Annotated in this window: 389 protein-coding genes, 1 tRNA gene and 1 riboswitch (2 of these 391 running past the window's edge); of the genes, 165 read left to right on the top strand and 225 right to left on the bottom strand. The window is 43.4% G+C overall.

The window, feature by feature from the left end; genetic code table 11:
• The 8 genes from J7I42_RS09870 to J7I42_RS09835 form a co-directional block, all read right to left on the bottom strand.
• Positions 1–1,673 carry the 5' portion of a SusD/RagB family nutrient-binding outer membrane lipoprotein gene (locus tag J7I42_RS09870; RefSeq protein ID WP_209138607.1) on the bottom strand. It extends 1 nt beyond the left edge of the window, so 1,673 of the gene's 1,674 nt are visible here — the first part of the coding sequence; the start codon lies at positions 1,671–1,673; the stop codon is cut by the window's left edge — 2 of its three bases fall inside, at positions 1–2.
• Between the two features lie 21 nt (positions 1,674–1,694).
• Entirely contained in the window at positions 1,695–4,928 is a 3,234-nt protein-coding gene (locus J7I42_RS09865; protein ID WP_209138606.1) for a SusC/RagA family TonB-linked outer membrane protein, read from the bottom strand.
• An 882-nt stretch (positions 4,929–5,810) separates the two neighbouring features.
• The gene (locus tag J7I42_RS09860; RefSeq protein WP_209138605.1) at positions 5,811–6,209 is read right to left on the bottom strand and encodes a hypothetical protein; all 399 of its coding nucleotides are present in this window, start codon (positions 6,207–6,209) and stop codon (positions 5,811–5,813) included.
• 75 nt (positions 6,210–6,284) lie between these two features.
• Positions 6,285–6,686: a hypothetical protein gene (locus J7I42_RS09855; RefSeq protein ID WP_209138604.1), complete on the bottom strand. Its 402-nt coding sequence runs from the start codon at positions 6,684–6,686 to the stop codon at positions 6,285–6,287.
• Positions 6,687–7,012: 326 nt separating this feature from the next.
• Positions 7,013–7,564 carry a type II toxin-antitoxin system death-on-curing family toxin gene (locus tag J7I42_RS09850; RefSeq protein ID WP_209138603.1) on the bottom strand — a complete coding sequence of 184 codons (552 nt, stop codon included), beginning with the start codon at positions 7,562–7,564 and terminating at the stop codon, positions 7,013–7,015.
• Positions 7,565–7,888: 324 nt separating this feature from the next.
• Positions 7,889–8,617: a RhuM family protein gene (gene rhuM, locus J7I42_RS35550; protein ID WP_378571176.1), complete on the bottom strand. Its 729-nt coding sequence runs from the start codon at positions 8,615–8,617 to the stop codon at positions 7,889–7,891.
• Between the two features lie 202 nt (positions 8,618–8,819).
• Positions 8,820–9,518: an alpha/beta fold hydrolase gene (locus J7I42_RS09840; protein WP_209138602.1), complete on the bottom strand. Its 699-nt coding sequence runs from the start codon at positions 9,516–9,518 to the stop codon at positions 8,820–8,822.
• 47 nt (positions 9,519–9,565) lie between these two features.
• Positions 9,566–10,162: a Crp/Fnr family transcriptional regulator gene (locus J7I42_RS09835; protein WP_209138601.1), complete on the bottom strand. Its 597-nt coding sequence runs from the start codon at positions 10,160–10,162 to the stop codon at positions 9,566–9,568.
• A gap of 102 nt (positions 10,163–10,264) precedes the next feature.
• Between J7I42_RS09835 and J7I42_RS09830 the strand changes: the two genes are divergently transcribed.
• Positions 10,265–10,582: a hypothetical protein gene (locus tag J7I42_RS09830; protein ID WP_209138600.1), complete on the top strand. Its 318-nt coding sequence runs from the start codon at positions 10,265–10,267 to the stop codon at positions 10,580–10,582.
• A gap of 28 nt (positions 10,583–10,610) precedes the next feature.
• On the opposite strand, the gene J7I42_RS09825 is transcribed toward J7I42_RS09830, so the two are convergent.
• On the bottom strand, positions 10,611–11,237 hold the full coding sequence (locus J7I42_RS09825; protein ID WP_209138599.1) for an HAD family hydrolase: 627 nt from the start codon (positions 11,235–11,237) through the stop codon (positions 10,611–10,613).
• Positions 11,238–11,353: 116 nt separating this feature from the next.
• Between J7I42_RS09825 and J7I42_RS09820 the strand changes: the two genes are divergently transcribed.
• A complete protein-coding gene (locus tag J7I42_RS09820) occupies positions 11,354–12,013 on the top strand; it encodes a hypothetical protein (protein ID WP_209138598.1) in 660 nt (219 codons plus the stop codon).
• Between the two features lie 23 nt (positions 12,014–12,036).
• On the opposite strand, the gene J7I42_RS09815 is transcribed toward J7I42_RS09820, so the two are convergent.
• Complete coding sequence (locus J7I42_RS09815) at positions 12,037–13,116, bottom strand: mechanosensitive ion channel family protein (RefSeq protein WP_209138597.1); 1,080 nt, start codon at positions 13,114–13,116, stop codon at positions 12,037–12,039.
• 145 nt (positions 13,117–13,261) lie between these two features.
• On the opposite strand from J7I42_RS09815, the gene J7I42_RS09810 reads away from it, so the two are divergent.
• On the top strand, positions 13,262–14,929 hold the full coding sequence (locus J7I42_RS09810; protein ID WP_209138596.1) for a coiled-coil domain-containing protein: 1,668 nt from the start codon (positions 13,262–13,264) through the stop codon (positions 14,927–14,929).
• A gap of 74 nt (positions 14,930–15,003) precedes the next feature.
• Here J7I42_RS09810 and J7I42_RS09805 read toward each other — a convergent pair whose 3' ends face one another.
• From J7I42_RS09805 to J7I42_RS09790, 4 genes are all read right to left on the bottom strand, one after another.
• On the bottom strand, positions 15,004–16,437 hold the full coding sequence (locus J7I42_RS09805) for a TolC family protein (RefSeq protein WP_209138595.1): 1,434 nt from the start codon (positions 16,435–16,437) through the stop codon (positions 15,004–15,006).
• A complete protein-coding gene (locus tag J7I42_RS09800) occupies positions 16,424–19,597 on the bottom strand; it encodes an efflux RND transporter permease subunit (RefSeq protein WP_209138594.1) in 3,174 nt (1,057 codons plus the stop codon). The genes J7I42_RS09805 and J7I42_RS09800 overlap by 14 nt, the downstream gene beginning before the upstream one ends.
• A gap of 25 nt (positions 19,598–19,622) precedes the next feature.
• Complete coding sequence (locus J7I42_RS09795) at positions 19,623–20,705, bottom strand: efflux RND transporter periplasmic adaptor subunit (RefSeq protein ID WP_209138593.1); 1,083 nt, start codon at positions 20,703–20,705, stop codon at positions 19,623–19,625.
• Between the two features lie 167 nt (positions 20,706–20,872).
• On the bottom strand, positions 20,873–21,271 hold the full coding sequence (locus J7I42_RS09790; protein WP_209138592.1) for a hypothetical protein: 399 nt from the start codon (positions 21,269–21,271) through the stop codon (positions 20,873–20,875).
• A gap of 242 nt (positions 21,272–21,513) precedes the next feature.
• On the opposite strand from J7I42_RS09790, the gene J7I42_RS09785 reads away from it, so the two are divergent.
• A complete protein-coding gene (locus J7I42_RS09785) occupies positions 21,514–21,975 on the top strand; it encodes a lipocalin-like domain-containing protein (RefSeq protein WP_209138591.1) in 462 nt (153 codons plus the stop codon).
• A 77-nt stretch (positions 21,976–22,052) separates the two neighbouring features.
• Here the strand turns inward: J7I42_RS09785 and J7I42_RS09780 are convergent, their stop codons facing one another.
• On the bottom strand, positions 22,053–24,527 hold the full coding sequence (locus J7I42_RS09780) for a glycoside hydrolase family 95 protein (protein WP_209138590.1): 2,475 nt from the start codon (positions 24,525–24,527) through the stop codon (positions 22,053–22,055).
• Between the two features lie 5 nt (positions 24,528–24,532).
• Positions 24,533–25,237, bottom strand: coding sequence for a rhamnogalacturonan acetylesterase (locus tag J7I42_RS09775; RefSeq protein WP_209138589.1), 705 nt, complete (start codon positions 25,235–25,237; stop codon positions 24,533–24,535).
• 229 nt (positions 25,238–25,466) lie between these two features.
• Here J7I42_RS09775 and J7I42_RS09770 point away from each other — a divergent pair, with 229 nt between their 5' ends.
• Positions 25,467–26,918, top strand: a complete 1,452-nt coding sequence (locus J7I42_RS09770) for a DUF1254 domain-containing protein (RefSeq protein WP_209138588.1) — start codon at positions 25,467–25,469, stop codon at positions 26,916–26,918.
• A 47-nt stretch (positions 26,919–26,965) separates the two neighbouring features.
• Here the strand turns inward: J7I42_RS09770 and J7I42_RS09765 are convergent, their stop codons facing one another.
• The 17 genes from J7I42_RS09765 to J7I42_RS09685 form a co-directional block, all read right to left on the bottom strand.
• Positions 26,966–28,399 carry a TolC family protein gene (locus J7I42_RS09765; protein ID WP_209138587.1) on the bottom strand — a complete coding sequence of 478 codons (1,434 nt, stop codon included), beginning with the start codon at positions 28,397–28,399 and terminating at the stop codon, positions 26,966–26,968.
• A gap of 174 nt (positions 28,400–28,573) precedes the next feature.
• Positions 28,574–31,747 (bottom strand): efflux RND transporter permease subunit, encoded by a 3,174-nt coding sequence (locus J7I42_RS09760; RefSeq protein WP_209138586.1) that lies wholly within the window; start codon positions 31,745–31,747, stop codon positions 28,574–28,576.
• A 60-nt stretch (positions 31,748–31,807) separates the two neighbouring features.
• On the bottom strand, positions 31,808–32,923 hold the full coding sequence (locus J7I42_RS09755; RefSeq protein WP_209138585.1) for an efflux RND transporter periplasmic adaptor subunit: 1,116 nt from the start codon (positions 32,921–32,923) through the stop codon (positions 31,808–31,810).
• 128 nt (positions 32,924–33,051) lie between these two features.
• Entirely contained in the window at positions 33,052–33,429 is a 378-nt protein-coding gene (locus J7I42_RS09750) for a hypothetical protein (RefSeq protein WP_209138584.1), read from the bottom strand.
• 411 nt (positions 33,430–33,840) lie between these two features.
• Positions 33,841–35,121 (bottom strand): alginate lyase family protein, encoded by a 1,281-nt coding sequence (locus J7I42_RS09745; protein WP_209138583.1) that lies wholly within the window; start codon positions 35,119–35,121, stop codon positions 33,841–33,843.
• 32 nt (positions 35,122–35,153) lie between these two features.
• The gene (locus tag J7I42_RS09740; RefSeq protein ID WP_209138582.1) at positions 35,154–36,488 is read right to left on the bottom strand and encodes a LamG-like jellyroll fold domain-containing protein; all 1,335 of its coding nucleotides are present in this window, start codon (positions 36,486–36,488) and stop codon (positions 35,154–35,156) included.
• A gap of 141 nt (positions 36,489–36,629) precedes the next feature.
• The gene (locus J7I42_RS09735) at positions 36,630–38,459 is read right to left on the bottom strand and encodes a RagB/SusD family nutrient uptake outer membrane protein (protein ID WP_209138581.1); all 1,830 of its coding nucleotides are present in this window, start codon (positions 38,457–38,459) and stop codon (positions 36,630–36,632) included.
• A 32-nt stretch (positions 38,460–38,491) separates the two neighbouring features.
• Positions 38,492–41,968, bottom strand: a complete 3,477-nt coding sequence (locus J7I42_RS09730) for a TonB-dependent receptor (protein WP_209138580.1) — start codon at positions 41,966–41,968, stop codon at positions 38,492–38,494.
• Between the two features lie 245 nt (positions 41,969–42,213).
• Entirely contained in the window at positions 42,214–42,405 is a 192-nt protein-coding gene (locus tag J7I42_RS09725) for a hypothetical protein (protein WP_209138579.1), read from the bottom strand.
• Between the two features lie 8 nt (positions 42,406–42,413).
• Positions 42,414–43,592 carry a FecR family protein gene (locus J7I42_RS09720; RefSeq protein WP_209138578.1) on the bottom strand — a complete coding sequence of 393 codons (1,179 nt, stop codon included), beginning with the start codon at positions 43,590–43,592 and terminating at the stop codon, positions 42,414–42,416.
• Positions 43,593–43,804: 212 nt separating this feature from the next.
• Positions 43,805–44,398: an RNA polymerase sigma factor gene (locus J7I42_RS09715; RefSeq protein ID WP_209138577.1), complete on the bottom strand. Its 594-nt coding sequence runs from the start codon at positions 44,396–44,398 to the stop codon at positions 43,805–43,807.
• A 211-nt stretch (positions 44,399–44,609) separates the two neighbouring features.
• Entirely contained in the window at positions 44,610–49,823 is a 5,214-nt protein-coding gene (locus J7I42_RS09710) for a T9SS type A sorting domain-containing protein (RefSeq protein WP_209138576.1), read from the bottom strand.
• Between the two features lie 405 nt (positions 49,824–50,228).
• Positions 50,229–52,490, bottom strand: coding sequence for a carbohydrate-binding protein (locus tag J7I42_RS09705; RefSeq protein ID WP_209138575.1), 2,262 nt, complete (start codon positions 52,488–52,490; stop codon positions 50,229–50,231).
• 185 nt (positions 52,491–52,675) lie between these two features.
• The gene (locus tag J7I42_RS09700) at positions 52,676–53,899 is read right to left on the bottom strand and encodes a FecR family protein (RefSeq protein ID WP_209138574.1); all 1,224 of its coding nucleotides are present in this window, start codon (positions 53,897–53,899) and stop codon (positions 52,676–52,678) included.
• 143 nt (positions 53,900–54,042) lie between these two features.
• Entirely contained in the window at positions 54,043–54,636 is a 594-nt protein-coding gene (locus J7I42_RS09695) for an RNA polymerase sigma factor (protein WP_209138573.1), read from the bottom strand.
• Positions 54,637–54,771: 135 nt separating this feature from the next.
• Positions 54,772–56,046 carry a hemolysin family protein gene (locus J7I42_RS09690; RefSeq protein WP_209138572.1) on the bottom strand — a complete coding sequence of 425 codons (1,275 nt, stop codon included), beginning with the start codon at positions 56,044–56,046 and terminating at the stop codon, positions 54,772–54,774.
• 107 nt (positions 56,047–56,153) lie between these two features.
• Positions 56,154–57,104 carry a DUF1259 domain-containing protein gene (locus tag J7I42_RS09685; protein WP_209138571.1) on the bottom strand — a complete coding sequence of 317 codons (951 nt, stop codon included), beginning with the start codon at positions 57,102–57,104 and terminating at the stop codon, positions 56,154–56,156.
• Between the two features lie 118 nt (positions 57,105–57,222).
• On the opposite strand from J7I42_RS09685, the gene J7I42_RS09680 reads away from it, so the two are divergent.
• Together J7I42_RS09680 and J7I42_RS09675 are read left to right on the top strand one after the other, a co-directional pair.
• A complete protein-coding gene (locus J7I42_RS09680) occupies positions 57,223–58,251 on the top strand; it encodes an AAA family ATPase (RefSeq protein WP_209138570.1) in 1,029 nt (342 codons plus the stop codon).
• Between the two features lie 5 nt (positions 58,252–58,256).
• Positions 58,257–60,638 carry a hypothetical protein gene (locus tag J7I42_RS09675; RefSeq protein ID WP_209138569.1) on the top strand — a complete coding sequence of 794 codons (2,382 nt, stop codon included), beginning with the start codon at positions 58,257–58,259 and terminating at the stop codon, positions 60,636–60,638.
• 392 nt (positions 60,639–61,030) lie between these two features.
• On the opposite strand, the gene dctA is transcribed toward J7I42_RS09675, so the two are convergent.
• The 3 genes from dctA to J7I42_RS09660 form a co-directional block, all read right to left on the bottom strand.
• Positions 61,031–62,338, bottom strand: coding sequence for a C4-dicarboxylate transporter DctA (gene dctA / locus J7I42_RS09670; RefSeq protein ID WP_236065410.1), 1,308 nt, complete (start codon positions 62,336–62,338; stop codon positions 61,031–61,033).
• 84 nt (positions 62,339–62,422) lie between these two features.
• Entirely contained in the window at positions 62,423–63,937 is a 1,515-nt protein-coding gene (locus J7I42_RS09665; protein WP_209138568.1) for a GDSL-type esterase/lipase family protein, read from the bottom strand.
• Between the two features lie 180 nt (positions 63,938–64,117).
• Complete coding sequence (locus J7I42_RS09660) at positions 64,118–64,792, bottom strand: hypothetical protein (protein WP_209138567.1); 675 nt, start codon at positions 64,790–64,792, stop codon at positions 64,118–64,120.
• Between the two features lie 255 nt (positions 64,793–65,047).
• On the opposite strand from J7I42_RS09660, the gene J7I42_RS09655 reads away from it, so the two are divergent.
• The gene (locus tag J7I42_RS09655; RefSeq protein ID WP_209138566.1) at positions 65,048–66,247 is read left to right on the top strand and encodes a hypothetical protein; all 1,200 of its coding nucleotides are present in this window, start codon (positions 65,048–65,050) and stop codon (positions 66,245–66,247) included.
• Between the two features lie 224 nt (positions 66,248–66,471).
• On the opposite strand, the gene J7I42_RS09650 is transcribed toward J7I42_RS09655, so the two are convergent.
• On the bottom strand, positions 66,472–66,624 hold the full coding sequence (locus tag J7I42_RS09650) for a beta propeller repeat protein (protein ID WP_209138565.1): 153 nt from the start codon (positions 66,622–66,624) through the stop codon (positions 66,472–66,474).
• Between the two features lie 139 nt (positions 66,625–66,763).
• Between J7I42_RS09650 and J7I42_RS09645 the strand changes: the two genes are divergently transcribed.
• The gene (locus tag J7I42_RS09645) at positions 66,764–67,924 is read left to right on the top strand and encodes a sensor histidine kinase (protein ID WP_209138564.1); all 1,161 of its coding nucleotides are present in this window, start codon (positions 66,764–66,766) and stop codon (positions 67,922–67,924) included.
• A 55-nt stretch (positions 67,925–67,979) separates the two neighbouring features.
• On the opposite strand, the gene J7I42_RS09640 is transcribed toward J7I42_RS09645, so the two are convergent.
• Positions 67,980–68,744, bottom strand: a complete 765-nt coding sequence (locus tag J7I42_RS09640; protein ID WP_209138563.1) for an alpha/beta fold hydrolase — start codon at positions 68,742–68,744, stop codon at positions 67,980–67,982.
• 166 nt (positions 68,745–68,910) lie between these two features.
• Here J7I42_RS09640 and J7I42_RS09635 point away from each other — a divergent pair, with 166 nt between their 5' ends.
• Positions 68,911–70,104 carry a DUF2268 domain-containing putative Zn-dependent protease gene (locus tag J7I42_RS09635; RefSeq protein ID WP_209138562.1) on the top strand — a complete coding sequence of 398 codons (1,194 nt, stop codon included), beginning with the start codon at positions 68,911–68,913 and terminating at the stop codon, positions 70,102–70,104.
• A 4-nt stretch (positions 70,105–70,108) separates the two neighbouring features.
• Here J7I42_RS09635 and J7I42_RS09630 read toward each other — a convergent pair whose 3' ends face one another.
• A complete protein-coding gene (locus J7I42_RS09630; RefSeq protein ID WP_209138561.1) occupies positions 70,109–71,881 on the bottom strand; it encodes an ABC transporter ATP-binding protein in 1,773 nt (590 codons plus the stop codon).
• A 1,013-nt stretch (positions 71,882–72,894) separates the two neighbouring features.
• On the opposite strand from J7I42_RS09630, the gene J7I42_RS09625 reads away from it, so the two are divergent.
• From J7I42_RS09625 to J7I42_RS09550, 16 genes are all read left to right on the top strand, one after another.
• On the top strand, positions 72,895–73,404 hold the full coding sequence (locus J7I42_RS09625) for a UpxY family transcription antiterminator (protein ID WP_209138560.1): 510 nt from the start codon (positions 72,895–72,897) through the stop codon (positions 73,402–73,404).
• Between the two features lie 151 nt (positions 73,405–73,555).
• Positions 73,556–74,287: a polysaccharide biosynthesis/export family protein gene (locus J7I42_RS09620; RefSeq protein ID WP_209138559.1), complete on the top strand. Its 732-nt coding sequence runs from the start codon at positions 73,556–73,558 to the stop codon at positions 74,285–74,287.
• A gap of 2 nt (positions 74,288–74,289) precedes the next feature.
• Positions 74,290–76,725, top strand: coding sequence for a GumC family protein (locus J7I42_RS09615; protein WP_209138558.1), 2,436 nt, complete (start codon positions 74,290–74,292; stop codon positions 76,723–76,725).
• Positions 76,722–77,798, top strand: a complete 1,077-nt coding sequence (locus J7I42_RS09610) for an NAD-dependent epimerase (RefSeq protein WP_209138557.1) — start codon at positions 76,722–76,724, stop codon at positions 77,796–77,798. Before J7I42_RS09615 ends, J7I42_RS09610 begins: the two co-directional genes overlap by 4 nt.
• A gap of 28 nt (positions 77,799–77,826) precedes the next feature.
• Positions 77,827–79,428 carry a lipopolysaccharide biosynthesis protein gene (locus tag J7I42_RS09605; protein WP_209138556.1) on the top strand — a complete coding sequence of 534 codons (1,602 nt, stop codon included), beginning with the start codon at positions 77,827–77,829 and terminating at the stop codon, positions 79,426–79,428.
• 19 nt (positions 79,429–79,447) lie between these two features.
• Positions 79,448–80,581 (top strand): glycosyltransferase family 4 protein, encoded by a 1,134-nt coding sequence (locus J7I42_RS09600; protein WP_209138555.1) that lies wholly within the window; start codon positions 79,448–79,450, stop codon positions 80,579–80,581.
• 13 nt (positions 80,582–80,594) lie between these two features.
• A complete protein-coding gene (locus tag J7I42_RS09595) occupies positions 80,595–81,857 on the top strand; it encodes a hypothetical protein (RefSeq protein WP_209138554.1) in 1,263 nt (420 codons plus the stop codon).
• 30 nt (positions 81,858–81,887) lie between these two features.
• On the top strand, positions 81,888–83,042 hold the full coding sequence (locus J7I42_RS09590) for a glycosyltransferase family 4 protein (RefSeq protein WP_209138553.1): 1,155 nt from the start codon (positions 81,888–81,890) through the stop codon (positions 83,040–83,042).
• Positions 83,043–83,071: 29 nt separating this feature from the next.
• The gene (locus J7I42_RS09585) at positions 83,072–84,235 is read left to right on the top strand and encodes a glycosyltransferase family 4 protein (protein ID WP_209138552.1); all 1,164 of its coding nucleotides are present in this window, start codon (positions 83,072–83,074) and stop codon (positions 84,233–84,235) included.
• 10 nt (positions 84,236–84,245) lie between these two features.
• A complete protein-coding gene (locus J7I42_RS09580; RefSeq protein ID WP_209138551.1) occupies positions 84,246–85,292 on the top strand; it encodes a glycosyltransferase family 4 protein in 1,047 nt (348 codons plus the stop codon).
• 25 nt (positions 85,293–85,317) lie between these two features.
• Positions 85,318–86,301, top strand: coding sequence for a polysaccharide deacetylase family protein (locus J7I42_RS09575; RefSeq protein ID WP_209138550.1), 984 nt, complete (start codon positions 85,318–85,320; stop codon positions 86,299–86,301).
• Between the two features lie 5 nt (positions 86,302–86,306).
• Entirely contained in the window at positions 86,307–87,326 is a 1,020-nt protein-coding gene (locus J7I42_RS09570) for a DUF354 domain-containing protein (RefSeq protein ID WP_209138549.1), read from the top strand.
• A 5-nt stretch (positions 87,327–87,331) separates the two neighbouring features.
• The gene (locus J7I42_RS09565; RefSeq protein WP_209138548.1) at positions 87,332–88,639 is read left to right on the top strand and encodes a nucleotide sugar dehydrogenase; all 1,308 of its coding nucleotides are present in this window, start codon (positions 87,332–87,334) and stop codon (positions 88,637–88,639) included.
• A gap of 36 nt (positions 88,640–88,675) precedes the next feature.
• Positions 88,676–90,052 (top strand): exopolysaccharide biosynthesis polyprenyl glycosylphosphotransferase, encoded by a 1,377-nt coding sequence (locus J7I42_RS09560; RefSeq protein ID WP_209138547.1) that lies wholly within the window; start codon positions 88,676–88,678, stop codon positions 90,050–90,052.
• Positions 90,053–90,089: 37 nt separating this feature from the next.
• Complete coding sequence (locus J7I42_RS09555; RefSeq protein WP_209138546.1) at positions 90,090–91,157, top strand: NAD-dependent epimerase/dehydratase family protein; 1,068 nt, start codon at positions 90,090–90,092, stop codon at positions 91,155–91,157.
• Positions 91,158–91,237: 80 nt separating this feature from the next.
• Positions 91,238–94,633 (top strand): GNAT family N-acetyltransferase, encoded by a 3,396-nt coding sequence (locus J7I42_RS09550; protein WP_209138545.1) that lies wholly within the window; start codon positions 91,238–91,240, stop codon positions 94,631–94,633.
• Here the strand turns inward: J7I42_RS09550 and J7I42_RS09545 are convergent.
• The 16 genes from J7I42_RS09545 to J7I42_RS09470 all read right to left on the bottom strand — a co-directional run bounded on the left by J7I42_RS09545 (position 94,626) and on the right by J7I42_RS09470 (position 110,947).
• Positions 94,626–95,441 carry a polysaccharide lyase gene (locus J7I42_RS09545; RefSeq protein WP_209138544.1) on the bottom strand — a complete coding sequence of 272 codons (816 nt, stop codon included), beginning with the start codon at positions 95,439–95,441 and terminating at the stop codon, positions 94,626–94,628. The two genes, J7I42_RS09550 and J7I42_RS09545, sit on opposite strands and share 8 nt — an antisense overlap.
• A gap of 103 nt (positions 95,442–95,544) precedes the next feature.
• Positions 95,545–96,783, bottom strand: a complete 1,239-nt coding sequence (locus J7I42_RS09540; protein ID WP_209138543.1) for a polysaccharide lyase — start codon at positions 96,781–96,783, stop codon at positions 95,545–95,547.
• 1,064 nt (positions 96,784–97,847) lie between these two features.
• On the bottom strand, positions 97,848–98,354 hold the full coding sequence (locus tag J7I42_RS09535; protein WP_209138542.1) for a sensor histidine kinase: 507 nt from the start codon (positions 98,352–98,354) through the stop codon (positions 97,848–97,850).
• Positions 98,320–98,535 carry a response regulator transcription factor gene (locus J7I42_RS09530; protein WP_209138541.1) on the bottom strand — a complete coding sequence of 72 codons (216 nt, stop codon included), beginning with the start codon at positions 98,533–98,535 and terminating at the stop codon, positions 98,320–98,322. Before J7I42_RS09530 ends, J7I42_RS09535 begins: the two co-directional genes overlap by 35 nt.
• Positions 98,536–98,593: 58 nt before the next feature.
• On the bottom strand, positions 98,594–98,911 hold the full coding sequence (locus tag J7I42_RS09525) for a carboxypeptidase-like regulatory domain-containing protein (RefSeq protein WP_209138540.1): 318 nt from the start codon (positions 98,909–98,911) through the stop codon (positions 98,594–98,596).
• 594 nt (positions 98,912–99,505) lie between these two features.
• Positions 99,506–100,288, bottom strand: coding sequence for an MBL fold metallo-hydrolase (locus J7I42_RS09520; protein ID WP_209138539.1), 783 nt, complete (start codon positions 100,286–100,288; stop codon positions 99,506–99,508).
• Positions 100,289–100,335: 47 nt separating this feature from the next.
• Positions 100,336–100,917: a TetR/AcrR family transcriptional regulator gene (locus tag J7I42_RS09515; protein WP_209138538.1), complete on the bottom strand. Its 582-nt coding sequence runs from the start codon at positions 100,915–100,917 to the stop codon at positions 100,336–100,338.
• 532 nt (positions 100,918–101,449) lie between these two features.
• Positions 101,450–101,686, bottom strand: coding sequence for a hypothetical protein (locus J7I42_RS09510; protein ID WP_209138537.1), 237 nt, complete (start codon positions 101,684–101,686; stop codon positions 101,450–101,452).
• A 285-nt stretch (positions 101,687–101,971) separates the two neighbouring features.
• A complete protein-coding gene (locus tag J7I42_RS09505; protein ID WP_209138536.1) occupies positions 101,972–102,685 on the bottom strand; it encodes an SDR family oxidoreductase in 714 nt (237 codons plus the stop codon).
• A 32-nt stretch (positions 102,686–102,717) separates the two neighbouring features.
• Entirely contained in the window at positions 102,718–103,458 is a 741-nt protein-coding gene (locus tag J7I42_RS09500) for a hypothetical protein (protein WP_209138535.1), read from the bottom strand.
• Positions 103,459–103,607: 149 nt separating this feature from the next.
• Complete coding sequence (locus J7I42_RS09495; protein WP_209138534.1) at positions 103,608–104,108, bottom strand: hypothetical protein; 501 nt, start codon at positions 104,106–104,108, stop codon at positions 103,608–103,610.
• A gap of 102 nt (positions 104,109–104,210) precedes the next feature.
• The gene (locus tag J7I42_RS09490; protein WP_209138533.1) at positions 104,211–104,531 is read right to left on the bottom strand and encodes a VOC family protein; all 321 of its coding nucleotides are present in this window, start codon (positions 104,529–104,531) and stop codon (positions 104,211–104,213) included.
• 599 nt (positions 104,532–105,130) lie between these two features.
• Positions 105,131–107,527 (bottom strand): ABC transporter permease, encoded by a 2,397-nt coding sequence (locus J7I42_RS09485; protein WP_209138532.1) that lies wholly within the window; start codon positions 107,525–107,527, stop codon positions 105,131–105,133.
• 557 nt (positions 107,528–108,084) lie between these two features.
• Entirely contained in the window at positions 108,085–108,936 is an 852-nt protein-coding gene (locus J7I42_RS09480) for a VOC family protein (RefSeq protein ID WP_209138531.1), read from the bottom strand.
• 62 nt (positions 108,937–108,998) lie between these two features.
• Complete coding sequence (locus J7I42_RS09475) at positions 108,999–109,757, bottom strand: AraC family transcriptional regulator (RefSeq protein WP_209138530.1); 759 nt, start codon at positions 109,755–109,757, stop codon at positions 108,999–109,001.
• Positions 109,758–109,900: 143 nt separating this feature from the next.
• Entirely contained in the window at positions 109,901–110,947 is a 1,047-nt protein-coding gene (locus J7I42_RS09470) for a sigma-54 interaction domain-containing protein (RefSeq protein ID WP_209138529.1), read from the bottom strand.
• 732 nt (positions 110,948–111,679) lie between these two features.
• On the opposite strand from J7I42_RS09470, the gene J7I42_RS09465 reads away from it, so the two are divergent.
• The 4 genes from J7I42_RS09465 to J7I42_RS09450 are packed head-to-tail and all read left to right on the top strand — an operon-like array spanning position 111,680 to position 115,093.
• A complete protein-coding gene (locus J7I42_RS09465; protein ID WP_209138528.1) occupies positions 111,680–112,954 on the top strand; it encodes an epoxide hydrolase family protein in 1,275 nt (424 codons plus the stop codon).
• A 38-nt stretch (positions 112,955–112,992) separates the two neighbouring features.
• Entirely contained in the window at positions 112,993–113,664 is a 672-nt protein-coding gene (locus J7I42_RS09460) for an isochorismatase family cysteine hydrolase (RefSeq protein ID WP_209138527.1), read from the top strand.
• Between the two features lie 11 nt (positions 113,665–113,675).
• A complete protein-coding gene (locus tag J7I42_RS09455; protein ID WP_209138526.1) occupies positions 113,676–114,503 on the top strand; it encodes an enoyl-CoA hydratase/isomerase family protein in 828 nt (275 codons plus the stop codon).
• Between the two features lie 29 nt (positions 114,504–114,532).
• The gene (locus J7I42_RS09450) at positions 114,533–115,093 is read left to right on the top strand and encodes a hypothetical protein (protein WP_209138525.1); all 561 of its coding nucleotides are present in this window, start codon (positions 114,533–114,535) and stop codon (positions 115,091–115,093) included.
• Between the two features lie 134 nt (positions 115,094–115,227).
• Here the strand turns inward: J7I42_RS09450 and J7I42_RS09445 are convergent, their stop codons facing one another.
• Positions 115,228–116,241 (bottom strand): sigma-54 interaction domain-containing protein, encoded by a 1,014-nt coding sequence (locus J7I42_RS09445; protein ID WP_209138524.1) that lies wholly within the window; start codon positions 116,239–116,241, stop codon positions 115,228–115,230.
• Between the two features lie 540 nt (positions 116,242–116,781).
• On the opposite strand from J7I42_RS09445, the gene J7I42_RS09440 reads away from it, so the two are divergent.
• The 6 genes from J7I42_RS09440 to J7I42_RS09415 all read left to right on the top strand — a co-directional run bounded on the left by J7I42_RS09440 (position 116,782) and on the right by J7I42_RS09415 (position 124,038).
• A complete protein-coding gene (locus J7I42_RS09440; protein ID WP_209138523.1) occupies positions 116,782–119,121 on the top strand; it encodes a tetratricopeptide repeat-containing sensor histidine kinase in 2,340 nt (779 codons plus the stop codon).
• Between the two features lie 9 nt (positions 119,122–119,130).
• A complete protein-coding gene (locus tag J7I42_RS09435; RefSeq protein WP_209138522.1) occupies positions 119,131–120,513 on the top strand; it encodes a sigma-54-dependent transcriptional regulator in 1,383 nt (460 codons plus the stop codon).
• A 200-nt stretch (positions 120,514–120,713) separates the two neighbouring features.
• Positions 120,714–121,196, top strand: a complete 483-nt coding sequence (locus tag J7I42_RS09430; protein ID WP_236065408.1) for an organic hydroperoxide resistance protein — start codon at positions 120,714–120,716, stop codon at positions 121,194–121,196.
• 38 nt (positions 121,197–121,234) lie between these two features.
• Positions 121,235–122,101: an oxidoreductase gene (locus tag J7I42_RS09425; protein WP_209138521.1), complete on the top strand. Its 867-nt coding sequence runs from the start codon at positions 121,235–121,237 to the stop codon at positions 122,099–122,101.
• A gap of 4 nt (positions 122,102–122,105) precedes the next feature.
• Positions 122,106–123,149, top strand: coding sequence for an alpha/beta fold hydrolase (locus J7I42_RS09420; protein ID WP_209138520.1), 1,044 nt, complete (start codon positions 122,106–122,108; stop codon positions 123,147–123,149).
• On the top strand, positions 123,139–124,038 hold the full coding sequence (locus tag J7I42_RS09415; protein WP_236065407.1) for an alpha/beta fold hydrolase: 900 nt from the start codon (positions 123,139–123,141) through the stop codon (positions 124,036–124,038). The genes J7I42_RS09420 and J7I42_RS09415 overlap by 11 nt, the downstream gene beginning before the upstream one ends.
• Positions 124,039–124,171: 133 nt before the next feature.
• On the opposite strand, the gene mnmE is transcribed toward J7I42_RS09415, so the two are convergent.
• From mnmE to J7I42_RS09375, 8 genes are all read right to left on the bottom strand, one after another.
• Positions 124,172–125,557 carry a tRNA uridine-5-carboxymethylaminomethyl(34) synthesis GTPase MnmE gene (gene mnmE / locus J7I42_RS09410; RefSeq protein WP_209138519.1) on the bottom strand — a complete coding sequence of 462 codons (1,386 nt, stop codon included), beginning with the start codon at positions 125,555–125,557 and terminating at the stop codon, positions 124,172–124,174.
• 98 nt (positions 125,558–125,655) lie between these two features.
• Positions 125,656–126,489 carry an energy transducer TonB gene (locus J7I42_RS09405; RefSeq protein ID WP_209138518.1) on the bottom strand — a complete coding sequence of 278 codons (834 nt, stop codon included), beginning with the start codon at positions 126,487–126,489 and terminating at the stop codon, positions 125,656–125,658.
• A gap of 127 nt (positions 126,490–126,616) precedes the next feature.
• On the bottom strand, positions 126,617–127,444 hold the full coding sequence (locus J7I42_RS09400) for an energy transducer TonB (RefSeq protein WP_209138517.1): 828 nt from the start codon (positions 127,442–127,444) through the stop codon (positions 126,617–126,619).
• 197 nt (positions 127,445–127,641) lie between these two features.
• On the bottom strand, positions 127,642–128,271 hold the full coding sequence (locus J7I42_RS09395) for an energy transducer TonB (protein WP_209138516.1): 630 nt from the start codon (positions 128,269–128,271) through the stop codon (positions 127,642–127,644).
• A 99-nt stretch (positions 128,272–128,370) separates the two neighbouring features.
• Entirely contained in the window at positions 128,371–129,207 is an 837-nt protein-coding gene (locus tag J7I42_RS09390) for an energy transducer TonB (protein WP_209138515.1), read from the bottom strand.
• A 56-nt stretch (positions 129,208–129,263) separates the two neighbouring features.
• Entirely contained in the window at positions 129,264–129,797 is a 534-nt protein-coding gene (locus J7I42_RS09385) for an ExbD/TolR family protein (protein WP_209138514.1), read from the bottom strand.
• Positions 129,798–129,834: 37 nt separating this feature from the next.
• Positions 129,835–130,494 carry an ExbD/TolR family protein gene (locus tag J7I42_RS09380; RefSeq protein WP_209138513.1) on the bottom strand — a complete coding sequence of 220 codons (660 nt, stop codon included), beginning with the start codon at positions 130,492–130,494 and terminating at the stop codon, positions 129,835–129,837.
• Positions 130,495–130,602: 108 nt separating this feature from the next.
• Entirely contained in the window at positions 130,603–131,469 is an 867-nt protein-coding gene (locus J7I42_RS09375; protein WP_209138512.1) for a MotA/TolQ/ExbB proton channel family protein, read from the bottom strand.
• Between the two features lie 473 nt (positions 131,470–131,942).
• Here J7I42_RS09375 and J7I42_RS09370 point away from each other — a divergent pair, with 473 nt between their 5' ends.
• The gene (locus tag J7I42_RS09370) at positions 131,943–134,480 is read left to right on the top strand and encodes a zinc-dependent metalloprotease (RefSeq protein ID WP_209138511.1); all 2,538 of its coding nucleotides are present in this window, start codon (positions 131,943–131,945) and stop codon (positions 134,478–134,480) included.
• Positions 134,481–134,730: 250 nt separating this feature from the next.
• Here the strand turns inward: J7I42_RS09370 and J7I42_RS09365 are convergent, their stop codons facing one another.
• The 18 genes from J7I42_RS09365 to J7I42_RS09280 form a co-directional block, all read right to left on the bottom strand.
• On the bottom strand, positions 134,731–136,005 hold the full coding sequence (locus tag J7I42_RS09365) for an ABC transporter permease (protein ID WP_209138510.1): 1,275 nt from the start codon (positions 136,003–136,005) through the stop codon (positions 134,731–134,733).
• 72 nt (positions 136,006–136,077) lie between these two features.
• Positions 136,078–137,463: an NADH-quinone oxidoreductase subunit N gene (locus J7I42_RS09360; protein ID WP_209138509.1), complete on the bottom strand. Its 1,386-nt coding sequence runs from the start codon at positions 137,461–137,463 to the stop codon at positions 136,078–136,080.
• Positions 137,464–137,484: 21 nt separating this feature from the next.
• Positions 137,485–138,951 (bottom strand): complex I subunit 4 family protein, encoded by a 1,467-nt coding sequence (locus J7I42_RS09355; RefSeq protein ID WP_209138508.1) that lies wholly within the window; start codon positions 138,949–138,951, stop codon positions 137,485–137,487.
• Between the two features lie 51 nt (positions 138,952–139,002).
• A complete protein-coding gene (gene nuoL / locus J7I42_RS09350; protein ID WP_236065406.1) occupies positions 139,003–140,919 on the bottom strand; it encodes an NADH-quinone oxidoreductase subunit L in 1,917 nt (638 codons plus the stop codon).
• A 45-nt stretch (positions 140,920–140,964) separates the two neighbouring features.
• Entirely contained in the window at positions 140,965–141,294 is a 330-nt protein-coding gene (gene nuoK / locus J7I42_RS09345) for an NADH-quinone oxidoreductase subunit NuoK (protein WP_014223204.1), read from the bottom strand.
• 17 nt (positions 141,295–141,311) lie between these two features.
• Positions 141,312–141,809 (bottom strand): NADH-quinone oxidoreductase subunit J family protein, encoded by a 498-nt coding sequence (locus J7I42_RS09340; protein WP_209138506.1) that lies wholly within the window; start codon positions 141,807–141,809, stop codon positions 141,312–141,314.
• A gap of 29 nt (positions 141,810–141,838) precedes the next feature.
• The gene (nuoI, locus tag J7I42_RS09335) at positions 141,839–142,381 is read right to left on the bottom strand and encodes an NADH-quinone oxidoreductase subunit NuoI (RefSeq protein WP_209138505.1); all 543 of its coding nucleotides are present in this window, start codon (positions 142,379–142,381) and stop codon (positions 141,839–141,841) included.
• Between the two features lie 93 nt (positions 142,382–142,474).
• Positions 142,475–143,542: an NADH-quinone oxidoreductase subunit NuoH gene (gene nuoH / locus J7I42_RS09330; protein WP_209138504.1), complete on the bottom strand. Its 1,068-nt coding sequence runs from the start codon at positions 143,540–143,542 to the stop codon at positions 142,475–142,477.
• A 116-nt stretch (positions 143,543–143,658) separates the two neighbouring features.
• A complete protein-coding gene (locus tag J7I42_RS09325; protein ID WP_209138503.1) occupies positions 143,659–144,762 on the bottom strand; it encodes a 2Fe-2S iron-sulfur cluster-binding protein in 1,104 nt (367 codons plus the stop codon).
• Between the two features lie 49 nt (positions 144,763–144,811).
• Positions 144,812–146,176 carry an NADH-quinone oxidoreductase subunit NuoF gene (nuoF, locus tag J7I42_RS09320; protein WP_209138502.1) on the bottom strand — a complete coding sequence of 455 codons (1,365 nt, stop codon included), beginning with the start codon at positions 146,174–146,176 and terminating at the stop codon, positions 144,812–144,814.
• A 36-nt stretch (positions 146,177–146,212) separates the two neighbouring features.
• The gene (locus J7I42_RS09315) at positions 146,213–146,713 is read right to left on the bottom strand and encodes an NADH-quinone oxidoreductase subunit NuoE family protein (protein WP_209138501.1); all 501 of its coding nucleotides are present in this window, start codon (positions 146,711–146,713) and stop codon (positions 146,213–146,215) included.
• A 32-nt stretch (positions 146,714–146,745) separates the two neighbouring features.
• Entirely contained in the window at positions 146,746–147,969 is a 1,224-nt protein-coding gene (locus J7I42_RS09310) for an NADH-quinone oxidoreductase subunit D (protein WP_209138500.1), read from the bottom strand.
• A 16-nt stretch (positions 147,970–147,985) separates the two neighbouring features.
• Positions 147,986–148,489: an NADH-quinone oxidoreductase subunit C gene (locus J7I42_RS09305; protein WP_209138499.1), complete on the bottom strand. Its 504-nt coding sequence runs from the start codon at positions 148,487–148,489 to the stop codon at positions 147,986–147,988.
• 74 nt (positions 148,490–148,563) lie between these two features.
• Positions 148,564–149,142, bottom strand: coding sequence for an NADH-quinone oxidoreductase subunit B (locus J7I42_RS09300; protein ID WP_209138498.1), 579 nt, complete (start codon positions 149,140–149,142; stop codon positions 148,564–148,566).
• Between the two features lie 143 nt (positions 149,143–149,285).
• The gene (locus J7I42_RS09295; protein WP_209138497.1) at positions 149,286–149,699 is read right to left on the bottom strand and encodes an NADH-quinone oxidoreductase subunit A; all 414 of its coding nucleotides are present in this window, start codon (positions 149,697–149,699) and stop codon (positions 149,286–149,288) included.
• Between the two features lie 145 nt (positions 149,700–149,844).
• Complete coding sequence (locus J7I42_RS09290) at positions 149,845–151,536, bottom strand: tetratricopeptide repeat protein (RefSeq protein ID WP_209138496.1); 1,692 nt, start codon at positions 151,534–151,536, stop codon at positions 149,845–149,847.
• A 56-nt stretch (positions 151,537–151,592) separates the two neighbouring features.
• Positions 151,593–152,525 (bottom strand): PstS family phosphate ABC transporter substrate-binding protein, encoded by a 933-nt coding sequence (locus tag J7I42_RS09285; RefSeq protein ID WP_209138495.1) that lies wholly within the window; start codon positions 152,523–152,525, stop codon positions 151,593–151,595.
• Between the two features lie 149 nt (positions 152,526–152,674).
• Positions 152,675–152,908: a hypothetical protein gene (locus J7I42_RS09280; RefSeq protein ID WP_209138494.1), complete on the bottom strand. Its 234-nt coding sequence runs from the start codon at positions 152,906–152,908 to the stop codon at positions 152,675–152,677.
• A gap of 197 nt (positions 152,909–153,105) precedes the next feature.
• Between J7I42_RS09280 and J7I42_RS09275 the strand changes: the two genes are divergently transcribed.
• The 5 genes from J7I42_RS09275 to J7I42_RS09255 all read left to right on the top strand — a co-directional run bounded on the left by J7I42_RS09275 (position 153,106) and on the right by J7I42_RS09255 (position 158,613).
• A complete protein-coding gene (locus J7I42_RS09275) occupies positions 153,106–153,567 on the top strand; it encodes a low molecular weight protein-tyrosine-phosphatase (protein ID WP_209138493.1) in 462 nt (153 codons plus the stop codon).
• 24 nt (positions 153,568–153,591) lie between these two features.
• Positions 153,592–154,971 carry a histidine--tRNA ligase gene (gene hisS / locus J7I42_RS09270; RefSeq protein WP_209138492.1) on the top strand — a complete coding sequence of 460 codons (1,380 nt, stop codon included), beginning with the start codon at positions 153,592–153,594 and terminating at the stop codon, positions 154,969–154,971.
• Positions 154,972–154,997: 26 nt separating this feature from the next.
• Entirely contained in the window at positions 154,998–156,677 is a 1,680-nt protein-coding gene (locus J7I42_RS09265; protein ID WP_209138491.1) for a DUF4836 family protein, read from the top strand.
• Positions 156,678–156,765: 88 nt separating this feature from the next.
• On the top strand, positions 156,766–157,407 hold the full coding sequence (locus J7I42_RS09260; RefSeq protein ID WP_209138490.1) for an ATP-binding cassette domain-containing protein: 642 nt from the start codon (positions 156,766–156,768) through the stop codon (positions 157,405–157,407).
• 9 nt (positions 157,408–157,416) lie between these two features.
• The gene (locus J7I42_RS09255; protein ID WP_209138489.1) at positions 157,417–158,613 is read left to right on the top strand and encodes an FtsX-like permease family protein; all 1,197 of its coding nucleotides are present in this window, start codon (positions 157,417–157,419) and stop codon (positions 158,611–158,613) included.
• A 69-nt stretch (positions 158,614–158,682) separates the two neighbouring features.
• On the opposite strand, the gene J7I42_RS09250 is transcribed toward J7I42_RS09255, so the two are convergent.
• Complete coding sequence (locus tag J7I42_RS09250; protein ID WP_209138488.1) at positions 158,683–159,129, bottom strand: DinB family protein; 447 nt, start codon at positions 159,127–159,129, stop codon at positions 158,683–158,685.
• A 316-nt stretch (positions 159,130–159,445) separates the two neighbouring features.
• A complete protein-coding gene (locus J7I42_RS09245) occupies positions 159,446–160,642 on the bottom strand; it encodes a thiolase family protein (RefSeq protein ID WP_209138487.1) in 1,197 nt (398 codons plus the stop codon).
• 224 nt (positions 160,643–160,866) lie between these two features.
• Here J7I42_RS09245 and J7I42_RS09240 point away from each other — a divergent pair, with 224 nt between their 5' ends.
• The 5 genes from J7I42_RS09240 to J7I42_RS09220 all read left to right on the top strand — a co-directional run bounded on the left by J7I42_RS09240 (position 160,867) and on the right by J7I42_RS09220 (position 166,098).
• The gene (locus J7I42_RS09240; RefSeq protein WP_209138486.1) at positions 160,867–161,706 is read left to right on the top strand and encodes a DUF6438 domain-containing protein; all 840 of its coding nucleotides are present in this window, start codon (positions 160,867–160,869) and stop codon (positions 161,704–161,706) included.
• A gap of 114 nt (positions 161,707–161,820) precedes the next feature.
• Complete coding sequence (gene rlmN / locus J7I42_RS09235) at positions 161,821–162,873, top strand: 23S rRNA (adenine(2503)-C(2))-methyltransferase RlmN (RefSeq protein WP_209138485.1); 1,053 nt, start codon at positions 161,821–161,823, stop codon at positions 162,871–162,873.
• Between the two features lie 442 nt (positions 162,874–163,315).
• Positions 163,316–163,945 (top strand): Spy/CpxP family protein refolding chaperone, encoded by a 630-nt coding sequence (locus tag J7I42_RS09230; RefSeq protein ID WP_209138484.1) that lies wholly within the window; start codon positions 163,316–163,318, stop codon positions 163,943–163,945.
• Between the two features lie 103 nt (positions 163,946–164,048).
• Positions 164,049–165,386: a pseudouridine synthase gene (locus J7I42_RS09225; protein ID WP_209138483.1), complete on the top strand. Its 1,338-nt coding sequence runs from the start codon at positions 164,049–164,051 to the stop codon at positions 165,384–165,386.
• Positions 165,379–166,098 (top strand): RluA family pseudouridine synthase, encoded by a 720-nt coding sequence (locus tag J7I42_RS09220; RefSeq protein WP_209138482.1) that lies wholly within the window; start codon positions 165,379–165,381, stop codon positions 166,096–166,098. The genes J7I42_RS09225 and J7I42_RS09220 overlap by 8 nt, the downstream gene beginning before the upstream one ends.
• Before the next feature lie 158 nt (positions 166,099–166,256).
• Here J7I42_RS09220 and J7I42_RS09215 read toward each other — a convergent pair whose 3' ends face one another.
• Entirely contained in the window at positions 166,257–167,528 is a 1,272-nt protein-coding gene (locus J7I42_RS09215) for a metal-dependent hydrolase family protein (RefSeq protein ID WP_209138481.1), read from the bottom strand.
• Between the two features lie 131 nt (positions 167,529–167,659).
• Here J7I42_RS09215 and J7I42_RS09210 point away from each other — a divergent pair, with 131 nt between their 5' ends.
• Positions 167,660–168,445, top strand: coding sequence for a hypothetical protein (locus J7I42_RS09210; RefSeq protein WP_209138480.1), 786 nt, complete (start codon positions 167,660–167,662; stop codon positions 168,443–168,445).
• A gap of 124 nt (positions 168,446–168,569) precedes the next feature.
• Here the strand turns inward: J7I42_RS09210 and J7I42_RS09205 are convergent, their stop codons facing one another.
• Positions 168,570–169,205, bottom strand: coding sequence for a peroxiredoxin (locus J7I42_RS09205; RefSeq protein ID WP_209138479.1), 636 nt, complete (start codon positions 169,203–169,205; stop codon positions 168,570–168,572).
• 178 nt (positions 169,206–169,383) lie between these two features.
• On the bottom strand, positions 169,384–170,529 hold the full coding sequence (gene dinB / locus J7I42_RS09200) for a DNA polymerase IV (protein ID WP_209138478.1): 1,146 nt from the start codon (positions 170,527–170,529) through the stop codon (positions 169,384–169,386).
• A gap of 312 nt (positions 170,530–170,841) precedes the next feature.
• On the opposite strand from dinB, the gene J7I42_RS09195 reads away from it, so the two are divergent.
• Both J7I42_RS09195 and J7I42_RS09190 read left to right on the top strand, forming a co-directional pair.
• Entirely contained in the window at positions 170,842–171,426 is a 585-nt protein-coding gene (locus tag J7I42_RS09195) for a Crp/Fnr family transcriptional regulator (RefSeq protein WP_209138477.1), read from the top strand.
• A gap of 292 nt (positions 171,427–171,718) precedes the next feature.
• A complete protein-coding gene (locus J7I42_RS09190; RefSeq protein ID WP_209138476.1) occupies positions 171,719–172,291 on the top strand; it encodes a DinB family protein in 573 nt (190 codons plus the stop codon).
• Between the two features lie 47 nt (positions 172,292–172,338).
• Here J7I42_RS09190 and rimM read toward each other — a convergent pair whose 3' ends face one another.
• The 4 genes from rimM to J7I42_RS09170 all read right to left on the bottom strand — a co-directional run bounded on the left by rimM (position 172,339) and on the right by J7I42_RS09170 (position 176,652).
• The gene (gene rimM, locus J7I42_RS09185; RefSeq protein ID WP_209138475.1) at positions 172,339–172,857 is read right to left on the bottom strand and encodes a ribosome maturation factor RimM; all 519 of its coding nucleotides are present in this window, start codon (positions 172,855–172,857) and stop codon (positions 172,339–172,341) included.
• Between the two features lie 780 nt (positions 172,858–173,637).
• A complete protein-coding gene (gene rpsP / locus J7I42_RS35545; RefSeq protein ID WP_014223167.1) occupies positions 173,638–174,069 on the bottom strand; it encodes a 30S ribosomal protein S16 in 432 nt (143 codons plus the stop codon).
• Positions 174,070–174,285: 216 nt separating this feature from the next.
• Complete coding sequence (gene ffh / locus J7I42_RS09175; RefSeq protein ID WP_209138474.1) at positions 174,286–175,602, bottom strand: signal recognition particle protein; 1,317 nt, start codon at positions 175,600–175,602, stop codon at positions 174,286–174,288.
• Positions 175,603–175,776: 174 nt separating this feature from the next.
• Positions 175,777–176,652 carry a sigma-70 family RNA polymerase sigma factor gene (locus tag J7I42_RS09170; RefSeq protein WP_209138473.1) on the bottom strand — a complete coding sequence of 292 codons (876 nt, stop codon included), beginning with the start codon at positions 176,650–176,652 and terminating at the stop codon, positions 175,777–175,779.
• A gap of 313 nt (positions 176,653–176,965) precedes the next feature.
• Between J7I42_RS09170 and J7I42_RS09165 the strand changes: the two genes are divergently transcribed.
• The gene (locus tag J7I42_RS09165) at positions 176,966–177,346 is read left to right on the top strand and encodes an START-like domain-containing protein (protein WP_209138472.1); all 381 of its coding nucleotides are present in this window, start codon (positions 176,966–176,968) and stop codon (positions 177,344–177,346) included.
• Here the strand turns inward: J7I42_RS09165 and J7I42_RS09160 are convergent.
• Entirely contained in the window at positions 177,343–177,954 is a 612-nt protein-coding gene (locus tag J7I42_RS09160; protein WP_209138471.1) for a hypothetical protein, read from the bottom strand. The genes J7I42_RS09165 and J7I42_RS09160 overlap by 4 nt on opposite strands.
• 45 nt (positions 177,955–177,999) lie before the next feature.
• Between J7I42_RS09160 and J7I42_RS09155 the strand changes: the two genes are divergently transcribed.
• The 5 genes from J7I42_RS09155 (at position 178,000) to trmD (ending at position 183,544) form a co-directional block, all read left to right on the top strand.
• The gene (locus J7I42_RS09155) at positions 178,000–179,466 is read left to right on the top strand and encodes an LptF/LptG family permease (RefSeq protein WP_209138470.1); all 1,467 of its coding nucleotides are present in this window, start codon (positions 178,000–178,002) and stop codon (positions 179,464–179,466) included.
• Positions 179,467–179,652: 186 nt separating this feature from the next.
• Positions 179,653–180,636: a cation diffusion facilitator family transporter gene (locus tag J7I42_RS09150; RefSeq protein ID WP_209138469.1), complete on the top strand. Its 984-nt coding sequence runs from the start codon at positions 179,653–179,655 to the stop codon at positions 180,634–180,636.
• 102 nt (positions 180,637–180,738) lie between these two features.
• Positions 180,739–182,100, top strand: a complete 1,362-nt coding sequence (locus J7I42_RS09145; RefSeq protein ID WP_209138468.1) for a dipeptidase — start codon at positions 180,739–180,741, stop codon at positions 182,098–182,100.
• Between the two features lie 111 nt (positions 182,101–182,211).
• Entirely contained in the window at positions 182,212–182,607 is a 396-nt protein-coding gene (locus J7I42_RS09140; protein ID WP_209138467.1) for an RNA-binding S4 domain-containing protein, read from the top strand.
• Positions 182,608–182,863: 256 nt separating this feature from the next.
• Positions 182,864–183,544 carry a tRNA (guanosine(37)-N1)-methyltransferase TrmD gene (gene trmD / locus J7I42_RS09135; RefSeq protein ID WP_209138466.1) on the top strand — a complete coding sequence of 227 codons (681 nt, stop codon included), beginning with the start codon at positions 182,864–182,866 and terminating at the stop codon, positions 183,542–183,544.
• Positions 183,545–184,247: 703 nt separating this feature from the next.
• Here the strand turns inward: trmD and J7I42_RS09130 are convergent.
• Together J7I42_RS09130 and J7I42_RS09125 are read right to left on the bottom strand one after the other, a co-directional pair.
• Positions 184,248–186,665, bottom strand: a complete 2,418-nt coding sequence (locus J7I42_RS09130) for a TIM-barrel domain-containing protein (protein ID WP_209138465.1) — start codon at positions 186,663–186,665, stop codon at positions 184,248–184,250.
• 132 nt (positions 186,666–186,797) lie between these two features.
• Entirely contained in the window at positions 186,798–187,526 is a 729-nt protein-coding gene (locus J7I42_RS09125) for a LolA-like protein (protein ID WP_209138464.1), read from the bottom strand.
• 191 nt (positions 187,527–187,717) lie between these two features.
• Here J7I42_RS09125 and ade point away from each other — a divergent pair, with 191 nt between their 5' ends.
• From ade to J7I42_RS09090, 7 genes are all read left to right on the top strand, one after another.
• A complete protein-coding gene (gene ade, locus J7I42_RS09120; RefSeq protein ID WP_209138463.1) occupies positions 187,718–189,364 on the top strand; it encodes an adenine deaminase in 1,647 nt (548 codons plus the stop codon).
• 157 nt (positions 189,365–189,521) lie between these two features.
• Positions 189,522–190,217 (top strand): Crp/Fnr family transcriptional regulator, encoded by a 696-nt coding sequence (locus tag J7I42_RS09115; protein ID WP_209138462.1) that lies wholly within the window; start codon positions 189,522–189,524, stop codon positions 190,215–190,217.
• 518 nt (positions 190,218–190,735) lie between these two features.
• Positions 190,736–191,695 (top strand): LiaF transmembrane domain-containing protein, encoded by a 960-nt coding sequence (locus J7I42_RS09110; RefSeq protein ID WP_209138461.1) that lies wholly within the window; start codon positions 190,736–190,738, stop codon positions 191,693–191,695.
• A 37-nt stretch (positions 191,696–191,732) separates the two neighbouring features.
• Positions 191,733–192,092: a DUF4288 domain-containing protein gene (locus J7I42_RS09105; RefSeq protein WP_209138460.1), complete on the top strand. Its 360-nt coding sequence runs from the start codon at positions 191,733–191,735 to the stop codon at positions 192,090–192,092.
• Positions 192,093–192,122: 30 nt separating this feature from the next.
• Entirely contained in the window at positions 192,123–193,160 is a 1,038-nt protein-coding gene (locus tag J7I42_RS35540; RefSeq protein WP_209138459.1) for a sensor histidine kinase, read from the top strand.
• A gap of 50 nt (positions 193,161–193,210) precedes the next feature.
• Positions 193,211–193,951 carry a LytR/AlgR family response regulator transcription factor gene (locus tag J7I42_RS09095; RefSeq protein WP_209138458.1) on the top strand — a complete coding sequence of 247 codons (741 nt, stop codon included), beginning with the start codon at positions 193,211–193,213 and terminating at the stop codon, positions 193,949–193,951.
• A 420-nt stretch (positions 193,952–194,371) separates the two neighbouring features.
• Entirely contained in the window at positions 194,372–194,770 is a 399-nt protein-coding gene (locus J7I42_RS09090; protein WP_209138457.1) for a hypothetical protein, read from the top strand.
• Positions 194,771–194,854: 84 nt separating this feature from the next.
• On the opposite strand, the gene J7I42_RS09085 is transcribed toward J7I42_RS09090, so the two are convergent.
• The 3 genes from J7I42_RS09085 to J7I42_RS09075 all read right to left on the bottom strand — a co-directional run bounded on the left by J7I42_RS09085 (position 194,855) and on the right by J7I42_RS09075 (position 199,300).
• Positions 194,855–195,958 (bottom strand): RCC1 domain-containing protein, encoded by a 1,104-nt coding sequence (locus J7I42_RS09085; RefSeq protein WP_209138456.1) that lies wholly within the window; start codon positions 195,956–195,958, stop codon positions 194,855–194,857.
• Positions 195,959–196,002: 44 nt separating this feature from the next.
• Positions 196,003–197,721, bottom strand: coding sequence for a M28 family peptidase (locus J7I42_RS09080; protein ID WP_209138455.1), 1,719 nt, complete (start codon positions 197,719–197,721; stop codon positions 196,003–196,005).
• 475 nt (positions 197,722–198,196) lie between these two features.
• The gene (locus J7I42_RS09075; RefSeq protein WP_209138454.1) at positions 198,197–199,300 is read right to left on the bottom strand and encodes an anhydro-N-acetylmuramic acid kinase; all 1,104 of its coding nucleotides are present in this window, start codon (positions 199,298–199,300) and stop codon (positions 198,197–198,199) included.
• A 98-nt stretch (positions 199,301–199,398) separates the two neighbouring features.
• Between J7I42_RS09075 and upp the strand changes: the two genes are divergently transcribed.
• The 3 genes from upp to J7I42_RS09060 all read left to right on the top strand — a co-directional run bounded on the left by upp (position 199,399) and on the right by J7I42_RS09060 (position 202,492).
• Positions 199,399–200,049, top strand: coding sequence for a uracil phosphoribosyltransferase (gene upp, locus J7I42_RS09070; protein ID WP_209138453.1), 651 nt, complete (start codon positions 199,399–199,401; stop codon positions 200,047–200,049).
• Between the two features lie 197 nt (positions 200,050–200,246).
• Complete coding sequence (locus J7I42_RS09065) at positions 200,247–201,269, top strand: PorP/SprF family type IX secretion system membrane protein (RefSeq protein WP_209138452.1); 1,023 nt, start codon at positions 200,247–200,249, stop codon at positions 201,267–201,269.
• A 125-nt stretch (positions 201,270–201,394) separates the two neighbouring features.
• Entirely contained in the window at positions 201,395–202,492 is a 1,098-nt protein-coding gene (locus J7I42_RS09060) for an SGNH/GDSL hydrolase family protein (protein WP_209138451.1), read from the top strand.
• A 258-nt stretch (positions 202,493–202,750) separates the two neighbouring features.
• Here J7I42_RS09060 and J7I42_RS09055 read toward each other — a convergent pair whose 3' ends face one another.
• The gene (locus tag J7I42_RS09055) at positions 202,751–203,368 is read right to left on the bottom strand and encodes a DNA-3-methyladenine glycosylase (RefSeq protein WP_209138450.1); all 618 of its coding nucleotides are present in this window, start codon (positions 203,366–203,368) and stop codon (positions 202,751–202,753) included.
• Positions 203,369–203,517: 149 nt separating this feature from the next.
• On the opposite strand from J7I42_RS09055, the gene J7I42_RS09050 reads away from it, so the two are divergent.
• Positions 203,518–204,288, top strand: a complete 771-nt coding sequence (locus tag J7I42_RS09050) for an EI24 domain-containing protein (RefSeq protein WP_209138449.1) — start codon at positions 203,518–203,520, stop codon at positions 204,286–204,288.
• Between the two features lie 78 nt (positions 204,289–204,366).
• Complete coding sequence (locus J7I42_RS09045) at positions 204,367–205,077, top strand: SAM-dependent methyltransferase (protein ID WP_209138448.1); 711 nt, start codon at positions 204,367–204,369, stop codon at positions 205,075–205,077.
• A gap of 118 nt (positions 205,078–205,195) precedes the next feature.
• Here J7I42_RS09045 and J7I42_RS09040 read toward each other — a convergent pair whose 3' ends face one another.
• Both J7I42_RS09040 and J7I42_RS09035 read right to left on the bottom strand, forming a co-directional pair.
• Complete coding sequence (locus J7I42_RS09040; protein ID WP_209138447.1) at positions 205,196–205,570, bottom strand: hypothetical protein; 375 nt, start codon at positions 205,568–205,570, stop codon at positions 205,196–205,198.
• Positions 205,571–205,663: 93 nt separating this feature from the next.
• On the bottom strand, positions 205,664–207,031 hold the full coding sequence (locus J7I42_RS09035; protein WP_209138446.1) for a M20/M25/M40 family metallo-hydrolase: 1,368 nt from the start codon (positions 207,029–207,031) through the stop codon (positions 205,664–205,666).
• A 95-nt stretch (positions 207,032–207,126) separates the two neighbouring features.
• Between J7I42_RS09035 and bshA the strand changes: the two genes are divergently transcribed.
• Positions 207,127–208,266 carry an N-acetyl-alpha-D-glucosaminyl L-malate synthase BshA gene (bshA, locus tag J7I42_RS09030; RefSeq protein WP_236065405.1) on the top strand — a complete coding sequence of 380 codons (1,140 nt, stop codon included), beginning with the start codon at positions 207,127–207,129 and terminating at the stop codon, positions 208,264–208,266.
• Between the two features lie 53 nt (positions 208,267–208,319).
• Here bshA and J7I42_RS09025 read toward each other — a convergent pair whose 3' ends face one another.
• The 7 genes from J7I42_RS09025 to porU form a co-directional block, all read right to left on the bottom strand.
• The gene (locus J7I42_RS09025; RefSeq protein WP_209138445.1) at positions 208,320–208,961 is read right to left on the bottom strand and encodes a murein hydrolase activator EnvC family protein; all 642 of its coding nucleotides are present in this window, start codon (positions 208,959–208,961) and stop codon (positions 208,320–208,322) included.
• Between the two features lie 92 nt (positions 208,962–209,053).
• Positions 209,054–210,460, bottom strand: a complete 1,407-nt coding sequence (locus tag J7I42_RS09020; protein WP_209138444.1) for a murein hydrolase activator EnvC family protein — start codon at positions 210,458–210,460, stop codon at positions 209,054–209,056.
• 88 nt (positions 210,461–210,548) lie between these two features.
• Positions 210,549–211,367, bottom strand: a complete 819-nt coding sequence (locus J7I42_RS09015) for a DUF4292 domain-containing protein (RefSeq protein WP_209138443.1) — start codon at positions 211,365–211,367, stop codon at positions 210,549–210,551.
• Between the two features lie 3 nt (positions 211,368–211,370).
• The gene (gene dut / locus J7I42_RS09010) at positions 211,371–211,814 is read right to left on the bottom strand and encodes a dUTP diphosphatase (protein WP_209138442.1); all 444 of its coding nucleotides are present in this window, start codon (positions 211,812–211,814) and stop codon (positions 211,371–211,373) included.
• Between the two features lie 64 nt (positions 211,815–211,878).
• Positions 211,879–212,355, bottom strand: coding sequence for a 2-C-methyl-D-erythritol 2,4-cyclodiphosphate synthase (ispF, locus tag J7I42_RS09005; protein WP_209138441.1), 477 nt, complete (start codon positions 212,353–212,355; stop codon positions 211,879–211,881).
• Between the two features lie 105 nt (positions 212,356–212,460).
• Positions 212,461–213,630: a type IX secretion system outer membrane channel protein PorV gene (porV, locus tag J7I42_RS09000; RefSeq protein WP_209138440.1), complete on the bottom strand. Its 1,170-nt coding sequence runs from the start codon at positions 213,628–213,630 to the stop codon at positions 212,461–212,463.
• A 179-nt stretch (positions 213,631–213,809) separates the two neighbouring features.
• Positions 213,810–217,181: a type IX secretion system sortase PorU gene (gene porU / locus J7I42_RS08995; RefSeq protein ID WP_209138439.1), complete on the bottom strand. Its 3,372-nt coding sequence runs from the start codon at positions 217,179–217,181 to the stop codon at positions 213,810–213,812.
• A 355-nt stretch (positions 217,182–217,536) separates the two neighbouring features.
• Here porU and J7I42_RS08990 point away from each other — a divergent pair, with 355 nt between their 5' ends.
• Entirely contained in the window at positions 217,537–219,120 is a 1,584-nt protein-coding gene (locus J7I42_RS08990) for an SUMF1/EgtB/PvdO family nonheme iron enzyme (RefSeq protein WP_209138438.1), read from the top strand.
• Positions 219,121–219,242: 122 nt separating this feature from the next.
• The gene (locus tag J7I42_RS08985; RefSeq protein ID WP_209138437.1) at positions 219,243–220,526 is read left to right on the top strand and encodes a UDP-N-acetylmuramoyl-tripeptide--D-alanyl-D-alanine ligase; all 1,284 of its coding nucleotides are present in this window, start codon (positions 219,243–219,245) and stop codon (positions 220,524–220,526) included.
• Positions 220,527–220,535: 9 nt separating this feature from the next.
• Here J7I42_RS08985 and J7I42_RS08980 read toward each other — a convergent pair whose 3' ends face one another.
• From J7I42_RS08980 to J7I42_RS08970, 3 genes are all read right to left on the bottom strand, one after another.
• Entirely contained in the window at positions 220,536–221,408 is an 873-nt protein-coding gene (locus J7I42_RS08980; protein WP_209138436.1) for a CHAD domain-containing protein, read from the bottom strand.
• A 191-nt stretch (positions 221,409–221,599) separates the two neighbouring features.
• Entirely contained in the window at positions 221,600–222,763 is a 1,164-nt protein-coding gene (locus J7I42_RS08975) for an O-succinylhomoserine sulfhydrylase (protein ID WP_209138435.1), read from the bottom strand.
• 230 nt (positions 222,764–222,993) lie between these two features.
• On the bottom strand, positions 222,994–223,428 hold the full coding sequence (locus tag J7I42_RS08970; RefSeq protein WP_209138434.1) for an OsmC family protein: 435 nt from the start codon (positions 223,426–223,428) through the stop codon (positions 222,994–222,996).
• Positions 223,429–223,497: 69 nt separating this feature from the next.
• Between J7I42_RS08970 and metX the strand changes: the two genes are divergently transcribed.
• A complete protein-coding gene (metX, locus tag J7I42_RS08965) occupies positions 223,498–224,508 on the top strand; it encodes a homoserine O-acetyltransferase MetX (RefSeq protein WP_209138433.1) in 1,011 nt (336 codons plus the stop codon).
• Between the two features lie 490 nt (positions 224,509–224,998).
• On the opposite strand, the gene J7I42_RS08960 is transcribed toward metX, so the two are convergent.
• From J7I42_RS08960 to J7I42_RS08910, 11 genes are all read right to left on the bottom strand, one after another.
• Positions 224,999–226,198 carry an MFS transporter gene (locus J7I42_RS08960; RefSeq protein WP_209138432.1) on the bottom strand — a complete coding sequence of 400 codons (1,200 nt, stop codon included), beginning with the start codon at positions 226,196–226,198 and terminating at the stop codon, positions 224,999–225,001.
• Between the two features lie 148 nt (positions 226,199–226,346).
• A complete protein-coding gene (locus J7I42_RS08955; RefSeq protein ID WP_209138431.1) occupies positions 226,347–229,394 on the bottom strand; it encodes a TonB-dependent receptor in 3,048 nt (1,015 codons plus the stop codon).
• Positions 229,395–229,648: 254 nt separating this feature from the next.
• Entirely contained in the window at positions 229,649–231,166 is a 1,518-nt protein-coding gene (locus J7I42_RS08950; protein WP_209138430.1) for a TSUP family transporter, read from the bottom strand.
• A gap of 14 nt (positions 231,167–231,180) precedes the next feature.
• Positions 231,181–232,869, bottom strand: coding sequence for an NADPH-dependent assimilatory sulfite reductase hemoprotein subunit (locus J7I42_RS08945; protein ID WP_209138429.1), 1,689 nt, complete (start codon positions 232,867–232,869; stop codon positions 231,181–231,183).
• 45 nt (positions 232,870–232,914) lie between these two features.
• A complete protein-coding gene (locus tag J7I42_RS08940) occupies positions 232,915–234,678 on the bottom strand; it encodes a diflavin oxidoreductase (RefSeq protein ID WP_209138428.1) in 1,764 nt (587 codons plus the stop codon).
• On the bottom strand, positions 234,662–235,525 hold the full coding sequence (gene cobA / locus J7I42_RS08935) for a uroporphyrinogen-III C-methyltransferase (protein ID WP_209138427.1): 864 nt from the start codon (positions 235,523–235,525) through the stop codon (positions 234,662–234,664). The genes J7I42_RS08940 and cobA overlap by 17 nt, the downstream gene beginning before the upstream one ends.
• A 6-nt stretch (positions 235,526–235,531) precedes the next feature.
• The gene (gene cysK / locus J7I42_RS08930; RefSeq protein WP_236065404.1) at positions 235,532–236,512 is read right to left on the bottom strand and encodes a cysteine synthase A; all 981 of its coding nucleotides are present in this window, start codon (positions 236,510–236,512) and stop codon (positions 235,532–235,534) included.
• Between the two features lie 15 nt (positions 236,513–236,527).
• On the bottom strand, positions 236,528–237,355 hold the full coding sequence (epsC, locus tag J7I42_RS08925; protein ID WP_209138426.1) for a serine O-acetyltransferase EpsC: 828 nt from the start codon (positions 237,353–237,355) through the stop codon (positions 236,528–236,530).
• Between the two features lie 44 nt (positions 237,356–237,399).
• Complete coding sequence (locus J7I42_RS08920) at positions 237,400–238,638, bottom strand: sulfate adenylyltransferase subunit 1 (RefSeq protein ID WP_209138425.1); 1,239 nt, start codon at positions 238,636–238,638, stop codon at positions 237,400–237,402.
• A gap of 32 nt (positions 238,639–238,670) precedes the next feature.
• The gene (cysD, locus tag J7I42_RS08915; RefSeq protein ID WP_209138424.1) at positions 238,671–239,579 is read right to left on the bottom strand and encodes a sulfate adenylyltransferase subunit CysD; all 909 of its coding nucleotides are present in this window, start codon (positions 239,577–239,579) and stop codon (positions 238,671–238,673) included.
• Between the two features lie 29 nt (positions 239,580–239,608).
• Entirely contained in the window at positions 239,609–240,325 is a 717-nt protein-coding gene (locus tag J7I42_RS08910; protein WP_209138423.1) for a phosphoadenylyl-sulfate reductase, read from the bottom strand.
• Between the two features lie 608 nt (positions 240,326–240,933).
• On the opposite strand from J7I42_RS08910, the gene J7I42_RS08905 reads away from it, so the two are divergent.
• From J7I42_RS08905 to J7I42_RS08890, 4 genes are all read left to right on the top strand, one after another.
• Complete coding sequence (locus J7I42_RS08905; protein ID WP_209138422.1) at positions 240,934–241,629, top strand: ClpP family protease; 696 nt, start codon at positions 240,934–240,936, stop codon at positions 241,627–241,629.
• 153 nt (positions 241,630–241,782) lie between these two features.
• Positions 241,783–242,427: a ClpP family protease gene (locus tag J7I42_RS08900; RefSeq protein ID WP_209138421.1), complete on the top strand. Its 645-nt coding sequence runs from the start codon at positions 241,783–241,785 to the stop codon at positions 242,425–242,427.
• A gap of 123 nt (positions 242,428–242,550) precedes the next feature.
• The gene (clpX, locus tag J7I42_RS08895) at positions 242,551–243,789 is read left to right on the top strand and encodes an ATP-dependent Clp protease ATP-binding subunit ClpX (RefSeq protein ID WP_209138420.1); all 1,239 of its coding nucleotides are present in this window, start codon (positions 242,551–242,553) and stop codon (positions 243,787–243,789) included.
• 103 nt (positions 243,790–243,892) lie between these two features.
• Entirely contained in the window at positions 243,893–244,069 is a 177-nt protein-coding gene (locus tag J7I42_RS08890; RefSeq protein ID WP_209138419.1) for a hypothetical protein, read from the top strand.
• 13 nt (positions 244,070–244,082) lie between these two features.
• On the opposite strand, the gene J7I42_RS08885 is transcribed toward J7I42_RS08890, so the two are convergent.
• The 3 genes from J7I42_RS08885 to J7I42_RS08875 all read right to left on the bottom strand — a co-directional run bounded on the left by J7I42_RS08885 (position 244,083) and on the right by J7I42_RS08875 (position 246,890).
• Complete coding sequence (locus J7I42_RS08885; RefSeq protein WP_209138418.1) at positions 244,083–244,532, bottom strand: c-type cytochrome; 450 nt, start codon at positions 244,530–244,532, stop codon at positions 244,083–244,085.
• Between the two features lie 163 nt (positions 244,533–244,695).
• A complete protein-coding gene (locus J7I42_RS08880; RefSeq protein ID WP_209138417.1) occupies positions 244,696–245,838 on the bottom strand; it encodes an acyl-CoA dehydrogenase in 1,143 nt (380 codons plus the stop codon).
• 119 nt (positions 245,839–245,957) lie between these two features.
• The gene (locus J7I42_RS08875; RefSeq protein ID WP_209138416.1) at positions 245,958–246,890 is read right to left on the bottom strand and encodes a helix-hairpin-helix domain-containing protein; all 933 of its coding nucleotides are present in this window, start codon (positions 246,888–246,890) and stop codon (positions 245,958–245,960) included.
• Between the two features lie 125 nt (positions 246,891–247,015).
• Between J7I42_RS08875 and J7I42_RS08870 the strand changes: the two genes are divergently transcribed.
• Both J7I42_RS08870 and J7I42_RS08865 read left to right on the top strand, forming a co-directional pair.
• Positions 247,016–247,648, top strand: coding sequence for an FIST N-terminal domain-containing protein (locus tag J7I42_RS08870; RefSeq protein WP_209138415.1), 633 nt, complete (start codon positions 247,016–247,018; stop codon positions 247,646–247,648).
• A gap of 20 nt (positions 247,649–247,668) precedes the next feature.
• A complete protein-coding gene (locus J7I42_RS08865) occupies positions 247,669–248,310 on the top strand; it encodes a response regulator (protein WP_209138414.1) in 642 nt (213 codons plus the stop codon).
• 237 nt (positions 248,311–248,547) lie between these two features.
• On the opposite strand, the gene J7I42_RS08860 is transcribed toward J7I42_RS08865, so the two are convergent.
• The 3 genes from J7I42_RS08860 to porX all read right to left on the bottom strand — a co-directional run bounded on the left by J7I42_RS08860 (position 248,548) and on the right by porX (position 251,487).
• Positions 248,548–249,372: an MBL fold metallo-hydrolase gene (locus J7I42_RS08860; protein WP_209138413.1), complete on the bottom strand. Its 825-nt coding sequence runs from the start codon at positions 249,370–249,372 to the stop codon at positions 248,548–248,550.
• 4 nt (positions 249,373–249,376) lie between these two features.
• Positions 249,377–249,700 carry a hypothetical protein gene (locus tag J7I42_RS08855; RefSeq protein WP_209138412.1) on the bottom strand — a complete coding sequence of 108 codons (324 nt, stop codon included), beginning with the start codon at positions 249,698–249,700 and terminating at the stop codon, positions 249,377–249,379.
• Positions 249,701–249,930: 230 nt separating this feature from the next.
• The gene (gene porX, locus J7I42_RS08850) at positions 249,931–251,487 is read right to left on the bottom strand and encodes a T9SS response regulator signal transducer PorX (protein WP_209138411.1); all 1,557 of its coding nucleotides are present in this window, start codon (positions 251,485–251,487) and stop codon (positions 249,931–249,933) included.
• A gap of 183 nt (positions 251,488–251,670) precedes the next feature.
• Between porX and J7I42_RS08845 the strand changes: the two genes are divergently transcribed.
• The gene (locus tag J7I42_RS08845) at positions 251,671–252,891 is read left to right on the top strand and encodes an HD domain-containing protein (protein ID WP_209138410.1); all 1,221 of its coding nucleotides are present in this window, start codon (positions 251,671–251,673) and stop codon (positions 252,889–252,891) included.
• Positions 252,892–253,041: 150 nt separating this feature from the next.
• Positions 253,042–254,091 (top strand): UDP-3-O-(3-hydroxymyristoyl)glucosamine N-acyltransferase, encoded by a 1,050-nt coding sequence (gene lpxD / locus J7I42_RS08840; protein WP_209138409.1) that lies wholly within the window; start codon positions 253,042–253,044, stop codon positions 254,089–254,091.
• A 127-nt stretch (positions 254,092–254,218) separates the two neighbouring features.
• On the opposite strand, the gene J7I42_RS08835 is transcribed toward lpxD, so the two are convergent.
• Entirely contained in the window at positions 254,219–255,160 is a 942-nt protein-coding gene (locus J7I42_RS08835; RefSeq protein ID WP_209138408.1) for a c-type cytochrome, read from the bottom strand.
• Between the two features lie 176 nt (positions 255,161–255,336).
• Here J7I42_RS08835 and J7I42_RS08830 point away from each other — a divergent pair, with 176 nt between their 5' ends.
• The 3 genes from J7I42_RS08830 (at position 255,337) to J7I42_RS08820 (ending at position 258,454) form a co-directional block, all read left to right on the top strand.
• Positions 255,337–256,740, top strand: coding sequence for a bifunctional UDP-3-O-[3-hydroxymyristoyl] N-acetylglucosamine deacetylase/3-hydroxyacyl-ACP dehydratase (locus J7I42_RS08830; protein ID WP_209138407.1), 1,404 nt, complete (start codon positions 255,337–255,339; stop codon positions 256,738–256,740).
• A 171-nt stretch (positions 256,741–256,911) separates the two neighbouring features.
• A complete protein-coding gene (lpxA, locus tag J7I42_RS08825) occupies positions 256,912–257,775 on the top strand; it encodes an acyl-ACP--UDP-N-acetylglucosamine O-acyltransferase (RefSeq protein WP_209138406.1) in 864 nt (287 codons plus the stop codon).
• Entirely contained in the window at positions 257,756–258,454 is a 699-nt protein-coding gene (locus tag J7I42_RS08820) for an ABC transporter ATP-binding protein (protein WP_209138405.1), read from the top strand. Before lpxA ends, J7I42_RS08820 begins: the two co-directional genes overlap by 20 nt.
• Before the next feature lie 213 nt (positions 258,455–258,667).
• Here J7I42_RS08820 and J7I42_RS08815 read toward each other — a convergent pair whose 3' ends face one another.
• The 4 genes from J7I42_RS08815 to tsaE form a co-directional block, all read right to left on the bottom strand.
• Positions 258,668–259,933 carry a hypothetical protein gene (locus J7I42_RS08815; RefSeq protein ID WP_209138404.1) on the bottom strand — a complete coding sequence of 422 codons (1,266 nt, stop codon included), beginning with the start codon at positions 259,931–259,933 and terminating at the stop codon, positions 258,668–258,670.
• A 767-nt stretch (positions 259,934–260,700) separates the two neighbouring features.
• Positions 260,701–261,939 carry a hypothetical protein gene (locus J7I42_RS08810; protein ID WP_209138403.1) on the bottom strand — a complete coding sequence of 413 codons (1,239 nt, stop codon included), beginning with the start codon at positions 261,937–261,939 and terminating at the stop codon, positions 260,701–260,703.
• 296 nt (positions 261,940–262,235) lie between these two features.
• Entirely contained in the window at positions 262,236–263,450 is a 1,215-nt protein-coding gene (locus J7I42_RS08805) for an alanine dehydrogenase (protein WP_209138402.1), read from the bottom strand.
• Between the two features lie 96 nt (positions 263,451–263,546).
• Positions 263,547–263,960 carry a tRNA (adenosine(37)-N6)-threonylcarbamoyltransferase complex ATPase subunit type 1 TsaE gene (gene tsaE / locus J7I42_RS08800; protein ID WP_209138401.1) on the bottom strand — a complete coding sequence of 138 codons (414 nt, stop codon included), beginning with the start codon at positions 263,958–263,960 and terminating at the stop codon, positions 263,547–263,549.
• A gap of 143 nt (positions 263,961–264,103) precedes the next feature.
• On the opposite strand from tsaE, the gene J7I42_RS08795 reads away from it, so the two are divergent.
• From J7I42_RS08795 to J7I42_RS08785, 3 genes are all read left to right on the top strand, one after another.
• Positions 264,104–266,224: a heavy metal translocating P-type ATPase gene (locus J7I42_RS08795; protein ID WP_209138400.1), complete on the top strand. Its 2,121-nt coding sequence runs from the start codon at positions 264,104–264,106 to the stop codon at positions 266,222–266,224.
• Between the two features lie 313 nt (positions 266,225–266,537).
• A complete protein-coding gene (locus J7I42_RS08790; RefSeq protein WP_209138399.1) occupies positions 266,538–266,912 on the top strand; it encodes a four helix bundle protein in 375 nt (124 codons plus the stop codon).
• 79 nt (positions 266,913–266,991) lie between these two features.
• A complete protein-coding gene (locus tag J7I42_RS08785; RefSeq protein ID WP_209138398.1) occupies positions 266,992–268,893 on the top strand; it encodes a RecQ family ATP-dependent DNA helicase in 1,902 nt (633 codons plus the stop codon).
• Positions 268,894–269,081: 188 nt separating this feature from the next.
• Here J7I42_RS08785 and J7I42_RS08780 read toward each other — a convergent pair whose 3' ends face one another.
• From J7I42_RS08780 to J7I42_RS08770, 3 genes are all read right to left on the bottom strand, one after another.
• Positions 269,082–269,639 carry an ester cyclase gene (locus J7I42_RS08780; RefSeq protein WP_209138397.1) on the bottom strand — a complete coding sequence of 186 codons (558 nt, stop codon included), beginning with the start codon at positions 269,637–269,639 and terminating at the stop codon, positions 269,082–269,084.
• A 110-nt stretch (positions 269,640–269,749) separates the two neighbouring features.
• Positions 269,750–271,309, bottom strand: a complete 1,560-nt coding sequence (locus tag J7I42_RS08775; protein WP_209138396.1) for a helicase HerA-like domain-containing protein — start codon at positions 271,307–271,309, stop codon at positions 269,750–269,752.
• A gap of 205 nt (positions 271,310–271,514) precedes the next feature.
• A complete protein-coding gene (locus J7I42_RS08770) occupies positions 271,515–271,886 on the bottom strand; it encodes a co-chaperone GroES (RefSeq protein WP_209138395.1) in 372 nt (123 codons plus the stop codon).
• Positions 271,887–272,081: 195 nt separating this feature from the next.
• On the opposite strand from J7I42_RS08770, the gene J7I42_RS08765 reads away from it, so the two are divergent.
• Positions 272,082–272,783 (top strand): response regulator transcription factor, encoded by a 702-nt coding sequence (locus tag J7I42_RS08765; RefSeq protein WP_081199586.1) that lies wholly within the window; start codon positions 272,082–272,084, stop codon positions 272,781–272,783.
• Positions 272,784–273,131: 348 nt separating this feature from the next.
• Here J7I42_RS08765 and ruvB read toward each other — a convergent pair whose 3' ends face one another.
• On the bottom strand, positions 273,132–274,166 hold the full coding sequence (gene ruvB / locus J7I42_RS08760; protein ID WP_209138394.1) for a Holliday junction branch migration DNA helicase RuvB: 1,035 nt from the start codon (positions 274,164–274,166) through the stop codon (positions 273,132–273,134).
• A 128-nt stretch (positions 274,167–274,294) separates the two neighbouring features.
• On the opposite strand from ruvB, the gene J7I42_RS08755 reads away from it, so the two are divergent.
• Both J7I42_RS08755 and J7I42_RS08750 read left to right on the top strand, forming a co-directional pair.
• Positions 274,295–274,942 (top strand): NADPH-dependent F420 reductase, encoded by a 648-nt coding sequence (locus J7I42_RS08755; RefSeq protein WP_209138393.1) that lies wholly within the window; start codon positions 274,295–274,297, stop codon positions 274,940–274,942.
• Between the two features lie 103 nt (positions 274,943–275,045).
• Entirely contained in the window at positions 275,046–275,330 is a 285-nt protein-coding gene (locus J7I42_RS08750; protein WP_209138392.1) for a hypothetical protein, read from the top strand.
• Between the two features lie 3 nt (positions 275,331–275,333).
• Here the strand turns inward: J7I42_RS08750 and J7I42_RS08745 are convergent, their stop codons facing one another.
• Both J7I42_RS08745 and J7I42_RS08740 read right to left on the bottom strand, forming a co-directional pair.
• Entirely contained in the window at positions 275,334–275,819 is a 486-nt protein-coding gene (locus J7I42_RS08745; protein WP_209138391.1) for a DUF1203 domain-containing protein, read from the bottom strand.
• Positions 275,820–275,895: 76 nt separating this feature from the next.
• On the bottom strand, positions 275,896–276,606 hold the full coding sequence (locus tag J7I42_RS08740) for a peptidoglycan DD-metalloendopeptidase family protein (RefSeq protein ID WP_209138390.1): 711 nt from the start codon (positions 276,604–276,606) through the stop codon (positions 275,896–275,898).
• Between the two features lie 214 nt (positions 276,607–276,820).
• On the opposite strand from J7I42_RS08740, the gene J7I42_RS35315 reads away from it, so the two are divergent.
• On the top strand, positions 276,821–276,955 hold the full coding sequence (locus J7I42_RS35315) for a hypothetical protein (protein ID WP_262898104.1): 135 nt from the start codon (positions 276,821–276,823) through the stop codon (positions 276,953–276,955).
• Positions 276,956–276,960: 5 nt separating this feature from the next.
• Here the strand turns inward: J7I42_RS35315 and J7I42_RS08735 are convergent, their stop codons facing one another.
• Positions 276,961–277,449, bottom strand: a complete 489-nt coding sequence (locus J7I42_RS08735; protein WP_209138389.1) for a hypothetical protein — start codon at positions 277,447–277,449, stop codon at positions 276,961–276,963.
• Positions 277,450–277,644: 195 nt separating this feature from the next.
• Between J7I42_RS08735 and J7I42_RS08730 the strand changes: the two genes are divergently transcribed.
• On the top strand, positions 277,645–278,688 hold the full coding sequence (locus J7I42_RS08730; protein WP_209138388.1) for a hypothetical protein: 1,044 nt from the start codon (positions 277,645–277,647) through the stop codon (positions 278,686–278,688).
• Positions 278,689–278,729: 41 nt separating this feature from the next.
• Here J7I42_RS08730 and leuS read toward each other — a convergent pair whose 3' ends face one another.
• On the bottom strand, positions 278,730–281,501 hold the full coding sequence (gene leuS, locus J7I42_RS08725) for a leucine--tRNA ligase (protein WP_209138387.1): 2,772 nt from the start codon (positions 281,499–281,501) through the stop codon (positions 278,730–278,732).
• 242 nt (positions 281,502–281,743) lie between these two features.
• Between leuS and J7I42_RS08720 the strand changes: the two genes are divergently transcribed.
• From J7I42_RS08720 to J7I42_RS08700, 5 genes are all read left to right on the top strand, one after another.
• Positions 281,744–282,619: a cell division protein FtsX gene (locus tag J7I42_RS08720; RefSeq protein WP_209138386.1), complete on the top strand. Its 876-nt coding sequence runs from the start codon at positions 281,744–281,746 to the stop codon at positions 282,617–282,619.
• 81 nt (positions 282,620–282,700) lie between these two features.
• Positions 282,701–282,955 carry a DUF3098 domain-containing protein gene (locus J7I42_RS08715; RefSeq protein ID WP_209138385.1) on the top strand — a complete coding sequence of 85 codons (255 nt, stop codon included), beginning with the start codon at positions 282,701–282,703 and terminating at the stop codon, positions 282,953–282,955.
• A 111-nt stretch (positions 282,956–283,066) separates the two neighbouring features.
• Complete coding sequence (locus J7I42_RS08710; protein WP_209138384.1) at positions 283,067–283,867, top strand: undecaprenyl-diphosphate phosphatase; 801 nt, start codon at positions 283,067–283,069, stop codon at positions 283,865–283,867.
• Between the two features lie 121 nt (positions 283,868–283,988).
• The gene (locus tag J7I42_RS08705; protein WP_209138383.1) at positions 283,989–285,365 is read left to right on the top strand and encodes an MFS transporter; all 1,377 of its coding nucleotides are present in this window, start codon (positions 283,989–283,991) and stop codon (positions 285,363–285,365) included.
• Positions 285,366–285,439: 74 nt separating this feature from the next.
• Complete coding sequence (locus tag J7I42_RS08700) at positions 285,440–286,279, top strand: MBL fold metallo-hydrolase (protein WP_209138382.1); 840 nt, start codon at positions 285,440–285,442, stop codon at positions 286,277–286,279.
• Between the two features lie 641 nt (positions 286,280–286,920).
• Here J7I42_RS08700 and J7I42_RS08695 read toward each other — a convergent pair.
• Complete coding sequence (locus tag J7I42_RS08695) at positions 286,921–287,715, bottom strand: DUF3108 domain-containing protein (RefSeq protein WP_209138381.1); 795 nt, start codon at positions 287,713–287,715, stop codon at positions 286,921–286,923.
• Positions 287,716–287,768: 53 nt separating this feature from the next.
• On the bottom strand, positions 287,769–288,758 hold the full coding sequence (locus J7I42_RS08690; protein ID WP_209138380.1) for a lysylphosphatidylglycerol synthase domain-containing protein: 990 nt from the start codon (positions 288,756–288,758) through the stop codon (positions 287,769–287,771).
• Positions 288,759–288,802: 44 nt separating this feature from the next.
• On the opposite strand from J7I42_RS08690, the gene ruvC reads away from it, so the two are divergent.
• Positions 288,803–289,375, top strand: coding sequence for a crossover junction endodeoxyribonuclease RuvC (ruvC, locus tag J7I42_RS08685; protein ID WP_209138379.1), 573 nt, complete (start codon positions 288,803–288,805; stop codon positions 289,373–289,375).
• 117 nt (positions 289,376–289,492) lie between these two features.
• Here ruvC and J7I42_RS08680 read toward each other — a convergent pair whose 3' ends face one another.
• From J7I42_RS08680 to J7I42_RS08660, 5 genes are all read right to left on the bottom strand, one after another.
• Complete coding sequence (locus J7I42_RS08680; RefSeq protein WP_209138378.1) at positions 289,493–289,882, bottom strand: HIT family protein; 390 nt, start codon at positions 289,880–289,882, stop codon at positions 289,493–289,495.
• A gap of 17 nt (positions 289,883–289,899) precedes the next feature.
• Positions 289,900–290,373 (bottom strand): transcription elongation factor GreA, encoded by a 474-nt coding sequence (gene greA, locus J7I42_RS08675; protein WP_209138377.1) that lies wholly within the window; start codon positions 290,371–290,373, stop codon positions 289,900–289,902.
• A gap of 195 nt (positions 290,374–290,568) precedes the next feature.
• On the bottom strand, positions 290,569–291,492 hold the full coding sequence (locus J7I42_RS08670; RefSeq protein WP_209138376.1) for an NAD(P)-dependent oxidoreductase: 924 nt from the start codon (positions 291,490–291,492) through the stop codon (positions 290,569–290,571).
• A 20-nt stretch (positions 291,493–291,512) separates the two neighbouring features.
• Positions 291,513–292,385 (bottom strand): 16S rRNA (adenine(1518)-N(6)/adenine(1519)-N(6))-dimethyltransferase RsmA, encoded by an 873-nt coding sequence (gene rsmA, locus J7I42_RS08665; RefSeq protein ID WP_209138375.1) that lies wholly within the window; start codon positions 292,383–292,385, stop codon positions 291,513–291,515.
• Positions 292,386–292,489: 104 nt separating this feature from the next.
• The gene (locus tag J7I42_RS08660; protein WP_209138374.1) at positions 292,490–292,924 is read right to left on the bottom strand and encodes a hypothetical protein; all 435 of its coding nucleotides are present in this window, start codon (positions 292,922–292,924) and stop codon (positions 292,490–292,492) included.
• A 457-nt stretch (positions 292,925–293,381) separates the two neighbouring features.
• Between J7I42_RS08660 and pdxA the strand changes: the two genes are divergently transcribed.
• On the top strand, positions 293,382–294,482 hold the full coding sequence (gene pdxA / locus J7I42_RS08655) for a 4-hydroxythreonine-4-phosphate dehydrogenase PdxA (protein ID WP_209138373.1): 1,101 nt from the start codon (positions 293,382–293,384) through the stop codon (positions 294,480–294,482).
• Positions 294,483–295,158: 676 nt separating this feature from the next.
• On the opposite strand, the gene J7I42_RS08650 is transcribed toward pdxA, so the two are convergent.
• Positions 295,159–295,857, bottom strand: a complete 699-nt coding sequence (locus J7I42_RS08650) for a hypothetical protein (protein ID WP_209138372.1) — start codon at positions 295,855–295,857, stop codon at positions 295,159–295,161.
• A gap of 75 nt (positions 295,858–295,932) precedes the next feature.
• A complete protein-coding gene (locus tag J7I42_RS08645; protein ID WP_209138371.1) occupies positions 295,933–296,853 on the bottom strand; it encodes a hydroxypyruvate isomerase family protein in 921 nt (306 codons plus the stop codon).
• Between the two features lie 375 nt (positions 296,854–297,228).
• Between J7I42_RS08645 and J7I42_RS08640 the strand changes: the two genes are divergently transcribed.
• The 3 genes from J7I42_RS08640 to J7I42_RS08630 all read left to right on the top strand — a co-directional run bounded on the left by J7I42_RS08640 (position 297,229) and on the right by J7I42_RS08630 (position 301,442).
• On the top strand, positions 297,229–298,191 hold the full coding sequence (locus J7I42_RS08640; RefSeq protein WP_317196231.1) for a formylglycine-generating enzyme family protein: 963 nt from the start codon (positions 297,229–297,231) through the stop codon (positions 298,189–298,191).
• A gap of 63 nt (positions 298,192–298,254) precedes the next feature.
• A complete protein-coding gene (locus J7I42_RS08635) occupies positions 298,255–299,604 on the top strand; it encodes a Gfo/Idh/MocA family protein (RefSeq protein ID WP_209138370.1) in 1,350 nt (449 codons plus the stop codon).
• A gap of 212 nt (positions 299,605–299,816) precedes the next feature.
• Positions 299,817–301,442 carry a sensor histidine kinase gene (locus tag J7I42_RS08630; protein ID WP_209138369.1) on the top strand — a complete coding sequence of 542 codons (1,626 nt, stop codon included), beginning with the start codon at positions 299,817–299,819 and terminating at the stop codon, positions 301,440–301,442.
• Between the two features lie 4 nt (positions 301,443–301,446).
• Here J7I42_RS08630 and J7I42_RS08625 read toward each other — a convergent pair whose 3' ends face one another.
• Together J7I42_RS08625 and J7I42_RS08620 are read right to left on the bottom strand one after the other, a co-directional pair.
• The gene (locus tag J7I42_RS08625; protein ID WP_209138368.1) at positions 301,447–302,319 is read right to left on the bottom strand and encodes an ABC transporter permease; all 873 of its coding nucleotides are present in this window, start codon (positions 302,317–302,319) and stop codon (positions 301,447–301,449) included.
• Positions 302,297–303,232 (bottom strand): ABC transporter ATP-binding protein, encoded by a 936-nt coding sequence (locus J7I42_RS08620; RefSeq protein WP_209138367.1) that lies wholly within the window; start codon positions 303,230–303,232, stop codon positions 302,297–302,299. Before J7I42_RS08620 ends, J7I42_RS08625 begins: the two co-directional genes overlap by 23 nt.
• A 471-nt stretch (positions 303,233–303,703) precedes the next feature.
• Here J7I42_RS08620 and J7I42_RS08615 point away from each other — a divergent pair, with 471 nt between their 5' ends.
• Positions 303,704–305,116, top strand: coding sequence for an Ig-like domain-containing protein (locus J7I42_RS08615; protein WP_209138366.1), 1,413 nt, complete (start codon positions 303,704–303,706; stop codon positions 305,114–305,116).
• A 49-nt stretch (positions 305,117–305,165) separates the two neighbouring features.
• On the opposite strand, the gene J7I42_RS08610 is transcribed toward J7I42_RS08615, so the two are convergent.
• The 5 genes from J7I42_RS08610 to J7I42_RS08590 all read right to left on the bottom strand — a co-directional run bounded on the left by J7I42_RS08610 (position 305,166) and on the right by J7I42_RS08590 (position 309,457).
• Complete coding sequence (locus J7I42_RS08610) at positions 305,166–305,459, bottom strand: winged helix-turn-helix domain-containing protein (RefSeq protein ID WP_209138365.1); 294 nt, start codon at positions 305,457–305,459, stop codon at positions 305,166–305,168.
• Between the two features lie 19 nt (positions 305,460–305,478).
• Positions 305,479–306,075 (bottom strand): hypothetical protein, encoded by a 597-nt coding sequence (locus J7I42_RS08605; RefSeq protein WP_209138364.1) that lies wholly within the window; start codon positions 306,073–306,075, stop codon positions 305,479–305,481.
• 110 nt (positions 306,076–306,185) lie between these two features.
• The gene (locus J7I42_RS08600) at positions 306,186–306,824 is read right to left on the bottom strand and encodes a hypothetical protein (RefSeq protein ID WP_209138363.1); all 639 of its coding nucleotides are present in this window, start codon (positions 306,822–306,824) and stop codon (positions 306,186–306,188) included.
• A 35-nt stretch (positions 306,825–306,859) separates the two neighbouring features.
• The gene (locus tag J7I42_RS08595) at positions 306,860–307,141 is read right to left on the bottom strand and encodes a 2TM domain-containing protein (RefSeq protein ID WP_209138362.1); all 282 of its coding nucleotides are present in this window, start codon (positions 307,139–307,141) and stop codon (positions 306,860–306,862) included.
• A 45-nt stretch (positions 307,142–307,186) separates the two neighbouring features.
• Positions 307,187–309,457: a TonB-dependent receptor gene (locus tag J7I42_RS08590; protein WP_209138361.1), complete on the bottom strand. Its 2,271-nt coding sequence runs from the start codon at positions 309,455–309,457 to the stop codon at positions 307,187–307,189.
• A 336-nt stretch (positions 309,458–309,793) separates the two neighbouring features.
• Between J7I42_RS08590 and J7I42_RS08585 the strand changes: the two genes are divergently transcribed.
• Entirely contained in the window at positions 309,794–310,045 is a 252-nt protein-coding gene (locus J7I42_RS08585; RefSeq protein ID WP_209138360.1) for a hypothetical protein, read from the top strand.
• A 215-nt stretch (positions 310,046–310,260) separates the two neighbouring features.
• A complete protein-coding gene (locus J7I42_RS08580) occupies positions 310,261–312,642 on the top strand; it encodes a T9SS type A sorting domain-containing protein (RefSeq protein ID WP_209138359.1) in 2,382 nt (793 codons plus the stop codon).
• Between the two features lie 105 nt (positions 312,643–312,747).
• On the opposite strand, the gene J7I42_RS08575 is transcribed toward J7I42_RS08580, so the two are convergent.
• From J7I42_RS08575 to J7I42_RS08540, 8 genes are all read right to left on the bottom strand, one after another.
• Positions 312,748–314,061, bottom strand: coding sequence for a T9SS type A sorting domain-containing protein (locus tag J7I42_RS08575; RefSeq protein ID WP_209138358.1), 1,314 nt, complete (start codon positions 314,059–314,061; stop codon positions 312,748–312,750).
• Between the two features lie 1,491 nt (positions 314,062–315,552).
• Complete coding sequence (gene atpA, locus J7I42_RS08570) at positions 315,553–317,133, bottom strand: F0F1 ATP synthase subunit alpha (RefSeq protein WP_209138357.1); 1,581 nt, start codon at positions 317,131–317,133, stop codon at positions 315,553–315,555.
• A gap of 33 nt (positions 317,134–317,166) precedes the next feature.
• Positions 317,167–317,730 carry an ATP synthase F1 subunit delta gene (gene atpH / locus J7I42_RS08565; RefSeq protein WP_209138356.1) on the bottom strand — a complete coding sequence of 188 codons (564 nt, stop codon included), beginning with the start codon at positions 317,728–317,730 and terminating at the stop codon, positions 317,167–317,169.
• Between the two features lie 86 nt (positions 317,731–317,816).
• On the bottom strand, positions 317,817–318,311 hold the full coding sequence (atpF, locus tag J7I42_RS08560) for a F0F1 ATP synthase subunit B (RefSeq protein WP_262898103.1): 495 nt from the start codon (positions 318,309–318,311) through the stop codon (positions 317,817–317,819).
• Positions 318,312–318,418: 107 nt separating this feature from the next.
• Positions 318,419–318,658 carry an ATP synthase F0 subunit C gene (atpE, locus tag J7I42_RS08555; RefSeq protein WP_014223036.1) on the bottom strand — a complete coding sequence of 80 codons (240 nt, stop codon included), beginning with the start codon at positions 318,656–318,658 and terminating at the stop codon, positions 318,419–318,421.
• Positions 318,659–318,692: 34 nt separating this feature from the next.
• Positions 318,693–319,862 (bottom strand): F0F1 ATP synthase subunit A, encoded by a 1,170-nt coding sequence (atpB, locus tag J7I42_RS08550; RefSeq protein ID WP_209138354.1) that lies wholly within the window; start codon positions 319,860–319,862, stop codon positions 318,693–318,695.
• A gap of 220 nt (positions 319,863–320,082) precedes the next feature.
• Complete coding sequence (locus J7I42_RS08545) at positions 320,083–321,903, bottom strand: ABC transporter ATP-binding protein (RefSeq protein WP_209138353.1); 1,821 nt, start codon at positions 321,901–321,903, stop codon at positions 320,083–320,085.
• Between the two features lie 95 nt (positions 321,904–321,998).
• Positions 321,999–324,116 (bottom strand): hypothetical protein, encoded by a 2,118-nt coding sequence (locus J7I42_RS08540; RefSeq protein WP_209138352.1) that lies wholly within the window; start codon positions 324,114–324,116, stop codon positions 321,999–322,001.
• A gap of 470 nt (positions 324,117–324,586) precedes the next feature.
• On the opposite strand from J7I42_RS08540, the gene J7I42_RS08535 reads away from it, so the two are divergent.
• Positions 324,587–325,264: a response regulator gene (locus J7I42_RS08535; protein ID WP_136575902.1), complete on the top strand. Its 678-nt coding sequence runs from the start codon at positions 324,587–324,589 to the stop codon at positions 325,262–325,264.
• Positions 325,265–325,481: 217 nt separating this feature from the next.
• Positions 325,482–326,531 carry a sensor histidine kinase gene (locus tag J7I42_RS08530; RefSeq protein ID WP_209138351.1) on the top strand — a complete coding sequence of 350 codons (1,050 nt, stop codon included), beginning with the start codon at positions 325,482–325,484 and terminating at the stop codon, positions 326,529–326,531.
• A gap of 179 nt (positions 326,532–326,710) precedes the next feature.
• Here J7I42_RS08530 and J7I42_RS08525 read toward each other — a convergent pair whose 3' ends face one another.
• Complete coding sequence (locus J7I42_RS08525; RefSeq protein WP_209138350.1) at positions 326,711–328,012, bottom strand: DUF5690 family protein; 1,302 nt, start codon at positions 328,010–328,012, stop codon at positions 326,711–326,713.
• A 382-nt stretch (positions 328,013–328,394) separates the two neighbouring features.
• Here J7I42_RS08525 and J7I42_RS08520 point away from each other — a divergent pair, with 382 nt between their 5' ends.
• The 3 genes from J7I42_RS08520 (at position 328,395) to J7I42_RS08510 (ending at position 332,906) form a co-directional block, all read left to right on the top strand.
• On the top strand, positions 328,395–329,225 hold the full coding sequence (locus tag J7I42_RS08520; RefSeq protein WP_209138349.1) for a UDP-2,3-diacylglucosamine diphosphatase: 831 nt from the start codon (positions 328,395–328,397) through the stop codon (positions 329,223–329,225).
• Between the two features lie 27 nt (positions 329,226–329,252).
• Positions 329,253–330,287: a glycosyltransferase family protein gene (locus J7I42_RS08515; RefSeq protein ID WP_209138348.1), complete on the top strand. Its 1,035-nt coding sequence runs from the start codon at positions 329,253–329,255 to the stop codon at positions 330,285–330,287.
• A gap of 1,452 nt (positions 330,288–331,739) precedes the next feature.
• On the top strand, positions 331,740–332,906 hold the full coding sequence (locus J7I42_RS08510) for a hypothetical protein (protein WP_209138347.1): 1,167 nt from the start codon (positions 331,740–331,742) through the stop codon (positions 332,904–332,906).
• A 117-nt stretch (positions 332,907–333,023) separates the two neighbouring features.
• On the opposite strand, the gene J7I42_RS08505 is transcribed toward J7I42_RS08510, so the two are convergent.
• From J7I42_RS08505 to J7I42_RS08495, 3 genes are all read right to left on the bottom strand, one after another.
• The gene (locus J7I42_RS08505; RefSeq protein WP_209138346.1) at positions 333,024–334,370 is read right to left on the bottom strand and encodes a hypothetical protein; all 1,347 of its coding nucleotides are present in this window, start codon (positions 334,368–334,370) and stop codon (positions 333,024–333,026) included.
• 75 nt (positions 334,371–334,445) lie between these two features.
• Positions 334,446–337,253 carry a TonB-dependent receptor gene (locus tag J7I42_RS08500; protein ID WP_209138345.1) on the bottom strand — a complete coding sequence of 936 codons (2,808 nt, stop codon included), beginning with the start codon at positions 337,251–337,253 and terminating at the stop codon, positions 334,446–334,448.
• Between the two features lie 239 nt (positions 337,254–337,492).
• Positions 337,493–338,821: a hypothetical protein gene (locus J7I42_RS08495; protein WP_209138344.1), complete on the bottom strand. Its 1,329-nt coding sequence runs from the start codon at positions 338,819–338,821 to the stop codon at positions 337,493–337,495.
• 337 nt (positions 338,822–339,158) lie between these two features.
• Between J7I42_RS08495 and J7I42_RS08490 the strand changes: the two genes are divergently transcribed.
• The 5 genes from J7I42_RS08490 to J7I42_RS08470 all read left to right on the top strand — a co-directional run bounded on the left by J7I42_RS08490 (position 339,159) and on the right by J7I42_RS08470 (position 344,142).
• Positions 339,159–339,788, top strand: a complete 630-nt coding sequence (locus tag J7I42_RS08490; protein ID WP_014223020.1) for a DUF47 domain-containing protein — start codon at positions 339,159–339,161, stop codon at positions 339,786–339,788.
• A 36-nt stretch (positions 339,789–339,824) separates the two neighbouring features.
• The gene (locus tag J7I42_RS08485) at positions 339,825–340,895 is read left to right on the top strand and encodes an inorganic phosphate transporter (protein WP_209138343.1); all 1,071 of its coding nucleotides are present in this window, start codon (positions 339,825–339,827) and stop codon (positions 340,893–340,895) included.
• Between the two features lie 243 nt (positions 340,896–341,138).
• Complete coding sequence (gene rfbA, locus J7I42_RS08480; RefSeq protein ID WP_209138342.1) at positions 341,139–342,005, top strand: glucose-1-phosphate thymidylyltransferase RfbA; 867 nt, start codon at positions 341,139–341,141, stop codon at positions 342,003–342,005.
• Between the two features lie 19 nt (positions 342,006–342,024).
• Positions 342,025–343,083, top strand: a complete 1,059-nt coding sequence (galE, locus tag J7I42_RS08475) for a UDP-glucose 4-epimerase GalE (RefSeq protein ID WP_209138341.1) — start codon at positions 342,025–342,027, stop codon at positions 343,081–343,083.
• 99 nt (positions 343,084–343,182) lie between these two features.
• Positions 343,183–344,142, top strand: coding sequence for a transketolase family protein (locus J7I42_RS08470; protein WP_209138340.1), 960 nt, complete (start codon positions 343,183–343,185; stop codon positions 344,140–344,142).
• 82 nt (positions 344,143–344,224) lie between these two features.
• Here the strand turns inward: J7I42_RS08470 and J7I42_RS08465 are convergent, their stop codons facing one another.
• Entirely contained in the window at positions 344,225–344,800 is a 576-nt protein-coding gene (locus J7I42_RS08465; protein WP_209138339.1) for a hypothetical protein, read from the bottom strand.
• A 500-nt stretch (positions 344,801–345,300) separates the two neighbouring features.
• Here J7I42_RS08465 and J7I42_RS08460 point away from each other — a divergent pair, with 500 nt between their 5' ends.
• From J7I42_RS08460 to J7I42_RS08450, 3 genes are read left to right on the top strand one after another with little or no spacing between them, the layout of a single operon-like run.
• A complete protein-coding gene (locus J7I42_RS08460) occupies positions 345,301–345,852 on the top strand; it encodes an RNA polymerase sigma factor (protein ID WP_209138338.1) in 552 nt (183 codons plus the stop codon).
• A 34-nt stretch (positions 345,853–345,886) separates the two neighbouring features.
• Positions 345,887–347,089 (top strand): hypothetical protein, encoded by a 1,203-nt coding sequence (locus J7I42_RS08455; protein ID WP_209138337.1) that lies wholly within the window; start codon positions 345,887–345,889, stop codon positions 347,087–347,089.
• A gap of 4 nt (positions 347,090–347,093) precedes the next feature.
• Entirely contained in the window at positions 347,094–347,522 is a 429-nt protein-coding gene (locus J7I42_RS08450; protein WP_209138336.1) for a hypothetical protein, read from the top strand.
• Between the two features lie 150 nt (positions 347,523–347,672).
• Here J7I42_RS08450 and J7I42_RS08445 read toward each other — a convergent pair whose 3' ends face one another.
• From J7I42_RS08445 to purD, 8 genes are all read right to left on the bottom strand, one after another.
• A complete protein-coding gene (locus J7I42_RS08445; protein WP_209138335.1) occupies positions 347,673–348,410 on the bottom strand; it encodes an MBL fold metallo-hydrolase in 738 nt (245 codons plus the stop codon).
• 61 nt (positions 348,411–348,471) lie between these two features.
• Positions 348,472–349,815, bottom strand: a complete 1,344-nt coding sequence (rodA, locus tag J7I42_RS08440) for a rod shape-determining protein RodA (RefSeq protein WP_209138334.1) — start codon at positions 349,813–349,815, stop codon at positions 348,472–348,474.
• Positions 349,812–351,911, bottom strand: coding sequence for a penicillin-binding protein 2 (gene mrdA, locus J7I42_RS08435; RefSeq protein ID WP_209138333.1), 2,100 nt, complete (start codon positions 351,909–351,911; stop codon positions 349,812–349,814). The genes rodA and mrdA overlap by 4 nt, the downstream gene beginning before the upstream one ends.
• Positions 351,912–352,013: 102 nt before the next feature.
• Positions 352,014–352,547 carry a hypothetical protein gene (locus tag J7I42_RS08430; protein ID WP_209138332.1) on the bottom strand — a complete coding sequence of 178 codons (534 nt, stop codon included), beginning with the start codon at positions 352,545–352,547 and terminating at the stop codon, positions 352,014–352,016.
• A complete protein-coding gene (mreC, locus tag J7I42_RS08425; RefSeq protein WP_209138331.1) occupies positions 352,544–353,398 on the bottom strand; it encodes a rod shape-determining protein MreC in 855 nt (284 codons plus the stop codon). The genes J7I42_RS08430 and mreC overlap by 4 nt, the downstream gene beginning before the upstream one ends.
• A gap of 80 nt (positions 353,399–353,478) precedes the next feature.
• Positions 353,479–354,504 (bottom strand): rod shape-determining protein, encoded by a 1,026-nt coding sequence (locus J7I42_RS08420; protein WP_014223005.1) that lies wholly within the window; start codon positions 354,502–354,504, stop codon positions 353,479–353,481.
• A 526-nt stretch (positions 354,505–355,030) separates the two neighbouring features.
• Positions 355,031–356,092 carry a tryptophan 2,3-dioxygenase gene (locus J7I42_RS08415; protein ID WP_209138330.1) on the bottom strand — a complete coding sequence of 354 codons (1,062 nt, stop codon included), beginning with the start codon at positions 356,090–356,092 and terminating at the stop codon, positions 355,031–355,033.
• A gap of 25 nt (positions 356,093–356,117) precedes the next feature.
• Positions 356,118–357,398 carry a phosphoribosylamine--glycine ligase gene (gene purD / locus J7I42_RS08410; RefSeq protein WP_209138329.1) on the bottom strand — a complete coding sequence of 427 codons (1,281 nt, stop codon included), beginning with the start codon at positions 357,396–357,398 and terminating at the stop codon, positions 356,118–356,120.
• A 382-nt stretch (positions 357,399–357,780) separates the two neighbouring features.
• On the opposite strand from purD, the gene J7I42_RS08405 reads away from it, so the two are divergent.
• Positions 357,781–359,331, top strand: a complete 1,551-nt coding sequence (locus J7I42_RS08405) for a peptide MFS transporter (protein ID WP_209138328.1) — start codon at positions 357,781–357,783, stop codon at positions 359,329–359,331.
• Between the two features lie 200 nt (positions 359,332–359,531).
• Here J7I42_RS08405 and apaG read toward each other — a convergent pair whose 3' ends face one another.
• Positions 359,532–359,918: a Co2+/Mg2+ efflux protein ApaG gene (gene apaG, locus J7I42_RS08400; protein WP_209138327.1), complete on the bottom strand. Its 387-nt coding sequence runs from the start codon at positions 359,916–359,918 to the stop codon at positions 359,532–359,534.
• A 246-nt stretch (positions 359,919–360,164) separates the two neighbouring features.
• Between apaG and J7I42_RS08395 the strand changes: the two genes are divergently transcribed.
• Positions 360,165–361,616: an NADP-dependent isocitrate dehydrogenase gene (locus J7I42_RS08395; protein ID WP_209138326.1), complete on the top strand. Its 1,452-nt coding sequence runs from the start codon at positions 360,165–360,167 to the stop codon at positions 361,614–361,616.
• A 78-nt stretch (positions 361,617–361,694) separates the two neighbouring features.
• Here the strand turns inward: J7I42_RS08395 and J7I42_RS08390 are convergent, their stop codons facing one another.
• From J7I42_RS08390 to J7I42_RS08375, 4 genes are all read right to left on the bottom strand, one after another.
• On the bottom strand, positions 361,695–361,922 hold the full coding sequence (locus J7I42_RS08390; RefSeq protein WP_209138325.1) for a hypothetical protein: 228 nt from the start codon (positions 361,920–361,922) through the stop codon (positions 361,695–361,697).
• A 749-nt stretch (positions 361,923–362,671) separates the two neighbouring features.
• Positions 362,672–363,019, bottom strand: coding sequence for a translation initiation factor (locus J7I42_RS08385; RefSeq protein ID WP_209138324.1), 348 nt, complete (start codon positions 363,017–363,019; stop codon positions 362,672–362,674).
• 10 nt (positions 363,020–363,029) lie between these two features.
• Complete coding sequence (gene nadC, locus J7I42_RS08380) at positions 363,030–363,884, bottom strand: carboxylating nicotinate-nucleotide diphosphorylase (protein ID WP_209138323.1); 855 nt, start codon at positions 363,882–363,884, stop codon at positions 363,030–363,032.
• 274 nt (positions 363,885–364,158) lie between these two features.
• Positions 364,159–364,548, bottom strand: coding sequence for a DUF4783 domain-containing protein (locus J7I42_RS08375; RefSeq protein ID WP_209138322.1), 390 nt, complete (start codon positions 364,546–364,548; stop codon positions 364,159–364,161).
• Positions 364,549–364,688: 140 nt separating this feature from the next.
• Here J7I42_RS08375 and gpmI point away from each other — a divergent pair, with 140 nt between their 5' ends.
• Complete coding sequence (gene gpmI / locus J7I42_RS08370) at positions 364,689–366,212, top strand: 2,3-bisphosphoglycerate-independent phosphoglycerate mutase (RefSeq protein WP_209138321.1); 1,524 nt, start codon at positions 364,689–364,691, stop codon at positions 366,210–366,212.
• Positions 366,213–366,336: 124 nt separating this feature from the next.
• Here gpmI and J7I42_RS08365 read toward each other — a convergent pair whose 3' ends face one another.
• Positions 366,337–368,187, bottom strand: coding sequence for a cytochrome c oxidase subunit I (locus J7I42_RS08365; RefSeq protein WP_209138320.1), 1,851 nt, complete (start codon positions 368,185–368,187; stop codon positions 366,337–366,339).
• A 346-nt stretch (positions 368,188–368,533) separates the two neighbouring features.
• Here J7I42_RS08365 and J7I42_RS08360 point away from each other — a divergent pair, with 346 nt between their 5' ends.
• From J7I42_RS08360 to uvrC, 4 genes are all read left to right on the top strand, one after another.
• Positions 368,534–369,148 carry an RNA polymerase sigma factor gene (locus J7I42_RS08360; RefSeq protein ID WP_209138319.1) on the top strand — a complete coding sequence of 205 codons (615 nt, stop codon included), beginning with the start codon at positions 368,534–368,536 and terminating at the stop codon, positions 369,146–369,148.
• Between the two features lie 77 nt (positions 369,149–369,225).
• Positions 369,226–370,692, top strand: coding sequence for an outer membrane beta-barrel protein (locus J7I42_RS08355; RefSeq protein ID WP_209138318.1), 1,467 nt, complete (start codon positions 369,226–369,228; stop codon positions 370,690–370,692).
• Positions 370,693–371,303: 611 nt separating this feature from the next.
• Positions 371,304–371,912, top strand: a complete 609-nt coding sequence (locus J7I42_RS08350) for a hypothetical protein (protein WP_209138317.1) — start codon at positions 371,304–371,306, stop codon at positions 371,910–371,912.
• Positions 371,913–371,926: 14 nt separating this feature from the next.
• The gene (gene uvrC / locus J7I42_RS08345; protein WP_209138316.1) at positions 371,927–373,747 is read left to right on the top strand and encodes an excinuclease ABC subunit UvrC; all 1,821 of its coding nucleotides are present in this window, start codon (positions 371,927–371,929) and stop codon (positions 373,745–373,747) included.
• Positions 373,748–374,145: 398 nt separating this feature from the next.
• On the opposite strand, the gene porN is transcribed toward uvrC, so the two are convergent.
• From porN to J7I42_RS08305, 8 genes are all read right to left on the bottom strand, one after another.
• Complete coding sequence (gene porN, locus J7I42_RS08340) at positions 374,146–375,171, bottom strand: type IX secretion system ring subunit PorN/GldN (RefSeq protein ID WP_209138315.1); 1,026 nt, start codon at positions 375,169–375,171, stop codon at positions 374,146–374,148.
• Positions 375,172–375,196: 25 nt separating this feature from the next.
• On the bottom strand, positions 375,197–376,744 hold the full coding sequence (porM, locus tag J7I42_RS08335) for a type IX secretion system motor protein PorM/GldM (RefSeq protein ID WP_209138314.1): 1,548 nt from the start codon (positions 376,742–376,744) through the stop codon (positions 375,197–375,199).
• 85 nt (positions 376,745–376,829) lie between these two features.
• Positions 376,830–377,600, bottom strand: a complete 771-nt coding sequence (gene porL, locus J7I42_RS08330; protein ID WP_209138313.1) for a type IX secretion system motor protein PorL/GldL — start codon at positions 377,598–377,600, stop codon at positions 376,830–376,832.
• 130 nt (positions 377,601–377,730) lie between these two features.
• The gene (gene porK, locus J7I42_RS08325) at positions 377,731–379,005 is read right to left on the bottom strand and encodes a T9SS ring complex lipoprotein PorK/GldK (protein WP_209138312.1); all 1,275 of its coding nucleotides are present in this window, start codon (positions 379,003–379,005) and stop codon (positions 377,731–377,733) included.
• Between the two features lie 154 nt (positions 379,006–379,159).
• Positions 379,160–381,241 (bottom strand): thioredoxin domain-containing protein, encoded by a 2,082-nt coding sequence (locus J7I42_RS08320; RefSeq protein ID WP_209138311.1) that lies wholly within the window; start codon positions 381,239–381,241, stop codon positions 379,160–379,162.
• 529 nt (positions 381,242–381,770) lie between these two features.
• The gene (locus tag J7I42_RS08315; protein WP_209138310.1) at positions 381,771–382,568 is read right to left on the bottom strand and encodes a uroporphyrinogen-III synthase; all 798 of its coding nucleotides are present in this window, start codon (positions 382,566–382,568) and stop codon (positions 381,771–381,773) included.
• A 25-nt stretch (positions 382,569–382,593) separates the two neighbouring features.
• Positions 382,594–383,733, bottom strand: a complete 1,140-nt coding sequence (locus J7I42_RS08310; protein ID WP_209138309.1) for a DUF4271 domain-containing protein — start codon at positions 383,731–383,733, stop codon at positions 382,594–382,596.
• Complete coding sequence (locus J7I42_RS08305) at positions 383,711–385,519, bottom strand: BamA/TamA family outer membrane protein (RefSeq protein ID WP_209138308.1); 1,809 nt, start codon at positions 385,517–385,519, stop codon at positions 383,711–383,713. Before J7I42_RS08305 ends, J7I42_RS08310 begins: the two co-directional genes overlap by 23 nt.
• A gap of 46 nt (positions 385,520–385,565) precedes the next feature.
• Here J7I42_RS08305 and hemW point away from each other — a divergent pair, with 46 nt between their 5' ends.
• Positions 385,566–386,699 (top strand): radical SAM family heme chaperone HemW, encoded by a 1,134-nt coding sequence (hemW, locus tag J7I42_RS08300; RefSeq protein ID WP_209138307.1) that lies wholly within the window; start codon positions 385,566–385,568, stop codon positions 386,697–386,699.
• Positions 386,700–387,303: 604 nt separating this feature from the next.
• On the opposite strand, the gene J7I42_RS08295 is transcribed toward hemW, so the two are convergent.
• The 5 genes from J7I42_RS08295 to J7I42_RS08275 all read right to left on the bottom strand — a co-directional run bounded on the left by J7I42_RS08295 (position 387,304) and on the right by J7I42_RS08275 (position 394,115).
• Positions 387,304–388,341, bottom strand: a complete 1,038-nt coding sequence (locus J7I42_RS08295; protein WP_209138306.1) for an NAD(P)H-dependent glycerol-3-phosphate dehydrogenase — start codon at positions 388,339–388,341, stop codon at positions 387,304–387,306.
• Positions 388,342–388,532: 191 nt separating this feature from the next.
• The gene (locus J7I42_RS08290) at positions 388,533–389,912 is read right to left on the bottom strand and encodes an efflux RND transporter periplasmic adaptor subunit (protein ID WP_209138305.1); all 1,380 of its coding nucleotides are present in this window, start codon (positions 389,910–389,912) and stop codon (positions 388,533–388,535) included.
• Between the two features lie 39 nt (positions 389,913–389,951).
• Entirely contained in the window at positions 389,952–391,406 is a 1,455-nt protein-coding gene (locus J7I42_RS08285; RefSeq protein WP_209138304.1) for a TolC family protein, read from the bottom strand.
• 189 nt (positions 391,407–391,595) lie between these two features.
• Complete coding sequence (locus tag J7I42_RS08280) at positions 391,596–392,762, bottom strand: trans-sulfuration enzyme family protein (RefSeq protein WP_209138303.1); 1,167 nt, start codon at positions 392,760–392,762, stop codon at positions 391,596–391,598.
• 6 nt (positions 392,763–392,768) lie between these two features.
• Positions 392,769–394,115, bottom strand: a complete 1,347-nt coding sequence (locus J7I42_RS08275; RefSeq protein ID WP_209138302.1) for an APC family permease — start codon at positions 394,113–394,115, stop codon at positions 392,769–392,771.
• Positions 394,116–394,202: 87 nt separating this feature from the next.
• Between J7I42_RS08275 and J7I42_RS08270 the strand changes: the two genes are divergently transcribed.
• The 9 genes from J7I42_RS08270 to cobC all read left to right on the top strand — a co-directional run bounded on the left by J7I42_RS08270 (position 394,203) and on the right by cobC (position 402,536).
• Positions 394,203–396,272 carry a TonB-dependent receptor gene (locus J7I42_RS08270; RefSeq protein WP_209138301.1) on the top strand — a complete coding sequence of 690 codons (2,070 nt, stop codon included), beginning with the start codon at positions 394,203–394,205 and terminating at the stop codon, positions 396,270–396,272.
• A 96-nt stretch (positions 396,273–396,368) separates the two neighbouring features.
• Positions 396,369–396,645: riboswitch (cobalamin riboswitch) on the top strand.
• A 130-nt stretch (positions 396,646–396,775) separates the two neighbouring features.
• Entirely contained in the window at positions 396,776–397,345 is a 570-nt protein-coding gene (locus J7I42_RS08265; protein ID WP_209138300.1) for a DUF6580 family putative transport protein, read from the top strand.
• Between the two features lie 156 nt (positions 397,346–397,501).
• Entirely contained in the window at positions 397,502–398,440 is a 939-nt protein-coding gene (locus tag J7I42_RS08260) for an ABC transporter substrate-binding protein (RefSeq protein WP_209138299.1), read from the top strand.
• Positions 398,433–398,660: a cysteine-rich CWC family protein gene (locus tag J7I42_RS08255; protein ID WP_209138298.1), complete on the top strand. Its 228-nt coding sequence runs from the start codon at positions 398,433–398,435 to the stop codon at positions 398,658–398,660. The genes J7I42_RS08260 and J7I42_RS08255 overlap by 8 nt, the downstream gene beginning before the upstream one ends.
• Complete coding sequence (locus tag J7I42_RS08250) at positions 398,644–399,168, top strand: bifunctional adenosylcobinamide kinase/adenosylcobinamide-phosphate guanylyltransferase (RefSeq protein ID WP_209138297.1); 525 nt, start codon at positions 398,644–398,646, stop codon at positions 399,166–399,168. Before J7I42_RS08255 ends, J7I42_RS08250 begins: the two co-directional genes overlap by 17 nt.
• Before the next feature lie 60 nt (positions 399,169–399,228).
• Positions 399,229–399,960 (top strand): Dph6-related ATP pyrophosphatase, encoded by a 732-nt coding sequence (locus J7I42_RS08245; RefSeq protein ID WP_209138296.1) that lies wholly within the window; start codon positions 399,229–399,231, stop codon positions 399,958–399,960.
• 32 nt (positions 399,961–399,992) lie between these two features.
• Entirely contained in the window at positions 399,993–401,072 is a 1,080-nt protein-coding gene (gene cobT / locus J7I42_RS08240; protein WP_209138295.1) for a nicotinate-nucleotide--dimethylbenzimidazole phosphoribosyltransferase, read from the top strand.
• A gap of 37 nt (positions 401,073–401,109) precedes the next feature.
• Positions 401,110–401,922: an adenosylcobinamide-GDP ribazoletransferase gene (locus J7I42_RS08235; protein WP_209138294.1), complete on the top strand. Its 813-nt coding sequence runs from the start codon at positions 401,110–401,112 to the stop codon at positions 401,920–401,922.
• The gene (gene cobC / locus J7I42_RS08230) at positions 401,919–402,536 is read left to right on the top strand and encodes an alpha-ribazole phosphatase family protein (protein ID WP_209138293.1); all 618 of its coding nucleotides are present in this window, start codon (positions 401,919–401,921) and stop codon (positions 402,534–402,536) included. The genes J7I42_RS08235 and cobC overlap by 4 nt, the downstream gene beginning before the upstream one ends.
• Before the next feature lie 5 nt (positions 402,537–402,541).
• On the opposite strand, the gene J7I42_RS08225 is transcribed toward cobC, so the two are convergent.
• Positions 402,542–403,570 carry a sensor histidine kinase gene (locus J7I42_RS08225; protein WP_209138292.1) on the bottom strand — a complete coding sequence of 343 codons (1,029 nt, stop codon included), beginning with the start codon at positions 403,568–403,570 and terminating at the stop codon, positions 402,542–402,544.
• A 190-nt stretch (positions 403,571–403,760) separates the two neighbouring features.
• Here J7I42_RS08225 and J7I42_RS08220 point away from each other — a divergent pair.
• Positions 403,761–403,832 (top strand) — tRNA-Arg (locus tag J7I42_RS08220).
• Positions 403,833–404,105: 273 nt separating this feature from the next.
• The gene (locus J7I42_RS08215) at positions 404,106–405,347 is read left to right on the top strand and encodes a site-specific integrase (protein WP_209138291.1); all 1,242 of its coding nucleotides are present in this window, start codon (positions 404,106–404,108) and stop codon (positions 405,345–405,347) included.
• Positions 405,348–405,423: 76 nt separating this feature from the next.
• On the opposite strand, the gene J7I42_RS08210 is transcribed toward J7I42_RS08215, so the two are convergent.
• Genes J7I42_RS08210 through J7I42_RS08200 form a run of 3 tightly spaced genes read right to left on the bottom strand, consistent with a single transcriptional unit; the run spans position 405,424 to position 410,075 of the window.
• Positions 405,424–407,184, bottom strand: a complete 1,761-nt coding sequence (locus J7I42_RS08210; RefSeq protein WP_209138290.1) for an ATP-dependent nuclease — start codon at positions 407,182–407,184, stop codon at positions 405,424–405,426.
• 3 nt (positions 407,185–407,187) lie between these two features.
• Positions 407,188–409,827, bottom strand: a complete 2,640-nt coding sequence (locus J7I42_RS08205) for an N-6 DNA methylase (RefSeq protein ID WP_209138289.1) — start codon at positions 409,825–409,827, stop codon at positions 407,188–407,190.
• Positions 409,827–410,075, bottom strand: coding sequence for a helix-turn-helix transcriptional regulator (locus J7I42_RS08200; protein WP_236065403.1), 249 nt, complete (start codon positions 410,073–410,075; stop codon positions 409,827–409,829). Before J7I42_RS08200 ends, J7I42_RS08205 begins: the two co-directional genes overlap by 1 nt.
• Before the next feature lie 306 nt (positions 410,076–410,381).
• Here J7I42_RS08200 and J7I42_RS08195 point away from each other — a divergent pair, with 306 nt between their 5' ends.
• From J7I42_RS08195 to J7I42_RS08175, 5 genes are all read left to right on the top strand, one after another.
• On the top strand, positions 410,382–410,702 hold the full coding sequence (locus tag J7I42_RS08195; protein ID WP_209138288.1) for a helix-turn-helix domain-containing protein: 321 nt from the start codon (positions 410,382–410,384) through the stop codon (positions 410,700–410,702).
• A 29-nt stretch (positions 410,703–410,731) separates the two neighbouring features.
• On the top strand, positions 410,732–410,926 hold the full coding sequence (locus tag J7I42_RS08190; RefSeq protein ID WP_209138287.1) for a hypothetical protein: 195 nt from the start codon (positions 410,732–410,734) through the stop codon (positions 410,924–410,926).
• A gap of 852 nt (positions 410,927–411,778) precedes the next feature.
• On the top strand, positions 411,779–412,159 hold the full coding sequence (locus J7I42_RS08185; protein ID WP_378570598.1) for a plasmid mobilization protein: 381 nt from the start codon (positions 411,779–411,781) through the stop codon (positions 412,157–412,159).
• On the top strand, positions 412,156–413,178 hold the full coding sequence (locus J7I42_RS08180; protein ID WP_209138285.1) for a relaxase/mobilization nuclease domain-containing protein: 1,023 nt from the start codon (positions 412,156–412,158) through the stop codon (positions 413,176–413,178). The genes J7I42_RS08185 and J7I42_RS08180 overlap by 4 nt, the downstream gene beginning before the upstream one ends.
• Positions 413,179–413,208: 30 nt before the next feature.
• Entirely contained in the window at positions 413,209–413,571 is a 363-nt protein-coding gene (locus tag J7I42_RS08175) for a hypothetical protein (protein ID WP_209138284.1), read from the top strand.
• Between the two features lie 124 nt (positions 413,572–413,695).
• Here the strand turns inward: J7I42_RS08175 and J7I42_RS08170 are convergent, their stop codons facing one another.
• Genes J7I42_RS08170 through J7I42_RS08160 form a run of 3 tightly spaced genes read right to left on the bottom strand, consistent with a single transcriptional unit; the run spans position 413,696 to position 415,017 of the window.
• Complete coding sequence (locus J7I42_RS08170; RefSeq protein ID WP_209138283.1) at positions 413,696–413,911, bottom strand: hypothetical protein; 216 nt, start codon at positions 413,909–413,911, stop codon at positions 413,696–413,698.
• 17 nt (positions 413,912–413,928) lie between these two features.
• Positions 413,929–414,585, bottom strand: coding sequence for a helix-turn-helix transcriptional regulator (locus J7I42_RS08165; RefSeq protein ID WP_209138282.1), 657 nt, complete (start codon positions 414,583–414,585; stop codon positions 413,929–413,931).
• A 39-nt stretch (positions 414,586–414,624) separates the two neighbouring features.
• Complete coding sequence (locus J7I42_RS08160; protein ID WP_209138281.1) at positions 414,625–415,017, bottom strand: hypothetical protein; 393 nt, start codon at positions 415,015–415,017, stop codon at positions 414,625–414,627.
• A gap of 338 nt (positions 415,018–415,355) precedes the next feature.
• Here J7I42_RS08160 and J7I42_RS08155 point away from each other — a divergent pair, with 338 nt between their 5' ends.
• Positions 415,356–415,580: a helix-turn-helix domain-containing protein gene (locus tag J7I42_RS08155; RefSeq protein WP_209138280.1), complete on the top strand. Its 225-nt coding sequence runs from the start codon at positions 415,356–415,358 to the stop codon at positions 415,578–415,580.
• Here the strand turns inward: J7I42_RS08155 and J7I42_RS08150 are convergent.
• On the bottom strand, positions 415,573–416,493 hold the full coding sequence (locus J7I42_RS08150; RefSeq protein WP_209138279.1) for a hypothetical protein: 921 nt from the start codon (positions 416,491–416,493) through the stop codon (positions 415,573–415,575). The genes J7I42_RS08155 and J7I42_RS08150 overlap by 8 nt on opposite strands.
• Positions 416,494–416,708: 215 nt before the next feature.
• Here J7I42_RS08150 and J7I42_RS08145 point away from each other — a divergent pair, with 215 nt between their 5' ends.
• From J7I42_RS08145 to J7I42_RS08135, 3 genes are all read left to right on the top strand, one after another.
• Complete coding sequence (locus J7I42_RS08145) at positions 416,709–417,077, top strand: hypothetical protein (RefSeq protein ID WP_209138278.1); 369 nt, start codon at positions 416,709–416,711, stop codon at positions 417,075–417,077.
• Positions 417,078–417,167: 90 nt separating this feature from the next.
• On the top strand, positions 417,168–417,716 hold the full coding sequence (locus J7I42_RS08140) for a hypothetical protein (RefSeq protein WP_209138277.1): 549 nt from the start codon (positions 417,168–417,170) through the stop codon (positions 417,714–417,716).
• A 346-nt stretch (positions 417,717–418,062) separates the two neighbouring features.
• Positions 418,063–418,818 carry a hypothetical protein gene (locus J7I42_RS08135; protein WP_209138276.1) on the top strand — a complete coding sequence of 252 codons (756 nt, stop codon included), beginning with the start codon at positions 418,063–418,065 and terminating at the stop codon, positions 418,816–418,818.
• A gap of 394 nt (positions 418,819–419,212) precedes the next feature.
• Here the strand turns inward: J7I42_RS08135 and J7I42_RS08130 are convergent, their stop codons facing one another.
• Complete coding sequence (locus J7I42_RS08130) at positions 419,213–419,710, bottom strand: hypothetical protein (protein WP_209138275.1); 498 nt, start codon at positions 419,708–419,710, stop codon at positions 419,213–419,215.
• A 184-nt stretch (positions 419,711–419,894) separates the two neighbouring features.
• On the opposite strand from J7I42_RS08130, the gene J7I42_RS08125 reads away from it, so the two are divergent.
• The 4 genes from J7I42_RS08125 to J7I42_RS08110 all read left to right on the top strand — a co-directional run bounded on the left by J7I42_RS08125 (position 419,895) and on the right by J7I42_RS08110 (position 421,733).
• Positions 419,895–420,248: a hypothetical protein gene (locus tag J7I42_RS08125; protein ID WP_209138274.1), complete on the top strand. Its 354-nt coding sequence runs from the start codon at positions 419,895–419,897 to the stop codon at positions 420,246–420,248.
• Positions 420,249–420,281: 33 nt separating this feature from the next.
• Positions 420,282–420,731, top strand: coding sequence for a hypothetical protein (locus J7I42_RS08120; protein WP_209138273.1), 450 nt, complete (start codon positions 420,282–420,284; stop codon positions 420,729–420,731).
• A 62-nt stretch (positions 420,732–420,793) separates the two neighbouring features.
• Entirely contained in the window at positions 420,794–421,372 is a 579-nt protein-coding gene (locus tag J7I42_RS08115) for a hypothetical protein (protein ID WP_209138272.1), read from the top strand.
• A gap of 70 nt (positions 421,373–421,442) precedes the next feature.
• Positions 421,443–421,733, top strand: coding sequence for a hypothetical protein (locus tag J7I42_RS08110; protein WP_209138271.1), 291 nt, complete (start codon positions 421,443–421,445; stop codon positions 421,731–421,733).
• A gap of 319 nt (positions 421,734–422,052) precedes the next feature.
• Here the strand turns inward: J7I42_RS08110 and J7I42_RS08105 are convergent, their stop codons facing one another.
• Positions 422,053–422,985 (bottom strand): hypothetical protein, encoded by a 933-nt coding sequence (locus tag J7I42_RS08105; protein WP_209138270.1) that lies wholly within the window; start codon positions 422,983–422,985, stop codon positions 422,053–422,055.
• Positions 422,986–423,391: 406 nt separating this feature from the next.
• Between J7I42_RS08105 and J7I42_RS08100 the strand changes: the two genes are divergently transcribed.
• Positions 423,392–423,913, top strand: a complete 522-nt coding sequence (locus J7I42_RS08100; protein WP_209138269.1) for a hypothetical protein — start codon at positions 423,392–423,394, stop codon at positions 423,911–423,913.
• 50 nt (positions 423,914–423,963) lie between these two features.
• Complete coding sequence (locus J7I42_RS08095; RefSeq protein WP_209138268.1) at positions 423,964–424,659, top strand: hypothetical protein; 696 nt, start codon at positions 423,964–423,966, stop codon at positions 424,657–424,659.
• Here the strand turns inward: J7I42_RS08095 and J7I42_RS08090 are convergent.
• Positions 424,649–425,221, bottom strand: a complete 573-nt coding sequence (locus tag J7I42_RS08090; RefSeq protein ID WP_209138267.1) for a GNAT family N-acetyltransferase — start codon at positions 425,219–425,221, stop codon at positions 424,649–424,651. The genes J7I42_RS08095 and J7I42_RS08090 overlap by 11 nt on opposite strands.
• A 186-nt stretch (positions 425,222–425,407) precedes the next feature.
• Here J7I42_RS08090 and J7I42_RS08085 point away from each other — a divergent pair, with 186 nt between their 5' ends.
• The 4 genes from J7I42_RS08085 (at position 425,408) to J7I42_RS08070 (ending at position 428,664) form a co-directional block, all read left to right on the top strand.
• Positions 425,408–426,154 (top strand): nucleotidyltransferase, encoded by a 747-nt coding sequence (locus tag J7I42_RS08085; RefSeq protein ID WP_209138266.1) that lies wholly within the window; start codon positions 425,408–425,410, stop codon positions 426,152–426,154.
• Between the two features lie 2 nt (positions 426,155–426,156).
• Positions 426,157–426,897: a metallophosphoesterase family protein gene (locus tag J7I42_RS08080; protein WP_209138265.1), complete on the top strand. Its 741-nt coding sequence runs from the start codon at positions 426,157–426,159 to the stop codon at positions 426,895–426,897.
• A 66-nt stretch (positions 426,898–426,963) separates the two neighbouring features.
• The gene (locus J7I42_RS08075; protein ID WP_209138264.1) at positions 426,964–427,668 is read left to right on the top strand and encodes a DUF481 domain-containing protein; all 705 of its coding nucleotides are present in this window, start codon (positions 426,964–426,966) and stop codon (positions 427,666–427,668) included.
• A 138-nt stretch (positions 427,669–427,806) separates the two neighbouring features.
• Positions 427,807–428,664 carry a glycosyl hydrolase gene (locus J7I42_RS08070; RefSeq protein WP_209138263.1) on the top strand — a complete coding sequence of 286 codons (858 nt, stop codon included), beginning with the start codon at positions 427,807–427,809 and terminating at the stop codon, positions 428,662–428,664.
• A 73-nt stretch (positions 428,665–428,737) separates the two neighbouring features.
• Here the strand turns inward: J7I42_RS08070 and J7I42_RS08065 are convergent, their stop codons facing one another.
• The 9 genes from J7I42_RS08065 to J7I42_RS08025 form a co-directional block, all read right to left on the bottom strand.
• On the bottom strand, positions 428,738–429,268 hold the full coding sequence (locus J7I42_RS08065) for a hypothetical protein (protein WP_209138262.1): 531 nt from the start codon (positions 429,266–429,268) through the stop codon (positions 428,738–428,740).
• Between the two features lie 81 nt (positions 429,269–429,349).
• On the bottom strand, positions 429,350–429,586 hold the full coding sequence (locus J7I42_RS08060) for a hypothetical protein (protein WP_209138261.1): 237 nt from the start codon (positions 429,584–429,586) through the stop codon (positions 429,350–429,352).
• A 427-nt stretch (positions 429,587–430,013) separates the two neighbouring features.
• The gene (locus tag J7I42_RS08055) at positions 430,014–430,850 is read right to left on the bottom strand and encodes an SDR family NAD(P)-dependent oxidoreductase (protein WP_209138260.1); all 837 of its coding nucleotides are present in this window, start codon (positions 430,848–430,850) and stop codon (positions 430,014–430,016) included.
• Positions 430,851–430,860: 10 nt separating this feature from the next.
• Positions 430,861–431,949: an NAD(P)H-dependent flavin oxidoreductase gene (locus J7I42_RS08050; protein WP_209138259.1), complete on the bottom strand. Its 1,089-nt coding sequence runs from the start codon at positions 431,947–431,949 to the stop codon at positions 430,861–430,863.
• Between the two features lie 9 nt (positions 431,950–431,958).
• Positions 431,959–432,339 (bottom strand): nuclear transport factor 2 family protein, encoded by a 381-nt coding sequence (locus tag J7I42_RS08045; RefSeq protein ID WP_209138258.1) that lies wholly within the window; start codon positions 432,337–432,339, stop codon positions 431,959–431,961.
• A 73-nt stretch (positions 432,340–432,412) separates the two neighbouring features.
• Positions 432,413–433,147 carry an SDR family NAD(P)-dependent oxidoreductase gene (locus J7I42_RS08040; protein ID WP_209138257.1) on the bottom strand — a complete coding sequence of 245 codons (735 nt, stop codon included), beginning with the start codon at positions 433,145–433,147 and terminating at the stop codon, positions 432,413–432,415.
• Positions 433,148–433,152: 5 nt separating this feature from the next.
• Entirely contained in the window at positions 433,153–433,371 is a 219-nt protein-coding gene (locus J7I42_RS08035; RefSeq protein WP_209138256.1) for a tautomerase family protein, read from the bottom strand.
• A 28-nt stretch (positions 433,372–433,399) separates the two neighbouring features.
• Positions 433,400–433,918, bottom strand: coding sequence for a YceI family protein (locus tag J7I42_RS08030; protein WP_209138255.1), 519 nt, complete (start codon positions 433,916–433,918; stop codon positions 433,400–433,402).
• Positions 433,919–434,033: 115 nt separating this feature from the next.
• The gene (locus J7I42_RS08025; protein WP_209138254.1) at positions 434,034–434,603 is read right to left on the bottom strand and encodes a Crp/Fnr family transcriptional regulator; all 570 of its coding nucleotides are present in this window, start codon (positions 434,601–434,603) and stop codon (positions 434,034–434,036) included.
• A 189-nt stretch (positions 434,604–434,792) separates the two neighbouring features.
• Here J7I42_RS08025 and J7I42_RS08020 point away from each other — a divergent pair, with 189 nt between their 5' ends.
• Entirely contained in the window at positions 434,793–435,545 is a 753-nt protein-coding gene (locus tag J7I42_RS08020; protein WP_209138253.1) for an SDR family oxidoreductase, read from the top strand.
• Between the two features lie 168 nt (positions 435,546–435,713).
• Here J7I42_RS08020 and J7I42_RS08015 read toward each other — a convergent pair whose 3' ends face one another.
• A complete protein-coding gene (locus J7I42_RS08015; protein ID WP_209138252.1) occupies positions 435,714–438,335 on the bottom strand; it encodes a glycoside hydrolase family 3 C-terminal domain-containing protein in 2,622 nt (873 codons plus the stop codon).
• Positions 438,336–438,498: 163 nt separating this feature from the next.
• On the opposite strand from J7I42_RS08015, the gene J7I42_RS08010 reads away from it, so the two are divergent.
• The 3 genes from J7I42_RS08010 to J7I42_RS08000 all read left to right on the top strand — a co-directional run bounded on the left by J7I42_RS08010 (position 438,499) and on the right by J7I42_RS08000 (position 440,823).
• The gene (locus J7I42_RS08010) at positions 438,499–439,104 is read left to right on the top strand and encodes a DUF4291 domain-containing protein (protein WP_209138251.1); all 606 of its coding nucleotides are present in this window, start codon (positions 438,499–438,501) and stop codon (positions 439,102–439,104) included.
• A 160-nt stretch (positions 439,105–439,264) separates the two neighbouring features.
• Positions 439,265–439,630: a BlaI/MecI/CopY family transcriptional regulator gene (locus tag J7I42_RS08005; RefSeq protein ID WP_209138250.1), complete on the top strand. Its 366-nt coding sequence runs from the start codon at positions 439,265–439,267 to the stop codon at positions 439,628–439,630.
• A complete protein-coding gene (locus J7I42_RS08000) occupies positions 439,627–440,823 on the top strand; it encodes a M56 family metallopeptidase (protein ID WP_209138249.1) in 1,197 nt (398 codons plus the stop codon). Before J7I42_RS08005 ends, J7I42_RS08000 begins: the two co-directional genes overlap by 4 nt.
• Positions 440,824–440,911: 88 nt before the next feature.
• Here J7I42_RS08000 and J7I42_RS07995 read toward each other — a convergent pair whose 3' ends face one another.
• The 3 genes from J7I42_RS07995 to J7I42_RS07985 all read right to left on the bottom strand — a co-directional run bounded on the left by J7I42_RS07995 (position 440,912) and on the right by J7I42_RS07985 (position 446,983).
• Positions 440,912–441,781, bottom strand: coding sequence for a polysaccharide lyase (locus J7I42_RS07995; RefSeq protein ID WP_209138248.1), 870 nt, complete (start codon positions 441,779–441,781; stop codon positions 440,912–440,914).
• Between the two features lie 67 nt (positions 441,782–441,848).
• Positions 441,849–443,597 carry a cellulase family glycosylhydrolase gene (locus J7I42_RS07990; RefSeq protein WP_209138247.1) on the bottom strand — a complete coding sequence of 583 codons (1,749 nt, stop codon included), beginning with the start codon at positions 443,595–443,597 and terminating at the stop codon, positions 441,849–441,851.
• A 488-nt stretch (positions 443,598–444,085) separates the two neighbouring features.
• The gene (locus J7I42_RS07985; protein WP_209138246.1) at positions 444,086–446,983 is read right to left on the bottom strand and encodes a triple tyrosine motif-containing protein; all 2,898 of its coding nucleotides are present in this window, start codon (positions 446,981–446,983) and stop codon (positions 444,086–444,088) included.
• Positions 446,984–447,132: 149 nt separating this feature from the next.
• Here J7I42_RS07985 and J7I42_RS07980 point away from each other — a divergent pair, with 149 nt between their 5' ends.
• The 4 genes from J7I42_RS07980 to J7I42_RS07965 all read left to right on the top strand — a co-directional run bounded on the left by J7I42_RS07980 (position 447,133) and on the right by J7I42_RS07965 (position 451,491).
• Positions 447,133–448,515 (top strand): serine hydrolase domain-containing protein, encoded by a 1,383-nt coding sequence (locus tag J7I42_RS07980; RefSeq protein WP_209138245.1) that lies wholly within the window; start codon positions 447,133–447,135, stop codon positions 448,513–448,515.
• A 29-nt stretch (positions 448,516–448,544) separates the two neighbouring features.
• Entirely contained in the window at positions 448,545–449,141 is a 597-nt protein-coding gene (locus tag J7I42_RS07975; protein WP_209138244.1) for a hypothetical protein, read from the top strand.
• Between the two features lie 133 nt (positions 449,142–449,274).
• Positions 449,275–450,174, top strand: coding sequence for a helix-turn-helix domain-containing protein (locus J7I42_RS07970; RefSeq protein WP_209138243.1), 900 nt, complete (start codon positions 449,275–449,277; stop codon positions 450,172–450,174).
• A gap of 477 nt (positions 450,175–450,651) precedes the next feature.
• Entirely contained in the window at positions 450,652–451,491 is an 840-nt protein-coding gene (locus J7I42_RS07965; protein ID WP_209138242.1) for an oxidoreductase, read from the top strand.
• A 70-nt stretch (positions 451,492–451,561) separates the two neighbouring features.
• On the opposite strand, the gene J7I42_RS07960 is transcribed toward J7I42_RS07965, so the two are convergent.
• Both J7I42_RS07960 and J7I42_RS07955 read right to left on the bottom strand, forming a co-directional pair.
• Positions 451,562–453,544 (bottom strand): T9SS type A sorting domain-containing protein, encoded by a 1,983-nt coding sequence (locus J7I42_RS07960; RefSeq protein ID WP_209138241.1) that lies wholly within the window; start codon positions 453,542–453,544, stop codon positions 451,562–451,564.
• 268 nt (positions 453,545–453,812) lie between these two features.
• Positions 453,813–454,310, bottom strand: a complete 498-nt coding sequence (locus J7I42_RS07955) for an Lrp/AsnC family transcriptional regulator (protein ID WP_209138240.1) — start codon at positions 454,308–454,310, stop codon at positions 453,813–453,815.
• A gap of 121 nt (positions 454,311–454,431) precedes the next feature.
• Here J7I42_RS07955 and J7I42_RS07950 point away from each other — a divergent pair, with 121 nt between their 5' ends.
• On the top strand, positions 454,432–455,793 hold the full coding sequence (locus J7I42_RS07950) for an MFS transporter (protein ID WP_209138239.1): 1,362 nt from the start codon (positions 454,432–454,434) through the stop codon (positions 455,791–455,793).
• 329 nt (positions 455,794–456,122) lie between these two features.
• Here the strand turns inward: J7I42_RS07950 and J7I42_RS07945 are convergent, their stop codons facing one another.
• Positions 456,123–459,356, bottom strand: a complete 3,234-nt coding sequence (locus J7I42_RS07945; protein WP_209138238.1) for a TonB-dependent receptor — start codon at positions 459,354–459,356, stop codon at positions 456,123–456,125.
• Positions 459,357–459,709: 353 nt separating this feature from the next.
• Between J7I42_RS07945 and J7I42_RS07940 the strand changes: the two genes are divergently transcribed.
• The gene (locus J7I42_RS07940; protein WP_209138237.1) at positions 459,710–460,195 is read left to right on the top strand and encodes a hypothetical protein; all 486 of its coding nucleotides are present in this window, start codon (positions 459,710–459,712) and stop codon (positions 460,193–460,195) included.
• Positions 460,196–460,271: 76 nt separating this feature from the next.
• Here J7I42_RS07940 and J7I42_RS35535 read toward each other — a convergent pair whose 3' ends face one another.
• Complete coding sequence (locus J7I42_RS35535; RefSeq protein ID WP_209138236.1) at positions 460,272–460,988, bottom strand: LytR/AlgR family response regulator transcription factor; 717 nt, start codon at positions 460,986–460,988, stop codon at positions 460,272–460,274.
• 1 nt (position 460,989) lies between these two features.
• A protein-coding gene (locus tag J7I42_RS07930) for a sensor histidine kinase (RefSeq protein ID WP_209138235.1) crosses the window boundary here: on the bottom strand, positions 460,990–461,373 show its 3' portion. 651 nt of this gene lie beyond the right edge of the window; only the last 384 of its 1,035 coding nucleotides appear in the window; its start codon lies beyond the right edge, outside the window; its stop codon occupies positions 460,990–460,992.

Genomic DNA, 461,373 nt, shown 5'->3' with positions numbered 1-461,373 from the left:
TATGGTTGCCAGAATACCTTATACAATTCTGCTACCTTTTGTGGCGGAGCGTTTTTGTTCAATCCAATTTCACCCGTACTAAATGGTAAACTCCAGGGATACTTTCTGTCGTTTGATACGGGTGTTACTTTCCCATCCGGACCGGTCACGTTGGTAACTAATCCCTCAGGCGCGGGAGCAAACAACACCGGATATTTTGTTCGCCGGTAATCAGTATAATTATCTATTGGGTTCTCTATCCGGTTGATCCATTTCTCGGTCATAATATACTCCATCTTCTTTGCATCGCTTCCGGCATCATATGCTGCAAGCACTCCATCTTTATATGCTTTAGTAGCCGCTAATGTCGCAATTGCGGGAACAGTTTGCGCTGCCCCTGCTGATCCTGGTTTTACATAATTAGCCACCACATTATCTACATGTGTAAACGTGGCATCCAGTGCTTTGCTGAATACATCTCTTGCATTGCCGGAAACAACTCCAGCCTGCATCAACTCCGCTTCCAGGTATAAGCGATCTGTATAAGTTATAAACTCATGTGGTCTTGCACCTGTTCCTGCATTTTGGTTACCAAGTGAGTTTACGCTTTTGGCGGCACTGTCATTGAAACGTCCGCCTGCAGGATAAATGCCCAGGAGTGAGTAAGTCTGGCTATTTGATCCATCCCGACAGGGGCCGTTGGAACCAAACAGAATGGAAATAAAACCACCATCCCGGAACTCAGTACAGTTTTCCGGTGTAGGGTTCGAGCCGCCGGGCGCTGATTTCTGGTTATAGATATAATACGGTAATCTTGGGTCAGCCAACCCCGTTAAGATATCCGGGTTTCTTCCCTTCATCATCTCGTACAACCAGGGACTAAATAGCTGTCCGCCCCGTTGCGTGGCTGTATAATCGCCATATGCCGGATGCCGGTCATCAGTAGTGACGATTGGCCCATAGGGCATCATAAAGCTTTCACTCTCGTTATTGATAAGTGAAGCAGGCTTTGACAGCAAATCAGCTACCTGCGATTTAACATCCTGCACCAGCCTTACCTGTGTATATAATTTCAGCTTTATGGTATTGGCAGCTTTTATCCAGTTGGCTGTATTTCCTTTATAAATATAATCGTCAGCACCGGGTTTGGAAGTGTTAGTTGCGGGGTTATTGATATCGCCAATTGCTTCATCCAACAAAGCGATCAATTGCGGATAGATCTCAGACCCCTTATCGAATTTGGGTTGTAAAATACCTTCATCAAACCGATCGTATTCTGAATAGGGAACATCACCCCAAATATCAACCAGTAAGCTCACGGTATGTGCTTTCAGTATTTTCGCGATACCTGCGTACACAAACCGGCTTTCGGCAGGCGCCCGTTTAATGATCACATTCAGGTTGGAAATAGCAGCATATAGCTCATTCCAGTTTGATGCAGCGGCATTATATCTGTCTGCTGCTATACGCCCAGTGATCTGGTGTGTATACAATGCCAGGTTATTACCCAGGGTTGAACCGAGGGCCACGTTGTTTGAAATATTACGCTCAGCAGCACTCAATACCAGCGATAGATTTACTGATGCCGGCGTAGGGCTGTTTACGTTCTTATTTACATCCAGAAATTTCTTACAGCCAGTTCCGATCACAATCAGTAAGGCTATAAATGCGTATATAAAATATTTTCTTCTCATAATTGACATATTGCGGTATGATTAGAAAGTGACGTTCAGGTTAACTCCAAATCTTTTAGTGCTGGGGGCCCCACCCGTTTCAACACCTTGCGTGCTGGCTCCTATCACGGAGTTGATATCCGGGTCGAAATGCGTATACTTAGGGATATTAGGCGCCAGGTACCAAAGATTACGACCGTTAACAGATAAAGTAATACCAGTTAATTTGAGCGGACTTACCCATTTGGCAGGCAAACTGTAACCTAAACTTATTTCCCGTATCCGATACACCGTACCATCGAAGACCGCATATTCAAAAGCGCCATTGGTGGCAAAGCTGGCACCCGTGCCTGCGGTAAAGAACAAATCGTTGGTAGTAACCCTTGTTTGATTGGGAACTGTTTTACCATTCACCAATAAGGGCACATAGTGATTCAATCCATCTGCGCCTACTACCGGGGTAGGATCACCGTAAACACCGGTGATCACCGCATTTTTCTCTCTTTTTTCTGTATCCCTTGTAACACCTCTTCCCAACATACTGCTGATAGTTTCAGAGTAAAAATCCCCCCCTTGGGTCATATCGAAAAGCACATTAAACGTAAACCCTTTATAAGAAAGCGTGTTGGTAATACCCATTTTAAATTTGGCATTTGGATCGCCCACCATGCCATCGTTGGGATCGAGGTAAGGCATCCCGGAATTGGTGTTGATCAGCAACTGACCATCTTCTGAACGGGCTGAGTGTGAACCGCGCAGATAACCATAAGGCATTCCTGCTTCTATCCAGTTATACCCGCCCAGTTGACTGCGAGTAAGTCCCTCTATTAACTTTTCAACGGTATTCTTATTCTGGGTATAAACACCGTGTATATCCCAGCGGAAATTGCTGGTCGAGACCGGACTTACATCGAGCCCTATTTCCCAACCAGTATTACGGATCTCACCCAGGTTTGTATAATAATTACTATACCCTGTTGTTTGAGGAAGACTGATCGCATAGATCAGACCAGTAGATCTTTTATCATACCAGGTTACTTCCAGGCCTACGCGTTGATTGAAGAACCTAAGCTGAGAACCCACTTCAAATTCCTTGGCAAACTCAGGCGTCAGATTAGGATCATAGCTGTTACTTCCTCTTGTTGCAAATGGCTGACCAAGGAAGCCAGCAGCATTCAGATTGAATATAGGTTCCATATGAGGGTCTGCGTCGTTACCCACACGGGCATAGCCTGCCCGGATCTTCCCATAATCGAACCAGCTCGATTTAAGGTTGAGTGCTTCTGACCAAACGACAGAACCGGAAATACCGGGATAAAAATAGGTGGCGTTTTTATAAGGCAGCGTAGATGTAAGATCAGTTCTGCCTGTAACATTAAGGAATGCAAAGCTCTTATAGCCCAATGTGGCATCAGCAAAGACACCAACCAATCTTCTTTTTGTTCTGGCATCACCACCTGTGCTAAAACTCTGGCGGCGGGTATTATTCAAATTATACAGACCGGGGATCACAAAATCAACACCATATACCTGTTGATGCCGGGTGTTCCTTTCATTTATCTCGTTACCCAGGTTAATATCCAGGCTCCAGTTTTTAGACAACTTCGGACTTATGATTGCCAGGAGCTTTGTTTGCAACTCCTGTTGTCTGCTCACCACTTCAGTGATGGTGCCCAATGAATTATCGGCACTGCCATACGATGACTTGTCGATTATTTGATCTCTGTAAAGGGCATAGTTATTTATGCCGGCATTAAAATCAACTCGTATCCAATTATTGAATTTATAAGAAGCGCGAACGGTGCCCACTATCCGATCTTCAGTAGAAGTGATCACATTGTGATAGGCGCCCCATACGGGATTGGTATACTGTCCATCATTAAAACCGATCTGTTGACCAGTTTTGCTTTCGGAAGGCCAGCCGGTGATATCCCAGTTGCGGGCCATTGTATAGGTACGGCCCCATTGCGATATAAAGTTTTGCGCAGCCCCAATAAAACCACCTACCTGTTTCGACCGGGCGTACGATGCGTTGGCACCAATGGTCAGTTTACCAACAGCTGTTTGTCCGCCCACGCTCACATTACTTTTCCGGTAACTTGAATTGGAGATATAGCCATTTTGATTCACCTGCGATAATGTAACATTGAAAAGCGAATTCCCTTCGCCGCCATTCATTCCAATGGAATGTTCCATGAGGTTGCCGGTATTGAAAAGTGAAGACACGTTATTGGGAACAGCTCTATAAGCAATCATGCCATTGGGAAAGAGTTCGGGGTATGCAGTTGACATAGTAGCCCAGGTGGAGGCAGGAATGGAATCGATACCAGATGACGACGGACGAATTACATTTCCACTTGCATCATAAATAACTCCTTTGCCGAATTTCGCGCCCCATGAACCGTTGGAAGCCTGCGTTCTGAAGTTGGCGCCAGCACCATAAAGGTTCTGAAATTCAGGGATGTCAGCCACCTTCTCAATACTGTATCCGCCGCGATAGCTTACGTTCAATGATTTGGCACCTTTTTTCGGTGCGCCAGATTTAGTGGTGATGAGCAAAACGCCATTGACACCACGAGCACCATACAACGAAGCCGCTGCAGCACCTTTTAATACACTGATAGATTCAATATCATTAGGGTCGAGGTTATTTAAACCGGAACCGTAGGTACCACCACCCTGAAACGGGTTGGAAGTATTGATGAGTGGATTACTGTATGGAACACCATCTACAATGATCAACGGATCACTACCGCTAAAGGAAGATACTCCGCGTATTTGAATACGCGAAGCGGCACCCGGAGCGCCCTGACCTGCGCGTATATCCACCCCCGGTACTTTTCCGGCCAATGTGTTCAGGATATTGGGTTCAGATTTTTGGACCAGGTTACTGGGATCAACTTTCGATACGGCATAACCTATTGCCTTTTCGTTACGTTTGATACCCATGGCGGTCACCACTACTTCAGAAAGATCAACTTTAGCAGCAGGCAGCCTGATCTCTAATGGCCCTCCTCCTGCCCCGACTGTTATTTCCCTGGAAGCATAATTGACAGCGGACACTATCAACACATTTCCTTTTGAAGCAGCGATGCTGAATTTCCCATCGGGGTCTGATGTAGTACCTAATTTTGTTTTTCCTTTGATGACAACGGAAGCGTATGGAATAGGGGCTCCGTTTTCGTCAAGCACCCTGCCGGAGAGGTTCAGGGTCTGTGACTTACTGACCAGTGTGCATAGCATGGCCAGTAAAAAAACGTGAAGTTTTTTTCTCATGTGACTTTTAGTTTTTGGTATAATTACTATTTGATCCTTACTGAATATACCGAAAAACATCAAGACAAGTTGCCTTATTATTGCATATAAAGAGGCATTTTCACATAAAACAGAATAACTAACTTCAACGCAGTACTTAACAGGTAATAGAAAATTTGACTGGGTAATTTCAACAAAGAAAATGACAATATTCGTAAAAGGGCCATTTTACATACATTAAGGATTGCATATGAGCCTACAATAAAAAAGCGGCTACACTGAAGGTGTAACCGCCTGATTTATACTTATAATCGTTGCTTCTAAATTTAATCTAAGGCCACTTTGTATTCCGGGTCTTCCATTACATTGACATCTATAACCGATTCGGCGTTCTTTATCAATACGCGGTAATCGGGACTTAAATAGAAGGTGTGATGTCTTTCCTCCTTTTTGATAACGCTCGGTGAGTTTGTTCAATGCTTCAATGGCATTCATATCTGTGATCCTGCTTTCTTTAAAATCAATGATCACCTCTGCTGGGTCGTCGGGTACATCAAATTTAGGTTGTTACAGAACGTTGCCACATGAAAAAAAATGCCCCGCGTGTATTTAACAGCGGGGCTTGCACTAGTAAGCAACACAACATCCAACGTACCGGAGGTTAACATAGGGAGATTGATTCCACTTAATCCTTCATAAAACCTATTTTATGACCGTTTCAACAAAATCAGATCCAATCTTCGTAAGTCTCTGTTCATCCAGATTGGCAGGGAGATAATTTGAACATTGAATAAGACAGACAAATTAACACCGACTAGTTTTTGATTCATACTATTGTTGTTTAAAATGTTAGTGTATTGGTTAGTATCATCAATAAATCAGGCTGTTATTTTCAGGCCTTCCTCAATAGATAACCTCAATGGGAACAGAGGCAACCCTGTTTATCTGCCAACTGTGATAATTAACCGGATGTATTGCCCAATATTGAATGGTATATTTCACTCCCCTTTTCATTTCGTATACTTCATTCAAAACAATACTGGACTCAATCGTTTCACCAGGATACAAAGGCAGATAATTTCTCTCTGATACATATAAATCAACAGGACCTCTATATTTAACGATACCATTACGATCATCAACAATCTTAAATAAATTGCGCCTAATTCTGTTCATGTAACAGATGAAGAACTTGTTCACCCAAAGTTTCTTTGGGGTATTATTCGAAAACACCAAATGCGCTAGTAACTTGTTCCCTGTTATTGTAAAAGTTAAATCAACATCAACATGTTTTTTCTTCATACGACTATAAATTTAAAACTGCCGCGGCATATTATGCTTATTGCCTGTTCATGCTGCCGATCAGGACAAGAGCAATTAATAATTAAACTCTACAGTATTTGATTCAAGTCTCATAAACTCCGACATCTCTTTATAAGATGGGTTATATGCGTAATATTGAATAGTATATTTATTCCCCTTATTCACTTTATACACCTGATCCAGTATAATATACTCTTCAATCCTCCCTCCTGCTTCCACTTCAACAAAATCCTCCCTTGTAACGTCCCGCTTTATCATTACTCCTGTATAATCAACCCGCTTGCGTTGCTTGTCCAGGACTTTAAATAAGTTATGCTCAATATTACTATGATGGCAGATCGTTAGTTTATCAAGAAATATTCTCTTATCAGTGTTGTTTGAGAATATAAGGCGGGCAATTATTTCCCGTCCGACAATACTAACCGACAAATTGATATCTACTACTTTCTCTAACATAATATAGGTTTAATGATCAATTGCAATTTGGCAATAGATGACCTGGTAATAGTCTTTTAAACGATTACAAGATTAGCTGCAAGGCATAGCCTCACGCAGACATGAACTTAAAATTTTAATGAAGGGGTTGGGGGCCTGGATTATTGGAGTCGTAAGATGCTGCAACTATTAGTGACACTTAATTGTTGCATAAAATTGCTGTATCAAATATATGTAATATTCGAATATATGACGCAGTTATTATATATATTTTTTTCAAGTACAGGAGTGTACTCAGTGCGGTGTTTATTTGTTCTTCGGATCGGGTAGGCTTTGTATATATATACCTAGTTCGCAGAATTAATTAAACTAACCACCACCATTATGATCATTTCTTTTTCCTCGGGCTTGCTTTCGGCAATCATTAGGGTGATTGCTACAAGCGCGTTATCTGCTATCCTTTTAGTCGCATCTTTCCGGTACAAAATACTATTCTTCTCCATAAACCATACAAACAAAAACGCGGCTATGCGTTTATTGCCATCGGAAAAGGAATGATTCTTCACTACAAAATATAACAGATTGGCAGCTTTCTCTTCTATACTGGGGTAAACATATTGCCCATCGAAGGTTTGATATATAGCAGCTAATGATCCCTGGAAGGATTCGTCTTTTTCATTACCAAATAAGGCACTACCTCCAAACTTTTCACGCAGTCCGTTTATGGCCCACATGGCCTCTTTATAATTTATTTTATATAGCTCTTCCTCGGTTGTATTGCTAATTGAAAGCACCTGGTGATCATACTGGTCCAGTATATCTAATGCATAGGTATAATCTGTAACTACTTTCAGGAGGGTGGCTACATCTTCAGGGGTGGCGTGGAAATTATGGCTCATATTATAAATTGCTGTCGAAAGATAGCCTTTTTCTTAAACCTGTAATCAAATATCCCCTTGAACTTGTGCAGAAGTTGCACAAGTTCAAGGGGATATTGTAATGTGCAATATTTGCACATTACATTTCCTGCTGGAGTCTTTTTGAACCTTCAAGGATTCCTTGATAGTTTCCCATTGCAATATGCACAATCTGCATAATGCTTTTTCGACACTTTCAGTTGTTGCATAAAATGCAACAACTGAAACAATGTCAGCAAATTCGGAAATTCCGAATTTGCTTTTTGGTGCATCAAATTTGAACTGTGCGGAAATTCCGAACAGTTGCTAATTCTTCAAATTGATCAAATTCACCACCACCTTAGTCATCATTTCTTTCTCTTCAGGTTTGCTTTCAGCAATCATTAAGGTGATTGCGACGAGCGCGTTATCTGCTATTCTTTTAGAGCCATCTACCCTATACAAAATATTATTCTTCTCCATGAACCATACAAATAGGAAGGCTGCTATGCGTTTATTTCCATCCGAAAAAGAATGATTCTTTATTACAAAGTATAGCAGATTAGCTGCTTTTTCTTCTATACTAGGATAAACATAATGCCCATCGAATGTTTGATAGATAGCAGCTAAGGACCCTTGAAAAGATTCATCTTTCTCATTACCAAACAACGAGCTGCCGCCAAACTTGTCCCGCAATCCCTTTATGGCCAACATGGCCTCGTCATAGGTAATTATATATAACTCTGCTGATGTTGTTGCATGAATTTCAAGTACCTGGTGGTCATATTGGTCCAGCACATCCAGGGCATAGGTATAATCAGTGACCACTTTTAACAGACCAGTAGCCTCTTCAGAGCTCAGTTCATGATTACCGACCACATTTCCCAATAACTTAACCGTTTGCTTTAGCTCTTCCAGCTGTTTAGCTTGATCGCGGAGACGTTGTTCATTTACTGTATAGCCTTTAACCAGATAATCTTTTAATACTTTGTTGGCCCAAATTCGGAATTGGGTGCCGCGAGGCGACTTTACCCGGTACCCTACCGATATAATCACATCCAAATTATAATACTTCACCGGTTTGTCTGAAATTGCAATGTGAATGGTTTCAAAATGATTAATTTCAATCGATACTGATCGTTTGCTGATAACCGATGAAATAACCCTTATATATAAACAGTCAGAATTGTGTTATAGACCAAACCGTTGGGTAAGTTTTTTAACAGAGTACAATAGTAATTTTTGAGAGTACAAATTTTTACTCCCCTAACCACGCCTCTACCACTTCATTAAAATCAGCCGGCCTTTCCATCATTGGCGCATGACCGCATTGTTTAAGCATCACCAAAGAAGCATTGGGCAAATAGTGCCCGAACTCGCGTGCTACATGTGGCGGGGTTATCTTATCATCTTCTCCCCATATTAATAGAGCAGGTGTTTTAATAGTGGGCAAGAGGTCGGCTACATAATGGCGTTGAGCCGATTTAGCGGTGCGTACAATACTCATACACTTACGGGCATCGCTGGTAATGGTGAAGACCTCATCAACCAGTGACTTAGTGGCAACAGCAGGATCATAAAAGGTATACGCTACCCGCTCCTGGATGTATTCATAACTGCTCCGGCGGGGATAACCACCCATACTGGTGTTTTCATACAAGCCAGAACTGCCAGTCAGGATCAACCGGCTTACATTTTCAGGATGACGATGGGTATATAAAATGGCCACGTGCCCGCCAAGTGAATTGCCTACTAGCACTACATTGGTCAAGCTATTCTTATTTATATAAAACTCCAGGTAATCGGTAAGGTAGGCCAACGGGTCGCCGCTGTGCTTATCGAAAATGGGCAGCTCGGGGATATGCAGTTCATAATCCGCCTGAAAATGCGCTATTACTCCATGCCAGTTACTCAACCCGCCAAATAAGCCATGTAACAATACCAAACTTTGCTTCATACTTTTTTCAGCAAATCTATCGGCATCGAAAACGGGGGGCCGTGATCTCAATCACAAAATTTGCGGCCCGAGAGTAAGATCCTGGCCCGGCTCAATGCTTCGCGGCTTATATATAGGTACCGCGCAATATTGGTAAGCGAGATCTTCTCAATGATCGCCGGCCGGTGCTCCAGCAAGAACCGGTAGCGCTGGATAGGACTTTTTAATGAAAGAATATACTGGTGTTCGGCCTGTTGCTCCATGAGCTCCTGGTACAATTGTAAATTCACATGCAACAGATTACGGTGTTGATCGTACAACGGCTGCAGCTTTTTTGTATTAATGCGCAGGATCACTGAATCTTCCAGCGCGGTGATACAAACATTCGAAGGCGCTTTTTTATGAAAGCTTTCACAATTTGCCAGAAAATCATCGGTAAAACTAAACTTCACGATCTTCTCAGCCCCTTCATCATTCAGCAGACTGAATTTAAACTGTCCGCTCAATACAAACGCCGAATACCTGGCGATCTTTCCATAGCGCAAAAAGTCCTCGCCCTTTCGGATATACCGCACGGTAGCTATGATATCCAGCATCTCCCATTCTTCGGCTGTTACCAGGGGATACTTCTTACTTAACCGTTGATAGTATGGGGGTAATTGCATTCTTTAATAATAATCGCACTAAAATATAAAATTAATTACAAACTTTAATCTGGCCGTTAGTTAACTTTGGCCCCTATTAACGAACTGCATAACCCCGGTCCCATGTCAAATACAACCAGTGATTCTTCCGAATTCCATGCGGTAAGCTCATTTGGAATTCCTGAAAGGTTATATTTTGCTTTATTGGGCAATATTGTATCAGGCAATATTGCCGATGGCATGTATGCCCATATCACCCTAAACAGTAGTTTAGCGATCTCAGTGAAAATAAATGAAGTAACAGCTATTGAAATCCCTAATGATACATCTGCCGATACTTTACTTATTTCTTATTGCGCTGATAAGGAATGGTATGATTTTCTGTTATCAATGAATGTAAGTAATGAAAATGTATCTGTCGACTTTAATGGGGCTGATTAACTTTGAACTTTCGCCAAAACGTGCAATTTTAGAAACGCAGCATGTCAACCAACTGCTGGTAGTTAGCTATCTTTATTAAGTGAGGCTTGGGTTCATATCGTTCATACTTGTCATACCACACCGCATCTATGCCCAATTCCTGCGCTGCTTTTATTTCAGAATTTAAGTCGTCGCCAATTACCAATACAACTTCTTTTGCATACTGATGCCGTAGTATAATATCTTCAAACACATCTTTCTTGGTTTTGTTGGAGGTGGAAGGATCAACAATATGTATTTCTTTGAAGTCATTCTGCAATCCCATTCTATCTACCTTGCTTTGTTGCATGTTCAGGAAACCGGTGGTCACCAGAAATTTATCAATAGTTAATTGCTTCACCAGGGCATAATCTTCAAACGGCTCTATAGGCGCATTGTATACCAGCTGTTTCAATAACTTAATGCTTTTAGTTGCCAACTCCTCATCAAACTGATAGTCATTTGCAATTTGCTGAAAAGGCCTGCGCATCACTTCATCCCTGATGTTGTTCATGTGCTGCTGTTGCGTACCGTCCTGTTCAATCAATTCAAACAAGGGTGCAAACAGGGCATTGCCAATGCTGTATACAGAAAAAATGGTGTTGTCCAGGTCGAAAATGATGGCTTTCTTCTTCATGGCAGCAATATTTATAATTCCTTTACAACTTTTTACAATAATTTGATGATTTCTTCCTCGCAGCAGTCTTCCTCTTCCTGCAAATTTATGTAACTTGTGGCCATACCCAGGTTCCTATGCTACAATATGCTACTTATTCAAGGTTCTATTCGCCTGATGACGCACAGTTCCTGATTTCGCTGTTACAAAAGCACCATATTCCTTATGCGCTTGAGCATGAGGTAAACCAGCTCGACAAAGTATATCTGGGCGCAGTGGTTGATGCCATGTTTACCTTGCAAATCCCTAAAGAAAAATTCAATCACGTAAATCATCTGCTCGCCGATCAGGCTAAACAGGATTTGGCGCAACCAGGATTTGAACACCTGATGCAATCATATTCTGTCAGCGAATTGCAGGAGATCATTCATCACCCCGATGGCTGGAACGCTTACGACCTGCAAGTGGCTACTGAGATATTATCTGAAAGATTACAGGCCCCTGTAACCCTTCCTTCTATTCATTCGGATAATTTTAAACCCGTGCGGCTGGAATTGATCTGGATCCTGCTGGGTTATATTGTCAGCCTGTTGGGAGCATCTTATTTCTTTTACCTGGCTATTGCCGGTTTTCTTAGCGGGCTTGTTGTTAACCAGGCAAAAAAAACCTTAAAGGATGGCAGTACCGTAAAAATGTACGACCAATGGAGCCGCATGCATGGCCGCATTATCATGATACTGGCTTCGGTTTGCATGGCCATTAACTTAATTCTGTTACTACATTTAATTTCCAGATAGGGGAATTGTTTCTACAGCTATATTTAACTGGTTTTCACCTCAGCATTTGCGGCAAACGGCCCGCTGTTAAACAACAACGTTTGGGTGGGTAGGGCGAAATGAATGTTCTCTTTTTTAAATGCACTCAGGATGGCCAGGTAAATAGCCTGCTGCCTGTCCATATACAAATTATACTCGGCGCTTAAAATATAATACACCACTTCAAAGGTTAAACTGAATTGCCCGAACGCTGAAAAATGAGCGCGATCGAACCGGGTGGTCTCCTGCGCCTGAATTATTTCTTTTATCATCCCAGGGATCTTAGCCACTTTTTCTGGCGACGTATTATATACGATATTAAAATTGAACACCACTCGCCGCGTTTCCATTCTTTTGTAATTATGTATGCGGGCATTCACCAGGTTGGTATTGGAACAAATCAATTGCTCCCCGCTTAACGTTCTGATGCGTGTGCTCTTCACCCCTATATATTCTACAGCACCCATTTTATCATCTACAATAATGAAGTCGCCTACTTCAAAGGGCTTGTCGAAAAAGATCACAAAATAGTTGAACAGATCGCCCAGGATAGCTTGCGAGGCCAGGGCAATGGCTACGCCACCAATACCCAGCCCGGTTACTACAGAAGTAATATTATAACCGAGGTTGTTTACAAGGAATACCAACGCAAGGATCCATAATACAATATTTATGATAAGAATAATTCCCCGCGCCTGCCGCTTTTTTTCAACGTCTCCGGCATCATTGCCCAGTGCATGGTTGATCAAATAGTTGAGGGCCGAAGTGATGGTCTTAATGATAATAAACGTTACCACTACCATTACGGCAATGTGCAACAGTCTGTTCACTTTCGCACTTACTGTAAGGTAAGAAATGCCTGCATACAAGGTGCCCAGGTATAACGCGGGTACCAATGCGCCTTCGGTGAGGTGCACAATAAAATCATCTAGCGTAGTACGCGTTCTGGCAGAAAAAGTTTTAAACCGTTTTAACAGTACAACCCGACCTATGCGGATCACGGCCCAGGAAACCACAATAACCCCAATGGCAATAAACCAGTTTAAAAGTGTGTTGCCCAATATGATCCTATCCCACCACGGCATATTATTATTTTGGCTCAACAACAAAAATTCCATGCCAATCGCGTACCTGCAACATTACCTTACTGTAAAATGGGTTTTTTCACGGTTGTATGGCAGGGGACACATATAGTAGTTTTGGCCCATTCAAATACCCCAAAACAACTGTATGAAAAATCTTCTATTATTATTTATTATTTCACACCTGTTTTCCAATTTGAAAGCGCAACAGGTAGCCAAAGACTCCTCAAAGATTGATTCTACAATTCAGGCAATTCAGGCAAAAACGCAGGAATTGGAAGTTAAGAACAAATTGCTCCTTGAGGCTAATCGACAATTAGATGCCGCAACAAATGAAGTCAAAGAGATAAATGACAAGATCCAGCAGTTAAAAGACAAAAGTAATAAAACTGAAGTCGAAAATGCCGCGCTGGAGAACGAGTATAAAAGGAAACGAATGGCAATTGACAAACAAAAAGTAAAAGAAATAAATCTTGTTACTGCCATTAAAGCAAAAGACAGTACTGCAAACAGCCTGGATAGTATTATACTAAATAAGAATGCGGAAATTTTAGCAAAGGACGCTAATATCAATGCTCAAAATAAAACAATTGATTCTTTAAAGACCGTTAAGAATAATGAAAATGATCTGATCATGGAAAGACAGGCACTTATTTCAAAACAGCTCGATTCATTAGAGGTTGTTGCGACTATGTCAATGCGTAGTATGGCAAAAATCTACAATAAAGGACAACTTAAAGACAGCGCCAGGATCAGGGAAGTTAATATGACCGTTAAAGAAGGGGTTATTCTGGAAATAATTGTAAAAACAGAGAAAGGCACTTTCCGAAATAAGAACAATATTATTGACCTGGTACATATCGGTGATGAGTTTGTAGACGAGAACAAAGACGAAAATAGAAGAGGCATCCTACACCAGGAAAATCAAAAATATGATCCGCAAGCCAACCTCAAATATATCTTTCTGGACGATGTAATAGATTACAACGTTATCAGATCATATAATGATGTTGTATATGGTGATTTTGACATAACCCTACTCCCAACTAAAACAGATAGCGTTTATTTGTTAAGAGAATCCACCTCATTAAATACTTATTTCAATGTGGCTGTTTTCACTGATATTAAAGGATTGAGCGGCGATGCCAACGGTCTGGCGCAATTTACCGCAGATGCCAAATTCATAACACGTACAAAAAGTGTGAGAGGCACGGCACTTGTTCCATTTCATTATATATCCTTTCAGGGTGGATTATCAAAATTTGATAATGACTTTAAAGGCACCGCTTTATATAACAATGATAGTGTAAGCAGGAAGGAATTGTTACAACGGGCTACCTACTCCCTGGGCTTAAAAGTTAATTTGATACGGGGATTTTCTTCACCTAAACCCAACCATCTCTTCAGCAGTATACAATTAAATGCCGGATATAATTTTATGGGTTCAAAAGTATATGACACGGTGCAAAAGGGGGTCCAGGTAATTGATACCGTTTTAAGGAATGTATCGCAAAATCAAATTTATATTGAACCGCTTGTCACCATCGAACGTCACCGCAACTTTGCCATCACCCTTTCTTTGCCTGTATCATTTGTATCAGTAAAACACAGTTCTTTCATCAGCAATCGCGAATGGGAACCCTGGATACGGCCAAGTATTAATTTAATGTATTTTGGCAAAAGACAACCAAATAATAAGATCTTCTTCCGCTATAACCACCATATTAATTTAAAACATCCTACAGAAGCTTTTACCCAAATGCAATTGGGTATTTCTTCCAACCTCACCGAAGTTTGGGACAGGAATAAAAAATAACAATAGCCAAAACAAAGGCCCCGATGTTGCTGTCGGGGCCTTTTTGTATTTCTATTTCTGTAACTATTCTTTCATTAATTCCAACCACCACCTAGCGCCTGATAAATATTCACCATGGCCTTCATTTGCTGCATCCTGGTTTCTACCAGTTCAAACTTCGATTCAAGGGCATCTCGTTGTGTCATCAACACTTCCATGTAATCGGCCCGCGCATTTCTGAACAGGTCATTCGAGATATCGATCGACTGGGTAAGGGCAGCTACCTGTTGTGTTTTAAGGTCATAACTTTTTGCCAGGTTACCGATCTTTGCTACCTGGTTGGCCACTTCAGCAAACGCGTTTACGATTGTACGTTCATAATTGTAAACGGCCTGTATCTGCCGGGCATTTGCATTTATGTATTCTGCTTTTATCGCATTCCGGTTTACCAATGGTGCCACCAGTTCACCGGCCAGTGAATACAACAATGACTCAGGCGTCCTGAACAAATAGGTAGGGCTAAATGCATTCCAACCTATTCCCGCTGAGATCCCAACCGATGGATAGAACTTTGCTTTGGCCACCTGGATGTCCAGTTTGGCGGCAGACAATTCCAGCTCGGCCTGTTTTATATCGGGCCGGTTGCTCAACAGCTGTGAAGGGATACCGGTTTGTATAGTAACAGGTAACGCTGCATTTAAAGAATTATCATCCCTGGTAATGGGCTGTGGGAAACGGCCCAGCAGGAAGTTGATGCGGTTCTCGGTTTCAGTGATCTGCTGTTGTATGCTGTATTGAAGGCTTTTGGTGTTGAACACTTCTGCCTCAAATTTACGCACCGCCAGCTCTGTAACCCGGGCCGCTTCCTTTTGTTGTTTTACTACGTCCAGCGCGTTGGATTGTATGGTAATGTTACTGTCTACGATCTTCAACTGATTATCCAGCGCCAGCAATTCATAATAAGAATTGGCTACCTCTGCGATCAGCGAGGTGATCACAAAGTTCCGGCCTTCTATGGATGACAGGTACCTTGCAACGGCTGCTTTTTTTGCATTGTGCAGTTTGTGCCAGATGTCTGCTTCCCAGGTAGCATAAGCGCCTATTAAAAAGTCGGGGAGCGGATCAGGCATTTCCTTACCAGGTTTTATTTCGGTAGTAGCATCTCCAGCGCCCTGGCTGGTATACCGGCCTACCTTTTCAACACCCGCACCTGCACGAACACCCACAAAGGGGAGGTACTCCCCTTTTCTGGCGGTTATTTCGTTTTTAGTGATGGCTATTTCCTGTAAGGTAATATTCAATTCCTGGTTGTTCTTCAACGCAGTGTCGATGAGCGCTGCCAGGTTAGGATCGGTGAAATAACTTTTCCATTTCACCGTGCCTGTATTAACGGTGTCAGTTGAGTTGTTAAAACTCGCAGGCACTGATTTGTTTTCTGTTTTAGTTGTAACAGCGGGCATTTTACAGGCGGTATACGCCAGGCAAATACACCCCAGTCCAACTAATTTATAGAGGTTACTTTTCAACATGATGATCGATTTCTTCTGTTAATGGATTTTCGTCTTCCCCTTTAATGAGCTTGCGACCGGCGGCCATTTTGGCAAACAGATAATACAACCCGGGTATCACTATTACACCCCCGATCGTACCGATCAACATACCACCCAATGCAGATGAACCGATGGTACGGTTACCGATGGCGCCCGGACCGGTAGCAATTACCAGCGGTATCAACCCGGCAATAAAGGCGAGCGAGGTCATTACGATAGGACGAAAACGCGTTCTGGCCCCTTCCATCGCTGCACGGAATATGGTCATGCCTGCCCGGTGTTTCTGCGCAGCAAACTCTACGATCAACACTGCATTCTTACCCAACAAACCTACCAGCATGATCAAACCTACCTGGGCGTAAATGTCGTTGGCCAATCCAGCAAACTTGATCAGCAGGAATGAACCAAACACCCCCGCAGGCAGCGACAGGATCACCGACAGCGGCAGCAAAAAGCTTTCATACTGGGCTGCCAGGATCAAATACACGAACAATAATACAATGCCGAAAATGATCACCGCTTCATTACCACGGGCAGATTCGTCTTTTGACAAACCTTCCCAGTCGATACCATAACCACGGGGCAAAGTTTTATCAGCCACTTCCTGAATGATCTTGATGGCCTCACCACTACTAATACCTGCTGCAGGTTCCCCGCGTATAGCTGAGGAGTTGTACATGTTGTACCGGGTGATCTCATTCAAGCCATGCGATTTTTTGATGGACATGAATGCTGAATAAGGCACCATTTCATCGCGATTGTTCTTTACATATAATTTCAACAGATCGTCGGGCAATGCGCGATACTCAGGTGATGCCTGTACATACACTTTCAGGAAGTTCCCGAACCGGATGAAACCTAACTCATAGGTACTACCGATCAGGATCGACAGGTTGTCCATGGCTTTTCCGATGGAAACGCCTTTTTGCATAGCAGCCTTGTTATCGATCTGCAATTCATATTGCGGATAGTTGGCACTGAAGAAGGTGAATAAACCGGTGAGCTCTTTGCGTTTTCCGAGCGCAGCCATAAAATCATCGTTCACCTTTTCCATGTCAGTATAGTTGTCACTATTGGTTTTATCGAGCAAACGCAAGGCAAAACCGCCCGCAGCACCATAACCGGGTACGGCTGGTGGCCCGAAGAACTCGATGGTAGCACCAGGTATTTCGTGACATTTTTCTTCCAGCTCTTTAATGATCTGCGTTACATTATGTTTACGTTCGGCCCAGTCTTTCAAACTGACGATACAGGTACCGGCATTGGAACCACGTCCTTCTGTCAATACTTCATAACCCGCTAGCGCTGATACAGATTGAACGCCTTCTACATGTTCAGCAATTTCCTGTACGCGTTTTGCCAGGTCGTTCGTTCTTTCAAGAGTTGAACCGGGCGGCGTTTGAATGATGGCATAGATCATACCCTGGTCTTCACTGGGAATGAAACCGGTAGGCAGCGTTCTACCTATACCGAAAATGCCAAAACAAAGCGCCCCCAATAACACAAAAGTTACCAATCGCCGGCTCACGATCCTTTCCATAAAATTGCTGTAGCGGCCGGTCAGTTTTTCAAACCCACGGTTGAAAACGCCAATGAACCAATTGATTGGGGTTTTTCTTTTTGGTTTACCATGCGTATTCTTTAACAACATGGCGCACAATACGGGGGTTAATGTTAACGCTACCACACCCGAGAGCACGATGGCCGTTGCCATGGTAATGGCAAACTGCCGGTAGAAGATCCCTACGGGACCCGACATAAAGGCCACCGGAATGAACACCGCCGCCATTACAAACGTGATGGCGATGATGGCCCCGCTGATCTCATGCAACACCTGTTTGGTAGCATTGTAAGGCGACATATGCGTCTCTTCCATTTTGGCGTGCACTGCTTCAATTACCACAATGGCGTTGTCCACCACAATACCAATTGCCAATACCAGCGCGAACAAGGTGATCAGGTTGATGTTCAACCCAAACAACTGCATAAAGAAGAATGAACCGATCAACGATACGGGTACCGCCAAGGTGGGGATCAACGTAGAACGCCAGTCGCCCAGGAAGATGAACACCACAATGGCCACCAGCACGAAGGCTTCGCCGAGGGTATGCAACACTTTTTCAATAGAAGCGTCGAGGAAGTTCGATACGTCATAATCGATCTCATAATCCATTCCCGGCGGGAAGGATTCTTTCTTCAGTTCTGTCAGCTTTTCTTTTATCGCCTTGATCACATCCTGGGCATTACTACCATATGTTTGTTTCAAAACCACGGCCGCAGAGGGGTGGCCATTGAGGTTTGAATAGATATCATAGAACTCACTTCCCAATTCCACATCGGCGATATCCTTCAGATAAAGGATCTCACCGTCTGGGTTGGCGCGAATGATCACATTCTTATACTGATCGGGCTGGTTATACCGTCCCTGATAGGTCAACACATATTCCAATGCTTCGGAACGTTTACCATCACTTCGGCCCAACCTACCGGGCGAACCGATGATACTTTGTTCACCCAGCGCTTCCATCACTTCATCGGTTGACACGTTATACGCGCGCATACGATCGGGTTTCAACCAGATACGCATAGCGTACTGACGACTACCAAGGATCTGCGCACTACCGATACCTTTTACCCGGCTTAGCTCACGCAGGATATTTACGTTGGTAAAGTTGTAAAGGAAGTTTTCATCAGCGTGTTTGTCGGTACTGAATACGTTCACATACATCAACATGTTTGGTTGCAGAATGTTAACGATAATACCTTCCCGTTGTACCAGTACAGGTAAACGGTTTGTTACCTGTTCAATGCGGTTTTTTACGTTTACTACCGCCGCATTGGGGTCGGTCCCCAGATCAAACACCACCTGTACGTTGGCCTCACCGGCACTGGTGGCATCTGATGTCATGTACTTCATACCTGGCACCCCGTTGATGGCTTTTTCCATGGGGATGAGTACTGATTTTACCAACACATCGGCACTGGCGCCCGGATACGCCACACTTACAATTACCCGTGGTGGCGCAATGGAAGGGAACTGCGAGGTTGGAAGGGTATTGATGGCCAGTATCCCCATAAAGACGATAACCAGGGATAGCACGATCGCAAAGACCGGCCGCTTCAAGAATATATTAAACATGTTCTTTCTTTTTTGGGTACTTACATTATTCCGATTCCAACTTTAACTGCGACATTACCTTGGCTGGCTCCTCAAAGTCAAAGGTTATCTTATTACCATCCTGTACTTTACGGATACCTTCCAGCAAGATCTTGTCGCCTTCAGTTACCCCATCCTGGATAATATATAAGTCAGGAATTTCGGCAGCAATGGTGATGGGAGTTAATTTCACCACATTGTCTTTATTCACGATGTACACATATTTTTTATCCATGATCTCCAGTGTGGCTTTCTGCGGAATAATGATGGCATTTTTCACTTGTTCTTTCATGAGAATGCTGCCCGTTTCACCATGGCGCAACAGACCTTCCTGGTTAGGGAAAGTGGCCCTGAAAGCGATGTTACCGGTTTCGTTGTTGAACTCGGCTTCAATGGTTTCTACCACACCGGAGTGTTTGAACACCTCTTTATTAGCCATTTGCAGGCTCACTTTCATTTTTTCATTTCCCCTAACTGAAGTCTTATAGTTCAGGTACTCGGGTTCTGACACGTTGAAGTAAACCCACATCTGATTATTGTCTGACAGGCTGGTCAGCAACTCGCCTTCTTCTACCAGGCTTCCCTGTTTTAAATGCAACTGGTCAATGATGCCATCGAAGGGCGCCCTGATCTCGGTAAACTGAAGGTGCACTTTGGCCAGCGCCAATTCTGCTTTTGCCTTTTTAGCTTTTGCATTGGCGAGTGCCAGTTCATTTGGGGATACGATCTTCCTGTCGGCCAGCGACTGGGTGTTCGCTACTTCGATATCTGCCGCCTGTGCTTCCGCATCGGCTTTCTCCAGCTCGGCCTGGTAAATGTTTGGCATGATCTTGAACAACAGCTGGCCTGCTTTTACATGCTGGCCTTCGTCAACAAAAATGCGCTCCAGGTAACCTTTTTCCTGAGCTTTCAGCTCAATGTTACGTATGGACTTGATCTGGCATACGTACTCTTTGGTCACTGTAGTGTCCATTTTAATTGGACTGGTCACCAATAATTTGGTGGGTTCTTCTTTGGTTTCTTCCTTTTGTTTGCAGCTTGTATAGCACACAATGGCACACAAGCCCAGCAGCGTGAGCGTTCTTTTCATAATTTATATGGGGGGTCTTATTCAGAATTGCCTGAAATTCGTTTGTTAGAACGGCGCATAACACACCTGATCTCTATAGCCGAATGCTATACAGGCAAGCAATACAATAAAATGTTCGAACGATTGGAAAGGGAATGGGCAGTCTTATGACTGCAGGGAAAGTAAAATCAAATCCTGATCACCCGATGGATGATAAACATGAAGGAAGAGGTAAGCGAAAAATGATCGCAAAAAGGCAGACTACTTTTATGAAGCATGTGTAGGTAGTCCGATGCCTCGGAATATAAAAAAGAAATGCAAATGGTAGCTAAATTCTTTTTGGAAGCTTTTAGATCATCATCGTCGTCATCAACCTCTGTAGCCTTTAATTTTTCGTGGGAACCTTTTCTGTTTATAGGCGCATTGCTGCTTAGTAACCGGTCATTGTGTTCTGTGGAGTAATTACCCGGTTGGGAGAGCTCAAAAGTATTTCCTGGAAAGAAACCTATACGAGGGTGAGTCGTATGTGCATTTCCTGCCAGCAAGAGAATACATAATAACAGAATAAATTTGAGCAACCCTTTCATGATCTTGGCTACAAATAATAATTAGATGGTCAGTTTGATGGCAAGGCTCGTAAAATTAACGGTAAAATGATAACCAGCAAACAAATCATTGCAAGTTTTAATCACTTACGCGCTGCAATAACATTTCATTAATGGCAAGACAAACAGAAGACTTCTAAGATAAGAAAAATAATTCCTGGTTTTAATAGTTTTCTAATGTTATTTTAATAACTCATGCTATTTTTAATAAAATAACCATCTCCATGAAATCGATTGCCGTAATTAGTACAATTATTATTTTGCTGTTTTCTGCATCCTGCACAACGAAACAAGACCCCTTAGCTATTACCGGCACCTGGCGTTTATTAACCGGAACTTTAATTGAGAAGGGCGATACCACAGTTACTGATTACACCACCAACAAACAATTTATCAAGATCATCAATGACTCTCACTTTGCCTTTATGAGCCATGATCTAAATAAAGGTAAAGACTCTGCAACGGCGTCATTCTCCGCAGGCGGCGGTAAATACTCTTTAAAGGATAGTACTTATACCGAACACCTGGAATACTGCAACGCCCGGGATTGGGAGAATAATGACTTTTCATTTACCGTTAGCATTCACAATGATACCCTGATTCAACAGGGGGTAGAAAAAATAGAAGGCACAAACATTAACCGCCTTAACATTGAAAAATATGTCCGCCTACGCCAGGGCAAATAAAAAAGCCCTGTATTATTGTACAGGGCCTGGTTAACGATTTGTTAAGCAGCGTTTCGACTCCACTCAACATCTTTTAATTATTTCACCAACTCATAGGTAGTGCCGGCGGTTGTATTCAAATCATACAATTGACCGGCATTTACTTTTATACCTTTTAAACTTGCTTTTTCTGAGATAAGAGGCTTTTTTGTTTCTGCAAGCGTATAAAATGGATTGGTATTGTCACCATTGGCGGGCTTTAAAACACCGCTGCCCTTAAGTTGTAAAGGACTGGCCAGTCTTAGCCGGCAGTTACCGCCCAGTTTTGACTGTATTTTCAACCAGGTGATGGTCCCATTTTTCCAGCTCATGTCAATAACAAAACCACCCCGGGCGATCAGCCCTTTTACTGTTCCCTGCTGCCATTGGTCAGGAATGGCAGGTAATAAATAAATACTGCCATCGTGCGATTGTACCAGCATTTCAGCGATACCCGATGTGCAACCGAAATTACCATCTATCTGAAACGGCGGGTGTGCATCAAAGAGGTTGGGATAAGTACCTCCATTCTGTCCCGATGTTTCCATAGGCGCGGGGGTAAGCTGGTCGGCAATTAATTTATATGCCCGATTGCCATCGAGCAGACGCGCCCATAAATTCACTTTCCAGCCCATTGACCAACCGGTTGATTTATCGCCACGGTAGACCAGCGAATTGCGGGCTGCTTCAAATATTTCGGGTGTATTAAAGGGAGAGATCTGGTTACTGGGGAACAATCCATATAAGTGCGACACATGGCGGTGCCGGTCATTTTGCTTATCCATGTCCTGCAACCACTCCTGCAACTGGCTGTACTGACCAACCTGCATGGGTGGTAGCCGTTTGATCATCATTTGCAGGGTATCATTGAATGCTTTATCCAAACCCAGGATGGTGGCTGTACGGCTGGCATTCAACAATACATCATACACCAGCTGGTTATCCATGGTTGTACCGGCGCTTATGCCTACCCCGCTCATATAAGTATTTTCAGGCGACATGGATGGCGCTACCACCAGCCAGTTATGCGAGGGTTCTGTTTGCAGCACATCCACATAAAACAAAGCGGCGCCTTTTAATACCGGGTACATTTCTTTTAAAAAGGTTTTGTCGCCAGTGAACAGGTAATGCTGCCATAAATGTTGGCTTAACCAGGCGCCGCCCATAGGCCACATGCCATAAAAACCGCCATCAACGGGACCAGTTATCCTCCACAGATCGGTATTATGATGCACATTCCAACCCCGGGCATGATACATTTTGGTGGCACTCTCCTGCCCCGTTACCGATAACTCCTTCAACATATTAAAAAGCGCCTGGTGCATTTCCGGCAACGCCGTTGGTTCTGCCGGCCAGTAATTCATTTCGGTATTGATGTTGATAGTGTATTTGCTATCCCAGGGCGGACTGAGTTTATCATTCCATTTTCCCTGCAGGTTAGCAGGTTGACTACCGGGCCAGGAGCTGGTGATCAACAGGTACCTGCCAAATTGAAAATACAGGGGCACCAGCGCAGGATCGTTCCCATTACCAAATTCTGCAATGCGCACATTGGTTGGCTTTTTTATAGCATCGGTAGTTCCCAGGTCAAGGCTCACCCGGTCGAAATACTTTTTGTAAGCGGTCATGTGTGCCGCTTTAATGGCATCATAACTTTTACCAGCCACTGCTTTTAATGCCTGCGTGGCTTTGGCTGATTCATTACCGCTTATATCTTTATAGTTAATGAAATTAGTGCCAATGGCAATAAAGAGGGTAAGGGTATTAGCCTTATTGATAACAACACCTGTATCAGTAAACGAAACCTGCCCACCTTCCGCATTGGGGACTACCTGTACCTGGTAACGCAGTCTGCCGGTTTTATTATCCACAGTAGAGGTAACGCCAGAGAACATCAATTTCCCTTCCTTTGTTTGAGTAGTAACCTCTTTAAAAGGGCTTTGCATACCCAGGCTGCAGTTTATGCTGGCCGGTTTGCTGGCGGTAAAGCGTACCATAATTACATTATCAGTAACTGCGGCTATAAATTCGCGTTTGTAGGTAACGCCATTGGCCTGGTAGGTAACACTGGCGACCGCTTTACTGATGTCCAGGTCGCGCTGGTAATTGGTTACAGTCTGCTGGTCATTAAACCGGACCATTAAACTACCAGCGGTCTGGTATTTCATTCCATAATTGCCATCGGCCGGCGCATTGCGGGGAAAAGTTTTGTTCGACAGGTCCTGTGCTTCCTTGCTCCTGCCTTCAAACAACAGTTTTCTTATTTGCTGTATGGAGTCGTACACATTCGGGATAATATTATTACCGGGCTCACCCGACCAAATAGTTTCTTCGTTTAGCTGTATTTGTTCGGCACCCGGCTCGCCAAATACCATAGCCGCCAAATGGCCATTGCCAATGGGCAGGGCCTCATTCCAGTTGGTAGCAGGTTTATCGTACCATAATCTTAACGGGTTGTTGGCTGGTTGTTGGGCGAAAAGTGAAAAACAGCAGATCTGTAGTAATAATAAAAGGGCCGTTCTGTTGGCATGCATCGTTCTTATTTTTTATTCGTTGAGTTATTCAATTGTGTCATGGCTTCATATACCAAACCGGCCACTGCAGTAGCACCTTCCGGTTGAAAATGGGTATTGTCCTTTGTCCTTCCGGATAGGAACAACGCATGCTTTTCATCAGCCACTGTTTTAACCGCCTCAGGATATTCGCCATGTACATTGCTCAGTTTTCCGTCTTTCCAGGGATAGTTGCGGGCCACAGGCGTTAATAAAACAGGGATGGCGCCTTTCTCTCTTGTTTGATCAACAAACAAACGTAAGTATTCCTTGTAACCGGGAATATTTACATACCGTTCCGGTTTATCAACGGCGCCATCGTTGTGGCCGAACTGCATCCTCACTAGGTCGTCTTTCTGCAGCGATTGGTATACGGCTGCCCAGCGCCCCTCTTCAAAAAAAGTACGGGTGCTTCTGCCGCCTTTAGCCCGGTCATCGACCAGCGCGCTGTCGCCCTTAATGATGAAATTAAGTTTTTTAAGGTTGCCTGCTTTTAAAAAGGGTTGAAATACCTGTCCCCAACCTGTAACCGGATATCTTTTTGTTTCGAAATCTTTTTCAAGGCTATAATCCGCTACGGTGGAGTCGCCGATGAGGTATACCTTAACTATTCTCTTTTTGTAAGCAAAAGACAACAGTAACACCACGCTGCTCAATGCCATTAATAGCAATAATGCCCTTTTATCTTTCATATGTAAGCTGTTATTTACAATTGTAATGCAGGGTCAACCCTATTTGGAAGTGGCAAAAAACGGGTTCAAATATTGATACAAATAGTTCGATTTTTGCCATCCCTGCTCAAACTATATTGATTATCAAACAGTATTAATTTTTTTCGAAAAAACAGACTCCTCCTTGGCGATTCCTTTTATCAATAGTGTCCTCTTATATAATGTACCGCACAAAACAAATTATTCATATATGGGACAAACTACTCGCCGTTCTACCAGCAAAAAGCTTATTAAGGAAGAGGATACCTCAACGCTTGTTCTGGATTATGCCAACTATCAGTTTAAAGGAGGCTATCCAACCGAAGCCACCATTCAACGTGCCTACGATGAATCAGACCTGTACAGGGCAGTACAAGCCTATAAATTCTTTTATCCTACCGTTTCCGGCGCAGCCATTTTTATTGGTAATAAAAAGATAGGTATTGAGCTTAATAAAACATTTGGCATATTGGACAGCAAACCTAAACACGTTGGGTTTACTTTAAATTCTGATACCCCCTATGGACCGATTGAAATTAACCTTACAAACGGCCCAATGGTTATTGATATTCCCGCAGGGCCATTGATCGTAGTGGCCCTCGATATTAACCAGCGGTGGGTAGCCGATATGGGTATTCCCGGACCAGATGGCGATAAGGGCGGTAAATTCCTGTTGCTGCCACCCGGGTATGCAGAAGAAATTCCCGCAGGGTATCATATTATTCGTAATACCACCAACCAAATATTGGTCGGAGTGCGTTCAGTTCCCGTTGGAGGAGATGTGCCAGCCGCCATGGAACGTATTAAAACAGTAAAGGTTTATCCCCTGCACAAAACCTCCAACTGGGAAGAACCCACTTTCCCGGACCTTACTCCACAACCACAGGACACCACACCCCTTGCCTGGGAAAACAATATTGAATTTTGGAAGGTGTTGCATGACGTGATCGATAAAGAACCGGTAGTAGAAAGTTACCGCAATTATTACGGTGATCTGGCTGTGCTGGGTATTGCCAAAGGCAGGCCGTTTGAACCTGACGAACATATGAAAGCCATCCTTGTAAAAGCCGCGAAGATCGCCAATGCGCAAATGCGGGTACAAGCATTTGCCGACCGCCGCCCTGACCGCATCGTATGGCCCGATCGAAAATGGGAATGGGTTGGATTGCGATTTGAGGATGGCGACTTTAATACCACCAATTATGTTGACCTGGATGCCCGGGAAAAATGGTTCTATCAGGCCATCGGCGCCTCCCCTGCCATGTTCCATCGCGGCGCTGGTTCCGGTTCGTTATACTGGTTAGGTGTACGCGATAACAAGGGCAATTGGCTCATGGGTGATAACACCTACAAACTTACTGTGCCCACACCAGTGCCAGGTAAACTCTTTTGGTCGGTAACCGTATACGACAACCAAACCCGCAGCCAGGTCATTACAGATCAGGGTAAAGCCGCCTTACGTTCCCTGTTTGAGCTGAAAGGAAAAGATACCGGAAATTCCCTAGATCTCTATTTCGGCCCCACTGCGCCTACTGGCAAAGAAGGAGAATGGATCCAAACAATTCCCGGTAAAGGCTGGTTTGCCTATATCAGAGTATATGGTCCTGAAAAAGATGTATTCGATGGTAGCTGGAAACCCGGTGATTTTGAAATGATAAAATAGTCTTTCTCCATCATTTTATACCTGGAAGAAAAAGGGGTTGGCAGTGATCACTGCCAACCGCCCCCCAGGGAACGATATAATTGCACCAGGGAGATATAAATGTTCTTTTTTTGTTCACTCAACTGCAGTTCTGCTTCCAGTACATTCTTTTGCGCCATTATCACTTCCAGGTAATTGGCATAACCAGAGATATACAGTTCCCGGGCGCTCACCACCGCCTGGTGTAACTCCTGCACTTCTTCCGTTTTGAGCGCATAGGCGCTTTTGGAATTTTCCACTGCATTCAACTGGGTCACCACCTCACCATAGGCATTCAACAATTTTTGCTGGTAGTTATATACAGCTTCTTTGTTGGCTGCATTGGCCATCACGAACTGCGCCCGTAACCGACGTTGCTGAAATAACGGGGCTGTAAGGCCGCCCCCAACACCGTAAGCAACACTTCCCGCATTAAATAATAAAGCAGGGGTAAATGCATTGAGGGCTATATACGGACTAAGTGTTAATGAGGGCAGAAAGGCAGCCCGGGCAGCCAGTACATTTTCGCTGGTTGTTTGCATGTCGTATTCGGCCTGCTGTACATCGGGTCGGGCCGACAATAAACTGGCAGGTAAACCGGCTTCGATGGTAACCGCTACCGATTCAGGCAACACCGTATCGCGGATGATAGGGCCGGGGTATCGGCCGGCAACAGCATTCAATTCATTTTCTATCTGGATACGTTCCTGCACAATACGGTATTCAATGCCGCGGGTATTTAATAACTGTGCTTTGAATTGTTGAACAGCCAGTTCATTGGCGCGTCCGCCTGTTTTTTGTGCCTGCACTGTTTCCAGGGCCTGCCGTTGTAATTCAATATTCTTTCTTACAATTTTCAGTTCTGTATCCAGCCCCAATAAATTATAATAGCCTTGCGCCAGTGTAGCCACCAGCGAGGTAATGATCAGCTGCCTGCCTTTTTCTGTTGCCAGCCATTCGGCCTGAGCGGCCTTTTTTTGATGACGCAGTTTCCCCCACAGGTCAATTTCCCAGGTACTACTTAAACCCAACCATAGATCGGTTGTAGGGCTCACGGGTATTTGTTGATCTTTGCTGATGTTGGGCGACAGGTTGGTATCAAAGTTCCCCACCCCATTCATAGTGTAATCGCCATAGCGATCGGCAGCCGCGCTTACCACACCATTTACTGTTGGTAAAAAAGCGCCTTTTCTTTCCGCCAAACGTGCATGAGCCATGGCTATCCGCTGCAGCGCAATGTTGAGATCGGTATTGTCTTTTAATGCCCCTTCAATAAAATTATACAGATGGGTATCGGTGAAAATATTTTTGAATACCAGTTGTAAAGAATCGGTTTTTCCTGGTTTTTCACCATACTGCGCAGGTAATGGTTTAACCGGCGGTTTCGCCGCCGGCTCCATTACCTTACAACCCGTGACTAAAGCAACTAAAACAAGAAGTATATAAGAATGTATTTGTTTCATTGGTTATTACAAGTTTAAAGTGCTCCGGTAGACCTGTAAGGTCTGCCTTTTGAGTCTGCCGGAGCAGCGTGTACGACAGACCTGACAGGTCTTGTTCCTCTCTATTTCAACCAGACCTGTCAGGTCCGCATCATTCATCTGATTGTTCAAAACCCGATGGCGGACCTTACAGGTCTACTCATCATTCACCATATGTTCAGTAAGTGGTTCATCATCGGGTTGCAGTTCATTCTTCTTCCTTCTTTTCTTACGGCGAAGCATAAACAACCCGAATAAACCCGGGATCAAAAACACGCCAAACAAGGTACCAGCGAGCATACCACCGGCAGCGGCATTTCCTATAGAACGATTCCCCATCGCTCCTGCCCCACTGGCTATACACAAGGGGATCAACCCGGCAATAAAGGCAAAGGAGGTCATTAATATGGGGCGTAACCTTGATACCGCGCCCTCTTTGGCCGCAGCCACCACAGATGCACCTGCCCTTCGCCGTTGTACGGCCACTTCAACAATAAGGATGGCATTTTTCGCCAGCAAACCTATTAACATGATCAGGGCTACCTGTGCGTAGATATTATTTTCCAATCCCATAGCCAGCAATAAGGCAAAGGCTCCCGCCACACCTGCCGGCAACGACAGGATCACCGCCAGGGGCAGTAAAAAGCTTTCATACTGCGCTGCCAGCAGCAGGTACACAAATACCAGACAAACTATAAAAATATAAATGGCCTGGTTACCCGAAATGATCTGTTCACGCGTCATTCCGCTCCATTCATAGCTATACCCCTTTGGCAATACACTATCCGCCACTTTCTGAATGGCATTGATGGCCTCACCGCTGGAGAAACCGATGGCCGCATCACCATTGATCATAGCGGCGGTATACATATTATAGCGGGTGATCTGTTCGGGACCAAACACCTTTTCCATTCGAATGAAATTCGAATACGGTACCATTTCGCCTTTATCGTTCTTGACATATAACTTCAATACATCTTCGGGATTGGCGCGGTACCGGGGCAATGCCTGCAACATTACCTTGTACATTTGTTCAAACCGAATGAAGTTGGTAGCATAATAACTACCCAACAGGGTTTGCAACGTATTCATGGCATTTTCCACACTCACCCCCTGTTTGGCCGCCATCTCCTGGTCAACGTGGATCAGGTATTGCGGAAAATTGGGATCGAAGCTGGTATTAGCGCCTGAAATGGCATCCTGTTGTTTTAAAGTGGTAAGAAACTTATCAGACACGTCCGCCATTTCCTGCAGGCTGGAATTTCGGTTCCGGTTCAACAACCTGAATTCAAAACCACCGGCATTACCAAAACCCGGAACCGTGGGCGGTTCAAAAAATTCTATTACAGCATCAGAAATATGGCTGGTCCTGCTTTTTAATTCCTGAATGGTCTCCTGTACAGTTTCTTTTCTTTCATCCCAGCCTTTCAGGTTTATCATGGCCATACCATAGGAAGCGCCGGTAACGTCGCTCATCAAACTATAACCTGCCAGGGTACTTATATTATCTATACTTTTTTCCTTACCTATTGCCTTCTGCACCAGGTCTAACACTTCTTCGGTGCGTTCTACGGTTGAACCGGGCGGCGTGGTTACATTCACATATACCATACTCTGGTCTTCGGCGGGTATAAACCCGGATGGCAGCCATTGTGCGATGCCCCAGGTGGCTACACAAAATGCAACCAGCATCCCTACGGTGACCAACTTCCTTTTCACCATCTTTTGCACCATTTTACCATAGGTATGTTCGGTTTTATTATAAACCCGGTTGAATGAATTAAAGAACCGTTGCAACAGACCTTTTTTACGTTTATGCGCAGGGGTATGTTTAAGCATTAAGGCACACAATGCCGGTGTAAGCGTAAGCGCATTGATACCGGAGATAACGATGGACATGGCCAGCGTTAAAGAGAACTGCCGGTAGAAAACACCCACGGGCCCTGATAAAAATGCCACTGGCACAAACACGGCCGACATAACCGCTGTGATGGCCACAATAGCGCCGCCGATCTCTTTCATGGCGGCAATGGTTGCCTCTGTAGGGGGTAAATGTTCCTGATGCATTTTTACATGCACCGCTTCCACCACCACAATCGCGTTGTCAACTACGATCCCAATGGCCAGCACCAGGGCAAACAGGGTGAGCATGTTGATGGAAAAACCCAGCAATTGCATAAATGCCAACGTACCGATCAGGGCTACGGGCACCGCCAATGCAGGGATCAGGGTAGAACGGAAATCCTGTAAAAAGATGAACACCACGATGAATACCAGCACAAACGCCTCCAACAGGGTGCGCAATACTTCATGTATACTGGCATCCAAAAAACGAGATACATCATAGGCATAGTTATACGTCATGCCCGGTGGGAACGTAGTGTTTTTCAATTCCTCCATTTTAGCCTTGAGGTTTTGTATCACCTCCCGTGCATTGGAACCCGGCCTTTGTTTGATCATGATGGAAGCTGAAGGACGGCCATCGGTCTTTGACACCATATCATAGCTCACCGTGCCAAACTCCACATCGGAAATATCTTTTAACCGCAACAATGAACCATCTTCATTTGCGCGTAGGATCACATTCCTGTATTCTTCAGGGGTATTGAATTTACCGGTGTATTTCAGAATGTATTGTTTGGCCTGTTTGTCCCTACCGGAGTTGTCGCCCGTTGAACCAGGCGCCGCCTCAATGTTCTGCCGGCGCAAAGCGGTGATGATCTCGTCTGTTGAAATATTATAGGCGAGTAATTTATCAGGCTTTAGCCACACGCGCATGGAGTAATCGCGTGTTCCCATAATATCGACAAGGCCAACGCCATTGATCCTTTTTAATTCATGCAATATATTGATGTCGGTAAAATTATAAATGAACTCTTCATCAGCGGTAGAATCGTTGCTCATAACGTTCAAATACAGGAGCATGGAGTTCACTTCTTTTTCGGCAGTAACACCGGCCTTTACGACTTCTTCCGGCAACTCATCGAGTACGGTGGTTACGCGGTTCTGCACATTCACAGCGGCCTGATCGGGATCGGTTCCTACTTCAAAAAATACCTGTATGAGAGTTACGCCGTTGTTGCTACTTACTGAGCTCATATAGGTCATGCCAGGCACGCCATTGATGGCCCTTTCCAACGGGACCGATACTGCTTTTGTACAAACATCGGCATTGGCGCCATTATAAGTTGCGGTGACCACCACGGAAGGCGGTACAATATCCGGGAACTGGGTAACTGGCAAAGAGAACAAGGCAAGTACGCCCAATAGTACTATAACAATTGAAATAACCAGCGACAACACAGGCCGCCGGATAAAAGTCTCAAACATGATGCTCGTTTTCTGCTTTGGAAATGTTGTTGAATCAGAATGTGGTGATCATGGCTACAATTATTGTATAGCCAGTATGCTGTCGGCAGCGATCATCCTGGGCTTTACAGTACTTCCTTCTTTGATGTTCTGTACGCCTTCATAAATAATACGATCACCAGCAGCCAATCCTGTTTTCACTAATACGAAATCATCGATACGCGATTCCGGTACAAAACTTTTCATTCGCACCTTATAATCGGCGCCCAATACAAAAACAAAATTCCTATCCTGTATTTCCAGCACAGATCTTTGTGGCACCATCAACGCGTTGGAGATATTCGAAGTAAGCAGGATATTTCCACTGGCGCCATGTTTGAGCAGCTTTGAAGGATTGGGAAAAACTGCGCGAAAGGCAATGGAGCCGGTCTCTGTATCAAACTCGCCTTCCATGGTCTCAATTTTTCCCGGATACTTATAAATGGAGCCATCTGCCAGCTCCAATATAGCAGGGGAATGATGAGCTCTTTCTTTTTTACCCTTTACATAATTCAGGTATTCTTTTTCAGATACTTTAAAGTACACATGCATGGCATGAATATCCGATACACTGGTCAGCAGGCTGCCTTCAGTTATAAGGCTTCCCCGTTTTTGCAGAATGCGATCGATGATACCATCGAAGGGTGCTCTTACAGTTGTATAGGAAAGATTGATCCTGGCTTTTTCCTGCTTAGCCAGTGCTTCATCTACTTTTGCTTTTGCAGCAGCCAGTTTGGCATTGGCCAATTCCAGGTCGCTGGGCGTAACTATTTTTTTATCAACCAGTGATTTTACCCGGCCTACTTCCACTTCGGCTCCGTTTACTTCGGCCTGCGCACTGGTGAGCGACGCTTTTGCTTCAGACACCTGTACTTTGAACTCTGCATCGTTGAGGGTGAACATCAGTTGTCCTTTATGTACAAACTGACCTTCATCTACCATTATATTCTCGAGGAACCCCGATGCTTTGGCCCGCAATTCCACATGCTGAAAGGCATTGATACTTGCCACATATGACCGATGCAGGATGGTATCCCTGCTTTGTAATTCAAAAACGGGTAGTTCAATATCTTTTACTTTCTTTTCGGTATTACCTTTTACACCACAACCTGTTAACCAGATGATGCACAAAATATTTATAGCTGCAAAAGCTTTCATGCTTACACATTAATTTAAATAAAGTATATGAAGGGACTGGGCACACAGTGCCAGGGCTGGTTCAATAGGAAGGAGTCAGTTCCATGAAGCCAGATAATTCAAACAGAAGAAATGGATGTGGTTACTGTTCAGAATGGTGTAAGCCGGAAAAGAAAGATATAATAGAATGGGCGTAGATGGGCCGTGTTTATTCCATAGGTCATTTTAATTGACCGGTAAGAACAGATTGAACTAACGAGTTGGTTGGTTTCGTTAGGGCTAAGCTGTATAAAAGATACGGCCCTAAACCTTGATTTGATCTTCGATTGCCTTTTTGCTGGCAGGTTACAGCGAATCACCGCCTGTTCGGTAGGTTCTGCTGTAAGGTCGTCCGCTATTGCCCCGGTATCATATATTATATAATCGCCGGAAAGCAAATGCAAGTGCACCTGCTTTCCGGGGTTGCCCATTGAGAGGAACCCCAGCAGTATAAAAGCAATAAAGGAAACCCAATACTTGTAATTCACAATCAGGATTTTTACCAGATAAACTGCCTGCTAAAATCTATATAGCTTAAAAACAGCTTAAAACAAATAGTTCCACCTTAAGGATTGAAAATGGACTGTATCGGTTGCAACCGGTTTAAAATATTATTTGATGGGGGTATATTTTTAGTTGTGACAATTACAATTCTAATGTGTTCCTAATGATCCGCCTTCGCCAAAGGCTTCGGCGGATAAAACAAAAAGCCCCCGAGGTTGCACTTCGGGGGCTTTTATTGTTGCTGTCCGTGTCTCCTGACTTACAACGGGCAGCTTTAGAATGTACCGGATCGGAACCAGGATATTGGATTTCGGATACTGGATCTCGGATATTGGATTCCGGATACTGGATTTTAGATATTGGATTTTCGCCTTTTCCTTTCTGAAATATCTTAACTAAGGTCTTGTATATAGTAAGGTGCCGAATCCCAGCTGATCAAAGCCACCGCTATTGGGGCCGTAATCACCACCACCGCCTTCGGGATAACATGAATTAACTCCTCTCTCGGTGTAAGGGGCTCGCAATCCTTTACGTTTTACATAATGGTTGTAGATCATAGCATAGAATGGGCGAACCGTACCTCTTTCATCATCACTAATTACAGATTGGACAATAGTTGTATCACAATCAGGGTAGTTGTATGTCTTAAAAGGTACTTCTTCATTAGCCACATTATACTTAGCTGTATATTCTGCAGCTTTGAGCACCGCATTGTCATTAAATCCATAAAAGTCATCGCCCTGGTTCCAGGCCATTTCACATATAGTTCCTAACATAGCCATTACCAGTGTAGCGTGTCCCTGATCACGGCCGCTTTCCTGTAATTGCGCCAGTCCTTCGTCTTTATGGACATAATAAATGGCTTTGCGAAGATTTCCGTTTCCTGCGCCACGTTGCAAATAATTCACGGCTTCATTATACATTGAGCGGTTATCGGTCAATATTCCAATTGCCATTACAGAGGCGATATTACCCAGGTCCCAGTTAGCCCAGTAGTGATCGATACAGGCATCGTTGTGGTTGGTGAGGAATGAATGGTTCTTTTGATAAAAAACCGTCAACATCCATTGTTTATAGGCCTGGAAATCTTCCGGCTTCCAGCCATTATAATCGCGCATTAATTCACCAGCCAAAGCAAACTGGTAACCGTAGAAACCGGCTGCCAGAAACACGTTGGGGTCGCCGCTTAATTGCTTACAGGTAGCCGCCCAGGCATTCAGGATCTGAATGGCTTTATTAGCATAACCTGTTTTACCGTCAATTTTCCAGCGTATCGCTAACTGATAGGCAGCGGCTGCATCATTGAATGCCTTTGAATAATTATCTGGTTTTGGTTCTTCCCGGCTATTACCACCCCTGATCAATGTGTCAACCGGACCGTTGAGGCCGTAGGTTGAATCAGCATGCTTGTTGGCGATCAGTTTATTGTATCCGGCTAAAATGGTTACATCCTTTGCTGCAATAGCCAACTTTATACGGTCAAAATCTCCGGTCACATTTAATCCGCCGTGAAATAACGGGCTACCCGGAGGTAAGGTATCAATGTATTTAACAGCACCAGCTATATTAGTGGTGTCGTATAGTTCGTCGTACTCTTCACCGCCTTTTTTTGAGCAATTCACTATCGATACACTCAGCAACAGGGCGATAACAGCTAAAAAAGCGAGTCTTTTCATAGTATAATTGAGCTTTTGAAAATTAATATTACTTACGGCTTGTTCTTATAGAAATCCGCAAATACCTGATCCGGGGATAATGCCTGGTTGAAAATTTCGAATTCGTCAATTAATCCCCCATATGCTGGTTCATTGGCAACGCCATTGGTGGGTGCGCCGATATACACTTTGTTATGATTGAACAGTGTTGGGTCTGCCGCATTGGCCAGCACCACCCTGCCAATCTCTGATCCGTCTAAATAAACTATTAAAAGATGGTTAGCGGTTGAGATGGTCATGGCTACATGGTGCCATTCAAATCTCTTGAGCGCTGTATTACATGTTGCATCGAAAGGGGTATTACTTGGGAATGAGTCTATTTTCTCAAAGATCAGGCGGCCAACCATGTTAGGTCCTTTGTTTGCCTGCATTCTGGTCATTAATGCCATGCGAAGACCTCTGGCTTGTCCAAAGTCAAAAACAGGCTCTTGATACCAGGCGGAATCAGGATAATCCAGCGAGCCCCAGTTTACCCATGCAGTAACAGAAACCTCTTTGTACTTACTTACCTGTGGTTGACAGGCGATGAATTGATTATTGCTTGCTTTTCTATTACCCGTTCCAGACAAGCTAACCGCCAGTCCATTTTTACCGGCAACATAACGAATAGGTTTAGCTGTGCCATCTCCTGTTACATAGGTATAGGTTGCAGCAGCTCCGCCCATTTTGTCGGTCAGGTTGTTTTCAAATGAAAGCCAGTAAACAGGGTTTGGCAAAGTAGCAACAGCTCTGAAGAGCGGTCCTGTTACGGGGTAATCATTTACATATACAACAATACTACCTGAGCTAAAGCCTTGTGGCAGGGTTACGTTCAGCAACGTATCTGTAATATCTGTAACGGTAGCGGGAGTACCGTTAAATGCTACTTTTACTTTTGTCAGATCTGAACCAAAACCGGTTCCTGTGATTTCCACTGTTTCACCTGGCAAACCGATATCCTTGTTAGCCGCTTTTACAATGGGAAACGGAACTACTCTAAAATCGCCTACAGAGTCAATGGTGTTTGTCCAAACCTGCAAACTTACTTTACCGGAAATGGCATCGTCAGGTACACGTACTACAATCTTGCCATCTTCACAGGATAAAACAGTATCAGCCTGAATACCATTAAAAAATACCTTGACAGCATTTTTATAGTCACCAAATTGCTCGCCGTTGATAACTACTTCGGCAAAACCAGCATAACCACTATCTGGAAATAATCCTTTTGGTTCTGCGGTGGGGTAAGTATACGTTTTAATATTGGGGCCTTTCTGGCAACCAGCATACACAGCTGCCAAAACGAGTATGGCCGATAGGAATTGAATATTTTTTAATGCGAACTTCATATAGTATGGATTTAAACAGATTCTCAATTGGTAAGTATAATTGACAATAGACAATCGACAGTCAATTTGCTATCTCCCGATTGGATAGGAGCCTACAAATTTTATTTGCTCCTCCCCTGCCAATTGCCTATTGTCTATTACCTAGTAGTCATTATTTTGTACCAGATTAGCATTTAACTGGACCTGCCTCATTGGCAATGGATACAGATAATGCTTTCTTTTAAAGTTGCGATTAGCCGCCGCATCCAACAATATTACTTTCAGATCGCCCTTTCCGGTTGCAGCAATCGTTTCACCATCGCCGCTTCCTAATACCTTCTCGTAATTCGGAGCTATATACTTGCTTGTTGCACTATCTACGCCTGGATCTTTTTTCGATGCAACTTTAAATTCCGTTTCATAAGAAGCGCCTCCTAACACCATACCACAAACATCCTGGTTCAATTCATGCTCGGCAATACCCCAGCGTTTCAGGTCATCGTAGCGGGTGCATTCTCCATAAAGTTCAACAGTGCGTTCCCTTCTGATCTCATCCAGCATATTCAGGCCATTGTTCGTAACCAGTGCATTCGTGAGCGGTGCAACACCTGCTCTGGCCCGTAACAAGTTGATCGAATTATTCAACTCAGCGTCACTAATAGCGCCGTTATTTTCATACAACGCTTCTGCATAGATCAGGTAAATCTCGGCCAGCCGGATCTGTGGGTAATCCTGTGATTCCTGGCTGCTGGTGCGGTAAGTAGGATATTTATAGGCTGAGAATTTATAACCGGTATAGCCCAAATCCCCATCTAACGTAATTGATCCTTTGGCGGGTATGGAGGCGGTTGCTCCCAGCACATAACTCTGCATGCGATAATCCCTGTTTGCATATTCCATGTCTACAGTTTGGTAGCCACCAAATTTAGAAGACTTATTAACCGGCAATCCGTCAGTACACAGGAACATATCCATCAATTTACGGTTGGGCAGCATACGGGTTTGCACCGTATGAGATAAAAGTATTCCGCCCGGACGCAGGTTAATGTCGTACATGCTTTTTAGGATAAACTCATTGTTGGTGGTTTTATCCAGCCCTGCAGGGTTGCTGCCTGAACCATCTATGCAAAACAGGTAGTAATTGCTGCGATTACCCATTGCGGAGTTGCTATTATAATTCCAAAGCTTATAACCACCGCTCACTATTACATCTTTAGCCAGTGCTACAGCCTCCGTTAAAAAGGATTTCACCTGATCAGTAGCCGGGCCGGCTGAGCCTTTAAAATCGGTAGAGGTACCGGTGTACTTGCGCCAGGTTGCTTCATAGAGCAATACCCGTGCTTTAAATGCTTCGGCAGCCCATTTGCTAACGTGACCTTTCTCACTGGAAGGAATAGCCTGTTCAGTTGGAAGGCCTGCAATGGCGTCATTTAAATCGGCCAGAATTTGATCAACTACTTCATACCGGCTGTTTCGCGGAGCATTTAATTCCTCTCCTTCCACATCAGGTATTGTTGTTACGAGGGGAACGCCTCCAAAGCGTTTCAACAGGAAAAAGTACTGCCACGCCCGGAAAAATTTAGCAGCAGCTATATATTGCTTTATGTCGTCTTTCTTGCCCTTATAAGCATCCGCCTTTTTAAGCACGATATTGATCGCACGGATATATGCATAGGGGTTACTATAGTAGATATCATCAAGGGGCACCGTAATTGAACCGTGACCATACTTACCCTGAAAATCCTGACCAACATATCCCGAAATGTCTGAACCCATGTCCATAAAATCGAAAATGTTGCTGCCGTTGATCTGCTCCCAGCTGATCATTTTTTCATAGAAATCATTGGTAGCATATTTAAACTGATCGGGGGTGGTAAAATAGGACGTTTCGTTTATTGTATCTAAGGGCTTAAGATCAAGGAAATTTTTTGTGCATGCACCAGCGCCAACAAGCAGCGCACAGATAGCAGCCGGAATAATAAATTTTTTCATTTATACAGTTTTTACGCTGATCAGATATTAGATTATAAACCAAGGTTAAGACCAAAAGACCAGGTCCGCATAAACGGAAAGCCGTTCAATTGAGAGTCTGTACCCTGCTCCGGATCAAATCCGTCTTTAAGAGAAGTCCATTCAAACAGGTCGTTACCTGAGAAATAAACCCTTACTCTTTCCAATTTTGCTCTTGAGATCAATGATTGCGGCAGCGTATATCCTACAATCAGGGATTTTAAACGAACATACCGGTTGTTCTGCAGCATAAAGTCGTTGTGCAGGTAATTCCATTGTGCACGTGCTTTACTTGCAGTGAGTCTTGGAAATTTAGCGCCGGTGTTATCTGGCGTCCAGGTATTGCCAAGGAAAGAAGCGTTTTGATTCGTGTATTGATCCCAGAATGGATAAGCCAGTGGTCCGGAACGCTCAACATATTGTTCGCCCACTCCTTGCAGGAAGGCTGAAAAATCGATGCCTTTCCAACCCATGCCCATCGTAAGCCCAAAAGTGTAATGGGGTGCGTTATCGCCCATTTCTTTCACATCCAGCTGGTTAATAATTCCGTCACCATTAACATCACGTTTTCTGGTATCGCCGGGGCGAAGTACTATGCCTTTATCAATGCCAGGTATTTCGCCATCTGCTTTTGCAGTATATCTATTGTAATAGAGATCAACCATTTCCTGATCTTTCAAAAATCCTCTGGTTTGATACATAAACCAGGAATTCAACGGATGTCCTTCCACTGCAGCAACCAGTCCTGGATTAATGGCAGCAGCTCCATCCAGTGCCACCAGTTTATTGCGGCTGTCTGATAAATTCACAGATACGTTATAGGTGAAATCTTTTCCAATTTTATCACGCCAGCCCAACATAGCTTCCCATCCATGAACATCAAGCGTACCATTGTTCGTTTGAGGGGCTGCTCCACCCAATACAGCAGGGTAGATAATATTGATCAACATGCCATCATTTCTTTTCTTATAATAGTCGAACCGGCCAGTTAATCTGTTCTTATACATGACCAGGTCAAAACCCACGTTCATCATATTTACGCGTTCCCAGGTACGGTCGGAGCTTGTGAGACCATTATTGCTTAACCGAGCCACTGTTTGATTGGAAGCAAGGCTTCCAAAAATGGTGGTACCCATGATAATGTCAGAGATATAATCGTAGCTGCCGATCTGTACGTTGTTACCCATTACACCGTAACCTCCGCGAATTTTAAGGTGATTGAGGTCAGGTAAATACAGGTCTCTTATAAAGTTTTCATTGGTCAACACCCAACCGGCAGATACATCATAAAAATTCGACCATTTATTGCCAGGTGCAAAACGGGAAGAACCATCACGACGTCCTAACAGCTCTACCAGGTATTTACCTCTGAATGAATAGTTCAACCTGCTGATATAAGAATACATGCCCCATTGGCTGCGTCCACCTCTGCCTTCAACATAGTCAGTAGGAGCCACATTCAGATCATACACACCATTATTACCGATATTGGTACGGTATGCATATAAGCTTTTAAAGTCGTTTTTCTCTGCGTTCAAACCGGCCATTGCAGTAATACGATGACCACCAAATGATTTGGTATATCGTAATAAGGCCGAGTAATTTTGATACAGGGTATTGTCAGACTGGGCCCTGATATCAGACTCAGTATTTATACTTTTATCCGCCAGTGAACCATCCCAACGATAGGTGGGAACTGTAAGGCGGTAGTTATCCATCCGTAACTGATTTACCTGTATAGAAGCGGTACCTTCCAGTTCAAGCCCCTTTAACAACTCGGCGGTAGCCTTAATATCGGCCCTTACCAGGTCATTGGCCTTGGAATCTCTCCCCCCGTCTATTGTGGCGGCTGTAGAGTTCCTATCACCCACTCCATAGTTGGCATACCACTGTCCAAATGGGTTTTTGGCAGGGAACAGAGGCGCGTCCCATGCAATCAGTTCAAAACGCATATTAGAGGAAGGACTGGACGTCACATCTTTCTGGTAAGTAACACCTGTTTGCAGTTTTACTTTTTCAGCCAGTTTATAATCGTAGTTCAACCGTAAGTTATATTGCTTGCGGCCATCATATGCAGTTGCCAAAGGCGTCCTGTTATCGGCATAAGCAGCAGATAAACGATAGGAAGTTTTGTCGGAAGATCCCGAAACACTCAGGTTATGCTGTTGTGAAACACGGGTAGCAAACAATTCATCGTAGCGGTTGGCATTACCAATGAAAATATCGCCCCACTTAGAAGTTGAATAGATGCCCTCAATGCCCTGTTGCATTTTCAACAGATTATCCATCGACTTCCATCCCCAGTAATCCTTCTTGGGATCAGCATCAACAGCCTCTATCCACATACTGGCATACTGCTCCATATTGGTGGTAGGGGTTTTAATACCCAGCGTATTGATGCGCGCATTGTAACCGTAATCAATTTTTATAGCCCCTTTACCACGTTTGGTAGTGATAAGAACAACCCCATTGGCGGCGCGGCTACCGAAGATGGCAGCCATACCGTCTTTTAATACGTTCACCGATTCAATGTCATCGGGGTTCATGGTAAAGAATACATTCTGGCTGGCAACGGGCACTCCATCGATAACGATCAGGGGTGAGCCGCCATTCACAGAAGTAACGCCACGGATCTGCATGGACAGGTCTTCATTTCCCGGGCGGGAAGAAGTTCTGGTGATCACCAAACCTGGCGTAGTACCTTGTAATGCCAGGGCCGGGTTGGTTACCGCTCTGCTATCGAATGTTTTATTGGTAACTGGCTCCAGGGCGCCGGTAACAGTTGCTTTTTTAGAAACACCATAACCTACTACCACCTGCTCTTCCATGGGCGACTGGGTAGTGGTTAATTTAATGGTGATGTCGGTTTGATCGCCAACGGGTACCAGTTTATCATCGAAACCTACGTACGACACAACCAGTACCGACTGGGGACCTTCCACCATAATGGTAAAAGAACCGTCAGCTTTTGTAATAGCGGCATTCACTTTTCCTTTTTCACTCACGTTGGCATTTTGCAAAGGCATGCCATTTTCAGCCAGAATTCTACCGGTAATTTTTATTGGCGATGGTGTTTTTCCTATCACCTGCTTTACCTCTTCAACAACTGGCGGCGGTGCTGCTACCACTGCTTCTTTTACAACAACTATATTGTTGTTGATGATGCTGTAGGAGAGCGGCTGATTCCTGAAACAGATATCAAGTACCTGTTGAATAGAAGCATTTCTGACATTTATGTTAACCTTCTCTGCTTTTTGCAGTAAAACTTCCCTGTAAACAAACGTAAAGCCTGTTTGCTTTTTAATTTCCTTACAAACAGATTTCAGGGAAATGTTCTCGCCAGACAGGGTAACCTTTTGGGAATACACGCCGGCAGAGAGGTGTAAACAGGTGGCTAATAGAAAAATGGCTAGGTAATTCATTACGATCAGTTCTTTACGCCCCACCTTTATTTTCCTCAAATAGCGGTGGAGGCAATGAATTAAATACATAAATTTGGATTTGGCACCCCTGATGTTGCAATCAGGGCTGTTAGGGTTAAACAATAAGGATATCAGTGTCTTCTATTGCATTACCCTGAATTAATGACCGCACCGATTGCACTCGGGGCGGTTTTTTGTTTCGGGTAATCAGGAAATCGTTGATCACACTATTTTTTTGACATAGCAAGGTACCTGCGCATTCAGTGACGGGCATGCCGCTCCTGAACCGCCTTACACAGTCGTTATTGTAATCGTCAATACTTTATATAAGAATCGTTCTTCAGCTGCAATAGGCAAGAATTAGATGCAGCCTGGTATGGGTAAAGTTTTTTGTTGTAGACGCCCAATGGCATGGCGCCGGCTTCCATACCGCGATGGAGCTTGTTTACATAGGTTATGAATTCCCTGATCCTTACAGGGATGGCCTTAATTAGGATATGCATCATATTAGGGGTTATTTAACAACGATCTTTTTTCCCTGAATGCTGAATTTTGCACTTCCCGACTCCTGCAATACTTTCAACACATCTGACAACCGGGTGTTCCTTGAAATTTCAACAAACAAGGGATCATTTTTAACAGCTACGCCCTCATACACCACCTCTACATCATACCATCTGGCCAACTGGCGCATTACCGTTTTTATATCTGCATTTTCAAAATGAAATAAACCATTTTTCCATGCCATTACATCATCAACATCCGCTTTTCGAACCTGTATCTGGGTGCTTTTTGGAATAACTGCCTGCTCCCCGGGTGTTAAAATGGCTGTTTGTTGTACCGTAGCCGTTTTTTCAATCACCTTCACTTTTCCTTCCAGCAAAGTAGTTTTAATGGCACTTTCATCGCTATAGGCATTTACATTAAAATGGGTGCCTAATACTTCCACCTGCAGATCGTCTTTTTCTACAATGAAAGGCATGCTGCTATCATGCGCCACTTCAAAATAGGCTTCGCCGGTGATTTGTACCCTTCTTTCCTTACCCCTGAAACCTGTGGGAAAGTGGATAGAAGAGGCTGCATTCAACCAAACTTTTGTTCCATCAGGCAATCGCAACTGATATTGTCCGCTGCGGGGGGTGGCCAGGGTGTTATATGATAATGGTTCCTCGTTTTGGTTGTTTTCAGACGAATACACCAGTTTTCCATCATCGGGTTTTACCACTTTTGCACTCCCCTCTTTCGCAACTACCCCGTTTGCAGCATCATCAAGTAAGATGGTACTGCCATTCGCCAGGGTAAGAACTGCTTTATTACCGCCCGGCTCTACATCGTTCTTTAATGTTGATCCGGCTTTTGCTATTGATAGTGCCGCTTTCTTATTCAGTAAATAAACTACGGTCCCCGATAAACATACCAGGATGGCAGCCGCAGCCCACCAGGTCCTATTATGCGTTCTGCGAACCGGAGTGTAAGGAACATACGGAGTATAATTCCTATCCTCTGTTGCAATATTTTGCAGTATCCCTGCTTCAATGGCTTCCTGAATTGATTCTTTTTCTCCTTCCTCATATTCCAGCTCACCAGAGTTTACCAATTCTTTGTACCATTCTTCAACAAGCTGCTGCTCTTCTTCCGTACAATTTCCGCTACTGAATCTTTTTAAAAGATCAGTTGCCTGTGTTTCATTCATAATCGGGCTTATAAAAATTCGGGCAACGTATATACTGTCCGGTAAAAAGACCCAAGGGGGTAAAAAAAGTAAAAATATTTTTTTCCCCAGGCTCACCCAAACTGGGTATACCTTACCCTGATCAGTTAATAAACAATCGTATCAATCGTTCGCATATGTAAAATGTATCATATGAAAGCAACACAACTAAAAGAACAGGTTGGAAAATTTTCCTACTTCATCCATTGCATCAATAAAACGGCAAAGGTGGTTGCGTTTAAACTGATGGCGGTTTTAATAATTGCCAAAGCATGTTGTATATGCTTCTTTACTGTTTCATCGGAAATGTCGAGGCGTTCGGCAATTTCCTTATGGCTCAAATGATGTTTGCGGCTAAGCTGGTAAACTTCACGCATCTTGTTCGGCATTTGTTCAACAGCCGACTGAATGGTGTGTTGCAGTTCTTTTATTTGTAGTTGTGATTCTACATCGGGAGGTTGAAAATTGACAAGCACATCGGTTAACAAAACAAGATAATCGCGACGGGTAATATTTTTTTCAATATACTTTATGACCTTGTACTTGACACTCGTTTGCAGGTAAGCGGCCAGTGAACCGGTGATCCGCAGGTCGTGCCGACGGTTCCAGATGGAAAGAAAAATATCCTGCACCAGGTCGGCCGCATCGGTTTTAGAACGAAGCGCTCTGGCAGCAGTTGTAAATAATGGTTCCCAGTAACGACGATACAGCATGGTAAATGCTTCTTTGTTACCATCGGCTACCAAAGAGAGTAGTGATTCATCGGTATGGATTAAAACTGCTTCCAAATAAGGATTAATACTTACTTAGCGGTAAAAGTAATACAAAAACTAATTAGTGGTATATGGAGAGGCACTTTGTGAGGTATTATATTTTTATTTCAAATATCGGCAACGTATAGAAGCATCGCTTTATTACCAGCGAACGATTAATTCTTTATAAAAATAAAAGGCCCTCCCGATAAACCGAGAGGGCCTCTTTTTTTTGCCTTACTTATTATTATAGTATGAGCAACTTGGTTACAGCAATGTTATTTACTCTCAGTACATAAATTCCCAACTTAACATTTCTGTCGAGCTGAACATCGATAGTACCATTTGTATTCATTACCGTTTTTTGATAAACTACTTTACCAAGTAAGTCTGCCAGGGTGATCGTAATTTGTTTATTGATCAGGTAATCTGGTGTTTTTACTATGAAGTGGTTACCAATTACCGGGTTGGGATAGGCGGTTACATCATTGATCGCATCCGCATCACCGCAATAACCCAGTTTGTCGCCGTGTTTCAGGTGTGTTGCTACAGCTGACTCGGCAACGCAATCGCTTTTTCCATTGTGACAGATCATCACTTTTTCATCAAAGGCGCCACACGCTACATTTATCGATTCAATACGAATGGAAGCGGAAGTCTGGCAACCTTTGGCATCCATAATAGTTACACTGAATGTACCGGCAGTTGTAACAGTTATTGACGGAGTAGTTTTACTATTGCTCCATTTATAGCTATAAGGAGCAGTACCGCCCGCAGGTTTAGCCGCTAAAAGCAGGGCGGAAGAGCCATAGCCAACATAGATGGTATTTTTCTGAGTAGCATCAGCGTCTGCTACATACACATCAGGAATAGTTACAGTTAAAGAAACAGGGTTGGTGTCGTCGCAATCAGTGCTGTTTGCTACACCACAGGCAACAGGAGCACCGGCGCCTAATCCGTCCCCATCGTTATCGGCATACAATAGTCTTGTATCATCACAATCCAGGCTGTTGGTTACATAACCAGCAGGAGGCGTTGATGAACAGAAATAACCAACGGTTTTAGAACCAAAGCCATCATGATCGGCATCTACATAATACAACAGCGGTTTTTGAACGGCAGCGTCATTGTCATTACAGTCTGTGCTTTCGGCTGAGTACCCATCCGGAGCATCATTCTGTGCAAATAATACGGCTGCGCCTGCACCAACACCATCTTTATCGCCATCAACAAAGAACGCTTTGTTAACAGTCAGTAAGTTGTAAACACTGTCGGCCCCCAGGTAGTACACATCACCAAGTTGCGAGGCAGTGATGGTTACTTTACCTGCTGATACGATATGAACTTTACCATCTACAATAGTTGCCACTGAGTTATCAGAGGAAGTATATTGTATAGGTAAAGGCGAGGTACTTGTAGCACCTGCATCAAAATCGGCATCACTTACCATTACAGGTTGCAACGGACCGAATGAAATGGTTTGAATTCCGGTATTCAATAAATTAAATACAGGGAAGCTGTTAACTCCTGTGAAGCTCACCTGATAGTTGGTTGCGGTGGCTGTTACAGGTGTAACGGGTGCGGCCTGAACGTTCAACTGAGCTGCGTTGCCTGTTACCAAGCGCATGACAGCGGCTCCATCACATAGCGCATTGGCATCGGCAGTATTGTATCCAAAAGTAAGGTCTGTAGCAGAAGGAGTAGCTGGTTGGATGTTCCAGCTCCTGTTGATAGCACTGCTTTCATAAGGCAGTCCTACTACCAGATCTCCTTGTTTTACATTCGCTGTGATAACCGTACCAACGGCAGGGTTTACCGTTACGGGGTTGTAGCTGTCGCCGGCTCCTATCCATAAAGGTGTAACCACACCGGCATTTGTAAGGCGGGTCAGGGTTCCCGACTGATTATCACCCTTCATGGCAAACCATTGTGTTGGCTCGCCCCCGCCCACAAATTGTAAACCGGTTGGTTTTATCGTATAATTACCAGTTGAAATTACAGTGATGCCGGTTACTACTCCATCTGTAAGGTTGGCAATGGCGTAAGTAGGCGACTGGGCATTTGATAGGGTACCACCAGTGAAGATCACCGAAGGTGGGGTTACATATCCAGCACCACCATTACCCATAAAACCGTATGTTCCCACAACAGGATTGGTCCCACTGAACGTAACACCACCCAAACCAGTTGCTACAGCAGCTGTTCCGGTGAAGTTACTCGTGTTAATACTTTGTCCGCTGGTAGCGGTATTCAAATTCAAAGCAGAAGCAGAACCATCAACTACACCGGTATCGCCGATGTTGATGCTGATCTTCTGGGTAGACATAAAACGAAATAATCGCACCGTGGGTCCAAGTTTCAGTTTTCCGTTTACATTCACCGTAAGTTCGTTATTCCCCGACTGCTGATTTGTTAGCAGATTAAACTGGGCATTGGAACAATCGAGCGTACCATTAATATTATAGGTCATACTTCCACCCGTATTATTATAGGCACTAAAACCATAGCCGGTACCATATTGACCATGGAATGCACCCAGACCATTGTTTCCGTTCAGCGTAACCGTTTTCCCTTCATTTATGGTAAGTGTTTTAGCGCCTGCTCCATTATTTCCATTCTGCAAAGTAAGACTGGCAACTGTAGAACCTGCATAGTTACGCAGTTCCATATCCATGTCAATGACTATGTTCTGCGCAGAGCTTTGAGCAGAATTGGGAGAAAAGCGGGCGATGTTCGCCACTCCACTTCCGGTAAAGGTGGTGTTTCCTGTGCCACTTACGAAGACCCTGATACCCGACCCGACAGCTGTTACTGTTGAACCGGCGGGGGCACCCAAACGACCATTTATAGCAATGGTCGTAGCCTTATTGGTGATCAGACTTTGCACACTACCTGCAGGTGCGGTCAATGAGGCTACTACCCCTGACTCTGTAATACTGAAATCGTTTACTGTAAGGGTATTTGACATAGTTTCTGTACCGCTGATAACAGTTAAGCCAGACACAGTGAGCGCCACCTGTTGCAACAAGGTAGCCCCAGTATATACTGTAAGATTTTTGGCAACCCCGGCCGTGGTGGCCAGAGTTACGGTATGTCCGGGCATTATATGCACATTGGTATTGGTGGTGGGCGCCGTAGTGGTTGTTGCGCTGATTCCGCCATTTCCATCGGAGATGTTCCAGGTACCGCCGTTCCAGGCCATATTGCCTGTTGACAAATAATCACCGGCTGCAATGCCTGTAATGGTTAACGTTTGTGCTACATTGGCTGCGGCTGCATAGTTATCATCACCGGACTGTGTAGCGGTGATGGTTACCACACCAGAACCAACGATATGTATTTTGTTATCAACAATTGTAGCAACGCTGGGGTTTGAGCTGGTGTAAGCAACAGGTAACCCTGAAGTAGCAGTAGCACCCGGATCGAAATCAAGATCGCCTAATTTCTTCACCGGGATATTATTGAAGTTGATGGTTTGGGCCTGCAGGCTTCCCACATAAACCAGGGTAAAATTATTTATGTTGAACGCATTGCTGGCTCCGCCGACAAATACGCGCATGCTTTGCACACCAGCTTGAAGGGTGAAGGCAGCACCCACCGTGATCTCCTGCCAGTCATCGGCACCATTTGAGAAAACATTGCCAAAAGGCACACCAAACGTACCGGTTCTGTCAATATTATCAAACTCCACTTTCAGGGCGCCATTGGCTGCAACAGCTGAATAACGCATTTTCAATTTGTACGTACCTGCCTGGGGAACTGCGATGGTATAATTGACCCACTCGCCACTTTCCAAACCGGTTAAAGCGTAGCCTCCTTCTGAACAGGTAGTAATATCTACGGCTTCACCAGTTCTGTATTGACCACCGGTATTGGCGGAAGTTTTATCATTGTATACTTTGCCCTGGCCATCGAGTGTGAAGTGATCAAAATTCTCGGCTTCAATTTTACCAGGCGCTATATTCATTTTGTAAACGGGTTGACCATTTACAAATTCAACCGGATCACCAGGACAGTTAGCGGGCCTGCGGAAAGTCAATCCGCCCCAACCCGGGAAGTCAACCTGGAACCCCTGTCCTTCTACACCCGACTCTCTTGTGGAGATGTCGAATACCCGTTGTAACCATTTGTAGTTGTCAGGATTTACACCTACACGATCACGGTAGTGTGCCAAAGCCATCTCATGGAAAGGGTATTCGCTGAATTTGAAGTTTGTTCCTCTTGTCAGTTTGGTAAATTCCTTTTCAGAATAAGGATTTATTTTTTTAGAGAACCAGCGACCACTGCGGTCCCGACGTTGAATGAATTGACCATTCTCAACCGTAGGCTCCCAGGGAGAAGTTTGATCGGGGAAGGAATAGTTGAGCGACGCATTGTAATGCATTCCAAATTCAATACCCAATAAAGGACGATAGTTAAGGAAGCTATACATATCATTACCCTGGTTCCAGGCCATTTCACACATGGTGTTTATGATAGCCACACCGGTAACTGTATGTGACTGGTCTCTCGAAGCTTCCTGGCACTGGCCGTTTTCCCAGATGTAATTACTTATAAGTTCATTATACCCATAATCGGGGGTCGTTCCAACAGTAGTACCAACCGTATATTCATCATAATAATCGTAGGTGGCTGTAGGGCTGGCTGACGCTGAACGTGGACCTGATGGATAAGGTAAGTCATCTGCACGGTGAGGCAATCCTGTCAGATAGCGGAATGCGCGGTCATACATCAACTCATTATCCATGAAGATACCCATAGCCATAATACCACGCATGGCAAAAAGACCCTGGTTACCATGACGACCTGCATCGCCATTATACATATACCAGTAGAAGGTAGCATCTTCAGACGAAATATTCGATGTGGGTTCCTGTGTATTTGAATAACCAGGGTACACCAGCATGTCCTTGAATGCTGCAATGTCGCCTGATGTCCAGCCAGTATAGGTGCTTCTAATGATCTCGGCGCCTTCCAGCATTTTCCAGATCACCCGGCCTGCATCAAGCGCCTGCGTTCCACCCGAATTGATATGCTTGAGGTTTACCCATGCATTAAAGATCTGTACTGCCTTCTGCGCATTTCTTTCATCACCGGTAACATACCACATGATGGCGTTGTAATAGGCCGCCAATGCATCGTACTTGAACTTTTCGTAATTGTAGCCAGCATCGGTTGAGTTTACTACCAGGCTGGTAACACTTGCAGAACCCTGTACGGCGTAATTATAACTGGCGTACTGGTTTTGTGATAAATTCCTGAAAGAAGTTTTCCAGGGTTCCTTTCCCGCCTGCACCATATATTTCATCCGCTCAAGGTCAGAACGTTTGTGGCTGATACCTGGATGCGCAAATACGCGTTGGGCTGAGGCTGTTTGGGAGAACTGGATGATCAAAAACAATACTGCGAGCAGCATTTTAAGCATGATAATCCTGGTCTTTATCAATGTAAAGATTCTCATGGGACATTCCAATGTTTTAATTAGGGTAAGTTTTTTTCAGATCACGTTTTAGTTCATAAGGGTAAACACATCGGGATTATTAATGTAATAGGCTTTATCTACAAACTTCACTTTTCCTTCGAGCAGCGTTGTTTTAACTGCCGTTTTTTTCCTCAGGTGTTGCCTGAAGCCATAAACTACAGTTGGGTGTTTAGACCGGTCCTACACTTGGGTCTTAAACAAAGAGAGAGTGCTGCACAAACATGTTTGGGTGAGTGCGGGTGAAATTTTTTTTTAAAAAGTAAAAGGCCCTCCCGATAAATCGGTAGGGCCTTTTACTTTCTTTTCTTACTTATTATAGTATGATCAGCCTGGTTACAGCAATGTTATTTGTTTTCAGTACTAACATCCCTACTTGTCGATCAGCTAATCTGGTGTTTTTACTACAAGGTGATTGTCACTGGCCGTAATAGTTAATGTTTGTACTACGTTGGCTGCCGCCGCATAATTATCATTACCCGATTGCGCAGCAGTGATGGTTACCATACCTGAACCAACTATCCGTATTTTGTTATCTATAATTGTAGCAACGCCTGGGTTTGAGCTGGTATAGGCAATTGGTAACCCAGAAGTGGCTGTTGCACCCGGATCGAACTCCCTATCGCCTAATTTCTTAACAGGGATATTGTTGAAGTTGATCGCTTGGTCCTGCAGGCTTCCTATATAAATCAGTGTGAAATTGTTTATGTTGAATGCATTACTGGCGCCGCCGATAAATACGCGCATGCTTTGTACACCAGCCTGCAGGGTGAAGACAGAACCCACTGTGATCTCGCGCCAGTCATCGGCGCCATTTGAGAACACGCTACCAAAAGGCACACCAAACGTACCAGTTCTGTCGGCCCCATCGAATTCCACTTTTAGAGCTCCATTGGCAGCCACTGCAGAATAACGCATTTTCAATTTGTACGTACCTGCCCGGGGAACTGCGAGGGTGTAATTAACCCACTCACCATTTTCCAGACCGGTTAAAGCATAGCCCCCCTCTGAACAGCTGTTAATATCTACAGCCTCTGCGGTTCTATATTGACCACCGGTATTGGCGGCTGATTTATCATTGTATACTTTTCCCTGGCCATTGGTAGTGAAGTGGTCGAAGTTTTCGGCTTCAATTTTACCGGGCGCTATATTTATTTTATAAACGGGTTGGCCATTTACAAATTCAACCGGATCACCAGGGCATTTGGAAGGTCTACGGAAACTCAATCCGCCCCAACCAGGGAAGTCAACCTGAAAACCCTGTCCTTCTAAACCAGATTCTCTTGTGGAAATATCGAAAACGCGTTGCAGCCATTTGTATTTGTCGGGATTAACACCAACACGGTCACGGTAGTGCGCCAACACCATTTCATGGAAAGGATACTCGCTGAACTTAAAATTTGTTCCTCTTGTCAGTTTGTTAAATTCCTTTTCTCTGTAGGGATTTATTTTTTTAGAGAACCAGCGACCGCTGCGGTCCCGGCGTTGAATAAATTGGCCGTTCTCAACAGTAGGCTCCCAGGGCGATGTTTGATCGGGAAAAGTATAGTTGAGCGAAACGTTGTAACGCATGCTATACTCAATACCCAGTAATGGCCGGTAATCGAGAAAACTGTACATATCATTACCCTGATTCCAGGCCATTTCGCACATGGTGTTGATAATGGAAATGCCTGTAACGGTATGCGACTGGTCCCGAGAAGCTTCCTGGCACTGGCCGTTTTCCCAGATATAATTATTTATAAGTTCATTATAACCATAATCGGGCGTTGTTCCAACGGTAGCACCAGGGGCATATTCAGTATAATAATCGTAGGTGGCAGTAGCGCTGGCTGATTCAGGCCGTGGGCCAGATGGATATGGTAAATCGTCCGCACGGTGAGGCAATCCTGTCAGATAGCGGAACGCCCGATCGTACATCAACTCATTATCCATAAAGATCCCCATAGCCATAATACCTCGCATGGCAAAAAGCCCGTGGTTACCATGACGACGCGGATCGCCATTATACATATACCAGTAGAAAGTAGCAGATTTAGATGAGATAGCAGCTGTCGGCTCCAGTGTATTGGAATAACCGGGGTACACCAACATGGCCTTGAATTTGGCAATGTCGCCTGGGGTCCAACCAGTATAGGTGTTTTTGATGATCTCGGCGCCTTCCAGCATTTTCCAGATCACCCGGCCGGCATCCAGTGCCTTCGTTCCATTTGAATTTATATGTTTGAGGTTTACCCATGCATTAAAGATCTGTACTGCTTTCTTCGCATTTCTTTCGTCACCGGTAACATACCACATGATGGCGTTGTAATAAGCAGCCAATGCATCGTACTTGAACTTGTCGTAGTTGTAGCCAGCATCGGTTGAATTTACCACCAGTCTGGTAACACCTGAGTTACCTTGTACTGCATAATTATAACTGGCATATTGGTTTTGTGATAAATTCTTAAAAGAGGTTTTCCAGGGTTCCTTTCCCGCCTGCACCATATATTTCATCCGGTCAAGGTCAGAACGTTTGTGGCTGATGCCTGGATGCGCGAACACGCGTTGGGCCGAAGCCGTTTGAGTGAATTGGATGATCAAAAACAATACTGCGAGCAGCATTTGGGGCATGACAATCCTGGTCTTTATCAATGTAAAGATTTTCATGGGACATTTCAGTGTTTTAGTTAGGATAATCGGACTACGAATGGGCTCCGCTGTAATTTTATCTCAATAATGTGTTACAGCCAGATTAGGGGTTTTAATTTTTCAGGGTTACCGGTTCTTCATATACATCGTTTTGGTTTTTTAGATCAGTGTTTTGTTGAATTGGAATAAACACATCAGAGCTATTATTGGACAATGACCTTTTTATCCTGGATGGTGTACCTGGCGCCTCCGGCCAGGTTCAACACGCGTAACACATCAGACAAATTGGTGTTGCGCGTCACTTCAAAGAATAAAGGATCATCATTATCAAGGCTTCTTTTATAAACTACTTCTACATCGTACCAGCGCGACACCTGCCGCATCACTGTTTTTATATCAGCATTTTCAAAATGAAACAACCCATTCTTCCATGCCATTACCTGGCTTACATCAGGTGTTTCGTTAATGCTCAGTTTTTTTGATGCTACCGCCTGTTGTCCTGGCGCTAACAATATGGAATCGGCTTTACCTACAAACTTTACTTTTCCTTCGAGCAGCGTGGTTTTCACTGCCGTTTCATCATCATAGGCGTTGATGTTAAAGTGTGTACCTAACACCTGCACCTGTCCCAGATCACGACCGTTTTCCTTGTTCTTTATATCTACTACAAATGGTACCCGTTTACCATCTTTCACGGTCACTAACTTTGCCACCTCAAAGTAGGCTTCACCGGTAACCTGCACCTTTCTTTCCGTTGCATCGAATGCGGTAGGATAGGTGATGGAAGAGGCCGCGTTCAACCACACTTTACTTCCATCTGGCAACTCAATATTATATTGCCCCCCTTTGGGTGTTGACAGCGTGTTATAAGCAATAGGTGCATTTACGTCGGCAGCTTGTTCATCAGACTTTGCATACATCAGCTGGCCGTTCTTTAGCTTAACTACTTTTGCATTGCCTTCCTGTGCTACTACTCCATTCTTTTCATTGTCCAAAACAATGGTAGAACCATCTGCCAATGTGAGCACCGCTTTATTGCCACCAGGCGCCACATCATTTTTGATCTTAGCTTCTGCCACCTGTGTTTGGGAATTATTGTTCATCCATACCAAACCACCAGCAGTTACCATCAGCAACACCACTGCGGCAGCAGCTATGCGCCAATAGGGCATCCTGCGTTTCGGGGCAGTATCGATATTCACTACCGGTGTTTCCTCCGCTTCAAAGATCGCCTGTAATACGGCCTGGGCTGTCTTTTCAGGCATCTCATGCGTTACCGGTCGTTCAGCGATCATCTTGTCCAACACTTGTTGTACGGTCTTTTCATTACTGCTTTCCTGCAGCAACCGCATCAAGGCTGACTTTTCCTCAGGTGTTGCCGTTTTATCAGCGTATCTGTTTAATAAATATTCCAGTAATGAAGCCATAAACTACAGTTGGGTGTTTAGACCAGTCCTACACTTGGGTCTTATACAAATAGAGAGTGCTGCACAAACCTGTTTGGGTGAGGGCGGGTGAAAGTTTTTTTAAAAAATTTTCAGGATAGGGAATTACAGTGAGTATCAACTCTTTAATAATGACGTATCAAAACGATCAACGCGATGGTAACGTCGAGACGGGTAAGGCAGTAGGTCCTTATGCTGCGCATCGCCTGTGCCAAATGTGTCTTTACAGTTTCGGGCGACAGGTGTAGTGCGGCAGCGGCCTCTTCTCTTTTCAGGCCTTCTTTTTTTATGAGGTTATACACCTGCCGTTGCTGTTCGGGCAGGCGATCGATAGCAGCCTGTAAAATGCGGGTGTATTCATTGTTAAGTACCTGGTTCTCGGTATCGGTGTGATACAGTGGTACTCCTTCCATGGCACTGACTTCCAGATCTTCCCGCCGGGCAATTCTTTTTAATGCGGCAAAAACATAATTGCGGGTTATCGTAAACAGGTAGGCCCTGAAATGTTCTACTTCGTTAAGCGTTTCCCTTTTTACCCAGATCTTTAAAAATACATCCTGTACAATTTCTTCCGCCACGCCAGTTGATTCGGTCAGCTCATAAGCGATGGAGTAAATTTTATTGCGGTAGTTATTATATATCTGTGTAAACGCATTCCTGTCACCTTCAGCCACCAGCTTCAGTAAATCAATCTCAGTGTATTCAGGTTGAAATGCCAAGGTTTTTCAGCGTTTTATTTAACTGGACAAATGGATTTTAGTTCCGCAAACAACGGGACTAATCTACGGCGTTTAATGTATAATCAAAATATTTTTTTTTAATATCCTATAAAAATATATTGTCAGTATTACGCTTTATTTCTTTCTAATCAGGAGCTTATCAATCTTGGGGCCATCCAGGTCCATCACTTCAAATTCAAACTCATTCCATTTTACCACTTCACCTATTTTGGGTATATAACCAGCCACATACAACACCAATCCGGCCAGGGTATTATAATCACCCTCCTCAAATTCCCGGTTCTGTAAATTGAAATAATTTAAAAACTCGAAATAGGGATAACCACCATCTGCCAGCCAGCTGTTGTCCTCTCTTTTTATGATCTGGAATTCCTGTTGGTTATACTCTGTAACATCACCGATCAGCGCATCGAGGATATCGTCCATGCTCACCATGCCGATCACCGTTCCGTATTCATCAAGCACAAAAGCATAGTGCATTTTGCTTTCCTTGAATTTTTCCAATACCTTATAAGCAGGCGCTGATTCGGGCACCATTACCGGCAGCCGTAAAAAATCGGCCATGTTAAATGCGGTTGTGCTGAAATCTTTTGGGAAGATATCTTTTACAGAAACAACACCGACCAGATTTGATGAGGTCTGTTTATAAACAGGATATACGGAGTGCGCTTCGTTTTGCGCTTTTTCTTTAATAACAGTCAGGTTATCGGTAATATTAAAACACAACAGGTCGCCGCGATGGGTCATTAATTCGCTTACTTTTCTATCGCCCAGGGCAAATACCCTTTCCACTATATTTTGTTCAATTTGCTGAATTTCGCCGCTTTCCGCGCTTTCCTGTACAATCGCTTTTATTTCTTCCTCACTTACAAATGCATCTTTCTGTTCTTTCAACCCAAATATGCCCAGGAATACATCATTTGTAATTGTCAGCAACCAGATAAATGGTTTGGTAATTATAGAAATGAGGGTCATGGGGGTGGCCACAAAAGAAGCAATTGTTTCAGGGAACATCAATCCAATCCGTTTGGGGATCAATTCACCAAAAACTATGGAGAAAAAGGTGATCACCACAACGATCACGGCCACCGAAACGCTTTGGGAATAGTCTTTCAGCCAGTCTATTTTTTCAATGGCAATACGCAGGTTGTCCTGTATTTTCTCACCACTATAAATACCCGTCAGAATGCCAATTAATGTAATGCCAATCTGAACGGTCGATAAAAATGTATTGGGGTTGTTAGCCAGTTCCAGCGCTTTACGGGCATTGGAATTGCCCTTTCGGGCTGCATTCTCCAGTTTGAATTTCCGCGAGGAAACCAGGGCGATCTCACTCATGGAAAAAACACCATTTAGCAGGATCAACAGGAGGATAATTAGGATTTCCATATATAAGTTGAAAAGACATGGCTTTGTTTACCATGTCTTTTCTGTTGCAAATATCCGAAATTCAATTAACCTTTCTATAGAAATGTAAATTAACCCTTTGTATACGCTTAGTGGGCCTTTCCGCCTTTTCCGGTCTCATCCAGCGCAGACCTTAATCCTTTTGCCATTTGTTCGGCATTGCCTACTCCCCAATAATGGAGAAAAAAGGTTTTGGGTTCTTCATGGACCATATGATTATGAACGGCCACTACTTCCAGTCCATTCACCACCAACTGTTTTACTACCGGCGCTACTTCGTTTTCAAGCATTACAAAATCACCGCATACAGCCGCTCTGTCTGGCGTGCCCTGCCAGGCAGCCCAGGTATTGAACCCCATAAAGCTGCTAACCGGAATGCCATGTTCCTGCAATTGAACATCGGGCCGGCCGATGGTATATTTGTACACACCTTTGTTCATTTCACCTTTCTGCCCAATAATGGCATCCAGCTGGGCTATATTCAGGGTATTTTCCACACTGTCGGCCTTTTCGGCTGCCGGATCTACCCCTCTTATTTCCTTTATTTTATTGAGAATGGCTTTTACCCCATTGGCCAGGGTAGTAATATCGGCCTTACGGTCAATGTGCATATACATGACGGTTGGCCGGTTGCGTATAAAATGGTTATGGATGGCCGTAATGGAAAATCCCTGGCTGATAACCTCCTGCTCCAACCACTTTAGATCAATTTCTGTTAATATCAGATCGCCCATTACCATGGCGCTGTCACCACAGGGTGTAAACGCGACCCAGCTGCTTAACCCCATTGGTGGAATTATTTTAAACCCATCCACTATCATTTTAAGGTCATTTTGCGGTACCGTGATCTTGTATTCACCGTTCTTTTCAACACCCTTCATTCCAGTGATCTGTTCAATGGTAGCAACATCCAGCTTACTACCGGGCGGGCAGGCAATAAGGTTGTTTTTCATGCCAGCCGCTTTATCTTCTGTATTAGCAGACTGACCACAAGCCATAAAAAAGACCGGGAGACTCAGGAAAATAATAAGTTGTTTCATGCTAGTGATTTTTAAAAGCATCGCTAAACTACCAATTAAATTTGTAGAAATGCTGGCGGCCGGAAGGTTGCAAAACCAACCTATTCTCATTATCTTTTGGCCTTATTATAAATGGCTTATGGCATTAGAAAATTTTCAAATTGGCTTTGGCAATTATGATAAAAGCCCCGAATACTATTATTTAAGCGAAACCAATCCTTTAAAGGCTACCATTTTTCTGGCATTGAAACTGGGAAAACCTTTGTTGATCACCGGTGAACCGGGAACCGGGAAAACCCAGTTGGCCCACTGGGCGGCCTGGTATTTAAGCACGAAAGTTGATGAAAATATAACACCCTTCGTTCCTACTCCTTTTATTTTTAATACAAAGAGTACCTCTACCGGGAAAGACCTGTTTTATAATTACGATGCCATTTCTCACTTTCAGGATAAAGAAGGCAGAAAAAATGTAACGGAATTTATAAGCCTTGCCGCTATGGGCCAGGCAATTGGTCAAACCCAGGGACGGCTGGCGGTAGCAGAAAAGTTTGGCCTGGCAGGTGTAAGAAATTTACATACACTTCAACCTCAACCGCATAGCTCGGTGTTGCTGATAGATGAAATTGACAAAGCACCCCGGGAATTATCGAATGACCTGTTAAGTGAAATGGAAAACAATCGCTTTTATATACCCGAATGTGAAAAAGAGGTATTTAAAAGTGAGCACCGGAAAACCAGGGTCCTGACAATACTCACCAGCAACAGCGAAAGGAACCTGCCGGATGCCTTTTTGCGCAGGTGTTTGTTCTATCACATCCCTTTCCCTTCTGATGAAGAGCTTTTAAAGATCATTTTACAACGCATTAGTCCATTCCTTTCGGAGATAGACAAGCATTCCGGGATGGATTTTACGGTACATTACCGGCGTGCGTTACAACTCTTCCACCTTATCAGGAGCAAAACCCATGTAAAGCCACCCTCTACCAGCGAAATGCTGGACTGGTTAAAGGTGCTGCATATGGAAAAGCTCATAACGGAAGATATTAATACAAACACCATAGCATACTTACCACCCGAGCGAAAGAAAGCCCTGCAGCTAAGTTTATATACACTGCTTAAGACAAAGGAAGATATTGATGAAATAGAGCAATTATTAAAACTCAGATAGATAAATTGAAGCAAAAAAGCAGTTATAGGATCCCTTTAGAAGAATTGCTGGCTTTAATAAAAGCCAGCGGTTATGAACTGAATGTACAGCAGGTCCTTGAAATTCAATCGGCCCTGCTCACTGCTTCTCTTTCCCGCATGGGGCTTGCCGGATTGAAATTTTTGATCACCCCGGTAATAGCTAAAAATGCTGAGGACCAGCGCCACCTTCACCAGATCATAGACACCTATATTGCAGAGAAGAAAATTATAGCGGCGCCAGCTACCCGCCCTTTGGCGCAATGGCTGCATACGCACCCAAAACAGGTTTTTGTAGTAAAGATCGCAGCATTTTTATTGATCGTCCTGGCGGGTGTTTTATTTTACATTTTTACCAATAATAAAACCGAAACCATTGTAGCTGCCAGACCAACAACCGCTCCCAAAGCCGATAGTGTGATTGCAGAAACCGCTCCGCCCCCCGCTTCACCCGCCCAAAAGCAAGTGGTCACCACGGCTACACCGCCAAAAATCAACCAAACACTTTCTGTTACAGTGGCAGGGTCCGCACGGTATATCAGACCTGTGCCTATAGACATCAATCTGCAGCTATCATTAACGTTCGGCACCATTGCAGGCATCATCATGGCCTGGATAGTGGTGTATGAACGAAGAAAAAAAATTGACCTCAAAGAAAAGCAACGCGCAGAAGATGCCGTTTTTGTTACCCGTGGAGGAAGGAAAAAGTTCGTTGGCTCGGGATATGAATCGGAGGGAGATTTCGCACAACCAACTGTACAATTTCCCGACCGGGATTATTTGATCCACCTGCCGCGATCACTACAAAAAATAAAAAGCCATTTAAAAAAGCAGGCTTCTATACCTAATCCTGGTATCAATATTCAAAAGAGCATTCACAAAAGCGTTCGCAATGCTGGCTTTACCTCACTGGTAAATGCTACTGAATGGAAAGACAGGAAGTATCTTTTTTTAATTGACAATACGCAATCCGGATCACACCTTACTGCCTATTTTAACCATGTAGTGAATATCCTGGGCGCCGCGGTAACCACCGTAGCCAGGTATAGTTTCCAGGGCGTCCCCAACCTGGTACAGGACGAACATGGCAATACGATCTTTTTGGAAAACCTTGTCGATCAATATGCCAGCTATCACCTGATCCTGATCAGTGACGGTCACTTTTTTTCCGAGACAGATCAGCTAACCTTTAAAAAAAGGTTGACCGCTATTTTTCAAAGATGGAATTCCCGATCAATCATTACAGCCGTGCCCCTGCCTGACTGGTCGACGCATGAAACGCTTTTGCAAAAAAATGATTTCTTATTAGTGCCGGCAGAAACTGCAGCAATAGCCTTACTGGCCCAGGCCATTGCAGAAGATGGCGTTATCACCCAACAGGAGTTACTTAAAAGGCTGACCGGTGTGTACAGCGTGAAAAGCCATTCTTTTCAAAGCGCACATGGGTTAAAACAATACCTGAACGATAAAAAGCTGTTTCAACTGGTTTGTTCGCTTGCTATATACCCGCGTTTACAATGGTCACTCACGCTGGCATTGTTTGATGCACTTTTGAAAAACACCTTCGAGGAACCGGCCATTGAATTGACCCATGACGTTTTATTAAAAATAGCCCGTATTCCCTGGTTGCAAGCAGAGAAGCTACCTGATAACATCCGGCTGCAGTTATTAGATTCTCTTACCGCCGAAACAGAGGTAACTGCCAGAGAAACCATTCTTGCCTTACTGGATCAGGCAAGGGGTATAACCCCTACCAATTCACCGGCCTTTACTGAGATTGACACCCAGTATACCATAAATGCCTTTTTCCTGTTTTCCCATGATCAGTATAAATACAGAAGTTATTCAGGAACAAAAGCAGTGATCAGCGATTACTGGAGTGACCTTTCCGAATGGTCATTGAAAGAACATGTTGACAAAGGGGGGAATGCTTTAATGCCAAAGTATAAGTCAAATCATGCAACGATACAGGAGTTTCTTATTACCGACAAGCAGCTTGAAAGCTGGAATGTAAACTTCACAAAAATCGTGTTGGTTACCCTGCCAGCCATCCTATTGTATATCGCTTTTTCCATTTTTAAACCGGCATTTGTGTATCCGCCCGAGGCGTTTAAAAATGTGTCATTATCCCCTATCCTCCATAAGGAAGGCAACTGTACTCAACAATTATTGTATGCCATCAATACCACCAATGGGGCATCTGATACAATTTATCTAAGCCCCATGAACCCCGTGGATACGTTGCCGATCCGTGATGTAAAGTATAACGAAATGGTGACCATGGAACTCTGGACAAAGGATACTTTGATGCGTCCGCTTTCTTTCCCGGCCAGAGATTCGTTTGTCTCAGTACAAGCAATATGTGAGTAAATAATAACCCTAAGTCAAAGAACTATCGTATACGATTACAAAGGTACCCCCTAATTTCATGCGATAACTCCATCATGGGACGGGCTTCGGAAACCGCTGTGACGGCTCGAGAAGAACGGTGTGACGAATGGTAATTTCTCCTCGGAAACTTCATTTTTGGTGTGACGAATGGAGGAAAAGGGTGTGACGAATGGTCGAAATCCTGTGATGGTTGTTATTTTCTTCTCTTTGCCTCCTCGGAACTACCTCGATTCCTCCCCGAAAGACCTCGAATTCCGAGGATGCAATGAGGAGGCAAAGAGGTAGCATTGAGGTAGCATTGAGATACCAAAAAGAAGGAATTTCGGCCAATTGCTTTTCCCCATACCCGGGGGAGTGCCAAAGTGGGCCCGTTACACGGCTTTGGCCATTGGCGTTCCGGGAGTTACCGGCACCTTCTTCTTTTCAACAACAGTTTGATAGGTAGTAATATCCAGTGCTTTTTCGCTTTTGGCAATGAGCACGGTTGCAATGGTGTTGCCAATGAAATTGATTATGGCCCGGCCTTCACTCATAAAACGGTCTACCCCAATTAATAAAGCCATGCCTTCAATTGGTATCACTTTTAAAGCAGTAAGGGTGGATGCCAGTACAATAAAACCACTACCGGTTACGCCGGCGGCGCCTTTACTGGTAAGCAACAGAATGCCTATTACCGTTAGTTGCTGGCTCAATGACAGATCAATGTTAAATGCCTGCGCCAGAAAAATAACGCCCATGCTTAGGTAAATGGTGGTGCCATCCAGGTTAAAACTATACCCGGTTGGAATTACCAACCCCACCACTTCTTTTTCACAACCGGCTGCAGTTAATTTTTGCATAACGGAAGGCAATACCGCTTCGCTGCTGCTGGCGCCCAGTACAATTAAGATCTCTTCTTTTATATAACCCAGTAGCTTCCATAAACTGATGCCATAATAGCGGCAAACAAGGTTCAACACTACAAAAACGAAAACAATGCAGGTGAGATAAAAGGTCAGCATGAGTTTTCCCAATACGATGAGCGTACTGAAACCATATTTCCCAATGGTGAAAGCCATCCCGCCAAAAGCCCCTATTGGGCTCAGCCGCATTACCATCTTCAGCACATTGAACAATACCTTGTTGATGTTCTCGAAAGTAGTAAGCAACCCACTGCCGGAATTGCCCAGCATTTTTAAACCGATAGCAAACAGCACACTAAAGAACAGTACCTGTAAGATATCACCTTTGGCAAAAGCCTCGATAATATTAGAGGGTACAATATGCGAAAAGAATTCGCCCCAGTTCATGTGTTTGGCCTGTTCCGAGAACTCTGTTACCTGCTGCGTGGCAGTATGACTGGCTTTTATGCCTTTACCCGGTTTTACCAGGTTGGCGGTAACCAACCCGATCACCAAAGCAAGGGTGGTCACTATCTCAAAATAGATCAGGGATTTTAATCCTACCCGCCCTACTTTTTTCATATCACCAGCGCCCGAGATGCCCAACACAATGGTGAGAAAGATCACCGGTGTGATCACCATCCTGATCATGTTGATGAAGGTTTCGCTGATCAGTTTGGCCGTTGGCCAGAACTGGGGAAACCGATAGCCAATCCAAACTCCGGCTATAATACCCAGGATCACCTGCACATACAATATCTTCAGGTTCTTCACATACAATATCTTCAAGAATTTCATATCGTTTTATTATGCGTTTCGCTATTTCGCGTTTTGACTACGCTCAACGCTTTTTAGCAAGTCCCTTTGACTCTGCTCAGGGTTTTATTTAATAAGATACGGTGTAATTATTCTTTTCCAAATGGCATAGCCTTCCGGTGTCATATGCAACCTGTCCTGCACATACAACTCCGCCCGCATTTGTTTTTTGGCATCGAGCATGGGATCGTAAACATCAATAAACTGAGCTTTAGGCTGGGTTTTTATCCAGGCCTGAATCTGCTTATTGGCTTCTTTTACTTTTGGTTGGATCTGCGCCCGGACCGGACTGGGTTTTATGGAAACAAAACTGATCACGGTATTGGGCAGGTTCTGCCGGATGATGCCAAACAAAGTTTTAAAACGCTGCACTACCTGAGCGGCTGTAATACTGTCGCCGGATGCCAGATCGTTCTCCCCACAATATACCAATACCTGTTTGGGTTTATAAGGAAGTATGATGTCATATGCATACCGGATAACATCCGTTAAAACGGAACCGCCAAAACCGCGATTGATAATAGGATAACCGGGAAAATAATCATTTACATCTTTCCAACGGGTAAAAGAGGAGCTGCCTATCAACAGAATCCCATTAGGCGCGGGCGGTTGCTCTGAATCCAGTTTTTTAAAGGCAAGTATATCGTTGTAAAACGGCGGAGCCTGCGCTGGTTTGGGTTGAGGGGTCACCGATTTATAAAACCCGTTCAGGTGTAACCACTTCATGGCTTGCGGCATCCAGGATTCTCCCATTGCCTTGTTGAACATAGCAAAACCATGTCCGCCTTTGGGATAGATCATCAATTCTCCGGTGATCTTTTTTGCGGTTAATGCTTTGTAATAGGCAATGCTGTTGCCTACCCAGGAGGTGCTGTCGTCCTGCGCATGTACTAAAAATGCGGGTGGCGTAGAGGCGCTTACCTGCAGTTCAGGCGAGTAAAACACTTTATCGGTTTCGGTAAAATTCTTTCCCAAGAGAGAAGAACGCGATCTTAACGTGGGCGATACCAGCGAATCGGTAAAGCTGATCACCGGGTAAGCCAGGATCGTAAACGCTGTTCTCTTTCCTGTTTTGGAAGTAGCGCCCATTGCAGCGAGGTGGCCACCGGCTGAAAATCCCAACAGACCGATCTTCGTGGTATCTATGTTCCATTCAGCGGCCCGGTTATAAACCAGTTCCAGTGCCTGTTCCAGGTCATTGAGTGGCAGGTTTCGATAATTGGTAAAGGTGCTGTCCTGCCAGGTACGGTACTTCAGCACAAAGGCTGTAACGCCCGAGTCGGCCAGTGATTTAGCGACTTCATATCCCCCATCCTCAATGGTCAATCGAACATAGCCACCACCCGGACAAATAATAACCGCCGGCTTTGCAGCATTGGGCGTTTTGGGAAGAAAAGCGATCAGTTCAGGATGTTGACTTACATTGATCACTGAAGGCCTTCCTTTTTCGGGGGTCAACGATTTTTCATTATCTATATCGGATAAGTTGCCGGGAATTTCGCCACTGTATAATGGGATCTCTTGTTGCGCCTGGGCACAGGTTATTATAAAAAAGGCTATGACTGCAAGTACTTTTTTCATCCAATCGTTTTTTGCTACTGATTTACCGGTGTTGCGGTAAACAGTGAAGGTATGGGATTTGGGGTAGATGTATTCAGGTCAACTTCCACTTGTGGATACAAAAAGCGCTTCGGTATTTGAGCACCGGTATTAGGCTGCACAGGTACGCGGATATCCGTTTCATTGAAGGTCCTGCGCAGGTCATTGTACCCTTCTATTTGCCCAATAAAGGTTGAATTGCATTTCGGAATATTCCTGGCGGTTGTAGATGCCCAAGTTGCCGTTGGTGCTGAAGTAAGGGAAATAGTTCAACTGGCGGTCGGTAAAATAATCTACGCCTGCACGGGTGGTGAGGGTAAACCAGTCAACCAGTTTTATGTTGATCTCGGCTGAATTAATAAAGCGGTTCACCTGGCTGGTGTTTTCCAGTTTGTACAGGTCCCACAACGGGTTGTTGAAACCGGGGTTGGCGTTGGCGCCTATATAGTTCCGATAGCTGCGTTGACGACCTTCGATCAGGGCGCCGCCAGGCGTTCCGGAATAACTTCCTATATAACCTGAGTTGTCGAAATCGGGTGGGGTGCGCAATAACCCGATCAGGAATCCGGCATTGTTCACACCAGTTTGTTGCCGGTCTGAATTGATAAGCGTATAACTGGTTTTATTGGAGATGGATAACCATTTATAAATCTCCCTGGTAACATTGATCCTTGCGCCTGTTCTGTGATAACCGCTCCCCTTCTTGAAAATGCCTTTCTGGTTCAGGTCGTTCAGGCTGAAGAAGTAGCTGGACTTGCTATCGCCACCGCTCAAGGATAAAGAATTATCGAGATAATGACCGGTACCCACCACATCGTTCCACAAATAAGCAAACATTGCAGAAGGATCTTGTTTCGCATAGCAGCAATCGATTAGTTATTGGGTAAAAATGTTGTACACAACCGTTTTTATAAAATCCGGAAAAAAATCAGATTTTTGACCGGTGAGGCATCGCATCATCTAATTTAGAAAAGCGGCGAAGGGTTTCCATCAGAAAGACCAACATAACGGTTTCCAAGAATAATGAACCCGTTTCTGGAAGGGAGTTTAAATTTCTGGAATTTCTCAACTTACTATATATCAAATCTTTAAATGCAACTAAAAACAGGAAAAGAGGAAATCGTATGCCTGTTGACAAAAGTGCTTGCGCAGTTTGAATCTCATACAGGGCAGTCTATAACGCGTAATTCGAACCGGAAAAATTATGAGGAAGTAGCCAAAGTTCTCAGCGAGATCAGCAACAACCTGCCTAACACTGCCGGTACGTTGCATCATGAAGCATACTCCCCGGATTACAATCCCAAGAACCTTGAATACCCTTTTCGTAAATATGATATTACGGGTAACCAGATCAAGGATGCCTACTTCAATCGCATTGTGGCCAACCCCCGTTCCTTTTTGGTGGATGCCTGCTATATATATTTATATGGGGTGGGCCGAAAGGGATTTGAAGCCAATCCGGTTGATGCCGACCTGTTGGTAAAAGACGATACGGCTGAACCGGGAAATTTTCCACCGGTAATCACCGGCCCGGTTTTGCCTGCACCAGCCACTGGCATTTCTAAAAAGATATTCTGGCCGGTTTTGCTTGTATTGTTGGGAGCGCTTGTGTTTGTGGGTTATAAATGGGACCAGGCCAAACAACAATTCACCACTATCCGGAAAGACATGCAGCTATTGCCCTACCAGCCTACTCAGGCAGAAATTGATAGCCTGGAAGGGATCTGGTTGTGTTATACGGGTTCGCCCCAGGCGCGTACCTCCGATAATAACCGGTACCATGTGGTGGTGTCGAACATTCTGGATGTAAAATATAAGGACGGGTACTTTATATTTGACCGTTATGGCGCCAGCTTCGATCATGTGGGGTATATGCAGTTTGAAGCACCCTGGCTGGTAAGTATTCGGTCTTCGGTAAAAAATAATAAGGACAGTATTGAATCGCCGCGACATTCTTTGATGCGCTTAAATGCGTCGGGCCCATTTCTTCCCGTAATCTCTGCATCGTGGAGTTTTGATATTGGACAACGTAACCAGATCATCGGCATAAGGGAAGTATATGAGAAACAAGGCCGGGGTGGCAAGGTAGAAGAGGTGATCAATACACTGGAGAATGCCAGTTGCCGCTGCAAGATCATCAACTGGTACAAGGGAACTACTAAAGTAAAAAGTTTTTACCTGCGCAATGGGTTGCTCGATAGTGTACCCAGTGAAACGCTAAAAAAGCTGTTGGATGAAAACAGTATTCTGTTGCGCGAACCGAAAGAAGGGATCATTTTGCAAAGGCAATAGGAAATGGGCAGTGGGCAGAAGGCAGAGACCTGGCACACCGACTCCGTTCAGGGTTCGTATTAAATGAAAACAGGCTACTTCAAAAGAAGCAGCCTGTTTTTATTTCATTTATGCAATATGCGTAGGGGTTACATTTCATCAAAAACACTACTGACTGGCGCTGATGCCAGCCGCCCATACTGTTCCATTCCCTGCATAAATGGCAGATATGACCTCCGAATCATTCAGGTGGCGCCGCCATCTGTAGTTTTAAGGATCTTGTTGTTATAAGCAATGTAACCAGTGGTGGCATTGATAAAGCATACCACATCGGCTTTCTGGGTTAATTTAGTCCAGGTATTCGCAGCATATTTAACCAGTGTATGGATATCTACCACAAATGCCGTGTAGCATCAACCATCTTCACTAGTATCTTAGAGATACTACCTTTTGAGGTATCAAAGAATTTTTATCAAAATAATTTAAACGCTTAAATTACTTACGTATATTAATAAAGCATTAAATAACCTTCTAACCATGGTCAGCAAAATAAACCAGTATGAAATAAACCTCGCCGACAAACTGAATGATGCGAGTATAGACAGGCTGATGGCCATCAATAATGAATGGGAGATAATAAACTGGAACAAAACGTCTGAAATTATTTCAGGAATTAAAAAGGAGGAAGCGCTTGGGAAACGTCTTGTAGAATTATTTCCTCAACTGCAGGAAGATACCGAAATGATGCACGCCTATACACTGGCTTTCCAGGGAAAGAAATCTTTTCTGCCGGCCAGACCGGAAATGTTCAATAGAAATTATTACGAGAATCATTTTATCCCTTTGTTCGATGATGATAATAACATAATAGGGGTAATGAACATCATGCACGATGTATCGCATAGAATTAAGGCGGAAAGAAAACTGGAGCAATTACACCATGCCTTAAAAGAAAGGTATCAATTACTCGAAAAGGCGAATGCTGAAATGGCCACTTTTACCGCCATTACCGGTAATGACCTGAAAGAGCCCATCAAAAGGGTATATACCACATTGGAAATGATCATGATCCAGGATGGCGCCCGATTATCGAACAGTAGCAAGGCCGGTCTGCGGCGGATCCAGGCATCATTGAACCGGATAAAGCTTTTGCTCGATGATATTCTATCGCTTTCCAGTATAAGCAGCTTCAACACCACCCATACCCAGGTGAACGTACAGGAATTGATGAAACAGGTAGTGGGAGCCCTGGATAAAAAGATCCAGGAAAAAAGCGCTGTCATTCGTTTTGGTAACCTGCCCACTGTTACCGGGTCGCAGGAAATGTTGTACAGTTTATTCTATAACCTGGTAGACAATGCCCTGAAGTTTCAACCGGCTGGTAATATTCCGGTGATAGAAATAGTGAACACGATTGTTACCGAAAGAAAGAAGGATGTTAACGGCCATTTTGAAGAACAATATTATTGTATCAGCATCGCTGACAATGGCATAGGATTTAACCAGGAAGATGCTGAAAAGATGTTTAACATTTTTGTGCGCCTGCACTCCCGCGAAGAATTCCGAGGTTCGGGCACAGGGCTTACGCTCTGTCAGAAAATAGCCAACGCTCACGGTGGTTACATCACTGCCGAAGGCACGCCCGACAAAGGTTCTACCTTCAGGTGTTATTTGCCGCTGGAGCAGCATGGGGAGTAATAGTTGTTTTAAATGGTGTTCGGAGGCTTTTCTTTTGTTTTCAGGTAAATCGCATTTACTGCATAGTTGACTTTATAATTAATTTCGCCACTTCTTCAGGATGTGACATAAACACCGAATGACTGGCCCCTTCAATTTCCACCGTAGTACTTTTTGCCCGTTTGGCGTACATACGTTCCAGATCGGGATTGATAATGCGATCGGCTTTTGCTACCATATACCAGCTGGGTTTGTTTTTCCAGGCCGGATCATGAATGATGGCATGAAATCCTGCATCCGCCGTAGGCACCTGCGCATTGGCCATAAACCCGGCTGTTGCCTTTGGCACATCTGCCGCAAAATCAGCCGCAAACTGACTGGGTGCTATGTAATCAAAACCATCCCCACCCTTCACCAGGGATTTGTAGGCAGGTGGATAACGCTTACCATTATCTGCTTCTGACTCTCCTTCATCAGGCGCATGAGCAGCGATGTATACAAGACCCGCCACCTGTGCATCGTTACCGGCAGCAGTGATCACGGCCCCTCCATAGCTATGCCCTGCCAGTATACAGGGGCCCATTTGCTGTTGCAATACCCGTTTTACCGCTGCAACATCTGCCTCAAAAGACGTCAGCGGCTCCTGTACCACAGTAACATGATACCCCTTGCCTGTTAACAGCGCATACACCGGTTGCCACCCTGAGCCATCTACAAATGCGCCGTGCACCAGTACTACATTTCTTATTTTTCCCGGCGTTTGTGCGTTGGAGCTTATCTGTAGGACCAAAAGCATGCCTACTGCCAGCAGGCAACGTGTATATTTCTTAATTGGGTTCATTTGTAAATATTTTATTCAGTAAAACTATCACCTTAGGGTTGGGAAAAGAGACGCCGCTCGCCCAACAGGCATTTCAAATAGGCGAACGGGCAATTACTATAATTGCAAAAGTTAAAACCCTTTATCATTTAATCGTGTAAATTCGCATCCTACCCATTGACAGATCATGAAAAAAATCACCTTTTTTATCGCATCACTCATGTCATTTCTTGGTGGCATAGGTCAATCTTCCAATTTCAGTTACGATGACTATTTCTATTATAAGAATAACCTCTTTCTGAAAACGCCCTATGTATTGATCACAGCGGCCATGGAGAAATCGAAAGCGGGCGATACAACCACCGCCATAAAGTTATTGAATGAGGCGGCCACAAAAGGCGTGTATGATACCACGTTGTTTACCTTTTACCCCGAAACGCGTTTTATTACCAAAACCGCGCATTGGCAATCCATTTCCCAAAAGATCGCTCACAACAGGGCCATCTATGGCGATCCGCACAATATGCAGATCATTACCAGTGATCTCAATAACTTCTGGGTAGTTTTTGACAAAAAAGACCAGCCGGGAATAGAGCAGCTGATATTTAAAGATTACCTGATGAAGGGAACACCGGGCCTGCGCACTTTTTTTGATATGCGCATGAATAGCAGTGTTACCAAAATTATCGCATTTATGCATTCGCATAAAAAGTACCTGCAAAGTATTCGCCCGGTTACCCAAAACCTGGACCGTTTTAAACCGCTTATTATTACCGCTGCCAATAAACTGGAAGCCCTCTATCCGCCGGCCATCTTTCCGCCTACCACTTTTTCCATTGGCATATTCAGTGCGTTTGGCACTACCGATGGAGGAGCAGGTTCACTCATTGGCGCTGAATTTCTGTGCGACACCAATACCGTAGTAAAGGATGAATTGAACGGATGGCAAGCCAGCGCCAAAAGCGACACCTCCCAATTATTGGGCATTATTGTGCATGAACTCATACACATTGAACAGCAGACCAAATCACCCGAAAACCTGCTGGGGAAGTGCATTATTGAAGGATCAGCTGATTTTATTTCGCAACTGGTGCTTGGTTTTAACATCAACGGCACCCATGCCCATATCTATGGCAATTCCCATGAAAAAGAGTTGTGGGAAAATTTCAAGAAACAAATGAACGGCACTAAATATAACGACTGGTTGTATAACGGTCAAAGTGCGCCGCCAGGCGTACCTGCCGACCTTGGCTATTATATGGGTTTCAAGATCTGTGAAGCCTATTATAATAAGGCCACAGATAAAAAACAGGCGGTAAAGGAGATGCTCACCATCCAGGACTTTCAAAAATTCCTGGACCAAAGCGGGTACGGGCAATAATCAATTAAGCGCCCATACCTGTTTCCTGCTGGTGCCGCCACAGCTCCTGAAAGGCCGGACTGCTGGTTCGCAGGTGCTCAAAATTACCCTCGGCAATTATTTTGCCCTGGTGCAGTACGTAAATGTAATCGAACTGTGGCAGCAAATGCAGGCGGTGCATGGAAGACACAATGGCTTTATCGGCAAATGCTTTGAACAGCTTGTCGTAGATCATCGCTTCTGTTTTGGGGTCAACGCTGCTGGTAGGTTCATCCAGCAATATCACTTCGCTTTCCCGGGCGGCCAGTATTCCCCGGGCCAGCGCCAGGCGTTGTTTTTGGCCGCCAGACAAATTCACCCCTTTCTCCCTGATGTCAGATGCCAGCCGTTCCGGTAATTGCATCACCACATCGGTAAAATGGGCGCTTTCACAAACTTTAAGAATGTCCTCATCCGAAAAAGGCAATCCAAGGGTGATATTGTACGCAATAGTATTCTCGAATATTTCCGGTTCCTGGGGAAAAAGGGTGACCGATTCATTCAGGGAGTCGATCTCAAAGACCTTACCGTCTATCAACACTTCCGCGCCTGGCTCCGCCATGTACAACCCACGTAACAGCGATAGCAGGGTGCTTTTACCACTGCCGCTCTCTCCTATCAGGGCAATCTTTTGTCCCCGTCCAATTCGCAGGTTCAATTGGTGCAGGCTATGCGGTCTGTAGGTTTCAATATAGGTTTCCCGATGCGAAAAGCTCAGTTGCCTGATAAGTATCTCTCTCCAGGCCACCGGCAGCTCCGTCGGCCCTTCGGGCCGGTGTTGTTGTGTATAGGCCTCACTAATATTACTGGCCGTTTGTATATAGGTATTGAACTGGATCACTTCCGTATATTGCCAGGCAACATTCTGAAATACACCGGTAAACTGGGTTACGTAACCCAATAAGGTAACAAGGCCGGCTATATAAAAGGTTTGGCCCGGATGCCAGTTCTGGTAAATAAAACCTGCCACCACCACACAGTAAATAAGCGCCAGCAGCATATCTGCTACAAACCATTTCCATTCGTTGATAAGCGCATTTTTTCGAAAAGGGGCCCGTATCTGTTGCACCTTGTTCAATAACCCCGATTCCATGCTCTTTTCCAGCCGAAGGGTAATTACCGTCATGATATTGGACAGGGTATCGAATAACGTAGAGGATACCACATGTTCCTTTTCATTTACCTGGTCCAGGGTCTTAATAAAGGGTTTGTCGAACTTACGGATCACCCAAATGTCAAGTATACCCAGCAATACGGCAATGCCACCAAACAGCGGCGAGAAGTACAACATGGCTACTACCGAAAAGAAGAACTTGGTAAGTGTATACAGGTACATAAAGCCTTTATCGAAAAACTCCCGAAGCGCTTCATAGGCTTTCCGAATGCGGTTGATGGTAGCTCCGCTGTGATGGTCCTGATGCCATTTGGCAGGCAGGTGCAGTACCTGGTGATATTTTTCCTGTAAGAAATTACGACTGAGATTAAAGGCCAGGTTACGCTCCATGATACGTGCAGGCCCATGCAGGCTCCACTCGAAAAATCGTATACAGAAATACCCGGCTACATATAATATGGTATAATGCCATACCCTTTGCGTTTCGTTTTGGATCTTTCCCACAAACCAACCGAGCCAGATGGGCCCAAGCGCGGCAATAAAGTTTGCCAGCACAAACATGGCATAGATCAAAACATATTTCTTTCTTTCCTGCCGGGCATACTTCCAGGCTGTTCGCAACAATGACAGGTATGGATTGCTCATTTTCTACACGATTAAAAAACAAAATTAGTTTTTTAATTCATAGACTTGACTTACGTCAATAACCTGTAGCAATTTTTCCTGACAATATAACGTCACGGCATTGCGAAAACTGAGGAAACCTGGTCTACCGGACAACTTCCTGGGATAGGTGTAAGCCTGTTATTCGCAGGATCATGCCGTTTAACCTGCACCTATTTTCTATATAATTTTTAAAATTATCGAGCGCCGGGCAATTTTTGTGGGGCTTTTTTGGTTTGACATTTATCAAATATGCTGAACCAATTGATTCAGTGCAGCCAATAAATAGTTTGATGTTAGTGCGACGATAATGTATATTTAATTCAAAAATATTTGTCGGATTAACTTGATTTTTTTTGGTGAAGTATTGAATAAATACCTTTAAATTTACTTTGAATTTAAGAATGGTTCTAACCAGTAGCACTAAATACACGCTCTCTGTTTTTTAAATGAGTTGAATGGAATGTGAAATAAAAAACGCCTCTTAACGAATCCCTGATAATAAAAAGTGGTCCTGATTTATAGCATCTGACTTCCTGCGTATTGTTTTCTTCTATCCATTATCCACATTTCGTGCTAAATTTTCCATTACCCGTAATTGATCCATTTATCCATTTCAAACACATACATAGTTTATCTTTTATTCAAATTCCAGGCAATGGGAATATGATTGGCGGAGCCATTTGTTGAACCAGCAGTTTGAAGTTTTAATAAGATCGTACATCAATGTACTTCCAATACACCTAGCTTAGAATACATATATCCTGCGTCTGCGTACCTGTTCCTTTTCGTCCATTATCCACAATCCCGTAAAATTTTTCTTTACCCAGTAGTAGCCTTAAAGGTTTAACCATCCCTATAAAAGGATATAAGCATTACTATGTCTAAACCCCCGATAACGGGGTTATGATAGGCGGAGCCTTATGTTCTTCCCATAAAGATGCAGCAAAAGCGATACAAGTTTTTATAGTACAACCTTCACAAAATTATTACTTATGGAACCTGCAAAATACTGGTATGCTGTGTACACGCATGCCAAGTGGGAGAAGAAAGTTGCGGACCTTTTAACACGAAAAAAAATTGAAAATTATTGCCCCCTAAATAGAGTCGTTCGCCAATGGAGCGACCGTAAAAAAATTATAGAGGAACCGTTATTCACCTGTTATGTATTTGTAAGATTAAGTGATAAAGAGCGAATACCTGTATTACAAACTGAGGGTGTTCTCAATTATGTGAGCTGGATGGGTAAGCCCGCTGTGATACGTGATTCAGAAATTGAGTTGATCAAAAACTTCCTAATTGACCACATTAATGTGCGATTGGAGAAATTAGAAGTTGGCATCAACGATACCATACGTGTTAAGTATGGTATTTTTATTGAGCAGGAAGGAAAAGTGATTGAAGTGCTTGATAAGACGGTAAGGGTTTTATTACCTTCTTTAGGATATGTGATGATAGCCGAAATACCAAAAACACATGTTGAAGTAGTTAAAAGCAAACGCTGAAAAATAACCAATCTGTTCTTCATCCACTGACATACATTTTCTCACTTCAATTTTAATTACCGTGAACGCTGAGTACAAACAAAAAAAAAACAGGGTTATCCAACCAAACTGTTTTTACAGGACTGCCCTGGCAGTATTGTTTTGCAGTCTCTTGATCTCATCCTGTGCCAGTACTAAAAATGTTGTTTATCTGAAAGATGCCAAAGATTCGGAAGTTAGCATTTTAGACAAGCTGGAACCCGTTATTCAAAGAAATGACCTGCTTAGTATAACGGTCACCAGTCCCAATGCCACCGCAAGCCAACTCTTTAATACCACCGCTTCCGTATCAACGCAGGTGGTTGGCTATACCAGTACCCAGGCCTCTGGATACCTGGTTGATCAGGATGGGTATATAGATATTCCCATGCTTGGCCGGGTAAAAGCAGCCGGGTTTACAAAAAAGGAATTGAAAGAAAAAATAACCAACGTTCTCATCGACAATAAACTCCTCATGCAACCGGTGGTTAGCGTACGGTACCTGAATTTTAAAGTAACAGTGCTGGGTGAAGTGGCCCGCCCCATGGTGATCAATGTGCCCGATGAAAAAATAAATATTCTGGAAGCATTGGGCTTTGCCGGCGATATGACGGTGTATGCAAAAAGAGATAATGTAGTTCTGATAAGGGAAGACGGTGGAAAAAGAATTACCAAACGGCTTGATCTGAATTCCAATGGGGTGCTGCAATCGCCCTATTATTACCTCAAAACAAACGATATCATTTACGTAGAGCCAAATAAAGCTAAAGTAAATGCAAGCGGTAACGCGAAAACCTGGCTGCCCGCTATTTTAAGCGCCCTTTCTCTGACTGTTGTTATGGTTGACCACATTACAAGAAATTAATTATGCAAGCTAATTTAAACTCGAAGAGCGAAAAGAACATCGCTTCACTGATAATTAACTGGTATTTGCCTTATTGGCCTTTATTCTTAATACTTATTGTTGTTGGCATTGGGACCGCATGGGTTTACCTGCATTTATGGGCAGTGCCGGTGTATGAAAGCAATGCCACCGTAATGGTTAAAGATGAAAAAAAGGGCGTAGATGAATCAGGCTCTATGGAAGCACTGCAAATTTATCCCACTAAAAATATTGCTGAAAATGAAATAGAGGTCCTTCATTCAAGAAAACTGATAGAGCAAGTAATTGAGCAGTTGCTGTTATATGCGCCAATACACGAAGGCGCCGATTTCAGCCAGTGGAAGTTTAATGAGACCTCCGCCTACGTCAGTTCTCCGGTCTCTATTGTGGTGAAGAACCCAGACGAGTTGACAGAGACCGGGGATACTGATATTGCTTTGTCTGTAAATTATTACACCCCTAAAGAGCGGCAGCTTGTCAATAACGGGTACAATGACAAAGTAAAGGAAGTGGTAATTGAGAATAAGAAATACCCACTCAGAGTATGGTGCAACACGCGCTGGGGTGAACTGAAGTTCATTCCAAACGAAAAGCAAACAACAGCCCCGGTGGGCCCCCTGCTCTTCTCCTTGAACAGGCCTAAAGATATATCCCCAGGTATTCTTCTAAACCTGGTTGTAAGCTCACCCAATAAATTGTCAACCACTATTGACCTTACGTTACGGGATGAGATACCACAACGGGGTGAGGATATTCTGAATAAACTGCTGATCGCTTATAACCGGCAATCCATACTGGAAAAACAGGGAATGGCAGCAAACACGCTTGAATTTATTGAAGTACGCCTGGAAAAAGTAGAAAAAGAGCTGGACTCTATAGAAAGTGTGGTGCAAACGTTCAGAACCGATAAAGGCGTGGTTGACCTGGGAGAACAGGGTAAGATGTATCTGCAAAACGTGGGCGATAATGACCGGAAAATAGCCGACCTGAGCATGCAGATGGCAGCCCTTGATGAAATGGAAGAATACGTCAACTCAAGATCCAACAAAGGAGACCTGGTACCTGCTACATTGGGGATCGCCGATGCGGTACTGATTGACCTGATGCAAAAACTAACCACCAAAAAGGTGGAATATGAAACTTTGTTGAAAACCACGGCTGAAAATAACCCGTATGCTATTGGCGTACAAAAAGAGATCGAACAACTGCGACCATTAGTACTGGAAAAATTAAAAAACTATCGCCTCAGCATGGATGCAGGCAGACGCAACCTGACATCTATAAGCAATGGCTATAACTCGGAGCTGCGCACCATTCCACAAAAGGAACGGGAGCTGATGACCATCAGCCGCGAGCAGGCGATAAAGAAAGGAATTTATAGTTACCTGCTCGAAAAGCGTGAACAAACCGCATTGGCCAGTTCAAGCGCCAATTCAGACAGCAAGATCGTTGATATGGCCGGCACCTCCGCAGTACCCGTGAGCCCCAAAAAAATGATGGTTTATTGTGGCGCTCTGGCTGTTTTTGGCGGATTGGGCATCGGTATTGTATCTCTTAAAGAAATGATGAACAAAAAGATTTTGTTCAGGTCTGAAATTGAATCGCTCACTAACGTGCCGGTGATTGCAGAGATCTCGGTAAACAGGGACAAAGAATCTTTGCTTAAAAGCAGCTCCAAGGTTTCCATTGTTGCCGAGCAGTTCCGGCACCTCCGTGCCTCGATTGGTTTATTTGGCCGCAAAAAAGAGATCAACATAAAAAGAATACTGTGTACTTCCAGTATTCCCGGCGAAGGCAAAACCTATGTAAGCACTAACCTGGCTACCAGCCTTGCACTGGCAGGTAATAAAGTAGTACTGGTTGATCTCGATATTAGAAAACCCAGAACATCTGCTATAATGGGTATTGACCAACATGCAGGGGTGGCAGAATTCCTGGATGGGTCAAAAACACCCGAGGAAATTATTATGACCACAGAACTCAAAAGTTTGTCAGTAGTGAGTGCCGGTCGGGGTGAAGAAAATTCCCGGGAATTGATCCTGAGTGGCAGGCTCGACATCCTGATCGCTTATCTCAGCGACAACTTCGATTACGTGGTGTTGGATGCCTCCCCCATTGACCCGGTTTCAGACTCTTATACATTCTCAGAGTTCTGCGATATTACCCTGTTTGTGATCAGGCATAACCGCACCCCAAAAACCATGGTGCAAATACTCGACAACAACAATAAATTCAAGGCATTAAAGAATCCACGCATTGTATTTAATGGAATCAGATCGAGAGGCATTTTGAAAGGCATGTATGGCTATAGTTACGGATATGGATACGAAAACGTTTATCGCGACCGCGAAAACAAAAGATCCAAACTCCAGAAGATATTTCACTTTTCATCAAAAAAAGATAAAAAAATAAGGGTATGAACATACTGATAACAGGTAGCGCGGGATTCATCGGATATTTTCTTACCAGGAAATTGCTGGAACGCGGAGAAAATGTAGTAGGCCTTGATAACATCAATGAATATTATGATCCAAACTTAAAATATGCACGACTGGCAGAGAATGGCATTTACAGGCATAGCATTGAACGGAATGTAATAGTAAGAAGTAACAAGTACCCCAATTACCGTTTCATTAAACTGAACCTGGAAGATAAACCTGACATCCTGCACCTGTTCAGTAAAGAGAAATTCGATATGGTAGTTCACCTTGCAGCCCAGGCAGGGGTACGATATTCCATCAACCACCCCGAGGTATGTGTTCAATCAAACGTTGTAGGATTTCTCAATATTCTGGAAGCCTGCAGGCAATACCCCGTTCAACACCTGGTGTACGCAAGCTCATCCAGTGTATATGGATTAAATGAACAAATGCCTTTCTCCGTTGATCAAAGTATAGCCCATCCTATATCACTGTATGCGGCAACCAAAAAATCGAATGAACTGATGGCGCATGTGTATAGCTATTTATTCAATATACCCACTACCGGTTTACGATTTTTTACGGTGTATGGGCCCTGGGGCCGGCCAGACATGGCCTATTTCCTCTTTGCAAACGCCATTATGAAAGAACAACCCATTACGGTTTACAACGGAGGACAAATGAACCGGGATTTCACTTATGTAGATGATATTGTTGAGGGCATTGTGCGCGTACTGGACAAACCTGCCACTCCTGATCCTCAATGGAATGCAGTACAGGCCAATCCTTCCAGTTCCATGGCGCCCTACCGGATCTATAATATCGGCAACGATAACCCTGTAGCACTAATGGACCTGGTAATGGAAATAGAAAGGAATTGCGAAAAGAAGGCCATCATTGAAATGAAGACCGGAGAAAAATGCGAAGTTCAAACTACCTGGGCAGATATAAGCTCGCTTGCTACCAACTTTAACTATAAACCCACCACCTCTATACAGGCTGGCATTGAAACCTTCATAAAATGGCATAAGGAATTCTATGCTATGGAACATCTGGAATTCGCTCATGCATAACTAACGCCTGTTAAATATCCATCTTACAATGATCACGGAACCATTGATAAATAAGTCAACGGAAGGAATTGCCATCAGTCAGAAAAGTGAAGGCAAAAAGGAAAATCTGAAACAGCGTGCTTATCTGAATACGCTCTCCAGTCTATTGGATTATATAGCCAACCGGCTTACCGGGTTGTTTGTAAATCCATTTATTGTTGGTGGGTTAGGCCCCTCCTTATTCGGTATCTGGCAAATGCTGGGCCAGTTAACAGGATATATCAATATTGCCGATACCCGGGCATCGCAGGTTTTAAAATGGACAGTTGCACAAAAAAAGGATGTGGCTACTACTGATGAGTTAAGAAGCGATACAGGCGCCGCGTTCATAGTATTATTGCTACTAATGCCTGTGATATTAATTGGCGGCGCCGTTATTTCCTGGTATGCTCCCATAATTACACACGCCGGCCCGGCACATTATACATTGATCAGGACCACTTGCGCCCTGCTGGTTTTCTCGCTGATCATTTTCAAATTCTTTGAATTATTTGAAGCGATCCTTCGAGGCATGAACCTTTCTTTTAAAAGGATGGGGTTACGGGCAGGCATCGTGATCATTGGCGGTGGATTAAAAGTACTGGTCATTAAAATAGGATTGGGTTTGGCCGGACTGGCAGCTGTTCAGTTGTTTGACACCCTCCTTGTAGGCATCTCCTTTTATATAGTTGTAAAAAAGAATATTGGCTGGTTTGGTATCAAAAGGCCAACCCGTGCGAATATTTTACGGTTCGGGAAATTAAGCGCCTGGTACCTGGCAGATGCAGGCGCCAATGTAGTGAACAACAACAGCGACAAACTATTATTAGGGATCATTACCAATCCGGTAACTGTTACCTACTACACCCTTACCAAGTTTATTCCAATGGCTTTACAGGGGATCATCAACAGGTTGATACTGGGAATAATGCCAGGAGTGGGAAAGCTGCTGGGCTTAAAAGAATATGACAAAATAAACAGTGTTCGAAAAAAAATACACAGTGTTACCTTGTTGCTGACAACCGCATTCGGTGTAACCGTTATAATATTCAACCACTCGTTTTTAAAAGTATGGGTAGGTAAAGAACATTTTGCAGGTCAATTGGCCAACGTGATGATCATGATCACCATCATGCAGGACACCTACGTAAAAAACGATGCCTGCATAATTAACGCCACCCTGGATATAAAGAAAAAAGTTTTCCTTACGCTTATCTCAGGCGTTCTTTTTGCAAGTTTCGGCATTCTGTTGGCAAGCAAATGGGGCATTACCGGCCTTTGCCTCGCCCTAATCATCAGCCGGTTGTTTTTATTTATCGGACAACGAAAAATACTGGCCGGTATCATGCAATTGGGCGCACGGACTATGTTCAATATCAATTTCAGGCCCATTATAACTTCCTTTATTTTATTGGGCACGGCAGTATGGCTAGCCAGCCTAACGGGGGTTGTTACATTCTATCAGCTGGTCCTGCTGGCCCCCACGGCTTTTATTACTTCTTTGAGCGTGTTTTATTTCTGTGGGTTGAGCAAAACAGAAAGACAGGAGTTATGGCAGATCGTAACCTCCATAAAATTCCTAAAATCTGATAAAGCCTTCAGCAAAAACTAGCAACCTAAACAACACCCACATGAAAATACTTTTTGTGGCTCCCCGGTTTCATACCAACCAGGTTCAGATCATAAAAATATTGCTGGAAAAAAAACACGAAGTATTTTTTCATGTAGCCTGCATTGGCGCCACCGAAGATCATAGCCTGGTAAAACCGATTTGTTACAAACAAAGCTGGTTAAGCCGGTTAATTGAAAAGAAATTCGACAAAGGCCAGTCAAACAAGAGGTTCTATTTCCCAGATATCTCAGCCTACTGGAAGGCCATGAAGCAACTACGGCCACAAATAGTTGTGATCCGTGATCCTTATAAATTATTTTCTCAACTGGCAGCTTTTTTTGCATTGCTCATAAAAGCAAGGATTATTTTTTATACCCAGGAAGACCTGTTAAGATCCAGATCACGGAAAGCGCTTTTAAAACAAAAACTTACCATAAACTTTTTTAGGGCAGCCTGGATAACTCCCATAAAAAGCAGTAATTCACGGGAAGAAAAAGGCTGGCACAGGTATATATATCACGTTCCCTTGCCGGTTAACATTTGTCCAGAAGATGCCTGCAGAAAAGACATTCCAAATGAAGGGCCTAAAATTCTTATGATTGGTAAATATCATCAGGAAAGAAAGAAGCATATGCTTTTTCTGCAGGCACTGGATAACCTGAAGAACCGGTACCTCTTCAGCGCTACTATTGCCGGTGAATGCGCCAATGAGGAACAACTGACCCGTTTTATGAAAATTAAAGCAGCGGCACAAGACTTTGAACTAGACGACCGGGTTGAATTAAAACAAAATGTTCCTTTTAACCAGATGTCAACATTGTATGCATCTCATAACATTTTTGTGTTACCGGCCGTCAATGAACCATATTCCATCTCAGTGAATGAGGCTATGGGTTACGGCCTTCCGGTGATCTGTACCGATACCTGTGGCACCAAGATCAATATTTACAATGGCGATAACGGCTTCGTTATAAAATCAGACAGCCTGGAAGAACTGACTACATCCCTGGAATCACTATTATCCAATTACAGAAAACTGAATCAAATGCGGATAAAAACGCTGCAATATGCCAGGGAATATCTTTCAGGAGATGCATTCTATCTAAAATTTGCCCGTGTTACCCGGGAACGTTTTTCAATTATTATCAACTGACAAGAAGAAAACTATGGATTCGTTTTTCCTGGTCGCTAAAGTCCTATTCATATATGCTTTTGCGGCGTACCTACTAGTCAAAAAGAGTGAGTTCAGTATTCTGTATATACCTGTGATCTTTTTTGCCGGACAAGTTGTCAGCGATGTATCACCCGCCTTTCTCTATTACGGAATAGTAACGCTCATCATTTTATTACAAATGATAAGGAACAGTAGCTTCTTTCGGGAGAATATCTGGGCTGTTCTGTTAATAATTTATTTTCTGATGCTGTTGAGCAGATCGAATGACCTGGTACTCATACGGCCCTATGTTTTCTCGGTGATCTGGTTTTTCTCCTCAGTCCCGATAATAGCAGCGGTTTACAAAAAATATCCGGCCGAAGTAATATACCGGGAATTATCACAGGCAGCGCTCCTGATCCTTATACTTTTTATAATGAATTCAATGGCGGCCACCGTGTATAAGTTTGCGCCAGCAGAAATGTATGGGATAAAGTCGGGTATTTTATATGGCTACCTGTATGCTGCGGCCTTTAACACCTTACCATTCGCCATTTTTATTGTGCTTAACAGAGGCATTAACGAAAGAAAAGGCCTCTACCTGGGAGTTGCCATTGTTGCCTTCTTCCTCGTCATGCTCTCATTGCGACGCACCGTTATGAGTTTAAGCGCGCTGGCCATTATCATTAACCTGATGACCATGTTAACCAGGGAAAAAGCAAAGGTGCTTCTGGCAGGTCTGGCCCTTTTAGGAGCTATTGGTTATTTCGTTTATAGCCAAACTGATTTCATGAGCGAGTTTAAACAACGCGTAGAACTCAGAAAACTGGACGACCGGGACCTCGCAGAGGAAAAACGCTTCCTTGAATATGAGATTCTTTATAATGACATGTTTGTTTATCACGCTTATAGCCCCTGGACCGGCTATGACCTGTTTAACAGCTCCGGCAACTATGGGTATGGCATCCTGGGCGACCGAAGCCTGCATGGCGATCTAACCAGCATCACCCATTCGAGCGGACTGATCGGCTTAACCCTTTACCTGCTTATGATGGGTACTGCATTCCTGAAATCTTTCATGGCATCAAAGACATACCAGGAGCGATTGATCATTTTGTTTTGTTGCGCAACATTTCTGGCGTATACCGGTAGCGGCCGGTATACCGAAAGCGCCGCATCTGTATTGCAAATGTTGGTACTTATGTTACCTGTGTCGAAACAGGAAGAGGTAACAGAAGAGCAAGTCTATATTTTCAAACAACCCGAAATCGTCTAAACACAATTCCTCATTCTCAATAGCAAAGCAATGGCAAGGTTCTTATTTATCGATGAGAAGATCATTAACCTGATGCAGGTGAATGAAAAACCAACAGGTGGTTCGTCCGTTCAAACTTATGGCTGGATCCTGGGTCTATTGGCAGAAGGACAGGAAGTACTGGTTATGACGAAGATCGACAAGACCACAGTATTGAAAGAAGAATGCCGGAACATTAAGATTGTCCCAATGTACAACTTCAATAAAGGTATTCGTTGGTTCCGGTGGCTCTATTACCGGCTGCCCTACACTTATAAAAAGATCAAAGAGACAAAACCTGATTATATCTATTCGGGCATCGCAGGCTGGATAACCTTATTTCTTGCATTGACTTGCCGGATGTTAGACGTTAAATATATTCAACGCATTTCGAGCGACGCACATTTAGACAAACGCTTCCGCGACACTTATTCCGCCATGCATCACTTCATCCTGTATTGGGGACTCAAAATGACACATCATATTTTGTGTCAAAACAATTATCAGTTATTAAAGATCAAAAAGAAATATCCTCGTAAATCGGCCATAAAAATCCTAAATCCGTTTTATTTGATAAATCAGGAACTCCCTTCGGATGATCACTCCCAAGGTTATATAGCCTGGCTTGGCCTCTATAGATATCCTAAAAACCTCAAGTTGTTATATGAAATTGCCAACCTTTTAAAACATGAACAGTTTTTGGTTGCGGGAAAGGCCGGTTCAAACAGTGATGAAGAAACTACTAAGTATCTTAAAAAACTTCAACAGTTACCGAATGTTAAGTTCCCTGGTTTTTTAGAAAGAGCGCAGGTGCTCCCTTTTCTGGCTAAGGCAAAATTTTTATTGAACACTTCCCGCTTTGAGGGATTCAGTAATACCTTTTTGGAAGCATGGGCGGTTGGAACACCCGTATTATCAACCGTAAATGTTAATCCAGATTCCATTATCTCGAATCATAAACTTGGCGTTGTTTACAACGACGTATTTGATCTGTGCCGGCAACATGCTACCATGTCAAAGGAACAGTATGAGCTAATGTCGGAAAATGCCCGGCAATACGTAGCACACTATCATAGTTACAGAATAGTAACCCAGCAACTTCTAAGCTATCTTTCAAAGACAGACAAGCCCATCACCAGTAGTACTTTTCTCAATGCCCCTGCATAGCAAACATTGTAAAGTAAAAATTCTCTGACATGACACTTAATCAAAAAACCCGGATTCTCTTTTTTATTGGGAGTTTAAAAGGCGGGGGGAAAGAAAGGCGGCTTATAGAGCTGCTTACCTATCTGCAAAGTAAAGAACAATATGATTTAATGGTTGTAGTGACCGATCCTATGATTGAATATCCTTCCTTTTATAAGCTAAATGTTAATTACCAGGTTATTCGAAAATCCTGGAAAAAACACGATCTCAGCGTTTTTTATAAATTCTATAAAAAATGCAAACAGTTCAACCCGGATATTATTCACACGTGGGGCCGTATGCAATCATTTTTTGCACTCCCCGCCGCTATAGGCCAGGGAATACCACTTGTTAATAGTCAAATTACCGGTGCCCCAACCGACGTAACAAGGTGGTCGATCAATGGGGTAATTGATCTGATCAACTTTAGTGTTTCAAATACCATTATTTCAAACTCGCAGGCAGGTTTGAATGCGTTCAAACCACCAGCAAAAAAAACCAAGGTAATTTATAATGGCATAAATCTTAATCGTTTTCAAAATCTGTGCTCGCCTGAATCAATAAAATTAAAATATGGTATCAAAACTCCCTATGCAGTGATAATGGTCGCGTCCTTTTCAAACAAAAAAGACTATCCATTATTTTTCAGACTTGCCGAACAGATCATTCAAACCAGGGATGATATCACCTTTGTTGCAGTGGGTGACGGCAATAACCTGTCAGACGTTGAGCGAGCGGGTGGACTGGCAATCAGAAGCCCCAGAATAATACTAACCGGTAGAATTAGTGATGTAGAGGCATTGGTGAATAGTTGTACAGTTGGGGTGCTTTTTTCCAACAAAATAAGCGGAGAAGGAATTTCAAATTCCATCATTGAATACATGAGCCTTTCCAAACCTGTTATTGCAAATGAAGTTGGCGGCACAAAAGAACTGGTACACCATGGGAAGAACGGGTACCTGGTGGGCCAACAAACAGAAAAAGAGATCATCGAATTGATCACCGGTCTGATAGATGATCCGGAAAAATGCTCCGCTTTTGGAAAGGCGGGCAGAAGGATCATTGAAACCTCGTTCGCGCTCGAAAGAATGGGAAAAGCATTTGCGCAAACTTACCAGGATGTTTTATCAGAAGAAGAACTAAAAAAAGGCAAACCAAGTATTTTATTACCATGATATTATGACTATGAAAGTGTTATTTGTTTGCAGCGGCAATAATAAAGATTTCGACATCATTCCCTTTATTAAAGATCAGGGCGAGTCGTTGAAAAGTGAGGGTGTACACGTTGATTATTTCCCGGTTGTCGGGAAAGGATTATTAGGCTATGTAAAAGCCGGGCTCAGGCTTCGAAAATTGCTGGCTAAGAAACATTATAACCTCATTCATGCGCACTTCACTTATTGTGGTTGGACTGCGCTGATTGGCGCGGGAAGAAAAACGCCCGTTGTCTTGTCTTTAATGGGCACCGACGCCAATGGCGAATACAAGGGAAATAACAAAGTGGTTTTCAAAAGCAGGATCTCTTCGTTTCTCACCTGGTTGATACAGCCATTTGTTAGCGCCATCATTTCCAAATCATCCAATATCTCCGAGTCAGTATATAGGAAGCAGAAGTCATTCATTATCCCCAATGGAGTAGATCTTCAAAAATTCAAACCGCAGCAAAATGAGAATAACGGCCACTTAATTGCCAATGGGAAAAAGAAAGTGCTGTTTCTTGGTAGCAGGACCAAAGTTGGCAAGAACTTTTCCCTGGCGCAGGCAGCTGTTCAACAACCGGGCATGGAGTATGTAGAACTGATCTCCCCATACCCCGTATCGCATGACGATATACCCTGGTATTTGAATGAAGCGGATGTATTGGTATTCCCGTCATTTATGGAAGGTTCGCCCAACGTAATTAAAGAAGCGATGGCGTGTAACTGTCCCATCGTAGCAACTGATGTTGGCGATGTAAGATGGGTTTTAGGCGACACCAGCGGATGCTTCCTGGCCTCATTTGATCCAAAGGATTTTGCCGAAAAGATCAGCATGGCATTAAATATCGCCCATATCAAAGGCAGAACCAATGGCCGGCAACGCATCATTGATCTCGGACTCGACATGCATACAGTTGCCAGGCGCCTTGTTGACGTATATAAAAGATCAATTTCAGAAACCTATGAATTCTCCAGTATTCCTAACAGCCATGTTAAACCGGTTACCACGGAACCAATGGCAATTAAAAATTGATTTATGACCCCTTATTCATTTAGTTATGAACAAAAATTTCAGAAACCTGCTGGGATATTTTGCAGCCAATACGTTGATCCTGACAGGCCGTGTAAAGCAAGCAACCAGAAAGGCACTGGACACTGAATGTATTCTCTCCCTTTATTATCACAAACCGGCAAAAGATGAATTTGAATTTTCGATCAGGTGGCTAAAGAATAAGGGATTTAAATTCATAAGCCCCCACGACATTGAGAAAATAATAAATGGGCAAATCCCATTTCCAAAAGGAGCCGTATTGCTCACGGTTGATGATGGCTGGCAAACCAATGTGACCAATGTAGTGGAAGTGGCGAACAGGAACAAAGTGCCTGTAACCATTTTTGTTTCCACCACTCCCGCCGAAGAGGGTGCCTATTGGTGGTCATATGTAACCCAGGCAAGGCGGCAGGGCCTGACCAGCTTTTCAAAACATGCCTTGAAAAAAATGCCGGAAGAAGAACGGATCAAAATACTGAAGGAAATTAAACAGATGGTTTATCCCGGCCGGGATGCCATGACCGTAGATCAGGTTAAAATGGTGGCAAGCTCACCTTATGTTACAATTGGCTCCCACACGCAAACACACCCGATATTGATCAACTGTCCCGAAACACAGGTTTATGAAGAGTTAAAGGGATCACGCCAGAAGCTGGAATCCTGGATAGGAAAAGAGGTTGCCTATTTTGCTTATCCAAATGGTGATTTTAGCCGGCGGGAAATAAAAATATTAAAGACATTGAATTACCGGTTGGCATTCTCTTCCCAACCAAAATATCTGACCCCGGCATTGCTTCGCGAAAGCTTTACCATTCCCCGGTTTGGCTTTTTAGAAGGCGCCTCCAGTGCAGAAAATATCTGCCGGTTAACGGGTGTTTGGCATTCTACCATGCAAAGATTGCATCACCGGGGCAATCAATCGAAAAAAGATCGCGCCTGGTACAAAGACCTGTTCTTTGGTGAAGACCGCATACAGAAACTTGACATTTAGTACATATGAAGATCCTCTTTGACATCAAACACCCTGCCCAGCTGAATTTATTTAAAGGACTTACCAATGAGTTGCGGCAGGAAAACTGGGAAGTAACCATCTGCTATTTGCAAAGAGGAAAACTTCCTAACATTATCAAATCTGAGTATCCCAATTTCCAATTAATACCGGTGGGAAGCAGCCACGGTACCCGGTGGTCGATACTTTGGAATGGTAATATAAAACGCACCCTATTCTTTTTAGATCTGATAAAAAAAGGCAAGTACAATATATGTGTGGCGGCAAGCAGCATACCGTTGGCCCTGGCTTGTAAAATAGCTGGTATTCCGATAATACAATTCTATGATGATCCTGAAAGAAAGCAGGTAAACCAGATCAATGCCAGCCTGTCGTCACAATTGTTCTTCCCCCCTATTGTTAAAAAGAACCATAAGATATCAGTTTTTAATTGTTTGAAAGAGTGGAGTTACCTAAGCCCAAACCGGTTTCATCCGGCCGAAAAAATTCCAGACAAATATGGGCTTACTCCCCATGATTATATTTTCGTTCGGGAAGTGAGTAATAAATCCTTCAACTATTATAACCAGCAGGATGGTATCATTGGTGGTTTTGCCGGAAAAATAAATCCAAACAAAAAAGTCGTTTTATCACTGGAAGATAAAAGTTACAAAAGCAGGTACCCGAAACACTGGATCATTTTGCAGGAGCCCGTGGAAGATATCCACTCCCTTATTTACTATTCGAGAATGGTTATTTCATCGGGCGATAGTATGGCAAGGGAAGGAGCCATGCTTGGTGTGCCAAGCGTATACTGCGGTATAAGGAAAATGAAGGCGAATGATATGCTAAAACAGTTAGGTATGCTGGAACATTTACCAGCAGAAAGTGCATTGCCTTTTATAAACAAAGCCCTCGAAAAAAAATTCAATGCTGAAAAACAAACAAGGATCAGAAACAAATTGCTCAATCAATGGGATGATATGACCGCATTCATGAAAGAGCAGATCAATCGCTATAAATTATAAGTACTATGCAAATTTCAATTTTTGGATTAGGATATGTCGGCTGCGTAAGTCTTGGTTGCCTCGCAAAAAACGGACATGAAGTGATTGGTGTAGACATAAGTAGTTTTAAAGTTGATCTCATCAATCAGGGCAAACCTACTATCATTGAAAAAGACATTAACAACATCATCCTTGAAGGCTTTGAGAATGGCCGCATTTCAGCTACAGAATGCCCCGAAGAGGCAGTGCATAATACAGAAATAAGTATCATTTGCGTGGGCACCCCTCCCTCCACGAACGGGCACCTGGATCTTTCATACATTTTTAAAACTGCGGAACAAATAGGCAAAGCTCTAAAAACGAAAGACAGTTTTCATACCGTGGTTATCCGAAGCACAGTAGTACCAGGAACCAATTACCGCTATGGTAAGATCGTTGAAGAATTCTCCGGAAAGAAAAGAGGCGAAAGTTTTTCAGTAGTATCAAATCCCGAATTTTTACGGGAGGGTACCGCCGTGCATGATTATTACCACCCCGCAGTTACCGTAATTGGTGGCGATAATACCTACGCTATGGAGCAAGTGACTGCTATATATAGCAGCCTGCAAGCGCCCATTGAAATAACAGATGTTAAAGTTGCCGAGATCATCAAATATGTGAATAACTCATTTCATGCATTAAAGATCGCGTTCACCAATGAAATAGCCACCATTTGCAAAGCACTGACCATTGATCCATTTAAAGTGATGGAACTGTTTTGCAAAGACACCAGACTGAACATTTCACCAGCTTACATGAAACCAGGTTTTGTTTATGGTGGCTCGTGCCTGCCAAAAGACCTGAAAGGCCTGGTGACTATGGGACACGATAATTACCTGGACACCCCCGTGCTGGCCATGATCAATTCCAGCAATGAACAGCATAAGAAAAAAGCTTTTGAATTAATAAGCAGTACGGGCAAGAAAAAAGTGTGTCTGGTAGGATTGAGTTTTAAAGAGGGCACAGATGACCTGAGATTCAGTCCTTATGTTGAACTGGCAGAAACCCTGATAGGGAAAGGGTACCATGTTACTATATATGATGAATATGTACGATTATCAAAACTTATCGGCGCCAACAAGGCATACATTAATGAACGGCTGCCCCATTTATCTGAACATCTTACCTACAATCTGGAAACTGCTATTTCGGAAAACGATGTAGTAATTATAAGCCATAAAAATTTCGACGCGCAAACCTATCGCCATTTGCTGAAAGAGAAAACTGCGATAATAGATCTGGCGAGAATTCATGAATTGGAAACCTTATCCAATTATGAAGGTATTTGTTGGTAAACAATCGCTCTTATTAACCATTAAAAGCTTGCGGCCATGCCTGGTCAAAAAATAAAGCAAGATATCCCCTATCTGGCGATAGACTTGCTCCCTCTCATTTTTATTTTGCCACTAGCCCACTATTTTTTCAGGGATTTTAAATATTCCAGGGGCGAGTGGATAACATTGTCAGTTGTTGCTTTTCTATGGTGTCTGATTGAATACCAGAGTAAAAACCGGTTCTCTGGCTCTTATCAGAAATTCCAGGAACGAATTTCCAGTCATTTTAAAATGTATCTTACCCTTGTCATTCTCGAATGCATTGTACTTTGCCTCTTTCCGGTCCCCTCCATTTCCTACAAACAGGCCATCGCCATTACGCTCGGGGTTTTCGGACTCGACCTGATGATCAACTTCCTGATCATTGAGATCATAAGCGTTAATGCCGCAAACCAGAAATATGTTATTGTTGCCGGCACCGGTAATAAAGCAAAGATCATTGAAGACCAGGTTTCCGCCAGTCATAACAATGGCTATCACCTGAAAGGTTTTATTAGTTGCGACCAATTGGAAGAATGCGTGATCGAAAGAAAAAAAGTACTGACCGACCTGGATAATATCAATCAATTCCTGCAAGTCAACGACATTGACGAGATCGTTATTGCTCTGCCGGATGACCAGAAAAAGAATATTTTACAAGTCCTGACCGTTGCCGATTACTATGGTATCCGGGTACGATATGTGTTAGACTATCATGAGCTTTTTGGCAATCATTATAAGATCACACGGTTGGGGCAGATTGATACGGTGAACATAAGGGAGTTGCCCGTTGATGGAAAAGTGGCTGGCTTCTTTAAAAATTGCTTCGATAAAATATTTGCGGCCATAGCGCTTATTTGCCTGCTACCTTTATTCCTGGTCGTTGCACTGTTAATTAAATTAGAATCCCCCGGTCCGGTTTTTTATTGTCCCATTCGCATCGGAAAAGGAGGCAAGCCTTTCAAAGTATACAAGTTCAGAAGTATGCGGGAAAACGATGATTGTGCCGGCGGAACCCGCTCAACCCAATGCAACGATCCTCGAATTACCCGCCTGGGGAAGGTGTTGAGAAAATACAGCATCGATGAGCTTCCGCAGTTTATTAATGTATTTCGGGGAAGTATGAGCGTAGTAGGCCCCCGGCCGCATAGAAGATTTTTGAATCGCCAGTTGCAGGAAAATGTTTACCACTATATGCTCAGGCAATATGTAAAACCAGGTTTAACCGGTTGGGCACAGGTGAATGGCTGGCGTGGCCCTACCGATACCGAAGAACAAAAACGGCAACGTACCCTGCACGACCTCTGGTATATTGAGAACTGGTCGTTCAAACTCGATATGAAAATTATTTTCCTTACCATCTTCAGTCCCAAAGCACACAAAGCTGCTTTTTAATAAGACTTATCTTTTCCCAACCTTTAAACATGTAGTTATGAAACTGACAGCCGCCCAATACGAGAAAATAGCGGCCTCTACTTTTCTGGTAACAGGGGGAGCAGGTTTTATAGGATCGCATATTGCAGAATATTTATTGAATGCCGGTGCACGCAAAGTGCGTGTACTCGATAATATGGCTTCTGGCCATTTCCGCAATATGGCGCCCTTTGCCAACCATCCCCATTTTGAATTTGTAGAAGGCGATATTCGTAACGTGGATGCCTGCAGGATTGCCTGCAAAGGAATAAATTATGTTGTTCAGGAGGCGCCGTTAGGGGCAATTACCATTTCTGTTAAAGACCCCATTCTTTCAGGAAGCGAGGATGCAAGCGGTTTTTTAAACCTACTGGTAGCAGCATATGAAGCAAAAGTAAATCGATTCGTGTATGCATCCAGTTCCTGCCTATACGGAAATAATGATGAAGCGTCTAAAACAGGAAAGAAAACAGTAGAACCTTTATCGTCCATTTCTGCACCACAATACATTGAAGAGCAGTATGCTGCTCTATTTACCCGCCTCTATGGTATGGAAACCATCGGGCTGCGTTATTTTAATGTGTTTGGCCAGAGACACGACCCGCAGAGTGAGTATGCTGCCGATATTCCAAAGTTTGTAATGCAGTTTATGCGGCATGAATCCCCGATCATCAATGAAACCAATGAATATGTAAGCAATTATACCTATGTAGAAAACGTAGTGGAGGCTAATGTTCTGGCTCTCCTTACAACTGATCCTAATGCAGTAAACCAGGTTTACAATATAGGTGTTGAAGAAAGAACACCTTTAGATCAGCTGGCCATGCACCTCAGAGAATTTTTAAGTGCATTTGACATAAGTATCAACACTGTGCAATTAACGCAAAAACATACACTGAATGATAGTACGCACCCGATAGCTTTTATAGACAAAGCCAGAACACTCCTGGGTTATAACCCCAGTTATTCCCTGCGAAATGGGCTGTTAAAATCTATAAGCTGGTATTGGGCCTATCTGCCCCTATATAACAAAGAGATTCAAGAAAAAACTCATCAAAGGCAGTTTGCCAACGCGCTTTCAATATAATATTATTTTCTTCCATGCACATGCCCCAACGTTTTACCCTGTAGGATGTAGGGTATTTTTAGATTGAAAACTAAAAGCATATGTCATTCACAGCTTCAGTAACTAAATCAAAAACAGTAGTTTCACTTTTTCCAAAAGAATTTGAAGGAACAGAGATGTTAACAGGAGAAAAAGTATTTCATCTACTTGAAGATACCCGGTTCCTGGGTGAATGGAACCAACTATGGAAAGCCTGCCCCTGGGCTACGGTTTTTCAGAGCCCTTCCTTTGTAGCTACGTGGTACCGCATTTACAGAAAGGATTTCGTTCCTGTTATGATCAGGACTGTACAGAATGGACAGGTTACAGGATTGCTAACGCTGGCTGCAGACAAGAATGGCCTGATAACCGGAGCCGGGGCAAACCAGGCGGAATATCAGGTATGGTTAACGGCAGATGCCAATGATGAACAATTTATTAAAAACGCATTGATTGAATTACGCAAAGTATTCCCCCGAAAAAAGATCCAGCTAAAATACATTCCCGCTGAAGTTCCATTGGGCTGGATAAAAAAAGATCCCAGGTGGGATAAAAGCTGTTTTGTAAAAACATCGTCGCACCCTCTAATGGGAATTAACGGCACTCATATTACCAGCGAACTCAGAAAGAAAAACAGAAAAGAGAAAATCAACAGACTAAGCAGGCAGGGGCAATTAACTTTTGAACGCATCAACGATTATGAGGAGTTCGCTTCCATTTTTGACGAACTGGCTCTTCAATCTGATTTCAGAAAAGGAGCTATGTATAATAAAATAGCTTTTAAAACCGATCCTTTAAGAAAAGATTTTCTGCTGGCGCTATTTGAACAAAACAACCTGCATGCAACCGTTTTAAAGATCAACGATAAGATAATTTCATCTAATGTCAGCATGCAAAGTCCTAACCAGGTACATCTGCAGGGGATTAATTCCTTTGATGCCGCCTACGCCCGCCATTCACCGGGGATTATCCATTTTTTGATGCTTGGCAAATTACTGGCCGATGAAGGAGTGAAAGTATTTGATCTTACACCTGGAGCAGACCCATATAAAGATACGCTGGCCACCCAACATACCACAGCCTCTACTCTTACAATAGGTAATAATTTGCATGGCCTTACTGGAAAGTGGAAACACAACATTAACCATTACTTTAAAAACAAAGCACTTGGATTCGGCATCAAAGCCCAAACCTTAAAAAAGGTTCAACGGGATATCACTATCTATAAAACAAAACTCGGGAACATTACCCCAGCTGGATTAGTTACCATGGGCACCCGCTTTATGGAGAAATTAATGCGACGCAGTAAAGTATCAAAATGCTGGATAATACAATATGCTACATTACCAATTAAAAACCTGTTACCCATTCAAAAAGACAACCTAAAGGACCTGCTTGAATTTGATAAACGCGAAACCTGGTATACGCAACAGGAATTTCTGTCCGATGCGATGCGAAGAATGGAAATTGGGGAACATTGTTATACCTGGATTGAAAACGGAACATTACTGGGATGTGCCTGGTTAACAAACGGGAAGCATGCAACGGCAGAAACTGATACAGGTAAAACTGACGGGTGGTTTATTTCACTAACAGGATTATACTATCACCAGAAAGGCGGCAAAAGACTGTCCATTTTTCTACAATCGGTTGCAGCCGAGCTGGCAGCCGATACTATATACGATACTTTTTATATAGTTAATAATTGCGACGATCAGCGTATTTTCGAAAAAGCAGGCTTCAATGCTGTTGAAAAGCCTGATCTATACTTCGAAGATCTTCAAAACTCAGATCAGGCTGGTACTAAAACGGAGGAAACAAATACAGGTGCAATATCTGGAGCTGGCAACCCGGAAGTAGACTATGGAATAGAAGTAGTATCGGGCCTGGCAGTTATTGATCTGTTAAAGGAACCTTCCTTTCAAAAATGTTGGGAGCAGCTTTTTGAATCCTGTACCTGGGCCACTGCGTTTCAAACCCACCAGTTTGTAGCTGCCTGGTACAACGCTTACCGGGAAGAACATATGCCCCTTTTAATAAAGGGTGTTGTAAACGGGAAATTGAAAGGACTGCTGCCTATGACTTTATTAAACGCGGGCAGGAATAACAAATATGTTATTAAAAACGGGGGCAAAATAACCGGGGCAGGACATTATGAAGCAGAATACCAGGTTTGGCTGACTGCACCCTCAGACGGAAACAATTTTATACAATTGGCATTGGACGAATTGAAGACTCAGTTCCCGGGTCACCCGGTATCACTGCGGTTTATACCACAGGGCACACCGCTGAATTGGGTACAATCGAATGAAAAGTGGCGCAAACACAGCATAATACAAAGCTATGCCCTTCCATTGATCCATTACAAGAGCCCGGGTGATGTAAAAGTGGGCAAACATTTCAATAACAAATTGAATCGCTTTAAAAAAACAGGAGAGGTTATTTTTGAACGTATAAAAGACCGGGAAACATTCGAACGCAGCCTGGAAGAAATGGCCACCATGCTCGACTTCAGGCAGGGTGCCTTATTCAATAAAAACCCATTCAGTGAAGACCCGCACAAAAAAGACTTCTTCTTAGCCTTGTTTGACCAGGGTTTGCTTCACACCACAGTATTTAAGGTCAATAACAAAATAATTGCCGCAGTAATTGCCGTAATTAGAAATAATTGGGTTTATCTCTCCGGACTTGTTTGTCATTCGCCTTTAAATGCCCGCAGTAATTCACCTGGCCTGATGCATTTTCTATTATTAACAAAACAACTGGCAGAGGAAGGCATTCAATATCTTGACTTGTCGCCTGGGTACGATAGCTATAAGGATGAATTGGCCACTCAGCAGGACCAGGTGCAGGAGTTGATCATTAGTCATGAGCCCGGTTTTAGAATAAAAAGATCATTGAGAAAGTGGATCCATGCCCGGTTGGTTGCGCGGGGAATACGACCAATGACAGCAGAGTTAAATCTAAAAAAATACCGCTATAATTTAAAACACTGGCGGCCTGAGCCCGCAATAAATAAGTTCTACAAAAAATTACAGAAACAGGAAACGCAGCAACGATACTCAATTTGCACAAGCGCGGTTGAAACAGCAGAAACAATACCCTGGCAGAAAAATAGCCTGCCCCATTTACTGGAATTCAATTCTGATGATAAAGCCGGCATTTCAAGATGGAAGTTCTTGTCAGACGCCATGTATCGTCTTGAAAAAGGGCAACATTGTTTCACCTGGCTTGGCGACTCCCGGTTGTTGTGCTGTATCTGGCTAAGTTATGGGGAGGATGCTGTGATAATTGAAAACAGCTATTGTCATGGCTCAGCACGGGAATGGTTACCGGCCTTTTTGAAAAACATGATCATTACACTGGCTGAAAATAAAGAAGGGAAGACGATTCAATTGCAAGCTACTGGCAAACAAGTTTGTAAGGCAATGAAAGTGGCTGGGTTTCAACCTATTTAACCATCATATCAGCAAGCGAAGCCTGTTCATTACCTAATTTTATCTCATCAAAATATACAACCCTTACTTTGGTATTGGTAGTGGCACCGCCATTCCAGTTTGATTTGTAAATTCCAATTTTCCAGCCGGGGGCATGAAAAACGCCCTTGTTAAGATCATACATATTGGCGCCATTGTATTGGCCTACCGACTTTCCATCGCGCCATATTTCAATCAGGCCATCTAATGCAGATGAATGTTTTATATGGAACACATAATAATGCCAAACCTCTTTTTCAACGTCGCCTAACTCAATTTTATCTTTACTCTTTTCATCGGGCTTTATGCGTAAATACAGCTGCCCATTCTTTGTTCTGAGACTTATTGAAGGACTGGTTTTACCCCCCTGATGCCATTGACTAATTACATCATCAGTGTTGTCTGCATCACAATCATCGCGGGGAAAGTACAGTGCAAATGCATACCAGCGCTCCAGATTATCTTTGTCGTCTGGTTTGGGAAATGAGATTTCGGTCCTTGTGCCACTATTATTTTCCGGATCATTGCATCTTAATTCAAAACGGGCCGCTTTTTTACCCCGGTATACAGGGCTTCCTACGATTTGCAACCCATAAGAGGTACCGACCTGTTTCGTTAAAAATGAGGGAATGGCATCATTATCTTCAAAACCCATCTGACAAATAATATGGTTGTCAGGTTGAGGCAATTGGGCGTCTTCTTTATCGCTATGAAAAACTTTTATATAGCCGTAAAGCATTGTTGCTGATAATAGAACGAGCGACAATATGACAAGCTTTCTTAGTTTCATCTATCATTTTCTTACTATAAATTTAATCTCTTTTCCCTTCAAATGAACAAAAAGGCGGCCCTATTCAGGAGCCGCCTTTTTTACCCATATTAATTACTCAAAGTTATCTCGAGAACGTAAAGGTGATGGTCTTACCTGTACCAGCTATACCTTGTGAATCATAAGGAGTTGCTTTCAACGTATAAGTGCCGAGAGCAGGCGGGTCCCAGTTACCATACCAGTAATTACCACCTCCACTATCACCATGCAATGCGTAGGGAGCCCGTTCATCTGTGTAGGTCTTACTTTGTGTTCCGCTTAATTCAAACTTTACTTTAGCGATAGTGCCCGTTGTAACTGCACGAATATTTGCTTTTGCTAATTTCAATGCGCTCAGACTGATTGTTGAGCCATTTGAAATTGTCAGCACTTCCTTTTCCGTATCTGCATTTACCAGGTTTAAAGACGTTACGCTTACGAGGGCTGCTGGCTGTTCAGTTGTTGTTGAAGCACCACCAGTGGGCAACATATCAGCATAGGAAGCTAATGCGCTGCCGTATTTAATATCATCGAAATACAGCACTCTCAGGTTGGTACCAGTAGTTTTTGTACCATTCCAGTCTGATTTATAGATCCCCACTTTCCAATTGGGAAGATGGAAATCACCGGTAAGCGCATACATGTTTGCCCCATTACGGGTTACGATCTTTTGACCATCTTTCCAAACTTCGATCAATCCTGAAGAACCTGATGAGTGTATGATATGATATACATAAGTATGCCATTTGTCTTTTTCAACCAGACCAAGGTCAGTTTTGACGCCGTCAAGTGTTCGCATGTAAATACGACCTGATTGTACACGCAACGCAATTGCCGGAGTAATGCCACCGCCACCATGCCATTGGGTGATAACTTCATCATATCTCTCATCTTTATACTGAGCGCTGGGCATATACAACGCATAGGAATACCAGAAATTATTGGTAATAGGCGTTGGGAAAGATATTTCGGTCCTTGTACCACTCTTGGTTTCCGGATCGGTATCTCGTAATTCAAAACGCGCTGATCTTGTTCCATTGAAAGCCTGATTTGTTGAAGCAGTCATACCATAACTTGTTGATGTTTGCTTACTGATCATGGTATTTAAAAAACTGCTTCCATCTGCATTTTCCAGCCAGAGTATATTCCCGATACTGATTATTGATTTTGTTGATACCAGTTCGGTACTTGCAGAACCATCATCAACCAGGGGTTCGGTGACATCTTTTTGACAGGCACCCAAGGTAGTCAGTAAAAGGAGAACGGACAGCACACGCTGATTGCTTCGCAACAAATTGCCTCTTTTGTGGTTTGATGTTTTCATTTTAGGTTATTTTTCTAGATTTTAAAAAGGTTTTTCAATTACTGGCACACCTTGTTAAGGAATAGCATTCCCCTTCACATTACAGATGCTTTTTAAAAATCTGTAATGTGTTACATTGGCTGTTACATCGCATAATGACGCCTGTAACAGTTTGATCCTCGCTTAACAACTAGGAGGACAGGACAGATACTATTGCTTTGTTCTATCTATCTCCTTTCCAGTGACCCGGAAAGCCAAGGTTTACATTTCATAGAGTGCAAATCAATGAATGAGAAATACAGCCAGGTTTTACAGATAAGGCGTTTACATAAGGTGGTAGATAACGGACAAGAACCTCTCAAAATCCGAAACAGTTGATTAATTCCGTGCTTGTGTACATCACATAAAATTTTGTCTTCAAAAATGCCATCATTATCACATAAGTGCACCTACAGAGTGCTGACCTGGCTTATTCAAACCTGTATCTTATGGGAATCACTGTTTAGCACATCCCATTTGATCAGAGTAATACTTATTTACAAATCTTCATATTAAAATGAATTGTAAATAATCACTTAGCCATTCCGTTGATTTAATGTGAGTCATGAAAAACAGTTATTGAAACCATGTCGCTATTTCTGGCGATGGCGGTTCTTCTTCCAAACTGTGTGGTTGAGATTGTTACTGGCTGCGCAAAACTGCACTTCAGCGCGCCTTTTGGAGCGATATTACAGACTATTAGTTTTCTTGTGTCAGGTACGGATGAAAAGATGCAGGCAACATCTTTGATGAATCTCCTAACAGTCTTCATCATAAGGATAGTTTGGTTTTCAAAAAGTATTCGAGCGTTTCAAGCACAAACATGGTGCCTGAATCTTTTTTATCGTTAACTTTTTAAAGAAATAGACATTTGTCAATCAGCTTTCATTCAATCGTGATCAAAATGATGCTGATGTAGTCGATTTATTTTAAGCCATGGTAAGTGTTATTGCTTAAAAATAGGTGCTTCTAAAAATTTCTTGTTTGCCTAACAACTGCAAGCAATCTGTATGCGATCATCCAGCATCTGTAAAAGGCAAAATCATTTACCTGGTGGGAAGCTGTGCTGGCTCAGTTTTTCGAAAAGCGGCGGGTAATATCACCAGAAACGTAGTACCTGTCTTTAGATCTGACGTTACCTGTATACTGCCTTTATGCAGATTGATTATCCTTTTTACCAAAGGAAGCCCCAGGCCAAAACCTGGTAATGTGCCAACAGCACCACTGCGATAGAATGGTTGAAAGATAAGTTCAAGTTCTTCAGGCAGCATGCCAGGTCCATTGTCAATTATTTCAATACGGATCTCGTTATTCTTTGTGCTTGCTTTTACAAGGGCCCGGTGCCCGATGGTATACTTGCAGGCATTAACAACAATATTCCTGATCGCAGTGAATAACAAATCTTCGTTGCCAAATACAAACAATCGGTCTTCATCTTCCGGCAGATCATCGAAGCCCAGCAACACAACATATTCTTTATTTGTTCTTGCCAGTTCTGCAGGCAACCTCAGTAACACCTCATCTATCCGAACCGGCTGAATTTCCAGATCCACTCACGTCCCCCAAGTTAACATCCAGTAATACCAGATCAAAGTGTTCCTGCTGGAAAAGCTCAAAACCACTTTCACCATAATATGCCGATATAGCATCGTATCCGGATTCTTTTAGCCCGTCGTGGAGCGCATCTGCGATGCTTCTTTCGTCTTCGACGATCAGAATTCTGCCTTGTTTCATAATTAAAAAATCAGGGCAAGAACACTGCCCTGATCATCTACATAGAAAACCAACAATTTTATTGGTTTAAGGTTATTTTTCCGAGATCGAGTGTTTCGCCATCTTTTACTACCACACCTTCTTTTTCATAATTTTTGTAAGGTGCTTTCCCCTCTACAACAATTTTGTATGTGTCTGCTTTCAAATCACTGATCTGGAATACCCCCTGGAGTGATGTAACTTTGGTTGAATCATTACCCATGATTGCCCAAACATCGCCTGCATTTGCAGCGGGATCGATGACACCTTTTATACCACCTGCAAAATTAATAGTGAAAGAAAATAATGCAATAACAGGGACCATTAACAGCGGGAGAAGATTGAATTTCATTTTCATTTTTATACAGTTTTTGGGTAGAGAATATGTTGCTCCCATTTTCAACTACTATGCCATGCTGTTATTTCCGTCCACTTCTAATAATTTATTAATAAATGATTTTAATTGGGTTATAATAACATCGCTATGTAGTTACAACAAAAAAACAGGTGCTACGCAGTCCAGTTACATTAAACATTCAATACAATAACTGGTTGCCCTCCCCTTCACCGGATTTTTATTTAACGGAGCTATAGTGCTGTTAGCCCATTTGACATGGGAAAGACGTTCTTCCATTGCGCTGCGGAATGAATTAACTGAAATGCAATTAAATCAAAAATCCATACAGATTGACTATGGCTGGTTCAAAAAATCAATGCGGAAAAATTAGCCAGAAGAGGCATCAGGTATACCCCTGTTAAAAGCAAACTGATTAAGCAAACTGTTTATAAAACCCTCACCAGTGTGGTGCAAGGGTATCCAAACATGGTTATATATCGTGAAGGCAAATAATAATAAATGTATTAGCCGCCATTTTTCACATCGCCGGGTTACAGACTGCTTTGCTTGGTTAACAACCAAAAAGCCCCGGCAACTCGGGGCTTTTTCAATATGTTATATTTCAATAACTGAAGGTGAACCTGGTTTTAACCAAACCAATTTCTCTTTAATGTCTGAATGTGTTACCTGATCATACAGATATTCAGGTTGTTCATTAAAATGCTTCCATCCTTCAATGTGTGTAGGAATAAATTTCACTACATTCATAAGCCTTACCGTTTGAATAGCCATTTCAGTGGTGAAAGTCACAGGCATATAATTGATCTGTGGGAAACCTGCCTTTCCCACGTGTAGCACTGCGGTATGTACTTTGAATCTTTTTGCGATCTCTTCAATGCCTTCAAAATATACGGTGTCACCAGATACATACAGCGCACCATTTTGCTGGCCTTGCCACTCGATCATAAATCCAATAACATGTCCTGAGATCTTTGTTTGCTCATGGGTAGGCGCGTGCTGGCAGGGCGTGGCAGTAATGCGAAGGCCAGGTACCTTATCGGTGATTATATTTACACTTTCCCACTCATGGAGACCAGTTACATTGCTTTGTGCCAAACGTTCCACAGCCCCTGGTGTAGAGATGACCTGCTTTACCGATTTAATAAACTCGCGGCCGGCGTTATCAAGATTGTCTTTATGCTGGTCATGGCTGAGCAGCACCAGATCTACGGGACCAATATCCTGCGGTTGAAGCTTTGGCGAACCCGTTTTATACAACGTGCGGGGGCCTTCGTATACAGTGCCACCTTCGTCAAATGCAGGATCAGTGACAATAACAAACCCATTGATATTAATTACCATGCAGGCGGTGTCGACTTGCGTGAAGGAGACTTTCATATGCTCTTAATTTTGTACCGATTAGTACATATTTAGTTAAAAAAATATCATTTTAATACAGACAGTTGCATTTCAACCAGAGGTAGCAGTCGTTCGGGGTCAGGGTACATGCGCCGGGTAATATTGAGGCCGTTCCACATCGTTACCAGGTAACGGGCAATTACAACCGGATCTTCATTTGATTTTAGCAAGCCGCTCTGTTGTGCTTTTATTATAAGATCCTGAAAAAGTTGTTCCATTTTCTTTAGCCGTTTGATGGCCATGCTTTCAAGCGGTTTATCAATGTTCGATAACTCGACCACAATATTACCCATAAAACATCCTTTCTGATGCATGTTCTGCGGGGAGTTGGCCAACTTTCTGAAGAAATTTTTAATTGCCTGAACCGGGTCTGTGCCAGCTTCTGTGTCTTTCAGCAATCCCGCTACAGATTGATTAACGAAATTCTCTATAACCTTTTCAAACAGTTCTCTTTTGCCTTTAAAAGTGTTATAGAAACTGCTTTTACCGATACTCATGGCAGCAAGCAAGTCATCGGTGGAGGTGGCTTCGTAACCCTTGCTCCAGAAAAGCTGGGTAGCTTTTCCTAACGCTTCTTCTTCTGAAAATATCTGAGGTCTGCCTGCCATAACTGTCGTTTGCGAGATAAAGGTATATATTGTACCAAATAGTACAAAATTAATTTTCCATACATTGACAAGGTTAACACTTTTTTACAAATAAGGATTCTCCAGGGATCAGGAGAAGCATATGTATCCCGTATCTCTTTCTCCTAAATCCCTTCTCTATTCCACCTCAATTCCTTCTCGGCAGCGGAAAAGCAAAAGAGCACTCATTGTGGCTCCAAAGTGGGGTAGATTACACAAGAACTGATTTATTAAAAGAAGTGTACCATAGTAGGTGTATAGTAGAATTATAGTGGGAGTATAGGTGAAAGGAATGCAAAGAGGAGTCAAAGAGAAGGCATATCGCTGTAATTATGGCCAAAAGATTATTTTTTTAGGCTGGCTGAAATCTATACTGCAATAACCAATCCCCAACATGTTGACTTGATCCTTCTCCAGTACCAGATCAAAAGAGATAGGGAGAAAAAATACATTGCCTGTACTTAATCTCCCTATCATAAATTTATCCTGACCTTAACTGCCAGCTTTCATTTACTCACCACTTAAATGGCAGGTACCAGTTGTCTTTATTCATTAACCTGGCCCTTACATCAGCAGCTGCAGGGTTATGTTCTGCCGCCAATTTATTGTAAATTTTATCAGCCAGGAAAGCGGGATCGTTTCTTCTCAGGGCAATACGCAACAGATCGGGCCAGCGTCTGCCTTCATAAGCCAGTTCAAGACCTGCTTCGCTTATTACCTGATCTTCTATAAACAAGGTGCTATAAGGCACAAAGCTTGGGCAATGACTGATCGGTCATTCTTTTTTGCCCAAAAATATACATTCTTTTAAGTACCGTGAAAGTATGGGGAGAAAACAATAAGAAAGACATTCCTTCTCGATGCAAAAAACATATTTTGTTCGTTCTGAATCAATTACAATAAAAATGTACAAATAACGTCCATGCCTACATCATGTTATTTGACCGGGTAGACGGCATATTCATTTGAATTCAATTGAAGTACATAATACCTGACGATTGGTAAATTTATCAAGCCATTCTTCGTTCAGTCCTAATTATATGACATGGTCTTTGGGCAGAATCATCAATTTAGGAATATTTACATTTTGTGGTTGATTAATTATAAATTCAATTGTTTTAACAATATCATCCGTTGTTAAAGGTTCTCTTATGTTCATACTTTCCCGTGGATGAACCTCCCAGTTATTGTGAAGTTCAGTCATGACTAATCCGGGCTCAATACAGGATATCTTAATGTTAGTACCTGCTAACTCCATCCGCAAAGCTTCCGATAATGCCTCAAGGGCATGTTTTGTTGCAGCATATGCACCGGCAGTTGGTCTGACTTTTGTTCCCAGAACGCTGGATATGTTTATGACATGACCAAAGCCTTGTTGTTTAAATCTTTTTAACACACTATATGTTAATCGAAAACTTGCTTCTATATTTAAGCGGATCATTGAAACCATTTTTTCAATGTTAAGATCTTCAATGGTGCCAACTTCCAATGTACCGGCGCAATTGAATAAATAATCACATTTACCATACTTATCCCATATGTAACCTTCTAAAGAATGTTGAAAGTCGGGTGAGGTAAGGTCCCCTGGCAGTACATCAACGTTCGGTGATTTTAACTCAGTCAAACGCTCTTCACGACGCGCTGTAATAATCAGTTGATAATTTTCAGAGGTCATAAATGATTTTGCAATTGCCAATCCAATTCCACTACTGGCGCCTGTTATCAAACATACCTTCCTGTTATTCTTCATATTTCTAAATATTAAGCTATAGATCTGTTGCTTTATATCTTTTTGCCAAAGAACGATCGTTTCAAAAAGGAATAACCCCACCAGTCACAATCACCATCTGTAGTTTCCAGGTTCCAATATTTACTTTTAATTTCATACCTTTCTTCCGTGGTGCAACCCATCTTCCAGACTATACTTACTTCATTTTCAAACCTCTGAAAATCCTGGATGTTTTGAGTGGTTAAAACCATAGTTTTTATAAGCCCCCACCCTTTTATTATCATTTTCCTTTTTGTTCTATACAACACGGTATCCTCGTAGAGCCGGGCAACAAAATTGTCACCTTCTTTACGTATTAAAATTTTCGAATTGAATGAACTCTCACATCCCTGGCTTTCCAAGTATATTGAAATTGTGTCCTGGTCCTGAAGTTTCGCTAATGTATTCTTAGAATAGTTCAACACAGAATCCGCGCAAAGTCTAATTGAATTAGTTTTCTGATCTGTCAACCTGATCTGTTTAACAACCAACTGGCGGAATACATTTCTATAAGCAATTCTGTAATCAGCAACTGGGGTATTAGTAAGCTTTATGGGAAACCGTTTTGCCCGAACACTCACCCTGAATGCAAGCGTATCTTCCGGTAGTCTGTAAAAACTTACCGAATCGGTATCAATCCCGTAAAATCCATGCCCCCCCTCCCTACAATCACCTATAGATAGTAAAATAGTGGTCGTTTGTTGTGCCTGTCCAAAAGAGCATACAAATAAAAACTGAAGAATGAGAACTGTCAAAATGAAATGTCGCTCGAAAACGAGTGTCAATTTACTATATGCTTCTTTACAAATTTTCCTCATTGCATTTCAGGGGGTTAGGTTAGAGTACAAAACCAGATAAAAGTTAAACGGTGCGCATTAAACTTATCATTTGCTGTTTTCCAATTTTACTCTTTGCTTTCATAAGTTGTATCTATCCGCCATGGTAGTTGATCGTTTTCTTCAAATTCCATAAAAGTCTCCTCAGATTTTCTCAAAGTTGCATTTTGTATTCCAATGCCTGTCAAATAAGACCGGAACTCCTCTTCAATCAAAAACATTTCTTCTGTTTTGTGTTTAGGAATTAATACAACCCAAAGATTAGGATAATAATTCCCGGCATAAAAACATTTAGAGTTACATTTTATAACAATCACAGAATCTATCACATTAATGCTATCAGCATTTGCTGCATTTGGTTCATGCACCTCATGATAATTAAAAGTTACCTTCCAGTTATCTAAATTATCATAACTTATGGCACGATAAGGTTTTATCAAAGGCAGAATCCTTTTTTCGGCCCCGCGTTTGGTACTGTAAAAATCTTTTTTTTTCTCTTTTATCCCACAACTTATTAAAACAAACAAACAGCAAACTACCAGCGCATTTTTACTCGGCAAGGTGATCATAATTTTTTGCCAAATTGGTTAAAAGTTAAAGATAGGCCTTTGAAAGCAAGCAAAAGGTGCAAATAACAGACACGTTGTTTTACCTTTCTCATGTTATGAATTTTAATAAGCCTGCTGGGAAAGGCCGGGCACGATCTTTTCGATGTCAAACTTTCGCATTTGCATAAACGCCTGGGCTGCTTTACCGGCCTTGTTGGGATCGGTCATGAATTTTCCGAGAATAGTAGGTAGTACCTGCCAGGAAACCACAAATTTATCTTTTAACCAGCCGCACCTGCTTTCTGTCGGAACAGCCTTTCCGTACAGCGACAGTTGATTCCCCTTGTTCGTGGTGGTACACAATAAGGCCGGCATGCCGTTGGTAAATATAGGTAGGTCTTCAGGCGTAGGGGGATCAGCACTACCCGCGACAACTATCTTCAAAAGAAGCTTCGAAAGATACAACCGCAACTTTATAATTATACCCATGCTTGCTGTTGCCTATCTGATAATTCAAAACAAACCTTATACTTTCCCTCATTTACTTCAATTAATATTGATTTTGCTGTCAGCTATAACGCTCGGGGCTATTTATGTTAGTTTCCTGAACGACGCCACGAATGTTGCAACGGCACAAATGCAAGTTGAAAAAATCTGAAATTAAAATTATGAATAAAAAAATTGCTTATTATACCTATGAACTATACCTCTATAAGTTATTCAAATTCCAACTTACAGCAGCGAATAACACCATGTTAAAAAAGCGTTGTGTTCAAACCCCGTTTTCTTTGGAAATATCCTCCTGAAGTTCACCATTCGCAACACAAAAAAAATCCTCAGAAAGATAATAAACAGATAGCAAAAGAAAAGCCTGGTACTCTTATATCAAGTATTTCCCGTGAAAGATCCCTCCCACCTGGTGAACCCAATATGAATTTGAATAGCAATACGATCGATCAAGGGAAAACCCGGCCCAAAGGGGATACAATTTGGAGACATTAACTTACTGGCAGGCATCGCTAACGGAAATCACTATAGTTCGTTTATTCGCTCCTTAAGCTTTTTACAGGGTTGGCAATGGCAGCTTTTATCGCCTGCATGCTCACTGTGATAAGAGCAATAAAGAGTGAAGCAATGCCCGCAATTACAAATACCCACCCAGAGATGTTTATCCTATAGGCATAATCCTGTAACCAGCGATCCAATACAAGCCAGGCAATGGGCCATGCAATAAGGTTGGCAATCAGTACAAGCCTCATAAACTGTTTTGATAACAATAAAACAACACCCTGAACAGATGCTCCTAAAACCTTGCGTATCCCTATTTCCTTAAATCTTCTTTCTGCAGAATAAGAGGCAAGACCGAAAAGACCAAGGCAGGAAACAATGATAGCCAGTATTGCGAGTGTGCCTACAATAGTACTTACCTGTGAATCTGCCTTGTATAATTCTTTGAAATGTTCATCTAAAAACCGGTATTCGAAAGGCACATCCGGGCAATTTTTTCTCCAAACTGATTGAATAAACGAGATCGCTTCCTTCGGCCGGCCGCCATTTATTTTAACTGACATATTAGCAAAGCCCCAATCATTTTGATTAAATATAAACAGGGTCTCAATTTTGTGATGGAGTGAATTGAAATTGAAATCTTTTACAATCCCCACAATTGTTCCTGAGGAATCAAATCCAAACTTCTTTCCCAATAAAGATGAAAATTCAGCATGCGCATTATCTTTTAATAATTCCTTTGCCAGCAATTCGTTGATGATGTATTCCCTACCAACAGCGGATTTTTCCGGTGAAAAGTTTTTACCAGCAACCAATTGCATTTTATAAGTGGTAAGGTAATCATGGTCTACAATTAACCTGGTAGCTCCCAATTGTCTTGTTGGACCATCTCCTTTGAATTGAACACCTGATTGATCGAGATGACTGCCTAAAATATCCTGTGAAGCTGTAACAGATGTGACCAATGAATTTTGAAGCAGGTCTTTTTTCAAAGCGTCAAATTTCCTGTATCCGCCGCGGTCGAATGGTATGGTAACGATCTGTTCCTTATCAAAACCTGTTGGCCTGTTCTTCATAAAGTTTAATTGCATCAGCACAAAAACAGTTGCGATAATTAAAAAAATAGCACAGGAAAATTGACCAACAACCAGCATGTTTCTCAGCAAGCCTTTGTTTTTTCCAACCTGCACAGAACCCTTCAGCACTTTTACCGGAAGGAAAGATGAAAGATAGGCTGCAGGATAAAGTCCAGAAATTATTCCAACAACGATGGTGCCAGATAAAATTGAAAGCAGCAGCTTATAGTTTGTAAGTAATGGAAAATGAAGATCCCGTTGACTGAGTGTTTTCACTGCCGGTAAAAAAATAAAGACAAGAACGACAGCTGCTATTAATGCCAGAATGGAAATCAGTACCGATTCCGAAATAAATTGAAATGATACTTGCCAACGCGCCGCTCCAAGGGATTTGCGTACACCCACTTCTCTTGCTCTTTCAGCAGAACGTGCTGTGGAAAGGTTTATGAAGTTGACACAGGCAATAAGCAGTACAATAAGCGCAATTATGAAAAAAATATTGGTGTAACGCCTATCAAATTGATGGTAATTAAAATTATCGAGACCAATATCTGTTGCACCTGCATGTATTTCTTTTAAAGGAAGAAGGAATAGCTGATAACTATTTACATTATCTGCAGATAAATGTTTTTTTAGGTAGTCCGGAAATTTTTTTTCCAATGCAGCTACATTGCTGTTTGGAGCAAGCTCCAGGTAGGTATTCAACCAGTTGCCACCCCAGTTATCCATCCAATTTGGGCGGGCAATGGTGCTGAATGGAACAAGTGCATCAAACTGTATTTGGGAATTTGCAGGAACATTATTCATCACTCCGGTTACGGTAAGGAGGGTGGTATCATGATCATAGCTGACAAGCGTTTTCCCGAGTGGGTCTTCTTTTCCAAAGATCTTTTCAGCTGTAGCCTGGGTAAGCACAATACTGTTTTTCTTGTCAAGCATCTGATGACGGTCGCCTTTTGCTACCTTAAAATCAAACAGGGTAAGAAAAGTGGAATCAACAAAGCAAGTATTATCAATATAAATCCTTTTCTCGCCATAATTCAACGGTATCTTCTCTGCCCGGTTAATGCGGGTGTAGTTCTTTATTTCAGGAAATTCTTCCTTCAGGGTTGGCCCCATTGGAAACATAGACAGGGCAACTTTTTGTGAGGAAACCATCCCCTCAAACTTCTGTACCTCATTAAGTCGGTAAATGTTTTTTATATGAAAATTGTCGAAGCTTCTCTCATAAGCAACAAAAAGAAGGATCAGGATACATACGGCAATACCGATTGCAAGTCCGGTTATGTTGAGAAAAGAATACACCCGGTTTGCCCATAAATTGCGCCATGCCGTTTTGAAATAATTTCTGAACATATGTTTAGTTGAATCAGGTTTTGAATTGTCTTGGGATCCTCGATACACCTTTTCGTGTTTTCTCTGAAAAACATGCCAAATAACAAAAGTTTGATTCTCTATAATTTATGAATAATGATAATAACAGAATGTACGTTTTTGATACAACCAATGACTGTTTTTGATATAATCCCTTCAGGTAATAATTAACGGCAGGAGGTTTACCATTGCTTTACTTACGCCAGTTGGGTTTGACAAATATGAAATCATTTACACGTTTATATCAGCCATATATAATGTCTTCCCTGGCGGGCAAGCACAAGTATTTTTTGAAGCAAAAAATAATGGAATGATCTCTAATTGTGGATATATCAATGATGGCTGTGCGCGGTTATTTCCCGATACAGAAAGTGTGGGCCATTGACTATTATTAATTCTTAAATCTAAGAAAGGTACAGAATGGCCCTTTAATTGCCTATACAGATAACGTAGCAATCAAAGACGCCATCCCGTTTGATGCGAGGCACCCAGGCCAATTGTATGAAAACTCTTACTTCCCAATACACCTTTTCCAAAATTTATACAAGCGTTGCCTGCACAATCTTTTCAATGTCAAACTTTCGCATTTGCATGAACGCCTGGGCTGCTTTACCGGCCTTATTAGGATCTGTCATTAATTTGCCGAGAATAGTAGGTATTACCTGCCAGGAAACCCCAAATTTATCTTTTAACCAGCCGCACCTGCTTTCCTCACCGCTTTCCGTTAATTTTTCCCAGTAGTAATCTATTTCTTCCTGCGTGTTGCAATGAATTGTTAGAGAAACGCCTTCGTTAAAAGCAAATTTGTGCGCATGAGCGCTTTCCATCAGCATAAACTTCTGACCATTGAGGGTTATTACGGCATGCTTTACCTTTTCCTCTTTATCGGGTTTTTCATTTTGGGAATAGCGGAGTATCCCATCTGTACCTGAATTTTTAAATATGGAGGTATAGTGCTGGATGGCCTCTTCCGCATGGCCATATTGATCTCCAACGAACATCAAAAAAGGCGTGATCTTTTGCCCCACAGCAGCTACTGTTCCCAGGGTAACCTGCCAGGAAATGCCAAACCGGTCGCTCACCCAGCCGTATTTTTCACTCCAGGGATATTTATCCAAAGGCATCAGTATAAAGCCTCCGTTGGATAATCCTTCCCAGATATTTTTTAATTCTTCTTCCGTTTCGCAGATGTAATACAATGAAATGGATGGGTTGGGTCTGTACATCGGACCGCCATCGAGTAAAGTAAAATGCTGTCCGGCTATCTCTATTTCGGTTACGATAGGTGACTGCAACATTATTTTTGCACCGGGAATTAATTTGCAATACAAAGCGGCGGCTTCTTTTGCCTGGTTATCAAACCATAAGCAAGGCGTGATCAATTCTTTCATACATTATAAATTTCGTGTAAAGATGGATCAGCCACAAAACATGGCCTTGTACAAAACCGACATTATTTTTTCTTCAGTCCAAATTGCAGGTAATCATTGGGTGTGGTTTCTGTAAATTCCTTAAAAGAACGGACATAGTGGCTTTGATCAAAATAACCGTTTGCATAGGCCACATCGGTCAATTTATCAAACTGGCCGGACTTTAACTGGTAAAATGCTAACTGGAACTGACAGATCCGCCGGTATTCGCTGGCCGTTATGCCTACATATTTTTTAAAGATCCGTTGAAATGTTCTTTCTGTGAGGTTGAGTTCCTGCAACATTTGACCCAATACATCAGCTTCTGGATTTTCCAGTATTTTGTCGGTAGCATACCGGATGATCGCACATTCCCGTTGGTTGGCTGTCACCTGAGAAAGAATAAACTGGTGCAGCACCTCCATTTTTTCGGCTGTTGATTGAGCATAGGTCAATTGGATGGTCAATGCCATTGCCTTTTGTGGATTCCAACGATTCAACCCGATGACTTCATTTTTGAGTTGCTGAGCAGATAGCTTAAATACAGGACCAATGGCAAATGGTTTGAAGAAAAAAGCGATCAGGGTGGCATTACCCCATTCAGCCCATCTTTCTGTAGGAACGGCCTTTCCAAACAGCGACAGATGGTCTTCCTGGTCCAGGGACGTACATAATAAGGCCGGCATGCCATTAGTAAATATAGGCAGGTCTTCGGGGGCTGGAGGATCGTTACTATCCAGGACCAGGATACTCTGAATAACGTCTTTCAAAACCGGGTCTATGTTGTTATACCACCGTTGCATACAGAAAATTCCTTTCCACTAATTTACCGAAAGTACAGACACCATGCCTATTTGCCAATACAGAATTTACACATTACTAATTTTCAAACGTTTGTCTATCAAAAGATACAAATAACGGCTATGAGTAGTTCTTTAGAAATTAACTATGAATTAGTATTATCAAACACATTTGGATCCTTAATCTCATAGTGAATTTTTCGGATTCCGAACCGTTTCAATTTTGAGTTTAAAGTACTAGGAGGGACTCCCAGCACCTTAGCTGCTCCGTCAAATCCTGCTACCTTTCCTTTACAGTATTTAAGTATCCTAAGGATATGCTCCCGCTCATTTTCCTCTATCGTCTTAGGCTGAAAATCATTATCAGAAATCCGTTTCACGCTGCTTTGCCGACGCGTACATAAATACACTTGCCGCAGAACATCATCTTCTGCCAATAAGATGCTTCGTTCGATTACATGCTCCAATTCCCGGATGTTACCCGGCCAGTCGTAATTAAACATCTCTTCGAGCGCCGAGTCGCTTATCGCGGAAATATTCCTGCCGATCTTTTTCGACAGCTTTTGAACAAAAAAATTCGCCAGTAGCGGGATATCCTCCCGCCGGTCTCTCAGCGCTGGCAACCTGATCGGAAATATATTCAGTCTGTAAAATAGATCTGCCCGGAATCTTCCTTCTTCCACTTCTTTTTCAAGATCCCGGTTCGTGGCAGCAACGATCCTGACATTCACCTTCATCGTAGTCCTGCTGCCTATCCGTTCTATTTCCTTTTCCTGCAAAGCCCGAAGCAACTTCACCTGTAGTTCCAAAGGCATCTCCCCTATTTCGTCAAGAAAAAGTGTTCCTTGATGTGCCAGTTCGAATTTTCCGATCCGACGCTCCATAGCCCCGGTAAAACTGCCCCTTTCATGACCAAACAATTCCGATTCTACCAGGTTCGCGGGCAAAGCTGCACAGTTCAACTGGATCATCGTTTTTTTCCCACGTGACGAACCTTCGTGGATCGCGCGGGCCACAAGCTCCTTCCCTGTACCAGTTTCTCCCAGCAGTAACACAGTACTATCACTGGGTGCTACAATGGAAATAAGTCGTAAGATCTCTTTCAGCTCCGGACTCTGGCCGATAATTTCCTGAGCAGGTAGACGGTTCTCATTTCCTTCCTTGTGTGTGAGTTGTTCTTCCTGAAACCGCATAGTCGCAAAATTTAGAGGCCCAATCCGGGTTTTGAATACACTATTATCATTAAAGAATGTCGGATAAAACAGGTAGGGCCAATCTTGTAAAGCTTTTACTAATTGAATTAAACAGTTGGCTAAAAAGGTACTCTTCTCAGTGGGACCAGGTGCTAACTAAAGTGTATTGAAGTGGTTCTTACAGGCCCCAGATTATCTAAAAATAAACCTGCGTCTGCCAGAGCAGAATGTTGAATGAGGCTTCGCTTTCTCATGTGACAATAATTAAGCTGTAAAAATACGAGTTTAGCAAATACTTTTTTCTCTCAAGAACTACCATTCATTAAACTGTAACAGCAATCCCCATCTGTGTTTTCTGATGTATTCCAGAATGATTTATTCTTAAGTGCTATTCTAATGATCCACTTGTGTTTTATTTTGAAAAGCTGAAATCGGAACTGGCTTGTTACAAAACAGCATTGCGGAATGAATACCATAAAACATATCGAACAAAGAGTCATCCATTTAAGGGCTACATAATTTGGTCAGCATTGTCACGCGTGAGAAAAAGTATGGTAAACCTTTTAGAACGTAAAATTTATCGAAGAACATCGAGAAATGATTCATCGTGTTTGGTCTCGCCATTTTACGAAGAGTCGCGAGGCATTTTCTCTCGTTTTTCATTGAAGCTTTTGATTGTAAGCATGTTAACAAATGGCACGAAATTGCTTTTCAATTAGCAAACACTATACAATGAGAAAAGCTAAGAATCTACTGGCCGCTGGCGCCATCGCCATGCAAAGTGCCTCAGGCATCGCCCAGCCTCACCAACCTGTATCACCAAAATCCGACGAATCTCTTCGTCCATTCACGGTACATATCTCCAATACGAAGCTAACGGATCTACGCAAACGCATCCTCGCCACCAACTGGCCCGACCGGGAGACTGTCAATGATCTATCCCAAGGCCTCCAACTCGAGACGATGAAGACCCTCGCTAACTATTGGGCCACAGGCTACGATTGGCGTAAGGTAGAAGCCAGGCTTAACGCCGTTCCTCAATTCATTACCAACATCGACGGCGTCGACATCCACTACATCCACGTTCGGTCAAAACACAAGAACGCCATGCCTATCATCATCACGCACGGCTGGCCCGGATCAATTATCGAACAAATGAAGATCATTGCTCCACTCACTGACCCCACAACCTATGGCGGAAAGCCAGAGGACGCCTTCGATGTGGTGATCCCATCGCTGCCCGGTCACGGCTTCTCTGGCAAACCCACCGAGCTCGGCTGGGATCCCGTCCGCATAGCCAAAGCCTGGATCGTCCTCATGAAACGACTCGGCTATACGAAATACGTGGCCCAGGGTGGTGACTGGGGCGACGCAGTAACCGAACAAATGGCAGTCATCGCCCCTCCGGAATTGCTCGCTATCCATACCAACATGGCGGCAACACTTCCTGTTGAGGTCTCAAAAGCGCTTGCCACCGGCGGCCCGGCCCCCGATGGCCTGTCCACCCCCGATGAAAAACACGCCTGGGAACAACTCGACAACTTTTGGAAACACGGTCTCGGCTATGCGTCTGAAATGGCAAACCGTCCACAGACTCTTTATGGACTCCATGATTCACCCATAGGTCTCGCTGCATGGATGATGGATCACGACATCCGCAGCACGGAACTCATCACCCGCGTCTTCGCTGGCCACAGCGAGGGGCTCTCCAAAGACGATATTCTCGATAATATCACACTTTACTGGCTGACGGGCACCGCCGTCTCTTCGGCCCGCCTCTACTGGGAGAACAAACTGGCTTTCTTCGATATCAAGCACATCACCATCCCGGTTGCGGTGAGCGCCTTCCCGGACGAGATCTATCAGGTCCCTAAAACATGGGCCGAGAAAGCCTTCCCACATCTCATTCATTACAATAAACTGGAAAAAGGTGGCCACTTCGCCGCATGGGAACAACCGATGGTTTATACCGCCGAGATCCGTGAATCCTTCCGGTCACTCCGATAACATATCTCGTTAAAACAATAAAACATAAATATTATACAATGAACACATTCAACACGCAGTCGCTTAAAAGATACGGCGGCTATCTGCCACATCGCACCGGCATTCTCCTCGTAGATCCCTACAATGACTTCCTCCACCCCGAAGGCAAAGCCTACGGCCGGTCCAAAGAGGTCATCGAAGGTGTTCATCTCCTGGACAATATGGAACGCGTGATCCAGAAGGCCCGTGAGCTCCGCATGCAAGTATTCTTCGTTCCACATCATCGCGCGGAACCCACCGATTTCAAGAACTGGAAATACCCCAATGCCTTACAGTTGCGCTCACATGCGAATCAGGTCTTTGCCAAAGGCACCTGGGGAGGCGAGTTCCACGAACGTTTTCAACCGACAGCCGACGATGTCATTATAAAAGAACACTGGGGTTCCAGCGGCTTCGCCAATACCGACCTGGACGAACAACTCAAGCAGCACGATATCGATCGGGTCATCCTCATTGGAATGATCGCCAACACCTGCATTGAGGCCACCGGCCGCTTTGCCATGGAGTTGGGTTATAACGTTACCCTGGTAACGGACGCCACTGCGGCCAACTCGTTCGACAACATGCGTGCAGCCCATGAGATCAATGCACCTAACTATGCCCACTTCATACTCACTACTGAAGAGGTGATTGAGTTGCTCAGTCAGAAAGAGGTTACCGTTAATAAATAAACCTTCACCACATGAAAACAGAAAAACTAGCGGAGACCCCGCTGACCCTTACACAGCACAATGAAGGATATTGGCAGGTCACCATCGACGATCCCCCGTTGAACCTTTTCGGTCCGGATTTACTCACGGGCCTGGAAGAGATCGTGCGGCGGATGCAAGCCTCGTCCGATCTTCGGGTGATCGTATTCGACAGCGCGGTGCCCGGATTCTTCATGGCACATTTTGATATCGCCCGCGGATTAGAGGTACTTAGTCGTAAAACACCTTCAGGCCTGCCTCCATGGTTCGATGTCGCTCAGGCGCTTCACGAATCACCGGTGCTCACCATTGTGTCGATCCGGGGTCGCGCCCGTGGCGTTGGCATCGAATTCTCCGCAGCGTGTGACATCCGTTTCGCCAGCGAAACGGCTGTTTTCGGACAGTTCGAGGTAGCGTCTGGTACGATCCCCGGCGGTGGTAGCATGGAGTTTCTGCCTTTGCTGGTAGGACGAGCGAGGGCCCTGGAACTCATCATCGGTGGCGAAGACATTGATGCAACCACCGCTGAACGGTATGGGCTCATCAACCGGCTGATACCGGATGGCGAACTGGACACTTTCGTGCACCAGTTGGCCCTTCGCATCAGTCGCTTCGATCCTGTAATCACCCGTCAGGCAAAAACAATGATAAGCCAACGGGCCCCGACTCCATCGATGGATCGCATGATCGAATCCCGCATCGCCTTCATTAACGCAAACATGCGTCCCGAGCGGAAACCCATTTCTGAAAAAATGCGGGCCTGGGGAATCCAACAGGACGGTGACTTTGAAAAGAACCTTGGCGCCTATTTCAATGAATAAGAATTCTATCAAAATCAAAAAATAAAACAATGAAAATCGCAGATCAAATAGTCGATTCCAGCTTTACTGCAATCATAAAGGCACCCATCGAAAAAATTAACATCCCCGAATGGTGCTTCAATTTGTCCGAAGCCGAATATCAAAGTTGCTCCCCGGCTCACGTCTCCGCCGCCTCCACCATTGGTCCAGACGGCCGCCGTATGTCCATAAACGTGGAGATCATCGGAGGCAGTCCGATGGTCCAACATTACCAGGAGGCCCTTTCCGAGCCGCATCATCTCATCCTCACCTCCTGGTCAGACGTGTTTAGTGCTACAGGCCGCCTCGTGCTGCACGTTCACTGGGAGCTCAGCGTTCGCGCCATAGACGGCGCCACCTGTGAGTTTACCAACAGGGTCATTTCCCATGCTACTGAGGATATGATGACAGCCCTCGACCGCCAGGGCATCAGCTTTGAGGCCTTCCGCGCCCAGCGTCAGCCGCACTCCATTAACCATAACCGTTCCGAAACTCCCCTGTTCGCGGCCAGCCTTGAGCGCGCTGCTTTGGGAGCATCCCTTTCAAAAGTAAAAACTGCTAAGCTCAGCTAAGCATTTTTCTCAACCCTCTAAATTTAAAGAGGCCACCTCAAAGTAATATGGGGTGGCCTCTTTCATTTTAAGTTTTAAGGTCGCGCATCAATTCGAGTAGTAAGGTGAGTCTTGGAGAAGGTGCATATAATTGGTTATACTACAAAATGATTTTTACCAATACCAAGGCGTTTAAGCTTAGAGCTTAACGTACTGGGAGGTACACCTAGGAATTCGGCTGCTCCATGGCTCCCTGATATTCTCCCTTTACAATAATTAAGGGTATTGAGTATGTGATCGCGCTCGTTCTCTTCAATAGTTTTTAATGTAAAATCCATTAGCGTCGTCTTTCTTTGACCATGTTCTTTATTCGAGGGAAGCTGGATTTCATGAATCAATTTATCCTCAGCTAACAACATACTGCGCTCGATTACATGTTCGAGTTCACGGATATTGCCGGGCCAACTGTAATTCATTAGTTGCTTCAACGCATATTTACTGATGGTGGTAATTTCTTTGCCCGTCCTTGTAGTTAATTTACAGATGAAGTGATGCACCAGCGAAGGAATGTCATCGCGTCGGTTTCTTAATGATGGAAGGTTGATCGGGAAGATATTCAAACGATAGTAAAGATCGGCTCTGAACCGCCCTTCCGCTACTTCTTTTTCCAGGTCACGGTTCGTCGCCGCTATGATACGTGTATCAACCGTAGTTGAGCCTTTGCCGCCTATACGTTCTATTTCTTTTTCCTGCAATGCACGAAGTAATTTTACCTGCAATTCTAAAGGCAACTCACCTATCTCGTCAAGAAATAGGGTTCCATTATGGGCCAGTTCGAATTTACCGATCCGGCGTTCAAACGCCCCGGTAAAACTACCTCGCTCGTGCCCAAACAATTCAGACTCAATCAGATTAGCGGGTAGTGCTGCGCAATTTACTTTAACCATTGTTTTACTTCGGCGCGGCGAGTTATCATGTATTGCTTTGGCAATAAGTTCTTTGCCCGTACCTGTCTCTCCTAATATTAGGGTTGTGCAGGCTGTTGGCGCCACTTTTGCAACCAGATGAAGAGTTTGCCGAATTTCCCGACTATTGCCGATAATGTCGGGAAAATGAAGAATTGCCGGGAATTCATCACTTAAACATGTTGATTCTTTGGCATAGCGCATAGTTGTAAGTGTTAATTTTTACCGGAGAGATTATCAAACCTTACAACCAGATTCCAATATCCGGGCCATTCAAATTATGCTTTGACAGTCAGCCTTTTAGTTCAAATCCTCTGTACTGAAAATCATGAAATATCGTGATTTTCAAAGTGAGCCCATGATATTCCATGATTTCAAAAATACCCGCAACCTGCTGTTAAACAAATCTGCGTATTGAATTCTTTTTAGTTAAATCTTATAGCGGAAATGTCTAATTTTACAGTCCCATAAATATCCGCCAGCTGAAATCTACCGATCGATTTTGCTCTGTAACTTTTCTTGTTTAGGCAGCTTTCTGACCTGCTTTGAAAGGCTATCTTACGCATGATATTTAACAAAAAACCTGTTCCATTGAGTGATTGATGTGAAATAATCTAAGAGACGCAAAAAGATTTAAGTCACATATAGAACTTGCTTAACAGAAATGATATCTAGTGTTTAACCAGAAAAAGGGTGGTGTATATGTATAGACCTGTGTTGTTAGGAATATTGTCATTATTCTTAATGACAAGGGCTTTGACTCAGTACGCCCAGTCAGAAACACAACAGGAATTACTTGTAAAATTAATTAAGAGCAAACCTGATACCAATCGGATAAGCATAGAGCTAAAATTAGGCGCCTATTATCTGTACAAGCCATTTTCTGAAATGCGTAACTTGACGGATTATAAACACAATCCGGATAGCGCTATTGACCATTTCAACAAGGCTTTACAACTAAGTGTTAAATTAAATGAGAGCGACTGGCAACACGACGCCCTTGAGTGGATTGCTTATTACTATCAACGTGTGAATGATCCGGTACGCACTATGCAGTTATTTAATCAGGTAATAACATACTTTCGGGAAAAAGGAAAGCATAGCAAAGAAGCGCATGCCTGGAAGAGTCTGGCTAATGCTTACTTTATAAATGATAAATTTAATAAATCTGCAACTGAAAGGATAAATCATTACCAGCATGCCCGTTCGTTGTATTTGCAAAGCCGTCAGCCGATAGATGCAGCCCATATTTTAACAGATATAGCAGCCAACCGGATAACCATCAAACAGTTTGAACTTGCCGAAAAAGAGCTGCAACAAAGTTTAGCTGAATATAAAGCGGCTAAATATGAAAAATTGCAGTATACTTATATGACACTCGTTGACCTGGAATATTCAAAAGGCAATTATTACCGGGCCTTAGCTTATTGCTTGGAAGGCATTAAAAACTCAGTCCCAGGGGAAGACAGTCATTATATATCCTATTTTTATTGGAATGCAGCCAGATGTAATTTTGGAGTAAAAAAATACCAAAAGGCCGAGGAATGGCTCTTGAAAGCCATTAGTATTAATGACTACCCTGATTACAAATATCTATTAGTCGAAACGCTGCTAAAATTAAACAGGAATGAAGAAGCGCTAAAGACAATAAATGCCATTACAAAAGCAAATTTCCCCCATACTTCCTGGGACACGGCAAATATATATAGGTGCATGGCCCTGTATCATGCTAAGTCAAATAGCAACGAGCTTTCCATTCGATATTATCTTAAGAGTTTGAAGATGACTGAAAAACTCTTTGGTGAACGAAGTTATTCATGGCACATTATATGTTATAACGGCATTGCCGAAGCTTTTCTAAACGCCAATCAGCCAGCAAAAGCAAAAAAGTATATTACTAATGCTGCATTAATCTTTAAAAAAGCGGAAACTATTTCTGACAATAGTTTTTTAGTTGATTTCTACAATAATTCCTATAAATATGATATAACCATAGGCAAATACAGGGCTGCATTTAAAAATGCCAAGACACCTTTAGGGGGTGGACTTTTAATGAGCTTTTATACTAATTCATATAATTATTATGTTGCCATTGGAAATTACCAGGATGCCTCATATAATTTAGCCCGCCTCGTCAAATTGCAGGATTCACTTTCTACTGTTGATAAGAATAATGAAATTTCAGAACTGGAAATTCAGTATCAAACTGTTAAGCAAGAACAATCAATAAAAAGTCTCAATGATCAGAATTTGATTCAAAAGATGAGACTGGAAGACGCTAACCTGCAAAGAAATGTCACTTTTTTAGGTATTGTAATAATGTTATTGGTAGCAGGCGTATTATACCGGCAAAACCTGGTACGAAAAAAGAATAACCAAACCATCACCTTGCAAAACGATCTTATTATCCATAAAAATGAACAGATGCAAAAATTGCTGGCGGAAAAGGAATGGCTGTTGAAAGAAGTGCATCATCGGGTAAAAAACAATCTTCATTCGGTGATAAGCTTGTTGGAGGCGCAGGCGGCCTATCTTGAAAATGATGCATTACGCGCAATTGAAAATAGTCAGCACCGCATTTATGCGATGTCGCTCATTCATCAAAAACTGTATCAATCAAATGATATAAAAACTATCGATTTGAAAAGTTACATACCGGAGTTAGTACAATACTTGCGGAGTAGCTTTGAAACCGGGCATATCAGGTTCAATCTGGAGGTTGACCCTTTACAGCTCAATGCATCCCAGGCTATACCATTGGGGCTTATTATAAATGAAGCATTAACCAATTCAATCAAATATGCCTTTCCGGACGGCCGTCATGGCGAAATCCTGATCTCTCTGACTCACGTTGATGGAAAATATAAATTGGAATTAGCTGACAATGGGATCGGCATGCAAAAAAACACGTCAGAAGTTAAAAAGAGCTCCCTTGGATTGGAGCTAATACGGGGACTAACAAAAGAAATAGGAGGATATATTACCTTTGAAAATCATAAGGGCGTGTTGATCACGATCGTATTTGAACGGGATATCCTGCATTCAATGAATGAGGGGCGGGATGATTATCTGACATCGCTATAGAATAATTTAATGAAAACCAAAATACTGATAGTTGAGGACCATTTCGTAGAAGCGGTCAACCTGCGGATCATTCTCGATAAAGCGGGTTACGAAGTTTGCTCCATAGCCTCATCTTACCATGAAGCGTTGGCTATTGCCAAAAATGAACACCCGGATATGGTATTCCTGGATATTTATTTAAAGGGAAAACAGACAGGTATCGACCTGGCAAAAGTTTTTAAACAACAGAATATAGGCTTTGTATTCCTTTCTGCTAATTCGGATAGACAAACACTGGAGGCTGCTAAAATGACCGATCCCTACGGCTTTCTGGTAAAGCCGTTTCGCGAAAAAGATGTACTGGTAACTCTTGATGTAGCCTGGTACCGCCACCGGCAAAATAAGCAGTTAGAAAACAGGTATAAACAGGCAGAATCGGAACCATTAAACGAAGGGGCAAAGTTGATGATTGTCACGGGCCACAGTATGAAAGAAGTAGTCAACAACATTAAAGTGGTTGCTTCCTCAGATATATCGGTGTTAATATTGGGCGAAAGCGGTACGGGAAAAGAATTGGCCGCTAACTATATTCACAACAATTCTTCGCGGAATGTAAAACCATTTGTTGTGATAAATTGTGCTGCATTGGCGCCGAACCTGGTCGAGTCAGAATTGTTCGGACATGAGAAGGGTTCATTTACAGGGGCTACAGATAAGCGAGTAGGCAAGTTTGAACAGGCTGACGGCGGGACAATTTTTTTAGACGAAATAGGCGAGTTACCCTTAGATATGCAGGTGAAACTTTTACGGAGCTTGCAGGAAAAAGAGGTTGAGCCTATTGGCGGAAAGAAAAAAAAAGTGGATGTGCGCATTATTGCTGCCACTAATCGTATCCTGGAAGACGAAATTGCTGCAGGCCGGTTCAGGATGGACTTGTATTACCGTCTCAATGTATTTCCAATACAATTACCACCTTTACGCGAGCGAAGAGAGGACATACTTCCCATAGCAAAGCATTTTATGCAATACTATGCCAGGAAAGAAAATAAAGACATTACCGGGATGACAGACAATGTTACCCGGGCGTTGATGGATTACCATTGGCCTGGAAATATACGCGAATTGGAAAATGTAATGGCACGAACGATTCTATTATCCTCCGGGCCTATTATACATTCGGTGTCTCTCCCTGTTGCCCAAAGCAAAAATATAGGTACAACAAATGTCAACACCAACAAAAAGATCTATGAAAATGAACGCGATTACATTATCGCCATGCTAAAAAAAAGCGGTGGAAAAATTTACGGTGAAGGCGGGGCCGCTGAATTAATGGATATTAATGCCTCTACGCTCGTATCCCGAATGAAGAAATTAGGTATCGAAAAGAATAGTATAAACTCCAACAATAGCTGACAGGAAATTTAATTCCTGCTTTAATTTTCCTTTCCCTTCGCTGCTAACGGTGTATCGCGACTGGTTTTCGATTTTATACGTCAATACGCGATTTGATATACCGGCAATACTCATCAACTCATTGATAACTATTTCATTGTGAAACGGCATGATATTTATTATTTCATGTACGTTCGAATAACCCGCTGCAACAAAAGGTAATGGATGATAACATCTTAGCCTGGAATAAAAAAATCAATCAAAATATAATCTCATTATCAATGGAAACAACAAAGAAAGTATTGTATACAGCTAAAGTTCATACAACAGGCGGCCGCGCCAATGGTGTCGCCAAAAGCGATGACGGGCACTTGAATATTAAGCTCTCAACTCCCGGTACCGGGCGTGCCGGCACAAACCCCGAGCAATTGTTCGCAGGGGGCTGGTCAGCGTGCTTTGAAGGCGCAATGGATATTGTTGCAAATAAATTAAGGATCACTCTTCCAGTAGATACGGCAATTGATGCAGAAGTGGATCTGTGTTTGACCGGTATGGATTTTTCCCTGCAGGCACGTCTTAATATAAGCTTGCCGGGCATGAGTATGGAAGTCGCTCAGAGACTTGTTGATCTATCACACCAAACATGCCCATATTCTAAAGCGATTAAGGGCAATGTTGATGTCAAGACTACCATAACGGTTTAATCACCTACGCATTCACAACCACTTTAAGCTAATTGAAAATGAAAGAACCTAATTCTAAGGTTTGGTTTATTACCGGTGCCTCAAGAGGCTTTGGCTTAGAAATAGCTAAGGCGGCGCTCAGAGCAGGTGATTATGTTGTGAGGGGGATAAGAAGTAAAACAGATCAATTGTCTGCTATTCTTAGCGATCCAAATGGGCTTATGGTAGTAAAGTTAGATGTAACAAATGAGAAGGATGTTCATACATCAGTTGAGCAGGCAATTGCACATTTTGGCAAAATTGATGTCCTGGTCAATAATGCAGGTTACGGCATACTTGCTGCTATCGAGGAAGCCTCAGATCAGGAAACAAAAAAAATATTTGACACTAATGTTTTTGGGCTCCTGAATGTCACCCGCGCCATTCTTCCCTATATGCGTCGGCAAAGATCTGGTCATATAATTAACATATCCTCCTTGTTTGGATACGACTCTTTTCCAGGCTGGGGTTTGTATGGCTCATCTAAATTTGCAGTTGAAGGCATTTCCAAAGGACTTGCTTTAGAGCTTGCCCCTTTTGGTATCCATATCACCGTTGCTGCCCCCGGCCATTTTAGCACTAGTTTTTTGAGTGGCGATTCTTGTTCCCGGTCCGAAAACATCATCTCTGACTATGAAAATACCGCAGTCGGTCAAATGAGGAAAAACATTGATCAGCTGCATGGGAACCAACCGGGTGACCCTAAAAAGTTAGCGGAACTAATCGTAAAACTGGCTCATACAGAAAGTCCGCCGCTTCATTTGCCAATTGGTAAGGATGCAATTGCGATGTGCAAGAATAACATTGAAAAAATGAGTAAAGAAATAAACGAATGGGAGCCCCTGTCATCAGATACCGATCACGAACAAACTAATTTAATAAACTAATAATATGGTGAATCGCCGCCGCTTTATCAGCAATGCTGCACTGGGATATACCTTTGCTCGACTCGGTATGTTTAATACTGCGAAAGCTAGCCCTCCTGACGGTTCCTTAACTAATCTTAATGCCATGAATTATTCAGACAGCAAGTCATTTGACAATATAAAACAAATAAATGCTGGCGTGCTTAATGTGGGTTACGCTGAAGCCGGAAGCGTCAATGGCCAGGTTGTGATCTTATTGCATGGCTGGCCGTATGACATTCATAGTTATGCAGAAGTGGCGGCAATTTTGGCCTCCAAAGGTTACAAAGTAATCGTTCCATATGTACGCGGTTATGGGACCACACGCTTTCTGTCGGACAGCGAGATCCGCAATGGCCAGCAGTCGGTCTTTGCTAGGGATATTATTGACTTGATGGATGCTTTGAAAATAAAGAATGCCATCATAGGCGGTTTTGACTGGGGCGCACGTACCGCCAACATTATTGCTGCGCTTTGGCCCGACCGCTGCAGCGCTTTAGTATCAGTTAGCGGTTATCTGATCGGTAGTCAACAAGCTAATAAAGCACCACTACCGCCAAAAGCAGAGCAAGCTTGGTGGTACCAATATTATTTTGCTACAGAACGTGGCGAAATGGGGTACAAACAAAACACATACGAGTTTAATAAACTTATCTGGCAGACAGCTTCACCTCAATGGCATTTTGACGAGGCCACTTACAAACTATCAGCACAATCATTTAACAATTCGGACCATGTAGCCATAGTGATAAATAATTACCGTTGGCGTTTGGGCCTGATCAAAGGGGAAACAAAGTACGACGACTTTGAAAAGGAGCTGGCAATGGCTCCAATTATCAGTGTACCTACTATAACGCTTGAAGGTGATGCTAACGGTGCGCCTCATCCGGATCCAACAGCATACGCAGGAAAGTTTAAAGGCAGATATCTACATCGTACAGTCAGCGGCGGTATCGGGCATAATTTGCCACAGGAAGCGCCATTGGAATTTGCTCATGCAATAATTGAAGCAGCTGGTTATGCTGAATAAACTCAGGAAACCATCGTACAAAAAGTTAACTGTAGCAGAAAATACAATTAAATTATTAACAACACTTACAATGAAAATTACAGTAAAAGACGGCACCCAGATTTACTACAAAGACTGGGGCAGCGGACAACCGTTGGTTTTTCATCATGGTTGGCCTTTATCGAGTGATGATTGGGATGCACAAATGATGTTTTTCCTGGAAAAGGGATTTAGGGTGATCGCTCACGATCGCCGGGGTCATGGAAGGTCAACTCAAGGATCCGTTGGTCATAACATGGATACTTATGCTTCCGATGTAGCGGAACTTACAACAGCTCTTGATTTGAAAAATGCGATACACATTGGGCATTCTACGGGTGGCGGTGAGGTTATTCGATATGCCGCACAATATGGTAAGGGCCGTATTGCCAAGGCGGTGCTGGTAAGCGCGGTAACGCCAATTATGGTGCAAAGCGAAATCAATCCGGATGGCGTTCCATTATCTGCCTTGAACGAAATACGCCTGAATACTGCCACAAACCGGCCTCAGTTTTTCCAAGATTTCACCATCCCATTTTATGGTTACAATCGTGCAGGTGCAAAAATATCTCAGGGCATCAGGGACAACTGGTGGCGTCAGGGTATGATGGGTGGTGTTAAAGCACACTACGATGGGATCAAAGCCTTTTCAGAAACGGATTTTACCGCGGATCTGCAAAGTGTAGATATTCCCGTGCTGGTGCTTCATGGCGAAGATGATCAGGTCGTGCCTTTCCCGATATCGGGCGCAAAAGCTGTCAAGCTGTTGAAACACGGAAAGTTGATTTCCTATCCGGGTTTCCCACATGGTATGCCGACGACTGAAGCTGCCGTTATCAATGCCGACATATTAGCTTTTATCAATTCTTAAAACATTCTGCCCGTTTAAACTTGAAGAGCGCCAATGGTGCCTTTTTTTTAAGAATACCGGTACCGAAAGCAAATATTTAGAAAGTCGCCACGTGGCGACTTTTTTAGTGTTGCTGGTAATTGTCAATAAAATCCTACTTCCCTATACAGAATTTGCTAAAGATATAATCCAGCTGATCTTCTGTTGTTATTTCACCGGTTATCTCACCCAAATAGTGTAAACATCTACGAATGTCGAGTGAAACCAGGTCGCTGGGAATATTACTATCCAACCCATTTCGGGTATCTATCAGCGATTGCAATACTTCCTGCAAGGCGTGAAAGTGCCGCGCATTGGTAATTATGGTGTCATCGGTAGTAACCTTGCCCTGCAACACCAGATCAACCAATTTTTCCTTTAAGACCTCGGTATGCAGATTTTCTTTGGCAGAAATGAATATAATGCCGGGAATGCTGTTGAATTTATTGCGACGGTCTGCTTCGGAAGAAGCATCGGCTTTATTACCAACTAAGACGTATTTCAGTTTTTTGTTGTTGAATTCATTTACAGTTGACTGTAATTCATCCTTGGAGACCTCATTTACATCAAACAGGTATATCACTACATCGGCCTGCTGCATTTTGGCCAGGGCTTTTTCCATGCCTATACTTTCTATTACATCGTGGGTATGTTCACGAATACCGGCTGTGTCAATGAGGCGGAACAGGATGCCATCGATATTCAATACTTCTTCAATTGTATCGCGGGTAGTACCAGCAATATCGCTTACAATGGCCCTGTTTTCATTTAGCAGGGCATTCAACAAGGTCGATTTACCGGCATTGGGTTTTCCGATAATGGCCACACTTACCCCATTTTTGATCACATTTCCCAATTGAAAGGAGGCAGCCAGCTGTTGGGTAGTTTGCTGCACTTCGGTAAGAAGTTCATACAATTGGGTCCTATCAGCAAACTCTACATCTTCCTGCGAAAAGTCGAGCTCCAGTTCTATAAGTGCGGAAAATTTGATCAACCGCTCCCGAAGGTCTTTTAACCGTTCTGAAAAACCACCGCGAATGTTATGCAGGGCTGTTTTCCTGGAAGCCTCTGTATTACTGGCAATCAGGTCGGCCACGGCTTCTGCCTGTGCCAGATCTAACTTGCCATTTAAAAAAGCCCGTTGGGTATATTCTCCCGGTTTGGCCAGCCGGGCGCCCTGGTTAACGCAGGACTGTATGATCTCCTGCAAAACGTAGGGGGAACCATGACCCGAGATTTCTATCACATCTTCACCGGTGTACGATTTGGGACCTTTAAACAGTGAGATCACTACTTCGTCCAGCACCTTCCCATTCTCTTTTAAATAGCCTACATGCAGGGTATGTGAGGGTTGTTGAGTGAGGTCTTTTGATGGGAACAACCGGTTCACGATGTCAATGGCCTGCCGCCCGCTTAAACGTATAACGCCAATAGCCCCAATTCCCTGGGCGGTTGCCAGTGCTACAATAGTATCATCCCAGCCAATCGATTTTCCGTGCATATAGTGCTTATTAAACGGGGGCAAAAATACCAATTAAAAAGGAAAGGGCGATCCCCCACCTGAGGACCGCCCTGTAGAGCAAGCGACTAACAGACTACCTATTCGGCAGCGATTTTAAACCCTATCGGCTGTCTTTTGTACGATTTCACCTTGTGACCATTTTGAACGGCGGGGGTCCATTTACCACTTTTTTTAATCACCCGTACTGCCTCAGAACGTAATTCCTCGGGGCCACTCAAGGCTTGTACCTCGCTTACATTGCCCTCTTTGTCAACAATGAATTGTACCACTACAGTCCCTTGAATTTCCATATCTATAGCTTCCTGTGGGTAACGCAGGCTCCTGTTCAGGAAACGCATCCAGGCAGATAAACCACCGGGATATTCCGATTCAATTTCCACTTTCATAACTATTCCATCTCCCTCTTCGTCCTCTTTTGTAGGTTTTTCAATGATCCCCTTTACAACACCATCCCCAACAGGGCCTGTCACCAACCCATTCTCCAACTCTCCGTCCGGGTTATTCACATTGCCAATTTTTACATTTTCCATATCCTCGTTTGTTGGCGGCACTTCCTCTGGCTTAACCTCCTCTGTTGGTACAATTTTGGGCGTGACAAAGGCTATTGTTTTTAACCGTACTGGCGCGGCCGGTGGTTTTACCGGTGGCGGAGGGGGTTCTACTGGCTTCTCAGGTTGAGTTATTGACTCCAGCACTATGTCCTTAGTGAACAGGTCCGGGTCTATTTTTGTTTTTTTACCAGCAAAGGCAAATCCGATAAACAACATGCAGATGAGCGATAACATAACAGTAATGGACACTGTCAAACGCCGGCTATAGGTGCGTCTCAGGTCATAAGCACCATAATCCTTGTTGCGGCCTTCGAATAAAATATCGAGCACATCTGCGGTTAGAATGGTAGAGCTTTCCATAACTATTATTTATTACTAAGATGCATAGCCTAACTATTTCCATACTATAATAATCAAAACAACCATTGCCTAAAATAAAAAAATCCTCCCCGTAATGGAGAGGATGCAAATAAACCCATTTTGAATCTTACCCTTCCGTCTCAAGACGGAATACGATTGGTTGTTTTTTGAACGATTTAACCGAGCGGCCGTTTTGAATAGCCGGTGTCCATTTACCACTCTTCTTAATTACCCGTACTGCTTCTGCGCGGTATTCCTGAGGCCCGCTGAGCGCTTCTACATCACTTACGTTTCCATCTTTGTCAACAATGAACTGCACTACAACCGTACCCTGTACTTCATTATCCAATCCTTCCTGTGAAAATTGAAGGTTCTTTTTCAGAAAACGTTGCCAGGCCGGCATACCACCGGGATATTCTGACTCCATTTCCACCTTGGTAAAAACTTTGTTCCAGTCTTCTTCATCTTTCTTTGGTTGTTCAATAACGCCAGTAGTGCCGGGCTCAATAGGTGGCGCTATGATGTCGGTTTCTTTCACCCCTTCCTGGTTGTAAGTAGCGATACGGGTGTCTTCGAGTTTTTCCACCTCTGGTGGTTTCTCCTCCTCTTTAACATCTTCATCGTTTACAATTTTGGGTGGCGTGAACTTGGCCATTTCCACTTTTACTTCCGGCTGTTTGGGCGGCGGTGGTGGTGGCAGCGGCTCAACAGGTCTGTCTGGTATTTTATCCAACACCACGTCTGGAGGAATGATCACCTCTGTTAGCTTTTGCTTTTTTTCACCTGCAAAGGCATACCCGATGCCCAGCAAAAGAATTACCGATAACATAACAGTAATGGACACCGTCAAACGTCGGCCGTAGGTACGTCGCAGGTCATAGGCGCCATACTCTTTGTTGCGCCCCTCGAAAATAATATCGAGGATGTCTGCGGTTAGAATGGTTGAACTTTCCATGGCTATGCTTTATTACTTAGATGCACACGCTAATTTATTCCATACAATTACTAAGTAACTTTTGCGCATCCGTGATACTTCGGGAAACCAGAAAACAACTATGTGATTAAGAAAATGTGTCCAATAGAAAATAAAAACCGCCACGTTAAACCGCGGCGGCATAAATATCGTCAACCGAATTTTATAAGCGCATTGTTTTATTCTTCTGCTTTAATACAAATTATGAACGGCTGCTTTTTAAGTGATTTTACATAACGGCCATTTTGTATTGCCGGCGTCCATCTACCACTTTTCTTAATTACACGCACCACTTCTGTACACATTGCTTCCGCACCGCTTAGGGCTTCTACATCACTAACATTTCCTTCTTTATCTACAACAAACTGTACCACAACACTACCATACGATTCGTTATCAATAACATCCTGGGGTATGTGCAGATTCCTGTTCCAAAAGCGCAGCCAGGCCGCTGCTCCGCCCGGATATTCGGCCTCAATTTCTACCTTACTCCATATTATACTATCCCTGTAGTCTTCCTCCTGAATTGGTAGAGGTTCACTGTATGGGGTTCTATTTTTTTCACCTTTAATTGTACCAGTGAATGGCTTTACACGCTTTATTTTGACTGTCTTTTCTGAAGTAGTTTCTTTGTGATCTGGTTGCGGTAAAGGCGTTATTTTCATTTCATTCCCCGAAACTTCCGGCAATAACAGTTTCCCCTCCTGTGTAGTGATTTCAGTTTTTTTCTTAGTATCAAATGAACAACCAATAAATAACATTTCCCCTAGTATCAACATAACAGCTATAAGTAAGGCAGTTGGTTTCATTACTACACTTTAAACTAGGATGTGATCTTTTATACTTTCCATAAAACAAAAAATCCTCCCCAGTAACTGGAGAGGATTTAATCTTATTATCCTACGGTATTATCCTTCTGATTCGAGACGGAATACGATCGGTTGCTTCTTGTACGATTTAACCTGGCGACCGTTTTGTACAGCTGGTGTCCATTTACCACTCTTTTTGATAACCCGAACAGCTTCTGCACGCAATTCCTGCGGTCCGCTGATGGCTTCAACATCACTCACATTACCTTCTTTGTCCACAATGAACTGTACAACTACAGCACCTTGTACTTCGTTATCGATAGCTTCCTGGGGATATCGGAGGTTCCTGTTCAGGTAGCGCTGCCAGGCGGCGGCTCCACCGGGGTACTCCGACTCAATTTCCACCTTGGTAAAGGTTTTATCCCAGTCTTCATCGTCTTTTTTAGGTGCTTCCACAACTCCTTTTCCACCATCTTCAACGGGAGGAGCAACAATACCTTCGTCTTTCTGACCTTCCTGGTTCATTGTACCAATCTTGGTCTCTTCCAGTTTTTCAACTTCTGGTGGTTTCTCCTCTTCTTTTACCTCTTCATCTTTTACGATCTTAGGAGGTGTGAATTTTGCCATTTCCACTTTCGGTGGATCTGGTGGTTTTGGGGGAGGTGGCGGCGGCGGCTCCTCTTTTTTCTCCTCCTGTTTTATCTCTTCGAGCTTCACGTCCTGCACATCCACCTTCGCGACCTTGGTGTTGTCCTCCAGTAAAGCGGATACCAGGTACCCGATAAACAGCAGAAGACAAATAGCACCAACTATAAGAAGCGATGTTACTAACCGCTTATTATAAGTTTTGCGCAGATCATAAGCACCGTATTCCTTATTCCGGCCCTCGAAGATGATGTCAAGAACATCAGCGCTTAATATTTTATTGACTTCCATGATTAAAGATTCTTTGTAATTAGATGCATTGAATGCAAATTTCCATAAAGCAACTTTTATTTACTTCCTTCGGTAGCTTTCATCAACTGAATTTCAGTATCAAAGATGTCAACCATCGCATACCGTTTAACATCATTGATGGTCATTTCATCAAGAATGTCTACAGTGTTTTTGTAGGTAGCCTCGGGGCCAGGTTTAATTACCACTACAAAATCCTGAGGATTAGTTGATTTCTTTTTATCGATGATCTCCTTACGGATATCTTTAAAGTTGCTTGCTTTGAAGTTGGAACCATCTGGTAATAATTCCCCTTCATAATAATACACTCCATCACCTTTACCCAGCATAATGGTCAAAGCGCCAGACGCTTTGATCTTATTCTGTTCTTCGGGCTTCTCCGTGTCTTTTGGCAGGAAAAGCTTCATTGCAGTGGGTTGGCTCATGGTAGTGGTGAATATGAAGAAGGTAATCAGCAGGAATCCCAAATCCACCATTGGCGTAAGGTCAACGCGTGTAGAAAGTTTTTTCCCTTTCTTTACGCCTGGTCCTTTTTTATGTTTCCCCCCACCGGAGGTATCCATTTCTGCCATGTCGCACTTTTTTTAAGTTATAAATTTAATTCGCTTATTATTCCTCTTTGGCGCCAGTAGCTCTTTTAGCAGCCAGAGCGGTACCATCCGGAACACCCTCTGGGTCTGTCACCATCGAGAACTTAAATATCTCATTTCTTTTAAATGCATCGATCACCCCTTTGAATGTAGGATATTTCGCATTGTTATCCCCTTTTACCAACAAGGACATTGTATTACCTGTGAAGGCACGGGTGGCAGCGTTCATCCATACAGTCAATTGATTGTCAGCCGAATCGAGCGGAATACCGGGTGCTTTAAAGTTTTTAACCTGATCAGCACTCAAATCCAGGAACGACTTCAACTGGGAGAAAGGAACCCCTACAATTGAGCCACTTCTTGCAAATGCAGCTTTTTCCTGGGCAGTTAACCCAAGGTTTTTTCCCTGGTCTATCATATCAATGATATCCTGTTTTTCAGCTACGTTATTGTCGCCCACTGAAAAATAGGCCTTTCCGTCTTTGTCCATAGTTATCATCACTACGTTCTTGTCTGCTGCCGCTTTGGTTGAAACCGATTTGGGGGTTACAACCGCCACAGTATCATCAGATTTGAACTTGGTGGTGAGGATGAAGAAAGAAAGTAACAGGAATGCCACATCACACATCGCTGTCATGTCAACAGAGGTACTCTTGCGCGGCACTTTTACTTTTGGCATAATTTAAAAATTTCTGATTCTGGTATAAGATTCACTTTCCTTCCATTTCCATATACATCTACTGTATTTCTCAAAATAAAAGTAAATTCCCCAGTTTGGGGATTACGCTTATTTGTACAGAGATGCAAAGCTTTGGGTCAGTGTGAAACCAGACTCATCAATACCATATGTAATTTGGTCGATCTTTGTAGTAAAGATGTTGTACATGATGATTGAGATAGCAGATGTACCGATACCTAATGCGGTATTGTACAACGCTTCAGAGATACCTTTTGACAGCTCTGCTGCAGCACCGCCACCACCTTCAGAACCCATGGCAGCAAATGAAGTGATCATACCCAATACCGTTCCTAACAGACCCAACAGGGTTGCTACTGAAGCGATAGTTGACAAGAACACCAGGTTTTTCTCCAGCATAGGCAGCTCCAGAGCGGTAGCTTCTTCAACCTCTTTTTGAATTGCTAATACTTTTTGCTCAGTATCCTGCTCAGTATTAGAGATCATTTCTTTGTACTTACGCAGACCGGCTTTCATTACATTACCAACACTTCCGCGTTGACGATCGCACTCAGAAATTGCCTGATCAACATTTTTATTAGCCAGGTGATACTGTACTTTACGGATGAATTCAGCGATGTTACCGGTACCGGTAGCTTTTGTGATAGTCATTAAACGCTCGATAACGAAGGTAATCACTGTTAAAAAGGTAGCAAGCAGAAGAGGCACAATAATACCACCATCATACATTCTCACCAAACCACCTTTAGGTCCTTTATGTTTAGGCCAAAAACCGCCAGCAGGATCGGGATTAGTAAAATTGCTAGGATCTCCGAGGAGAAAACGCCAGATAATATAACCGGCAAGAATACAAACTACGGGGGCTAACCATGAAATGGCATTGGATTTCTTCTTAGGTTGAACAGATGTACTACTCTTCGCTGCGGTTGCAGTCGCAACGGGTCTTGTTTCAGCCATGATTGTGTTTTTTAGTGTTTTATAAATTTTAAGCTATCAGTAGATTCTAAATGGGCTCACAATTCTAAGGAAAAAGTCATTTCACTTGATCAAATTGATCAAGAAAAATTTTGATAAGGTTCACAAGTTAAGAAATTTCTTAACTGATCGCCTCAAAAACAGGCGATTTGATTGCATAGAACGGCAACAATATATGTCATAATTAGAAACAAAACAAGCCTGTTAATCAATGACCTCCAAGTTATACCCGATATATTCATTCACTAGCCCGTTACAACCATTGTCTATAAGAACACCATATTACATTTTTTTGATCAGCGGTAAGCAGCCTTCATCTTCTCACATCTTGTTTTCCCTACCTTCATCCATTAGAATTTTTTTAAATGATCTAATCATTCAGAAGAATAGGATAATACAGTTTACCCAACATTGTACCCTGTTCAGCTGGCTCCCCAAAAAAACAATTACTATTAATGATGAAAAAGTGTTTTTCCTTGCTGGTGTTACTGGCCTGTTGCAGTGCACTGACCTTTGCACAAAAAAAATCCAGGACCCCGGCAGCTCCGGCAGATACTGCTAAACGCCCGGCTGCTTTAGCCCCCCGACCGCCACAATCAGGTCCTAAACCTTATAGTGATGTTATTACCGACAAAGCAATAACCCGCAAAGGCCTCTTTACTGTACATAAAGTAGAAGACAAATGGTTTTTTGAAATGGGCGATACCTTATTAGGAAGGGATGTATTAGTGGTGAACCGCATTTCCAAAGCTCCCATCAATACCCGTGCTGGATTCTTTGGTTATGCCGGTGACGAGATCAATGAAAATGTGATCCGTTTTGAAAAAGGACCTAACAACCGGATCTTCATGCGCAACATTTCCTATTCGGTGTATGCCAAAGACTCTACCAAACCCATGTATAAATCGGTAATGAACAGCAATATTCAACCTATTGCCGCTTCATTCGATATCAAAGCGCTTTCAAAAGACAGTACCGGTATCGTGATTGATATTACCGATTTTCTTAATAGCGATAATGATATCCTGTTCTTTGCCTCTTTCTTTAAATCGGCCCTGCGTATCGGCGGTCCCCAACCAGATAAATCGTATATCGCCGATATCAAGACCTTCCCTATCAATACCGAAATAAAAACGGTAAAGACCTATAGCCGGATGCCCGCCCCCGGCCCCTTCCCCGGCGCTTCCGCTGGCCCCACCGGCAATGCCACTTTTGAGCTCAACAGCTCGCTGGTATTATTGCCCAAAGCTCCTATGCGGCCCCGCTTTTACGACGACCGCGTAGCTTATTTCACTACCGAATACACCGATTTTGATGCCGATCCACAAGGTGTTAAAGACATCAGCCTTATTACCCGCTGGCGCCTGGAACCCAAAGAGGAAGACATGGAGAAATACAAACGGGGTGAACTGGTTGAGCCGAAAAAGCCGATCATCTTTTACATCGATCCCAATACGCCCGAAAAATGGGTGCCCTACCTGATCGCCGGTGTTAACGACTGGCAAAAAGCATTTGAAAAGGCCGGCTTTAAAAACGCCATCATGGCCCGCAGGGCCCCTACCCGTGAAGAAGACAGCACCTGGAGCCTCGAAGACGCCCGCTATTCTGCCGTTGTATATAAACCTTCTGATATTCCCAATGCCATGGGCCCGCACGTGCACGACCCACGCAGTGGCGAAATTCTGGAATCGCATATCAACTGGTACCATAATGTAATGTCATTGCTGCGCAATTGGTATTTGATCCAGGCCTCTCCCAGCGACCCGCGTGCCCGCAAAGCGCATTTCGACGATTCTCTCATGGGTGATCTCATTCGTTTTGTATCATCGCACGAGGTAGGCCATACCCTCGGGTTGCCCCATAACATGGGCGCCTCCTCTGCTACGCCAGTTGAAAAACTGCGCGATAAGGCCTGGGTTGAAGAACATGGCCATACTTCCTCCATCATGGATTACGCCCGCTTTAATTACGTGGCGCAACCTGAAGACAAGATCGGTATCGCCGGAATGTATCCCCGTATTGGCGACTACGACATGTGGTCTATTGAATGGGGGTATAAATTACTGCCTGGCAAAACTGATGATGAAGAAAAAGATATCCTGAACGACTGGGTAAAAAGCCATTACAACAATCCCCGGTTACGCTTTATACATGCCGATGGTGTTGACCCACGGGCCCAAACCGAAAGCCTGGGCGATAACACCATGAAGGCAGATGAATACGGTATCAAAAACCTGAAATGGATATTGCCGCAATTGCCTAAATGGCTAAATGAAAAAGGAGAGGATTACAAGAACCTCGACCAGGTGTATGATGAAGTGTATTCTACGCTTAGCCGCTATATGGGTCATGCCGTTACCTATATCGGCGGTTCTTATACCGATCTAAAAACCACCGATCAGGATGGCGCTGTTTATACAGTAGTACCCAAAATGTTGCAAAAAGAAGCGCTGACCTTCCTGCAAAAGAACCTGTTTACAACGCCTACCTGGTTGTTGAACAAAGCCATTATGGATAAGGTGACTTCTCCCGTTGAAGACAAACTCAGCGGCCTGCAGGACGTATGGCTCGGCGCCCTGTTAAACAGCAGCCGTTTGCAACGCCTCATCACTGAAACCAACCGCGATGCTAATGCTTACCGCATCGATGAGTTTATAGATGACCTGAAGAAAGGCATTTTTAGTGAATTGACTACCCATGCGCCCATTGATAATTTCCGTCGCAACCTGCAAAAATCTTTTGTAGAAAGAATGAGCGTACTGGCTTCTATAGCGCCCGCTGCTCCTGCCGGCGGTGGTGGCGGTATCACCATTTCATTTGGCGGCCCTACGGTTGATGTTAAGAAAACAGATATCAGCTCTGTTGCCCGTGGCGAACTACGTGCCTTGAAAGCCCAGATCGCCGCAGCCGCCGCTACTTATGGCGATAAACTGAGCAAGTATCATTTACAGGACCTGAATGAACGCATCGACCGGACACTAAACCCTAGATAACACATTCAGATTTTCATAAATAAAATCCCGAAAGCATTACCGCTTTCGGGATTTTTATTTGTTATAAAGTTATTTAGTTCTTTAATTACCGGCATCGAGTGCAGTGAGATGCGTTGTATTTCTGCATATGTTTTCCCTTTCACGTTTGGCATTTCACGACAAAGAGAGTTCTCGAAAATCGCGACCCATTGCCGACTGCCGACTCGTCCACCGAAGCCTTGGCGAAGGTGGATTGCCGTTTCCCGACTCCCTACTCATACCGCAACGCCTCAATGGGATTCAACTTACCGGCTTTTATTGCGGGATACAACCCCGCCAGCAAACCCACCAGCGAACAAATGATCACGCCGGTAAACACCCAGTCCCAGGGTACCACAAAACTGGTGCTCAGTAAAATGCCGACAACATTCCCTAAAATAATGCCCAGTATAATACCGAAAGCAGCGCCCAGCAAACTGATAATGATAGACTCATACAGGAACTGGTAACGGATATTCTTTCTTTTGCCGCCTATGGCCTTTACCAGTCCTATTTCCTTGGTCCGTTCTGTTACCGCCACCAGCATAATATTCATTAATCCAATAGCCGCACCTACCAGGGTGATCACTCCTATCAGCAATGCCGCCATGGTTATAAAACTCAGGTTTCTGATCAGCATTTCAGCAAAACTGTCGCTTTTATCGATCATGAAATTATCGGTCTCCGTAACCGTTAGCTGGCGAATGGGACGGAAAGCACTGGTAGCTTCCCCAATGGCACCGTCCATTAACTTTATATCGGATACCTTCACCTGAATATTGAAAGAAGCATTGGGATTACTATTGAAATAACGGCGAACGTTGGTATATGAGATAATAACGAGGTTATCCAGGCTGCGGCCAAAGGTAGAGCCCTTTGGTTTTAAGATCCCGATGATGCGAAATGGAATATTATTGACGCGGATGATCTTGTCGAGCGGTCGTTCCACATTTTCCCCAAAGAAACGCGTGGCTATATCTTTTCCAATCACACACACATTACGACCGGTTTCTATATCCAGGGGGTTCAGATCGCGGCCGTATAAAACAGCAAACCCATTTAAGCTGGTATAATTTTCGTCACCACCTACCAGCCATACATTAGGGTTGCTTTTCTGGTTTTGGTAAGAAACGATCGCACCGCGGTCGCCTACGATGTTGGTACTTACCAGCGCCGGGAATTGATAGGCTGCTTTAAAAGTTTCAACCTGGTGTTGGGTAATGGGTTTACCCATATTGGATTTCTTCTCTTTCCTGGCCCCTCTCTTCTCTTTTTTCACTTCCTCATTCCGAAAGGAATGGCGCGGCTCCTGGTACCGGATGGTAAACCCTGTAGCCCCCATGGAGGAAAAACTTTCAAGAAATTTCTGTTTAATGGCAACAATAGCGGTATTGATGCCAATAAGTGCGGTAATACCCAGGGCAATAATAGCCACTGTAATACCAGTACGCAATCTGTTACTGCGTACCGTACGAAAGGACAACGTTAGCGTATCGCGAAGTGTCATACTAAATTAGTGTGCCTAATATAGTAAATATTACGGGGCAGTAACCCAGAACTGTGATGAAAGGTAATTCAACTACAAATAAAAGAAGTTATGCAACTGATCAAGGAGCCAGTGCGGGAAAATACCCAGTATCACCACTATCACTGCTATAGCGATCAGCAGGCCTTTGAAACCAGTTGTGGTCTCAATTTCCTGGGTATCACCTTCTTTAAAATACATGGCCTGTATAACGCGGAAATAATAATATACGCTGATAGCGGCGCACAACACCCCTACAATTACCAGCCACATAACATTACCATTACTGATGGCGGCCGACAACATATAGAATTTGGCCCAGAAACCAGCCGTAGCAGGTATACCAGCCAGTGATAACAGGAAGATGGTATTGGTAGCAGCCAGAACCGGTTGGCGCTTGGCCAGTCCGTTAAAGCCTTCGAATGTATAATCTTTCATTTTCAGCAGCACTGCGAAGATCCCAATGGTAGCCAGGCTATAAGCGGCAGCATAAAAGATCATCCCTTCTTTAGCCATATCATTCAGCGCAACCAGGGCAAACAGCATAAAGCCGGCTTGTGCAATACTGGAATACGACAGCATTCTTTTTACACTCTGTTGGAATACCGCGGTGATGTTGCCGATAAACAAGGTAGCCGCAGCTATAATAGCCACCAGCAATTGCCATTGTTTTTGCACATCGCCAAAACAGCCTTCGAACAAACGGATGAAGGCGATAAAACCAGCCACTTTTACAATGGTCGCCATGAAAGAGGTGAACACAGTAGGAGAACCATCATATGCATCGGGCGTCCAGAAGTGGAAAGGCGCAGCAGAAACCTTGAACGACATGGCAAATAACAACAGTAACAGACCAGCTGCCAGCATAGGCGTTAAACTGGTAGTGCCCATACGGATCACATCAATATTGAAACTGCCTTTTACCCCATACAGCAAAGTGATGCCCATGAGCATGATACCGGTTGAGAATGAACCCATCAGGAAGTACTTCAGCGCAGCTTCATTACTTTTCAGATTGCGTTTATCGCTACCGGTCAAAATGTATAAAGGAATAGAAATGATCTCGATACCCAGGAACAGCATCAGTAAAGAGCTGAATGATGATACAATGGCGATACCGCACAACACGAAAAATATCAATGCAAAGTATTCTGCCAGGTTTACGCCCACGCGTTCCATGTCTCTGCCACTCAACAGAAAATACACCCAGGTGCTGCCAAAAGCAATGGTATTGAACAGCAGGCCAAATATGTCGAAGGACAACATGCCCTTCACATTCACATTAAAAAAATGGTAACCGCCCATGTCGAGCACATTTACTATTACCAACGCCAGCAGGCCAATAATAGCTACGGTGCGTACAGCGGGTTTACTATTCGTGAACACGCCACAGAACATCATTATTACACCAAGAACAGCAGAAATTACAATTGCATTCATAAATCAATTCTATACGTTCGCTTATGGTAATTTGACAAACATTTTTGAGTAAATGGCATCTACCGCATGCCTTGTTGCTTCAATCATTGGCTTGGGATAAACACCCATTACTACAATGCCGATCAGCAAAACAGCCAGCACAAATTTCTCATTGACCTTAATATCACGAGCATTTGCTGTTAAAGAGCTGGTGTTGCCAAACAATACTTTCTGTAACATATTTAAAGTATATACGGCCGACAGAATGATACTGATACCACCAACTACCATAAATATGTAATGATAGTTAGAAGCTTTGGAACCGAATACCCCATTGAACATCATGAACTCACCAATAAAGGCATTGGTAAGCGGCAGGGACACATTCGCCAGCGATAACACTACCAGCATAATGGCCAGAGAAGGCGCTTTTTGCGCCAAACCACCCAGTTCAGACATTTTACGGGTATGGAACTGGCGTTCGATCAGTTCCACCACAATCCACAATCCGATGATATTGATACCGTGGGCGAACATTTGCACCATTACCCCCTGGATACCTATTGATGAAGTAACGAATATGGCCAGTCCCATCAAACCCATGTGGGCAATGGAGGAATAAGCCACAAAACGTTTCAGATCGTCCTGTTGCATCGCCACAATAGAACCATAGATCATCCCGATCACGCACATGGTAGCGGCCGGATCACCATAGCCCCACAAACCTACAGGCACTACTGGTGCCAACCAGCGCAGAATGCCAAACACACCCATTTTAACCATGATGCCGCTCAATACCATGGTAACCGCTGTAGGCGATTGCTCATACGTATCAGGCTGCCAGGTATGGAAGGGGAACAAAGGCATTTTAATGGCAAAAGCCAGGAAGAATAACCAGAACAACCAGCCCTGGGTATTACCAGCCAGGTTTACCTTATAAAATGAGCTCATGGCAAATGAGTGATCGGGGGTATGGAAGTATACCCAGATAATGGCGATCAACATCAGTAATGAGCCTACAAAAGTGTAAATGAAGAATTTAAAAGTAACAGCCACTCTTCTTTCGCCGCCCCAGATTGAACACAGGAAGTAAGCAGGTATAAGAGCCAGTTCCCAGAAGAAGTAGAACAATAAAGCATCAGATGCCACAAACACACCCATTAAACCGGTTTGCATCAACAACATCAGGGCATAGAACTGATGAGCATTTTTATAAGTAGAGTTCCAGGTAGCGATAAATATACCAGGGTAAGCAATACCTGTTAACAAACACAACATCTTGCTCATACCATCCATGGAAAGTGAGAACCGGCTGCCCAGATCGGGTAACCACGCTACATCGGTTTGCAGGTATTCAGGATTATGTAACACAGCTATGCCCAGTATGGAAACAACCATAGTAATTATGGATGTTAATAATGACCATACTTTGGCGCTCTTTTCCTGTTTTATCAGGAATCCAAGCAAACCACTCACCAACGGAATAACTATCAGCAATACAGGTACCATTATAATTTCTTGATTTCTGATTTATGGATTTTATCTCTACTTGCTAACTTCTTATTTCTTAATAAAGAATTTCACAATGAACAAAGCCAGCATACTCAGCACCATCAGCAATACATAGTTGCCTACCAAACCGCTTTGTAATAAGCGAACCTGGCGGCTGGTATAATTCACCAAACGGCCAACGCCATTTACCATACCATCAACCACTTTCTTCTCAAAAAAGCTGTTCATGAATCTAGCCAGTCCATTCAATGGTTTTACAACAACGAAATTGTACAACTCATCAATGTACCATTTGTCGGCCAGTACTTTTCCAAAACCTGCTGGCTCATTGAGTTCAGGCTTTTTGCTATATCTAAACCAGGCAAAAATGATCATCCCCAACGCCAGCGCCACAGATATTACCATCAGGTTGATCTCAGTATGATGCTCAGGCAGTGCTGCCATTTGGATCTCATTCGATTTCGCGAAGATCGGCTCCAGGAAATGCTCCAGTTTGTGCGCATCCGGCATGATGGATTCGGGAATACCAATAAAACCACCTACTGCAGCCAGTATGGCCAGTACCACCAAAGGAATGGTCATGGCAGCAGGGCTTTCATGCAGGTGATGTTTTTGCTCTTCTGTACCACGGAAGGTACCGCGGAAGGTAGTAGCATATAAACGGAACATATAAAAAGCAGTCATGGCAGCACCGGCAACACCCAGATAATAATACAGGGGGTCTTTGGCGTATGCGAATGCTAATATTTCGTCTTTTGAAAAGAAACCACTGAAAGGCGGGATACCGGCAATAGCAATACAACCGATCAGGAAAGTGGCATGGGTAATAGGGAGTTTCTTTGACAACCCACCCATTTTACGGATGTCCTGCTCATGATGCATGGCATGGATCACAGAACCTGCACCCAGGAACAGCAGGGCTTTAAAGAAGGCGTGCGTCATTACATGGAACACCGCGCCGGTGTAAGCGCCCACACCCAAACCCAGGAACATATAACCTAACTGGCTCACGGTACTGTAGGCCAGTACTTTTTTAATATCGTTTTGTTTAATGGCAATGGTCGCCGCAAATAAAGCGGTTGCCAAACCAACAGCCGCTACCACACTTTGGGTATAAGGGGCCATGGTGTATAAGACGTTGCTGCGGGCAATCATATAAATACCGGCTGTTACCATCGTAGCCGCGTGGATCAGCGCTGAAACCGGGGTTGGACCCGCCATCGCATCAGGCAGCCAGGTATATAAAGGGATCTGTGCACTTTTACCGGTAGCCCCTACAAACAACAACAGGGTAATACCGATAAGATCAGTTCTTGTTAATTTTTGGAACAGATCAAACACTCCCGTACCCTCAGGTGTACTATATGTTACAGTGCCCAGTTTAGCGATGAGCCAGAAGATGGCGATCAAAAAACCAAGGTCACCGATGCGGTTCATGATAAAGGCCTTTTTGGCCGCATTACCGTATTCAACGTTCTTGAACCAGTAACCAATAAGCAAATAAGAACACAGACCAACGCCTTCCCAACCAATGAACATGATCACATAGTTGGCGCCCAGTACGAGCAGCAACATGGAGAACACGAACAGGTTCAGGTAACTGAAGAAGCGGCCAAAATGCTCATTTCGTTCTTCATGCATATAAGCAGACGAATACAAATGTATCAGAAAGCCGATACCGGTAATGATCAGCAGGAAGAGCGACGAAAGCTGGTCTATTTGAAATGCGAAGGGAATTGATAAAGTGCCGAAGCTGATAAAATCAAACAGGTTCGCTACATAGGTGTTCCCGTTCTTTACCTCGGTAAAAAGCAGCACACTCACAATAAACGAGGCCAATACCATACCGCTGCCAATAATACTGATCAACGGTTTGGAAAGTTGTTTTCTGAGCAAACCAGTGATCAGAAACCCAACCAAAGGAAAAAAGGGAACCAACCAAACTAAGTGTAACACGTTGTTCATACAGTTTAAGCTGAACGCTACACGCGGCGTTGCGCGTTAAGCGTTTTAGTGTTTTAACCTGTTTAAAAAATTAACATCTACCGAATGCGTATTGCGGTACATCATCACAATAATGGCCAGGCCTACGCTAACTTCAGCTGCCGCCACTACCATGATAAAGAACACGAATAACTGACCGTCGATACCGGCTGTAGCGTTTTTAGCCACACCAGCTGCGTAATGCATTTTCGAAAACGCAACCAACAACAGGTTCACAGCATTCAACATAAGCTCAATGCACATGAAAATGATGATGGCATTCCGGCGGGCAAGTACCCCTACAATGCCGATACAGAAAAGGGCAATAGCCAGGTAGATATATCTTTCAATTAACATAAATCTCTTTTATTAAATTACTTCTTACCAATAACCACAGCTCCTACCATCGCGCTTAAAAACAGGACGCTGCTGATCTCAAAAGGTACAACATAATCAGTGAACAGGGCGGTACCCAGATTCTTGATCAAACCAATATCACCGGTCCCAAGCATCGCAACCTGACCTTTTACTTCAGCCTGTTTTAAAGCGGCTACCAGTACCAGCAGCAAACATCCGCCTGCTACCACACCTGCCAGCTTCAGCCATTTGTTCTTTTGTGGCTCAGTTTCGGCATTCAGGTTCATTAACATGATCACGAACAGGAAAAGTACCATAATGGCGCCTGCATACACGATCAAATTCACAATACCCAGGAACTGGGCATTCATTAAAATATAATGGCCTGAAATGGCAAAGAAGGTAATGATGAGCCACAATACGCTGTGTACCGGGTTACGACTGATCACCACCATAATGGCGCTACCGAGTGCCATCGCGCTTAAAGCATAAAATAATACTTGTGATATATCCATTGCAGCTATGTTCTGTTATTTGGCTGTTCTTAGTTTGCTTTCCGGTTACCAATTGCTTTCTGGTATTCGCCGGGATTTTCCTTAGGGCTGGGGATCAACAGATCCTGCTTTCCATATATAAACCCTTTACGCTGATAGTTCGAAGGCGCAAAGGTCTCACTTAAATATACAGCGTCTTTTGGACAGGCTTCTTCACACAAACCGCAGAAAATACACCGCAGCATATTGATCTCGTATTTGGCGGCATATTTTTCTTCCCGATACAGGTTCTCTTCTCCTGGTAAGCGTTCTGCAGCTTCCATGGTAATGGCTTCAGCCGGACAGGCCAATGCACACAAACCACAGGCGGTGCAACGCTCGCGACCTTCTTCATCGCGGTTCAGGATGTGCAATCCACGAAATACCGGGCTAAACGGACGTTTCTCCTCGGGATAACTGATGGTTGCTTTCTTTTTAAAGAAGTGGCCCAAAGTGATGATCATCCCCTTGCCAATGTTCCATACATAGAGCTTCTCTATGAGCGACAAGGGCTTACGATCAACTGCTTTGGCTCTGTTTGTTAATGCTTGCATTATAATTAGTTAACTTAAATCTTCGAATGCGTTCTCACTACTAAAACCGCAAATGTATTTTTCTCCCTTCAATACGCCAATTAAATCCGGCCCTTAAAACTTATAGCCGTTGCTTTTCCATAATACAAAGGCTGCGGTAACCACCATATTGAAAAGACTTAATGGGATCAATGTTTTCCAGCCCAAATTCATTAACTGGTCATAACGGAAGCGCGGGATGGTCCAGCGCACCCACATGAACAGGAATATAAAGAAACACACTTTTATAAGTAATACTGCTCCCTGTAAAGCCACGAGCCAGTTACCCCAGTCGGCATGGGCGGCATCATTAAAGAACGGAACATCATAACCACCAAAGAAAAGGGTTGCCATTACCACGCTGCTGATAAACATATTAATGTATTCAGCAAACAGGTAAAAACCCAGTTTCATGGATGAGTACTCCTGGTGGTATCCAAAGTTCAATTCATTTTCAGCTTCAGGTAAATCGAATGGAGTACGGTTACATTCAGCAAACGCACATACCAGGAATATAAAGAAGCCCAGTGGTTGGTAACATATATTCCATACACTATCCATTTGTTGGCCAACGATCTCACTCATTTTTAAGGACCCGGTCACCATCAGCAACGCGATCAGTGACAGCCCCATTGGCAGTTCATAGCTGATCACCTGAGAGGCGCCACGCAAAGCGGCCATCAGCGAGAACTTGTTGTTGGAAGCCCAGCCCCCGATCATAATACCATATACACCCATGCTCACTACTCCAAACACATATAAGATACCAATATTAATGTCTGCGATCTGCAGGGATACTTCCCGGCCAAATACATTCAGTTTACCACCCCAGGGAATTACAGCCGACGTCATCATGGCGGCCATCATTGCCAAACAGGGACCCAAAATGAACAGTAAGCGGTTTGACGTGTTAGGAATGATCTCCTCCTTCATAAAGAGCTTTAACCCGTCGGCCAGTGGTTGTAAAATACCAAACGGACCGGCACGGTTAGGACCTATACGGTCCTGGATAAAAGCAGCTACTTTACGTTCGGCATATGTTTCATACATGGCTATTACCAATGAAATGGAAACAATGCCTATGATGAGTACCAGTTTCTCAATCACTAAAAACAAGTCAATAGCTAATAAAGCAGAATGCATCTTATTTATTTATGTAGTCAACTTTTATTCTTGAATCGGCCCTCTCTGTCCGCCTGGCGGATTCAGCGGGTAAAGTAACAGGCATTTCTCCTGCCTCTTACCTCCTACTTCTTACTTCAGCCTTCCGATTTTGTGTTTCCTTTCTTAAAGTCGGTTGAGTGCGCCGGTCCGGGGATCTTTGACAGATCGATATTCGGCTTATTCACTTCACTCACATCATGAATATCCATTAACAACCGTGGGTTACGGCCACCCATTACCTCAGGTAAGGTTTCGTGTGGTTTAACGGTATCAACATAATGGTTAGCGCTGATCACAGAGTGATGGCTTATTTTAGTTGGACCATCAATTACCCAATCGCTTGTTTTCTTTTTCTCAAAACGGCACTCATTACAGATCCAGTCGTGCAGTTCGCCCCACTGGTCTTTACGGCCGGTAACACGGAACACTTCATCGCCGCGGTACCATAGGGTTACTTTACCTGAACATTTAGGGCAATCGCGATGTGCATCTTCCGGTTTCAGGAACCATACGCGGTTCTTGAAGCGGAAGGTTTTATCGGTCAATGCGCCCACCGGACAAACGTCAATAACGTTGCCGATGAAATCATTATCGAGCGCCTTCTCAATGTAGGTAGCAATTTCAGCGTGGTCGCCACGGTCTAAAACCCCGTGCACGCGTTTATTTGTGAGCTGGTCGGCGGTAAATACACAACGGTAACACAGGATGCAACGCGTCATGTGTAGTTGTATATAGGGCCCCAGGTCATGTTTCTCGAAAGTACGGCGTGGAAATTCGTAACGGGTGCCTTCTGCGCCATGCTCATAGCTCAGGTCTTGCAGGTGGCACTCACCAGCCTGGTCGCAGATAGGACAATCAAGCGGGTGGTTGATCAACAACAACTCCACTACCCCTTTTCTGGCATCCTGCACGCGTTCGCTGGTAATATTCTTTACCACCATGCCATCCATAACATTGGTACGGCAGCTGGCTACCAGCTTTGGCATCGGGCGTGGATCAGCCGTTGAGCCTGCGGATACTTCTACCAAACAGGTACGGCATTTACCGCCACTACCTTTCAGTTTGCTATAGTAACACATGGCAGGCGGCGCTATTTCACCACCGATCATGCGGGCTGCATTCAGGATACTGGTTCCCGGCTCCACCTCAACGGTGATGTTATCGATGGTTACCTTAAATAACTTTTTTTCTTCAGCCATATCTAAACCCCCAAGGAGGATTTTATTTTTTTAATTTATTTCCCTGGCCTTACGCTTTAGGAGCCGTTGCTATAGGCAACGGATCAGCATAATGCGCCAAACCATAGTTCCTGTTCTGTGCCGCATTTGGATATTGCACGTGCCATTCAAACTCATCTCTGAAGTGACGAATAGCAGCGGCTACCGGCCAGGCAGCAGCATCACCTAACGGACAAATCGTGTTTCCTTCTATTTTGCGTTGAATATCCCACAACAGATCGATGTCGCTCTTCTTGCCTTTTCCGTATTCAATATTCTTCAGGATCTTTTCCATCCATCCGGTCCCTTCCCGGCAGGGCGAACACTGTCCGCAGCTTTCATGACGGTAAAAACGCGCCAGCGTCAATGTGTGGCGAACCACGCACTGATCTTCATCCAGCACAATAAAACCACCAGACCCCATCATGGTACCGGTTGCAAAACCACCATCTGATAAACTTTCATAGTTCATCATCCGGTTTTCGCCTTTGGCGGTTTTTAATAACAGGTTGGCAGGGAGAATGGGAACTGATGATCCACCAGGGATACAGGCCTTTAGGCGTTTGCCATGGGCAATACCACCACAGTATTCATCGCTGTATATAAACTCTTCCACCGAAATGGTCATGTCTATTTCGTATACACCAGGCTTGTTGATATTACCACAAGCAGAGATCAGCTTGGTACCGGTTGATTTACCTACACCTATCTTGGCGTATTCTTCACCGGTGATGTTGATGATGGGAACTACCGCGGCAATTGTTTCCACGTTGTTCACCACTGTTGGGCAATCCCACACCCCTTTTACCGCCGGGAACGGAGGCTTGATACGAGGGTTACCCCGCTTACCTTCCAGTGATTCGATCAACGCTGTTTCTTCGCCACAAATGTAAGCGCCGGCGCCGCGTTGCACATATATTTCACAATCGAAGCCAGTGCCCAGGATGTTCTTACCCAGGAAGCCATTGGTTTTGGCTTCGGCAATGGCCTGCTCCAGTATATCAACGATCCACGCGTATTCCCCGCGGATATAAATAAATGTTTTGTTAGAACCTAACGCATAAGATGCCACGATCAACCCTTCTACCAGCAGATGGGGAATAAATTCCATCAGGTAACGGTCCTTGAAAGTACCAGGTTCAGATTCGTCGGCATTGCATACCAGATAACGGGGAACGCCTTCTGGTTTGGCCAGAAAGCTCCATTTCATACCCGCAGGGAAACCCGCGCCACCGCGGCCCCGCAAACCACTCTTCTTTACTTCTTCGGTTACCTGGTCGGGACTCATGGTCTTGAGCGCTTTTTCAACACTGCGGTAGCCGCCTTCACGACGGTAAACATCGTAATTACGGATACCCGGAACATGCGCTTTTTCTAATAATAGTTTTCTTCCCATTCTATATGTCTTTCAGCAATTATGCTGTCAGGTTTATTAATTATTCGTCACAGCGTTTCTTTCACACTCATTAATGATCGCGTCGATCTTCTCCTTGGTCAGGTGCTCGCGGTAATGTTTGCCCAATTGCATCATAGGAGCATAACCACAGGCGCCCAGGCATTCTACAGTTTTCAAAGTGAACAACCCATCAGCGGTTGTTTCGCCCACCTTAATGCCCAGTTTATCCTTTATATATTCAATAATGTCGTCGCTGCCATTCAACATACAGGGACCGGTTTGGCAAACTTCAAACACATATTTACCTACCGGCTTCAGGTTGTACATGGAGTAAAACGTAGCTACTTCATACACCTCAATTGGTTCTATGTTGAGTAAGGAAGCCACGTAATCCATGGTCTCTGAACTCAACCAGCCACCAAATTCTTCCTGTGCAAGATGCAATACGGGGATCAAGGCACTTTTTTGCTTTCCCGCAGGATAGCGTGCAATGATCTCGTTTACTTTATTTAATTTCTCCGCAGAAAATTGAGCCACTTTCTTTGATAAAATTTATGTTTATAATTGGCTTACGCATCCATTTCACCTGCAATCAGGTTCAGGCTACTCATCACAATGATCGCATCACTCAGCATGGAACCTTTTGTCAGTTCTTCATATGCCTGGTAATATATAAAGCACGGACGACGGAAGTGTAACCGGTAAGGGGTACGTCCACCATCTGTGATCAGGTAATATCCTAATTCGCCATTGGCACCTTCTACCGATTGGTATACTTCACCCGCAGGCATATCAATTTCTCCCATGATGATCTTGAAGTGCCAGATCAGCGCTTCCATCTTGGTATATACATCCTTTTTCTCGGGTAAATAATATTCCGGAATATCGGCGTGAAACACTTCGGCATCTTTTCCTTTGAACTCACCCAATTTGCGCATAGCCTGCTCAATGATGCGCAGTGATTGCCACATCTCCTGGTTACGGACCAGGTAACGATCGTAACAATCGCCGGTGCTGCCAACAGGTATTTCAAAATCAAATTCTTCGTAGCTGCTGTAAGGAGTATGTACCCGTACATCGTAGTCAACACCTGCCGCACGCAGGTTTGGCCCGGTGAAACCATAGTTCAGCGCTCTTTCAGCACTGATAGGTCCGCAGCCGATGGTACGTTCCATGAAGATACGGTTGCGGGTAAACAGATTCTCAAACTCCTGTAATACTTTGGGGTACTCTTTCAGGAATTTTTCGATCTTCTCAAAGGCAGTATTGTTGAAGTTCCTTTCAAAACCGCCTATCCGACCAATATTGGTAGTAAGACGGGAACCACATATTTCCTCGTATATTTCGTAAATAAGTTCGCGGTATTGCATCACATACAAAAAGCCCGTATAAGCACCGGTATCAACCCCTACAATTGAGTTACAAATGAGGTGATCGGCTATACGCGCCAGTTCCATAATAATGATGCGGAGGTAATCGACCCGTTTTGGCGTTTTTACACCCAGTAATTTTTCGCAGGTAATATGCCAGCCCATATTGTTGATGGGAGCTGAGCAATAGTTTAACCGGTCGGTAAGCGGGGTGATCTGATAAAGCGGTCTACGCTCTGCTATCTTTTCAAACGCACGGTGAATATAACCTACGGTTTGTTCGGCAGAGATGATGCGTTCGCCATCCAGTTCAAGGATATTTTGGAATACACCATGGGTAGCCGGGTGTGTAGGCCCCAGATTCAGGGTTGTGGTCTGCTTCTCAATGGAGCCTTCGGGTAATTTTATATGATGATCGCTCATAAATTAAATTCGAATATTAACGTCCAAACATATCGTCGTCCTTATCAACACGGGTTTGTTCTTCCAGCGGAAATTCTTTGCGCATGGGGAAATAATCCATTTCATCCACGTTCAAGATGCGCTTCAGATTAGGATGGCCTACAAAGTTCACTCCGTAAAAATCATAGGTCTCTCTTTCCATCCAGTTAGCCCCTGAAAATAAAGCAGTGGCGCTGAAAACATCCGGTGTTTGAATATCGGTAAACACTTTAAAGCGGATGCGCACATTTTCGGTAAGACTGTGCAGGTGATATACTACAGCCAGCTCACGTCCTTTATTATCGGGATAGTGAACAGCCTGCAGATCGGTCATAAACCGGAAAGCCAGCGCATCTTCATCGAATAGGTACTGAAGTACTTTCAGGTTAAGTTCTTTAGGCGCTTCAAAAGTGAGCATGCCATAAGGCTCCTGGAAGTTTTGAACCTGATCGCCAAACTTTTCAGTTAACCGCTGTTTGATATATTCGTTCGTTAAAGCCATGTCAGTTTGAAATTAGCAAACTCGGAATGTGCCTTCAATTTGCACATTGTTCATCTGCATATTTGCACATTATGTTATTGAATGCCGTAGCTCTCCATTAATTGTTTATACTTATCGCTATTCCTTCTGCGTAAGCTTTCTTTCCCTATCAGGTCCTGAATTTTTATAATACCATCAATAACAGCTTCAGGCCGTGGAGGACAACCAGGTATATATACATCCACCGGAATGATCTGGTCAATACCCTGTAATACGCTGTAGGTATCGAAGATGCCGCCACTGCTGGCGCAGGCACCCATGGCCAGTACCCAACGGGGCTCTGCCATCTGCAAATATACCTGTTTTACTACGGGGGCCATTTTTTTAGCAATGGTACCCATCACCATCAACAGATCACACTGGCGGGGTGAAAAACCCACGCGCTCTGAACCAAAGCGGGCCAGATCGTAGTGCGAACCCATAGTTGCCATAAATTCAATTCCACAACAGGAAGTAGCAAAAGGTAAAGGCCAGATAGAGTTCTTACGGGCCAGGCCAACCACTTTATCGAGGCTGGTGCCAAAGAACCCCTCTCCCATATATCCTTCCGGACCTTCCTTAACCAGTTTCACATCGGTTTGACCGTAAATATTATATTGAACAGGACGTGCCATAATTAAAATTTGAAAATTAGCTAATTAGCAAATGTGTACAAACGAACTCTTCTATAATAACAACTAACGCTCGTTTAGGTTGTTTTTTACCGAAATGAATAAGGTCTCTTAACATCTGCTAATTTCCACATTATCACCAGGTTTTAATCCTCCCACTTTAACGCTCCTTTCTTAATAATGTATATAAAGCCACACAGAAAAAATGCAACGAACATTAATACAGCGCCAAAGCCACTCCAACCTAATGCCTTAAAATTTACTGCATAAGGGTAGAAAAAGATCACTTCCACATCGAACAATACAAATAAGATCGCAACCAGGAAGTATTTAATGGCCATAGGCTGACGAGCGTCGCCATGGCTTTTAATACCACTCGCAAAGGTTTCCAGCTTATCGGAGGTATTACGCTTGGGCCCCAGCCAGTGGGTAACGCCCATCATACCAGCAACAAAGATGACTGCGAAAATTAATTGAATAGCAATAGGAAGATACCAGAAGGAACTGTCGGGATCGTGGGTAACGGCGGTATTGGAGACTTGTAACAGGTACATATTCATAACCCGTTTTGGTTTAGGCGCAAATTTAAGACAGCGTTTTATATTTTCAACTTCTTAATGGATTAAAATAAAAATCCCCCGTCAGTTTTTGCTGACAGGGGACTGAATATGATGCGATTACTCGTTTGTTTATCGTTTGTTAACCCTATTTTTTAGCAGATGTGCCAGATTTGCTGGTTGTGCTGCCGCTTCCTGACTTTTTAGGAGCAGGGGAACCTGCTGGTTTGGTCAGGGCTTTTTGCAAAATAGGCTTCACAGTGTTGGCAAATTGGTTTTGAGGATCAACCGCCAGGATCTTGTCAAGATAAGACAATGCTGTTTTGGGGTCCTTTTTAACGTCATTATAATAAGAAGTCAAAGCAGACCAGGCATTAATAGCTTGTGATTTATACTTAACAGAATCGAGCTTCATGGCCATTTCTGCCAGCTTTTCCTGCGCAGGTGCAAATTTATCGTTCATCATGGTTGTGTCCTCGGCCTGAATAGCTCTGGCGCACCACAGGTAACCATAGATCTGATCGGGATATTTTCCCTGGTAAACGTTACAGAAAAGGCTGTCTGCAGTTGCATAATTACCAGCCTGGTAGTGTGACATACCCCAGTTATACAAGTCGGTTTGGGTTGGATTGGCTTTCAGATTATATGCCCTTCCTAACCAATCAGCTTCCTGTTTACGATCGCCCAGTTTTTTAGCCAGGGCAGCCGCTTTGCTGATGTATTTTACTTTGTTGTCCACAACAGTGTCTTTATCAACCGCTTTTTGCAGGTTTACAAAGGCCTGGGGTTCCTGACCAGCAGTTTGCAGGTTCAGATTGGCCTGCTCTTCGTAGTCAGCAGATACCACATCATCAGGATTTTGTTTAGCAAAGTAGTCGGCCATGTACTGGTTAGCGCAAGCGAGGTCCTTCAGGGTATCGCAGGCATAAGCCACTTGTTTGTACATACGGGGCGCTACTTTATCGCCGTACTGGGTGATCAGGCTTTTTGCTTTATCTCTTGCTTCAGCAAATTTGCCAGAAGCAAACAGAAAGTCGGTTTTTGTATACTCCAGGTCTGGTCCCTGATCGGTATTGGCTGCAAAGCTTTCCAGGTAGGGAGCTGCTTTATTTACATCCTTGAAATACCAGTAGTAGAACAGTTCATAGTAAGTAGGCGCATAAGCCGCATCGAGCTTTAAAGCTTCATCAAAGTTCTGCAGGAAAAGCTCGGTGTTCTTTTGCGTCAGGTATATTTTACCGATCTTATGCTTGGCGGCAGCCAGCTTGGGATCGAGCGCGAGTGCTTTGTTGTAAGATTGGATGGCATTTCCACCATCAATTAATTTACGGTAAGCATCGCCCATAATTATATAGGTCTCGGCATCTTTAAAGCCTTTTATCAGGGTGGCCTGGTTCAGCTTTTCGATGGCGTAGGTGGCATCGCCGGCTTTTGTATCAACGTTTGCACGGCCAATGGCGTTAAAAACCTCCACATCTTTACCTTTTGATAAAGAGATGGCTGCTTCAAAACGTTGGCGGGCATCGCTGGTTTTGCCTTCACGCAGTTCCAATTCCCCCATACCTGCAAGGATAAGAGGCGCATTACCATTTTGTTGAAGCGCTTTTTGATACAAATTTTTAGCTGCTACGGTGTCTTTTTGCTCAAGCATGGTCTGTCCCAGCCAGTATGTTGCATCAATATTATTCGGATTCGCAGCCAGTAATTTTTCAAAATCTTCCCTGGCACTTTTATACCGCTCGTAATATAAGAACTTGCGTCCCTGCTCTACACTCTGGGCAAATAGCACATTGCTACCCAGTACAACCATGGTTACAAAACTGATGAATCGCTTGCTCATTGTAAGTCGCTATTTTTTTAGTGTTTTATAATGTATTAGGAATCCGTGACTTAATTTTAATTGCTGATCTGTATATTTCTCCTATCCAGATGCATTCTCGCAGGCAATAAATATGCCCGATTAAATATTTTCTGTCCTTTTTCGTAGATAAGAAAGTTTGCAAATCCGTTGCCAACCCCATCATAATTTTCTTTTAAAATATAATAAAGCGGTCTTATCATGGGGTATATGTCGTACGCAATATTATATTGAACCGGACTAACATAGGAACCATCCCTGGCCTCGATCTTTGCAATTTTAACTTTTTTCAGGAAACTAAGCTGGGTAGTATCATCTTTATTACCGATCCAGCTCACCCCCAATAAACCTATAGCATCCTGATTTTTAGAAATATAGTCAATCACTCCCTGGGTATTCGGTGCAGCCACTATATTCTCGCTCAGCGGTTGTCCTTTAAGCAGAGAATCTACTACATACCGCACCGTACTGGTGGCCGATTTCCCATCCAGCAACATTTTGTATTTATAATTGCTGGTTCCTTTAGCAATGGAGCGAATGTCCTCCATGCTGAACATGGTATCCTTTACTTGGTTGTTTACGATCACTGCTATCCCATCAAAAGCAAGAGGGCCGTATGTGGGCTTCATCTGCGTCCTTTTGGTAAGCGTATTTTCTTCAGCTTCACTCAAACCTCTTGTTACAATAACCATGCGAATACTGTCTATATTCAGGTCGCGCAGGCATTCCGCCTCTGGCTTGTATTGTACCAAAATATGGGCATCGGGATGCTGCGATTCAAATACTTCGATCTGAGAGTCGATCACCGGTTTAAAACTTTCATCCACACTAATGTGAATGGTTCCACTGGTGGTGGTTTCCTGGGCTTTTGTGGGTCCTGAACCTGACTGACAGGCAGTTATTAATAAATTGATTCCAACGAACCCTACAAAACCCTGAAACACCTTTCGAGCTTGCCCTATCCATTTCATCTTTTTACCTTCTTAGTTTATCAAAGCCTGGTAAAACTGCATTAAACCCATTTTGTTTAATAAGTATTTAATACGGTATCCACCAGTTTAGTTTGCCATTTGCGATTGCTGTGCCGCTGTCGTTTACAGCAGGCGTTAGTGAAAAAAGCCTACCGGTAATAGTTTCTTCTTATGCCCCGGTAGATCCTGAACCCGCCGTACAACAAACATAGTCCACCAAAAATGTAGTTAAATGGGGGAGAAAAAACTGCATCCAGTCCCACTTTGCTTGCAAAGACCATCAACACACCCATACCGGTGTAAATGATCCCCATACCAAGGTCCATAATTGATCGCCTATTGATATAAGCCTTTTGTTTTTTGTCCTCAATATCATCTGCCATTTGTACATATTTAGGGTCCGGGCAAGATAAGAAATAATCATGTTACGAAAATCCCGGTTTTCATGACTTTATTCAAAAAATGAGATGCAAACTGAAGACATTTCCATAAAATGGCCCAAACTCCCTAATTATCTTGCAACTTATTCAGCCTCTGCGAACTGCCAACAACCAGAAACTATGAATTATCTTTGCCGACTATGAAAATTCTAATGGTTTGCCTTGGTAATATTTGCAGAAGCCCGCTGGCCGAAGGCATTCTGCAACACAAAGTGCAACAGGAGGGATTGGCCTGGACCATCGACAGCGCAGGTACCAACGGTTATCATATTGGTGAAGAGCCGCATCGGCTTTCGCAAAAAGTGGCCTTATTGAATGGCATTGATATCAGCCACCAACGGTCACGCCGGTTCACCGCAGCCGATTTTAAACAGTTCGATAAGATCTACGCCATGGCCGAAGATGTGCTGGAAGAAATGCAGCGTATTGCCAAAAAAGATTTTGATGCTTCCAAAGTAGAACTGCTGATGAATGAGCTATACCCCGGTAAAAACATGGATGTACCTGACCCCTGGTTTGGTACCGAACCCGGTTACCACGAAGTGTACGCCATGATTGATGAAGCATGCAACAGGATCATTGAGAAATATCGAACAAAATAAAAATTAACACACCAATACAGCATAATGTCTAACAAACCATCAATACCTCAGGGGACAAGAGATTTCGGGCCCGAGGAAGTTCGCAAACGTCAATATATCTTCAATACCATCCGTAGTGTATTTGAACTGTACGGCTTTCAACCCTTGGAAACCCCGGCCATGGAAAACATGGAAACCCTGATGGGCAAATATGGAGAAGAAGGCGATAAACTCATCTTCAAAATATTAAATAACGGTCTGAACGATCCCAAAAATCAGGACAAGTCCCGCTCGGGTTTTGAAAAAGTGATGGAAGGAAAGAATTCAAAAGACCTTACCGAACGGGCGCTTAAATACGATCTCACGATCCCGTTTGCGCGCTATGTGGCCATGAACCATGGCCAGCTCACCTTCCCGTTTAAACGCTACCAAATTCAACCGGTTTGGCGGGCCGACAGACCCCAACGCGGCCGCTACCGCGAATTTTATCAATGCGATGCAGATGTGGTAGGCAGTAAGTCATTGCTGAACGAAGTGGAACTGGTTAATATTTATAATGAAGTATTCACACAATTGGGCTTAACTGGTTACGAACTACGCATCAATAGCCGTAAAATTCTCGCAGCCCTGGCTGAATTCTGCGGGGGCGCTGATAAAATGATCGATATTACCACAGCCATCGATAAACTCGACAAAATTGGCCTAGATAAAGTAAAGGAAGAACTGGCCCAACGGGGGTTGAACGAAGAACAGATCAACACCATAGAAAAATACCTCCTGATCGATGGTTCCAATGAAGAAAAACTGAACCAGATCGAACTATTACTGGGGCACCTGGAAATAGGGAAACAAGGGATCGAAGAGTTGGAGATCGTGAATCGTGAATCCGGTCCCGGCTTAGCCGGGAGCAATTTAATTATTGATTTCACCCTTGCCAGAGGCTTAAATTATTATACCGGCATTATTTTCGAAGCCAAAGCACCGGCCACGGTAAAAATGGGCAGTATTGGCGGCGGTGGTCGCTATGATGACCTTACCGGTCTGTTTGGTGTGCCCAACATTCCTGGTGTGGGTATCAGCTTTGGGGTCGATCGCATTTATGATGTACTGAAAGATCTGGATCTTTTCCCCGAAGGCGTTTACACCGGCACCCAGGTGCTGTTTTTTAATATGGGAGTTGCAGAAAGCAGCAAAGCGTTCAGTACTATGCAATTATTACGTAAACAGGGCGTACGGTGCGAGTTATACCACGAACAGGCAAAAATGGACAAGCAGTTTAAATATGCAGAAAAGAAAAATATCGGATTTATTGTAATTATTGGAAGTACGGAAGTACAAAATAATACAGGTGTTGTTAAAAATTTAAAAACCGGCACCCAGCAAACTGTACCACTTGCAGACCTAAGCAATAAATTGTTTATTTGAGTTCGTATTTTAAACAAACCGATGATATGCAACGTCACCTATTTTCCCTTTTACTGCTGGCAGTAGCCATTACCAGCATCGTATCCTGTAGTAGCGATAAATCTGGTATTCACATACCAAAAGATGCATCCTTTGCTTTACATGTTAATGTTAAGTCACTTACCTCAAAAGTAAGCTGGCAGGAAATACAACAAAACGAGTGGTTCAAAGAGGCCTATGCCAATCAAACCGACTCGTTTGCCAGAAAAATATTACAAGACCCTGCCAATTCAGGCATTGACGTACAGGGCGATGTGGCCGTTTTTGTAAAAAAACAAAACCAGGGTGGCTACGCAGCCGTTGAAGGCAACGTAAAAAATGCCACCGCATTCGAAGCTTTTGCAACCAACGTTAACAAAGGTGGTAAAGTGGTTAAAACAGGTGATGTCAGCGTATTGAACACTGGCCGCACAAGCCTGGTGGCCTGGACGAACAACCGCTTTGTTTTCATTTCCGATGTTCCCATGGGTTCACTCAACAGCCGTTTCAACAGCTCTTCCGAATCAGGCGAGCCATTCGCTTTTTCAACTGATAGCTTACAGAAATTCGCCGTGGAGTTGTTCGATCTGCCTTCAAAAAACAACCTGATGAGCGATGATCGCTTTGCTGCAGTAATGAAAGAACCCGGCGACATCCATTACTGGATAAATGCTGAGCAATATTATAACAGCCTCGGCGGCATGTTATCATTGCTTAAAATGAACGTTATGTTCGAAGGTAATGTTTATGGCGCCGCACTGAATTTTGACAATGGCAAGATCACCTTTAAAACAAAAGCCTTTGTTAATAAGGAATTAAAAGCCCTGATGGAAAAATATGCAGGCGGCAAGGTAAGTGCAGACATGATCAACCGCATTCCTTCAAAAAATGTAGCTGCCGTATTTGCTTTCAAATACGAGCCACAAGGCTTTATTGACCTGCTGAAACTAATGGGTGTTGATGGCATGATCAATGGCTTCCTGAGCAGCGAAGGCTACAGCACGGCTGAATTTGTAAAAGCCACTAAAGGCGACGTACTGTTGGCGGTAAGCGACTTTGAGATCAAACACGAAACAACCATCCCCAACCCTGATGGTGGCGCCCCTATGGTCATTAAGAATGATATGCCGCACGCCAATATCCTGTTTGCTACTTCTGTGAACGAAAAGCCTTCCTTCGATAAGTTGTTTAATATACTGCAGAAAAAATCGCAGGAAGTTCCAGCCATCACCAGCAACGTACATTTCCAATTGAACAACGAGTGGTTTGCAGCCAGCAATTCGCCTGAGCAGGTGAATGCCTTTTTAAGCGGTGGCAACAACAACCTGCCATTTACCAGCCGTATCAGCGGTAAATCGTTTGGCGGTTATATCGACATGCAGCGGATAATGAAAGCCGGCGCCCCTGCTGTTAGCGATAGCAGCGCAAAAGCAGCATTGGATGTATCCCTCGGCATGTGGCAGGACCTGATCATAACCAGCGGTGGTCAAAAAGACAATGCCTTTGTTGGCGAGGTGGAAATAAACCTGGTTGACAAAAACGCCAATAGTTTGAAACAACTCAACAAATACCTGGATTCAATGGCTAAAATACTGCACACGAAACGCAGCCCTTACGATGCACAGGTAAAAATTACCGATCCGGCTGGAGCCAGCCTGGCGGCGCTTGAACCAGTATTACATCCATAAAACATACTATATTTAAATAATAAACAAGCCTGCTCACCGGAACAACACCTTAGGGCAGGCTTGTTTCATGATCCAGTAATTATTAGGCATGCAACTCCAATTACAGCAAGTCTTACCTGTTTATTTCGATGAAAACCATCGCACCCAGTCTGAAGTGTGGCGTAAGGACCTCACTTTCACAAAAGGTGAATATATAAAGATCGTGGCGCCTTCAGGCAGTGGCAAAACCTCGCTCATGCATTTTTTGTATGGCATGCGCAATGAGTATAATGGCAACATCGTATACAATTCCGCCAACCTCAGGAATTATACGCCCGAAGATTTCGCCGGTTATCGCAAAGACCATGTGAGCATTGTATTCCAGGACCTGCGCCTGTTCCCTGAACAAACCGTACAGGAGAATATCGAACTCAAACGGCAACTGAACCCTTTTCATCCTGCTGAAAAGATCAAAGAAATGGCAGAACGCCTGGGTATCGGCAACAAGCTGGCCTCCCGGAGCCGCATTTGTTCCTATGGCGAACAACAACGGGTGGCCATCATCCGCTCGCTGATGCAGCCGTTCGATTTTCTGTTGCTCGATGAACCCTTCAGTCACCTGGATGATAAGAACTCGCAGAACGCCATGCAATTGATGCTTGAAGAAGCCAAATTGCGCAATGCGGCTATCATCTTTGCCGACCTCGAACGCATCGACTGGTTCCCGTACACCCGAATTTTTCATTTGTAATCATTACCCGTGGCAGTATCATTCAAACCCATTCGCTCGTTAATGCAAACAGGGACCAATACCGGTTCCCGCTGGTTCTCCTATATTGGCTTAGGCATTGGCGTATTGTTGTTGTTATGCTCCATTCAAATGTACATCAACATTCAACAGTTGTTAGGCAGCGAAAGCCAACGCAAAGATGGTTCTGATTTCATTTCCATCTCCAAAACCATCACCAACGAGACCATGGGACAGCTGGAGAAGAACCTGTTCAATGCCAATGATATTAGTGAGATCGCTGCCAAACCTTTTATAGAAGGGGTATCACCTCTTACGGCCAACCGCTTTCGCGTACAGTTAAGCGCTGGTGACATTATCCCTTTCAGCACCGATATGTTCCTGGAGTCGCTTGACAATAACTTTATCGATACCGTACCTCCCAACTTCACCTGGCAGGAAGGACAGAACTATATTCCCATCGTTTTCTCTTCCGACTTCCTGGAAATATACAATGTATTTGCACCCGGTTATGGCTTGCCGCAATTATCGGCAGAGACCGCTTCGCAGGTAGTAGTGTTTATTACCTGTTATGGGCCAAATGGGGAGAAACAAACTTTCCGGGGCTCCATTGTGGCATTGAGTGACCGCGTTAACTCCATCATTGTTCCCAAGAATTTCCTCGACTGGGCCAATAACAAATTTGGCAATACCACCGACGTAAAGGCTTCCCGCCTCTATATAAAAACCAAAGACGCCAACAATCCTGACTTTCTTACCTATTTGCAACAAAAGAATTATAAAGTAAATAAAGACAAAACAAAGTTTGGCCGGGTAAAGCAGGTCTTGCAGGGCATCTTTAGCGGACTGGGCATTTTTGGTTTACTGGTAGTGATCCTGGCGTTGATGTTGTTCTCCTTCTACCTCCAATTGATGATCGCCCGCAGTAAAGACAATCTGCAATTATTGTTGATGATGGGCTATTCCCCCAATTGGCTTAGCAAAAATGTATCGAAACAATTTATTCCTGTATATATCCTGGTGGTGCTGGTTGCACTGGCATTCACCGAAGGCATGCAATGGGCCTTTCATCATTTCGCCATGTTCGACCGGCCGGAGCTGTCATCCATGTTACACTGGACAGTATTATCAACCGCCATCTTCTTAATTGGCTTATCACTATTAACCAATTATCGCATGGTAAAGAAGTTGTTGTATAAACTGGTGTAGAAAATATATACTTCCTTATAACTTAATAGCCGTATTTAAAACTAAATACGGCTATTTCTTTTATATCCATTAACCTATCTGTTTCAAATGATGCTCCAGGTGTTCTACATAATCGATGGCGATCCATTCAAGTGTTTTTGATTCACCGGAAGGAATGATAACAGTATAGGGCAGCTTATCAGCAGGAATGGCACTGATTATATTGGCTATTTGCTTATTCAATACACTCCATAATTGCAGCAAATGATCGAGCGGCAATTGCTGGTAACGGTTAATGATCACCAGCTCATCCTGGTTATATCGAATAATTGTATACGGTTGAGGGAAGTATTGCGTATCAGTAAAACGCTTCAGGTTATTGATGGCCGAATCAATTAAATGACCCAGTATTTCCTTTTTCGACCATTTGTCCGGGGCGGGTTTGCTCAATAAAACCTCGGGGGCGAATTGATTAAAGTGTTGGGGAACTTCCTGAATATGTTTTTCCAGTTGGGTTAAAGCAGTTTGCAGGTTCATGGTGTATAAGATTGAATCTGCAAACTAAATAATACTTACCATTCTGATCAATACTTTCTTTTTGGTCGGTTTTTCAGCCGGGCGATTGGAAGTTGAAGACAGTTTTCTTTGAAATACCCGCGTACACCAATGGAAGCACCCAGATACACAGGGCCGTCCATATGATGTACAGGGGTATTATATCGGAAAGAAGCAGGCAAAACAGCAACCTACATATTATATACAACAGCACCCAAAAGCGCGCATACGGATTATATTTATAAATATGCGTGCTGAGCGTTTCCTGCATAAAAGTTCAAAATAATAATTCTTCTACCTAAACACCTTCATATACCACGGCAGCGCCCTGTCCTACCCCTACGCACATGGTAGCCAGTCCATATTTGCTGCCCCTTCTTTTCATTTCATGCAATAAGGTAGCGGAAATGCGTACCCCGCTGCAACCCAGCGGATGGCCAATGGCAATAGAGCCGCCATTCACATTTACTTTTGTGGGGTCTAGTTTCAGGTCCTGCATACAGGCCAGGGATTGCGCGGCAAAGGCCTCATTCAATTCAATCAGATCAAGGTCATTGACCGTAAGACCGGCACGCTGTAATGCCTTTTGGGTAGCAGGCACAGGTCCAATACCCATAATGGCCGGGTCAACACCCGCTACTGACATCGACACTATACGGGCCAGCGGCTTGAGGTTGTATTTTTCAACCGCCTCTTCACTGGCCAGCAACATGGCGGCGGCGCCATCGTTAATGCCCGATGAATTACCAGCAGTAACCGTTCCATCTTTTATAAATGCAGCACGCAAACCGGCCAGTTTTTCCATAGAAGTAACACGCGGGAATTCATCTTTTTCGAAGAAGATCTTCTCGTCCTTCCCGCCAAAGATCTCTACACCGCTTATCTCATCCTTCCACTTGCCTTTTTCCAGGGCGGCAAAGTATTTTTCCTGGCTTTGCAGGGCAAATTCATCCTGCGCCTGCCGGCCTATGTTCCATTGTTTGGCCACATTTTCAGCCGTTTCACCCATGGAATAAGGATAGTATTTATCAGTAAGCTTTTTATTGGGAAAGCGCCAGCCAATGGTTGAATCCACCACCTCAGGCGTACGGTTCCAGGCACCGGAAGATTTCAGCATTACAAAAGGCGCGCGGGTCATGCTTTCCACGCCACCAGCGATCAGCAGTTCGCCATCGCCACACATAATGGCGCGGGCTGCATCCTGAATGGCCTGTAAACCAGAGGCGCATAACCGGTTAACGGTGTTACCAGGAACTGTAACGGGCAAACCGGCCAGCAGGGCCGCCATACGGGCCACATTCCGGTTACTCTCCCCGGCCTGGTTGGCATCGCCGGCAATCACATCCTCAATAGCATTCACATCTACGGAAGCATTGCGTTGTAATATTGATCTTATCACATGGGCCAGCAGATCATCGGGCCGGATGGTACTTAATGTACCGCCATATTTCCCAATGGGTGTTCTAACCGCATCTATGACATATACTTTCTTCATATAGTTTTTTATTTGAGCAGGTGTTTAGCGCCCGCAAAGTAATGTTTAATAACCTATAATTCTGCCAATTGTTACGAATTAGCCCCTTTGCGTGTCATCTACAATCCTATTGTTAAGCAAAAGTTTACCTTCCTATAACAATGCTGGAACATAAATAACCATAATTTCGCCCCCATTTTATGAAAAATCCTAAAACTGAGCATCTTACATCAAATCTTCCCGTTATGAAACAGACTATGTATTTACTCGTTGCGGCCTTTTTGTTTTCGTGCCAGCAACAAAAGCAGATTACCACCGAAACTCCTTCCATCAAGGGCGACTGGCAGGGAGAAATTAAAAATGATTTTCACAAACGCAGCCGGTTCATCAGCTTCCAGGACTCTGTTTGCACCAATAGCCAGCCCTGGGGCAATGACTTAAAGTATACTATCAACCACGATACTATCTTTATTCAAAGCGCACCCCAGGACAAATACCAGCAAAAATACCAGTACACGATCCTGAAACTGACAGCCGATTCACTGGTATTGTTTGCAGATTCAACGGATGGTATTCCCGCAGAAACGATCGCTTTTACAAAGATCACTAAGAAAAATACCGTTAAGCCCACTGCCATCTACTTTGCCAGTGGCGCCTGTTTTGGTACCTGCCCTTCCATGTATTTTCAAATAGATTCAGCGCGGAACCTCACTTTCTTTGGCGAGCGGTTTGCCGATCCTAAAGGCGGATCACGTGGTAAAATAAGCGAGGCCGAATATGAATCCATCCTCAACCAGATCAATCAACTGCCGGTTGATTCCCTGAAGGAATTCTACCGCGCTGGTTATACCGATGCCCAAACCCGTGGTGTAGCTATTGAAGCTGGCGGCAAGCTGATCAAAAGCACCGTATATGGATCTGAGCAGGAGCCGGTAGAATTGTCGATGCTGATGAACAAACTGATGCATGTTTATGAGCATGTTACTTTAACACCCGATAGTACGGTAACCCTCGATTATTTTTCAAAGCATCCAGCAGCAAAACCCACCACCACCCTGACCACCTTCCCCGAACCTAAAAACTAAGGTTTTGCTAAAAACAGGTCATCTCAGCGTGTAAAACACGTTGACATACATATTACTACCTATCAACGACCGGGCCGGTTAGCTAATCCGCCCCGGTCGTTGTATCTTTGCGGCATGTTAAAAACGGCGAATAAGAATATCAGGCAGTTGAGCCTCAGTGAGCTGGAACAATATTTTGAAACCCTGGGCGAAAAGAAATTCCGCGCCAAACAGGTGTATGAATGGCTCTGGCTGAAACAGGCGCATTCTTTTGAGGCTATGACCAACCTCAGCAAGGAACTGCGCATTAAACTCGCTGAAAACTTCTCTTTACCTGCTATTAAAGTTGATGCCACTCAATATTCTGCCGATGGCACTATTAAATCGCGTTTCCGCACTACAGACGGTCACCTGGTTGAAGGTGTGTTAATTCCCACAGACGAGCGTAAAACGGCTTGTGTGTCGTCACAGATAGGTTGCTCACTCAGTTGCAAGTTCTGCGCTACCGGCTATATGGACCGCAAACGCAACCTGGAGTTTGATGAGATCTATGACGAAGTAGTGCTCATTAACCAGCAAAGCGAACGCGTGTATAATAAAAAGCTGAGCAATATCGTGTTCATGGGTATGGGCGAACCCCTGCTCAATTATAAGAATGTAATGCATGCCATCGAACGCATTACTTCACCCGAAGGACTGGGAATGAGCCCCCGCCGCATCACCGTTTCTACTGCAGGGGTGGCTAAAATGATCAAACAACTGGGTGATGACAAAGTACGGTTCAAACTGGCGCTTTCCCTCCACGCCGCCAATGATGCCAAACGCAACGAGATCATGCCCATCAACGAGACCAATAACCTCAAGGCATTGATCGAGGCGCTGAATTATTTCTACCAGAAAACAGAGAACGAGATCACCTTTGAATACATCCTCTTCAAGGACTTTAACGACAGTATAAAGGATGCCGATGAACTGATTAAGATCTACCGGCAGGTGCCTGCAGACCTGGTGAACATCATTGAATACAATCCCATTGATGCCGCCCGTTTCGAAAAACCCGAGGAAGACACCGTAAATCAATTCATGAACTATCTCGAACGCCACCGGGTAAACGCCCGTTTGCGTCGCAGCCGTGGTAAAGATATCGATGCCGCCTGCGGACAACTAGCGAATAAAGATCAATTATAATCGTAAATCATAAATGTGTTTTGAAGCCCTGACGTACTGTCGGGGCTTTTGGTTTTTAGCCAAGATTGTCCGTAGAACAAAAAGAATCCCTTGCATCTATAAGGGATCAGGAAATTTTCATTAATGCCGTTATGAATCCAGGAAAACCAAATAAGAAACTCAAAGAAGCCGTTACCCAATATAAAAAGCTAACAGCAGGAAAGTGACTTATTGACAACTCTCCCGCCCTACAAACCAAATAACCTACGAACTTCTCAACCTGTTAAACACCTTAACTTATCCCGCCACTCATCCCAAAAAACCTCCATCTACGAAGATATTCTTACTCCCGTTAAACCTGCGGCGCCGGTAGCTGTCTATTTTACTGTTTAAGAGATTATTTAACAAACCCTGCCAGAGGATCAACTCCTCAACCGGCATCTAAACAGTAAAATCAGAAAATATGAAAAGAGTATTTATAGGAATGGCGCTGGCCGCTTTGGTAGCTACAACCGCCTGTGCGCAGGACCAGTCATTAAGCAACGATCGCCCTAAAATGCATCACCACCGTGATGATGCCATGGCCCAGCTTAACCTCACTGAAAGTCAAAAGAATGAGCTAAAAGCCATCAACGATGACTTTAAACAGCAAATGGGCGAACTTAAAAAGAGTGAAGACAAGATAACCGTTACCGAGTGGAAGAACAAGATGGCCACCATCCGTAAGGACCACCACGAAAAAATGGAGAAAGTATTGACCGATGAACAAAAGGCCAGCTTGAAAACCATGCATAAAGAGCATGGCAAAAGGTTCCGTCAGGATAATCACAACCGTTTGGAAAGAATGAAGAAAGAGTTAAACCTGACCGATGAACAATCTGCCGCCGTGGAAAAGAATTTAATTGAAAGCTTAAAGAAAACCAAAGCAGTGAATGAAGATAAATCACTCACTGATGATCAGAAAAAAGCACAGTTCAAAACCTTGCACGAACAGGAACAGGAAGGACTGAAATCCATCCTTACACCCGACCAATGGAAAAAATACCAGGAACAAAAGAAAAATCACAGGTACGGAAAGCCTGTTCAATCATAAAAGTTCCAGACTTATAGAGGGCTCTCCCGGCCAATAACCGGGAGAGTTTTTTATTTTGTACCTTTGCCGCTCATTACTGTTGAAAAACAGCAAACTACTACACATGGCACAAGGTTTTAAAAAATTTATGGGTAATGGCGACAGCGGCGCCAAGAAGAAAGAACGCATCCGTCAGGAAAAGAAAAAGGTCCGCCAGGAAACCAAAGAATACTTCGAAAAGAAAAAGCAGGAAGCCCGGGAAGCAAGAGCCCAGGGACAAGCTGGTGGTTTTCAGTCAGAAAGAGGTAGAAAGGATTTTAAGAACAAAACGCAAGACACAAGGCAGCAGGGACAGGTTTCTAGCTTTAAGCCAAAAGAAGAAGGCAGAAAGCCCAAAACCGAAAGCTTTAAGCCACATGGAAAAGCTACAAGCTTCAAGCCGCAAGCTGCAAGCAATACAGGAAGAAAAGCATCTACCTCCTCCTCTAATGAAGGGGGTCGGGGGGAGGCTAAAAACTTCAAGCCGAAAGCCGAAGGCAGAACGCCTGAAGCTTTAGGGTTCAAACCCAAGGCCACAGGGAAAGCTTCAGGCTTCAAGCCGCAAGCCGCAAGCAATACAGGGAAAGCTGCTGGCAGTAAGCCCGTTTTCATAAAAGGCAAAGCTCAAAAAGAAGAGACCCAACCGGAAACTGATAACCAACAAGCGCCAAAGGGTTCCATGCCCCTCAACAAATTCATCGCCCATTCCGGTATTTGCTCACGCCGCGATGCAGCCGATCTGGTAAAATCAGGTAAAGTAATAGTGAATGGCGCAAAAGTGGTGGAACCTGGTCATAAAGTAAGCGATAAAGACGACATAAAAGTGAATGGCAAAAAGCTGTTCATCCGCAGAAACCTCGTTTACATTCTGCTCAATAAACCCAAAGATTTTCTCACCACTACCGAAGATCCGCAAGGCAGAAAAACGGTAATGGACATTTTACGCAATGCTACCGAAGAACGGGTATACCCCATTGGTCGGTTAGACAGAAACACCACTGGTGTGCTGTTACTCACCAACGATGGCGAGCTGGCGCAAAAACTATCGCACCCCAGCTATGAAATAAAAAAGATCTACGAAGTAAAACTCGATAAGCCCCTCATAAAAAAAGACTTTGACACCATCCTGAGTGGTATCACATTGGAAGATGGCTTTGTTTCACCCGATTCACTGGCATATGCCGATTCAAAGGATAAAAGCGTGATCGGGATAGAGATCCACAGCGGTCGCAACCGCATCGTTCGCCGCATCTTTGAACACCTGGGCTACGATGTGCGCAACCTCGACCGCGTAATGTATGCTAACCTTACCAAGAAAAATGTAGACAGAGGCAAATGGCGTTTCTTAACAGAAAAAGAAGTGCGCCTGCTGAAATACCTGAACGCCTCTTATACAAAAAACAAAAACGCTACACGTGGTTAAAGCATCATTGGAGATCATTGCAGAGAACGATCATTTTATAGTTATTAATAAACCCCCGGGCTTATTAAGTATTCCCGATCGTGAAGGAAAAGAAATTTCCCTGAAAGAAATATTGCAACAGAAATACGGACAAATATTCACTGTTCACCGCCTCGACCGCGAAACCAGTGGCATCATTGTATTTGCCAAAGACCCTGAAACACATAAATACCTGTCACAGGCATTTGAAGAAAGAACGGTAGAGAAATATTATTTCGGTATCGTTACGGGCACCTTACCCGAAAAACAAAAAACCATCGACGCTCCCATTGCAGAGAACATGGTGAAAAGAGGGGTCATGCTCATTCACCAAAGAGGGAAAGCAGCCGTTACCGATTATGAAGTGCTGGAAGATTTTGGCAAGTACTCGCTGTTACAATTCCGCATTCATACCGGCCGTACCCACCAGATCAGGGTGCACATGCAATATGTTGGTCATCCTTTGGTGTGCGATGAATTATACGGTGATGGCATTCCGGTAAAGATCTCTTCTTTTAAACGCAACTATAAACTGAGTAAAAACGAGGAAGAAGAAAAACCCATTTTATCAAGAACAGGGTTACACGCCCAACGGTTACGTTTCACTGATATGGAGGGGAATGAGTATGACCTGACAGCAGAACTGCCGAAGGATATGAGAGCATTATTACAACAGTTAAGAAAGAATAGTTAATTAAAGAATGACCTGTAAGGTCCGCCATCGGGTCTTGAACAATCAGATGGTTTATGCGGTCCTGACAGGTCATTCTCATTTTGATTTACATGACCTGTCAGGTGCAAGTCAACACACTACGAAGGCAGGCTCAAATGATGCACCTTACAGGTCGTATATTATTTATAAACAACTCCATCCTTCATAACAAAAGCAACCTTTCCCATCGCCTGAATATCTTTAACAGGGTCCCCGTCCACCGCAATAATATCCGCCAGTTTTCCTTTTTCAATACTGCCTATTTTATCATTTACGCCAATCAGGTCAGCGGCTGAGACCGTGGCCGACTGAATGGCTTCCATAGCCGGCATCCCCCCTTCCGTCATATATACAAACTCCAGCCAGTTCTTTCCATGCGCATATACGCCGGCATCGGTACCAAAAGCTATCTTTACTCCTGCTTTATAGGCTTTAGAAAAGGTACTTTGTATTTTAGGCCCAATGGCCAACGCCTTGGGGGTTACCAGTGCAGGATAATAACCCGGTTTTTTTGCTGAATCAGCCACCGATCTTCCGGCAGTGATTGTAGGAACATAATAAGTACCATGCTGTTTCATTAAGGCCATCACTTCTTCGTCCATCAAGGTGCCGTGCTCAATGCTGTTCACACCGGCCTTTACCGCTCTTTTCATGGCTTCGGCGCCATGGCAGTGAGCCGCTACTTTAAAGCCATAATCATGCGCTGTTTCTACAATGGCCTTTATCTCTTCTTCTGTAAACTGTGGGTTCTCACCGCTTTTAGCAACGCTTAGAACACCACCGCTTGCCGTGATCTTTATTACATCACTCCCCTCTTTATAACGCTGCCGTACTGCCTTCCGGCATTCATCAGCGCCATTGGCCACCCCAGCTGCCGGACCAGGATCATCCATCAGGTCTTTTCTATAGCCATTGGTAGGGTCGGCATGGCCACCGGTAGTGGCAATAGCTTTACCAGCGGTGAATACACGCGGGCCCTTAACCAGTTTTTTATTGATCGCATTCCTTAATGAAATATTTACACCAGAGCCACCCAGGTCGCGCACTGAAGTAAAACCCGCCATCAATGTTTTTTCTGCAAACCCCACCGATAGAAAAGCATAATCAGCCGGGTTATTAGTAAATTCTTCCAGGTATCTGGTAGGACTGGTCTCATGTTCCAAATGCACATGGCAATCGATCAGACCGGGAAGAACGGTTTTGCTTTTAAGATCTATCACTTTATCTGTACCCGCAGGTTTGGTATAACCTGCTTGTACATCAGTGATGGTATTGCCCTCTATAATAATGGAATATTCCGTAAGCACCTGCCCTTTGGTAACATCAATGAGTTTACCACAATGCAGAATGGTACGTTGCGCCAGTAGCAAAACTGGATGGCAGACCAGGAGCAAAAGCAGCAGTTTTTTCATGGTAAGTAATTTCAGGGAAGTTAAGTTATTTAAATAGTTTACGGTTCATGGTTAGATTATAATGATGCTGGCCGTATTTGCATAGGCAAAATGATATATGTAACTTTAAGCATATAAATTTGCCAGGCACTATGTTCGGTCTATTTTCAAAAAAGCAGCGGGAGTGCCCCATCGATACCAACACACGGCTTTGGATGGAACAGGCCTTTGTTTGGCTGGTGCAGGAATTTGGTGAAAATAATCTGCGAACAAAGCCCATGCTTTTTCCCACTACCGAGTATTTTCCTTTTCCCTATGATGGCACAAAAGGATCATTCATCCAAACCGCTCATATTATAGCCCGTCAAATGGAGATCGATCTGCAAATGATCAACCTCGATCTTTACAATGAAAGCGTACAGGAAATACAAAGTGATTATGGCTTCAGAATGTTTACACAGCCTGATGAGAACAGCGACTCGCCATTAACAGCCGGTTTATACTTTGGTAAGAATGAAACCGGCCAATTCGATGTGTTTATAGAAAAGAATAATTTAAAAGACCCTGAAAAACTGGTGGCTATTATTGCACACGAGTTCGCCCATATAAAATTATTAGGCGAAAAACGGGTCTCTTTTAACGATGAGTCATTGACCGATCTAACCACCGTGCTTTTTGGCATTGGGGTATTTAATGCCAATTGCGCTTTCAGAGAGATCAAAAATTTCGATACCCGCGGACACAGCACCCTTGGTTATCTAAAACAACGGGAATGGGGATATGCCCTGGCTTTATATGCATATTTCCGGCAGGAAAACAACCCTGGCTGGGTCCACCATCTTACCCCCAACATAAGATCAGATTTCAAAAAAAGCTCCGCCTACATTTATGGCAACACCGATAAAATATTCAGGGAAAAATACAACCCCGGCCATTAAAAAGATGGGGCGCCCTTAACAGAGATTTCAACACTGGCGACGTAACAGGGCGGCTATTTTTATAAAAAAACGGGGCTGACCCAAAAAGGTCAGCCCCGTATATCTCGAACTATTTTTACCAACCTTATTTGTTCGGCTGAGGGGTATAACGCAGGTAAGGTTTAACAACCTTAACGCCTTTAGGGAACTTCTTGATGGCATCATCAGTAGATACAGCAGGAACCACAATTACATCTTCACCTTCTTTCCAGTCCGCTGGTGTAGCTACACTATAGTTAGCAGTCAGTTGCAGTGAATCAACCACGCGTAATACTTCATAAAAGTTTCTTCCTGTAGAAGCGGGATAGGTGATCATCAGTTTTACCTTTTTATCGGGTCCTATCACGAACAGTGAACGTACAGTAAAAGTTTCAGAAGCATTTGGGTGGATCATATCGTACAAAGTAGCCACGTTTCTGTCCTCATCAGCGATGATAGGGAAACCAACGTTGCAATTTTGTGTTTCATTGATGTCTTTTACCCAACCCAAGTGTTTATCAAGCGGATCAACACTAACAGCCAGCACTTTTACATTGCGTTTAGCAAATTCTTCCTGCAACAATGCAGTTTTGCCTAATTCGGTAGTACAAACTGGTGTATAATCAGCAGGGTGAGAAAACAGGATACCCCAACCATTACCAAGGAATTCATAAAAATCAATATCACCGGCTGTGGTCTTTGCCTGAAAGTTAGGAGCAATGTCGCCTAATCTTAAACTCATATACTAAGTATTTTAAGGTTGATAAAATGAATGCTAATGATTGTTAACACTTTAAAGGAGTACGAAGATACAAATCCCTACTCATAAAGTAGACTTATAACCCATTTTTTGTTTTACAGGTAAAAAATACCATCCAATGGGTAGTCACACTGATAAAATATTGGATATTACCCAATTATTATTTCCCCGCAGCCTTGGTAAGTGATTTAGTGCCGAACCGGTTTTTTACGTCATCGATAGCCTTATAAAGCTCGGTCTTTTTTTCAACATCACTGAACAAATTTGTCTGTACAGCTTCATCAACCAACTCACTCAGCCGTACGCCCAGCAGCCTAACGGGTTGCCCTTTTCGGTACAGCTTGTGAAACAGGTCTTTAGCCTTGGGAATCAGTTCATCGTCGTAGGAGGTGTAATCAATGCTGGTTTGCCGGGAGGTGGTTTCAAAATCAGGATAGCGAATTTTCACCGCAACACATCCGGCCATTTTGTTATCCTGCCGAAGCTCGTACGCCACCCTTTCTGTCATACGCACCAGCTCATTCATCAGGCGCTCTGTATCAAGGACATTTTCTTCGAAAGTACTTTCAGTAGAGATGGATTTTGCTTCATGGAAGGGTACCACTTCGCTGTGATGGATACCATGTGCCTTATGCCACAGATCAGCGCCATACTTCCCAAACCGGTTTTCCAGCAGCTCGATCGGTAGTAAAGCTACATCGGCGATGGTCTCAACACCCAGATCGCGCAGGGTATGAAAAGTGCTTTCGCCCACGCCCGGTATTTTATTTACTTTTAATGGTGCCAGGAATTCTTTTTCGCGCCCAAAGGCAATATGCAGGTACCCATTGGGCTTGGCTTCATCGGTAGCAATTTTGGCAACCATTTTATTAGCTGCAAGTCCAAACGAAATGGGCAATCCGGTTTTATCGATGATCTCCTGACGCAAGTCGATCGTCCATTGATAGGGATTGAAGTATTTATCCATTCCCGTTAGGTCAAGATAGAATTCGTCGATAGAAGCTTTTTCAAACAGGGGTGCTTTATTGGCAATGATGTCGGTAACCCAGCGCGAATAGCGGCTGTACTCACCACGGGTACCCTTTACTACAGTAGCATGCGGACATAACCGCAGGGCTGTTTTCATGGGCATGGCAGAATGAATACCAAACTTGCGGGCTTCATAACTACAGGCGGCCACCACTCCCCGCTCCCGTCCGCCCACGATCAGCGGTAATCCTTTTAGTGATGGATTGTTCAGGCATTCAACAGAAACGAAGAATGCGTCCAGATCAAAGTGTGCTATGATACGTTGGGGAATGCTCATTAACTAATGCAATTTACGATATAAAATTCGGCAAACGGCAGACGGCAAACGTGAAACGTCCTTATTGCGGAACTCTGATTTGTATCGACAGTCGGTCTCGGCTCAGCCGAGAGCAATCGGCAATGGAATACAGCAATACGCTCCACGCTGCGCGTGTCGCCCGACAAGTCGGGACAGGTTGTGACAAGGAAAATCCGCGACGCGGAATCTCCTAATTTTCAGGACTAATAAAAAAATAGCGAGCCCACTCACCACTCACAACTCACTTGCAAACTTCCCAACATCCTCCCTACCTTTAAAGAAAAAAGCAGTTTGGAAAAAGGCCTGGAACAATTAAAGAAACATTTTACCAGCATACATCCCCTCAATGCGGAAGAATGGCGCGATCTATCGGGCATTTGGCAACTGCATCAGTATAAAAGGAAGACCACGCTTACTGTAGCCGGCGAAACCGAACGCCATCTCTATTTTGTCCTGGAAGGCATTCAACGGGCTTTTTACATCGATGCACACCATGAGGCCACACTGGTATTTACGTATCCCTATAATTTTTCGGGTATTGCCGATTCCTTTCTTACCCAATTGCCCTCACGGTATTTTCTGGAAACGTTAACAAGCAGTACCCTGTTGCGGACTACATATACTCAGTTACAACAGCTTATGGATAAGCATCGGAATATAGAGAAACTGATTGCCCGCTCTGCTTCCTTTGCCCTGATGGGGGTGTTGGAACGTCACGTGGAATTACTCACGTTCAGTGCCGAGGAAAAGTTCAGGACCTTATTCAAACGCAGTCCGCACGTGTTGCAACTGATACCGCATAAATACCTGGCCTCCTATTTGGGTATGGATGCCACCACTTTTAGTAAGTTGATGGCTACTGTTCGTATTGAATGATTGGCAGACGGCAAACCCGCGACGCGGCAATGGGCAATGGGCAATTTCCGACTAATTGCGAGGCTCGCTTCAGGCAAACGGCAGACGGCAGACGGCAGACGGCAGACCCGCGACGCGGCAATGGGCAATGGGCAATTTCCGACTAATTGCGAGGCCCGACTTTCGGAAAACAATTGCCGATTGCCGATTGCCGATTGCCGACTGCCGATTGCCGATTGCCGATTGCCGATTGCCGACTAAAATGTTGGCGGGCGCCAAGATTTTTTAAAAAAAGGGCCAATAGCTTTGTCAAATGAAAAAAATACAGGCAACAACCTATCTCGAGACGCTGCAAACTGATACCCGTCAGCTAATGTCACGACTGGCCCAGTTGAAACAATTACCAGCTGACATACAGGTTCAGCAACCTGCCCCTGGCCGATGGAGCGTAGCCCAGGTAATAGAGCACCTGAATACCTATGGCCGTTTTTACCTGCCCGAACTGGAAAGATCAATAAACGCCCATAATGATACGGCTACGGAATGGTTTGTATCCGGCTGGCTGGGTGGTTATTTCACCAACAGTATGCGCCCCAAAGCCGATGGGACCATCACGCACAAAATGAAAACAGTAAAAAATCACAATCCGGAGCCAGTTCTCAATGGACTGAAAGTGTTAGGTGAATTTGAACAGCAGGAGATCTTACTGTTGCAGCTGCTCGATAAAGCCCAGCAGGTGGATATAAGTCGAATTCGCATCCCCCTCTCTATTACACCCCTGTTCAAATTAAAAATGGGCGATGTGTTTGGGTTTATTGTTGCGCACCACCAAAGGCATTTTGTGCAGATTGAGAATACGTTAAAGGCAATAGGCAATGGGGAATAGGCAATGGGCAATGTATCAACCTTATCAACTCCATCAACCCTATCAACTCAACTATATATATCCAACAGCCCCTCAGGCAGCTCTACATGCACCTGTTTCTTCTTCTGATCTATCTTAAGCAGGAAATCCTCATGTACGGGGATCAGGGCTTCCTTGCCCTTTAAATCGATCCTGCAAAGGAGCTGATGCGGTTGCTCAATGATCTCCAGTATTTCACCCAGATCGGTCCCTTCATTGATAATATGATACCCCAGCAGCATAATGGGGGCCGATTTGGAAACATATTTCTCAAACTCTTCCTGTGGCAGCCATACCCGCTTTTGCATCAGTTTGTGTGCCGCTTCTTTAGTATCGATGCCCTCAAACTTCAAAAATATTTCCTCATCATTCTTTATACGGGCGGCGCCTTCCAGGAAATAAGGCAGCATTTCATCTTTCTTTTCCTCAATAAAAATGGTCTCCAGGCCTTTCAAAGTGGTCTTCTTCCCTAATTGATGGTGCAACACTACTTCGCCCTTTACTCCAAAAGTGGCCACTATTTTTCCAATGCTGTGATAGTTGATCATAAGGCCGCAAAGGTAACTTTTCAACCGCCAACAGGCAATGCCGGGCCAGGGATTTTTGATGAACCGGTTCTGGATGCCTAATGACCTAACAAGGACCTCACAGGGACCTCACAAGGACCTAACAAGGACCTCACAGGGACTTTATCCCTGTGAGGTCCGGGTGATATTCCTGTTTGGTGTCACCTTTAAATGCGGCATCCCTGGTTGTTTCTTTGACCTGAAATGGTATTCGGTTGGTAGCGTAATAGTAGTTTAATGGTCTGGGGATTCTCACAGGGTGCTCTGGATATGCTCTGGGGACTCTAGTCCGTATGACCACTTCCTGACCACTATCAGACAACTATCTGACCACTATCAGACAACTACCCGACCACTTCCAGACAACTGGCCTACAATAAGCCATCGAGTTTAGTACAAGTGCTGGTATTCGAAGGGTAGTGAAATGGTAGTGGAATGGTAGTGGAATGGTAGTGGAATGGCCGGCCAATGGGCCAGGTATTGCCTTGGGACACTCAGGGGACTGCCCACAGAACCCCTGGTCATATAGGCGATCCGCAGGCCATTCCCAGGCAATACTCAGGCAATACCCAGGCAACTCTCCTGAAGCCTACCCCCCATTGCAATAAAACTCCCCTACCAGTTTATCAGTTAAAAAGCAATGGGCTGCTACCCGCCGGTTTGGCGAATAACAGCCCAATGCTTTCAGCTTATAAAAGAAAAAAATCCTCCCGACCAGGTCGGGAGGATTTAACAAGTTGACAGTTAGCTATACTGCGTAGCTTATTCTCCTCTGCGCGGTCTTACCGGGGGAGCACCAGCACCGCCTCTGCGCGGCCTTCTTTCCCTAGCATTTGTCTCCTGACGCTTTTTAACCTGGACCTCGTGCTCAGCATGCCACTTCTGGAATTTCTCCATAGCGGTAGCTTCGTCGAATAGACCCAGTTTTACACCACGCAACAAATGTTTCAGGTACAATACACCCTTGTACGACAGAATTCTGCGCACAGTATCAGTAGGTTGAGCGCCTTTATGAAGCCAATCGAGGGCTTTCTGGCGATCCAGCTGAATTGTTGCAGGAACTGTAAGAGGGTTGTAAGTACCTAACTTTTGGATAAACTTACCATCACGCGGAGAGCGTGCATCGGCCACTACGATGAAATAAAATGGTCTTTTTTTAGACCCATGGCGTTGCAGTCTGATTTTAACTGGCATCTTAAATAGAAATTTAAATGCTTAACAAATAGGGTTACTTTCCATTATAACGATTGCAAAAATAACAATCGAGATGATTTTTCCAAATTTAATAATTCAGTTGAAATTTTTGCCTTTTATCATGCCATCATTCTTAATACGATACGCAGCAAATTGTTGATAAGTTACCTGGTAAACAAGCTGATATAGCAACAATTCACCACTGAAAAAAATATTCTATCGCTTCATTCCCATGCGCCCCATTGGCATCTTATTCATCATTTTCATCATTTGCTTCATTTGCTCAAACTGCTTCAAAAAGGCATTTACTTCGTCAAGGCCCTTTCCTGAACCTTTGGCAATACGTTGCTTGCGGCTCATATTTATCAGATCGGGGTCTTCGCGTTCCTTTATGGTCATAGAATTGATCATCGCCTCAATGCCTTTGAAAGCATCGTCACTGATGTCAATATCTTTGATGGCTTTACCAACACCTGGGATCATCCCTAACAGGTCTTTGATATTACCCATCTTTTTTATTTGTTCCAGTTGTTGTTTAAAGTCTTCGAAGTTGAACTGGTTCTTGCGGATCTTCTTTTCGAGTTTGCGGGCCTGTTCTTCGTCGAACTGTTGTTGTGCCTTTTCAACCAGGGTGGTAATATCACCCATACCCAAAATACGCTGGGCCATACGTTCGGGGTAGAACACATCGAGCGTATCGAGCTTTTCGCCACTGCTTACAAACTTGATGGGTTTTTGGACCGTGTATTTGATAGAAAGGGCGGCACCACCGCGGGTATCACCATCGAGTTTGGTAAGCACCACACCCGTGAAGTCAAGGCGATCGTTAAACGCTTTTGCGGTGTTCACTGCATCCTGACCGGTCATGGAATCCACTACGAACAGGATCTCGTTGGGGTTAACGGCCGATTTTACATTGGCCACTTCAGTCATCATAGCCTCATCGATGGCCAAACGGCCGGCGGTATCGATAATAACTACATTTTTATTTTTACTGCGGGCTTCCTTGATGGCATTGCTGGCTATCTGTACCGCATTTTTATTCTCGGGTTCGCTGTATACGTCGACCTGAATTTGTTCACCCAGTACTTTTAACTGGTCAATGGCTGCCGGGCGATAAATATCGGCTGCCACCAGCATGGGGGAAAGCCGGCCTCTTGTTTTAAGGAAATTTGCCAGTTTGGCACTGAAGGTGGTTTTACCGGAACCCTGCAGACCGGCGATCAGAATGACTGCGGGATTGCCTTTGGAGTTAAATTCGCTTTCGCTGCCGCCCATGAGGTCAACCAGTTCGTCTTTTACGATCTTCACCATCAACTGGCCGGGGCTTACGGCGGTTAATACTTTCTCGCCCAGGGCTTTATCTTTTACCCGATCGGTAAAATCCTTGGCAATTTTATAGTTTACATCGGCATCCACCAGGGCGCGGCGGATGTCTTTTACGGTAGCAGCAATATTCAGTTCGGTGATCCGGCCTTCGCCTTTTATCTGTTTTAAGGCCGATTCCAACCGGTCGGTAAGATTTTCAAACATAACTTCCTGTTTTTCGCATTCATTTGGTTTGACACCGCTCCGACCACAGCCGGAGGGCCAAAAAGCAAAAAAGTGAATATACCCTCAAGTTATATTCACTTTATGGACTGCAAATTTACAGGAAGTAAATTTTGTTGTGTAAAGTTTCTTTTGCTAGGCTATAAGTTTTTAAGGTTAAACGCCCAAATATCCCCGAAGGGCCTTTGAACGCGAATTGGTGCGCAGTTTGGTAATTGCCTTGTCCTTGATCTGGCGAACCCGTTCCCGGGTAAGATTAAATTTTTCCCCGATGTCTTCCAGACTCATGGGGTGATCGACGCCAATTCCAAAGAAATAGCAGATTACCTCTTTTTGCCGTTCGGTAAGCATTTTCATGGAGCGCTCAATTTCCTGTTTAAGGGACTCTTTGTGCTCGATGTTGGTATTTGCGTATTCGGCATTAGGATTTACCAACACGTCTACCAGGGTATTGTCTTCCCCTTCAGACAGTGGCGTGTCCATGCTAACGTGCCGGGCAGCAATACCCAGGGTGGCAGAAACTTCCTCCGTTTCGAGTTCCAGCAATTCAGCCAGTTCTTCGGGCGAAGGTTCACGTTCGTACTCCTGTTCCAGTTGTGAAAATGCTTTCTGGATCTTGTTAGTTAACCCTACTTTGTTCAATGGAAGCCTTACAATGCGCGATTGTTCAGCTAATGCCTGGAGAATGCTTTGGCGAATCCACCATACGGCGTAAGAAATGAATTTAAAACCACGGGTTTCATCAAAACGCTGCGCTGCTTTAATGAGACCCAAATTACCCTCATTGATGAGGTCTGGTAGTGATAGGCCTTGGTTCTGATACTGCTTGGCTACGGATACAACGAATCTTAAGTTCGCCTTCGTTAGTTTGTCAAGGGCTGCCTGGTTTCCTTGCTTGATCAATCCCGCTAATTTTACTTCTTCTTCGGGGCTGATCAATTCAACTTTTCCGATTTCCTGCAAGTATTTTTCAAGGCTCTGAGATTCACGATTCGTAATTGATTTCGTGATCTTGAGTTGCCGCATACTCATAGGTAGGACATTTTAAAGGGTTTTTTAGGTTTTGAACGGTCAATGGCTTAAAAAAAACGAAATACCTGTCGAATTTGTTATATGAACAAGCATTTTGTTGTTAAAAAACTATCCACCTAATATACCCATTCTGCCCATTTTCATCAAATATATTCGTAATCAACTGGTTGTCAGATATATGAGTTTTTTTTGCTTATTTATTCATTTTTAAGCACTTTTTACCCCGATTATTCAAAAAAAAATTTTGAGGGTAGCATTATTTTTCTATAATTGCACCATTGCAACTTGCAAAAAAGATCAATACAAGGGTTAGATGAGTAAGAAACACATATTTACGTTAGAGTATCCGGTAAGATGTTCTCCTTCCATTTTATACGAATTCCTAAGTACGCCTGCTGGTTTGCAGGAGTGGTTTGCGGATAAAGTTGATGAACGGGATAATGTTTTCAGTTTTTCCTGGAACGGAACTACTGATAAAGCAGAAGTGATGGAAAGTGAAGAAGAGAAATTTATCAGGTTTCATTGGTTGCACGCACCCAAAGAAGAATATTTCGAATTTAGAATCGAGAAATCAGAAGTAACGAACCAGACCATCCTTGTGATCAAAGACTTTGCAGACAAAGGGGATGTGAAAGACCAAAGTCAATTATGGGGCTACCAGGTGAAAGATTTGTTTCACCGGCTCGGTAATTAATGACCAATAGAGGTAACAATTGTTTCGTATAGATCAATTATTAAATCTTTTGACCGATTCCATTGAGGAAGTGAAATTTTGGCGGAAAGCTTGCAAAAATCATTAGCCAGCAGAATTTCTTCTACTGCAGACGAATTCAACTGGGTGAGCAGCCTGTAATTGTCTTCTTCGAACTCATGACGCCATTCGTCCTCACTTACGCATAAGTAAAATTGCCTGCCTGCCAGTACTGGCAGGTTCGTGAGCAGGTTTTGCTGGAATTGCTTTTTATACGCCCCTTTCAGGTGCAGGGTCACACTAAAAAAATGCCCCCACCAGAAAAGGGTCCTAATGGCAAATGTATCCTGGCGGTTAAATAACCGCGGATAATCCAGCATAACCCAGGGCAATCCTCCATAATTCTCTCCTTTTGAAATTTTAGGTGAAGGAATCAGCACTTCCGGCAATAAAATTCCCGGGTTTGCATTAAAATTGTCGCGTGCCTGGTGAGCTATATCCCCAAACAAATGGTATACTTTTTCAATAATTGTATTCTTTGTTAAAAGCCAGCCGGCGTTTTGCACCAGCGATAATTCGTCTGCTGAAAGCTGTATTTTTGCGGCGTCCATTTTATAAAGATAATACCCGTGATAAAAAAACTCGACATATTGGTTTTGCGATCTTTCCTCGGTCCTTTTATCGCAACCTTTTTCCTCACCCTGTTCGTGTTGATCCTGCAATTCTTCTGGCTATGGATAGATGATTTTGTAGGAAAGGGTATTGATACTTTTACCATGCTTCGCCTGGTTCTTTACCTGAGCGCTACGCTGGTTCCCCTGGCTTTGCCCCTGGCTATTCTATTATCTTCTATCATGACCTTCGGTAACCTGGGTGAGACCTTTGAGCTGGTAGCCATAAAATCGGCCGGTATTGGCCTGTTGCGTTTCATGTTACCCTTAACGGTAGTGGCCGCTATGCTTTCCGGCATGGCATTCCTTTTCAACAACTATGTTATTCCGGTGGCCAACCTGCGCATGAAAACCCTGCACTACGATCTTGTAAATAAAAAACCAGCCTTCGATCTGAAAGAAGGGGTGTTCTATACCACTATTCCTGATTATGCCATCAAGGTGTCGAAAAAAGAACATGACTCCATTTTACATAATGTGGTCATTTATGAGAACAGCACCGGCCCACAGGATAATATCGTAGCAGCGGAAAAAGGCATTATGCGCATTTCAAACGACAAGCGTTTTCTGGAATTTACCTTGTATAATGGCTGGCGATATGAAGAACGCGGTAACCGCTACGGTAACAACACCGATTATATCCGCCTGGGTTTTAAAGAATATAAAAAAGTACTGGACCTTAGTTCGCTGGCCCTGAACCGTACTGACGACAGTACCTATAAGGACCGCTATGAAATGTTAAGCACCCGGCAATTGAGCAAGAATGTAGACTCCCTGCAAAAAAGCCTGAACGCATTCAAAGAACGGGACCAGCGTGAGCTTGCCGGATACCTGAATTTCTCCAAATACGTGGATACCGGTTGGGTAGATGTAAAAGCTCAACCTGTTAAAAAGGGCGCCAAAATGTTTCTTGACCTGTTACCCGATAGTTTAAAGGTACATGCAACCGACCCTACCCCTACAGGCGTAAAACAAACGGTGCTGGAACAAGCCAATGCCTATTCCGGATATGTAAAAAATTCCATTGAAGGGCCTTCCTGGGATTATGAAAACAAAAGAAAAGAGTTGCGCATGACATCGATGACCTACCATGAAAAGATCACTATGTCAATAGCCGTATTGGTATTGTTCCTGATAGGTGCGCCCCTTGGTTCTATTGTACGCAAAGGAGGAATAGGAACGCCGGTGGTTTTTGCGGTGATCTTCTTTGTGATCTTTTTCCTGTTGAACAACTTTGGGAAAAAGTTTGTGAAGGAAGATGTGTTGCAACCCGCAGCGGGAATGTGGCTGGCCACAGCCGTGTTGTTGCCCATTGGCATGTTCCTTATTTATAAAGCACTTCACGATTCACAATTATTTAATAAAGAGTTTTATTATCGTGCGTTCAGAGCCATACGCAAAATGATAGCCAAGAAAAATGCTTCCGCAAAACAAGCGGCGCCCGCGAGTTAAGATCGGCAATGATGAATCGGCAGTCGACAGTCGGCAATCCTGAATCGCAATCGGCAATGGATTTCGAATTTTGAGCGTTCCAATTAATTCATGACTCTCGAGATTCGAATTATTCACCAATTAAGGTTCATCATTCACCATTGACCATTGGCGCCAACTTGCTACCTTCGCGCAAACTACATGTAATTGAACGCTGGCAGGGAGAATCTTCGAATACAGAAATGGGTGGTAACAGTGGCCGTACTGCTGTTCATCATCAAAATAGCGGCATTTTGGCTAACCCGCTCAGTAGCCATTTTAACAGATGCACTGGAAAGCACCGTCAATGTGATTGCCGGTTTTATTGGCTTGTACAGTTTATACGTGGCCGCAAAACCGCGTGATGAAAACCATCCATACGGACATGGCAAGGCTGAATTTTTATCGGCCGCTGTTGAAGGAACACTCATTATTGTGGCCGGTTTGGTGATCATTTACGAATCGGTGCTTCATTTTATATATCCCACCGAACTTAAACAACTCGACCGTGGTATTGTACTGGTGGCCTTCACTGCCCTGATCAATTTTATAGTGGGTCTTATCAGCATTCGCATTGGTAAAAAAAACAATTCCCTGGCACTGGTGGCCAGTGGTAAACACCTGCAGTCAGACACCTACTCTACCCTGGGCATCATCCTGGGTTTACTATTAATACGATTAACCAACCTCAACTGGCTGGATAGTGTAACCGCCATTGTATTTGCATTTATAATTATAGTTACCGGTTACAAGATACTGCGGCACTCCCTGGCAGGCATCATGGATGAAGCCGATAAAGAACTGTTGCAGGAAATGCTGGCAGTGCTCAATGCCAACCGCCGCGTCAACTGGATCGATCTGCATAACCTGCGCGTTATAAAATACGGCGGCCAGCTTCACATCGATTGTCACCTTACTGTGCCCTGGTACCTGAACGTAGTGGAAGCGCATAAAGAAGTGGAAGAACTGGGCAGTCTTATAAAAAAGGAATTCGGGATCGTATTTGAATTGTTTGTACATACTGACCCCTGTCTTGATTTTTCGTGCAGCATTTGCACCAAAGCTGACTGCTCCGTTCGCAAACGCCCCTTTGAAAAACAGATTGAATGGACATTGGAGAATGTACTTAAGGATAAGAAGCATAGTTTGTAGGGAAGTTGATCAGTTGACCGGTTGACAAGGGGAAGGCCCCGTAAAAAACCATATATTCGCTTTCCGTTCTACAAATACATTTACTCAAATAAACTCATGATTATGCAAGGCTGGAAAGATTACCAGGAGAAGAACAAAGATCGCTTCCTGGATGAACTACTGGAATTGTTACGCATTCCTTCTATAAGCGCCAACAGCGCCAACAAGGAGGATATGAGAAAATGTGCTGAAAAAGTACAACAACGGTTACTGGAAGCCGGCGCTGCTTCGGCCAAAGTTTACGAAACGGCAGGCCACCCGGTTGTATATGCCGAAAAGATCGTTGATCCTTCCAAACCTACCGTACTGGTATATGGTCACTATGATGTGCAACCACCAGACCCATTAGATCTTTGGCACAGCGGTCCGTTTGAACCCGTGATCAAAGATGGCCGGATCTACGCCCGTGGATCTGCCGATGATAAAGGGCAGTTTTACATGCATGTGAAAGCCCTGGAAATATTATCAAAAACCAACTCGCTTCAAAATAATATCAAGTTCCTGATAGAAGGGGAAGAAGAAGTGGGATCACCCAACCTCGCTGATTTTGTAGCAGCTCATAAAGAACTGCTGAAATGCGATGTGATCCTTATCAGCGACAGTTCCATGATCAGCATGGAAAATCCTTCCATCGACATTGGCGTGCGCGGCCTGGCTTATATTCAGGTAGAAGTAACCGGTGCCAACCGCGACCTGCACAGTGGTGTGTACGGTGGCGCAGTAGGCAATCCTATCACCATGCTGGCAAAAATGATCGCCAGTTGCCACGATGAAAATAATCACATTACCATTCCGGGTTTTTATGATGATGTGGTAGCCTCAACGCCCGAAGAAAGAAAACTAATGGCCGAAGCCCCATATAATGAGAATGAATATAAAAATGACCTGGGAGTAAAAGAACTGTGGGGCGAAAAAGGATATACAACCAATGAGCGTACCGGTATTCGTCCAACGCTTGAATTAAATGGCATTTGGGGCGGTTACACCGGTGAAGGTGCTAAAACCGTACTGCCTTCAAAAGCCTTTGCAAAAATTTCAGCTCGTCTGGTGCCTAACCAGTCCTCTGAAAAAATAACAGACATGCTATTACAATACTTCCGCAAAATAGCACCGGTTGGTGTTACTGTGGAAGCGTATAACCTGCATGGTGGGGAACCTTATATGACACCTATAAATTCAAAAGCATACCAGGCGGCGGCACAAGCCATTGAAACAACCTTTGGCAAAAAGCCAATTCCGGTACGTGGCGGTGGCAGTATTCCCATTTGTTCTATCCTGGAAAAAGAACTGGGGGTAAAAATTGTGTTCATGGGTTTTGGGCTGGATAGCGATAACCTGCATTCTCCCAATGAAAAATTCGACCTGGTGAACTTTTATAAGGGAATAGAGACGATCCCTTATTTCCATAAATATTTTGCTTCTTAGAACGGCAGACGGTCTCGGCTCAGCCGTGAGCAGAAGGCAGACAGCAGAGAAGATCCGCTTTCTGCCTTTTTGCTTTTTCGTATCTTTGAGACAGTTGAAAAAGAGGAAATCATGAGCAGCAATACAGATAAAAACGAAAAACTTAGAATAGATAAATACCTGTGGTCCATTCGCCTGTTTAAAACACGCTCCCAGGCTGCAGCAGCGTGCGATAGTGGTAAGGTAAAATGCAATGGCGACCAGGTAAAAGCATCCCGGCAGGTGCATGTGGGTGATGAATACGAAGTAAAAACGGAAGCCCGCCGCTGGCGTGTTAAAGTAGCCGCTTTATTGCACAATCGCGTACAATACGCCGAAGCCATCAAATATTACATCGATATTACCCCGGCTGAGGAACTGGAACGGTTGCAATTCCAGGCCTCCAGCTTTCATACTGGTAAACGCCTCAGTAAAATTGGCAGGCCTACCAAAAAAGACAGAAGAGATCTGGATGATTATATGGAATAGAATAGTGAGTGGTGAGTGGACTCGCTATTTTTCATAAGTCCTGGAAATTCGGGAATTCGCACCTGGATGATCCCCGTCAGAATGAATTCTTTTAGGGTTGGCGTTCGGACGGGCACAGACAACTCAATTGCCGATTTCCGCGTCGATGTCTGCCGTTTGCTCTCGGCTGAGCCGAGACCGTCTGCCTTCTGCCTTCTGCCGTCTGCCTTCTGCCGTTTGCCTTTCACGATTGCCATCTCCATAGTATCTTTGCACCATGCGTATTGAAATTATTACCGTTTTACCCGAATTACTCGAAAGCCCATTTTCGCATTCCATCATGAAAAGAGCCCGTGACAAAGGACTGTTGGAAGTGCAGGTGCATCATTTACGCCAATGGGCCGTTAATGAGTACGGGCAGGTGGATGACTACCAATATGGTGGCGGCGCCGGTATGGTAATGATGTGTGAACCACTGGCCAATGCCATCGAGACCCTCTCGAAAGACCGGCAATACGATGAAATTATCTTTATGACCCCCGATGGGGAACGGTTCAACCAGTCGATCGCCAATCAACTGTCGCTTAAAGGCAACCTCATCATCATCTGCGGACACTACAAAGGCATAGATGAGCGTATACGCGAACACTTTGTTACGCGCGAAATATCAATTGGCGATTACGTGCTTAGCGGCGGCGAACTGGCTGCAGCCATTGTAGTGGACGCCATTGGCCGTTTATTGCCCGGCGTGCTAAACGATGAAACCTCGGCCCTTATGGACTCTTTCCAGGACAATTTATTAGCCCCACCCGTATATACCCGCCCGGCCGATTTCAGAGGCTGGAAAGTACCTGACATCCTGTTAAGCGGTGATCCTAAAAAAGTAGATGACTGGCGTTACGAACAATCCCTGCAACGCACCAAAGACCGCCGGCCTGATCTGTTAGACAAGCATTAAAATCCACCTTCTCCGCCTACAGCGGATTCGGAGGGTAAAGCAAGGCTACGGCGGATAAAAATAAAAAGCGGTCTGGCCCAAAGACCAAACCGCTTTATAACAGGATAGTAAATTATGCTATCAAAAAAATAAGCAGGTAAATTACTAACTGCATAATAAGTGTAAAGACGATCGTCTTTTTCATAAGGGATGGATTTACGCCCTTACAAAAGCATGCCGCGTGCCAAAATGATTTTATTTGTATAGGATATCTACGTAACGTAATTAACTCAATCGCTTCTCTTATTGAATATCAACTCTTTTAGTGAGATTAATTTTTTACACAGTTTCTTAATGGGCAGTAGGCAGTAGGCAGTAGGCTCGCGAAATTCGGGACTCGCTTTTTAAATGTGAAACGGCAAACGGCAGACAGCAGACAGCAGACGGCAGACGGCAAACGGCAGACGGTCTCGGCTCAGCCGAGAGCAAACGGCAGACGGTCTCGGCTCAGCCGAGAGCAAACGGCAGAAGGTCTCGGCTCAGCCGAGAGCAAACGGCAGAAGGTCTCGGCTCAGCCGAGAGCAAACGGCAGAAGGCAATGGTAAAGGCAATGAGCGCTCCATGCTGCGCGTGTCGCGAACAGATGCCCTTCGCTATAAAAAAAAGGCATCCCGACTTATCGAGATGCCTTTAATTATTTGTATTAACTGGCTAACTGATCAACTCACTTCAACGTAATCTCCACCTTAACCGGCTTCCCATTGAATTCCACTGTTAGAAATTCATTAGAAAGTTGTTGAAACGGATCGAGCTGCTTGCCAAAACTCTCCGCACCTACAGGTTTACCATTAACTGTTGCCTGACCAGCCAGAGCTACCGGTAATTCAAATTTGAATGTGCGTTTGAATTTCTTCCCATACTGATTTGGGTTATTGGTAGTGATATCGATCGTTACTTTATTACCTGCAGTTACTCCTTTAAAGGTCACCAGTTCGTAATCGGCTTTCTCTAATGTTCTGGCGCTGCTGCCATCGTCATCGTACCAAACGTAGGTTGAAGCATAGGTAGAAGGATAATAGCGAACTGTAATGTCTTTTGAGTTAAATGTTTCTGTAGACTTTATAGTATCCTTTGAAAACCACAAAGGAACAAAACTACCTTCCCGTACAAACACAGGTAATTGTTTTATATCAGCGGGCTGGTTGATAAATTTACCACCATCTGTAACCGAATTGTTAGTCAGGCTGTACCATTTGCCTGCCGGTAAATACAACATGCGGGCAGTGGCTCCCTGGCTGGTAATGGGTGCTACCAGCAAATTATCGCCCCATAAATATTCTTCATCAGCTTTTAAAGCAACACTATCGGCAAAACTGTAATAGTACAAAGGACGCATCAACGGTTTTCCCCATGCGGCCTGATCGTAGCTTAATGAATAGTTGTATGGTAACAACTGGTAACGCAGTTTTATATAATTCCGAACAATGCTTTTATAGGGTTCTTCCAACGATGTTCCAGCTGGACGGAACACTGGTGTAAAGGCTGCAAACTGTAACCAGCGGGTATACAATTCGGGATCGGCCCCTTCCGCAGCAAAACCACCGGCATCAGAATGGATATAAGGCAATCCACTCAGGCTCATTCCCAATAATACATTGGGTTGTGATTTTAAACCGGCCCAGCTGCGCGCCACCTCACCTGACCAGGGTAACACCCCATACCGTTGGCTGCCGGCAAACCCGGAGCGACTTAACAGGAAAAGACGCTGGTCACTTACATCAGCGGAATATTTTTCAAAGAACATTTTGCTGTAGTAATGTGCATATACGTTATGCACTTCATCGGCGGTCATAGAATGGACAACACCATAATCTTTCAGGTTGTGCATCATACCGGCAGGATGTTTTTCCGGTTCTGTCAGATCTAGCCACCAGCCGCTTACGCCATTTGTGATCTGTTTTTTGTACGACCTCCAAATAAAGTCCTGCGCCGGTTTGCGGAAAATATCCAACAGTCCGCCCGTGCCATAAGAAAGATCATTCACCATCATAGGACTACCATCGGGGCCGGTTGCCAAAAAGGGCGTAGCCTCGGCATAGGTTTTCGTGTTCTGTAAAATATAGGGCTCGGTGATCAATATCGATTTCAAATTATCCTTTGTTCTGAGATCAGTGAGCATTTGCTTGGGGTTGGGCCATTTCTGTGGGTTCACCCAATCAATATTACCCAGCGTTCCTTTGGTATTATCACCAAACCAGAACTGGTCGAACAGCAGTCCATCCATTGGGAAGTTATCCTGCCTCATCTTACCAACGGCCTGTTTTACCTGTTCTTCACTGCGATATCCGGAACGGGCAACAAAATTGCCAAACGCCCAACGGGGTGGTAAAGGCTTGCGGCCGGTAATGGAGCAGTAATTGGCCATTATCTCATCAAGGTTCTTTCCAAATACCACATAGTAGGTCAATTCACCGCTGGAGAAACCGGCTTCCAGGGTATTTTTATCAGTTAACCCGATATCAATATAGCCTTTGGATGGATTATCAAAAAACAGGGCATACCCGGCAGAAGAAATAAAGAAGGGCACTGAGAAGTTCAGGTTTTCTGCCCCCAATCCATAGTCAGCAGAAGCACTGTTGTATAAATTAAAGCGATGCCCCCGGCGGTTCATTGCAACCGCCCGTTCGCCCCCACCAAAGATCTGTTCGTTATCAAATAGCTGAAAACGGAACCCACGGGTATCGCCCTGGGTAAAATAGGATGCTGATTTTACTTTTACTTCCTTTCCAGTTTTATAATAAAACTTCTCCCGTTGTACTACTACACTGGTGAGGTTATCCCACTCCACCGTTTGCGAAACAGCCACGGTTACCTTAGTACCAACAGCCGGCGGTTTGGCAATAACGGCATCTGATATTTGTTCTGTCTTGTTATAATCGCCAGGTTTGTACGTTGTCTTAATAACGGCATTGTTAAACCCCTGGAACGTCCAGGTACCTTCCTTGGCCTTATAGACCACCTCTGTGGTTTTTCCAACAAACGGGTCTTTACCCACCGTATTTACGATCACCTGCTGGGCATGAACCGTTCCCGCAACTACCAATAAAATGGCCAGACTAATTCTTCTTTTACTAATTTCCATAAAACCTGATTAAGGCATCAAATTAAAGAAACAACCGTTATAAACAAACTTAGGCTGCTATAAAAAAAATTGCCCCGATCTCGGCTGAGCCGAGATCGGGGCAATAATATGTGTGCTAACAAAAAGTTAATGCTATTGCTTTGGCATCTCGAACAGGCTTGCTTCTATTTCTTTATTCACCTCGACCTTTGTATTTGTTATAACCATGTGCAGCCCCGTAGAGATATTAAACTCCATATTTAAAGGCATCACATAACCGTTCTCCGTTTTTTTGTAGTCTGAAGGCTTCATGGTGGTTTCCACATCCATCCCGTTAATGCTGGATTTTATGACTTCCTTTACAAGATATCCGGTTGTAGCATCAATCCAGGAGGTATATTCCCGGCCACCCTCTTTGATCTTTACGCTGAGTTTGAAAGCCTCTTTACCATCCACAGTTTCCTTTCCTAACAGCTCAATCGTATTGCCTTTGGCAGCATAATTGTAAAATGGACCTGTGAGATCAAATTGCGATTGACCTGCTTTTACTTCATCGGCACTCATAGCCGTAGGCGTGGTTTGGCCCATAAAGGGGTTAATTGCCCAGGCACTGTTGGGAGCAAAACATTGAACGATCTTTTGCCCGCCAAAATTTATTTCATTTCTGCAGGCTTTTCCATTTACCACCCAGGTAGCGCCAGAAGCATCATGTCCATTCATATTCAAATTGTATTCGGTATAGACGCTTTTTAAAGAACCCAGCTTTTCCTTGCCACCCATCGCATCCAGGTGTTTATTTACTATTTCATCTACGGTTTGCGCCTTTACGGATGCAACAGCAAGCATGCCGGCTGCTAACAATGCAATTTTAAAAGATCTCATTTTAGTTAACATTTGGTTGGTGAATGTATATTGAAATTAGTAGTGTGAATAGTTAAAATATCACAACACCCCCTATATTTTTTAATTTAATATTGCATCCTGGGAAGACAGAAGTAAAAAATAGGACCATTTCTTACTTCAAACATCTTACTTCCCTTCTTTATATTTAAATTCATCCTACTATAACAATTATGCAATTCACCATAAAAGGCCAATTAGTAGATCCCTGGCAAAAAAGGATATATACCGCTGCTATAACCGTAGTTAACGGTAAAATAGAAAGTATAACGCCGGTTGGCGATGAAGTCAGCGCACAGCACTACATATTGCCCGGTTTTATTGACAGTCATGTACATATTGAAAGTTCCATGTTGGTGCCGCGTCAGTTTGCGCGACTGGCTGTTGTACATGGTACGGTAGCCACGATCAGTGATCCGCATGAAATTGCCAATGTGTGTGGGATGAAGGGTGTTGAATACATGATCGACAATGGCAAAACGGTACCCTTTAAATTTTTCTTTGGCGCACCCAGTTGTGTACCGGCCACCACTTTTGAAACAGCCGGCGCTACCCTCGATACTGCCGAAGTTGCCGCACTGTTACAAAAAGAAGAAATACACTACCTAAGTGAAATGATGAATTTTCCCGGGGTGCTATACAACGACCCGGTGGTAATGGATAAAATATGGGCCGCCCGCCGTGCAGGAAAACCCATCGATGGGCACGCCCCTGGTTTGCGTGGCGACCAGGCCCGCCTGTATATTGAAGCCGGTGAACCAGGCAACGTGATCATCAGCACCGATCACGAATGTTTTACCCGCGAAGAGGCCCTGGACAAATTAACCTATGGCATGCGCATCATCATTCGTGAAGGCAGCGCCGCCCGCAACTTTGAAGCCCTGATCGATCTGCTTAACGATTACCCACTGGACATTATGTTCGGCAGCGATGACAAACACCCCGACAGCCTGGTAGCGGGGCACATTAACCAATTGTGCGCCCGCGCAGTTGCTAAAGGCATCGATCTGTTCAAAGTATTACAGGCTGCCTGTGTAAATCCTGTTTTACATTATAATCTCCCTGTTGGGTTACTGCGCGTAGGGGATGCTGCTGATTTTATTGTTACCAGCGATCTGCAGGCATTTAATGTGCTGCAAACCTTTATCAATGGGGAACTGGTAGCAGAAAACGGTGTGTCGAACATTGCCTCGCAAACGTCTACCAATATCAATAACTTCAATTGCAGCCCCAAGAAAGCGGCCGATTTCCAAATGCCCTGGAAGGGCGAAACCAATATCCCGGTCATTGAAGCGCTGGATGGACAACTGATCACCAACAGGCTCCTGCTACCATCCAAAACACTTAACGGCCAACTGGTGAGCGATACGGAAAGGGATATCCTAAAAATTGCGGTGGTGAACCGGTATAAGGATGCTGTAGTAGCCCGGGCATTTATAAAAAATACAGGGTTAAAGACAGGAGCTATAGCCTCTTCCGTAGCCCACGACAGCCACAATATAGTAGCGATAGGCGTTGATGATGAGAGTCTGTGCCAGGCAGTAAATGCCGTCATAGCGCAACAAGGCGGCATAAGTTGTGTGAGCCAGGAGGGTGTACAGGTATTGCCTTTGCCAGTTGCGGGGCTTATGAGCGCTGCAGATGGGTATGAAGTGGCCCGCGCCTATACCACTATTGACGCCATGGCCAAAACGCTGGGATCTACCCTTTCCGCACCCTTTATGACGCTCTCATTTATGGCATTGCTGGTAATACCTCATTTGAAATTAAGCGACCTGGGACTGTTTGACGGCGATGCGTTCACGCTGATAGAGCCCTGACAATGGGTGCATTATGCGACTTCACATATAATTGGCATTTTACTAAAATATTCTTTATATCTTAGTACTACTGACCATTTACTATTACCTGCGCCCTTCCTCTGAAGCTAAAAAGGTTTAAGCCGTGCTTGAAATTATGGAACCTAAAACCTTAGTGATGCAGACAACAACAGTAAACTCGCAAGGGGTGGAACAATGGTTATCTAAAAACGGAATTCCCGAGTCCCCTTTCACACTATACGTAAAGAACATACATCCGGTTAGTACCGAAGCCCAGGCATTTATCAATCAAAAAGCCTTTGCCAGCCAATTGAATAAAGGTGAAATGCTGGTTTCTGCTGGTAATGTATGCAAAAATGTATACCTCATCCGCAAAGGCGTTTTGCGCAGTTTTATAAAAGAAGACAAAAAAGAGATCACCACCTGGATCTCGGGCGAACAGGAGCTGGCCACCTGCATTACCAGTTTTGGCTTACAGCAACCCGCACGCGAAAATATTCAGGCACTGGAAGATTGCGAATTATCGACCCTCAGCTTTGATGATCTACAATATTTATATGATAATTTTCCCGAGGCTAATATTGTGGGCAGAAAAATTCTGGAGAAATATTATCGTGATGCAGAAGAAAGAGCCTTTATTGCCCGCCTGATGGAAGCCACTTCCAAATACAAACATTTTATAGCTACTAAAAGCGACCTGCTGAACCGGGTCCCCCTGAAATTCATTGCTTCCTACCTGGGTATGACCCTGGAAACGCTTAGCCGGATCAGAAGCAAGCTGTCTAGAAGTATTAATGAGCTTAATAAGGCAATTGGCGGTCGTGAGACGGGAAACGGGAAACGGGAAACGTGAAATCCAGCCATTCGCTGCGCTCAGGGCCGTGAATCGGCAAACGGCAGTGGTAAATACAGCTATATCGCCTGCGGCTCAACAGGAAGTCGGCAATGACCGCCCGGATGAATCCGTTCGGACGGTGGGGGTGCGAGTTTCGAATCGTGAAACGGGAAACGTGAAATAGAACCCGTACATCTCACTGCGTTCGATGTAATAGCGCCTTCGCTGCGCCCAGGGCCATGAATCGGCAATCCGCAATCCGCAATTCTCAATACTCAACCCTCTTGCCTCCTGCCTTTCACCCATTGCCCATTGCCTTCTGCCTTCCCTTATCAACCCTATCAACTTATTCCTCCCCGACACGTCGGGGCAGGCTGTCAACTGGTCAACTCTCCCATTGCCTACTGCCCATTGCCCATCACCTTTCCTTTTTTACCGGTAATTTCTCCGGTTTTACCGACTTATGCATTCCGCCTGGCGGCTTGCGCTTGCCGGGGGAGGCTTTGCGAGCTAGTTTTGAGTAAAATTATTAATCGATGCGCGATAAATCACTCAGAGACCAGCGGAAAGCCTTTAGAAGAGAAAACAGAAAGGCATTCCTTAGAAAACGCAAAAGAAGCGGAAGTGTGCTGGCTGGCCTGCTGTTAATGTGTGTGGGTTCTTTATTACTGGCAAGAGCTTTTGGGGTGCCATTTCCTGAATGGATGTTTACCTGGCCTATGCTGATCATTGGATTTGGTTTACTGGCCGGTGCCGGTAATGCCTTCCGCGATCCGGGTTGGGTAGTAATTTCAGGTGTAGGTACCGTATTCCTGCTGCAAAAGATCTGGCCCAACATGAGCATTTATATGTTTGTTTGGCCCGTTTTGATCATAGTATTAGGCTTTATTATCATTCTGGCCCCCCGCCGCCACCGCATGTGGCACGATCGCTGGGAAAAATTCAAAGAAATGAAGGAAAAAGAAGGTTGGGGCAATGACGAATGGCGGAATTGGGCGGAAAAAAAGGATTGGCGCAGGACTGAATGGAAAAACTGGGCCCATAACCAGGGCTGGCAAAATACCCCACAAGCAGAAAATTTTCAAAACAACCCAATAACTGAAAACCCAAACCCCGAAAATACCACCACCCCCAATAACTCCGGCTCCCAGGGCGGCATTGACAACTGGGTGGAAGCAGTGACCGTTTTTGGAAATATAAAAAAGCGGGTGTATTCTAAAAATTTCAAGGGAGGCGATGTGGTGTCCATCTTTGGCGGTGTAGAAATAAATTTATCTCAGGCCGATTTCAATGGAGCCATCACGATTGAGATGACCCAAATATTCAGCGGCGCCAAACTTATAATACCACCCCACTGGCAAATACGTTCTGAAATGATAGCCATTTTTGGCGGCATTGAAGATAAACGCCCACCCCAGCCCAGCTATGACGAGAATAAAATAGTGATCCTGAACGGCACTACTTTCTTCGGCGGACTTGAAATCAAAAGCTATTAATACAACTTATTCCTACCAACCATTAAAAATCTATGATATGAACTGGTTTCTGGCAAAAATAGTATACCAAATCGTGTGTGGAGAAGGTGATCACACCGCCCAATTTGACGAGCAGTTACGACTGGTACAGGCTGCTGACGAAAACGAGGCATTTGAAAAAGCAAAAGCCATTGGCGAACAGGAACAGGAAATGTTCCTGAACCAACAACAAAAGCTGGTAACCTGGCAGTTTGTGAATGTATGTGAGCTGTATAAAATATCGGCCCTTATAGATGGTGCTGAATTGTATTCACGCATACAGGAAACCGATAATGCCGGGTCTTATATAGACCTGGTCAATAAAAAGGCCGCTCATATTAAAGCCGCCAATACGCACAAGTATTTACAGTTATTCTAGTATCTTAACAACAAACCAACTTTAATCTACGTGGCTCTATCACCACTTGGTACATTTAAGAACAAGATCATCTTTGCTGCTGCCTGGGTTACCTGGTCGCTGATGCAGGCTAAGATTTTGCAGGATTGGGGATTATCCTGGCGCATAGCTGCTATGGACAGTCTGGTGAGCAATTTATTATTATCGGCAGCCACGATCCTTATCATAAATAACCTCCGGTATTACCGGCCAAAGAAGGGAAAGTATATTTATTTCATCATCGTTTGTGCCTTTAAAGCGTGGTTATGGAGTGTGATGGTTAAATATGTGATGGGGAACATTTATCCCGATGAAAAAGCATACCTGGAATTCCTTGACAGGTTTATGCCTATACGTTTTGACATTGCCCTGCTTATTACTTTATGCATGGCCCTGATCAGTGAGTTGTTCTACACCCTGGAAGAACAAAAAGACAGTGAGCATCGCAAAACAGATGCGGAGAAACTGGCCCGTGAGGCGGAGTTGTATAAACTGCGTCAACAGTTACAACCTCATTTTTTATTCAACAGCCTGAATTCAATCAGCGCCCTGATAACCATACAACCGGCCCAGGCGCGTAAAATGATACAACAGTTGTCAGACTTTTTGCGGGGCACCCTGAAGAAAGAAGATAACCAGTGGATAAGCCTTGAAGATGAACTACAACATTTGCAATTGTACCTGGATATTGAAAAAGTACGTTTTGGTCACCGGTTGAACACTACCGTTCACAGCGAAACCTGCGACAAACTGCAATTGCCCAGCATGGTATTACAACCCCTGGTTGAAAATGCCATCAAGTTCGGGTTATACGATACTACTGAAACGGTAACCATAAGTATAGCAGCTACCCAGGAAAATAATTACCTGGTAGTTACCATAGATAACCCCTTTGACCCTGAAACGTCATCACCCAAACAGGGAACAGGTTTTGGATTAAGCTCTGTGCAACGCCGGTTATATTTATTATTTGCCCGGAACGATCTGCTGAGCACCCGGCATAAGAATAACCAGTTTACCACTGTTATAAAAATTCCACAGCCATCGTAGCTGATCACGAACTTTGTAATAATTATTAGAAAAACAGAATAGACCTACACATGAAAAAAGCCATTATTGTAGATGATGAACCGCTGGCCCGTATGGTTGTAAAAGAATACCTGTTACAGCATCCTTCCATTACGGTGATGCAGGAATGCAGCGATGGCTTTGAAGGCATCAAGGCAATTATGCAGCACCAACCGGATGTGATCTTCCTGGATATTCAAATGCCCAAGATCAATGGGTTTGAAATGCTTGAACTGGTTGAACAACCACCGGCTGTGATCTTTGCCACCGCCTTTGATGAATATGCGATAAAAGCCTTTGAAAGCCATGCAGTAGATTACCTGTTAAAACCCTTTAGCCAGGAACGTTTTGATAAAGCCATAGAACGGTTAACAGAACGTGATTCCGCTGTGACCGCTAACAATACCCGCGACCTGCTGGAAACAGCTGCGCAAGGCCCACAGCAAAACCAGCGTATTGTGGTTAAGACCGGCAATAAAATAAAGATCATTCCTATTGATGAAGTGCATTACCTGGAAGCGGCTGATGATTATGTAAAGATCCATACAAAGGAAGGTTCCTTTTTGAAAAATAAAACCATGGGGCATTTTGAAAAGGTACTGAACCCGCAACAGTTTGTACGCACTCACCGGTCGTTTATGGTTAATGTGCAATTGGTTACCCGCATTGACCCTTATGAAAAAGAAAGTTACCTGGCCCAATTAAAAACCGGCGCCCAGGTACCGGTTAGTAAAACAGGCTATACAAGGCTGAAAACGGTGTTGGGCATTTAAAATATTTATATTCAACATTGATGTAGCTCATTTACAGGCAGGTATGTGGGTCATTGCTGCCCGAAACCGGAAAATTAGGACCCGGAAGAAAAAAGGAAAAAATCACGTGAATTACGGTTGGGCATCATGGCCTTCGCATATTGAAACCCGCTACCACAGCGGGTTTCACTCTTTAGCAGCGGGCTTACCCATGCTATGAACAGCCTTATGTTGATTTTCAGGGCCACCCGATCGGTTGTATGTTTGCATTACGAAACGCAACAAACCACACCAAAGGGTGTAACTCTGGTAAAAACACGTTGCAAACTCCGCCAAGTCTACGCATTGTCTGCCTCCCGCGATTGTAAATACCATATTACGCGATTGTAGCTTCATCACAACGTAGTAAACGAATCAATAACATATTTAAACTTTACAATTATGAAAAAGGCAATGAGGAATTTGGGTATCGCATTAATCGCTTTAACCTTAGGATTTTCAACTGTAGCACTCGCAAACGACGGAGGCAAAAACAAACATATAACTGAACTGAAGTTCATCGGAAACCTGGAGAATCAGCCTGTATTTCAGTTAGACCTGACCAATACAGAAGAAGATGAGATCACTGTGACTTTCCGTGACGAAGCAGGAAACGTACTGTATACTAACCAGTTCAAAGGCGCTAACATCAGCAAGAAATTCATGTTGAAAACTGAAGAATTTGGTGATACTGCGCTGAATGTAAGCATCAGATCAAAAAAATACAACTCAACTGAAGTGTACACCATCAACAGAAACCACACTTACGTTGAAGAAACAGTTGTAAACAAACTGAAGTAATCAAAGTCGTCCAGCATTTAACTTTTAATAAGTGTTTTTAGAAAGCATCCCGGGAAACCGGGATGCTTTTTATTTAAGTGACTTTTATTTTAAATAAACCCGTTGCGGAACGTGTCTGTCCGTTGTCATGCTATCTCCTAACTGTCCACACTCATTATTACCCCAGGCCCAGATGGTGCCATCCTTTTTCACCGCCAGACTGAAGCTGTATAAGCCGGCTTTCACCTGAACCCAGTCATTACCGTTGCCAATGCGTACCAGTTTATTTCGACTGTTTGTAGTACCATCTCCCAGTTCGCCGTGCGCATTTTTCCCCATAGCCCAAAGCGATCCGTCTTCCTGCACTGCCAGGGTATGATACCGGGCGGTGCTGGCGCTGATCCATTTTGCATTGCCACCGATTTTCGTAGGCGCCAGTACAGGCTTCGGTTCCCAAAGACTGTAAGCACTGTCGCCCCAAAACCATAATGAGCCATCTTTACTAATAGCAACAGAATTGGAATTTTCAATGTCAACCATCTTCCAGGTAATGCCAGTTGCTACTGGTTGCAAAGGATAACAATCAATAATACGATCGGTCCTTTTCATTATACCAATGCCCAACTGGCCAGTTGAATTACGTCCCCAGGTCCATAATACCTGTTTATCATTCAGGGCGCCGCCATGAACATTCCCTAATCCAACATCGATCCAGGTTTGTCCCTTCCCCAGCTGTATTAGTTTTAAGGAATTATCGCTAGCCAAAAGGCATTTGTCTTCGCCCGCTAACCAAAGTGTACCATCCTTCTTAATGCCGGCAAAATAATTATATGCAAAATCGATCCTGGCCCATCGAATGCTATCAAAGAGTTGAGTTGGAGATTGGTAATCTTCTTTCGAATCCATGGGCTTCAAGTGAGAGATTGCATACCCCCATCCCCATATTACACCATTTTCATCCAGCGCTATTAAATCATCAAGGCAGCAGGAAACAGATTTAATCTTTTTTTCGGGAACTAGTTTGGTAGGGCGGGAAAGATTACTGAAACCTGTAAGTCCCCAATACCACAATTGTCCGTTAACCAACGCACATGCGAAAGTAGGTCCGGCATCCAGTTGAATAGCATTGACCGGATGCCTGGATTGTTTTTTTTGAGCCAATACACAGCATGGAAGTAGTACGAATAAAAGCGCCACTATTGCTTTCATAGGAGGATTTAGAGGCATTTCATTAATTTAAGTCATAAACATAATCACAACCGCTCAATATAAAAAGCCGTTTGCTGCTTAATCTGTTGTTGCCCCTTTTCGATGGCCTGTTTAACTGATGTGCCAGTATCCTCAGCCGTTATGTCAATCGCAGTAGCCAACGCTTTTACATACCAGTCGCTCCACACTTCCAGGATATGCTGTTCCTTTTCTTTTTCATTACCGGTCTGAATGGCTTTCTTGCTTAATTCATATTCGGTTTGTAACCGTTGCAACCCATTACGGGTAATTTCACTGATAAGCGCCGCGGCTGTTTTATCATTGGCTGTAGTGAGCAGAAAAGCAGTGGCCAATGCACTTTTGCCTACATGTTTCATTTCTGCAGGTGACACCATATCGAGCCTGTCGGCATCGGTATGATAAAAAGCATCGGTAAAATGCCACATCAGCAACCCGGGGATCCGGGCATTCAGAAAAGGAGTATGATCGCTGCCACCTTCAAATGGGTTGGTGCGTACCACCCAGCCTGTATTGGCTGCTTCATTCAGACACCGGTTCAGCAGCAGGTCGTTGAAGTAATGTGGGAACATAGCTGATTCAGTTAACTGGCCACCACCCCACTCCGTATGTTTTTCGTTCCCACGTGTCCATATAGCCGATGGGTCGGGCATTTTTTCGATCAGGAAGGTGCCACCGGTCTTTTGAATGTCTTCTCCAACCATATCGAGGCTCAATCCCCATTTAATGCCCCTGGCCCTTATTGAATCATCCTGGATATAACGACGGGTTGAAACAATTTCATCGCCCCAAATAAACGTAATGGTGCGGCGCGGGGTTACTTTTCCTTTCTGCACCAGTACAGCCGTGGTACGCGCCATTTCAGCCAGCGTACCTACCCCGGATGCATTGTCATTGGCGCCAGGCTCCTGTACATGGGCACTGAATACAAACCGCTCATCGGGTCTTGTTCTGCCCCGTACATTGGCCACTATCGTCAACTCTTCCGACGCATAGATCTTTGTGTTAACAACCACTTTTACCGAAGTGGGTCCTTTTGCCAGCGCCGCTTTCAATTTTTCCTTTGCCGCATAGGATAACAGCAGCCCCCACTTCTGGTGCAGGGAATCTGTATACCCGATGCCCTCGAACTGAATGGAGTTGGTATATTTTGCTGGTTGGTTATATGAAGGCATGGAATAAGCCAGCGCCCCGATGGCCCCGTTCTTTAGGGCATTGCTGTACACGCCGCCAATATCGCCGTCGGCCATTACAATTTTTCCTCTCAGGTCTTTCCCATCCAGTTCCTGGGGGCTGCCTTTACCAATGTACACCAGTTCGGCCGTTTCACCTGCTGTCGGTGTTGATGCCGAATACATGGCAATCATATTTCGGTTAGTCCTGAACTGCAGGATCGGTTCTTTTTCGCCAACAATAAATAAACTGGCATCAACGGGCTCCCAGGTTACGTGTTTCATGGGGCGCTTTTCAATGCGGTAGGTAAGCGTTGCCGTTGCTTCCCCACTGGTCTCTTTTGTATAACCGGCTTGTTGCAGTATTTTTTCTACCTCGTAAATGCTTTCATTGAAACCGCTGTTGCCGGCCAGGCGCCAGCGTTGTTCAACAAACCATACGGTTTTGTATGCCTGTTGCTCGTTGAAGGTTTGCTGTAATAGTTTAAAGTATTTTTTTTCGCGGGAAGCCGTTTGAGCCGTTGCCGCCGTCAGTAACAGAAGATGTAAGGATATAATAAGAAGCTGTTTCATGATAAGGTTCTTTATACTGTTACAAGTTACAGTTTTCAGGGTACATATCGTGAAACGTCAAACGTCAAACGTGAAACATGAAAAAGTTCACGGTATTCGGGCCTCACTTCGGCAGACGGCAGACGGCAGACGGCAGACGGCAGACGGCAGACGGCAGACGGCAGACGGCAGACGGCAGACGGCAGACGGCAGACGGCAGACGGCAGACGGCAGACGGCAGACGGCAGACGGTCCTTCGCTGCGCTCAGGTCCGCCGAATGTATCCAGCGCCTCTCACTGCGTTCGATCCGGAGATCCGGAACTCGCGAACTCATTGCCGATTCACGATTGCCGATTACCAGCCCTGAGCGGAGCGAAGGGACTGTACATCGAACGCAGTGAGATGCCTGGTCTTATTTGACGTTTGACGTTTGACGATTAAGTGAGGCTCAAAATTCGCGAACTCATTGCCGATTGCCGACTGCCGATTCACGACTTACGCTTCCTGGCCAATCCAAACAGCTCCGCCGATGCTACTGCGGGATGCACCGGTAACTGAGGCCAGCACATTGTTCTCTTCGCGCCAGCGCAGCACGCCTATCAGGGCCATAATGAGCGCCTCTTTAAAATCGATCAAATTCTTATCTGTAGTCACTATTTCCACACCCAGGGGTTGTAATGCCGTTTGCAAACGTTCGAGCAGGAAAGTATTATGAGCACCCCCACCTGTAGCCAGGAGTTGGTAGCTGGTGGTTTCCAGTTTGTGGTTGCTCAACAGTGTTTGAATGGTTGCCGCTGTTTGTTCCGCAATATGTTCCACCATGGTACGCAATGCATCAGCCGTGGGAATACCACTGCTTTTCAACAATGGGTAAACCACATCAGTGCCAAAATCATTGGCCAGTGATTTGGGATAGGGCAAGCGGTAATAATCCAGTTCATTCAGTAATTTCAGCAGGTTGGGATGCAAGTTTCCCGAGGCAGCCAGCTGACCGCCATCATCATAGGTTTTTCCTTCATCGTGCGCCAGCATATTCAGCACCCGGTTGGCCGGACAAACATCAAAAGCAAGGTATTGATCGGGATGGTTGTAGGAAATATTGGCAATTCCGCCCAGGTTCAGGAAAAACGTGTAATTGCCCAGGAGCAATTTTTCCCCTATCGGCACTATAGGTGCACCCTGTCCGCCTAAGGCAATATCCATGGCGCGAAGGTCACTCACCACGTTAATACCGGTAACGGCGGCTATGGCCGCGCCATCCCCCAGCTGACCGGTCATTTTTTTGGCAGGCGCATGAAAGGTAGTATGACCGTGAGAGGCGATCAGTTGTACCTGGTACTGCAGGTTATGACGCTCGATGAACGCATTTACCTGCTCCCCGATATAATGCCCGTATTCGGTATGCAACAACTGATAATCCAATGCGTTAAGCTGAATGGCTCCCCGCAGCTTCTGAACCCATTCTTCCCCGTAAGGATAGCAATCAGCCGCTTTTATTTCATACTCCCACACTCCCTTACTTTCGTGGAATTCAATAAAAGCGATGTCCAGTCCGTCGAGTGAACTTCCACTCATTAAGCCAATTGCCCGATATATCATAGCGTTTGGTAGATTTCTGGTATTAAAAAAGAATATTTTAGAATAGATTTGCCCGTCAAATTTCATATATCGTCACTCAAAATCCAAAACTCTTCTAAATGGTTATTAACCTCAGCAATGAATGTTCCCTGGTTTGCGACTGGATCAGCGAGATCCGGGATGTTCAAATCCAGACGGATCGCATGCGGTTCCGGCGTAATCTGGAACGTATTGGTGAAATAGCCGCTTATGAAATAAGCCGCCACCTGGCATATGAAGAAAAGGAAGTACAAACGCCACTGGGTATTGCGCCCACCAAGGTGCTGAAAGAACAACCAGTACTCGCGACCATTTTACGGGCCGGGTTACCCCTGCACCAGGGTTTGCTGAATTATTTCGACAAGGCTGATAACGCGTTTATTTCCGCCTACCGCAAACACAATCTGGATGGCAGTTTCGAGATCAGCCTGGATTATATTTCCTGTCCTGAGCTTGAAAACCGCGTGGTGATCATTTCAGATCCCATGTTGGCCACGGGTTCTTCCCTGGTAAAAACTATTCAATATTTACGGGAAGAAGGACACCCACGCGAAATACACGTGGTGGCCGCTATTGCCTGTACAGTAGGCATTGAATATGTGCAACGCAGTGAACCGAATGTGAAGATCTGGTGCGCAGCAATTGATGAGGAACTGACCGCTAAAGGATACATTGTTCCGGGACTTGGAGATGCAGGCGATCTGGCATTTGGCACAAAGGTGCAGATGTAAAAATACGATCCGTAACACCAGTGTAAAACGGCTATCTTTTCTTGTACCAACCCTTTCTCCAAAAATACAGTATACATTAGAAATTTCGATTTTTGTGCAGGTATTCCTGTGCGAAAATTTAATACCTGATTGTACGGTAAAATTTAGACATGTCGTTCTTTTTTCGTATTTTGTTATTAGACACGAAACCTATGCGGATGAGGAAATTTTATATTGCGATACTGTTTTGCACCCTGCTGAAGACGGCCTCAGCACAAGACCCCAATTTTTCGCAGTTTTTTGTTTCACCCCTTACATTAAACCCTGCTTTAACCGGTAAATTCAATGGTGATTTTCGCATAGCAGGTAATTACCGGGACCAATGGCCGGCAATCAGTAAGGCGTTTGTTACATCTACTGTTTCCTTCGATGCCCCCATTTTGCGCAGCAAGATCTCGGAATTGGATACCTGGGGAGTTGGGGTACTGGCAATGACAGATAAAACAGCTAACGGTATCCTATCCACTAATTTGCTTTCTGTTTCTACTTCGTACCATAAGGGTATCGATGAAGATGGACTGAATACAATTGGTATAGGCTTTCAGGGTACTTACAATACTAAACGGCTCGATGGGACCAAACTGAATTTTGAGGATGAACTGGACCAGTTTGGCGGCTGGACCAACCCAAGTGGTGAAACGGTCAATGATCGTCAAATTAACCTGAGTTATTTCGATCTGTCGGTAGGCGCCCTGTTCAATGGTTCTACTGATGGTTATAACAATTATTACTTAGGTGTATCTGGTTACCATCTTAACAAACCAAAGGAATCGTTCACCGGCGATGTGTTTTACACCCTCAACCCCCGGTTAACGGTGAATGCTGGTGGTTCTATTCCTCTTGCCAACAATACCCGCAACCTTTATTTTAGTTCGCTGTTCAGCCGGCAGGCTGGTGCTACCAACGTGGTAGCCGGTGGTGCAGTTGGGTTCAACATGAACGACGATGAAGAAAGCCCCACCAGTTTTTATGCTGGTGTATGGACGCGCTTCAATAACGTGAACGATGCCCTGATCCCCTATCTGGGACTGGAGTTTGGCGGGTTCAGGCTGGGCGCCTCGTATGACGTTAACATCTCGAGCCTGAAAACGGCTTCGCAAAGCCGCGGCGGTATTGAGATCTCACTCATCTTTATTAAACGTCCGCCGGGTTATAAAGGAATCCCCTGTCCGCGTTTCTAAACCATCCTTCGATCCTTCGATTTCACTCCTTTGGTGGGTGATGCGCTGAGGATTGCATGGAAATAGATAAAAAAGTATTACGCAAATGCCGTCAAATAAAATAGATTTGACGGCATTTGTATTTTATGCCAATAAACATCCGATCGCTTGCCGCCATAGCCCTGTATATTATTTTCACCGGTTGTTTTGCCACCCAACCGGTTGATGAGTTAAGAGCTGTTCAAATGCAGCCCTTTGGCCGCAGTAGTGTAAATGAACAACAAGACCTGGAATTGATCAGTTCCGCCAGTCAGGTAGGATTTAGTTTTGAAGGAACTACCTGCAACCTGCAGGTATCACTGCCCGCCTGGCTACATCATAATTACCTGCAATACGAGCTGGACGGCGTTTATCAAAAACGCATCCGCATTGATTCTGCCTCCAACAAACCGGTAATAATAACTGCCCCTAAAGCAGGTAAGCATACCGTTTGGATATACAAAGCCACAGAAGCGCATACCGGGGCCATCATCCTCCATTCAGCCAGGGCAAAGCATATACAGGCGCTGCAACGGCCAGCGGCCCCCCTGATTGAATTTATTGGCAACAGCATTACTTGTGGAGCTGCAGCCGATGCATCGGAAGTACCTTGTGGCGCGGGGGTATACCACGACCAGCACAATGCTTATATGGCCTATGGGCCACGTGTTGCCCGCGCATTAGGCGTGAACTACATTATGAGCAGTGTAAGTGGTATTGGTATTTATCGTAACTGGAACAGCGACGGGCCTACCATGCCCCAGGTATATGAAAAAGCAGATTTTAATTTACAATCAAAGCAAACCTGGAATTTTTCAACCTATACCCCGCAAATAGTTAGTATTGCATTAGGTACTAATGACTTCAGTAATGGCGATGGGGTTCATCCCAGAAGACCTTTCGACAGCGTTGCCTTTGTGCAACCATACATACAGTTTGTACAGCTGGTGAAAACCAAATATCCGCAGGCTCAAATAGCCTTGCTCAGCAGCGCCATGCTGCACGATCAAAAACGAGCGCTATTGCAAAACTGTCTTATGGCAGTAAAACAACAGGTAGATGCCTTGTTCCCTTCGGCCAAACCGGTGGCTTTGTATTTCTTTGAGCCCATGCAGGCCAGGGGATGTACCGGCCATCCCAGTGTGGAGGACCATGAGATATTGGCTAATGAGTTATTACCGTTCTTTAAGAAGTTGTTGAAGTAAAGTGGTTTTATGTTTTTTTGCTGTTGCCTGTCGGGAAACGGCAGACGGCAATGGGCAATGGGCAATGGGCAATGGGCAATGGGCAATGGGCAATTTCTGACTAATAGCCAGTCTCGCTTTAAGCAAACGTGAAATGTGAGATAGAACCAGGGCATCTCACTGCGTTCGATTCAATAGAGCAATCGGCAATCCGTCTCGGCTCAGCCGAGAGCCCCTATCACCCTTATCAACTCCGTCAACCCTATCAACTCCCCCTTGTCAACTGGTCAACTTTCCTTTCTTCCCACTCACATAGGGATTATCCTTTAAATTAAACCGGTAGGGTAATTTCGCATCTTCGCCGGCATAGTCAACGCCAATGCGCGGGGTGGCAATAATATCTTTTTTAGCGGTCACAAAATCGTCGTCAGCAATGTATATTTCACCCCCCAGCAAACTCATACCGGTATGACTGGTACGAATGCCCAGGGCCTTGGAAACATTGCCTGGACCCTTGGTAAGTGTATAGTCGGCCCTATGTTTGCCAGTCCGCTCCAGCATAGCGTTTATGCCATGGATGGGGTCCAGGGCCCGCACCAGAACGGCATGCGGAACATCCTGTTTGTTTGTGACAACATTAAACAAATGATGAATACCGTAAATAAGGTATACATAGGCAACGCCGCCCGGCTTGTACATCACTTCTGTTCTATTGGTGCGTCTGTCACCAAACGCATGTGAAGCCCGGTCAATAACACCGGCATAGGCTTCAGTTTCTACAATACGTCCCGACGTTATAACTTCCCCAAATTGGGTCACCAGCACCTTGCCGATCAATTCTTTCGCTATTTTCACTACATCGGCACGATTATAGAATGCGGTATCCAGCTTTTTCATTGGCGTTAATGGCATTAATATAATAACCTATACACATGTATTGTAATCAAAATTTGCTGATTGCGGATTCATTCCGTGTCCTAATTGAAATATTTACTAAGTTTGAGCCCGCCCAACAATAGAAAACGGAAAAATCAAATTTATAAAACTTGCTCAAAGAAATCGTTACCGCCATTCAGTCATATGCCAGGGCACATCGTTTTATACGGGAGCACAAGCTTTGGAAGTGGATCATAGTGCCGGGGATCTTTTACACCCTGATGTTCATAGCGGGCTTTTATTTTTTCTGGGTCTCCAGCAGCCAGGTTGTTTCCGCTTTTAATCACTGGCTGGGCATTGATCGCTGGGTGCACCAGCAACGCAGCCAGATCCTGAGTTTTATTTTCCTGATGGGTGAAATAATGGTGCGGCTAATCATGATGCTGTTCTATTTCTCCCTGTTCAAATACCTGTTCCTGATCATTGGTTCACCGGTTTTCGCTTACCTGAGCGAAAAAACCGAATCCATCATGGAAGGAAAGGATTTTCCATTCAGCTTCAAACAACTGTTTGCCGATATCGTTCGGGGCATTAAACTGGCCCTCCGGAATACCCTGTGGCAATCGGTGTATACGGTTTCGTTACTGATACTTTCTTTTATTCCCGTTGTAGGCTGGGTAGTACCGGTAACTACCGTGCTGGTAGAGTGCTATTATTATGGCTTTTCGATGCTGGATTATAGTTGCGAACGTCACCGCCTGTCGCCCAGTGAAAGCATTGCTTTTATTGGCAAACACAAAGGACTCGCCATTGGTAATGGCATGGTATTCTACCTCATGCACCTGCTGCCTTTTATAGGCTGGGTGCTGGCGCCGGCCTACGCAGTAGTAGCGGCTACCATCAGTTTATACCATCGCGATGATAAAGTAGGTATGGAATAATAAAGGAAAGTTATAGGGTTCGTGCCTTCCAGGTTAACTCACGAACCTAAAAACATAATAACTAAATAACTGAATCAATTGAATTCCCAGAGCATCATATATTTAATTCCTTCTGTTTTAGCTGAATCCGCTACAGAAACCATTCCCGCATATGTTAAGGACGCTGTAAGCCAGTGTCAGGTATTTTTTGTGGAGAATGAACGTACCGCCCGCCGGTATTTTAAAAGCATCTGGAAGGAAATGGTCATTGACAACTACACCTGGGTGCTTATGGACAAGACCAATAACGTAGCCACCCTTACGGCCTTTAACAAACATCTTAAAGAAAATAAAACCATCGGTATCGTCAGTGAAGCTGGTTGCCCTGGAATTGCTGATCCTGGTCAGTTATTGACTGAAGCGGCCCATGCAGCAGGCGCCATCATAAAACCGTTGGTGGGGCCCAGCAGCATTTTACTGGCGTTAATGGCCAGCGGCATGAATGGACAACAATTTCAGTTTGTAGGTTATTTGCCCATTGATACCACACAACGCAGGGAGGCAATTAAAGAACTGGAAGCAGAATCGGCGAAGAAGAATTGTACCCAGGTATTTATTGAAACGCCTTACCGGAATAACCAACTGCTTGAAACATTGATAAAAACAGGTAAGCCTACCACCAAACTGTGCGTAGCCGCAGATATTACGGCCCCCACTGAATACATTCACACCAAAACACTGGCCGAATGGAAGAAACAGGTACCCGAGTTACATAAACGGCCTGCTATTTTCTGTATGCTGGCGGGTTAATAAACACATTAATACCTGTTCCAAGCAGGCCCATTATGATGGTTATGCAAGGGGATTATTACTGAATCCTTATCGAATAAATTTAATTTGAAGTAAATAGTATCGGAATGGGTCGGGTTTATCTGTCTTCGCGCATGGAAAGAATGCTGTCAACCACATACGTAGTATTGCCCCGCCAGGCCACTACATTATGGTATTCGCGGTAATGCAGATCGAACCATTTACCACTGTTGGCCATCAGCTTTTCAGCGATCCCTTTATTTACTATGGAAAACTCAAATTCATACGATTGGATGCTGCCGGCTGTTCGTGACCGGATGCCTTCCTGGATCAGCTTGCCTTCATAGGTTTTGAATACATCACCTTTCCGCACCACATAATTCAAATGGCCCGATTTCACCCCTTCACCAAACACGTAAAAGTATTTAAAGTAAATAATGCCGGATGCCACTAGGAAAAGAAGAAGCACAACGATTAAAAGGATCTTTTTCATTATTGTAAGGGTTAGTTCAATTGGCAATAGGCAATCGCGTTTCGACTACGCGCTGGGTTCTTTACAAATTGCCTATTGCCAATTGTCTATTGATTAAAGTCCGTATTTATCCACAAGATAGATCAATGCTGCAATAGAAACAGCACCCAGTTCCAACTCCCGTTTATTCACCGATTCAAATACATCACTACGGGCATGGTGAATATCGAAATACCGTTGTGAATCGGGTTGCAACCCGGCCAATGGCGTTCCCAGCTCGCGATTCAGGGGACCAATATCTGATCCGCCGCCGCCATTATTGATCTCACTAATACCATAGGGTGTCAACAAAGGCAACCAGCTGCGTAATTTATTCAGCAGTTCGGCCGACATGGTAACTCCAAAACCACGGGGCGTAAATCCACCCTCATCACTTTCCAGCGCAAAAATATGTTTCTCCTTTTTATTCCGTGCTTCTTCGGCATACTTGAGGCCGCCGCGGGTACCATTCTCTTCATTGGCAAATAGTACAGCCCTGATGGTTCGTTTGGGTTTGTACCCAATGGCTTTTAACACGCGCAATACTTCAATAGATTGCACGCATCCACTACCATCATCATGCGCACCTTCGGCGGGGTCCCAGCTATCGAGGTGCCCACCAAAAGTAATGATCTGGTCAGGAAATTCGCTGCCGGTGATCTCACCAATGATATTATGCGCAACGGTATCGGGCAGCATTTTTCCGCTTGTTTTCAGGAACACGCTGAGCGATTCTTTCTCCAGCATGGCAGCCAGCCGGTCAGCATCCTGTACGCCCATAGCAGCGGCAGGTATTTTGGGGAAAGAATCGTTATAACGAGTAGAACCGGTATGGGGGTTGTTGTCAGCGGCATGGCTCATAGAACGGATCAATACGCCCACGGCCCCATATTTTGCGGCCTGGCTGGGTCCTGCACCCCGGTAGCCTACCGCATCGCGATACGCTTCAAAGGTTTTAACATAGGTATCATTGAACTTGTAGTTATAGAAAACGATCTTACCTTTTACAGCTTCCTTTTTCTGTTCCAGTTCTTCGAATGAATTCACCAATATTACAGGGGCCTGAATGCCTTTGGGTCCGGAACCCATTGAATTACCCAACGCCAGGATATCGAGCGGTTGATTTTTTTTACCGGGCGTAACAATCCAGGCTTCGTCTTTTCCGCCCCGTACCCAATGGGGCACCAGACAGGGTTGTTCAATTACCCGGTCGGCGCCTGACTGTTGCAGGGCTTTTTGGCCCCAGGCTTCCGCCTTGTAAGTTTGCGGGGAGCCGCTTAACCGGGCTCCTACCTGTTTGGTCAGTACCCGTAAATTTTCATAAGCTTTACTATGTTGGAGTATTTCATCGGCAATGGCCCTTATTTTTAGCGAGTCTTCGTTTTGGGCACGGGCATTAAAACCCATAATTGTTAACACTAGCGTAAACAATTTCAATCTCATGTGCGTTATTTTACGCTAAAATAGTCAAAATGATCCCCTCGAACCATTATTGACCGTTTTAAATTACCTTCACCATCTTAATTATAAACCGCTGTATGCGCATTGGAATTGTATGCTACCCTACGTTTGGAGGAAGTGGTGTTCTGGCGACTGAATTGGGAAAGGCACTGGCCGATAAAGGCCACCAGGTTCATTTTATCACGTACCAGCAACCCGTGAGGTTGAGTGAATTTAATGCCAACATTTTTTATCACGAGGTACGGGTGCCTGCCTATCCGTTGTTCGATTACCCCCCTTACGAAACTGCTTTGTCAAGCACCATGGTAGACGTTATTGTAAATAATAATATCGACCTGTTGCATGTGCATTATGCCATACCCCATGCGTCGGCGGCGTATATGGCCAAGAAAATCCTGGAAAAGCAGGGCAAGATCCTTCCGGTGATCACTACCCTGCACGGTACCGATATTACGCTTGTTGGAAGGGATAAGACGTTTGCGCCGGTGGTTACCTTTTCCATCAATGAAAGCGATGCCATTACGGCCGTATCACAAAATCTGCGCGATGAGACCTACAACAATTTCAAAATAGAAAAAGAGATCAAGGTCATTCAGAACTTCGTTGATGTTAAGCGTTTTCGTAAAAAGCCCATCGATGCATTCCGCCGCGTAATTGCGCCGCATAATGAAAAAGTGGTGTTGCATGCGTCGAACTTCCGTAAACTGAAAAGGGTGACCGATGTAGTGAAAGTGTTTGCCGAGCTCAATAAAAAAGTGCCCAGCAAATTGTTGTTTGTGGGTGACGGTCCTGAACGCCCCGCGGCTGAAAGCCTGGCCAGGGAACTGGGCATTTACGATGAAACCCGCTTTGTAGGCCGGCAGGAGCAAATTGAGGAAGTACTGGCCATCAGCGATCTGTTCATACTACCTTCCGATTATGAGAGTTTTGGTTTGGCAGCGCTGGAAGCCATGGCGGCTGGCGTACCGGTGATCAGCAGTAATGCCGGTGGTTTGCCTGAAGTGAACATAGAGGGGGAAACCGGTTACCTGGCTGATGTGGGTGATGTGGAAACCATGAGCCTGCGGGCCATTGAATTGCTGTCTGATGAAAAGAAATTAGACCGGTTTAAAGCAAAAGCCGCTGCCCATGCCCGTTTGTACGATATTGAAACGATAGTTCCCCGGTATGAAGCGTTGTACAATCGCTTTTTGCAGAATATACAGAACCGGGTTTAAATTTTTAAAAGAAAACGCCCCGACAATATGCCGGGGCGTTTTCTTTTAGTAGCTTATTTTTTCCTGATCCATTTTGCCGGATCGATGTTTGTTCTTTCTCTCATTAATATGAACTCAATTTCGCCATGGCCATCGCTGCTGTTATCGGCCGTGCCCACCAGCTGTTCAGCAGTTACTTTTTGCCCTTTGGTCACATTCACGGAAGCCAGGTTTGCATACACGGTAAAATATCTACCATGACGTACCATTACTGAGCGATTACCTTCCACATTGAAGACACTTAATACTTCGCCTTCAAATACGGCTTTCACTTCTGCGTTTGGCTCAGTGGCTAATGTTAAACCTGGATTATTGCCAATCACGTCTACCTCTGGTATCTTATAGGGTCCGAAATGTATTTTCACCAGGGCTTTATCTACCGGCCAGGGTAATTTGCCTTTGCAATGTTCGAAGTTGCCACTAAGGCGTGTTATTTCCGGCGCTTCTACCGGTTCCTTCTTTTTAGTTTCCTTTTTAACTTTAACAGTGGATTTTTTGGAGGATGATTTCTTTCTTCCGCCGCCGGTCCCTGTATAAAAATCTTTTGAATTGACCTTTTGAATGGCCAGGTAACCGAATTTCTTGCTCGATTTTTGAGCAGGCAGGGAGATCGCAATAGTTAAGGCTGCCAGGGTGGTGGCCATCCATTTCAGCATAGGGCTTTCATTGAATAGGGTCAGTGAATAAAAACCCCGACAACTCCCGTCGGGGCAACTTATAAATTCTTTATATCCTAGTAACGCAAAAATTACCTTCTGCGTATCCAGCTTTCAGGATCAAGGTTCCTGTTTTCCTGCATCAGCAGAAATTCAATTTCCCCATTGCCATCGTCATTAGCAGCAGCGCGGCCTAACATTTGGCCACTGGTCACTTTCTGGTCTTTTGATACGCTTACGGAAGACAGATTACTATAAACTGTAAAGTATTTACCATGGCGAATCAGCACACTCCAGTTTCCATCGATATCGAATATGCGCGATACCTCTCCTTCAAACACCGCTTTCACTACGGCGCCGGGTTCAGTTGCCAGGGTAATACCAGGGTTATTACCACGCAATTTGGTGCCTTCAATAGAATAGGTACCAAAGTGAATCTTTACATTTCCTTTTTCAACAGGCCAGGGCAACCGGCCTCTGTTACTTTCAAAACTGCCACTTATACGACTGCCTTCGGGGGTAGCCTCCAACACACTTTCCGTCTTTTTCACCGGCTCTTTTTTGGGCTCTACCTTTGGCTCGGCTTTGGCTACCGGCGCAGATGCAGCCGGCGTTGTTTTGGGCTCGGCTGCTTTTTTAGCGGCAGCCTCTTCTTTCTCCCTTGCTTTTCTCGCCGCGTCAGCCGCTGCCAATTTTTTAGAATTTTCTGCGGCCTCCGCTTCTTCTCTTGCTCTGGCTTCAGCTATAGCTTTGTCGCGGGCGATCTTTATTTCCCGGGCAATGGCAGAATTAATGGCTGATTTTAATTTCAGGTCGGCCTTTTGTTTTGAGGTCAGCTCTTTTGAGATTTCCTTTTCCCGGGCTTTAAGTTTGCTCAGGATATCATTCTTCTCCTTTTTCTCATCTTCCAGTTCCTCTTTTTGTTTTTCCTGCTTTTGCAGAACCACATCTTTTTCCTTCCGGGAGGTCTCAAGCCCTGTTATCTTGTCGTGTAACAATACCTGGGTGTTCTTTATGGTACTTGCCTGCTCTTCGCGGTACAGGCGGTAAGCCCGCAGGTACTGCACCCGTCGCAAGGCATCGTTAAAGCTGGAGGCGGAGAATATGAAGTTCAGGAAATCGTAGTTGCTGCGGTTCTTGTATGCATACACTATGCTTTTAGCGTACTGCTGTTTCAGGGTATCGAGCTCCCCTTTCAACCGCTCAATTTCATTCTTCGATTTACCAATGGTGCCTTCGATGTAGTTTATCTGCTGATTGATGTTGCCAATGGCCTGCTCGCGCAGGCGCAGCTTTTTCTGCACCATCGTCAATTGTAACAACCCTGCCTTGGTATTCTTCTTGGTATCTTTCAGCGTACTTCTGAGGTCATCTATTTCGTGCTGAATTTCAGCCTGCTTCCTTTTCAACTCATCACTGCTTACCCCAGGTTGCTGTTGGGCAAACATGGTAACCGAAACCGTAACGGTCAAAAAACAGGTAAACATCATTTTCAGCATACTGAAAGCTTTTTAAGTGTTAACAGTTCGGAGCAGGGTCATACCAAATGGTTATTAACAGGATTGGATGGAAGTTAGGATATAACGCTTAATTGCGTTTATAATTTTTTGGAATACTAAATAGAATATTTAAATCCGAGTTAAAGTCAAATTGTTTATACTCCATTGTTAGGTCCAGCTTTTGTTTTTCAGACACGGTAATTTTACGGTAGGCCGAAAACCAAACCCCATTTTTATTCTGGTAATCGCCATAGGTGATGTCGGCGGTACGGGCCCTCACCGGGTCTACATCGTCGAGTTTGCTATGCTGTAAGGTATAATCATCCTTGTTCACCGTTAACAGGTGCTTGAACACGGTACCCAGGCTCATGAGCGAAATGTATTTATCATCCTTTTTATAGGAATTGATATTACTGTCTAAAAATATAGGATTGCCCACCAGCAGGTTTTGCAGATCATTAAAGGTCAATGGGATCTGTATCACTTCCTGCAAAGATTGAACAGACCGCAATTGATAGGTCTTTTTGTTCTTGTCGATAATGATGAGACTGTCGGGAGTGATCTTCGCCCTAAACACTTCAATTACGTCCAGCGCTCTTATCGAGAGCCATAACAGGCTGTCTTTTTTCATTTTCACATAAGCCGTAAAATCATAATTTTTGCCATCACTTTGTTCAAAATGCACCTTGATCTTTGCGCTGAAGGTTTTATAATCTATGGTGTTCTTGCGTATAGTATCCCAAACGTTTTTAATATATAACATGGAGTCAGCGCGGCGGTCGACAACAGGGACCACTATCGCGGTATCCTTTTTGGCAATGGCTGTCTGGATCGTTTTTGTTGATCTGCAACTGGTAGCCGCTGCCATAATAAGGGCAATAATTACGAGGCCGGTGCTATATTTCATTCTTTAGGATTTACCGGTATGACCGAAGCCGCCATCGTGGCGTTTGGTTACCGAAATTTCTTTTACGGGTTTCCATTTCACACGTTCTACATCGTGTACTACCATTTGGGCAATTCTGTCGCCTGGGTGTATGGTTTGTGGTTCCTGCGACAGGTTTATGAGAATGATCTTTACTTCGCCACGATAATCAGCATCAATGGTACCGGGGCTGTTTAAACAGGTAAGACCCTGTTTTATGGCCAGTCCACTGCGGGGTCGGATCTGTGCTTCGTAACCTTTGGGCAATTCTATAAACAAACCAGTAGGCACCAAGTACCGTTCAAGTGGGTTTAATACAATAGGCGCTTCCAGAAATGCGCGTATATCCATGCCGGCGGCTTCGTCCGTAGCATATTCGGGCAACGGGTTATTCGACTGATTGATGATCCTGACTTTTACTTTTGACATGGGAGCAAAAATAATGTGCTAATGTGATAATCTGTTAATATGCTATTACTAATGTGCCTGCTTCTTAGCCAATCGGCGCCAACAGTATGGTAGCATAGGCTACCAGCCCTTCTTCCCGACCTACGAATCCCATTTTTTCGGTTGTGGTGGCTTTTACAGAAACATCATCGACAGTAATTTCCAGGATACCGGCTATCACACTGCGCATTTGATCGGAATATTTTTTGATCTTGGGCGCTTCGAGGCAAATTGACGAATCTACATTTATTACCCGGTAATTGCGGGCTTTTATCAATTCATAACTTTTCTGTAACAGAATCTTGCTGTCGATATCTTTATAGGTATTATCTGTATTGGGAAAATGCACGCCGATATCGCCCAGGGCCAATGCCCCCAACAGGGCATCGCAAATAGCGTGTAGCAATACATCGGCATCGCTATGCCCCAATGCCCCTTTATGATGGGGAATTCTTACACCACCTATCCATAGATCCCTGCCTTCTACTAATTGATGAAAATCTATACCAAAACCTATTCTCATTTTACGAATGTTGAATATGTGCTAATAGTTGCCCCCGGTCACTGCCGGTAAAAAAAAAGCGTCCCGATAAATCGGGACGCTTCAAATATATTCAGATTAAGCTAATTATTCGGCATTTATATCATCGAGGTCGAAGATGAGACCAAAACGCAGGGTATTCGACAATGGGTTACGGTTCACGCCTGAGCCAGAAGGCACAAGGTATGAGAAGTTCAAACCAAACACATTGTATTTAACGCCCAAACCAACGGTGAAATATTTACGGTTGCCCTTGGTTTTATCTTCATAAAAATAACCGGTGCGGAAAAAGAACTGATCGTTGTAATTATACTCTGCACCCAATGATATCTGAAACTCTTTTAATTCTTCTTTAAAACCACCGGGGGCGTCGTTGAAAGAGCTGAACCAGCTGCTTACACTGGTTTTGTTTCTGTAATCAGCTACCCGGGGATTGTCAATAGCGCTATCGCCAGTGAACGTGGGTGGAGTGGGTACCAGTAATTTATGTACATCTATACCAAAAGTTATTTTATTGGCTTCGTCGAACGCTTTGGTATACGTTGTTCCGAAGCTTAAGTTAGCAGGGATATAATCCTTCTGGGTTGCATCGTTCGTATAACCGATCTTTCCGCCCAGGTTGGTAAGGGTGGCGCCGAAGTTAAAGCCCTGACCAGCTTCGTCTGTTCCATTATAAAAGAACGACAGGTCACCAGCTACTGTGCTACCTGGTTTATACGTGGTACCGCTTTGAGCCAGGTTACCAGCCAGGTTTGAGTGAATGTAACGCAAGGCTACACCCAAACCGATCTTATCAGATAATTTACGCGTATAACCGAAGTCAACACCAAATTCGCGAGGACGGCCAGAGCCGAAATCGTTACCACTGGCATCTGTGAACTGGATATTACCAAGGCTGAAATAACGCACAGAACCCGCCAGGGCCGCATCTTCATCGAGTTTGTAATATCCGGCGAGCGCCAGCAGATACACATCATTTAAGCCCAGGTCTTTTAACCAGGGCGTATATGTTAAACCTACACTGAAGTTCTTTTGAGCGAAAGGTACTTTAGCCAGGTTCCAGAACGGCGCATTGGCATCCGGACTGGTAGCCAGCCCCAAATCCCCCATACCGCCAGCACGGGCATCAGGTGATATCCGTAAAAAAGGGACAGCAGTTGTCACCACATTTATAGGCTGAGTTGTTTGGGCATTGGCAGAAATTACACCCAACGACAGGAACATACCTACAGTTAGTTTCAAGAATTTTCGTTTCATTTTTGAATTGTCTTTAAGGTATCAGACCGCTTTCAACGTTATCCTCAATAGCAGGTTTGGTAGAATAAAGTTTACCCTTGCTTTTGTATTAAAGCTTGTTGATGCGGAACAATAAATAATTTAGGGTAAATTTTCCTGTCGATAGATTGGCTAAAATAAGTTATTTGTAAAATTAGGCACTATAAGATAAACAATTTTTCCAGCTTTTCCGCTGCTTTGCCGTCACCAGTTTGTACCCGTAAACGGTAAATATACACACCTCTTCCGATTTTATCACCATAATCATCGGTCCCATTCCATTCACAGTCACTCGAACGGGTTCCAGTCGAAAATATTGTCCGCCGAATGGTTTTTACCAATTTTCCGGTAATTGTATACACTTGTATTTGTATAAGTAGTTCTTCCCCAGGGCGGTTATGCTCAAACCAGAACGCAGTGTGTGTCGTGAACGGATTAGGATAATTTAATACATGGTCCAACGCGAAATTTTGCTGGTTAACCACCCTGAAATCGAGGGTGGCTTCCCCTGAATTATTCGCTGCATCCCAGGCTTTTATAGTGAGGGTATGCGCACCCGCCGTCAACAGCGGTAACTGAAACCGCACCATTCCCTGGCGGAAATTATTAAGGTCGGCCTCATAAAACTCATTCAGCACATATTCATTTTTTTGATCATTATCAAGAATTGCCACCAGGTCGTGTCCGATACCCGTTCCAAGGATATTTATACCTGATGAATCGGCAAGTTTCAGTATCAGTATTGGCCGGTCGTTGGTAATGCTGCCATTTACAAACTTCTCATCATTTAAATAAGCCTTTATGGTTGGACCAAGGGGGTCCACCACCCCATTTCCTGAACCACCTATTATAATATTGTTTAAAACGCCATTGCCATCTTTGGTACCATTTTCCCCGTAGTAACTGATCTTTCCGTTACCGTACTGATAACTAATGTCTTTAGGAACTATAAAACTGAAGGAAAATCGGCCATTATTTACACTGGCTTTCCCTTTAAAAAGAATATTCTTTTGCACTTGCACGGGCACGGGCAGACTGCCAGCATCGTTGCCCAGGGTATTTACAGTTTGCGCCTTATCGAAAATAGTGGGGTAAATGGTGCCATTAAAATCATTGAGGGTATTGCCCACATTGTCCTGAACGGTGCCGCTGATGGTGTACTCGGATAAAGCTTTTAATGTATCAGGCGTGCTGGTAACCGCATTTCCGTTTATGGCGGTGGTCTTTACCTGATAAACCGGGAAGGCCAGGGTAAGGGCCGGATCGCCCAGCAAGGTGAATTTGCGGTTATTCACCACATCACTGGAAAAGGTATAGGTAATATTTTTAGCAGCACGTACTGCTTCGCCCAAACTGCGGTAACTGCTATCGGCTTTTCGTTGAAAGGCCGTTTTCAGATAATTTTCATTCATAACCCGGTTACTGAAGGCAAACACCACCCGGGTGGTGGCCATTAGGGCAATTGCCCCTGTTTTTTCACGCAACAACAGGTTTTCGCCAATAGAGCTTATTAACGGATTATCGTAAGGAGCCACATCGCAGGTAGCAGTTACGAACAGCGGTAGTTTGTTAGGGTTGTTGAAAGAATTGATAATATCCTGGTCGAGCACCACTTCTTCTGCCAGCCGGCGGTAACTGCCATGGCCTGAATAATTCCATACCAGGGTGCCGCTGTATATTTTATTATTGATGGCCTGGTTCACTGCGGGGTACCGGCTTCCGGCAGAGTTGCTTTCCTGTGGAAAAGCGTCGAGATAAATTTTATCGATGTTCTCCTGGGGCGAGGCGGCGCTTACGGCCCGCGTCATGGTTTCGGCATCATTCAGGTGCAGGTTATTGTCTTCATCGTCTGCTATAAAAGTGCATTCATTGCGCCAGGGACCCAGGCTCTTTGCTTCATGGTAAGCGAGGATCTTGTCGACCATGGACTGGGCTTCCCGCTCATTTTTAGCAGGTATTCTGCCAATGCCTATGTCGAGCAGGTTGGTACCTGTTCCATTAATATCTTCATTATCGCCCAGGAAGCCGAAAAAGTCGTCGGAGGTACATGTTGCCAACGGATCGAGGGCGATCGGGCTTTCCCAGCAAGGCACCAGGTTGGTGTTGTTACTGATGCGGGAACGGAAGTCGAAAGAGGCATCGCCCAATAGCAGCAGATATTGGGGGGATTTGGATGAATCGCCTCCAGCCCGGTCATAGTACATTTTTACAAAATCGCGCAAGGCTGTGGGGTCGGGTGAACCTGATGAAAATTCATTATAGATCTGATCCACCGTTACCACCTGGGTGGAAAAGTTATCGTGCTGCTGGTGATATTGCGCCAATCGCTGGGCCTGCCCTAACAGGCTGGGGTGGGTGATAATAATATATTGGGGAATGCTGCTGCCGTGTAAGTTTTGATTGGGTACGCGGCCTGCCGCGCCGGGTGTTAAAAAACCATTGGTAGTGAAGGCGATGTATTCGTGTAATCGGCTGCTTTCGTTCACAAACCGCCATTCGCTTCCATTGAGCCCCCCCTGCATTTTTACCGGTTCCAACCAATTGGTTATATCCCATACCTGTATGCCGGCAGTAGCATTTTTTATACTGAAGCTGCTCACTTTACCCGGTCCTACGCTGCTCCAGTCGCGGAACTGCAACTGGTTGATGCCATTCATCGACAGATCTACCCGGGCTATGATCTCGAACCAATCGAGCCAACCCTGACTCCCCTGGCTCCCAGGTGTATAATCGAACCGAACAGTAAGCGGTGTTTGGGTGGTGCTGAAGGTGGCCGATGACTGGGCAGCCGTGGCAAAGGCATCATATAAGCCAGTGCCGGTAGCTGCCAGGTTTACCTGCATAGCAGATTGATTATTAATGCTTACAGAAAAGCGGCTGTCGGTCCCAAAAGAGCGGGCCACACAGGCAGCCCTGATGGTCGCGGCATCGGGCAGCATATTGGGCATATTCACTGTATAGCTGTGGTTCAATACTTTACCACCGTTGTTCGAATATTCTTCGCCATACCATTGCCGACCGCTGCTGAGGAAGTTCACCGTATCGAGCTCATAAAACCAGGTTCGGGTACCTTGTGTTACCGTGGTGTTTGGGGCGGCAGAATAATTATTGGTAGCAATTCTCTTACCGTTTTGTCCAACGGACAGGTAATACCAGCTTGTATCGCTATATATATTTCTTTGATGGTAAAACGTTTTGTTGATGGAATCCTTTGTCCAGGCATGTGGGCCAGGAGCGTAGAAAAGAATATAGTCCGACCCGTTCAACTGGCCATCACCGCCGTCTTCCACCCAAATAGCATTTTCCACCAGGTCGTCGGGCACGGTGTTCAATGGTTTTTCGGGCAATAGTTGGCCGCCATTACCATACAGCTTTATACCCGAAGTGGTAAGACCGGACGTATTTAAGCCAAGGGAAGTAAGAAATGGGAGGTCGATCTTGTAAATGCCGGGAGAAATTGTAGAAATTTTATACCAATTACCCATCGCCAATACAGAATTGGCCGTATATGAACGTTGAGACAGGGCTTGCATACAAGTAAATACACCTATGCCAGCCATCATAAGGTGGATAAAAGGTCTACCGCGCATTTGGTCAAAAATAGTTTATTTTATACCATGAATCCGGTAGGAATGAGGTACCGGGGAAAAAATAATCCTGCACCCTGAGCCACCCGGCTCAATTATTGAATAGTGGAAAACACGGAAAAAAACACATAGCGATTTTGGCAATTTAACGAGTCTAAAACGCCTGTATAACAGGTTGTTTTACTAAAAACAGGTATATTCGCCATCCCTATAGTTTTGTGGAAAAGCAATCAAAAAGAGATACAATATTTGATCTGTAATAGCGTTTAACCAAATTGAACTAAAGGCAAAAGTCATCAAAATGAATTTGAAAAACCTATTTATCGTATTATCCTGCGCAGCTGCGGTAACTGCCTGTAAGTCCAACAAGAAAGAGAAATCTGACGTTACTGGTTGGAATTACAATGATAAAAACATGGGCGGATATCAGGTATCCCGCGAGAAAGAGCAACGTACTGGTCCCGGACTGGTATTTGTTCAGGGCGGTACCTTTACCATGGGCGCCACTGAAGAAGATGTTATGGGCGACTGGAATAACATTCCCACCCGTAAAACTGTAAACTCTTTTTACATCGACCGTACCGAGGTTGCAAACATTCACTACCGTGAATATTTGTACTGGGTAAACACGGTTTTTGATGGTGATGAATATAAAGATGTACGCACAGGTGCATTGCCCGATACGTTGGTATGGCGCAGTGAGCTGGCCTACAACGAGCCTTTGGTTGAATATTATTTCCGCCACCCTTCTTACAACTACTATCCAGTAGTAGGTGTAACCTGGAAACAGGCTCATGACTTTTGTTTATGGCGCAGTGACCGCGTAAACGAAAAAGCTTTATACGACAAAGGCTTTATCAATAAAACAGCTCTGAAAAATCTGCAGGGTCAAGGTCAGGAGAATTTCAATACCAAAGCTTATTTGCTTGGTTTAACTACTCCTACTCCCGGCAACCAGGTTCGTTCTAAAAAGAACCCTTTAAAGAACCCGAACGGTACTCCCAGAACTCAGGTAACTTTCGAAGACGGTATCCTGTTACCGAACTATCGTCTCCCAACAGAAGCTGAGTGGGAATATGCTGCAATGGGTCTGGTAGGTCAGAACCCTAACCCCAGCAAAAAAGAAGGAAAACGCGGTGAGGAGTTGATCACAAACAAACAAGTATTTGCCTGGACACAAAATGTAAACGGTTTGCGCGATAGCCGCCGTGGTCAATGGCAAGGTACCTTCCTCGCTAACTTCAAACGTGGTAATGGTGATAACATGGGTGTGGCCGGTGGCTTGAACGACCGTGCTGTATACACTGCACCTGTTACTTCGTTCTTCCCCAACTCATTTGGTATCTATAACATGTCAGGTAACGTGAGTGAGTGGACTGGTGATGTTTACCGTCCGCTGTCACCCACCGATAATGATGATGTATCTCCTTATCGTGGTAACCGTTATCAGAATGTATACAAGAATAAAGACGGTGAGTTTGAAAAAGATAGCTTAGGCCACGTTAAGACTACTTATGTAACTGACGAGGAAAGCAAAAACCGCCGTAACTATCAAAAAGGTAACGTAATCAACTACCTGGATGGCGACTCAATGATCACTGGTGTAGCTTATGGTACTATGGATGTTCAGGAAAACCTGAAAACAGGCCGTGGTTATGGTGTAAGCACCCTGATCAGCGATAAATCACGTGTAATTAAAGGTGGTAGCTGGAACGACCGTCCTTACTGGTTAAGCCCCGGTACACGTCGCTTCCTTGAAGAAGATCAAGGTAGCTCTACTGTAGGTTTCCGTTGCGCAATGGATCGCTTGGGTAGCCCTGAAGGTAATGGCCGTAAAACCGGTATCAATTACCCCACAAGACGACAAAATACCAGAAAACGATAATAGGTTTTTCAAATTCTTACAAAGAGCCTCTCGAGAAATCGGGGGGCTTTTTGTTTTTTGGAGAAGAAGGTGATTTGCAAGGTGCCCGTTAACTTGTCAGCCCATTAACCTAAATTTGTATCATGACCATTGATCAACTCTACAACATATACCGGCAATATCCTTCGGTACAAACCGATACCCGGAAATTGAAAACAGGCGATATCTTTTTTGCATTAAAAGGACCTAACTTTAACGGCAATGAATTTGCTTCAGCTGCCCTGGACGCCGGTTCGGCTTATGCTGTGGTAGATGATCCCAACCTGGCGGGTACTAATACCCGCATTATTGTTGTAGACGACGTGCTAACAACTCTGCAACAACTGGCCAAACACCATCGCCAGCAGTTTAATATCCCTTTTATTGCCATTACCGGCAGTAACGGTAAAACAACCACCAAGGAACTGGTGCACGCCGTGTTAACGAGCGGTTACAGGACCTACACTACACAAGGCAATCTAAATAACCATATAGGTATTCCACTCACAATTTTATCGGTAAAAGCCGATGCAGAGATGGCGGTAATTGAAATGGGCGCCAACCACCTCCACGAAATAGCCAGCTATTGTGAATATACGTTGCCCACACATGGCATTATTACCAATTGTGGTAAAGCTCACCTGGAAGGATTTGGAAGCATTGAAGGCGTTCGAAAAGGAAAAGGCGAGCTGTACGATCATCTACGCGCCAATAACGGCACCGCCTTTGTAATGTGGGATTATGACTACCTGCATACCATGAGCAAGGGTATTCCCGCTATTATCAAATATGGTACAACAGATACAGCCGATATACAGGGTGTGGTTAAACAAAGCGAACCCTTTCTTAGTCTGGCCATGATAAAAGGAGCCCACATACCCTTTATAAACAGCCAGCTGGTAGGAGCCTATAATTTACCTAATATTCTGGCAGCTATAGCAGTGGGCACTTACTTTCAACTGTCAGCTGCGAAAATAAAGACGGCCATAGAAGCATATGCACCCTCCAATAGCCGGTCGCAGTTAATTGAAAAGGATGGCAATAAATTTATTCTGGACGCTTACAATGCCAACCCTACCAGCATGCGGGCAGCCATAGAGAACTTTGCCGCCATACAGGCGAACAACAAAGTATTGATGCTGGGTGGCATGGCCGAACTGGGTGCAGAAAGCCTGCAGGAACATGAAGGCATAATAAATCTCATAAAACAACATCCCTGGAAAGCTGTAATACTGGTAGGCGGTGACTTCTTACAAATCGATCACCCCTTTATAAAAATGGCTAATTCAACAGAAGCGGCTGCCTGGTTTAAGGGACAACAATTTTCTGATACCTATTTCCTGATCAAAGGATCGCGCAGTATGCAGATGGAGAGGGTTTTGGGTTGAGTTGACCTTTTAAAAAGCATGCTCCACATGTAACTCCTGTACTTCATACAGTAATTGTCGTTGCCGGGCTTCTTTTTGATGCAGCCAGTTTATTTGCAGATTGCGTAAAATGTGTTGCTCCTTATAATCACACTTACAAATATAACTAGGTTGTAGCAACGAAATGGCCAGACACTGATCGTTAAAATCGCCCAGGGAGGAAGCCATCTCGTTTAATTCCTTTTCACTCTTCCAACCCCGGAAAGGAAACGGGATGCCCCAATCGCTCTTGAATATGCGGATACAATAAATGATATCTTTTATCTGTTTGCGAATGGAATGAAGGTCTTTTTCGTTTTCGGCAGCGAGGAGTAGAATATGGATAGCTGCTATTTTCTGATGCATGAACTGTTTAACAGTATCTTCCTGCAACTGCCGCGGTAATTCTTTTATAATACCATGCAGTAACTTTTTGAAGTGCGTGGTCTCAATGGCATGAACAGTTTGTTCCTTATAGGTAAACACCTGACGATGCCAGCGATGCATACAATCCGGCAACTGATCAACAATACCAACGTCATGCAGTTCTTCGAGGAATAACTGCCAATCCCTTACTGTACCACAATGGTGATACAACGATTTCAGTTTATCAGAAATGTGCAGATCACCCGCATCTTTTTCCAATTGCAGCAAGCGTAAAAAAGCCCGTACTTTTTTATAATTGACACGCAGGTCGTGAATATCTTCCTTATCAAAAGTTCCCGGCAGCTTTTTGCTGTGTTTTTCAATATTGCTGATGTGTTTATCAATCACTTGTTCCAACGCCTCCCTTTTCATCTGATATTTTTTATTTTTCGGGGCCTGATGCCCGCCCGATGACCGGTCGGACAGGGAATTTGCCATGCCCAATTTTCTATAAGTTACGATTTTCTGAGGGGTCCATAAAAAAACAAACGGGTTGGAGAACCAACCCGTTACCAGCTCAATTTTTAAAACTTTTTATTATGAAAAAGAATCAGTCCTAAAGTTAATCTACAATTTAGGTTTATACTATGATAGCAGGCATTCAAATCAATGATTATCGTCACTGCTAATTAACAATTTTCAAGCGCTTGCCGGATATCGCTTATAATATCATCGACATGTTCGAGTCCCACGGAGATCCTGATCAGACCTGGAGTAATGTTAACGGCCTGTCTTTCATCTTCGGTCAGCTTGGCGTGAGTGGTACTGGCGGGGTGCGATGCTATGCTTTTTGTATCGCCCAGGTTGGCCGTTAACGATAACATTTTCAGGCTATCAAGAAATTTTCGACCACTTTGCAAACCGCCAGCCAGTTCAAAACAAACTATTCCGCCGCCATTCTTCATTTGTTTAAGGGCAATGCGGTGCTGGGGATGACTGGGCAGGAAGGGATATTTTACATACTTGATCTTGGGGTGTCCTTCAAGGGCCTTGGCCAGTTGCAGGGCATTGTTACCATGGCGCTCCATACGCACATCGAGCGTTTCGAGGCTTTTGCTCAAAACCCAGGCATTGAATGGAGATAATGCCGGTCCGGTACTGCGGCAGAACAAATAAATATCTTTTATGAGTGCTTTTTTCCCCACAATAACACCACCGAGTACCCGGCCCTGGCCATCGATCCATTTAGTAGCTGAATGTACTACCAGGTCAGCGCCAAAATCAATAGGTCGCTGATTTACCGGAGTGGCAAAACAATTATCTACGTTCAGTAAAAGGTTATGCCTTTTAGCGATGGTTGAAGCGGCCTCCAGGTCAACCAGCTCAAGTCCAGGATTGGTGGGCGTTTCAATATAGATCATTTTGGTATTGGGCTTGATCGCCTTTTCCCATTCTTCAGGTTTATCGGCCGGTACATAGGTATATTCAATCCCAAACTTCGGAAGGTATTTGGTGATAACGGTATGGGTGCTACCGAAAATGGCGTTGCAGCTCAGCAGGTGGTCGCCGCTTTTCAACAAGGCCATAAATGAGCCAAAGATGGCGCTCATGCCCGATGAGGTAGCAAAACCAGCCTCAGCGCCTTCGAGGGCTACCATTCTATCGATAAACTCCTGTACCGAAGGGTTACTGAAACGACTGTAGATGTTATCGTCGGTCTCATCGGCAAAAGCAGCCCGCATATCTTCGGCATTATCGAAGCAGAAGCTGCTGGTTAAGAACATGGGGGAAGAATGTTCCATTTCATTGGTACGGTCGGTTTGAATGCGTATTGCTTTGCTTATTGGATGCATGTTCTTATTGAGTTGGATAGTTATAGTTACAAGATACAGGGGCGTCTGTAGCAGTTCAGGTTTTCAGGTTCAGAGTCCCTGGTTCCGGGGGCTCGGGTCCCTCCTTCTCCGTAATGCTCCGAACGCACATACCCAACGCTTCGGTCGGGATGCCGACATGTATCGTCGGCATGCGACGCAACGTCAGCCGATAGTAGCACCGCTGCTGGCCCCAAAATTATTTATACCTGCTAAGCCTTCTGACTCTGATTTACCCGTACTTCCCATTTCAGATCGCCACCGGCGCGACGTAAGGTTTCGGCAACGGAGCAATATTTGTCCATCGACAGCTCGCAAGCGCGTTTAGCCTTGTCGGGGTCAATATTTCCGGTAAGTTCAAATACGATGGTAATGTCTTTCCAGATGGAAGGCTCTTTGCCGGCTTCGCGCTCCCCTTCTATTTTCATGCTGAACCCTTCAATGGTTTGGCGTTGCTTTTTCAAAATACTCACGATATCGATACCGCTGCAGCCTCCCAGCCCCATCAGCAGCATCTGCATGGGCCGAACACCAAAATTTGTTCCGCCACCCTCTACGCTGGTATCCAGGCGAACGGTATGTCCATTAGCGTCTTTCGCCTCAAATCCATAATCCCCATCGACCCTTTCCAATTCAATTTTTATCATGGTAAAGATTTTTGCAAATGTAATTCATGCAGGCATTTACTTTGCACCCTTAATTATAGCCAGGGGCCAATGAAGCAATTTGAATATAACAGACCTTTTAAACTCGAAAATGGGCAGGAACTGCCTTCATTAACCATTGCATATCACACATATGGGACGTTAAATGCCGAGAAAAACAACGTAATATGGATATGCCATGCACTTACTGCCAACTCCGATGCGGCCGACTGGTGGCAGGGAGTGGTTGGATCTGGCTGTGTAATTAACCCCGAAACGCACTTTATTGTTTGCGCCAATATTCTGGGTTCCTGCTATGGGACAACAGGCCCATTGAATATCAACAAGTTAACCGGGAAGCCATGGTTACACCAATTTCCGTTGATCACCATTCGTGATATGGTAAATGCCCACATTTTGTTGCGGAAACACCTGGGGATCGATAACATTCACCTGTTAATGGGTGGTAGTATGGGCGGGTACCAGGCCATGGAATGGAGCATTATGGAAAAAGAAGTGATCAAAAATCTGTTTTTGCTGGCCACTTCCCCCGCCGAAAGCGCCTGGGGAATTGCCATACATGCTACCCAGCGTCTGGCTATTGAGGCCGACTGCACCTGGCAACAGGATACTCCCGAAGCCGGACAAAAAGGGTTAAAAGCTGCCCGTGCAGTTGGAATGCTCACCTACCGTAATTATGGCATTATGGTGCAAAAACAAACTGATGCCGACACCGAAAAGTTAAATGACTATAAAGCCGCCTCATATATCAATTACCAGGGCGAGAAACTGGTAAAACGCTTCAACGCCTATAGCTACTGGATGCTTACCAAGGCCCTGGATACCCATCAAATTGCCCGCGGCCGCGGTGGTGATGTGGAAGCCGTGCTGCAAAGCATTGACCAACGAACACTGCTGATCGGTATTTCCAGCGACATATTATGCCCCCTGGAAGAACAACGCCACATGCAGCAACACCTGCCCAATTGTACCCTGGTTGAAATTGATTCCGCATATGGGCATGATGGGTTTATGGTGGAAGTTCAGAAGATCAGTGCGGTACTGAAGGGCTGGTTGGAATAAAATCTATTTATAGCACGATAATAACCGAAGCGATTACGACGCAAGTTGTAATCGCTTTTTTAATTGATCTAACGCTTTTATACCCTGGTAGAAATTATTATTTTGGCCGAACTATGAAACTCCGTATCCTCTTTTGTGTGGCCCTCTTGTTAACCGTAAAATTTTCTGTGGGGCAAAAAAGCCTGCAGCCTGCGCCGCACCCCGCCCTTCATCGTTTGTTCAAAAGAAGCAGTGTTTAAAATTGACCTTCATACTCAGACTTATGGCGGTGTTCCGGGCGAAGGACTCGTTAAAATGATAAATCTGCTATTGATGAAAAAGCAGGTTAAGGTGCGGTTAATACGAATAAAGTATGACGAAGAATATGGATTGTTTGAACCGGAATATATATCTATTCCTGAATAAATATGGCGTTTATTGCCATCAACTGGAGAATGTGGCAAATTTGTTGGATTGCACACCAAAGCAATAGCGCTGCTCGGGTGGATGTTTACTTTTTAACATCTGTCCCCTTTCCATAAACTACAAAGACCAACGTACCCACTACCCCAAAAGCAGCCGCTGTAAACAAATTGAAAGCAGGGTTTAGCTTCCAGATAAAGCCTCCGAGAAATGCAGCAAAAGAAACTATAAAGTCACGTACAAAATAATATAACCCATACCCGCGGGCTTTTGCCTCTTTTGGGCACAGATCCAGTATGATGGCCTTCCTGGTTGGCTCGCCAAACTCTTTTAGTCCACGAATTATAAAGGCGATAATAAGTGCAGGAAAGCTTTTACTAAAGAATAGGATCACCGGAAAAACAGTAAAGAAAATAAACGTGATCACCACAAAGGGCTTTCGCTCGGTCCGGTCTGAAAAGCTGGCCACAGGAATATAAATTAAAGCGGCAGTTATCATTTCAATGGCGGTAAGCAATCCAAACCGTTCGGGTGAAACCTTTATAACATCCAAACACCAGATCACCACAAATACATATGGGATCTGTTCACAAAAGCGAATGAGTATATCTGAAACCAACAGATTCTTTAGCCTCACATCCATTTGACGCCACAAGGCCAAGGGATGAATTGGCTGATAAACAGTCGCAGAGGTATCTTTACTAAATAACTGCAGCAGCATACCCAGCACACAGAAGATAAGCGATATAATAAAAGCTGCTTTTATTCCTGTGATCAGTCCATACGAAGTGATCAAAACCCCGCCTGCTATTGGCCCAATGGCCATTGGAATACGTCTGACAATGGCATGCATGGAGATGCCCATGGCAGTCTTTGAACTATCTAGCGACTTAGCAATAAGCGACATACTCGCAGGTAAGGAGATGGCACTCCATGCTGAAAAGAAGATCATTCCAATAAAGACCGCTATCCAGTTTGTAAAAAAAATGGCAATCAGGTAACCGGCAATAGCCATGAGGTTGAAAAGCAGAAAAGACCGGCGGTGTCCTAACTTATCGGCCATGTAACCACCCGGCAATGACCAGAATGCACTCAGAATATTTTGTAAAAAGCCAAGCGCACCAATGATGAGGGTGGTTGCCCCAATACCTTCCAGGTATTTTGGAAGGAACCGGTCCCACAACTTTTCACCGGTAAGCATTAATAAAGTGAGACAGAAGAGATAAACAACGCTTCTCTTTAAACCAAGGAATTCTGTCACCCGACGAATAGCAGCACTGTAAGCCATATTATAAAGCTACGGAGAGATTTTGGAGGGAATTGGTTTAACGGCGTATCCAGTTGGGGGTGCACAAATACCGGTATATGCACAAAAAATACCCCCATCCCGGTTATCCCAGGACAGGGGCTGACTTTTATTTTTAACCGTACTTATTCTACTTCAACAAACCATCGATCGTAAACGCTACATAATACAAACCACCGATGGTTGGTCCGCCCGCATATTGAATATAGCGGTGGTTCAACAGGTTGGCGCCGCCGGCTTTGATACTCGCATTTACTTTTGGTACGCGATAGGTAACCTGTGCATCTACCGTTTGGTAAGCGGAAATGCGGCCTGTTACCAGCGGGCTCTCCCACAAGAAAGAATCCTGCCAACGCCATACCACATTAAACCCTACATTCTTGAACACTTCGCGGTTGCCAAATGACAGGTTAGTGGACCATTTTGGGGTATTGAACCCTGTTACAAAGATGTCATCGGTTTTATTTGATTTCATTTGATTGAAATTCAAATTACCGGCTACTGTATATTTCTTAAAAAAGTTCCAGGTTACACCCAAGGCCGATCCATAATTATTATAAGTGTTCTTGGCATTGGTGTACACACGATACCGTTCCTGGCCTTTACTGGCTGAATTACCGGTAGTGGCATCAGCTTTAGAAACATCGCGGTTGCGATCGAGCATAGCAATCACGGCTGCATCTGATCCTACTGTTTCACCAATTGGTACAAATACCTGAACCTGCCCCAGGAAGCCAACATATTTGTTGGTATAAGCATCCACATCAATGATGAGGGTATTATCCAACAACACGCTTTTATAACCAATTTCAAAAGAAGTGATCTGTTCGGGGCGCGCTTTGGGCAGGTTGGCCCATTGCAACAGATCACGGTTGGCCAATGCGGCTGCATCGCTATTACCTTGTGATGCTACGGCGGCGTTAAAGCTAACTACCGACTGCTGGGTATAACTGTTTTCCAGGTAGCCCAATCCTTCATTGATATAAGATAAGCTGCCCACGCGTTTTACGCGGCCATTGTTTACGTATGACAATGCTTCAAACAAGGCCGGGAAGCGGTATCCTTGCTGATAAGTGAAGCGAAAATTATGACGTTGATTGACGGTGTATACTGCCGCCAAGCGGGGGGTGAATTTGGGATCAAATTCGGGATTGTAATCATACCGTAATGATCCAAACAATTTCAATTTATCGTTGAAAAGGGTTTTGGTAACCTGTGCAAAGCCGCCGAATTTTTTATAATATACGTTACTGCCAAAATCGCTGCTGTCGGGCACTTTACCATCTACCACTACCGGTTTGTTGCGGTCTGCAATAGGGCGACTGAAATCAACGAAATTATTTCCATCAGGGATCACTTCGTAAATACGGGCATCGCCACCAACCAGCAGGTCAAATACTTTGGTGTATTTTGACAGGTCCCACTGTGCTTCGGTGTGGTACATGCGGCTTTTTTGTACCAGAGCTGCACCACCGGTTGAAGGTGCATCGGGAATGGTGCCTGATTTTATATCCCAGTTATTGATCTTGGTAATGGTGTTCTTCAATGCATCAAACTCGGGCGTACCCGGCTCAACGCGACCGGCATCTGCTTTTCCCCGGGCATACACATTGGCTGCTGCCAGGTTAGCGGATGTTAAATTGCCGCCATTGTTCGCAGCATATTCTAGCAGCGCATTTTTATATTTGGTAGCCCAGGCGGTTTGCGAACCACCGCTCGCCAGATCAAGGTTATCTGCCAGTGGTTTTACGTTATAAGAGTCACCCGTATTTTCGATTGACATATAACTGCGGATTACATAATTGCTACCTTTCAACTCCAGGTGATGGTTTTGCACTTTTACATTGTCGAGCCGTATTTTGTTACCGCGTTGAAATACGCCGTCCATTTGGCCAAAGCGGTATGAATAAGATAACTCCGCGTTTTCAGTTATGCGGTAATGTGCCGCCAGATCAACTTTCAGGTTGCTTACTTTGGGGCTTACCAGGTCGGTTTCCCAATAACCGCTGCGTACTACACGCAAAGTTTGGTTGGGTTTATTATCAATGGTCAACCCGCTGATAGCAGACGTATTACTACCTGCCAACGCATCGTCACCATATTTATTCCAACCGTCGAAGGCGGCGTTGTTCTCGCCATTCAAGGATGGGAAGTTAGGGTTCGCGCTTTTTAGGTTGTTCGGGTTTTGATCGAGGCGGGTATTGGAACGCCAGTCGATCCCCTGCATGTAACCCACGTTTACCTTGAAGGCAAATTTATTATGGAACAGCGCTTTTGCATACCTGATGGCCGATTCGGTCAATAATGCAGGCGAATGATCGATGCCATCAACATGGTTAACACCAGTTTTGTGGTAAAGGCTCAACCCCTGGCTATTAAAAGGATTCTTCGTTAGCAGGTTAGCCATCCCGTTTATCGCATTCATCCCATATAAGGCTGAAGCGGCACCGGGTGTAATTTCCACGCTTTGAATATCCAACTCGGTGGGGCCAATGGCATTTCCGAGAGGAACACCCAATGTTGCAGCCTGCATATCCACCCCATCAACCAACTGCATAAAGCGGAAGTTGTTGGGGATATTAAACCCACGGGTATTGGGTACTTTAAAGGTTAAGCTTGACGTGGTCATTTGTACGCCCTTTACATTTTCCAGGGCGTCGTAAAAGTTAGGCGCCGGGGTTTCTTTGATCGCGCGGATGTCCAGCTTCTGAATAGCTACCGGCGATTTCAAAATGCTTTCCGGTACCCGCGAAGCAGTTACTACTACTTCATTTCCCAGTACGGTTTGGGTTACCATAGCCACCTGTAGCTTGGAACCGAGGCTTTTTACTTCCAGTTCCTGTGGTTTAAAACCTACTGAAGTAAAAACCAGGGTAAAGGGCAATTTCTGCTTGGTACGCAGAATAAAGCTGCCGGTATTGTCAGTAATAGTCCCCGTTACCGATCCTTTTATTTGTACACTTACATCGGATAAGGGTAGCTTTTTTTCATCATTGATCACCGTTCCGGAGATCTCGATCAATGCTACGGTTTGGGAAATAGCTGAAGAACACACCAACAGGGCTACAGACGCTAACACACCATACTTCAATTTGTTAATGCGGTTCATTTTGGGGAAGAGGCCGTTGTACAAAGTTTTGGTCACAAGCAGCCAACCTGTTGGAATTGCTGTTTTCATTGTTGTTGGTTTATTCATTCATACTAGCCTATTACTTTAATAGACTTTAAGGTTATAATAAATCCCCGGCTTTGTACGGGGAATTGCTTTGTTTTCAGAGTAGTATGTCCACTAATTTACTAGACTATTAGAGTCTTAAAAAACCCGGCTAAACTGGTAACCGGGATCGTTATTCGGTACAAATATAGTCGATTATTATACTAGACTAATAATTTATTTTTAATCCCGGTAAGAATATTTACCGGGATTAATTATTAAAATATCTTTACTATAATCTTCAGGCTCCAGAATATTACCAATATCCCTAATAAGATCAGGGAAGTTTTGCGTGGTAATTTACCGGCCAGTTTTGCAGCCAGGGGGGCAGCTAGTAACCCGCCTACTATCAGGGCCACAATTACCTGCCAGTGCGTTACCCCCAGCAAGGTAAAAAATGTAAAGGCACTGGCCAGGGTAACAAAGAATTCGGTAAGGCTTACTGACCCTATCACAAAACGGGGACTACGTCCTTTGGTAATTAAGGTTGTGGTTACAATGGGTCCCCAGCCTCCGCCTCCAAACGAATCGAGGAAGCCCCCAAAACCGGCCAGCCAACCGTAATGTTTAAATTTCTTTTTCTTCTTTTCTTTTTTGAAAGCATTCCAAAGAATCCGTACGCCCAATATCATGGTATAGCAGGCAATGATGGGTTTCAGGTAGATCGTTTGCGTGTCACCATATTTTGATAATAAGACGGCCCCTAAAACGGCTCCTATAACCCCGGGTATCACCAATGCTTTGAACAACTTTTTGTTTACGTTGCCAAATTTATAGTGGCTGTATCCTGAGGCGCCACTTGCAAACATTTCGGCGGTGTGTATACTGCCGCTCATAGCCGCCGGGCTAACTCCGGCCGTTAATAATATGGTGGCACTGGTAACCCCATACCCCATACCCAATGCGCCATCAACCAATTGCGCCAGGAAACCGGCCAGTACCATCCAGTGAAAGTTCGGGTCCATCTGGTGATACCATTTTACTGTATCATCAGCAATACGCTGAAACGGTAAGTAAGAGAAAACAAAGTGACCTACCAGCATCAGGGCAAATGCAATGAGGGAATAGGTAACGATCTTTCGAACGCGTCGTTCCCTTTCCACATTATCTTTTTCTACCAGTATGCGGGTAAGCTCATTCAGCCGTTTTACTTTATATTCAAAATTGCCATTGAGCTTGTTTCTTACGGCATGCAGGTTATTGATCATGTCGTTCAACTCAGCAGGCAAGGCATGGTTCAATACTTCTTTTATTCGCTTGGCCGCGGTGGGTGATTTACCATTGGTTGAAATGGCAATTTTCAAATTACCTTTTTGTACAATGGAACTCAGGTAAAAATCGCATTGCTCAGGAGTGTCGGCCACGTTCACCAGGATCTTCTTATCCTTGGCGGCAGCCCTGATGGCCAGGCTTGTCTCTTTTTCATTCACCGCAATGATAACCAGGTCCTTGTTTTCGAGATCGGCATGAATAAATCCTCGTTCCTGTAGCGTTACATTGGGATGGCTTTTTGCCAGCTTACGTACTTCATCGGAAATACTGAGAGCTACAACAGTAACCGGGGCAGCCGGCGAATTACTAAGCAGCGCAGACAGCTTTTCTGCACCTACCTTGCCCCCTCCTACCAGCAATACCTTTAGATCTTCCAGCTTTAAAAAAACAGGAAATAAAAGATTGCCCGGATCGGTTGTTGCGCCAGATGTTTGTTTTACCGGTATTATTTGTTCTGTTGTCATGCTTGTCAGCATTTTTAAATCGTTACCAACTTTTCGCGAACTGCAAAATCGCCAAATGTTTCACCGGAATTCCTGTTCTTGCTATATTTCTCGAAAAGTTCATCCAGCTCCTTCAAAATTGCAGGCTCGTCGATATTTTCCTTGTACTTTTTATTTAAACGGAAACCTTCGCGGTCGCCCCCCAAATGTAAATTATAACGGCCATAGGCAGTGCCTATAAAACCGATCTCTGCAGCATACGGCCTGCCACAACCATTGGGACATCCGGTCATCCGCATAGAAATTTCTTCGTTCTCCAAACCATACTTGGCCAGTATAGGTTCAATTTTCGTGATGAGCGATGGCAGGTAGCGTTGTGCTTCAGCCAGCGCCAGTGAACAGGTATTAAACGCTACGCAGGCGATGGCATTTTTACGAACAGCACCTGCATTGTCTGTATGTGCAATAATCCCGAAATCGGTTAATATCTGTTCTACAGCTTTTTTATCCTTTTGTGCAATGTCACTGAGGATCAGCCCCTGGTTACTGGTGAACCTGAAATTGGCTTTACCTGTTTTTGCTACTTCCAGTAAGGCTGTTTTTAGGGCCACCTTTTCATCAGCAATACGACCACTTTCAATAAATACCGTATAAAACCATTTGCCTTCGTGGTTCTTGTGCCAGCCGTAATCATCTTTTCTACTGGTAAAGCTATATGGCTTCGGCTCTTCGAGCTTGAACCCACACCGTTTTTCCAGTTCTTCCTTAAATGCTTCGACCCCCATTTTGTCGATGGTATATTTCAGGCGGCTCAGCTTACGATCGCTGCGATTACCATGGTCGCGCTGAATGGTAATTACCTCCAGCACGGCCTTCAGCGTATTTTCTTCACCACGTACAAACCCCAGCATTGATGCCAGGCGTGGATAAGTAGCCGCGTTGCCATGAGTGGCACCCAAACCTCCACCAGCAGCGATGTTAAAACCTATCAGCTTGTCATTTTCAATAATAGCGATAAGCCCCAGGTCATTAGTAAACACATCCACATCGTTGTTGGGCGGGATAGCTATACCCACTTTGAATTTACGGGGCAGATAACGATCCTGGTATAATGGATCTTTTTCTACTTCTTCTTTTTCCTTTTTATCGAGTAATGGCTTTTCATCGAGCCATATTTCATAATATCCTCTTGATTTAGGCAAACCCATTTTGCTTATTTTCCCTGCATAAGAAAAAATTTCCTCGTGTATAGGTGAAAATTTGGGGTGAGCCGCGCAAACTACATTTCGGTTCACATCGCCACAAGCAGAAATAGAATCGAGCAATATGGTGTTGAAAGCCTGAATGGTTGGCTTTACATGTGATTTTAAAATACCATGCAGCTGTATGGTCTGGCGGGTGGTAATTTTAATAACTCCGGTAGAATGGTCGCCGGCAATGTTATGTAATCCTATGTATTGCTCAGCGGTCATAAAGCCACCGGGCAATCGCAAACGCAGCATATAAGAATACAACCATTCCAGTTTTTTGGCACTGCGCTCTTCGCGACGATCACGGTCATCCTGCTGATACATGCCATGGAACTTTACCAACGCTGTATCATCTTCACGGATCGCACCGGTTATCTCATCGCGCAAGCTTTCTTTTAATGTGCCACGTAAACCATCGCTGGTCATTTTTATTTTCTCGGTAGAAGATAGATTCTTATTATCGTTTGTACTCATTGTAAATGCTGTTTCAAGTTTCAAATAAAGTTCACCCGCATCATTCTAATATACATCTTTCAGAAAGCGACCCTCTTCTTTCAACTGGTTCAGATACTCAATTGCCTGGGCGCTAGTTTTACTTCCAAATCGTTCAATGATCTGTAGAACGGTATTTTCCACATCTACACTCATTGGTTCTTTGGCGCCGCAGATGTATACATAGGCTCCATTTTGCAACCACTCATAAAATGCCTTGGCATTCTCCAGCATTTTATGCTGTACATATATCTTTGATTTCTGGTCTCTTGAAAAGGCCACATTAACTTTCGTCAATACGCCTGTTTGGATCCAGTTTTGAATTTCTGTTTGATACAGGAAGTCCGAAGTAAAATGCTGATCGCCGAAGAACAGCCAGTTACGACCGCTGGCGCCGGCAGCATCGCGCTCAGCTACAAACGATCTAAATGGCGCAATTCCTGTTCCGGGCCCTATCATAATCACATCTTTATCCTCAGCCGGTAACCGGAACTGGTTATTCTTATGTACATAAAATTCAAGCGGACTATCAGTTGGCAAATCAGCCAGGAAGTTTGAGCACAAACCATGTTTTACTTCGCCATTCACTTTAAAGTTATCGCGGGCTACAGTAACATGTACTTCACCACTGTGTGCATTGGGTGAAGAGGAAATAGAATACAATCTTGGGGTGATAGGCTCCAGAATACCGATCACTTCTTCAAATTGCGATGCATTACTTACCGGGTAGATCTTTAACAGATCGAGTAGGCTGATCTTTGTTTCCGGAATATCCTGTTTTACAATAGCGGCATATTGCTTCACTACACGCTCTGGTAAATAAGCAATATTCACTTTCTTTTTCAACAACTCGATCACCGTATGCGTTTCGTTACGGAACGCAACTGATTTCTTGCCATCGATACGTGTCAATGCGATAATTGAATCTACAACTGCGGGCGCGTTCTCTGGAACGATCCCAATTGAATCACCTGGTTGGTAATCCAGTTCATCGGCCACTATTTCAATATGATGCGTTGCTTTGTTTGAACCTCTGTCGTTCAGGTTTACATTGGTTATGATGTTACCAGTGTATACTTTTTTGCCGGCAGGCTTTTTAGCCACTACCGCACCTACACTGGCCGTACCATTGCTGCTGGTGGTGTTGGTCAACGAATGCAATACCTGCGAGAACCATCCATCCGCATCACCCTGATAATCGGTATCGCATTTTATTAAGTTAACCAGTCTTTGTCCACCCAGTCTTTGCAATTGCTGGTCTACATCTTCGCCGGCTTTGCAGAACAAGGGATATGAAGTGTCGCCCAGGGCGAGCACACCGAATTTTATTTGGGGCAATTTGAACCCGTTCTGATGTATATGGTCGTAAAATTTCTTTGCAGTAGCAGGTGGCTCGCCTTCACCCTGAGTGCTGATGATGGTAAAGAAGTATTCTTCTTTAGCCAGGTCATTCAGGCGATATTGATCAAGGCTTACCACTTTGGCCTGGATGCCGCTTTTCTTTGCTTTGGCAGCCAGATCGGTGGCCAGCTTTTTTGAGTTACCGGTTTCAGTACCGTATGCTATAGTAATTTTAGATACGGCAGGTTTGCTTTCAACAGCTGCAGCGCCGGGAGCCGGTACTGTTGCAGGAGCAGAAGCAACTGCTGCTGATGAGGTAGGCGCCAGTGCCGATTGGTCATGGCAATTCATAAGCACGCCGGCCAGGAATCCATTCATCCAAACCAGTTCTTCTTTGGTAGAAGACCTTACTAAATCCTGTAACAATTTCAATTTATGCTCTGCTAACATGTTTATTTACTTTTTCCGCATTTTCAGAATCGGGTGTTGTTGTAATCAGTTTTGCCAGTGGTTTAAAATAATGGTCTGCGCTATTGCTGTTCTCGATCCATTTAAACTGCTCGTGCAAAGCCACCACTTTACCAATGATGACCAGCGACGGGGAAACAAATGTTTTTCCCCGAAGCTGTTCATCGTAAGAATAGAGATTGGTTACGTGCACGTTTTGCAAAGGCGTGGTAGCCTGCTCAATTACCGCCAGCAACTTATCGCTTCCTATATTATGTTTAACCAGGTTGCTTACTACATGATCCAGGGTTTCTGACGACATATAAAACACCAGGGTGTCGTTTGTTTCGGCCAGTTCTTTCCAGTATGTGTCTGTAACAACATCCAGTTTATAACTGGTCAAAAAACGCACTGATGTAGTATAACCTCTGGCTGTTAATGGAATGCCTGCATAGGCTGCAGCACCCAACGCTGCCGTTACACCGGGTACTATTTCATAAGGTATGTTATGTTGTACCAGGGTCTGCAATTCATCAAGTATGTTCGAGAACATTGATGCATCGCCCCCTTTTAACCGGACTACCAGTTTGCCTTGTGTGGCATAGTGCACCATCAATTCGTTGATGGTGTACTGTGGTGTTGATGATCCACGGCTGCATTGCTTACCCACATACAGCACCTCTGCCTGGCTGTTTACATACTGTTGCAGTATCTCCTCGCTTACGAGGCGATCAGCCAACACTACTTCAGCCTGTTGCAGGTAGCGTACTGTTTTTACCGTTACCAGTTCCGGATCGCCGGGACCAGCAGCAGCCAGTATCACTTTGCCATATGTTGGGTTTGTTTGCATGAACCGTTACTTTTTATATAAACCATCTATTGATAAATACCGCTCGCCGGTATCATAGTTAAATGTCAGTACTCTGGCCCCTTGGGGGATCTCAGCTAATTTTTTTGCAACTGCTGCCAGGGCAGCTCCGGTTGAAATACCAGCCAGTATACCCTCTTCTTTAGCCAGGCGTTGCGCATAGCTAAATGATTCATCCTTCCCTACACTCACTGTTCCATCGAGGAGAGAGGTATTCAGAATAGTTGGAATAAAGCCTGCGCCTAAGCCCTGTAAAGGATGTGGCCCAGGAGCGCCACCAGCGATAACAGCTGATAACTCAGGTTCTACAGCGTATACTTTCAGGTTCGGGAACTTGGCTTTCAACACTTCGGCTACACCGGTGATATGTCCACCTGTACCAACTCCGGTGATCAAATAATCGATACCATCAGGGAAGCTTTCCAGGATCTCTTTAGCAGTTGTTTCACGATGTACTTTTACGTTCGCTTCATTATCGAACTGTTGGGGCATCCAGGAATTAGGCGTTGCAGCTACCAGTTCTTTTGCTTTTTCAATAGCGCCTTTCATGCCTTTTTCACGGGGAGTCAATTCAAAAGAGGCTCCGTATAACTCCATTAATTGTCTTCTTTCCACGCTCATCGATTCAGGCATCACCAGGATCAATTTGTAACCTTTTACCGCTGCTACCATGGCTAAACCGATACCAGTATTACCGGAAGTAGGTTCAATGATCACGCTGTCCTTGTTCAGAATGCCTTTCTTTTCTGCATCTTCGATCATAGACAATGCAATACGATCTTTGATGCTGTTACCTGGATTGTTGCGTTCCAGTTTGATCCAAACTTCATGGCCATCACCAAACAGTCTGTTTATTCTAACATGGGGTGTTTGGCCAATTGTTTCTAAAATGTTACCGGCTCTCATACGCTGGTTGTTTTGGTTATCAGTTTTACTGGTTGTCTTTGTTTGATTTTCTTCGGTGATCATAACTACCCGTTTTTTTTAGATGACGAAATTTAATGGCTCAGGAAATGGATTTTTGTCGCGAACTTTTACCTCGCTTTTGTGGTACACTACTGAAAAAGAGGGTACACTGTAGGTAAGCCAAACGTTCCCGCCGATGATACTATCCTTTCCTATTACCGTTTCGCCGCCTAAAATGGTAGCTCCTGCATAAATGGTCACATTATCTTCAATGGTAGGATGCCGTTTTGTAATAGCCTCTTTTGAAACATGCAGGGCGCCTAATGTTACACCCTGGTATATTTTCACATTATTTCCTATTACAGTTGTTTCGCCAATCACAATGCCGGTGCCATGGTCAATGCAAAAGCCTTCGCCAATATGAGCACCGGGATGAATATCCACACCAGTTCTACTATGCGCATATTCGGTGAATAATCTTGGCAGAATTTCTACGCCCTGCTCCCATAACTGGTGCGATAAGCGATATACTGCAGTAGCATAAAAACCGGGATAGGCCACCAACACTTCTTCTACCGACCGCGCTGCCGGATCAAACTGCAACAATGCCTGGGCATCCTTGATCAGTGTTTCATACAGTGCAGGAATAGCTGCAAAGAATGTTTCTGTATGTTTCTCAGCCTTTTCTTCTTTATGCGTTACATCATATACCAGGCTTGACAAATGGCCTCTTAATATATTGAGCTCTTTTTCAAGATCACTGTATAAATGATGTTTCTTATTGGGTAAAAACAAGAAATTAAAAACCTGATCAATGAACTGCTCTGCCAATTCCTTATCAGGAAATGTGGTATCTACTTTTTTAAGTTGCGCATATAAATGCTGTATAAATTCTTGTGTGCTCATTTTATTCAATATTCAAAAGTTCAACACAGGGGTTTACTACTCAGCTATTGAATCATACAGGCTCCTACCGTAACATGACTTGTTTCATCTATTAATATGGCACCACCATTTTCCCGCAGATCGCTATAAGAATCGTACGGAATGGGTGAAGCCGTTTTTATTTTAACTTTTATTACATCGTTTAAGGCAGCCGAGGTAGCTTCTGTTTTTTGCAGGGTATTTACATCCAGCTTGTACTCGATTTCTTTTATCACGCTCTTTACTACCTTGCTATTTATCTGCAATAAATACTTGTTGCCTGTTACCAGCGGTTTGTTGTCCATCCAGCACAGCACTACTTCCAGCTCCTGTGTTAATTTGGGCAGGTTATCGTTTTTCACGATGATATCGCCGCGGCTGATGTCGATGTCATCTTCGAGGTGAAGAATGGCGCTTTGGGGCGCAAATACTTCTTCCACTTCTTTACCATTGTGTTCAATGGCTGAAATAGTGCTGGTGCGACCTGAAGGTAATACGGTGATGGAGTCGCCTTTTTTATAAATACCGCTGATTACTTTTCCGGCATAACCCCGGTAATCGTGCAGGTCTTCTGTTTGAGGACGGATCACATATTGCACGGGGAAGCGTGGATCGGCAAGGTTAATATCTTTATCCACTTCCACTGATTCCAGGAATTGTAATAAAGGAGCACCTTCGTACCAGGCCAGTTTAGGGGATCTCTCTACGATGTTATCGCCAAAGGCGGCGCTGAGAGGAATGTAGGTCACATCTTTCAGTCCCAGTGATTTTGCCACTTCGGCATAGTCAATCACGATATTGTTGTAAACATCCTGTGAGTAGTCGACCAGGTCCATTTTGTTAATGGCCACTACCACGTGTGGAATGTTCAATAATGAAGTTATGATAGAATGGCGGCGGGTTTGCTCAACTACCCCGTTACGGGCATCGATCAAAATAATAGCCAGGTCGGCTGTAGAGGCGCCGGTAACCATGTTACGGGTATATTGTATATGACCCGGTGCATCGGCAATAATGAATTTACGCTTGGGAGTGGAGAAATATTTATAAGCCACATCGATCGTAATGCCCTGCTCTCTTTCTGCACGCAACCCATCTGTCAACAAAGCCAGATCGATCTCTCCCTGATCTTTATTCTTACTTTGTTTTTCGATAGCAGCCAGTTGATCGATCATAATGCTTTTGCTATCATATAATAAACGGCCAATCAAGGTACTCTTGCCATCATCAACACTGCCTGCTGTTATAAACCGTAATAAATCCATTTATATAAATATTTTGAAGTTTGGAGATGGGGTTAGAAATAACCGTTTTTCTTTCTGTCTTCCATTGCTGCTTCAGACACTTTATCATCGATCCGGGTTTCGCCGCGTTCGCTTGTTTTGGTAGCGGTGATCTCGCTGATAATGTCGTCGATGTTGTCAGCACGTGATTCAACAGCTGCGGTACAGGTCATATCCCCTACTGTACGGTAGCGAACATTTTTACGCAGTACTTTATCGGTTTCATCCAATTTAATAAACTCGCTTACAGCTACCAGTTGTCCTTCATGATCTATCACATCGCGCTCGTGTGAGAAATAGATAGAAGGCAGCTCGATCTTTTCGCGACGGATATAATTCCAAACATCCAATTCTGTCCAGTTACTGATGGGGAATACACGCACATTCTCGCCTTTGCTGATTTTTCCATTGTAGGTATTCCACAATTCAGGGCGTTGTAATTTGGGGTCCCATTGACCGAATTCGTCCCGAACAGAAAATATGCGTTCTTTGGCTCTTGCCTTTTCTTCGTCGCGGCGGGCACCACCAATGCAGGCATCAAACTTGAACTCTTCTATTGTATCGAGCAGGGTGAAGGTTTGTAAAGCGTTGCGGCTTGCAAACTTACCTTTTGGCTCGGTGAGGTTTTTTGTTTTGATCGTGTCACCAACATTGCGAACGATCAACTTTTCTCCTAATCTTTTGGCCAGTTCATCCCGGTATTGAAGGGCTTCAGGGAAATTATGTCCGGTATCGATGTGCACGAGGGGGAAAGGGAATTTACCGGGGCGAAATGCTTTCAGCGCCAGTTGTACCAGCGTAATGGAATCTTTTCCGCCGGAAAATAATAAAGCTGGTCTTTCAAATTGTCCTGCTACTTCGCGGAAGATATGAATAGCTTCCGATTCCAGATGATCCAAATAATCTAAACTATACTTACTCATATACCTGTTTTCAGAATTCAGTTAATAAATTATTTATGAATATGCAGACCACATTCTTTTTTAGCTGCGTCTTCCCACCACCAGCGGCCGGCCCTGAAATCTTCACCAGGCCTTATTGCGCGTGTACAAGGGGCGCATCCTATGCTTACAAACCCGCGGTCGTGCAGCGGATTGTAAGGCACGTTATTATCGTCGATGTATTTTTTTACCTGTTCGGTTGTCCAGTGCAGAATGGGATTGTACTTGATGATCTGGTTGGTTTCGTCCCACTCAATTATACTGAGATCATTTCGATCGGGTGAGTGTTCGGCCCGTAAACCGGTGATCCAGATCGCATTTCCGGCCAATGCTCTTTTCAGCGGTTCTACCTTACGTATAAAGCAGCACTGTTTGCGATTTTCAACCGATTCGTAAAATGCATTGGGACCTTTTTCAGTAACAAAGGTTTCCAGTAATTTATAATCGGGGTAATAAGCTGTAATGTGGGCCTGGTATTTTTCGTTCGTATTGTTCCAAACAGAGTAGGTTTCAGCGAATAACCTTCCGGTGTCTAAAGTAAAAATACTTACCGGCAGTTGATTGCTCAGTATTTCATGGGCAATTACCTGGTCTTCATAACTGAAACTGCTGCTGAATGTTACCTGACCGGGAAACTGTTCAGTAAGAAATTTTATAAATTCTGGAACAGATAGTCTATCTGATTGGTGGGTTAATTCTGTCAAGCGCGACTGAAATGTTGAGCTCATATTCTTTTTTCATTCATTCATTCGATAATCTGGAACCTGAAACCTAAGGGTGCAATTGCACAAGTGAGTGGAAAGCTGAGTATTAATTGCAACAACAGTATTTATTGCAACAGGAGATGTACATTAAATGTATGGTGTGGGAACGAAACATAATAAGTCTACTCAGTTTGTAGATCAAAGATAACATATCGCAACGGATATCAAAAATTTTTTCTACCAAACGAGTGGACTAAATGGTGCTTTTAACAAACCGGCCACAAACAATTGTTTGTATGTGATACAACCTATGGGGCATTTAACTGTTAAATCCGCAATTATCAGCCTTGGAAAAATAAAGCTAATGACCGTTTGGCAAACCGCTATATGCGGTTGACTACCAAATAGCCCGGCAGGCGACGTTCAACCTGTCAGTCTTTTTTACATACCAATGCCTGTTATACTTATCTACACCCCAAAAAGGGTGTTTTATGCCAGGCAGACTGCCTCAATTGCAGGTCCAAAATCCTTGCTTTTGAGGTTATTAGGCCAAAATGACCGTTTTTTTATGTAGCACGGTATTTGGTTTCCTAAAAAACTTAAATTGCCAATTCAAATAATAGAAAAGTACTATGAATCTTGGAAAAGAATTTGAAAAATACGCGGTACACCACAGAGGTATTTCAAGCAATACCCTGCACAGTTACCAAAAGCATTCAGTTACGAATCTCACTCCCAATATTATTGAAGAACGTCCCATGAATATTGCTGTCATGGACGTTTACAGCCGGTTGATGATGGACCGCATCATCTTCCTGGGCTATCCCATTAATGACGAAGTGGCAAACATCGTAACTGCTCAGATGTTGTTCCTGGAAAGCACTGATCGCACACGCGACATCCAGATGTACATTAACTCCCCCGGAGGAAACGTGTATTCTGGTTTGGGCATGTATGACACTATGAACTACATCACGCCTGATGTAAGTACCATTTGCATAGGCATGGCTGCCTCTATGGCTGCAGTATTGCTGTGCGCAGGTACACAAGGAAAACGCACTGCCTTAAAGCATAGCCGCGTTATGCTGCACCAACCCAGTGGCGCCATTGGCGGTCAGGGCAGTGATATCGAGATCACCGTTCAGGAGATCAAAAAGATCAAAAAGAACCTGTATGATGCTATCTCTTTCCACACTGGCAAAACAGTGAAACAGGTTGAAAAGGATTGCGATCGCGACTACTGGTTAACTTCTGAAGAAGCCAAGGAATATGGCATTGTTGATGAAGTATTGCTGATCAATCCACGCAAAGACAAGAAAGATAATTAAGCATACCATACCATCCTTCGGCTTTCCGCCAAAGGCGGTCACTCGCTCAGGATGTTCAGGGTGTGGAACAAGATCGTTTGATCCTTTGACTTTGCTGATGATGGTCAGGATCATTGTAGAATTCAAATACTCGAATTTCAAATAAAAAGTATCATGCAGATATATTCAAATCATTTATTTCAGCCATTTCGCATGGACGATGAAGACGAACCAAAAGAAAACGGCAAAGAAGAGAAAAATGCGGATTTTGGAATGCTGGCCAAGAAAATGGAAAAGTTCTTTTTTGAAAAAAGAGCTGTATACCTGTGGGGTGTTGTAGAAGATAAATCAGCAAAAGAAATTGTAACCAAGTTGTTGTTGCTCGATGCAGACAAACCTGGCGAAGAAATTAAATTCTTCATCAACAGCCCCGGTGGCGTGGTTACCAGCGGCATGGTTATTTACGATACCATGCGGATGTTAAAAAGCCCGGTTAGCACTATCTGTATGGGCCTGGCCGCCTCTATGGGTTCTATCCTGTTGAGCGCCGGTGCAAAAGGTAAACGTTTCATTTACCCCCATGGCGAAGTAATGATCCACCAACCCAGCCTGGGAGGTTATATGCAAGGCGTAAGCGCTGACCTGGAAATTCAGGCTAAACAAATTAAAAGGACAAAGGAAATAGGCGCGCGGATCCTCGCCGAAAACTGTGGTAAAAAATTTGAACAGGTGATGAAGGATTTTGATCGCGACTACTGGATGGATGCCAAAGAAGCTATAGAATATGGCATTGTAGATCAGCAAGTTGAGAAGTTATAAGTACATATAAACCTGTAAAAGTCCCAAATTCCGTATACTAAGATTCTATAAAAGGAGTTTGGGATTTTTTATTGGGATTTGGCATTGCATTTAGATACCTTTGTAAGCGATTTTATACTAAACATGGCTAAAACAACATTACACTGTTCTTTTTGCGGACGCAGCCGCGATGAAGTAAAGATTCTTATTGCCGGGCAGGAAGGACATATTTGTGAAAATTGCGTTGAGCATGCACGCGAGATCATTGAACAGGAACTGATGATCCGCCATGAAAGTACGCCGCCCTCCACATCCTTCAAACTGAACGTTAAGAAACCCATTGAAGTTAAACGCTTTCTGGATGAATATGTGATCGGTCAGGACGAAGCTAAAAAAGTATTAGCAGTTGCTGTTTATAATCACTATAAACGCCTTCAACAAAAACCTGCTGACAACGAAGTAGATATCGAAAAAAGTAACATCGTCATGGTGGGTGAAACCGGTACAGGTAAAACCCTGCTGGCTAAAACCATTGCCCGCCTGCTGAATGTGCCTTTCGCTATCGTTGATGCTACCGTATTCACAGAAGCCGGTTATGTGGGTGAAGATGTTGAAAGCATATTAACCCGCCTGTTGCAGGTTTGTAATTACGATGTGGCCGCTGCCGAAAGAGGCATCGTTTACATAGACGAGATTGACAAAATTGCCCGTAAAGGCGACAATCCGTCCATTACCCGTGATGTAAGTGGTGAAGGGGTACAACAGGGATTGCTGAAACTGCTGGAAGGTACCGATGTACTGGTTCCTCCACAAGGCGGTCGTAAACACCCTGAGCAAAAACTGATCAAGATCAACACGCAGAATATCCTGTTTATTTGTGGCGGAGCTTTTGACGGTATTGACAAAGTGATTGCCCGCCGGGTAAACACCAACGCTATAGGGTTTAATGTAAACAAAGAGCTGCAGGAACATATGAAAAAGAACCTGCTGCAATACATTAATGCTACCGACCTGAAGTCGTTTGGATTGATCCCTGAGCTTTTAGGTCGTTTACCTGTAGTAACACACCTCAATCCGCTCGACAAATCAACGCTCCGTTCTATCTTAACAGAACCAAAGAATGCCCTGATCAAACAATACAAGCGATTGTTTGAACTGGAAAACATTCAACTGACCATCGATAATGACGTGTTGGATTTTATGGTTGACAAAGCGGTTGAATACAAACTGGGCGCCCGTGGCTTACGCAGCATTTGTGAAAGCATTTTAACTGATGCAATGTTTGAATTGCCTTCAAGCAAACAAACGGTTTTCCATTTGAATCTGGAATATGCACAAAAGAATTTCGACAAGAGCAAGATGAGCCTGTTGAAAGTTGCATAACCGCCGTTCTAAATAATAAAATGTATCTTAAAAAACGTCAGCCTCCAAACTGACGTTTTTTATTCCCGTAAACTCATTCAATTATCTTCTTAAAATAGTTGTTATGCAGGAATTAGTAAACAAGTTAATGGCTGAAGGTTTAACAGAGGAACAAGCCTATAAAGCCATTGAGATCATCAAGAATTTTGCAAAAGACAAATTCCCCATTTTTGGCGGCGCTATCGATAAGCTGTTCGACAAATATGGTCCTAAAGATGAAGAAGATGATATTATGCCTTAATACTCAGATGACTTTAATGTGATTCTACATAGTCAAGTATCGCATCAATTTCATCATTCGATAAATTATCAAATGCGGTCATCTGAACATCACCAAACCGCTTTTTAAGCGTGTTAAAATAAACATTCCCCGATTTTAAAACTGCGGCGGGATTTCGCACCCATTTATACACCATCTTTCTATCTGGTAATCTTTGTGAAACTCCTCCCAAAGCAGGTCCTGTTAAATCTTTAAATACAGAATGACAGGATGAACAGTTTTCCTGGAACAAGACTTTACCCTTACTGTAAGTTGCCGGATTTTTTGGGGAAATAGCAGCATTTCCACAGATGCCAACAACGGGTTCTTTAGGTTCTTCGGGTGGCGGTGGTATTGACATTAAAAAGCCGCCGACTTTTATGGCTCCTATGACCACCAGCGTTAGTAAGGAGCCCTGCAGCACGTGATTGACTTCCTTATTCATACTATAAATTTACTTCAGGAACGCTGTACCACATAATAATTCAATCATTAGCCTTTTCTGTATTATTTAATTGATTGCACCTTACACGATGCTAAATAAAAATCCCCCCGGTTTACCAGGGGGACTGTGTCATGACAAGCAACCTTTGAGCAGTATTCATCAATTAAGTTCGTAACACTTCACGGGCTATAACAATCTTTTGAATTTCAGACGTGCCTTCGCCTATGGTGCATAATTTACTATCGCGATAATATTTTTCAACGGGGAAATCTTTCGTATACCCATAACCTCCAAAGATCTGCACAGCATCTGTAGCTACTTTCACGGCCACTTCACTGGCGTAATATTTTGCCATGGCCGCTTCTTTGCTCATGGTTTGGCCACGCATTTTTAGATCACACGCTTGCAGGGTCAGCAACTCGGCCGCAGCTATTTCAGTTGCCATATCGGCCAGTTTAAATGAAATGCCCTGGAAGTTGGCAATGGCCTGATCAAACTGGTGACGTTCTTTGGAATATTGTATAGATGCTTCGTAAGCTCCTTTGGCAATACCAAGTGCCAGAGCGGCAATTGAAATACGGCCACCATCCAGCACTTTCAACGATTGTTTAAACCCATCGCCAAAATTGCCCAGGCGATTACTATCAGGGATGCGGCAATTATCAAAGATCATTTCAGCAGTTTCGCTGGCACGCATCCCGAGTTTATTTTCTTTTTTACCACCTCTAAAACCGGCTGTGGATCGTTCCACAATGAAGGCGGTGGCATTGTCTTTTGTTTTGGGTTCACCCGTACGGGCAATTACAATGGCCACATCGGCACTCTTGCCATGGGTGATCCAGCATTTGGTGCCGTTCAATACCCAATGGTCGCCATCTTTAATGGCCACTGTTTTCATATTGGCCGCGTCACTGCCTGTATTAGGCTCCGTTAATCCCCAGGCACCCAGCCATTCACCGGTGGCCAGCTTGGGTAGATACTTCTGCTTTTGTTCTTCGTTACCAAAACTTAACATATGGCCAGTACAAAGCGAGTTGTGTGCAGCCAGGCTTAATCCTATACTGCCACATACTTTGGCAACTTCCTGTATAATGGCTACATATTCAAAATAGGTTAAGCCGGCGCCACCATATTTTTCAGGTACCAGTACACCCATTAAACCTAGTTTGCCCATTTCCTTAAATACATGCAAGGGGAATTCCTGGGTTTCATCCCACTCCATTACATAAGGCTTAATATGCTGTTGAGCAAAATCACGGGTTGACTGAGCAACCTGATCCGTAAGCTCAGAGGTTTGAAAATTCATACTTAAATTTACCTGAATTAACTCGTATTCAATCGTTAAAGGCTCCTGCAAGATAGGAGGATTTTTTCACAAACTAACAAATGTTAGTGTCCTTTTTTAAAACTTAACATCGCCCCCTTCTACTCCACAGTTATATAGGGGCCTATCTTCTGATATAAATCAGGGGTTATCAGCACAATCTGCAGCAGCGCTTCGGTCGACTGGAATAATCCATGCTGCTGCCGATATTGCACAATAGCATTAGCTATATTCCATCTTATGTAAGGATGTTGTTTTAACGCATTTACATCGGCTGTATTAATGTTGATCTTTTGCAAAATTGGGGGCTGGCATTGTAACCGGGGTTGTATTAATTGAAAGGTTGAATCGGGTAACCCAAACGTCTCTCCTATTTGTTGTACGGAATAAAACCCACCCAACTTTTCCCTGAAATTCACAATACGATTGGCCAGTTTGCTGCCAATACCGGGCAAAGAAATAAAAGCCGCTGTATCGGCCTGGTTAATATCAATGATCGTTGCTGGTGCTTTTGCATATTTGGCCAGTGGCTTATCGGGTGAATAGTTTGGAGCGGGCTGCGTTTCAATTCGTATATAAGGCATCAACCGGTCAAAATCCTCCTTCTTTAAACTGTACATTTTTTTCAGATCGCCGGCATTTCTGAATTGTCCGCCTTTAGCTAAATAATGTTGTATGGTGCGAGCTGTACGGTCGTTTATTCCCAACCTTTTCCAACCCGCAGCACCCAGTGTATTCGGATCAAAGGGAAAAAGGGTGGCCCCCTTTACCGGCTCTTCCTTCCGCTCATAATGTACATCGTCGTAGGCTGTTCGATTATAGTCATAGTAAGGCCGCCGGTTTACCAGTTTACCAGTCGGTTCGTGCGGCGCCTTTTGTATTTGCATGGCTTCAACGCGTACCTCCTCACTAAAAGTGGCGGTTTTAAAAAAGTGCGGTATGGTTATACAAATGGCAATCAATGCAAGCAATACATATATGCCAGTGCGTTCTTTCTTTGTGAAAGTGAAATATTCTTTCCAGCTGCGTACCATAAATCAAGATTGAGCTATGTCAATTCTTTGAAAAAAAACACTTACTTTTTTCTCCATAAATATAAGTATTTGAAATAATATACGTTACACATATAACCTTATCAGCACCCCTAAATCATTCCCGAATGAAAATTCAACAGCTCCAGTATGCCGATAAGGTCTGGAAAATATATGTGCACGCGGAGGAGTTTGACCGTATGCAATGCCAGTTAGTGTTGGCATTTGGCGCCCCCTCCCTTATTACCGATACGGCCGTTTTTAATTACCTGGAAAGAAGCTACCCCGAAGCGCATATTATTTTAAGCTCGGCGGCTGGTGAAATCATCCGTCCTGAACTTTATCTCAATAGCGTAGTGGTTACCGCCTTTCAATTCGACAAAACCATTGTTCATTGTGCCGAAACAAACATCAATAAACACGCTAACAGTTTTGATGCCGGGCACTATCTGATGCAACAATTACAACAAAACGACCTGTATGCCGCTTACCTCATTGCCTGTAGTTCGGTGGTTGAAGGCAGCGAACTGCTGACAGGGTTTAATAAATTGAATAAGCAGGCAATACCGGCAGCAGGTGGTTTAGCCGGCAACAGATGTCAGTTTTCAAAAGCATTTGTAGGTTTAAACCAGGCGCCGGCCGATGGCCGTATTGTGGCTATTGGTTTTTATGGCAGCCAACTACAATTAAATAACGGTTCATTTGGTGGGTGGAATGAATTTGGTCCGGTTCAAACCATTACCGCATTTAAAGAAATTTAAGCTACTATACCCTATTCCCCATGCAGCAATCCTATCATCATTTATTGGAGAAACAAATTCAAAACACCTTATCCGGCGCTCAGAAATATGACCCGGCTGTTCAAAAGCTGTTACACCTGATTGATCAGGCATACAGGAATTATGAAAAAGAACAACAACAAATTGAACAGGCTTTCAGCGAATGCGAAAAACAATATCAGCACATCTTAGAAAATCAACAACGACAGAATAAAGAAATAGAAGCCGCGCTCATCAGGGCTAAAGAACAAAAGGAAGCAAGCGCCCGCGATCTGTCGGGCATAAAAGTATTGTTGGTTGAAGATGTTGAGTTCAACATTATGGTGGCCAAAAAGATGATCACTAACTGGAATGGAGCTGTGGACATTGCTGAAAATGGCGTGGTTGCCATTGATAAAGTGCAACGGTCGGAATATGACATTGTGCTTATGGACCTGCAAATGCCGGTAATGGATGGGTACAATGCTACCCAGCATATCCGGAGCTTCAATGACGCTATCCCTATTATTGCGTTAACCGCCACAGCGTCCGCTGATATTTTACAACGCACCAGGGAGCTCGGCCTGACGGATTATCTGGCCAAGCCATTTAAGCCCGGAGAACTGTATGAGATGATCGCGAAATACAGTAAGATCGGGGGATAGTTGACCAGTTGAGCAGTTGATATGGTTGATAGGTTGATATGGGATGGTAGAAGGAAGCAGATCGCCTACGCCAAGGTTTCGGGGATTAAAAGAAGTAGGAAGTAATTCTGACGGCGCAGGATAATTTTAATCTTAACAGTCGCGAACTCCCTGTGCCTCGCAAAGGTGCCAAGACATCGAACGAAGTGAGATGCCCTGGTTATTATTTCACGTTTCACGTCTGCCGTCTGCCGTTTGTCACACTTTGATGACTAACCCATCATAAGCGAAGTGGATGCCATCTGGCAACTCAGCTTCCACCTCTGCATGTTTACCCATTTGATGGCTCATATGGGTAAGGTAACACTGTGGTACCTGTAATTTTTTAGCTATTTCAATACTTTCATCCAATGAAAAATGGGAGATGTGTTTTTCTTTTCGCAGCGCGTTCAATACCAGGACCTCGCTTCCCCTTATCTTTTCCATTTCAGCGTCCTCAATCCGGCTGGCATCGGTAATATAAGTAAAGGCGCCAAAGCGGAACCCCAATACGGGCATTTTTAAATGCCATACCAGGATGGGCGTTACCTCAATATCACCTACCATAAATGATTCCATCCCGATCGTGTTCAATTTGATGTCAGGTAAGCCCGGGTATTTTGATTCATAAAATGCATAAGGAAATTCACGAATGATCACTTCCTGGGTGGCGTCGCTGGCATACACCTGCATGGGCAGTTGTGAAAAGAAGTTAAATGCCCTGACATCATCAAGGCCAGCTACATGATCTTTATGGGAATGGGTAAAAATAATAGCATCTAAATGCTTTACACCAGCTCGCAACATCTGGTAACGAAAATCGGGGCCAGAATCAACAACAAGCGTTGTTTTTTCTGATTGTATCATTATGCTGGAACGAAGCCGTTTGTCTTTTTTATCGGGCGATGTGCAAACCGGACAATCACAGGCGATCATGGGTACACCGGCACTGGTACCGGTCCCTAAAAACGTAATGGTTAATGAAGAATAGCTCACGCGGTAAATGTACGAAGTATGATGAGAAGAAGGCAACTCATTTGTCACCTGGTCAATCGGTTAACTTCAACTGATCACCCTCACCTTCCTGCTTTTGATTCTCGGCCTGCATCAGGGCATGTTTTTCCAGCACCTCATTATATGTTCTGCGTACCTCAGGTGAAAACTCATCAGGGTTAACCTGAAGCTGGGGAACAAGATCTATCAGTGTGCTAATGCGGCCCTCGAGCTGCAGGAATTTATTTAAAACAACTACTTTCTTTTGTTCTAAAATGCAATATCCGCTCTGAAAATTACCCCGTTCGTAACGTAGCACATATTCAGCCTCATCGAGAATCGCTTCTATCTTATCTAATGTCGCTTGCGTAAATTTCATAGTCTGGATGTAGGTGACTTAATGAATGATTGACAAAATTAATATTCACAATTTTAGTGCTGGAAATAGATAACCTGAACTTTTCCACACAAAACGTTGAGAACGACTGTCTGGTGGCTAAAAAAGCGATAAAACTGCCTTTTTTAGCTAAAAAGCCTCATTTTATTCAATTCCGGCCATTGTGTCAAAGCTTACGCATCCGCTAAAGCTTCGGGCAAACCCGCTGTGTCCTATTTATTGGTCATCTTGATCACCGGCACAATCATCTCTTCTAAACTAACACCGCCATGCTGGAAAGTGTTGCGATAATAGTTCACATAATAATTGTAATTGTTGGGATAACACAGGTACATATCTTCCCGTGCAAAAATGTAGGAGGAGTTTACTGTGGGCACCGGCAAACCTGCTTCTTTGGGATCTCTGAAGGCCAGTACATCTTTGGGTTCATAGTTGAGGTTGCGGCCATGCTTATATCGTAAATTGGTAGTAGTTTGTTTATCACCGATCACTTTGGCTGGGGTTTTTACCCGTACGCTGCCATGGTCGGTAGCCAGTATGAGGTTTATCTTTTTGTCGGCGACCTTCTTTAACGCCTGGTGCAGCGGTGAATGTTCGAACCAGCTTCTGGTAACACTTCTGTAGCTTGTTTCATCGCCAGCCAGTTCTTTCAGCACTTCCATTTCAGTACGGGCATGGCTGAGCATGTCAACAAAGTTGTAAACAATAATATTCAGGTCGTTGCCCAACAGGTTATGCATGTTGTTCACAAGGTCCTGCCCCGCCTGGTTATTAAGGATCTTTGTGTAAGAGAATTTTATATCATCGCGGCGCTGGCGTTTTAAGAATGCCCGGATGAACTCTTCTTCATGTAAATTCTTTCCACCTTCTTCATCGTCATTCTTCCATTGCTGGGGAAAATGTTTTTCAATTTCAATAGGCAGCAATCCACTAAAAATGGCATTGCGCGCGTATTGGGTGGCAGTAGGCAGAATGCTGTAAAAACTGTCTTCTTCCAATATTCGAAAACTTTCTGCAAAAATGGGTGAAATGGCCCGCCATTGGTCGAATCTAAGGTTATCGAGCAGTATAAAGAAAGTAGGCGTTCCTTTTTCGATATGGGGAAGAACTTTAAATTTTATCAGGTTATGCGACATCACCGGTCCTTCATCACTTTTGGGATTTACCCAGCGGGCATAATTCTTTGAAACGAACTTGAAAAATTCAGTGTTGGCCTCGTTCTTTTGGGTTTGAAATACTTCCTGCATTTCAGGACTATCACTTTTATCCATTTCCAGTTCCCAATACACCAATTTTTTATAAATGTCCATCCACTCGTTGTAATCGGGATTGCTGTTGAGCGCCATGAACAAATTGCGGAACTGTTGCTGATATGCGGTAGTGGTTTTTTCAGCTACCAACCGTTTGTTATCAATTATCTTTTTAAGGCTCAATAGTACCTGGTTGGGATTCACCGGTTTAATAAGATAATCGGTGATCTGGCTGCCGATGGCATCATCCATCAGGTTTTCCGTTTCATTTTTGGTGATCATCACCACCGGGATCTGCGAATTGATCTCTTTTATTTTGGAAAGGGTCTCCAGGCCTGTAATACCGGGCATGGTTTCATCCAATAGTACAACATCGAGTGGGTTTTCCCGCACAAAGTCCACGGCATCAAAGCCATTGGTAAGCGCAGTTACCTCGTATCCTTTATTTTGTAAAAAAAGTATTTGTGATTGTAAACTTTCTATTTCATCATCAACCCAAAGTATTTTTCCTAATGGCATGTATAGTTCTAAGTTTAAGTTCTGTGTTTTAGTTCCAGGATCCTGTTTTACTCCCGATTCCAAATTGGACGCCTCAACTCCAAACTTTTGGCAACAAGCTAACCAAATTTAATTTATCCGACGAGGCTTTGTACTTTTGCCCGCTGCTTTTGGCAGCAATTTTAACAAAAAAGCAAGCAGCGAATGACAAACCGCATCAGAAAGATCATCAATGACCCTGTATATGGGTTTATTACTATAGATGATCCGCTTGTTTTTCAGGTCATCTCGCATCCCTGGTACCAGCGGTTACGGCGCGTTCATCAAATGGCATTTGCGCACCTGGTTTACCCGGGCGCGGTACATACCCGCCTGCATCACTCACTGGGCGCCTATCACCTTATGTGCAATGCGTTAACCGAGCTGAAGAATAAAGGGGTGGACATAACTCCGGAAGAAGAAACAGCTGCTAAAATTGCGATCCTGTTACACGATATTGGGCACGGGCCATTTTCACATGCTCTTGAAAATGTGCTGATCAATGATACACATCACGAAACGATCAGTATCCTGATCATGCGGGTGCTCAATGAACAAATGAATGGTCAGCTGCATAAAGCCATCGACATTTTTACCAATAATTATACCAAGCCCTTTTTACACCAGCTCATTAGCGGCCAGCTCGATGTTGACCGCATGGACTACCTCACCCGAGATAGTTTTTATACGGGTGTTTCGGAAGGGGTCATTGGGTACGACCGTATTTTAAAAATGCTGGCGGTGAAAGATGGTGACCTGATGGTGGAAGAAAAAGGAATTTACAGCATTGAGAAATTTTTGGTCGCCCGCCGGCTCATGTACTGGCAGGTATATTTGCATAAAACCGTACTGGGCGCAGAAAAGACCCTTATTAAAATTATACAAAGGGCCAAAGAATTGATTCAACAAGGCCAAACAGTACACGCAGCATCTGTTACCTTTGACTTCTTTTTAAACAGCGCCACCAACACCGCTTTTATTGAGCAGCAACTTGAAAGATTCTGCTTGCTCGATGACTACGATGTGCTGACAACCATTAAAAACTGGATGTTTCATCCAGATATTGTTTTAAGCACCCTGTGCCGTGGCTTAATAGAACGTCGTTTACTAAAAGTTAAATTACAGGCTGAACCGTTTGATCAGGATTGGATTAAAACACAACGGAATAACATTTGCCACCAGTTGAAGATAAAAGAAGCCGATTGCGACTATTTCATTTTTACCGGTGTGGCAGAAAACACCACCTACGACCCTAATGAAGAACGTATTAATATTTTATTTAAGAACGGTACGGTGACTGATATATCAAAAGTTGACAATGCATTGATACATCAGGCATTAGCAAGCCCTGTGAAAAAATATTACATTTGTTACTACAATTGTTAAACAGTAATGTAAGTCGATCTGTTAAGACCTTTTATCGCATCGATCAAACATATTATTCATTTTCAATATGTAGTAATTTTTTACGTTTTATTATTTTTGGTTTATATAAAGGTTTTAAATATTCGACTTATCTGACATAACGACCATTCTATGCAATTTACCGCAGCGCAAATAGCTATGATCATCAATGGCAAAGTGGAAGGAAATCCCGAAACTTTGGTGCATTCATTTGGAAAAATTGAAGAAGCTCAAGCTGGCCAGCTTTCTTTTTTGGCCAACCCCAAATACGAAGAATACCTGTATCGTACTAAAGCTTCCCTGGTTATCATTAACGATTCGCAGGAGTTGAAAGAACCTGTGAACGCTACTTTGATCAGAGTGGCCGATGCTTATTCAGCATTTGCTACCCTGCTTACCAAATACCAGGAAATGGCTACTCAAAAGTTATCCGGTGTACAGGAGCCTGCTTATATTAGCAAGTCGGCTAAATACGGACAACAGGTATATATAGGCGCTTTTTCTTACCTGGGTGAGAATGTAGTACTGGGGAACAATGTAAAAATATTTCCCAACGTATTCCTGGGCGATAATGTAAAGATCAACGACAATACCATAGTTCATCCCGGGGTAAAAATTTACCACGATTGTGTTATTGGCAAAAATGTAACCATTCACGCCGGTACGGTTGTGGGTAGTGATGGTTTTGGTTTTGCACCACAGGCAGACGGCAGCTTTAAAAAAGTGCCTCAAATTGGCAATGTGGTAGTCGAAGATTTTGTAGAGATTGGCGCTAATGCCACCATCGACCGTGCTACTATCGGATCTACTGTAATAAAAACAGGCGCCAAACTTGATAACCTGATCCAGGTAGCCCACAATGTGGAAGTTGGTAACAATACGGTTATCGCTGCACAGGCTGGCGTAAGCGGCAGTACTAAAATTGGCAACAATGTAATGATCGGCGGACAGGCTGGTATTGTTGGCCATATCCAAATTGCCGATGGCACCAAGATCAACGCACAAAGTGGTGTGAGCAAATCAATAAAAACACCTAACGCTGCCGTTACCGGTAGTCCGGCTTTTGAATATACCAGTGCCCTGCGTAGCCAGGCTGTAAGCCGCAAGTTGCCTGACCTGGAGAAGAGAATTGCAGAATTGGAGCAATTGGTGAAACAGTTACTTACAGAGAAAGTAAGTTAATCAGTTGATACATTGAAATAATAAAAAGGTGGGCCCCCTCAGAAGGGGCTCATCTTTTTATATAAGGGTGAGCCATATGCCAGCTGGCGTACGCCCCACCCTTTTTGTTTAACCGCCTCAAGCTAACTTATTTTGTACCGGCTTTTGCTGTTGAGCCAGGCAAAGATTTTAAGTAATTGAAGATCGCTTTCAGATCACCATCACTCATTCGCTTAAACGAATTCCAGGGCATATGGCTGTAAGGAATTAATTTTCCCATACGGAACCGGTTAATAAAATCAATTTGCGACCAGCCATAAATTCGTCCTGGGGTATTAGGGTTTATATTGGGTGAAACAAGCGTTGGTATACCCGGTTCTTCAAACTTTAATCCGCCGGCAAACGGTTCTCCAATAAAAGCGCCTGTCATCATATCGCGATTGGTATGGCACCCCACACAATTGGCCACGCTATTGGCCAGGTATCTTCCATATACAGCCGTTGAATCTCTGTGAATTGTTTTGGGCACTTGTTCGCTGGGCCCAACGGGTTTTAACATAAACGCCTTCACTATCCTGCCCATCATGGTTACGGAATGATCAGGTACCTGATTGCGTACCGGTTTGGTACTACGCAAAAAAGAGATCACCGCTGTGAGGTCCTCATCGCTCATATTGTGAAAGGGCATGAAATCAATAACTGCTGTTCCATTCGGTCTAACGCCATAGCGTAACACCCGGGCTATTTCGCCATCAGTATATCTTCCAATTCCGGTTACAGGATCGGAAGTAATGTTTCTCACATAAAAATTACCCACCGGTGTTTCGAAGATCCGGCCACCATTTAAGGCCGGCTCTTGTCCGAGTTTAAACACCGAATCTGCATTGCCGGCATAATGGCAATCAGCGCAATGCGCAGGGCCATAGGCAATCTCCTTACCATGTGCAACTATTGCGCTATCTGCAGTAGATTTTATATCAGGATAAGGTGCTTCGAATTTGAGATTTTGGCGGCTGGCAACCACAATTGCGATTAACAACACTAATGACAGAATGACTATACCTGTCCATTTTAAGAGTTTGCGTATCATGTTGAATATTTTTCTGGGATCATCAAAACTAAATGGTCAGTATGGGTGTTAAAACCATCGCCGTAATGAATTGAGAAAACACTTATATGAATTGAGAAAAATTAAGTAGGTCAGCTTCTGTACCTTTTCGTCTGAGTGGAATCCCTATCTTTGCGCATTCTTTATAAAACCAAAGGATGAACAATAACTTTAATCCAGATAAGCAACATACCCTGCAATCTGCTGTGAGTATTTCCGGAACCGGTTTACATACAGGTGTTAATGTGGATATGACCCTGAAACCAGCCAACCCAGGCTTTGGTTTTCAGTTTCAACGCATTGATCTGCCCGGACAACCCGTAATAAAGGCTGATTGTGACCTGGTTACCGATACTTCCCGAGGAACAACCTTGCAGGAAGGCGATACCAAGGTTTGTACGGTTGAGCATATTTTGGCAGCCTTGGTGGGCATGGGCGTTGATAACTGTCTTATTGAACTGAATGGCCCTGAAATTCCCATCGCCGATGGAAGTTCTGCACCTTTCGTAGAAATTATTGAAGAAGCTGGCGTGTTGGAGCAGGATGCAGCCAAAGTTTGGTACAGCATCGATACCAACATTACTCATTATGATGAGTTGAAAAGGGTTGAAATGACAGCCATGCCAGCTACTGACTATAAAATAACCACCCTAATTGATTTTAATAGCCCTGTATTGGGCACCCAGCATGCTGGTTTAAAAACCATGCGGGACTTTAAAGAAGAGATTGCGCCTTGCCGGACCTTCTGCTTCCTGCACGAGTTGGAAATGTTGTTGCAACACAATCTTATCAAGGGTGGTGATGTAAACAACGCCATTGTGATTGTTGACAAACCGGTAACTCCTGAGGTAATGGAACGACTGGCAAAAGTGTTCAACAAGAAAAACATTGAGGTAAAAAATGAAGGATACCTTAATAACCTGGAGTTGCGTTTTCCCAATGAGCCTGCCCGCCACAAAACACTGGATGTGGTAGGCGACCTGGCCCTGATCGGTTATCCTATCAAGGCGCATATCATTGCCAACCGCCCCGGTCACAGCACCAACGTTGATTTCGCCCGTAAGATCAAGCAGTATATAAAAAAAAATAAACATGTAAAGGATGTACCGGTGTATGATCCCAATCTGCCACCAGTATACAGCACGCAACAGATCGAAAAAACGCTGCCGCATCGCTATCCTTTTCTGCTGGTTGACAAGATCATAGAATTGAGCGACAAACACATAGTAGGCATTAAGAATGTGACTTTCAACGAGCCTTTTTTTGCAGGTCATTTTCCTGGAAATCCCGTGATGCCTGGTGTATTACAAGTAGAAGCGCTGGCTCAAACCGGTGGCATCCTTTGTATAAACGCTATGCCTCCCGGTGAATATGATACCTACTTTTTGAAGATCGATAATTGTAAATTCAAGCAAAAAGTTGTTCCCGGAGATACTATGATCCTCAAAATGGAGTTAATGGCTCCTATACGGCGCGGTATTTGCGAAATGCGGGGTACGGTATACGTAGGCAACAAAATTGCCACTGAAGCCGACCTTATGGCACAACTCGTAAAACGGTAAATAATTGGTTATTACACCCGAAAAAGGTTAGTGAACAATAAAATATATCAGTCCGTAGGGGTTTAATGATTTAGATTTGTCTATTTTAGCAGATTAATTAATATCAAACGTCAATCCATCCATAAACAGAATTTAGGTGACAATCACCAGCAAAATCCCACCGGGGAGGGGATGTCTGTTACGCCTATGAGTGAATATCCTGGTACAACCCTTAAGAATGTAAACAAAATGATTCATCCGCACACATATATACACCCTAACGCAAAGTTAGCCACCAATGTGAAGATTGATCCTTTTACGGTTATTCACCAAAACGTGGAAATTGGCGAAGGCACTTGGATAGGAAGTAATGTAACGATCATGGAAGGCGCCCGCATCGGCAAAAACTGCCGGATTTTCCCCGGAGCCGTAATTTCAGCCATGCCGCAGGACCTCAAATTTGAAGGTGAGGAAACGCTCACAGAGATTGGTGATAACACCACTATTCGTGAGTTTGTTACTATTCACCGGGGTACCAAAGACAGGTGGAAAACAAAGGTTGGCAAAAATTGCATGATCATGGCTTACAGCCACGTTGCCCACGATTGTATCATCGGCAACAACGTTATCCTGAGTAATAACTCTCAGGTGGCAGGTCACGTAATACTGGGCGACTGGGCTATTTTAGGTGGAATGTGCGCAGTTCACCAATTTACCAAGGTTGGTCAACACGCCTTTGTAAGCGGTGGTTCACTGGTAGGTAAAGATATTCCTCCTTATATTAAAGCTGGTCGTCAGCCATTAAGCTATGCCGGGGTAAACTCGGTTGGTTTAAAAAGACGTGGTTTCACTATCGATAAGATCAATCATATCCTCGATATCTATCGCGTTATTTACAACAAAGGCTTTAATACCAGCCAGGCACTTGAATACCTGGAAGAAGAGTTTTCCGCATCTGATGAGCGCGATGAAATTGTAACCTTTATTCGCGAAAGCGGCCGGGGTATCATTAAACGCTATTCAAAAAATAGTGTGGATGAAGATATCGCTGATTAATGCCGGCAAGCGATTTAACCGCGACTGGATCTTCCGAAAAATAAATCAGGAATTTATTTCAGGCTTCGCCTACGCAATTACCGGTCCCAATGGGTCCGGTAAATCTACTTTATTACAGGCGATCGGCGGGGCCATCATGATGAGTGAGGGGAAAGCGCTGTATGCAATCGGCAGTCCCCAACAAGTAAGGGCAGGCTCGCAATCCCTGTCATCGAGTCAGACTGGCAACAAGCCAACCCAGGAAATTGAGGTTGATAATGCATTTAAATACATCTCCATTGCGGCGCCTTATCTTGAACTGATTGAAGAAATGACCCTTATGGAAATGCTGGAGTTCCATTGTCAATTCAAACCCTTTCTCTCCCATGTCAGCATTCCCGACATTATCACCATCCTTGGATTAAAAGCAGCCGTTAACAAACAGATCCGGTTCTATTCAAGTGGAATGAAACAACGGGTGAAACTGGCGCAGGCTATTTTCAGTGATGTGCCATGTATTTTGCTCGATGAGCCCTGCACCAACCTTGACGCGGCAGGAATTGAACTATATCACCAATTGATACGCGATTACGGTAATAACCGGTTGATCATTGTTAGCTCTAACGATCCGCAGGAATATTCTTTCTGTACTGAGATAATAAGCATCATGGATCATAAACCGATAATAGTGAATCGGTGAGTTGTGAGTTGTGAGTGGACTCGCGAAATTCGAGACTCACTTAATCGGCAGACGGCAGATGGACCCCGACTGTTTAGATTAATAATTATCTTGCGCAGCCCAATCCTACTTCTTTTAATCGCCGAAGCCTTGGCGTAGGCGATCTACTTCCTACAACCATCCCTTATCAACCCTATCACCCTTAACAACCAAATTAACCTCTCCCCTCTACTTCTACCTCTTCTGTATATATACATGACTGCCTATTCCCAAATGAGCTTTATCCTTTGGGTAGAAATAAAACGCGCGACGCATGGCAGTACCATTGTTAAAGCGCAATTCAATAGAATAGCCATTCAATACATAGGAACCAGCTTCGTCCTTTTTTGAATAGGCGGAAGTGGGAATACTATAATCAGTATAATTTGTACCTACCGATACCCCAGTCAAAGCAAACCGGCCCAGGTTGTTAAACAGGATGTTTTTGGAAGAAACCGTAATTACATTTCCACCCATAGGTGAATTACCTGCACCTGACATATTGCTGAAGGCCCCCTCAATTTTTTCATTGCCTGCTGCAGGCCTTGCCCAAAACCAGTTCTTCTCCCATCGCTCCGTTTTATTTCTTCCCGGCCAGTTAACCACAATAGCGCCACCGCTTATACGCCAGGTGCCCCATTTTTTGGGTTCCCGTTGCTTCGACAGGGCAACATCAAATTCATACGGACTAACCACGGGATTGCTGTACAAGCTGCCATCATTCAATAAAAGATAAGGCGTGTACTCGCTCATAACAGCTCCCCCTACCCCATAACTGTACTCCAGGTTTAATATTATCCCTTTTATCTCAGTGGCCTTTAATCCTTTCGTAATACGATTGGTATTATCGGCATTGGCAATAACATTTCTGGGAATGGGTGCTTTCTCAATAGCGGGTGGAGCTACCGGCTGAGGCAATGCATTGGTTTTTGCTACATCCACCTGGCCCGAAGTTTCAAATGCCCCTTCCTGTTTGGCAAGTTTACCAAAGTGCATGGCGGCCGTTTTCATACAATTGGTATAATAGGTAATATCGGGTGAACTAAACAGCTTTGCCATGCGGTACTGCTGATTGCTGGTACGGTAAGCCATATACGCCACATACCATACTTTGCCGTTCCTGTCTGTGATCTTACCCGAATACGAAGAGAGCGTGCTGTAGCTGATATTCTTTTTGTCCTTATTCTTGCTTTTTGGCACGGTAAAGCCCGAAAACAACATATTCTTATCAATGGAACCGGTAAACCACTCATCAAAGCTTTTTCCGTCAGCCTTTTCAAGCGGCATTATTTCATAGGTGAATTCTTTATTTTCATCGCTGAAAACCGCGGTAGGACTAAAAAGATAACGTCCTTTATTTTCTTCCATCCTCCAACCTAACATAGGTTGAACGGTTTGAGCATGCATTGAAGGAATGCCCCAACCCATCATCAGGACGATAACCAGGAGCGCATTTTTCATAAGTAGGCTATTTACAGCCTTTGAAAGTCAATTTTCGGGCCACAGAAAAAAAAGACGGTTTGTATAGGCTAAAACTTTCTCACATGTTCAAAACTTTTCCATACCAACCTTTTAACCATGTATATGCGCTTGTAAATAATCTGATCAGATTACCTTGTTGGGGTGAGCTGCCCCGTCATAGAGGAGAGGTCGGGACAGTGCTGGTGAATCCGGAATGGGTGTGAACCTGTGTGAGAATGCTCAGGAAATGGTCAGGAAGTTGTCTACATATTGTCTGGTAGTTGTCTTGGAACCGGTTCCAAGAGCATATCTGGAGTATCCGTAGAGCACCCTTAGACAATATGCAGGCCAATAAGCTACTATCCCAATACAATTCTGATACAGTTACGCTACGGTTGTGCCACTACCCGGCACCGCTTCTGGCGGGTTGCTCCACTATTTATGCACCATTATGCTCCAGCCAGCTGCTTCAAAGTTGCCTTTCAGGTCACCACTGGGGATGTTCGGGATATATGCAGGATGTATCAAAAGTAAACGGGCTGAGAATAGCTTCGGCCGGGCCCCAAGGGGGCCTGGCAGGGAGCTTACCCGGACCTAACAGGGACTTTATCCCTGTTAGGTCCCTGTTAGGTCCTTGTTAGGTCCTTGTTAGGTCCTTGTGAGGTCATCAAAAGGCTGGGTGCAATTGGGGTGTAAATGAAAAGAGGGTGTCCCAAAATTACTTTTGAGACACCCTCTTTTTACTCCTTTGCATGGAATATCGTTTATTAATTACCGGTTAAGCCTTCAACTGCAGCCTGTTTGGGAGCATACACTGAATTGCCTATCCCAAAATGGGTGCTACCCTGGAGGTAGAAATAGAACATGCGACGAATAACGGTACCGTTATTAAAATGCAGCTCCATTGAATAGTCATTGAGGGTATAAGTTCCGGCTTCGTTGTATTTTTTGTATTCAGAAGCAGCCACATTGGTGCCATCACCACCTGTTAAAGTGAACTGGCCATCTTTATTGAAGTAAATATACTTAGAAGTATAAGCTTTTTCACTGCTCTTTACATTGCTATTCTCAGCACCATTTACTGTCATGAATGAACCGTCCAGTTTTTCATCTTTTTGAGATGGAGTAGCCCAGAACCAGTTCTTGAACCATTTTTCTGTTTCACTGGTAGCCGTCCATTCAACCAGGAATGAACCATTTTTCAATTTCCAGGTTCCCCATTTCTTAGGTTCCTTTTGTTTTGATGCGGCCACATCCAGGCTATATGGACTAATAACAGGTTCATTATAGATTGAACCATCATTCAACACCAGGTAGGGTTTGTATATCCGTACCATTTTACCATCAGCATTGGTGTTATATTCAAGATGGATGAGGATACCATTTATTTCCTGTGTTTTCAAACCCTTTTCAGGAATGACTTCACTTTGTGCAGGACTGATAGGTGTTCTGTTTTCCTGTTTGGTATGTGCGTTGTTTCTGGCATACCTACCATTGGCAGAAGCCGTAGCATCCAACCTGTTCAGGTTACCAAAATGTTCAGCAACAGGACGCATATTGTTTGCATAATATTTCACATCGGGTGAACTCATTATACGCGCCATGCGATTATCACCTTCACCTACCTGATAACCAACATAGGTTACATACCAGGCTTTGCCTTTTTTGTCGGTTAACTCTGTAGAAAGTGAAATAATAGTTTGATTGGTGGTGATGTTCTTTTTGCTGGTGGCAGGAAGAGTAAAACCAGACGCTGTTGCATCTTTATCAATGGCGCTACTAAACCATTGTTCAATTGGTTGCCCTTCACTTTTTGCAATGGGCATGATCTCGTACAAAAATTCCTTGCCTTCAAGACTGGCTGCTTTGCCAGGTTTCAAAGTGTAGCTACCGCTTTTCTCATCCAGGTCCCATCCGGAAATGGGAGGAACAACTACTTGGGAAAAGGAGGTAGTTTTACTAACCAAAATACTTAGTACTATCAACAAATAGGGCCTTGCTTTCATAACAGGTATTTGAATCCAATTAGCAACTTTTGGGCCATAGAAAACGCGTAAAACGTCCTTTTATTACGAACTAGCAACGTTTTCTTGTTAAACTGGCCTGCAATTGTTAATTGGGGAATGCGCAAAATTAATCTGAAACTCGGTAAAGTCAAATGCCTTGCGCATTATTAAAAGAAATAAATATAATTTAATGCTATGCCCGGCATTTTATATGCTGGTTTACATTATCGCATATATGCTCAAAAATATTGTTGCATCAGAATAAAATATATTTTTCATTCCCATGCAACCTTTTACTAGCGCTGGCTTGCGATTAGCAAATTAAGGTCGGTATATTTTAAGTCGAAGCGTTGGCTCAGGTGGAAATTAGTGAGCGCTCCTTTGAAAAGATAAATACCACTTCGCAGATGAACTTTATGCCATACGAGGTTCTCAAATCCCCCCTCTTCGCCCGCTTCCAGCAACAATGGCATCAATACATTACTGATGGCTTGTGAGGCGGTGCGTGCAAAGCCCGATGGAATATTGGGCACACAATAGTGAATAACGCCGTACTTCATGAAGATCGGTTGTTCATGACCGGTTATCTCAGATGTTTCAAAACAACCGCCCCGGTCAATACTAACATCAATGATCACACTACCAGGTCGCATATTGCTTACCATTTCTTCGCTAACCACCACCGGCGTGCGGCCGCTTTGCGAACCCAGTGCGCCTACAGCAACTTCACAGGTCTTTAATTGCTTGGCCAGAATGCGGGGCTCAATTACCGAGGTCCACATACGCTGGCCTATGTTATTTTGTAACCGTTTTAACCGGTATACACTATTGTCGAATACTTTTACCGATGCACCCAGGGCCAAAGCGGCACGGGCGGCAAACTCACCTACAATACCAGCCCCCAGAATAATGACCTTGGTTGGCGGAATACCTGAAATACCACCCAGCAACACCCCTTTGCCATGGTTGGCCGAACTGAGGTATTGGGCTGCAATAAGCATGACCGCACTTCCCGCGATCTCGCTCATGCTGCGAACAATGGGTAAACTATCGCTATCGTCTTTCAGGTTTTCGAATGAGATGGCAGTAATGCGCTTCTCCATCATTTTCTGCAGAAATTCAGCCTTCATGGCCGACAAATGAATGGGAGAAATGATCACCTGGTTAAACTGCAGATGGGGCAGGTCTTCTTCCACCACCGGAGCGCTTTTTACCAGAATAGGCGCTTTATATACCTGCGCTTTTTCATATACGATCTTGGCCCCGGCCTCGCTGTAATCCCGGTCGCGGAAATGGGCAGCCTCCCCGGCATTATGTTCAATAACTACATTATGTCCGTTACTAACCAGCACTCCTACTGCTTCGGGGGTCAGTGCAATACGGTTTTCCTGGAAAGCAGTTTCTTTTGGGATACCAATATGCAACTCCGACCCTTTGGGTTTTATATCCAGAGTTTCCTGAAGCGTTTCGTAACTAAAAGAAGTGCTGATGATCGGCTTTTGCTGGGACATGTAGCAGTAAATGATTTTACCCCCATTATCGGGGCCACAAGTTACAAATTAAATTCTGAAGTAGGCGGTAAGAGGTAGTGGACCTTACTTTAGACTTTATATACCAGAAAAATGGATGATCCTTGTATTTGGATCTACTACCTGGATCTCTACCCATGCAGTATCCTCGGGAAAAATGCCTTCGGCCCGGGCTGGCCATTCCACCAGACAAATTTCGCCGGAATACAGACAGTCCTCCACCCCGGCCCGAACGGCCTCCTCCTCATCTTTCAACCGGTACAGATCGATATGAAAAACCCGGCCACCCGGATATTTATATTCGTTTATAATGGAAAAAGTAGGGCTTCCGACCGTACTTGTTACCCCTTTCTCGTCACACAAGGCGTGAATAAGGGTTGTTTTACCGGCGCCCATGTTGCCATAAAAGGCAATCACCTTACGCCCATCAATAAGTTCCCAAAACCGGTGGGCCGTTTGCCTGATGTTATCTAATGTACATTGCAGCTGCATAAAGACGCAAAGATAATGGCCATGGGGCGGAACGAAAGATTAAAGTTAAAATTGCAACCCCGTGTACATAATATTGCCATAATGCCGGGAATTAAGATCATTGAGCGGTAAATTTGCAAATACACTCAACCCCATGGATGAACATGAATAAAGTGAATTGGAAAGTAGATGGCATGACCTGTTCAAATTGCGCACTAACTGTTCAGCAATACCTCACCAGTGAAGGGCTCGAAAACGTGAAGGTAAACCTGATGGGGGGTGAGGTAAGCTTTGATATTACCGAAAATAACGAACAAAAGCTTATTAAAGGCATAGAATCGCTGGGCTATACCGTTCAAAATGACAATCTGCCAGGCGCAAAAAAACGCAAGCGGTTATTTACCTCCCACAAACAACGCTTCCTATTCTGCCTGATCTTTACGCTGCCCCTGATGCTGCATATGCTCGACAAGTGGTTGCACCTCCACTGGTTGATGAATCCCTGGGTGCAACTAGGTTTATGTTTACCCGTATATATAGTGGGGATGGATTTTTTTGCCCGCAGTGCTATAAAAAGCATTCGCAACCGCATGCCCAATATGAATGTACTGGTGACCATTGGCGCTACAGCTGCATTCGCGTACAGCTTAACCGGTGCCTTGCTGAACCTGGGGCCGCAGTATCTGTTCTTTGAAACTACCGCTTCCATCATTACCCTGGTGTTCCTGGGTAATTTTCTGGAAGACGCCTCTATACAATCCACTCAACGGGCGCTGAACAGCCTGGCCAAATCACAAAAAATGGTGGCCAATATGATCGCCTTTGATGAAAACCACCAGGAGATCATTTTCCCAATGGAGAATACGCAATTGCGTGTCGGCGATCTGGTCCTGATCAAAAGCGGCGAACAGGTACCGGTTGATTGTAAGATATTATCGGGCGAGGCAACCGTAAATGAATCTATTATTACCGGCGAAAGTTTACCCCTTCATAAAAAAGGGAAAGACAAACTGATCGGCGGCAGCATCGTCATTGATGGCATTGTTCGCGCTCAGGTTACCGCTGAAGCAAAGGATTCCGTTCTTTCAAACATCATTAACCTGGTAAAACAGGCCCAAAGCGAAAAGCCCCCCGTACAACAACTGGCCGATAAGATCAGCGCCATTTTTGTGCCCCTGGTACTGGCCATTGCCGTAGTGGCCTTTATAGCGAACTACCTCCTACTTCATGATTTTACAATTGCCCTGATGCGCAGCATCGCCATTCTGGTAATTGCCTGCCCATGCGCTATGGGACTGGCCACTCCCGCCGCCATTGCGGTTGGCCTGGGCCGGGCAGCCAAAAACGGCGTTTTATTCCGTAATGCCAAAAGCCTTGAGCTCTTCAGGAGCATTAAACAAGTGGTGTTCGATAAAACCGGTACGCTTACTACAGGCAGGTTTGAATTGTCTGATTACAAAGTGGAAACAGATGTCCTTTCCATAGAAGAATTCAAGCACATTGCTTTTTCATTGGAAAAATACTCCAACCATCCTATTGCCCAGTGTATAACACTCAGCTGGAAACAAAAGAACGCGATCCGTTGGACCAAAATAGAAGAGAAAAAAGGCGTTGGCATGATTGCCACTACTGCAAACGGCGATCAATATATTGCCGGTTCATTCGAAACTGCCATGGCAGTAACTACCGACGATACACATAACGTATATATCATCAGGAACGGGCAATTGCTGGGCTGGATCGATGTTAGAGATGAGGTTCGCGCTGAAGCTATTTCAATAGTACAATATCTTCGTCACCGGAACATTCGCACCATATTATTAAGTGGCGATCGCCTGCCCAAATGCCGCCAGCTGGCCAATTTGCTGGGCATTGATGAAGTGATAGCAGAAAAAAAGCCGGAAGAAAAAATGGCTGTTATCGAGGACCTTACCCTGCAGGGCCCAACGGCCATGGTGGGGGATGGTATCAATGATGCACCTGCACTGGCCAAAGCAACTATTGGTATTTCATTGAGTGAAGCATCGCAAATAGCTGTACAAACGGCCGATGTTGTATTGATGAACAGTGGAATTAAAAACCTACCCCTCGCGTTGGGATTAGGCCGTCATACGTTTCTTACCATCAAACAAAATCTTTTCTGGGCGTTTATTTACAATATCATTGCCATTCCAGTTGCAGGATTTGGATTGCTCACCCCCACCTTTGGTGCCTTGATAATGGGATTGAGTGATGTGGTGTTGGCGGTTAATTCGGTGAGGCTTTTTGTTAAAAGAGTATCTTGATTTAACTTAAGCAGCTTTCGTGAATCGGCAAACGTGAAACGGGAAATGAATACAGGGCATCTCACTGCGTTCGATGCTGGCGATTAATTCGGTGAGGCTCTTTGTTAAAAGAGTATCTTGATTTAACTTAAGCTGCTTTCGTGAATCGGCAATCGGCAATCGTGAATCGGCAAATGAATACAGGCATCTCACTGCGTTCGATGCTTGTCACTTCGCTGCGCTCAGTGCCAGGAATGGCAGTCAGCAGTCGGTAATCGACAATAAATCCAACTTAGCCGGTAGTAATCGGCTATTTTCACAAGAAATTCATAGATTGGCATTACAATTAAATGCCATGTTTTTACAGCTTGCCCACAAAGAACGCGACATTTACAAGGTATCAAAGTTATTTGTAGTTACTTGCTATCGATTAACTAATACATTCCCTTCCGAAGAAAAATTTAATATGATTTCACAAATCAGAAGGGCCGCATTATCGGTGCCATTGAACATCGCAGAAGGGGCATCGCGAAAATCGGATGCTGAAAGAAAAAGATTTTATGAAATAGCCAGAGGATCAGTTATAGAAATAGATGCGCCAATAGAAGTTGCCGCTGAGTTGAAATATGTCATCAAAGAAGAACAGGAAGAACTTGGAGAATTGATGATCAGATGCTTTCAAATGCTTACAAAAATGATCGGTCATTGATTGACTATGAAACATTGCCGACTGCCGATTGCCGACTGCCGGCCCAAGCAACTCTGAAACACAATCACACCACTAACCAATGAGCATTCATCATATTCTAAAAGCATACTGGGGTCACTACAATTTCCGCCCGCTGCAGGAAGATATAATAAGGTCCGTGCTAAATGGTAAGGATGCCCTGGCATTGATGCCCACAGGCGGTGGTAAATCTCTTTGCTTTCAGGTGCCCGCAATGGCTAAGGAAGGATTGTGCCTGGTGATCAGTCCTTTAATTGCATTGATGAAAGACCAGGTAGACAACCTGCGTAAAAAAGGCATAACAGCGTTTGCTATTTACTCAGGCATGACCCGCAAGGAAGTGATCAACATCCTAAAACTGGCCACCAACAGCAATTGCAAATTCTTATACGTTTCCCCGGAGCGGTTAGAAACTAATTTGTTTCAGGAATACCTTCCAGCCCTTGATATTAACCTCATTGCAGTTGATGAGGCACACTGTATTTCGCAATGGGGCTACGACTTCAGACCGCCCTATTTGCGCATCGCGGCTTTGCGTGAAGAACTGCCTGGCATCCCCATCCTGGCACTTACCGCTTCCGCCACACCGGCAGTACAAAAAGATATTTGTGAGAAACTTAATTTTAATGATCCAGCCATTTTCAGCCGGTCGTTTGAACGGCCGAATTTATCATACAGCGTATTCACCGTTGATTCAAAGATCAACAAGATCACCGAGATATTACAGAAAGTAACAGGCAGCAGTATTGTTTATTGTAAAAGCCGTAAACGTACCAAAGAAATAAGTGATCTGCTGAACATGCATGGTATTACAGCCGACTTTTATCATGCTGGTTTGCCACAGGAAGAACGGATGCGCAAACAAACAGCCTGGATCAATAATGCTGTTCGTACCATCGTTTGTACCAATGCCTTTGGTATGGGCATCGACAAACCCGATGTACGCGTGGTAGTACATGCCGATGTACCTGATTGCCTGGAGAATTACTACCAGGAAGCGGGTCGTGCCGGTCGTGATGAAAAGAAATCATACGCCGTATTGTTGTATGATCACAAAGAACTAATTGACCTACAGCAGCTACCTGATATCCGCTTTCCTACTTTAGAAAGCATTCGACTGGTTTATGAAGCCCTGATGAATTACCTGCAAATACCATCCGGTTCGGGCGAAGGCAATTACTATAACTTTGATTTTACTGATTTTGTAAAAAAATTCAGAATAGACATTAACCTGGCCATCTATGCCATTAAAGCACTGGAACAGGAAGGTTGGTGCTCTTATAGTGAACAGATATTTTTACCCTCTCGTATTCAGTTTGTAACCAATAAATCCTGGTTATATCAATTTGAAAATGATAATCCGAAACTGGAACCGCTTATAAAAACCCTGCTGCGCACGTATGAAGGCATTTTTGATATACCGGTAAGTATACACGAAAAAAACATCGCCTATTTATTGCGCAGGGAAGAAGCAGACATTATTCCCGATCTGAAAAGATTGCATGCCAACGCAATCATAGAATACATACCTAAAAAAGACAGTCCGCAGATATACCTTATGTTGAACCGGGTAAGAACAGAGTCGCTGCGTATCAACATGGCTGCATATGATAAAAGAAAGCAACAGTTTATCGAGCGCATCAATAAGATACAGGAATATATTCATGTCAGTAAACAATGCCGCAGCCAGTTTATTGCTGCTTATTTTGGCGATGATAAAACAAAACCTTGTGGTATTTGCGACAATTGCCTGAAGCAAAAAGACCATGGACTTTCTGCTGATGAATTTGATACAATCATGCAGTCTGTATTCAAGATCATTCGCCAGCAACCGGTCCCCAGTGAAGCGTTGCCACAACAGTTACCCGGTATAAAAAAAGAGAAGCTTTATAAAGTGCTGGACTTTCTTCAAAGTGAGAACAAAATCTATATAGACAAAGAAGGGTATATAAAGCCAGCGTAAAGAAAAAGACCTGTAAGGTCCATCATTGGGTTTTGAACTATCAAACTGATGTCTTGGACCTGACAGGTCTTATGCTTAGCCGGCACAAGCGGACGTTTGTGCCATTTTAAGGAATCGACCTGTCAGGGCCGCATTAACCATCTAATTATTCAAGACCCGATGGCGGACCTTACAGGTCTTCGCATCCATTATTTATGCATATGCATGCCCACCTGTGACATCATCGTATTCGATGATTGCACATTGTGGTGTTCTGTTATCTGCCCCTCGTCGTTGAGTTTGAAGATATCAACATCCTTAACCTTATACGATTTATTGGTGGCCTTCATACCCATGAAATCACCTTTCCAGGTGCCCGTCTGATCGGCCCAAACCGCTACCCAATCGCCATCAGCTATATACTTCACGTTTTCGGCTTTGTTATCAGGAAAAGCGGTCATCCATCCGTTGATCATTTTCTCAATACTATCCCTTCCCTTAACTGGCGGCATGCTGCCATCGCCATAATCAACCACATCTGCCGTGCAATACTTCAATGCTTCACTTACATTGTGCGAATTCATGGCATCATAACTGGCCATCACCGTTTTTTTGTTGCGCTCCGATTTACTTTCTGAAGTGGTGGCTGCTGTTGCGGTGGTGTCGTTCATTTTGGTTGTTCCCCCTTCCGCTGTTTTGTTCTCATTGGACCCACAAGCCGCAAAAAGGATAGCTGTTGCGGCAAACAATAAAAGCGATTTCTTCATAATTGTTATTTTAGGTTAAAGAATAAAAATCCCTGTCATGTGCCATGACGGATGGTTGGGACTTGTGTAACAATAGAAGATACGGTTATGATTGCTGCAAACAGGCCTTGTTAAAACCAGCTACTCGATTTTTTAGATGAACTTTTTCCACCCAAACCCAATGCCCCCAGCAAGCTGCGGGTAATAACATTGGCGGCGGTACGTCCTATTTGTTTGGTAACTGAACTTTCCAGTACTTTTTCCAAAGTTGATTTTTCTTCTTTCTTCGATGCTCTGGTTGGCTTTTCAGCAGCCTGCTGTTCCGATCTCTGAGCTGCTTCTTCCAGTTTGGCGGTTAATATTTCACACGCACTTTCTCGGTCTTCGTCATTGGCGTATTTCTTTACCAGCTTCGATCTATCAACCAGGTTATCAATTTCTGCATCCGTTAAAACATCCATGCGTGAACGGGGCGGCACCAGCATCGTATGCACCAGCGGGGTGGGAATACCCTTTTCGTTCAGCGCAGTGACCAATGCCTCTCCTATACCCAGTTGGGTAAGCAGTTCATCGGTTTTATAAAAGTCTGTTTCAGGATAGTTCTCAGCAGCCTGTTTAATGGTCTTTCTGTCGGCAGCAGTAAAAGCACGCAAGGCATGCTGCACCTTTAAACCCAGCTGACTTAAAATAGCGGCGGGAACATCCTGCGGGTTCTGTGTACAAAAGAAAATGCCTACTCCTTTTGAACGAATAAGTTTTATGATGGTCTCAATCTGTTGTAATAATGCATCAGTAGCTTCCTGGAACACCAGATGCGCCTCATCGATAAATAGTACCAGTTTGGGCTTATCCATATCACCTGCTTCTGGTAAAGTGGCATACAGTTCAGCCAGCATTTGCAGCATAAAGGTGGAGAATAACTTGGGTCGGTTTTGCATGTCGGTTACCCGCAATACATTTATTATTCCCCGGCCATCATCGGCAATGCGCATGAGGTCATCAATCTCAAAAGAAGGCTCCCCAAAGAAATGGTCAGCGCCCTGCTGTTGCAGCTCTATTACTTTCCGTAATATGGTGCCGGTGCTGGTAGTAGCTATCTTTCCATAAGCCTGCTCTATCTCTTTCTTGCCTTCGTTGCTTACATACTGGATCACCTTTACAAAATCTTTCAGATCAAGCAGGGGCATTTTATTATCATCGCAATATTTGAATATCAGGGATACAATGCCTTCCTGGGTATTGTTCAGGTCGAGGATCTTTGATAATAAAATGGGGCCAAATTCGCTTACCGTTGCACGCAAGCGTACGCCTTTTTCATCGCTCAGGCTCATTAGCTCAACGGGAAAAGCAGCGGGTTTGTATTCTCCCCCGATCTTTTCCAACCGCTCTTTGATATTATTATTCTCTGTACCGGCAGCGGCAATGCCACTGAGGTCGCCTTTAATATCCATCAACAACACAGGCACACTGGCATCGCTCAATGCCTCGGCTATCAACTGCAGGGTTTTGGTTTTTCCCGTACCGGTTGCGCCGGCTATCAACCCATGCCGGTTCATAGTTTTTAATGGCAGAAAGACATCTGTTCCCGCAAGCACTTCCCCATCCAATACAGCCGTACCTATACGAAAAGATTCTCCTTTAAATGTGTAGTTATCCTTTACTAACTGAACAAATGCATCCTTATTTGCCATACTCAAATTTTATGGCAGAAAGATACAGGTTTACGCGCAATCGACAAGCTCCCGCCAACGAACAGATTATATTTTTTACCAACACGTAACAGTGCGGCCATTCCAGCCTAACCCGCTGAAAATAAACCACCTACCAAAAATAAACGGAGCGGTCCGCCGAAGGTGGACCGCTCCATTTGCCTATTAACAAATCAGTCAATCAGGCTTACATGTCTTCTTCCCGCTCCAGCATTAGAATAGCACTTTGCGGAACGATGTAATACTTATCATTTTCATACAACACCTCGGTGGCGCCGCTCAATAAAAAGATGGCCAGATCGCCTTCTTTTGCCTGTAATGGAACGTATCTTACCTGCTCTTCGCTCCCTTTCCAGCTTTCTTCCTCTATCGGCATGGGAATGGCATATCCTGGTCCGGTTTTAATTACGTACCCCTGCTGTACTTTTTCGCGTTCCCCTACCCCGGGCGGCAGGTATAAACCGGTTTCTGTACGTTCATTTGGTTTAGCAGGACGGATCAATACTCTGTCACCAATGACAATAAGTTTTTTGAATTTGTTATCAGTTGTCAAACGCATACGACCTTGATTAAAGGCGTAAAATTAACCAATTAACTGTTCATACTATCTATTTACCGTTCAGCCCGGCGGGCCCGCCTTCGCTAAAGCTTCGGCGGGCAAAGCAGGGATTATTAACAAAAAATTACGCGGATATTGCCGGTTATGGCAAATGATTTAACTTTATTTACACTATCGAACTAAATCTACATCACAATGGAAGGAAAGAAACCTAAAATTTTATTATGCGAGGACGACCAGAACCTTGGAATGGTGTTGAAGAATTATCTGGAATTAAATGACTTTGATGTGACGCTGGAACGTGACGGTCGCCTTGGCCTTGCCGCTTTTCAACGCGAAAGATTTGATCTGTGCTTACTTGATATAATGATGCCTCATATGGATGGTTTCACGCTCGCGGAAGAGATCCGCGATGTGGACCCGGATATTCCATTATTCTTCTTAAGCGCCAAAACCATGAAGGAAGATATCATTCAGGGTTACAAACTCGGCGCCGACGATTATATTACCAAACCGTTCGATAGCGAGGTTTTGTTATTGAAAATTAAAGCCATTCTGAAAAGGAATGAAGAAGTGAATAAAGAGCAGGAGAACAAAGAGTACGACCTGAGCGATTATCACTTCAATCCCAAATTACGCGAATTGAGCCATAGCGGGAAAACACAAACCTTATCGCCTAAGGAAAATGAGTTGTTGAAAATGCTGTGCGAGCACATGAACGACCTGTTGCCTCGTGAGCAGGCCCTCAAAAAGATCTGGGGCAGCGATACTTATTTCAATGGCCGTAGTATGGACGTGTATATTGCCAAACTGCGCAAATACCTGAAAGACGACGACAGTATTGAGATCGTGAACATCCATGGAAATGGATTTAGATTAGTGGTACCTGTGGCTTAGTCGTGAAACGATAAACGTGAAATAAGCCTTCCGGCAATTAGCAATCCCGAATTAATTCAAGATAAAGCTCAAAATAAGAAACGCTGAGTACGTATGTATTCAGCGTTTCTTATTTGAGGCTTAAGACTATTTATTAGTTTCAAAAATCGCGATCCTTTTCACGTTTCACGTCTCATCCCGGCTAAGCCGGGACCGATTCCAGGCGCCGAGCGTAGCGAAGGTGCTATTGCATCGAACAAAGTGAGATGCCCTGTATTTGTTTGCCGTTTCACGTTTCACGATTGCGGCCCCGAGCGCAGCGAAGGTCGTAAGTGCCGACCTGTTTGCCGAAGCCTTGGCGTAGGCGGATTAATCAAACAATGTTCCCACTCCACCACTACCCGGCGCTATTCTTCCCAAATGGGCATACGCCTTGTGCGTTGCCTCACGGCCACGGGGGGTGCGTTTAATAAACCCTTCCTGGATCAGAAATGGTTCATACACCTCCTCCAGCGTTCCGGTCTCTTCGCCTACAGCCGTCGCAATAGTGGTAATACCTACAGGACCACCTTTGAATTTATCAATAATGGTAAGCAGTATGCGATTATCCATTTCATCGAGCCCATGTTCATCCACATTCAATGCTTTTAGCCCATGCTGGGTTATACCCAGATCAATAACGCCATTGCCAAGCACTTGCGCAAAATCGCGCATCCGGCGTAACAGGCCATTGGCAATACGGGGCGTACCGCGGCTGCGCCGGGCAATTTCACCCGCCGCATCTGAAGTTATTTTTGTGCCCAGGATGCTGGCCGAACGTGAAACAATTTTCTGCAATGTATCGGCGGTATAATATTCCAGCCTTTGTTTAATGGCGAAACGCGATAGTAAAGGTGCCGTCAGCAATCCACTGCGGGTGGTAGCGCCCACCAGCGTAAAGGGATTTAGTGTTAATTGTATGCTGCGGGCATTGGGGCCGCTATCGATCATAATATCGATACGGTAGTCTTCCATGGCCGCATACAGGTATTCCTCCACCACTGTGCTCAACCGGTGAATTTCGTCTATAAACAATACATCCCGCGGTTCCAGGTTGGTAAGTAACCCCGCCAGGTCACCGGGTTTTTCAATTACCGGTCCGCTCGTTTCCTTGATGTTCACGCCCAACTCATTGGCCACAATACGGCTCAGCGTTGTTTTACCCAAACCGGGCGGGCCATGGAACAGAATATGGTCAAGGGCTTCCCCCCGCATTTTAGCCGCCTTAATAAAAACGATCAGGTTTTCGATGATCTGCCCCTGTCCCGAAAAATCATTTATTTCCCGGGGGCGGATGTTATTCTCAAACTCCTTATCCGCCGCACTAAGGCTTTCTTTATTGTTATTTAAGTTCGGATTAGACATGCTTTGTAAAACTACGCAAATGTAAGTCAGTAAACCAGGTAATCGTAAAATTCACTAACTTAATACGGAGCTGGTCTTCCGTACCCCCGATCATTTTTACACTACATCATCTATATAAAATCTGAATTATGAAAGTAGGTATTATTGGCTCGGGCATAGTTGGCCAAACACTTGGCACTGCTTTTTTAGCCGAAGGATATGAAGTTATGCTGGGTACCCGCAACCCCGGCAAAGAAGAAGTAAAAAAATGGAAGGATGCCAACCCCAAAGGACAATGCGGCACCTTTGGCGTAACCGCGCAATTTGGTGACATTGTAGTATTGTCCGTTGCCGGTTCTGCAGCGGAATCGGCTATCAAGCTATCAGGCACTTCTCACTTTAATAATAAGATACTGATAGATACTACCAATCCCATTGCAGCCGGTGCCCCAAATGATGGGGTGTTGTCGTTCTTTACAGATCTAAACGAATCATTGATGGAACGGCTTCAAAAACTGATCCCACAGGCAAGAATAGTAAAAGCCTTTAACAGTGTAGGCAGCCCGCAAATGTATAAACCAACCGTAAAAGGCGGCCCGCCTACCATGTTCATCTGCGGTAATGATGTCAATGCAAAAAAAACCGTGACGGATATCTTAACTGCTTTTGGCTGGGAAACGGCTGATATGGGTGTAGCCACCGCCGCCCGCGCCATTGAGCCTTTGTGTATGTTGTGGTGTATTCCCGGTTTTTTACAGAACCAATGGACGCATGCGTTCAAGTTGTTAAAAGTTTAAGGTTGAAGGAAAATTGCCAATTTCAGGCTTCCCGAGATTTTTCGACAGTTATATCTTTCAGGGCACTTTCAACTTTCTACTTTAAACTTTATAACTTTATAACATGAACTTCGAAGTTTTTCAACAAAGCCTTGACGCCAATACACCACCTGGCAACAGTAATGTATATCTTCAATCGTTATGGCACGATGCCAAAGGCGATTGGGAGCAGGCTCATACGTTGATACAAGACCTCACTGATAAAACAGCTGCCTGGATCCATGCCTACCTGCATCGTAAAGAAGGCGACATCTGGAACGCCAACTACTGGTACACCAAAGCCGGCCAACGCATGCCTGGTTATGGCCTTGAACAGGAGTGGGAGGAATTGGTTAAAGCCATGCTTTAACAATTATTCCGGTACCCGTTCAATTTTACAGATATAACAACAAGCCTGTGCATTGCGGGCATGGAGGTATTCAATTTCGGGATGTAACTCAAATGTATTAGCAATAAGCTCGTCCACATCATCATCCCCTACCAGCCGCGTAAATACCATCAGCTGCTCTTTGCTATATCCGATCAGCGACAAGGGAAAGCTTTTCTTATTGGCCTTTATTTCAGGAGGGAACCGATGAACGTCTGTATATTCTTCTACATCCTCTTTATTGATAAAAACAGGTCCGGGTTGGTTGTAAGGATTGTCAATACCAAATGGACTATGACTGATCAGAAGCCTTGTATCAATCCCTTTTTTAAATGGCTTTAGCGAAACCCTGCACGGCCCCAACCCTGTTGCTATTTGCTCAATAACCGAGTGCCCAAATGTATCTTTACCACTTGACCTGATCTGGGCTGCATATTCTTTTGACAGGGGAACAATTTTAAACTTTCGCATGGTGTATTCTTTTGTTGTAACACAAAATTGCCACCATTGCCAGCTTATTTCAACCCGTTTATTGCTATATAAAAAGTTATTCTTTTATATACCGGTCCAACTGTAAAATGAGGTTGGGGTCGGGGCAATTGGCCAGGTATTTTTCCCGCTCAGAATTTTTGCAAACACCGGGATAATCACCTTCTTTCAATTCCATATCGAGAATGATCTGAAAATGAAGGTGTGGCGGCCAGTGGCCATTTTCATGTAACTCGCCAAAGTGCGCAATGGTTTGTCCAATGGAAACGTATTGTCCGGCTGAGAGGGTTTGAATATCGCGTACACTCAAATGACCATATAAAGTATAAAAAGCAAATCCATCCAGTTGATGTAATAAAATTAACGTGGCCCCATAATCGCCATATTGATCGTTGAACGCAAAGCTGTGTATCATACCGCCCATAAAGGCATACACATTGGTGCCTGCGGGTCCCCAAATATCAACTCCCAAATGCAGCCGACGCGGCTCTTCATTTGGTTGAGCACCGTCAAATACCGAACTGATACTATAAATGGTGCGATTTTCCGCATAACCACCTATACCATACCGGGAGTTGGTGGTTTGCAGTTTACGTTGAATATAATCACTGAATATATGTTCATCGCTCAGGATCTCAGCAGTGAGTTCTGTATTCTGTTGCGTAAAATCCAATGGCAGTAAATGATCTGTTCCCGGAATAAAATCTACTACCCGGTGAAAAGTGTGTTGATATTTACGGATGATATTTCCAAATGTTGCTGCGTTCAATGGTTGATGAATTATAGTACGCTAATAATCAGTTTGCTGTTAAAACAATTAAAATTTCAGGCAATGCCTTTTTGCTAATATACAACATCTCCTTAATAATCAATAAGTAGCGATCAATGTAATCCAAACATCCATTTAGTTTTGCCAACTTTTCACCACAAATTATAAAATGGCATAATTTCTGACTAACTAACTATTAAAATCAATGCAGGGTATGAACACGTGGACGATCATATTTTATCTTATACTGGCGGTTTCGATAGTATCTTATACCATTCTGATGAATTATAAAAAAGACCGGAATGAATTAGAAACTGGCGATCAGGAGGAATCAAATAAAAGGAATTGATCTTTTTACTCCTGCTCACTGAAAACAATCATTGCTGACTGAGGTAATAACGCGCTGTAATTAACTTCAATAGAATTAAGCAATCTTTCTTCCAGCATATTTGCCATAGTTTCAAAGTACAGCACCACATGCTCCCGTACGTTTCGCTTCAGCCATTTAAAGCCGCCGGGTAACCGGTTTAATATCTCACGATCTTCGAGGTATTCCAGATTATGAATATCCGTAGGCGTGAGTCCCAGGTCTTGCAGCTTTTTTAATAACAAATTAATTGGAGCATCGCTGACCGAACAGGTTTCCTGAGCCAGTTCCGTCCACTCACCGGTACCGGTATGGGCATAAGTAACTATCTCCTCTTTTGTCAATGTAGTTGTGGCTTGTAATAAATGTCCACAATTACAGGCCCCATGATGCCCCCAGGCATAATAATTGCCATTTACCAGGCCGGCGGCTGCTTTTCGCAAGCCTTCGATCAACGCTATTGTTGGATATGCCATATTGCAAATTTCCTAATAAAACAGCCGGGGAAAAAGATTAGTTTAAAAGGAGGAAAACCGAATTTTCTGAACACCACCAAAATGGTTCAAAATCAGCAAACAAGGGAATTTCCAGTGAATTCGTTAAATGAAAATCCAGGCAAAATATTACCGTATCCAGGGGCGTTTTAAACATTCACAGCTAAATTAATTGCCTTGAAAACACGTATTGAACTGCTACTGGGCCTGCTGTTTTGTAGTTTTCTTCCTATTGTAACACATGCTCAAACCATTACGGGCGCCTGGAAGGGCAAGATCGGTTCTGCACACACCGAATTGAAACTCATTAAAAAAGGCGATAGCCTGTTGGGCACCTCCTATTACTACACCTCCCGCAGTAACTATATCCGCTATGCTGTGAAGGGGTATTTCGACCCTAACACTAATAGCGTAGTGTGGTGGGATGATGCCATGCTCGAAGACCGGCTCTCTGGTAAACTATTTGGTAGCGGCGAAAAAGAAGCACTACTATCTGTGGCTGATTTTAATTGCCCCGGTGAAAAGACAATGATGCTGGATGGCGAAAGCACCGAACGCGATAACAAGAGTAAACCTAAAGGTACCGTTGCCCTGCAGAAAATTTCTTCTTCTGGCTTTCACGACGAATGGGATTTTGTAATTGAGAATTATATCTACGGGGCCAATGACCCGGAGATCATTGATAGCATTGCCCGTTTGCATCTGGCAAAGAATGAGATCCCTGAAGAAAAAGAAATAACAGAAAGCACTTATCAAAGTACCACTGTTAAACCGGTTACTAAAGACAATCCTTCTATTGCTGTAACGGCGCCGCCCATTGCAGAAAAGAAAACCCCGGGTGCTGTTACTTCTGCCCAGCAAAAGTATTCCAGCCGCGAAAAGAAACTGGCTACCGTTATTCCTATTACCGGTGATAGCATAGAACTGCGCTTTTATGATAACGCCGTAGTGGATGGCGATTCCATTGCCGTGTTCCTTAACGATAAGATGCTGTTTGAGCATGTACGCCTGAACAACAAGCCATACTCCATGACCATTGCAGTGGATGACCTTACTGAAGACAACGAAATGGTGATGGTGGCTGAAAACCTGGGTACCATTCCTCCCAATACTTCATTAATGGTAGCTATTGTTGAGGGGAAGCGCTATGAAGCGCGCCTCGAAAGCACCGAGAATAGCAGTGCGTTGATCAGGTTTATAAAGCAGAAGAAGAAGAAGTAATAAAGTTGGGTCACCCTTAAAGGGTGACCCAACTGAATATCTTACACCACTACATTCACCATCTTACCCTTCACGAAGATCACCCTTTTGTGAGGCTTTCCTTCCATCCATTTCTGAACCACTTCATTACCCAATGCTATCTTTTCCACTTCTTCCTGGGTTGCATCGAGTGAGATCTCGATAGTGGTGCGCAATTTTCCGTTTACAGAAATAGGATACTCTTTGCTGCTTTCTACCAAATAACTTTCATTCAGCTTTGGAAATGCAGCATCCAATATGCTGGTGGTATTGCCTAACAAATGCCACAACTCTTCACTAACATGCGGGGCATATGGCGTAAGTATTATCAATAACGATTCAAGTATTTCCTTTTTATTACACTTCAGCTCGATCAATTCATTCACACACACCATAAAGGCACTCACCCCGGTATTGAAGGAGAACCTTTCCGTATCTTCTTCAATCTTCTTGATGGTCTTGTGCAATACTTTTAATTCAGCAGGCGTGGCTTTATCTTCATTCCAAACCTTTCCTTTAGTCTCGTCATAGAACAAACGCCACAGCTTTTTCAGGAACCGATGGGTTCCTTCAATACCTTTTGTTTCCCAGGGTTTGCTTTGTTCAACCGGACCCAGGAACATTTCATACATGCGGAAGGTATCGGCACCGTACTTATTCACCACATCATCAGGGTTCACCGTATTATACAGGCGCTTACTCATTTTCTCTACCTCCGTGCCGCAGATGTATTTTCCATCTTCAAGAATGAACTCAGCGGTCTCATAATCTGAGCGCCATTTTTTAAATGCTTCCACATCCAGCTCCACACCATCTACAATATTCACATCTACATGGATGGCATCGGTAGCGTATTGATCTTTTAATCCTAATGATACATATTTGTTGGTACCATGAATACGATACACAAAACGGCTGCTACCCTGTATCATCCCCTGGTTCACGAGTTTTTTATAAGGCTCATCATGACCAATAAATCCCAGATCGAACAGGGCTTTCGTCCACATACGGCTGTACAACAAATGCCCTACGGCGTGTTCGGTACCACCGATATACAGGTCAACCTGCCCCCAATAATCGCTGGCTTTGCGGCTGCAAAACTCGCTGTCGTTTTGTGGGTCCATATAGCGGAGGAAATACCAGCTGCTACCGGCATAACCGGGCATGGTATTGGTTTCCAGTTCGCGTGATGTCCATGCAGGAATATTAGCCAGCGGCCCCTCTCCTTCAGGGCCTGGTTTATAACTTTCCACATGTGGTAACTCCAGTGGCAATTCGCTTTCAGCCATGGGATAAGCAATGCCATGCTGCCATTTAATGGGGAATGGTTCGCCCCAGTACCGCTGACGACTAAAGGCGGCATCACGCATTTTATAATTCACCTTGCGCACGCCTATACCCAATTCTTCAATCTTTTGTATCACCACTTCCATGGCGTTGCGCATTACCATGCCATTCAGGAAATCTGAATTTTCCAGTTTGGCATCTTTGGTAGCATTGGCCTCTTTTCCATCGTACTCGCTGCCAATGATATTAGTAATAGCTATATTGAAATGGTTGGCAAATTTATGATCGCGTTCATCGCCACAAGGCACGGCCATAATAGCGCCGGTACCATAACCCGCCAATACATATTCACTGATCCAGATGGGAATTTGACGGCCATTGAATGGATTGATGGCATAAGCCCCGGTAAACACACCACTGATCTTTTTCTCGGCCATACGCTCGCGTTCGCTGCGGCTTTGTACATATTCCACATATTCTTCTACCGCCTGCTGTTGCTTACTGGAAGTTATATCCTTTATGAGCGCATGTTCAGGTGCTATCACCATAAAGTCAACCCCAAAAATGGTATCGGGGCGGGTGGTATACACAGTGAGCTTGTCACTGTTACCCTGAATATTAAAAGTGATCTCTGCGCCATAGCTTTTACCGATCCAATTGGTTTGCATTTCCTTCATCGATTCACTGAATTCGATGCGGTCGAGCCCTTCCAACAAACGATCGGCGTATTCAGTAATACGCAGGTACCATTGCCGTAATTTTTTCTTTACAACGGGATAGCCACCTCTTTCGCTCACGCCATTAACCACTTCATCGTTGGCCAATACGGTGCCTAAAGCTTCACACCAGTTCACTTCACCATAGCCGCAATAAGCCAGGCGGTATTCCATCAAAATATCCTGTTGTTCTTTTTCGGTAAAGCCAGCCCATTCCGCCGCGGAGAAAACCCGTTTGCCGGTTTTGGCAATCTGGTATTTATCATGGGGAATTTCATGCCCGGCATTGCCCTCTTTTTCAAAAGCTTTTACCAGGTTATCGATGTGATCGGCCTTTTTTGTTATGCGGTTATAGAAACTATGGAACAGCTGCAAAAAGATCCATTGCGTCCATTTGTAGTATTTGGGGTCGCTGGTACGGAATTCCCGGTCCCAGTCGAAACAAAAACCGATATTATCGAGCTGACGGCGAAAATTACTGATGTTTTGATCGGTACTCACAGCAGGGTGCACGCCATGGTCGATGGCATATTGTTCAGCCGGGAGGCCAAACGCATCGTATCCCATCGGGTGTAATACGTTGAACCCTTTTAACCGTTTAAAGCGGCTGTAAATATCGCTGGCAATGTAGCCCAGCGGGTGGCCAACATGCAGCCCCACCCCACTTGGATAGGGGAACATATCGAGTACATAAAACTTTGGTTTCGGGGAATCATTGCTCACTTTGTAGGCGCCTGAGGCTTTCCATTGTGCCTGCCATTTTTTTTCTATATCCCTGAAGTTGTATTCCATAATTAGTCCTTAGTTCTGGGTTCTTAGTTTTAGTTCGTCTTGTTTTTTTTGCCTTTCCGCCTTTCTCCCTGACAATCAAACGTTGAGGAAACGTTAAATAGTCATTCTGGCCTGAAATTTTTATATTGTGCCAATCGTTAAGAAGGAGGTCAAAAATACGGATAATAACCGTTTTACCGGGATAAAACCGTTATTTTTGCCGCTCTTTCAAGGCATTATTATCCCTTCAAAAACAATAATTCATGGCGCAATTCGGAAAAGCATCGGCCAAGCGTTCCAAACCATCTTACTTCATGGCCATTTTAGGGGTTACCATAGTTCTTTTTTTTGTGGGCGTTTTCGGGTGGCTGTTATTAAATACCAGCCGTTATACCGAAAAGCTGAAAGAAGACATTAAACTGCAGGTATACCTTCGCAGAAGTGCTACCCAGGCAGATGTGGATACCCTGATGCAATACATTAAATCGCGCCCCTACACCAACATCGTAGAATACATAGACAAGGAAGCCGCCAAAAAGCAGTGGATGGCCAAAGGGGAAACCGACTTCCAGGAACTGCTGGATGAGAACCCGCTACCCGCCTCTATTGATTTTAATCTCAAAAGCATGTACGTTGAAAAAGATACCATTGCCGCCATTAAAGCCGATCTGGAGCAAAGGCAGCTGGTGGTCGAAAGCGTAAAATATCCAGCTTTTGTGGTGGAAAAAATGGGGTCATCAGTTCGGGCCGGACTGATCGTTTTTGCCTCCCTGGCAGCCCTGTTCTGCATCCTTTCGATAGTACTTATTGATAATACGATCAGGTTGGCCATGTACAGCAACCGCTTCCTCATAAAAACCATGCAAATGGTGGGTGCTACCCGGGGATTTATAGCCAAGCCGCTGAATATGCGGGCCGTATTGAATGGCCTCATTGCCGCGCTGGTAGCCATTTTCGTCATTTACGGGCTTATGATGTTATCGGAATACTTTCTGCCCGATCTGAGCGACCTGCGCGATAACAGCAAGGTAATCACGCTGTTTGTGTTCCTGATTGTGCTTGGGATCAGTATTTCCCTGTTCAGTACCTACCGCAGCGTGGTAAAGTACCTGAAAATGAAACTGGACGAACTCTATTAAAATCGAACGCCGAAGACCGAATTATTATTCATAATTCGAAATTCATAAATTACCTATATTGCGCACCTAATAATTGGCCCAATGAAGGACACAAACAAACCGTCAGCACCTGCTACCAGCCTGTTTACTAAAGAAAATTACACCTGGATGATCGCAGGTATTATCCTGGTAGCCATAGGCATTATTTTAATGGCCGGTGGTAAAAGCGATGACCCGAATGTTTTCAAGGAAAATGAAGTATACAGTGTTCGTCGTATCACTATCGCTCCCATTCTCATTTTATTGGGCCTGGGCGTTGAAGTGTATGCCATCTTTAAAAAGCCGAAGAATAGCTGATCCGTTTATATGTTGATAAGCTAAGTTAACACTACGTTATAAGGGCGATGCTGTAATGGTATCGCTTCTTTATTTTATATACTTGCTATTTATTATTTATAAATACCAGAAATGAGCACATTACACGCCATCATCATCGCCATCATAGAAGGCATTACGGAATTCTTACCCATTTCTTCCACCGGACACATGGCCATTGCCTCTGCTATTATGGGCGATCATGGCGCTTTTGTTGAACTGTTTGAAATTGTAATACAGTTTGGCGCAATTCTGTCTGTAGTTGTATTGTACTGGCGCAAGTTCTTCGATTTTAAGAAGATCTCATTTTATATAAAACTGATCATTGCCATTATACCAGCCCTTGTTTTTGGCGCGCTGTTTAAAAAACACATTGATGCCATGCTGGAGAAACCAATGATCATTGCAGTAATTATGTTACTGGGTGGCTTTGTGTTGTTGTTTGTTGATAAATGGTTTCAAAAACCAACGATAGACAGAGAAGACAACATCACCGTTAAAAAAGGGTTTATTATAGGTTGCTACCAGGTACTGTCTATCTTATTCCCCGGTTTAAGCAGAAGTGCCGCTACCATCATTGGTGGAATGCAACAAAAATTAAGTCGCCGGCTGGCCGCTGAATTCTCATTCTTTCTGGCTGTGCCCACTATGCTGGCAGCAACAGTTTATAGCCTGTACAAAATGTATAAAGAACAACCTGAAGTACTTACTAATAGTAGTAACATGGGTACGCTGTTATTAGGCTGTGGTATCGCCTTTGTTGTGGCTATACTTGCCATAAAGTTCTTTATTACTTATTTGCAGAAACACGGTTTCCGCCTGTTTGGCTGGTACCGCATCATTGTAGGCCTGACGCTGATTATCCTGTTTTATACCGGTATTATAGGAAAATAGAATACCATACAGGTTACAGGGTCCTTGAAACCTGTACCCCCGCTAAGGCGAGGCAGGCTCTGTACCTTGTAACATTCACTTCAAATCCAGCACCTACAACCTTACCGCTAAACCCTTTAACATGCAGATCGCTCCCCGCAAAGTAATCAATGCCTGGTGTATGTACGACTGGGCAAACTCTGCTTATAACCTTGTTATAACCTCTACCATATTTCCGGCTTATTATGAAGCCATCACCAAAAACCGGTTACCCGATAATGAGGTGGAATTCCTTGGCCGGAAGTTTGTGAATACCGCTTTATATAATTATGCATTGGGTGCTGCTTTTATTGTTGTGGCCCTGATGTCGCCCATACTCACGTCTATTGCCGATTACCGGGGCAACAAGCGGAATTTTATGCGCTTCTTCTGCACCATGGGTTCTATCTTCTGTTGCCTGTTATATTTCTTTGCGCCGCAACCGCTGGCTGGTGGAGGCACCACGCTTTCGCAGCGCAGTTTAGATGTAGGTATTTTTTGCATGGTGTTTGCCTGTATCGGTTTTTGGGCCAGTCTTGTATTTTATAACTCCTTCCTGCCCGACCTGGTGCCGCATCGCTTGCGCGACCGCATCAGCGCCCGGGGTTATACCTGGGGGTATATTGGCAGTGTGATCTTACAGGTACTTTGCTTTATCATGGTGTTCTTCCCTCACCTATTTGGGTTTCATTCAGATTATGCAAAAGATTTCATGCCACCCCGTGTTTCGTTTGTGCTGGTAGGTTTGTGGTGGTTTGGTTTTGCCCAGATCTCTTTTCGTTATTTGCCCATCAGCACCGTTAAAGAACGGCATGAACGCAAAAATGTATTTACCAATGGCTTTCTTGAGCTTAAGAAAGTATGGAGCCAGCTGAAACATATGCCGGTACTCAAAATGTTCCTGGTATCTTTCTTCTGGTACAGCGCGGGTATACAAACTGTGTTTCTGGCAGCCACCCAGTTTGGCGCCAAGGAGCTGCACCTGCCTACCGATAAGCTTATTATCACCATCATGATCATTCAACTGGTGGCCATCCCCGGCGCTATTCTCATTTCACGGGCTTCGGAGCGGTTTGGCAATATTCAAACCCTGATGGCTTGCGTGCTGATATGGATCGGCGCCTGTATTGGCGCTTACTATACCTATACCGATATTCAATTTTACATCCTGGGCGCTACTGTAGGGCTGGTAATGGGCGGTATTCAATCGCTGAGCCGCTCCACTTATTCAAACCTGATGCCCGATACAAAAGATACAGCTTCGTTCTTCAGCTTTTATGATGTTACAGAAAAAATAGCCCTTGTAATGGGTATGTTCACGTTTGCGTTTATTGAAGAACGCACCATAAAATTTGGCGGCATGCGTAATTCAGTACTGGCCCTGATGGTATTTTTTATGGTGGGTTTTGTTTGGTTGGGACTAACCATGCGTAAAGCCAAACGATTATCTCAGAACAGGCAACAAGGCAACGAAGCATAAGACAGCAAGGTTTGGCTTGAAGCTTGCTACGTATGGCTCATACCCCTTAACCGATTCAACTATAAAATAACATTATGCAACTATATTCAATTAATACCGGTTATTTTAGATTAGATGGCGGTGCCATGTTTGGTGTTGTTCCCAAATCGATCTGGAATAAATTAAACCCGGCCGATGATAACAACCTTTGCAACTGGGCTATGCGCAGTATGTTGGTCCAGGAAGAAAACCGGCTGATATTAATCGATAATGGTATTGGTGATAAACAGGATGCAAAATTCATGAGCCACTATTATCTGAATGGCGATGATACATTAAACAAGTCGCTGGCAAAATATGGTTTCACCCCTGATGATATCACTGATGTGTTTCTTACCCACCTGCATTTTGATCATTGTGGTGGCAGCATCATTCGTTCGGGCGACAAACTGCTTCCTGCATTTAAGAACGCAACTTACTGGAGCAACTTGCGGCACTGGGAAGCAGCTACTCTTCCAAACGAGCGCGAAAAAGCTTCCTTTTTAAAAGAAAACATTTTACCCATCCAGGAAAGCGGACAATTAAAATTTGTTGAACCTACTGATGGCATTGACTTTTCCGATACCATGAAAGTTCGGTTTGCCTATGGCCATACAGAGGCCATGATGTTGCCACAGATCAGTTATAAAGGACATACCATAGTGTACGCAGCTGATCTGTTACCAGCAGTTGCCCACCTGCCCATTCCTTACGTAATGGCTTACGATATGTTCCCGCTTACAACCCTGCAGGAAAAAAAGAAATTCCTTACCGAAGCCGCGGAGAGCAATTACATTTTATTTTTCGAGCACGATCCTATAAATGAATGTTGCTCGTTGCAACAAACAGATAAAGGGGTACGTCATAAGGATTTGTTTAAGTTGTCGGAATTGTAAGTGAGTTGACCGGTTAACAAGTTTTCGACACTATAAATACTTAATAATTATTAAAATAGGCTGGAGTTTTTCTGGCCATTTTTATTTAATTTTACTCTCCCCTCAGCTGATTTTAAAAAGACTATCCATAAAGGTTACCGTTATAATAACAGGTAAAATATCTAAAAAATACGCCTGTCGTAATTATCGCTTTAGTCGTATTTGTCGTTCATAAAATGAACATGTGATTGAGACGCAAATCTGGGCAGGGTCAAAGTCACATATGCTATTTTTACTATTCGTCATACCAATCCTGAAATTTCTCATTTTTTGACTTTTTTTAATTTTAGTCTTCCTAAATCTTCTTTATTGCCTAATTGGCTATTTTTTAAATTTCTCCATCCCTGTAGCAGTAAAATAAGAGAACCGATATCCGATCCACATTTTTGCATTTTCTAAAAAAGCCCAAAAAGAGATTGAAAAGAAAAAGCCCCCGACGGAATCGTCGGGGGCACCCTATTTGTTTAAAATATGTAAAGCTTACATCGAGAACTTTATTTGTAAATCAGCTGGTAATAATGTCAGCAAATTACGCCTCAGACGGTCCTAAAAGGATCCGTAAATAATTGATCTATCGGCATTTACCCACAGAAGACGTCTTATTACAAGCTAATAAGGGATGTTAATGGATAACGCAAATTGCGGTAGCTGATCATGTCAATCTTTACGCTTCCCACAGAAATGGGACTTTCTATACGAATGGGGATATGGTTTTTGTCATCGCTCACCCAAACAGTCATTTTTTCCCCACCTTCAAAAATAGTCCCCTTAATGAGGAGCGGTTTGAATTTTATAGCCCTGAACTTCCCATACTTGGTTTTAATGGTTTCCTTACCCAGATAACGAATATACATTTCATATACTTCATTATCAAGGAACATGGAGAAATTGATCTTATCGTTAACCTTCAGCTTATTGAACTCAATGTTGCGGGAATAGTATACAGCACTTAATACATCCTGCACACATTCAGGCACTTTGTAAACACCCTGGTTGGTTACCGCCGAATTGGTGTTTTTATTGAAGGTTACATTCTCATACTTTTTATAGCCACCCTCATACACATTACGAATAAACCGGTAAGGTTGCAGGGTTGCTGTATCGATATAAGTCTCGTATTTATCCCGCACCTTGAAGAAGTTATCATAAAAAGTATAGCTTTTGCCATCTCCTACGATATGATAAACCGGTTTACCATTCACTTTTTCAAGGGTAGTATTGAAGTTGGCTTCGCCTGCCCCGAAGTAGGCGCCAACTACCGTATAAAACACTTTCAGGGTGATTTGCTCACCTACAGAAAAGGCCGAGTTACGAATTTCGCAAAAGCCATCCCCGGCTTTCAGCGGAAAACTAACAATTATAAGCAGCAGGAAAACGAGTGGTCGGTTTGCTTTCATGTAACGCTATTCAATTAAATCCAATTAATAAGGTTGACGTCCGGGCCGGTATATTATTTTCTATTATTAAACACTTTAATCCCTAAAATTAGCAAACTTCCTATCAAAGCCGGAACTACCAGGTTAATGATCCAAATTCCCAGGGAGGTTGCCAGTATTCCCGAGATATTGCTATCAAAAAGTTGTACCACTTCAATGCCGACTTTCCATCGCACCCCTAAATCGGTAATAACAGCTAAAGATGGCACTATTGATAAGATCAGGAAAATAACACTTACAGCACCTGCCACCTGAGCAGCAGTTATATGCACATCAAACACATTGAACAGCAGGTAATATTGTCCTAAAAAAACACTGTATCTAAGTACAGATAAAGACAAAATTCGAATTAAGATGGTTGCGTTAAGGCTTTCTAAAACCCGTATATAAGCAACAGGCTTTTGTAACCAGGATATCTTTTCCACCCATCTTACCAGGCCTGCTAAACGAAAATAAAATAATGTTAAAACTGTTGCAGCACCCAATGTAAAATATAACACCATCTTCATCCAGGGGCCTGCAAACGTATGAAGCAATTGGGTATTACCATAGGTCATCAAATATAAAAGTCCGCCAATTCCTGCGATCCAGGTAACCAGCAATTGACCCATACTGCATACAATAGTAAGCGAAATTGCCTGTATTCGTTTGCCTTCACCTAGATATAATACGCGTCCCATGTATTCCCCTATGCGGTTGGGGGTAAAAAATGCTAAAGTTGTTCCTGTTAACACAGCTTTGTATGCCTGTGCAAAAGATGTTTGTTGTACCTGTTTTACTACAATTTGCCATTTACGTGCTTCCAACCCATAATTGGCAAAAATGAGTATAACTGCTAACAGCAACTTCCATGCGTCAGGGCCTGTAATTGCCTGCCAGGCATGTTGTAATGACACCTGCCAGTTTTGCTGCCGTAATAATTGCGTATAAATAGACCAGCAAAGCACGCAAAACACCAGCGGGCCTATCACATAGTTGAGAAGAATTTTAATATTTTTGTTCAACGTCACCAAAATAAGTTCACAAAGTAATCCAATCCACAGCCTCCTTGCAAACACCTTCTAAAATAATTCTTGGTATAGATCCCGGCACCTTGTTTATGGGATACAGCATTATTGTTGTTTCCCAGCAAAAAATAAAACTGCTGGAGATGAGTACGTTGAAATTAAACGCCCGTAAAGACAATTACGAACGCCTGCAACTCATTCATCAAAAAATAAGTGAGATCATTAAGCAATATAAGCCTACGAGCTTTGCTATTGAAGCCCCGTTTTTTGGGAAGAACGTACAAAGTATGCTGAAATTAGGCAGGGCGCAGGGGGTAGCTATTGCAGCTGCCATGAATGCGGGACTGGAGGTGGTGGAGTATTCTCCCAAAAAAATAAAACAGTCCATTACCGGTAATGGCAATGCGGGAAAAGATCAGGTATGGCAAATGCTGCAGCGCATTTTAAACATTCAACATAATACCGATATTAAATACCTGGATGCTTCCGATGCCCTGGCAGTGGCAGTTTGTCATCACTTTCAGGATAATCCCATGCTTAAAACAGCGGGTAAAAAACTAAAGGGTTGGGAAGACTTTATAGCTAAGAATCCGGATAGGATACAGCTGAAATAGTGAGTGGTGAGTGGACTCGCGACTGTTGAGTCTAATAACTGTCTTGCGCCGCCAAAAATTCATTGCCCATTGCCTATTTGTCCGCCGTACCCTTGACCCAGGCGGCTTGCCAGCTTCTTACAAATTAGCCAGTATTTTTTCTTGTGCAGCTTTTAACTGTTCAGGTGAGAGTTTCAATTTTCCCCTGGTAAAATTCAGATCATCAATCCCATTAATAGGCACCAGATGTAAATGGGCATGCGGCACTTCAAGCCCCACCACGGCGAGCCCTACGCGGTTACAGGGGAACGCCTTTTCAATAGCCTTTGCAATGGGTTTGGAAAACACCAGTATCCGGCTCAGGTAATCGTCGGGCACATCAAAAAACTTATCTATTTCCAGCTTTGGCACCACCAGCACATGGCCTTCTACCAATGGAAATATATCGAGGAATGCGAAGAACTGATCATCTTCTGCTATTTTATAAGCCGGGATGTCACCGGCAATGATCTTAGAAAAAATAGTCATAGCCCGGTAGATTTTGCTTAAACAGTAATTTCTTCAATTTGAAATTTCAGAACACCGGCAGGCACGGTAACTTCTGTCACATCGCCTACCACTTTGCCAAGCAGGCCCTGACCTATGGGAGAGGTAACGGAAATTTTTCCTTGTTTCAGGTCAGCTTCTTTTTCAGAAACAATAGTATAGGTGATCTTCTTCTTGGTAGCAAGATTGAGGATGGTCACTTTGGTAAGTATAGATACTTTACTTGTATCTACATTTTCGGTATCAAGTATACGCACACTGGCTATATCACTTTCCAGCTTTTTTATTTTGGCTTCCAGTATACCCTGAGCTTCCTTCGCAGCATCATACTCCGCATTTTCTTTCAAATCACCTTTTTCACGTGCTTCAGCAATAGCCCTGGCTGCGGCCGGACGATCAACTGTACGCATACGCAATAACTCCTCTTTCATTTGCTCAAGCGTTTCTTTTGTTATGTATAAAACACTGCTCATATTATCCTCCTTATTTTAAACAAATGGTGCTCTACTGCTATAAATAGAAAAAAAGAACAACGCCTCAGGGCTGAAGCGTTGCACTACTGTATAAAACAAAAATAAACTTTTTTTCAGAATGATTAAGGTCCCAGGTTCTATTTTTTAATAGGAAATATTGGCCCCCCATGTGGCAAGGCCCTGGCCTTATGTCCTTTAAATTCCAAGCTTCTCAACCACCACGGTAGCCATTTTAAGAAAGGCCTCATGACTATACCCCGCAGTGTGGGGTGTTATTAACACATTAGGCTGTTGCAATAACCAGTCCAGCTCCGCTTTTTGGGTAGCTGTATAAGTTTCCAGTTTTTCATTTTCGAGCACATCCAGTCCGGCCCCGGCAATTTTACCATTTTGAAGCGCCCTTATAATAGCTCCAGTATCCTGAACCTTACCGCGTGATGCATTCAAAAAAAATGGCTTACGTTCCAGGGCATTGAAAAAGGCATCATTGGCGTAATGAAATGTTTCCTCTGTCAACGGCAGGTGCATACTCACAACATCGGCATAACGGGCAATTTGCTCCAGGTTGGCTTCCCGTACAAAAGTTTTAGCAAAGTCGAATTTATATTTATCGCAGGCCAGAATGGTAACATCGAACGAGGAAAGCAATTTGGCAAAAGCGCCGCCGGTATTACCAAATCCTATAATGCCAACTGTTTTTCCGGTAAGCTCAATACCCCGGTTGGCATCTCGGATCCATTTGCCTTCCCTGATCTCCTGCATGCTGCTGTTCATCTTATTCATCAGGCCCAGCAACATCCCCAGCACATGCTCTGCCACGGCATTGCGGTTGCCTTCAGGACTGCTTACGCATTGTATACCCTTGCTTTCCGCATAGGCTACATCAATCAGTTCCATCCCACTGCCCAAACGGCCGATCCATTTTAATTTTTCTGCCCGGTCAAGCATGGGTTTATCAATCTTTAAACGGGTAGTTACAATTAAACCTTCTGCTTCATGAATGGTTTCCAACAGCTCCTCATAAGTAACTGCAGGAACAAACTGAACGGTAAATCCTTTTTTCTCTAAGTGTTCAATCAGCCAGTTGTGCACTTTGGCTGTGATTATTACATTCTTCATTCTTATCCTCGTTGTTGGGTCTATTTCATACTAAAAGTAAGCCGCGCAAAATCATTTACGGTTAATTGTTCAGCTCTTTTATCGAATATGGGGTCTTGTAACGCTTCGGGGGTATAAAGGCTCTTCACCGCATTACGCAATGTTTTACGTCGCTGATTAAAAGCTGTTTTAACCAATACAAAAAATGATCTTTCACTCTTCATATCTGGAATGTTTTGCCTCGGCGTTAACCTGATCACTGCGCTTTTTACTTTGGGTGGCGGGTTAAATGCATTTTCACTCACTTCAAATAAATACTCCACATCAAAATAAGCCTGCACCAGCACACTTAATATGCCGTATACCTTATTGCCTTCGCGTGCTGCCACCCGTTGCGCTACTTCTTTCTGGAACATACCAACTACCACCTGTACGCTTCCTTTCCATTCCAATACTTTGAATAAGATCTGGGAAGAAATATTATAGGGGAAATTGCCAACCACCGTAAAAGGTTCGCTATACGGTTGGTCAACGGTAAGAAAGTCCTGGTGAATGATCTTTGACTGCAAATCAGGGTATTGTTGCAATAACCAGTTTACCTTTTCTTCATCCAGTTCCACACATTTAAATTCTATATTGGGCAACTGCAATAAATATTTGGTCAAAGCACCACCACCTGGTCCCACTTCCAACAGACGTTGAAATGGATGCTCCTGCAGCGCCTGCACTATTTTATGGCAGATGTTCTCATCTTTCAGAAAATGCTGCCCCAGCGATTTTTTTAGTGTATACACGGGGCGAAGGTACGAAGAAGTTGACGGAGTTAACAGGTCGACAAGTCGGTTGATAGGGTGACAGCGTTGTAAAGGTTGATAGCGGGCTGCGTCGCGGATTGCCGATTGCCTTTTTCCCATAGGGGCAAGGGTAAAATAAAAGAGGTAGGGTTCTATCATTCAAGAATGAATGTAACCGTACCTCTTTAGATCCGCATGAAACTAAAACTAAAACCTTAGTCAACTTATAATAACCATCCTGATTTTTTTGCTGTTACTGGTCTGGGTTTTGACAATAACTCCATCTGCCTCGTAAGCAATAACTGCACGTATCCTGCATACGTATATTGACCAACAGGTATTATACGCAACGCCGGTTTGCCGGTTCTGGTAACACTGTCAAAATTTTCCAGGGAATTTGTCAGTATAAAGGCCAGTTTATCCGTACTGGCCGTTCCATCTGCCATTTTACTTATGGCCGAAATATCATTGGTGAGCTTATTAATAGTACCAACACCATCCCTTATTGGGCTGGTTTTCCTGATCCTTTTATAAAAAGAATGCTTGGGAATTGCTTCCTGGTATTTTATATAACCTGGTGAGGCTGGGGCAATGCTCTGTGCCTGCATATCATAATAACTCAATGATATAACCAACACAGCCAATAGGGTGCTTTTCATAAATACGGATTCAAGGGCAAACTATAAACGAGCCGTTCAAAATTTTATTGGTACAGTCAATCTAAATTAAACACTTACCAATAACGGATAGACCCGACTATATTGAATTATTTTAATACCAACGATAAACGATCATACCTACACGAATAACGTAGTCAGAACACATCTCGGTTACTCAAATTCCCTGTTACTGCTTCTCAGAGCGCCGGTCTCCATTATTCACACACAATGGAGTTCCCCAGGCGGGCATCCAAGTTATAAAACATTCTATAACAATAAAATAGGATAAATACTTCGCAGTATTTCGCACTAATTGCTTTCCCTCCCCCATAACGTACGGGAAAGCCCTTATTTCGAGCCTCAAAAAGGTGGTGCGGCCTAAAATGGGCGCTTTTAGCTTAAAACTTACACCTTGAACATTATATCGTAAATTAGCCGCTTCAATAGTAAACTCACAATGAACGCACAACAACAAAAACCTATAATAGGCATTTCGATCGGCGATTTGAACGGGATTGGGGCAGAACTGGTTATAAAAACCCTCAACGATCACCGCCTGCTCGAACTATGCACACCCGTAATTTTCGCCTCCAATAAAGTGATCAATTTTTATCGCAAATCAGTACCCGACATCAATTTCAGCTATCAAAGCATTAAGGAACTGACCCGCGTTAACTTAAAACAGATCAATATTTTCAACTGCTGGGAAGAAGAAGTGGGTATTACCCCCGGACAGTTATCTGATATAGGCGGCAAATACGCCATTAAATCGCTCACCATGGCGGTACAGGCGCTAAAGGAGGGCAAGATCCATGGACTGGTAACGGCCCCCATTCATAAAAAGAACACCCATAGCAACGAATTCAATTACACCGGCCATACACCTTATCTGAAACACATTTTCGGGGTACAGGACGTGGCCATGCTGATGGTGGCAGGATCGTTCAGGGTTGGTTTGTTAAGTGAGCACGTACCCATCAGCGAAGCCGCTAAACACGTAACACGCGATAACATTCTGTCAAAACTCAGCATTATCAATAATTCGCTGATAAAAGATTTTGGTATTGATAAACCCAAGGTTGCAGTGCTGGGGCTGAATCCTCATGCCGGCGACGAAGGCCTGATTGGCCGGGAAGAAGAAGAGATCATTAAACCTGCTATTAAAGATGCCCGTCATTTTATGCTGGCAATGGGCCCTTACAGTGCTGATGCATTTTTCGCCCGCCACCAGTATGAAAAGTTCGATGCCGTATTAGCTATGTACCACGACCAGGGTCTGATACCCTTTAAATCACTGGCCATTGGTGAAGGCGTGAATTTCACAGCCGGTCTGCCTGCTGTTCGTACATCACCCGACCACGGTACAGCCTTTGATATTGCAGGTAAGAACAAGGCCGACCACACCTCTTTCTTAACTGCTATTTTTGAATGTATCGATATAATCGAGCGCCGCAATAGCTATGTTGAGAATCATCGCAACCCGGTGAAGAAAGTAACACCGGCGATACTGGCCAATGTGGAAGATGAAAAGATTGAAGAAGATCCCAACAACGAATAATCAATCCTATTATATAAAGCAAAATCCTCCCAACAAGTCGGGAGGATTTTTTATTTTGATAGGACAAGTAGGCTAAGGTTTAAGAAATAAGATGCCAGTCTTACAACTTTTTAATTCAAAAAATATAGGCTAAGGTTTACGAAATGGGTTGCTTTCAAGGGCAACCATTCCATGCAAAAGCACAAGCTAAGGTTTACTAAACAAGGTTACACATCAGAGCAACCGACGCATAAGTTAAGGTTCAAGAAAAATCTTTATACAGTGACATATATGCTATCATGCCAAATACAGGATATCCCCCACGTTGCCGTGAGTAGTAAAAGAAAGGCTTATTATTGTTATATTTTCTGAAGCGCCACCTGGTACCTGTTGTCTTTAACAACTAGTATTTCACGTTCTTTATCAAAATGACATTCTTGCTCAACAGATAAAAGCAACCGGTAGGTAAATCTAAATTTGAAAAAACGCAGGAATAAAGACATGTTTTCAGTTTTCAGGTACTTGCAACAATTAAATGCGCATGTATAACGCACATGACGAATATATTATTTCTCTTAAATTGTATTAAAGAGATATACCTATTCATCAATTGGCTGATTATCACCCAACTGAATTTTATAAAATATAGATTATTTGATATAGATCAATACACGCCTAAGCCATCCATGTTGCTGCGTTATTTGAAAGCGTCGTTTGCTAAACCTTTATTGATAGTATAGCTGGTGTAGGAGATTTGAATTTTTCCTTTTTGATTGCCGGTGGCCGTTGTAGTCTTTGGCTGCTGCCCACCTGCATCATAATCGAAAGCAAGGCCTTTTGGAAGTTTGTAATCCTTGGTGGCAAATAAAAATGAGATGGTATCGGGCAATCCGCTACTGGCATACTTGCCATATTGCATTTCCATTTCATAGGTGCCGTTTTCCCGGGTAGTAATGATGGCTTTTTTTACCAGGGCTACTTTCTCATCGATATACAGGGTAGAAACCACCACATCGCTTTTTTCATCCAATGGCAATAACTTCACAATTGTGACCGGTTCATTATTAACGGTACCCTTCCCGGCCGGTACGGCCGTATAGTTATTTCCTTCAAATAAAGCAGCCAGGTTAATATTACCGCCGCCCTTGGGCACAATGGAAATACCATCCTGCTTTTTGATCTTGAATTTATCGGGCTTTTTATAGAAGATGGTCACTTTCGATTCAGGCACTTTCATAAACGCCACATCCGTTTTCATCACTCCCTCGGCCTGGTAATCATTTACCAGTGCCAGCTTATCCTTTACCTTTTTTATGAGGTCATTGGCATCCTGGGCCTTACTTACAAAACCTGACAACAAAAAAAGCAACCCCAAAAAAGGAACTGATAATTTCATACCCAAAATATTCATACTACAAATTTAACACTAGTCAATTTGCCGGGTACACGAACCCCGACATTTAACGAAGCCTTACAGAAAGTTGTCGGCATCACGATAGGCTTTTATAAGCGCCTGTTCTCCCTCCTGCCCTTTTTGAGAAATTCCATGCTCCATACCCAAAATGCCTTTATAGCCTTTTTCGTGAATGTGTTTGAATATATTCTTATAGTTCATTTCACCTGTGCCGGGTTCCTTTCTGCCAGGATTGTCCCCGATCTGCAAATAACCGATCTCTTCCCACGATTTATCGATGTTGTTGATGATATCCCCTTCGTTACGTTGCATATGGTACATGTCGAACAGCATTTTACAGGCGGGACTGTTTACCGCCTTGCAGATCATATATGCCTGATCGGAATGACGCAGGAACAGGTCGGGATTATCGCTCAACATTTCCAGCACCATCACCAATCCATGTGGTTCCAGCACGGCACTTGCTTTTCGCAAGGCGGCAATCACATTGGCCGTTTGGTATTCGAACGACAGGGACCTTTCAAAATTACCGGGCACAACCGTCATCCATTTGGCGCCACAACGTTTGGCCACATCCACTGCAGTTTTACAATCAGTCATCATTTTATCTATCCACTCCTGTTTACCGGTAGTAAGAGAAGTTTTCCAGTGCCAATTGTCTGAGGTTATTACAAACACGCCCATATTCATGCCCAGTTTTTGCAGGGTGTCGCCAATTTTCTTTTGCAGTTCGGGTGTACGGCTCATCATGCCATTGTCCTCAATGGAACGAAACCCATGGTCATACGCAAATTTTATCTGATCAATGATATCGGCGCCGGCACTGTTCCTGAACATGCCGTCATGCATAGCGTAATTTAAATTGAAAGGGTTATCTGCTGGTTGTTGATATACCGGTGTAGCAGCAGCGCTTTGACCGGCCGTGAACAGAGAAGCACCAGCCATGGCAGTTTGTTGCAGGAAGTTTCGTCTTTTCATATAGTACCGTTTGTGCTTTAAAATTATGGATAATAATATTTAGCAGCATATCAATTTACTGCGAAAATAAAAAATAAACAACCACTGACAGTTTAGGGATTCTTCATTGCAATACGACATATAAGAAGGCGGCAATCCACCTTCCTCGCCAGTTGGCGGCTGCCATAGCCTTGCTTTGCCCTCCGGGCGACGGCAGCGGAGCTTCGGGCGGGCGGCACTGTCTGCCAGTTGCAACCAAATGGCATTTATTCGCGTCCATTGTAAAGGGTTGGCAAAGGGCCCGATGCAAACGTTTACATAAACTTGTCAGGGTTGTGTTGCCATTGTAATGCTTTTAATTTATTAATTTTCACTTACTCAACAAAAGACAACCTTGTGAAATCAGTACTTTTTGTAATTGCTTTTTTGCCAGGCTTTGCTAACGTTATAGCACAAACCAACAGTTCAATCTCATTTGTACCCTACGAACAAAATATACCCGGTAGCTCCGTATCGTTCAATATGGTGCCTGTTCAGGGCGGCAGTTTCAACATGGGCAGCCCGACTACTGAAACAGGCCATAAGACAACAGAGGGGCCCGTAAAAAAAGTGCAGCTCGATGCCTTTTGGATGGGTGCCAAAGAAGTGACCTATGATGAATTTTTGTTGTTTTTCAACGATGAAAACACCCCACGCGAATCGGAGGTAGATGCCGTTACCCGGCCCACCCCACAATACATTGACCTAAGCTGGGGCATGGGCAAACAGGGCGGTTTTCCGGTTAACAGTATGTCGCAATACACTGCCATGATGTACTGCCGTTGGTTATATAATAAAACAGGTATCTTTTATCGCCTGCCTACAGAGGCAGAGTGGGAATACGCCTGCAGGGCGGGTAGCACCAGCACTTACTTTTTTGGTGACGATGTCAAACAACTAAAAGAATATGCCTGGTTCGCCGACAATAGCAACAAAAAGTACCAGAAAACAGGACAGAAAAAACCCAATGCCTGGGGTTTGTACGATATGCTGGGCAATGTAAGTGAATGGACGCTCGATCAGTTCAGGGATGACTATTTTACCGCTATTGGCGAGGCGCCCAGCAATCCCACGATAGCACCAACAGAGACCTATCCACGTGCCGTGCGTGGTGGTGGTTATGTTGATAAACCTGAAGCCCTGCGTTGCTCCAGCCGTCAACCATCTGATGCAGCCTGGAACAAACGCGACCCGCAAATGCCCAAAAGTAAATGGTGGCTAACCGATGCCATGGCTGTTGGGTTCCGCATCGTTCGTCCGGCCAAAGCGCCCACGGCTGAAGAAGCAGCCGTTTTCTATAAAAAATATTGCCATGAGTAACTTCCTGCGTTACCAGGCATACTAGACAGGGATCCCGATTTTGTACTACTAAAACTGATGCAAATGAGCACTGAACAATCTAACAACCTTGCCACCTCGCGCCGCCGGTTTGTAAAACAATCTACCTGGCTGGCCGGAGGATTACTTGCTGCACCATTCCTTTCCAAAGCCAATTATTTTTCCGGAGCAGATGATACCATAAAAGTAGCCCTGATAGGTTGCGGCGGCCGCGGTACCGGTGCTGCCCAACAGGCTTTATTAAGCAAACAAAACGTAAAGCTGATAGCCATGGCCGATGCTTTCCGTGATAATTTAGACAGAAGCTATAAACGCTTAACAGCGCCCGAAAATACCAAGAACAATGGTGGTATTAATATAGCCGAAAAGATAGATGTTCCTGAAGAAAGAAAATTCCATGGTTTCGATGCCTATCTGAAAGCAATTGCCCTGGCCGATGTAGTGATACTGGCCACCCCGCCCGGTTTTCGCCCCATTCACTTTGAAGAGGCCATAAAACAAGGCAAACATGTGTTCATGGAAAAACCTGTAGCCACAGATCCTGCTGGTATTAAGCGGGTACTGGATGCGGCCGAAATTGCCAAACAAAAAAAACTGAACGTGGTAGTTGGATTGCAACGCCATTACCAGAACTCCTACCGTGAATTATTTAAACGCAAAAACCTGATCGGCGATATAACATCGGCACAGGCCTGGTGGAACAATGATGGGGTGTGGGTGCGCAAACGTCAGTATGGACAAACTGAAATGGAATACCAAATGCGCAACTGGTATTATTTTGTATGGCTATGCGGTGATCACATTTGCGAACAACACATCCATAATATCGATGTAATAAACTGGTTCAAGGAAGGGCACCCCGTTAAAGCGCAGGGTATGGGTGGCCGCCAGGTGCGTAAAGGAAAAGATCATGGTGAAATATTTGACCATCACTATGTTGAATTCACTTATGCTGATGGATCTGTGCTGAACAGCCAGTGCCGCCATATGCCCGGCACCATGAGTAAGGTTGATGAACTGCTGATTGGCACCAAGGGAAAGATACAATGTGGCGATGCCAATATTGTTGATTATAAAGGCAAAGTGCTTTTCCAGTTTGATAAAAATACAGAGAACAATCCCTACCAAACTGAACATGATGAGTTGTTTGCGGCTATTGCAAAAGGTGAATACAAATTCGCCGATGCCGAGAATGGCGCCTACAGCTCTATGACATCTATACTTGGGCGCATGGCCACCTATACCGGCCAGGTGGTGGAATGGGACAAAGCCCTGAACTCAGGCTTGAACCTGCAACCCAAGACGTACGACTTCAATGCCATGCCGTCTGTATTACCCAATGATGAAGGATACTATCCGGTTTCTATACCTGGTGTAACCAAGTATGGGTTCTAAATAAAATTGAAAGTCAGTGTATGCCCGGAAGAAAGGTTGCTTTTCTTCCGGGTTTTATTTTTATTGTATGCTTTCAGGCATTCCTAAAAAATTACTATCTTTCCCTAACTGGCAGCCAACTTCGCTGCCGAGGCCCCGTTTAGTAGCACCATAATATTCCCTGGCTATCATTCAACCAATCATAATACGGGTAACAAAAACAAGGAATTATAATGAAGGGTGTTTCGCTTTTCAAATGGTTTAGAAATGTATCCATTGCCAAAAAATTATACTTCACTGTTGGCATTATGGCTACCCTCATCGCAATAGAACTAGGGGCATTGGTCTTTTCTATAAATACATTATCCTCTGTGCGGGCTTATGTAAGTGGTGAAGGTCTTTGGTCAAAGGCACAAAAGGATGCCATGTATCAATTATTACGGTACAGCCGTACACAAGACGAAGCCGATTTCGAGAAATTCAAGGAGTTTATGAAGGTCCCCAAAGGCGACCATAAGACATTGGTTGAGCTAAGCAAAAAAAAACCGGATATGGAAGTAGCCCGGCAGGGCTTTATAGAAGGCCGCAATCATAAAGACGATGTGGATGGCATGATCAAACTGTTCACCCGGTTCAATCGCATTTCCTACATTAACAAAGCCATTAAGGTTTGGTCTTCGGCCGATTCTTCGGTAGCAGAGTTTATCCCTATTGGTGAACAATTACACAAAGAGATCAATTCACCCAACCCTTCCCCTGAAAAGATCTCAGCGATCGTTCAGGCAATTGATCCTTTAAACGCGCGCCTCACGGTTCTGGAAGATGAGTTTTCTTATACCCTGGGTGAAGGGTCACGATGGCTGGAAAACCTGATATTACGATTATTGTTTTCGATTGCACTTACTGTTGAAATAACCGGATTAACGCTGGCTATTATTGTAAGCCGCAACATTCAAAAAGGATTGAACGAAATTTTGCAGTCGGCCAAAGCCGTCGCCAAAAATGATTTCGGCCGAAAAGCGCAGGCATTTTCTAAAGATGAGATCGGGATCCTGGCGAACAACTTTAACAATATGGCCGAAGAACTGGCCCGTGGTATTCGTGAAATAAAACGAATGGAACAAGAGATCAGGGAAGCCAATATAACCCTGGAGAAAAAGGTACATCAACGTACCGCTGAGCTGGAGATCAAGAATAAAGAACTGGAACAGTTTGCCTATGTGGCCTCACACGATCTGCAGGAACCATTGCGTACTACTTCGAGCTTTGTTGAACTCTTGCGCAAGCAATACCATGGCCGGTTAGATGAGCATGCAGACCGGTATATCAATTATGTGGTCCAGTCTTCTGACAGAATGAAAACCCTGATCAAAGACCTGCTCGATTACTCACGGATTGGCAGGGAAAAACAGTTTGAACCGGTTAATTGTGATCTGGTACTTGCAGAAGTACTGGCCGACCTCGCCAAAGTGATAAAGGAAAACCAGGCAGTGATCACAGCCGGTAATCTTCCGGTAGTGAACGCCTTTCAAACGGAATTAAAACTACTGTTTCAAAACCTGATCAGCAACTCCATTAAATTCCAAAAACAAGGTGTTGCGCCCCATATCGAGATCTCTACTACAAAAGAAAACGGGTACTGGCATTTTCAATTCAGCGACAATGGTATTGGCATCGATAAACAATACCAGCAACGCATTTTCATTATTTTCCAACGACTGCATAACCGCTCCCTATACGAGGGATCTGGCATAGGGCTGGCACATTGCAAAAAAATAGTGGAGCTGCATGGAGGGAAGATCTGGGTTGATTCGGAGATCACCAAAGGAAGCATCTTTCACTTTACAATAGCTGATTGATCTGTCACGACAATACATCTTTCTTTCTGAAGACGAACACTGTTGCCCCCACAAAGAATATTATATGAACTACCAGTATCAATGCAGACTTTAAGATCCCCGGCAGGTTCTGTATGCTTCCTAATTCAGCACTACCATTTGCCGATGCCTTAATATCAAAAAAGCCCTTCCATCCCAACATATGCGAGGTGAACAAATAGGGTTTCATTGACAGGAATAATGGCAGGTCCATGGTTGTGAGAATGGTACACACTATAACAATGCTCATAGCTGCTACAATTGGGCCTATGGAATTCTCCGCAAACAGCGATAGAAAGAAGGACAATGCAGCCACCGTTGTCATGGCAATGGCGGCAAACCCAAAAGCAGCGATGTAACGCCAGAACACATCAGACCCGGGAATTTGAATGATCACCTGGCTTTGAAACACCATCAGATCTCCTGCGCCAAATACCATCAATGAGATCAGCAACGATAAAAATGCCATCCACACCAACAGTAACAAGGTATAAATAGTGGATGCCAGAAACTTACTTATCAATAAAGTAGAACGGTTGATGGGTTTACTGATCAGTAACCGCAACGTGCCCATGTTGGCTTCTCCGGCTATCATATCGCCGCCCACCAGTGCAATCAATAACGGTACATGTATGAGCAGGGTTTGCAGGATAAAATAACAAACAAAATAGCCATTCAGCATTTTACCTTCCACATTAAACCGTTCAATGCTTTGCAGCATAAAGTTCACATAGGTTTTGCCATCGAGGTATAATGCCAGCTGTATTAACACTACAATGGCAGCAATGGCAACAAAAGCAATGTAAGTACGGGGCCGTTTAAATATCTTGAAAAGCTCAATTTGTAAAAGTGTCCACATGCCGGTTATCGGTTGTTAATGACAGAAAATACGATTCCAGGGAATTCTGCGGTTGCAGGGCCATAATACTGGCCCCGGCCTTAACCAGGTCGGCAGTTAATTCTGGCACTTGCTGTTTGTTCATTTGTAAAAGAATAACCGTATTGTTCTGTTCCTGCAAACAGGTGCTCCAACGGCTGTTTTGCAACCATGCCATTACCTGTTGGGGATTGGTCACTTCCAAATGCACCATGGTGCGAGCGGGATCAACCAGTTCAGCAACAGTTCCTTCCATTATTTTTTTGCCCTTGTCAATGATGAGCATGCGGTTGGCTATCAGTTCAATTTCATGCAACAGGTGCGAGGAAACCAGAATAGTTTTGCCCTGGTGCCGGCTTAAATGCAAAATCAAATTACGAATATCGGCTATACCTTGCGGATCTAACCCATTGGTGGGTTCATCAAGGATGATCAATTTGGGATCGTGAATAAGTGCAATAGCAATTCCCAAACGTTGTTTCATTCCCTGCGAATAAGTTCGCACCTTGCTGTTAGCCCGTTCGGTAAGCCCGACCTGCTCCAACTGTTCGTTCAATTTTTTTTGGGTAACCTTTACCCCACTCATTCTTGCAAACAGGGAAAGGTTTTCATAACCCGTAAGGTATTTATACAGATCAGGCTTTTCAATAACGGCCCCTATCTGTTGCAACACTTCCTTACGGTTGGCATGTAAGTTTTTACCAAACAATTCAATGGAGCCGGCTGTTGGTGCAATAAGGGTAAGCAGCATGCGAATGGTTGTTGATTTTCCGGCGCCATTCTGGCCCAGAAAACCATAAATATCGCCCGTGTTAACCGTAAATGAAATATCATTTACCGCCTTCACTTCGTGATATTGCTTACTTAAATTATCAACTTTTATGATCGCAGACATAAGCTATTAAACTGTACAAATTACAACGCGAAATGGTTCAACCCGTACAATATACCGCCGGGCAGGAATTATTAAGACCGATTTAACCAAAATATATTTTTATGGCAGATGCTATTGCAAAAGACAAAACCGTTAGTTACATTTGTAAGGTTCCTCTACATCCTCTGTAATTCCGTGACCCGCAGGAAACCCAAATTTTCTCCTGCAAAAAATTCCAAATATCTACATAAGCCGCTGACTATTTGAATGATAGCAGAGTTCAGAATAAAAAGTCGCTGGTTTTAAATCTACCGAATATCTGCCTTATAGTATAATTATCTCCAATTCCTACGTAATCTCCACTTAATTCGTAATAGCCTCCCCGTGATCGTTTGCATCCTTTAAAAATGCTTTTGCCTTTGAATACCCACAACGGATCTACTTGCATCCTGCCCTGGCGTATTTATTAACTAAACGCTGAAACTGTTCAAAATGAAGCGCATTTTTTGCTTACTAATAGTAGCCTGCCTGGTGGTCACCGGAATCAACGCCCAGGTTACTGAAAACTTCAACCCCCGCAACGGTGTTGCCCTCAACCAATTAAAAGGGTACTTACAAAGTCATTGCTGGATGATACCAGATTTTGAAATTACTGGCTTCAATACAGAAAATGACGGCTGGCTGGTGCCCGGTAGCGCCATCAGTGCCACTCAACGCACGGGCATTTACACCCCCTCGCTTGATATAAAGGATAATATCACCATATCCTTTAATTACCAGTTCAACCTGACTTTTGAAAAGGACACTCGCCGGTGGTTAAAATTATATTTAACCGATCCCAATAATATAGTTGTATGCCAGCTGGATAGTTTTGACTGCCCATCAGTAGCCCAGTCAATATACAGCTACAGCAAAACCTTCCAGCATTTACAACCGGGTATTTATAAAATATACCTGAACTATCAGGGCAGTGGTGGCACTACCCGAATTGCCATCGATCAACTGACGGTTTCAGCGCCACTGCATTATTCGGAAGGCTGCAACACCTCGCCTGTGGCAATAAATGATAATATTACCGGCTTACCTAACCATACAGCTACAGGCTTGGTAACCATAAATGACCGCGATGCCGACAACGACCGCCTCAATGCCTATTTGATCACTAATTCACGGGATGGTAAAGTCACCATGCGCGGCGACGGCAGCTTTACATTTATTCCAAACCCCGAATTCACCGGTCATTCCACCTCCTTTACCTATAAAGTGTGCGACAATGGGTATGGCCGTTTATGCTCACAGGATGCCACCGTTAAACTTGAATTCCCGGAAGAACCGGTTAGTTTGAGCGATTTCGCCGGTCTTTATAACGATGGCGGGCAGGTGCAATTAAAATGGGCCACTGGTTATGAGTTCAACAACGACCGGTTCGAAATAGAAAGAAGTCTCGATGGCCGCAAATGGTATACAGCCGGTACTGTAAAAACGCAGGGAACTTCTACTGACAGAAAAATATATTCATTCAATGATGAAGTGGGTAAGAACACGGCCTTGAAAAAAGACCTGTATTATCGCCTGAAGCAAATTGATGATGCTGGTAAAATAGCCACCAGCCGATTACTGGTTGTGCGGGTGTATAATACGCCCACGGTAAAAATGATGAGCGTTACGCCCAACCCTGCTAAAAAAGATATTTCAATAACCACGCAATTGAATGAAAGCAGCTTTGTTGCATTGAAGATATTAAACGCCGATGGCGCCATTGTAATGAATAAAACCTCAAAAGCCGAAGCAGGCGCCAGCAATTTTATTATGGAAGGAAGCAGTCATTTGCAGCCGGGTGCTTATATGCTGGATGTTACTGTTAATAGTAAAGAGCGGATGTTGGTTAAACTGATCAAGGAATAATTTGAGTTTCACAGGTAAGGATGCCCCCGCTTTTACCCAAAAGTGGGGGTTATTTTTTTACCCCCAGGTACGACTGCAGGTTTTTTACATATTCCTCAAAAGCTGTAACGCCCACAGGTGTTATTTTACACATGGTTTGCGGGTAATTGTCTTTGAATTGCTTCACTACTTCTATATAACCAGCCTCTTTCAACTTATTTATCTGTACACTCAGGTTACCGGCTGTTGCGTTTGTCTTTTCACGTATAAATGTAAACTCGGCCTCCTTCACACTAATGAGAAGTGAAACAACCGCCAGGCGCAGTTGGGAATGTAGTATTGGATCCAGATCTTTAAACTCCATTTGCAATGGCTTTCACTTATTAAGGATTTGTCTTTTTATATTTCAGCCTTAATAAATACCCGGGCATAATCCAGGCCACTACCATAGCTGCTGATACCAGCAGCAAATGATATTCCACAGGTATTACCGCGGTTAATAACGACAGCCCCCAGCAACCAATGCCACCCCACATTAGTGGTTTAAACCGCAGAATGACACCTGACAAAAAAGTAGGCATGCCATATATAACCAAAAAGATAGGATCAATCAATTTATAATACTCTTTGCCCTGAATGGTACCAATAAGGACCGCTGCCAGGAACATGATGATTATAAATGTGATCCATACGTATTTAACTATATCATCAGTATAGGTACGTACTCTTTGCTTTTGCCGCTTCCTTCGTAGAAAAAATATTTGAAAGATCACCGCGGCCCAGGTAAGCGTCCAAACCAGGTAATGCTTTTCAAATCGAATACGTAATAAAAAGAATTCCGTCACGCTGCAAATCAGCACCACCCATCCCCATAACAAATACAAAAAACCGTCCTCGTTAAAACGGTTCGTTGCCTTATTGATCATGGATTCAATAAGTGCTAAACTTTCAGTGTGCGAAAAATTGGATTCTTTTTCCATAAACATGGCTCTTTATTAAATGTTCGAACGGCGAAGCCAGCCGCATGGTTATTTATCGAAAATGAGATTGTTCACGCATTACTTTACAGGCAATGCGTGAACAACACAAATTATTTACAAGTGGCCAGCGTTTTTTCTACCTGTCCTTTACCCCACTTAGGTGCAATATCGGAAGCTGGCTTGAATGTTTCATATTTTTTCAATGCTTCTTCCAGTACAGGTTTGGCTGTAGCACATCCGCCACCAAACTGCTCAGGCGTATTGCGCAGGTTTTGTCCCTGTAAGTAATAAGGTCTTGGGTTTGAGGGATCCTGCTTTTTTGCATTGTCCAACTCTGTTTGAATAACAGGGCCGTATTCCTGCCAGCGGTTTTGTGGATTTACCAGCATATGCAGGGTAGCTATCAAACATTTAACACAGCTTATTTCAGAGTTATTAGGCTGCAGGGCATCTGCCTTTTTCAAAAGGTCATCTGCTTTGTTTGCATAGGCATCAGCCTGGCTCATGTCGTTTTTCATGAACGCATATAAGACCTGGCTTAACGAGGCATAGTAATACGGAAGCCATTGTGTTTTTTCAGCATCGGCAATACGTTCAAAAGCGGCTGAAGAAGCCAGCATATCGTCGGCAGTTTTAGCTGAGTCAAATGTTGCAATAGTGGTGGTCATTGCCTTGGTAAATTTTTCGCTTTGTGCTATCCCCTGGGATACGATCACAATCGAAAGAAGGATAAAAAATAATTGCTTCATGATGGTTGATTTTATTATTTATGGTGTTCTTTTTTTTACCGGTTCGCCTGCTGTTGCAGTTTTGCATATTCCCGTTCCACACTACTGTCCTTATCTATAAAAACATAGGCTTTTAAAAAATGGTACAGCAGGCTAATTCCCCACCCTGCCGTTGACCAAAATGGCCAGGGATATCCCATATTGCCTTGATTAAGGCCGGTAAATAACCATATACCCCAAAAGAAACAGTTCATTCCAATATAAGCTATCAGGTTATATTTAAACTTCACCCTGCGTTGGGCTATTTCCCACATTTGAGGGTCTTTTGTATTTTCCATGTGACTGGTATTTTATGAATTATTATAACTGGTTAATAGTTGCTGTTATAAATTACTATTAATGACATCATCGCTTCTGTCAACACCAAAACTCAGGAAACAACCAAGAAAGTAAAATCGCCGGGCCGTAGGCAAAATAGGATCTTTCCGCAACCCGTTGTAAGAATAATTATACCCAAATACCTGGTCGCTGCCCAATACATTGTTTACTGAGAAAACCCACACTATAAAATTTTTGGATTTGGTATTCCCAATAGTGGGCAGGTAATTGACACTAAAGCTTAGATTGTTATAGGAAATTGTTTTTCCCTGGTCGGCAATCTGAAACTTTCCGGCATTGTTGCTGTACCGGATATTATAATATGGGCGTCCGGTTGCAAATGTATAGGAGCCGTTGAACTGGGTCTTTATTTTGGTGACAAATTTCTTCACTACCACGCTGGCCGTATGGTTGGCCGCAAAGTTTGGCTGAATAGCATAGGGGTAATTCAGGTAATCCCTCTTTGTATCCAAATAAGAATAAGAGATCCAGTAATCAACATTCTTCAATGTTTTACGATCGCGCCAGAAGAGTTCAATTCCTTTGGCATCGCCATACCCCCCATTGCCTACGCTGTCAATAATGCCGGCATTACTGGTGCCGTAGGTTTTTATCAGGTTTTCATATTTCTTATAATAGCCTTCAATACGCAAAGTATAATCCCTGCTTACCCGTTGATAGTTGGCAATGTAATGGGTAGCTTTTGTATACAGCAGGTTATTATAGGCATAACCGCGGAGGTAATAATCCTTTTCGGGTTTTTGATAAAATATGCCATAGGCCAGTGAAGCCTGGGCTTTGTTACCTACTTTATAGGCCAGTGAGATCCGGGGCACCACATTTGTTTTTTCAAGCTGTGAACTATGCTCAAAGCGGCCACCGAATTTAGCAGCCAGGTCATTGGTAATATATAGGTCCGCCTCTGCAAATGCAGCCTTGAAGTGATCATCTGCGGCCGTAATGCCATTAGTTACATACTGGTTGCTGTATTTATTCTTGTCAGTAAAATACATGTACTCGCCACCAAAACGAATAGCGCTTAAACCGTACAGGCGTCTTTCCAGCACTGTTTTTAGCTGGGCCAGTTCACCATCGGTCCTAACCTGAAAACTTTTGGTATCATAGGGTTCCAAATTCATATTTAACGGGTCATTGTGCTGGTCCTGCAGTTCATTCCCTATTTTATCGGTATTGTTACTGTAGGAAGCCCCCATGTATAAATGCCATTTTTTGCCAATCTTTTCTTTCCACGACAAATTACCATACACATTAAAGTTAGTAAGCCTGAAAGCATTTTTCAATTCCAGGGAATCAATATCGGCTCTGCGCAATCCCAACTGATTATAATTAAAATACCCATAAAACTTCAGCATACCTGTTTTGGAAGTTTTTATTCTGAAGTTGGCCTCGCCGTTATGAAACGCTGGTATTTTAAAGTTATCCGGGCGTTGTTTGATCACTGCGAAATAAGCAGCGAGATTAGTATAACTATAATTTATGCCCCAGCTGGAATTTTTCTTTTTTGACAATTGCTGAAACCCGGCATTTAATCCTACAGTAGAAATGCCTACACTGGCCGAAGACTGATCGGGCAAGTCAACAGATTCCAGGATCAAAGCAGAAGAAAGGGCCTGGCCATATAAAGCGGAATAGCCCCCAGCACTGAAAACCGTTCCTTTAAAAATAAAGGGGGAAAAACGGCCACGCTGGGCAATATCGGGCACACTACTGAAAAAGAAATTGTTAACCAGGGTACCGTCAATAAACACTTTTGTTTCCTGCGCGGTACCACCCCTAACAAACAATCCTTCGCTCTCCCCTACCTGCTGGGCGCCAGGTAATGTTTTTATAGCACTGGTGATATCTGCATTGGCGCTGGCGGTGGTCACAATATCAATAGAGTTTAAAACTGTGGTTCGTTTTGTATCGCTGGCCTCAAAGGAACCGGCCGTAATGGTAACTGCCGTTAATTCATTGGGTTCTTGTTTCAATACTACTTCAAAATGCAGGGTAGCGCCTGAAATGGTTATTTTTTGTTCCTGTAGTTTATAACCGATGGAGGTGGCCAGTAAGACCTGTTCGCCTTTTTCAGTTGTTTTAAAATGATAGGCGCCTAACGAATCAGTAGTGGCGCCATCATAAGTATCTTTTAAAGAAATGCTGGCCCCCTGGATGGGATGGCCTTTACCATCTTTTACTTTTCCGGAAATGACGGTTTGAGCTGAACCTGCCAGAAAGGATAAGAGCAAAATAAGCAGTGGCAAAAGCGGTAGCATGGGTGGTTTAATTTATACTCAAACGTAAACCAGTTTATACAATAAACCAAATTATTTTTATAAGTTTTCCACATTTGTCCTAAAAAAGGAATAACACATATTTTATATTATTTGCTTGATTGTTAGTATCTTGCACCAATCTACGTACATAGGTGTTTTATACACAATTCATTATGAATTGATTTATATCATTTTTTGTAGTAATTATAATACACATATGTTATCCCTATTTTGGGTACAGGTTTACCTGTAAAATATCGATAGGGGTTTTGCGTTGTACGATTGGCGAAAAATGGCTAACTATCGCCTTTAAATGTTATATCCGTATTGAAAACAATGAAAAGGATCGAAACTCCTTTACAAGCGTCTATTCTTTTAGATGCATTTAACTGCCCAATTACCTTAACCGGTAATATTGCACTGCAGGTACAATCACCCCAATGGTTGCGGGTTAAGTATACCTGTATAACCAACCCTTCATTGTTGTTAGCATCTTTCTTTTCTGTTTTCAGTTTTACCGGATATAATCACTTAATGAAAAAGAGTAGCGGCGTAAGAACCAGTGCTTATTTGAAACCTATTGACTAAAAGGAAAACCTATAGACTGAACTGAACACGTTTTGATTGATACATTTACTATAGATAACAATTTAAAACAGCGGCAAAATGAAACTAAATGAGTAACAAAATCGTATAAATAAAATCGTTTTTAGGGTTATAACCGATGAAACAGAACGAGGCCTGTTTCCTGGCTATGACGTCTGAATTTAATTCGAAAACTTTCATGTGTAAATCCGGAACCTATGAATTTTAAATTCTACCCTTTGAGAGCGCTGCTCTTAGCCTTATTGTTTTTGGGCTTTAAGGCAAGCACGCAGGCGCAGTTGAAAATGTTAAAAGAAGTGAAAAACTTCACAACAGGTGGCGATGGTACTACAGCAAATTCAGGTGATGTGTTGATTTATACCATCACGATCACGAACCTGGGTACAACACAAAACTACATCGCTTCAAAACTGTACGACAACATACCACCAGGTGTGGTGTATGTTACTGGTTCAACCACTTTAAACGGTTCTGCAGTAACCGATAAATCCGGCGGTGTAATGCCCTATGCCGGCACTGGGGGTGCAATTAATGCGCCATCTTATGCCCCGGGTATTATAAACCCCCTCGGATCGGCAATAGTTAAATTCCGTGTAACAGTAACCGGGAATGGCGGTAGTATTTTCAACAATGCTACCATCGATGCTACTCAGGGTACTACTTCAACCATCCAGGCTACCAACACAGTGTATACAAACATCATTAAAGATGCCGGTTGTAACATTGTTTACCAAATGTCTACGTCTGATGTGAATCCTAACCAGGGTTATGGCAATGTGTACGCCTTCTTACGTACAGTGGATACAACAAACGGACAGGGTGGCCCTATTATTTATGATGGTTTCAATGGTGATCAGATGGAAGCGATAAGCAATAAAGTAATAGACGTTTATACTGATCAATTTCTGGAACATTCTGCGGCAATCGCTTATGACAAGTCCAGACAACGGATCTATTTCGTTAATAACCAGTCTTACGCATTATTGTCTTATATAGACATGAGCCAAAACCCTGCGGTAGCATATAGATACAAAAGTACCCAGCTGGAAAACAGTGGCAACACCATTAACCGTATGGGTATGGGTTCTGATGGCTATTGCTATGCGCTTACCAATAATGCAGATGATCTGATCAAGTTTACGTTCGATGCTTCAAATAATCCGGTAATTACCAGAATGGGCTCCCTGATCAATGCTACCACTAACACAACCAGTGTGTTGGGTGAAGTAGGTGGTGACCTTTTTGCGGATGGTTCGGGAAAGATGTACCTGATCTGTAATTCGGGTAACATGTATAAGATCAATCCAACTACAAGAGTAGCTACATATATGGGTGCAATAAAGGTAAATGGTTTTCCCGTTAAACAGCCACCAGATCCCAATGCCTTTACTCCACAGTCCCTGGCTATTGATCTATTTGGAAACGTATACATCAATGGAAAGAAGAATGAGGTACTTAAGCTGAACCTCCAAACCATGAATGCAGTACCACTTAACGCAACCGCCAGTGGCGTTTATACATCCGGTGACTATACTACCTGTGCCTTCCCGGTACTGAGCAGCTCTATCATTGCAGATAAAACTTATACAGATATTGATGGCGACGGTACAATTAACGGTGGCGATACGGTTGAATATAAAATTACCGTTACAAATATTGGTAACGTGAACGCGGCAGGGGTATATATGTACGATTATATTCCACCATCCACCACGTATATTAAAAATACAACCAAGATGAATGGGGTAGCCGTAGCAGACAAAAGCGGCGGTACCATGCCATTTGCAGTTACCGGTAACCCTAATGGCGCATTGGTAAACACATTGGGTCAGGCGGCAGGTATTGTTCTTCCAAACCCAGGTAACGCAGCCGTAGTTACGTTCCGGGTTAAAACAGAACCTAACAAACAGGTTTGTAACCAGTCGAAGATCACGCTGACCGATGCCGATGGTAACATTATGTTCGTTAACTCGAGCGATCCTACCAACGTTGGTCAAACACCTACCTGCTTTTATTCAGATGGTGTACTGCCTTTGCTGAACCTTAAATTTAAAGGCAGCCTGCAGGATCAAAGATCAGTATTGAACTGGAGCATGAATGGCGATCAGGGTGTGGGAACTTATGAAGTTGAATATTCTGAAAACGGCACTTCCTTCACCAAAGCTGGTACCGTTGTGGCGAAAGAAAATTCCAACGTAACCAATAACTACCAGTTCACTGATATTGACCATACATTCTCTACTACTCGTTACTATCGCCTGAAGATTAACCAAAAAGGTGGAACCATCAATTATTCAGGTATTATCAGGCTTGATATTAATGAACTGGATGTAGAAGCGTTGCCTAATCCGTTCGATCGTGATATAAACGTTCAAATTCAGTTGAAAACCGCTGAACAGGTTCGCATCCGTTTGGTTGATTTCTCAGGAAGAGAAGTGTATAGCACTTCTGAGCAATTAGGCATCGGAAGCCAATCACTCAGTATCCGCGTCCCTGCAGGCCTTGCAAAAGGTATGTATATGCTGGATATCAGAGCTGGAAAAAGCATGCTTTTCCAGAAAAAGCTGTTGAAGAATTAATAAGCTCCAAAAGCAGCATAAACTTAAAGTCCGAAAGCAGCGCTGCTTTCGGACTTCTTTTTTACCGTAACGTCTATCGGCTGCCACCAGCCACCCCCACTGTGCCTATTTCGCTTTAATAAATCGTTGCTGGGCCGATTCCAATCCATTCAACACCCGCACTGTATACAACCCAGGCTTTAAATCATTGACGCTAATGCTTTCTGTTTGGCTTGCCCTGGATTTACTTATCTGCATTACGCTTTGGCCGTTTGCATTTACCACCTGGATAAACACTGCCTTATCCTGCCAGCCGCTGGCCAGTGTTATCCTGAGATCGTTTACCACGGGGTTGGGATATACAGTTATGTTTTGGGCTGTCTTGTCTTCTGTAAGTCTGATTATCCGAACATCAGATTGTTGGTAATGTCCATCCAGGTCAACCATTTTAAGGCGGTAATAAACAAGTCCTGAAGGGCTATTTTTCAGGTCGTCTTTAAAGGAGTATTCCCTGCGGCTGTTACTATTGCCATCTGTAAACAACACACCAGCATCGGAATAATCTTTTCCATTCGCGCTTTTTTCAACTATAAAATGGCTGAAATCCCTTTCCATATCGGTGCTCCAGTTCAGGACTACCTGATTGCCGGTCTTTTTTGCAGTAAACGAATTGAGCAATACCGGCAGCGAGCCTTGTACCGGGGCGGTGTAATTAAACGATTTGAACCAGAAGGCATACATGCGTTCAGTTGAGATGTCATTGTCGCTGCTATGCCCGCCAGCCCTGATGTTGAACTTACTTTTATTTGTGAACCTGGCCGTGGCCATTACATTGGTAGCTGTAGTATCAATGTTATTATACTGTGTAAGGGGCCCGGAGAATTTTTTACCGGTAAGCGTGAGCACACTTAAGATATTTTCCAGGATGTCTAATACCTGTAAGGAGGTGCGCCGCTCAGTGGTATAGGAATCCAATCCGTAGAGTGAGATCCATTCATATATGTTATCCCCATCACCATCTATATCGATGGCGGTAAGGTCCATACTTGAAATAGCAACAGGTGTATTGTCTTTTGAGGAAACGAATGAGACCTCGAATTCCATCCACCAATCCTTTTCACTGCCATGGGCCGATTTGTTCTTGTATTCAATCTGGGGTTGGAAAGCCTTATCCCAACCAGTACTTTCCAAATCGATGGCTGTTAGTTTAACGCCCGCTGAAGAGCGGCCATTGATCCTTATATAACCATCTACATCCTTTGTAACATTGGGGAATTTGTATACAGCACCATCTTCGCCTTCTCTTCCCGATACTTTTTTTCCATCTTTAAATTCCAGTCCCTGAGCCAGCGTAAACACTGGCAACATCAGCAGGACCATCACGGTTATGACCGCGCTTCGCCAAGCCTTTTTTTTGAGGTTGAAGTAAAATTTGACCATCACATACATTTTAAAATTGTTACGGAATAGGGCGCCATTCCAGGGCGCACAATAGAAATCTATGCGACAATACAGTCAGCAACCTGTAGGCAACAGGCAGCCGCGTGTTATCGTTTTAAACACATATCAGGTAAAACAGTGCAAGTAAACAGGCTCTCCAGCAAAGAATAGGTCCTGGTTACTCAGGCGTAATTTGATATCGGAGCTAAAGAAAGGAAATGGGATTTTGTCAATCACTGACAGGGGCTAGTGAAGAAAAAGGGAGTTTTAAAAAACCATCCCGTAGAAACGGGACGGTGTTGTTGATCGTACCCTTTAAAATAAAAACTTTATAGTAAGTTTCAAGGAACAAGACGCAAGGCATAGGGGCCGCGGTGTTGAACCTTCTCATAATTTCTTAATCTCAAATTATTTTTAGAACCGGCCGTACAGGCTCCTGGTCCCAGGGTCGTTTAAAAAAATCCCTCCCGTAGAAACGGGACGGTGTTGTTGATCGTACCCTTTAAAATAAACTCTTTATATAAGCTGCCAGGCGGTTGCGCAAAGCAGTGATAAAATGCTTACTGAAATAATCCGTAAAAGCTACAGTGGTTAAACTACAGCACCAGTAACAGGCGCTTTCAGATGATTGAATTTCGTTTGAGGTATTCTGATAGGAATGGAAAGCTTTAAAAAACCATCCCGTAGAAACGGGACGGTGTTGTTGATCGTACCCTTTAAAATAAACTCTTTAATCTTTTTCGCTAGTTATTCGCACGATCTGAATTCATTTATCGGGGTACTTTATACATACATAACACTTATTACAATTTTCCAATACTATCCGTTGCGTCAAACCCTCCTACCTCATTGATTTGCAATCATTATTTTATTCCTTTTCACAGTTTTCACCATGCACGCCGCTATTATAATACGTTGTTGGCACGCCCCCCGTTGGGTAGACATACGCACAATAATGCTAATTGACCGCTGTTATGGTCTATGTTAAAACAGGTTAAACCAGTATTTGTAAGGCCTTTATTGGCTGGTATTGAAGCCCCTGGAGTAAATGAGGACAAACATGCAGAAGTAGATAGAACCAGTGCAACAACCAGTTGATTGATCACTGAATTAACTCCAATACATATGTGTTTCAAAAGGTACATGTTTGTACAGATACGTTTTTAAGGGACCGGAATACAGTAAATCACAGGAGAATAGGAAAATTAATTGGTCGTTTTCACAGAAAATTGGGGGAAACTAAATTTCGAAGTAACGGTACGGTTCTAAAAAGGAGATTGGGTAAGAATGTGGATCAGTGTTTCTGATCTGGTACAAATATCTAAACTCAAATTCGATTATGCAATAGTAATATTACTTTTTTGCATTTTTTTTTACGATTGGGGAAAACCGTTAAACGGCAAACGGCAGTTGTGAGTTGTGAGACCCGTTCCAAAAACAAAGAGCCATCCGTTAAACGGATGGCTCTTATATATCGTATAACAATATGTGTTATGCTTTGTACTGAGGGATCAGGGTGTTAGCCAGATTAACCATTTTCTTAATGCCATCATCAGGTAAGTTACCTTTCTTGAATTCGGCCAGTACATCAGAAAGTTTGTTTTCCATTTCCATTTGGAAGTGTTCTTCAAACTCCTTCATTTTCTTCACAGGTACTTCGCGCAATAAACCATTTGTACCCAGATAAATGATAGCTACCTGTTTTTCCACTGCAAATGGCGTGTACTGTGCTTGTTTCAGGATCTCCACGTTACGGGCACCTTTATCAATTACCAGTTTAGTAGCAGGATCAAGGTCACCACCGAATTTAGAGAAAGCCTCCATTTCACGGTAAAGCGCCTGGTCGAGTTTCAACGTACCAGCTACCTTTTTCATTGATTTGATCTGTGCGTTACCACCCACACGGCTCACAGAGATACCTACGTTAATGGCCGGACGAATACCTGCGTTGAACAGGTTCGACTCAAGGAATATCTGACCATCGGTGATCGAGATCACGTTTGTAGGAATGTAAGCAGATACGTCACCCGCTTGTGTTTCAATGATTGGTAAGGCAGTTAATGAACCACCACCTTTTACCAGGTGCTTAATTGAATCTGGTAAATCATTCATGTTCTTTGCCACGCCATCATCGCTGATAACTTTCGCAGCACGCTCGAGCAAACGGCTGTGCAGGTAGAATACGTCACCAGGATAAGCTTCACGGCCAGGAGGACGACGAAGCAACAGAGATACTTCACGGTAGGCTACGGCCTGTTTTGACAGATCATCAAAAATGATCAGGGCAGGACGTCCGGTATCACGGAAGAACTCACCGATGGCAGCACCAGCGAAAGGCGCATAGAACTGTAACGGAGCGGGCTCAGAAGCTGAAGCCGCAACGATAGTTGTATAGGCCATAGCGCCATTGTCTTCCAGGGTCTTCATCACACCAGCGATGGTTGATGCCTTTTGACCGATGGCAACATATATACAATACACCGGTTTACCGGCAGCGTAAAATTCTTTCTGATTGATAATGGTATCGATAGCGATAGCTGTTTTACCGGTTTGGCGGTCACCGATGATCAGCTCACGTTGACCGCGGCCGATGGGGATCATCGCGTCAATCGCTTTCAAACCTGTTTGCAGTGGCTCTTTTACTGGCTCACGATAAATTACACCAGGGGCTTTACGCTCCAGGGGCATTTCGTATTTGTCGCCAGCAAGGGGGCCTTTACCATCAATTGGTTCGCCCAATGTATTTACCACGCGGCCCAGCATACCTTCGCCTACGTTAATAGACGCGATCTTACCGGTACGGCGTACTTTAGCACCTTCTTTAATATCACCGCTTTCACCCATCAATACCACACCCACGTTGTCTTCTTCCAGGTTCAGGGCAATTGCACGAACGCCATTCTCAAACTCAACGAGTTCACCAGCACGTACATTGTTTAAACCGTATACGCGGGCAATACCATCACCCACTTGCAATACAGTACCCACTTCTTCCAGGTCGGCAGCTGCGTTAAAGTTGCTCAATTGCTGACGCAATATCGCAGATATCTCATCGGGTTTTATCTCTACCATATATAACCGTTTATGATTTTTTGTGTGTTAGAACTATCTTATCTTATAAATAAAGTCATTATTCATGAATTGCGCTTTGATCTTGTTCAGATCGTACGCAACGCTGGCATCGATCAGCTGATCGCCAATTTCCAGCACAAAACCGCCGATGAGGTCTTCATTTACGGTAGCTTTCAGGTCAATGGTATCCATCTTCGTTTGCTTTTGCACCTGACTAATGATCTGTTTTTTCAATTCTTCGGTAACAGGAACAGCAGTAGTAAGCTTAACGGTATGAATGCCTTTCTGATGTTTATACTGTTCTATAAATGCCGAACTAATTTCCGGCAGGTATGCCTCACGGCCTTTGGTAATCATCAACAGGTTAAAGGCATCAGTAAGCTCACTTATTTTGCCTTTGGTCACCGCCAATACTATGGCCACTTTTTTATCGGCCTTTACAACCGGGCTCCGCATTAACGTTAAAAATTCATGACTTTCCTTGCAAAGCGCCTGCAAATACAGCATATCCTTATACACAGACTCCAGCTGGTTTCTTTCATTAGCCAGGTCAATCAGGCTTTTTGCGTAACGCGCTGCTAAACGAGGGTTTGGCATTTATTGAATTTGAAAATGTGAAAATTTGAAAATGTGCCAGTACGAATACAGTGATCCGTTAGCACAAGAGCTAATTAACAGTACAATTAATTAAGCTTCACTTCTTCAGCCAGTTGCTTAATGTACTTTTCCTGTGTTGATTTGTCGGTCAGTTCACGACGCAACACTTTCTCAGCCACTTCAATTACCAGTGTACCAACCTGGTTTTTTACATCGGTCAAAGCAGCCATTTTTTGCTGTTGGATGGCAGCACCCGCATCAGCGATGATCTTACTAGCTTCCGCTTTAGCCTGTTCTTTGGCTTCGTTAATGATACGGTCTTTTGTATCACGAGCCTCTTTCAGCAACTGAGCTCTTTCTTCACGGGCTTTGGCCAGCAGCGCTTCGTTCTCACTTTTCAACTGCGCCATTTCAGCTTTTACCCTTTCGGCAGTAGCCAATGAATCGGCAATACCGGTTTCACGCTCTTTCAGCGATTTCAAAATAGGCTTCCACGCAAATTTTTTCATTATGATCAACAAAATCAAAAACGCGACAAAGTTCCACGCTAATAAGCCTAAATGAGGGGTAAGTAATTCCATTGTAAATAAATATTAATAGTATTTTATGCTTTCCTTTTTTGAGAGAAAAATACTGCATTCGCCGCCCTTTGCATTGAATGCAGTACTGTTTTTACGTGAACCACCTACTAGCGGAATACAGCCAGCAGACCAGCAACAGCAGCCAGAAGGGCAACACCTTCTACGAGGGCCGCAGCCAGGATCATGGTAGCACGAATGTCGTTGGTTGCTTCTGGTTGACGAGCAATTGATTCAACGGCACCTTTACCGATTTGACCGATACCGATACCAGCACCAATCGCTGCAAGGCTAGCGCCAATTGCACCGTAACCGGGCTGAACTTCCAACAAAATAGTCATCAAATTCATGATACTTGTGTTTATAATTAAAAAAGCGTTTAGTTTAGATTACTACCGGATCAGCATGTCCGGGCACATCTTCATGATCATGTCCACCCTCAAAAGCCTGACCGATAAACACAGCTGCTAAGTTGGCGAAAATGTATGCCTGCAGAAACGCAACCAGGATCTCAATTACATAAATAAATACCGCCAGCAGAATGAAGAAAGGTGAAGTTCCCCATCCCAGTGCCGTATTCATGGCGCCAAAAATGAAGATCAAACAAATGAAGGCCAATATAATTACGTGACCAGAGATCATATTGGCAAAAAGACGAATGATGAGGGCGAAGGGCTTGGTGAAAATACCCAGAATTTCCACAGGGATCAGGATGGGTTTTACACCACCAGGAACCGGAGGATTAAAAATGTGCGCCCAGTAATGTTTATTGGTGCTGAACATAATAACCACGAAAGCAACGATACCCAACATGGCGGTAAAACCAATATTACCGGTTACGTTAGCCGATCCGGGGATCAAACCAATCAGGTTATTAATAAGTATAAAGAAGAAAACAGTCAGCAAAAATGGAGTATACTTTTCATAGCTATGGCCCAGATTGGCTTTAGCTACATCGTCTCTTACAAAGGTGATAATAGGCTCAATGGCATTTTGAAAACCTTTAGGTGCACTGGTTTGACCGATACCTTTCTTGTATTTCTTCGCAATGCTGTTCATCAACAATATCAGTAATATTACTGATATCAGCATTTGCGTAACGTTGCGGGTTAAAGAAAAATCATACACAGTAGCAGTGAGACTTGGTTTGCCCTCTGCATCCAATGCATAAATATTGTCGTTTTTGAACAGTGGTTTTCCCTGCTCATCTTTTTGTTCTTCTATCTCTTTGTGCTCTTTCAAATACTCTTCCGTGATCCACACATATCCATCATGGGCTTCAGCTCCATGGTGGAACTCAGAGGACATAAATGCAGAAAGTCCTTTTTCAGGTGAGTATAAAATAACCGGTAAAGAAAGAGATACCGGATGATTTCCAATAGTAACAAAATGAAACTCATGACCATCAGAAACGTGTTCGATTATGAGTTTGGCAGGATCTAACTTTTCTTCCTTGGCTCCCCCGCCGTCTTCGGCTTTTACTAATAAAGGAGCGATAACAATACTCAGGCTGAAAACCGCTACCAATAAGGATTTGACGCTTCTGACCAGCATACCTGTTTATAAATTTTGCGCAAAGATAAGTATGCAAAAGGCAAAAACGAACTCGTAATGAAAGTATTTATTACCAGTTGAGAGATGATTGAGGTAAAACACTTATCACGATCGTATTATGTATTTTATAATATATGGAAATCAGGATAAAATAATATATCCATTTAATTTTCCATCAGAAAATGTAATATTATAAAATTTCATAACTAATAATGGGTTATTAAGCCGGAATATGCTTGTCGAACTGCATTTGGTGAAGCTTGTAATAAAAACCCTGCTGCGCAATCAGTTGCTCATGGGTCCCCATTTCCTTTACTTCGCCTTTATCAAGCACAATGATCTTGCTGGCCTTGCGAATGGTCGATAACCGGTGCGCAATAACAATGGAAGTACGGCCCGCGATCAATTTATCGATCGCTTTTTGAATAAGTCGCTCACTTTCAGTATCTACTGAAGAAGTGGCTTCGTCTAAGATCAATATAGAAGGATTATACAGTAAAGCCCTGATAAATGACAATAACTGACGCTGTCCCAGCGACAGGCTGCCGCCTCTTTCCATTACATTATAATCATACCCACCAGGCAGTTGCATGATAAAATCATGCATATCAATCATTTTGGCGGCCGCAACCACCTGTTCTCTCGTAATGGCGGGATTACGCAAAGTAATGTTATCCAGTACTGAGCCCGAAAACAGGAAAACATCCTGCAAAACCACTCCAATTTGCCGGCGCAAGGCTTCCAGCTTGAAATCCTCAATTTTTACATCATCAATTTTAATAGCGCCTTGCTTTATATGGTATAACCTGTTCAACAGGCTGATGATAGAGGTTTTACCGCTTCCTGTATGCCCCACTATGGCTACGGTATCGCCGGGCTTTACTTCAAACGAAATATTTTTTAATACATACCGGTCATCGACATAAGCAAACGAAACATTTTCAAAAGCGATCTTGCCTTTTACCATGTCGGGCGCAAAGCTGCCTTCGGTAGTGATCACATCTTCATTATCCAATACTTTGAACACCCGCTCACTGGCCACCATCCCCATTTGTAATACATTGAACTTATCGGCAATTACCCGCAACGGGCGGAACAGCAAGTTCAGACACAGGAAAAATGAAAACATTTTCCCGATCAATAAACGACCGGCCACTTCATCTACTTTATAAATGCCCAGGGCATGGGTGGCTGCCCACCAAACCATCAAACCTGTACCCACCGCCAATACAATTTCTACTACCGGGAAAAAGACCGAATAGGCAAAAATGGCATTGATATTGGCATTGCGGTGTTCCTTATTAATTGTTTTAAACTTATTGAACTCTTTATCTTCTGCGGCAAACGCCTGTACAATGGCCATACCGGTAATATGCTCCTGTACAAAGGCATTGAGGTTAGCCACTGCGTTGCGCACCCTGATAAAGGATTTATTCACACTTTCCTTAAATAAATAAGTGGCAACCAGTAATATGGGGAATGAAGCTAAACTGATCAGGGTAAGACGCCAGTCAACCCAAAACATAAAGATCAATACAGCGATGATCGACAGCAAGTCGGCAATGATGGGAATTAGCCCATCTGAAAAAATATCGTTGATGGCCTCAATATCATTAATGGTACGGGTAGTTAGGGTACCAATGGGTGTGGTATCGAACTGGGAAAGGTTCAAACCCAGAATTTTGCGGTAAACATTTACCCGCAGGTCTTTTACTACGGTTTGTCCCAACCAGGCAGTTAAATAAGAAAAATAAAACCGGAAGGCTGTTTCCAGGATCAACAGGCCGATCTGTATGATGGTGATCCAGATGATCACTTGTTCCATGGATAGTTTTACCGCAGCATCGCCGGTAACACCCTTGTGAATGTAATCATTAATGGTGATCTGAATAAGCCAGGGACGTATAGGAGAAACAATGGCCAACAGAATAGCCATTATTACCGATAGAATAAATTTCCTTTTATAGGGCTTTGCATACTGAAATACCCGTTTCAGTAAACTTAAATCAAATATGATCTTCCCCTTGCTTTTTTCCGCCATAACGAGTTTGCAAAGATACGGCTTGCAGGTTTATGGTTTGTTGTTTGTGGTTTGAGGTTGTTCCTTTTAACACGCCGTTAATGCGGTTTGTTGCTTTATTCACCCATTGCTTTACGGTAAGCCTTTATAAAAATAGCGCCGAGGTTTTTATATGGAGGAATATAATCGTCGAACATTTCCTTGGCATCACCGGTATTGAATTTCTTTTTCAACTCACGCCACATACTTATCCAGTCAATATTCCGGCCCATCAAAAGCCGTTCGTTGATAGCCTGTAAAATTGGTTCATTCACCCTTTTGGTACCCACCTGTTTTGAAGAAACAATATGCGCATCCGGACAAGCCGTTAATACTTCATTCAGGTTATTATATCCGCCGCAGGAACCCAGCACCACAATACGGGCGCTTGCCGGTAGTTTTCCAAGGGTTGTTGACAGGTGATAACTGTGTCCGCGATGTATAACTACCGTTGGGGTTAAATCGCGCGTTTGCAGGTATTCGATCAGCTTATTCTGTGCCTTGTCATCTGGATCGTCTTCGCCGTACAATGGTTTGTTGGCAAATATCCATACAGGTTTGCCTTTTGTAGAAGTGATGGATGTCCACTCGGCCTTTCTTTCATCAACGCGCCAGCCCGGTTTTCCCCGGAACATATTCATAAAATTCTGGTAAGAGGTCTGGCCGTCTTTATCTTCATCGCCATAAAAGAACACTTGTTGAATTACCCGGCCGCTGTCGTCAGTGAGGGTGCTATAATCTTTACCATAAATGGAAGGAATACCTAATAGAGTGGAAAGATCCACTTTTTTAGTGGTATCTGCCGATTCAAACAAAATGCGAAGCAGGTTATAGATAACCATCCCTCTCTTATTATTCTCCTGCACATTTTTGGTATAGCTAACATTCACTTCATTTAATATAAATTCAGCCAACTCTTTATTCTTATCCATGATGCTGCTGTAGGAGTCGGCCACATCCACCGCATCTTCCAGGTCATTTACTTTACGGGGCTTTTCCAATCCTATTACAAATGCCTTCATCATGGTTTCGGCATTTTGTTTGTCCATTTTACTCAGAAAGTCGGTCAATTCATTATAACCGGCGGCCATTTTTATGAATTTCCTGAAAAAGTCGCCATGAACGCTCATGATCAGGCTGTCGGCTCTTGGTTTGGCCATGTGTTGCCAAATACGAGGATACACTCCCCGGGTATAACTGGAGGTATAAATTTCATCTTCACCCAACACAGCCAGGTAATACAATTCCTGTGCAGTTAACCCATCGAGCCGGCGAAAACGAACATTATCATTGGGATTGGTATGCAGCGCATTTATTTCCCGAATAAAATATTGATTCGCCTTCCGTTTCATCATTTCGGTTAAAGTCTGCAACTGGTTGGCGGTATCATTAGTAGGTGGTAAAGTCCGTTGGATATATTCAATTCTGGTTTTTACCAGTAGCCTGAAATACCCCAGATCGTTCTCCTTAACACTGTCAATGGCCTTCAGGCTAATGCTTCCACGCATCAGGTTATCCAGAAATGGAAAATACAACTGACCGCTTTTGCTGGTTGCAATTCGTGCAACCAATTGCACGGTTGAATCGCTGTGACGGCGGATGCGGTCGCCCAGGGAGTTATTGGCCTGGGCATAATCATATACTTTATTAATATCGGTATTCAACGCCACTTTTATTAAACTATCGGCAAAATAGGCGTTGGGATTTTTGGCCAGCTCGGGCATTATCTGGTCCGGATGCATGGTCAAATATTTCCGCATCAATACAAGGCGAGCGCCCGACATACCCGGATTATCTTCCGAATACTTGAGTGATTCAATCAGCATCTTATCCACGCCGTATTCATTACTTTCTATAACGGGGCCAAAACTTTTATGCTGCTTATCCAACTCCATACACTGGCTAAAGGCTTTAACAAGCGCCGGGGCCAGCGAGGCGGGGTAATCGCGCCGGTTGAGATTTGAAAAATAACTTTGTAACAGAAAATCGATACTGCGCAGGTATTTGGTTTTCCCATTGCCATTCAGGGTAGAGTCCAGTTCGATCTGGTTTTGCAGGTCATCAATTCCACGGATCAGCGCATCCATAATTTGCAGACTGACAGTAGTATCAGCAGCAATTTTGCCCTGGTTATTAAATTGAACGGCCTTTTTTTGTTGTTTATCAATATTGCCATGCCATATTTCACGCTCCATCGGCACCTTTATAGGATAGGAAGTTTGCGCAAGACTCGATTGCCAAATAAGTAAACAGATGGTAATAATTTGTATATGTATCCTCATATGCTGCACTTCTAATAGAGCAAAAATATGACCAAAGGGTTGTGTGGGGCAAATGCAGTCCCAATCAGCACCTCACCATATTAAAAAAAACAGTAAATCCGGGCGAAAGTTAGTAAAAAAGTCAAAAAGTCTTGTTTTGGGGAAATTGGCTACAAGCAGTGAATCGGTTACCACGGTATTGTTTTTGATGCAAAAGTGCATTTCTTAATTGTTAAGGAATTTTTATTACCTTATAATGAATGCATTATACTGGTATGTTGGGTCTCAGTCAGATTGCCTTGCCGCCTTTTTCTTTATCTTCACATATTAAGAAATTGTGAACTCAATATTATCATTTACAGGGTAGCCCCTTTTCAAGTAGGTTTGCCAAAATTTTACATTTAATGAATGCTAAAGGCAAGATCCTGATTGCAGACGACGAGCCTGATATAGTGGAAATTATCCGGTATAATCTTACAAAAGAGGGTTATGAGATAGTTACGGCTAATAATGGGGATGATGCCATTCAAAAAGCCAAGTTAAGCCAGCCCGACCTGATTATCCTGGATATTATGATGCCCCGCAAAAATGGGGTTGAAGTATGCGAAATTTTACGTGCCCAACCGGCATTTAAAGATACTGTTATCGTGTTCCTCACCGCCTTAAGCGATGAAAGTTCACACGTTAAAGGCCTGGAAACCGGTGCAGATGATTATATCAGCAAACCAGTTAGCCCAAAAATTCTCGTAAGTCGGATACACGCTATCTTTCGCCGCATCAATAAAGAACCGGAAGAAAAAGTGATCAAGATCGATAACCTCGAAATTGATCCGGTTAAATTTGAAGCCAAGGTCGACAGCAAAGCTGTGGTATTAGCGAAAAAGGAATTTGAACTGTTGTATCTGCTGGCATCAAAACCAGGCCGGGTATTTCTGCGCAACGAGATCCTGAATCAGATCTGGGGCAACGATGTGATCGTAGGCGACCGCACCATCGACGTCCATATTCGAAAAATTCGCCAAAAGCTCGGCATCGATTGTATTACTACAGTTAAAGGAGTGGGTTATAAGTTCACCATGTAAATGCTTGCCGCATAACGCAGAACACATAACGCCCATATCGGTGTTATTCATTCAGCATTAATAATTATCTTCGAAAAATTGCGAAACGCAGCCTGATTAAGCGTACCGCTAAATCAGCAGTCAGCGTTAAGTTTTTAGCCCGTTCGAATGCGAGCCCGACAGATTCATTCTGAACAGGCATCCATCCGGGCGGACATTCAGCGTTAAGCGTTAAAGTATGTCCTCAGCCAAAAATTTATCACCGCGGCAACTGGCCGCTTTTACAGCAGCAATATTAGCGTTCCCTATTGCCATTGGTATTCTATTACTCACCAGCAACTGGCAGATAGGGCTGGGCTCGCTTTTGGTGATCTTTGCAGGCGGCTACTGGCTCATCCTGGTCACTATGGAACGGTTTATATACCGTAAGATAAAACTCATTTACAAGCTTATTTACCAAACAAAGGCTACCAAGAAAGAAGAAATGTATTTCAAATACATTCTTCCCCAAAAAAGTATCGACGAAGTAAGGGCCGATGTGGAAGAATGGGGCGAACGCCGCAATCGTGAAATTGAGTTATTACGACAGAATGAAGCCTACCGAAAAGAGTTCCTTCAAAATCTTGCCCATGAATTTAAAACGCCCATCTTCGCCATTCAGGGGTATGTAGACACCCTGCTGGGCGGTGCCATGGAAGAAGAAGCCATTCGCAAAAGGTTCCTGGAGAATACCTCTAAAAATGTGGACCGCCTGGTAAACCTGATGAATGACCTGGATGAGATCTCAAAACTTGAACGGGGTGAACAGTTACTGGCAAAACAGAACTTCCCTATTCAGGACCTCATAAAAGAAATTTACGACTCCCTTTCTATAAAAACCCAGGCAAAGAATATTCGCACCATCATTAAAAAAGGTTGCGAAGCGCCTATCACTGTTTTTGCTGATAAAGAGAAAATAAAACAGGTGCTGATAAACCTGGTAGAAAATGCCACTAAATATGGCAAACATAATGGCAATATTGTAGCCAGTATTTATGATACCGACGACCAACACGTATTGATTGAAATAAGCGACGACGGTATTGGTATTGAAGAAGAACACCTCCCCCGCATATTTGAACGTTTTTACCGCACCGATACTGCCCGCAGCCGCGATAAAGGCGGTACAGGATTGGGCCTTGCCATTTGCAAACATATTATTGAAGCGCACGGCCAAAGCATTCACGTACGCAGTACACCCGATGTTGGAACTACCATTGGTTTTACTCTGGAATCTAAGAGAGATTAGCTGGTTAATGAGGCGTTGTCTTATGTAAGTGGCATATCGGCAAACGGCAAACAGGACTCGCGATTATTGAGATTAACTACCTTGCGCTGCCTACAATTCTCTGCCTTCTGCCTTCTGCCTTCTGCCTTCTGCCTTCCCTAACCTCTATCAACCATATCAACTTCCTCCTCGTCAACTGATCAACTGATCAACTGATCAGCCCCGTCAACTTTCAACCTGTATTTCTTATTAAAATAGATCAGCGAATATAAAGTGGTCAGTATACCGATTGCTGAAAAAATGACAACACTGGCAGGGTAAAACTGCGTCCAGGCAAGTTGTAGACCAGCCACTTCCTTTGCCAACATCACCAACATGCTGCCCAGATAACCCCAGGCATCTGCTATATAGATCAAAAACCCCACATTACCGGCTATTTTGAAAGTAGCGATCAATCGTTCAAAGTAAATACAGTTAAAAGGAATATAACCCATATATAATCCAAGGCCGGCCAGCTGCATCCATAAAGCCCCGGGCATAGCCCTCGTTAAAAACATAACTGATGAAACGCCCGCTATTAAAAAACCCGCTACTATCACCCAGTGAATTAAGCGAAAGGCCTGGATGTTTTTTCTAATAACAACCAACAAGCTCATTACCACCAGCACTACCACTGAGGTAATGGTTTCTGTGGTAGTAAAAATAGCCGGCTTTTGACCATACCCCAGCTCGTTCCACATATTGGCCATAAAATTGTCCCGTACATCACGCATAATACTCAAGAACAAATAAGTGATCACCACCACTACTATCCCACCCCCAAACTGCCGTAAAAAGTGATGACGGTCATCTTTGGTCATGGGTAACCGAATGCTTCTTTCTTTAATATCGGCCGCATCAGGCGCGGGCACCCGTTCTAACAAATACATGAATACTATAAGTGGCAGGGCAAACACCAGACCGGTGCCAAACCCCAGCCATTGTTCGCCAACCTGCCAGCTATCACGCAGCCAAATGGCCACCGACCGGCTAAAACCACCGGCAAATACAAAGCTCACGGCCATGGCTGCCCCTATAAAATCAGTCGCCCGCCGCCCTTCAGCATAGCTGAAAACAATTCCCCACATAAACCCAAGCATAAACCCATTGCCAAACAGGCATACCATTCCCCAGGGCGCTGGCACCAGCGCAAACAGCAACATACACAACCAGGCAATGCCAATAAGCAACGCACTGGTTTTCCAACGCCCCAGTCTTTTTAACTCTGAAATAAATTTTATCCCATAGAATTTACTGGCCATATATCCCAGCCCCTGGCTTATGATAAGCAGGGTTTGGTATTTTATTCCCCAAAACGACAATCCTTCAAAGGTGGCAACTGTAAAAGCTTTGCGGTAGGCAAAAATGCAGGCATAGGTCAAAAATGCAACAGCAGCAGTATAAAGAGCAACAATTATTGACTGGTTGGTAAAAGCTGGCTTTCCGGGTGTTTTTGTTGACAATCGATACAGTTTAGTCTTGATAAATGCTGTGTGATCACGATATCTTGTAAAATAATCAATTACGGGCAAAAGCAAACCAGTTGCGGGTTTGTGCAGGAATAAAAAAGGGCGAAACTTAAAAAAGCTCCGCCGGTCAACATTAAGAAACTGCTACGATTGTTATTTATGTATAACACACAGCAATAAAACGGACACTAAGGTACAGTCACCATATTACCATATTGTTTTTCCAGTGTAAACAAATGATTACGTTTACCCTCAACCGGACATCGGCCATACAAACGGTTGCGTAACAATTAGTTTACATATTCCTAACGACGGCTTAATAATGCTGTAACAATCAGGTCATATATATGAGGGAATTTTGATAAACCCAAACTCAATGGAAAAAAGAGCAGTAGATGTGGTAGTTATATCCGATGTACACCTTGGTACATATGGATGTCGTGCAAAGGAACTGGTTGCTTACCTTAAAAGTATCCTGCCTAATATTCTTATCCTTAACGGGGACATTATTGACGGATGGCAATTCACCAAACGCTATTTCCCCGCATCCCACATGGCAGTTATAAAAGAGGTGTTGAACCTGATCACGAAAGGAACACGGGTTTTTTATATTACCGGAAATCATGACGAATTACTTCGCCGGTACGCTGATTTTCAGCTCAGTCATTTTACGTTGACCGATAAGCTGGTACTGGAGATTGATAATAAAATGACCTGGATCTTCCATGGTGATGTGTTTGACAATACCACCAGGGGCGGCGCCAAAATATTGGCAAAATTGGGCAGCAGCGGTTATGGCGCACTGATCCTGTTTAACCGGGTAGTAAATTTTGTGATGAAAGCATTTGGGCGGGAAAAGGTATCCATTTCAAAAAATGTTATGGCCAGCGTGAATAAAATGGCCAAGATCGATGCCTTTGAACAAATTGCCGCCGAGCTGGCCATTGAAAAGAAATACGAATATGTGATCTGTGGCCATATTCACCAGCCTCAAAAAAGGGTGATCGAAACCGAAAAAGGCAAAGTCACTTACCTGAACTCGGGCGACTGGGTGGAACATTTAACCGCCCTCGAATACCGGCAAAACGAGTGGACCATTTTTGAATACAACGAAAAAGATTTTCCCCAAACTGCTATTGATATACCAGCTAAAGTAAATGTGTTAACTGATGAGATCAGTTTCTACATAAACTCATTGGCTATTTAAGTTCCGACAGGAGGAATAAACAACATTATGAAGATATTTTACGCAATACAGGCTACCGGTAATGGACATATAAGTCGTGCCATGGAGCTGTTGCCCTATTTACAGAAATTTGGTACTGTCGATATTTTTTTAAGCGGCGCCAATAGTACCCTGTCCTTAAACGCGCCCATCAAATACCGCAGCAAGGGGCTGAGCCTGTTTTATACCTGCGATGGCAGTCTCGATTACTGGAAGATCGTTAAGAACATTTCGCCTTACCGGATTATGAAAGAAGTGCGCGACCTGCCTGTTGAAAAATATGACCTGGTAATAAACGATTTTGAATGTATTACTTCACTGGCCTGTGCCCGCAAAAAAGTACCTTCTGTAAACTTCGGCCATCAGGCCAGCTTTGTTTCTGACAAAACTCCCCGGCCCGACAAACCCAGTAAAGCTGGTGAATGGATCTTGCAGAATTACGCCAGGGCCACCAATTATATTGGCCTGCATTTCGAAAGCTATGACGACTTTATTTTTTCGCCTGTCATCAAAGAAGAGATCTTACAGGCTGAAGCCACCAATAAAGGTCATATCACTGTATACCTTCCTTCCTATTGCGACAAACAGTTAATAGAATTGTTGAAGCCATTTAAAGACCACCGGTTTGAGGTGTTCTCCCGCCAGGCAGTAAAACCCTATACGGTCGATCATATGAATTTCCGCCCGGTTGATTCAAAAGACTTCAACCGCAGCCTCATCAGCTGTCATGGTATCGTATGCGGAGCAGGTTTTGAAACACCCGCCGAAGCATTATACCTGAAGAAAAAAATGATCGCCATTCCTATCAAGGGTCAATACGAACAACAATGCAATGCCGCTGCACTAAAGAAAATTGGCATTACAACGCTCGATAAGATCGATGATGATTTTACTGATACATTCAATAACTGGGTGAACGATCCGAAAACCCCCAGTGTTCAATACCGGTATTCAACCGAAGCCATCATCAATATACTCATGTATCGCTGTACCGAGCTTAAATCGCGGCTCGATATTCCATATCCGGAACTTATTTTCAACTAATACAACTTCGTTCTTCCGCTTTGGCAGGTGCCATGGTCTTTTATAGGCGTGGCACCTCTTGTTTTACAGCATCACCCGCTGTCAAAGGCGGCGCCGGGGAATTATGGCCTTTATCAACTCAATCAACCCGGTCTGGATATAACTTGCATTTTTCCTTAAACAACCTCTCATCCTAGAGTCATCTTAGGGTCATCCCTGGGGTTTTAAGCCTAAGATAACCCTAAGAATAACCAAAGAAGCCCCTAAGAAGACCGAAGGATGCATGCTTCATCTACGGTTCATTCAGGCCGCAATGCTCAATAAATTGACTTTTGAATACTTGAGGGTGTATGTAATTGCACAGCCGTAACGAAATGATACCGGAATTGTACCGGGATGGTAGTCCAATGGCCCGCATATTGTCTGAGTGTGCTCTAGAGGTCCTCTGGAGATGCTCTAAATATATTCTGGGACCTTAGTTCTATGACCACTTCCTGACCACTCTTGGACAATTTCCTGACCACTATCAGACCACTCCCAGGCAATCCCACTACCCCTGTCTCGCCTGGGATGGCTATATACGTGAAGAATAAATCCTGAAGTTTTACAAATAAGCTATAAAATAAAAAAGCCGTCACGATAGAAATCGAACGGCGTCAGTCACATGAGAGAAAATAAACTCTCACTTTATAGAGAATTTTAGTAGTATAATTTGTTGTTTTTACCGCTTATGAGGGTAAATCGCGGGGATAAGATGGTTAAAGATACCGCCAGAAAGCTAGAAATTTATAATTATTTATAGAATTTTACTTTTTTCTTACAATTTTCGAATTACCACCCACCAGTATTTAAATTTATCTAGTAAAGAAGCCATTTCATTTGCAAACTTCTATTCTACATTATACTAACGGTTGTTCTTCACATAAAAGCCGTCCCGATTAATCGGGACGGGTAGTCTTACTAACAGCATCTGTTAAATGACAAGAACGGTATTGAAAAATGGAATCGTTGCAAGGTAGCCTCCCACTATTAGCACGCTGTTACAGCAGTGTTACTAAATGATGAAACGGCAGACGGCAAACGGCAGACGGTCTCGGCTCAGCCGAGAGCAAACGGCAGACGGCAGACGGCACGGCAATCGGTAATCGGCAATTTTGGCCTTCCGCCAGCTGGCCGCCGCCCAATCCTACTTCCTTCGGTCGCCGAAGCCCTGGCGTAGGTGACCTACTTCCTACTTCACGCCCGGCGAATCCTTGGCGAAGGAGGGCCCACTACCTAAACGAATCCCCAGGGAATATTCCCCCATCCCGCCTTCCAAAAACAAGCTATTCCCGCTTAATAATAAGAAATGCGCCCCCGCGTAAGGCTTTAACCGTAAAGACCGTAATAATTAATATTACCTTATTGTTAATTTTCGTATATTAATGGTAGAAATCAGCAGTGAGAAAGTGTGTCACCATATTATTTCTTTTCGTGTCCTTTTCCATCCGACCAATTGCCTCCGCGGCCAATATCATTCAATTTGATTTTTGCGGCGAGCAGATCACCTTTGATTTCGACAGATCTATTGTTCCCAATAACCCCGTTCTATCAGATGAAACGGCTATTACCACCTTTTACCAAAGTCTCAACCCTTCCAATTATGATGCCGTTGTAAAGGCCCTGCTTTCCTATAAAGACAAGTTCAAACCAGATGACTGGCTGTATTATCAGCTGATCAGGAAAGCGGCCCAACAAATAAGCCCTAAATCTGACGATTACCACCGGTATACCTTATACAAATGGTATCTCCTGAACAGATCAGGTTATGATGCCAGGCTGGCCATTTCAGGCGATTACATCCTGTTTTATATTCACTGTGAAGAGAACATTTACAATATACCTTACCGGATGGTAGATGGGAAACAATATGTTTGTTTGAATTACCACGATTACGGCAACCATATCGACTTCCAAAAGAACGTATTCACGTTAATTGATATGCCATTTCCCGGAGCTGACGGCAATTTCTCCTATAAGATCACGCATTTACCCGAGTTTAATACAGGAGATTATAAAGTAAAAGACCTGTCATTTAATTATAATGAAAACGAGTATCATTTTAAAGTAAAGCTGAATAATCAAATACAATCGCTTTTTGTCAACTACCCGGTAGTGGACTATGCCCTGTATCTTAATATTCCGCTAAGCCATGAAACCTATTCTTCTCTGATACCCCTGCTGAAAAAAAGCGTAAAAAGAATGAGTGTAAAAAATGGGGTTGATTACCTGATGCGGTTTACCCGGTATGCATTTTTGTTTGAACCGGATACGGAGGTTTTTGGCAGTGAAAAACGGCTCTCGCCCGAACAAACCCTTTTATATGATCAGAGTGACTGTGAGGACAGGGTGGCATTGTTCTACTGTCTTGTAAAGGAGATCTATAATCTGCCAATGATCGTATTAACATATCCCAAGCATGTTACCATAGCTGTGCAGTTTAATAAGACGTACGGCAAACCTATTGTATACAATGGCAACAAATATTCCATTTGCGAACCTTCGCCCCAAAAAGAAGACCTGATGGTAGGGCAACTGCTTCCCGAATTAAAGAAAGCACCTTATGAGGTAGCTTATGTTTATACACCACAAAAAAAGTAAGTATACTTCATTTTATAAATAACAAAGCCGTCTAAGGACGGCGTTGTAGTTACTTAAAAAAGAAACTGCCCCCGACGAATCGGGGGCAGTTTTCAGATCTATCTAGTATGATCAAATTTACTTGTTCCAAACTGCCCAACCGGCAGTCCAGTCATTAGTACCATCAAAGGCGCCAATGTAAGATACTTTTTCAAAAGAGCTCAATTCAGTTAAATCGAATTTAGCAGCAGTTGTTAAAGCAGGAGAACCAGCTTGAGGTTTTAAATTAGGAGCAGCGTTATTAAACGGATCAGTCAGTTTAATGGTAGCTGCATCGGTAAATACTTTGCTAAGATTGGTAGTAGTAGTGATATTAGCAACAGTTGCTGAGTCGATAGTCGATACAACTTCTGAGCTAACAAGGAAAGGACTGGTAACAGAATGCAGGAAACTGTTATAGAATTTTGAAACGCCTGATTTGTAGAAGGCTCCAGTCTCAGCGATTTCAAGTACTAAACCAGCTTTTTGGCCGCCCATTACGATAGAGTTGGCAAGGATAAATTTGCAACCTCTTCTCCAACGCATTCCATAACCATAATCAACACTTGTACCAGCTGCGTTATTAGGACCAATAGCAGTGAAATTTGACAGTACAGGTGATGTGATAGGAGTAGTAGCGTATGAAATTTTACCATTTGTATTATCTACCTCAAAGTTATTAGAGAGGTCGCCGCCAGTTTTAGTATCAGTAAATCCAGGATTTTTGATAGAAACTGCGAACTGAATTTTTCCATGGTATCCGTCGTCCAAATCAAAATCATCATCAGCGCAATTGTAAGCGATCAGGTGTTTGGGATTTACAGATCCGCCGAAGAATTCGAAGGCATCATCCAAACCACGAACAACTTCTACATAGTCGATAGTTGTTCCTGAACCTACAGCATACAGAGATAAGCCGTTTACTTCATCGCCGGGGTTAACCGCTTTACCAGCATATTCAATACGAACATATTTTAATACGCCTGAATTATCATCTTCTTTAGTACCACCAAAATTCTGATAAGCCTGATCTACGCCACCTTCCAGTATTTTGTGGTTACCGTTGCCAGAAGACTCGCCTACCAGAACAAGACCACCAAAGTCACCAGATTTGGGAGTAGCCTCTCCAGAAGTAAATACGATGGGACTTTGGGCAGTGCCCTCGGCCATAATTTTTGAACCTTTGTAAATTACCAGTACACCTGCAGAGTCATTGTTAGAAATGATCTTAGTTCCTGCATCGATGGTTAAAGTAGCATTATTGGCAACATATACATACCCACGCAAACGATACACTTTATCTTTTGTCCAGTGTTGGTCGGTAGTAATTACACCTCTGATATCAGCACCACTAGTAGGGGCGGGATCATTTGAGTCATCATCCTTGTGACAGGCAGAAGCCAGCACAACGAGACCCAACAAGAGAATTGATGATAGTTTTTTCATATTACTATTTTAATTTGCGTTCACGAAAGTATCCTTGCCTTGTTACGGAATAGTTACTCAGAAATTACCAAATTGTTATTTACCGAAGTTGTACCGGATGGCCAATGTTGCAGTAGAACCAAGCCTGGCGGTGTTTATAATTTTATCCTCACTTGCTTTATAAGCAGTTTGTGTAGTATTAGCATCGTACTTATAATACCAGCTGTATTTCTGAGCCAGGATATCACTAATAGTGAGCTTAAGCTCCAGCTTGTTGCCTACCAATTTTTTGCCCAGCTGAAAATCAATTACATCACGGGGCCTTTCGTATATGCTCAACTCACCGTCTGCGCCTCTGAAGCGTAAACGAGATCCAATGCGGTTATACAACAGGTTCACTGAAAAATCATCAGCTGGAGAGGTATACAATAACCCACCATTGATCAGGTAAGGCGACTGTCCCTGTAAAGGAGTATTGTAACTAACTCCATCAAACTTCACTTTCCCTTTCATTATAGCAGCATTGGTGTAAAAAGTGATCTGCTCAAACAATTTGCTGCCAATAAAATCAAGTTTCTTTCTGAGCTCCACTTCAGCACCGTATACAGTAGCATTTGATGCATTTCTGTAGGTAAATACATCATTTCCCTGGTTGATCTGCTCAATAGGCTTATCGAAATATTTATAAAATACACTGGCCGAAATAATCTCACCAGCTCCGGGGAACCACTCATATCTCAGGTCGCCATTGGTATTTTTACATCTTTCCAATTTATCGTAACCAGTTACGCTGATATAATTATCGTAATCAAAAACACTATAAGAAGCCAGTTCTCTGAATTCGGGACGGTTTACCGATTGAAAACCGGCCGCCCTTAAATTGCTTTTGTTGTTCAATGAGTAAGTGAATATAAAAGAAGGCAACACATCAGTATTGTCGTATACCATGGTCTTTTTATTTCTGGCCGACAGTTCCTGACGGTATTTTTCCACTCTGGCGCCCCACGTCAATTTGAGATTATCAGAGAACTTGTTGTCCAACATTACATAACCAGCGTTGAGCAAAGCGTTACCGGTATAGTCAGTTGAGTTAGTAGCAATGCTGGCAACTGTGAGTTTGTAGGTATCAATATTTTCGGGAGTGAAAACGGTGTTATAACTGGTTGACTTTACTTCATTGATCGTAGCACCGCTTTGGTTGTTATATTGATCAACCAGCATTGAAGCATATCCCACAGCATCTACCTTCACGGTACGGTCTCTGTAATAATTCATGGTACCGAATTTCAACTTTTGTGTTTGACCCAGCCATTGAAATTGTTTGGTAGCGTTGGCAGAGGCACCATAAATAAATTCTGCCAACCATGAATAAACGCGGCCTGCATTTCTGATTTCAGGTGAATTCTCGTTATTCAGCTTCAGGAAATATTTCGAAAGATCAGTCTGGTCTGTACGGAAAGTAAGCACACGTTGATCAGGCTGATCTTTATAGGTATATGCAAAGGAACCGTTCCAGTCAAAAGTCCAGCTATTACCGATCCTGTGCAAACCCTCAGCAACCGAATTGATCAAACCGGCTGCAGACGCCTCGCTATTTGAACTCTTCAATAAAAACGGGCTTCCATTTTCAAGATTATTACCATCTCTTATGCCAATTGTTTTTACAAAACTGTTGTTGAACAGGTTCTTCAGCGAAATTTTACTTTTCCCGTATGAATACGTTACATTCAATAAGGCCCCTAAATTATTTTTTTCGTCGTATCCGTTTGTATTGTAGCCATATCTTAGAAGTCTGGAAATATCATAATCCTCTCTTGTTCTTTCCGAAACGGCCCGGCTATTACTGTAACCTATTGAATAGATATAACCTAATTTATTACCCGATTTCAATACAGCAGTATTACCACCGGTATAAGTTGCACTTATACCAGGCAGGCTTTTACTAGCTGACTCAAACCCATATGTATTAGGGAATAACTTTGTTGTGCCCATTTTGAATTCTTCAGACTTATGGGTAAAGTCGTACTTGTTTCTTGCATAAGGACCAGGTAAATGTCTTGAATCATCGAAAAAGCCCAATGCATCATACTTTCCGTTGGGGTATCCTTTATAAAATTCTTTACCAGTGGTCAAAGAATTTGCTGAAATGTTAACAGACAACTCACTTAATTTATGCGAAGGATAGTCTTTAGTGATCACTTTCACCGCACCACCAGAAAAATCACCAGGCAGATCAGGTGTAGCTGATTTATATATTACCAGGTTATCAACTACTGAAGAAGGGATGATGTCAAAAGAGAAGGCTTTTTTATCCGCTTCAGTACTGGGCAGGATCGAGTTATTGAGCATTGATACATTATAGCGCTCATTTAATCCGCGAATAATTACAAACTTGTTATCCTGAACTGAGGCGCCGCTTACGCGCTTTAATACTTCACCGGTATTTCTATCAGGTGATTTCTTAATCACTTCAGCTGAGATCCCATCAGAGATGGAAGAGCTGTTCTTTTGGGTGAGGTATAAAGAAGAAAGATTCTCTTTACGGATGCTGGCTTTTACTTCAACACCTGTTAATTGTTTTCCTTTTCTTTCCAATGATACACTTACAGTGGCATCTAACCCTGTTACTTCAATATCACTTACTTCTTTATCACCGTACCCTACACTACTAATAATAAGTGTGTATTTCTTATTCTTTTGAACCGTTACAAAGAAACGGCCTTCCACATCGGTATAAATACCTTTCTTGTTATCACCAGCCAAAACAACGGATGCTCCTACTAATGGAGTACCATTTTCGGCATCAACTACTTTACCTGAAATTTTACCGGTTGGTGTAGTTTGGGCAAAAGATGCCAGCGTTACAACCAGGGCTAACAGGGTATAGAAGAACTTTTTGCTCACGAAAAACAGTTTTATTTGCGGCAAAAGTATCTGTAGGCTGTTATCGCTATGTTACCCGTATGTTAAGGAATTATTAACTGACCCGATCAAGCCCTTCTTAAAGGGCCTTATGTTAACGGAAGGCTATGCGAACGTTACGCCAGCATTACCGTAATATTAAATCGCTCAATAAAAGCAGCAATTAAGAAAACTGGCACAGTTATGATGGCAAAAATTGTAATTGACTGGTTTTACGAATGTTAAAACCGGAATTGGAGTCTTGTAGTAAACACATTATCCTTTATATCGCCCGTATAACCGGTTAAAGAAGTACTTTCATTTTTTACAAAGTCGTACCACAACATCAGGCGCACATTTTCATTAATGGAATAATTATACCCTACACTTACCGTGGTATATTTAATATTGGTGGCATTGATATTATTCCCGCCCTGGCCAATCTCCTGCCCTTTTACTTCTGTATTGGGATCATACCAATCGAATTTAACCCCCAACTGATGCTGGTTGTTTACAATGTTTTGTAACAGGTAAGCAAAGGCGCCATCAAATTTGCGCACATAATAAGGTTCCAGTAATAAGGTCGGTGGGGTTTCGGTAGTACTGGCTGATGCGGTTTGTGTACCCCGCCAGTATTCAAGCCTGAGTTCTGTAGCGCCATATGGATGCTTCCATTTTAACTGCATATCGGCTCCATAATATTTCCGGGGTGCTTTGCGGCCGAAATTGCCATCGACAGAATCTACCACAAACTCTTTTTTTCCTGCTACGTCTTTATTTATTTCGTAGGTGTACTTGGTATTCTGGAACAGACCGCCATTAAAATAGGAAAGACCACCTGATATAAATAACGCCTTCGAAAGCGGATATGGTTTCCACGATGCGCGGGCGATAAAGTCTTTAAAGGAATCATATTCCTGGGTAGCGTTCAATCCCTGGCCGTTAAAAAAGCCCGCATCCAATTTTAAATAATGCAACGGGTGGTCAGGGCGGCGGGGTTCAAATGAAACCATGGCACCCAGGTCACGTTCCACCTTCATTAAGGTTTGCGACATGCGTCCCCGCTCCAGCGATTCCCGGTCGGCAGAACCCAGGTTCACTTCATATCCAAATGGCCGGGCAAACATACCAGTGGTCAATTGAAACACCTGCCATTTATTTTCAAAGATGCGACCCCAAAAATCCCGGATGAAAACCCCACGCTCGGAGCCATCGAACTGGAAAACAAAATACAGCGACACCTGGTCCTCTTTATTCATGTGGGCATAATCGAACCGGAGCCGGCCGCGCCGGATCGTGAACCTGCTACTCGAATTGGGGGCAAAATCGCCCCCACTAAAGCTATGGGTCCCTTTTTGTTGTGCTACCTGGAACTGGGGTTGAATATAGCCGGTAATATATACGTGATCGAATTTTTTATACAACTGCAAAATACCTTTACCCAGGCTGGTGGTGGTATCGATCATATCGGTCAAAAATTGGGCGTGCAGCGTGTGAGTTACGGGTAAAAGAAACAGAATAACAATCAATTTGCGGTAAAAAGTAGTTACCGGTAAATATACTGGGCCCATTAAGCAGTTTTTTGCGGGCCCAATATTAAGTAATTATTACCTCAATATTATCAATGATTTAAGCCGTTCAAATTGTATTCCTGATCAGGGCTGGAATAATATTTTATTAAGAATTTGAGGGTTAAACAGGGGAATGCGCTCTTAATTGGTTATCAGCCAATGAATAAGGTTATTTTTATTAATTGCAAATCAATATGTTAAACAAGCAATTATAGTAACTACGACTAATATTATCTTTGTGTTAAGTAATTATTACCGAGGCACCCTTTTTTTTATCCTATTGTATTAGTTCTATTTTTGCGACAAATTTTAAGGAAAAATGGGCTTAAACTCAATAATGAAGATTTTCATGCCGAAGGATAGGATATTCTATTCCTTGTTTGAACAGGTTGCCCACACTGTGGCTAAAATGGGTAAAGTAATGAAAGAGGTTGTTACTGAACCTGACTTTGATAAAAGGGCAGCCTTGATTTCCCAGATCGAAGACCTGGAGCATGTAAATGACGATTACACCCATAAGATCTTTACTGAGCTCGGCAGAAACTTTATTACCCCCTTTGACCGGGAAGACATTCACTATTTGGCCAGCGCGTTGGACGATATTGCCGACTATATTTTCGCTTCAGCCAAAAAAATCAACTTTTATAAAGTAAATCCCAACGATCAGGGCATTCAAAAAATGGCCGATCTTATTGACCAGGGATGCGAGCAAATAAAAAATGCCGTACTGCAATTGCGCGATATGCGTGATATGCGCCAGATAACTGATGCCCTGGTTAAAGTAAACAGCATTGAAAATCAGGCCGACGATATTTTCGATTTGAGCATCGACCGGTTGTTCGAAACAGAACCCGATGCCAAAGAGGTGATCAAAAAGCGGGAAATTTACCAGGTTATGGAAATTGTAACCGATAAATGTGAAGATGCCGGTAACGTTATTGAATCTATCATTATTAAATACGCATAACAGACAGGCCCTGTTTTTTACCTAATCGTTGCCGCAATGCTTACATTATTAGTTGTAATTATTATACTCGGACTGGCTTTCGATTTGATCAATGGTTTTCACGACGCAGCCAACTCTATAGCCACTGTTGTTTCTACCAAAGTACTCACTCCTTTCCAGGCAGTAGTTTGGGCAGCAATGTTCAACTTCATAGCCTATTGGATCTTTGATCTGAAAGTAGCCAACTATGTTGCCAAAACCGTACACGCCGATTCCATTAACTTATATGTAATTATGGCTGGTCTTATAGCCGCCATTTTCTGGAACCTGCTTACCTGGTGGTTTGGTATTCCATCGAGCTCATCGCATACCCTCATTGGTGGTTTTGCAGGAGCGGCCGTAGCGCATGCGCACAGCTTCAGCGTTATTAACCAGTCAGCCATCCTTAATATCATGCTGTTCATTGTATTGGCCCCTTTCATTGGTATGTTGGTGGCATTTATAATAACGGTCATAATAGTCAACCTCTGTCGAAAGGCCAACCCCTACCAGGCAGATAAATGGTTCCGCCGTTTACAGTTACTTTCTTCCGCCGCCTTCAGTTTAGGCCACGGCGGTAGCGACTCCCAAAAGGTTATCGGTATCATTACCGCCTCCATGGTAGTATTTGGCGCCTGGTGCATAAAAAATGGATTGCCTGTACCTCATTGGGCGCATATCCAGGAAGTGGTAGATGCGCATGGCAAATCAAGTTATGCGAATGTACCCCAATGGATACCCATTACCTGTTACCTGTGTATTGGTTTTGGTACTATGATGGGTGGCTGGCGCATTATTAAAACCATGGGAACAAAGATCACCAAGGTTACCCCGCTCGAAGGGGTAGCGGCCGAAACCGCCGGTGCTATTACCCTCTATGGCGTTTCGCAGGGATTGGGTGTACCCGTGAGTACCACGCACACGATTGTAGGTTCAATTATGGGTGTGGGTATGACTAAACGCTTATCAGCAGTACGCTGGGGTGTTTCCATCAACCTGTTGTGGGCATGGATCCTGACCATTCCGGTGAGTGGCCTGTTGGCAGCCCTTGTATATTTCATCCTGAAGCTCATTGATCCCGCAGCATAATATATTGAAGTAAGAAGTAGGAAGTATGATGTAAGAAATTGCTGAAATTCGATCATACCTCCTACTTCTTACCTCTTACTTCTTCTTCCTTTCTCACCTCCATTCTCACTCCCCGCATCCAATATCTGATCCCCAATTCCCTACTTCCTTTTTGTTTTCCACTCGTTTCTTGTTACTTTGGCATAATTTACGCACCCTTACAACTTTTTGTGCTATTATTTTTCAATATAATTTAATGCTAACATGAAAGGAATTATTTTAGCGGGAGGGTCAGGTACACGATTGCACCCTATAACCTATGCGATCAGTAAACAGATCATGCCTATTTACGATAAGCCAATGATCTACTACCCCTTGTCTACATTAATGCTGGCAGGCATCCAGGATATCCTGATCATTTCTACCCCCCACGACCTTCCCCAGTTTAAAAGATTGCTTGGTGATGGCTCGAAACTGGGTTTACGCTTCACCTATGCAGAGCAGGCTGTCCCCAACGGATTGGCACAGGCCTTTGTAATTGGCGCCGATTTTATTGGGAATGACAATGTAGCGCTGGTACTGGGAGATAATATTTTCTATGGGGTAGGACTGGGAGAACAACTTTCCAAAAACAATAATCCTGATGGTGGCATTGTATATGCTTACCATGTCAGCGATCCCGAACGATATGGCGTAGTTGAATTTGACAAGGGCAACAAGGTAATTTCCATTGAAGAAAAACCCGCTCAGCCTAAAAGCAGCTATGCGGTCCCAGGTTTATATTTCTATGATAATGAAGTAGTAGCCATTGCCCGCGAGCTGAAACCAAGTCCAAGGGGCGAGTATGAGATCACAGATGTAAATAAAGAATATCTTCGCAGGGAGAAATTAAAAGTGTCCATACTTGACAGGGGTACTGCCTGGTTGGATACTGGTACCTTTGACTCCCTGATGCAAGCTTCTCAATTTGTACAGGTAATTGAGCAAAGGCAAGGCATAAAAATCGCTTGTATCGAAGAAATTGCCTATCGCAAAGGTTTTATCACAAAAGAGCAGCTGATCGCCGTGGCTCAACCATTGCTTAAGAGTGGATACGGCCAATATCTTATGAATGTATTGAAAGAAAGCTAATCTTAAATAAAACGATATAATGAGCAAAATTCTGGTTACAGGCGGATGTGGTTATATTGGATCTCACACCATTGTTGACCTTATTGAAAACGGCTTTGATGTAATTTCTGTCGACAATAATTCCCGGTCAACCCCACGCATCCTGGAAGGCATTGAAAAAATTACCGGCAAAAAGGTAAAAAACTATAAAGTAGACCTGTGCAACTTTGATGACACCTATGCTATTTTCCAGGAAAATACTGACATATCTGGTATCATCCATTTCGCAGCTTATAAATCCGTAGGAGAGTCAGTAGAACAACCCTTAATGTACTTTGAAAACAATATGTTTTCATTGATCAACCTGTTGAAATGCGTTTCGGAGTTTAATATTCCCCATTTTGTATTCTCTTCTTCCTGTACAGTATACGGCAACCCCGATAAGATACCTGTTACAGAAGCAACACCGCCCAAACCGGCCGAATCGCCTTATGGGTATACCAAACAAATGGGCGAACAGATCATAAATGAATTTTCCAAAGCGAATCCTTCCAAATGCATCCTGTTGCGTTATTTTAACCCGGTAGGCGCCCATCCATCTGTTTTGATTGGGGAATTGCCTATAGGCCGGCCTGCCAACCTGGTGCCTGCCATTACGCAGACAGCTATTGGTAAAATACCTGTAATGCAGGTGCACGGCGACGATTATCCTACACGCGATGGTTCCTGCCTTCGGGATTACATACATGTTAGTGATATTGCCCATGCACATACGCTTTCCATTAAATACTTACAGGAAGAAAAAAGCACACAACGGTGCGAAGTGTTTAACCTGGGTTCAGGTAATGGCGTAACCGTACTGGAAGCCATTAAAGCTTTTGAAAAAGTGAGTAATGTAAATCTGAATTATGTAATTGGCCCACGCCGCCCCGGTGATGTGATAGCCATTTACGCCAATAACGACCATGCCCGTACAACACTGGGTTGGGAAACAAAATACTCACTTGAAGATATGATGACCACTGCCTGGAAGTGGGAGCAACGCCTGAAGGCCGATGCCAGCTTTTACCAGGGCAGCAGACCTGCCGATCTGAACTAATGTTAGTTAAAATATATGGATGGCTCAGTGGCAGTGATTATAAATGCCATTGAGCCATTTGCTTTTTTTTACCTTACTTTGCACCACCAAATTTTTAACATGCTGAAAGAAATACAGGTAACCGGACAAAAAGATACCCGCAGCGGTTTTGGCGATGGTATTGTGGAAGCAGCCCGTAAGAATCCGAATGTAGTAGCCCTTACAGCTGATCTGGCTGGTTCTATGAAACTGAACCAGTTTATGAAAGAGTTTCCCGAGCGCTTTGTTCAGGTCGGGATCGCTGAAGCCAATATGATGGGTATTGCAGCCGGTTTAACGATTGGAGGAAAAATTCCTTTTACTACCACCTTTGCCAACTTCTCCACTGGCCGTGTATACGATCAAATTCGTCAGTCAATTGTTTATTCTGGTAAAAACGTAAAGATCTGTGCTTCGCACGCTGGTTTAACCCTGGGCGAAGATGGTGCCACCCACCAGATCCTGGAAGATATTGGTTTAATGAAAATGTTGCCCGGTATGACCGTGATCGTGCCTTGCGATTACAACCAAACCAAAGCAGCTACCATTGCCGTTGCTGAATATGTTGGTCCAGTTTACCTGCGTTTTGGCCGTCCGTCATGGCCTATTTTCACAGCAGCTGATCAAAAATTTGAAATAGGTAAAGCCCAGTTCTTCAGCGAAGGAACTGATGTTTCCATTTTTGCCTGCGGTCACATGGTATGGAAAGCCATTGAAGCCGGTCGCATTCTGGAAGAAAAAGGCATCAGCGTTGAAGTGGTGAACATTCACACCATTAAACCGCTCGATACCGAAGCTATCTTAAAATCTATCCGCAAAACCCGCTGTGCGGTTACCGTGGAAGAACATAATATCATTGGTGGTTTAGGTGATGCCATTGCGCAAACCGCTTCTAAAAACTTCCCCATTCCCATTGAGTACATCGGTACCAATGATACGTTTGGCGAAAGCGGTACACCTATGCAATTGCTGAAAAAATACGGGTTGGATACCCCCAACATCGTTGAAGCAGCACAAAAAGTTATCGCAAGAAAAGGATAATGGTCCTTGCTTAATAAATGAATAAAGGTGAATGGTCATGGCCGTTCACCTTTATTTTTTAGTAGATGGTAAGCTGCCCTTTTTACTCTTCTTTGAATAACCTGTTCCTGGATTTCAGAAAAGTAAGTTCGTCGTTATCAAAATACTTTATCACATATTGAGGCTGTATATACTCACCGTTTTTCTTTTCCTTCATAAGTCTGATGTATTGAGGAAGTAACATCATCAACACCAGGATCGGTCCTGTTAAGCCAAAAAGAATTGCCGGCAACCAACTCCAAAAGGAAATGTCAAAGGTGTTCAGAAAAGCTGCTACCAGCAGGTAAAGGAAGATACCTGGTAACAGGGACCACAATAGGAACTTACTTAATACTTTGAAATTCTGAATATGCAGCTTTGCCCCTTTAACCGCATGGGTGGCCATAAAATCGTTGTCCTTTAAATAGGTACAATACTCCTGAATAAATGATCTGTTACCTGTATCCCTTAACCAGCTTTCAAAAGAATAGATCTTTATACCATTTTCTGTTTCACCTATAAAACCATTGGAGCTTGCCTGTAAGATCTGTTGCATAAATACATCCCACTGATGTTCAATTTCAGTACGTTTCAAAGTAGCAGCATCATTAGCGGGATTAGTAGATTGGGACGTTTCCATAACTGGGGGTTAAAGTTTGAGAATAGACTATTTTTTTCCTCCTGGGAAAACCATCTTCCTGATCATGATAGTATAGCAGAATAATATAAAGAGGATTCCCGCGCCTAAATAGAAACGCAGTACATTCACCCAGCTCCAGAGTGAATGTCCCAACAATTTGGAGATGGTAGCGGTTATAAAATAAAGGACGAAGATGATTGCAGACAGTCCGAAAAGCATTTTGAAATAGACAAGGGGTCCATTTTTTGTGTCACTCATACGGATTTATGTTTAGGGTGTACGGATAAATACGATCCTTGCCTGCAATGCTAATAATTACCGCCGGCATTTCAAATACCTGAAGGGGCCTGTTCTCTATTATTTCCCGGCCTCATATTAAGACCTTTTTAATATCAACTATAACCGACTGATTTATATCTTATCATAATATATTTGTTGGAACGTTTAAACTAAATTCAATTGGCAGATTCCAATATTTTATCACAGAAAACAGCTAACCTATGTCGGTGACCATGCAAGACAGCGAATTGCTGATGCAATTTCGCGATCCGGCCACTAAAGAAAAGGCCTATACGGCTATAATCCGAAAATACCAGGAAAGACTATACTGGCACATTCGCCGGATGGTAGTAGAACATGAGGACGCGAATGATGTATTACAGAATGTATTTATCAGGGTGTGGAATGGCCTGGAAAACTTTAGAGAAGACTCCCAGTTGTACACCTGGCTTTACCGGATTGCCACCAATGAATGCCTCACTTACCTGGAACAATTGAAAAAAAGAAGCTCGGTATCGCTCAGTGATGTGGAAAGTGGGCTGGAGAACAAGATCAAAGCCGACAAACATTTCGACCCTAATAAACTGGAGTGGAAATTACAGCTTGCTATTCAGCAATTACCTGAAAAGCAACGGGTTGTATTCACCTTACGGTATTACGACGAAATGCCTTATGAAGAAATGAGCCACGTGCTGGAAACCTCGGAAGGGGCCTTAAAAGCCTCTTACCACCACGCCGTTAAAAAAATTGAGGATTACATTCTCAATCATTAAACTTTAATTAACAAATTAAGTCATAGTTGGTGCAATGGAAAACAGGAACAACATATTGATTGAATTAAGGGAGATCAGCCCGGTTGTAGCTGACATCAGCTATCAGGCTCCTTATGTAGTGCCTGCCGGGTATTTTGAAGGGCTGCCCAACCGGTTATTACAACTGGTTAAGGCCCTGGATGCCACTCCCCCTGTTTTACCCCAATCCAGCCACCCCTATCAGGTACCTGCCGGTTACTTTGATGGGTTAGCCAATACCATTCTACAACGGGTAAAGGGTGAGGAAGCAACGCTTTCTTCCGGTTTACAACAGGCTAACAACAATCTCTACCAGGTTCCGCAAGGTTACTTTGAAGGGTTTGCCAATACCGTTTTACAACGGGTAAAGGGTGAGGAAGCAACGCTTTCTTCCGATTTACAACAGGCAAACAACAATCCTTACCAGGTTCCACAAGGTTACTTTGAAGGGTTTGCCAATGCCGTTTTACAAAAGGTAAAGCAAGAAGAAACAACGCTTTCACCTTTATTACAACAAGCAAATAATAATCCATACCAGGTTCCTACCGACTACTTTAACAATTTACCAGCCATTATACTTAACCGGGTTAAAACCCAGGCCACCGAAAATGTGAAGGAAGAACTGGAGATAGTTTCGCCATTGTTAGGTCAGATTGGTAAAAAGATGCCATTCAGCACACCGGCTGGTTACTTTGAAGAGTTGGGAGAGAATGCAATTGCCGGAGCACAGGCTATTGATTTTGTAAATGATGCGCTCGAAAATGGGTCGCCATTGACTAATGGCTTGAAAAGAATGCAGGTATATCAGGTACCCGCAGGCTATTTTGAACAACTGCCTGGCCAGGTATTAAAAGCCGTGAGGGCACAACAGCCCGCCAGGGTGGTATCAATGAGCTTTACCCGCCGGATATTACGGTATGCTGCAGCTGCCGTTGTTGCGGGGCTTATCATCACTGGTGGTGTGCTTTATTTAAATCGTGGTATCGATGTAACTGATGGTGGTGGTGCCATTGCGGCCTCACTCGATAGCGTCAGCGATGACATTCTTGAAAATTACCTGGAGAACCAAACTCCTGCTCCCGCAGAACCTGCTCTGGCGGCCAACACCGATGAGTTAACTGTCAGTGATATGAAAGATATGCTGGCCGATGTATCAGATGAGGACCTGCAACAGTACCTGGAAAAGTACAGCACTGTAAAAGACATTCAAACGAATTAAACTCATGAAAAAAATTATACTCATAATAGTGATGGCGCTGGGTGTATCGGCGGTTTCCCTTGCACAGGATGATGATGGTGCAAAAGGCAATGGGAGCCGTATTGAAGCACTTAAGATCGCTTATCTCACTAAAAAATTAAACCTTAGCACGGAAGAAGCTCAACGGTTCTGGCCCATATACAACGAATACATGGGGGAAATAAAAAAAACCAGGATAGATGCCCGCCAGAACAAAGAAGGAGAAATTGCTACAGAAGAAAAGCTATTGAATATTCGTAAGAAGTACAACGGTGATTTTAATAAAGCCCTGTCTTCTGAAAAAGTAAATACATTTTTTAAAGCTGAGAAAGAATTCGGCACCGTACTGCAGAAGGAACTGATGGACCGTCGCATGCAGAAAATGGAGAACCGAAGACCTTTCCGCGGAAATTGATTAAACTAGGTGTTTTTCATAGGTTAGCAATGGCCGGTCCTTTCCAGGGCAGGCCTTTTTTGTTGGCTTACAACTCCTACGTAGGGTTCTTCACATCCTTGCAAATAAAAAAGCCTCCGCATTATGCAGAGGCCTTGATATATAAGTTTCTTAAAACTCCCAGGTAGGGTTCTTCACATCGTGGTAGAACAGGAACTTCCACTTTTCCTGCTCGCCTTTCTGCCACCATTGCTGACGAAGCTCCATAGCCTTTTTGCCATCATAATCATACTTGGCCACAAAACGGCTACGCATCTGCTGCAGCTGAGGTGCATCATCACCGCCAAAGAAAACAGTTTCCCCACCATCTACAATCCAGTATGCCTGGTGGTATTTACTGTGAGCCCCGGTTATTTCGTATTTGATATAACCGTCGATCACACCATTGCCATCGAGCCACTCTACATTGGGTGCATCTTTTAAACAATCCAGTTCATCGGGCATATAAGAAGGAAACCCCTTTTCATATACATAGGCCATTTCCTGTTTCTGAATATAATATTTCGCTTGCGGAAAACTGAGCGTTCTTTCAGACCCGGTACCCATAGCAATGCCACCGGCATGGTCTTTATGCAAATGCGACATCAATACTTTGGTAATTTCACCGGGATTGATGCCATTATCCATTAAGTTCTGGTGTAATTGTAACCGGCCGCTTTTATTTGTAAAACCCAAACCGGTATCCAACAGCAATACATCTTCTGAAGTAATAACAACAAAGGGTTGAATTTCTACCAGCAAACTTCCTACCGGCCGCTCCTGCAGATCATCTTTCTCTGTATCAAAAGGAACAAACAACTTTGTTTTATCTATCGTAAACGTGCCTTCACTCAGGGGTATAACTTTCATGATCTTAATTGTTAATCTGGCAAACAACCCCGCCTTTATTAAAGCTTCGGCGGATAAAGCATTAACGCAACACCATTTGTCTGTCTGCATCCAGGCGCACCAATATAAACAGCATAGTGGTGAATGAGATCAGCGAGGTCCCTCCATAGCTAACAAATGGCAAAGGAATACCTATCACCGGCGCCAAACCAACCGTCATACAAATATTGATGGCAATATGAAAAAAGAATACAGAGGCCACTCCATATGCATAACACCGGCTGAACACACTTCGTTGTCGTTCGGCAATATTTACCATTCGCAAGAGTAAGAAAATGTAAATACCCAGTACCACTAAACAACCCAAAAAGCCAAAACCTTCGCCAATGGTACAGAATATAAAATCGGTACGTTGCTCGGGTACAAAGTCAAAGCGGGTCTGTGTACCCTTTAAAAAACCTCGTCCAAAAAAACCACCGGAACCAATGGCGATCTTACTTTGCCGTACGTTATAGTCAGTATCCTTTTTTACGGATACAACTTCAGGCTCATCTCCTTCCACTGTATTCAGTTTGGCATAAGGGTTCTCCCGGCCAATCAGGGAGAAGATACGTTCCACCTGGTGTTTCTGTAATACATGGGTAAATATAAAAGGCACGGCAAACCGCTGTACGCCTACACAGGTTACCCATACCAGGCTTACAATAATGATCAATTCCCGGCGCTGCCGGGTAAACCGCCAGCCAAAATAAATAGCTATCACGGCAATGACCGTTAAGATGATTGCCAGTATATCTTTATCAATAAGCAATGTTGCTACCACCAGTACAGCGAGAGAAAACCCAATGATCAGGTACCCTGCAGGCAAACCTTCCCGGAACATTACCAGAAAGAAGGCAAGGAACACCAGGGCCAACCCTGTTTCCTTTTGTGCAATGGTTATTAAAGCCGGCAGGCAAACAATACCTGCTGCCATCAGTTGCGAACTTGTTTTACTGAAGTCCGTTTCTACCCGCGATAAGTATTTAGCCAGGGCCAGACATACAAACACTTTACACAACTCAGCTGGTTGTAATTGAAAGCCACCAAAGCGAATGATAGACTCCGTACCTTTTACGCTGGTATGAAAAGGGAATACAAGTAGTAATAATAGTATACCGAATGCATACCAGATATTCGCTGTTGCGGTAAAGAATTTACTATCGGTAAGCAGAATGAATAACCCAAGTAACAATGATGCAGCGAAATAGATCAATTGTTTGCTGTAATCTGTTTTAAAGCTCAGAAAACTACGCATCACTTCATCTCCTTCGTGATAGGTCACGGAAAAGATACTCATCAGCCCGATCGCAACCAGGACTAAATACAGCCAGATAAGGGTTGAATCGACCCCTTTTGATATGGTAGGATTACGCTGGTTGTTCATGGATTTCTTTTATCGATCGTAGATCGTTTTGCATATAAATTCTCATTGATCATCACCTCCTTTGCCGACTTCATGACCATAGGCGCCGCAGGCGATTGGGTCTGCTTTTTGGCGCTATTGGTATTACGTTGCCGGGGCAAATACTTTCTAATGTAATTACTGTCCTTTGTCAGATCGAACCATTTACGGGCCCGCGTTGAATCTGTTTTATATTGTAATCTTTCAAAGTAGTCTGGAATAATGTTGGCTTCTGAGATCCGTTTTACTTCTGGAAGTCTTTCTGCTCTTAAAGAATCGGTCAGGTATTTTTCTACTACCAATGACGCAATTGGCGCTGCCCAGGTAGCTCCATAACCGGCGTTCTGCACTACAACCGCTACACAGATCTTGGGATCTTCACGGGGTGCAAAACAAACGAACATGGAGTTATCCTTCAGTTGGATCACTCTTCCATCCAATACAGTTTTGTTTTCGGCAGTACCTGTTTTGGCACACATATTAATACCAGGGATACGTGCTACCTGCGCCGTACCATGCTCTACCACATCCTGCATCCCCTGTTGTACAACATCAAATACGTCTGGGGAGATGTGTGTTAACACTTCATGCTTCTCCCGGTATTTTTTCATTGCAGTATCCTGCTCGTTCTCATTCTCGAAATTCTTTACAAAATGCGGAATGTAGTAAAAGCCTTTATTGGCAACAATGGCCATAGCATTGGCCATTTGTAAAGGAGTAGCGGTTAGTTTATCCTGACCAATACCGATGGTAACCATGGTACAGGAATTCCAGGAGCGGCGGTATTCTTTATCATACTGTGTGGTATCGGGCACATTACCACCAATTTCACTGGGCAGGTCAACACCGATCCGGTGCCCTAAACCAAACTTACGCATGTATTCGGTCCATTTTACCAGGCCGGTGCGGGCGTTGCGGTACTCTGGATTATCGATGGTTTTTCTGAAAACGTCTGAAAAGAATGAGTTACAGGAATGGGCTATGGATAAGCGCAAATTGGCCGAGTGTCCCTGCCAATGTTCCAGACAGTGAACTACCTTATTACAACCGTAATAAGCGCCGGTACAGCTAATCCCACTGTATTGGTTAATTACACCTTCATCCAATCCTATTAATGCACCCAATGGTTTGTAAGTTGATCCTGGTGGATAGAATCCCTGGATAGCACGATTTAACAGCGGTGCTTTAACATCCAGTACCATGCGGCTGTAATTCTTTTGTTTACTGGGACCTGTCAATGAATTGGGGTCATAGTTGGGTCCGGAAGCCATGGCCAGTATCCCTCCGGTCTTGGGATCAAGGGCTACAACCGCACCCAGTTTACCGGAGATCAGCTTTTCGGCCAGTTGTTGCAATTCAATATCAATATAGGTATGCAGGTTACGTCCACGAACAGCAGGCGTATCATAACGGCCCTTTTCATAATTACCTACCAGGCGGTTCTTGTTGTCTTTCAATAAAAACTCTACCCCGCGTTGTCCCATCAACACCCTTTCATAATACGCTTCCAGTCCGCTGCGGCCAACATAGTCGCCCATGTGGTAAAAGCCGCCTGAGCGTTTGATGATGTTGGAGTCTGCTTCACCAATGTAACCCATAATATGCGCGGCGGCATTAAACGGATACACGCGTACGGGACGTTCCACCAATGCAAAACCAGGAAATTTCCAGATGTTCTCATCAAGCCGGGCCTGTAATCCGGGTTCCAGCAGATCTTCAAAAATAGAAGGCCGGTAACGACCATTTTTTATAACAGCTTCTCTGATGCGCTTTTTATACTCAGCAGTATCAATGCGAAGGATCTCACAAAGTCCGAATGTATCAGTTTTCACGGCCTCGTTGGGTACCACCACCAGGTCGTACATGATAGTGTTATTTAAGATAGGCCGGTTCTTGCGGTCGTAAATGATTCCCCGGTCGGGATATTTTACTTTGGCAAATACCGCGTTTTCCATGGCCAATACTTTGTATTTGCCCTGAATCACCTGAAGGTTAAATAACTGAACTATGATAATAAGGAAGAGTCCGAGAAATATCAGGCGTATTATGTTACTTCTTGACTGGTTAAATACAGACATAGGACTTAAAGTACATTACAGTACTAATTACCAAATAAAAAATTGAATAATTTATTGTAGGCGAAGTTAAATCTTTTTATGCACCATCCATTTGAGCGGCGTTTACGCTGTATTTGTCCTGAATTTCTCTTTTCTAAAGAACAACAACTCGGTTATAAGTATCAACATTAAGCTGATACCAGTTGTTGCCAGTACCTTTCCCAGGAAAAACAGGAACGAACCAAACTGCAGCCATTCCAGGAAAACCAGATAGATATGATGCACTAAAGTTAAAACCAGTACGTACACCGCATAAGGCGCCCACCCCATACTAACAGGTGAAGGCGATTTATAGTTCTGTTCTGCGCCTTCCTGTGGTATCAGGATGTTTACTACAAAACCCCGCACATAGGCAATCAATGTGCAGGCGGCCGCATGCAAACCCGGGGTTTGGGTGAAATAATCGAGGGTTAAACCAAAAACAAAACTTACTAACAAAAGGCTCATCCGGCCCATGCTAAAAGGCAACCAAAGCACATAAAGGAAATACACATAAGGCACTACAAACTGGTGTAGTGGCCGTATTTGAAACAATACATAATACTGTACCAGTATAAACAATACAAATCGGATCGTATTACGTACCAGATCACTCATTGGTTAATTTTATTAGTTTCTTCTTCCAGTTTGGCTTGCTCATCTTTCAACAGATTTTCTACCACCATTACAAACTGTACATTGAAAAAATTAGTGGCTGGTTTTAAACGTAAAGTGTAAAAGCTGCTGGTTTTGTCGTCAACTATATCCATCACCGTGCCAATCAATAAACCTGGCGGAAAATGGGAGGCGTAAGGGCTGGTAACTACGGAATCGCCTTTTACTACCTGCGCACTTTTAGGGATATCTTTCAGGGTAACATATAAAGGACTGGTGCCATCCCAAAGCACTTTACCGGTCTCCCCGGTCTTCTTCAGGCTGGCGCTGATCTTGGTTTGGCGATGTAATAAGCTCATTACCACCGCATAATTATTACTGGTATTGATCACAACCCCGGCCACCCCCGTGGGGCTGATAACACCCATATTTTTATGAATGCCCTCATTTTCACCACGGTTAATGGTAAAAGTGTTATTGGGTAAACTAACCGAGTTGTTTACTACCCGGGCGCTGCGGTAGAGATATTTACGGTAATGCCCCAAAGTATCGTAGGGAATGGTATCCTGTACGATCTTTTGGGTTGTATCTGGCCGTTCGAAGTTGGCTAACAGCTTGTTACGCAATTCTTCGTTTTCTTTGGCCAGGTCGTCGTTGGTTTTTTTGAGGTGGAAGTAATAGGTAACATTGGTGTATTTGCCACCTATGTTGCCGGTCAATTCATTGGCTACGCCGGAAAAAACGGCTTCATGGAACTTATTGTAATGAAAAAGGATATACAGGGCCGCAATCTGCAGCACCACGAAGAATACAAAATTGAAGTACCTCCTGATGAAGAGAAAAATATTACGCACCTGCGGAATTTTTAATTACAAAATCCTGTCTGGGGTAATCCATACAGGATTTTAACAATTTGAAAGTAAATCACAACGGCTTAACGCATCACAAAAGGATAGCGGTCATAATTTTTCAGCGCCAGGCCAGTTCCGCGTACCACGCTCTTTAATGGATCGTCAGCCACGTGTACTGGCAATTTAATTTTCTGGCTTAAGCGTTTATCCAAACCGCGCAGCAGGGCTCCACCGCCAGTGAGGTATAAACCGCGTCTGTAAATATCCGCAGCCAATTCGGGAGGGGTCATTTCCAGCGCTTTCAGAATAGCTTCTTCGATCTTAAAAATGCTTTTATCGAGCGCTTCGGCAATTTCCTGGTAGCTAACCATGATCTGTTTAGGAATACCGGTTACCAGGTCGCGGCCGTTTACTGGAATATCATCTGGTGGGTTATCCAGGTCTTTCATGGCCGCACCAATGTTTATTTTGATCTGTTCTGCAGTACGTTCACCAATTAACAAGCTGTGATAGCGGCGCAGGGCTTCCATAATATCGGCAGTGAATTCATCACCGGCGATACGAATACTCTGGTCGCACACAATACCCGCCAGGGCAATTACTGTAATACCTGTTGTACCACCACCGATATCGATGATCATATTACCAACCGGCTCTTCTACATCGATACCAATACCCAGGGCGGCTGCCATAGGCTCGTGCAACAGGTACACCTCTTTGGCGCCTGCCTGCTCAGCACTGTCGCGTACCGCCCTCTTTTCCACCTCGGTAATACTCGAAGGGATACATATCATCATTCTCCAGCTTGGGGGGAATAATGGCTTTTTAGGATAGATCATTTTGATCATCTCCCGGATCATTAATTCTGCAGCGTTAAAGTCGGCAATTACTCCGTCCTTGAGGGGACGAACAGTGCGGATGCTTTCATGGGTCTTTTCATGCATCATCAATGCCCGTTTCCCTACTGCCAGAACCGTTTTTGGATTATTACGGTCCAGCGCTACTATACTCGGTTCATTCACCACTACTTCGTCATTGTGTATGATTAGGGTATTGGCAGTGCCCAGATCGATGGCAATCTCCTGGGTGAAAAAGTTGAATAAGCCCATTTAGAAGGTCAGATTTTGGATTGAATGTAATGCATGCAAAATTGAAGCAAATAATTCGAATTAACAAAGCACAACCTTTGCTGGATCAAGTATTTTTTTTCTGGTACAGTATTCGCTTATCGTTCTGCTCTTTTCCGCTACAGTTCCGGCGCGGAAGGGCCGTGTATTGTTATTCTGTATTATATCTTACCCTGCGTTTTAGGTGTTTTTCGTGGCACAAAAATCGCATGTAAAGTCATTCAACTAACGTTATACTGAAACGTTAATTGTTGCTTAATGTTTAAATTGTTTTCTAACCGGCTTTTTGCATGGTTATATACATCACATGATTAAAAATCGTCTGTTGTTTAGGGGTTGTGCGGCCGTAAAAATTACATTTACGGATTGTACGTAGAATTACCTAAAGGAGGGAGAATTGTTGTGGGTAGACAGTTGGCCGGGAAATTAAAAGTTAGCGGTTACAAGTTCCAACGCCTGCCCTGCGGGGTTTCAGCACCCTTTGAAACTTGTAACCTGCATCCTTGTATTAGCCGTGTACAAAGCCTAATCTTCTGTCCATTTCATGACTTAATACTGGCAATCTTCTCCTTTCAATCAAAAAGCTGGTAAGCCTGGAGACCTCAGCGAAGATGTAATGTTTGTCCAAAGCACCTTTCAAATAATCGCGGCCAGTGCTGCCACCGGTGCCAATGCGGGTGCCTATCATCCGCTGTACCATGCTCATATGCCGGTACCGCCAGGTGCTTAGTTGTTCATCTATTTCCAATAAACCATTCAGCAGCTGAAAAGGCAATTGTAAAATGGGATAGCCACGGTACAACATAATGAAAAGGGCGGCCCTACAGGCTTTGGGCGATAATTGCCTTTCAGGGGAAGCCGCCTCATCTGAAAATACCGCATCAAAAAACTGAATGTTGTTTTGCTCCGCTTCAGCCAAACCACTGGCATAAATGTGGCGGTAATCATTCCAGAAAGGACCTCCATTAGCGGTGGCTGGAAGAGGGCCGGCAACTGATTTATAATTGTTCCAGTTAGCCTCCTCTTCAAAAAAGGGCATGCGTTCGAGCCAGGCATTGAGCAGCTCAATGAACGATCTTTCTTTTTCGGCCTGGCGAATGAGATCTATTTGTGGTTGCCGTAATTGTGAAATATAATATTCCTGGCCATGGCGTGCCTGGTATTTGAGGCCCAGCTTGGCTTCTACCAGTTTAAACTGCCAGCTTTGGAAACCAGATGCCGGCCGCAGCATATCCCGGAAATCAAGAAAATCCATCGGCGTCATGGTTTCCATAATATCTATCTGATGCACCAGCACCTTCAAGATGGTTACCATACGGTTTAACCGGTGGACCACGGTTTGCAGTTCGGGCGAATTGTCGTTAACTGCCGGCTTTTGCATAATGGCCGCCACAGAATCAATTTCGAATAACAATTGTTTGAACCAAAGCTCATAAGCCTGATGTATGACAATGAACAGCATTTCGTCATGGGCATGCTGTTGCAATAAGTCACTTTCCAGGGTTTGAGCATTCAGGATCTTGTCTAATTGCAGATAATCACTGTAGTGTACTTGTTTTTGTTGTTGCATGTAGAGCGTATTTTCCGAAAAGCATTTAGTCAAATTCGAAACCGATATCCTGGCGGTAATACATCCCCTCGAATGAGATCTGTTGCAGCGTTTCTTTCGATTTGGCTACGGCTTCTTTCACCGTATTGCCATATGAAGTTACCGTAAGCACCCGGCCGCCACTGGTTACCACATTTCCATCTTTTTGTGAAGTACCGGCATGGAAAACCAGGCTATCGGCAGGCACAGTTTTATTTAACCCGCTGATAACAAATCCTTTTTCATAATTGCCGGGATAACCGCCACTTACGGCCATCACGGTGCAGGCATAACGGCTGTCCTGTTCAATTTTTATAGTGTTGAGGGTACCTTTGTCAGTGGCCATAAACAGCTCAACCAGGTCGGTTTTCAGCCGGGGCATCACCACCTCCGTTTCAGGGTCGCCCATCCGGCAGTTGTATTCAATAACATATGGTTCGTCGCCCACTTTAATGAGGCCGAAAAACACAAATCCTTTATAATCGATCGCTTCCTGCTCCAGGCCGCGAACGGTTGGCTTTATTACTCTCTCTACTACCTTTTTCATAAAGGTTTCGTCGGCAAACGGTACAGGGCTTACGGCGCCCATGCCACCGGTATTCAATCCGGTATCGCCTTCCCCTATTCTTTTGTAATCTTTGGCTTCTGGTAATAAAACATAATCCTTTCCATCGGTCAATGCAAAAACACTCAGCTCAATACCAGTTAAAAATTCTTCTACCACTACCTTTTTGCTGGCGTCGCCAAATTTGCTGTGTTGCAACATCAGCTCGTATTCGGCAATCGCTTCCACATGCGACTGGCAAATAAGCACGCCTTTACCAGCAGCCAATCCATCGGCTTTCAAGACAATAGGCAGGGCATGTTGCTGTAAATAAGAAATGCCTTCCGCATAATTGGTTTCATCAAACTCGCGGTAAGCTGCTGTTGGAATGCCATGACGGATCATGAATTTCTTTGCAAAGGCCTTGCTGCCTTCCAGTTGCGCGCCGTATTGCGAAGGACCAATAACCACCACCTGTTTTAGTTGATCGTCTTTTTTAAAGAAATCGGTTACGCCCTTTACCAGCGGCTCTTCGGGCCCAACCACCAATAAAGTGATGTTGTTGTCCAGCACGAATTTTTTAATAGCGCCAAAATCGGTGATTGATAAATTAACATTGGTCCCATACTGGTTGGTACCAGCATTACCGGGCGCAATGAATAACTGATCACATTGTTTGCTTTGTGTAAGTTTCCAGGCCAGGGCATGTTCCCGGCCACCAGAACCTAAGAGTAAAATATTCATGATTAATAAGTGAAGTAGTTTTTGCCGCGGCGAATTTCGGCATTCGGGGGGGATTAATGAATTTTAATTCTGCTCCATCTTTTCAACTCGAGCCGGTTATTAAAGGCCTTATAACCCCATGATTTGCAGACTATAAATACAGATTCCCCACCCGATGCCTATCCCATGGCCATTTTGGCCCCTCCAAGGGTTATAATAAGCGTCTGAAAGAGGAACCTTAAAAGTGTTCAGGAAGTGCCGTCCCCTAAAGGATAAGTATTAAAATGCTTATAATTGGCTAAACAATATGTCCAACACATATTAGCCGTATTTAATTAATCACTATTTTGGGCCGTTAATACTGCTCTAACGTATTGCTTGATTTTTTAAAAACAAAAACTCCATGTCTCAAACCGCCACGATTAACCCCGAGGTAACCCAACCGGTTGCCAAGGCCTCAAAAGGACATCCGAAAGGATTGTACGTATTATTTGCCACCGAAATGTGGGAACGATATAACTATTATGGCATGCGGGCCATATTGGTATTGTTCATGACCAAAGCGCTGTTGTTCGATAAAGTGTTTGCCAGTAATCTGTATGGCAGCTATACCAGTCTTGTATATTTAACCCCTCTTGTGGGCGGTTATATCTCAGATCGTTTCTGGGGCAATAAACGTTCCATTATTGCGGGCGGCCTGGTAATGGCAATTGGGGAATTCGTACTTTTTTTCTGCGCTTCCTTATATAAATCAGCTCCTGATATTTCCTCTATTCTGTTCTTTACCGGGTTGGGTTTAATGATTGCCGGTAACGGTTTCTTCAAACCCAATATCTCTTCCATGGTTGGACAGCTATATCCAAAAGGCGACCGCCGGATCGATGCTGCCTATACTATATTTTATATGGGTATCAATGTGGGTGGCGCTATCGGGCCGTTTATCTGTGGTTTGGTTGGCGATACCGGTAACCCCGCCGATTTTAAATGGTCATTCCTGGTGGCAGGTATTGGTATGTTGTTAAGCGTGGTTGTTCAAAAAGTATTTCAATCAAAATATGTAAAATCGCCTGAGGGCAATCCGCTGGGTGAAGTACCTGCTAACTCCCCCAAACAATTCAGCAATCCGGTTTACATTGTTGGCGGTTTATTGCTTTTCTCTGCTGTATTGATCGGTTTGCTGTATATAGATGCTAAAGTAGTCAGCTACCTTACCTACCTGTTAATAGCCAGTGTGCTGTTTATTGCATTTGTTATTTTCTCAGACAAATCTTTGAGTAAAATAGAGCGCCAGCGGATTGGCGTTATTTTTATAGTGGCCTTTTTTGTGATCTTCTTCTGGTCGGCCTTTGAACAGGCCGGTGCTTCTCTTACCTTTTTTGCAGAAGAACAAACCCAACGCGATCTGGGCTTCTTTACTGTTCCGGCCAGTTGGTTTCAGTCACTGAACTCAGTGTTTGTGGTAGCATTTGCTCCTGTTTTTGCCTGGTTATGGTTGAAGTTGGGCAAACGTGAGCCAACTTCTCCTTTTAAAATGGCCATGGGCCTTATGCTGCTGGCATTGGGTTATTTATGGATAGCATTCGGCGTAAAAGATGTTCAGCCCGGGATAAAAGTGAGCATGATCTGGCTTACCGGTATGTATGCCTTACATACCTGGGGTGAACTGTCGTTATCACCAATTGGTCTGTCGCTGGTGAATAAACTGGCGCCTTTCAAATTCGCGTCGTTATTAATGGCCGTATGGTTTTTGGCCAATGCAGCTGCTAACAAATTAGCAGGGGTATTAAGCGCCCTGTATCCTGAAGCCGGTAAAACCACCAACTTCCTGGGTTATCATATGACCAACCTGTACGACTTCTTTATGTTATTTGTGGGTATGGCAGGCGTTGCTTCGCTGATCCTGTTCTCGCTTACCAAATTATTGAAGAAGATGATGCATGTGAATGCGGAGTAAGTTGTCCAGTTAACAAGTTGACAGCTTGCCCCGACGTGTCGGGGAGTTAATCAGTTAAAATATAAGAAAAGGCCCCCGATTTTATCGGGGGCCTTTTCTTTAAATTTATATTGCTCAGGTTTGCATTTACTCATGAGTCCGAAATAGAGCGAAATTTGTCAACTGGTCAACTTTTTAACTGATCAACTGCGCGCCTGTGCCTAATTCATCTTAAACGGCACTATCATTTCAAACACCGGAATATTTACATCGAACGATGTTTTATTAAGCAAATTCTCCATGAGATAGGTGCCATGCATTTTACCCATTTCACTCCGTAAATTGCAACCACTCACGTATTGATACCGCTCACCAGGCTGCAAAGTGGGCTGCACGCCTACCACCCCCTCGCCTTCTACTTCCCGGTTGGTACCATTGCTATCAATAATATGCCAGTGGCGACGATGCAGTTTTACAGGATAGTTATTGTGATTCTCAATGGTGATCCGGTAGGCAAACATATATTCACCCGATACAGGGTTGGAGTAATCGGGCTGGTAGAACGTTTCGACACTTATTTCAATTCCTTCGGAAATCTTTGAGACCATTGCACTAACTAGTTTGGAATTTAAAGATAATCAAAATAAAAGCCTGCCATAGCAATTATTCACGTTTTAATATGAATTGTACCGGGAATAGCTAATTTTGCCCCGGATTTATTCACATCGACCAATTATTAAATTTTATACATGACGCCTTCACGATAACCTATTCATTTTTAGATATATAAAACCATTCAGGTGTCGTGACCGGGTTGCATGTGGCTTTAATTTAAACAAACAAAAACTATACACATGAAAATTGCAGTGGCTAAAGGCGACGGTATTGGACCGGAGATCATGAGTGCCGTTTTAAAAATTTTTGACGCTAATAAAGTTCCCCTGGAATATGAGATGGTTGACATGGGAAAGTGGGTTTTCGACAAGGGTTTTTCAAACGGTATGACACCCGAAGCCCAGCAAACCATCGAGCGCCTGGGCGTATTGTTCAAAGGCCCCATGGAAACCCCCAAGGGCAAAGGCGTTAAAAGTGTGAACGTTACTGCTCGCAAAACCTGGAATACCTACGCTAATAAACGCGTATTTCAAACCCTGCACGGCGTTGATACTGTTTTCTCCAAAGCCGGCATTCCTATTGATATTACAGTAGTTCGCGAAAATATTGAAGATACATATGGTGGTATTGAACACATGCTTACCCAAGACGTAGCATTGAGCCGCCGCTTTATTACCCGCCCCGGTAGCTTACAGGTTATCCGCTATGCTTTTGAAATGGCCCGCCAGAAGAAAGCCCGCCGTATCACTTGTAGCCACAAGGCTAATATCATGAAGATCACCGACGGTTTGTTCCTCGACTGCTTCTATGAAGTAGCCAAAGAATACCCCGAGTTGAAAGCAGATGATGTGATCGTTGATGACCTGTGTATGAAACTGGTTACCCGCCCCGATACCTTTGATGTGGTGGTACTTACCAATCTGCAGGGTGATATCGTATCTGACCTGTGCGCCGGTTTGGTGGGTGGCCTGGGCTTTGCTCCAAGCGCCAACATTGGCGACCACATCTGTATTTTCGAAGCCGTGCATGGTACTGCGCCTGATATTGCAGGTAAGAACATTGCCAACCCCACAGCCTTACTGTTAAGCGGGTTCGCTATGCTTCGTCACCTTGGTCTTACTGAAAATGCAGCTGTTATTGAAAATGCGTTGCTGTATACGCTCGAGCAGGGTGTACACACAGGTGATTTTGGCGATAAAAGCAAACCCAGCCTCAACACTACAGAGTTTGCAGATGCCATTATCAGCAATTTTGGCAAAACACCACAGTTAAATGCCAAACAACTAATCCCCAATAAACCAGGTACTCCCACTCCTTTAAAGCTGGAAAGAAACACCATGCTGGTTACAAAGGAAGTGGAGAATGAAAAGATCATTGGTGTTGATATGTTCATCGAAAGCAATGAACAACCTGACGCAATTGCTAAAAAATGTCAGCGTCATGCCGGGGTTAAATTCAACCTCATTAACATCAGCAACCGTGGTACTCAGGTATGGCCTACCGGCTCAGTTTACACGAACCTGGTGAACCAGTACAACGTTCGTTTCGAAAGCATCGATACCTATCCGCTGAACCAACAGGACGTTATAGGCCTGTATGTAAGTTTAAGTGGTGATTTCAAGATCCCTTCACTGGAGTTATTGAATATGTGGGGTGATAAGAAGTCGTATAGTTCTGCTGCTGGACAATAGACAATTGGTAGTAAACAATTGACAATATGCAAAAGGGCCTTGTTAAGTAACGAGGCCCTTTTTTAATTAGTTTCTTTTCTACATTCTCGCCATTATATATAACCACAAAAATATTATCAATATCATTCCTGTTAATGACACCGCTAAAGCTATTGCCCCATTATTCATTTTAAGTTTGCTTTTTTCCTTTTCTGCAATTATTAATTGCTTTAAGGATAAAAAAGCATAGAGTGCGGCAAAGCCAAACGGCACCAGCATTATCAATGTAATAACAACAGAAAGTATAAGAGAGAAATATCCGAACATGTAAATCAGCTTAAATTCCGCGGTTATACCGGAGCGCTTTTATTTTATAATAGATAATAAAAATTCAGCAAAAGTCTTAATTCTATGGTTCAGGTCTTTTATATAAGGCCAAAGAAGCACACTAAGAAGGGCAACCGCCAAAACAGCAATCAACAAGGCTTTCAACCCCAAATAGATCAGGCTACGGTCCCTGTACACCGAACCCATTACCAGGGATCCTACACCAATCAGTGTGGAACAAAATGTGAGCGCCGTTAAAATTGCAAATAGAAAAACCACAACATTCAGTTTTTGAATATCAACACTGAATCCCACTGAAAATACTATACATAATCACCCACCAGGTTCCCACAAGTCCAATGCCCCACAACATATATCTGACTCCAGAAGCTGTTCTTGTACGATCTTTTTCAAGCATCGCCAAAATAAAAAAACGTAGTGAGGCCAGGATAAAGACGCCACCTACAAGAACCAATGCATGTATAAGGAGAAATAGGATCATTCAATATTGATCTGCTAACACATTTTACCAACTACCAACATTATAACATAAATGGCTAAAAAGCCGACAGCCACAGCACACGCAAGGCATTTAAGTCCAAGCCTTGTCAGTTTACGTTCTTTTAGAATTAAACCCATTGGCACTGCATACACAGCACCTATCGCACTTACAATCGATACCAACCCTAATATGCATGACAAGATAGTTAAAAGAGTATCGCGCATAATTAAAGAGTTGATTTGATCTTCTACCCCGCCTTTTTACTGTGCTTATAACCGTTCTTCAGCAGCCACTGCAATACTTTATCGCGTTGATCGCCCTGGATAAGGATCTCACCATCTTTGGCTGAACCGCCGGTACCACAATAGTTCTTCAGCTTTTTGCCCAGGTCTTCCAGATCTTCTTCCGTACCTACAAAATCAACGATAAGGGTCACGGCTTTACCTGCACGCAGCCTGGTATTTAACCAGATGCGTAATTTCTGTTGTTCGGGTGGCAAAGTTTGCGATCCGCCTTTCTGTTCTTCATCAAACTTAAAGTTTGGATCGGTACTGTATACGAAACCTTTGCTATCGGGTTTATTCTTTTTACTCATGGGATTTTGTTTAAACAATCACGGCTTTTAAACTGAGGTCAAGACTTGCTGCCTGATGAATAAGGGCACCTACACTTACATAATCAACGCCGGTCCGTGCAAAATCAGTGATGTTTTCCAGAGTTATTCCACCGCTGGCTTCCGTTTCGTACTTCCCATTTATTATTTTCAATGCCTGGGAAAGCTGATCGGGTGTAAAGTTATCCAACATAATGCGGTCAATTTTGCCAAAGGCTACAACCCGCTTTACATCATCGAGGCTGCGGGTTTCCACTTCAATCTTTAAACCGGGTTTTACCTGCTGCACATAATGCCAGGCCCTGTCGATGGCCATTTCCAAACCACCGCTATAGTCTATATGGTTATCCTTTAGCATGATCATATCATACAAACCCATGCGGTGATTGTGCCCGCCACCAATACGAACGGCCTCTTTTTCGAGCAGTCGAAAACCAGGCGTGGTTTTGCGGGTATCCAGCAATTTAGTGGCGTATCCTTTTAACCGGTCAGTATATTGTCGGGTGAGAGTGGCAATACCGCTCATGCGCTGCATGCAGTTCAGTACCAATCGCTCGCATTGTAGAATGGTATGTACGTTGGCAATTACTTCAAAAGCATTTTCGCCTGCCGTCATGGCATCGCCGTCTTTTTTAAAGGCAATAAACCGGGCGGAAGGTTCTTTATACCTGAAAATAGCTTCTGCCACTTGCATACCGGCAATGGTACCGGCCTGTTTTATCTTTAACACCGCTTTGCCTTTTGCATCGGCAGGTATAGCCGATAAGGTGGAGTGATCTCCATCGCCGATATCTTCGTTCAGGGCCGCTTCAATTAATTGATGAAGCTGTTCATTGAATGTGAGCATAGACCAAAGATAATCAATAAGCAACAAGCAATGGGCAGGGGATCGGGAAGGGCGGAATGTCCGATTGCTAATAGGCTGTTAACACGGAACTAATTTGACAATTGTCCCCGTCCGAACGCCAGCCCGACAGCATTCATTCTGACGGGGTTCATCCGGGCGATCATTGCCTATAGGCCTGAGCGAACCCGCCCTGAGCGCTTCGCTCACCGAAGCCTTGCCTTGCCCTCCGAAGCTTTAGCGAAGGAGGGGCTTAAGTGAGCAGTTGAGGGGTTGATTATTCCGTTACTTCAAACCCAAGCTCCTGAACAACTTGCTGGTCGCCCTTTTGCTTCATAAAGAATTTCGTGCGAAAGTTACCGTTTTTGGTTTGCAGTAATCCGATGCAGAACTGGGAGCCATTTTGCTCTCCTTTATGTTTTACTACGAAGTTTTTTACAGTATTGTTGGCAAAAAAGTCTTTTAAGATCATTTCAGCCTGGCTTTTGCTGTAATTGTCGCTTTTGCCTGGTAAGGATAGGTCAATCCGGGTATCAAAATACTTCGATAGCTGATTGGCATTACCAGTTTTCATGGCAGCTACTACGTCGTCAATAGAATAAAGGGGGGTAAATGACACCAGGACCAGCGAGATGGCTACGATCGCAAATCCCAGATACTTTTTCATAAATGAACAAATTTTACTTTTCACCGCTAAATTCGCTAAAAATATGCCAAAGTAAGAATGCCGCCAAAAATTACTACTACCGTCGCATTGCCTTACCTTTGCATTTCTCAATAACAAGCCAAACATAATCACCTAGTTATATGCAAAATAATAAAGCTATATTAGTCATAATGGACGGTTGGGGCCTCGGAAAGGTTAAATCTTCAGATGCCATTCAAAATGCTAAAACTCCCTTTGTAAGCTCGTTGTATTCAAAATATCCTAATACCACTTTAACAACCTGTGGCGAATTAGTTGGGTTACCCGATGGACAAATGGGGAACAGTGAGGTAGGGCACCTGAACCTGGGCGCCGGCCGGATTGTGTATCAGGAATTACAACGCATCAACGTGGCGGTTCGTGATGGTTCCTTCTTTAAAAATGAACATTTGTTAAAAGCTATCCGCTATAGCAAAGAAAATAAAAAACCTTTACACCTCATAGGTTTGGTGAGCGATGGCGGGGTGCATTCGCATACCAACCACTTAAAAGCCATCATTACTTTATGTAAACAGGAAGGTGTAAGTGATGTATTTGTACATGCGTTCACTGATGGCCGCGATACTGACCCTAAAAGCGGATTGGGTTTTGTTACTGACCTACAGCACCATATGAACGAAACAACCGGTAAAATAGCTTCTGTAAGCGGCCGGTATTATGCTATGGACCGCGACAAACGCTGGGAACGGGTAAAATTGGCTTACGACGCCCTGGTAAATGGTATTGGCGAAAAAGCAACCGATCCCCTCGTTGCTATAGAACAATCCTATGCAGCCAATGTAACCGATGAATTTATTAAGCCAACTGTTATTCTTGGTGCCGACCAAAAACCTTTGGCAACTATTCAGGATGGTGATGCAGTTATCTGTTTTAATTTCCGCACCGACCGTTGCCGTGAGATCACCGAAGTGCTTTCACAAACCGACATGCCTGATTTTGGCATGAAGAAACTGTCGCTGAATTATACCACCATGACGGAATATGATAAAACTTTCAAAAACGTGAACGTGGTATTTGAGAACGATAACCTCAATAATACCCTGGGCGAAATACTGGCCAACAATGGCAAGAAACAGATCCGTATAGCCGAAACAGAAAAATACCCGCACGTATCTTTCTTTTTCAGCGGTGGTCGTGAACAACCTTTTGAAGGGGAACGCCGTATCATGATCCCTTCACCAAAAGTAGCTACCTACGATCTGAAACCCGAAATGAGCGCTAATGAATTAACAGACGCTATAGTTCCGGAAATTGAAAAAGAATCGGCTGATTTTATCTGTCTGAACTTTGCCAATGCCGACATGGTGGGCCATACGGGTGTTTTCTCTGCGGCAATTAAAGCCGTAGAAACCGTTGATCATTGTGTTGAACGTGTGGTGACCGCCGCGCTGGAACATGGCTACACCGTGTTTTTAACTGCCGATCATGGTAATGCCGATTACCTGATCAATCAGGATGGTACTCCCAATACAGCCCATACAATGAACCTGGTGCCCTTATTCATTATTGACAAGAACTTTAAAGGCACTATTAAACCAGGCAAACTGGGTGATATCGCCCCTACTATTCTTACTATGATGCACTTGCCGGTTCCACAGGAAATGACTGGTGATGTGCTGGTGTAATAGTTGACAAGTTGATAAAGGCAATGCCTACGAAATAAAAAAACAGGGTTGGTGGTGTTAAACCGTCAACCCTGTAACTTTTTAGGTTTCCCTTATCAACATGCCAACCTATTAACTTTTCAACTCACCTTCTTCCCCCTACCTCAAATCTCTCTCCTTCAACAAACTGCCGCTCCCCTGCCCTAACTGGTTCTGTTTGTGAAATAAACGGTCTGTCATCCTTATCATAATCATACGCCCAGCGATGCACTTCTGGTATTTCGCCGTCCCAATTGCCATGTGGCGCATGTATTGGTGTGGTCCACTCAAGGGTAGTAGCCTGCCAGGGGTTCATCGTAGTAACCGTTCTTCCCTTGAAAATGGAATAAAAGAAGTTGAATACAAACAACAGCTGCACCGCAAAAACAATGATGGTGGCTACCGAAATAAACCTGTTCAGATCTTCAAACTGATTGAACGATGACCAGCCGGAATAATCCAGATAACGACGCGGCATACCCGCCAATCCTTCGTAGTGCATGGGCCAGAAGATGCAATAAGCCCCTGCCATAGTTACCCAAAAATGAATATATGCCATAGAGGAGTTCATGTACCGGCCATACATTTTTGGGAACCAGTGATAAATGCCGGCAAACATGCCAAACATAGCTGCCACGCCCATTACCAGGTGAAAATGCGCGATGATAAAATAGGTATCGTGCACGTGCATATCGATGGTTGAATTACCCAGCCAGATGCCGGTAAGCCCTCCTGAAATAAACACGCTTACAAACCCTATCGCGAATAACATACCCGGGGTAAAACGAATATTACCCCGCCACAAGGTGGTTAGCCAGTTAAATACTTTGATGGCTGAGGGTATGGCTATCAGCAATGTCAATAGTACGAACACTGAACCCAAAAAAGGATTCATGCCCGTAACAAACATATGGTGCGCCCATACCAGGAACGATAAAATGGCAATAGCAAACAATGACCCTACCATGGCCGTATATCCAAAAATGGGTTTGCGGGAATTGATGCTGATCACTTCTGAGGCAATTCCCATAGCAGGTAATATCACGATATATACTTCCGGGTGTCCGAGAAACCAGAACAAGTGTTGATACAGAATGGCGCTTCCACCTTCATTCGGCAGGGCTTTGCCAATGCTGCTCATATAAATATCAGTGAGGTAAAAGCTGGTACCTGCGTGGCGGTCGAACAATAACAGAATAAAACCTGACAGCAATACCGGAAATGATAATAATCCCAAACAGGCAGTAAAGAACAGCGCCCATATGGTTAAAGGCAACCTGGTCATGGTCATGCCTTTGGTACGCAGGTTTAAGATGGTAGAAATGTAATTAATGCCCCCCAGCAAAGTGCTTACCACAAACAAGGCCAATGAAATTAGCCAGTAATCAACGCCCGCTCGTGAACCTGGCATGGCATCACCCAGTGCGCTTAGTGGTGGATAGGCCGTCCATCCCCCGCTGGCCGGACCGCTTTCCAAAAACAGGGAAGAGAACATGACAATGCTGGCTGCTAAAAAGAACCAGTAGGAAAGCATGTTCAGCATGGGCGAGGCCATATCACGGGCGCCACATTGCAGGGGGATCAGAAAATTAGCAAAGGTGCCGCTTAACCCGGCAGTTAGCACAAAAAAGATCATGATGGTCCCATGCATGGTAACCAGGGAATAATAAAACTCATGGCTTATTTGTCCACCTTGTCCCCAACGGCCCAGCAGGTCTTCCAGGATGGGAAACTTTTCGCCCGGATATCCCAATTGGATCCTGAACAGCACAGAAAAGCCAGCTCCAATAATAGCCCAGATCATACCCGTGATCAGGAACTGACGGGCAATCATTTTGTGGTCCTGGCTAAAAACATAATGGCTCCAGAAGTTTTGATGCGCATGTTCTCCATGCCCCTCATCGTGTATTGTAATTGATGGGGCGCCGGACGGAGTTACTTCCTCTAAATTGGCCATAGCATGTGTTTTAAGAATGTCTTGTAGAATTTATTGCTCGATTGGCAGGTTCGGTTTCTTGGCGTTGGGGTAAACAACAGGCAGGGTTAAACAGATATTCTAAAATGCAGCAAAACTTACGCCCGCCTTCGCCGCTCCTTCGCTAAAGCTTCGGCGTCGGCGGACAAGCCTTCATCCTACAACTTTCTACTTTCAATCTTATGCTATATGTATAATCAGATGAATTTCATATCAAACACTTGATTAAGTGTCATCGATGGCTTCAAAAGGGAAGGTTTTGCCACATTAAAATTGGCGCCCGGCCGGTCTAATATTTTATGAATAGCGCAGCTATTACATCAAAAAATTGTCTAAATTACAGGGCAACCAAACGGTTCATATGACCGACGACGCCATTTTACAAGGCTGTTTACGTAACGACACTACTGCCCAGCGGGAGTTGTACAATAGGTATAGTCCCAAAATGCTGTCAGTGTGTTACAGGTTCGCCCACCACCGGGAAGATGCTGAAGACATGTTACAGGAAGGATTTATCAAAGTGTTTTCACAGATACACACCTTTCAGAACAAAGGAGCATTTGAGGGTTGGATACGGCGAATCATAGTTCATACCTGTATCAACCATCTCAAAAAAAACAAGAAGTTCAACGAAAGCGTCGACATTATTCATGCTACCAGCATTCAGGTGCGCGAAGAATCAGTGCCTTCAATAGTTCAGGCTAAACAGGTAGTAGAATGCATCCGTTTATTACCCATAGGTTACCGTACGGTTCTTAACCTATATGCCATTGAAGGTTACTCGCACAAAGAAATTGCTGACATGCTGGATATCGAGGAAAGTACCAGCCGTTCGCAATATACCAGGGCCAAACAAATGCTTGAGGACATTCTCGTAAAAAAGAAGATCATCATGCGGCCCAAAGAAAAAAGCAATTGGTTAGGAGTAGCAGCAGGAAGATAACGTTGTGATTTACTTTCAAATTACTACCGATATACGCTTGACCCTATGAAAAACATACCGTACAAACACTAATTGATATGGAGCGAGGTTTTTATAAAGAGGATATTGAAGAACTGCTGAAAGAAAAGGCTGACCAATATAAGATGTATCCTTCTGATAAGGTGTGGAAAGGCATTCACCGTTCATTACACCCAAACAGAAAGTGGTATTGGTTTAGTTTGATTCTCTTTCTGGGTGCTGTTGGTTATTACACATTCATTGAATTCATCACTCCATCAACCAGCAGTAAAGCTATCAGTGAAAACAACCCTGCCAACATTTCCAAATCAACCGAAGCAACTACTGAATCAAACAATAACGAACCTGCAGTAATAGTTCCCTTTGGTAATCCAAAACAAACCACCAACAGGGCGAGCAGCACTACCACCCGCGGCACATTTATACTCAATCCTGATAACAACGAAGGCAATTCCGGTATAGTGATCAATATGAACGAACCAACACTGGAACCGGCCGTTACCAATAATGTAAATATTCCAGGAAATACTTTGCAGGCATTTAACCATGAAACCCCTGTTTATGACCTGGATTCCAGACCAGTTAAAAAGTTCTGGCAATCTGAACATATAGAAAGCGGTGCCCCAATAACGGATGCTAACAATCAAACGTATCAGGTGCCCGCCGCGGTTTCTTTGATCAATCCAACAGCCATCGACGGATCAAAACTGGGTGAAAACACCCAGAATGCCGAAGAAGACAGCAAGCGCCTGGGCTGGCTTGCCGGTAACGCAGTTTATGAATTACCGGTACCAAAACAAAAAAGGATGGGCTGGCAGTTAACGTTTGCGCCTACCATGAACTATCGCACCTGGAGAGGAAGTAACTACCCATCAGATGTTAAGACCCTGCCACTGGCACCCATCATAGAAGGTGATCCTGAAAAGCTGGTGAACCATAAACCAGCCCTGGGCTTTGAAGTAGGGTCAAACATCCTGTACACATTCAACAAGACCTTTACACTGAAAACAGGTTTACTGTTCAACTATACCCGATACGATATACAGGCATATAGTTCATCCAATTCAGAACCGGCCACTATTGCCCTCAATTCAAACGTTGGTATAGCAACCGGTGAATTGACCACCTATACCCGTTACCGCAACTTTGGCGGCGATGCTGCTGAAAACTTACACAACCAGTATTTTCAGTTGTCTGTACCGGTAGGTTTGGAAATAAATCTGCTGGGTAATGACAAGATCCATGTGGGCATTGGTGGAAGCATTCAACCTACCTATTTACTGAACCGGAACAGCTACCTGCTTACCGCCGATTACAAATACGCGACCGAACCATCGCTGGTTAGAAAGTGGAATGTGAATACAAGTACCGAGGCATTCCTTTCTTATAAAACCGGCGATTTGAAATGGCAGGTGGGCCCGCAATTACGGTATCAGCTATTCTCCAGTTATATCAAAAAATACCCTATCCGCGAGAATCTGTTTAATTATGGAATCAAGATTGGGGTAACCAAAACATTTCACTAAGAGAGTGAGTGGCGAGTGATGAATCGGCAATCGTCGGCAATCCTGAATCGGCAATCCTGAATCGGCAATCCTGAATCGGCAATCCTGAATCGGCAATCCTGAATCGGCAATTTTTGCCTCGCGAAATCATGAAACGTGAAAGGTGTAAGGTGAAATGATACCAGAGCATCTCACTGCGTTCGATGCAATCCCCCTTCGCTGCGCTCAGGAATACGTTCCGACTGTCGAGATTAATAATTTTCTTGCGGCGCCCAAATTGTCTTCCTACTTCCTACTGAACGCGACACGCGCAGCGTGGAGCATCCTATTGTATTCCATTGCCGACTGCCGACTGCCGTCTGCCGTCTGCCGTCTGCCGTTTGCCGTCTGCCGTTTGCCGTTTGCCGTTTGCCGTCTGCCGTTTGCCGTTTGCCGACTTGTATTTCCCTACTGCCCACTGCCTCCCCTTATCACCCCCGCAAGGCGGGGCAGGCTCTGTCACCCCTATCAACCCGGTCAACTTACTCCTCGTCAACTGATCAACTGGTCAACAGACCAACCTCCCCCTCAGATCAACCAACCTTTTCAAAAGACCCTTCGGCAGCATAAGCGGAATTCAATAATTTTACCCGATGAAGCGGATAAACTTATTAATTCCGGCCCTGATATTACTGGCCGTGGCCTGTAAACACAAACCCCAACAACCTGCAGGTGATGCGCAATCGACCCAGGACTCACTGAATGCCAGCACCTATTTACCTATAGCAGATTTTATTAAAGGTGATATTAACAGGGTAGATTCCTTTGCCGGCGGCATTTTAAAAAAAGGGAATATAAATGGTAAAAAAGATTCCGCCTACATACAGCCTGCGGAGTTTCATAAACTGGCCAGCCAGTTCCTGATGCCCGAACTGGATTCCACCAGCTTCCATGAGCATTTTAAAGAACATTCGCTGATGGATGAAACCACTCAAATGCTGAATTTCATTTATACGGCAAAAGAACCCGCTGGCTCATTGTACAGTGTAATGGTATACCTGCAGCCAAGCCTGCAAACCGACCAGGTGAACCGTATTTACATGGAACGGTCCTTCAAGAGTGGTGATACTACTATTGAACAAAAACTCACCTGGAAGCTGCAGGAGTATTTTTATGTGGTTACCGTTCGTCAACCAAAGAACGGGCCGGCTGTTACTTCTATGGAAAAGGTGATCTGGGACCCCCAGCTTTTTGCCGATTAAGGAACCAAACAATCATGACAGCACCCGAATTTCAACAAATAGCCCCTACTTTACCGGTTGACCCCGGTATTTACAAATATTACGATTCCGCAGATACTTTGCTTTATGTGGGTAAGGCAAAGAACCTTCGTAAGCGGGTGAGCTCTTATTTTACCAAGACGTTCACCTCTTACAAAACGCATGAGCTGGTTCAGCGTATAAGGCGTATAGAGTTCACCATTGTGCCCAGTGAGCAAGATGCCTTCCTGCTGGAGAATTCGCTGATAAAACAGTTTCAGCCGCGTTTTAACATCAACCTGAAAGATGACAAGACCTATCCCTACATTGTTATTAAAAAAGAGAATTTCCCACGCGTTTTTCTTACCCGTCGTAAAATAAATGATGGCTCAGAATATCTGGGTCCCTTTACCTCGGTTGCCAAAGTGCGTGAGCTACTCGATTTTGTAAAGACCAACATCCAGTTACGAACCTGTAAATTAAACCTCACCCCCGCTAACATTAAAAAGGGAAAGTTCAAGGTTTGCCTGGAGTACCACCTGGGCAATTGTAAAGGCCCCTGCGAAAGCCTGCAAACCGAGGAAGATTATGGGGAAGGACTTCAGCAGTTACGAAATATCCTTAAGGGTAACCTTGGACCTGTGATCAATCATTTCAAAAAAGAAATGCGGGAAGCCGCCGAGAATCTGGCCTTTGAAAAAGCCCAGGTCCTGCATAAAAAGATTGAACACCTGGAAGAGTATGATGCCCGTTCGGTGATCGTGAGCAGGCATTTGGGCAATGCAGATGTATTTTCCATTTTACGCGATGGGGATATTGCCTATGTTACCTACCTGATGATGCAGAACGGCACCATTGTGCAAACCCATACCTCCCAATGGGAAACCCACCTCGATGAACCTATAGAAGAAATATTATCGTTTGCCATTGCACAGTTGCGTTCAACGTTCAACAGCCAGAGCCCCGAGATCATTGTGCCATTTGAGATTGAATATGATGAACCGGAAATAGTACTTACGGTGCCCAAAGCCGGTGATAAAAAGAAGCTGCTCGATATGGCCGCTCTGAATGTGAACTATTTCAAGGAAGAGATCAGGCAACGGAAAATGCTGAAACTCGATGGCCAGGATGCCAGCACCAAACACCGCGTGCTGGAGCAAATACAACACGATCTGCAATTACCGGCCATTCCCCTGCATATTGAGTGTTTCGATAACTCCAACTTCCAGGGCAGCTATCCCGTATCGGCCATGGTTTGTTTTAAAGATGGGGTGCCCAGTAAATCAGATTACCGGCACTTCAATGTAAAAACGGTGCAGGGTATCAACGACTTTGCCACTATGAAGGAAGCTGTTACCCGCCGGTATAAACGATTACAGCTGGAAGAGCAGCCTTTTCCGCAACTGGTGATCATTGATGGCGGTAAGGGACAATTAGGTGCCGCGCTGGAAGGGATTAACGAATTAGGCCTGCAAGGTAAAATGACCGTGGTGGGACTGGCAAAGAATGAAGAAGAGATCTTTTTCCCGGGCGATAAGGAATCGGTTAAACTGCCTTACAACAGCGATAGTTTAAAACTGATCCGCTCCATACGCGATGAGGTGCACCGGTTCGGCATTACTTTTCACCGTAAGAAACGTAGCCAGGGCACATTTAAGAACGAACTGGAGCAAATAAAGGGCATTGGGAAGAACACGGCCGAGCAATTACTGAAAGAGTTCAAATCGGTTAAACGGGTGAAGGAATTAAGCCTGGAGGAATTAAGTGGTGCGGTTGGTACCGCTAAGGCTACTTTGATAAAGAACTATTTTGATAAACCTCAGAGAGACGAAGTATGAAGTATGAAGTATGAAATAGGAAGTAGGAAGTAGGAAATACGAAGCTCGCGAAAAAGTCTTACCTCTTACCTCCTATTTCGCGATCTTATTATATGCAGGGTCCCAATCTATCGGGATCCTTCTTTTTTATATCCAGAACCTCTTAAAAAGAAAAAGGGGCCCGGATAGACATCCAGCCCCGTTTTTAAAATCCAATATCCTATGAAAAACCATTGTAAAAATAGTGAATAGGCGGCACAAAACAATACCTAAAAGTGGGTATTTTTAAAAAAAATCTTGATATAATGTTTATACAGCGACCATATTTTCCGCGTGTCTTACAATGGCTTAATGTAATAAACTAAAAAGGGTATCGTAATTATACGATACCCTTTTTAGTTATAGTGATGTTCAACTTTCTAGTATGACCAGAGGTCCTGCTCGTAGTTAAATATCCGCTCCTTCATGTCGTCACCTTCTAACAGCGCGAGGATGGGATCTTTAATATACGATTTGATGAACTCATCATTGGGGTTGTTAACAGTTGATTTGATGATGCGGCTTGCGAACATGCGGCTCTCAAACAACTCTTCCCAACTCATACGGGCGCCAAAGTTTTTACCATTGTACACCTCGTGTTTAGCAAAGGTAGGTCTCAGATCGGGGTAGTAAACCCAGAAGATGGGGGTTACATCGCGGAAAGAGCCATCGTCGTTGGTAATGGTCTTCAGCGGGGCGATCCCGAGGATACGCACCTGCATACGCGAAGATTCTTTATCGAATACCCAGTCTTCCTTGATCCAGAATCTTTCTACCTTATCAGGATTGAATTCATTTACGATAGTAGTATCACGCATCAGACCTTTAGAACCATCAGGATCTTTTGCCAGATCAGGAACCTGTATAGTAATTGGCTTTCCAACCAATCCATTTACGATTTCACTGAAAGGTAAAGGAGTAGTAAACCGATCGTCCATTGGGGAGAACGCTGTAATGCTATCGTTTTTAATAGCGTTTAACAGGATGTAGATGAACCGCTCATTACCCTGGTCGCCTTCTGCTTTGTATACGAAAGGCAGGTTCATTTTCTCGTGCACGTCAATCTCACGCCATACCCGTTGCATATACACGGCATCGTCTTCCCGGATGTGTTCGTAAGCTAAGGGAATCCGGTCTTTTACCAGGTTACGCTCGATGGCATTGTCATTACGCAGCGATTTTTTGATCGGCGGAATATCCAATTTAGCTTCAACCGGTGCTGGTTTTACAGTATCAACCGGAGGAGGAGCAATCGCTGGTGTAGGCTTGTTCTTGCTTTTGGCAACATTTTTACCACTGCGAACAGCCTTTTTCCGGACAGGTTTTTTGGCCTGAGCTTCCACTGTAGTGGCAGTAAAAGCCATCACAGTCAGCAACAAACACAATTTTATAATACGGTTCTTCATTTGTTCCCTGTTTTTAAAAAATTTATTACTTAAGGGTAAAGTTCATACCCGGAATCTCGCGTTTACGACCATCAGGTCCAACAACCTGAATTTGATCGAAGAACACTCTTGTACCAGGACCGCAACGAGAAATAAGGGCAGCAGCCTGACCGCTCCAACGGTTATTATCGTTAGGGAATTCCTGATACAACTGGATAGGACCGCCTACTGCACCTACTTTGTAGCTTAATACTTTGTAAGGAGCTTCGAAGTCGCTTTCTTCCAGTTTAGCAATAACAGCGCCAATTGCTTTTAATTCTGCAGATGCAATAGAACCACCTTTTTTACCACCAATGAAGGCAGCTGGCGGAGGCAGGTATTTCAAACGCATAGGGAATTTAAAGGTCTTGCCATCTGCGTTTACTACTATTTCAGACATACCAGGTTTGCTGGGTTTTGCCGTATAATGGCCGCCAGCACCTTTTGTGATTGAACCATCAGCAAAAGTTACTCTTGTCTTTTCAGCACCTACACTACCACCAGAAACGGTAAGTGGGTTGTCAACACCGATGTACAGTACGTTCATTTTCTCAAGGAAAACAGAAGCACCTGAAGGTACACCTACAGTATACTTGATGGTTTTGTTAACACGCTCAGTAGTACCATCGGGCTTTTGGAACTCGATCACAACATTAACAGGGTGATCGCCGGTTCCGCTGGCAGTGGTTTTGAAAAGTGCAGTACCTTCTGCAGTGATAGGCATTGATTGACCATTGATAGTGATCTTTGGTTTTGCCGCATCGCTGAAGGCACCTACACCAGCAGTGATCTCAACTGGATCGCCAGGCATGGCATAATTTGTATTTGCTGTTGCAATAACCTGGAATTTGTTATAAATCAGCTTTACAGTACCAATTTTTGAGTGTAAATAATCCACTACCTGTGCTTCTGAGTTCTTAACATCGTTCTGGAACTTGCTCAATATGGTTAAAGCCGCAATAGCAGGGGTCATGTGGTAATAGCTTTGGATCCAGCCATTTATATCATTACCGTACTTGTTACCAGATTTAGAAGCAGGTACTGTCAGATCAATAGGCAGTGCATTTTCAAAATGCGCCTTTTCAGAAGGATCTACCAGGGCTAACATCTGTGTTTTGTATGCACCCAGTTTTTTATACAATTCCGCACCTTTTCCTTCCTTATCCATTATACGGATTGCTGCGTCGAGGTTATCGGCATTGATCTCTTGTTTGCCGGTTTGGTGATTCTCGTGCGTACCAGCTGCCTTTTCCAGATCTGCTTTCAATGCTTCAATATAAGCAAACAGGTCTGCAGACAATTTTTTAGCTTCTTCAGCTTTGGGCGCCCACGCCTCTGCCTGAGCATGCGTAGTGGGGTCTTTTAATTTTTCGGCAAACGACTCGTAGGTCAGTTTGTTTTTATCAGTGATCAAGTCATTTGACTTGGTGATACTGCCATTTACAGTTACGAAGGCATTGAGGATTTCAGATGATACGTTGAGTGCCAGCAGGGCTGTAAGCACCAAGTACATCATGTTGATCATCTTCTGCCTCGGCTCTTTAGGTAAAGCCATGGTTTAGGTTTTTCTAGTTTAAACAATTTTGTTACACTAATCTGATTGCATTTACATGGGTAACAGGATATGGACTGTGCCCTGATTAACGACCTTGCATAGCAGTGAGCATGTTACCATAAATGGTATTCAGGTGGCTCAGGTTACCTGCCAGTTTAGAGATCTGTTCGTGAGCTTTTTTAGCATCATCTACGCTACCTTGCATAGTTTGTGAAGCTTGCACCAGGTTACCGTAGAAGCTGTTCATAGCTTTCAGGTGGTTGTTAGTATCCTGTAATTCCAGTTCGTAAATAGCATTCAGAGAACCTAAGTTTTTGGTCAGAACCTGAACTTGCTCGTGGAACTGTTTAGTGCCATCAGCAGCACTGTTGAAACTAGAAACTGAAGCAGCAGCGCCTGTATAAACATCTTTCATTTTATCCAGCGCGATAGTTACTTCTTTAGTTTTTGCTGTATAGTCACTGGTAGTTTTAACTACATCAGAAACATCAGCTATGTTAGTAACAGTTGAACCTAATTTTTTGAAACCTTCGCTCAAACGGGCCAGGTTAGCAGGAGTAATGTCAGCTTCCTGGAACATTTCGTCCATTTTAGCAATTGCAGGGTTACCTGAAGAAGCAGCGCCACCGGCTAATTTTGGTAATGCTTCAACGATAGCATGCATTTCTGATCCGGGAGGCGGTAAAATTGCATATACTACGAAGATCACAGCTTCAGTAATAAGACCTGCAGTTAAGAAAAAGTCAGCGAGGGCCTGGTGGGTAATTTTTTGCCAGGCACCGAAGATAACGACAGCAGCACCCATACATACGATTACGTTTACCAGTCTTTCAGTAGATTTAGAAACTCCAGCCATAACTTTAAATTTTAATTTTTAGAAAACGGGTTTTCAAAGGGTTGAGAGAATAAAATACCAGTTTGATTTGTTTAAATCAATCTCTAATTAAACGGATTAGCCGTTAAAAAATTTTACTCCTAAATAGATTTTAACGTTTCTTCTGCATAGCAGGTAAATCGATCACACAGCGGAAGCCAATGTACGACTTAGCTGTATCCATATATTCATAACTACGGGTGCTCGTTTGAAGGAAGAAGCCTACGTCTTTCCAGCTACCACCGCGAATTACCTTACGTTTCATACGTGGAGGTGCATCGTCATTGGCATCAAAACGAATGTCAGGATTCATATCATGTTGGAAATTGTAAGCGCCTTCGTAGAACAGAGAAGAGGTCCACTCTGACACGTTTCCGGCCATGCAATACAAACCAAAATCGTTCGGCCAGTAAGCATCTGCACGGGCAGTGTAGAAAGCTCCATCTTCTGGATAGTTACCACGGCCGGGTTTGAAATTGGCCAGTAAGCAACCTTTCTTATTTCTCAGATAATAGTTACCCCAGGGGAACATTGATTGAGAACGACCGCCACGGGCAGCATATTCCCACTCTGCTTCTGTTGGTAAACGGAAATCTGATTCGGTAGGTCTTTTCTTAGACTCAAGGAAAGAATTCAGGTAGTGAGTTCTCCATTCGCAGAATGCACTTGCCTGTTTCCAGTTCACACCTACTACAGGGTAGTTGCCGAAGGCCGGGTGAACGAAATACCTTTTGGTCATGGGCTCGTTGTACGAGTAAGAGAAGTCACGGATCCAAACCAGGGTATCTGGATAAATAGGCACATTCTTCTTAATAATGAACTTAGAGCGGGCAACACCTGCGTTTTCACGCTGAGCGGCTTCTTTCAGCTCAAATATTTCTGAATGGTATATTAATTTAGATGGGTCGAGCTCTTTTTTACCAAAAAGACGATTTTCCGGAGTCAGGATCAACTGATCGATCTTTTCGATAGTAGCTTTATCATCCCATTTAATGGTTTTGGCTTTTTTCCAGTCAACCTGGAAAGTGCCATCCACTTCTTTACCATACTGAAGCAGTGTGGCACCGATAGAATCGCGCACCCATTGCACAAACTGACGATACTCGTTGTTTGTGATCTCGGTGGCATCCATCCAGAAACCATTAATAGAAATTTGCTTGTTACGGGCAGTGTAAGCGTAGTTAACGTCCTCATCACTAGGTCCCATGTGGAAGGTACCTGGTGGGATGTAAACCATACCAGGAGGCCTGGTCATAGTGTACTTGGATGCCGCCGATACGCCATGTAACTGACCGTCATTGGGCAGACCTTTTGAGGATTTTCCTACTTTGCCACATCCGGTAGCTATCAGGGCCACCAAAGCTGTTAAGGCGGATAGGTTCTTCATTTTCATAATATTAAAGGGTATTGGGCAAAAATAATGTTTTACCGACTTCATCACAAGAATAGAATTTATTTTTTAAAACTGCAATTACGTGATATAAGCTTACATGTAAACGATGCCGGAAATTGGATTATTGTATCGCCAAAATTTTAAATTTTTACACATTTTTCAGAAGACGGATCAGGTCAGATACTTTGTTTACAGGCGTGCTACACTGGTAGTTTTTACATAAGTAAATTTGCGTATCAGGGGATGGTGGTTTACTGGCAAGCAAGGGTAAATCACTATTTGCCTGGGAAGCACTCTGAAGAACCCGGAACGGGATGAATTGCTGCAAAAGCTCGCGCCTTACCAATTCTACGTTCTTTCCAATAATTGCTATTTCTTCTACCCCCCCTGCAATTGATAAAATGATGGTTGCCCAAACGCCAAAAGAACCCGGATAACGATGTACAGCCTGTTGTAATCCTGCGCACATTTTAATGGCCCTTTCCTTCCAGCCCAACATATCAAAAACAACGCCCAAGTACTGCAAATTAAAAGCCATGATTGCGTTTCCTGAGGGAATCGCGCCATCATACACCTCTTTTTTTCGCACAATTACATCCTGCTGACCCTTATTGGTATAAAAGAAATAACCGGTATTCTCCTCGCTGAACTGGTCAATAACCCATTGTGTCAATGATTTTGCCTTATAAAGATAATCTGCATTGCCTGTGATTTCCTGCAAATAGATCAACGCCTGTATTAAATACGCATAATCGTCCAAAAAGGCTGGGTAGCGGGCTACTTCTTTTTTATAAGTATGAAAAAATTCCTGGCCGTCGCGGGTAAACCGTTCCCAAATAAAATCCATATTCTCCTGCGCCACCTGGGCATAATGCGGCTCACCAAATACGCTGTAAGCCTTGCTGTACGCCGTGTTCATCAGCGCATTCCAGCCCAGCAGTATTTTATCGTCGAGCAACGGCCTAATGCGGTCTTCCCGGTATTTCAACAGCTTTTCCCGGCATTGTTGCAACAACCCCTGCAGCGTTTGAACCGATTGGTTGTTATCAATAGCAAACTGTTCCAGCGGTTTACGTATATTCAATATATTGGTATGTTCCCAGTTCCCCCCTTCGGTAACATCATAAAAGGCGCAGAATAGGGCAGCATCCTGCTGTAAGACCGTTTCTATTTCGGTTTTGCTCCACACATAGAACTTCCCCTCCACCCCTTCACTATCGGCATCCAGCGCCGAATAAAAACCAGCCTCCCCCCGCCCCCCTTCCAGGAAGTTTTGGGAAAACAGCTCTCTTTCTACAAAAGCCAGCGTTTCTGACACCGCCTGTTTATACAAAGGCTTTTGGGTCAGCTGCCAGGCATCGCACAGTACCGATACCAGCAACGCATTATCATAAAGCATTTTTTCAAAGTGCGGTACCAGCCACTCCCTGTCGGTTGAATACCGGGCAAAACCGCCACCCAAATGATCGTATAAGCCGCCCTGTATCATCTTATCAAGACTGAGGCAGGCCTGGTCCAGCGCTTGTTGATTGCCGGTTAAATGGTAATACCGCAGCAGATACCCAATTGTAAAAGTTTGTGGAAATTTGGGGGCATTTCCAAAACCGCCTTCCTCTTTATCAGCCGTACCCATGATGTTGTTGAACATGATCTCGGCTATCTCTTTTGAAAAAAGCGCTTCTATATTTACGTCGCCCTCCAGGACCTGCAGGCCAAAAGAGTTTGACTGTTCTATATGCCCGGTTAAATTGTTGGCCTGTGCGTCAATATCATTCCGCTTTTCAGCCCAGGCATTGGCCACGCCGGTTAATACATCCCGCCACGACGGCCGGTTATAAATGGCTTTTGGTGGATAATAGGTGCCCCCGTAAAATGGCCGGCCATCGGGAGTAAGAAAGATGTTCAGGGGCCAGCCGCCGCTGCCGGTCATGGCCTGCACAGCGTCCATATAAATATGGTCAAGATCGGGCCGCTCTTCGCGATCGATCTTGATATTAATAAAATGCTCATTCATAAGGGCTGCCGTTTCCTCATTTTCAAAACTCTCCTTTTCCATGACATGGCACCAGTGGCAGGCTGCATATCCGATACTCACCAGCACAGGTTTGTCTTCCTGCTTTGCTCTGCCTAACGCCTCATCACCCCAGGGATACCAGTCTACAGGGTTATGCGCATGTTGCAATAAGTAGGGACTTGTTTCCTGTGCCAATCTGTTGGTATGTGTTGCCATGCTTAAATGTAGGGGATTTCAAATATAAGTGTAAAAGCTAACCGTAAAATGGTGGTAAATCAGTAATTAAAGAGTTAATGAAAAAACAATGCCGGGGCGGGGAGACGGCAGACGGCAGACAGCAGAAGGCAGAAGGCAGAAGGCAGACGGCAGAAGGGAGACGGCAGAGGGCAATGGGCAATGGGCAATGGGTGCTCCACGCTGCGCGTGTCGCATTAAACCGCAATACCGCATCCGCCTTCTACGGCTCCACTCTGCGCGCGGGGCAGGCTCTGTCAACGCTATCAACTCCCAATTCCACAAAAAGCAAAAGAACCTCGCCTTATCGAAATACCGCTATTTAATCTTATCAACTGAGCCCTCGACTATGCTCGGTCTCTGGGTCCCCCCTTCGACTTCGCTCAGGGTCTCGTTAATTGCCCAAAAAGAAAAGGCACCTCGACTTAGCGAGATGCCTCTAATTATTTGAATAGAACTGGTTAAATAGTCAATTTATCTTCCTTTATCACCCCGGTCAACTTCTATCTACCTACTTCTTCTTGTGCGCAGCCAGATATTGCTCCAACGCAGCTACCATGGAAGGGGCCTGGGGTGCAGGCGCCTTAATATCAAGCGTTAAACCAGCATCTTCCACGGCGCGGGAAGTATTACTTCCGAAAGCGCCAATGCGAGTGCCATTCTGTTGGTAGGCCGGGATGTTATCGAAAAGGCTTTTTACACCGCTGGGTGTAAAAAAGCAAATGATGTCGTATTCAGTTTTTGTCAACAACTCCTTCACGTCGCAGCTGATGGTGCGGTACATGAATGGGGTGGCAAATTCACAATTGTTTGCTTTGAGCCAGTTTATAATCTCATTATCCTGCTGGTTTTCGGAACAGGGATACAGGAATTTCTCGTTCTCCTTATGTTTGTTGATCACATCAAACATACTCTTGTTCGTACTATCTGCTCCGTAAAACACCTTGCGCTTGCGGTACAAGATAAATTTCTGCAAGTACAGGGCAACCGCTTCAGTAATGCAGAAATACTTGGTATCCTGCGAAATACTGATCTTCATTTCCTCGCAAATGCGAAAGAAATGGTCAATAGCGTTACGACTGGTAAATATAACGGCTGTATAATTAGCTATTTCTATTTTTTGCTTGCGGAACTCTTTGGCAGGGATGCCATCAAGGCGTATAAATGGCTGGAAGTCCAACTCAACACTGTACTTTCTGGCAAGTTCAAAGTACGGTGATTTATCGGTTTCCGGCCTGGGTTGAGTAATCAGGATCTTTTTAATGGTGTTTGTAGCTGCTGCTACATTTTTAGCCCCGTTTTTAACCATATTAGCTACGTATGGATTTGCAAAGTTAATAACTTCTTTCCACAAAAATCAATAACACCTTGTAAATCAATAAAAGGGGTGCTATTTCGAAGGCGCAAAGGTAAATAAAAAAATGGAATCTTGAGAGTTTAATCTCATTCCTAACTGGCCTGTACGCTATTATAAACCGGTAAATAAATAATATAACGATAAAGAAATAAGTCAAAGTCATTAAAATTGTCAAAAACTGGCCTTTTGCGAAGGCCATAAACAATAAAGCCGGCAGTAAATAAATCCCCAGCATCTTGTTTACCAGGAACACGATAAAGATATAGGTATCTGTTGCTGTTCTGATGTTGAACATCCAGCCCAGCATTTTTAGCAATATGAACTTGCCTAAATAAATGGCGGTCAACAACAAACAGCAATAGAACAACAGCAACCAACGGTTCATACCCGGTACAAAATTATAATAGTCGGCTACAAAACTCAGGAATGTGCTGGTGGAGATAATAAACAGAATATTCAGGAATAAGGAAGGCAATGGCGATTGCAGCACCTGGTCCCGGATCTGTTGATGCCGCATAGTAACCCTGAAAAACAAGGTATTAAGGTTGTCGAGGTACTTCAGGAACGCGATGCGGATGAACCCAAAATAGAACAGCAATGCGCACAGAAAGTAAAACATGCTTTCATCCCGGCTTTCCTTTTTCAGCTGTTCGGTGATCTTTACCCCTTTTCCATAAAAGTTATAGTAAGGATGGTTACGCAGGGCATTTTGAAAACCAGCAAGGGTGGGCTGCGGCTCGGGCCTAGCCTCCATTTTCAATACGCTGGCCACCGGGATCGTTGTGTCGGGACGAGGGGCTACCGCAACGGGCGGACGCACGGTCCTGACGCTGTCAACCGTATCGGGCCGGGGAGCAATAGCCGTATGCGCAGTATCGGCCTTTATTTTGGCAACAGTATCTCTTTTAATACCAGTTTTAATAACAGGTGTGTCGCGTTGTTCCTTAACAGGAGGAATAGTATCCTTTCCGCCTTGCGCAAGCGACACCATCATTAAGCAACAACAAAAAGCGAGTAGAATGAATTTCTTCACAGGGAACTTTTGGGTTTGCAAAAATATTGTAGTGCCGGCATTGCCTGAAATGAATTTATGCTCAAAAATAATTAAGGTAGCCAATATGGATCTTTGATTGTCGCATGTTAAACTTCGTATCGTCGCGTTTTCCTACTGCATACGACAAATTAAAAATACCTGCTTTTGTTTCAAATGCCATTCCAAACCCTGTACCCCAATAATAGTTACTGGACCGGGCATACACGCTCGCATTTTTTGACCATCCCCCATCAATAAAATAACTCAGGTAGCTGTTTCGCCCAACCAGGTACCGGTACTCCAGGGTGCCAATAGCGTATTGTGATGCAAAAATGCTCTCTTCATCAAAACCACGCAATAATTTATATCCACCAATTTGAAAAAGTTCGTTCCTGAATATGGCCGGACTTTGAAACCACCCGCCATTGATCCCCGTTTTAAGGGTTGAGAACCGGGTCAGTTTAAAAAAATGCGCCATATATCCTTTTAGTTTAAACTGATAACTGTTGAGTTGTACTGTATCATACAGGCTGTTAAAATCAAAGTCAGCGTTGCTTTCATCCTTCAAATTCAGAATGGCCGGGTTCTTTTTTATTTTCTTTGACCCTGCCGTTACATTGATCAGCCATTCATTTCCCTGACGGGGGTTGAACCGGTAATCCGTATTATACCATTCGTAATTAATACCCAGGTTCACCGATCGGATATCGGCCTGCTCGGGCAATAGGTGATTGGTTTTTATCCCAAAGGTATCCAGTGTCAGTACGTTGGTTTGGAAACTTTGAATGAATACGTTTCCCCCCTGACTGGCCGACACGGCATACTGCGCCCCGGCCTGCATATTTATGTTAACATAGGAGGAATCTTTTTTGAACAGGTTAAAACTGGCGTTCATCCCAAAGGGCGAGCCAAACAGGTAAGGTTGCTGAAACACCAGATCGAGCCGGGGCGATTTTACCTGTAACTGTTGCCAGTTAAGGCCGATGGTCTCCCCATTACCCAGCGAGTTCTTTAAATTAATGGTAGCCTCACCAGTCACCTGCAGTTTATTGTTCTCTGTTTGCGTGCTGGAAGGCAGAAAACCCACCAATACATTGATCTGGCTGCTGCGTTTGGGCGCCAGGTATACATTCAGGATGGAACCAGTTCCCAGCATGGTCAGGTTCCAGGCTTGTTTTTCTTCCACATACCCCAGGTCGTTGAGCTTTTTGCTGACGGCCATCAACTTTTCCTTTTTATAAAAACTGCCATTCATAATGCCCAGGTAGCGTTGTAAAAAGGTGGAGGAGATGCTGGCAGTGCCAGCGTTGCGAATGCTATCTATCTTGTAAAGCGGCCCCTTATTGATGTTCAGGTAGGCTTCCAGTTGCTGGTTAACAAGGGTGATGCTGTCGAGTTTAATTTTTGCAAACGGGTAGCCATTATTCTCCAGGTAATCGAGCAGTTTCTGCTGAGTGGCCAGCACCTGGTTAAAACTAAATGCCTGGCTTTTTGCATTCCCGTTTATGACATCGAGCAATTTTTTGTCGGCGGAATCTACATGCAACCGGGCCCATTGAAAGGTTTCCCCCACATACAGTGAACATACAGCCCGGTCAACGTCATAAAAAGCGGTGTCGATGGAAGCGGCGGGATAGCCCTTTGATTGCAACAGATCGGGCAGCTTGTTTACATACTCGCTTGCCAGCTCCTTATTTTTGAAATTATACTCTAAACGCAGGGTGGAATAAATAAAAGCGGAGTCTTTATCGATCGCTTTTATTTGTAACTGGTATTGTGCAGGTAGCAAAAAGGGAAGAACCAGCCAAAAGGCAAGCGCTACCCCACATCGTATAAAGTTATATACAACTACCTTTGCAGTCCGGAACATCCTACGTCAATTAAACTGTAATATTCGAATAAAAATACGGAATACAATGGCAGGCATTTATATACATATCCCATTTTGCAGGCAGGCCTGTCATTATTGTAACTTTCATTTCTCCACCACATTGAAGCTACAGAACGAATTTGTGGAGGCTTTATTGAAAGAAATAAGGCTGCAAAAGAACTATCTGCCCCCGGAACCGGTGAACACTATTTATTTCGGCGGCGGCACGCCTTCCCTGCTTTCCCAAGACCAGCTGGCGGCTATTCTGCAAGCCCTTCACCAGCAATTTAAGGTGGCGGCCAATGCCGAGATCACGCTGGAAGCCAATCCCGACGACATTACTGAACAACAGCTGCAGCAGTGGAAACAGCTTGGTATTAACCGGTTAAGTATTGGGGTACAGTCATTTTTTGAAGAAGACCTGCGCTGGATGAACCGGGCGCATACCGCCCAACAGGCCATCAACAATTTGAAACTGGCCCGGCAGTACTTCGATAATATGACCATGGATCTCATTTACGGCGGTCCTACCCTGCCTGATGACAAATGGCAATACAATGTGCAACAGGCCATTGCGTTAGGTATTCCACATATTAGCTGTTATGCATTGACTGTAGAACCGGGCACCGCCCTGGCCTCCATGATCAATAAACACAAAACAACGGATGTAAATACCGAGGACCAGGCCCGCCAGTTTGTATTACTGATGGACTGGCTGCAGCAGGCCGGCTATGAGCATTATGAGATCTCGAATTTTGCCCTGCCCGGTAAACGCAGCCGCCATAACAGCTCTTACTGGCAAGGCGCTTCTTACCTGGGTTTAGGCCCTTCCGCTCATTCTTTTAATGGAGAATCCCGCCAATGGAACATTGCCAACAATGCGCTGTATATAAAGTCATTGAATGAAGACAAAGTTCCCTTTGAGCTGGAAACGCTTACCGATACCCAACGGTTAAACGAATACATTATGACCTCTCTCCGCACCATTGAGGGGCTGGATATAGCCTGGGTGGTGGCCCGGTTTGGCGAAAGAGAGGCCAACCAGCTACAACGGGCCAGTCAGCCTTTTATCGACAGCGGTAAAATGCGTTTCTATAATAATCACCTCCAACTGACCAATGAAGGAAAGCTGTTTGCCGATGGGATAGCGGCAGAGCTATTCTTTGCAGCAGAGTTGTAGGTGAATTGTAGCGGAGTTGTCTGGGAGTGGTCAGGAAGTTGTCTGATAGTGGTAAGGGAATGGTCACATGACTAGAGTCTCCAGAGTATATCCAGAGCATCTCCAGAGTATATCCAGAGAATACCCAGACAAGTAAACCACCATTATGCTACCATTTCCCCACCATTTTAGCACCATTAAGCCACAACCTGTCACTTGCTTTTAGTTTGGCAGGGCAACTATTTCTTCGGGTCTGCCCGGGGTCTGCACCAGATCTTGTTCGGCATTTGTTCGGCTTATCCCGAAGAAAACAGGGTGTTTCCCTTAGAGAGACCCGAACAAATCCCGAACAAGCCTCTGCAATGGTCTCATTATCAGCAAAGTAAAAGACATAAAAAAGCCCCCGACATGTCGGAGGCTTATAGAGAGAATCAATATGTTACGCCTGTTTTAGGCCGAATGATGGTCTTTTTTTACGAATTTGATCACCTCATTGATGATCACAATACCGGCCAGCACCAGCATTGCAGTAATTCCATATGGTCCTAAAGAGAAAGGCATAATTCAAGTATTAGTCGTCAAATGGCTGTAAATATTACAACCAGGTCAATAATAATGTTTGTAATTAGACCAGCGTTTTCTCCACAAGATTAAAGCCCTTGCGTGGTTTAACATTTTCCCATAAAATGCGGTAAACGGTTTCGGCTATGGGCATTTCGGCCCCAATTTGTTGATTAACCAGGTAAATACATTTACTGGCATTATACCCTTCGGCCACCATGTTCATTTCGAGTTGTGTAGCGCGAACCGAATAGCCCTTACCGATCATATTACCAAAAGTTCGGTTACGACTGTATAACGAATAACAGGTCACCAGCAGGTCACCGAGGTATACTGAGGAGGAGTAGTTGGGTGTTTTGCGGTGTGTTATGGGGTCTTCGCCATCATGCACGCCCACTTCAATATGCTGGATGCCTACTTTTTTCAAAAAACCGGCCATTTCATCGGCACAGTTGGCAATAAGCACACTTAAAAAATTATCGCCATATTCCAAGCCGTGGGCAATACCCGCGCCCAGGGCGTAGATATTTTTCAGTACGGCGGCATATTGCACGCCATACACATCAGGGTTAACAACCGTATTAAGATAAGGTGTGGTAAAGCAGGCAGCAATCTTCTCTGCCACGGCCACATCGATGCCCGAAAACGTGAGGTAGGATAATTTCTCCGAGGCTACTTCTTCTGCATGGCAGGGGCCCATTACCGTGAAATAATCTGACAGGGGCAGGTTAAATGCCTTGTTCAGGTGTTCGTTCAACAATAAGTTATTATCGGGCAGGATACCTTTTACGGCCGAGATCACTTTTTTTCCTTCGAAGGCATTTGCAGGTAAATTACTCAGTGTAGCGGTAACATAGGCTGAAGGAGTAGCTATCAGAATGCAATCACTGGCGGCAATTGTACCGGCAATATCAGTACTTAGTTTCACCAGGTTGGTATCAAAATATACAGAGCTTAAATAACCGGGATTGTGATGCCTTTGTTGCATATGGGTCACAATCTCCTCTGACCGTACACACCAGTTTATGGATTGTTTGTTGTCTGTACAAATCTTCGCCAATGCTGTTGCCCAGCTCCCACTGCCTAATATTCCCAATTGCATGTAATTCTTATTTCGCCCAAATGTAAGAATTGATAGCGGAAGTCTGATGTAGGAAATCTGAAGGGCCAAAAGGCTGAAGTAAGAAGTAGGAAGTAAGAGGTAGGAGGAGGCAAAAAAAATACGAGGTAAGAAATTTAATAAATTTTCTTACCTCGTACTTCCTACTTCGTTTTTTCAGTCACCCACGTCAATTATTTCTTCACCTCGAATAATTTATCCTTAGGTACCACTTTTACCTTGGTACCATCTTTTAAAGTTTTACTGATAACGTTATATGGTGCCACTACAATTTCATCGCCAGCTTTCAGTCCTTCCGTTACTTCAATATTGTTGATATCCTGAATACCGGTTTTCACTACTACCTTTTTCACGGTGCCATCTTTTTGCATCACGAACACTACTTCATCCAGATCGGTAGAAGCAGTCTTTTCTTCTTTTTGCGAATTGTTCTCTTTGGCTTTATCCTTGTCTTTGTCTTCCCCAACCACTTTATCGGTACCTTTTTCGCGGGTGCTCACCGCATTGATGTTGGCGGCCAGGACATTGTTCTTTGTTCTGGTTTGAATATCGGCGCTGGCATTCATACCGGGGCGGAAAGGCCAGTTCCTGGGTCTTGCCGGATCGAACAGGTCCTGGTACGATTCGCGTAATAGCCTGATGTGTACTTTATAATTGGTTACATCATTTGAAGAGGTGGCGGCAGAACCGGTCCCGGCCGTAGTATTACTGCTGGCAATTTGGGTAACAAGGCCTTTGAATTTCCGGTTATTGTAAGCATCTACTTCTACCAATGCAGAATCGCCGAGTTTTACTTTTGGGATATCGTTCTCACCTACGTCAACCTGTACTTCAATAATGCTCATATCGGCAATGCGCATCATTTCGGTACCGGCCATCATGGAATTACCTACTACTCTTTCACCGGCCTTTACATTCAGTAACGATACTACCCCGCTCATGGGCGATAACACTACCGTACGGCTGAGGTCTTTACTGGCCCTTTCCAGGCTGGCCTGATAACTGGCTATGCCTGCCTGTCCGCTGCGAATGCTTTGTAATGCCGCATTATAATTGGCCTGTGCGGTACGCAAGCTGTTTTCTGCCTGTTCAAATTCTGCATTACTGATGATCTTATCGGCCAGTAACTTCTTTTGACGATCGTAGGTACTTTTTGCCAGATCGAGCGCAGACTTAAGACTTTCCAGCTGCGCCTTGCTGTTATCCACCAATGCCTGCTGACGGTTTACTTCGGCAGCAGCCTGGTTACGCTGGCTGGAATAAATATCGGGATAGATCTTTGCCAGCACCTGACCCTTGCGAACACTGTCGCCCTCTTTCACCTGCAGCACGGTTATTTCACCAGAAACGTCAGGGCTTACCTTTACTTCTATTTCGGGATATATTTTTCCGCTGGCATTAACGGTTTCGGTTATATTGCGGCGTTCGACTTTTTCGGTGGCCACTTTCAAGCCTTCGTCTTTACCAATCACGCCGGCGCTTTTTAGTCCCACCAGCCCAATCACCAGTACCACAAGGCCAAGAAAGATCCACAATAATTTTTTCTTCTTCATAATGAATGGTTGTCTCGGTTTAGAATCTCATGAACTATTTTATAATTTAATACCCTGCCCTTTGTAAAACTCCAGCACCTTCAATTTAAAAACATAATCAAACTGGGCGTTGGTCATTTCTGATTGGGCACGGTTCATATTGTTCTGGCTGATCAACAGATCGAAGGTATTGAGCAAACCTACATCGTATCTTTTCTTTGCCACGTCATACGATTTCTGGGTTACTTCAAAGGTACGTTTGGTTGCGTTGAATTTCTCTAATGCAGCGGATGCATTGTAATAAGCTTTGTAAATATCGCTCTGTAAAGTTTGATTAATGATGGACTTGTTCAGCTCTGCGTTTTTGAGATCGAGTTTTGAGCGCTGATAATTAAACCGGGCATTGCCACCGCTGTTGATGGGAACGGCGATACTCAAACCAAGGCTTTGGCGGAAGTTTGTATTTAGTTGATTGCCCCAACCACTCCAGCGATCACCAAAGGACTTTTTGGATGTTGTAAGATCAAATGCGGGTGAAAAAACGGGTCGTTTAATACCACCTCCATCCGTTACATAAGCCAGTGTAGATTCATCTCCCCTATATTGCTGGGTGGTAAATTTGGAAGCACTTGAAAACTGGGTATTTAGTGAGCCGCCTATTGAAATTGTTGGGTACATAGCGGCCCGGCTGGCGCGCAAAGAAGCTTCTAACGATTGAATACGCAAAGCATTGGATTTTTGGGCCGGCTGGTTTTGTAACGCTATCTGATAAACGGCGTTAGGTTGTAATTCCAAAATAGGCTCTACAGGGATCTGTTCTACAGGCGGCGTGGCAATATCAAACAGTTGCCCGGCATCTATATTCAGTACCTGTTTTAACAGCAACAGGTTTTGATCGGCTGTTGCCCTTGCCGAAATATAATTAGAACTGTCGGTTGCATACTGACCTTCCAAAGTAAGCGCATCCAGTTCAGGAGCAGCGCCGGCCGCCACTCTTTTTTTGGCCACCTCCCACTGTTCTTTGGTTTGGTTCATTTGCACACTGGCAATTTGAATTTGCTGGCGCGATAGCAGTACCTGCAAATAATAGGTGGCCACATTCAATGAGATGTCATTCTTTGTTTTTTCAACATCCATGTGAGCGGCATCGGAAGAGAGGTCAGCAGCGATGATATTATTACGGATCCGATGCCAGTTAAAAACGGTTATACCTGCCTGAAGGCCGTATGTCTGGTATAAATTCTCGTTACTGGTATACAGGTTGGTAGTATAGTCGATAGAGCGACCCCATTGCAAACCTGTACTTGTGCTGAAGTCGACGTTGGGATATTGCGACCACCTGGCTTGCTTTTCATTTATTTCTGCAGAGTGAGCCTGCAGGCTGGTTTGTTGTACCGTTAAGTTATTGGCCAATGCATATTCAACGCAACGGCGTAGGTCCCATTTATCCTGGGCATATAAACCAAACGGCAGGTAACAGATAAAGAGCAGTAATAAGTACTTACTTTTTTTCATATTCCAAAAGTAATTGTATTGATAGGCGAATGATACTGTTTTTGATAAACGGTCAGTTAAATATTGTTTACAGTCGTGTGATAGTTCAGGGACTCCAAACGCCATTAGGTGAGGGTATCCTCACCATAATGTGACCAATAAATATTTTTCACTATGTTTCCTACGCCTGTTGCCTTGTACTGCTAAACTCTACCGGCTTTTAGCAAAAGCCTGCTCATAATCGGCAATCAGGTAATCCGGATCTTCGAGGCCCACATAAAATCTGATCATTTTATGAGCGCGATTGCCGGGGTCGAAGTTCTCCGGTAAAATGGAGGCACAGCGGGGTATGGCCAGGCTTTCATGGCCACCCCAGCTTACAGCCATTAGAATGTGTCGCAAGGATTCGCAGAAGGTTACAATCTGGTCAATTTTTTCTGCCTTCATTACTACAGTAAATAATCCACAGGCGCCATTCATTTGCTTTTTGGCCAGGTTATATTGCGGAAATGAGGGATCAAATGGGAAGATCACTTCTTCTACCTGGGGATGTTTTTTCAGGTAGTCAACCACTTTAAGAGTGGAGCTGGAAATGCGTTCTAACCGAACAGGCAGGGTACGCAGTCCACGGATAAGCAGCCAGGCGTTAAAGGGGGTAATGCCATTACCCATGTTTAGTAATTCATTGTCGAAAATTTTCTTCATCATCTGGCGGGTGCCGCTTAATACACCAGCTACCACATCGCTATGACCGCCTATATATTTGGTGGCCGATTGCAGTACCATGTCAATGCCCATTGCCACCGGTTTTTGATACAGGGGGGTGCAATAGCTATTATCACAAATAGTTATAATATTTTTTGATTTCGCCAGTTGGGCCACGGCCCGCAGGTCCTGCAGCACAAAATCCCAACTATTGGGCGATTCCAGGTAAATGATCTTTGTATTGGGGCGAATAGCCAGTTCAAAATTCTCAACACGGGTCCCGTCGATATAAGTGGTACTAATGCCAAACCGGGGAAGGATGTTATCGAACATTCTTTGTGCCCAGGTATACGGGCTACGGACGGAAACGATGTGGTCACCTGATTGTACATTCGAAAAAACGGAGGCAAAGATGGCCGAAGCGCCGCTGTTAAACACCAGGCAGTCTTCCGCCTCATCAAGCGCAGCCAGCTTCTGGCGGAGAATATCTACAGTTGGGTTTAATCCGCGACTATACAGATAGGTACTAAATTCATCTTCGAACACTTTACGCAGATCATCCACCTTTTTAAAAGCAAAATTGCTGGTTTGCATGATGGGTGGAGAAATGGCACGGAAATACTGGTCCCGATCTTCCCCTAATTCGTTCAAAATGTACGATAGATCATTCATGTGACTTTAGTTTGGTTGAGGAGATTTCTTCAATAATCGTAACACAAAATATAGTGCGAAAAAAACTGCGAATATTACAGCACTTACCCACGCTGCTTTTGGTGTATTGAACGCTATACTGGTGCCGATAAACAGATAGGCCCCAATAAAGATCAATGGCAACAATGGATACAGCTTCATGCGATAACTATCTTTTACATTCTCCCCTACAGCCCTTTTTCGTAAAACAAAAATAGTGGCTGCCGACGTGGCCATTCCAATGGAATCTAAAAAAATTGTATGATTAAGAATTTCGTCGAATGATTTGGCATAGAACAATGTAACCAGGCTAAGGGCCGCAAATGCACTTAGCGAAACTACAATAACGTTTCTTTTTGCGCTTACTTTTTTAAATACAGCTGGTAATACGCCTTCATCACTCATCGCATACATAACACGGGGGTTACTCATCAACAATACGTTTACATAGGCGAGCACAGAAAGGAATAAGAGTACCGAAAGAATGGTAAATCCTTTTTCCCCAAACAATTTACCGGCTAGTATAGCAGCTATGGATTGTGCTTCTTTTAAAGTACCGAAACCTATTACCTTGTAATAGGTGTAATTAATTGTAATATACAGCAACATTATGATAGCTATGCCAAAAAATATCCCTTTTGGTAAAATTTTTGACGGATTCTGCACCTCCCCCCCAAAGTTTATCGTTTGTTGGTATCCGCCATATGTAAAACTTACCGCTACGAGGCAGGCGCCAAAAGCTTTTAAAATACTCATAAAGTCAGGTCCCGCCGCTGCCGCCGCTGGAACGGTATTCGTGGTAGCATAGTTGCCAGTAAATAATGCGCTGATCAAAAAAACCACTACACTTATTTTTATGACCGTTAGCACATTCTGGGTGCGGGCGCTCATTTTAAGCCCCAACAGGTTCACGCCGTAAAAGGTGACCACCGCAATAGTTGAAATGATCAGTTTAATGGTTTCGATCTCGTCCTTGTTTCTCCCAACAAACATCACATTGGCCAGGTATTCAGCCCCTATTAGGGCCACCCCCGCCAGGGAAGCCGCATTAGATACCAGGATGATGCAGTTTATGGCAAAGGCGATGGAGGGATGATAACAATATGAAAAGATCTTATAATAACCGCCGGTTACCGGATACCTTGAACCTATTTCGGCATAGGTCAATGCCCCGCATAAGGCAATGAGCCCGCCAATGATCCAGGCCAGGAAAAACATCTGGGCCGATTCTGCCTTCTGAGCTACATTCATCGGCGTACGAAAAATGCCCATGCCTATTACCAGGCTAATGACGATCATAGTAAGATCGAATAAATTTAAACGGGTGTCCTTCATTAATGGTAGTTATTAATATTTGCGATGGACTTGATTAACCTAAGTTAATAATATTTGCATTTACCTTTAGGGCTAATTCATGAACAGATGATGAAAAGCTGTATCCTTATCTTATACACATTTATTGCATCCATCCCGCTGCAAGCACAAAATCATCAACCACCAGATTCTGCCCGCACCTTACAGCAGGTGGTAGTAAAGGCTTATGAACAAAACCGGCAGTTAAAAGAAGTATCAGCAGCCATCAATGTTATCAATTCCGACCAGTTAAAACGCTATAACAACACCAGTTTATTGCCTGCCCTGAATGCCACGCCTGGCGTGCATATGGAGGAACGCTCACCCGGCAGCTACCGGTTAAACATACGCGGCAGCACCCTCCGTTCGCCCTTTGGTGTACGCAATGTAAAAGTGTACTGGAATGGTATTCCTTTTACCGATCCCGGTGGTAACACTTACCTGAACCAACTCAGTTTTTATAACGTCAACAGCATTGAGGTACTGAAGGGACCGGCCAGTAGTTTATATGGCGCCGGTACAGGTGGCGCCGTGCTGATCAACAGCCTGAATAACGACAAACCGGCAGGCATAAACCTGCATTATACAACCGGCAGCTATAATTTGCAAAACCTGAATGCCCAAGTTGTCCTGGGCGACAGTGGTCACAATAACACATTTGGCTATACCCATCAAACCAATGACGGGTACCGGGAAAATACCCGCATGCGCCGGGATATAGCCACATGGGAAACCCAGTTCAAAGCAAATGATAAACAACAATTGTCGGCTTCCGTACTGTATGGCGATCTGTATTACCAAACACCTGGTGGTTTAACGGCCGCCCAATACCATGACAATCCCCGGGCAGCCCGCCCGGCGGCTGGGGCCTTTCCAAGCGCCCAGGATGCCCAGGCTGCTATATACCAGAAAACATTTTTAGCAGGACTGGACCATCAATACCGGTTCACTGAAAACTTTCAGAATACCACGGTGGTGTATGGTGCTTTTTCCAACATAAAAAACCCCACCTTCCGCAATTATGAAAGAAGAAGTGAACCGCATTTTGGCGGTCGCACCCTGTTCACCCTAAACAAACAATGGCAACAAACCAATCTGCAGGTATCATTTGGAGGCGAAGGACAACGTGGTTTTTTCAATACCAAAACATTCAGGAATATTGGCGGGAACCCCGACACCGTTCAAACCGATGACGATATCGATAACTACATTTATTCATTTTTTGTACAAGCCGACCTTCATTTGAAGGGCGATTGGGCATTGAGCACAGGCGTGAGCATCAATAAATCATCCATTACCATTACCCGGCTTACCGGACCAGAGACCGGAAAGCTGAATGCCACCTTCAACAGCGAATGGGCGCCAAGGATCGCGCTTTCAAAAAAGATCATCCCTGGCTTATTGTTTTACGCCAGTATATCTCGCGGCTTTTCACCACCCGGTACCGGTGAAATATTGCCTTCCACCAGCATTATCAATACTAACTTACAGGCAGAACATGGGTTAAACTATGAAGCTGGTTTTAAAAGCAGCTGGTTGCAACAACGACTGTATGTGGAAGTGAATGCATTTTATTACCAACTGCAAAATGCCATTGTACAACGACGCGATGCCAGCGGGGCTGATTATTTTGAGAATGCGGGCAGCACCCGCCAACGGGGTATTGAGTCACAGGTGAGTTATCAGCTCTTACCTCACCACAACCGGTTTGTAAGTAGTGCCCGGATCTGGGCCAGTCATACCTATAATAATTTCCGCTACCAGGATTTTAAAGTGGTTACTACCGATTACTCAGGCAACAAACTGCCCGGCGTTCCCAGGCATACGGTAGCCGCCGGTTTGGATGTGAGCACCCGGCCTGGCTTCTACCTCAACCTTACCTGGTTTTACAACGATCCGCTGCCGCTGAATGATGCCAATACCGATATGGCCAGTTCCTATAACCTGGCTGGTGGCCGCACAGGCTGGCGCACTTCATTAAGCAAAGCAATTTTGATGGATGTGTTTGCCGGTGTTGATAATTTATTTAATGTGACCTACAGCCTGGGCAACGATATCAATGCCACTGGTGGCCGGTATTACAATGCCGCACCGGGGGTTAACTACTTCGGCGGCGTTTCGTTCCAGTACAGGTTTTAATACCTACTTAATGTATTGACTTACATATTACTACCAGGGGGTGTTGTTTTCCACCAGTGTATTAAAAAAATATATTGATGGAATAGCAACACCCCCTATTTTTGTTGCGTAATTGGTTTCCCCGACGATATTGTCGGGGGATTAAAAGGGAAACCGGTTCAAATCCGGTGCTATCCCCGTAGCTGTAAGTTCATCGAATCGACAATCGGCAATCCTGAATCGGCAATGGCACCTTCATTTTTTACATACCGATTAGTTGCTACCTGTTGATTTTCGATCATTGAGTTCCCAGGCCACTGACTCGGCTAAGCCGAGACGGGAAGGCGCTCAGTATAGAACAAGCCAGAAGACCTGCCAGTTGCAATTGTAACATCAACGAGCTTTCGGGTGAAAGGCCGGGATGAAATCAGTCTTTACTACACAAGACCATTTCATTTCCATATGGGTCCCTTCCGAAGGTTCATGCTGAACTCTAACATATAATTATACAAAAACAACACACTATGTCAGTTTTGAAGATCAACCCAAGAAATGCGGTGTTACTGCTCTTTATTTTGGTAACGGCAGCCTTGCGTTTATTGGCCTACACCGGCTGGGGCCCGCTCACTGTATTTACGCCCATTGGCGCTATGGCTTTATTTGGCGGTGCCTATTTCAACGGTAACGTTAAACCCTTTGCATTCCCTTTACTGACATTGTTTATCAGTGATGTGGTATTGTCGTTCACCATTATGTCGCAGTACCGGGTTGGTTTGTTGTACTCCGGTTGGTTCTGGACTTACGGCGCTTTTGCCCTGATGACCATTGCCGGCAAACTGATCATCCGTGACATTACTATTAAAAATATTGTTATCGCAGTGCTGGTTTCAACTGCCATCCACTGGCTGGTAAGTGATATTGGCGCCTGCCTGGTTGAAGATAAATTCACCTTCTCGTTGTATACACAACGCCTGATCACTGCCATCCCTTACGAATGGCGTTTCCTGGGTGGAACAGCCATCTATAGCGCCGTTCTGTTTGGATTGTTTGAGTGGTTGCAGAGAAGGTATACTTCGTTACAACCAGCGCATTAATTTATACAAGTTACAGGTTGCAAAAAGGCAGCGGGCAGAGGGCAAAAGGCAGAGGGCAGAGATTGCCTGAAATTTGTAACCTGTAACTATTTTCAACTTTCTCATTTTCGTTCTAATTCCCCATTTCTCATTCTTCATTTTTAATTCTTCATTTCTATGACTGCTTCTTCGTTTTTACCTGCGGCTACACAAATGATCTATGATATGGGTTTACAACACCTGTTACAGGGTATTACTTTTGAGTGCCCCCACCAGGCGTTGGAAGAAAAACAAAAAGTGGTACGCTGTGTACTGGAAGGCAACAATTACAGCAGTACAGAAATTGATAAAATATTCTCTGCCTCAAAAGCACAGGGCAAAAGCCTGTATTATGTAGATGAGGAAGTGCTGCAGGCCATTTCTCCCGATGTTATTTTTACCCAGGACGTTTGTGAAGTATGCCAGATAGATACAGCCTGCACAGCAGAGGCGGTAGCCAAACTGGAAAAACAACCGCAACTGATACCGCTTACGCCCAACACCCTGCACGATGTTTTTAATACCGCTGTTACCATTGCCACAGCCATGGGTAGTGAAGAAGCAGCCTACACATACCTGGCTGCTTTACAAAAAAGAATTGACGCCATCATCGATGGTTTGCGTTTGCATAAAGCACCGCCCAAAAGAGTAATGGTAATGGAATGGCTGGCCCCCATTTACAACTGCGGCCACTGGATACCTTACCAGATCGCTTACGCCGGTGGCATCGATATGTTGTCGAACCCCGGTGGCGACAGCATTGTTACCTTTTGGGAAAAGATCGTAAAGTATGACCCTGAAGTATTGGTGATCGCGCCCTGCGGATTTACTATTTCCAGAACTGGAGAAGAAATTCATTTGCTTACTGAGAAAAAGGAATGGGCCCAGCTTACTGCGGTACGCAACAACGCCGTATTCATGGCCGATTATGATCTGTTCACCCAACCCAGCGCCAGCACATTAACAGATGGGATTGAATTACTGGCTGCATTGTTTCACCCAACGCTGTTCAAGGTGCCCGCGCACCTGCAGCATAAATACCAACCACTTCATCAACTAACAGCGGCTCATGTGTAAGCATGAACAAAAAACCTGTCCCCGGTGTCAGGCCCCTTTTGAATGTAAAGTGGGCGATGTAATGCATTGCCAGTGTTATGGCATTACTTTCACTACTGATGAAAAATCATTTATAGAAGAACGATATACCGATTGCCTTTGCCGCAATTGTCTGCTCGAATTAAAACAGAAGTACACGCTATTCAAGGAAAAATATTTTAGTAATGGTAATACCCGATAAAGGGATCATCTTCATAACTGGCGGCGCCCGGAGTGGCAAGAGCCGGTATGCTCAGCAACTGGCCCTTCAACTAAGCAATAATCCCATTTACGTAGCTACTGCCCGCCACTGGGACGATGATTTTGAAAAACGCATCCAACGCCACCAGGCCGAAAGAGATGAACGCTGGACAAGCATCGAGGAAGAAAAACACATTAGCCAATTGCCTTTTTCGGATAATGTTGTAGTGATGGATTGTGTTACCTTATGGCTCACCAATTTCTTTACCGACACCAAATATGATGTAGACGCCAGTTTGCAACAAGGCAAATCGGAAATAGACCAACTGAACACTACTAACAATACTTATATCATCATCAGCAATGAGCTGGGTATGGGTATGCATGCCGAGACGGAAATAGGCAGAAAGTTTACCGACCTGCAGGGCTGGATGAACCAGTACATTGCTCAAAAAGCCGGCAAGGTGGTGTTTATGGTAAGTGGGATACCGATGGAGATAAAGGGGTGAATGGGCAATAGGCAATGATTCCCTATGTTTTAAGCTCAAAACTAATAGTAACATTTTGTGATGGCAGCTTCAGCAAGATCTTATATGAATTGGAGCGGTGGAAAAGATTCATCGCTTTGCTTACATTATATACAACAGGATAATCAGTACCAGGTTGATTGTTTGCTCACCAGTGTGAATGCAGCGCATGACCGGATCTCCATGCATGGCGTACGCCGTTCTTTGCTGGAGGCACAAGCGGCGTCTATTGGCCTCCCCCTGCAAACCATTGAATTGCCCGAACAACCAGGCATGCAGGAATATGAACAGGCGATGATGAATAAAGTAACCGCCTTAAAAAACAATGGCTACAGCCATGCCGTATTTGGAGATATTTTCCTGGAAGACCTGAAACGATATCGGGAAGAAAAACTGGCCACGGTTGACATCCAATGTGTGTTTCCCCTATGGAAAATCTCAACCACGCAGTTGATGCAGGAATTCCTGCAATTGGGTTTCAAAGCCATCATTGTATGTGTGAATACCAAATTCCTGGATAAAAACTTTTGCGGGCGCCTCATAGATGAATCTTTTGTTCGTGATCTGCCCCCTAACGTGGATGTATGTGGAGAAAATGGCGAATACCATTCTTTCGTTTTTGATGGTCCCATTTTCAAACACCCCATCCCATTTACCAGCGGCGATATTGTATATAGAACCTACCAGGCGCCGCAACAGGCAGCCGATACCTGTAACCCTATGGACCAGCCTTCGGAGTATGGGTTCTATTTTTGCGATCTGTTACCTGGTTAAGAAATGATACATTCAGCATGAAAAACAGCGAAATGAAAAAGGAATCAGCCTTAAAGCAACAGCTTCAACATACGATAGATAATAAAACAAAACCTTTAGGGGCGCTAGGTCGCCTGGAAGAAATAGCCCTGCAGATTGGTTTGATCCAGCAAACAACAAAACCGGTGATCCGGCAACCTCATATTGTGGTGTTTGCAGGCGATCATGGTATTGCCCAAACAGGGTTGGTAAATGCCTATCCTCAAGAAGTAACAGCTCAAATGGTGTTGAACTTTGCGCATGGCGGCGCCGCCATCAATGTATTCTGCCGGCAAAATCAATTAACCCTAAAGGTGGTGGATGCAGGTGTAAATTTTGATTTCACCTCCCATTCAACCGAAGTATTAAATGCCAAGATAGGGTATGGAACAAAGAATTATTTGAATGAGCCCGCTATGACCATTGCAGAAGCGGAACAAGCCATCGAAAAGGGAAGATCGATCGTGCGCCAGTTAACTGTCGATGGCTGCAATTGCATTGGGTTTGGAGAAATGGGCATTGGCAATACCTCCTCAGCCACGTTGATCATGAGTGCCATAACCGGATTGCCTGTTGTTGAATTTACAGGCAGAGGGGCCGGTTTGAATGATGATCAATTGCAAAAAAAGATCGACACGCTTCAGGAGGTTTTCAAAAAACATACATTAAATGAATTAAGCCAACAACCTATTGACCTGCTATCGCGGGTAGGCGGTTTTGAGATCGCAATGATGGCCGGTGCTTATCTGGAAGCCGTTCAACTTCAGCTGATCGTATTGGTGGATGGTTTTATTGCAACGGCGGCCATGCTGATAGCCAATGAAATATTCAGAGCAACCAAACAACCATCGCCTGTGCCCGATTGGACGACCCTGACCGATCATTGTATTTTTGCACACACCAGCCATGAGGCCGGTCATGAAAAGTTATTACGACACCTGGGTGTTACGCCCCTGTTGCATCTTTCTATGCGGCTGGGTGAAGGTACAGGGGCCGCACTGGCCATGCCCATGATACAGGCAGCCGTTAACTTCCTGAACGAAATGGCCAGCTTTGAAAGCGCTGGCGTAAGTACGCAGAACGCGGAACGCTAAATACCTTTGGTACCAATTCCTTGCTTAATTACCGACCATGAAAAAAGAACTACGCATATTTTTTACGGCCATGATGTTTCTTACGCGGTTACCCGTTCCGCGTTTTACCGATCATTCGCCAGACTACCTGGAAAAATCAGTCCGCTATTTCCCGTTGATCGGCTGGATGGTAGCCGGACTTAGCGGATTGGCCTTCCTAATTTTCAATAAATACATCAGTGAAGACATTGCCCTTGCAGCCTCTATCATTGCGGGTATATTAACTACCGGCGCTTTTCATGAAGATGGGTTTGCCGATGTGTGTGACGCCTTTGGCGGGGGCTGGACGAAAGAAAAGATCCTGCTGATCATGAAAGACAGCCGCTTGGGATCGTATGGGGTAATTGGCATGATGGCCATTCTGCTCTGCAAATTCTTATTGCTAAAGGAATTGCCCAAGTTCACGCCTGACCTGCACGAACCTTCAATAAATATCTTTTACAATTACCGCTATTTTTTATTGACGCTGTTGGCTGCCCATTCGGTAAGCAGGCTGATGCCCGTGCTGGTGATGCGCTATTATGAGTATGTAACCGATCCTGATAACAGTAAATCTAAACCCACGGCCGCCCAAAAGCCAACATTCCCGGCATTATTTGTGCCCATTATTACGGCGCTGATACCATTTGCCTTTATGAGCTGGCAATTTTTACTGGCCATTATCCCAGTGGTGTATATTGCATTCAGTCTGGCAAAATATTTTAAAAAATGGATCGGTGGTTATACCGGCGATTGCCTGGGCGCCATTCAACAGGTTAGTGAATTGAGTTTTTACTTAGGCATGATCATTATCTGGCGTTACGTTATATGATATATCTTATTCGACATACTACCCCGCTTATTGAAAAAGGCATTTGTTACGGTCAGTTGAATATTGATGTAACAGATTCTTTTGAAGCGGAGGCCATTGAGATACAAAAAGCCCTTCCTGCAGGCATTGAGCAGGTGTATAGCAGTCCGCTCATCAGGTGTCATAAACTGGCCAGCTTTTTATTTCCCGCTAGCACCATCAACCTGGAACCTGACCTGATGGAACTGGCTTGCGGGGAATGGGAAGGCATACATTGGGATGCCATAGCCCCTGAGATCATTGACCCCTGGATGAAAGATTTCGTAAACGTAACCATTCCCGGTGGTGAGAGTTATATACAAATGCATAGTCGGGTCACACAGTGTTTCACCCGGATCGCCGAGGGCCCCCACCCGGTAGCGATCGTTACGCATGGCGGCGTTATTAGAAGTATTTTATCGCACATTACAAAAACGCCACTGGTTGATTCATTTGGGGCCTTTAAGATCAGCTATGGCTGTGTAATGCAATTACAGGCCAGCTCTACAGGGTTACAGTATAACACCCTGCATCATGTCACTACCGAAAAGGAGCAGCACAAACCCAGTAATTTTAAAAAGCAATCAGGCGGTTAACCCTTTTAAATGACCTTAATAGTCAGGTGAATTGAAAAAGTGTGATCATTTTCATCGATGATCAGTTCATGTTTATCGGGATAGAGTATCTCCAGGCGCTTTTTTATATTGACCAGCCCGATCCCGCCCACCTCCTGATGAATAGGGGGATTGGCTTTCGTGTTGTGCATGTATATATTCAGCTTATCTTTTCCCGGACTGGTAATTTTCATAAATACAGTAGATTCCGGCTGCACCCCAACGGCTGAATGTTTTATTGCATTTTCCATAAAGGGTATCAATAACAGGGATTCTATTTCCGCCTGGCAATCCACTTCATTAATGATCTCTATAGGCAGATCCTGCTCAAACCGCAATTGAAACAGCTCTATATAGGCATATAAAACGTTTAATTCCTTTTGCAGATTTACTTTTCCGGAACTTTCATATAACATATAGCGTAGCAGGTCAGATAACCGCATCAGGGCCGTTTCCGCTTTATCAGATTTAATCACGATAAGGGAATAAATATTATTCAACGTGTTAAACAAAAAATGCGGATTCATTTGCGCTTTCAGGAAACGAAGCTCTAATTGCAGGTGGAGATTTTCTAACTCGATGGCCCTTGCCCGCTCAATTTCATAATTTAACGACAACCGCAGCAGAAAGGCAAAGGCGGCAATAAAGATCTCGGCAAAAAGAACGCCGCCCAATCCGGCTTTCCCATTCAGATAATGTGCCGCCAATACATAGGAACCATCAGTAAACTGGTGTTCAATTAAACCCCTCAGGTAGGTTAATACTATTATCAGAGTCAGTAAACCAGCAGCCAGCAGCTTGTTATTTTTATTATAGTAACGGGGGACCAGGAAGCTGTAAACGACGTAAAAGTTGGTGAGGTGGCAGCCCATCAATAATGCTGAGTAAAGCCCCACACTTTCCTTATGTTGATTTGTAGCCGCCACATATATCACCAGTAAGAGGCTGGTAAGCCAGAATAGAAACTGGGTGATAAATGCGATAGATAAGAACCATCTGGGGCGTGGCAGCTTCATATTCAAATGTACTAAATCATTTATGTGTAACCGGTCCCTGGTTTTTGCAAAATTGACCTGACTCTCAAAGCCCGCAAGCACGTTTTTCACCATTATTACTGTATTAATTTTCAACCTTTCGGAGATTTGGCAATTTTAGTGTAGATTTGCCGCCCGAACTTCGGATTCGGTTTAAAAAAGCATTAAAACTGGTCTCGTAGTACAATGGATAGTACGCAAGTCTCCGGAACTTGATATTCCAGTTCGATTCTGGACGAGACCACTCTCTAAGTTCAATTGTAGTAACGAAAGTTTAATTGCCCGTATAAAATCTTGATTTTGTACGGGTTTTTTGTTTTTGGGCGACAAAGATTAACATGGGTTTACCTGTTCATACAACCGCTTCGAGGGAGCATGAAGGGAGCAGAGCATAATTTTTTATTTTGCTCCCTCCAAGTTCCGAAACCCTTGCTGCGATTGGGTTTGACCGAAAAAAGTAAGTGAAGAGAGGACTTGAGCGATGGAAACAATATTCGGTTAACAAAAATTTGTTTGTATGAAGAAGGGAAATCAAAACCTATTTATCCTGTTCCGGCTTTTCAAGGGCCGTGGGAAGAACGGCAAATCAGCCATTTATTTACGCTTTACCATTAATCAGAAACGGGTTGAATTATCAACCAATCTTTACGTTGATCCCAAAGCCTGGGATTCAGAAGGACAATTAGTAAAAGGCAAAACTGAAGAAGTCCAAACCATTAACAGACGGCTTACCCTTATTAAAGCTGACCTCCACAAGAAGTACTTACAATTAGAAGCACTAGGTAAACCCATTACCGCAGAGATCCTGAAGAACCTATACCTGGGCATTGATGAAAACCAGAAGCATGTACAGGACGTGATGAACTTCTATTATGACCGATTTGCCGAAAAAGTAGGCAGCGGACAGAAATCGAAAAGCTCCCTTAATTGTGTACACACCACCCGCGAAAAAGTGAAGCAGTTTTTAAAGCATCAATTCAAGCGTACAGATATGCTGCTGCGGGAAATAAAGCCATCCTTTGCAGGAGACTTTGAGCATTTTTTAATGACGCATGAAAAAGGATGCAGCAATACCGCTATGAAGTATATCCGCATATTTAAGCGGATCTTAAAATTTGCCGTTGACCAGGGATGGCTTGCTGTGCATCCGTTGGCCAGTTTCAAATGCACCTACAAGGAACCACCGCGTGAAAGGCTGACGATGGAAGAAGTAACCGCCATTTACGCGAAAGAAATCGAAATGGACCGGTTAGGTGAGGTAAGAGATGTATTTATCTTTTCCTGTTATACCGGCTTTGCTTACCAGGATGTATTCAGTTTAACACCTGATGATATTATAACCGGCATAGATGGTGAAAAATGGATTGTAAAGAATCGCGCCAAAACCAGTACACCGGAACGGGTTCCTCTCCTACCCATTGCGCTTGATATACTGGACAAATACAAAAACCATCCCTGGTGCATCAATAAGAACCGTTTACTGCCGGTAAACAGCAACCAATGCTATAATGGCTACCTGAAAGAAATAGCGATTATATGTGGTATTAAAAAGCATTTAACCACCCACATGGCGCGGCATACGTTTGCCACCACCATCACCCTTGAACATGATGTACCTATTGAAACGGTGAGCCAGCTCCTTGGACATAAGAGCATCAAGACAACGCAGATATATGCTAAGGTAAGTCAGAAGAAGGTGAGCCAGAATATGAAGGCGTTGAGGGAGAAGTTGGATGCAGAAAAGAATTGTCTACCTTAAATAAAAGTTAACTACTTTAAATAATCAGGTTACCCCATCATTAGAGGTAACCTGATTATTTAATATTGCTAATAATTCAAGGCGTCTGAGCTGCATTAGCCGCTATTATTTGAGTATTAACGTGTGTATTGGGTTGCTGTTGTTGAACTATGCTAGGTTTTGATTTTATTTCTAATAGAAGGTCAAACAATATACTGAAATGCTTGAATTCATCATCGGGGAAGCTGTTACATTCCCTTTCGAGTTTCCTCTTTAAATGATCTTTTGTAACTATTGACGAAAGGTTTTTAAAGGTATCTAACACATACTTTGTAAGTAACTGTTTACTAAAATAATCTTCAATGTTAAAATTATCATCACCCCTATAAAATTTTCTTTTAGGGAATACTGCTACATAAACGGAATCTTTAGTTCTATATTTACCGAAATTGGTGTTATTATAAGGATTCCTTTGTCTTTCAAAAATCTTATTTATAGAATCCCAGCCGGCTTTATCTGCGTCAAACAAGGCAATAATATGCTGTCCAAAAGCAGGCTTAAATTTACTTATCACTAATTTAACTCCATCGGCCCCTCCACATGGCAGGAACTCAAATCTTAAATTTGAATACCTTGGATTAGATTGTTGCAAGACTTCTAAGGCTTTTCGAATAAATGTTTCGTCGGACTTGCCTTCTACAAGTAGAATATCATTTTGGGATGACAAAAAAATATTCTGCTCCTGATAACTCCAAATACCTTTAGTCAATTCATAAACAATTTCCTGCTTTTCTTTACTCTCAATTTGCGCATCATTGTTTTGCTTTTTAGTCAGCATCACAATATGCTTCAAATCAAAATTATGAGTAAGTGTTGGAGAATGCGTTGTGATTATGTTCTCACGATTTACATATTTACAAATTAGACTTCGAATATCTTCTTTTCTTGAAAGATGAATATGACTATCTGGCTCATCTAATAATATAAGAGAATTTTCATCAGCAACAACTTCCAATATTAACACAAGCAAAAGAAATTTCTTTTCCCCTTCACTCAAATCATCCGAGTCTAAACTATTATTGTAAACAAAATCAATTTTTGTGATTAACTTATCATCTTTGGGCATGAAAGACGCAGCTAAATATCTAAATAAATCCTTTTCATTCAGGTGATTTGTCTGGCCCTTAAAATCATTCAGACTCATTGGAACTACTTCATCACTATTAGGATTAATAGCCGAAATAAATGCGGTAATTGGATTTGGGTTTTTTAAATAATCACGAATTTTATCAGTATCAAAAGTGAACTTTATTTGCTTAATAGTATTTATAGCCAATGTCTTTTGACAAAAATCCCTAATATCGGTGAAGACGTCGAAATCATGAAAGTGTAATATTAATAGAGCAATATTCCAATAATATTTATTTACATAGACCATTCTTGAATTTGGCAAAGTAGCCCCCCGTATCGCTTTTATATATTCTTCATAAAATGGCCAATAGTATTTTTTCCAAATTCGGTTCTCTTCTCCACTATAGGAGCATATCACTTGGCTTGGTAAATACTCATTTCTTATATTTTCAGCATTTCCGTTGACACGAAAATCATACTCCCCATCTTCATATGTTATTGAAACATCATAGTTATTTATTTCGTAATCGATACTATAATTAAATGAAGGATTAAATCTTCTATCATACAACCCCGCAAAAATGCTGCTAATAGCTTCTAAAATATTACTCTTTCCGCTTCCATTATTTCCTATTAAAACCGTTGTGCCGGATCTATTAGAAAAATCTATAACAAAATCAACCAGGTTTTTAAATCTACTTTTAATCTCAAGTTGTTTTAATTTCATAAGTTAAAAAAGCTTTTTTTCAAATTCTTTTTTTGCAATCGTTAATTTTTTCTCGGACTCGGCTATAGTTTTCTTTAACTCAGATATCTCACCTACAAGCAATATTTGTTGTTCAATCGGTGGCATCGGAATTTTTGCGTTTAAAAACAAGGTTTCATTTAATCTTTGCCGATTGGTAGTGCCACTACTAAACTTTTTACAAAAGTCAATAAAGGATTTCGTAGAAATAATTAGTTCTAGATATTCCGGCAAAATAATAGATTTATCAATTGTGTACGTTAGAAAATCCGGCGTTACAATTGCACCATCTAAATCATCAGGGATAATACCCATAGCCCCATGCCTGGCATCTATTTTAGAAATTGCAAATTGACCTTTTTTGATCACAACCTGACGCTTAGTCCCAATCTTTGATCCTATAACTGTATCTCTTAATTGAATGCCATTATTATTGATTTTTATTGTAATTCGCTTATAAAGCGTATTATCATCTACCTTGACAAAATCGTTATTTTTCTTCAAAAAAGTGTTTAAATGAACACTATTATAATTGGTGTTATAATTTTGAAAAGATGTATCAAAATTGTGAGCAACACTCCAATTAATTAACTCAGAATATAAGCAGATTTTTATGAGATTAAAGTTTGGTTCAAGGTATTTATCAAGCACAAAACTCTTAAACTCCTGACTAGCCTGCGGAAATTCATTTCCATCTGAATACGTTCCATTTGAATTTATCCCTGCATTTGTAATATTCGTAAGAACTAACCTGTAATCTTTCCCTGATTTTTCTAGCTTTCTGTTTCTTTCGATAACCTCATCAGAATATTTTTCTAGAAATAGAATACTTGGTTTAATTGTTGCGCCAGATGAAATAAATACATCTTGCGGTATTGAAGTAATATTAATAATTTTTGCTCGACTTTCCACATATTCTCTTATTTTTTGTAACCCATTATTATTCATAACTCCCTCTGGTAAAACAATTCCTAGTCTCCCTCCTGGCTTAAGTAAATTTAAACATCTCTCTAAAAAAAGAACTTCTGTTAAACTACTCATCTTACCGGTTTCAAAAAGACTTAAAATTGGCTTACCAACATTAGAATCAATCTGTTTCAACGCAGTTTCATATTTATCTCCGTATCGACTAATATATCCTTTTATCTTTTTAGCATCAGTAAACCTGTCTTGTTCAGTTATGCGTAGGGACTCCTCCACACGAGCCCCAAAAGGGGGATTAGTTAAGATTATATCAAACCGATTTTCAAAAATTCCATTTACATTTAATAACCCATCATGGTGATGAACACCACCATGCCCATCGCCATGCATGATCATATTCATTTTTGCCGTCCTTGCCATTCTAGGATTAGCGTCTGTTCCATATATGCAGTTATGGGAAAGGTTGTAATATCTTCCTTTGGGGTTTTTAAGATTAAATTCTTCATTCAATAAATCAACTTTCAGTCGAATATTCTTTTCTACTTTTTCCTGCTCTTTTTGTGAAAGTGCATCATATTTAGGGTTACTATATTCTTCTTTAATTGATTTTATTTTGACTTTTATATCCTCGTCAATTTTATTTCTGACATAATCAAACGCAGTAATTAAGAATCCTCCGCTACCACAACATGGGTCACAAATCAATTCTCCTTCTTTAGGATCGAGAATGTCTACCATATAATCAACAATTGTTCTAGGCGTAAAGAACTGCCCTAACTCTCCACGAAATGTCTTTCCTAAAAATTGTTCAAAAGCAATTCCTTTCACATCATCCGAGGTATCAGATAAATTAAACGCCTCCAATTCCTCAACAATTAATTCAAAACTAGCTCGTTTTATTTTGAGTTGATCTTTAGGATCAAATATACCCTCTGTCTCGAATGCTTGTTTAGTGCTGTCGAATAGATATTGCATATAATCCTGATCAAGAATAGCAACATCCTTTTTTAATTTTGGACGAATAACTTTTTCATAATTTTTTTCATCAGTTTGAAATTTTGCTTTTGAAAAAATCATTTCCTCTGTTGAATTTTTTTCAAACATAATCTTCATAAACAAGACCTTGCTTATTTCATCAAAAGCTGCCTCGGGAGAAAGTTTATCGTTGTTCCTAATTATATTATGACAACGTGTGAGTAACTTAGTAAATTCATCTTTGGTAAAGGATTTTGTATCTTTTATATACCGCTCAACTCTTTTTTCATCCAATAAAACTTCCGCTTTAGGTATATCTATTAATTTTTCAATTTTCTTTGGGGAATTGTCTTTTTGAATATGAAAGACCTTAGTTTCTTTAAGATTGACAGCTATAAAAAAATTTGCATTGATCGTAGAAGCAAAGTTATACCCAATAGTATAATCGCTTTCTTTTATTTTAATATGCTCAGCCTTACATTCAACAGTTATTATTATGGAAGGTATTGAGTTTTTCTTTTTTTCTAATGCAGTTCCCCATATAGCAATGTCTGCTTTATATCTTTTTTTTATTTCGACATCTTGTCCAAGTTGAGAAATATCATAGCCATAGTTATTTATCAGTCGACAAATGAATTCTTGTTTCAATTTTTCCTCTTCGGAACAGGGAAGCCACTTTCCATTGAGAGGAGAAAAAATTTTACTACCCTTTATTTCTACTTGCATCAGAAACCTTTTTTTGTTGAATTGATTAATTCCCTAACGTCTACTTCTAAAAGTTTTGCTATTTCTACTAAGATGTCTATTGAAGGTTGCACTTCGTTTGTACACCACCTAGATATGGTAGTTTCATTCTTTTCTAGTTCCTCTGCCAACCATTTTCCCGTTTTCCCCTGCTCTGCTAAGACTGCTTTTATTCTATTTATAGGCTTCTTATTCATAGAAGTCTGCATTTCCTGCAAATTAATCAACATTTAAAAAACATTTTAATAAAATAACTGGGTTTTGTTAAGACTTGATAACATTAGTCAGAATACTAATTTGACGAGCAATATGTTGCATATACCCACATATATCTTTTCAACCGTTTTGTGAAAGACTTTTATTTCTAAATTATATAATCATCACCCAATAACTTCAACAACAAATAATAATTAATTGGACACAACTAATTAGAATTAAGGTGATTATCGTTCCAGGACGTCCCACCTCTTTTCATGTCTTCCCTGCGCCTTACTTTGTACGGGTAAACCTATTTGTGAGTACGTAAACAGTGATGTATGAGTGAGGTAAATAACAATGCACCGTTTCTGCTAATCCAGAAACCACAGGAGTTAATCAAGTTATTTGAGGGGTTGATTGACCGGAAGATCCGGGAAATTCGTGCTCTAACCCCAACACCACCAGCCAGTTTGGCTGGCGAATCTCCCTACCTTTCCACCAAGGATGTTCAGAAGATTTTCAACGTTAGCCGCCAGACGATTAACGACTGGCGTAAGTCGGGACTTCTACCTTCCATCAAGATCAAATCCCGGCGGTATTTCATCCGGGACCAGGTGCAGGCCCTGCAACAAAAATGGGTGTCGCCAGGGAATCAGTAAACATTTATAATCATGTAAATTTTACGCGTATGACTGCATGTGCCTTGGCTTGTGCAGAGGCGATAGAAATTGATCTGGTGGATTACCTGGTCAAACAGGGCCATCAGCCGCAAAAAATATCCCATCCCGATAATTGGTACATGTCACCGTCCCATGATGAAAGGGATAGCTTCTTCAAGGTGAACAGAAACCGGGCGTTAGGTACGAACATGGTGCCGGAGTAGATGGTGATCTGAGTGATTTCGGCACCCGGTTTTTATAACCGTTCCGTGTATGGTGTTATCGGTTGACCGTTCAAACTGGGTAAAATATTTTTTCTTTTGGCCCGCAAATGCTGATTATAAAAACGGGTAATCAGCTCCCTGTTCGTGATACATTTTCTGCTGGCCAAAAGAAAGAAATTCGGACGGTAAAATTCTAATTATAGGCGACCAGCCGATGGTTTCAAAACCACTTTTAGAGTGCCTTAAAAAAGTGACGGGAGATAGAAATTACAGACCGGTTTTGCCGGAAATTCGGCTTCCTTTTACAAGGTAAAAATCTCACCGCCATCGGCTTTAAAAATAACGCTGATAGGTACGAGTTAAAAGGTGAAAATTTCAAGTGGCGCAGCTATATAAAATACGTTTCATTTTATTGTTTCGATTAGGATCAGATCTCTATTTTTGGAGGATTCTTTAGCTCCTCAAACTACCGGATCAGCCACTGACAAATTTTCTGGTTTAGAACGGGGTCCTTTTTCAAAAAAGGGCCGGCTCAAAATAGAGCATCATCTACAACTACGTCAGTATGTAACCGGGATGCCGCCAGTGTAAAGCATGTTCTGAAGGCCTGTAAATGTAATAAGGAGAAGTACATGGTCTGAAAGCGGATAATATGAACATGATAAGGAGTTAAGCCTATGGCTTATCATAACAACAACAACCTAAGGCAAGGCCTTAGACCAGGAAGACTGCTTTAAGTTTTTAGTAGCAAGCTATGGTTTTGTCGGACCAAAACCTTTTTCCCTCATCCCGCTTTGGGGGATTCTGAAAATTCAATCGTAAAACAGTTTAAAAACAACAGGAGGAGAGATTATGAGGCAAGAGAATCAAGTTGTCAAAAACAAGGGCGGACGCCCTAAAAAGACTATTAAAAAGGATTGCAGGGTAAGCGTTAGGTGTTCCCTTATTCAACGCAAAGCCATCCAGGCAAAAGCAAAGTCGGTGAAATTTTCAGTATCGGAATACCTTTTAACAATGGGGCTGACCGGTAAAATTGACAGGCGCGAAAAAGTGTTACCAAAGGAAGTTTTACAGCTAATTGGGCTCCTGAATCACAATGCTGCAAATCTTAATCAGATCGCCAAAAAACGAAATGGTATTGAACCGTTAACTGCTTTTGACCGGGCCGAATTACTGATTCAATCTCGCGATTTGAAACAGCTTTCCGAATCGATTAAAAATTACCTGAAATGATCGGCAAAGTTATCACCGGAAATTCTTTTTACCACTGCTTTAAATACTGCCTGGAAGATAAAATTGACCTGTCTGAAGAGCAGAAATTGGAGCTGTCTAAAAGGGACAATGTACAACACAAGGAACGGGCTGAAGTGTTGTATTATAACAACTGTTTTGGCAATGTAAACGAGCTGACCAGCCAGTTCAGTGAAGTCAGCAAATTAAGCCGACGGGTAGAAAAGCCGGTGTTCCATTTCACACTTAGTCTGGCACACGGAGAAAACCTTTCAAAAAATCAACTGATAGAAATTGCCCAGGCATGTACGGCGGAATTTAAGGTAGATAAAAATCAGTATGCAGTCGTGCTGCATAAAGACACGCACGCTCAACACATCCATATTGTTGCCAACCGGGTGGGTTATGATGGTAAGGTGGCCAGCAACAGCAACAACTATCGCCAGATGGCTAACCTCTGCCGGAAACTGGAACTCAAACACAAGTTAAAACAGGTGCTAAGTCCGCGTGTATTTTTGCCAAAAGAACAGCGGCTAATACCCCGGCAAAACGTTCGCATGGATCAATTAAAAGAGAACATCCGGCAGGTGCTGCAACAGGTGAAAACATATGAGCAGTTTGAGCAGAAAATGAAATCTTTGGGTTATCAGGTGCTAAAAGGACGGGGTATTGCTTTTATTGATGACAAGAAAGTAAAGCTAAAAGGCAGCGAAGTCGGCTATTCATTAATGACGATTGAAAGATTGCTCGGTCAGAAACAAACGCATAAGCTGGTGCAAAAAACGGAGGAAAGTAACTCAAAAGAAAAGCCCAAAGAAAAGCAATCTGCCGTTTCCAATCGATCCGAAAATGCCGTTAACAAAACGAATGGAAAAATGCCAGCAAATGAAACTCATATACCATTACCTGGCACACATCAGAATCAGTTGCTGGAAGCATTGCTGAAACCGGAACATGTGGATGCGCCTAGCCCATTTTTATACAAAAAGAAAAAGAAGAAAAAACATAGGCACAGATTTTAACAGAATTATTTAAACAATAAACACTTATTTATGAACGAAGATAAATTTGAAACGCTGGAGTTGGCAATAAAAGAACAATCCGAAGAACTAGCAAAGCTCAGCCAACAAATGCAGGATCTCATTTCAATTGAAAAAACAGTAAAGAGTGAAGTGGACAGTTTTTCTAAAAAGTTAGCTACCCAAAAGATAACTGTAGAAACAGACACCCAGCCAATTCAGAAAATGATAGAAAGCGCATTTATAAAGATCAATTTTATAATCGAAAGCCAATTATATAAAAAGCAGCCCAATAACTTACAGGTGTTTTTCCAATCGGATGCCAAAAAATGGGCTGTGATACTGGTTGTTGCTGTTATATTTCTTACCTATTTGTATTGGTTCAGCATACATTGAATGGGAAGGTAGGCTTTAGCATAAGGATAAATAGAAATAAAAGTCCCGATGTGGAAACATCGGGGCTTTTGGCGTAATGGTACTGATTAGTAGTTTTATTAAAACAGCGGTGTCGGGTATTTAACTAAGTTGTTTTGCTTACTAAACCTTCCAAAATTTCAGTATCGGGTAAACCGGTCACCTCCCTTATTACCTGCATGGCGGCAGCTTTAGTAAGGTTATCGCTATTCTTTTGAATATACCGGGCAATGGTAAACTCTGTACAGCCAAGTACATCCATTAATCTGCGGCGAGTAGCCGGATTGTTTATGGCTTTAAGTGCCTCTTGACTTAGGTTCATAATTGGATAAGTTTTGATTAGAATTTAATTAATGCAGCACCTACCTTAAAAATAGCTGCAACCTGATCCAGGCTTTTTTCAATGGGCGGGTGCTTTAATTGGTCAGGGTTATCAGCAACCAGCAGGATACTATTTCCCCTTTCACCGGGATAAACCCGACGGACAATTCCCTGCCAGTTGGTGTCGATAATATAATAGTACTGGCCAGGAATAAGAGATCGATTATCGGAAAGCCGGGATATTGCTATCCGGCCCCCATTGCAAAAGGTGGGTTCCATGCTATTACCGATAATTTCAATAGATCCGTCCACGGTACCAAGACAAGGAGCATTAATACGATCAACAATCAATTCCGGTTCGTTATTGGAAAAGATCACCGTGCCACTGGCCGCGATACCATCTGATTGTGGAACCGCAGGACCTGCGCTAGTCAGGGGAATTCTTAATGTTGCTGGATGTTGTTTTACGAGTTCAAAGGTCTCTTCATCCAGATTACTTTCCATCTTATCCAGGTAACCCTTCAGTTTATAATATTCTTCAATACTACTTGGCTTTGTCCCCTTCTCCCATTTATATAATGTCTCCTTTGCTATACCGGTTGCCGAAGCAATAATTGGCATCTTAGTGTTTGACAGAATCCTGTATTCTCTTAGTCGAATACCAATATCTTTCATATCTCTATTTAATGATAGTGCTGGATCGAATTTTAAAGGTTATAGGTCGGCTTGCTGGGTTTCGTTTAACTTATTCACCCTATTTCTTTTCCTTTTCTGCCTACGCCGATGCTTATGTAGCTTATTTTTCATGACATATGCCAATTCAATAATCGCTTCTACTTTTTCATAGAAATAAATATGATTATTACGATCAAGCGGCTCAATGGCTACACTGCGTTGACTGGAAAGGACTTCCGTAAGCCATTCCCATAGTGTTTGGCGGACCTCATTTAAATGATAGCATTCGAAAAAATCGTCCAGCACCAGCAGAGGATCTTTTTTCTGCTCTTTAGTAAGGCGTAATGGCTGGTTGTACCATTGAGGGTGTTTGTTGAAGGTTTTACCAGAAAAGGATATCCCAGGACGGGAATTGTTTAATGGCTCATTCATGTGAAATGATTTTAAGTTACATGAAATGGTTAATGAGCCTGCAGAAGAAAAAAGGTGCAGGACTCTACGTTGTTGTCCCCTGGCACGACCAAGCGCCATAGACCAAAACAACGCGAGCCCACGCACCTATGCCGTGAGCCTCGCCGTTGCCTTGTGGTCTTGGAATTGGTCGTTTCGGGGACCAAGGCTATTGCGTTGCAATTCATTATGTTATGAACTGCAAATTAATGCTCTTACAATAAAAAGTCGGTATTTATTTCTTGTAAAGATAGGAATTATTATTCATCGTACCTCTATAGATGTACAATAATTTTTAAGATTTAGTACAACTTTCCTGCATGAACGATAGCCAGGAAGATAAAATATTAAAGGAATTCGGAAAGAAACTCGAAAAGCTTAGAAAGGCAAAAAAGTTAAGCTATAGGAACTTCGCATATGCCGCAGATTTGTCCGTTAGTTATATACAGAAATTAGAAGCGGGTGATTCCAACCCCTCATATACAACCCTTTTGAAATTAGCGGAGGCTTTAAATGTGGAGTTGAATGAATTTGCGATTAAATGACCGATCTGCTCTCCAACTCTCTTATTTTTTTATCAACTACTTTTGCCAAGGTCCATAATTTTGACTTTCGTGCTATCTCTGATAAATTAATAAGATTCTTTATCAGTTCCTTCAATTGACCCTCATCCCTATAATAATAAATGCCTTTATCCTTATAATTGTCAAGTTCTTCCTCCCAACTACTTTTACTCTTGCCATTAACAGCATGAAACAGCTCAGCCGCAGACTCCAATTTGTTAGGTTTCCAATAATCGATCCATTCTATCTTCCCTTTTTCGGCAAGTAGATCGAAAAGGATCAGAAGTTGCTTTTTTGAAAGCACCCCTGTTTGCTTTCCCTTCAACTCATTTGTGCCGGAAAGAGCAGTGCTGTTATATTCAGTAAAATAATGGCAAGTATTGTTGTAAACGTTATGTTCCAGGTGATTATGAACAAAGGTTATTTCCGGGATTACATTATTCCCGGCACCGTTAATTTGATCAACTGCATTGGATAGTGCTTTTTCAAAATCAATCTCAGTGGCGGTTAAAAACTCCTGCAATATAGAATGACTGTGATTGATTAGCTGTTTATTTAATTCTTCCACTGACAATGGAGGGTATCGCTCCCCCAGGGTAAAAATATAGTACAAAACAGCTATTATGCAGGAAAAGCCATATTTAATATGGTGTAGCGCACGGTAATGTGCGATGTACACCAATGATAAAGAAAGTTGAGTATCGGCCGTGTTTTTAGTTTTAAAGAGCTGGTATAGCCTATAGTGGCCTAATAAACGCTGAGAAATGTCTTGGCTATACCATCCTGACCATTCCAGGAACCGGCACCCTAACGGGCTGGTTATGCGGTTCAATTTATCCTTCATGGCGTAATCCCGATCCGGTGATTTCACGGGGTGCAACACACTTAAATCCATACTTCACAGTTTTGATATTGAATTTACGGAAAGTTGTGTGACTGGAGGTAAAGAAATATTAAAACATATACTACATATTCAAAGTTTGAATAGGATTACGCTAATTTCCTCCTATCAATCTTTTTTCATATATTGAAATATTCGAATCGCATTTGCATTAAAATATTATACATTAGAATACATACCTAATATCTCAAACGCTTAAATCCAGAATAATGCTATTCAAAAAAAATAAAAGACTACAACTTACTATAACAACTTACACCATTAACTACTTCTCACAAATAGATAAGATGCTTCAGGCCATGTCATTTTATGACGGCAATTTTGCAGGTTCTTTCTCTTATTTCCGTGAATACTATTTCGAGCTTATTGATAAAGAAATGAAGGTCATGACTAAGAAGGAAAAATTAAAATATTTTCAGAGTAATGAAAGAACTGATAGAAAAGTGATTGTAGCGTTATCTAATGTTCTAAAAGAAGAGGTATTTAGTAATTACCTTAAAAAAATGTACTCAGAAGAAGAACAAAAAGAAATAAGTAAAGACATAGAAAATTATCAAAAAAGATTTCCGTTAGGGTAGCGCCATTAACCTACCACAGAAAGAAACCATAAAAGCTCACTTACAGGGATCAGTTGCAAATTTTTACAATTAATAAATTATCGACGATAAATGAGACCCCATATAATCGCCTTATTCGCTTTAACTTCTTTCTTATCTACTTCCTGTACTAATAAACGTATTGAACATAAAAAGCAGCCAGGATACTTCCCGGTAAAAGAAATCGATTTCTTCAATGCTACTATCCGAATTAGTCCTAGTGAAAATACAAACCTGTCAGATTATATAAATCTAGGTATGTTTGGCGATCTTAACCCGAGTATGTTGAAAACTCCCGAACCACTATTCGCCGCTGCAACAAGAATGAGAGAAGAATTTGATTATATAGCATATGAATATTGGAGTGATTCGAACCGAATTGAACTTTGGAAATCAAAAAAAGAAAAAGGGAAACCACTATTAATTTCGTACCCTAGAAGATTGGAATCATCTAAAATTATTATACCAGAAATCCACAAATTAATAACTGATAAATGGTACGAAAGTCATAAAGGGAAAAATCCAATAATAATGATTCTAGATCATAATAGTGAAATAGCGGTTGAAGTATATTTGAATAACGATATAATTAATTATATAGAATGGACGAAAGAATTTTAGCCACGGAGTACAACACACTTAAATCCATACTTCACATTTTTATAACTGAAATTACGGAAAGTTGTGTGAATCGTTGTAAAGTAAATTAAGAAGTAAGCAATAATCAAAAAGTTGAATAATGTAGGTTTACTGGCTTTACCGCTTCTTGCGGGGTTTGATATAATACAAAAACAATAGAATTGCATTTCACATAATTCATATGTTTTTGACGAACAAAGCAATATATCTCACTTATGTTGAGTTCTTATAAGATACCATTTGGCTAATTTACTTTTTATAACTATTTTATAAGCGCTTTAAATTTTCTGTTTTTATAATTACTTAATATATACCCTAACCAAAGCATATGCGTAATCTGATAAGAGAAAAAAGAAAAATCTCAATTGAATATAAAAGAATAACTCCAGAAGTTATTAGAAGATTGGCAACGATTGTTGATAATGAAGTAAAACTTGAAATTCAAAACAATAGGGAAACTAGTTGCTATTTCCTGTATAGTGTTGACGCAGCCGATGACTCATCATATGAAAGCCAAACAATTTCAATTTTTGAAGAGAAAGAGCTTATTGAACAAAAAGTCATTTCGCAAGTTAATATGCGCTTTAATTTGATTGATAACTCTAAAAATATTGAAATTCAACTACAACATGTAAATGACGATAAAAACAATGGTAATTATGTTTTAGTAAGTGGTGATGACCCAACGTGGGTAAATGGAGTTACAACCCGAATTAATGAAATCATATCTCTTACGGAATTCCAACCTAAAACTAGTAATTTAATTAATGTAAGTGTTGTTGTTGTCGGCATTTTAATCATGGTCCTGTATTTCCGCTTATTTCATTATCCAATCCAAAAATATAATGATAACTTGGCTACTATTATCTTTTTAGTGATATCGATTTTAACCCTATGGGGCGGCAGTTCTTTAATCAATTATCTTCAGGAAATGTATCCATTAGTAGAATTACAGACTGGATCTAACTATTTACAAATCCCTCGGGAAAAGAGGAAGACCATAAATTTAATCCTAGTAACAATTGTAGTTCCTCTTCTCCTTGCATTAATTTACGATGTAATAAAGCATTATGCAATTAAGTAGATAAAATATTATCTACCTTCGATCTCCTCAAGTTCTCCTATTTACTGCATTTTTCAAGGTGACCATCGAGGTAAGTCCCCCGAGCCACCGGTATAAATCATTGATTACGTGCGGGTATTCGCGTTACAAATAGTCTGGACGAGACCACTCTCTAAGTTCAGATTGTAGTAACGAAAGTTTAATTACCCGTATAAAATATTGATTTTGTACGGGTTTTTTGTTTTTGGGGGACAGCCTTTGACTTGGATTGAGTTCTGTTGAATGAGATTTCGGCCCTAGCAAACCAATGCGGTTGCTGGGTAGTTTACGACGATTGGCACGAAGAAACTACAGTTGATTTGAAAACCTGGAAGGAAATATATTCAGGTCGAAGTATATAATCCCTGAGTAGCAGCTATTCGATTATATGTTTTGTGTCAATTAAATGCTTGCTCACAAAAGCTAAATCTGGAAATTTCTCTGCATTCTTGCTTTTTTCAATTCTAATTGGCAATTCTTCCAAATAATATTCAAGTAATTCATCAGCATTATTTAAGTAAGAATATCCATCAAGCTCTACTGTTGGAATGAGCATCATTGAACCTACCAGTTCTATGTTAATATTCTCATCAATATACTTACAACTAATCATCCTCACATTTACAGCATAGGTCAGGTTTTTCCATGAACCGAAACGTGTGCCAAATAATTTCCCGTTTTCAAAATCGTCTAATCCGGGCTTTGTATCCTTATAATATTCAAGAAGCGTCAAGTCATAATACTTGTTGAATTTTCTTGAAATAAGAACAGCTAAGTATTTGCCACCACAAAGAACGCTTAAGCAATCGCCCTTTCTATATTTTACCAATTTACCGTGTACTTTATCCGGGGATGTATCTTTAATTTTTTTCATGAGCAGCGTCCTGGTTTTCTGATGTCGTTCAATCTATCTTTCATCCTATAATCACGAACAGGTGACTTAACGAGGTGCAACACACTCAAATCTATACGTCTGTTTTATTTAAAATTAAGGAAAGCCTGGTGAATTATAAGTCTTCTTTATTAATATGTATATTGGGCATCATAACTAACCCACCATGAGTTTTTCTCTTTTCGAACATTTATCTTTCCACGATTCGACCACCCTGGAAGTAAAAGAAGATACCAAAAACCAGACGCTGGACTTTCTGCTTAGATATCCGGTTGACTGGAAAAATTATGTGTTTGAAAAAAAAATACTTCGATTTATAGACGCAATCGTTTACATTAAAAAGGAAATTCCTTTTGAGGGACTACCTTCTATCATGGACATTAAGCTGCTAAATTCGCCTAAGCACACCTACACATTTGCCGATGGGGTAACCGTAAGCTCTAAATACAAGGTTGAAATCGAGACAAATGAAGGCAGTCGATTTATAGAATTCAATGATGCTGAATTGCTGGATATCTAACTAAGAACGTTTTCAACTTTACAATCCGAAACAATGGACTATTATTTATTATCTCTAAAGCATCTTGTCAATGAATTCTTAGAAACTGAAGATAAAGAATCAATTCAATTCATAAGCATAAATTTCAATACTGAGCCGGCTCCTTTTAAAGGCTGGTTTGTCATATCAGAAGCACAAAAAATAGTTATTCCCAGTAATATGACTTCTGAACTGGTCATACTCATAACATTTACTTATTTAACACCTGGCGGGAAGAAGTTAGAAGCTCTTATGTCTACAAATAAGGCGCTCGATAAATTCGATCATAGATTGGAGGGAAAGTCTTCAACATATGTCATGAAAACGGGCAATGACGTAGAACTAATTGAGTCTACCATTCAGGAAATAGTCGAGAACATTTTTCCTTCTGTATCAAAACAGGAAATTCAGGTTAGTATGCACAGAACAGGTGGAATATTGGGATATTTAACAGATCCTGGATGAATAAATCATCTGGGCTTACAGGATCATTCTGATTAAGGGTAACGATATAAAATTTAATAATCTTGGTACCAATAGAAATACAATATTTATTAGATAATCATGATGAAGAAGACATCCACCTTTTAATTACAAAGGCGGATTTTTCTGGTGAAATCCCCATTTTGAGTTTAACCGTATATGAACATGGAAAAGAACCACAAAATTGGACGCTTGAAGTAATTGGGCATAGGGCAAGTAAGGTTTCGTTTTCATCTGTTGTCGAAGATTCTACAATCCTTATAACGGATGACCATCCTTTATTATGGCAGTATTCTGACGTTCAAAGTGAATTATATTTCAATGGCTCAGGTAAAGATGTATACAGAGTGGTTTCTGAGATAAATAAAATAGACTTTGATCTGTTCGGCAAGTATCAGCGTTCAAGTGAACAACTTTATACGTTACTTCGAGCTTCTCATGGTTTATTATGTAAAGGGCCAGAAAGATTGTTGTCAAAATATGAGAAATGTCTAAATAAGTATGGAATCGATACATCACTAGTTAGCGGTTACATTCCCACTTCCGGTGAAACACTAAAATTATTTCTAGTTAGCGGATCTTATATCATGGGACAAGACTTTCTTTTTACAAGAAATGGGTAACCATATCGGTATGTATCCCAACTCTGTTTTTGGCGGGTATAGGATCTCGCTTTTTTCATATTTTCGGAACATGTTAGCAGATTTAAATGAAGATCAACGGGCTTTACATGACCTAATGAGTCAGATTTCTGAAGCTGGCTATTGTGCTGGCTGGTTGATAGACCTGGAGTTTGATTTATGGACAGCCTTACATAGTGGGAAAAGGGAGTATGGCCGCCATATAATTACACAAGGTGAAATTCATCAACTGCAATCTTTGGCCGACAAATGTGGCTGTTGGATAGTTATGGACGATGTGCACGAAGAAACTGCTGTTGATTTGAAAACCTGGAAGGCGATTTATTCAAATCGATCAATTTAAGTTTGATCCTCAATTTTCCAGTTAAAATTTAACGCCCCGCACTTAGGACATTTAATATATTCTCCGTCAAGACTGTCAAAGCTGCACCGTTTACAATGACCATACTCCGAACTAATATGGGTTACTATATATTTGGCATCTCTATGACTAACCTTATAATTCACCATGAGACCCTTTACCATATGAAGAGGTGATTTGCGATATAATTCCAATAAGCCATTCTTATCAGACTGAGTGAAATCCGGGATCTCTACCACTTCATTTTTTAAACAATTCTTACACTGTACTCTCATATCTATTTATGGTAACCTGATTCTTATTAGCTATTTTTTTTGTTCTTATCTTTTCGTAAACGATTGATCTCATAGATTCCCTTTTCTTCGCCAATAGCAGTGAAACATTTCTCCAGATCGTTTATAACGTCATCACTTATATCCTTCAAATACTTTTTCCTAATTTTTCGGAAGTTAAAAGAACATATATATCGCCCCAACCCCCGCCTTGTTTTGTAATTTCTATCAGACCTTTCATAAATATCTAGAATGTCTCTTGGATTATACGTATTCAAAACGTTGGCAGGAGCTTCTTCATAAATGGGGTAAGCCGTCCAGAAGTTACTAGTTTTTCCATAGGTCTGTAGCAAGGCTATTACACGTTTATCTTTCTCAGGAATCTCCTTATCTAGCTCAGCTATTAATTCACCAAGATAATCTACTGTATTAAGATTTATGTCTTGAATCTCTTCCTGGAATTTGGTAAAGCATTTGGGAGCAATGGCCAGCCATTCACTTTGTGCAATGTTACTCGCCTCTGCTCTTCGCTGATCTTCCTGGTATTCTTCCTGGGGGCCAGTCAGGCCCAACTGTGCTAAAAATGACAAAAGGTTTTCGTTTTGCATAAGGGCAACATCGCTATTCCACTTATCGTAGCGGATAGATCTACCGTGATGAAATCCTATGGTAGCTCGTAGCTGCCCATTCGCGAACAATTCAATGGCATAACTGCCAAGACACAAACAATAAAAACCAGTTAAAGATTCATCGATTTCCAGCAAGTCTGAAAATCGGTTCACAAGACCCGGTCCTGTAATTTCCAGAATAACCTTGTCTGATATCGCTTTCTCTTCATACACCCCATCATCTTTTATCAATATGCGATCAATACCTTCAAATAATTTCCGCAGATTTTCATTGGTTGGTTTGGGCAATTTTGCCCTCTCTTCAAACAAATTGGTTAAATCAAGGCCTGGCATAAATCAACTAGCAATTAATTATGGTAACAAGATAGCTCCAAAATTGTCAATTCCATATATCCTAATTAAATCCAGTTAACTGAAACATTAAAAATATTTCTAATTAGCGGTTCTTACATCGTAGGACAAGACCTTCTACTCAAAAGCAAGGATATTGAAAGCATAAAATAATTTGATGCCGTTAAACAGAAAGCCCATATAAAATCTTGATTTTGTACGGGCTTTCTGTTTGCGTGCCTTACTATTTGACAAGATCACTTTTAAATACCTTAACAATTCAATTACAATAAATTGAATATCTATACGCTCTATTATAATCAATTTAACGAACTGCCCTATGCGAAATAAATACCTATTATTTTTAATTCATACATAATTATCCTTGTCTTGCAATAACCTAAGTAAAATGAAAATAAAAGCAGCAATAACCATATTACTCATCCAGATAAGTTGCGTAGCGTTTTCACAGGCAAAAGATAGCTTGATAGTCAAGGCAACAAAAGCTAACAGCGAAAAACCTGGATATTTATTATATAAGGTAATCGCTTTGAATGCTTCAACCAGTCCCATTTGTATTCTGCATTGTACTCATTTCTTCTTATTTGATGAGACCCCGCATCCATTGGCACTGTTTAATACGAATGGGTCTCCAGAAATGTACAATTTAACATATGATGCCAGAGATACCCTATACATCTATGAGGGTCCCAATGATAACTATAATGCAGAAATTATTCTTCCCTATCATCTCATAGAGTTCAATTTATTGATCCCTATGCACGCTGACAAAAAGCGGTCTTTACAAATCGATTATCTGTCTGTACCAGACCTATGCTATACAAGTTTTGTACAGGAAATACACAACGATGCAACACAATGGCACCGTAAATACAAAAAGCATTGGAAAGTAGTTGAGTTAACTGAATAAAGAAGAATGCCATTAACCCTGAATACAGTTTCAATAAAATCTTTAGCGACATGAAAAAACCGATTCGCACTCCTCTAACTAACCGATTGCATATATCCGTAACCTGCTTGCTTCTGTTTCAACTCCTAAACCCCTACCAGGGAAATGGTCAGCTAGTTGCATTCAAACCTGTAGCAAAAGACACATCGGCTTCACGAATAAGAAACATTATTTTTACAACGCCGGTAGCAAAGAACACCACTATTAACGGGCTTGCAATCGGGCTTATGCCTATTACCTGGTATCCTGAACAAACACTTAATATCAATGGGGTTTCCATATCCGCTTCGCCGATCGATCCTTTCCTTGCGATCTATTTATTAGCTTTTACTATTCCCAATTCCGGGGGTACTGTTGAGAAAGATCTAAACAACAGGCATTTCTACCTCGATAGCAACACGTCAAACGGAAAATATAATGGCTTGCTAGTGGGTTCTTATACCCCCATGGTCACCTGTAACGGCATAAATATTACAGCCTTAATGAACAGTGCTACAAAAATGAACGGGCTTTCCGTTGCTGGACTTTTCAACCGTCATTATAGCTTTAAAGGTGTATTGATCGCGGGCATTCGCAACAAAACCACAAGAGGAAAAGGCCTGCAGATCGGCCTCCTCAACCGATGCCAGGATGGTAAGCTTGTTCAAATCGGGCTTTTAAACAGAATAGGGAAAAGAACAATTCCTTTTATAAATCTTAAATTTTAAAGGCCCCGGAAAAATATTCATCTTCTAAAATAGCATACAGATAAGCATCATGCCACTCTTTATCGAGTGGCAAAACTTTTCTTTTTATCCCTTCTCTTGTCATGCCCACCTTTTCCATTATCTTATAAGAGGCTACATTATGAATGCTGCAACCGCATTCAATTCTATGTAATTGCAGTTGCTCAAAACCAAAAGAGAGCATTGCCTTAGTTGCCTCCGTGGCCAACCCCTGCCCCCAATACTTAGGAAGGAGCTTATACCAGATCTCGCCCTTCCGGTATTTGTGATCACCTAAATCAAGGGAAATAACACCCACAAAATTTAAGTCAGCCTTTGTAACTATTGCTGCAGTATATTTCTCTCTTGAAACATTCCAGGGCTGAGCTGACCAACCAGCAACCATCTTTTTACTTGCTTCCTCATTTTCAGGATAACCACTTGGATTGTATTTAATGGTTTCAGGCATCATATACAATACGTGCAGTGCTTCCCCATCGCTGTTATTGAAATCTCTTATTACTAATCTTTCTGTTTCTAATTTCATAGCTAAAGTCTGTTTCAAACAGTGAGCATGTTTGGTTGAATTTCGATCAGGCGTTCGGGTGCGTTGTTATGCTAATATAACGTTCTGAAAGAAAAGAAAACCCTAAATTTTTCGACGGTCAAACTTTCGAGGCGGCCCCGCTTTCCCCAATACGGGGAACAAACCTGCTAGAGGGCGGGCAGCAATTTTGCTAAAAAATATTATATGACAACAGTAAGAGAACAGGAAAACAAAGAAGCAATGGCATTTTACCGGGAAGCCCTGCAATTGTTGGAAGAAAGCGGTGCCCAATATATGCTTGGCGGCGCTTTTGCCATCTTTCACCATACCGGCATTTTCAGGAACACAAAGGACCTGGATGTATTCTGCCCAGCAAGCGAATACCCAAAAATCCTGAAATATTTTGCTTCAAAGGGTTACCAAACCGAGCTCACAGATATTCGCTGGCTTGCCAAGATATTTAAAGATGACTTTTATATCGATATCCTTTTTGATACCCCTAATGGCGTTTGCCATATAGATGATGAATGGCTACAACGTGCGCACCCGGCGGATTTTATGGGCTTTCCCGTTAAAATGCTATCCCCGGAAGAATTAGTATTGTGTAAAATTTATGTTCAGAACCGGGAACGATTCGATGGCGCGGATATCAATCATATATTATTGAAACAGGGAAAAAATTTAGACTGGAAAAGGCTCGCCCGTAAAATGGACCTGCACTGGCATCTTCTATTGAGTCAAATCCTCTCCTTTCAATTCGTATATCCATCGGAATTTCATGCAATCATTCCGAAATGGCTTTTTGATGAATTGCTAAGAAAGGCAGCTGAACAATACGAGCTGCCTGCTCCCATGGAAAAAGTGTGCAGGGGCCCGGTAATAGATCAAAGTCAATATGAGATCGACATAAGAGAATGGGGTTATAAAACGTGTACCATTAAAACAATTTGATTATGACTGGTGAAAACAAAACACGCATTGCTGCAGTTGGCGATCTTCATATTCGTGATACGGATAAAGGCAAATGGTTGGATTTTTTTAATGACGTTTCTAAAAACGCAGATGTACTTGCCATCTGTGGCGACCTCACAGACACAGGCGATGAATCGGAAGCTCATATTCTCGTTGAAGAACTAAAATCCTGCTCTATTCCAGTTGTTGGTGTGCTCGGTAATCACGACCATGAAAAGAGCCGTCATAAACTGATCAGGCAGATCGTACAAAACCATCCCAACGTACATATTCTGGATGGTGAGGCGATAGTAATTGCCGGAGTAGGCTTTGCGGGGGTGAAAGGTTTTGGCGGTGGCTTTGACAATCACATGCTGTCGATGTTTGGTGAAGGCGCCATGAAATCTTTTGTACAGGAAGCTGTTGAAGAAGCCTTGCACCTTGACCGGGCCCTTGCCCGCCTGGACCAGGAACATGCCAACATAAAAAAAATAGCCTTGCTTCACTATTCACCCATAAAAGAAACTGTTAAGGGTGAACCTGAACAGATCTATCCGTTTTTAGGTTCCTCACGATTGGCAGAACCATTATCGCGACGCAATGTTGAAGTAGTTTTTCATGGCCATGCGCATGTAGGCGCCCTGGAAGGAAGTATTGGCGGGAAAGTAAAGGTGTTTAATGTTGCACGACATGTGCTAAAAAATTCCGGTTATGAGCGTCCTTATTTTTTATATGAACTATGATCACTTGTATCTTTGACCATGACCAAAACGTTGAAGTGTACTTTACTGATAACAATATGCCTTTGCATGACGCATTTGGCAGGGTTCTCCCAATTCAGTGATACCGTTCATTACTACGCTAATTTTTCAGGTACTGGTAATTTAAACAGAACAAATACGGCAGGCTCAACTTACCTGCTTAATAATGCTTTTCAGTTTCAGGTAAGCAAAAAGAAGTTTTCCATCAACAGCCTGGCAAGCTATATTTATGGCAAGAACCCGTCTACAAAAACAAATGATGATCTGCTTGCCATACTTAACCTCGATATATTAAAGGGCGTACAAAAGTTTTATTACTGGGCACTTACCAGCTATGAAAAAAGTTTCTCCTTAAAACTTGATAACCGCTTTCAGGCTGGTGCTGGTGTAGGGTATACTTTTGTTAATACAAATAATGCAAATCTGGAAATAAGCGATGGGGTTTTATTCGAAACCACTGATCTGAGCATACCCGATCAGGAAGGACAAACCAGTTATCAAACGGTTCGTAATTCACTACGACTGAAATACCGGTTCATAATAAAAGAAATATTCCGCTTCGATGGCATCAACTTTTACCAGGCGTCCCTTTCTGATGGTGATGATTATATTCTAAAACTTAGGGCCAACTTCTCCATCAAGCTGTATAAATGGCTCAACTTTACCACTTCTTTTAATTACAACAGACAGAATGTTACTGCTACCGAGAATCTATTTTTGAGCTATGGGTTGAGTATGGAGAAATTCTTTTAATAGACTACTCATCATACATGAAATAATTATTACATATGGGTGATCGTTAAAATGCCATTTAAAGGTGGCACCAATATTGCTGCTAACGGCCAACAATAATTTATTTTAATCCGTTAGTTTGTAAAATCCAATTCAAGAATGACCCGCTATTATTTAATCCCTGCCCTGGCATTGGTATTATCCCTGGGCGCCTGTAAAAAAGACTCCGATTCATCAGACAATCCTGCAGGTTCTGGTAAAAAGGGTGCAGATTTCTCCACCTACATGCAGTATGGCACCTGGAACGCCGATGTGCTGGCCCTGAAACCTTTCTGGTATTATACCTGGGGTAAGGAACTGCACGATGGTTCTCCTCAAAATTGTGAATTTGTTCCCATGTTCTGGGGGGCGAATGACGTAAATACCACTAATATCGCGGCTGTAAAAAAGCTGAAAGACGATGGCAAAATAAAATATGTACTGGGCTTTAATGAACCTAACAACCCCGGGCAGGCCGTAATGTCCGTATCACAGGCACTGAAACTGTGGCCACAACTGGAAAGCCTTGGTTTACCCTTGGGTAGTCCCGCAGCCGACTGGCCTAGCGCTAAATGGAACTACGATTTCCTTGATTCTGCCAAAGCACAGGGTAAACGCGTTGACTTTATTTGTGTGCATATGTATGCCAATCTCGACACGAGCGTTTACCTCAACACATTGAAAGAGGTGTATAATAAATACAAACTTCCTATTTGGATCACTGAATTCGCTCCGGCCGACTGGAATGCTCAAACAATGGCAGCTAACCCATACAAACCTGAACAGGTACTGGCCTTTATGCAAAGTATACTTCCCAGACTGGAGGCGCTGGATTATGTAAAACGTTATTCCTGGTTCTCAGGGGACCCCAAGAGCCCGCAGATGTGGTCTTCTGCTTTAATAGACGCCAACGGAAACCTAACGGATCTGGGTAAGTGGTACGCCAACTATCAACCTAATACGGCCATTGCAAAATAATCGTTCCTGTTTGTACAAATGATCAAAGCCTCCCGATGCATCGGGAGGCTTTTGTATAATTAATAAGAATAGATCAATTTTTTGCAAATTCAAATCTGTGTAGAAGCTTACATTTCCAATTATTCAACTCATAGGTAAACAGTTTTTCTATAACCACAGCTTTCTGGCTATAATCGTAGCTCTCATGTATTGTTACGGAATTATTATTAACAGCATCTCCCGTCAAAGTTAATGTGACCTTATCCTTTGAAAGGTCATTCCAAACACTTGCAAGCGCCATCCTTTCTTTGGGTGACTTATCCAGTAAATTATATTTACGATCACGTGTACAAAGGATGGTCTTGTTCATACGCGTTTTTAAAAGATCCAGATAAGGCGACTCATCCAGACTGGGGATATACAATCTATTCATTTCATCCTCACTCGAATTACCACAAACACCTATGTACGACTCATAAATAATGGTGTCGCCGATTTGATCAGGAATGGTTATATTATTGATTATCTCCCGTTTCAATTTATCCGGTTCAGGAAAGTTCTTTGAGGAAATGGTACAACCTGCTAAAATTGAAAGCAGAAAATACAATTGCAAGTTTCTGATCATAGCATACAAGTTATAAAAAAACCCGCATAAGACTTGATCTTATGCGGGTCTGGCTCAGAGATGTAAGCTTTGTTTCGCTTATTACGCGGTAGCTTCTTCCTCTGTTGCTTCTGGTGCAGTTTCTTCAGCAGCAGCTTCGCTAGAAGCTTCTTTTGAAGGCTTAGCAGCCTTTTTAGAAGACTTGTCAAGAATTTTTTCAAGGGCACCGATAGCTTCCTGAAGTGGCTTTAATTTAGCCATTAACTCCATTTCTTCTTCTTTCAGCTTTTTTAATGCGTCAGTCACTGGATTTTCCTTTACAATGGTTTCTTTGGCCATAGTTTGTTTTTTGAGGTCGCTAAAATACATTCTTCATTGGAAAGATTAAAAACTCTTACCCTTACTAAAGAAAGAATTTTTAGTCACATTTATGCAGCAACTCATATAAATGATAATTAATGCATTATGTAAAACCCACAATTAGGCAACCTGGCAGCTTGTTTGCATTTTCCTAATAAAACCTGCCTTTTTGCCTGAAGTTTAACATCACCCGTCAAATACGCATATTTTTTTTGCCACTACGGAAAACACCTAAAGTCTTTTTCTCCTATTCCATTGGTAAAAAAACCTGCAGATAAGGGCAATAAAAAACCTGCATCACTTTTGTGCAGGCTTTTACTTTTATGTATGTTTATTAATCCCTTTGTTATTTAAACCTGATTCCAGGGCTACTTTTTTTAGCTGATTAGGGTGTGTAGCGCAAAAATCAAAAATCTGCAGAAACAGTTACCGATTTCCAGGCCGCTAACTCTTCGGTCATCGTTGTTAGTTTGTTCGACGCCCGGTTGTAGGCATCCTGTCCCAAATACAAATGCAATGGGGGCTGTTTACTTTCGGCCATTTCAATTAGTATTTCCGATGCCCTATCAGGGTCGCCAGGCTGAATGCCATTACCAGCCAGATAGCGTTTTGCCGTGTCTTTAACAGCGTGGTAACCGTCTATTTTACTTTCTGTATAGGCAAGTGAATTAGGGGTGAGAAAACCAGTGCGAAAACCCGATGGTTCCACCACTGTAACTTTGATCCCAAATTCTTTCAGGTCCAAAGCAAGTACTTCTGAAAAAGCAGCCAATGCGGCCTTGGTTGCGCTGTAAATGGCCCAGCCAGGGGCTCCCACAAAACCGGCCACCGACCCAATATTTATAATGTACCCTGAGCGTTGTTTACGCATCACAGGTAATATTTTCTTTACGACATTGATGGCTGCAAAAACATTCACATCAAAAATGTGCCTGAGCTCCTGCTCTTCAATTTCTTCTACTGTCCCCGACATCCCATAACCTGCATTGTTCACCACCACATCGATACTACCAAAGGTAGCCAGGGTTTGCTGAACAGATTCGTCAATACAATCCAGGTTATTAATATCAACTACCAGGGGCAGGAACCGATCAGCATCGATCACGCCTACTGCTTCTTTTAACTTTTGTACGTTGCGCGATGTAGCGGCAACCCGGTAACCGCCAGCCAGTAGTTTTTTCACCAGAATAAGGCCGAGGCCTTGTGAGGCACCGGTAACATACCAAACTTTTGAGGTGTTCATACAATTTGTTTTAATGTGTTTTTACATCATTAAAATAGGCAGTTGTTTCTTCGATCAACGAATCCATTAACTGTTTTGCTTTTCTGTGTTTTAGTACCGGAGCAATTTGTCCGCCCCAAAATAAGATCATGTCCCATTTCTGTTTTTCGAGGGCTGCCTTTCTAAGTGATGACATGAATGTAGTTTGCAAAGGGAATGGGAGGAATTGATTTTCTTTACCGGATACTTCTTTAGCTATTCTGCTGGTAATTCCACGGCCAAGTCTGCCGGTGAATGCGCGTGACAGGGTCGTATATTTAGCGGCATTGGAAAACAGCATTTCTTTATGGATAGGAAGGGCATTCGATTCTTCAGTGGCCAGGAAGGCCGTACCTATCTGGGCGGCATCAGCACCCAATGTTAATGCTGCTGCAACACCCCGGCCATTGGCAATACCACCTGCGGCAATGATGGGTGTTTTTACTTTCTCTTTTATCAATTGCACCAGCACAAAGGTACCGGTGGTAGAGGCTTCTGCAGCAGCCATGAAAGAGGGCCGGTGGCCACCTGCTTCAAAACCGGAAGCGATGATCATATCTACACCGGTTTGTTCCAACGCTATTGCTTCATCGAGGGTTGTTGCTGCACCTACTGTTACGATATCGAGTTTACGGAATTGCTCTAACACACTTGGGGGCAATGTGCCAAACATAAAGCTAAACACTTTGGGCCGGATGTCAAGTACAACCTGCAACTGGTTCTCGAACCGGGAAGCAAATGGCGCTGGTTTGGGGGGTAATGGGATACCAGCTTCTTCGAAATAGGGTTTAAATAATGTAGCAGCCTGCGTATACTGTTCATCGGTAATACTGCCATTGATGGCATCGGTATCAGATACCCACAAGTTTAGATTATAAGGCTTATTAGTAGCTGCTTTGATCTGTTTGTCGATATCATATATTTCCTGTGGGCTCAGCGTATAGGCACCATAACCACCCAGTCCTCCGGCATTGGATACAGTGGCCACCAACTCAACTGATGACAGGTTACCACCGAAGGGCCCCTGCAGGATCGGGTAATCGATACCGAGTATTTCCGTTGCTTTTGTATTGTACCACATGACCTTACTTTATTTGTTTGTATCGCTGATCATTTTATTTACGATGTACCATTTTCCATCGATCCGATGGAAGGAAAGAAATTCGTGATAATCGAAATCGTACATTTTAACGTTTACTTCTGCAACAGCTATAGTGTTAACCACTCTAATATTCAAGACGGTCCCTTTAAATGGTTTACCTGAATCCTTGGGGCTTTGACGATTCTTAACTCCGTCAAGATACACCTCCAGTGTTTTGGCATAAGGCTGTCCTTTTACATCACCAAAAAGCAGGGTACCGGGGTGAAAGATCTTGTTTAACAGATTTACATCGCCTTCATAAATTCCCTTGAAGTAATATTCTTCCAATGCATATGCAATTGCTGCTGAATCTGTTTGATGGGTTTCCATGATTGAAGTGTTTTGTGCTTTGTTGCCCTGCCCACTGCAAGACAACAAAGCTATTAATAAGATAGTTACCATATTAACTCAAATTATGACCAGCGCCAAAGCCACCGTCTACGTTAATGATAGCACCGCTAACGAAATTGCTCTTGGCAACGGTATAGATCATTTCTGCCACATCTTCCGATTCTCCGACCCTGTTAACCAGGTGTATGCCGGCAGTTTGATCAGCATTGTCGCCATGCATAGGAGTACGAATGGTACCTGGGGCAATTGTATTGACCCGGATATTCTGTTTGCCGAATTCAGCGGCCAATTGTAAGGTCAATGCATGGATAGCTCCTTTGCTCGCCATGGGCGCTGTAATAGGAACGCCACCTAGCGCGTGGTATACAAGCGGTGTTCCTATATTGATCACCACACCGCCTTTTTGTTTAAGCATTTGCGGAACAACTGCCTGGGTGGTGAAGAAAGTCCCTTTCAGATTGGTTGTTAAAAAGCGATCGAGATAAGCCTCATCGACTTCCAAAAATGGCTTGGTTTCAAAAATACCGGCATTGTTCACCAGCACATCAGCCGAGCCAAATTTTTCCACAGCAGTTGCCACCAGCTTTTCGCCTGTTGCTTTTTTACTTACATCACCGGCAACCATGGCCAGGTTAGCACCTGCACCCAGTTCCTGGTATGCCTTTTCCAGTTTCTCTTTTGTGGTTGAATTGATCACCACATTATCACCTCTGTCCAAAAAATATCTGGCTGCTTCTTTACCTATTCCCGAAGAGGCGCCTGTTATAATGATAGTTTGCTTTTTCATCTTCTTTATTTTTTATCGGCAGTTAAGCCTTGTTCACGTAATATGGATGTTTGTTCACCTGCATAGCCCCAATTGTCTGTGTCTACTTCTTCAATAGCAATATGCGTAAGGTGTGGGTCCTTGTTCAATACGTTGGTGATCACATCTGTCACACCTTTAATAAGTTGTCGTTTTTGTTCCCGGGTAACGCCTTCACGGGTAACCAAGATCTTTACGAATGGCATATAGATAGTTTTTAGGCAAAAGCCGCTGTTAAGCAGCTTTTGCAGTGATGTTCACATTTAAATCGAAATCATTGTAGATAAGGGTGTCGCCCAGGTTGGTAAAGAAGTTGCCTGAACGGAATTTGATACCATATTTGGTACGGTCAACCACTATTTTACCGGAGGCAGTAAGGGTATCACCTGCAATGCTTACATTGGCATCGAAACTAATAGAATGGGTAATACCTTTAATGGTCAGGTTTCCGGTAACCTGGTTGTTGTTTACAGCAGTGATCTCAAAATTCGCTTCGGGGTACTGATCGATTGAAAAAAAGTCATCTGAAGCCAGGTGGCCATAGAACTGAGCATTGGTAGCGGGATCGGTTACGTCCAGGATCTTAATAGAAGCGGTGTCAATGGTGAATTGACCACCAGTCAGTTTACCTTCACTAACAGAAAGTTTACCTTGTTTAACGCCAATGGTACCCCAGTGGGCGCCGGTTACTTTTCTACCTGTCCAATCAATGTTGCTCTGCGCAACTGCAATTTCAAAATTCTGATTTTTCATTTCTTTGTGTGTTTTTAATTACCACACAAAGGTGCAACAGTTTAGCGGCGTGATTGCGTGAGGTAGATCACATTCAAATGAAAACCAGCGCATTGTGATGTAGATCACATTTTCATCAATGATGCAGCCGGCTGAGCGTTTCTCTTGAAACTCCCAGGTAGGCAGCTATCAATTGTTTGGGAACAATTTGATAAAGCTCCGGATATTGCGCCATCAGTTCTTCATACCGGTGCTTTACGTCGTTGTTCATCATACTCAATAATCTTTTCTGGGAAGCCACATATCCCTTATTGGTACGCCAGCGAAAGAAATGTTCCGCCTGGTGGATCTCCCTGCACAGAGCCTCCCGGCTTTCATTGGTGAGGCTAAGCACTTCTGCATCTGTAATACAATCCACACTGATGGTAGCTTTCTCGCCCGAGTAAAGGGCATTAAAATCCGACGTCCACCAGGTAGGCATAGCAAACTGGAGGATGAACATTTTCAGATCGTCATTTATATAAAATGATTTAAGGCAGCCGCTCAAAACAAAGTATTCCCGGCGAACGCTGTCACCTGCGGCAATAATGGTTTGCCCTTTTTTAAAAGATTGTAATTCGAACCGGCTGAAGAAATTGTCAAACTCTTCATCAGTAAGGGTGGCGATCTTGGCTACATGTTCTCTTAGGATCTGTTTTGGTTGCATAGTGGAACAAATGTGGGATTTTTTAGGCAATCTTTAAAATCAAGGCCCGCCTACGCTAAAGCAACGGCGGGCGAAGTAATCTTAGAAATTTGTAAGGCTTGCTGTAATCTTTGTACGTTCCCCGGGTCGTTCATAAGCCATCTTTGTGAAACAAAACAAAGAAATAAAAAACAATTAAAACAAAGACTTATGAACTCCTTAAAAAACAAAGTAGCCTTAATTACCGGATCAGCAAGAGGTTTAGGTAAAGCCATCGCAGAACGTTATGCGGCCATGGGTGCCGACATCGTTATCAATTATTCTCGCGACAAAGCTTCTGCTGAAGAAGTAGTGAACAATATCACGGCCATGGGAGTACGCGTAATAGCCGTTCAGGCCGATGTGAGTAAAGTAGCCGATATCAAACGGCTGTTCGAAGAAGCGAAAAAAGCCTTTGGTAAGATCGACATCGTGGTTGCCAATGCCGGTATTGAAATGGTGGAAACACCGGTTACTGAATTTACTGAAGAACAATTCGACCGCCTGTTCTCCATCAATTCAAAAGGCGCTTATTTCACTATGCAACAGGCAGCCCTGGCGGTAGAGAACAATGGCCGCATTATTTACGTTGCCTCCAGCACCACTGCCTTCCCTGTTAAAGGCATGGCCATTTATGGTGGCAGTAAGATCGTACCCCGTTACCTGGTTGATGTATTGTCAAAAGAGATTGGCTTTCGGGGTGTAACTGTTAACTCTATTATACCTTTTGCGGTAGACCATTCCGGGATCTTTGCTGATCCTGAAAGCTACCCCGAATTAAGAAAATCATTGCTGGATAGCTGCCCCATGGGCCGACTGGCCGAAGTAGAAGACGTGGCCAATATTGCCGAGTTCTTTGCCAGCGATCTGTCATCTTTTGTAAACGGACAACACTTACTGGTTAACGGTGGTGCTACGCAATAGTAGATTCTAAATGGTCGATAAAAACATATGAGGATTGGTCCCTGTTAGTCATCAGAATGCTGGGTGCAATGGGGGTGTAAATGAAAAGAGGGTATCCCAAAATTACGTTTGAGACACCCTCTTGTTATTTTGCCGCAATTTGCGGAGTAATCATTCCAGGCGCTGCGCCTATTTTATAGTAAGTTCTTTTTTTATCACATTTCCGCTGGTGGTATTTGCCTCATCGGGCTGACTACTCCCCACGCATATTTGCACTTTACCAACCAGTGGTTTTCGCTGACCGCTGGCGTCCACATAGGAAAGATCGTCGGGTTGTAATACAAAGCTAACCATTTTGCTTTCTGATGGCCGCAGGTTTATCCGTTGAAACCCTCTCAGTGCCTTGAGCGATGTTTGGATGGAAGTATTCTGGTTAACCACGTATAACTGCACCACTTCATCGCCCCCCGTCTTGCCTGTATTGGTAACCCTTACCGTAACCCTAACAGGCTTACTACTTTGAGCAACAGTTGTCAGTTGATCATAGCGGAAAGTTGTATAACTAAGGCCATAGCCAAAGCCATACAATGCCTTCCCGGTAAAATAACGATACGTACGGTTCTTCATGGAGTAATCTTCAAAGGAAGGCAGGTCATTGTCGCTGCTATAAAAAGTCACCGGCAAGCGGCCTGATGGATTATAATCGCCAAACAACACATCAGCCACCGCAGTACCTGCGGCTTGTCCGCCATACCAGGCATTTATTATTGCCGGAACATTTTCAGCTTCCCAGGGTATCGCAATCGCGCTGCCTGTCATCATTACAAAAACAACCGGTTTGCCGCTTGTCTGCAATGCTTTCATTAATTCAGTTTGTATGGCAGGGAGCACAATAGAAGTACGGTCACCGCCTTTAAAACCGGGATCGCTTACTTTCATTTCTTCCCCTTCCAATTGTGGGGAGATGCCACCGGCAAAAATGAACGCATCTGCATCGTTGTATTTCTTAACTAATGCGTTAAAATCCGTTACCCCAGGATGGCCTGTATGCATTTTTATAGTGGCTTTGCCTTCCCCCTGCCAGTATTCCAGCACCAGGTTGTAAACAGAATCTTTTTTCGTTGTCAGCGTATAGGAGGAAATGTCCCGTGGTTTTCTGTTCCAGGAATTGAGGATGGTATTTCCATTGATGGTGAAACGGAAACCATCATCGGCTTCTACTTCAAAAGTAATAGCGCCATCTGCGGTTGCTTTGTAGTTGGTAACATAGCGAACGGAGAAATCATTGGCGCGCAGATTACCCGAAACATTCTCTCCTTCCTGCCAGTCATGTTCTATGTGCTGTTCAACAACAGTGGCTATCGGTTCGCCATTCAGTTCTCTGTTGTTGTAATACGTTGCCTTAAAGCCTGGCTTGCCATCAATAGAACAGGCAGGGCTGATATCGTCATATTCAAGCACATTATTATTGGTATAGTTAACTGCTTTTTCATACACTACCTGAGTAGTACTGCCTGCCTTGTCCTTTATTCCCTGGAATATGGTTGTTAATTTAGAAGGCGTCCCATTGTAATTGCCCAATGGAGCAATTACATTCACCGCATTCGGCCCAAGTACCACAATCTTTTTCAACCCTTTTTTCAATGGCAGCGTGTTGTTCGCATTTCTCAGCAACACGATCGATTCGTGTGCCATCTGCAAGGCGTGTTTGCCATGTGAAGCCGCCTCCAGTTCAGTAGCGGGCGTTTGCGCATACTTCACCATCGATGGGGGATCGAACATACCCAGACGGAACCGGATCATAAAAAGCCGCTTTACCGATACATCTATTTGTGGTTCGGTTATCTTATTTTCTTTTACCGCCTGCACCAGCGCCTTATAGGCGGCAGTGCCACAATCAATATCCGTTCCATGAAAAACAGCGTCGGCCGATGCGGAGGCAGCATCGGGATGCGTTTTATGATTTTTAAAAAAGTCATCTATAGCCCAGCAGTCGGAAGTTACATAGCCTTTAAAGCTCCATTGGTTGCGCAGGATATCAGTCATTAAAACATCGCTGGCACAGCAGGGTTGTTTTCTAAAAGCGTTATAGGCGCACATAACGCCGGCTACCTTTGATGCAGTCACCAGTTTTTTAAATGCAGGCAGATATGTATCCCATAGATCGTAGGGACTTACATCCACATCAAATACATGTCGCAGGGGTTCGGGCCCGCTGTGCACCGCGTAATGTTTGGCACAGGCTGCGGCTTTCAGGTATTTAGGATCATTACCCTGTAATCCCCTTACAAATGCATCACCCAGCATGGCGGTGAGGTATGGATCTTCTCCATATGTTTCCTGTCCCCGCCCCCACCTGGGGTCCCGGAAGATATTTATGTTCGGCGTCCAGTAGGTAAGCCCCAGGTAACGCTCATTTGTTTTGCCGGCGGCTACTGCTTTATTATAGATCACCCGCCCTTCCAGCGCTGAGTAGTCGGCCATTTTAAAAAGAGCGGCAGTATCGAAGGTGGCGGCCATAGCGATGGCCTGGGGATACACCGTTACATTATAAGGCGTTCTTGCCACGCCATGCAATGTTTCATTCCACCAGTCGTACGCCGGCACACCTAACCTTGGTATGGCGGGCGCAGCGTTGAGCATTTGCGATACTTTTTCTTCCAGCGTCATGCGGCTTACGAGGTCGTTGACCCGTTCTTCGAAAGTGAGCTTATAATTTTGAAAAGGGAATGTACTGTTTTGGGCCTGCCCGTTTGTACAAAGCAGCAGGCTGATCATTAATGGATAGAGAAGCGCGCGTGTAATTTTCATATGCAAGTTGCCTTTTGGCTTCCCCAAAATACGGCATTATAGTCATTACCTCGCCAGCCAATAAGGTTAACTAATTGGTCGAAATAGTGTAAAAATGTTCAAAATATGGTCGAAGCCGCTATTTTTGTAATTCACGAATACCCTAAACCGCCCCCTACTTCTCATGAGTAAAAGAGTGATCCGGGCTTTGTATGACGATAATACGATAACTGTTTACCAGGCCTATAACAATATCATCGCCGCCCCCGCTGTAAAACAAAAAACATTTGTTTCACCTCCATTTAAAATAGAACGGATGACCTGGATAAAACCATCCTTCCTCTGGATGATGTATCGGTCGGGTTGGGCTACCAAAGAAAACCAGGAATGCATTTTAGCCATTAAATTAAAACGGGAAGGGTTTGAATGGGCGCTTAACAATGCGGTCCTCGCCCATCACGACCACACCCTACATGGCGATTTTAAAACCTGGCAAAAGGCTTTAAAAATAACGCCGGTACGCATTCAATGGGACCCCGAAAAAGATCTCTTCCTGCAACCATTGCCCTATCGTTCCATTCAAATCGGGTTGTCGGGCATTGCCGTTGAAAAATATATTAACGACTGGATCACCGATATTGAAGACATAACGCCATCCTGCCAGCATATCCATCAACTCCTCCTCAGCAAAAATATCGATGAGGCAAATGCGCTGTTGCCTGCTGAAAAATTCTACCCCATACCTGATCAAATTGCCAAAAATATCGATGCTACTTCTGGGACATTATAAGCATATTCAACCGTAAAATAGATAGAATAAGAATTCCCCCGGTATCTAAAAGATTGAATAACACGACAAAGCGGAAAAGACGCGAATGCTTAAAGAAAAATTTGTCTGCCTAAAACTTTAGGCATAATATTGCCTAAGTATTTAGGCAAAATAAAATACCATGAAGAAACTCACTGCTGCTGAAGAGCAGATCATGCAAACCCTTTGGAGTTTGGGGGAAGGTGGTTTCATGAAAGATATTCTGGAACACCTGGCCGATACAAAACCGCATTATAATACAGTCGGCACCTTATTAAAGATACTGGTTGAGAAAAAGTTTGTCGGCATAAAGAACCCCAATCGCAACAACTTTTACTACCCGTTGGTCACCAAAGAAGAATACTCGGTCAGCGGGATAAAAGCCCTTACAGACAATTACTTCCAGGGTTCATACTCAAAGGTTGTCTCCTTCCTGGTTGACAAAAAAGAAATGTCTATTGAGGACCTAGAATTTTTATTGAATCAACTTAAAAAGAAAGGGAAATGACCAGCCAAACGATCTTGTTTTATGTACTGAAATCAATATTAATTTCCGGTTTATTCCTGGGCTATTACTGGATTGCTTTACGAAATAAAAGCTTTAACTATTATAACCGGTTCTATCTGTTGCTTAGCATGGCCTGCAGCTTCATTATCCCGCTTTTTAATTTCAGCTGGGTTACTATCGACAAGGAGGATATGCCCGTTTCAGCAGAAACGCTTCGTTATATTTCCTTACAAATTCCCTCAACCCATTCATCTACCGTTTCCTGGCAGGATTTTGTTCTGTACTCAGTTATTGGCATCAGCCTGTTTTTGTTACTTGTTCTTGCCTTCAATATTTTAAAGGTGTATCAATTAAAAAGAAGATCGGCTGTTGTTGACATGGAAGGTGTTGATTTTGTTTATACCAACCTTGATAATGCTCCCTTCTCCTTTCTAAATAATCTGTTCTGGAAAGAATCGATCTCGCTGGATGATGATTTTGGTCAGAAGATCTTCAAACATGAGCTTACGCACATTCACCAGAAACATACTTTGGATGTGCTCTTTTGCCAGGTGATCAATTCTATCTGTTGGATGAACCCATTTAACTGGCTTATTCAAAGAGAGCTGAAAGCCATTCATGAATTTATTGCTGATAAGGAAGCAGTTGGCAATAACAATGTGGAAGATTTTGTGCAGTTGCTATTACAGGCGCATTACGGAAAACACTTCCTGAACCCCACACACGCATTCTATTATTCATCTATTAAACGAAGATTGGTTATGTTAACAACAAACAACAAGGCAAGATATCAATTCTTGCGTAAGGCATTAGTGCTACCCGTTACTTTTGCATCCATTTTTGCATTCTCTGTTTCAGCTACTGAAAGCAAGGCAACGGCTGTCCAACTACCCGAAAAGGCTGTCGCAAAAAACGACACCACACCTGCTCTTACAAAGGACGCCAGGCCAGACATCATAAAAGTAACAGCTGATACAGTTCATATCAGGATAGAAAAAAAATCAACCAACGGAAAGAAAAACATCCCTGATAATGTGTTGTATATTCTGAATGGTAATCCTATCAGTGCGGAAGAAATGAGCCAGATCTCTCCTGGAAATATTAAATCCATCTATGTTTTAAAAGACAAAGCAGCGACTGACAAATATGGTTCAGCAGGCGCCAATGGGGTAGTTGAAATTTTTCTGAAATAACTTACACCGAAATAAAATAGCTACAGCTACAAAAGTAAAAGGGGCCCCGACGGCAATCGGACCCCTTTTTTGTATTACTGCTGCTAAACTAACTGCTGATCTTATGTACCGACAAGTTATCATAATAGATGTACCCATCGGATGATGACTGCCAGTACGTTTCGCTACCACCTCTGAAAGTATGGAAGCTCAGGGTCCTTATGAGGCGTTTGGCGTCGTTGGTTGTCCAGCGCATAGCCCTGTCAAGCACTACAGTACCATCAATTACAATTTGTACATGCCCATCGGTTTTGCTACCAGTGTTGCTCTTTATATACAGGTGCACATGGTACCACTGACCTTTGTTCAGGCTACCGCTTGAAGGATAGGATTTGCTATAGGTATCTCCGTAATTACCTGCCTGGTCTTTATGATATAAATAAGGCTGAAAAAAAACGCGGCCGGCATCTGTCTGGTACCACATCAACCGTAAACTGCCGCCATTGCCATCCCAACCCGGATCGCCACCGGTATTACCATCTCCTACCAGGAAGCCAAAACCGATCTTGCCTCCGCGGCTAAAATCAAACTGGCTATGGAATTTCACATCGTAATCACATTCATAGGCACTGCCATCAGAAATATCGATGTTACCGATCACCCCACCAGCGCCCGATAAAGCGTTTGCCAGCAGTTTTATCCGGCAGGTGCCACCTGAGATCCAGGTACGGGAATCATTCCAGCCGGTAATGTTGCCAAAATCGGCTGCTGCAGACGAACTTGTATATACGCCATCTGCATAATTGTTCCAGTTCACCGAAAAGGTGCTGTTAATAGCTTCCGTTTTCACTTCGCTATTGGTATTTGAATTCAGCTGCTGATCATTGTTATCGATGGTTGCTTTTTTACAACCAGTTACCAGCAAGGCAATCGTTAAGGTCAAAAGACCTGCTTTGAGTACGACAAAATTCTTTGTCATTTGTTATCATTTTAAGGTTTAATAAAAAGCGTTCTTATAGTAATGGTATCCTATAGTCTTTTTATTCTTATTCCTTAATAAATGAAATGCTTTGCAGGTTAAACCCGCCCTTATTGGACAGTAATTTTAACCGGGTAGTACCTGCGGGTAAAGAAATATTTTTTACCCAGATCGTTTTAAAACTCTGTTTACTATCAGCAACCGGCAACATTAATTTATCTATAAGTATTCTATCATTTGCCAATAGCGATAGTTGTGCGCCTGTTTGCTCAACTGTTGTATTAAATCCTAACTGATAATTGCCGCCCTTTTTAACCTGGATTGTATACTGCAGCCACTCCCCCTCTTCAATACTGAAGATACTTGCACCTGCATCGTTACTGGTAATGTCTACCCCATCGTTCCGGTAGCTGTGTCCTCTGTTACCCTGCGTATGTACACCGGGTGTAAACTGATAGCTGGCAGTATCTTTATCATAATATGCCTGCCCCTGTTCACCCAGATCAAATTCAACCGCTGGTATTACCGTAGTTCCTGCTGCTATTACATGTTTTTTAAATGGCAGCGTACCCTTCGACTGTACCTGGCGGAACATAGCATCCAGCACATCCCGGTGAACTATATTGTTCCGGATGTTTACATTGTTCAACAATTGCTGTAATACATTCCAGGCCGTTGTTGAATCAGGGCGCGGACCATTACCCCGCCAGTAATTCAGTAATTGCTCATACCCTTGCGGTATTTTTATTTCAAGCGGGTTACTGAGACCCATTTTTTTCAATGGCCACCAGCCCCATCCGATCCCGTTTTCTTCAACCAGGCGAATACATTCTGTAAACCAGGTATTGGAGTTCTCTCCCGATTCGCCCAGCCACAATGGAATATTATATTTATCCCGGTAGTCAAGAAATTTTTGAATGGCAGGTAGTGTATTGAAATTGCCATACTTGTGAAAACTCAATACCAGGTTATTATCCCACATGGGGAAAATGCCGTTATAATTATTGCCAAAACCATTTCCTTCAATAATAATGATGTGTTTGGTGTCTACTTCCCGAATGGCTTTGGTCATATCGATCAGTAACTGTCTTAACGGCGCATTCATTTTTTCTGCCGTTCCGCGCTTATCGGCGCTATCAGTAAAACCCCAATTGGGTTCATTAATGATATCATAACCGCCGATATATGGTTCGTTGGCATACCGTTTCGCCAGTTTTTTCCATAAGGCGATCAGCTTTTGCCGGTTTGCATCACTCTCCCACAACGATTGTTTACCGGGATCACGATCACTAATGTTCAGGTCATTTCCCTGACCACCGGGTGTGGCATGCATATCCAGTATCAGGTACATTTTATTGCTGCGGCACCAACTGAGCACGCTGTCTGTAATAGCAAACCCTTTTGTGAGCCATGTTTGCTGACCTGCAATGGGCTCCTTTTCTGTTGGTAATGTAAATAGATCATAATGCAAAGGCAACCGTACAGAATTGAAACCCCAGGCAGCCATTGAATCAAAATCGGCTTTTGTGGTATGCTGTGTTAACCAGGCATCATAAAACTGTTTTGTTTTTTCTTCACCAACCAGCTGGGCTATACTTTCTTTTATCCGGTGCTGCGTGCCAATATTACCCAGGCGGAACATATATCCTTCCTGTAATAACCAGCCGCCCAACCCCATAGATCGCCAAGTAACTGGTTGTCCTTTCTCGTTTACAATTTGCTTTCCCTGTGCTTGTAAGAATTCCTGTCCAAAGGTGTACGTTGTTGTAACAATGAGTGCAGCAAAAAAAATACTACTGCGAAAACTAAGGGCCATACTGTGGTTAAATAATTTTTAGGGTTGAATAAGGTCAAAAAGGGGGGTCATTCGCCAGAAGACGAATGACCGACCGTACCAGCTTACTACCCGGGGTATTGATTTAATTCCGGGTGATTGGCCAGTTTTGATTGCATGATTGGAAAAAACAGATAATAGGCACCAGGATGCTGGCGCTTTACGTCAAACATAATCGGTACTACTTCATAGGAGTAACTCGTTAAAGTGATCTTTTTACACTTATTTATATAAGGTACAGGGGTTACAGTTTGGGATTTGCAGCCAATTTGGGCCGATAAAAACGGAGGTATAAATGGGCAGGGAAAATTTGTCAGGAACAATCGTTTTTGTCGCATATGGCAGCAGTTTCGTTTTGCTTGCTAAAGTTGCAAATAAACAACTGCCATAACCAATTTAAGGCTACGTCAAAACCTCTACAATGGAAAACCTAATTATTGACTATCATGTAGTTAAATAATGAATGACGGTTATCCGGTTATGGAGATCAGGAAATCGTACAAACTGGCTTCATTGCTGGTTAATCCCAGCTTTTTGCGTAGGCGATAGCGACCGGTTTCCACACCGCGAATAGAAATGCTCATCAGGTGAGCGATCTCTTTACTGGTCAAATTCAATCGCAGGTAGGCTGCCATTTTTAATTCAGTGGCTGTCAGATCGGGCCACTGTTCTTTTAACTTTTTCAGGAAATTGGAATGCACCTGGTCAAAGTGTTCGGTGAACTGTTCCCATTCCTGGGTAACATCCAGTTCACTGTCTATGAGGCGGATGATCTTTTGGAATTCCCTGGATGCGGCTTTGGTTTCCTCATTGTTTTTGAAGGCACTGAGGTCGTCCTTTATTTTGGAAAATATTTCCATTTTTCGCACCAGGTTCATGGCCGCTGAAGCCAGTTGCGAATTTTTATTTTCAATATCTGCCTGCAGCTTTTCATTTTTCAGCTCAATGATCTCTTTTTCCCGTTTTCCCATTTGCAGTTCGTGCTGCATTTGTAACTGCTTTTGCTGCTCGGCATAGCGTTGTTTCTGTTGTGCTAACTTTAGCGCCTCGCGTTTGCGGTATTTATGTTGTTGTCTTTTATAGAACCAGTACAACAACGCAAAAAGTGCCAGGGCATATAAGGTATATGCCCACCAGGTACGATACCAGGGCGGTAGAATGGTGAATGAAAAACTCGCCATGGGCGATTCATTATCAACATTGGTACGGCTTTTTACCTGAAAAACATATTTGCCAGGTGGCAGGTTGGTATAATATTTTTCCGTTTTCTGGCTCCAGTCACTCCAGCCCCTGTCGAAACCCTTTAAATAAAAGCTATAGGCAGTATTATATTGCTGACCATAAATAATAGCACTGCATTCAAAGTGCAAAGAATTGGCAGCGTACTCAATAGCTTGTTTGGCTTCATTGGCCGCAGATAAAGCATACCCCCCAAAGATCAGGTCTTCTTTTCTGCTGGAGACCTGTACATTCCTGATCAGGGTGGTCAATGGATATTTACTTTTTTTATACCGCGCATAATTAACATGGAAGAAACCCTTTTCGGCAGCTATTAAAACATTATTGCTGTCGATGATATTGATGTTCTCAAATCCGTTCACTGTGATCTTATCATCCAGTTCAGGTATGTAAACCAACCGGTAATTTTCACCGGTACGCTCTGCCACCCCAACCCGTTTATGACTGCAAAACCAGATATTTCCGGCTTTGTCTTCCTTCATGTATTCTATTTGAATATCACCAAACACTTTTTTCAAAAAAGCCGACGGTTTAAAATCATTGATGGCATCGTCAAATTCAAAAATACCATTATCTGAGGCCAGGACCATTCGGCCTGCAATACTGTACAGGTGGTTATGGTTTTGTGAAAGAAATTTATTTTTATCGTTGTAATTGGTGACCACTGGCGCGTTCTTTCCATCAAAAGAAACAATGTATACTCCTTTATAAGGATGAATTGCCCATATGAGGTTTTTATGTTTTACTATAAAGCGGGCCGACTCAAACCTGGACTCGAACAGCGTGGAGAACCGGTTGTTGGCGTAATTGAAGAAATTGATCCCATTGTAAGTCCCTGCAATCATCACCGAAGAAAATAAACTGTCGTGCAGGGGAAGAAAACCCCAAAAGCCGTTCTTATTATCGAGGAGGATCGCCTTGTTGTCTTTTATAATATACGCCCCAAGGCTATGGCCCATCAACACTTCGCCATTCACTTCCGAAATATTCCATACCTGCCCTTTTGTATTTTCAACCAGGGAAAAAGCACTTTTTGCATAACTGATGTCACCGTCATTTAAGGGGAGCTCGGTTTTATACAAACCGGTTGCTACACCCAGGTACAGGGTGTTGTTATGAACAAGGGAGGTGTATCCACTGTTGCGGTCAGTTGGTTCAGGGAAAATATTCTTAATTGCATTGTTATAGGAAACCAGGTCAATGCCATTATCAAGCGCCAGCCATAGGTTCTGGTCCTTATCTAAAAACAGGTTTTGTACGTTGTTGGTCTGGATACCTTCATTCTTGGTGAGCTGTTGAATGAACTTCCCGTTTTTGTTCATAAGGATACAGCCACCCAGGTTGGTGTTGAAAGCAATAGTGGAATGCGGCAGTAAACGGGCGCCAAAGATGTTTTTAGCGGCCATTTCTTTTATATCGGGTGTTTCAAAATTCGTTACCACATTTCCCTTTAGTATGAATAGTCCTTTTGATACGGAGGTCAGCAACAGGCTGTCATTCCCCAGATCTATCACCGATTTCAACAAGGTACCATTTGGAAAACTTCCTTTTTTAACCCGGGGAACCCATTGGCCATTTTTATAATACACCAATCCATTTTCAGCATTGTATGCCAGCACTTCGTTATTGGCATAACCTAAAAAACTCCAGAATGTACTATTGAATGCTTTAATGGTGCCGTTGTAGTAATCGAATATTTTCCGGTGGGCGTGAAAGAAGATATGGTCCTGTACAATTTGAATGGTCCAAACATCGGCGTAATCGCTGTCCTTTATTAATTGCTTTAAGGAGGTATATACCAGTTCGCCGTGGTCATTGGGGTAGAAATAACCAAACTCCTGTTGCCCGCCTACATATATCCTGTTGTTTTTGTCAATGGCCAGTGAACGAACAATAGTGGCATTGGGGATGGGGTAGGTACGCCAGAAACTGCCATCAAAAGTGAGTAGCCCATTGTTGTTGGCAAAATACATAATGCCGCGGCTGTCCTGTGCAATGTCCCAGTTCTGACGGCCGGCCTTATAATTTTGTTTAAAGAAGTTGGTAATATTGGGTATACCAATGGTGTTTTGCGCATATGCAATAGACCCGAAGTACAGTACGACTATTAACAGGGAAATTGATCTCATATGCAGCTACTCGTTTCGTTTGGTAACACAAAATTAATGACTTTACCGGATAGGGCAATGAGGGGATTGTTTGATAAACATAATGCCAATTTCTTACAATTTATAGGCTTTTATGTGCGAAATTTATTGCCTTGCTTTAAAACCTTACTATGAAATTGTATAAAAATATTCTCCGTTTTGTTCTACTGATGTTGGTAGTGGCACTGGCTTATGGCGGCTGGTATGCCTGGCGGGCCTTTCCTATTATCAGCGGATACGGGGCCAAGAATATGGCATCGGCAGTTTACCTGCAACATCGGAATCCCGAAAGCGTATTAAAAGAAGAACTGGGCTTTTTTCCTGTTTCAAAAGGGACCTATACCATTAATCCGGAAGATTCATCGGTAACTGGGTCGGTATGGGGTTTTGCCAAACGTAAAGCTATTTACAGAACAGGTTTGGGTTGCACTCTGGTGAATGATCTTTCTGAAGCCGAAATTCGAAAACAACATTTTTCTTTACCAGTCATTCCTTCTCAAAACGTGGATACTATTGCCTGGCCTTATGGTGATAAGATCTCCGATAGCATTTCGCCTGTTGTTGATAACAAAGCTTTACAACAGGCTGTTGACAACGCGATGCAAATGCCTTCAAAAAAAGGCGACCCTGCTTATACCCGTGCCTTCCTGGTTGTATATGATGGAAAAATTGTTGGCGAACGGTATGCTCCCGGGTTCAATAAAAAATCGGTAATGATAGGCTGGTCAATGACCAAGAGTTTAACCTCTGCAATCATTGGGGTATTGGTGAAAGCCGGCAAACTGGATCCCAATTCCCCTGCGCCTGTACCAGAATGGCAACATACCAATAAGGAAAAGATCACGCTTAAAAATTTATTACAGCAGTCTTCGGGACTGGATTACACCGAGAACTACAACAGCCCCAGCGAGGCTACCAATATGTTGTTCAAACGGGCCGACATGGGCGGTTTTACTGCCAAACTGCCCTTGAAATATGAACCGGGCACCATTTTCAATTACTCCAGTGGGAATGCCAACATCCTTGGCCGTATCATCAGGCAAACGGTGGGGGATTCCATATATGCGGCATTTCCTTATAATGCCTTATTCCATAAGATCAATATGTATTCCCTGGTATTGGAACCCGATGCTTCCGGCACCTATGTCGCTTCTTCTTACAGCTATGCCAGTGCCCGCGACTTTGCGCGCTTTGGGTTATTGTATTATAATAATGGCGTATGGAACGGGGAACAGCTGTTACCGGTAAACTGGGTAAAAGAAACGGTTCAACCCGCACCCGCCAATAAACAGCTCCGCTACGGTTACCAGTTCTGGTTGAACGGGCTTGATGACAAAGACCCCAACAAACGCTGGTTTCCCGATGCACCGGCCGATATGTACTTTGCCGATGGTTATGGCGGTCAGAACATTTTCATAATCCCTTCTAAAAAACTGATAATCGTGCGGCTGGGGGTTCGCACGGTTGATGAAAACAAATACCTGAAGGAAGTGATCGCCGCTATAAAAAACTAATCAATCCAAAAAACTTAACTTTACCGACTATGTCCATTTTTATATTAACCATCGGGCTGTTTGTACTATTCCTTGTTCTTTTAATTTCAGGCATTGTAAAACAAAAACGGAAGTTGATTTATTTCTCCCTGCTTGCACTACTTCTGTCTATTGGCGGTGGATTATATATCGGAGTTATAATTGCCAAAAAAGCATACACGGTAATAAAAGATGCCAAAAATCCATTTGCAAAACGTACCGGTCTGGAAATATATACCGCACTGTTTGATGCACCGGAAGCAAGCTGCGTACGGGTAACCAATAGTATGGACCAGGTTGTTCCCCGGCTAGATTGTTGTATCTGGCTTGAATTTTCAACCTGCCCCGGGGAATTGAGGCGCATCATTGATAAAAAACAACTCACTCCATTTTTAAAGGAGGGTGACTCGCGTGGAGATGTGCCGGCTAAAGTGATCACTGAAATCAACGTCCCTGCCTATGGTCCCAAGCCAGCCTGGTTTAAGTTACAAAATCTAGGGGAAGGCTGTAAAGCGCTGCGTAAGTATCCCATCGATCCCAATCATGATCTAATCCTTTACTTTTCAAAAGACAGCACCCATGCCCTTTATTGCGACATGGCCGACTAGCATCCAATTGTTTGAATTTTGCAATCTTTTGTTTGAATCCTATAAAGTGACTACCGGGAGGCCGTCGTAATTTTACAAGGAAGGGCTGATACCTATCAGCCTTTTAAAACTACAAATTGCCTAAATTTACCATATGGCCAAGACAGAAACACTGGAAGATTTTTATCGCCAGAAAATGAACTGGTTACCGGATAACCTGAAAAAAGATATCGGGCACTTTAACGTGTTCAAGGTAGAGGATTGTGTAGGTCAGGGCAAAACACCGGTTGAATATACCCGGCGCGATTATTACAAGATAGCCCTGATGCAGGGGCCTTATGTTTATCATTATGCAGAAAAGAGCCTTGAAGTAACGGGTTCTACCCTCATCTTTTTCAGCCCCAATGTTCCTTACACCTTTGAGCCATTGACCGATGAACCCAAAGGAGCCTTTTGTATTTTCAAGGAAGCCTTTTTTACTGAACGCATTCGTGGCGGGATCAAAGACCTCCCCATGTTTATTGCAGGTAACAAACCCAGCTACGCACTGGATAAAACGCAGGATAAATTTGTGAGTCAGATCTTTGAGAAGATGATCGATGAGATCAAATCTGACTACGTTTACAAGTACGACCTCATCCGCAACTATATTATGGAAATGATCCATTATGCGTTGAAGATGCAGCCTACTGAAAACCTGTATCAGCATACAGATGCTAATGCACGCATCACCGCTGTATTTACTGAATTACTGGAGCGCCAGTTCCCGATTGAATCACCAAACCAACGATTCACCTTGCGGTCGGCCCGGGATTTTGCTGAACAATTGTCGGTACATGTTAATCATCTGAACCGTGCCATTCGCCTTACAACCGGTAAAACCACTACCGATCATATTTTCGACCGGCTGGTGAGTGAAGCAAAGGCGTTGCTAAAACACACGGACTGGAATATATCCGAGATCGGTTATAGCCTGGGGTTTGAAGAGCCAGCACATTTTAATCACTTTTTCAAGAAGCAAACGAGTATGACGCCTTCTTCTTTTCGTAATTAATTTCCTGGTAACAGTTGATTTTGTTGAAGGGAGTAGCGGCAACGTTAACCAGTTGGCAAGTTGATAGGGTTGACGGAGCTGACTGAGTTAATACAGGGTATAATAAGATATACAAAGGCAAGAAGTAGAAAGTATGACCTTCTATTTCTTGCCTTTAACTTTTTACACCTCCAGATCAGCCTTCCTTGTCCACATTTCATCTCTTTCCTTACAGCTCATTATATAAAGCTCAGGAAACATACTAACAGTATTCATCCTTTATCAACCTTATCAACGCTATCAACCCTATCATCTCTATCATACCACCCCACCTTATAACATTCAAACATTATAACACCCAGCCACACTTATTTGAATTATACAATTATCTGTTTGAAAGCGATAATAATGCACGCCTAACCTCTCTATACCTTTGTGTCATCAGTTCATGAACGAGCAACAACATTTAAAAACCTTACAAATTAAAAACAACTTAGTATGAATAAGAAAATATGGTATGTTACCGGCGCTTCAAAAGGGCTGGGCCTTGTTCTGGTAAAAACATTGTTGAATAAGGGATATCGTGTAGCAGCTACTTCCCGAAATCTGAACGAACTGCAACAGGCAGTAGGTGTTACCAATGATGCATTCCTTCCGCTGGCAGTTGATCTTAAAGATGAAAAAAGTGTAGAAAAAAGTATTAAGGATACGGTTACACGTTTTGGCGGTATCGATGTAGTAGTGAACAATGCCGGTTACGGCCTGCTAGGCAGCCTGGAAGAATTATCTGATGCTGAAGTACGGCAGAATTTCGACGTCAATGTATTTGGAGTATTGAATGTGATCCGGAAAGTATTGCCTTATATGCGCAAACAACAATCAGGACATTTCTTTAACATCGCATCCATTGGTGGTTTTACCGGTAACTTTCCCGGTTTCGGCAGTTACGCCGCTACGAAATTCGCCATGCATGGCTTTTCTGAATCGATGGCTGCTGAAGTAAAACCATTTGGCATCACAGTATCCATTGTATCACCTGGTTATTTCAGAACAGAGTTCCTGGCTGGTTCGCTTGGTGTTCCAGCAAATGAGATAGAAGCGTATAAACTGGTACGTGATTCACAACAAGCTCATACGCAAAGCATCAACCATAACCAGGCTGGTGACCCTGCCAAAGCGGCAACTGTTATGATTGAAATTGCCGAACAAAAAGAACCACCCTTGCATTTATTCCTTGGTAAGGATGCTTATGAATTTGCTGATGTCAAAATAAAAGCTGTACAACAGGATATGGCTGCGGTAAAAGAACTGGCAACTTCTACTGATTTTGATCAATAGTTGAATAACAATCGCAACAAAAAAGCCCTGACTTTATGGTCTGGGCTTTTTGTATTTATAGCTCTCGCTTTTATTTTTTGATCAGTAAGCTTTTTGTCAGTTTGTTCTTTCCATCACTCCATACCAGTTTGTACATACCGGTTGGCAATCCGCTAGTAGGAATAGTTGTTTGCAGGGTGCCTTTTCCAATTGAAACAGTGTTTACTATCCTGCCATTCATATCAATCAGCTGCAAACGGGTAACGTGGTCCGTCGCCGGCTGCTGCCAGATAACATAACCAGATGCCGGGTTGGGATACAAGGCAAATAACTTTGAATTTACTGTTGTACCTGCAACAACCACTCTAGCCAATGAATCTGGTGTGCCTGTTGTGTCTGGAATAAATGTAAAGCCATTTTTAGCAGATAAGCCAACTGACGAGATCACATAAACAGCTCCGCTGGCGCCGCTGTCAACAACCGCTCTGATAAGGGTGTCAGATAAAACAGTGAAGCGATTAGCGGGAACTCCACCAAATTTCACCGCAGTTGCATTCAGGAAATAATGGCCGGAGATGTATACCGAGTCGCCGCGTTTCGCACTGGTTGGGAAAAATTTAAAGATATGCGGTGGTATGCTGTCGTGAACAGTAGTATCGGGCACACTGGTTGAATCAGGTATAAATGTAAAGCCTGATTTTGAAGCTGTGCCGGTTGATGTGGTCACTGATACAGCGCCTGTAGCACCAGCACCTACTATTGCTTTAATCACGGTATCGGAGTAAACAAAAATGGTATCTGCCCTAACACCGCCAAAGCCTGCTGACGTAGCTGCAGTAAGATGTACACCAACAATCGTTACCACTGTTCCCTTTTTACCACTGGTGGGTGAAAACGAAACGATCCTGGGTGTGTCAACTGGCGGAATGGTATCGCGAATAAATGTAAAACCCGATTTGGAAGCGGTACCACGGGGTGTGGTCACTGATACAGCGCCCGTTGCACCTGTATCTACGATTGCCCTGATAGTTGAGTCAGAAAGTACGGTCATACTACTGGCCCAGATACTACCAAAACGTACCACGGTAGCTCCGGTAAAATGAATGCCAAAAATTGTAACCGCTGTTCCTTTTTTACCGCTGGTGGGTGAAAATGAAATAATTCTGGGTGTATCAGCTGGGGGAATGGTATCGCGAATAAATGTAAAGCCCGATTTGGAAGCGGTACCACGGGGGGTAGTCACTGTTACAGCGCCCGTTGCACCCGTATCTACGATTGCCCTGATAGTTGAGTCAGAAAGTACGGTCATACTACTGGCCCAGATACCACCAAAACGTACCACGGTAGCTCCGGTAAAATGAACGCCAAAAATTGTAACCGCTGTTCCTTTTTTACCGCTGGTGGGTGAAAATGAAATAATTCTGGGCGTATCAGCTGGGGGAATGGTATCGCGAATAAATGTAAAGCCCGATCTTGAGGCTGTACCATGGGGTGTGGTCACTGATACAGCGCCCGTTGCACCTGTATCTACGATTGCCCTGATGGTAGAATCTGAAAGTACTGTCATACTACTGGCCCAGATACCACCAAAACGTACCACGGTAGCTCCGGTAAAATGAACGCCAAAAATTGTAACCGCTGTTCCTTTTTTACCGCTGGTGGGTGAAAATGAAATAATTCTGGGTGTATCAGTTGGGGGAATGGTATCCCGAATAAATGTAAAACCCGATTTTAAGGCAGTACCGCCTGGTGTGGTCACTGATACAGCGCCCGTTCCACCCGTATCTACGATGGCTTTAATAATGGAATCGGAATAAATAACGATACTACTGGCCCGCACGCCACCAAAGCGTACTACGCTGGTACCGGTAAGGTTTACGCCCAAAATAGTTATGGCTGTTCCTTTTCTCCCACTGGTAGGTGAAAATGAAATTACTCTAGGTGAGTCAGGAAGTAAAGTATCAGCTGCCATTGATGAAAACCCACGATCAATAGGGTGCGCCATGGCGATCTGACAAAACAATAATAAAACTGCAATTACACTCCTTTTCAGGACGAGGTAAACATTTCGCATAGATAATATTTAATGGTTAAGAAATGGTAATGGATCTTCTTCACAAAAAGATTTCCTATGTAATAGACATAGAATATCTTTTGTGACACTATATTCCCTTTTGTTATCTGGCTTTTATAAAATTTGAAAGTTGCCGGAGACCTATATAGAAGGATGCTTAACAGTGAAATGGATAACCGTCAGGCAAGTTAGCGATTTGAGAAGAGATCCGAGTAAAGTACAAAACAATTAATTTTACCATAACCGTTACTAAATATTCCAGCAATCTTTACAAAAGCTGGTGTGTATCTTTCAAAATACCCATTACAAAAATACTTTGGGTGTGACTAATTCCTTTTATCATACTCAATTTATGCAGATAGAAATCGTGGTACGTTTCCATATTTTCCGAAACGATCTTTAACATAAAGTCAAATTGTCCTGAAATATTATAACACTCCAGCACTTCCGGAAAACCGTTCACCGCATCGATGAACACTTTTGCAATTTTGCGATTGTGTTCTTTCAATGAAATATAACAAATGACCATGATGCCTTTTTTAACCTTACGGTGATCGAGCAGGGTTGCATATTGTTTAATAACTCCACTGGCCTCCATTCGTTTTATGCGTTCATGAACCGGGGTAGCGCTTAAATGAATAGTAGCAGCAATTTCCCGCACGGTAAGCTTTGCATTCTGTTGTAACAGACGAAGAATGGCATAGTCTTTTTCATCGAGGACAATAGCAGCGCTGGCCGTTTGTTCTGATTTTGATCTTGCACACATATAAAAACATTTACTTGTTCCTTTATATATCTCTAAATTACCCCATTTGTTCTAAATATTTATTTATTAACCGTACAAAACAATATATAAATAGTTTTGCACAGAACAACTGAGGCACCCGATGCGTAGAAAACAGATCATATTGCTTGTAGCTTCCACTGCTATATTTTTTGAAGCGCTTGACATTGCAATTCTCAACCTGGCCATTCCTTTAATGCAAAAGCAGTTTCAGTTAGATGCGGAAACTGTTCAATGGGTGCAAACCGTGTATGTGCTTTTTTATGGAGGCTTCCTGGTAATAGGCGGCAAACTGTGCGATACACTCGGTCGCAAAAATATTTTTCTTACCGGTGCCGGGCTTTTCTTATGCACCTCATTGGGAGCGGGTCTTTCGAACAGTTTTATTATGCTCACCGCGTTCAGGGCATTGCAGGGTTTAGCAGCCGCCATGGTAATGCCATCGGCATTATCTATTATTACCAATACTTTTACTGTACCTGAAGAACGGAACCGGTCGATAAGTATTTTCAGTTCGTTTGCAGCCATTGGTTCGGGTTGCGGTCTGGCACTGGGGGGTATTGTAGCAACTTATTTAGGCTGGCAATGGATCTTTTTTATCAATGTGCCTGTGATCTCCTTGGCCCTTATACTTGCTTATAAGTATATCGATAAAGATGTTCTTAATAAACACCGGCAGTTCCCTGATATAATCTCCAGCATATTATTAACTGTAGTGATAGTACTGATCTCGTATGTGGTGCATAACCTTCCCGGGGTTTCAAAAAATTATCAGCGGCTGCTTGCTTGTACGGTAGTGATCGTTGTAGCCATGTATATTTTCAAACGACGTGAACGTACCCGCCAGCAACCGCTGATCGATTTTTCTTTATTCCGAAGTACCGGCACCATTACCGGCAATGGAATAACCATATTATTGGGTGCCTTTTTCTTAAGTTACCTGTTCCTGCTGTCACTGGTATTACAGCAAAATATGCATTTCAGTGCGGCACATGCCGGATTACTGCTTTTCCCTTTTAGTGTGCTGTCATTTTTGGTGTCCCGCTACGTTGTGCCGGCATTGTTTAAAAAACTCACTGTCCTGCAAACCGGTATCCTGGGTATGTGCCTGATGTTGTCAGGCGCATTATTATTAATGACAGCCATTCTCTTTGGTCACCCAATGTCATTGATCTTATTATCTATTGCCTGTGTTACCGGCAGTGGCATGTCTGTTTGTTATCCCAGTTTAACAGCCCTTGCCATCCGCGATATACCCGATGCCCAACAGGGTATAGCTGCCGGCGTTTGCACCACCTCCTATTTTATTGGGGCAGGGTTAGGTCTTTCCCTGTTGGCATTGGGCATGCAATTAGTAACTGCCACTACAACCACCGTAAACCATGTTTCTGTTTTACTGGTTGGCTGTTTTGCGTTACCAGGTGTTATTTGGTTACTCCTGGTTCGGAAGAGAATACAGTCGTGAAACGAAAATGGGCAATAGGCAATCAATGTCATTTAGTTAAGCGAAATGGAGAGCGCTAAATCCTCCCGATGCATCGGGAGGCCGCAGGGTGCAGCACATAAACACTGATGATAGGGGTGGGTATTAATTTGATTAACCTATTATGAAACACAGAATAATGATATTAACATTATAAACCCACCCCTACCCCTCCCAGGAGGGGATGCCTCTAAACAAGCATTAACTAAACGACATTGAATAGGCAATGGGCAATGGGTGCATTTCTTACCAACTTCCAAACCTTATCACCCTGATCAACCCTATCAACCCCGTCACCTCTATCAACTGCCCTAAAATGTATAACGAAGCCCCACCTGCATTTGCCAGCGTGATGGAAGATCGGGACTGGCAGAGAAGGTAGATTTCAATGAAGGATCGAACTTATAAACCGGTGTATTTCCGGTATAGGCAACAGACAATGGTTGAAAATAGCCTGAGGTTGTTGCATATTTCACCACACCCCAGTTGCTGTTCAGTAAGTTACCTATGTTCACAAAGTCGATACTCAATTGCAGCGTAGATGGCTTTTGTTTCGGTGAAAAAATAAGGTCCTGGAGAATACGCAGATCAACCTGACTTAACCAGGGGTTTTGCCCCGCATACTTCTCTGTATATTGGCCGCGGTGTTTGCTCAGGTATTTATCATTGTTTATAAAACTTCTGAACGCGTCCCGCTGTGCTGCTGCATTCTGAACAATTCCATTTACATCGGTCAATGGATCAAATGGCATGTTATTGATCTCTGCATCTGTAGGCACATAGAGCAGATCGTTTGTATTGGTTCCATCATGATTGATATCACCACCATACACATAAGCAAACCTGTTTCCTGAATTCCAGGAACCAAATAAGGAAACAGTAGTGGCCCATTTCTCTGCATAGCTAAACTTTTTTGAAAAGGCAGCCACAATACGATGGGTATTACCATACAGCGAATGTGACAATACAGCCTGGTTGGCGTTGTTCAAAATTGGATTCCGATCAAAGGCATCACTTGAAATTTCTGCAGAAATAGAACTGGCGTCCTTTGCGATGAGGTAATTATAACCTACCATGGCATACATACCATTTCTAAAGACCTGTTGCGCCTGGAAGGTGCCATTAAACTGATAACCCACGCTGGTATTGGTAAAGATATAGGCATTGGTGGTGCCCTGGTCGGCTGGCAGGTACACTTTACGTGTATCGCCTGTACCGGAATTTAAAGTACCGGTAGGCGTTCCCAATTTATAGTTACGAACCATCATCCCATTCACATCTTTGGTATAGGCAAAGTCAACGGTGAATATGGTCCCAAATGGTATTTTTACATCTGTTCCGATATTGGAGCGCCATACCTGTGGCCATTTAAAATCACGGGCGGTAACATTGTAAAAACCGCTGGTAGGATTGCCTATATGATTGCCGATCCATACAAACGGGAACCGGCCGGTAAATAATCCGGTCCCACCACGCACCTGCACCGTTTTATCACCTTTTACATCCCAGTTAAATCCTAAACGGGGCGAGAACAATGGTTTCTTATCTGGTAATTTAGTGTTATCTACATCTTTACCAGGACCATTGGTGACCTGTTTGCCATCTTTATCAAATAAAACCAGGTTATCCTTATTAGGTAAAGTTGGTTCCCCTTCATCATATTTGCCCGTGAACGTACCATCGGCATTCATAATTGGACTGCGGTAGCTGGCGTTGAAATAAAATGGTATATCCATGCGCAAACCAAGTGTTAACCGGAAATGATCGGCCACCTGCCACTCATCCTGTATATAGGCAGATGCCTGGGCAACTGTTAAATAATACCAGGTCCATTGGTCTGCAATGCCCCTGTTGCGGGCATAGTTAACATCCACGTCTAATGGATAAGCGCCAAAAACATAGTTTCCGCTTACCGGCACGCTGTCGAGAAATGTTTTTATATCATTACTTCCGAATATGGCAGGCCCATACCCGGCTAAGTTAAATGAGTTGGCAAATTTGAACGATTCAAAAGAAGCCCCGGCAGTAACTGTATGGTCCTTGAAGAACATATTGAAATTGTCGGTGATCTGGAAGGCGTCCTGGTTCAGCCGGTTGTTGATGGAAAACGGTTCATGTCCCGCAGCAATATACCCCACTCCGTTTTTAGTTATATTAAGAACAGGGAATGGCGTGGAAAACGGATTGCGTTTATCCCGGAATGTTGTATACACCACTCTTAACTTATTGGCGTAGTCGCTGCCAAAGGTCGACTTCAACTCGGCGCCAAAAGATTGCAGCTTGTTCACCATCTCGTATCCGGAGTTTCTGAATTGAAGGGTTGTAGCATCGGGGCCCCGCCGGCCGAGGGCGCTGGGATGCGCAGGCTTATCTTTTGTCGCATCTAACCCATTATACGTAAATGATAACCGGTGTTTGTCATTAATATTCCAATCGAGCTTAACCAGCCATTTATAATTCTTTTGGTCCAATGTAAAATCCTGGTAGGGACCGGTCTCATAATTAAACTTGCTTTTTAATATGCTGCTTACCTGCTGCAGGTCCGACTCCAGCACGCGGCTGGTATTGGGTTTACCAACATTGCTGCCGTTTTGGGCTACATAGGACGAGGCCTGGTCCTTCCGTTGTTCAGTTTCGAAACTTACAAAATAGAATAATTTATTTTTTATAACGGCACCGCCTAATGCAAAACCTGCCTGTAGCTGTTTCAGGTCGGGCAATACCAGTTTATTTTTTTCAACCTTTTTCCCGGTCAGGGATTGATTCCGGTAGAATCCATATACAGTTCCTGAAAAAGTATTACTGCCCGATTTGGTCACCGTGTTCACCCCTGCCCCCGTGAAACCCGCCTGGGTTACATCGTAGGGCGCTATGTTCACCTGTATTTGATCGATGGCATCGAGGGAAATGGGTTGGGCGCCGGTTTGTCCGCCAGGTGTGGGGGCATCCAATCCGAATGGGTTGTTGAATACGGCCCCATCGAGAGAGAAGTTATTATATTGCCCGTTACGGCCTGCAAATGAAAGTCCATTATACGTGAACGAAGCAGATGGTGTTAACCGGATGTAATCGTCGGCAGAGCGGGAAATGGTAGGCAATGCCCGTAATTGCCGGCTGGTGATGTTGGTGGAAGCGCCGGTTTTCTTATTGTCAAAAATGGTTCCTCTGCCGGTAACTGTTATCTTTTCCAGTTCGGCTGCTTTTTCCTGCATTTGAATCTCTACTGAATTGTTCTGTCCCAATTCCAAAAAAACATTATCAGTAAGGGATGACTGATAATTTATAAAAGTAACGGTGACGGTATAGGGACCGCCCACACGCAGGTTGGGCACCGTAAAACGGCCGTCACCCTTTGTTGCCAACGTTTGTTTGAAACCGGCATCGGGATACTCAATAACCACCGTAGCCGATGGCAAAGGCGCTCCCTTTGGATCTTTTACAATGCCGCTTAGCGTAGCAGTGGTAACCTGGGAATATAAAGCCGGTGTACATAGTAAAAAAACAAGGAGGGCAAAAATGTAGTTTTTGTGAGCATCTCTTTTCATAGCAGTTTTTTGTTTGTTTATGAATACCAGTCTTGTGTACTGTATTTCTTCCTATTGAAGGGAGGGATCATTGCACGAAAAATGAGATACAGATTAATTGATGCTGTGCATTTTACAGAAGGTAAGTTCCCGGATTTTTACATATGGAAAGAAGGCCACTCATGCGTCTGCTTCGTAGAACACGATCCGGATAGCTGGAATTAACAGTAGCCTAATTTAAGTAAATAAATTGATTGTATATGTAATTTTCCTTCAAGTATGCTACTCAAACTGATTTTCTAGCAAGGATTTTGCATATCTGTAAACGCCGCCCCTGTGATGAACCAGGATGCGTCCCTTTAAAAATCACTAATATGAAAAAGATCAGTCTTTTTGTAGCATTTATCTGCCTGGTTACCGTATCCAAGGCCCAATTAAAAGCCGCCGTTGTTTGTCCCCCTTTTGAAGTTGACCTTTTAGATGGAAAAGTGAATGGCCTAAAACCCAATGCCATTGCAGGCCTGATCAAGGGCAAATGGCCTTGCTTTACCAGTGTTACCACCGACAGCGCCAAATGTGGTGAAGCGGTTTATTACAAAGACAAAGGCATTACCTTTTTTACGGCAAGAGACTATGTGGAAATTACGGAAGGCTTCAAGGGAAAACTCAGCGTACCTTTACTGGGAGCACCTCGGGGAAGTTTGTTTAAGACATTAGGTAACCCCATAATGAAAGACGCTTCCTGGGATGCCTATCAAACCAACTATGGCTGTCTGATCCTATATTTCAATAAAGCGAATAAATGCCGGTTGATACAATTCAGCACTGAAGGAACCCATTCAATTAAGTTGTGTAATTAGGTCTATAGCGAATCACTCAATAGATAAGATCCAGAAGTAGGAGGCTAGCGAATTTTCTTACCTCATACTTCTGGCTTTATACTTCCGATTTCAGACTCCTTAAAAACTGTTGTTTAAAATTTCTGCCAATGGGCAAAGAGATAGACTGCACATTCACCTCTTCGTTATTATAGCTTACTATCTTATCAACCGAAATAATGTACGATTTATGAATGCGTACGAATTTATTCTCCGGTAATTTTTCTTCCATATACCCAATACGCTGATAGGTGATCACACTCTTGCCAGGTGTAACTATTTTTACATAGTCCTTTATGCTTTCAATATAAATGATCTCCTTCAAAAATATTTTCACCAGTTCTTTATTCACTTTAAAATACATGTACGCTTTTTCAAATGCTTCCTCCCGGTTCTCGATGGCAGCGGGTTGTTTCAGGATATTATACTGATGGTATTTTGAAATAGATTTCAGGAACCGTTCAAACGTTACGGGTTTAACCAGGTAATCAAGCACATCCAGCTCAAACCCTTCAACCGCAAACTCGCGATAAGCGGTGGTCAATATAATACGCGGTCTTTCCTGTAATGATTTTATTAACTCCAACCCATTCATTCTGGGCATTTGAATATCGAGGAACAGGATATGAACGGGATATTTTTGAATAAAAGCAAATGCCTCCAGCGCATTGCCACACTGACCGATTATTTCAAGGTCGTCCATCTTATCAATATAAGAAGCCAGTAACTCCCGGGCAGGCGGCTCGTCATCTACTATAAGACATTGTATTTTCACATCAGCTTTTTTTAATTTTAAGTATAGTTAAAAACGACTGGCCTTCACTCATGCATTTATATTCATGCCGTTCGGGATAAATGATCTCCAATCGTTTTTTTACATTTTCCATACCTATTCCTTTGTACACTGCATGGCCATTATAGGCATCTGAGATCCGGCTGTTCTCGATCTTTACTGTAAGCCAGTCGTCTTTTACCGAAAGATCAACCCGGATCCAGCTATTCCCCACATCATTACTAACGCCGTGTTTAAAACTGTTCTCCACCAATGGCAATATCAGGAGAGGTGGTATGGTGAACTGATCAACGGAATCAAAACAATTCACGGCCACATCGAGGCGCTCGCCATACCGTATTTTCTCCAGTTCAATATAGTTATGGAT

Origin of the sequence: Niastella soli (assembly GCF_017742245.1) — a bacterium.
GTDB lineage: Bacteria > Bacteroidota > Bacteroidia > Chitinophagales > Chitinophagaceae > Niastella > Niastella soli.
This window is presented reverse-complemented; position numbering and strand designations above follow the sequence as displayed.

Excerpts from the sequence above, each read along its gene's own strand:
- J7I42_RS08495 (WP_209138344.1), bottom strand. The coding sequence starts at position 338,821 with ATGGGCCCAGTATATTTACCGGTAACTACTTTTTACCGCAAATTGATT.
- lpxA (WP_209138406.1), top strand. The coding sequence starts at position 256,912 with ATGTCTGTTACGCCTATGAGTGAATATCCTGGTACAACCCTTAAGAAT.
- J7I42_RS09025 (WP_209138445.1), bottom strand. The coding sequence starts at position 208,961 with ATGCTGAAATGGATGGCCACCACCCTGGCAGCCTTAACTATTGCGATC.
- J7I42_RS08630 (WP_209138369.1), top strand. The coding sequence starts at position 299,817 with ATGAAGGGTGTTTCGCTTTTCAAATGGTTTAGAAATGTATCCATTGCC.
- J7I42_RS09740 (WP_209138582.1), bottom strand. The coding sequence starts at position 36,488 with ATGAAGTTCGCATTAAAAAATATTCAATTCCTATCGGCCATACTCGTT.
- leuS (WP_209138387.1), bottom strand. The coding sequence starts at position 281,501 with ATGGAATACAACTTCAGGGATATAGAAAAAAAATGGCAGGCACAATGG.
- nuoL (WP_236065406.1), bottom strand. The coding sequence starts at position 140,919 with ATGAACAACGTGTTACACTTAGTTTGGTTGGTTCCCTTTTTTCCTTTG.
- J7I42_RS07960 (WP_209138241.1), bottom strand. The coding sequence starts at position 453,544 with ATGCGAAATGTTTACCTCGTCCTGAAAAGGAGTGTAATTGCAGTTTTA.
- J7I42_RS08165 (WP_209138282.1), bottom strand. The coding sequence starts at position 414,585 with ATGAAAGATATTGGTATTCGACTAAGAGAATACAGGATTCTGTCAAAC.
- J7I42_RS08980 (WP_209138436.1), bottom strand. The coding sequence starts at position 221,408 with ATGGCAAATTCCCTGTCCGACCGGTCATCGGGCGGGCATCAGGCCCCG.
- J7I42_RS08255 (WP_209138298.1), top strand. The coding sequence starts at position 398,433 with ATGTGTAAGCATGAACAAAAAACCTGTCCCCGGTGTCAGGCCCCTTTT.
- J7I42_RS08060 (WP_209138261.1), bottom strand. The coding sequence starts at position 429,586 with ATGGCCAAAGAAACCATTGTAAAGGAAAATCCAGTGACTGACGCATTA.
- J7I42_RS08350 (WP_209138317.1), top strand. The coding sequence starts at position 371,304 with ATGAAGCGGATAAACTTATTAATTCCGGCCCTGATATTACTGGCCGTG.
- J7I42_RS08210 (WP_209138290.1), bottom strand. The coding sequence starts at position 407,184 with ATGAAATTAAAACAACTTGAGATTAAAAGTAGATTTAAAAACCTGGTT.
- J7I42_RS08545 (WP_209138353.1), bottom strand. The coding sequence starts at position 321,903 with ATGGCGGAAAAAAGCAAGGGGAAGATCATATTTGATTTAAGTTTACTG.
- J7I42_RS09640 (WP_209138563.1), bottom strand. The coding sequence starts at position 68,744 with ATGAACCCAATTAAGAAATATACACGTTGCCTGCTGGCAGTAGGCATG.
- J7I42_RS08125 (WP_209138274.1), top strand. The coding sequence starts at position 419,895 with ATGAGTTTTTCTCTTTTCGAACATTTATCTTTCCACGATTCGACCACC.
- rodA (WP_209138334.1), bottom strand. The coding sequence starts at position 349,815 with ATGAACAACCAGCGTAATCCTACCATATCAAAAGGGGTCGATTCAACC.
- dinB (WP_209138478.1), bottom strand. The coding sequence starts at position 170,529 with ATGAGCATTCCCCAACGTATCATAGCACACTTTGATCTGGACGCATTC.
- J7I42_RS08945 (WP_209138429.1), bottom strand. The coding sequence starts at position 232,869 with ATGAGTACAAACGATAATAAGAATCTATCTTCTACCGAGAAAATAAAA.
- nuoI (WP_209138505.1), bottom strand. The coding sequence starts at position 142,381 with ATGCAAGCATTAACAAACAGAGCCAAAGCAGTTGATCGTAAGCCCTTG.
- ade (WP_209138463.1), top strand. The coding sequence starts at position 187,718 with ATGCAATTCACCATAAAAGGCCAATTAGTAGATCCCTGGCAAAAAAGG.
- cobA (WP_209138427.1), bottom strand. The coding sequence starts at position 235,525 with ATGCAAACAAACCCAACATATGGCAAAGTGATACTGGCTGCTGCTGGT.
- J7I42_RS09605 (WP_209138556.1), top strand. The coding sequence starts at position 77,827 with ATGATCACGGAACCATTGATAAATAAGTCAACGGAAGGAATTGCCATC.
- J7I42_RS08765 (WP_081199586.1), top strand. The coding sequence starts at position 272,082 with ATGGAAGGAAAGAAACCTAAAATTTTATTATGCGAGGACGACCAGAAC.
- J7I42_RS08085 (WP_209138266.1), top strand. The coding sequence starts at position 425,408 with ATGACAACAGTAAGAGAACAGGAAAACAAAGAAGCAATGGCATTTTAC.
- ffh (WP_209138474.1), bottom strand. The coding sequence starts at position 175,602 with ATGTTTGAAAATCTTACCGACCGGTTGGAATCGGCCTTAAAACAGATA.
- nuoF (WP_209138502.1), bottom strand. The coding sequence starts at position 146,176 with ATGGGAAGAAAACTATTATTAGAAAAAGCGCATGTTCCGGGTATCCGT.
- J7I42_RS08700 (WP_209138382.1), top strand. The coding sequence starts at position 285,440 with ATGCAACTATATTCAATTAATACCGGTTATTTTAGATTAGATGGCGGT.
- J7I42_RS08585 (WP_209138360.1), top strand. The coding sequence starts at position 309,794 with ATGAAAAGGATCGAAACTCCTTTACAAGCGTCTATTCTTTTAGATGCA.
- J7I42_RS08135 (WP_209138276.1), top strand. The coding sequence starts at position 418,063 with ATGCGTAATCTGATAAGAGAAAAAAGAAAAATCTCAATTGAATATAAA.
- J7I42_RS08610 (WP_209138365.1), bottom strand. The coding sequence starts at position 305,459 with ATGGAGTTTAAAGATCTGGATCCAATACTACATTCCCAACTGCGCCTG.
- trmD (WP_209138466.1), top strand. The coding sequence starts at position 182,864 with ATGCGTATTGAAATTATTACCGTTTTACCCGAATTACTCGAAAGCCCA.
- rlmN (WP_209138485.1), top strand. The coding sequence starts at position 161,821 with ATGTTAAAAACGGCGAATAAGAATATCAGGCAGTTGAGCCTCAGTGAG.
- J7I42_RS08395 (WP_209138326.1), top strand. The coding sequence starts at position 360,165 with ATGAAAATTGCAGTGGCTAAAGGCGACGGTATTGGACCGGAGATCATG.
- J7I42_RS09710 (WP_209138576.1), bottom strand. The coding sequence starts at position 49,823 with ATGAGAATCTTTACATTGATAAAGACCAGGATTATCATGCTTAAAATG.
- J7I42_RS08540 (WP_209138352.1), bottom strand. The coding sequence starts at position 324,116 with ATGGAGCGTGAAATATGGCATGGCAATATTGATAAACAACAAAAAAAG.
- J7I42_RS09090 (WP_209138457.1), top strand. The coding sequence starts at position 194,372 with ATGAAAAAGGCAATGAGGAATTTGGGTATCGCATTAATCGCTTTAACC.
- J7I42_RS09600 (WP_209138555.1), top strand. The coding sequence starts at position 79,448 with ATGAAAATACTTTTTGTGGCTCCCCGGTTTCATACCAACCAGGTTCAG.
- J7I42_RS09820 (WP_209138598.1), top strand. The coding sequence starts at position 11,354 with ATGCTACAATATGCTACTTATTCAAGGTTCTATTCGCCTGATGACGCA.
- J7I42_RS08865 (WP_209138414.1), top strand. The coding sequence starts at position 247,669 with ATGCAGCAATCCTATCATCATTTATTGGAGAAACAAATTCAAAACACC.
- J7I42_RS09340 (WP_209138506.1), bottom strand. The coding sequence starts at position 141,809 with ATGGATATATCACAAGTATTATTTTATGCTTTAAGCGCGATGGCACTC.
- J7I42_RS08875 (WP_209138416.1), bottom strand. The coding sequence starts at position 246,890 with ATGGTACGCAGCTGGAAAGAATATTTCACTTTCACAAAGAAAGAACGC.
- J7I42_RS08680 (WP_209138378.1), bottom strand. The coding sequence starts at position 289,882 with ATGACTATTTTTTCTAAGATCATTGCCGGTGACATCCCGGCTTATAAA.
- J7I42_RS08065 (WP_209138262.1), bottom strand. The coding sequence starts at position 429,268 with ATGATCAGAAACTTGCAATTGTATTTTCTGCTTTCAATTTTAGCAGGT.
- J7I42_RS09485 (WP_209138532.1), bottom strand. The coding sequence starts at position 107,527 with ATGTTCAGAAATTATTTCAAAACGGCATGGCGCAATTTATGGGCAAAC.
- cysK (WP_236065404.1), bottom strand. The coding sequence starts at position 236,512 with ATGATCACCGAAGAAAATCAAACAAAGACAACCAGTAAAACTGATAAC.
- J7I42_RS09610 (WP_209138557.1), top strand. The coding sequence starts at position 76,722 with ATGAACATACTGATAACAGGTAGCGCGGGATTCATCGGATATTTTCTT.
- J7I42_RS08315 (WP_209138310.1), bottom strand. The coding sequence starts at position 382,568 with ATGGTTAAAAACGGGGCTAAAAATGTAGCAGCAGCTACAAACACCATT.
- J7I42_RS09110 (WP_209138461.1), top strand. The coding sequence starts at position 190,736 with ATGCGCGATAAATCACTCAGAGACCAGCGGAAAGCCTTTAGAAGAGAA.
- J7I42_RS09810 (WP_209138596.1), top strand. The coding sequence starts at position 13,262 with ATGAAAAATCTTCTATTATTATTTATTATTTCACACCTGTTTTCCAAT.
- J7I42_RS08835 (WP_209138408.1), bottom strand. The coding sequence starts at position 255,160 with ATGATACGCAAACTCTTAAAATGGACAGGTATAGTCATTCTGTCATTA.
- J7I42_RS08975 (WP_209138435.1), bottom strand. The coding sequence starts at position 222,763 with ATGCATCCAATAAGCAAAGCAATACGCATTCAAACCGACCGTACCAAT.
- J7I42_RS09275 (WP_209138493.1), top strand. The coding sequence starts at position 153,106 with ATGAAAATTCTAATGGTTTGCCTTGGTAATATTTGCAGAAGCCCGCTG.
- J7I42_RS08355 (WP_209138318.1), top strand. The coding sequence starts at position 369,226 with ATGGAGCGAGGTTTTTATAAAGAGGATATTGAAGAACTGCTGAAAGAA.
- J7I42_RS09390 (WP_209138515.1), bottom strand. The coding sequence starts at position 129,207 with ATGGAAGTCAATAAAATATTAAGCGCTGATGTTCTTGACATCATCTTC.
- J7I42_RS08020 (WP_209138253.1), top strand. The coding sequence starts at position 434,793 with ATGAACTCCTTAAAAAACAAAGTAGCCTTAATTACCGGATCAGCAAGA.
- J7I42_RS08785 (WP_209138398.1), top strand. The coding sequence starts at position 266,992 with ATGAGCATTCATCATATTCTAAAAGCATACTGGGGTCACTACAATTTC.
- J7I42_RS08620 (WP_209138367.1), bottom strand. The coding sequence starts at position 303,232 with ATGTCTGCGATCATAAAAGTTGATAATTTAAGTAAGCAATATCACGAA.
- J7I42_RS09630 (WP_209138561.1), bottom strand. The coding sequence starts at position 71,881 with ATGAGCAATCCATACCTGTCATTGTTGCGAACAGCCTGGAAGTATGCC.
- J7I42_RS07945 (WP_209138238.1), bottom strand. The coding sequence starts at position 459,356 with ATGAAAAGAGATGCTCACAAAAACTACATTTTTGCCCTCCTTGTTTTT.
- porU (WP_209138439.1), bottom strand. The coding sequence starts at position 217,181 with ATGCAAGCCCTGTCTCAACGTTCATATACGGCCAATTCTGTATTGGCG.
- J7I42_RS09785 (WP_209138591.1), top strand. The coding sequence starts at position 21,514 with ATGAAATCGATTGCCGTAATTAGTACAATTATTATTTTGCTGTTTTCT.
- rsmA (WP_209138375.1), bottom strand. The coding sequence starts at position 292,385 with ATGGGAAAAAGGCAATCGGCAATCCGCGACGCAGCCCGCTATCAACCT.
- J7I42_RS09860 (WP_209138605.1), bottom strand. The coding sequence starts at position 6,209 with ATGAAGAAAAAACATGTTGATGTTGATTTAACTTTTACAATAACAGGG.
- J7I42_RS08025 (WP_209138254.1), bottom strand. The coding sequence starts at position 434,603 with ATGCAACCAAAACAGATCCTAAGAGAACATGTAGCCAAGATCGCCACC.
- J7I42_RS08285 (WP_209138304.1), bottom strand. The coding sequence starts at position 391,406 with ATGAAAAAAAGTAAGTACTTATTACTGCTCTTTATCTGTTACCTGCCG.
- J7I42_RS08470 (WP_209138340.1), top strand. The coding sequence starts at position 343,183 with ATGCTGAAAGAAATACAGGTAACCGGACAAAAAGATACCCGCAGCGGT.
- J7I42_RS08145 (WP_209138278.1), top strand. The coding sequence starts at position 416,709 with ATGCTATTCAAAAAAAATAAAAGACTACAACTTACTATAACAACTTAC.
- atpA (WP_209138357.1), bottom strand. The coding sequence starts at position 317,133 with ATGGTAGAGATAAAACCCGATGAGATATCTGCGATATTGCGTCAGCAA.
- purD (WP_209138329.1), bottom strand. The coding sequence starts at position 357,398 with ATGAATATTTTACTCTTAGGTTCTGGTGGCCGGGAACATGCCCTGGCC.
- J7I42_RS09825 (WP_209138599.1), bottom strand. The coding sequence starts at position 11,237 with ATGAAGAAGAAAGCCATCATTTTCGACCTGGACAACACCATTTTTTCT.
- J7I42_RS08650 (WP_209138372.1), bottom strand. The coding sequence starts at position 295,857 with ATGAAATTATCAGTTCCTTTTTTGGGGTTGCTTTTTTTGTTGTCAGGT.
- J7I42_RS07980 (WP_209138245.1), top strand. The coding sequence starts at position 447,133 with ATGAAATTGTATAAAAATATTCTCCGTTTTGTTCTACTGATGTTGGTA.
- porK (WP_209138312.1), bottom strand. The coding sequence starts at position 379,005 with ATGAAGAACCTATCCGCCTTAACAGCTTTGGTGGCCCTGATAGCTACC.
- J7I42_RS09465 (WP_209138528.1), top strand. The coding sequence starts at position 111,680 with ATGAGAAAAGCTAAGAATCTACTGGCCGCTGGCGCCATCGCCATGCAA.
- J7I42_RS08985 (WP_209138437.1), top strand. The coding sequence starts at position 219,243 with ATGACCATTGATCAACTCTACAACATATACCGGCAATATCCTTCGGTA.
- J7I42_RS09365 (WP_209138510.1), bottom strand. The coding sequence starts at position 136,005 with ATGACACTTCGCGATACGCTAACGTTGTCCTTTCGTACGGTACGCAGT.
- J7I42_RS09565 (WP_209138548.1), top strand. The coding sequence starts at position 87,332 with ATGCAAATTTCAATTTTTGGATTAGGATATGTCGGCTGCGTAAGTCTT.
- J7I42_RS09165 (WP_209138472.1), top strand. The coding sequence starts at position 176,966 with ATGAGTAAGAAACACATATTTACGTTAGAGTATCCGGTAAGATGTTCT.
- J7I42_RS09375 (WP_209138512.1), bottom strand. The coding sequence starts at position 131,469 with ATGGCTGAAACAAGACCCGTTGCGACTGCAACCGCAGCGAAGAGTAGT.
- J7I42_RS09570 (WP_209138549.1), top strand. The coding sequence starts at position 86,307 with ATGAAGATCCTCTTTGACATCAAACACCCTGCCCAGCTGAATTTATTT.
- J7I42_RS09625 (WP_209138560.1), top strand. The coding sequence starts at position 72,895 with ATGGAACCTGCAAAATACTGGTATGCTGTGTACACGCATGCCAAGTGG.
- J7I42_RS08195 (WP_209138288.1), top strand. The coding sequence starts at position 410,382 with ATGAGTGAGGTAAATAACAATGCACCGTTTCTGCTAATCCAGAAACCA.
- J7I42_RS08190 (WP_209138287.1), top strand. The coding sequence starts at position 410,732 with ATGACTGCATGTGCCTTGGCTTGTGCAGAGGCGATAGAAATTGATCTG.
- J7I42_RS09735 (WP_209138581.1), bottom strand. The coding sequence starts at position 38,459 with ATGAAAAAATTTATTATTCCGGCTGCTATCTGTGCGCTGCTTGTTGGC.
- J7I42_RS08490 (WP_014223020.1), top strand. The coding sequence starts at position 339,159 with ATGAAGATTTTCATGCCGAAGGATAGGATATTCTATTCCTTGTTTGAA.
- gpmI (WP_209138321.1), top strand. The coding sequence starts at position 364,689 with ATGCAAAATAATAAAGCTATATTAGTCATAATGGACGGTTGGGGCCTC.
- porV (WP_209138440.1), bottom strand. The coding sequence starts at position 213,630 with ATGAAACGAAAATTCTTGAAACTAACTGTAGGTATGTTCCTGTCGTTG.
- J7I42_RS09505 (WP_209138536.1), bottom strand. The coding sequence starts at position 102,685 with ATGAAGAATAACAGGAAGGTATGTTTGATAACAGGCGCCAGTAGTGGA.
- J7I42_RS08055 (WP_209138260.1), bottom strand. The coding sequence starts at position 430,850 with ATGAACACCTCAAAAGTTTGGTATGTTACCGGTGCCTCACAAGGCCTC.
- J7I42_RS08735 (WP_209138389.1), bottom strand. The coding sequence starts at position 277,449 with ATGGCATATCCAACAATAGCGTTGATCGAAGGCTTGCGAAAAGCAGCC.
- J7I42_RS09805 (WP_209138595.1), bottom strand. The coding sequence starts at position 16,437 with ATGTTGAAAAGTAACCTCTATAAATTAGTTGGACTGGGGTGTATTTGC.
- J7I42_RS08830 (WP_209138407.1), top strand. The coding sequence starts at position 255,337 with ATGAACAATAACTTTAATCCAGATAAGCAACATACCCTGCAATCTGCT.
- J7I42_RS08170 (WP_209138283.1), bottom strand. The coding sequence starts at position 413,911 with ATGAACCTAAGTCAAGAGGCACTTAAAGCCATAAACAATCCGGCTACT.
- J7I42_RS08295 (WP_209138306.1), bottom strand. The coding sequence starts at position 388,341 with ATGCAATTGGGAATATTAGGCAGTGGGAGCTGGGCAACAGCATTGGCG.
- J7I42_RS09225 (WP_209138483.1), top strand. The coding sequence starts at position 164,049 with ATGGCACAAGGTTTTAAAAAATTTATGGGTAATGGCGACAGCGGCGCC.
- J7I42_RS08305 (WP_209138308.1), bottom strand. The coding sequence starts at position 385,519 with ATGTTCCGGACTGCAAAGGTAGTTGTATATAACTTTATACGATGTGGG.
- J7I42_RS09370 (WP_209138511.1), top strand. The coding sequence starts at position 131,943 with ATGATGAAAAAGTGTTTTTCCTTGCTGGTGTTACTGGCCTGTTGCAGT.
- J7I42_RS09840 (WP_209138602.1), bottom strand. The coding sequence starts at position 9,518 with ATGAAGCAAAGTTTGGTATTGTTACATGGCTTATTTGGCGGGTTGAGT.
- J7I42_RS08265 (WP_209138300.1), top strand. The coding sequence starts at position 396,776 with ATGTCAGTTTTGAAGATCAACCCAAGAAATGCGGTGTTACTGCTCTTT.
- J7I42_RS08580 (WP_209138359.1), top strand. The coding sequence starts at position 310,261 with ATGAATTTTAAATTCTACCCTTTGAGAGCGCTGCTCTTAGCCTTATTG.
- atpH (WP_209138356.1), bottom strand. The coding sequence starts at position 317,730 with ATGCCAAACCCTCGTTTAGCAGCGCGTTACGCAAAAAGCCTGATTGAC.
- J7I42_RS09615 (WP_209138558.1), top strand. The coding sequence starts at position 74,290 with ATGCAAGCTAATTTAAACTCGAAGAGCGAAAAGAACATCGCTTCACTG.
- J7I42_RS09730 (WP_209138580.1), bottom strand. The coding sequence starts at position 41,968 with ATGTATTTAATTCATTGCCTCCACCGCTATTTGAGGAAAATAAAGGTG.
- J7I42_RS09260 (WP_209138490.1), top strand. The coding sequence starts at position 156,766 with ATGCAACTCCAATTACAGCAAGTCTTACCTGTTTATTTCGATGAAAAC.
- J7I42_RS08715 (WP_209138385.1), top strand. The coding sequence starts at position 282,701 with ATGAAGGACACAAACAAACCGTCAGCACCTGCTACCAGCCTGTTTACT.
- J7I42_RS08450 (WP_209138336.1), top strand. The coding sequence starts at position 347,094 with ATGAAAAAAATTATACTCATAATAGTGATGGCGCTGGGTGTATCGGCG.
- J7I42_RS08270 (WP_209138301.1), top strand. The coding sequence starts at position 394,203 with ATGATGAAAAGCTGTATCCTTATCTTATACACATTTATTGCATCCATC.
- J7I42_RS09585 (WP_209138552.1), top strand. The coding sequence starts at position 83,072 with ATGACACTTAATCAAAAAACCCGGATTCTCTTTTTTATTGGGAGTTTA.
- J7I42_RS09285 (WP_209138495.1), bottom strand. The coding sequence starts at position 152,525 with ATGAAATGGATAGGGCAAGCTCGAAAGGTGTTTCAGGGTTTTGTAGGG.
- J7I42_RS09595 (WP_209138554.1), top strand. The coding sequence starts at position 80,595 with ATGGATTCGTTTTTCCTGGTCGCTAAAGTCCTATTCATATATGCTTTT.
- tsaE (WP_209138401.1), bottom strand. The coding sequence starts at position 263,960 with ATGCAGCTGCAATGTACATTAGATAACATCAGGCAAACGGCCCACCGG.
- epsC (WP_209138426.1), bottom strand. The coding sequence starts at position 237,355 with ATGAGCACACAAGAATTTATACAGCATTTATATGCGCAACTTAAAAAA.
- J7I42_RS08385 (WP_209138324.1), bottom strand. The coding sequence starts at position 363,019 with ATGAGTAAAAAGAATAAACCCGATAGCAAAGGTTTCGTATACAGTACC.
- cobC (WP_209138293.1), top strand. The coding sequence starts at position 401,919 with ATGATATATCTTATTCGACATACTACCCCGCTTATTGAAAAAGGCATT.
- clpX (WP_209138420.1), top strand. The coding sequence starts at position 242,551 with ATGGCTAAAACAACATTACACTGTTCTTTTTGCGGACGCAGCCGCGAT.
- J7I42_RS09075 (WP_209138454.1), bottom strand. The coding sequence starts at position 199,300 with ATGATATATCGGGCAATTGGCTTAATGAGTGGAAGTTCACTCGACGGA.
- J7I42_RS08225 (WP_209138292.1), bottom strand. The coding sequence starts at position 403,570 with ATGAAGCTGCCACGCCCCAGATGGTTCTTATCTATCGCATTTATCACC.
- J7I42_RS08520 (WP_209138349.1), top strand. The coding sequence starts at position 328,395 with ATGGAAAAAAGAGCAGTAGATGTGGTAGTTATATCCGATGTACACCTT.
- J7I42_RS08660 (WP_209138374.1), bottom strand. The coding sequence starts at position 292,924 with ATGAAAAGCACCCTATTGGCTGTGTTGGTTATATCATTGAGTTATTAT.
- J7I42_RS09470 (WP_209138529.1), bottom strand. The coding sequence starts at position 110,947 with ATGCGGTTTCAGGAAGAACAACTCACACACAAGGAAGGAAATGAGAAC.
- J7I42_RS08030 (WP_209138255.1), bottom strand. The coding sequence starts at position 433,918 with ATGAAAAATCAGAATTTTGAAATTGCAGTTGCGCAGAGCAACATTGAT.
- J7I42_RS08905 (WP_209138422.1), top strand. The coding sequence starts at position 240,934 with ATGAATCTTGGAAAAGAATTTGAAAAATACGCGGTACACCACAGAGGT.
- J7I42_RS08745 (WP_209138391.1), bottom strand. The coding sequence starts at position 275,819 with ATGCGAAAGTTTAAAATTGTTCCCCTGTCAAAAGAATATGCAGCCCAG.
- J7I42_RS08180 (WP_209138285.1), top strand. The coding sequence starts at position 412,156 with ATGATCGGCAAAGTTATCACCGGAAATTCTTTTTACCACTGCTTTAAA.
- porM (WP_209138314.1), bottom strand. The coding sequence starts at position 376,744 with ATGGCTTTACCTAAAGAGCCGAGGCAGAAGATGATCAACATGATGTAC.
- J7I42_RS08505 (WP_209138346.1), bottom strand. The coding sequence starts at position 334,370 with ATGAAAAAACTATCATCAATTCTCTTGTTGGGTCTCGTTGTGCTGGCT.
- J7I42_RS09310 (WP_209138500.1), bottom strand. The coding sequence starts at position 147,969 with ATGAGCGATCATCATATAAAATTACCCGAAGGCTCCATTGAGAAGCAG.
- J7I42_RS08950 (WP_209138430.1), bottom strand. The coding sequence starts at position 231,166 with ATGACAACAGAACAAATAATACCGGTAAAACAAACATCTGGCGCAACA.
- J7I42_RS09435 (WP_209138522.1), top strand. The coding sequence starts at position 119,131 with ATGAAAACCAAAATACTGATAGTTGAGGACCATTTCGTAGAAGCGGTC.
- rpsP (WP_014223167.1), bottom strand. The coding sequence starts at position 174,069 with ATGCCAGTTAAAATCAGACTGCAACGCCATGGGTCTAAAAAAAGACCA.
- J7I42_RS08910 (WP_209138423.1), bottom strand. The coding sequence starts at position 240,325 with ATGAGCTCAACATTTCAGTCGCGCTTGACAGAATTAACCCACCAATCA.
- J7I42_RS09460 (WP_209138527.1), top strand. The coding sequence starts at position 112,993 with ATGAACACATTCAACACGCAGTCGCTTAAAAGATACGGCGGCTATCTG.
- J7I42_RS09495 (WP_209138534.1), bottom strand. The coding sequence starts at position 104,108 with ATGATCACCTTGCCGAGTAAAAATGCGCTGGTAGTTTGCTGTTTGTTT.
- J7I42_RS09360 (WP_209138509.1), bottom strand. The coding sequence starts at position 137,463 with ATGAATGCAATTGTAATTTCTGCTGTTCTTGGTGTAATAATGATGTTC.
- J7I42_RS09245 (WP_209138487.1), bottom strand. The coding sequence starts at position 160,642 with ATGAAGAAAGTATATGTCATAGATGCGGTTAGAACACCCATTGGGAAA.
- J7I42_RS09720 (WP_209138578.1), bottom strand. The coding sequence starts at position 43,592 with ATGAATGAAACACAGGCAACTGATCTTTTAAAAAGATTCAGTAGCGGA.
- J7I42_RS08605 (WP_209138364.1), bottom strand. The coding sequence starts at position 306,075 with ATGGAAAAAGAATCCAATTTTTCGCACACTGAAAGTTTAGCACTTATT.
- J7I42_RS08770 (WP_209138395.1), bottom strand. The coding sequence starts at position 271,886 with ATGCGTTTGACAACTGATAACAAATTCAAAAAACTTATTGTCATTGGT.
- J7I42_RS09385 (WP_209138514.1), bottom strand. The coding sequence starts at position 129,797 with ATGGCAGAAATGGATACCTCCGGTGGGGGGAAACATAAAAAAGGACCA.
- J7I42_RS09445 (WP_209138524.1), bottom strand. The coding sequence starts at position 116,241 with ATGCGCTATGCCAAAGAATCAACATGTTTAAGTGATGAATTCCCGGCA.
- J7I42_RS08250 (WP_209138297.1), top strand. The coding sequence starts at position 398,644 with ATGGTAATACCCGATAAAGGGATCATCTTCATAACTGGCGGCGCCCGG.
- J7I42_RS08155 (WP_209138280.1), top strand. The coding sequence starts at position 415,356 with ATGAACGATAGCCAGGAAGATAAAATATTAAAGGAATTCGGAAAGAAA.
- J7I42_RS09140 (WP_209138467.1), top strand. The coding sequence starts at position 182,212 with ATGAGCAGCAATACAGATAAAAACGAAAAACTTAGAATAGATAAATAC.
- J7I42_RS08815 (WP_209138404.1), bottom strand. The coding sequence starts at position 259,933 with ATGAAAAATGCGCTCCTGGTTATCGTCCTGATGATGGGTTGGGGCATT.
- atpE (WP_014223036.1), bottom strand. The coding sequence starts at position 318,658 with ATGAATTTGATGACTATTTTGTTGGAAGTTCAGCCCGGTTACGGTGCA.
- mnmE (WP_209138519.1), bottom strand. The coding sequence starts at position 125,557 with ATGCACGGAAAATCGATTGGCTGGGATGATACTATTGTAGCACTGGCA.
- J7I42_RS09215 (WP_209138481.1), bottom strand. The coding sequence starts at position 167,528 with ATGAAAAAACTGCTGCTTTTGCTCCTGGTCTGCCATCCAGTTTTGCTA.
- J7I42_RS09205 (WP_209138479.1), bottom strand. The coding sequence starts at position 169,205 with ATGAGTTTAAGATTAGGCGACATTGCTCCTAACTTTCAGGCAAAGACC.
- J7I42_RS09635 (WP_209138562.1), top strand. The coding sequence starts at position 68,911 with ATGAAAAAAATCACCTTTTTTATCGCATCACTCATGTCATTTCTTGGT.
- J7I42_RS08130 (WP_209138275.1), bottom strand. The coding sequence starts at position 419,710 with ATGAAAAAAATTAAAGATACATCCCCGGATAAAGTACACGGTAAATTG.
- J7I42_RS09405 (WP_209138518.1), bottom strand. The coding sequence starts at position 126,489 with ATGGAAAGCTCTACCATTCTAACCGCAGATGTGCTCGATATTTTATTC.
- J7I42_RS08535 (WP_136575902.1), top strand. The coding sequence starts at position 324,587 with ATGAATGCTAAAGGCAAGATCCTGATTGCAGACGACGAGCCTGATATA.
- metX (WP_209138433.1), top strand. The coding sequence starts at position 223,498 with ATGAAGCAATTTGAATATAACAGACCTTTTAAACTCGAAAATGGGCAG.
- J7I42_RS08320 (WP_209138311.1), bottom strand. The coding sequence starts at position 381,241 with ATGGCAACACATACCAACAGATTGGCACAGGAAACAAGTCCCTACTTA.
- J7I42_RS09300 (WP_209138498.1), bottom strand. The coding sequence starts at position 149,142 with ATGGCACGTCCTGTTCAATATAATATTTACGGTCAAACCGATGTGAAA.
- J7I42_RS09380 (WP_209138513.1), bottom strand. The coding sequence starts at position 130,494 with ATGCCAAAAGTAAAAGTGCCGCGCAAGAGTACCTCTGTTGACATGACA.
- J7I42_RS09550 (WP_209138545.1), top strand. The coding sequence starts at position 91,238 with ATGTCATTCACAGCTTCAGTAACTAAATCAAAAACAGTAGTTTCACTT.
- J7I42_RS07950 (WP_209138239.1), top strand. The coding sequence starts at position 454,432 with ATGCGTAGAAAACAGATCATATTGCTTGTAGCTTCCACTGCTATATTT.
- J7I42_RS09850 (WP_209138603.1), bottom strand. The coding sequence starts at position 7,564 with ATGAGCCATAATTTCCACGCCACCCCTGAAGATGTAGCCACCCTCCTG.
- J7I42_RS08405 (WP_209138328.1), top strand. The coding sequence starts at position 357,781 with ATGTCTCAAACCGCCACGATTAACCCCGAGGTAACCCAACCGGTTGCC.
- J7I42_RS09560 (WP_209138547.1), top strand. The coding sequence starts at position 88,676 with ATGCCTGGTCAAAAAATAAAGCAAGATATCCCCTATCTGGCGATAGAC.
- bshA (WP_236065405.1), top strand. The coding sequence starts at position 207,127 with ATGCGCATTGGAATTGTATGCTACCCTACGTTTGGAGGAAGTGGTGTT.
- J7I42_RS08080 (WP_209138265.1), top strand. The coding sequence starts at position 426,157 with ATGACTGGTGAAAACAAAACACGCATTGCTGCAGTTGGCGATCTTCAT.
- J7I42_RS08575 (WP_209138358.1), bottom strand. The coding sequence starts at position 314,061 with ATGGTCAAATTTTACTTCAACCTCAAAAAAAAGGCTTGGCGAAGCGCG.
- J7I42_RS08920 (WP_209138425.1), bottom strand. The coding sequence starts at position 238,638 with ATGGATTTATTACGGTTTATAACAGCAGGCAGTGTTGATGATGGCAAG.
- J7I42_RS08175 (WP_209138284.1), top strand. The coding sequence starts at position 413,209 with ATGAACGAAGATAAATTTGAAACGCTGGAGTTGGCAATAAAAGAACAA.
- J7I42_RS09395 (WP_209138516.1), bottom strand. The coding sequence starts at position 128,271 with ATGAAACCAACTGCCTTACTTATAGCTGTTATGTTGATACTAGGGGAA.
- J7I42_RS09525 (WP_209138540.1), bottom strand. The coding sequence starts at position 98,911 with ATGAAAATGAAATTCAATCTTCTCCCGCTGTTAATGGTCCCTGTTATT.
- J7I42_RS09520 (WP_209138539.1), bottom strand. The coding sequence starts at position 100,288 with ATGAAAGTCTCCTTCACGCAAGTCGACACCGCCTGCATGGTAATTAAT.
- J7I42_RS08890 (WP_209138419.1), top strand. The coding sequence starts at position 243,893 with ATGCAGGAATTAGTAAACAAGTTAATGGCTGAAGGTTTAACAGAGGAA.
- J7I42_RS09830 (WP_209138600.1), top strand. The coding sequence starts at position 10,265 with ATGTCAAATACAACCAGTGATTCTTCCGAATTCCATGCGGTAAGCTCA.
- J7I42_RS09815 (WP_209138597.1), bottom strand. The coding sequence starts at position 13,116 with ATGCCGTGGTGGGATAGGATCATATTGGGCAACACACTTTTAAACTGG.
- pdxA (WP_209138373.1), top strand. The coding sequence starts at position 293,382 with ATGAACGCACAACAACAAAAACCTATAATAGGCATTTCGATCGGCGAT.
- J7I42_RS08390 (WP_209138325.1), bottom strand. The coding sequence starts at position 361,922 with ATGTTCGGATATTTCTCTCTTATACTTTCTGTTGTTATTACATTGATA.
- J7I42_RS09415 (WP_236065407.1), top strand. The coding sequence starts at position 123,139 with ATGCTGAATAAACTCAGGAAACCATCGTACAAAAAGTTAACTGTAGCA.
- J7I42_RS08200 (WP_236065403.1), bottom strand. The coding sequence starts at position 410,075 with ATGTTGATTAATTTGCAGGAAATGCAGACTTCTATGAATAAGAAGCCT.
- J7I42_RS08430 (WP_209138332.1), bottom strand. The coding sequence starts at position 352,547 with ATGAGTGATCTGGTACGTAATACGATCCGATTTGTATTGTTTATACTG.
- J7I42_RS08870 (WP_209138415.1), top strand. The coding sequence starts at position 247,016 with ATGAAAATTCAACAGCTCCAGTATGCCGATAAGGTCTGGAAAATATAT.
- J7I42_RS08755 (WP_209138393.1), top strand. The coding sequence starts at position 274,295 with ATGAAAGTAGGTATTATTGGCTCGGGCATAGTTGGCCAAACACTTGGC.
- J7I42_RS09440 (WP_209138523.1), top strand. The coding sequence starts at position 116,782 with ATGACAAGGGCTTTGACTCAGTACGCCCAGTCAGAAACACAACAGGAA.
- rimM (WP_209138475.1), bottom strand. The coding sequence starts at position 172,857 with ATGATCAACTATCACAGCATTGGAAAAATAGTGGCCACTTTTGGAGTA.
- J7I42_RS08960 (WP_209138432.1), bottom strand. The coding sequence starts at position 226,198 with ATGGCTTACAGTGCTGCTATTCGTCGGGTGACAGAATTCCTTGGTTTA.
- J7I42_RS09645 (WP_209138564.1), top strand. The coding sequence starts at position 66,764 with ATGGTCAGCAAAATAAACCAGTATGAAATAAACCTCGCCGACAAACTG.
- J7I42_RS08150 (WP_209138279.1), bottom strand. The coding sequence starts at position 416,493 with ATGGATTTAAGTGTGTTGCACCCCGTGAAATCACCGGATCGGGATTAC.
- J7I42_RS09590 (WP_209138553.1), top strand. The coding sequence starts at position 81,888 with ATGGCAAGGTTCTTATTTATCGATGAGAAGATCATTAACCTGATGCAG.
- J7I42_RS08100 (WP_209138269.1), top strand. The coding sequence starts at position 423,392 with ATGAAAATAAAAGCAGCAATAACCATATTACTCATCCAGATAAGTTGC.
- dctA (WP_236065410.1), bottom strand. The coding sequence starts at position 62,338 with ATGAAATTCTTGAAGATATTGTATGTGAAGAACCTGAAGATATTGTAT.
- J7I42_RS08105 (WP_209138270.1), bottom strand. The coding sequence starts at position 422,985 with ATGCCAGGCCTTGATTTAACCAATTTGTTTGAAGAGAGGGCAAAATTG.
- J7I42_RS08445 (WP_209138335.1), bottom strand. The coding sequence starts at position 348,410 with ATGAAAGTTATACCCCTGAGTGAAGGCACGTTTACGATAGATAAAACA.
- J7I42_RS09325 (WP_209138503.1), bottom strand. The coding sequence starts at position 144,762 with ATGGCTGAAGAAAAAAAGTTATTTAAGGTAACCATCGATAACATCACC.
- J7I42_RS08010 (WP_209138251.1), top strand. The coding sequence starts at position 438,499 with ATGAGTAAAAGAGTGATCCGGGCTTTGTATGACGATAATACGATAACT.
- J7I42_RS09450 (WP_209138525.1), top strand. The coding sequence starts at position 114,533 with ATGAAAATCGCAGATCAAATAGTCGATTCCAGCTTTACTGCAATCATA.
- J7I42_RS08670 (WP_209138376.1), bottom strand. The coding sequence starts at position 291,492 with ATGAAGAATGTAATAATCACAGCCAAAGTGCACAACTGGCTGATTGAA.
- J7I42_RS08485 (WP_209138343.1), top strand. The coding sequence starts at position 339,825 with ATGCTTACATTATTAGTTGTAATTATTATACTCGGACTGGCTTTCGAT.
- J7I42_RS09425 (WP_209138521.1), top strand. The coding sequence starts at position 121,235 with ATGAAAGAACCTAATTCTAAGGTTTGGTTTATTACCGGTGCCTCAAGA.
- J7I42_RS08940 (WP_209138428.1), bottom strand. The coding sequence starts at position 234,678 with ATGTTAGCAGAGCATAAATTGAAATTGTTACAGGATTTAGTAAGGTCT.
- greA (WP_209138377.1), bottom strand. The coding sequence starts at position 290,373 with ATGAGCAGTGTTTTATACATAACAAAAGAAACGCTTGAGCAAATGAAA.
- J7I42_RS09145 (WP_209138468.1), top strand. The coding sequence starts at position 180,739 with ATGCAAGGCTGGAAAGATTACCAGGAGAAGAACAAAGATCGCTTCCTG.
- cysD (WP_209138424.1), bottom strand. The coding sequence starts at position 239,579 with ATGAGTAAGTATAGTTTAGATTATTTGGATCATCTGGAATCGGAAGCT.
- galE (WP_209138341.1), top strand. The coding sequence starts at position 342,025 with ATGAGCAAAATTCTGGTTACAGGCGGATGTGGTTATATTGGATCTCAC.
- J7I42_RS09085 (WP_209138456.1), bottom strand. The coding sequence starts at position 195,958 with ATGAAAGCAATAGTGGCGCTTTTATTCGTACTACTTCCATGCTGTGTA.
- J7I42_RS08855 (WP_209138412.1), bottom strand. The coding sequence starts at position 249,700 with ATGAAATTTACGCAAGCGACATTAGATAAGATAGAAGCGATTCTCGAT.
- J7I42_RS09355 (WP_209138508.1), bottom strand. The coding sequence starts at position 138,951 with ATGGTACCTGTATTGCTGATAGTTATTCCGTTGGTGAGTGGTTTGCTT.
- J7I42_RS09160 (WP_209138471.1), bottom strand. The coding sequence starts at position 177,954 with ATGGACGCCGCAAAAATACAGCTTTCAGCAGACGAATTATCGCTGGTG.
- J7I42_RS07940 (WP_209138237.1), top strand. The coding sequence starts at position 459,710 with ATGAAAAAGATCAGTCTTTTTGTAGCATTTATCTGCCTGGTTACCGTA.
- J7I42_RS08625 (WP_209138368.1), bottom strand. The coding sequence starts at position 302,319 with ATGTGGACACTTTTACAAATTGAGCTTTTCAAGATATTTAAACGGCCC.
- J7I42_RS09130 (WP_209138465.1), bottom strand. The coding sequence starts at position 186,665 with ATGGAAATTAGTAAAAGAAGAATTAGTCTGGCCATTTTATTGGTAGTT.
- J7I42_RS08595 (WP_209138362.1), bottom strand. The coding sequence starts at position 307,141 with ATGGAAAATACAAAAGACCCTCAAATGTGGGAAATAGCCCAACGCAGG.
- J7I42_RS09575 (WP_209138550.1), top strand. The coding sequence starts at position 85,318 with ATGAACAAAAATTTCAGAAACCTGCTGGGATATTTTGCAGCCAATACG.
- J7I42_RS08880 (WP_209138417.1), bottom strand. The coding sequence starts at position 245,838 with ATGAATTTTCAAACCTCTGAGCTTACGGATCAGGTTGCTCAGTCAACC.
- J7I42_RS08140 (WP_209138277.1), top strand. The coding sequence starts at position 417,168 with ATGAGACCCCATATAATCGCCTTATTCGCTTTAACTTCTTTCTTATCT.
- J7I42_RS08990 (WP_209138438.1), top strand. The coding sequence starts at position 217,537 with ATGAATTTGAAAAACCTATTTATCGTATTATCCTGCGCAGCTGCGGTA.
- porL (WP_209138313.1), bottom strand. The coding sequence starts at position 377,600 with ATGGCTGGAGTTTCTAAATCTACTGAAAGACTGGTAAACGTAATCGTA.
- J7I42_RS08515 (WP_209138348.1), top strand. The coding sequence starts at position 329,253 with ATGAAGATATTTTACGCAATACAGGCTACCGGTAATGGACATATAAGT.
- J7I42_RS09540 (WP_209138543.1), bottom strand. The coding sequence starts at position 96,783 with ATGAAAACATCAAACCACAAAAGAGGCAATTTGTTGCGAAGCAATCAG.
- J7I42_RS09680 (WP_209138570.1), top strand. The coding sequence starts at position 57,223 with ATGGCATTAGAAAATTTTCAAATTGGCTTTGGCAATTATGATAAAAGC.
- J7I42_RS09790 (WP_209138592.1), bottom strand. The coding sequence starts at position 21,271 with ATGAAAGGGTTGCTCAAATTTATTCTGTTATTATGTATTCTCTTGCTG.
- J7I42_RS08645 (WP_209138371.1), bottom strand. The coding sequence starts at position 296,853 with ATGAAAAGACGAAACTTCCTGCAACAAACTGCCATGGCTGGTGCTTCT.
- J7I42_RS09210 (WP_209138480.1), top strand. The coding sequence starts at position 167,660 with ATGTTCGGTCTATTTTCAAAAAAGCAGCGGGAGTGCCCCATCGATACC.
- J7I42_RS08415 (WP_209138330.1), bottom strand. The coding sequence starts at position 356,092 with ATGCAACAACAAAAACAAGTACACTACAGTGATTATCTGCAATTAGAC.
- J7I42_RS09080 (WP_209138455.1), bottom strand. The coding sequence starts at position 197,721 with ATGAAACAGCTTCTTATTATATCCTTACATCTTCTGTTACTGACGGCG.
- J7I42_RS09305 (WP_209138499.1), bottom strand. The coding sequence starts at position 148,489 with ATGGCTTTAACGAACGAATATATCAAACAGCGGTTAACTGAAAAGTTT.
- J7I42_RS08460 (WP_209138338.1), top strand. The coding sequence starts at position 345,301 with ATGTCGGTGACCATGCAAGACAGCGAATTGCTGATGCAATTTCGCGAT.
- J7I42_RS09705 (WP_209138575.1), bottom strand. The coding sequence starts at position 52,490 with ATGAAAATCTTTACATTGATAAAGACCAGGATTGTCATGCCCCAAATG.
- J7I42_RS09835 (WP_209138601.1), bottom strand. The coding sequence starts at position 10,162 with ATGCAATTACCCCCATACTATCAACGGTTAAGTAAGAAGTATCCCCTG.
- J7I42_RS09475 (WP_209138530.1), bottom strand. The coding sequence starts at position 109,757 with ATGCAACGGTGGTATAACAACATAGACCCGGTTTTGAAAGACGTTATT.
- atpB (WP_209138354.1), bottom strand. The coding sequence starts at position 319,862 with ATGCTGGTCAGAAGCGTCAAATCCTTATTGGTAGCGGTTTTCAGCCTG.
- J7I42_RS09170 (WP_209138473.1), bottom strand. The coding sequence starts at position 176,652 with ATGAGTATGCGGCAACTCAAGATCACGAAATCAATTACGAATCGTGAA.
- J7I42_RS08075 (WP_209138264.1), top strand. The coding sequence starts at position 426,964 with ATGACGCATTTGGCAGGGTTCTCCCAATTCAGTGATACCGTTCATTAC.
- J7I42_RS35315 (WP_262898104.1), top strand. The coding sequence starts at position 276,821 with ATGAACACGTGGACGATCATATTTTATCTTATACTGGCGGTTTCGATA.
- J7I42_RS07970 (WP_209138243.1), top strand. The coding sequence starts at position 449,275 with ATGGCCAAGACAGAAACACTGGAAGATTTTTATCGCCAGAAAATGAAC.
- J7I42_RS08280 (WP_209138303.1), bottom strand. The coding sequence starts at position 392,762 with ATGAATGATCTATCGTACATTTTGAACGAATTAGGGGAAGATCGGGAC.
- rfbA (WP_209138342.1), top strand. The coding sequence starts at position 341,139 with ATGAAAGGAATTATTTTAGCGGGAGGGTCAGGTACACGATTGCACCCT.
- J7I42_RS08205 (WP_209138289.1), bottom strand. The coding sequence starts at position 409,827 with ATGCAAGTAGAAATAAAGGGTAGTAAAATTTTTTCTCCTCTCAATGGA.
- J7I42_RS09780 (WP_209138590.1), bottom strand. The coding sequence starts at position 24,527 with ATGCATGCCAACAGAACGGCCCTTTTATTATTACTACAGATCTGCTGT.
- J7I42_RS08695 (WP_209138381.1), bottom strand. The coding sequence starts at position 287,715 with ATGAAAGCAAACCGACCACTCGTTTTCCTGCTGCTTATAATTGTTAGT.
- J7I42_RS09290 (WP_209138496.1), bottom strand. The coding sequence starts at position 151,536 with ATGAGCAAGCGATTCATCAGTTTTGTAACCATGGTTGTACTGGGTAGC.
- lpxD (WP_209138409.1), top strand. The coding sequence starts at position 253,042 with ATGCAATTTACCGCAGCGCAAATAGCTATGATCATCAATGGCAAAGTG.
- J7I42_RS08120 (WP_209138273.1), top strand. The coding sequence starts at position 420,282 with ATGGACTATTATTTATTATCTCTAAAGCATCTTGTCAATGAATTCTTA.
- J7I42_RS07965 (WP_209138242.1), top strand. The coding sequence starts at position 450,652 with ATGAATAAGAAAATATGGTATGTTACCGGCGCTTCAAAAGGGCTGGGC.
- J7I42_RS08035 (WP_209138256.1), bottom strand. The coding sequence starts at position 433,371 with ATGCCATTCGTAAAGATCTTGGTTACCCGTGAAGGCGTTACCCGGGAA.
- J7I42_RS09770 (WP_209138588.1), top strand. The coding sequence starts at position 25,467 with ATGGGACAAACTACTCGCCGTTCTACCAGCAAAAAGCTTATTAAGGAA.
- J7I42_RS09105 (WP_209138460.1), top strand. The coding sequence starts at position 191,733 with ATGAACTGGTTTCTGGCAAAAATAGTATACCAAATCGTGTGTGGAGAA.
- J7I42_RS07955 (WP_209138240.1), bottom strand. The coding sequence starts at position 454,310 with ATGTGTGCAAGATCAAAATCAGAACAAACGGCCAGCGCTGCTATTGTC.
- J7I42_RS08805 (WP_209138402.1), bottom strand. The coding sequence starts at position 263,450 with ATGTCCCAGCAAAAGCCGATCATCAGCACTTCTTTTAGTTACGAAACG.
- J7I42_RS09265 (WP_209138491.1), top strand. The coding sequence starts at position 154,998 with ATGCAACGTCACCTATTTTCCCTTTTACTGCTGGCAGTAGCCATTACC.
- J7I42_RS08455 (WP_209138337.1), top strand. The coding sequence starts at position 345,887 with ATGGAAAACAGGAACAACATATTGATTGAATTAAGGGAGATCAGCCCG.
- J7I42_RS09555 (WP_209138546.1), top strand. The coding sequence starts at position 90,090 with ATGAAACTGACAGCCGCCCAATACGAGAAAATAGCGGCCTCTACTTTT.
- J7I42_RS08780 (WP_209138397.1), bottom strand. The coding sequence starts at position 269,639 with ATGAAGAAATCGCTTTTATTGTTTGCCGCAACAGCTATCCTTTTTGCG.
- J7I42_RS08160 (WP_209138281.1), bottom strand. The coding sequence starts at position 415,017 with ATGAATGAGCCATTAAACAATTCCCGTCCTGGGATATCCTTTTCTGGT.
- J7I42_RS08775 (WP_209138396.1), bottom strand. The coding sequence starts at position 271,309 with ATGGCAAATAAGGATGCATTTGTTCAGTTAGTAAAGGATAACTACACA.
- hisS (WP_209138492.1), top strand. The coding sequence starts at position 153,592 with ATGTCTAACAAACCATCAATACCTCAGGGGACAAGAGATTTCGGGCCC.
- J7I42_RS08245 (WP_209138296.1), top strand. The coding sequence starts at position 399,229 with ATGGCAGCTTCAGCAAGATCTTATATGAATTGGAGCGGTGGAAAAGAT.
- J7I42_RS08235 (WP_209138294.1), top strand. The coding sequence starts at position 401,110 with ATGAAAAAAGAACTACGCATATTTTTTACGGCCATGATGTTTCTTACG.
- J7I42_RS08040 (WP_209138257.1), bottom strand. The coding sequence starts at position 433,147 with ATGAAAAAGCAAACTATCATTATAACAGGCGCCTCTTCGGGAATAGGT.
- J7I42_RS08955 (WP_209138431.1), bottom strand. The coding sequence starts at position 229,394 with ATGAAAACAGCAATTCCAACAGGTTGGCTGCTTGTGACCAAAACTTTG.
- J7I42_RS09745 (WP_209138583.1), bottom strand. The coding sequence starts at position 35,121 with ATGAAAAGACTCGCTTTTTTAGCTGTTATCGCCCTGTTGCTGAGTGTA.
- J7I42_RS09455 (WP_209138526.1), top strand. The coding sequence starts at position 113,676 with ATGAAAACAGAAAAACTAGCGGAGACCCCGCTGACCCTTACACAGCAC.
- J7I42_RS08045 (WP_209138258.1), bottom strand. The coding sequence starts at position 432,339 with ATGGAAACCCATCAAACAGATTCAGCAGCAATTGCATATGCATTGGAA.
- J7I42_RS09530 (WP_209138541.1), bottom strand. The coding sequence starts at position 98,535 with ATGAAACAAGGCAGAATTCTGATCGTCGAAGACGAAAGAAGCATCGCA.
- J7I42_RS09865 (WP_209138606.1), bottom strand. The coding sequence starts at position 4,928 with ATGAGAAAAAAACTTCACGTTTTTTTACTGGCCATGCTATGCACACTG.
- mrdA (WP_209138333.1), bottom strand. The coding sequence starts at position 351,911 with ATGTCTGTATTTAACCAGTCAAGAAGTAACATAATACGCCTGATATTT.
- J7I42_RS09700 (WP_209138574.1), bottom strand. The coding sequence starts at position 53,899 with ATGGCTTCATTACTGGAATATTTATTAAACAGATACGCTGATAAAACG.
- J7I42_RS09240 (WP_209138486.1), top strand. The coding sequence starts at position 160,867 with ATGAAACAGACTATGTATTTACTCGTTGCGGCCTTTTTGTTTTCGTGC.
- ruvB (WP_209138394.1), bottom strand. The coding sequence starts at position 274,166 with ATGTCTAATCCGAACTTAAATAACAATAAAGAAAGCCTTAGTGCGGCG.
- J7I42_RS07985 (WP_209138246.1), bottom strand. The coding sequence starts at position 446,983 with ATGAGATCAATTTCCCTGTTAATAGTCGTACTGTACTTCGGGTCTATT.
- J7I42_RS08900 (WP_209138421.1), top strand. The coding sequence starts at position 241,783 with ATGCAGATATATTCAAATCATTTATTTCAGCCATTTCGCATGGACGAT.
- hemW (WP_209138307.1), top strand. The coding sequence starts at position 385,566 with ATGGCAGGCATTTATATACATATCCCATTTTGCAGGCAGGCCTGTCAT.
- J7I42_RS08810 (WP_209138403.1), bottom strand. The coding sequence starts at position 261,939 with ATGAAAGCAAGGCCCTATTTGTTGATAGTACTAAGTATTTTGGTTAGT.
- J7I42_RS08845 (WP_209138410.1), top strand. The coding sequence starts at position 251,671 with ATGACAAACCGCATCAGAAAGATCATCAATGACCCTGTATATGGGTTT.
- J7I42_RS09065 (WP_209138452.1), top strand. The coding sequence starts at position 200,247 with ATGAGGAAATTTTATATTGCGATACTGTTTTGCACCCTGCTGAAGACG.
- atpF (WP_262898103.1), bottom strand. The coding sequence starts at position 318,311 with ATGGAATTACTTACCCCTCATTTAGGCTTATTAGCGTGGAACTTTGTC.
- J7I42_RS09515 (WP_209138538.1), bottom strand. The coding sequence starts at position 100,917 with ATGGCAGGCAGACCTCAGATATTTTCAGAAGAAGAAGCGTTAGGAAAA.
- J7I42_RS08710 (WP_209138384.1), top strand. The coding sequence starts at position 283,067 with ATGAGCACATTACACGCCATCATCATCGCCATCATAGAAGGCATTACG.
- dut (WP_209138442.1), bottom strand. The coding sequence starts at position 211,814 with ATGTCAAAAGTAAAAGTCAGGATCATCAATCAGTCGAATAACCCGTTG.
- J7I42_RS08070 (WP_209138263.1), top strand. The coding sequence starts at position 427,807 with ATGACCCGCTATTATTTAATCCCTGCCCTGGCATTGGTATTATCCCTG.
- ispF (WP_209138441.1), bottom strand. The coding sequence starts at position 212,355 with ATGAGAATAGGTTTTGGTATAGATTTTCATCAATTAGTAGAAGGCAGG.
- J7I42_RS09015 (WP_209138443.1), bottom strand. The coding sequence starts at position 211,367 with ATGAAATATAGCACCGGCCTCGTAATTATTGCCCTTATTATGGCAGCG.
- J7I42_RS09295 (WP_209138497.1), bottom strand. The coding sequence starts at position 149,699 with ATGAATATGTACCTGTTACAAGTCTCCAATACCGCCGTTACCCACGAT.
- J7I42_RS08795 (WP_209138400.1), top strand. The coding sequence starts at position 264,104 with ATGAATAAAGTGAATTGGAAAGTAGATGGCATGACCTGTTCAAATTGC.
- J7I42_RS08015 (WP_209138252.1), bottom strand. The coding sequence starts at position 438,335 with ATGAAAATTACACGCGCGCTTCTCTATCCATTAATGATCAGCCTGCTG.
- J7I42_RS08615 (WP_209138366.1), top strand. The coding sequence starts at position 303,704 with ATGAAGCGCATTTTTTGCTTACTAATAGTAGCCTGCCTGGTGGTCACC.
- J7I42_RS09280 (WP_209138494.1), bottom strand. The coding sequence starts at position 152,908 with ATGGCAGATGATATTGAGGACAAAAAACAAAAGGCTTATATCAATAGG.
- J7I42_RS08600 (WP_209138363.1), bottom strand. The coding sequence starts at position 306,824 with ATGAAGCAATTATTTTTTATCCTTCTTTCGATTGTGATCGTATCCCAG.
- apaG (WP_209138327.1), bottom strand. The coding sequence starts at position 359,918 with ATGGTCTCAAAGATTTCCGAAGGAATTGAAATAAGTGTCGAAACGTTC.
- J7I42_RS09690 (WP_209138572.1), bottom strand. The coding sequence starts at position 56,046 with ATGGAAATCCTAATTATCCTCCTGTTGATCCTGCTAAATGGTGTTTTT.
- J7I42_RS09250 (WP_209138488.1), bottom strand. The coding sequence starts at position 159,129 with ATGAACCTGCAAACTGCTTTAACCCAACTGGAAAAACATATTCAGGAA.
- J7I42_RS08185 (WP_378570598.1), top strand. The coding sequence starts at position 411,779 with ATGAGGCAAGAGAATCAAGTTGTCAAAAACAAGGGCGGACGCCCTAAA.
- J7I42_RS08705 (WP_209138383.1), top strand. The coding sequence starts at position 283,989 with ATGCAGATCGCTCCCCGCAAAGTAATCAATGCCTGGTGTATGTACGAC.
- J7I42_RS08005 (WP_209138250.1), top strand. The coding sequence starts at position 439,265 with ATGAAGAAACTCACTGCTGCTGAAGAGCAGATCATGCAAACCCTTTGG.
- J7I42_RS09420 (WP_209138520.1), top strand. The coding sequence starts at position 122,106 with ATGGTGAATCGCCGCCGCTTTATCAGCAATGCTGCACTGGGATATACC.
- J7I42_RS09795 (WP_209138593.1), bottom strand. The coding sequence starts at position 20,705 with ATGAAAAGAACGCTCACGCTGCTGGGCTTGTGTGCCATTGTGTGCTAT.
- J7I42_RS09685 (WP_209138571.1), bottom strand. The coding sequence starts at position 57,104 with ATGAAACAACTTATTATTTTCCTGAGTCTCCCGGTCTTTTTTATGGCT.
- J7I42_RS07990 (WP_209138247.1), bottom strand. The coding sequence starts at position 443,597 with ATGGCCCTTAGTTTTCGCAGTAGTATTTTTTTTGCTGCACTCATTGTT.
- upp (WP_209138453.1), top strand. The coding sequence starts at position 199,399 with ATGGTTATTAACCTCAGCAATGAATGTTCCCTGGTTTGCGACTGGATC.
- J7I42_RS08260 (WP_209138299.1), top strand. The coding sequence starts at position 397,502 with ATGACTGCTTCTTCGTTTTTACCTGCGGCTACACAAATGATCTATGAT.
- J7I42_RS08750 (WP_209138392.1), top strand. The coding sequence starts at position 275,046 with ATGAACTTCGAAGTTTTTCAACAAAGCCTTGACGCCAATACACCACCT.
- J7I42_RS09760 (WP_209138586.1), bottom strand. The coding sequence starts at position 31,747 with ATGTTTGAGACTTTTATCCGGCGGCCTGTGTTGTCGCTGGTTATTTCA.
- J7I42_RS09480 (WP_209138531.1), bottom strand. The coding sequence starts at position 108,936 with ATGAAAGAATTGATCACGCCTTGCTTATGGTTTGATAACCAGGCAAAA.
- J7I42_RS09230 (WP_209138484.1), top strand. The coding sequence starts at position 163,316 with ATGAAAAGAGTATTTATAGGAATGGCGCTGGCCGCTTTGGTAGCTACA.
- J7I42_RS07975 (WP_209138244.1), top strand. The coding sequence starts at position 448,545 with ATGTCCATTTTTATATTAACCATCGGGCTGTTTGTACTATTCCTTGTT.
- J7I42_RS08530 (WP_209138351.1), top strand. The coding sequence starts at position 325,482 with ATGTCCTCAGCCAAAAATTTATCACCGCGGCAACTGGCCGCTTTTACA.
- J7I42_RS08095 (WP_209138268.1), top strand. The coding sequence starts at position 423,964 with ATGAAAAAACCGATTCGCACTCCTCTAACTAACCGATTGCATATATCC.
- J7I42_RS09400 (WP_209138517.1), bottom strand. The coding sequence starts at position 127,444 with ATGGAAAGTTCAACCATTCTAACCGCAGACATCCTCGATATTATTTTC.
- J7I42_RS08420 (WP_014223005.1), bottom strand. The coding sequence starts at position 354,504 with ATGGGCTTATTCAACTTTTTCACCCAGGAGATTGCCATCGATCTGGGC.
- J7I42_RS09765 (WP_209138587.1), bottom strand. The coding sequence starts at position 28,399 with ATGAAACAAATACATTCTTATATACTTCTTGTTTTAGTTGCTTTAGTC.
- nuoH (WP_209138504.1), bottom strand. The coding sequence starts at position 143,542 with ATGCATTCTGCTTTATTAGCTATTGACTTGTTTTTAGTGATTGAGAAA.
- J7I42_RS08110 (WP_209138271.1), top strand. The coding sequence starts at position 421,443 with ATGTTAGCAGATTTAAATGAAGATCAACGGGCTTTACATGACCTAATG.
- J7I42_RS08290 (WP_209138305.1), bottom strand. The coding sequence starts at position 389,912 with ATGAAGAAGAAAAAATTATTGTGGATCTTTCTTGGCCTTGTGGTACTG.
- J7I42_RS09580 (WP_209138551.1), top strand. The coding sequence starts at position 84,246 with ATGAAAGTGTTATTTGTTTGCAGCGGCAATAATAAAGATTTCGACATC.
- J7I42_RS08885 (WP_209138418.1), bottom strand. The coding sequence starts at position 244,532 with ATGAATAAGGAAGTCAATCACGTGCTGCAGGGCTCCTTACTAACGCTG.
- J7I42_RS09035 (WP_209138446.1), bottom strand. The coding sequence starts at position 207,031 with ATGAGATTGAAATTGTTTACGCTAGTGTTAACAATTATGGGTTTTAAT.
- J7I42_RS09190 (WP_209138476.1), top strand. The coding sequence starts at position 171,719 with ATGAAAAAAATACAGGCAACAACCTATCTCGAGACGCTGCAAACTGAT.
- J7I42_RS09775 (WP_209138589.1), bottom strand. The coding sequence starts at position 25,237 with ATGAAAGATAAAAGGGCATTATTGCTATTAATGGCATTGAGCAGCGTG.
- J7I42_RS09655 (WP_209138566.1), top strand. The coding sequence starts at position 65,048 with ATGCAACTAAAAACAGGAAAAGAGGAAATCGTATGCCTGTTGACAAAA.
- J7I42_RS09755 (WP_209138585.1), bottom strand. The coding sequence starts at position 32,923 with ATGAAAGCTTTTGCAGCTATAAATATTTTGTGCATCATCTGGTTAACA.
- J7I42_RS09725 (WP_209138579.1), bottom strand. The coding sequence starts at position 42,405 with ATGATGCATATCCTAATTAAGGCCATCCCTGTAAGGATCAGGGAATTC.
- J7I42_RS08720 (WP_209138386.1), top strand. The coding sequence starts at position 281,744 with ATGGCGCAATTCGGAAAAGCATCGGCCAAGCGTTCCAAACCATCTTAC.
- J7I42_RS08590 (WP_209138361.1), bottom strand. The coding sequence starts at position 309,457 with ATGCTACCGCTTTTGCCACTGCTTATTTTGCTCTTATCCTTTCTGGCA.
- J7I42_RS08275 (WP_209138302.1), bottom strand. The coding sequence starts at position 394,115 with ATGAAGGACACCCGTTTAAATTTATTCGATCTTACTATGATCGTCATT.
- J7I42_RS09855 (WP_209138604.1), bottom strand. The coding sequence starts at position 6,686 with ATGTTAGAGAAAGTAGTAGATATCAATTTGTCGGTTAGTATTGTCGGA.
- J7I42_RS09095 (WP_209138458.1), top strand. The coding sequence starts at position 193,211 with ATGAAAAAAGCCATTATTGTAGATGATGAACCGCTGGCCCGTATGGTT.
- J7I42_RS07995 (WP_209138248.1), bottom strand. The coding sequence starts at position 441,781 with ATGACAAAGAATTTTGTCGTACTCAAAGCAGGTCTTTTGACCTTAACG.
- porN (WP_209138315.1), bottom strand. The coding sequence starts at position 375,171 with ATGAAGAACCGTATTATAAAATTGTGTTTGTTGCTGACTGTGATGGCT.
- J7I42_RS09665 (WP_209138568.1), bottom strand. The coding sequence starts at position 63,937 with ATGAAAAAAGTACTTGCAGTCATAGCCTTTTTTATAATAACCTGTGCC.
- J7I42_RS09800 (WP_209138594.1), bottom strand. The coding sequence starts at position 19,597 with ATGTTTAATATATTCTTGAAGCGGCCGGTCTTTGCGATCGTGCTATCC.
- J7I42_RS09020 (WP_209138444.1), bottom strand. The coding sequence starts at position 210,460 with ATGCTGAAAATGATGTTTACCTGTTTTTTGACCGTTACGGTTTCGGTT.
- J7I42_RS08635 (WP_209138370.1), top strand. The coding sequence starts at position 298,255 with ATGAGCACTGAACAATCTAACAACCTTGCCACCTCGCGCCGCCGGTTT.
- J7I42_RS09430 (WP_236065408.1), top strand. The coding sequence starts at position 120,714 with ATGGATGATAACATCTTAGCCTGGAATAAAAAAATCAATCAAAATATA.
- cobT (WP_209138295.1), top strand. The coding sequence starts at position 399,993 with ATGAAAAAGGAATCAGCCTTAAAGCAACAGCTTCAACATACGATAGAT.
- J7I42_RS09545 (WP_209138544.1), bottom strand. The coding sequence starts at position 95,441 with ATGAAACTAAGAAAGCTTGTCATATTGTCGCTCGTTCTATTATCAGCA.
- nuoK (WP_014223204.1), bottom strand. The coding sequence starts at position 141,294 with ATGTTAATTGAAAGATATATCTACCTGGCTATTGCCCTTTTCTGTATC.
- porX (WP_209138411.1), bottom strand. The coding sequence starts at position 251,487 with ATGCCATTAGGAAAAATACTTTGGGTTGATGATGAAATAGAAAGTTTA.
- nadC (WP_209138323.1), bottom strand. The coding sequence starts at position 363,884 with ATGCTCACATTCAATGAACAGCTTCATCAATTAATTGAAGCGGCCCTG.
- J7I42_RS08000 (WP_209138249.1), top strand. The coding sequence starts at position 439,627 with ATGACCAGCCAAACGATCTTGTTTTATGTACTGAAATCAATATTAATT.
- J7I42_RS08375 (WP_209138322.1), bottom strand. The coding sequence starts at position 364,548 with ATGAAAAAGTATCTGGGATTTGCGATCGTAGCCATCTCGCTGGTCCTG.
- J7I42_RS08970 (WP_209138434.1), bottom strand. The coding sequence starts at position 223,428 with ATGATAAAAATTGAATTGGAAAGGGTCGATGGGGATTATGGATTTGAG.
- J7I42_RS09660 (WP_209138567.1), bottom strand. The coding sequence starts at position 64,792 with ATGTTTGCTTATTTGTGGAACGATGTGGTGGGTACCGGTCATTATCTC.
- J7I42_RS09040 (WP_209138447.1), bottom strand. The coding sequence starts at position 205,570 with ATGAAAAAGATCCTTTTAATCGTTGTGCTTCTTCTTTTCCTAGTGGCA.
- J7I42_RS08820 (WP_209138405.1), top strand. The coding sequence starts at position 257,756 with ATGAAGATATCGCTGATTAATGCCGGCAAGCGATTTAACCGCGACTGG.
- J7I42_RS09060 (WP_209138451.1), top strand. The coding sequence starts at position 201,395 with ATGCCAATAAACATCCGATCGCTTGCCGCCATAGCCCTGTATATTATT.
- J7I42_RS09125 (WP_209138464.1), bottom strand. The coding sequence starts at position 187,526 with ATGAGATCTTTTAAAATTGCATTGTTAGCAGCCGGCATGCTTGCTGTT.
- J7I42_RS09055 (WP_209138450.1), bottom strand. The coding sequence starts at position 203,368 with ATGAAAAAGCTGGATACCGCATTCTATAATCGTGCCGATGTAGTGAAA.
- J7I42_RS08365 (WP_209138320.1), bottom strand. The coding sequence starts at position 368,187 with ATGGCCAATTTAGAGGAAGTAACTCCGTCCGGCGCCCCATCAATTACA.
- J7I42_RS08050 (WP_209138259.1), bottom strand. The coding sequence starts at position 431,949 with ATGTGGTACAATACAAAAGCAACGGAAATACTCGGTATCGATTACCCG.
- J7I42_RS09115 (WP_209138462.1), top strand. The coding sequence starts at position 189,522 with ATGCAGACAACAACAGTAAACTCGCAAGGGGTGGAACAATGGTTATCT.
- J7I42_RS08215 (WP_209138291.1), top strand. The coding sequence starts at position 404,106 with ATGAAGAAGGGAAATCAAAACCTATTTATCCTGTTCCGGCTTTTCAAG.
- J7I42_RS08465 (WP_209138339.1), bottom strand. The coding sequence starts at position 344,800 with ATGGAAACGTCCCAATCTACTAATCCCGCTAATGATGCTGCTACTTTG.
- uvrC (WP_209138316.1), top strand. The coding sequence starts at position 371,927 with ATGACAGCACCCGAATTTCAACAAATAGCCCCTACTTTACCGGTTGAC.